Below are 329,343 nucleotides of genomic sequence, written 5' to 3' on the forward strand. Positions count from 1 at the left end.
CATCCACCGCGAGGCGGAGCTTTTCAGCGGCCAGTGCCGGATCAAGCAGAATGGTTTCACCCTTTGCAGCACGTGCGCTCAGGTGGCCTTCCAACTTGGCGGGTTCACAGAGTTTGGCGAGCTGTGTGAGATAGGCGCGCGGTTCAATGGCAAGCTTGCGCTCGTCAATGAAGAGTTCAGGCTCACCCTCTGCCGGGATGATTGCAAAGCTCAATGGCAGAGGTGTGTTGGAGACATCCTTGCCGCGAATGTTGAATACCCAGGCAACCGATGAAGGGTCGGTCAGAACGGTTGCGCTTGCTCCCGCCGATGTTACCGCTTTTTGCATCTCCTTGATCTTGTCTTGCGCTTCATGTCCGGCAAAGCGGGCCGGCTGGATGGTAACGGGCGCAAGAGGGGCTTCTGGCTGATTATTCCAGATGAGATCAACCAGATTATGCGCAACCGGCACAAGTTTGCCGCCTTGATTTTCGAGTGCTTCACGCAAAGCTGTTGCTTCGGAAATCGTGTGCAACCATGGATCAAAGCCAATCGTCAGACCTTTGCCGTGCTCAAGAAGCCAGCTTGCAGGCGGATTGGTGACAAGGCTTTCATAAGAAAACACGTTGCCATCTGTCTGATTGCGAACCTGCAACTCATAACGCCCATCGATGAAAATATAGGCGGCATCTTTCAGGATAAGGGCTGCCCCTGCCGAACCGGTAAAGCCTGTGAGCCAGCCGATACGCTGCGCACGGGGCGGCACATATTCGCCCTGATGCTCATCGGCACGCGGAACGAGAAAGCCGTCGAGACCCTGTTCGGCAAGTTTTTCACGCAGCATAGCCACGCGTGGCGCGCCATTGGCCGGATCGGTCGTTACATCAAAAGTCTGAAAAGCCATGAGCGTAACTCGTAAAAAATAAGGAAACTGCGTTATTTCAGATGAATTGTGACCCAGCCTGAACGATGCAGCGTTTTGATATGTGTGAGGCCCTGCGCCTGATAGGCGGCGAGCACCATATCGTGCTGGCTGTCGAGAATGCCTGACAGGATGATAGAGCCGCTTGGAGCCAGATGCGATTTCAACGACGGTGCAAGTTCAATCAGCGGATTGGCCAGAATATTGGCGACGATCAGATCAAACGGCGTGTAGGAGCGGAAGATCGGGTGGTCGAAACCTTCGGCTGTCGCGGTGATGACATGTTCGCTTACGTTATTGAGAACTGTATTTTCAGCGGCGACGGTGACGGCAATGGGATCAATATCGGTGGCAAGAACCGGGATCGGTGCAAGCTTGGCGATCGCAATTGCCAGCACAGCGCTGCCAGTGCCCAGATCAAGCGCGTTGGTTGGATGCTCCCGCTCAACCACTTCTTCGATCATTTCAAGGCAACCGGATGTGGTGCCGTGGTGGCCCGTACCAAAAGCCAAGCCCGCGTCAATCAAAATCGGGATGTCAGCGGATTGCAGTTTGTCGCGATCATGCGAGCCATGAACGAAAAAACGACCTGCGCGAACAGGCTTGAGGCCTTCGAGTGAATGGGTGACCCAATCAATGTCCGGGAGTTCTTCTGTTTCGAACTTGTCGTTTCCTACGAGTGAACCGATGCGGGCTGCAAGCTCATCCGCTTCATCTTCGGTATAGACGGAAACTTCGAATATCTGGCGGTCCTCATCAATCTCGGTGATTGCGACCGGAAAGCCGTCATCCTCGAATGCGACTTCGAGGATGTTGTAGATTCGTTCGGCTTCCGTCTTGTCGGCCGAAAAGAAGAGTCGTGACTGGGGCATGGATAATAAGCTCTCAAATCGAATTGGAAGCCCTGTTTACTCGTTTGTGCGGCCTTTGGCCAGATTCTTCAATTTTTCCAGAGCCGTATCCGGGTTTTCCTGATAAGCGATGGTTCCGCGGAAGCGTCCACCCTTGTCGAGAAGGAACACCGATGCCGTGTGATCGACAGTATATTCGCCGTCTTCGGTCGGAACTTTCTTGGCATAGATGTGGAAGGACTTGACCACATCAGCAACATTTTCAGGTGTACCGGTGATGCCGATAATACGGTCAGACACGTTGCTCACATAGGTTTTCATGATTTCCTGTGTGTCGCGCTCCGGGTCGACTGAAATGAAATAGGCTTTTATGTCAGCGGCTTCCGGGCCAAGCTGTTTCAAATAGCCATCCAGCTCGTAAAGCGTTGTCGGGCAGACATCCGGGCAATGGGTGAAGCCAAAGAAAATGGCGGACGGCGTCGCGCGCAGGTCTTTTTCGGTAAAAGGCTTCCCGTCCATGGTGACGAGGTTGAACGGGCCGCCAAATGGCTCGTTTGCTGCATTTCTGTCACGGATCATGTTGAAGCCAGCAGCGCCGACGATCACGACGATGAAGGCAACAATGAAGATGGGCAGGAATTTTTGCATATTCAGTCAGCCTTGAATTTTGTTTTGCATTTATCGCACATAGGCGCGCTATTTGTAGATCTACGCCGATCTCCAACAGGACAGCGCTTCTTTAACGGATGCACCTTATGTTGGAATGATCGTGTCAGTCTAGCAGAGTACAAAGATTTCAGAAAGTTTTGAAATGACGCAGGGTGAAGACCTTCGCTTCCAGAATAGCGAACCACGTATTCATTCGACCGCCCAGTTGAAATCGTCAAAACTCGGTCGTTATGCCGATATTGGTGAGCGGGTGATTTTGCGTGAAGTGACGGTTGGCGACTTCACCTATTTCGAGCGAAACGGTGAGGGCATTTACGCCGAGATCGGCAAGTTCTGCTCTATTGCTGCCAATGTGCGGATTAATGCGCTTGAGCATCCTATGGAACGATTGACCACGCATAAGGTGAGCTATCGGCCCAATGAATATTTCCGCTATCTGGGTGTCGATGGTGAATTCCGCGCCAGACGGCAGGCAAAGCGCGTCACCATTGGCAATGATGTATGGATTGGCCATGGTGCCGTCATTACGCCGGGCGTGCGCATCGGCCATGGCGCGGTGATTGGCGCGAATGCCGTGGTGACAAAAGATGTGGCACCATATCACGTTGTGGGTGGTGTTCCAGCCCGCGTCATTCGCAAGCGTTTTGATGATAAGATTATTGAAAGATTGCTCGCGCTTTGCTGGTGGGACTGGCCGGTGGAAAAGCTTTATGAGGCAGTCCCTGATATTCAGACGCTTGACATCGAAGCTTTTCTTGAAAAATGGAGCGTTTAGGCATTGCTCTCTTGCAATGACTCGTTCGCTTCTCCACTTTCCAGGTTGAAGTTGCTGGAGATTTCTCATGTCTAAATTGAATAAGCTTGCCGGGTTGTTTGTTGCTCCAATGCTGCTGCTTGGCGCTTCTGCTGCCGTATCGGCGGAGGAGGTTGGTCAGGTCGGCGTTGACTGGCTGGGCAATGATGTTGTGATTGATGCGGTTCAGGACCCGAAAGTAAAGGGCGTAACCTGTTATCTGGCGTCATTTTCACGCGGCGTTATCGACCGTTTGCAGAAGGGCAACTGGTTTGAAAACCCATCCAATGCCTCGATTTCCTGCGAGCAGTCTGGCCCGATTACGATTGGTGACATCAAGCTTGGCAAAGGCGGAGAGCGCGTCTTTTCGGAGCGCACCAGCCTGATCTGGAAAAAGCTGGTCATCACCCGCATTTATGACCAGAAAAACAACACACTGCTCTATCTCGCGCATGCGACACAGGTTCAGGATGGTTCGGCCAAGACTGCACTCTCAACCGTTCCGCTGTTCAAGGGGAATGTGACCTGGGAAAAAGGAAAGCCGGAGTAATCTCCGGCTTCCTGTCTATTCAAACTTAAGCGCGCTGAACAAAGCTGTCGAGAACGCGCTTTTGTCCGGCTTTGTCAAAGTCGATGGTCAGCTTATTGCCATCGATTGTCGCGACTGTTCCGTTGCCAAATTTGATATGAAACACGCGGTCGCCGACGAAGAAGGCTGACGGCTTGTCAGCCACCGACTTTGCAACCAGTTCACCGTCAATCATACGGCCTTTGACAGAACCACGCCCCGCACCGAAACCTGAATCCGTTTCGCCATAGCCAATGCGTTCAACATTGGCACCGGAGCGCGAGCCCCAGTTGTTGCGTGTCGCTTCCGAGCGGTTCTGCTGCGCGCGCTGCCAGCCGGGTGTCGAATAGGAGTTCTGGAACGGATCGGCCTTGTCGAAGCGCGATTGCCCGTAACCGCTATTGCCATAACCGCCGTAATTGCCTTCCATTTCAGCCACTTCGACATGTGCTTCAGGAAGCTCTTCCAGAAAGCGTGACGGGATGGTCGATTGCCACATGCCATGAATACGGCGGTTGGAAACAAACCAGATATGCAGGTTTTTCTTGGCACGCGTGACGCCAACATAAGCGAGGCGGCGCTCTTCTTCGAGACCTGAGCGCCCCCCTTCGTCCAGTGCGCGCTGATGTGGAAACAGCCCTTCTTCCCAGCCGGGCAGGAAGACGGTTTCAAATTCCAACCCCTTGGCCGAATGCAGCGTCATGATGTTGACGGCATCCATGTCCTCATTTTTCTCGGCATCCATGACGAGCGCAACGTGTTCAAGAAAACCGCGCAGGCTCTCGTAGTCTTCCATGGAACGGATCAGTTCCTTGAGGTTTTCGAGGCGCCCCGGCGCTTCTGCTGACTTATCGTTCTGCCACATGGCGGTGTAGCCGGACTCGTCGAGAATGGTTTCGGCAAGTTCTGTATGGGGTGTATTGTCGAGAAGCGACTGCCAGCGGCGGAAATTATCGACCACTTCGCGCAGCGCCGAACGTGGCTTTGGCTTTAACTCTTCGGTTTCAACCAGATCACAAGCAGCGGCAAACATCGAGATGTCGCGCGCACGGGCATAATCGTGAATCTGGCGGATTGCCGCTTCACCAAGGCCACGCTTTGGTGTGTTGATGATGCGCTCAAGTGCCAGATCGTCGGCAGGCTGCGCAACCACGCGCATATAGGCCATGGCGTCACGGATTTCGAGGCGCTCATAGAAGCGCGGACCGCCGATAACCCGGTAATTGAGGCCAAGCGTGACGAAGCGATCTTCGAACTCGCGCATCTGGAAAGATGCACGCACGAGGATTGCCATATTGTTGAGCAGATGGCCCTGACGCTGCGCCTGTTCGATGGCCTCGCCAACGGCGCGGGCTTCTTCTTCGGAATCCCATGCCGCGTGCACTTTTACCCGAGGATCGTCTGGATTGGGCGCTTCCGTGAAAAGCGTCTTGCCGAGGCGGCCTTCATTGTGTGCAATCAGATGTGCTGCGGCGCCCAGAATATGGGCCGTCGAGCGATAGTTACGTTCAAGCTTGATAACGACCGCACCCGGGAAATCCTTGTCAAAGCGGAGGATGTTGTCCACTTCCGCACCGCGCCAGCCATAGATCGACTGATCGTCATCGCCCACGCAACACAGATTCACTTTGTTTTCGCTCGCGCCTGATGGCGCTTGTGTGCCGTCTGCCGCAAACGGCACAGGTGCTGTGTTTCGCGATTGCGGTCGCTGGGCGAGAAGCCGCAGCCACATATATTGCGCGGTGTTGGTATCCTGATACTCGTCGACCAGAATATAACGGAATTTCGCGTGGTATTCGCGCAGGATATCCGGGTGATTGCGGAAGATGCGGATCGGATGCAGCAGCAGATCACCAAAGTCACAGGCGTTCAGCGTGCGTAGCCGTTCCTGATAGGCTTGATAAAGTTCACGGCCTTTTCCGTTGCCAAACGAACGCGCATCGCCTTCCGGAATATCGGCAGGACCAAAGCCCTTGTTTTTCCAGCCATCGATCATATTGGCGAAGGTGCGGGCAGGCCAGCGCTTGTCATCCAGACCTTCAGCCTGAATGAGCTGTTTGATCAGGCGAATCACATCATCCGTATCAAGAATGGTGAAATCAGATGTGAGATTGACCAGTTCAGCGTGGCGGCGCAGCAGTTTTACGCCGATGGAGTGGAACGTGCCAAGCCACGGCATACCTTCCACAGCGCCGCCAACCAGATGGCCGATACGCTCTTTCATCTCGCGTGCAGCCTTGTTGGTGAAGGTCACGGCGAGAATCTGGCTCGGATAGGCGAGGCCGGTTGTCAGAATATGCGCAATGCGGGTGGTGAGAACGCGGGTTTTGCCAGTGCCTGCACCCGCGAGAACCAGAACCGGGCCCTCTGTGGTCAAGACGGCCTGACGCTGTTCAGGGTTGAGACCCTTTAAATAATCAGGTTCGCCACGTTGCTGGTTGCGCGCTGCCATGGCGCGTGCGGCAATGCTGCCTGTCGCGGGGGCGCGGTCAGTTGGTGTTTCATCGCCGAAGAACGGCATATCATCAGGGAAATCGGACATTGCTACCGAATGTAGTGATTCGCCGATGAAAAACCAGCGAAAGCGTGAAACTATTCGAGTTGAGTTACGCGGCGATCCGTGAAATTGAGCCGATGCGAAGCAAGTGCCTCGACAAGATCGCGCATTTCCGGCTCGCGGCTTAGAAGGTCGTCGAGCTCAGTCATCTGGTTCATGGCGATCAGCCGCAGAATATCGTCGCGGATCGTTCCATCGGCCCGTCGCGGCAAATGTGCAACCGGCTGGATGAGTTCAAGCTTGGTGCCCTTGAGCCGCGCACGCAGACTTTTTTCGTCCGCATTGAGCGTTTCAACGAAAGCATAAAGGCCAACGCCCTTGGCGGGCAGCGAATAAAGCGCCAGCGCCACATCTTTCACGCGTGGATCAGACTTGAGGGCTGACATGATGGCTGGGCCTTCATTGTCGATGCGGTCGCCCGTGCCTTCACCGTCTGACCAATTGAAGATGCCACGGGTGACGAAATTATAGACCTTCTTGCCGGTTGCGAGCCAGATGCGTGATGGCAGCGAACGGCGCGCCAGAATGCGCTTTTCGGTCGGCGTCATCAGATCGGCAGCAAAGGCGCGCTTCTGCTTGATCAGATGGCGGAAATCTTCATAGGCGAGCAGTCGGTAGAAGGCGCCGCGACGACGATGCACACTTGCAAGCTGGAAATCGATGACCGCAGCTTCGCCTTCCGGTGTCATCAACCAGTTTTGCGGCTTGGCGAGATCGTTATGGGTGACCCCCATGCGGCGCATGTCGCGTAGGATTCGATGCGCTGTGCGATACCATTTGGGATCGGAGGGCCGCGCAAGATGCAGCGGGGTGCCTTCGGTCCAGGAACGATAAAGCCCGTCGCGATCAGTATAAAGAAGCTGTGGAACGCCTTCGATGCCGCGTACTGTTTTCAGGCCACGGATTTCGCGTCGCGCCAAAATCCAGGCCAGCGGCTTTGACCACCAAGGTGCTGCGCTGACCACGCGGCGGATGATGCGCGTTTCAGGATCGCCGATAAAATAGCCCGCGCGGGTTTCGGAAAACACATCACGTTTAAAGACGGCAGTTTCAATAAACTCCGGTATCCGGTCGTCTTGAGCAGGTATGTCGATGTTGGGGTTCTCAGCCATAAGGCTCCACTAGCGCTTCGCGCGCGATCAATCAAGTTTGAAGGCAGGGTTCATCTGTTGCAATCACGTGATTGAGGGCGCAAAAGAACGCTACGAGAGTTTTCGGGAGAAAAAGGATCATGGCGCAGAGCGACGATATCAAGCAGATCATCCGGCAGGAACAGGCGCTGATTTTCACATCTTTCAACGAGAATGACGCGTTTTCGCTGGGCCAGCGCATCCGTGATCTGGCCATTAAGCAGAAGCTTTCAGTTGCCATTGATATTTCGCTCTGGGATCGTCGCCTGTTCTTTGCTGCAACGGCTGGAACAACTGTGGACAACAGTGAGTGGCTGCGCCGCAAGTTCAATGTCGTGCGCAGGTTTCACGCGTCGAGCTATCGCCTTGTTCTGGAACAGAACCGCGACGACAAGATGTTTGCTGCTCACAAGGCACTTGATGTTGCCGATTATGCGCTGGCGGGCGGTGGTTTTCCGATCCATGTGACCGGTGCAGGGGTGATGGGAGCAGCGATTGTTTCCGGTCTGCCGCAGCGTGAAGATCACAATCTTGTTGTGCGGGCGATTGCCGAGCATCTGGGGCAGGATCCCATCGCGCTGGCTTTGAGCGCTGCATAATTTGAAATACGGAGAATGAACAATGTCGCTTCAGAATGTGGTTGCCCTTCAGCGTAATGAGGAGGGCATTGCTGCCGCAGTTGCAATCCTGAAACAGCGATTTGGTGAGCGCGCGCAGACCGGGCAGGCAATCCGCGAGCAGCATGGCCACACGACGACCTATGTGCCGACACAAGCGCCTGACATCGTTATTTTTGCGCAGAATACGCAGGATGTGCAGGATGTTGTCCGTATCTGCGCCGAACATAGGGTGCCAGTGATTGCGTTTGGTGCTGGCTCTTCGCTTGAAGGTCAGGTGAATGCGCCTGCGGGCGGTGTGTCTATTGATTTGACCCAAATGAATCGTGTGCTTGCAGTTCATGCAGAAGACCTTGATTGCGTGATTGAGCCGGGCATTACGCGGCGCGAACTCAACGAATATCTGCGAGATACTGGACTTTTTTTCCCGATTGATCCGGGTGCGAATGCAACGCTTGGCGGTATGGCCTCGACGCGTGCTTCCGGCACCAATGCAGTGCGTTACGGTACGATGCGCGAGAATGTGCTGGCGCTTAAAGCCGTTATGCCGGATGGGCGCCTGATTGAAACATCCAAGCGCGTGAAGAAAACCGCCGCAGGCTATGATTTGACACGGCTTCTGATTGGCTCTGAAGGGACACTCGGTATCATCACCGAGCTAACCCTGAAACTTCAGGGGATACCGCAGGCGGTATCGGGCGGCATCTGCCCGTTTCCGGATATTGAGAAGGCCTGCCGCGCGGTGATTGAAACCATCCAGATGGGCATTCCTGTTGCACGTATTGAACTCGTCAACAAGCTTCAGATGGAAGCGCTGATTTTGCATTCCAAACTCCCTTATGAGGCGCAGCCTTATCTGTTCGTTGAGTTTCACGGCACGGAAACCGGCGTCGCTGAACAGGCCGAAATCTTTGGTGAGATTGCCGCAGAAAATGGTGGCGGCGAATTTCGCTGGACCAATGAGGCGGAAGAGCGCGACCGGCTCTGGCGTGCGCGGCACGATGCCTATCTTGCATCCTTCCTTCTGCGTCCCGGCGCCAAGGGTGTTTCGACGGATGTGTGTGTGCCGATTTCACGGCTTGCGGATTGCATTGCGGAAACGGAAAAAGATCTGGCTGAAAGTGGTCTTATCGCGCCTATCGTTGGCCATGTTGGTGACGGCAATTTCCATCTTCTTTTGCTGCTTGATACGGATGATGCAGCGGAGATGGAGCGCGCCGAAGATTTCATGGATCGTCTGGTCAAGCGCGCAATCGCCATGGAAGGCACGTGTTCGGGCGAACACGGCATCGGGCAGGGCAAGATGAAGTACCTCGCGATGGAGCTTGGTGAAGCGATCGATTACATGCGGATGATCAAGAAAGCGATTGATCCGGATAATATCATGAATCCCGGAAAAATTCTGATTTGATGATTCAAATCAGTGAATTGAGCCGCCTTTTTGAGAAGGCGATTCAATATCGCTCATGAATCGTTTCAGTGAAAAGCAATTTGCCTTGTTATCGCCGGAACGATGCCGTTATGTTGCACCGATAAAGACCGCGTGATTCAGCATTTGTTTCATGCGGCGCGCATTAAGCATTTTATCGGAGCGTCGTTTGGGCCGCATATTCGTCATCGTTGGTGGGCTGCTGGTGCTGCTTTTGACAGCAGCGCTGGTCGTGCCGCCATTTGTCGACTGGAGCGGCTATCGTGCCGAGTTTGAACGTGAGGCGAGCCAGATTCTCGGTCGCCCGGTTCATGTGGCCGGCGATGTCAGTGCGCGGCTTCTGCCCTTTCCATCGGTGGCTTTTTCTGATGTGCGTGTGGGTGCAGATAGCGCGCATCCGGTCATGACGGTCGATACGTTTTCGATGGATGCGGAGCTGATGCCGTTTCTGCGCGGCGAGCTTTTGATTTTCGATATGCGGGTTGATCGCCCGAACGTTAACATTTCGCTGGATAAGGCCGGTAAGGTTGACTGGGCGATCCGTCCTTCAACGCCGATTGATCCATCGAAAATCAAGATCGAGCGGCTTTCGATCGCTGACGGTACTGCGACGCTGGCTGACAGAGCAAGCGGTCGTTCTTATGCGGCAACTGCAATCAATGCTGTGCTGTCGGCCAATACTCTCGCGGGGCCGTGGCAGGCGACGGGTTCGCTTTTCATTGAAGGTCAGAAGTTCGCACTTGATCTTAACAGCGGTGAAGCAAAGCCAGAAGGTTCCTTGCGCCTGCGTGCGCGGATTTCTCCTGAAGCCATGCCGGCATCGTTTGAAACGGATGGCGACATCACGCTTGATGAGGGTCGGCTGAACTATGCCGGCAATTTTTCGTTGCGTTCTGCCGATGCGGTTTCTCCAACTGGTCAAAATCAGAAACTTGCCACTGAGAAGCCGTTTTTCAGTGACCTGCGCGTAAGCGGTAAGTTTGATGCTGATCGAAGCCGTTTTGATGCCAGCGAATTTCGTATGGAGCAGGGGCCTGCCGATAATCCATATGTAGTGAATGGCAAGGCTTTGATCGATTATGGTGATAAGCCGCATTTTGAAATTAGCGCTGATGGGCAGCAGATTTTCTGGGGGCCGGTTGAGACGACGGTCGATCAGCTGGCTGCGCCTGTTCCGGTGAATGAACGGCTGGCTCTGGTGCGGCGCGTGCTTGAGCAACTGCCTATTCCCGGAATGCCGGGCAATGTCGATTTGCGCCTGCCAGCAGTGATTGCCGGCGGCACCACGATTCGTTCGGTCATGATCAGTGCGGAGCCTGATGGCAATCGCTGGAATATTCGGCAGTTTGCGGCTGATCTGCCGGGCCGGACAAAGGTTGAAGCCAAGGGCAAGCTCTCGGTCGGGCGGGATTTCGGTTTTGAGGGTGATATGCTTGTGGCATCGCGTCAGCCCTCCGGGCTTGCTTCCTGGCTCAACGAAACGGTTGATGAATCGATCCGTAAACTTGATAGCGTCGGGTTCTCCGGCAAGGTCAATCTGCGCGAAGGTGTGCAGAGCATTGACGATCTTGAGATCGGCATGGGAAAAACCGCGCTTAAAGGTAGTTTCCTGCGGCAGGTTATCGGCTCGGCAGATCCCGCGATTACGCTTCGCCTTGATGGCGGTGCGGTAGACAGCAACGCATTACGTGCATTTATCGGGTTTTTCTCAAGCGGACAGGGCATGGCTTCCCTTGGTGGCCAAGCGCTTGATATTACGTTTAAAGCAGGTCCGGTTCAGTATGAGGACATGGAGGCAGGTGCCGTCGATCTTGCGGTTCGTGTTCATAATGGTCGCTTTGATTTCGACCGGCTGCTGATCAGTGATGTTGCGGGCACAACCCTGACGGCCACCGGCTCCTATGAACCGTTTGCCACCGCACCTTCAGGTACGCTTGATGCGACTTTGCTTTCTGCTGATTTGTCGCATTTTCTGACATTGGCCGCGCATCGTCACCCGCAAATCCCACTTTTACGATCACTTTCCGCACGTGCTGACAACTATCCGGGGCTGTTTGATGATACGCAGATAAATATCATAGCCAATGCCGTTGCGGCTCCAAGCGGCGATGGTGCGCCAGTGCCTGCAACAGGCAAGGATAAGGGCGCGCGCACCAAAGAAACGCCCACGAAAGCACCCGCGAAGGGCGGTGAAGCCTCATTTAGTGTGACCGGCAAAGCGGGTGGGATGAAGCTTGATCTCTCCGGTACAACGAGCGGCGGCAGTTCCGAGAGCGACCCGATGCAGATGCAGTTGAACGGAACGGCCACATCGCAAAATGGCGAAACCGTTCTTGCTTTGCTTGGCGTGCCGTCATTGCCGCTTGGGCTGGCGGGCGAACTCACCGCTGATCTGACGATGCAGGGCGCGCCAAGTGCCGGCATGCGCACGCAACTCAAATTGACTGCGCCCGATGGAACAGCGCTCGCCGATGGTATTCTGTCGCTGGTTGGCGGAGATATTGCTGCAAGCGGCAAGGCCAGTATAAAATCGGCCGATCTGCAGCCATTCATTGCGACGGCAGGCTATACATTGCCGGGATTTGGCGAAGGCTTGTCTGCTGATCTGTCCAGCGATTTCCAGTTTGCCAAAGGCTTGTTACGGTTTCCGAACTTTGCCGGTAAGCTCGGCGGAGACGATGTGAGCGCACGGCTCGAAGCCAATTTTGCCGATAGCGGATTGCCGCAAATCAAGGGCGAGGCCAAGCTTGCTTCGCTCGATTTGGACAGTCTGGCTGCCATTATGCTTGGGCAGGACGCATTGGAGCCTTCGCGGAACAGCAAGAAGTCCATCTGGCCAATGGGTAGTTTTTCGGTGCGTCCGTCGCTGCCGCTGCTTCTGGATATGAAGTTAAATGTTGCGCAGGCTGAAATGGGCAGTTTCGGTACCATTTCTGATTTTTCCACGCGGCTCCAGAAGGGTATGGATCAGCTTAGTCTCAATGAGCTGACGGGAAACTGGGCAGGCGGCTATCTGGTGGGCAATGTCTCATTGCGCAACAATGACAAGGCTGCATTGCTGAATTCTGACCTCAAATGGAGCGGGGCGGACCTCGTCAATATTTATCGGCCTGAGAGCGGCGCTCCTTTTGCGGGCGGAATGAAGGCCGCCATGACGTTGAACGGCAGCGGTTCCAGCATGGCCGAACTTGTTGCCTCTCTGACTGGATCTGGCAGTGTTGATGTTGAGAATTTCGTCATCAATGGCGTTGATCCCACAGCCTTTCCAGAAATGCTCAAGGCTGCTGACACGATTGCAGACAAGCCATCGGGCGGCGCCCAGGTGGATGCAAAGCAATTCGTTTCCATTGCCGAGGCTGCATCTGGAAAGGGACGTTTTGCAGCAGGAAACAGCAAGATCGACTTCTCCATTGCAGGCGGTATCGTGCGGGTGGGACCCATCAATCTAAGAAGCGGTGATACGCTTTTTGCCGGCGATATGCAGATTGATCTTTCGACATTGGGCCTAAGCGGCAATGGCAGCTTTGCTTTCGATGGTGCCAACGGTACGGATACCGCCGGTGCGGCCAGTCTGCGATATGTTGTTGGTGGAACTTACGATGATCCGTCAGTCAGCATTGACCGTCAGCCGCTCGTGCAGTTTCTGACACAGCGCGCGCTTGAGCGTGAACAGGAACGGGTCGAGGCGATGCAGGCCAGCATTATGGAAAAGCAGCGTTTGCGGCGGCAACTGGACCTTTTTTTATCGGACGCGCAGGAACGTGAGCGCTTGCGGTTGCAGGAAGAAGCGCGGCTTAAGGCAGAAGCGCAGGCGCGGGAACAGGCCGCCAGAGAGGCTCTAGAGGCGCAAAAGCCTGATGTGGAAAGCACGCCGCCTGCGAATTTGAACGGGCAGGGTGGCCAGTCACTGAACGAGTTTTTGAAAGATCTGGAACAATCACCCGCAGCAAGACCCAAGCTTTAGAGCATTTCCAGAAAAAGTGCGAAGCGGTTTTGCGATGCAAGGTTCGGTTATTCTCATCGATGTCACGAACCAAAATATAGCAGTCCACACGGCCTAGGTGGTTCGTTTTGATTTCAGCCAGTCGAGCACGCTGAGACGCAAGGCCGATGAAAGGTTGATTGTGCGGTCACGCTGTCCGTCGATTTCAGCAATCAATGCTGCCATGGATAATTCTCGTTGCTGCGCGATTTCTTCAAGAATTTCGAAGAATGGCTCTTCAAGCGTGTAGCTGGTGGCATGGCCACGAATGTTCACTGAACGCTTCCGCAGACGCGATGACGGATTCACGTCTCATCGTCCGGCTTGTTGCTTTGCTCAAGCTTGTTGTTTACGAGAAAACGCTCAGACTTACGGGCTTCTTGCCGCGCAAAATCCTTCTCGACCTTGGTGCGCCCAAAGAGGATGCGGTTCTCCTCTGCCTGCTTTTCTTTGGATGTGCGTGCCTTGTTCTTTCTGAACTGACGCAGGTTGACGATCTCGCTCATGAATGGTTGCCGTGTTGCAAGCTTTCGAAGTTTAGATAACTCTACTTGTCTGGAGATTTGGGATTGGTCAAAAACCATATGATCAGCGAGAGTATTATCAGCAGAACCAGTCCGAACGTCATCTGCCAGAGCGGGAAATTTGGTGCATCTTTTGCAACAAATATGCCTGCGATAATTCCGCTAAACCATAAGACCAACTGAGCAACAAAACGTAGCATGATAGAGCCAATCCAGATGTGTCAAGTCGAGAAAATATTACGGTAAACATTACTCTTCATGCATTGATCAAAGTCAACTGAGATGTTTAGAGCATTTCCTGTTTTGATTGAACCATTGAAAATGCTCTATCCTGCTGAATTGACTTGGCTAAAACAAAATGCCGGTAGAAATGTTTCATCTACCGGCGCAAAAGATTTAAACGATGGGAACCATTATTTCTTTCGGAAAGAATCAAGCGACACGACATCGGCGGACGGCTTTGGTTCCGTATCGTCGCCATCGGCATCCTCTTTATCCTTTGCAGCCGATTCCGCCTTTTCAGCAGCCGTTTTGCGTGGCTTTGACTTAGGCTTTTTGGCCGATGTCTCTTCGGCAGAAATCAGTTCTATCGAAGAGATATTGCTGCCTTCGTCATTGTCACTCGTCGGCTGCACAACGGACACATCGAATTCCAGTTCGAAATTGACCGATGGATCGTAGAAGCCGCGAATGGCAGAGAAGGGAATTGTCAGCTTTTCAGGAACGTCGCCAAAGGACAGACCAATTTCGAACAGCTGGTCTGTAACCAGCATATCCCAGAATTGGTGCTGCAATACCACCGTCATCTGCTCAGGATATTTCTCCTTGAGGCGCGATGAAATTCGTACACCAGGCGCTCCGGTGAGGAACGTGATGAAGAAGTGGTGGTTTCCCGGCAAGCCAGTCGTCGCCACTTCCGCAAGAACCTTGCGAATGACGCCGCGGAGGGCTTCCTGAGCTAAAATATCGTAACGGATCAGGTCCTGTACCATAGTTTGCTTATCCCACGGATTCGCAGGTTGATGTCAAGTTTGTTCTCGAGAGAATTTAAAATTATCTCAGGAAAAAGCTCAACCTTTGCGCTGGCGCCCTACCAAGAACAATCAAAGCGTGAATTTCAAACGTTCGGCCTGGAAATTATGCGCGTTTGCCAAAGGCCATCAGAAATGTCCTGACGCCATTGATCGAGCTTTTCTCGATGATGGAATCGTCGACACTTTGTCCTGTCAGAAGATGGTAGTGAATATCGGCATTGATCAGCGCCAGATAATGACAGGCCGCAAGGTCCGGGTCCTGGATTTCCAAATCGCCAGCAAGGGCGAGGCGTGCAAGATGCGCTGCAATCGCGGGGACCGCCTGTGCTGGGCCTTTGTTGCTACAGACATTGGCGTGCAGAGGAAGAGCATCTTCATCGGATTGGAACAGCTTGCGCAGGAAGGCCGTGGACGAATCATGCACGCAGTTGCGGCTCATCCGGATAGAAAAGGCGATCAGGTCTTCTTCAAGATTTTCGCTGGACTGCGGAAATGTTGCAAGCACGGCGAAAAGGCTGGACGTCATTCTGTCAAAAGCATCATCAACAACGGCGGCAAGCAGCGCTTCCTTGTCGCGATAGTGATTATAGATCGTCTGGCGGGAAACGCCTGCTTCGCTTGCAATCAGATCGATGCTCGCGCCCTGAAAGCCATCGCGATAAAAAACGCGCGCTGCGGCACACAGAATGAAGTCGCGCTTCATGCATTGTCCCGGTTTCACGGACGCAGGATTGCCACTCTTTGAAAGGGCGGACTGCCGGTCGGACAAAATTGCTATATCGAGCATGTCAGTAGGTTTCATATTCATAACATAAGATGACTTGACGCGTTGGACAATGGTGTCTAATTTTACAGTTGTGTCAAATCGGTTTTGACATTCTGTCCATTATGAGGGCTGCTGCACTATTTACAAGGGCTACGATAGGGCGCCTGGGGGCGGAACTATCGTGGGAATGATTGAGATTATGCAGCATTAACATGTGGATAGAGATTCTTTTGCGATATTTGGACCCTGGTCTTTCCATCCTCCCAAGCGGTGCCGCGGGCCAAGGGGGGGTCAAAATCGCAGAAGATAGCTCACGAAACATTGATGAAAGTGCTCCCCCGATGCGTTCAGGTTCCCGCTCAGGCTCTCCTTCCGGCTTGATGACTTCCGGTCTTTTTCGCAATGCGCTCATTCTTGGTCTGTTGTCGGCGATCGGCCCGTTTGCCATCGATATGTATCTGCCTGCCTTGCCTATGATTGCAACGGATCTGCATGCTGAGACGAGTGCCGTGCAGATGAGTCTGCTGGCATTTTTCATTGCTTTGGCGCTTGCACAGCTTTTCGTGGGGCCACTGTCAGATATGGTCGGGCGGAAGCTGCCGCTTTATGGTGGGCTTATCCTTTTTGCCATCGGCAGTGTCGGATCAGCACTGGCAACCGATATCGATATTCTGGTGCTGTTTCGTTTTATTCAGGGGATGGGTGCTGCGGCAAGCAGTGTGATTCCGCGGGCCATCGTGCGTGATCTTCACACTGGTGTGGATGCGGCGCGGCTTATGTCGCTTTTGATGCTCGTGTTCTCGATTTCGCCGATTCTTGCACCGTTAAGCGGTTCAGTGCTGATCGATTTCTTTGGCTGGCGTGGTGTTTTCTGGGCAGTGCTGGTGGCCGCAATTGTCGGTGTTGTGCTGATCGCAACATCACTTCAGGAGACGCGGTGCAGCGAGGCTCGGCTTGAAAGCAATATCAGCAGTGCACTGGCGGGTTATGGTCGGTTGCTGAAGGATCGCTATTTTATGGGGCTTGCCTGTATTGGCGGCTTCGGCGTTGCTTCGTTCTTCGTTTATCTGGCGAATTCATCGTTTATTATGATCGATCATTATGGCCTCAGCCCGAGCCAGTATGCGATTGCGTTTTCGATAAATGCGGTGTCGTTCTTCAGTGTGTCGCAGCTTAATGGCTGGCTTGGTTCGCGGTATGGGTTGCGGCGCGTAATGCGCGTTGCTGTATCGGGCTTTGCGGCTGTCATGCTGACCATGTTTCTGGCTGTTTTGATGGGGCATAATTCCCTGTGGCTGATCGCGAGCTTCTTGTTCGTGGGCTATGGCTTTTTGGGGTTGGTGATTCCCACCACAGCGGTGCTTGCGCTGGATGATCACGGAGACATTGCCGGAACGGCATCTGCTCTTCTCGGCACGCTGCATTTTGTCATTGGCGGTATTGCGATCGCGATCACCGGTGCGTTTTTTGACGGATCGGCACGGCCGATGATCGGTGGAATTGCGATATGTGCGCTGATGGCATTCCTGCTTGCGCTGATTGTGTTTGCACGCAAATCAGAGCCCGGCACGCAAGTCGCAGCTATCTAATCAAGCAGTGAAGGGAAAGTGGAGGCTTCTAATTGAAGCACCACTTCTTGTTGTTTATCAATATGTTACGTTTTTCAGCAAAATAACAAAAAACCGAGAACGAGAACAGAACAACCGGCGTCACTGTAAAGCGGTAAAAGCTGGAAATTACCTGCAAGTGTCTGTATTCGGAAAGGCACTGTGCCATGGATGACAAAGTCCTTTCCGATGATCTTTTCGATGACGGAAAAGAGAGTATTCGCGCCCAGATGGAAGACGCGATTGATCGCTTGCAACGCCGCCTTGACGAGGCGTTAGAAACGCTTCGCAATTCACTGGCTGAATTTGATGAGCCGGAGGTGCTGGACGCAATTGCGGCTCTGGATGATGAGATAGGCGACATTATCAGTCTTGTGCGTCAGGAGGGTTGCTCCTGATGACCATGAAGGCACCTTCCAGCGATGATTTTACGCGCAGCCGTATGATGTGGCTTGATCAGGTTTTTGACGATCCTGCTCTCACGCCTGCTGCCCGTGATGCAGCATTTCGGATTAGCCGCTATTTCAACCGCAAAGGCTTCTCTGGCAGTGGCAACCTCAATGCATGGCCTTCTTATGAAACGCTTGCGAAAGAGGCCGGGTGTTCGTCCAAGACGATACAACGGGCTATTTTGCTGCTGAAAGAGCAAGGCCACTTATTGACCAAGGGCAAGGGCGGTCGCTCGGTTTCACTCACATATTTCGCCGTGTTTATGACAAGACATGAGGCAATGCAGAGCATCGACCAAACAGGCCAAATCAACACGCCAAAAGGTGGACAGGATTGTCCACGTTTAGCGGAAAAGGTGGACACTGAAGTTTCAAAAGGTGGACATTTGAGTGCCGAAAAGGTGGACACCAGAGTCCTACAAACCTCTTTGAATAAATCTCTGAATAAATCTTTGAGCGCGATACGCGAATGCGACCCAGCCTTTGACGCTTTCAAGGCTGGCTGGTCGTTAGCTGTTTTCGAGGCGCTTTCCAAAGGACCGGCATCATTGCCGAGGCCGGGCACTGCCTTGCTTCGAAACCTGATCGAAGTGGAGAAACGCCCAGCCCTTGTTATGGATCATCAGGCCAAGCATGGCTGGCCAGAAGTCAATCGTATGTTCGATGAACCAAAGGCGCTTGAGCCTGCAACGCTTGCGCCAGCGGTGAGGGCGTTGGTCTGCGAGATGGAAGCCGTCATTGCAGGCAGCACATTGTGGGCTGATTGGCAGCGTGAATTTGAGGCGAGAGGCTGGCCGTTCCCAAATCAAGCAAAGGCCATGGCCTTTCCTCACTGTGGACCGCGTGGGCTGGACGCGTTCATGGCCGCGCTGAATGCAAGACAAGCAGGTAGCGGCAATGTGCTGGCGATGATCGCGAGGGCAGGCTGATGAGCCTTCGGGTCCTTCCCTTTAACTGTACCCTGCGGGTGGGGGCAACCCCCGGATTTCAGGCTGTGCAATTAAATTTTATAGCTAAAAACAATGGGTTAATTGGTGGTGATCATGAATATTGCTCATGAAGTTTCAGCCGATCCAGCGTTAAGGCAAGAGCCACGCACCATTTCGAAAAGCGGTTTTGCGAAACTGATCAATGTTTCTCCCGGGCGTATTTCGCAGATGATCACGGCGGGAATGCCGGTTGAGTGCGACGGTAAGATTGATGTGGCACGGGGTAAGCTTTGGATCTCCGAAAATATCAACCCGACAAGGGCGGCCAGTCAGGCACAGGGTGCCACGCTGTTCGGTGAGGAAAAGCAGGCTGTTTCGCTCACGGCAGAACGTGCAAGGCTGGCAAAGGCACAGGCCGATGCTGTGGAACTGAAAAATGCGGCCATGCGGCGCGAGCTTGTCCCCGCTTTGGAGGTCGAGCGGGTTTGGTCTGGTGAGTGGATGCAACTGCGTTCCCGCGTTCTCGCGGTGCCCTCACGCCTTCGCCAGCTTCTTCCACACCTAACGATTGACGACATCGAAATGATCGACGGCGAACTGCGCCAGATGCTTACGGAGTTTGGAAATGACCAGTGAAACACTTCTTGAAGTCCGTGAACGTGCACGCCGTTCGATTATTCCGCCTGCAAGGTTGAAGCTTTCACAGTGGATCGAGCAGGAAGTGAAATTGCCTTCTGACGTGTCGTCATTGCCTGGCTCAATCCGGTTGTATCCGTTTCAGCGCGGCATGGCCGATGCGATGAGCGATGCGAAGATCGAGCGTATCACGGTCGTGAAGTCGGCGCGTATTGGTTACACCACCTTGCTGGTGGGACTACTTGGCTCGCATGTCGTGAACGAACCGGCACCTGTTTTGTTTGTACTGCCGACCGAAGATGACTGCCGCACCTTCGTTGTGTCCAATGTCGAACCAACATTCGAGGCTTCGCCATGTCTGGCGAATGTATTGGCTGGCGATCAGGGCAGCGAGAAGCGCAATACACTTTTGTCACGCCGCTTTCCCGGTGGCAGTCTCAAGGTTATCGCCGCCAAGGCTCCCCGCAATCTCCGTGCTCACAATGCCCGTATTTTGATCATGGATGAAACGGACGGCATGGAAATGACCAAGGAAGGCAGCCCGATTCCGATTGCGGAACGCCGAACCATGTCGTTTCCAGATCGCAAGATCGTTATTGGATCGACGCCGATTTATGAAGATAGCAGCCATGTGCTGAACGCCTATGAGCGTTCAGATAAGCGAATCTATGAAGTGCCTTGCCCTGAATGCGGGGATTTTCACGAAATCGAATGGAAAGACATTCACTGGCCGGAAGGCGAGCCGGAAAAAGCACATTGGGCTTGCCCTTCCTGCGGTTCCGTTATTGAGGAAAGATATAAGGGCAAGATGGTTGCGGCTGGCCACTGGCGAATTACAGCGCCGGAAGTGAAAGGCCACGCCGGATTCCGTATCAATTCGCTTGTGTCGCCTCTGGAAAACGCAGCATGGGGCATTTTGGCGAAAGAGTTTCTTGCGGCTAAGGACGATCCGGCATTGCTACAAACCTTTGTCAATCTCGTGCTGGGGCAGGGCTGGCGCGAAAGTGGCGAGGAAATGGACGATAGCGAGCTTGCAAGCCGCGTTGAGCCGTTTTCTCTTGATTTGTTACCAGAAAGCGTTCTGGCCTTGACGGCAGGTGTGGACACGCAGCGCGACCGCCTTGAAGTAACAATCATTGGTTGGACGCGTGACGGGGAAGCGTTTATTCTCGATCATAAAATTATCTGGGGCTTGCCTGATGATGATGCGACTTGGACGGAACTCGATGCTGTTTTGAAAATGCGCTTCGATCATCCGCTTGGCGGAAAGCTGGGATTGGATGCTGTTGCAATCGATAGCTCGGACGGCGAGACGATGGAAAATGTCTATTCGTTTTGCTTCCCGCGTTCGTCGCGCAAGGTGTTGGCAATCAAAGGTGTGAACGGCAATCGCCCATGGATTGAAAAATCTAAGTCGAAGGTGAAAGGCGGCGCGCTCTGGATCGTCGGTGTTGATGGCCTGAAATCGCACCTGACGGCGCGGTTGTCACGAGGCAGGACAATCCGGTTCTCTGACCGCTTGCCGTTGTCGTGGTTCGAGCAACTTGCTAGTGAACGTGTTGTCGTTCGCTATACACGGGGCCAGCCGCAACGCCGGTTTGAGCGCATTCCCGGTCGCCGCGCCGAGGCATTGGATTGCGTAGTGTACGGTTTCGCAGCGCGGCAGATTCTCAATATCAATTGGGCTCAGCGCATTGATGATATGAGGTTTGGCGTAGAAGCGACCACGACGAGGGTGCAGGCTGTGGTAAGGTCTAATTGGTTGAAGGGATAGATTTATCCTTTCGTATCAATTCGACCGAGAACTTCTTACCGAATATTTTTCTGAATTTGGAAGAAATTTCTGTAATCACATTATATGTTTTTTCGGAATCGATGATTAGATATTTGTAAGTAGACTTAATATGCCTCTCCAAGCCAGAACTTTTTATTTCAAATTCTGCTGATTTATTTTTCTTTACAAAAGATTGTGAAAATCCACTTGAAAGAATTTTGTGATCTTCAATGGTTTCAAAATCTATGATATTCTCCCGTAACTTGTTGTAATGTTCTAAATTTGATAAAAATGAATTATATCTTTCAAAGCATTCATAGATGTCGTCAATATATTTATTAAGCCCATTTTTTACTAGTACGCTCATGTCGCCTTGATCGAAATTTAAAGGGGCTCTGTGAGAATGAACCGTAGGGTGGATTACTGGCCACCAAGCAAAAAATTTCACCCCGTTTTTTTCTAAGCTTAATAGATCATTATTGTTGTTTGCATTCTCAAGTTCTGTCTCAATATACTTAATATAAGAGTTCATTGAGTTCACTATTAAATATAATTGCATGCAGAGTTTCAGTGCAGCGGAAGCGTCCGCAGATTTCTGTGCTGCTTTGTTTTGAAAATGGGAATAAATTATAGTTACGGCGGCACCGATAACCGTTCCAACAAATCCAACTATCGCTGTGGGTATCCAGTTGTCTTCGGGAACGGAAAGTATGATCGGAGGTTCAATTCTTTGCCATATGTCTCTCATTTTTTGAGTATGCCCGCCTTTTTCATTCGAACTCCCGGGCCTTCGCCGTTTTCGGGCACGAAGATTACACCAGCAGCTTCAAGGGCTCCGCGAACCGCAGATTGATTGGCTTCGGTCATACCGTGATCGCCGTCTTTGGCCTCCGCGCGCCTCACAGTAGCGACACCAATTTTTGCTTCTTTTGCTAGATCTTCTGCACGCCAGCGAAGTAATGCCCTAGCAGCGCGGATTTGTGAACCTGTGATATGTGACATATCGTTTGATAGCCTATTGATCAATTAACAGTCTAATGATATGTAAGGTATCACTTGATTTGAAATTTATCAATGGAGCAGCTAATGTCGAGACCATCGTTCCCGGCTGACGCCGAAGGTTTGTCAAAACCATCTGGGTTTACGGTGTTTCATGAAGACCTACCTACCGGCATTTCTGGTCGTGAAGGGTTGGAAGCTCTGGACCGGATGGAGGATACATTATGCCAAATGCAGGACTATTCCTATTCTGCGCTGTATCTGGCGGAAGGTCGTTTGCTTGGTTCGATCGAGAATGAGCGGCTTTCTGCAATCTACACGCTCATATCTACTATTCGGGGGAATATCAGGTCTCTTGAGGGTGATTACAAAACTGTCAGCGGATTCTGTGACGCCTTGTGCAAGCGCATCGAAACGTGACGCATGTTTTTGAAAATGAAGCAATTGACAGACTGTCGGAGGTCTGATTACATACTCTGACACAATGTCGGAGATTATTCTATGGAAACTGTTCGCCTTCGTCCACTTTGCTATGAATTAGGTTTCAATGCTACCCGTCCTGAACAGTGGATCAGCCGCGGGTATTTTAAGCCATCGGAAATCGGTGTTCCTGGCCGTGCTCGTCAGTTGACAAAAAGGGATGCGGTGATGCTTCTTGCTCTCGTCGAATTGGTTGACGCTGGTTTTGATGCGTCTACGATCCATCGAGAAGTCCAAAATCTAACCCTCTACAAGCAAAAAACTTATCTTGTGATATCGCGCGGACGTCTTGGGTTCATAATTCCGCCCAGTGAACGTGGGGCACCTGCTCCGTCGGAGGAAGATTCTACTCGTGTAACGCTTCCGCTTGGGATGTTTCGATCAGCAGTTGTCCCGGAAGAAAAGCTGCTCGAAACGATCACTGACGATCATAAGAGCGTATCCGTTGTGATTAGTCTCGATGGACTGCTAGACCGTGTAAACACGGCTTGGGAAAAGATTTCTGAATCTTCAGATAACGAGAAGGCCTAAGTCATGGCCTTTCCATTCCAGCGCTTTTTCTCGCGAACGAACAAAGGGAATCCAAACCGGAAACGTGCCGTGAACGCTGCAAGCGCAAATTGGCCTGATGAAGTGCGTTCGGTTTCCGGTTCGGCTGATTATCGCACGGCTGGAATGACGGTCGGCCAGCGGGTTGCAGCACTCTATATCAATGATCCGGTGGTACGTTCGGCGGTCGGATTGATCGTCTCGCAGATCGTTGGCAGCGGTACGCGCTTGAATACTCCCGATCAGAAGCTTGATAGCGGGTTCAATTCTGCGAAGCTTGATCCATCCGGCCTTCTGTCGATCACCGCAATTCAGCGTGCTGTTGTGCGCTCATGGGCGATCAGCGGGGAAATTCTGGGGCTGCATCGCGTGGTTTCGGGTCGGTATGCTTTCCAGATTCTTGACCCGGAACAACTTGACCGCTCCAAAAACGAGGATCGTGGCGAAGCTGGTACTATCGTTGCGGGTGTTGAGCGAGACGGCTACGGCGTCATAAACGGATATTGGATTCTTCCGCATTCTCCCGGCGATCCTTTTGCCAGCAATACGCAATCCGTTCGCTTCGATGCTGCTGACGTGGTGCATGTTTTTGAGCATGAGTTTCCGGGGCAGGTGCGAGGCATGAGTCCGCTCGTTGCTGTGCTGCCGGTTCTCAACAATGCAAGCATTGCCATAGAAGCGCGGCTCAAACAGTTGCAGGTCAGCGCCATGCTCACCGCTATTCTAACCAGCCCTGACGGTACGGACGCCTTTGATGGTGATCCAAATCCGTCACTTGAGCCGGGGGCAATCATCCGCGCCCGTCCTGGTGAAAATGTCGAGGTTGTCAACGGTCCGCAATCGCCTGACTTCAATGCCTTTATCAAGGTTCTTTATCGCCAGATCGCAGCCGCGCTTGGCGTCACCTATGAGGATCTGATCGGGGATTTGGAAGGCGTTAATTATTCGAGTTTCCGCGGTGGTGCTTTGACGGCACGGCGTAAGGCCGAGGCCACGCGCAAGGTGTTGCTGATCGAAGGCATTCTGGAACCGATCTTTCGCCGCTGGCAGGCCATTGAGCATATGACGGCAAGGGCCAGTGCTGAAATAGAGCCGGGCTGGATCGAACCAAGCTGGCCGGAAATCGACCGCCTGAAAGAGGCTAACGCCGACATAGTGCTTCTGAAAGCTGGTCTGAAATCCCGCAAAGAAATCATCGAGGCACGTGGGCGCGAGTTTGAAACGGTGCGAGCCGAAATCGCTGCCGACCCTCTTTCCCAAACAGCCGGAGCCGTAAAATGAGCAATCCAGTTCGCCGTTATCAAGCCCAATCCCGGCCAAACAGCTACGATCCTGAAACCCGTTCTTTCACGGTGGTTGTTGCAACCAATGCCCCTGTTGATCGTGGCAATTATGATGAAGTTTTAGACCTGCAATCTTTCGGTGCCACTGGCTGGCCCGAAACATTGCCTTTGCAGACGGACCATTCCAGCAGTGTCCGTGATACAGTCGGAGCGCTCACAAATTTCCGCTTCGAGACATTGGAAAATGGCGTCACCGCTTTGGTGGCTGACGGTCGTTTATCCAGCCGCGCTGACAATGAAGCGCTCGCCGCCAATCTCAAGGATGGTGTGCAATCAAGCTTTTCCATTTCTTTTTCCGTTTCGAAATGGCGAGACAGCAAGGACCCGGTAACCGGCCGCAAGATCAGAACAGCCCTTTCCGGGCGGCTGATCGAAGGCAGCTTCGTGGTGAACCCTGCTGATCCGCTTTCCAAGATCAGGAGCCGTCCTATGTCTCAGGACATACAAATTGAAGAACAAGAAAACCGCATGTCGGCGGAACAGTGGGACACTGTTTGCCGTGCTGCGGGTGTGCCGGATGCTGTGCGTGAAGCGTTGCGCAATTCCGATGCGTCTGACGCGGACCGTACCGCATTGGCGCTTGCTGCTGTTGAACGCAATGCGCCACCGGTTCGCACAATCCGCCAGCATAACGACCAGACATTCGATAATCCGGTTGTGCTGCGTGATGCGGTCATTTCCTTTTATGATGCCGTCAATCGCGGCGAGCAGCCAAACGGACAGGCGGCTGAAGTGTTTGCGCAGGGCGAACGCGCTCTTGCCGAGCGTCTTTGCCGCAATGCTGGAATTGCGACCACTGGCTTGTCGGATGCGGAAGTGGTTCGCCGTGCTGCCACGACTTCCGATTTTCCGATCATTGCAGGCGGGACATTCAATCTCTCGATGCGCCGCGAACTGGATGCCGCTTCGTCGCCTGTTGCTGCACTTTTTGGCCGTGATACGGTTTCGACATTCAATGCTGAAACCCGTGGCCTTGCTGATTGGACCAGTCTTGCAATCGCCAACAAGCTGGAAAACGGGCAATATAAGCACTCGTTCATCCATGAGACAGGCGAGACTGTCAGCGTCGCTATTATCGGCGGTATTACCAGCAAATCTTATGAGCTGACGATCAACGCCGGTTCGCGCCTTGGCAATGACGGCACGCAGTTCGGCAAGCGTATGGCGGCGGAAATTGCAGATCGTCAGGTGGCCTATGTGCAGCAGGGTGATTTGTCCGGGCCGAAGATGAAAGACGGCAAGACCGTTTTCCATGCAAGCCGAGGCAATATTCTCGATTTTACGCTTAACGGTCAGACCGAAGTCAAACAGGTCATGTCTGCGCGTTCTGCCATGGCGAAGCGTAAGGGCGTCGGTGATGTGATGATCGGTGTTTATCCGACACACTGGCTTGTGCATTCGGATTTTGAGGAAACGGCCCTTCGTCTTGTAGCCAGCATTCAAGCATCCGCAATTGCCAATGTGAACCCGCTGGCGGGTAAGTTGCAGGTGGTGGTCGAACCGCGTCTTTTGAACCCGGATGCATCGTGGTTGGTCGCAGAACCTTCCAAGATGGACGGCGCTGTGCGCGTATTCCTGCAAGGGCAGGAAGCGCCATTTACCGATAGCCGGATCAATTTTGACACCGATGCGGTGCAGTTCAAGATTCGTCATCCGTTCGGCCTTGGCTGGCTCGAATGGCGAAGCTGGACGCGGCTCGATCACAAGGCGAGTTAAACCATGCCTATCACCGAGATGCAGCAGCAGCTTGAAAAGCTCCGCGCCGTCCGCGCCAGAGGCACCCGTAAGGTGCGCTTTGGTGAGGATGAAGTGGAGTATCGCAGTGATTCCGAACTGGCTGCTGCTATCGCTGATCTCGAACGCCGGATCGCGATGGCGGCTAGTCCGTCGCGCCGGCTGATCTATCCAAAGACTTCGAAGGGTTACTGATATGCGCAATTACATTCAGCATGGTGACATTGTTGATTTTACTGCCCCTCTGCCTTCCGGTGTGGTTTCTGGCGAAGGCTTCCTGATAGGGGATTTGTTCGGCGTGGCTTCCACCGACGCCAAGCCGGGACAGAAAGTCGCCACTTGGCTCGAAGGTGTGTTCCAGCTTCCTAAGGCCTCCGGCGCGGGGTTGACCGAAGGCCAAAAGGTTTATTGGGACGCTGACGAAAAGAACGTCACCGTCACAGAAGCCGATAACATCTTTATTGGTCATGCTGTCGAAGTGGCGCTTGCTGCATCGGCATTCGTTGCCGTTCGTTTGGCACAGTAAGGGAGGCGTGCGCCATGGAAATTAAGGTTCTCGCCTTGCGGCTGTGCAATGGCCACAAATTGCCGGATTTTGAAATTGTGGCGCACGCCGATCTTGAGATCGGCGGCGAGCTACTCATCCGGGATGCGGCTCTTGCGTCATTTAGTGACGGTTATCGCGTATTGCCGCCAAAAGCGCGCAGCAAAAACCGATCGACCGTTGTCTGGCGAAAAGGTGGGGCGCTCGCCAGCACTGTAAATAATACGGTCGAACGCGCCTATCGCTCAATGACAGGACAGGAAGCGGGGTGAAGCTGTGGCAAAGCGTTCTGTACTCATAAGCAATTCGGATGCGTTTCCCCGCATTTTGTTAGGGGATCGTCCGCCTTCATATCTTGGTAAAGCGCGTTTAGCGACGGAACTTGATATTAGTGAAACTACGGTCGACGATTATGTGAGGCGGGGCTTGCTTCCGAAACCTGTCAGGCTTGGAGGTTCTGTGCGTTGGAGCTGGATACAGGTGCAAGCTTTGCTGGAAGCTCACTCGACTGGTGGGCGGTCTGATGATCCATTCATGGCAGGGTTAAAGAATGTCTCGCAAAACACGTAGAGCCGCAACCGTTTCACTACCAAAGGGTGTTCATCGTGTTGTGTCACGCGGTCGGGAGTATTTTTATTATCAGACGGGCCGCGGTACGGCTCATGTTGGTGAGCGGATTAAGCTTCCCAATGATCCGCATTCGCCGGAGTTCTGGCAAGCGGTCCGGCAAGCCCAAGGTATCAGTGGGTCGGTTGCCGGAGATACTATAGGTGCATTGATTGATGCTTATCAGGAGGCTTGGCCCGGTCTTCCGAGAAAACTCGCCGAAAGCACCATAGATCAATATCGGCGACAATTGCGGGTAGTGCGGCAGGTCTGGGGTGATTTGCAAGCCGATGCTCTTAGGCCTTCACACGTGCAGGCTTTAATCGAGAAGATAGGAGCCAAAACCCCCGGATCTGCGAACAACTTGCTTGATGCCCTGCGAGCTATGTGTCGTTGGGCGAGTGGGCCACGTGAATTGCTTGGCCGCGATCCCACGCAAGGCGTTGCACATTTTCAGCAAGGTGAAGGGCATAAGCCTTGGTCGCCTGAACAACTGAGATATGCGGATGAACATTTTTCTGGAATGCTGCGCCGTGCCTATGTTTTAGCTCGATACACTGGCCAGCGCATAAGCGATGTTGTGCGTCTGGGGTGGACGGATATAGACGAGGGGGGATTCAGCCTTCCACAGAAAAAGACAGGTGTTCGGCCTTGGTGTCCGATCTTCCCGGAACTTGAAGCGGAAATGGCACATTGGGAAAAGAGGCCGGGACCGTTTCTTTATCAGGATAATGGCAAGCCTTTCACAACGAATCTCATGTGGAAGTGGCTGAATGAAGCCAGAGAAAACCAGCCCGTAATTGAAGATGTGGTCTGGCATGGCTTACGCGCTAATGCCGTTATCAGGTTGAGGCAAGCAGGTTTCAGCGTTCCGCAGATTTGTGATGCTGTCGGAATGAGTCCTCAAATGGTCGAGCGATATAGCCGTTACGCTGATCGTAAGATGGGTGGAAAAGCCATTCTGATGGACTTCCAGAAACGGAAACAGAACGAAACTGTAAAACAGTTGAAAACTGGAAAACTAAAATGACCAAAAATCAATCGGTTACAGGTAAGGAAACGAAGTGGAGGCTTCTGTTGCCAGGTGCCTCCGAACCCCGCCTCAAGGTGCTAACCAGAAGGACTTAGAGTGGGTTTCCCGCACCGCGATTAAGCAGCGAGAGCGTAACCCTGAGCTTTGTTGTCATTTGCAACTACTCAATTGACCCGATAACGGTGGTATCATGCCGAGCAAAAGAGCGATCTTTACACCCTTGTCGATCCTATTTCGCCCCCGCCACAGCGCAACGCGCCTTTAATGCTTCTTGCGTTGTGGTGGAGGCGCCGGGTACCGCCCCCGGGTCCAATAGGTTTATTACATCGTCCGTTTATCACCATAGTCAGCTTGCGCTGACATCCTGTATATAGGCGTCCTTTTCTCCGATTGAAAGAGGGTAGTTGTTATTTAACAGGTTGTTGCCCGTCTTCCGACTTCGCTTTTTGCGTTCATTTTCATTGACAGGCAGGGCAGGCTGGTCAATCCTCACCACACTATCGGTGCATGCCGGAAATAGGATTGCGATCGTCCGGCTGTAGCGGAGGTTTAACCGGGGCTAAAACCAATCGAAGGAGAGTGGATAGATGAGTGACTATATCGCGGATGTCCGTCGCTATGATGCTGGCGCTGATGAAGCCGTTGTCGAGAAGATCGTAAAGCATCTTGGCATTGCCCTGCGCAATCGTGATTCCTCCCTCGTTTCGGCAACTGACCCTGAAGAAATGAAGCGTGTTCGCGATAGCTGGGTGCACAAGAAGCTTGGTGTCGCTGACGAGGCAAAAGCTGTCGAAGTCGTCGATCATGTCGCAGAAGTCATGAAGGGCGACCGTAACAAGCACCGCGTTACCTTTTATTATCTGGTTGCCAAACAGCTGGGTAAGCTTGGCGATCTTTAATTTCAGTCCACAGGCAAATCGAAACCCCGGTGTCATAACGCCGGGGTTTTTCCTATATTGGGCTTTGACGAATCGACCCGGAAAGTATCCCCTATGCGCACCTATCTCGACCTACTCCAGCATGTGCTTGATAACGGCGCTGACCGTGGCGATCGGACCGGGACAGGCACGCGCTCAGTGTTTGGCTATCAGATGCGGTTTAATCTGGCCGAGGGATTTCCGGTTCTGACCACCAAAAAGCTGCATCTTCGCTCCATCATTCACGAGCTGCTGTGGTTCCTTAAAGGTGATACCAATATCGCCTATCTCAGGGAAAATGGCGTTTCGATCTGGGATGAATGGGCGGATGAGAAGGGCGATCTTGGTCCGGTCTATGGTTATCAGTGGCGTTCATGGCCTGCGCCAGATGGCCGCCATATTGACCAGATCGCGAATCTTCTCAAAATGTTGCGTGAAAATCCTAACTCAAGACGTTTGATTGTTTCGGCGTGGAATCCGGCGCTGGTCGATGAAATGGCCTTGCCGCCATGCCATTGCCTGTTTCAGTTCTATGTTTCAGATGGCAAACTTTCCTGTCAGCTCTATCAGCGCTCGGCGGATATTTTTCTGGGCGTTCCATTCAATATCGCCTCTTATGCGCTTTTGACGATGATGATTGCGCAGGTTGCCGGGCTTGAGCCGGGTGATTTTGTGCACACGCTCGGGGACGCGCATCTCTACTCCAATCATTTTGAGCAGGCACGTCTGCAACTGACCCGCACGCCAAAATCATTGCCGACCATGCGTATTAATCCCGATGTGAAGGATCTGTTTGCTTTCCGCTTCGAGGATTTTGAGCTTATCGGTTATGAAGCCGATCCAACGATCAAAGCGCCGATTGCGGTGTAAGATATGCATAATCAGAAGCCGTTTTTATCGATTGTTGTGGCTGCATCCGAAAATGGTGTGATTGGCCGCGACAATGATATGCCGTGGAAGCTTTCGACCGATCTCAAACGCTTTAAGGCGCTGACGCTTGGAAAGCCTGTGATTATGGGGCGCCGGACATGGGAGTCCATTGGTCGCCCATTGCCGGGGCGTCCCAACATCGTGATAACGCGCGATGCAGCTTTTCATGCGGAAGGTGCGCAGATTATCGGCTCGCTTGAGGATGCAATCGCTCTGGGGCACAGGCTTGCGACTGAGCTTGGCGTGGGTGAAGTCTGCATTATTGGGGGTGGCAAGATTTATGCGCAGGCGCTACCGTTCGCCGACAAAGTGTATTTGACACAGGTTCTCGCCACCGTTGATGGCGATACTTATTTTCCTGAAATCGATTCGCAAATCTGGCGCGCCGTTTCGAGTGAAGATGTGCCTCAAGGAGAAAAAGACAGCCATCCGACGCGCTATATTCAGTACGAACGCTATAATGCGTAAATTATAACGCAGGAAATTGGCTGCCTTACGTTGAAAGCGGCCCTCGCGATGCCTATAAAACGGTAACATTATTTGATGACAGGAAGTTGAATAGACTTTCAGTCTCCCGGACGAGAGGTGAGGATGCCCTGGAGTAATCAGAACGGCGGCGGTGGCCCATGGGGTGGCGGCGGCGATAACAATAATAATAACGGTTCCAATAATGGCGGCCCGTGGGGTCAAGGACCCAAAGGCCCGCGTGGTGGCGGACCCAACACGCCGCCTGATCTCGAGGATATTCTGCGCAAAGGCCAGGATCGCCTGAAAAAGGTTTTCCCCGGTAGCGGTGGCGGTGGTGGAAAAGGCAACAGCAATCGCCCGTTCTATTATCTGATTGGTGCGGCTGTTCTTGGTTTCTGGCTGTTTCAGTCTGTTTACACCGTCCAGCCGGATGAGCTTGCGGTTGAACTGGTCTTTGGTAAGCCAAAGGCAGAAGTTTCCGAACCGGGCCTGCATTTCCTTTTCTGGCCGGTTGAAACCGTTGAAAAGGCGCAGATCGTCGAAAAGCAGATCAATATTGGTGGGCAGGGGTCGCGTACTGCTACGCAAGGCCTGATGCTGACTGGCGATCAGAACATCGTCAATGTTCAGTTCTCCGTGCTGTATCGTGTTTCGAATCCACGTGATTATCTGTTTAATGTCGAAAACCCGGATGCCATGGTGCAGCAGGTTTCCGAGAGTGCGATCCGCGAAATCGTCGGCCGCAGACCGGCTCAGGATGTTTTCCGTGACAACCGTGCCGAAATTGCGCAGAGCGTTCGTGAAATCATTCAGTCCACACTTGATCGTTACAATGCCGGTATTCAGATCAATGCCGTTTCCATCGAGGATGCAGCTCCGCCGCGTGAAGTGGCTGATGCGTTCGATGAAGTGCAGCGTGCCGAGCAGGATGAAGATCGCTTCGTAGAAGAATCCAATCAATACTCAAACCAGCGGCTTGGTCAGGCACGTGGTCAGGCAGCGCAGCTTCGCGAAGAGGCCGCTGCATATAAAAACCGCGTTGTTCAGGATGCCACCGGTGAAGCGCAGCGCTTCAACTCGGTTGTCGCTGAATATAAGAATGCGCCCGAAGTAACGCGTAATCGTTTGTTCCTCGAAACTATGGAAGAGGTGCTGGCCGGCACCAAGAAGGTTATCGTGGAAGCGGGTAAGGATGTTGTTCCATACCTTCCATTAAGTGAACTTATGCGCCAGCAGCCGCGTTCAGGTGCTGCCGATGCAACGACGAATAGCGGAGGTAACTGATCATGGCCAATAACAGGCTTCCGTTTATTGTCGGTATCATCGCCGTACTGGCTTTCGTTCTTTATTCCTCGGTTTTCATCGTCAATGAACGTCAGCAGGCAATCGTCCTGCGCTTTGGTCAGATTGTCGACGTGAAAACCGAACCGGGTATCTATTTCAAAATGCCGTTTGGTTTCATGGATGCGGACTCGGTTCAGCTGATCGATGATCGCCTTTTGCGCTTTGACCTTGATGACATTCGTGTTCAGGTTTCTGGCGGTAAGTTCTACGACGTGGATGCTTTCCTCGTTTATCGCATCACTGATCCGAGCAAGTTCCGTGAAACGGTCTCCGGTTCCACGATCCTTGCTGAGCAGCGTCTGCGCACGCGTCTTGATGCTGCATTGCGCGGCGTCTACGGTCAGCGTGGCTTCGAGGCAGCGCTTTCGGAAGAGCGTGGTGAAATGATGCGTGAAGTTGCCAACCAGCTTCGTTCTGATGCGAATTCGCTTGGTATCACCATTGAAGACGTTCGCATTCGCCGCACGGATCTGACAGCAGAAGTATCGCAGCAGACCTATGAGCGCATGAAAGCCGAGCGTCTTGCTGAAGCTGAGCGTTTGCGCGCGCGTGGTCGTGAAGCGGCACAGCGTATCCGTGCTATTGCAGATCGTCAGGTTGTCGAAACGCTTGCTGAAGCGCGTAAGGAATCGGAAATCCTTCGTGGTGAAGGCGATGCTGAGCGCAGTGCGATCTTCGCAGAAGCGGCCAAGAAAGATCCGGGCTTTTACGCTTTCTATCGTTCGATGGCGGCGTATCGCAAAGCACTCGAAACACCGGATACAACGCTGGTCATTTCACCGGATTCGGAGTTCTTTAGGTTCTTCCGTGATGCCGGTGGTCAATTGCCGACACCGTCAAAGTAAGAGAGACTATCGCATATGAGCGATTTTCTGGCCGCCGTAGGACTTCTCTTCGTCTTCGAAGGGCTGCTCTACGGCGGCTTTCCATTTTTTGCAAAAAGACTTGCGCGTGATGCGTCTGAGGCGCCTGAAAGCATGTTGCGCATTGCCGGGCTTTGCGCGCTTGCAATTGGTGTGTTCATTGTCTGGCTTGTCAGGGGATAAGCCAGTTCAAACGCTATATTTCTGATCTCTACCCTATGCGGGGCCGTAAACAGGCCGTAATTTGCAGCGATCTAATCTATTCGATTTCTTACCGCAGACAGAAACGGAGCAGAGCTTCATGGCAATTGCACCCAAGGCGAGTTTTACTCGCACTCTTCTGGCAACCGTCGCTCTTGGAGCGATGAGTTTTACGGGGACAGTTGCAATTGGCGCCACGCCTTCGTTCGCCCAGCAAACTGCACCGATCCGGCAGGGCCCCGGCTCTGTGGCTGATTTGGCCGAAGGGCTATTGGATGCGGTGGTAAATATTTCGACATCGCAGACCGTCAAGGACGATGGTGAGGAAGACGGCGGCGTGCCGATGCCGCAGGTGCCGGAAGGCTCCCCATTTGAGGATCTCTTCAAAGATTTTTTCAATGACAAGGATGGCGGCAAGAATAGCGATTCACGCAAAGTGCAGTCGCTGGGTTCCGGCTTTGTGATTGATGCCAAACAAGGTTACATCGTCACCAACAACCATGTCATCGCCGATGCTGATGAGATCGAAGTCAATTTCGTTGACGGTTCCAAGCTGAAAGCGGAACTGGTTGGCAAGGACACAAAGACCGATCTTGCGGTGCTGAAAGTTGATCCGACGAAACATAAGCTGAAGGCCGTTGAGTTTGGCAACTCGGAAAAAGCACGCATTGGCGATTGGGTTCTGGCGATTGGCAATCCATTTGGTCTTGGTGGTACGGTGACGGCCGGTATTATTTCCGCGCGCAAACGCGATATTCAGTCCGGCCCCTATGATGATTTCATTCAGACCGATGCTGCAATCAACCGGGGTAATTCCGGTGGTCCGCTGTTCGATATGGACGGCAAGGTGATCGGCATCAATACCGCAATCTATTCACCATCGGGTGGCTCGATTGGTATTGGTTTTGCTATTCCGGCTGAAATGGCTGTTGGCGTTATCGATCAGCTCAAAGAGTTTGGCGAAGTGCGCCGTGGCTGGCTCGGTGTTCGTATCCAGCCTGTAACCGATGATGTTGCGCAGAGCCTCGGTTTGAAAGAATCTAAAGGCGCGTTGATTGCCGGTCTCGTCGAAAACTCTGGTGTTGATAACAAAGAGATTAAACCGGGTGACGTTGTTATTCGGTATGACGGCAAGCCAGTTGAGCGCGCGCGCGATCTGCCGCGACTTGTGGCCGAAAGCGCTGTCGGTGATGAGGTCGAAGTCGTTGTTGTCAGAGACGGCGAAGAGAAGACTGTAAAGGTCAAGCTCGGTCGTTTGGTTGAAGACGATAAGAGCACCGAGGATGCCGCTGAAGATCAGGCACCGCCACCGGATATGGAAGACGGGGAAGCAGCACCTGATGCACCAAAGTCTGATACCCAGAAAAAAGAACAGAAGGAACAGACTGCTACGACGGCAGTCATGGGTATGAAACTTGCCGAGATCAATGATGATGTGCGTGGCGAGTTCGGCATTGCGGAAGATGTGGAAGGGGTGGCCGTGCTTTACGTCACTCCGGGTTCTGCTGCCAGCGAAAAACGTATCGAAACAGGCGATGTGATTGTTGACGTTGGGCAGGTGACGGTCAAAACGCCAGCGGATGTGAAGAAGCGCATCGATGCCCTTCGTCGTGAAGGACGTAAGAATGCGCTTTTGATGTTGGCGTCACGTTCGGGCGAGCTGCGTTTTGTCACGATCCGCATAGATTAGGCTTTGATTTTACATAAAAATAAAAGGCGTCGCAGAATTTGCGACGCCTTTTTTGTTTGGTGTTTGAATCACTTGCAGGCATTGGCTCTCAATATGATTCAGAAAGGCCTCATTCCACAAAATCAGATTTTCGGTAGCCCTGGATATGAAGGAGCGCGGTGAGATCACCATGATCAATGCGCACCTTCGCCTGTGCCGCGACGGCTGGCTTGGCGTGAAGTGCTACGCCTGTGCCTGCAAGCTGAATCATGCCGAGATCATTGGCGCCATCGCCGACGGCGATTGCATGCTGCGGGGTGAGGCCGAGGCGATCAGCAATTTCGACGAGCTTTTCGACTTTTGCTTCGCGGCCGAGGATAGGGTCGGAAACCGTGCCGCTCAAATGCGCGCCATCATGAAGAAGGGTGTTGGCGCGGTCTTCATTGAAGCCGATCATTTCTGCGACGCGCTTTGTGAATGATGTGAAGCCACCAGATACAAGTGCCGTGTAAGCGCCGTGCTTGCGCATGGTGCGGACCAGTTCAACGCCGCCCGGCATCAGCGAAATGCGGGTGGAGATAACCTTGTCGATCACCGAAAGCGGCAGACCTTTGAGCAGAGCAACGCGTTCACGCAATGCTGGTTCGAATTCGATTTCACCGTTCATGGCACGGGCAGTAATCGCCGCAACATGCTCGCGCAGGCCAGCTTCTTCGGCCAGTTCATCAATGCATTCCTGCTGGATCATTGTGGAATCCATGTCGGCAATCAGAATTTTCTTGCGTCGGCTGTCCTGTTCCTGCACCACGACATCGACTGGGGCGCCATCAAGGGCGGCGCGCAATGCCTGATCTGCTTCTTCATGCCCGATTGTGGATGGAAGCGGTATGTCGCAGGCAATACCGTCTGCCAGCCAGTAAAGTCCGGTTGCATTGACTGCCGCCGAGGCTTTAATCCCCAAAGATGGAATAAGCGACGCTTTGGCCGGATTGGCAATCAGTGTAGCAATAAGGGAAGCGGATCGGGACATGAGGAACATTTCCTGCGATGAGTGAAGCGGTAAAGGGTGCAATCCTGATAGCTGGACCGACGGCCAGCGGCAAGTCGGCTCTTGCGCTTCATATGGCAAAGGAGACAGGCGGCTTTATCGTCAACACCGATTCCATGCAGGTTTATGATGTGCTCGACCTTTTGAGTGCACGTCCGCAGGCTGACGAACTGCGTGAAGCTGATCATTTTCTGTATGGCCATGTGGCTCCATCCGTTTCCTATTCGACGGGCAAATGGTTTGCCGATGTTGAAATTGTGCTGGCGCGGCATGATCTGAAAGGGCGCACACCGATTTTTGTCGGTGGTACAGGGCTTTATTTCCGCGCGCTGTTGGGCGGGCTTTCGCAGATGCCGGAAGTGGCTGTTGATGTGCGTGAGCATTGGCGCAACAAAATGAGCGAGGAGGGCGCAGAGGCCCTTCATAGATTGCTTGCAGAGCGAGACCCGGAGATTGCAGCCACGTTGCGCCCCACAGACAGCCAGCGTATTGTGCGTGCGCTGGAAGTGTTTGAGGGAACAGGCAAGTCTCTGTTGCATTGGCAGAGGAATACCGGAACGGCACTGATCGATAATGCGAGCGCGCGCAAAATCGTGTTGTTGCCGGATCGCAAATGGTTGGGCGAGCGGATTGAGCGGCGCTTCAAACTCATGTGGGATCAGGGCGCGCTCGATGAAGTCCGTGCATTAATGGCTCTGAATCTTGATCCTGCACTGCCGGCTTTAAAAGCGATCGGCGTGCGTGAGATTTCAGCATTTTTTTCTGGCGAAATACCGCGCGAAGAAGCCATAGAGCTTTCCGTTATCGCCACGCGCCAATATGCGAAACGGCAATCAACATGGTTTAGAAACCAGCTTGATGAGAGCTGGAAGAGGTATGGCTCTGCTGAAGAAGCCTTGTCAGGGCAATAATCTTATCAAGATGGCCTCTTTTATATAAGAAAATATCGTGTTTTGTGCATTTTCGCGTTGACGCCGCGATTTTCGCTGATTAGTCTCCCCGGCATGAACAGAACAGCTCTTATTCTTGTGGTACGAACGCGCATGGGCAGGATGGTGTAACCATCCGGCGAAAGCTCCCATGCGCGAAAGACAGGCTCCCTCGGGGGCCTTTTTTGTTATCTGAACATCAACGAATTGATTAAGTAAAGCAGACGGGAAGTGAAGACGATGACGGCAGCAAAAAGCGAGGCGGCGACGATCTCCGCAGGGCAACGCGAAATGACCGGCGCGGAAATGGTGGTTCAGGCTATGATCGATCATGGCGTGGAACATCTTTTTGGCTATCCGGGCGGTGCCGTGCTGCCGATCTATGACGAACTGTTCCAGCAAGACAAAGTTCAGCACATTCTGGTTCGCCACGAGCAGGGCGCAGGCCATGCGGCGGAAGGTTATGCGCGTTCGACCGGCAAGGTTGGCGTTATGCTGGTCACGTCCGGTCCGGGTGCAACCAATGCGGTTACGCCTTTGCAGGACGCGCTTATGGATTCGATCCCGCTGGTCTGCATTTCCGGTCAGGTTCCGACATCGCTGATCGGCTCGGATGGTTTTCAGGAAGCTGACACCGTTGGCATCACGCGCCCTTGCACCAAGCACAACTGGCTGGTTCGTGATGTAAACGATCTGTCACGCATTCTGCATGAAGCGTTCCATATTGCTTCGACGGGGCGTCCGGGGCCGGTTCTGGTTGATATCCCTAAGGATATTCAGTTTGCGACCGGCATTTATACGCCACCGCAGACTGCACCGCGCACAAGCTATCGCCCGACCATTGAAGGCGACAAGTCAGCGATCACGCAGGCTGTTGAGTTGCTTTTGAACGCCAAAAAGCCCGTCATTTATTCCGGCGGCGGTGTTATCAATTCCGGTCCTGCTGCAACGAAGCTTTTGCGTGAGCTGGTTGAAATCAGCGATTTCCCGATCACTTCGACCCTGATGGGCTTGGGTGCCTATCCTGCATCGGGCAAGAACTGGCTGGGTATGCTCGGAATGCACGGCACATACGAAGCCAATATGACCATGCATGATTGCGATGTCATGCTGTGCGTTGGTGCGCGTTTTGATGACCGTATCACGGGTCGTCTCAATGCCTTTGCTCCGCATTCGCGCAAGATTCACATCGATATTGATCCATCATCGATCAACAAGAATGTTCGCGTTGATGTGCCGATCATCGGTGACGTGGCGCATGTTCTCGAAGATATTGTTCGTCAGTTCCGCGCTTCCGAAAAGAAGCCCGAAAAGAACGCAATTGCTGCCTGGTGGGATCAGATCAACCGCTGGCGTGCTCGAAAGTCATTGGCCTATACGCCGAACAAAGACGTGATCATGCCGCAATATGCGTTGCAGCGCTTGAATGAACTGACCAAGGATCGTGACACTTATATCACGACCGAAGTTGGCCAGCATCAGATGTGGGCCGCACAGTTCATGGATTTTGACGCACCAAATCGCTGGATGACTTCGGGTGGTCTCGGCACCATGGGCTATGGTTTGCCTGCGGCTCTGGGTGTTCAGATTGCGCATCCTGATGCGCTGGTTATTGATATTGCTGGTGATGCGTCGATCCAGATGTGCATTCAGGAAATGTCGGCTGCCATCCAGTATGAAGCGCCGATCAAGATTTTCATCCTGAACAATCAATATATGGGTATGGTTCGTCAGTGGCAGCAGTTGCTGCATGGCAATCGCTTGTCACATTCCTATACGGAAGCAATGCCAGATTTCGTGAAGCTGGCAGAAGCTTATGGTGCGCATGGTATTCGCTGCGATAAACCAGAGAAGCTTGATGATGCGATTATGGAAATGATTGAAGTCAAAAAGCCGGTTATCTTTGATTGCCGCGTTGCCAATCTCGCCAACTGCTTCCCGATGATCCCATCTGGTAAGGCACATAATGAAATGCTGTTGCCTGATGAAGCGACCGATGAAGCTGTTGCCAATGCCATTGACGCCAAGGGCCGTTCCCTAGTCTGATCCGGAGTAAAGAACATGAACGCACAAAATCTAGCATCCGGCTCGGCATATTTTATTGCAGCGGATACTCAGACACCGGAAACCCATACGCTTTCGGTTCTCGTTGATAACGAACCGGGCGTTCTCGCCCGTGTCATTGGCCTGTTTTCAGGCCGTGGCTACAACATTGAAAGCCTGACGGTTTCTGAAACCGAGCATGAGCAGCATCTGTCGCGCATCACGATTGTGACACGTGGCACGCCAAATGTTCTCGATCAGATCCGCCATCAGTTGGAGCGCATCGTGCCGGTGCACCGCGTGGTTGATATGACCTACCGCGCCGTCGAACTTGGCCATGAACGTCCGATTGAGCGTGAGCTTGCGCTGATCAAGGTTGCAGGAAAGGGCGAGGCGCGTGCTGAAACCCTGCGCCTGACCGATGCCTTTAATGCCAAGATTGTGGATGCAACGACCGAGCATTTCATTGTGGAGATTACCGGCAAGACGGCCAAGATCGACCAGTTCATTTCGCTGATGAAGCCGCTTGGTCTGGTTGAAATCTGTCGCACGGGTGTGGCTGCCATGAACCGTGGGCCTCAGGGACTGTAAATAGCAAGCTTAATCGAGACAATATCGGCTGAAACCGGCACAATGTTTCGATTGTGCCGGTTTTTTATTGAGCTAATTTGTAGCTACAATTCAGGTCAAATCACTATGTCTCTTGAAATATTTCTGGCGCTTGTTGTCTTTGCATTTGTTTCGTCGGTCACGCCCGGTCCCAACAATCTGATGCTGCTTGCATCCGGTGTGAATTTCGGTTTCCGGCGCACGATTCCGCATATGCTGGGCATTGGCGTGGGGTTTTTTATCCTGTTGCTGGCCGTGGGTTTTGGCCTTGGTGCGCTGATTGAAACCGTGCCGTCGTTCTATATGGCGCTGAAGTTCGCGGGTGGCGCTTACATGCTCTATCTTGCGTGGAAAATTGCCACATCGCGTTCCATCGGTGAGTCTAAAAGACGCGACAAGACAAAACCCATGTCGTTTTTGCAGGCACTGGCTTTCCAGTGGGTCAATCCCAAAGCCTGGGTGATGGCAATCACCGGTATTGCGACCTATGCAAACCACGACAATTATTATGTTGCCGTTCTTCTGGTGAGTGCTGCTTTTGCGATGGTTAACCTGCCGAGTGTCTCCGTCTGGGCGGGGTTTGGTACGCTGTTGCGCAACTGGCTCTCCGATCCTGTTCGATTGAAATGGTTCAATTTAATCATGGCGTTGTTGCTGGTTTTGAGCCTTTGGCCAATGCTGAAATAGCGTGTTGAAGAGGTGAATGATGTCCATACTTCCCACTTATGACGATGTGATCTCCGCTGCCAGACAGATTGAAGGCCATGCGCATCACACACCGGTTTTCACGTCATCAATCCTTGATCGAGAAACGGGGGCTGAGTTCTTTTTCAAATGCGAAAACTTTCAGCGTATTGGTGCGTTCAAGTTTCGTGGGGCGTTTAATGCTTTGTCGCGGTTTTCAGATGAGCAGAAGAAGCGCGGCGTGCTTGCCTTTTCTTCCGGCAATCATGCGCAGGCGATCGCGCTGGCCGCGAAATTATTAAATATTGGTGCGACGATTATCATGCCCGAAGATGCGCCAGCGGCCAAGCTCGACGCAACGCGGGGTTATGGCGCAAAAGTCGTTACCTATAATCGTTATACCGAGGATCGCGACGCTCTTTCGAAGACGCTGGCCGAGGAGGGTGGGCTGACGCTTATTCCGCCGTTTAATCATCCTGATATTATTGCAGGGCAGGGCACGGCAGCAAAGGAACTGATTGAAGAGGTTGGCCCGCTGGATGCATTGTTTGTCTGCCTTGGCGGCGGTGGACTGCTGGCGGGTTCAGCCTTGGCGGCCAAAGCACTTTCCCCTTCCTGCGATGTTTATGGTGTGGAGCCAGAAGCAGGCAATGACGGTCAGCAGTCGTTCCGCTCAGGCAAGATCGTCCATATCGACGTTCCGCAGACCTTGGCGGATGGTGCGCAGTCACAAGCTTTGGGTGAGCTCACCTTTGCTATTATCCGTAAGACGGTTCGCGATATTTTGAGTGTCAGCGACGATGAACTTGTGCAGGGCATGAAGTTTTTCGCAAGCCGTATGAAAATGGTGGTTGAGCCGACCGGCTGTCTGGCGTTTGCCGGTGCAAGACAGATCGCATCAAGCCTGAAGGGCAAGCGGGTTGGCGTGATTGTGAGCGGCGGAAATGTTGATCTTGATAAGTTTGCGGCATTGGTAAGCCAAAAGGTTTGATCACGGTTTGATCTTGTGTTTGGGCGGCGAATCCTGTCTGAACAGCATATGCAGTTTTCTCCAGAGCAGGATCAGGCCTTGAAGGCCGTTGGACAATGGCTGAAAGAAGGGCGTTCGCCCATTTTTCGGCTGTTTGGCTATGCCGGTACAGGTAAAACGACGCTGGCGCGTTATTTTGCCGAGCATGTCGATGGCGAAGTGCAGTTTGCTGCCTTCACCGGCAAGGCAGCGCAGGTATTGCGCTCGAAGGGCGCGAACAATGCCCGCACGCTGCATTCGCTGATCTATCGCCCGCGTGGTGAAGAAGCGATTGAAGACGAGACGACGGGCAAGACGTCTATTTCGCCGACTTTTTCGCTTAATCGTCAAAGCCCTGTGGCCAAAGCGGCGCTGATCGTTGTGGATGAATGTTCTATGGTCGATGAGCAGCTCGGCCGCGATCTCATGACATTTGGTACGCCGATTTTGGTGTTGGGCGATCCGGGCCAGTTACCGCCAATCTCCGGCGGTGGGTTCTTCACCGAACATGAGCCGGATTATCTGCTCACTGAAATTCATCGGCAGGCACGTGATAACCCCATTATCCGCATGGCGCTTGATGTGCGTGAGGGCAGGGAGTTGAGCTATTGCGATGAGGGCCGGGCGAAGGTCATCTCCAAGTCGCAAGTCAATCAGGATCTGGTTCTGGCGGCTGATCAGGTGCTTGTCGGCACAAACCGCACACGTAAGCGCTATAATCAGCGGCTGCGTGAGCTGAAAGGTTTCAGCGCAGATTATCCGCAGGCTGGCGATAAGCTGGTTTGTTTACGCAATGATCCGGCCAAGGGGCTGCTGAACGGATCTCTTTGGAAAGTGATGACCTCATCCAAGGAAACCGTGAAACCCGGAATCAATCTTCTGGTGTCGCCGGAAGATGAAGATCGTGGCGTTGCCAAAATCAAATTGCTCAAGGCACAGTTTGAAGACCCGGATGCTGAAATTCCGTGGCAGACCAAAAAACGCTTTGATGATTTTGATTATGGCTATGCGCTGACTGTGCACAAGGCGCAGGGTTCGCAGTGGGATAATGTCGTGCTGTTTGATGAAAGCTATGCATTCCGCGACACGCGCGAGCGCTGGCTTTATACGGCCATCACGCGTGCTGCGGAGCAGTTGACGATTGTAAAGTGATTGCTCAAGTGATCATTGTTCTTGTGGCTTGGCGTCCAGCCATTCCCACGCCTTCGGCTCATCATCCGATTCAAATGTGCGCATTTCTATCGAGAGAAATGGCTGCATCAGTGTGACGCTGGCCTGTATCCACAAAGGACCGCCGACAATCGCGTAACGACGCAGATGTCGCAACGATTTTGCGCGCATGGAGAGCATGCTTTCGGAAAAAGCAGCTCCCCAGTCAACGCCTTCATAGCCAGTCAGCCGGATAAGCAGGTCGATTTCTTCATGACCTTCATAGGCCGCATCAAGCAGGCCATAGAGGTTTTCCAGCGCTGCATCATCCAGATGCCCTTCGATTGCAAAAGCGAAGACGTCCTCGCGATTGGTGGGAATGCGTCGAATGACCGGAATATCTTCATTGCGCATTGGTGACCTCCAGTTTCTGAATGCTTTGTTGTTCGGTTAAAACGTTGCTGGTGGGGCAAAAGTTGCGAAAAAGCGTATGAAAGTTTCCATTCGGGCCGCTGTTGGAAATTGTTTGTGAGATGCGGTCTTAAACACTCACATTTTTTCTCAACGGACGATATAAAGCCATATCCTTATTTGAGGGAGCCACGCTCTATGCCTGCAAAACTGTCCGTCAATCTTAATGCCATCGCCATGTTGCGCAATAGGCGTGATCTCCCCTGGCCAAGTGTTACCGGCCTTGGACGTGCAGCGCTTGCAGCCGGTGCCGCTGGTTTGACAGTGCATCCGCGCCCCGATCAGCGCCATATTCGCTTTTCCGATCTTGCTGATATTCGTGCTTTGATCGATGATGAATATCCGCTGGCCGAGTTCAATATCGAAGGCTTTCCGACAGAAGCTTTTCTGGAACTGGTGGAAAAGCATCAGCCGCAACAGGTGACGCTGGTTCCTGATGATCCGATGCAGGCGACATCCGATCATGGCTGGGACTTTGAAACAAAGTCGGATTTTCTGGCGCCTATTGTTCAGCGTCTCAAGGCAAACGGTATGCGTGTATCGCTTTTCGCTGATCCCGATCCGCTTGGCTATGAAAAGGCCAAGGCTATCGGCGCTGACCGGATTGAGCTTTATACCGGCCCTTATGGGGCGACCTATGACGATCCCGCGGCTGCATCGCATGAGATAAATCGTCTTGGCAAAGCTGCGGATGCTGCAACAGCGCTCGGGCTTGCAATCAATGCTGGGCACGATCTGACAGTTGAAAATCTCCCCGCGCTGGTCAAACGTGTACCGCAATTGAGTGAAGTGTCGATTGGCCACGGCTTGACTGCAGATGCGTTAATGTATGGTATGCCAGTGACCGTCAGCCGCTATATTGCTGCGCTTGCGGGATAAAAAGGGGCTCCTAAAACGCATGGCTGCTAATCAAGCCGTGCGAATTTCGCATTTGTGCGCGGACGCGACAAGATATAAACCGCGCGCCACAGATCATGCGCTGCGTGCACAGGATCGTTTGAGGGAAGCATACATGAAGTTTTCCACTGTCCTTGTTCCGTGCTATGGCGTTGGTTCAGTATATTTTTCTTTGAAAAGTTTGATTTTTATACATGCGGCACATGGCCGTTGACGGCTTATTCGCCTCTACACTCTCTGATATTCCATTTCGATATTTATGAAGGTGTCTGCATATGAGCAGCGAGAATACAGATAAGAGCGTTTCATCCGCAGGCGATGCGATAGAGACGAATACGCTGCCCGTTAGCATCTCTCCTGAGAACAACACCGTTTCGGAAGAAAACGATCATTCACACGACAGCATGAAAATGCTGCTGCTTGGAGCGCTGGGCGTTGTCTACGGCGATATCGGTACCAGCCCGATCTATGCTTTTCGCGAGGCGCTGCATGCGGCAACTTCGGATGGTATTCTCTCGCGGTCCGATATTCTCGGGGTCGTTTCGCTGATCTTCTGGGCGCTTCTGCTCGTTGTGACGGTTAAATATGTGATCTTTGTATTGCGCGCCGACAATAACGGTGAAGGCGGCATTCTCTCTTTGATGGCACTGGTACGGTCTGTCCTGAAAGGGCGGCCTGATCTTATTCTGGGGGCAGGGATTTGCGGTGCGGCGCTTTTTTTTGGTGATGCGGTCATTACGCCAGCCATTTCGGTGCTTTCGGCTGTTGAAGGGGTTCAGATTGTAGCACCTCACATGACGCCCTTCGTGGTGCCGATTACCCTCGTCATTCTTGTTGTTCTCTTCTCAATCCAGAAATACGGAACAGGCAAGGTTGCGATTGTTTTCGGGCCGATTATGGCCGTGTGGTTTCTGGCGCTTGGTGCATTGGGGCTTTGGCACATCTTTGATGATCCCACAGTTATGGCCGCCCTTAATCCTTATTATGCGGTGCGCTTTTTGGCTGTTAGCCCCGGTGTTGCCTTTATCACTGTTGGCGCCGTGTTTCTTGCCATGACAGGTGCAGAGGCACTTTATGCCGATCTCGGGCACTTTGGACGAAAGCCGATTGTGCGGGCCTGGCTGTGGATCGTTTTCCCCAGCTTGCTGCTCAATTATTTCGGACAAGCTGCATTCGTGCTTTCGCACGGTGAAGCTGCGGCGCTGCCATTTTTCGAGATGATGCCGAAATTTGCACTGTGGCCGATGGTCTTGCTCGCAACGGCTGCGACGGTGATTGCCAGTCAGGCGGTTATCAGTGGCGCGTTTTCTGTTGCACGCCAGGCTGTCCAGCTTAATATTCTGCCGCGTCTGGAAATCCAGCATACGTCCGAAAAACTGCACGGACAGATTTATATCCCGCGCGTCAATCTGCTGCTCGGTCTGACGGTTATTATTCTGGTGCTTGGCTTTGAGAAATCCAACAATCTGGCATCTGCATATGGCATTGCTGTTACCGGCAATATGTTGGTTACGACCGGTCTTCTTTATTTCGTCATGACACGTATCTGGAACTGGCGTGTCAGCCGTGCCTTGCCGGTTATCGCAGGGTTTTTTATCGTTGATCTTCTGTTTTTTAGCGCGAACATCATCAAAGTACATGAGGGCGGCTGGGCCTCTATTCTGTTTGCCGCCATTCTGGTGATCATCATGTGGACATGGGTGCGCGGCACCCGACACCTGTTCCAGAAGACGCGTAAGGCAGAAGTGCCGCTTGATCTGATCGTCGAGCAAATGAACAAGCGTCCGCCAACCATTGTGCCGGGTACTGCGGTGTTTCTGACCGGTGATCCGAAAAGTGCGCCGACAGCGCTGATGCACAGTCTCAAGCATTATAAGGTTCTGCACGAGAACAACGTGATCCTCACGGTGGTTACGGCCTCAAAGCCATGGGTTTCCAGTGCGGATCGCGCGCGCGTTTCGCAATATAATGAGCGCTTCATGCTGGTGACGCTGACTTTTGGCTATATGCAGCAACCCAATATTCCGCGCGCGTTGGGCTTATGCCGGAAACTTGGCTGGAAATTCGATATTATGACAACGTCTTTCTTTTTGTCGCGCCGCTGGCTGAAAGCATCAGCGCATTCCGGCATGCCGCTTTGGCAGGATAAGCTGTTTATTTTGTTGGCGCGTACCGCATCGGATGCAACAGAATATTTCCAGATACCAACGGGGCGTGTTGTCGAGATCGGAACACAGGTTAATATCTGATCTTTACGGGTTTCAATTTGCGGGGCGCATTTCAGAATTTGATTCTGGAATGCGCCCTTTGTTTTTGATTTTGCTCGCTTCTTTCCTGTTGCCCAAAACATGGGCCGGAGGACAATTTTAAAATCTTTCCTGGTTGTGAAAAATCCTGCTTGACGGTCATCCAAGCTGGGATTAATAAACGGAACCGTACCGTACGGTACAAAGTGGAGGGATTGATCCGTGACTGATAAAAGCGACGAATTGCAGGCTAAGAAGCAGCCGTCTTTCTCGCCGCGTCAGAACGAAGTTCTGGAGCAGGCGTTGCGTCTTCTTGTTGAGGGCGGTGACCGCGCTTTGACAACGGCAAGCATTGCGCGCGCCGCCAATTGCTCCAAAGAAAGCCTCTATAAATGGTTTGGCGATCGCGACGGTTTGCTCACCGCAATGGTTCGCTGGCAGGCGTCGAAGGTTCGTGTTGTCCCGGTTGCGCGCGAAAAGCTAGATGCGGAATCGCTCTTTTCCAGCCTTGAGCATTTTGCGCGCGATTGGCTGCTCGTGCTCTCTGGTCCGACGTCCATTGCGTTGAACCGTCTGGCGGTCAGTCATACAGCATCAGGCAAGTCGGCTTTGGGGGATATCGTTCTTGCCAATGGTCCGGTTGCAATGGCAAAGCGTCTCAAGCCCATTCTTGAAATTGGTCAGGAAGCAAAGCTGCTGGCTTTTGACGACATTAACGAAGCATTTCGTGCATTTTTCGGACTTGTCGTCCGGGACATGCAGATCCGGTTGCTGCTTGGCGATCGGCTGGAACTGACTGACGAAGTGGTTATCCGGGACGCCCGGCGCGCCACAAAGCAGTTTTTCGCTCTTTACGGGGCATAATCGTCTGCGGATACGAGGAAGCCGCAGGGAAATCTGAATGAAGGGAATATGAAATGCGCGTTTATTACGATCGTGATGCAGACGTTAATCTGATCAAGTCGAAAAAGGTTGTTATCGTCGGTTACGGTAGCCAGGGGCGCGCTCATGCGCTCAACCTCAAGGATTCCGGCGCTGCCAATGTGCGCATCGCTCTTCGTGAAGGTTCGGCGACTGCCAAGAAGGCCGAAGCTGATGGCTTTGAAGTGATGAATGTTGCGGATGCAGCCAAGTGGGCCGACCTTCTGATGATGGCAACGCCTGACGAATTGCAGGCTGACATCTACAAGGATCACATTCAGGACAACATCCGTGACGGCGCAGCGATTGCTTTCGCTCACGGCCTCAATGTTCACTTTGGCCTGATCGAGCCAAAGAAGACCGTTGACGTTGTCATGATCGCACCAAAGGGTCCGGGCCACACGGTTCGCGGCGAATACCAGAAGGGTGGCGGCGTTCCTTGCCTTATCGCTATCCATCAGGATGCTTCGGGCAACGCACATGACCTTGCTCTCTCCTACGCTTCGGGTGTTGGTGGCGGCCGTTCGGGCGTTATCGAAACCACTTTCAAGGAAGAGTGCGAAACCGATCTGTTCGGTGAGCAGGCTGTTCTTTGCGGTGGTGTTGTCGAACTCATCCGCACCGGTTTTGAAGTTCTGGTTGAAGCTGGTTATGCACCAGAAATGGCTTACTTCGAGTGCCTGCACGAAATGAAGCTTATCGTGGATCTGATCTACGAAGGCGGCATTGCCAACATGAACTACTCGATCTCCAACACTGCTGAGTGGGGCGAATATGTCACTGGCCCTCGCATCATCACCGCTGAAACCAAGGAAGAAATGAAGCGCGTTCTGAAAGATATTCAGACCGGCAAGTTCACTTCCGATTGGATGCAGGAATACCGTGCGGGTGCAGCGCGCTTCAAGGGTATCCGTCGCAACAACGACAGCCACCAGATCGAAGAAGTTGGCGAAAAGCTCCGCGGCATGATGCCATGGATCGCAGCCAACAAGCTCGTGGACAAGGCACGCAACTAAAAATCTGCGATATTCAGGCTCTGGCCGTCTGCCAATGGCGCTTTGTTCCGTTTCGAATGCGTACGTCCTTTATGTATGCTCCGTTCCGGTTCTCGCAAAGCACCATTTTCGCCAGGCGATAAGTCTGAACTTCATCAGATTTTAGGTGCTTTCCGATCAGAGAAAAAGAGGGGCGTTTCTTACGCCCCTTTAATACATGGCAATGATTTGGTTTTTCAGTGCAAGCTATCCCGCACGAAAAGATCGTCAAATGCCTTTTGAATTTATGTTTTGTGCGTAGTTGAGCCAAAACAATTCGGAATATCTTTATTCCATGTGAACATGGAAAGAGGTGTTCTCGTTGGCTGAAATTTGCGCTATCGCTTTACCCTTCTATGGTGAAGTTTGAGGAGGCTTTGCCTTCAAACGAATTGAGGAGATTTCCGGTGCTGGACTGGGAAACTGTATTTGCAACGCGTTCGAAACGCATGCGCGCTTCGGAAATCCGTGAACTTCTGAAATTGCTGGAACGTCCGGATATTATTTCCTTTGCTGGCGGCATTCCCGACCCGGCGCTGTTTCCGCATGCCGAATTCCAGAGCGCCTATCAGGACATTTTTGGTGGTCCTGAAGCCAATGCAGCTCTGCAATATTCCGTGTCGGAAGGATATAAGCCGCTGCGCACCTGGTTGGTGGGTGAGCTTGCCAAGATCGGTATTCCCTGCACCGAGGACAATGTGTTCATTACGTCCGGTTCGCAGCAGGCGCTCGATTATCTCGGCAAGCTTTTCATTTCGCCAAATGACACAGCTCTTGTGACGGCTCCGACCTATCTCGGCGCCTTGCAGGCATTCAATGCCTATGAACCGACTTACGACACGCTCTCGCTGAACGGCAACCGCACACCGGATTCCTATAAGCAGGCTGCGGAAAGCGCTGGCGGGCAGGTCAAGTTTGCTTATCTTTCCGCAGACTTCAGCAACCCGACCGGAGAAACGGTTGGTCTCGCCGGCCGGCAAAAGCTGCTTGCAGAAGCTGATGAACTTGATATTCCGATCATCGAAGATGCGGCCTATCAGTATCTGCGTTACAATGGCGAAGCGATTGCGCCGATCCTGTCGCTCGATATCGCACGTCATGATGGCGACATTGAAAAGACCCGCACCATCTATTGCGGCTCCTTCTCCAAGACCCTCGCACCGGGCCTGCGCGTTGGTTACGTCGTTGCTGCGCAGTCGGTCATCCGCAAACTGGTTTTGATGAAGCAGGCTGCTGATCTGCACTCTTCAACAATCAACCAGATTGTTGTTCATCGCGTCGCCTCAAGCGGTTTTGACAAACAGGTCGCTAAACTGCATGGCGTTTACAAGCATCGCCGCGATAAGATGCTGGAAGCGCTTGCCAAGTATATGCCGGAAGGCACGGACTGGACAAAGCCGGAAGGTGGCATGTTCATCTGGGTCACGTTGCCAAAGGGCATGGACGGTGCTGCATTGCTCGCAGCCTCAATTGAGAGCGAGAAGGTGGCCTTTGTTCCGGGTAAAGCATTCTTTGCCGATGGTACGGGCGCGAATACCCTGCGTTTGAGCTATTCATGCGCCAATGACGAAATGATTGACGAAGGTATCATGCGTCTTGGACGTTTGATCCGCACGCATTCCAAATCGGAAGCTGCATAAAATATTTAAAAGCCGGACATCGTCCGGCTTTTTCATTATTGAAACGGTGAATTGCAGTTTGTGCGTGGCCCCGCCAAAGGCTGATAGGTGTCGTCCGAAGTGCGATAGCTGCGATAACGGTTTGAGCACCATGAAATATGGTTGCTGCTTGGACCGAGAGTTTTAACAGCTGTGCGATCCGATGGGCGGACCTGAAGCGGGTCGCCATTTTTGTAGATCGGGATGCCTTCGGGCGAGATGTAGTTTCCGCTGTCACGGCAGCCCACACCATAACACTTACCTGATCCTGCTTGCGGCTGATAAGTTCGCGGCAACCCGCCAGCGATAGGGGGTGTGCTTGGGCGCAAAGACGGCACGTAAGGCGTGTTCAGATCAACCGCCGCAGCGCTGCCTGCAAGGCTTACCGCGAACAGACCTGAGCAAAGTGCGATGCGTCTTATCTTTCCAAGCATTTTCGGTATCCCGGTTTGCAGACATTATATGGTGGTATTTGCGATCAAAACCAGCGCAGCTGTGCAATTTTAAAAAGAAGCCCTTGCCAATCATGACGCAAGCCGCGAGATTGCGCAGGCATGTTTACGATAGCCACATTTAATGTCGAAAATCTGATGCGCCGGTTTGATTTTTCCGGCTTTCGCAATGAATTACATCAGGATCGTTCGCTTAAACTTTTTGAGATTGGCGATGAAGCACAATATCGTTTGTTGGAGCAGTCGCGTGCTATTGCCCATACGGATGACACACGTCAGTTGACTGCTCTTGCTATCGCAGAAACACGGGCCGATGTGCTTTGCCTGCAAGAGGTCGATAATCTCGCTGCGCTGAATGCGTTTGAATATGGCTATCTGTTCAAGATGGTCGGGCAGGGCTATCGCAACAAATATTTGATTGATGGCAATGACAGCCGCGGCATTGATGTGGCTGTTATGGCACGCGATGCGACGCGCCATGGTCAACGCATTGAAGTGATGCAAGTCACAAGCCATGCGCATCTCACCTACAAGGAATTGGACCTTTATCAGCCCGTGCTGGCTGAACTGGGACTTGAGCCGCATGATCGTATTTTTAAGCGTGATTGCCTCAATCTCGATTTGCGCATTGATGGCAAGCCTTTGTCTTTGTTTGTGGTCCATCTCAAATCGATGAGCGGTGCCCGCAATGGTTTTGACGGGCGGACTGCTTCTCTGCCGGTGCGGCAGGCGGAAACGCGGGCCATTCGGCACATTATCGAAGAAAAATTCGGCATCGGTCGTACGGCAGACAAGCGCTGGCTTATTTGCGGGGATTTCAATGATTATCGCGAGCGGATCGTCATTGAGGGCGATGAATGGAATGGCTATCAGTTTACGCCGACTTCGGAAGAGACAAGCGCGCTGGATGTGCTGCTGGGTGATGGTTTTGCCGTCAATCTGGTTGAGCGCCGCCCTGTCATGGATCGCTGGACGCTTTATCACACGCGTGGTCCACAGGAACGCCATCTTTGCCAGCTTGATTACATTCTGGCCTCGCCATCGCTGGCGCTTAAAAATGAGCGCGCCATTCCGCAGATTATTCGGCGCGGCCAGCCGTGGCGGACCATTTTCCCGCCGGGGCAGGATGTTGATCGTTATCCGCGCACGGGATGGGACCGACCAAAAGCCAGCGACCACTGCCCTGTGGCCGTCACGTTGAATATCGTCTGAAATAGAGGCTGCTGATGCGAAATGTGAAAGAAAACACGGTCTATGTGATGGACCGCGTTGATGTCCGGGTTTTGCCGGGTGCGCTTTCCTATAGCGAGGCAAACAGACAAGCGATTGCTGCTAACTGGCATCGGGCGGTGGCTGCCAATCCGATGCTTTTTGATGGTGAGATTTATCTTGCACCGCAGGCGCATTTTGATGAAGGCGTATTGGAGGCCGGTTTCAGACGCACGAGTTTTGCAACGCTGATGTATTGGCGGCATGACCGGGCATCGCAAAGGCCATGGCACATCTTTGGTGTTGGGGTGATCGTGTCGGCTGAAGGCCATCTGATTGCAGCGCGTATGGGCGCGCATAACGCCGTTGCGGGTCGCGTTTATTTTCCAGCCGGTTCCATTGATGACAATGATATTGTCGGAGACCGTGCCGATTATGAAGCCAATATGGCCCGCGAAGTGCGCGAAGAGACTGGGCTCGATCTTGGCAAGGCGAAAGCAGAGCCGAAATTCCATCTCGTGACAGCTGATGGTAGCATTGCACTTTTCCGCCGTTATTATTTTGATCTTTCGACCGCAGAGATTCTTGAGCAGATCGAAGCCAACCTTGCTGCACAGACGCAACCGGAGCTGAGTGAAATCATTCCCATCACAAAGGCCGGTATGATGGGACAGGCAACGCCGTCCTATGTTCGGGCCTTTGCAGACTGGCATTTTCAAAATCAACATTAAGAGTTGTTTCTTACAGATGACAGCGGCGCGAAATTGACTATGCTCGCACGGACAAATATTCAATGCGCCGCATTGAGCGCATTGTGTTTTGGTGCTGTTTGCTGAGTGTTGTGAGGGAGAGGGTAAAGATGACCGAAGCTGCCGGTTCCGGCCGATATTATGAGATTTTCGACGTTTTCGCCGATAAGGCTCTGGCTGGGAATCCGTTGGCTGTTGTCCACGACAGTGAGGGGCTGACGGATGCGCGCATGCAAGCCATTGCGCGCGAGTTTAATCTGTCCGAGACGGTTTTCATCTTTCCGCCTGAAAACCCGGTGCACGAGGCTGCTGTTCGGATTTTTACGCCGGATTATGAACTTCCCTTTGCTGGACATCCAACAGTGGGCGCGGCTGTGTCGTTGGCGCGTCATCGCAGGACGGGTGATGAGTCGGACCGGCTTGTAACGCTGGAAGAGAAAGTCGGCGTTGTTCGCTGCGGCGTTATTCTTGGCGACAACAGCGCCTTTGCAGAATTTGATCTGCCGCGCCTGCCGGAAAAACTTGATATCAAGATCGAGAAAGAAGAAGCGGCCGCAGCCATCGGGCTTGGTACGCATGAAATCGGCTTTGAGAATCACGTGCCCGCTGTCTGGAGTGCTGGCACGCCTTATCTTCTTGTTCCGGTGCATAATCTCATTGCTGCCGCCAAAGTATCGATCGATCCGGTGTATGTAAGCGAGACCCTGCCGCATGTCGCTGACCGGCCTTTGCCGATTTATGTTTATTGCCGCGAAACCATTCTGTTCGACAGCAATTATCATGCGCGCATGTTTGTGACGGGCTCCAATGTTTACGAGGACCCGGCAACCGGTTCCGCCGCGGCGGCTTTTGCTGGTATGATCCTTGCCAAGGATAAGCCGGTGGACGGCAGTTCGCAGTGGTGGATAGAGCAGGGTATGGAAATGGGGCGCCCATCACGTATCCGGCTTGAACTGGATGTTTCCAAGCAGATGCTGACCAGTGCGCGCATCGGCGGCACGGCAGTCAAGATTGCCGAAGGACGCCTGTTCGTCTGACCGAAGCTTAACGGATATAAAGAACGAAGGACGGTTGCCATGATAATCAAGGAAATGTCGGAATATGACATTCGCGATATGATCCAGCATACGCAGATCGGGCGGTTGGGTTATGTTCTGAATAACCGTCCTTATGTTGTTCCGCTTGGGTTCCGGTTTAACGGCGGGTCACTTTATTCTTTCACAACGGATGGCCAGAAGACCGAGGCCATGCGCAAGAACGATGCCGTCTGCGTGCTCTTTGACGACATCGTTTCGAAAACAAAGTGGCGCAGTGTGGTTGTGAATGGCCATTATCGTGAAATTGACCGGGAAGACGAAAAGGCAGCAATCGTCAATATGTTGGCCAATGAGCCGACCTGGTGGGAGCCTGCCTATACCAAGACCATCACCAGTGGCGGTGCGCAACGCAAACTCGAACCTGTTTTCTTCCGCGTTGATATTGAAAGCGCCACTGGGCATCAGGCCGGTGTTGATGGCTAACGAACGACCAGAACAGGAATCGTGCTGCGCGTAACCACTTCATAGGTCTGGCTGCCGAGTAACATGCCTTTCAGTCCACGCCGACCGTGAGATGCCATGACGATCAGGTCATTTTGCAGTTCTTTTGCCGTATCGATAATCGATGCGGCCGGGTGCTGCGCCACGACGTGCAATGTGTGGATTTCAACACCCGCTTCGCTTGCCAGTTCACGCGCGCGCGCCAGGGCTGCATCGGCGTACTCATTCCATTCTTCTTCATAACGCTCGATAAAGGTCGGACTGTCGGTAAAGCCACCAGGCAGCCCGGAAAGCGAATAGGGCGCGGTTACGGTGAGGACAGTAACTTTGCTGCCCATGGCCTTGGCTGTATCAAAGCCATGAACAAGACCGCGTTCTGCAAACTCTGAACCATCGGTGGTGATCAGGATATTTTTATACATGTGCCCTCGCTTTGACTTTATACGCTTTTAAAAGAGGTCGTGAGTTGGTCATACTAGACCTAATATAGCCTCACTATAAGTATACAATGGGAATTGTGTAATCCATGGCATTTGATTGCGATATGTTTCATGCAAGCTGGGTTGCAACCGTTCTTAATCTGGACTGGCCGTCCAAAGCATCGACACAGATTGAAAATGATTCAGAACGGGTAAAGCGCCAGAAACAGGAACTGGTGCGCATGTTTGACGAAGCATCGCAACACGGTATCAATGCCGTGATCTTTCAGGTTTCGCCTGCTGCCGATGCTTTTTACAAATCAGAATATCTGCCGTGGTCATCTTATCTGACGGGGACGCTTGGAAAAGATCCGGGCTTTGATCCGCTGCGTTTTGCGATTGCTGAAGCGCATAAGCGCGGGATTGAGCTTCATGCATGGCTCAACCCTTATCGTGTTTCGATGGACGTGCGACCGGCAACGCAAAAAGAATTGAAAAACGCGTCCAGCGATTCTCCGGCAAGTGTTTATAAAACGAAGCCGGAATGGGTGGGGATTTCCGCAGAGCGTTATGTTCTTGATCCGGGCATTCCGGCGGTGCGCCAGTGGGTGACAAATATCACCGCTGAAGTGGTCCAGAAATATGATGTCGATGGCATCCAGTTCGACGATTATTTTTATTATGAAACGCAAGGCTCGCCGCTCAAGGACGACAAGACCTACAAGCGTTTCGGGACAAAATTTTCCAATAAATATGACTGGCGACGCTATAATACGTACGCGCTGGTGCAAGAAATTTCCGACAGGATCAAAGCGATCAAGCCTCATGTTCGCTTTGGGATTAGTCCCGGTGGTGTGTGGCGTAACCAGCTTGATGATCCGCGTGGCTCGCCGACGCGGGCTGGCAAGACCAATTATGATGGCGATTTTGCCGATACGCGCGCTTGGGTCAAGGATGGCCTGATCGACTATATCGCGCCACAGGTTTACTGGTCTTCAGGGCACAAGGATGTGCCCTATGGGCCAATCGTCAGATGGTGGGCGGATACGGTGCGCGGCACAAAAACTGACCTCTATATTGGTATGGCGCTTTATCGGGCAGGATCGGCAAGCAGGTCTGAACCGGAATGGCTTTCCGGCAATGGGGTCGATGAAATCAGGCGCCAGCTTGAGTTGAACACTGCGCTGCCGGAGGTGAAGGGCAGTATTCTTTTTCGGCAGGGATTTTTATCTGATCCCAAACTCAAAAGAGTGTCTGATTATCTCAAAAAGAATTGGGGCCAGAGCCGAAGCAAGTGCCGCGCTAAAAAATAAAGCGCATAATCGCATATAATTATTATCTAATTGATTTAAATCAAAGAAAGCGCCCGCTAACCGGTGCTATTGATCGCGCGTTGCCGGGGTCCACCAGATCCGGCGATCCGGGGCGTTGTGGCCCAAACAAAGCAACGTCCCGGCTAAGTTTTTCCCATTCAGGAATCTGTCGAGCGCAGTAGCGCGATCTTTTTGCAATGTTGTACGGTCGACAGCCAGCGGGTGCTGTCAACGTTGCCCTCCATCTCTCAAAATCGGCACCCGCGAATTTTCTCATGCTTTGGAGCGCTGCGCATCCTCCTGGATGCGCAAAGGTCGCTCTAACGCTTTAAAATCAGAGCATAATTTAACCGCAACAAACCCAAGCTTCAGGAATTATGCTCTGATGTGATTTATCGCATGGAATCGTGGGGCATTTGCGTATAGTTGATTTTAATCAAGGTACGTACTCTCAAGCAAAATACAGATATTTCTATCTGAAAGTGATTGGTTGAGTATGAGCTTACTGTGCGGCCAGAGAAATGATGACGCAGAGGATTGTTGGGTATGGGGTTTGATCGCAAGCAGTGGATTGTGACTGGTGTTGTTGTGGCTCTGGCAGTCGGAGGCTACTATGCCTGGAAAGCGCTAAGCAACCCGGGATTGCCGGAAGGCATTGCTGGTGGAAATGGCCGCATCGAAGCCGTCGAAATCGACGTATCCACCAAAAGCCCGGGGCGTATCCGCGAAATTCTGGCTGATGAGGGGCAGTTTGTTGAAGCCAATGCCGTTTTAGCGCGCATGGATACGGACCAGCTCGAAAGCCAGCGCAGGCAAGCTGAAGCGCAGCTTCGACGCGCTGAAATCAGCATTGAAACAGCCAAAAGTCTGGTCGCTCAGCGTGAAGCCGAGCAAACTGCGGCTGCGGCTACTGTCGCGCAACGCGAAGCGCAGCTGGATGCCGCCAATCGCCGTCTGGCTCGCTCGCAACAGCTGACAGAATCACGCACAGTTTCCCAGCAGGTGCTGGATGACGATCGTGCAACTGCTCAGGGCGCTGAAGCAGCCGTCGGCGCTGCCAAAGCGCAATTGGCCGCGACCGCTGCGGCGATCAGTGCGGCTAAGGCGCAAGTTATTGATGCTGAAGCGGCCGTTGAGGCGGCAAAGGCTGCGATTGCCACCATCGATACAGATATCAACGATGCCACCTTGCGTTCGCCAAAGCCGGGCCGAGTGCAATATCGCGTTGCACAACCGGGCGAAGTGCTCTCCGCTGGCGGACGCGTGCTTAATCTGGTTGATGTCAGCGATGTCTATATGACTTTTTTCCTGCCGACCTCGCAGGCCGGACGAGTGGCCATTGGCGCAGACGCGCGCATCGTTCTTGATGCCGCACCGCAATATGTGATCCCTGCCAAAATCAGCTTCGTGGCCGATGTCGCGCAATTCACGCCAAAATCAGTTGAAACTGAAGAAGAGCGTCAGAAGCTCATGTTCCGCGTTAAAGCCAAAATTCCGCAGGAATTGCTTCAGAAATATATTCAGCAGGTCAAAACCGGGCTTCCGGGTATGGCTTATGTCAAGCTTGATCCAAATGTGGAGTGGCCGAAGAACCTTGCGGAAACCGTAAAATGAGTATGGCTTCGATACAGACTGGCCTCAGCGGCGACAGTTTTGTCGTCCGCGCTGACAGTGTGAAGCTTTCTTATGGATCGACGGAAGCCTTGCGCGATATTTCGCTCAACGTGCCTGCCGGTTGTATGGTCGGACTGATTGGGCCTGATGGTGTGGGCAAGTCCAGTCTTCTGTCACTGATCGCTGGCGCTCGCGTTATGCAGAAGGGCAGAATCGAAGTGCTGGGTGGCGACATTGCTGACAAGCGTCATCGTCAGGCGGCTTTTCCACGTATTGCTTTTATGCCCCAAGGGTTGGGAAAAAACCTTTATCCAACGCTCTCTGTCTTCGAGAACATCGAATTCTTTGGACGGCTGTTTGGCCATGACAAGCACGAGCGCGAACGCCGCATTGCAGACCTTCTGGCGCGAACGGGCATGTCGCCTTTTGCAGATCGTCCGGCGGGTAAGCTTTCCGGCGGCATGAAACAGAAGACGAGCCTTTGCTGCTCGCTGATCCATGATCCTGATCTGCTGATCCTTGATGAGCCGACAACGGGCGTCGATCCTTTGTCGCGTCGTCAGTTCTGGGAACTGATTAACGATATCCGCAAGGATCGTCCGGGGATGAGTGTTATTGTTTCGACAGCGTATATGGAAGAAGCGCAACGCTTTGACTGGCTGGTTGCGATGAATGACGGCCAGATTCTGGCAACTGGTTCGCCTCAGGAGTTGCTTGAGAAAACCCAGACACCCAATCTTGATGCGGCTTTCATAGCGCTTTTGCCTGAGGAGCTTCGACAGGGGCACAGCGAAGTTGTGATGCCACCGCGCAATATGCAGTCAGATAGTGACATCGCTATCGAAGCCGGGCATGTCACGGTGCGATTTGGCAATTTCACGGCTGTCGACGATGTGAGTTTCCGCATTCCGCGCGGCGAGATTTTTGGATTTCTCGGTTCCAATGGCTGCGGCAAATCGACGACGATGAAGGTTTTGACCGGGCTTTTGCCTGCAAGTGAAGGCACGGCAAGGCTGTTTGGGCGTGAGGTCGACCCAAAGGATATCGATATACGCCGTCATGTTGGTTACATGTCGCAGGCGTTTTCGCTCTATTCCGAACTCACAGTTCATCAAAATCTGGAGCTTCACGCCAAGCTGTTTGGCATGTCCGAGGACAAGACCAAAAGCAGAATCAAGGAACTGGCCCAAAGGTTTGATTTGGCTGAAGTTCTGGATGTTTTACCCGACTCGATGCCGCTCGGTATCCGCCAGCGCCTGTCGCTGGCTGTGGCGCTGATCCACGCGCCGGATATTCTCATTCTCGATGAGCCTACTTCAGGCGTTGACCCGGTTGCGCGCGATGCATTCTGGCAAATCCTTGCCGATCTTTCACGCAACGACAATGTCACGATTTTCGTGTCGACCCATTTTATGAATGAGGCGGAACTGTGTGACCGGATCTCTTTGATGCATGCCGGTAAGGTGTTGATCAGCGACACGCCAAAAGCCATCACCGAAAGCCGCAACGCAGCGACACTTGAAGACGCTTTCATCGCATATCTTGAAGAAGCAATTGGCGAAACAGCGCCTAAAAAAGACGTTCAGGAGGCGGCGAAGGTTCAGCCTGAAAAGGTTGAGAATGACAAAAGGCCAAGCTCCAGCTGGTTACCAAATCCGCGGCGGATGCTGGCGTTCTCGCGGCGCGAGGCGTTGGAGCTCAAGCGCGACCCGATCCGCGCGACACTGGCTATTCTGGGCACTGTCATCCTGATGTTCGTGATCGGTTATGGTATCAATCTTGATGTCGAGGATCTGACATTCGCGGTTCTGGATCGTGACGATACGACAATCAGCCGGGATTACACGCAGCAACTTGCCGGTTCCCGCTATTTTATCGAAAAAGCACCCATTACTGATTATGATGATCTTGATCGGCGTATGCGTGAAGGTGAAATCAGTCTGGCGATTGAAATCCCACCGAATTTCGGCAGCAATGTCGCGCATGGTCGTTCTGTCGAAATTGGTGCCTGGATCGATGGTGCCATGCCGATGCGTGCGGAAACTGTGCGTGGTTATGTCCAGGGTATGCATGTCAATTGGCTGACGCAAAAGGCGCGCGAGCTTTATGGAAATGCTGCCGCTGTCGGGAATTTCAATCTGGAAATTCGATATCGCTATAATCCGGACGTGCAGAGCCTAGTGGCCATGGTGCCAGCGGTTATTCCGCTGCTTTTGCTGATGATCCCGGCCATGCTGGCGGTTCTCAGTGTCGTGCGCGAGAAGGAACTTGGCTCGATCATTAATTTCTATGTGACGCCGGTGACCAAGTTCGAGTTTCTGCTGGGCAAACAGCTGCCTTATATCGCGCTTGCCTTTATTAACTTCCTGATGCTGACGGCGTTTGCGGTTTTCATCTTCCGCGTGCCATTCACGGGCAGTTTCCTGACCTATGCCACGGCAGCGCTTCTTTATGTCATCATCACCACCGGTATGGGGCTGGTGATTTCGACCTTTATCAATAGCCAGATTGCGGCAATCTTCGGTACAGCATTGTTGACGCTCATTCCGGCAGTGCAATATTCCGGCATTATCGATCCGGTGTCATCTCTTCAGGGAGCAGGCGCCTTCATCGGCAAGATATATCCGACAACGTATTTCGTGACGATTTCGCGCGGGACTTTCTCAAAAGCGCTCGGCTTCTCTGATCTTGCCGGATCGTTCCTGCCGCTGCTGATCGCCATACCGGTTCTGACCGTTCTCGGTATTGTACTTCTCAAGAAGCAGGCGGGCTGAGATGCGAATTTCCAATATATTCCAGCTTGGCATCAAAGAACTGCGCGGATTGGCGCGCGATCCTATGCTTCTGCTGCTCATTGTCTATGCCTTCACGCTTGCGATTTACACGGCTGCAAAAGCCATGCCGGAAAATCTCAACAATGCAGCGATCGCAATTGTTGATGAGGATCAATCGCCGATTTCGGGACGTATTACGACTGCATTTTATCCGCCGTATTTTGTGCCTCCAAAGCTCATCTCATCGCATGAGATGGATAAGCGGATGGACACAGGGCTTGATACGTTCGCGCTCAATATTCCGCCAAATTTTCAGCGCGATCTGCTTGCCGGGCGTTCGCCGACGATCCAGCTGAATATCGATGCAACGCGCATGAGTCAGGCCTTCACCGGCGGCGGTTATGTTCAGTCGATTGTCTCAAGTGAAGTGAACGAGTTTCTCAATCGCTATCGTGGGGACACGCAAACGCCGGTTGGACTTAACTTACGTGCGCGCTTCAATCAGGATCTGAACAAAGGCTGGTTTGGTGCGATCACCAATGTCATCTCATCAGTGACCATGCTTTCGATCATCCTGACTGGTGCAGCTCTTATCCGGGAACGCGAGCATGGCACAATCGAACATCTGCTGGTTATGCCGGTGACGCCACTTGAGATCATGATCTCCAAGATATGGTCGATGGGGATGGTGGTGCTGGTGGCAACGGCTTTTTCGCTTATTGTGGTTGTGCAGGGTATTCTGGCCGTGCCGATTAATGGCTCGCTGACGCTGTTTTTAGCGGGTGCTGCGTTGCAGCTTTTTGCAACCACCAGCCTTGGCATTTTTCTTGCAACGATTGCCGGTTCCATGCCGCAGTTCGGGCTTTTGCTTATGCTGGTTCTGTTGCCTCTTCAGGTGCTTTCCGGTGGTACAACGCCGCGCGAAAGCATGCCGGAAATTATCCAGAATATCATGCTGGCAGCGCCCAATACGTATTTCGTGATGTTAGCGCAATCGGTGCTGTTCCGCGGTGCGGGACTGAGTGTCGTATGGCCGCAATTGCTGGCTATGATTGTCATCGGAAGCGTTCTTTTCTTCTTTGCGCTTCGTCGTTTCCGCGATTTTCTGAGATAAAAATCTATATAATTCAACCATCTCAATCGCTTTGCTCCGAATGTGATTCAGAAGGGGCACATTGTTGCAGTTGATAATTTACTGCGGCCTTGCTATCGCTCTTAAAGGACATGGTTCCGCCTTCACGGCGGATGAAAAGGGAACACGGTGAGATCTTGCGATCAATGCCGTGACTGCCCCCGCAACTGTGACCGGAGAGTCGTCCTCTCATGATTTGTATCATGATACAGCCACTGAAGTTTCAGGCTTTGGGAAGGTGGAGGTTCGATGAAGACCCGGAAGTCAGGAGACCTGCCATATCCAGTCACCCATGGCTGACACGAGGGGTGTTCAGTCGCGGCCGTCCGTAGCGGTGACATTGTGAAATGTTGCCGTGGGACACAGACAAGGGGGCACCCTGATTTCTGGCGCTTGCGGTGAGTCAAAGCTTGCGTGCAGGAAGAATAAATATATGCAAACTCTCAAATTATCGGCGTTTCTCGCATCGGGTCTTCTGTTTGCCATGCCACTTGATGCAAGAGCACAAGACAATGAAGACGGGATTGTGCTCGATACGATTGTGGTTACACCGCTTCGCAGGGCGACGTCGCTGCAACGCTCAACCTCCTCTGTGACGGTGATCGATAAAGCTGATATCGAACGATCCGCAGCCCCTGATCTGCAATCCCTTTTGCAATATTATCCGGGTATTTCGATTACCACCAATGGCGGGCAGGGTTCGTCATCCAGTCTCTATATACGCGGCATGTCGTCCAAGCAGACGGTGGTGCTGGTCAATGGTGTACGCACGGCCTCCGCCACAACTGGCGCAACAGCGCTGGCCAATATTCCATTGATGTCTATTGATCGCATTGAGATTGCCAAAGGTGTGCATTCTTCGCAATATGGCGCGGATGCGATGGGCGGCGTTATCAATATCATCACCAAACAGGGCGGCGCCTGTGGCGAACGTTCCTTCTGTGGGAGTGTGAGCACGGGCGTTACCCATCCATGGGGTGGATATGCATCTGCTTCGCTGCAGGGACGCAGCCAAGACGGTATCGACTATGCCTTTGGTGCCGCTGTGACCGGTACACAGGGATATAATTTCACGACGCCTGAAGCTTTTGGCTATGAGCCGGACCGCGATGGTTTTCTGCAGGGCGCGTTTAATTTCGCGCTCTCCAAAGATTTCGATTGGGGCAGGATTTATACAGATGGTTTGTTGAGCCGCGGGCGCAATCAATATGATGGAAAAGCGCCGTCTTTCAACGAAGCCTATACCACGGCTTTCAATGGCAAGATCGGAGTGCGCATTGATCATACGGATGACTGGTCATCAACGATTGAAGTCAGTTCCGGGCTCGATCACAGCCGGAATTTTCGCAAAGGTGTGAGTGGTTCTGATCGGTTTGAAACCACGCGCTACGGTGTTTACGTCTCGACGGAAAAGCAGTTTGAAACGGGTGATTTTAGCCATACCCTGACGGGCGGCGTTGAAGCTTATCGCGAGGATGTCAATGCAACCGTGTCTTATGCTGAAACCAGCCGAGACCTGGCGGCAGTCTTTGGGCAATATTCGCTGGAATATGATGCGCTGCGGTTTGATGGTGGTGTTCGCTACGATCACAATGAGCAGTTCGGTGATGTCGTCACTTATAATCTTGGCGCGAGCTACGAAATTGTGCCTGATCTGGTGCTGCGCTCATCATTCGGTACGGGTTTCCGTGCGCCGACATTTAATGAGCTTTATTATCCCGGCTATGCCAATCCTGATTTGCAACCGGAAAAATCCCGCTCTTACGAGGTTGGTCTGAACTGGCAGGTCACAGACAAAACAAGCGTTGATATGGCGTTTTATCAAACATGGCTGCGTGATGCGATTATGAATACCAAAGGCGCAGACCGTAAAAGCCGACCCTATAATGTTGCGCATGCTCAGATTACCGGGTTTGAGGCAACGCTTGTGCATCGATTTAATGACATATGGGGCATCAAAGGGTCTATTGATCTGAAGCGTCCGATTGATGAGGATTCGGATAATGATCTGGTCTATCGGGAGCGTGTCAAAGCGACAGCCGAGGTTAATTACAAGCCGGTCGACAAGCTCGATCTCACAGCACGACTGCGTTATGGTGGTTCGCGTTTTGCCGATGCTGACAATACGATCAAGCTTGATCCTTATTTGACGGCAGATTTCATCGCACTCTATGACATCGATACCCAGTCTCAGCTTAAAGTTTCGGTCGAAAATATCTTTAACAAGGATTATCAGACGACGTCGGGTTACAATGCACCGGGGCGCAGCTTTACTATTGGCCTGACGCGGAATTTCTGATTGCGGATCATGTGGGCGAATAAACGGCTATTGGCATCGAAAATCAGGCTCGGTCTGTTGGCCGGCCTGTTTCTGGCTGGCCTTCATCCGGCGTTGGCACAGGAGAAGCCCAAGCGCGTGGTGTCGATCAATGTTTGCACAGATCAGCTCGCCATGTTGCTGGCGGATGATACGCAGTTGCAATCGGTATCCTATCTTTCGCGTGATCCGCTTTTGTCGGTGATGACCGCGAAAGCGCAGCAATTGCCGGTCAATCACGGACAGGCGGAAGAGGTTTTTCTTGCGAAACCCGATCTGGTGCTGGCAGGCACATTTTCCTCGCGCGCGACTGTTGGACTGTTGCGCGAGCTGGGTGTTCGGGTTGAGGAATTTGCTCCTGCACGGTCTTTTGAAGATATTCGCGCGCATATGAAGCGGATGGGGGCATTGTTGGGCCGGGAAGAGCAGGCGGATAGGCAAATTGCGGCCATGAATGCCGCTTTGGCAGAAGTTCCAAAGCCTGCGCATCGGCAAACGGTCGCGCTCTATTATGCCAATAGCTATACGTCGGGGCGTGGCACGTTGATCGACGAAGCTATACGCCTTGCGGGTCTTGATAATCTTGCAGACAAAGCTGGTATTCGTGGTTCTGGCATGCTGCCTTTGGAAATGCTGATCATGAATAAGCCAGATATTCTGGTCCGGGGATCACGCGGGCGACCACCCGCACTGGCCTTTGAGAATTTTGAACATCCGGCTTTGCGGGCTCTGGAGAAAGAGACGAGAATCGTAACATTGAACGATAATCTGACAGTCTGCGGTGGGCCATTCAGCGTTGATGCGGTGACAGAGCTTTCGGAGGCTGCGCGTGACTGAAAATGCTCGCTTTTATCTCCTGCTGCTTTTGCTTGGCTTGTTGGTGGCAGCATTGTTTGTCGTGTCGTTGCTGATTGGTCCAGCATCCATCGGTGTGGGCGAGAGCATCAAGGCGCTGTTAACGGGGCAGGGCGATGTGATCGTGCTGGTGATGCGTGAAATCCGCTTGCCACGTGCAATCCTCGCATTGCTGATCGGTACGTCACTGGGGCTTTCAGGGGCTGCTCTTCAGGGATATCTGCGCAATCCGCTGGCCGAGCCGGGTTTGCTTGGCGTGAGTTCTTCGGCATCGCTGGGCGCCGTGATTGCGATCTATACCGGATTTTCGCAGGTTTTTCCCTTGGCGCTGCCGTTGCTGGCGTTGATAGGTGCTTTTATCTCGGTGTTCCTGGTGAAGACACTTGCCGGACGTCATGCCGGAACCTTGACGGTCATTCTGGCCGGTGTTGCCGTTACCAGTCTTGCGGGAGCACTGACGGCATTGGCGCTTAATCTCTCGCCCAATCCTTTTGCCGCGATGGAAATTGTTTTCTGGATGCTTGGTTCGCTTGCGGATCGCTCGATGACGCATGTGTGGCTTGCGGCCCCCTTCATTCTGATTGGCTGGGTCATGCTGTTGGCGCTCGGCCGTGCGCTTGATAGCCTGACACTGGGGGCTGATGCCGCGGCCAGTATGGGGGTTAATCTTTCACGCGTGCAGATGCTGGCGGTGCTGGGAACTGCGGCTTGCGTTGGCGCATCAACGGCTGTGGCGGGTGCTATCGGTTTTGTTGGGCTTGTGGTGCCGCATCTTCTGCGTCCGCTGGTCGGTGCGCGACCATCGCGATTGCTGATTGCAAGTGGCTTTGGCGGGGCAGCTCTTTTGCTCGCAGCCGATGTTTTTGTCAGGATATTGATGCCGGGGCGCGAGTTGAAGCTGGGTGTTCTTACGGCCATTATCGGGGCTCCCTTCTTCCTGGGCCTGGTCTTCAAATATCGGAGGCGGCTGGTATGAGCACACTTTCAGTCCACAATCTTGATGTGTCGTTGGGGCGAAAAACCATTCTTGAAGCCGTTGGTTTTGAGGCAGGTGAGGGCGCATTTATTGGTCTGATCGGTCCGAACGGTGCAGGCAAAACAACACTGCTGCGCGCGCTTTTGGGGCTGACGCCTTCAACAGGCAATGTTCTGTTGGATGGCTCTGACCTCAGAAGAATGCATGTCGCGCATCGCGCCAAAACAATCTCTTATCTGCCGCAGGAACGCGATGTGGCGTGGCCGGTAACGGTTAGAATGCTGGTGTCGCTTGGACGCTCAGCACTGAAGCCCGTGTTTGTAGCGCTGGATCATGATGATGAAGCTGCGGTTGAGACCGCGATGCAGCGCATGGGCTTGGTTGAGCTTGCGTCGCGTCCTGCCAATGAATTATCGGGTGGTGAAAGAGCGCGCGCTTTGATTGCGCGAGTATTGGCGCAAAACACGCCCGTCATCTTTGCCGATGAGCCGGTCGCCGGTCTGGACCCAGCCCATCAGCTGGAATTGATGGAACTGTTTGCCGGATTGGCCGACGAGAAGAAGACAGTGATCGCCTCGTTGCATGATCTTGGTTTGGCTGCGCAATATTGCACAAGGTTGATCGTGCTTAATCAGGGCAAGCTTGTTGCCGATGGTGCGCCGGAAGAGGTTCTCAATCGCTCACTTCTGAAAGATGTTTATGGAATCGATGCGCAACTGATGAAGATAGACGATGAATTTGTGCTGCACACACGCAAGCGTATGCGTTAGTTCTCTCTATTTTTTTCCAAAAACTTTTTGGAACGGTGGGGTTTTTCCACCGAACAGCCAAAAAGCTCAAATTTTAATCAAACCTGCTTGCTCTTACAATTTCTTGTGATTAACCAATCAGCGATCAGATACTGTTGAAATTGCGCTGAAAGGGTGAGTAATCGTGGAGCAAGCAACGAGCGGAAAACGCAAAGGCGGACGTAAAGCGCTTTGGGCAGCTGTAGCGCTCATCGCCATCGCCGCTGCAGGTGCAGTTGGATATAAGATCACACTCGAGAAGACGGTTAATGCTCAGCTTGAAAGACGTGGCGGAAAGGCGGCTTCTGTTAATGCTGATTTTCTTGGCCATATTCAACTGACCGACGTTGTTCTGCCGTTGAAAGATGGCACCAATATTACAATTGGCTCGATTGAAGGTCGCCCGAAAATTTTGTTCCTGAGTGGTATGTTGAATGCCAAGGACGTCAAGACCGAGATTGCACAGTTCAAAATTGCGCTTCCAAGTGTGCGCATTGAGGATGCAAATTTCGATATTGGCATGCTGCGCGATACGTTTGGTAATAGTGAGCTGACCCTTGCAGAGCGCGTTGGCCGTTTTTCCGCAAAGCGCGTTTCAGTTCCTGAAATCAATGTTGTTCAGACATTGAACGATAAGGAACAGAAGACGTCTTATAAGGATGTCACACTGGAAGATATCGTGAATGGTCATGTTTCCCGCTATGCTTCGAGCGGCGCGACCTTTGATCTCGATCTTTCGCTGCCCGGTGAAAATGGGGAAATAAAGGAAGAGCGTATGGTGGGAACCATAGGCACTTCAGAAGGCAAGGATATCGACGGCGTTTTCATGGCCCGCCTTTATACCGAGGCCGCAGGTTCAAATGATTCCGAAGCGAAGCCGATTTACGGGCCGTTTTTTGCCAAAGACATCGTCGTGAAGGGAACCAATTCGAGCTTTAGCTATGATGAGGTTCGCAGCAATGGCTTTACGATGCGCCTGCCTGCGCAGTCGTTTACGGAAACATTGCGCAAGCTGGAGACGACACAGGATCTCGATGCCCTTCCGCTTGAAGAGCGGAAAGAGTTTTTTGCAAGTCTGATCGGCATCTTTGATATGATCGGCAAGGGCGATGTCGAACTGCTCGGCATGAAGATTCAACCGAGCGATCCTGAGAAGGGTGAAAGCAACATCGAAAAGATGTCGATGCTGTTCGATAATAAGACGTTCGATATGACTTTGAACGGATTTTCTGCGGGCAATGGCACTGATTATGTGAAGCTGGACGAGTTTTCACTCAAAGGCTTCAACTGGGCGCCTTCCGCTGAAGCCTTTAAAAAGTTTGCCAGCCTTAGCAGGGAAGAAATGGAAAGCTTTCCATTCACGACCATGTTGCCTGAATTCGGCACAATGGTCTTGAAAGGCATTGATGCCGATCTTCCCTATGACAACAATGTCAATGATGACATTGACATCACCGACGAGGATGGCAATCCTGCGCCTAAGCCTGATGGGTTGCCGCATCGCTTGAAGTTTGGTCTGAAGAGCTATGAGCTTGCGCTCAAAAATCCCTATAACGGCATTCCAACCGATATACGCATTGCCTATGAAGACGTATCCTTGCCTGTTCCTACGGACAGCAACGAAGAGGCCTATCAGAAGCTGCGCAAGCTTGGTTATGATCGTGTGACGCTTTCATCCAACCTTGAAGCCAATTGGGACGAGGCGAGTCAGAGCCTCATTATCAAGGATCTCTCGCTAAGTGGCAAAGATATGGGCAAGGTTACTATGTCCGGGCTGATGGGGGGCTTTACCAAGGAGTTTTTCTCCGGTGACAAGGTGCTGGCCCAGGTTGCACTTCTTGGTCTCAAGGCACGTGAAGTGAAGCTCAAGATTGAAAATGAAGGCCTCGCTGAAAAGAGCCTTAAATTCTACGCTGATGAAAACAACATGACTGTTGAAGAAGCACGTAGCACGCTGACTTTGATCGCGAGTGCGGTTTTGCAGGAATTGGCCGCTGATCAACCCAAGCTGGATGCGGTGGTCACAGCGCTTAACGCATTCATTGCGAAACCGAATGTCTTTGAAATGAGCGCGAAGTCAAAGTCTGAGAGAGGAATTGGTGCGCTGGAAATGGTCGCGATTTCTCAAGACCCATTTTCAATCCTCGACAAGATCGATATCGAAGCTAAGGCTGACTAACAGTCTTTTGCATTTGATGGAAACAAAGCGCCGGCTGAATTCAGCCGGCGTTTGCATTTTCTGAATGTTTTCAGATAGGGTAAAGTTCTTAAAACTCCATCATTCGGAATTCATTCAATGCTTAAAAACATAAATCCATTGCTGACCGGATCGCTTCTTGAAGTGCTCGCGGATATGGGCCATGGCGACGATCTGGTGATTGTTGACGCCAATTACCCTGCACAGGCTTCCGGCGTGCAGGTGATCGACCTTCCAGGTATCAGCGCTACCGATGTGGCGGAGGCTGTGCTTTCGCTTCTGCCGCTTGATGATTTTGTTGATAAGCCAGCAGCCGTGATGCAGGCGCCGGACGAAACACCTGCGATCTTTAGCGAGTTTGAGTCCATCATTGAAAAGGCTGAAGGTCGTAAGATTGCAGTTGATCCGATCGAACGTTTTGCTTTCTACGACCGTGCGAGCAGTGCTTATGCCGTCATTCGTTCCGGTGAAAAGCGCCTTTACGGCAATATCATTTTCAAGAAGGGCGTTATTCGCTCGTAACTGAAATAAATAAGCCCCGCAATGCGGGGCTTTTGTTAATGGCTATTTTATTGCTGTGGCTTGGGCTGATGGTGCTCCATCTTGCCCTGGTCGTGATGATGCGGTCCTTTGGGGCCATGATGATTGAACTTCTTGGCCGCGCGCAATTCTTTGCGATCCAGCTTGCCATCTTCGTTGCGGTCCAAAGCGGCAAATTCCTTCTGGCGCTGCTTTTCAACGGCTTCGAGCGTTATCTTTCCATCACCATTGACGTCGAGACGGCGCTCCATACGATCAGCTGCACGGCTGACCATACGCTTGAGCGCAAGCGCTTCGATTTCATCACGCGAGAGCACGCCATCGCCATTGGTGTCGGCAGCTTTCAGTTCGTCCATGCGGGAGAATTTTTCAAAGTCGATAGGCTCGCGCTTGCCTTTAGGTCCACCATTCTGTGTAATGGAAGTATCCATCGCGGACGTGTCTGTCGCCTCTGTTGCTTTTTCCTGAGCGAAGGCAGCTGTGGAAAGCAATGCAGAAGCAATTACTGCGATATACAATGTCTTCGATTTCATGTTTTTTAACTCCATTACTCTATACTTAACACCATTGATTGGCGTGTGAGTAATGTGAGGTATATTAGGTGAACTGGATGTGAACAGGCCAATTAATAATTCGTAATGTTATGATGCTCGCTTTGAACGCAGTCTTTCCCTGAACATGGAAAAGAGGCCTGCTGCCACGACGATGCTCGCGCCTACGATGATGTTCCAGCTCAGCTTCTCATGAAAGACGACGACAGCAATCAAAGCACCTATAACGAGCTGCAAATAGGTGAGCGGTTGTACTTCAACTGCTTCCAGAATGTCATAGGCGCGTATGAGGCAGTAATGGCTCGCCATACCGCAGGCGCAGAGGGCAGCCATCCATGGCCAGTCGTGCGGTGCAAGCGGCTCCATATGAAAGATACCGACCATGGTCAGAACAGTCGCTCCGCCTACGCCTGTGTAAAAGAAGCTGGTCATCGAGCTGTCCGTTTTGCTTACGGCACGCGTCGCGATGGCATAAAACGCAAACATGATCGTAGCGGTTATCGGGAGCATGAGTTCCCACCCAAACTCGACATGGGTCGGATCGATAATCAGCATAACGCCAAAGAGGCCGACGAAGATGGCGACCCAGCGGCGCCAGCCAACCTTTTCACCAAGCAGCGGCACAGAGAGCATTGTGATTAACAGAGGGGCTGCCTGAAAGATGGACTGCGTCATGGCCATGCCGACGCGGCTGAGGCCATAGACAAGGATAACAATTTCGGCCGCGAGCAAAACCCCACGAAGGATTTGCAGGAATGGGTGTTTGGTTGATGTCGCGCGCGCGATGCCTCCGGAGCGCATAGCAATCAGAATCACAAAAGCCGCAAACACCCAATACCGCACCATCGTTATGAAAATGGGCGAGTAGTGTGTTCCAAGATATTTCGAGATACCATCCTGCGTCGCAAAGATGGTGACCGCGAGAAGCGTGAATGTGTAGCCGAGGCTTTTGGATGTCATGCGGCACTCATAATACCACAGCGCAGTTTTCGCCATGTCTATTTACGCGCGGCTGCTTCTATTTTGGTTTACATTTTAAAGATGGAATTGCGTGCATCGTGGTGCCCAATGGGACCGGATCAAAGGTTTTGTGCCGGGCAGAACAAAAGGTAGGCGTGGCTCCCGCACTGACAATCGGACGTTTCTGGACGCTCTTTATGGGATGGCGTGTTTGGGTGAGGATAGCGTTCGGCAAAGCGGCGCTATTATCGCTGGATTTAGATGGTTGTTCTGGACAATATGCTCTCAGCCCTTGCCCAAGAAACCGATCTGGAATGAATGGCCGATGATCAGTAGCACTATCGTGTGCACTCACCTGCACGCGGCGGCTCATGTAAGATCAAAAGTCGGGGACGGATGCGCGGGGTCTGGGGCGGTCTCGCGGAGGCTTGAGCACCAAAACCTACGTCTCACCACCGAAGCGCCAGGCCTTCCCATCCGCCTGATCGCAGGTTCCGGCCAGTGTAATGATGTTGCCTTCGCTCACGCTCTTATCGGCGGGCGGTATTGAGGCCAATGCTGTGTTGGCAGGCAAGGGTTATGATATAGACGCTTCTGCGTGACAGACTCGCGGTTATCGTTATTTGGATCAAATAGTTAATTCTTTATCATGACCTAGCGCCTCATTCTTCTCGATAACGTTTCGGGGAAGGGCATGGAAACAATCTTTTAGGGTGGGGTTGAAAAGTCCAATATTATAAATTATTATATTTTATATAATGATATATTGTAGAAAAAATGTCGATCACCGCAATATCCGGGAAGCTATCGGCTCACAGAAGAAAAGGCAGCGCAATTGGTCGTCTCCCTTTTTGAAATCTTCTGCGCAGACAAGAAAAAGCAGACCTGATCATGCGTGACAGAATCGGGAGCGCATATGTTGAGTAATTCTATCTTTGCGGCAGTAGGCTCCGGTGGCGTTGTCGGCTTCATGTTGGGGTTGCTCGGTGGCGGCGGCTCTATCCTTGCAACGCCGTTGCTCCTGTATGTTGTTGGTGTAAGCCAGCCGCATGTGGCCATTGGCACCGGTGCCCTTGCTGTCTCCGTCAACGCATTCGCGAATTTTGTGAGCCATGCGTTAAAAGGGCATGTCTGGTGGCGCTGCGGCCTCGTCTTTTCCATGCTCGGCGTCATCGGTGCACTGATAGGTTCCAGCCTTGGCAAGGCGCTGGATGGCGATCGTCTGATCTTTCTGTTCGGCATTCTCATGATCGTTGTTGGGCTATTCATGCTGAAGCCCAAAAAGAAAGCAAACGTTGAAAGCCGTCCGATAGACTTAAGAATGTGCCTCGTCACGGCAGCCATAGCGCTCGCTTCCGGTGCGGCATCCGGCTTCTTTGGTATCGGCGGCGGCTTTTTGATTGTGCCCGGTCTGATGCTGGCAACGGGTATGCCGATGATCAATGCAATCGGAACATCGCTTCTCTCGGTAGGTGCTTTCGGACTGGCCACGGCTTTGAACTATGCCAGTTCCGGTCTGGTGGACTGGTGGCTTGCCGCCGAGTTTATTGGAGGTGGCGTTATAGGAGGGGTGTTTGGGATGATGCTTGCCACGCGATTGAGTGCATACAGGAACATCTTGAATCGCATATTCGCCGCGGTAATCTTCATCGTCGCCGCATATATCCTATATCGTAACTGGACTGGTATCGGCTAACTCTGGAACTGGCAGTTTTTCATGGTGGGGCAGGCGACGCCGGAATGAACACCTATTCGCGGCTGCCCCACGGTTGTGGCAATTTGTGCCTGCTCAATTAAAAACCGGCCGTCTTCAAGACAGAAATGGTAAGCCGGATCATAGCAGCAGAAATCCGATTGTCGCCAATGACATAACCACAACCGCCAGCCATCCCAGACTAACCATCCATAAGGGGGCTGTCAGTCGTCCCATAATGCGTCGGTTGGTAGCCATTGCCAGCAGAATTATCATCAGTGGCGTAGCCAGTACTCCATTGATAAATGCAGCCCAATATAAAGCGCGTATCGGATCGATTGCACTAAAACTGAGAACGACACCGCCGATCGTTGCAATCGCGATCGTGCTGTAAAATGCCTTTGCCTCGCGAGGCCGACGATCCAGCCCCTCCGGCCATCGAAACATCTCCGCAACGGCATAGGCGGCGGAGCCAGCCAGTACGGGAACTGCGAGCAATCCGGTGCCGATAATACCAATCGCGAAGGCGACAAATGCGAGCTCTCCCGCGATGGGCCGCAGGGCCTCCGCAGCTTGGGCAGACGTTTCTATCTTGGTGATACCGCTGGCATTGAGTGTGGATGCCGTGGCTACAATAATGAGTAACGCAACGATATTGGAGATCGCCATTCCGATCAAAGTGTCGGTTTTGATCCTGGTAAGTTCGGTGCGAGCAGTGTCGGGTGAAACAATCAACCGCCGGACATGTCTGCGATGCAATTCCTCAACTTCTTCCCCCGCCTGCCAGAAAAACAGGTAAGGGCTGATCGTTGTACCAAATATCGCGACAAGAGCCATCGCATGCTCCTTGTCGAAAACAAATCGGGGAATGAGTACACCTTGCAGGGCAGTGGTCCACGGTACATTCACCGTCATTACGACAGCGGCGTATGTAAACAGTGAGAGCGTCAGCCACTTGAGAACGGACGCGTAGTGCCTGTAACTCACAAATACTTCGAGCGTTACACATAGAATTGCGAAAGCCAAAGTGTAGAGGATCTCGGGGCCATCGGCAAACAGCCGGACAGCGGCTCCCATCGCTGCAAGGTCCACCCCAATGTTGATGAAATTTGCGACGAACAATAACATAACTGCGCCACGCAATAGCCAGGGCGAATAATGTCGGCGCAAGTTTTGCGCAACGCCTTGTCCGGTGACAACGCCAATACCTGCACTCACACCTTGCATTGCAACCATTAAAGGATAGCTGAACAACATGGTCCATCCGAGTGAATAGCCAAACTGTGCCCCTACCTGGCTATAGGTTGCGATCCCGCTTGGGTCATCATCTGCTGCCCCTGTTACCAGTCCCGGCCCCAAAACGCGCAGAAAACTGGCCGGCTGGTGTGGATGCCGATCATCGCAAGGGGCTGAGTTTTGCTGCTCCATGTGGACTCTGCTTGTGTGGCGCTAAAGCGCATTTTTGGGGTGAAAACAGTGGACGTGCAATTTTAAAACATAAGTCTTGCCAGAGTGAAATGGGGGTCGATAAGTTTATGTTTTAAGTAAGTACGTTTTATTATTTTTGAATTATTTGAAATGCTCAATTTATACGTTTGGTGGCGAGCTGGCTAATTGTTGTAATCCACCTTTCGACCACAGCGGACTGTTCGCTGGCGGATTGCGTGAGGCGTTGAAAAGTGTCGATACGACTGCTCGTGTCCGGCGCGTCTGTATTCCTTGATAGCATCGCGCCGAAAGGTGCATGCCCTATAATTGTTCGTTGGAAGCAAAAGATTGCGGGCAGATCTGGTTCCATGCGAGCTTTGGGTAATGACGTGTTTCAACCATCAACTCGAATTTCTGGCGATCTTGTTGCCATGGCTGCGGAAGCAGGCTTGGCTGAGGTCGTGGTTCAGGGGTAGCGCTGGATAACGAATATAGAACGAGAAATATAAAGGGGAGTAGCGCTCCGACAGTATGACCTTCAGACACTTTCGTGACTTAAGTAATCAGCGGTAACTCTTTGAAAGAAGAGGAGAAAATGGTGGGTGATGTAGGGATCGAACCTACGACCCGCTGATTAAGAGTCAGCTGCTCTACCAACTGAGCTAATCACCCACTCGCTTCTCCGAGGCAGCGGCCCCGGTGAGGTGAGCGGTTCTATAAAGGCCGCTTTTGACTGTGTCTAGCCTTCAATCGAAAAAAATCGAAAAAAAATTGGTTTGGTTTTAGAAAGCCCGGAAATGCGCGGTTTTGTGATCGGTTACGCTTACACGTATTTCGCGTATAGATGATAAACAATCGCCTTGATTGCTGAAAGCGGACTTTTATGCGGAATCGATTTGGTTATGATTCTGTTTTGAAACATTTTTTTGATCGGGCGTTGTAACGTCGCTGCGGAGTTTCCATATCCACAAGGCTCAATCTGGCTATTCAAAAGCAGAACAGGCATGATTTTCGCTGCAAATGTCGCACGTATGTCATCAATTTTTGATGCTTGTCTGGATGCTTAAGGATATAAAAGACTTGATTGACTGATATGATTTTTATCATTGAGCAAAATGCCGAAAGCGTTTGTGACGCGCAGGCAGGCGAGGGGTTCATGCACCGGGTTATCCTCGTTTCAGAAAACTCGAAGTGGCCCCAAGATCGGGGCGTGCTTCAAAATCCGGTTCGCGGCATTTTGAGGACGGAATGGAAAGCATAATTAGCGATCTCGGACAGTTCATTTCCGATCATCGGGTATGGGCGGGTCCGATCGTGGGCGTGATAGCCTTCGGCGAGTCTCTCGCTATTATTGGAATGTTCATTCCGGCCACGCCAATCATGCTCGCGATTGGCGGTCTGGTTGGCGCTGGTATCGTCGAACCCTGGCCAATCATCATCGGTGCAATCATCGGTGCCGTAATTGGTGATATTGTTTCCTATTTTCTTGGCTGGTGGCTTGGTCGCAGTGTTATTCATAAGTGGCCATTGAATAAACACCGCAGCGGTGTTGCGCGTGCGCGTTTGCTGTTCCGCCGCTATGGTTTCTCTGCCGTGTTCCTTGGGCGCTTCTTTGGCCCCGTGCGTTGTACCGTTCCGATGGTGGCGGGCATGATGTCGATGGATCAGAAACGTTTTCAGACGGCGAATGTGCTTTCTGCGATGGTTTGGGCTCCGCTCATGTTTCTGCCGGGCTGGCTGGCTGGTCGTGGAATGGGTATTTTTGCCAAAATGGACCGTGACCATATGTTCTGGTTCGTTATTGGCATCACCGCCGTTACGATTGTCGCGACGGTGATCGGGATGCGATTCTTCAAGGCGCGTCCACGCCGTGAACGTAAGCGTGGCGTGCAGGTTTCTCCTGCTGAATAGATATGGTCTTGCGTGCGCGCTTTGTGTCTGCATAATACAGCGCTCATACGTTCAAATGACAACATGGCATTGAGGGGCACGCAACGTGTCCGGTTCATGTCTTTTTAAAAGGTTCATCGCGCTTTATGCCCGGCGACAGTCCTGACGATTCGTCTTCACGAAGTCCCGCTCCCGTTCCGGGAGCATCGGACCTAAAAGGCTTTGAACTTATTCACGCCGTTTGCAATTTCCTCATACCGTTCTGCGTTTCAGCGGTTCGGAAGGGAAATGCATGCGGCGTTTTTTCTCTTTTTTCTTTTCGTTGATTTTATAGGAGCCGACACATCATGGACTGGTCCATGGACTGGATTGCCGACCCCAATGCCTGGATAGGTCTGGTGACATTGGTGGTGCTTGAAATTGTTCTTGGCATCGACAATCTCGTCTTTATCGCAATTCTGGCCGATAAACTTCCGCCGCATCAGCGCAATCGTGCGCGTATCGTCGGCCTCACGCTGGCGCTTGTGATGCGTCTTGTGCTGCTTGCATCCATTTCCTGGATCGTGACGCTGCGCGAGCCATTGATTACCGTAATGGAGCTTTCTTTCTCCGGTCGCGATATTATCATGCTTATTGGTGGTCTTTTCCTGCTCGCCAAGGGCACAATGGAACTGCATGAGCGGCTTGAGGGCGCGCATGGTCCGAAGAATACGCGTGTTGCGCATGCGATCTTCTGGCAGGTTATCGTTCAGATCGTCGTGCTTGATGCCGTCTTCTCGCTTGATAGCGTGATCACCGCTGTTGGTATGGTGCAGCATTTGCCGGTGATGATGATTGCCGTTGTTATCGCTATTGGTGTGATGATGCTGGCTTCGCGGCCGCTTATGGATTTCGTTAACAAGCATCCGACCGTTGTCATCCTCTGTCTCGGCTTTTTGATGATGATCGGTTTCAGCCTCGTTGTCGAAGGTTTTGGCTTCCATATTCCAAAGGGCTATCTCTATGCCGCTATTGGCTTCTCGGTGCTGATTGAGGCCGCCAACCAGATGGCACGCAAGAACCGCGAGAAGCTGGTGACAACCAACGACTTGCGTGAGAGAACCGCTGGTGCTGTGCTTCGTCTGCTCGGGGGTCAGCGCGATGACAATCCGCTCTCGGATACGGTCGATGTCATCGCCCAGCAAACGGCTGCCAGTGACGTTTTCCTGCCCGAAGAGAAGGAAATGATCCGTGGTGTTCTCGATCTTGCTGATCGTCCTGTGCGCTCGATCATGTCGCCGCGCAATGAAGTCGAATGGCTTGATCTGGATGAAGACGAAAATGAACTGCATCAGGCGATCCGTGGACTTTCGCATTCGCGTGTTGTGGTGGCGCGCCGACAGGTCGATGAATTTGTTGGTGTGGTGCTGGTGAAAGATTTGCTGCTCGACATGAGCGATCGCAAGCCAATCAATTGGGACAATGTGGTCAAGCAGCCGCTTGTTGTGCATGAAAATGCCAATGTGCTTCGGGTTATGGAGCAGCTTCGTGTTTCGCCGGTCCAGTTGGCCGTGGTGGTCGACGAGCACGGTTCGTTCGAAGGCGTGGTGACACCGACCGATGTGCTGGAAGCCATTGCGGGTGAATTCCCTGATGAGGACGAGGAAGCCGCGGTGGCGGAATCGGACGGAAAGGGCGGCTATCTTGTTGATGGCTTTACCGATATTCGCCGCCTTAGCAGCATACTTCAGCGTGACCTCGTTGATGACAGCGATCGTTACACCACGCTTGCCGGCTATATTCTCTGGCACCTTGGTCATTTGCCGCTTGGCGGCGAACATTTTGTGGCAGATGGATATGAGTTCTCTATTGAAGCCATGACGGGGCGGCACATCGAGAAAGTACGGATCAGGCCGGTTGACGATTATACGCTGTAAGCCGGAATAATTTTGCGGGCATCCTCGCGATGCTCGCAAAATATTTCGTTCTGTAAACTCCGATAAAATCAGTATGATATTGACTTTAATGCGCAAGCCTTCAAAATTAACACATTGTTCATTGTTGCGGCTTGAGCGCGATTTGATCTGATTGAATCAGATCTTCGCTTCGTTCGGATAGGACGTAAGCTCCAAGTCGCTGCTTTGAATAGCTGATCGCGAAATGGGCGCGAACTGGAGGATTTTATGAAGCGCAAATTAAACTTGCTGGCTCAAAGCTTAGAAAATGCTGTGCTGGGCGTGGCGGCGGGTCTCGCACAGCCCTGGGGTAAGATGAAGTTGAATGCTGAGGAAATTGCTGAACGCCGTCGCCATCGCCTTGACCGCGGGGAGCAAAGTTTTCTGTGGTGCTGGCAGCATCGCGGTTTTTGGTGAGATTGAGAGCAGATCCCGAAAAGTGTGAAACAGTCCTTGGCTCAGATGCACTCTCAACCAAGAAAAAATTTCGAAGGCCGGAGGCGAAAGCTTCCGGCTTCTCTATTTCTGTTTCGCCTCTTGTTGCTTTCATGGAAAATTTTTCTCATGCGTTTTTTGCATAGAGGCAAGATTTCCAAGAATGGTTTTAAAAGTAGTTTATATATTTAAATCAATGATTTAGGTTGCTTATTGCTCTTCTCCATGTAGATTTATTTCCCAATAAAGACCGAGTTATGGGTCCTTTGTGTACGCAAAGGGAGAAGGGTGCGGATTATGAAGAAAATTATTCTATATGCGGCGGTTGCGCTTGGTTTGGGTGCTGCCCCGGTTCAGGCACAAGAGCAGCCTCATGATATTCTCAATGTTTCTTATGACATTGCGCGCGAGCTTTATGAGCAGGTGAACAAGGCCTTTGTGGCTGACTGGAAAACCAAGACGGGGGAAGATCTCACAGTTAATCAGTCTCATGCCGGTTCATCCAAGCAGGCACGCTCCATTCTGGAAGGCCTTGAAGCGGACGTTGCGACCTTTAATCAGGTGACCGATGTGCAGGTTCTCCATGACAAGGGTGGTTTGATCCCCGCTGACTGGCAGAAGCGTTTGCCGAATAATTCCTCGCCTTATTATTCATTCCCGGCGTTTCTGGTGCGTGAAGGCAATCCAAAGGGCATCAAGAACTGGGACGATCTGGCTCGCGACGATGTGAAGGTAGTCTTCCCTAACCCTAAGACCTCCGGAAATGCGCGCTACACTTATCTCGCAGCCACCGCCTATGCCAATGAAGCGTTCAAGGGTGATCAGGAAAAGGTTCACGCATTCATCGGTAAAATCTTCAAGAATGTTCCAGTGTTTGATACGGGCGGTCGTGGTGCAACGACGACCTTTGCCGAACGCGGCATTGGCGATGTTCTGGTGACGTTTGAAGCGGAAACCCGCGGCACTGAGAAGGTTCTGGGTGCAGATAAATATGATGTGGTTGTGCCAGAAGTCAGCCTGCTTGCTGAGTTTCCGGTGACAGTGATTGATAAGGTCGTCGATAAGCGCGGTTCACGCAAGATTGCCGAAGCGTATCTGAACTACCTTTACTCGCCGGAAGGGCAGGAAATTCTTGCGCAGAACTTTAATCGTGTGCATGACAAGGACGTGATTGCAAAGCACAAGGATATTTATCCAGATGTGCGTCTTGTAACGGTTGAAGATGCTTTTGGCGGTTGGGAGAAGGTTCAGAAAGATCATTTCGCCGAAGGTGGTGTGCTCGATAAGCTCTTTACTGCCAAGTAAAAACAATTATCCGGCGAGAGCAGTCAGCTCTCGCCTTTCATTTGGAAAATCCAGTGTCGCTTCTGAGCATGAAACGCAATTCGGTGTTGCCGGGGTTCGGGCTGACCCTCGGCTGCGCTTTGCTGTATCTGGCGGTCATTGTCGCTTTGCCGCTTCTGGCTATGATTCTGAAAACTGCCAGCCTCGGCTGGAGCGATTTCTGGAGAATTGTTACCTCCGATCGTGCGCTGGCGACGTTTCGCATCACAATCAGTGCCGCAGCGGTGGCCACCGTGTTGAATGGTCTTTTCGGCTTGCTGCTGGCGTGGGTTTTGTCACGTTATCAGTTTCCGGGTAAGCGGTTGATTGATGCGGCAGTTGATTTGCCTTTTGCGCTGCCAACGGCGATTGCCGGTCTGGCACTGGTGACATTGTTTGCCCCAAATGGCTGGTTTGGACGCTTTCTCGAACCCATCGGTATCAAAGTTGCTTACGCGCCGCTTGGTATCATGATTGCCATGTTTTTCACCAGTATTCCGTTTGTCATTCGTACGGTGCAGCCGGTGCTTGAGGACATGAGTGCGGATGTGGAGGAGGCGGCGCGCAGTCTTGGCGCTACACCCTGGCAGATTTTTTCGCTTATTATCTGGCCGACGATCTTTCCCGCTTTTCTGGCCGGCGCATCATTGTCCTTTGCGCGTAGTCTTGGAGAATTTGGCTCTATCGTCTTCATTTCCGGCAATCTGCCTTTTGAAACGGAAGTGACGTCGCTTCTCGTTTTTATCAGGCTGGATGAATATGACTATCCGGCAGCCGCCGCACTTGCTTTTGTTATGCTGGTGATGGCGTTTTTCATGCTGCTCATAACCAACCTCATTCAGGCAAGGCAGCTTCGTTATGCAGAGCGGTAGTGCGAGTTTACAGGCGCGCAATGCGCCCGGTCCTGTGCGCAGCCTGTTGATCGGGCTTGCTGCAATTCTGTCGGCAATTTGCATTGGCGCGCCGCTGTCCGTCATCTTCTCTTATGCTTTCAGCAAGGGCGTGGATGTCTTCTTTGGAGAAATCCTCAAGCCCGATACGCTGCATGCAGTGTGGTTGACGGTCTTGACCGCAATCGTCGTTGTGCCGATCAATATGGCATTCGGCATTTGTGTTGCATGGCTGGTCACGAAATTCCGCTTTCCCGGGCGCAGGCTGCTGATTACCTTCGTCGAGATCCCGTTTTCCGTGTCGCCTATCGTTGCGGGTGTGACCTATCTGTTTTTGTATGGCTCGCAAGGGCTGCTCGGGCCGCTGCTTGAAACGTATGACATCAAGATCATGTTCACCGTTCCAGCCATCTTTCTGGTGAGCCTGTTTGTGACATCGCCCTTTGTGGCGCGCGAACTCATTCCATTGATGCAAGTGCAGGGCAGTGATGAGGAAGAAGCGGCTCTGACGCTTGGAGCCAATGCGTGGCAGACATTTTTTTATGTCACGCTTCCCAATATCAAATGGGCGCTGCTTTATGGCGCAGTCCTTTGCAATGCACGCGTGATGGGTGAATTCGGCGCTGTGTCCGTTGTATCGGGTGCCATTCGCGGTAAGACGAATACGCTGCCTTTGCAGGTTGAACTTCTGTTCAACGATTATAATGTTGCCGGGGCTTTTGCTGCGGCTTCGACATTGGCGGGCATTGCGTTGTTGACGCTCGTTCTTAAAGTCTGGCTGGAACGCAGACAGCATAGTTAAAAGAAACCGCCCGACTTATAAAAAAGCGGGCGGTTTGCGGTCACGCTGCTTGGGAGAGCGTGTGTGTTATGGGTTCCCGATGCAGGGACGAGGCGAGGATCGCGCCTTCCGGCCAGCGGCTGAAGCCGCTTTCCACATTGATATGTCCGGCGTCACCCATGTCGACAAAGCCTGCACCCCAGACATTGGCGATGGCTTCCGCCTTGGCAAAGCTCATATAGTCGTCAGTGCGGCTGGCAACGACGATGGACGGGAAAGTCAGTTCATGACGCGGCAGCGGCGCAAAGCTTTCAAAGCGGCTGTCGCGGCGGGACATGGTTTCAACGTCTGCCGGGGCGACTAAAAGTGCGCCAGCAACGTGAGCTGCAGCCGGACGGCTTGCGAGATGCGAAACAAGAATGCAACCTAAACTATGGGCAACCAGAACCGCACCGGGATTCTCGGCGAGTTTGGCTTCGAGCGCGTGCATCCAGTAGGATAGCACCGGATAGTGCCAGTCGTCCTGTTCGACAAGCACTGCTGACGGATCGTCATGCAACCATTGGCGCTGCCAGTGGCCTGCTTCCGATCCCTTGTAACCGGGGATGATCAATGTCGCAGGCATGCGTAAGTTCCTCTTGGAAGTGCCTTGGGATAAGGCTGTTTCTGCTTTTGCATTGGGAGGTTATGCGAAGCAATTTCCAAGATAGGGGTGATTATGCCTATTTTTAAGAAAAATGAATTCAATTTGAGGCGGATATGTAAAAATTATACCCGCCTCGCTGTCTCACTTCTTCTGCTTTTCGTTCCACCGCAATACGAATTGTGATTTTTCGAAAATCAGAACCACAAAGAGCGAGATGGCAAAAGGGATCAGCAGATAGAGGAGACGGAAAACAATCAGTGCGGCGAGAACATCAGCCTGATTCATGTCCGGCAAGCCGGTGAGAAACACCAGTTCCAGCACACCAAGCCCACCGGGTGCATGCGAAATAAGCGCCGCCGAGAACGATACCAGAAAGATGCCAAGGATGATCAGAAAGCCGGGATTGCCTGCTTCTGGGAGTGCAAAATAGATGATGCCTGCAGCGCCGATGAGTTCGAGTGGCGCCACTATAAGCTGCTGTGTGACCACGGGAAGGCGCGGATATTCCAGACGGAATTTACCGATCTGCAATGGGCGAAGCTGGAGCCAGCTACCAAAAATATAGAGCAACACGAATGCCAGCATCAGCAAAGCAATGATGGTGGAAACGGTCGGCGTCAGGTCTTCGTTGAAACGCATGAGAATATGCGGTTCGAGCAGAAGCACGATGCTTGATGTGATGATGACGCCCAGTACGAATGTGAAAGAGCAGAAAGCGATGAGGACGGCGATTTCACTGCCGGGCATGCCCTGCGAGGAATAGGCGCGGTAGCGCACGACAGCGCCAGACACAACGGAGGCTCCGATATTGTGCGATAAGGCGTAAGTTGTGAACGAGCACAGCGCGATGAAGAGCCAGGATATTTTTCTGCGCAGATGAAGAAGTGCGATGCGGTCATAGCCAGCGAGCGAGCTATAGGCGAGGAGTGCTGCGGCGGCTGCAAGAAGCCAATGGTGAGCGCGGATCGCGTAAAGGCTGTCCAGAACGTCATCAAGCGAGATACTGCGCAATTCACGATAGAGAAGCCATGCTGAAATAGCGACTGCACAAATGCCTATTATTGGCCAGATATAATCCTTAAACTTCATTAACTGGCCACCGCACCTTTATTTCGCATGTCATCCCCTTTTGGCGCATCGGTTGTACCTTTCAGGACAGTTCCGGTGCATTCCCATTCAAACCTGTCGTGGCGTCGGACTGTGTCCTAACCGATTGCTTCCGCTTGGCGCTGGCCTCGCTGCTTATCGCGCGTTCCATGGCGCTGGCAATTTCTGCAGCCCCTAGAATAACCTCATCTGCACCCAGGTCCTCCAGATATTTCGCTTCTGCTGGTGAGCAGACGTGCACAATGATACGGATGCCGGGATTCGCGGATCGGGCAAGACTTGTTATGCGTCCTGCCTCAAAGGCATTGGCTATTGCAATGACAATATGTTGAGCGAATTCCGGATTCGTCGTTTCCCATATTTCAGCATCCGAGGCATTTCCCGCAATAGCCTCAATGCCGATTTCTTTCAATTTGTAATAAATCTTGGGCGAATTTTCGACAACGAGGAAAGGTATCTGCCTTTCCTGTAAACTTGAAGCGATGTGTTTGCCGATCTGGCCATAGCCGACGATGATCGTATGCCCTTTAAGGGGGCTTATTGGCCGGGGTTCGGAGCGATCCGTATCGCCGCTGGATGGGACGCTTTCGTCATGAGCTATTTCTCTACCCAGCCGCTTTTCAAGCCATGGCCGCATACGCTCCGCAGCAATGAACATCAATGGGTTGAGAAAGATCGAAAGCATTGCACCGGCAAGGATCAGGTCACGGGCATCGGGCGGCAGCAGATTGAGGCTGACACCCAATCCGGCCAGAATGAAAGAAAATTCACCGATCTGGGCCAGGCTTGCAGAAATGGTCAAGGCGGTTCCGATTGGCCGGCGAAACGCGCGTACGATAAAGAAAGCTGCAACCGATTTACCCACCAGAATGATGGCAAGAGTCGCGATCAGGGGCAGGGGATCGCGAATGAGGCTCATTGGATCAAACAGCATACCTACTGAAATGAAGAACAGAACGGCGAACGCATCGCGCAAGGGCAGGGATTCTTCGGCAGCGCGATGGCTGAGTTCGGATTCGCTCATCACCATGCCAGCGAAAAATGCGCCAAGTGCAAAAGACACACCGAACAGATGTGCCGCACCAAAAGCAACGCCGAGGGCTATTGCAAGAACACCAAGGCGAAATAATTCGCGTGATCCGGTCTGCACAATGACATTCAGCAGCCATGGAATGACCTTGCGGCCAACCACCAGCATGAGAGCGACAAACACCGCGACCTTGGCAATGGTGAAGACAATGATGCCGGTGATGCCGAGCCCCAGCCATTGGGCGATGGGATCGCTGGCGACTGCGTGACCTTGTTCACTGCTTAAGCTGGCAAGTGCTGGCAGCAGCACCAGCGCCAGAACCATGGCGAGGTCTTCAACAATCAGCCAGCCGACTGCGATGCGGCCCCGGTCTGTATCGATGAGACGCATGTCCTGCATGGCGCGTAAAAGCACCACAGTGCTGGCAGTGGAAAGGGCCAGGCCAAAAACCAGTCCGGCTTTTACATCCCAGCCAAGTGCTAAACCAAGAGCGGTCCCAAGGGCTGCGGCTGTCGCGATTTGTGCCAGCGCACCGGGCACCGCTATGGCCTTTATCGAAAGCAGATCTTTGAGGGAAAAATGCAGGCCCACGCCGAACATCAGCAGAATAACGCCGATTTCGGCCAGTTGAAGAATGAGATCCTGATCGACGACGAAGCCGGGCGTATGGGGTCCGGCAATAATACCGGCCAGCAGATAACCGACGAGAGGAGAAATTTTAAGACGCGTGGCAATCGCGCCGAAAAGAAATGCCAGACATAACCCGATGACAATTGCTGCAATCAAAGGCGTGTCATGGGGCATAGGAATGTCTTTGCGGTTTCAGTGTGATTAAGCTTTGCAAGATGCCGGGCATGATTGAGACCATGCCCGGCACGTTGTTTATTTCTGCGCTGTGGCGCTGTCTTCAATCGCCTGATGGGCGTGCTGACGATGCTGCCACCAGTTGCCGAGCAACAGCAGGATTGGTGCTGCGATGAAGATCGACGATGAAGTCGCAATAAAGATACCGAACAGCATAGGCACGGCAAAATTATGAACGGCGCTGCCGCCCCAGATTGCCATCGGGAGCATACACAGGAATGTTGTCATCGAGGTATAAACACAGCGCACCAGCACCTGATTGATACTCATGTCAACGATTTCGCGCAGAGGCTTTGACTTATAAAGACGCATGTTTTCACGCATGCGGTCATAAACCACGACCTTATCGTTTACCGAGTAACCGATCGCTGTCAGAAGCGCTGCAATGGCCGTCAGGTTGAAATCGAGCTGGAACAGCGCGAAGAAACCGACCATTTTTGTGGTGTCGAGGATAAGCGTGATGATCGCACCCATCGCAAAGAACCACTCGAAGCGCCACCAAAGATAGACGAGCATTCCAAGCGCTGACAAGATCACGGCAATAAAGCCGGAACGTGCCAGTTCACCGGAGACTTTCGGTCCGACAACCTCACTGCGTTCGATCTTTGTGCCAGGGTCCAGTTCCATCACAGCATCGCGCATTTTGTTGACTGCAACGGTTTGCGCTTCTTCGCCACCATCCTGACGCTGGATGCGGATCAGGACATCATTCGGAGTTCCCGCAGACTGAAGGGCAACTTCGCCCAGTCCGAGTGCGCTGAGCTTTTCACGCAACTGTGCCAGATTGGCTGGCTGAGAGGTTACGATTTCAGCCTGAATACCGCCCTTGAAGTCGATGCCGTAATTGAGCCCCGGCTTGAAAAACAGGCCAATGGAAGCAATCGAAAGCACGATAGAGACTGCGATGCCGATAAAACGCGCATTCATGAAGCTGATATTCGTCTTTTCAGGAACGAATTTCAGGAATGGTTCGATGACAAGGGTCTTGAGCTTACGTTTGCGAACGTACCAGGCCATCGCCATGCGAACGAGCGTCACATCGGTGAACATGGAAATCGCAATACCCAGCATCATGGTAACCGCGAAACCGCGTACCGGACCTGTGCCGAATGTAAAGAGAAGCACGGTAGAGATCAGCGAGGTGACATTCGCGTCCACAATGGTTGAGAAAGCCGCATGGAAGCCCTTGTCGAGGGCCGCCATAGCGCCCAGACCTCTGCGCGTTTCTTCTCGTATGCGTTCGTTAATCAGAATGTTCGCGTCGACCGCTATACCGATACCCAGAATGATACCTGCGATACCCGGCAGTGTCAGCGTCGCTCCGATCAGGCTCAATGCCGAGAACGTCAACAAGGTATGGAGCAGCAGTGCTACGTTGGCGATGGTGCCCCAGACGCCATAGAGGAGCTGGATGAAGACGGCTACGAGGACGAAGCCGATGATGCCCGTAACAAGCCCCATCTTGATGGCGTCGCCGCCAAGGTCAGGACCAACGGTGCGTTCTTCAATCACGGTCAGCGGAGCAGGCAAAGCACCTGCACGCAGGAGCGCCGACAGAACGACACTGTCCTGAACCGTGAAATTGCCGGTAATCTGGCCTGAACCGCCGGTGATCGGCTCATTGATACGCGGTGCGGTCAGGACCTTGTCGTCAAGAACGATGGCGAATGGCCGGCCCACATTCTTGGTCGTTATGTCCGCAAACTGGCGCGCGCCAAGGCTGTCGAAGCGGAACGACACGATTGGCTCATTGGTGCGCGGATCAAAGCCTGCACGCGCATCGGTCAGGCGTTCGCCAGAAAGTGCAATCTGATCTTCGATCGGGTATTTGATGTTCGGGTCTTTGGAATCCGGCAGAATGGTGACACCGGGTGGTGGCGGATCATTCGGATTGACGTCCGCGACCATGTGGAAGCTCATCTTCGCAGTGCTTCCAAGAAGCTGACGAAGATGGGCCGGGTCCTGCAGGCCCGGAAGCTGAACAACGATACGGTCAGAGCCAACGCGCTGGATTGAAGGTTCGGCAACACCGACCTGATCCACACGCTGACGAATGATTTCAAGGCTCTGCTGCAATGCCGCATCAAGACGATAGGTGAAGCCGGCCTCTGTCAGCGTCAGGCGGATTTGATTGTCACTGGTGGTAACATCAATATCGTTGATCGCAGTTCCGAAGCCTGTGGTGTTGACCTGTGAAATCAGTGTTTTAAGCGCTGTATCGGCTTTTGCACGCTGATCGGCATCAGGGATTGTGACAATAACCGCATCACCGACGGCACGGATCGATTGTGGCTGAATGCGTTCAGCGCGCAGCTTGCTGCGTGCATCGTCGAGCAGCGCCCGCATACGATCTTTTTTGAGGCTGGCCGCATCCACTTCAAGGACGAGATAGGAGCCACCACTCAGATCGAGACCAAGCGTCACCTGCCGCTTTGGGAACCACGACGGCAACGCTTCAAGTTGTGGCTTTGTGAAGAAATTGGGCAAGGCGATGATGACGCCGATCAAAACGATCAGGCCATAAAGCACAGCGACCCATTTAGAAGTACGCATGAGTTGAAATTCCAGATATTGAGCACGTGTAAATTTCGTATAGAATACAAAAGCCTAGCGCGCATTTCTTCGTAAATGATTCAGGATTGGATATTGCCAATCGCCATGATGGTTTTCAGGCGCTTTGTGGTGGCGCGCGCACTTGGGAATATGTGCTTCGTGAAAGTCTTAAAAACTTGGAGGCGCTTGCAGCTTCGACGGGTTTTGCGTCAAAAAAGGCCAGCTGGTTTGGCTGAGCCGCCAGAGCTGCGCTTTTGCCGTTGGAATGGGCTGCTTTAATTTTTGCCGCGGCTGCTTGAGCAAGGACAGCGCGCATCGGCTGCGGCGCCGGCGTCGATTGCTGGCGCGTGGGTATGGCAGGTGCGTCTGCAACCTGCTGTGCTGCCATGCTTTTTGGCGTATTCTGCCCCGCGTCATCGGCGAGCGCTGAGAGGTCCACAGCAAAAATAAAGGCAGTAAATGACAGGACACACGTTACAAACAGCATGAAGCCATGCTGCTTGTAACGATCAATATGCTCAATCCTGTTCTTCATGCCCTTTATCAAAATGCCTGGACTTTCCCTTTAAGTCTTTCCGCAAAAATGACCTGGTGCCGGAGCGGCTTTACCGTAAATCTCACCCCTGAAAAGTCTGTCGACTTTTGGGGACTTCGCCCAGACAACTACAGCATCGTTTCACAAATTGGAATCCTTTTCTGTTTCTGCCCAATGCCATACCCTTTATAAGGCCAAATCCGCGCCGTATTTTATGGTGATAAGATGACACGGTTTGGCTTTTGTTTTTTGCATATCTTTGTTCCAAAACGGTTCTCACTTTGGGCATGCATGCTTGAGAGCGCGTTTTGGTCGATTGAATCAAATCGGCGCTCTAAACCCTTTTATTTGATGCATAATCTTATCGATCCTTGTTTCCCTTCGGTCGGATTATGCATTAGTATCGCTTCCACGATCGCACGCTTTTTGTTCCCCCGTGTTTGTAAAACAGCAGAGTTCTAAATTGGCATATTTATCGACGTTCCGTGCTTTTGTCTTTGCCGTGACTGGTGTTGCTTTTCTGCTTGGGGCGTTCGATAACGCTCTTGCTCAGGATAGCAAGGTGCAACAGCCGCAAGCGGAGCAGGCCGAAACGGCACCATCGTCCGCACCCGCATCCGCCCCTACGGTGGATAGTGGCGCACCTGTATCCAGTGTCGTTCAGCAGCAAAAGCCGGTTATCAATGATCTGAAACAGCAGACGAAGACGATCAGTGATCAGTTGCAGAAATCTGCAACCAACGATGAATCGCTTGCGAATTTTAAGCTTCAGCTCGATGCGCTTTCGAAGAAGCTGCTTGATGCCGGTGTCGCTTTTCGTCCTCGCCTGACGGAAATCAACACACGTCTTGAGCAACTGGGTGCCGCACCTTCCGGCGATCAACCGGCAGAGCCTGCAATCGTTGCTGAAGAGCGGGCGCGACTGGTTGCAGAAAAGGCCGAAATCAACGCGGTTATCGGTGAAACCGAAGATGCATCGCTGGCCGTCAATCAGATGTCGGCAAAAATCAGCAATATGCGGCGTGATCTTTTCACGCAAACATTGTCCCAGCGTGTCAACCTTGATCTTACACTCGGCTCCGAAGTGTCTTCCGCTGCCGGGAATCAGATGATTTCGCTGTGGAGCATCGTGAAATCATGGTGGCGTTTCGTTTTTACCTTCAAGCTGAATTCATTTCTGGCTGCCGCGTTCTTTGCGCTCATCGCGGCGTTGATTATTCAGCTTGGCGCGCGGCGGGCTCTGGGTTCGCTTTATGAACGTGACGTCAACAATGAAGCCCCTTCTTATCTGAGCCGCTTATCCGTTGCCTTCTGGTCCACCGCTATCCCTTCGGGGGCGGTCGCTGTTTTTCTTGCAACGACCTATTTTTGTCTCGATTATTTTAATGTGCTCAGACCTGATATTGGTGCACTCCTGCAATCGCTGTTTATCGTCTTGGGCATTGTCTTCTTTATCAGCCGGTTGGCATTTGCGTGTATCAGTCCTTATACGCCTGCATGGCGTTTGGTGCCTATCGCTCCGCGTCCGGGCCGTGCATTGGTCTGGCTGATTACCGGCATAGCACTGATCAATGGGCTGGATTCGTTTTTCAGCAAAGTTAATCAGGTGCTGTCGTCACCCTTGTCACTGACGATGGCGAAAAGCCTGCTTTCGACTGTTGTTATTGGCGTATTGATACTGGTTATTGCGTTTCTCAAACCGATTGAGAAGATCCCCGGAGAAGCTGTTCGTCCCTGGCCTAAAGCATTCAGGATATTTCTGTTGCTTCTTGGTCTTGTACCAATTGTTGCGGCCGGACTTGGCTTTATCGGCCTGGCCCGGTTTATGGCGCAACAGATTGTGGTTACCGGCGCATTTCTTGTGACGATGTATCTTGGTTTTCTCACAGGGCGCGCCATTTCCGAAGAGCAGGCTTTCGCATCCAGCCCCATTGGGCGGATTTTGCGCGAACGGTTTCATTTTGATGAGGCAAAGCTTGACCAACTCGGTCTTGTTGTTGGTATCCTCATCAATCTCGCGGTGGCGCTGATTGGCATTCCGCTGGTGTTGATGCAGTTCGGATTTCAGTGGTCCGAGCTTAAGAACACGTTCTATCATTGGATGACGGGTTTCCGGATCGGCAGCATTTCCATATCACTTATGGGGATTTTGACCGGGATTTCCTTGTTCTTCATCGTCTATCTGATGACCCACTGGTTTCAGAACTGGCTGGATAGCAAAGTTCTCGCGCGTGGACGTGTTGACTCGGGTGTCCGTAACTCGATCCGTACTGTTGTCGGATATGTCGGGTTGGTGTTGGCGGCGCTGATTGCAGTGTCGGCTGCGGGTTTTAATCTTTCAAGCCTTGCCCTGATCGCCGGCGGTCTCTCGCTTGGTATCGGTTTTGGCCTTCAGAACATCGTGCAGAATTTTGTTTCCGGCCTTATTCTTCTTGCAGAGCGCCCTTTTAAGGTTGGTGACTGGGTCGAGGCGGGTACAGTCAGCGGTATTGTCAAGAAAATCAGCGTTCGCGCAACGGAAGTGGAAACTTTCCAGAAGCAGTCGATTGTTGTTCCAAACTCTACGCTCATCAACGGTAATGTTGGAAACTGGACGCTACGCAACAAGCTTGGTCGCATTGATATCAATGTGCAGGCCGCTTACACTGACGATCCTCGCCGTGTTCACGCACTTCTGTCTGAAATTATTCGCGGTCATCCCTCCATTTTGAAAAATCCGGAGCCGTTTGTGGCCTTTCAGAGTGTGACGGATTCATTAATGATTTTCGACGTTTATGCGCATGTCGCAGATATTACGTCTACGGGTTCCATCAAGAACGAGTTGCGATTCCAGATTGTCGAACGTTTTCATGCTGAAGGAATTCCATTTTCGTCGTCTGCAACCAATCTGGTGCTTGGCGTTTCTGAAATCGAAAGAGTTTCCGAGATTATCGAGAAGGACAGATCACGCGGCGCAAAACTGCGCAAGGACAAGCCGGGCGAGGGGGATAAGCCGCAGCATGACGACAAGGTATGAAGGTGCGTTCAGTTGCAGTTCAGCTTTGAAGTCTTATAAGTGGTCATGAAAAGAGGCAGTTGAACTGTCTCAGAGCAAGGGGGCCGAATTTTCGGCTTATAGCGGGAGCAGCGGAAGCGCTGAAGCGATATGAACAGAACTCAGGTCAATTATGCTGGCAAGGTTGCGCTTGGTGCAGTGCTCGCACTTTCGTTTTCCATGCCAGGCCTTTATGCTGCAACCGTATCGAACAATGATAGCGCCGCTCAGACCATCGTCGTCACTGAAGGCGCGTCAAAGCGTGAAATGCTGATAGCGCCAGCCGAAACAGTCGATTTTTGCGATGGTGGTTGCTTTGTGACCTTCCCGAACGGTGACCGTGAGGCGCTGAAGGGCGATGAAAAGATCGTTATTTCTGGCGGCAAGGCATCGTTTCAGTAAGTTCAGATTACGTTGATAAAAAGCCGGGGTTTGCCCCGGCTTTTTGCACCTTTTAAATGATTATATCAGCTTCGCGGCTTGAGATTTTCTGGATCGTAGAGTGGCTTATAGCCAATCGATACAACCTCCACCGGATACGTTTCGCCGAAATATTCGACATTCAGCTTTCGCCCTTCCTGACAATAGGACCAAGGCAGATAAGCAAGCGCGATGTTCTTGCCGATGCTCGGGCCGTAGGCGATGGACGAGGTGAAGGACCGGCGACCGAGTTCATCGATCAGCGTTTCTCCCGTTTCAGGATCAAGGACCGGTAGAATGCCGACCGGATAGCGTTTGACGCCTTTGGAATCGACATTTTCTGTCATAACCAGCGTGCAGAGCATGGCTGGTTGATGATCGCGGGCCTTATATTCAAGATGCTTTGCCTTGCCGCGGAAGTCTGCCTCCTTGACCTTTGGGCGAGCGAGATCCGCTTCAAGAAGATTATATTCGGTGAGCAGATCCGCATTTTGGAGACGCAGGCTTTTTTCCATCCGGCGGCTATTGGCATAGGTTTCAACACCAACCGCAATTGCGCCGGTTGAACGCAGCGCATCCCATATGGCGAGGCCGTCTTCATAGCGCATGTGCAATTCCCAACCCTGTTCACCGACATAGGAAATGCGGAAGGCGGTTACATCCTTGCCTGCAATACGGATCGGCTTGATGGCGGCGAAGGAAAAGTTCTCAAGATCAAGACCTTCCGGATTTTCGACAACCTTCTTGAGATTATCGCGGGCGTTTGGTCCCCAGATGCCGATGGTGGCGTATTTTTCTGTAACATCGGTGATGGTGACATCAAAACCCTTATCTTCAGCAACGCGGCGCATGTAATGGAAGTCGCGGGGGCCGGCATCGGCGCCGTTGATCATACGCATATTGTCAGCCATGCGCATTACGGTGAAATCGGCGCGCACCATGCCTTCATCATCCAGAAAGTGGGTGTAAATGCCCTTTCCGATATTGGCGTCACCGCCGATTTTTGCAGCACACAGCCACTCCATCAGCGCGACATGATCCGGGCCTTCTATGTCGTACATCGCAAAATGCGAGAGATTGATGATGCCGCAATCTTCACTCAATGCCAGGTGCTCGGCATTGGAAACGCGCCAGAAATGGCGGTTGTCCCACTCATTTTCCCGCACCGGAATACGGTCGCCATATTTTTCCAGCAGATGCTCATTGGCTGCATAGCCGTGCGCACGCTCCCAGCCACCCAGCTCCATGAAGTGGCCGCCCAGTTCCTTTTCCCGTTCATAGAACGGTGAACGGCGAATATTGCGGCCTTTGGAAAAGGGCTCACGCGGATGCACCGCCGGATTGTAAACCTTCATTGCGGTTTCGGTGCAGCGATCCCAGATGAATTGCTCGGTCATCTGGTGCGTATAGAAGCGCGAATAGTCGATGGCGTGATGATCGATTTTTGTACGACCATCGGTCATCCAGTCGGCAATGAGTTTACCCATGCCGGGGCCGTCCTTGACCCAGATTGCAACCGCATACCAGAGGCCACGGACTTTCTGGCTTTCGCCGATTGAAGGTCCGCCATCGGTTGTTACCTGTAGGAAACCATTGAAGGAATGGCTTTCATTATAGCCCAGCTCGCCGAGAATGGGGGTTAGTTCGATGGCGCGTTCGAGTGGTTCAAGAACCTGCTCCATGTCGAGATCACGCTGTGATGGCGACAAACGGGCTTCATGTTTTTCAAGAAGGTCACGCGGGTGGCAGAGGCGCGGATTGGTTTCCTCGTAGTAGCCCCACTCAATTTGACCACCTTCGGCAGTCTTTGGGTCGCCGGTGTCACGCATATAGGCCGAATTGCCCTGATCGCGCAAAAGTGGCCAGCCAATTTCCTTGCCGGTTCCGGCAAACGCATTATAGGGGCCGAAGAAGGTCAGCGGATGATCAATGGGCATGACGGGCAGGTCTTCGCCAACCATTTCGGCAATCAGCCGGCCCCAGAGACCGGCGCAAACCACCACATAGTCGGCTTCGATTGTACCACGATGGGTGACAACGCCCTTGATGCGTCCATTTTCAACGATGAGCGACTGAGCGGGTGTGTTTGCAAAGCTTTTAAGCTTTCCCGCATTTTCCGCCTGATCAATCAATCTGCCTGCAACTGTTTGCGAGCGTGGAATAACAAGGCCTGCATCCGGGTCCCACAAACCGCCCTGAACAAGGCTCTCTTCGATCAGTGGAAATTTTTCTTTGACTTCGGATGGCTCCATCAGGCGAGCCCGCGTACCAAAGGCTTTGCCGGATGCGACCTTGCGCTTGAGCTCTTCCATTCGGGCATCGTCGCCGACGCGGGCAACTTCAATACCGCCGACGCGGGCGTAATGGCCCATTTTTTCATAGAAATCGATGGAATAGAGCGTCGTCCAGCATGACAGGAAATCATGGCTTGTCGCATAGCAGAAATCAGATGCGTGTGCGGTGGAACCAATGTCCGTGGGGATGCCGGATTTGTCGATGCCGACAATGTCGTCCCATCCTCGTTCGATCAGGTGGTGGACGACGGATGCTCCGACAATTCCACCAAGCCCGACAATGACCACTTTTGCCTTTTTAGGAAACTCTGCCATTTCATGCGATCCCATTTTGTATTTGATGGAATCATAGTGGCTGCGCCCGGCCCACAATTGTCATTCTACGACATAATCACGGCACGAGACGACCGAAACATCTTCGTTGCAAAATGGCGCTGGTGCGTGAAGGGCAGATCGTGGCTCCATGTTGATGATTTGATTCATCACGCAGGGCTATCACTATGATTTAAAAGAAAAACCCGCGTTCTGAGTGCGCGGGTTTTGTTATGATCCTCGGGATTATGCCGCAATCAGCATTTTCCGGTCAGCCCGTTCCTGCTGGGGTGAGCGACCATAAAGCTCGCGATAACACTTGGAAAAATGCGACGCGGAAACGAACCCGCAGGCGACGGCAACTTCAACCACCGGCAAGGAGGATTGCAACAGCAAGTGCCGGGCCCGGTCGAGGCGTATTTCCAGATAATATCGTGCCGGAGAACGGCCCATTTCCTGACGGAACAGGCGTTCGACCTGACGGCGCGAAAGCCCGATATTATGGGCTACGTTAATGAGTGCTTCCGGTTCGGAAAGGTTGGCTTCCATCATTTCGATGATGGTCAGAATCTTTGAATTCTGGATGCCAAGGCGGGCGCGAAGTGGCAGGCGTTGGCGGTCGTGCGGGTTGCGGACCCGATCGGTGAGGGCTTGTTCGCAAATGCGGTTGACCAGATTATCATCGAAGTCATCGCCGATGAGCTTCAGCATCATGTCGAGCGAAGCGGTTCCTCCTGCGCATGTAAAGATATTGCTATCCACTTCAAAAAGATCGGCATAGACTTCAGCTTTCGGAAAAGCTTCCGAAAAGCCTGGCAGATTTTCCCAATGAATGGCGCAGCGTTTGCCCGAGAGAAGGCCCGCAGCCGCCAGAATATGCGCACCGGTGCAGAGCCCGCCAACCGCGACGCCGCGGTTATATTCTTCACGCAGCCAGGCAAAGACAGATTTGTTGCGGAAATCCTCGACATAGACGCCTGAGCAGACAAAGACCATGGATGGGCGTTGTTCGCTTTGAAGATAGCGGCGTTCATCTTCCAGTGACGCATTGACAGCGCATTCCACGCCATTTGAAGCCTTGACCGGCTTGCCATCGGTGGACGTCAAACGCCAGTGATAGGCTTCATAACCCAGCATTCGATTGGCAATGCGCAGTGGCTCTATCGCTGTCGCAAATGCGATCATCGAGAAGTCAGGGACAAGAAAAAAAACAATAGACCGCTTAATCGATGAAGCTGGATTCATAGCCTGATCGTTCCCATTCTCAAAAGCCCGAACTGCGGTTCCCGACGCAGTTTCCGGCTTTGTGCCTTCGTCATGACACCGGGACTATAGAAGGCCCAGTCATCCGGTCGCTTTTTGACCGGTAGTCCCATTGCTCCTGCCCTATTTTACAGGGGATAGGTCATGGCGCAAACAGGATAGGCGTATTGAGACATAGAACTTTCGGGTTGAATAGTGCGGCTAAATGCCTGCCGTATATTGGTCCCTATATGTCGCTAAATTGAAGGCGGAAAATTCCAACTCGCAATTCGAATATGCCTTACTGCATTTGGCCTCTCCTCGCGGGGGCGGGAAGGCGATCATCCACGCAAGGCCAGCCAATGTCGTGCCGAATGTGCTCGGGCAGGCTTTCGAGAATTCTGCGGCTCTTCTTTATGCGCCGCTGATATGTCCAGTTGGTGTAAAATGTGCTGACCGATGCCATGCTCGCTTGCAGCCAGTGCGTGATGATGAATGGGCGCGCGATACATTCTCTTTGCAGGGGTTCACACTGAATGCTCATTTTTGTTCTCCAGGCAGAATTGAGATCAAGTGTTTTCTGACGTGTCTTAACCTCTATGCTTGAAGCTTGCCGCGATCTTGACGTTCAATCAAACGAAATATAGAAAGGTATAAAGTCAGAAAAATTGAACTAACTTAATGTGGAGCCCACGATGACAGCGCCCGTACAGCATCCTCTGCCAATGCTTGATATAGATGTGCTGCGGACATTTGCAGCCATTGCCGATACGGGTAGTTTTTCGGCGGCTGCCAATGTGGTGTTTCGCACACCTTCGGCTGTTTCCATGCAGATCAAGAAGCTTGAAGAGCAACTGGGCGCTGCGGTCTTTGAACGGGATGCGCGTTCTGTGAAGCTGACCAGCGATGGCGAAGTGCTGCTTGGTTATGCGCGGCGACTGCTGGCGCTCAATCGTGAGGCTGTGGCGAAATTTGTCGCGCCGACAGTGACTGGGGTTGTTCGGCTCGGATCGCCTGATGACATTGGTGAATGTGTGTTGCCGCTCGTTTTGAAGCGTTTTGCAGAAACGCATCCGGGTGTTACGGTCGATGTCGTGATCGATCAGAGCGCTAATCTGCGCAAGCGTCTTGATGAAAGACGGCTTGATGTTACGCTGGTCAATCTCTCACACACAGTTCCAAGCAAAGGTGATGTTGAGATATTGCTCGATGAGGAGCTGGTTTGGGCGGGTGCCAGATGCGGCACTGCTTATCGCCGTGATCCCTTGCCGCTTTCCATATGGGAAGAGGGCTGCGCTTGGCGCGGAAATGCACTTGAGGCGCTTGAGAAATCGGGGCGGGCCTACCGAATTGCGTATATGAGTTCGCATTCTACGGGCCAGCGCGCCGCGATACAGGCGGATCTTGCGATCGCTCCTTTTGGCAAAACCTTATTGGGGGAAGGTATCGTGCCTCTTGGCCCTGAACATAATTTGCCGCAGCTTGGCCGTTATCAGCTTGGCATGATCATTAAACCCGATGCAAGGCAACATATTCAGGTGGTTGCTGATCATCTGCGTAACGTCTTTGAATCGTATCGCCGTAGCGGCCGGTTTGAGACGTTGCGTTCGGGGTGGGGCAGTGTTGTTGCGTGCGGCTAAATCGCTGCTCTTGCCGGGAGGAAAAGCTACGCTAAATGACCAATGTGAGAGCCAAAATATGGCCTCGCCATCAGGACGTTGGCCAAGGCGGGACTATTGTTTGGGGGCATCTTGTTAGAACTGCATCTAAATGGAGAGACACCTATGAAGCTATCTCGTATTGTTCCAGTTGCTATCGTTCTTTGTGCTTTCACACTTGCATCCTGCGCCAATACGGTTCGCGGTGTGGGGCGCGATGTTAAGAGCACGGCTCATGCTGTTCAGGAAACCGTTGAGTGATAAAAAAGGTTCGGGTTCTCCCGAACCTTTTTACTTCTGCAAGAAGTAGCTCACCGTCATATGCTGATCGGGACGCGTTAGGTAGATGATGTTTGCAGTCTTGATGCCAGTATCGGGTGCCATGATATTTGCTTCACGCATAAGCGTGGATACACGTGCATTTGGGGCAGTATCACCAAACCACATCACCAGTACAGGTTTTGAGGCGCGTGATGCACCATAAGGTGTTTCGGGGTGGATCACTTCGATTGATGGATCGAAGAGCCTGAAATTCCCGCCAATCTGCGCGTTGTCTGTCAGGATTGTTTTAAAATCACCATCTTTGCGTATCTCTTGATAAAGGCTTTGATAATCCAGTTGACCATAGGGCGGAGTGCTAGAGCCATAGGTCAGATAATAGCCAAGAACAGGCGGTACAACGAGCGATAGCGCAATGCTAATGGCCGCGAATTCGGTAAGCGCGCGCGTGTTCCGGCGATATTGTTCAAAAAGACATGCCATGACCGCTGGCGTAAGGAACAGCACCGGTTGCAGCCAGCGATCCTTTATGTTGCTGACGCCAGCAACGACCACGCCCACCAAAACGATCAGCATTCCCACTACGAGAAGACGCCGCATGAACGCTTCACCATTGGTGAATGGTCTGCTTGGCGCGGTGCGTTTGGAGCGATGAACAAGAGATATGATGCCCGCGATTGCAAGTACCACGACAGCGAAGAGAAAAGCTGCTTCGATGAAGCTTCCCACACCATTCAGGCGATCGAAGATCAGACTGCCGGATGCACCGATCTGAAGCTTTTCGGAACGCGCAATCACACTCGACTTGTGTGCAAGCATCCAGTTCGCTGTTGGCGTGAAGCAAATTGCAAATGCAGTGATCGTTATAAAAGAGAGCCTTGAAAGCAGGACCTTGCGATAGTCTGCAACCGATAATCCGGTGACGATCAGCATAATCACAAACAGCGATGCGTTGAACTTGCCGAGAATGGCCGCTGCCATTGCAATGCCGAGTGCTGCTGCGGAAACGGCATGTCGGTCACGCATATGCCATGCAAAAGCCAGAAATGCCCAGCCGCATCCCGCAGTGCCTGCAATGGAATGGGTCAGCGCGCGCTGTGATTCCCAGCCGATTTGCGGAATGAGGAACAGTCCCAGCATGGATGCTGAAGCGACCATACGGGAGAAGCCCAAAAGTCGCATTCCGCCAAAGACGCTCAGAAACAGGCTGGCAAGCATGCTGAATTTGACGATTTGCAGCGTGAGCATCGATGTGCCAAGCACGGAGGCTGCAATATTGGTTATCCATGTGTAGAGAGGCGGCTGCGATCCGCCATATCCCCAGTCCAGATAGCCGATATTGGCAAGCTGTTCGGCATCATCAAGGCCTGCGCCATTGGAAACGAGCGTTACAAGAATTGCCTGAAAAGCAAAATAGCAAAGCACAAAGACCACTGCCAAGGGCAGGCCAAAGAGTGACTTATTTGCAGTGTGCGCTGTGGTTGCTTTGAGGGTGGTCAAAATGCTGTTGCCCAAAATCTGAATCGCATTTCAAGAAATACGATGCTTAAATTCGATAGATCTTGGAGTCTAGCTGGCAAAATAGACCGAACGGTACTCCAATTGAAATACCTCTCACAGGATTATGGCCTGATTTCAATCACGGAAGTAAAAACTTACAATATCATCACGTATAATTTATGAATTATCAGCAACGGCAGAAAACCGCGCTGCCTCGTCAGGTGCACGGTCTTGCCAAATACGCATGGCGCTTCCACCAAACAATACACAGGCGGAAGAGACTGAAGCTCCGGTACGCAGTACCAGATCCGGAGCGTCGAGAAGGTGTAAACCGTCTCTTGCTCCTTTCTAGCGCAACATTGTTACCGGACCGTTATCAGACACTTAAGCAAATCTAAACAAGTGAAGTTTTTTCAACTTTCTTCAGAGAAAATGCATCAGGCTTTGTTTTCATCAACCGTCTTTGTTGCGCGAAGGAAGTTGATGATGCTTGAAAAATCTTCCCCTCCATGGCCTTCATTGTCGAAACGGCTGTAAAGCGCTTCTGCGTGTGCGCCCAATGGTGTTGCAGCACCTGAACTTTTTGCCGCTTCCTGTGAAAGCTTGAGGTCCTTGAGCATCAGGGCTGCTGCAAATCCGGGCTTATATTCGCGATTGGCGGGCGATGCCGGAACTGGTCCCGGTACAGGACAGTAAGTTGTCAGTGACCAGCACTGGCCTGATGAGGTTGAAGCCACATCAAACAGCGCCTGGTGCGAGAGCCCCAGCTTTTCAGCGAGTACGAAGGCTTCACTGACGCCGATCATCGAAATGCCGAGGATCATATTGTTGCAGATCTTTGCAGCCTGTCCTGCACCATCACCGCCGCAATGAACGATTTTACCGGCCATAGGCTGAAGCAGCGGTTCGGCCTTGCCAAAGGCATCGTCGCTGCCGCCTGCCATGAAGGTCAGCGTGCCGGCAGAAGCGCCGCCTGTGCCGCCTGATACAGGCGCATCAACAGAAAGCTGGCCGTTTCTTGCTGCAATCTCGTGGGCCTTGCGTGCAGAATCGACATCAATTGTCGAGCAGTCGATAAAAACTGAATCTTTTCGGGCATAAGGCATGATGTCTTCATAAACCGAAAGAACATGTTTGCCTGCGGGCAGCATGGTGATCACTGCATCTGCGGTTTGAACGGCGCCCGCAGCACTGGTTGCGATCTCAAGGCCATTGGCTTTCGCTTCTTCAAGATGAGCAGGCAGCAGATCAAAACCAATGACCTTATGCCCGGCTTTCACCAGATTGGCGGCCATCGGTCCGCCCATGTTGCCAAGGCCGATAAAAGCGATAGTGGCCATGATTTTCTCCCATATAGATATGTATCAGCGTCCGATCATATGGCGTGCAACAATGACGCGCATGATCTCGTTTGTGCCTTCAAGAATCTGGTGAACGCGCAGATCGCGGACAAGTTTTTCGATGCCGTAATCATGAAGGTAGCCATAGCCGCCCAGAATTTGCAGCGCGTCATTGGCCACATCAAAACCAGTGTCAGTAACAAAGCGTTTGGCCATGGCTGACCATTTGCCGGCATCATGGGTTTTGCGATCAAGCTTGCTTGCAGCCGAGTAAAGAAGCTGTCGTGCTGCCGAGAGCTCGGTCTCCATATCCGCCAGGCGGAACTGCAATGCCTGAAAGCGATCAATTGTCTGGCCGAAAGCCTTGCGCTGGTTTGAGTATTCCAGTGCCTTGTTCAGCGCCGATCGTGCGCCGCCCAGCGAGCATGCGGCGATGTTCAAGCGTCCGCCATCAAGGCCTGCCATAGCGATCTTAAAACCGGTGCCCTCGTCACCCAGACGATTTGCAACTGGCACGCGGCAATTGTCGAAAATCACCGTTCGGGTGGGTTGCATGTTCCAGCCCATCTTGTGCTCATTGGCACCAAATGACAGGCCGGGCGCATCTTTCGGCACAACAATGGCAGAAATGCCCTTCGGGCCGTCCTCGCCGGTACGCACCATTGTGACATACAGGTCAGTGGCGCCTGCACCGGAAATAAACTGCTTGGTGCCATTAAGCACATAATGATCGCCATCGCGCTGCGCGCGGGTGGAAAGTGCGGCTGCGTCGGAACCGGATCCGGGTTCTGTCAGGCAATAGCTCGCAAGCCAGTCCATTGATGTGAGCTTGGGCAGGAATGTCTGGCGCTGGCTTTCATCGCCAAACGTATCGATCATCCATGCAGCCATGTTGTGGATGGAGATAAAGGCTGAAAAAGCGGGGCAGGCCTCGGCGATTGCCTCGAAAATAAGGACCGCGTCTGAGCGCTTGAGTGCTGATCCGCCCACGTCTTCGCGAACGTAGATGCCGCCCATGCCGAGTGGGCCGGTTTCTTTTATGACGTCAATCGGGAAATGTCTCTCGCGATCCCATTGCAGTGCATAAGGCGCAACGCAATCGGATGCAAAGCCGCGGGCCATATCCTGAATGGCGCGCTGATCCTCGTTGAGTTCAAACTGGTTCTGGTCGGCAGTATCCATGGTTTCCTCCCTATGAGCACCGCATCCTCCTGAAGCGACTAGATCACAATGACGCGCGGCTGCCAACGCTGCTTTGGAATAATGTTGCTCACTTTTGTAATAAACTGATGCGCATTTTTGCATATAAGCTTGCCGCAATCGCTGGTGATTGCCAGTGGCATAAACTTGGGATAGGCAAGCTCGCATGACACGCGCAATCATGTTTCAGGGAACGGGTTCGGATGTCGGCAAAAGCGTGCTTGTTGCCGGTCTTTGCCGTCTGGCACGCAATCGGGGGCTGAAAGTCTGGCCCTTCAAGCCGCAAAATATGTCAAACAATGCAGCCGTCAGCGAGGATGGCGGTGAGATTGGTCGCGCGCAATGGCTTCAGGCTCTGGCGTGCGGTGTGCCGTCATCGGTGCATATGAACCCGGTTCTGCTAAAACCACAGACCGATATGGGCAGTCAGGTCGTTGTGCAGGGAAAAGTGCGTGGCGAGGCGCGCGGGCGTTATTATCAACTATTGAAGCCGCAGCTGATGGCCGCGGTGATGGAATCCTTTGATCTTATCAGTGAAGGTGCTGATCTGGTGTTGATTGAAGGGGCGGGGTCGCCTGCCGAAATTAATCTGCGCGCCGGTGATATTGCCAATATGGGCTTTGCCACACGTGCAAATGTGCCGGTGGTGCTGGTGGGAGATATTGATCGGGGCGGAGTGATTGCATCACTGGTCGGAACGCATGCAATTCTGGCCGAAGAAGACCGTGCCATGGTGCGTGGCTTTCTGATCAACAAGTTTCGTGGCGATGTTTCGCTGTTTGATGATGGTCTTGAGGCAATTACCCGTTTTACGGGCTGGCGATCGTTTGGTGTCGTGCCGTGGCTTAAAGCCGTGTCGCGTTTGCCTGCGGAGGATTCGGTGGTGCTGGAACGCGCAACGCGGGGTGATGCCAAGGCGTTGAAAGTGGCAGTTCCCATGTTGCCGCGCATTGCGAATTTCGATGATCTTGATCCGCTGAAAGCGGAGTGTGAGGTTGAAGTTGTGATGGTTCCGCCCGGCCAACCACTGCCGCATGATGCAGGGCTTGTGGTTTTGCCGGGGACGAAATCGACGATTGCCGATCTGATTGCCTTTCGTGAAAACGGCTGGGAGCGCGATTTGCAGCTTCACGTGCGGCGCGGCGGGCATGTGCTTGGCATTTGCGGCGGGTTTCAGATGCTCGGCAAACGGATCAGCGACCCGGACGGTATCGAGGGACAGGTGCGCGACATCGACGGGTTGGGACTGCTGGACGTCGAAACCATGATGGAGCCGGAGAAAGTCGTGCGCAATGTTGTGGCGCACTCACAGCTTTATGATGCTAAGCTTGATGGCTATGAGATTCATATCGGGCGTACCACTGGCCCTGATGTGATCCGGCCATTTTCGCGGATCGGTGATCATGATGATGGTGCCGTTTCTGCGAGCGGACGTATCATGGGGACTTATCTGCATGGTGCTTTCAGTGCAGATGCGTTCCGGCATAGATTTCTGGCGGGGCTCGGTGTGTGCGGTTCAGGTGGGAACTATCGCGAAAGCATTGAAACCGCGCTTGATGAACTGGCTGATGGCCTTGAGTCCTGCCTTGATATTGACGGGTTGTTTGCACTCGATTGACGCCGCAACAGTGAACGCCTAATGTCACTTTATGCAATAGGTCTTTGCCGGAACGAATCCCGGCGATACCAAAAAGGGAATGCGACGGACGGACCCAATCCGGGCGTCTTTATCGCAGCCGACCCCGCGACTGTAGAGCGGAGAGGGATGAGGCAAGCCGGGCAACTGGCAACCACTGGAAACATCAGCGTTTCTGGGAAGGTGCATCACTCCCCACGACCCGTGAGCCAGGAGACCTGCCTGTTGCGTGAAGGACATTATGTCCGCACCCCCTGGGAGGTTTTCCCTGCTGCCTGCACGGAGGTTGTCATGGCTGCGCGTAACGAAAATACACTTTCCAATACACTCCCTCTCTCCCTTGCTGCTCGTCTTGGAACGGCAGTGGTGTCGCTCATGCTCGGCGCATTTCTGATTTACGGCGTTGGGATAGCCCATTCTGATATGCTGCATGATTCGGCGCATGACACGCGTCATTCATACGGTTTTCCCTGCCACTAAGCCTTTAGCTTTTAAAACAGGAAATAAGCAGCGCTCGATGGGGGACAATCATCGAAGCGGGATTGCTGTTGAGGGAATGAAATGTTGATCCGTTATCTTCTGGCCACGCTTGCTGCTGGCCTTCTGGCAGGGCTTCTCGTGACGCCTGCCATGTATTTGAAAACCGTTCCGTTGATCATTCAGGCGGAAACTTATGAAGACGCCGGTGGCGGTCATAGCCATGGTGACGCCGAAGCGGCTGCGCCACACGACCATGCTGCGGTGGCTGCCAGTGATGGCGAAGAAGAAGAGGGCGCTGAACTGCCGTTCGGTCGTCTTGGCAACACATTGCTTGCCAATCTCGTGGCCGGTGCAGGTTTTGCCCTGCTTCTGGGTGGGGTTGCGCTTCTTCTCGGTCGCCGTATTACACCGCAGAATGGTATCCTCTGGGGGATAGCCGGCTTTTTTGCGGTCGCTTTCCTGCCAGCTTTAGGGCTTTCGCCGGAATTGCCTGCGATGCCTGCCGCCGATCTGGCGCAGCGTCAGCTCTGGTGGATCTTGACCGTGGTGTTGAGTGGTGTCGGCATCTATCTGCTGGTTTTGCGTGCTGAGATTGTTTCTAAAATCCTTGGACTGGTGCTGATTATCTCCCCACATCTTTATGGTGCACCGCATCCGCACGATATTGCATCACCAATTCCAGCGCTGCTTGCTTCGCAATATGCCGTCGCATCGCTTGCAACAAACCTGTTCATGTGGGCAGTGATTGGTCTTGCGCTGGGCTGGTTTATTCAGGCCTATGCAAAGTCGGATATTGAAGGCTGATAGGCATGGCTCTGCCACGAAATGAAAATGCAAAAATCACGTTCGTTCTTGGCGGAGCCCGATCCGGTAAGTCGTCTTATGCGGAGAAACTGGTTGAAGGCTCAGGTCTTCAACCCGTCTATCTTGCGACAGGGCGCGCATTCGACAAAGAAATGGAAAGCCGCATCTCCATTCACCGCGATCGTCGCGGGCGTGAATGGCAGACGGTGGAGGAGCCACTCGACCTTGTGGGCGCGCTTGAAAAATGCGTGCGGCATGACCGCTTTGTGCTGGTCGATTGCTTGACGCTCTGGGTCACCAATCTGATGATGGCAGAGCAGAATATCGCTGCTGAAACTGAGACGCTGATAGCGGCATTGCCTGAGCTTTCAGGTCCGGTTGTTTTCGTTTCCAACGAAGTTGGTTTAGGCATTGTGCCGGAAAATCGGATGGCGCGCGCGTTTCGCGATTCAGCCGGGTTTTTGCATCAGGCTGTGGCATCAGTGGCAGATGAAGTTTATTTCATGGCGGCAGGTCTGTCGCTCAAAATGAAGGGTTAATTTGATGCAGGGACAGAAAATTCCAGCAACGGTGATCACCGGATTCTTAGGTTCCGGCAAGACGACACTGATCCGTAATCTGCTGGAAAATGCCAATGGCAAGCGTATTGCGCTTATCATCAATGAGTTTGGCGATCTGGGCGTCGATGGTGGAATTCTCAAAGGCTGCGGCATTGAAAGCTGCCGTGAGGAAGACGTGATCGAACTCAACAATGGCTGCATCTGCTGCACCGTTGCTGATGATTTCATTCCGACCATGACCAAGCTTTTGGACCGTGCGGACCGCCCCGATCATATTGTGATTGAGACATCCGGTTTGGCACTGCCGCAGCCGCTGGTCGCAGCTTTCAACTGGCCTGAAATCAAGACGCAGGTAACAGTCGATGGCGTGGTGACGGTTATCGATGCCGCTGCCGTTGCCGAAGGTCGTTTTGCGGATGACCACGATAAGGTGGATGCACAGCGCGCAGCGGACGAATCTCTTGATCATGAAAGCCCTTTAGAGGAACTTTTTGAGGATCAGATTCATGCAGCTGACCTGATTGTTCTCAATAAGGCCGATCTCGTTGATCCGTCGAAACTCGATAGCGTGAAGGCCGATGTGGCTGAACGCTCAACGCGTCGCGTCAACATGGTGCCAGCAAGCTTTGGCAAGCTTGGTGCAGACGTATTGCTCGGCCTTGGAGTGGGGACGGAAGACGATATTGCCAACCGCAAGTCGCATCATGAAATCCACCATGCTGATGGCCATGAGCATGATCATGATGAGTTTGAAAGCTTTGTCGTTGAAGCGGGCTCGGTTGCTGATCCGAAGGCATTTACCGAGAAGCTAAAGGCTGTGATTGCGGAACATGATGTTCTGCGTCTCAAAGGCTTTGTCGATGTGCCGGGGAAGCCGATGCGTCTGGTTGTGCAGGCCGTTGGTCCGCGTATTGAGCATTATTTCGACCGCCCATGGGGTAAGGATGAAGTGCGCAATACGCGTCTTGTCGTCATTGGTCTGCATGAGATTGATGAACAGGCGATCATCAAAGCCGTGAAAGATGCGACCTCGTAATGCATCTCTTACTTGCCCAGAAGGGAACGATCAGCGACGGCAATGAGGCCGTCGACCTCGGTCAGACGCCGGGCGATATCTTGTTCCTTTCCGCCGCCGATACGGAATTGGCCAGTCTTTCTCACGCCTACAAGCTTGTGAAAGAAGGGCCAAGTCTCCGGCTCGCCAATTTCCTGAGCCTGACACATCCCATGTCGGTCGATGCTTATATTGAGCGCACGGCACAACATGCGAAGCTTATTGTTGTGCGGATTATTGGTGGCGAGACCTATTGGCCTTATGGGCTTGAGGCGCTTCATGCCTGTGCTGTTTCGCTCGGCATTAAAATTGCGGTGTTGCCAGGTGATGATAAGCCTGATTATGGGCTTGAACGGTTCTCCACCATTTCCGCACCGGAGCGCGATGCGCTCTGGCAATATTTAATTGAGGGCGGGGCTGCCAATACGTCCCGCTTTCTCAATTATTGCACAGCATTGATTGATGAGAGCGAGAAACCGGAAGAGGCGGCACCGCTTCTCAAAGCCGGGCTGTGGTGGCCAAATATGGCAACGCCATCGCTTGATCTCATCCGTAAGCAATGGCAGGACGCTGATGCACCTGCTGCGGCGATCATTTTTTATCGGGCGCTTGTGCAAAGCGGACAGACGCAGCCGGTTGAAGCACTGATCAGTGCATTGCAGGCTAAGGGACTGAATCCGGTTCCGATCTTTGTTTCCAGCCTCAAGGACAGGCTTTCAGCAGCAGTGGTTGATGGCCTGTTTGACGATTGCCGGCCGGATATTGTGCTCAATGCAACCGGCTTTGCGATTTCGTCACCGGGTGCGGAGCGTAAACCGACCGTGCTGGATAAGCGCGGCAATATGGTTTTGCAGGTGATTTTTTCCGGTACGCCAAAAGCCACATGGGAAGCATCGCAGCAGGGTTTGCTGGCGCGCGATCTTGCGATGAATGTCGCACTGCCCGAAATTGATGGCCGCGTGCTGTCGCGTGCAGTGTCTTTCAAATCGGCAAAGCAATTCGATAGCACTGTTGAAGCCAATATCGTCACCCACGAGCCGGATTTGGGTCGCGTGGCTTTTGTCGCCGAATTGGCGGCAAACTGGGTGCGCCTTAAGCGTAAAAAGCCAGAAGAGCGCCGTGTGGCGCTGATCCTTGCCAATTATCCGAACCGTGATGGCAGGCTGGGCAATGGCGTCGGGCTTGATACGCCTGCCGGAACAGTGGAAGTGCTGCGCGCCATGGCGGGCGAGGGGTATCCGGTTGGTGACGTTCCTGCCGATGGCGATGCTTTCATTCGGCTTTTGATGGCTGGCCCAACCAATGCGGCGCGTGATGGGCGTGTCATCCGTGAAGTCATTTCTTTGAATCAATACAAGGCTTTCTTTGCAAAGCTTCCGAATATGATTCAGGAGGAAATTGAAACCCGTTGGGGTGGGCCGGAAAATGATCCGTTCTTTGATAAGAGGCTTGAAGGTTTTGCGCTGCCGCTGATGCGCTTTGGCGAAACAATAGCCGGTATTCAGCCTGCACGTGGTTATAATATCGATCCGAAAGAGACCTATCACTCGCCTGATTTGGTGCCGCCGCATGGGTATATCGCGTTCTATGCTTATCTGCGCGATGTGGCGAAGATCGATGCTATCGTGCATATGGGCAAGCATGGCAATCTGGAATGGCTGCCGGGTAAAGCCTTAGCGCTGTCGGAAAACTGTTATCCTGAAGCTGTTTTCGGTCCAACGCCGCATGTCTATCCGTTCATCGTCAATGACCCGGGTGAAGGCACGCAGGCAAAGCGCCGTGCGGGTGCTGTGATCATCGATCACCTGACACCGCCGTTAACGCGCGCTGAAAGCTACGGTCCGCTCAAGGATCTCGAAGCATTGGTCGATGAATATTACGAGGCTTCGGGCGTTGATCCGCGTCGCCTGTTGCGGTTGAAAGTGCAGATCCTTGATCTGGTACGCGATATTGGTCTCGACCGCGATGCGGGTATTCATGACCATGATGATGAAGATATGGCGTTGCAAAAGCTTGATGCCTATCTTTGTGATCTCAAGGAAATGCAGATCCGCGATGGGTTGCATATTTTTGGTCTGGCCCCTCAAGGGCGCTTGCTCACCGATTTGCTGGTGGCACTGGCGCGTGTTCCACGCGGTATTCCCGTTGCGCTGGGTGGCTTGCCGGGCGAGCAGAGCCTGCAGCGCGCTATCGCCAGAGACGCAGGCCTTGGCGAAGAGTTTGATCCGCTCGATTGTGCAATGGCCGACCCCTGGACTGGGGCGAAGCCTGAATTGCTGGTAGGTGCAAGTCCTGCAAGTTGGCGTATTGCTGGTGATACGGTCGAGCGTATCGAATTGCTGGCTGCGCAGTTTGTGGAGGGCGAAGTCGAGTGTCCGGCAGATTGGACACAGACCAATGCCGTGCTGCAGTCGATTAATGATCATTTGCGCCCCATGGTGAGCGCGTGTGGACCTTCGGAGATTGAAGGTTTTCTATCCGCTATTTCAGGACAGTTTGTGCCGCCGGGTCCGTCGGGTGCGCCAACGCGTGGGCGTCCAGATGTCTTGCCGACCGGGCGCAATTTCTTTTCGACCGATAGCCGTGCCGTGCCAACACCAGCGGCGTGGGAGCTGGGCCGCAAATCAGCGGAACTGCTGATCACCCGTTACACGCAGGATCATGGCGAGTGGCCGACCTCATTTGGTCTGACCGCATGGGGCACATCCAACATGCGCACTGGCGGTGATGATATTGCGCAGGCGTTGGCGCTGATCGGTGTAAAACCCTTATGGGATATGGCTTCGCGTCGAGTCACCGGGTACGAGATCGTGCCGATTGCCAAGCTTGGTCGTCCGCGCGTGGATGTGACGCTGCGCATTTCCGGCTTTTTCCGTGATGCTTTCCCGGAACAGATTGCACTGTTTGACAAGGCCGTGCGAGCTGTGGGTGCGCTTGATGAAGAGGTGGAGGACAATCCGATTGCTAGCCGCATCAAAGCCGAACAAGCACGGCTTATCGCAACGGGTGCGGATGAAAAGACCGCCGAACGTCGCGCGGGCTATCGCGTCTTCGGTTCAAAACCGGGTGCTTATGGCGCTGGCTTGCAGGCACTGATGGATGAGAATGGTTGGGCTGGGCGCAATGATCTGGCGGAAGCCTGGCTTGTCTGGGGCGGCTATGCCTATGGTGCGGGCGAAGAGGGCCAAGCGGAGCGCGGGCTTCTTGAAGAGCGGCTGCGTTCTGTACAAGCTGTTGTGCAAAATCAGGATAATCGCGAGCACGATCTGCTTGATAGCGATGACTATTATCAGTTCGAAGGTGGCATGGCTGCAACCGTTGAAAAACTGACGGGCGCGATGCCGACTGTCTATCACAACGATCATTCAAGGCCCGAAAAGCCGGTGATCCGCACGCTTGAAGAAGAGCTTGCCCGCGTTGTGCGTGGTCGTGCGGCCAATCCCAAGTGGATCGCGGGCGTGATGCGCCACGGCTACAAGGGCGCTGCGGAAATTGCAGCCACGGTTGATTATCTTTTCGCTTTCGCGGCGACCACCGGCAAAGTCGGTAACCATCACTTCGAAGCAGTCTATCAGGCCTATATTGCCGATAGAGCAGTGCATGATTTCATGCTTGATAAAAATCCGGCCGCACTCGCCGAAACAGCGTCCAAGCTCAACGATGCGATTGAACGCGGCTTCTGGGTGCCGCGTTCCAATTCAGCGCGGTTTGAGCTCGAAAATCTTATGAAAATGATTCCGGAAAGGGCATTAAATGGTTGAGAAATCTGCAAAACTTCTTTCAATGACGGAAGAGGAATTGAATGCCCGCCATGCAGATAAGATGCGCAAGAAGAAAGCGGCGCGCGACAAGATTCAAGCCACCAAGACCGACGAAAAAGGCCTTGTGATTGTTCATACAGGCAAGGGCAAAGGCAAATCAACGGCTGGTTTCGGCATGGTTTTTCGCGCCCTTGGTCACGGCATGAAGGTTGGCGTCGTGCAGTTCGTTAAAGGCTCATGGGATACTGGCGAGCGGTGGGTGCTGGAGAAATTCCCTGAACAGGTGACGATTTCCGCACTTGGCGAGGGCTTTACGTGGGAAACACAGGATCGCGCCCGCGATATTGCCATGGCCCGTGACGCTTGGGAGCAAGCCAAAGCCATGATCCTTGATGAAAGCTACGATATGGTGCTCTGCGACGAACTCAACATCGTGCTGCGCTATGATTACCTGCCTGTTGAAGAGGTAATCGAAGTGCTTGCCGCTAAACCTGAGATGAAGCATGTCATCATTACGGGCCGCAATGCCAAGGACGAGCTGATTGACGCTGCCGATCTCGTTACCGAGATGGAATTGATCAAGCATCCTTTCCGTTCAGGTGTGAAGGCACAGAAGGGAATTGAATTCTGACATTATCGCTTCGCGTATTCAGAAGCCCAGCCATTGCCGGAGTGGATTGCTTGGTTCCATCAGAAGCCGCACGGCGAGCGCTAGGCTCACCACGATGAGCAGTGGCTTGATAATGCGAGAGCCGATCTTCATAGCGAGGCTCGCGCCAATCTGTGCGCCAATGAACTGCGCAATGCCCATGCAGATGCCAATTTTCCAGTTGATTGTGCCAACAAGCGCGAAGGTGGCAAAGCCGCCAATATTGGATGCGCAGTTAAGCAGCTTGGTATGAGCGGTGGCTTTCAGCACGCCATAGCCTGCAAGGGCTACGAACGCTAACATGAAGAATGAGCCGGTGCCGGGTCCGAACAGTCCGTCGTAGAAGCCGATCAGTGGCACCAGCGTAACGCCAAACAGGAATGGTCCCATACGGCGTGCGCGATCCACGTCGCCAAGGCTTGGTTTCACTGCAAAATAAATGGCAATCGCGATCAGCAGAATTGGCAATGCTGCCCGCATGATATCGACGGGCAGGACGGTTGCTAAAAGCGCACCCAGAACAGAACCGACCAGTGATGCAATGGCTTCCGGCCATTGTTCCTTGATGTTCACATGCCCTTTGCGCGCGTAGGCGATGGTTGCCGAGGAAGAGCCGAACAGGCCTTGCAGCTTGTTTGTGCCGAGTGCTTCGACAGGTGGGATGCCAGCGAGCAGCAGCGCGGGTATCGTGATCATGCCGCCTCCGCCTGCAATAGAATCGATGATGCCCGCAATGAAAGCGGCCATGGTCAAAAGGAGCGTCAAGGTATCGAAAAATTCAAGCATGGAGAGGATCCGGCAAAAGTTGATGCAACATAGTGCAGACGGTCTCATTGCGCCAGACAGCTATTTTAGGGAACCAATGAAGGCCAGCGTTGTTTTTCGGTTCGCGCAGCATTATCAATGCAAGTCTATTTGATATCAGGAGACGATCATCCATGAGCGAAAGCATTTTCGAACGTATTACTGCGTTTCTCAGCAAAAAAAGTGCTGTGCAGCGTGTTGCCGAAGATCCGGCACTCGCTTCGGAACTGCTTCTTCTGCTTCATGTGGTTTTTGCCGATGGTGATCGTCACCCGGCAGAAATTGCGGCTTTCAGACAGATTGTCTCCGAGAACTTTGGCATTTCAGCAGAAGAACTGCCGGAAGTGACAGAATATCTTAAAGACTTTGGCTATGAGACGACTACAAAGCAGGCGGCTTCGATGTTGGCTGAAATGGCGCCTGAGCGCCGTTCGTCACTGCTTCGTGACCTGGTGCGGATTGCGCGTGCGGATGATCATGTTGATCAGTCGGAAACAGCAATGATCAAGCGCATTGCTGATATTCTCGGCATTACAGCTGAAGATATCAGAGAAGCGCATAATCCGGCCCCTCGTGCGGTCTAAGGAAAAACGCGCCGCTCTTGGGATGGGCTGTTCGTCAGGCGTGCGCTTGGAAGAACTCGTTTCGTTGGCAGACAGGGTTCTGAGCAAAGCAGGTTTGAATCGACCGACAGTCATTGCAACGCTTGCCACCAAGCAGGGTGATCCGGTCTTGCTGGAGCTTGCTGCGCATTATGGCTGTGAGCTGCGATTTTTTGATGCCGGGCAACTTGAGCAAGAAACACCAAGGTTGAAAAATCCGTCGGACGTGGTTTTTGCGTCGGTGGGGTGCCATGGCGTTGCGGAATCTGCAGCACTTGCTGCCGCAGGGACGAATGCCGCCCTAATTATCGAGAAGACGGTTGAAGGTCGTGCCACCGCCGCGCTGGCGATGGCACTTCCTAATCAGAGCAATTTGCGGCGTTGCGCGATGTAAGTTGCAACGGTTGCAACGATCAGCAAAGCAGCGGTTGTCATAATGACGGCCACATAGGCATTTTCGAATGCCTGCGATGCAAGCGCAATCAAGCTATCTGCATCGGTAGCAGGCATTGATTGTGCGACGATAAGCGCTTCATCAAGGCTATCGCGTGCAACAGACGGAATATCCGCGCCGACCGGCAAAATAAGGCTGGCGGTATAGAAGGCCGACAGAATACTACCGAAAATTGTCACGCCCAGCGCATTGCCAAGTTCAAACGACACTTCTTCGACAGAGGCAGCCATACCAGCCTTCTCGGCTGGAGCGTTGCTCATGATTGATGACGATGCGCCTGTCATTGCACAGCCAACGCCAAAACCTAAGACTGCAAGCCCTGCCAGATAGAAATGCGCTGAGAGCTTGTAGGTGAGGATATAGATCACTACGCCAAGAGCGGTGATGCCGAGCGACGCCCAGAGCACCTTGCCTGCACCAAGACGTGGCAACATCATGCCAGCCAGCGGCCCTGCGACGAAAGCTGCAAGCGGAATTGGCAGGATCATCAGACCAGCCTGCAACGGCGTCATGCCTTCGATCAACTGCATACGCTGGCTGAAAACCAGCTCCATGCCGGTCATCGAACCCGATGCAACAAGCGCCGCAAACACACCTGTAGCGAAAAGCCGGTTTTTGAACAGCGAGAAGTCAATCAACGGTTCGCTGCTTGAAAGCTGACGGCGCACAAAAATGGTCGTTGCGATGAGACCGATAATCAAAGCGCTCGCAAAGACAGCCATTGATGCGTCGCGCTTGGCGAGCTCCTTGATGGAGTAGGTCAGCGCGATCAGGCCGATCATGATCTGGATCGAGCCGATGAGATCCCATTTGCGCTGGGAGCCAAGTGGGCGATTTTCGAGGTTGAAGGCCGAAAGAGCAAGCGCCACCAAAACAACGGGCACGTTGATCAGAAATACGGAACCCCACCAGAAATATTCGAGCAGGATACCGCCTGCGACAGGACCGATGGCAGCGCCACCCGAAGCAATTGCCGCCCAGATACCAATGGCAAGCGAGCGTTCTTTTTCATCGGTGAATGTCAGCCGGATAATCGACAGTGTGGCAGGCATCATCATCGCCGCACCACAGGCAAGGAATGCGCGGGCTGCAATCAGCACTTCCGGGTTTGGAGAATAAGCCGCGCAAAGCGATGCAAGGCCAAACACGGCCAGACCATTCATGAACATGCGCTTATGGCCGAGCTTGTCGCCCAGTGTGCCAAGGCCCGGCAACAGTCCTGCCACCACCAGCGGGTAGATATTCATGATCCAGAGCTTTTCGGAAGCACTTGCCGCGAGATCATGGGTGAGGCGTGGCAATGCTGTGTAAAGCACTGTCATATCCACAACGATGAGGAAAAGTGCGCTGGAAACTATTGCGAGAACGAGCCAGCGATTTTGCGGCAACATTGGATTATACCTTTTCAATACGAACGTATTCAAACTTGTCAGGGTGGCTGACATAATATAAATCCACCTGTATGGAAAGTAAGAAATTGCAAAAAACTGGCCGTCCGCGCTCAATCGACCGTGATCATGTGCTTGATATGGCCGAGAAGCTGGTTGCCGAAGGTGGCATCGTTGCTCTGACCATGGATGCGGTGGCGCAAGCTTCCGGCGTCACAAAAGGCGGCGTGCAATATTGCTTTGGTAACAAAGACGGGTTGATGAAAGCCATGATCGAGCGGTGGGGCGGCCGGTTCGACGATCTGGTGACAGCGCGCAAGCAGCATAAGCAAGACGCGATTTCGCACATCGCAGCCCATATCGCGGTGACACGCGAAAGCGATGCTGAGGACGATTCTCGGTTTGCCGCTATGATCGCGAGCCTTATTCCCAACTCCCAGTATCTTGATGAAACCCGGACATGGTATCGCAAACAGTGGGATGGTCTTGATGTTTCAACGCCAGAATGCAGGCGCGCGCGACTGGCGTTTATTGCCAATGAGGGTGCATTTCTGCTCAGAAGCTTCAACTTCTTCGAGCTGACGCCGGAAGAGTGGCAGTCGATCTTTAATGATATTCAAGGACTTTTGCCTGAAAAAGATTGACTTTTCTGCTGCCTGCCAGGCATTCGGAATGCCTGAACAGAGGAAGAAAACGTGGCAGTTCATTTCATTGGAGCCGGTCCCGGTGCCGCAGATCTCATCACCGTGCGTGGTCTGCGACTGATAGAAAACTGTCCGGTCTGCATTTATGCAGGCTCGCTGGTGCCCAAAGAGGTTGTTGCATCTGCACCAGAAGACGCGTTGCTGATTGATAGTTCCTCGCTGACGCTGGATGAAATCATTGCAGCAATTGAGGCCGCTCATGCCAAAGGGCATGATGTTGCACGCGTCCATTCAGGCGATCCATCGATTTACGGCGCGATGGCTGAACAGATGCGCCGGCTTGATGCGTTAGGCATTCCTTATGATGTGACGCCGGGCGTCCCGGCTTTTGTTGCGGCTGCGGCTGCCATGAAGCAGGAACTGACGATTCCCGAAGTCAATCAGAGCATTATCCTCACGCGCACTTCGGTAAAATCATCCGCCATGCCGGAAGGTGAAGATCTCGCCACATTGGGCAAATCCGGTGCGACTTTGGTGATTCATCTGTCGATCCGCAATCTTGCGAAGATTGAGGCGGAGCTGACGCCACTTTATGGTGCAGATTGCCCGGTGGTCGTTGCTTATCGCGTGGGTTGGCCAGATGAGCAGATCTTGCGCGGAACACTGTCGGATATTGTTGAGAAAGTTGCAGTTTCAGGCGTGAAAAGAACGGCAATGGTGTTTGTCGGGCGCGGACTTGATCCCCAAAACTTCCGTGATTCAGCGCTTTATCATGAAGCCCACAGCCATATTGCGCGCTCAAAACCTTAAAACGGAACGTGTAAATTCAATTGCTTCTTCTACGGTAGCGACAACGGTTTTGGCTTCCACGGGGGGGCGAGCGATCATCATGACGGGTATGGCAAGATCACGCGCTGCTTTGATTTTTGCGTAAGAAATGCTGCCGCCGGAATTGCGGCTGACAATCAGGCCGATCTTTCGTTCGCTCAGGAATTGTTTCTCGGATTCATAGCTTTCGGGCTTTGCCAGAACGATTTCACAATCGCGAGGCAATGTTACTTCCGGCGGGTCGATCATCCGCATGATGAAGTGAACATCGCTTCGCTCTGCAAAGGGCGCAATATGTTGTCGGCCCAGTGCGAGCAGAACACGTTCGCCAGCGGGAATTATCGTTGCGGCCTGCGCTTCATTTGCGACGTCAATCCAGTTATCGCCGTTTTCCTTTTCCCATGCCGGGCGTTCGAGCCGCAATAGCGGAATTTTTGCCATACTGGACGCCCAAACAGCATTGTGTGAAATGCGCGTTGCATAGGGATGGGTTGCGTCGATCAGAAGATTGATTTTCTCTGTTGCCAGATAAGTGGCCAGTCCCTCTGCGCCGCCAAAGCCGCCAATGCGAAGCTTGCCGCTGATTGCAGCGGGATTGGCTGTTCGGCCTGCAAGGGACGTGATGGCTTCGACGGGCAGGACATTGAGTGCGGAAGCAAGCTTTGCTGCTTCCGCTGTGCCGCCAAGAATGAGTATTTTAGAGGCGGGCAAGGATATTGCCTTTGCGATCCGTCACGATGATTTCGACTTCAACAGGCGCGCCGCGCAGGGTTTCAAGCGCGACTTGCTTCGCTTTTTCGGCGATCGGCGTCGCCATGTCGATGCCAATGCCTTGAGTCATTTCAAGCACTTCCAGTGCAGTGTTGGCAAAAAGAATCCGGTCCTTCATGTCGTTTGGCGCACCGGCCTTTTCGGCAATGGTCCAGAGAAAATTTTTATCGACTTGTGAGCGCGAGGAGTGAAGATCAAGTTCGCCCTGAGCAAGCTTTGTCAGCTTCGCAAAGCCGCCTGCAATGGTGAGCTTGTCGATGGGGTGTTCGCGCAAATACTTGAGCACACCACCCGCAAAGTCGCCCATATCGAGAATGGCAAAATCCGGCAAATCATAGATGGCTTGTGCTGCGTCTTCGGACGTTGAGCCTGTCGCAGCGAGCACATGCTTTTGCTTTTCAGCACGCGCCACATCGATGCCGCGATGGATCGAATGAATCCAAGCCGAGCAGGAAAAGGGATGCACAACACCTGTTGTGCCCAGGATCGAAATGCCGCCAACGATACCAAGGCGCGGGTTCCACGTTTTTTGCGCGATTTCCTCGCCGCCCGGAACAGAGATCGTAATCACCAGATCGGCAGGCAGACCATATTCAGCGCAAATCTGTTCACAAATTTCGGTCATCATACGGCGCGGAACTGGATTGATCGCTGCTTCACCGGGCGGGATTTGCAGACCGGGACGCGTGACTGTGCCGACGCCTTCGCCTGCCTGAAACACAATGCCAGTGCCGGGAGGGGCAGGGAAAACCGTTGAGATGATTGTCGCGCCGTGTGTGACGTCCGGGTCGTCGCCTGCATCCTTGACGATACCTGCCATGGCATAGCCTTCGCCCAGCCCTTCATATTCAAGCTGGAAATAGGGGACCTCGCCTTTTGGCAGTATGATGCCGACAGGATCGGGGAATTCGCCGGTAATCAGCGCAGTCAGTGCGGCCTTTGTTGCGGCTGTGGCGCAGGCGCCCGTCGTCCAGCCGCGACGCAGCTCTGTTTTTTCCGGGCTTTTATTCGAAGGGGCGGTTTCATCGTTCATGGACGCCTTATAATGTATCTGATAGCTGTGCCGCCAGATAGAATTATGGTTGATGACGATGAATAAGCCCGAACATACGCCGGAATGTATTGTTGCGAAGAGCAAAGTGCGCTTGCCTTCGATGCAGCCGGGGCATGTCTGGCTTGTTGGTGCCGGGCCGGGTGATCCGGGTTTGCTGACACTGCACGCAGTCAATGCGCTGCGGGAGGCGGATGTGATCGTCTATGATGCGCTGGTCGATGAAGCCTGCCTTTCCTTGAAGCGGGATGAGGCATGTGTTGAATATGCAGGCAAACGCGGCGGCAAGCCTTCGCCAAAACAGCGCGATATTTCGTTGCGACTGGTGGAGTTGGCTAAACAAGGCAAGAAGGTTCTGCGCTTGAAAGGCGGTGATCCGTTTGTTTTTGGGCGCGGTGCCGAGGAAGCGCTTACGCTTGTTGAACATGGCGTGCCATTTCGCATCGTGCCGGGCATTACTGCGGGTATTGGTGGTCTTGCCTATGCGGGAATTGCGGCTACACATCGTGACATCAACCAGTCGGTGACGTTTCTCACCGGCCATGATGCAACGGGACTGATGCCGGATCGTATCAATTGGGAAGGTGTCGCGCAGTCTTCTCCGGTTATCGTGATGTATATGGCGATGAAGCATATCGACCTTATCACCGGCCGATTGATGGCAGCAGGGCGCTCACCGGATGAGCCGATGGCCTTCGTCTGTAATGCCAGCTTGCCTGAGCAGGTTGTTCTGGAGACAACATTGTCGCGTGCGGTTGCAGATGTGGAAAAGTCAGGTCTCAAGCCTCCGGCAATCGTGGTTGTGGGCGAGGTTGTAAAACTTCGTTCCGGACTTGACTGGCTTGGTGCGTCTCAGGGACGAAAGCTGACCAATGATCCGCTTCATCTTAACGAGGAGGAGAGCGCATGAAAGGTTTTCTGATTGCAGCCCCTGCTTCTGGATCAGGCAAAACCACTTTGACGCTTGGATTGTTGCGTGCGCTCAAGCGGCGCGGTGAGGCGTTGGCACCGGCAAAAGCCGGTCCTGATTACATTGATCCTGCCTACCATAAGGCTGCGAGCGGTGTGGATTGCTTTAATCTTGACCCATGGGCCATGCGGCCAGAGCTGATCAGTGCGCTCTCGTCGCGCATGACCGAGGGCAACAAGCTGCTTGTTGTCGAAGGTATGATGGGGCTTTTCGACGGGGCGCTTGACGGGAAGGGTTCATCGGCCGATCTGGCGCGAACGCTTGATTTGGCGGTGGTGCTGGTGGTCGATTGCGCGCGCCAATCTCATTCGATTGCGGCACTCATTTCGGGTTTCAGTCAGTTTCGCAAAGATGTGCTGATTGCGGGTGTAATCCTTAACCGGGTTGGCAGCGGCAGGCATGAGGCTATGCTGCGCGAAGCCATCAAGCCGCTTGGTATTAGCGTTCTTGGTGCAATCCCGCGCGATGAAGCGCTGGTTCTGCCATCGCGTCACCTTGGTCTTGTTCAGGCAGGTGAGCATGGTGATCTGGAACGTTTCCTTGAGCATGCTGCGGATGTGGTTGATGCGCGTATTGATTTTTCGGCGTTAGAGCATATCTGGTCTGGGCCGAAGCAGCATGCCGCAATGGCCAATGTTCCGCGCCTCACGCCGCTTGGAAGCCGCATTGCAGTGGCACGCGACGATGCTTTTGCCTTTGCCTATGCGCATCTTTTTGAAGGTTGGCGCAGGCGCGGTGCAGAGCTTTCTTTCTTTTCACCACTTGGCGATGAAGCGCCCGATGAGAGCGCTGACGCTATCTATCTGCCCGGTGGCTATCCTGAGCTTTATGCCGGAAAACTGAGCCAGGCGAAGCGTTTTCAGCAGTGCATGAGAGATGCCGCGGATCGTCGCGTGCGCATTTATGGCGAATGTGGTGGCTATATGGTGCTGGGTGAGACGCTGGAAGATTCCTCTCGCGTGAGGCATCCAATGCTTGGACTGCTGCCGCTTGAAACAAGCTTTGCCAAACGCAAAATGCACCTCGGTTATCGCAAGCTGGAGCCTCTGGCGGGTTCGCCATGGCAGGTGCCACTTTCGGCGCATGAGTTTCACTATGCAAGCATCGTGCGAGAAGGTGAGGCTGAACGGCTGTTCCGCGTGCGCGATGCGTTGGGGGAAGAGCTGGGAGAGGCGGGGTTGCGCGTAGGGTCAGTTGCGGGGTCCTTCATGCATGTGATTGATTTTTCTGGAGACAATGCCTGAAGATGACTATTGAGCATGGTGGAGCGCTAGATAGGGCTATTGCGCGTTTTGGCGGCGCGGCGAAAGACTGGCTTGATCTTTCAACGGGCATCAATCCCGAACATTTTCCGTTGCCGGAATTGACAGCCCCCTTGTGGAACCGCTTGCCGGATGAGGGGCTTTTAGAGCGGGTTCTTAATGCGGCGCGTGTCTATTACGAAGCAGATCAGAATGCGCCAATCGTTGCCAGCCCCGGAACGCAGGCGCTCATTCAGCTTATTCCAACATTGTGCGCGCCTTCAACGGTCGCTATTTTGGGACCGACCTATCAGGAACATGCAGCAGCTTTTTCAGCGGCTGACTGGAATGTGGTCGAATGTGCGACCCTTGACGACATTCCAGAAGATGCTCGGGTGGTCACAATCGTCAACCCGAATAACCCGGATGGGCGCATTGTTGCGCGGCCTGATTTGCTGGGGCTTGCGCGAAAGCTGGGCGAGCGCGGTGGTTTTCTGGTCGTGGATGAAGCTTTTGCCGATCCACATCCGGAGGTGAGTATTGCGCGACATGCGGCGCATGCGCCGCTGGTCGTGCTCAAATCCTTTGGCAAGTTCTTTGGCCTTGCAGGCGTTCGACTTGGGTTCCTGCTGGCAAATGATGACCTTGTGAAGCGCGTTGCAGACAGGCTCGGTCCATGGGCCGTGGCGGGTCCGACGCTTGCCATTGCGCTCAACGCTTTTGAGGGTGGTGTTGAGCTTGAGGCATTTCACCAACGCATTGATACAAGACGGGCAGAGTTGGCTGCGACGCTCGCTCATTGTCAGCTCACAGAAGTCGGTGGCACGGCGCTTTTTGCGCTCGTTGCCCATGAAAATGCGCATGGAATTTACCATGCGCTTTGTGAGCGGCATATTCTTGTCCGAAAGTTTGCCTATGCACCTGACTGGTTGCGCATCGGACTGGCGCCTGATCAGGCTGGTTTTATGCGATTGGAACAGGCATTGCGGGATATTCTCCGCATAAGAAAATGATTCAGGAAAGCGCATCAAGTCCATGGAAATAAAGCTGATTATTCTTGCTTTAGCGCTTGTTCTGGATCGGGTTGTGGGCGATCCCCCGCAACTCTGGCAGAAAATTCCGCATCCGGTGGTTCTGTTCGGCAAGGCAATCAGTTGGGGCGAAAAACGCCTCAATGATCACAGTCTTTCCGTTAATGCACTGCGCAGCAATGGTATGTGGCTGATCATTGGTCTGGTGATTTCCTGTATCCTTGTGGGGCTGGCGCTGGGCTACCTACTGCCTTTTCTCGGCACCGCAGGCGCGCTGGTCGAGATCGTCATCGTCGCGGTGTTTCTGGCACAGAAAAGCCTTGCTGATCACGTGAAAGCGGTGGCCGCTGGCTTGCGTGAAAATGGCATCGAGGGGGGTCGCAAAGCTGTTTCGATGATTGTTGGGCGCAACCCGGAGCAGCTGGATGAAGGGGGCGTCAGTCGCGCGGCGATTGAAAGCCTTTCGGAAAATGCGTCGGATGGCATCGTTGCCCCTGCTTTCTGGTTTCTGGTGGGCGGACTACCGGGGCTGTTCGCCTATAAACTTATCAACACAGCAGATTCTATGATCGGTCATCTCAATGACCGCTATCGTCATTTCGGGCGTTTCGCTGCCCGTCTCGACGATGTTGCAAACTATATTCCAGCACGACTGACGGGACTGCTGGCCGCAATGGCTGCTGCATTTACTATCGATAAAGAAGCCGGAAAAAGGACACTGTCTATCATGTGGCGCGATGCGCGGCTTCACCGTTCGCCCAATGCGGGCTGGCCGGAATCGGCCTTTGCGGGTGCGCTTCAACTGGCACTTGCCGGACCGCGTCAGTATGGGTCGGAAAAGGTTGAAGCGCCGCTGTTTTACGGTGAGGGTAAGCGCGACGCTGATGCAGCCGATATAGACGCAGCAATTTCGCTGTATTGGTCCATGATGAGCATCATGACCGGGCTTATTATCGCCGCCAGTCTGATAGGGCTTATTGGTCGGATAGTATAAAATGCTGACCATTGTATCGCTGCAGGCGATTGGGATTATCGCTGCGCATACCGTTGCCATCGAATTTGATTGTGCCAAGTGCGGTTTCAAATGAACTGTCGCGCAAGATATCCATGAGCGGTTGCTTTTGTTCTGCGGCTTTGTTGAGCGCGGAAGCTGCAAGTTCAATGGTGGCAAAGCCCGTGACGGAATAAGCTTCTGCCAGCTTGCCTGCCTGAGTGATTGCATCGACGGCCGATTTTGCTGTCGCGAGATCTTGCGGCTTTAAAGGTGCAATCATCAGCGTTTCAGTGCTCAGTGGTTGAGCGCCGGGTGCCGCATTGAGCACGCTGCCGCCTGCGATGACCAGTGGATATTTGAGCGCTGCAGCGCTTTTGCCGATGGCTGCAATGTCATCGCGCTCGCCCCCAACATAGACATGTGTTGCGCCTGCGCGACGCAGCCGCGCAACAAGCGCGTTCTGATTTTCGAGGCCGGGTCGGTAGGTATCCGTGAAAACAGGCTGGAGTTGCTGGTCTTTCAGGTGTGCCAGAACCTGTCCGGCACGTTCACGACCCTCGATGGTGCCATCGTCGATCACGGCAAAGGGTTGTGCGCGCCAGAGGCTTCCCAGAAAACTGCCGGTTGCACGCGTTTCCTTATCCAGCCCCGTTGTAAGCCGAAAAACAGCAAACGGGATTGAGGCACGTTTTTCAGTCAGCGTCGGATCGCTTATACCAGAGGTGATAACGGGAATATCTCGCTCTTGCAAAATGGGAAGGGCTGCCTCCAGCGCCTCAGAACAAAGAAAGCCCGTCGCAATCGTTACCTTTTCCTTGAGAAAAGTTTCTGCTGCTGCCTTGCCACCTTCCGCATCGCACCGGTCATCTGCAACAACAAGCTCGGCGTGTTTTGCAGCTGCTGCCACGCGCGCGCCCTCCACGAGTTGGTTTCCGAGCGGGGCAAAGCTACCGCTCAAAGGGGCTGCAATGCCAATGCGCATGTCAGTTGCATTTTCCTGCGCTGAGACTGGCAAGCAAAATAGTGTAAAAGCCAATAGAGACAGAGTGACGATTTTTTTCCGGCTGAGCATACGCAATTGCAGGCGGAAAACCGCTGTTATTTTTTCCGGCAATGGCTTTAACTTCATCACGCGCTTTATCTTCTTTAAATATTTCATGGATAATTCAACGAAAAGTGGGTAGCGGTTTCCTCGCCTTTGTGCAATGCCCGTATAGGTATACAGGCAAAGAGACAATAATTTCAGGAAGCCTGACAGATAATACGGATGCTTGCTGACGTGCAAACGGATAAAGACACTACCTCAACTATTGTATCGATCGAACCAAAGACTTATCGCGATGCGATGAGCCATTATGCTGGAGCTGTTCAGCTTGTTACGACTGCTGGCTCGGCTGGCCGTCGTGGGCTTACACTGACCGCTGCCTGCTCGGTTTCGGATAATCCACCCACGGTTCTGGTTTGCTTGCAAAAATCCCATCCAGAAAACCAGATTTTCGTGGAAAATGGTGTTTTTGCGGTCAATACGCTGGCTGGAACACACCAGCAGCTTGCTGACGCATTTTCAGGCCGTATCGGTCTTACGCAGGATGAACGCTTTCAGCTTGCCGAGTGGGACGTCATTGCAACAGGCGCGCCGACGCTGAAAGGCGCATTGGCGGTTTTCGATTGCCGGGTTTTGAGCGTGCAGGATCATTCGACACACCATGTGCTATTCGGCGAAGTGGTGGGATTGCGCTCCAATGGTGATGAAGAAGCGCTGATCTATCTCAATCGCCGTTATCACAGGCTGGAACTTTGAACGGTTCTTTGGGAGGTACAATGCGCAAACGCGTTGGATTATGTGCAGGGCTTCTGCTGGCCTTCAACACGTCTGCCTTCGCGCAAGGGCCGCTTCCGCCGTTTAAAGATAATTATTTTGCCTACCCTTCTGTGCTTAGCAGTGCGGATAATGGCAATTACAAAGTCATTGATTACAATGAAATGCGCGACATCAACGGTCGTGATGCCGTGCCTGAAAAACGCGTGAAAGATGCCTATGTTTCGCTAAAGGCGCGTGCCTATCAAAAGGACGTCACATTTCAAACGGCCGCAGGTCCGGTTAAGGCCATGGCTGTGGGGAAGCGCGAAGGCGCATCCTTTATCGTCATCTACCTGCACGGGCGTGGCGGAAATCGTTTGCAGGGCGTGAATGATTTTACCTTTGGCGGCAATTTCAACCGCATTAAAAATCTGGCAGCTCTGAATGGTGGGCTTTATCTGACGCCAGACTTCAAGGACTTTGGGGCAATGGGGGAGGCACAGATTGCCGGGCTTATCGAAGCCGCGAAAGCGACTTCGCCATCTGCGCCACTTGTTTTGGCTTGCGGATCGCAGGGCGGGGCGCTTTGCTGGCGCATAGCGTCTAACGAAAAAGCCGGCAATCAGCTCTCAGGCCTTATCCTGTTGGGATCGCTGTGGGACGATGGCTTTTTCAAGTCGCCAGCTTTCAAAAAGCGGGTGCCGGTGTTTTTCGGCCATGGCAGTCGCGATCCGGTTTTCGCCATCGATAAGCAGGAAGCATTTTACCGGGATATCGGCAAACGCTCACCGGGTTATCCGGTACAGTTCCGTCGCTTTGAGAGCGGCAATCATGGCACGCCCATCCGCATGAGCGACTGGCGCGAGATGCTGAACTGGATATTCACGAAACAATGATGAGGTCGTTGGGGATGCTCAACGAAAAACCGGCATTGTGGCCTTCCTGCCACTCGACAATTGGCTAAAAGCGAATAGTTATCAAAATTAAATTTTTAACCAATCAGCAGACCATAAGAGGTTGATCATGTACGGATGCACCCGCAACGGAGCCCGTTTGTTTTTTATTGCGATGCTGGCTCCATTGGCTGCCGCTTGTACAACAACGACGCAGAACGCAACGGTTCCCGGCAAGTCTGAAGCGCCGGTAACAGCTTCCAGCATTTCCCTGCCGCGTTTTATTCCGACATCGACAGTTGATTCTTCGCTGGCACAGCCTTGCATTACCGCTGCTGCGAACAAGTATTTCCTGCCTGAGCGCGTTATCAGCGCTGTTAACTCACGTCCGGCTGCTGGTGGTGGTACAATCGTTGACCTTAAGGTTGATCTGCGCACGGCGGTTTGTCAGGTCTCTGCGAATGGTTCCGTTCGCTCTGTTGTTGATACGTCGCCAAAGAGCGCTGATCAGGTGGCTGCGGAAGCTGCTGCTGCTAAGGCCGCATCGGCTGCGCCAGCACCGAAAAAATCGAAGAAGAATTGATTCAATAAATCATTGTAAGTTGCGAAAAAGGCGGGGATTTCCCTGCCTTTTTGTTTTTCATTTGTCCGGTTTTTCGCCGTACCAGCGTGGCGTGTAAACCCAATCTCCGCCTTCCGCGCGGGGAAAACGCACCGTGTGCGATGAGCCGATAATCACCACTGTGCGCATGTCAACATCATCGGGTGTGAGTTCGCCCAAAGTGACCACACGGGTTGTTTCTGCGGGTCTGCCGATATCACGACCAAGCACGACCGGCGTTTCTGCGTCGCGATATTGGCGCAGAATCTCCAGTGCGCGGCCCAGCTGATGCGGGCGAGCTTTGGAAATCGGATTGTAGAACGCCATGGCAAGATCGGCTTGCGCTGCCAGCGCCAGACGCTTCTCAATCACATCCCAAGGCTTGAGATTGTCCGAAAGCGAAATGATGCAGAAATCGTGTCCGAGCGGTGCACCAATGCGGGAGGCTGCGGCCATTGCTGCGGAAATACCCGGCTGAATGACCAATTCAACACCATGCCATGCCGGATCGTTTGATTCATGCAATGCCTCGACAACCGCTGCTGCCATGGCAAATACGCCCGGATCGCCGGAAGACACCATAACCACATTGCGACCAGAAACTGCGAGCTCAAATGCATGGCGTGCACGCTGCATTTCTTCGCGATTGTCGGTCATATGGATGAGTTGATCGTCGCGAAAAGGGCCCGCCATGCGGACATAGGTTTCATAACCGAGCACGTCTTCGGCTTGTTCCAGATCACGCTGGACCGCTGGTGTCATCAGATCACGGGAGCCGGGTCCAAGACCAATAACACTAAGCTTGCCGCGCTTACGCCCGATAAACAGAACATCGGCAGGAGTAGATGCAACGGCCATCGTCAGGGTTTCAGTCACTGTGTGGTGAACAGGGTTTTCGATAGAGGCCGTCACGAGATCGGCATCGCTCGCAACAAAGCGCAATGGCGCTTTCAGTGTTTTTGCTGCCTGATGAATATGTAACGATGCGCAATCTTTCTCGTGAGCGAGAAGCAAAGCCAGTGAGTCTATAGACAAGTCAGAATTGTCGAAGGCTTGCTTGATGAGGCTCGTCAGGTCTTCGGTCGGCTTTTCGATAGCGATCGCAACCGTTCGTGGATGATAGATCAGCTCATTGGCCTGTGGCGTGCGGATTTCAGGCGTGATGCTGATTATCAGTTGCCCATCGCCAGAAAGCGGCAGCTTTGATGCCGCAAGCCAGCGGGATTTGCCATTGATTTGTAGCTTTTGCCCTGCCAGCAGGTCGGACATGAACGTCTTGGCATTGTCCGGATTGGCGAGTGTTAGTTCTGCCGGAGGATGAAGCAGGTTGATGCCGAAGCGCAACTCGCCCGTCGTTGTTATGGCGGGGGCGACCTTCAGCGCATCAGCGATAGTGCGTGCCAGATCGTTGACGCCTGACAGCCCGCCAAGCAATGGCACGACCGCGCTGCCATCTTCTGCAACGGCCAGAACCGGAGGCTCTATGCGCTTGTTTTGCAGAAGGGATGCAAGCGCGCGAATAATGATGCCGGAAGCGCACAAAGCGATAACAGGTCGGCCTTCTTCATAAAGTGCGCGGATTGTATCGCCAAAATGCGTGAAATGCTTGTCTGCGCTCGTAACGCGGTTTTCAAGTCCCAGGACTTCCGCATTTTCAAGTGCTGACTGCACGTTGCGTGCTGTGGCGATTGCTGCTTCGCTCAAGATCAAAATTGCAGGCTTCATGCACCGTTCCATTTGCTGCCCGGAACGAGAATGATCGAAAAATATGGGCAATCGCTGCCGCTGACCTCGGTTAAGGGGGCAATCCGCTGGTTCTGCATGGTTGCGCGCTCGATATAAAGCGCACGATCCATCAACCCAAGTTCGGTCAGTACAGCGCGTACCTTGTCGAGATTTTTGCCGAGTTTCATGATGGCTGCGGCCTCTGTAGCTGCGAGGCGGTTTTTCAGCTCTTCCGCACTCATAACGCCCGAAAGGATCGACAAGGTCTGGTTGCGATAGACCAAAGGCGCGCCGAGCACGGCAGCAGCGCCCAAAACAGAGCAAACGCCAGGTACGACTTCCGTTTCGTATTTTTCGGCCAATCGGTCATGGATATACATGAACGATCCATAGAAGAACGGATCGCCTTCCGCGATCACGGCCACGTCACGGCCTGCATCAAGATGGCTTGCAATCGTCGTTGTGATCTCGACATAGAAATCGCTCACGATCTGCTCATAATCCATGTGCGCCGGCAGTTTTTCGGTCGTCACCGGATAGATGAGCGGAACCAAAGTCTGCTCGGATGACAGATAAGTTTCGACAATCGTCAGTGCATTGCCCTTTTTGCCCTTGGCTGCGTGATAGGCGACGACAGGAGCGGATTTGAGCAGTCGCAGCGCTTTGAGCGTGATGAGTTCAGGATCGCCGGGGCCGACACCCAGACCGTAGAGCTTGCCTTTTGGGGCCATTATTCGTGCTCCGAAGCAAGTGCATTAACGGCGGCTGCGGTCATGGCGCTGCCGCCGCGCCGTCCGCGTACGATCACGAAAGGGACACCACGGCTGTTTTCAGCCAGTTCGTCTTTGGATTCAGCTGCACCGACAAAGCCAACCGGCATGCCGATGATAAGAGCGGGCTTGGGCGCACCACTGTCCAGCATTTCAAACAGGCGGAAGAGGGCGGTTGGCGCGTTGCCGATAGCAACAACGCTGCCCTCAAGGTGCGGGAGCCAGAGATCAAGGGCTGCGGCGGAGCGTGTGTTGCCGATCTTCTTTGCGAGTTCCGGAACGGATGGATCGTTCAGCGTGCAGATCACTTCATTATTGGCTGGCAGACGTGAACGGGTGATCCCTTCTGCAACCATGCGCGCATCGCAGAGGATCGGCGCACCTTTCGCTAGAGCTTCGCGTCCGGCCTGTCCTGCACCTTCTGAGAAGACGATGTCTTCAACGATATCGACCATGCCAGATGCGTGTGCCACGCGCACGGCAAGCTTTTCGAGATCCGCAGGTATGCGGCTCAAATCGGCTTCAGCGCGGATGATGGCGAAGGAGCGGTCATAAATGGCTTGCCCGTCGCGGATATAATCTGTCATGGTGCCCGCTTTTTTTATTTGTTCAGCAGCTTTGCTGCTTCATCAATGGTGATGTTTGACGCCAATAGCCGCCCGAAGCGTGCTGGTCCAGCCTTGTCTTGCAAAAATAGGTCGTAATGCATTGGGGAGAGCGCAAGAAGTGTGTGAGGCAAGGGTGAAAGCGCGGCACAGGATTTGGCACAGCCGGTGATGTGAATCTGCGCGGTATCGCTTTTTAATTGGCGTGCAAGCGCTTCACCGTCTGCCTGTGTATCTGCGAGCGCAGAAGCGCAGCCTTTGGAGCCGGAACAAGCCCGAAGACGGGCTGCTGGCGAGGCTGGATCGGTGGAGAGGCCCAGCGCGTGAAGTTTGCCTAGGATGCTCTGCCCTTCCGCTTCTGCAATATGCGGTATCAGAATGCCTTGCCAAGGCGTGAGGTGCAGCGCGTGTTTTGTAAGCCGGGCCAATCCTCGTAGTTGCTGCGGTGTCAGGCGACCAAGCAGTGGCATCGCACCAATATAAAACTTGCCGTCGATCTGTTGATGCAAACCAAGATGCGCGTGCGCGGTGGGGGCTTTGCGCTGCCAATTTGGCGGTGCATCAAATTCAAATGGAAGTGTTCGAAGAAATTCTTCAACCGGCATTATCTCGAAGAGGTGTTTCATCCGTGCGATGCCTTTTTGGCGAGCCGCAAGGAAATGTTGTAACAGCGCTTCGATGAAGGGCAGGGCATTTTGGCTTGAAACTGCCCCATGCGCCTGTTTGTCTGGCGAGGACGCCAGTCCAAACACATAGGCTTTGCCGCAATCAATTGCTGACAGCCAGATGTCGCCGGGATGCGAAACCATCGCGCAATCTTCGCCGCCATCGATCTGGATCGAGAATTTGGGCGACAGCGCATGATAGGTTTTGTTTTCCTGCACGACGGAGAGCAGATTTGTAGCAAGGCCGGTCACATCGCAGATCTGGCCGCGATCAATGCCAGTAGTCGGGCTGACCATGACATTGCGAACATCATCGGCTGCCGCATTTTTGGCACCCAGCCCCGCCTCATGAAGTGCGGTAATCACGTCGGGCCAGACATCGGGATGAATGCCACGAAGCTGGATATTGGAGCGAATCGACAATTCAATTGCACCCGTTTCAAAGCGTTCGGCGATGTCTGCGATGGCTTGAGCCTGTGCCACACTGAGCCGTCCGAGTTTCAGCTTGATGCGGGCAATCGCGCCGTCCTTGCTCATCACCATGCGCGAAAGCCCCGGACAGGCATTGCGCCGGTCGGGTCTGGTAGCAATAGTCTGGCTGTTTTGCTGGCTCAACATATTGGTCTTATACGCCTTCGTGCTTGCACTTGCTACAGCGTCGCCATACGAACAAGGAAAAGGAGCAAGGCTTATGGGGCGCTGGCTGACAATTATTGGTATTGGTGAAGATGGGCTTGCGGGTCTTGGACAGAATGCCTGCAACGCGCTTATCAATGCTGATGTGATTTTTGGCGGCAAGCGGCATCTGGCGTTTCTCAATGAGGGTATTAACGCCGAGCAGATTGCATGGCCGTCGCCTTTTGAAAATGCATTTCCGATGATCAAGGCACAGCGCGGGCGGCAGGTTGTGGTGTTGGCGAGCGGTGATCCTATGTTTTATGGCATGGGCGCATCGCTGAGCCGTCATTTCTCGAAACAGGATATGCACATCATTCCTTTTCCTTCGTCTTTGTCGCTTGCCGCAAGCCGTATGGCATGGCCGTTGCAAGAGGTGCGCGTGGTTAGTGTTCACGGGCGCCCGTTTGAACTGTTGGCAGCGCACGTCTTGCCCGGCGAGAAAATTCTCGTGCTGAGCAATGATGGCACGACGCCTGCAAAAGCCGCATCGCTGCTCAAAGAAAAAGGTTTTGGCCAAAGCCACTTGACGGTGCTTGAGCATCTCGGCGGACCGAAGGAAAAATCTATCAGCTGTAATGCTGATCATTGGTCACATGAAACCTGCGCCGATCTCAATGTGCTGGCAATTGAATGTATCGCTTCACGCGGTGCCGTCGTTTTTTCACCCGTCAGCGGTTTGCCGGATCAGGCATTTGAGAATGACGGCCAGCTGACAAAACGCGATATCCGCGCCGTGACTCTGTCGCGGTTGCAGCCGCTGCCGCATGAGCTGTTATGGGATGTGGGTGCGGGTTGTGGTTCGATTGGTATTGAATGGATGCGCGTGTATGCATCATGCCGGGCGATTGCTGTTGAGGCTGACGAAACACGACAGGGTATCATTGAGCGCAATGCACGCACGCTTGGCGTACCCGGTTTGCAGCTGGTGAAAGGCAATGCGCCCGAAGCGCTGCGGGGTCTTGAACCGCCAGATGCAATTTTCATCGGTGGAGGCGTGACAGACAAAGGTGTGATTGAAACCTGCTGGGCAGCGTTAAAACCCGGTGGGCGTCTTGTTGCCAATGCAGTCACATTACAAAGTGAAATGCAGCTTTTCAATTGGCTTCAACAGCATGGTGGTGAGTTGACGCGGTTGCAAGTCGCCCAAGCGGGCGCACTTGGTTCTTTTGATGCATGGCGTCAGGCACTGCCCGTCACAATTTATTGCGGTATCAAAGATAAATGATGACTTGAATCGTCATGTTATATTCGGTTACTGCTTGGTCGTTATTTCTGATGAGGAGACAGGCATGTCCGAATTGAGCCTGAACGCCAACGCTCGTATCGCACTCGACAACCCCGCTCGTATCGTCAAGCAGTTGCTGGATCATTTTGACGAGCATGGTGATGTGGAGCGTAACGAAAGCAGCGCTAAGCTCGTTTTGACATTTGGACAGGCAAATGTGCGCTGGAATGACGAAGCGGTTGATGTTGATGTGCGCAGCGACGATGATACCGGCCTTGCCTATATGAAGCTGTCGATTGCTTCGCATATTTTGGAATTTCTCGATAAGAACGATACTCCGCCGAAGATCCGCTGGGTGGGTGATGGCGCTGCCGGAGAGTTGCTGCCTTATTTCCGCGAAATGAAGGTTGTTTCGGTTTCCAATGTAACGCCGCATATGCGCCGTGTGCGTTTGCAGGGTGAAAATCTGAAACGTTTTTCGCAACATGGCCTGCATATCCGTCTACTTTTCCCGCAAAAAGCATTGGCTAAGCCGCAATGGCCACTCATGGGGGAGGACGGCCGTCCGATCTGGCCGGAAGGTGAAGCGCAGATCGTGGCGCGTGTTTATACAATTCGCCGGATAGATGTGGATGCCGGTTGGGTTGACATCGATATGGTTGTCCATGGCGATGATTGTGATGCGCCGGGGTCCGGTTGGGCAATGAGCGTCAAGCCGGGTGATATTGTCGGCATGACCGGCCCCGGTGGCGGTGATGCAGCTCACGATGCACAGTGGTACTTGCTGGCCGGTGACGAAACAGCGCTGCCAGCAATCGGGCGCATTCTGGAACGCCTTCCAGAAGGCGTTAAGGCCGTTGTCCGTGTTGAGATTGATAGTGCTGCGGAAGAGCAGAGCATTCCGTCAAAGGCTGATGTTGATCTGCAATGGCTGCATCGCAACGGCCAAGAAGCCGGAACGACAACGCTTTTGCAGGACGCTGTTCGTGCGGTTGAATTGCCTGAAGGTGAAGAAAATATCTATGTTTGGGCAGGCTGCGAATTTAATTCTTTTCGCGCAATCCGAACCTATATGCGCAAAGAGCGTCATATTCCGAAAGATAAGCAGTTGATCGTTGCTTACTGGCGGCGCGGCTATGATGGCGATAATGCCCGCCGCGGCCCCGAAGACTAGAGCATTTCCAGCAAAAGTGCGAAGCGGTTTTGCCTGGGATAATGCGTAAAAACAAACGGCCAGAGCATTTCCGAAGGTTCAATCAAAACAGGAAATGCTCTGGCTGTGTGGACAATTATATTATGGTTCGCAGTGGGAATAGAAATCAGCCCGGCGGACTGATTTCTACGCGAAGGCGGTTCCCACTTTTCCGCGACATGCTTTAGAAGCGGTAGTTTACACCGGCCTTGATCGAATGGTTCTTAAGATTGTTATATTGCGTAACGCCGTTTACCTTTGACTTCACGTCGTTAAAACGCTGGAAGTCATATTCAGCCTTGACCGAGATAGGGCCGGAGATAGCCTGCTCAACACCTGCGCCGATCAATGCGCCGCCCTGCCAGCCCGGTGCCGAGGTGGTTGCGTCTTTTGCCTTGAACTTCGTGACGCCATAGCCGGCGGTGCCATAAATAAGCGTCTTGTCAATTGCATAGCCGACCTTGCCTTTGGCGTTGCCGTTCCACGACTGCTGAAGGCTGCCACCGTTGCCGATACGATGTTCGGCTTCCGCAAAATTGCCTTCCAGCTCGCCGCCGAAAACAAGATTGCCGCTCTGCATGTTTTTACCAATCACGGCACCGCCGAGCAAACCTGTGCGGTTGGTGAATGGACCCGGAACCCGCGACGAGGAGGCGCCGATCTGTGCGCCGATATAGTTGCCTGACCAGTCGTGTGATCCCGATGCTGCGGGCTCGTTATAGGTATAGTCGTTGTTGTCCATTATGTCGGCCGCAAATGACGGCCCAGAAAAAGCAACAAGTGCGACACCGAAAGCAGCGGCGGTATAGAAACACTTCAACATTTTTTACTCCAGTTTTCCCGTCAAAACGCTGCCGGGAAATATGCTTGAACTCTTTTCGGGGCGGGGCGGAAACCCGGATCCCGGACTGCCTCTCTCGTCGCCTGTGATTGTGTCTAAATTTAAGAAAATTCGAACGGGTCGGTCGATGTAAGCATGCGTTTTCGTTCACATGCTTAATGAAAGGTAACCATACCCAAAGCATTTCTTTTTGTTTTCAAGCCTAACCTGTTCCGAAAGCTGGTTCCCATTTTTCGGGTTCGCTTTAGATCAGCTTCAGACCACGCATGCTGATATGACCGTGCTTGCCGATGATTATGTGGTCGTGCAGCGCAATGCCGATTGGTTTTGCGGCGTCAATCAGAATCCTGGTCATTTCGATGTCGGCACGCGATGGCGTGGGATCGCCGGACGGATGATTGTGAACAACGATAATTGCTGACGCAGACAACTCAAGTGCGCGCCTTACGACCTCGCGCGGATAGACGGGTGTGTGATCGATGGTGCCCTGCTGTTGAACTTCATCGGCAATGAGGCGGTTCTTTTTGTCGAGAAATAATACCCGGAATTGCTCACGCGTCTCATAGGCCATGGCCGTTGTGCAATATTGAATAACCTGGCTCCACGAGCCAAGCACTTCACGCTCCATCACGGTGCTACGGGCTGAGCGTTTGGCCATAGCTTCAACGATTTTAAGCTCAAGGGCGATTGAAGGGCCGATTCCCGGCGTTTCTGCGAGAAGCTTTTCCGGTGCGCCCAGAACCTCTGCAAGAGAGCCAAAACGGATGAGCAAAGACTTCGCGAGTGGCTTTGTGTCTGCGCGCGGGATAACACGGAAAAGCAGCAATTCAAGCAGTTCGTAATCGGCCAGTGCATCGGGCGCTGCTTTAAAGCGTTGCCGCAGCCGCTCGCGATGCCCCATATGATGCGGCTTTTCAACCTGAGCCGTTAAATGAATACCTTCATTAAAGCCGGGAAGGTCAAAACTTCCCGGTTTCTTATTTTTGGGTGCCATTCTGTTTGAACCCCCGCAGAAACAGAATTCATTCTCTTTTTACCGCATGGATGGCGGCCCGAATATATTCTTCGGCGACAGTGTGAAAATTTCACAACCATCGTTGGTGACGCCGACAGTATGCTCATATTGTGCGGTCAGCGAACGATCGCGTGTAACCGCAGTCCAGCCATCTGCCAGAACTTTGACACCCTGCTTGCCGAGATTGATCATCGGCTCAATCGTAAAGATCATGCCTTCCTTGATCTCGACGCCTTCATTAGGGGTGCCATAATGCAGAATATTGGGCGCATCATGAAAAAGCTGACCGACGCCGTGGCCGCAGAAATCCCGAACGACTGAGCAGCGTTCACCTTCTGCGTATGTTTGGATTGCGGCACCAATCGCGCCGGTCTTCGCACCGGGCTTGACCGCAGCAATACCGCGCAAGAGGCTTTCATAGGTTACTTCCAGAAGGCGTTCAGCGGCGCGCTTGATTTCACCCACCGCATACATGCGGCTTGAGTCGCCGTGCCAGCCATCAAGCAGATAGGTAACGTCGATATTGACAATTTCACCTTCCCGCAGTGGCTTGTCGTCAGGGATGCCGTGGCAAACCACATGATTGATGGATGTGCAGGTCGATTTTGTATAACCGCGATAATTCAGTGTCGCCGGAAAAGCGCCATGGTCCATGCCGAACTCAAACACAAAACGATCTATCTGATTGGTTGTCACACCTGGCTTGACGATGTCGTTGAGCGCGTCGAGGCAACGGGCGGTCAGGTTGCAGACCTTGCGCATACCTTCAAAGGCTTCGGGGCCGTAAAGCCTGATTTGCCCCGTGTATTTCATCGGTGCGCTCGTCGCCTCAATATAAGTCACCATCTCAACTCGTCTTTCTCATATACTATTGGCACCAAAGTCTCAGCATGGATGCCTTTATCTGATATTTGGCATCGAATCGCCCAAGCCTCAACCCCTGCCGCGCGTGCGCGTTCAAATGCGCGTGCATAAGCCGGATCAAGATCGCCGGAGATGCTGAATCTGTTGCAATCGCTCCGCTGGATAATAAACACCATCACGCCTCGATGGCCAGCGGATACAACATCAATGAGTTCATCAAGATGTTTTGCACCGCGCGCGGTGACGGTATCGGGAAATTCGGCCAGGGAAGGGGTGCGAATGAAGTGCACATTTTTTACTTCCACATAGGCGCGGGGGCGGTTCCCTTCATCAAGAAGAATATCGATGCGTGAGTTGCGGCCATATTTCTGTTCGCGCTTGAGAAGCCCGTAATTTTTCAAATCGGGAATCATGCCTGCCAAGATGGCTTCCTCGGCAATTTTATTTGGCAGGCCAGTATTGACGCCAACAAGGGTATTGTCGGCTGCAACGATCTGGAGTGTATGCGGATATTTGCGATGCGGAGCGTCTGAGACACTGAGCCAAACGCGGGAGCCGGGCGCGGTCAGGCCAAGCATCGAACCGGTATTGGGAACAGAAGCGGTGATGAAACGCCCATCATCTAGCGTAACATCGGCCAGAAATCTTTTATAGCGTCGCTCAAGGCGACCCGTCACAAGGGGCGTTGGAAAAAGCATGCACCGATTTAGGTTTATGGGGGCGCCGTTGCAAGTTATTCCCGCATCCAATTGAAGATCAGCTCCTCGCGGAACGCAAAGCGCACAATATGGCTCGAAACGACGTTTTCCATCTGTTCGAGAGTTGCTTCCGGAGCCTCTATGGTCGCAGTGAGATTCTGTTCGCTGGCATTGAGCGTGACAACGCGATTCTCATCCAGATCGATTCGACCGCTTTCCGGCGTAAATTCGACTGTGAACTTATGCGCCCAATGTTTGCATAGTTGCTGCAAATAGCGGCTTGCATGCGTGGTGGACACAGTTGCTGTTGTTTTGGCCATGATGTCTGTCCGGTTTTCTGTTTGAACGGACCACGCGTAACATCATGCCAGAGGCAGTTCCACTTATATTCATATCAATTTTTAGGGTAATAAAAAACCAGCAAGTGGTACGCCCAAGGGGAATCGAACCCCTGTCTGCGCCGTGAAAGGGCGCTGTCCTAACCGCTAGACGATGGGCGCCTGTTGCTGGTGTGGGTCGGCTTATAGGCAGGAAAATTCTACCACGCAAGTCCTTTTTGAGAAAATATTCAAGAAAAATTCAGTGGCTGCGTTTGTCAAAGGAAACATGCGAAAACAAAGGGATAGAGGGGGCATGCCAAGAAGAGCGGAGATACACCGCATCAGACGAAATCGTCGCTTGAGGTTTGTTGGCAATCATGATTTTGGAAAGAAAAACCAGCAAGTGGTACGCCCAAGGGGAATCGAACCCCTGTCTGCGCCGTGAAAGGGCGCTGTCCTAACCGCTAGACGATGGGCGCCTGTAGCTGGTGTGAGTGGGCTTATATTCAGGAAGAACCTGACTCGCAAGCCCTTAATATAACTTTTCTAAAAAAAACTCGCCGGGGGCCGGTTTTGTCGTCTGCCATATGGCTGATGACGTAGCTATCACTATGAAAATTAAAGAAAAAGCCGGGAACTGATCCCGGCTTTAAACATTTGGATTATTTCTTGCAGCTCCAGTTCCAGTCACGTTCAGGGCCGACGTCCACGTGAACTGCGGTGGTATGGCAATAGGTGCCGACGCCGCCGCGTCCTGGCATGTTGCGTGCAAAGCGTGCAATCTCGTGTTTTGAAACACCGGAAATCTGAATGTCGGCAGCAGCGCAGATCATGTGCAGTGATTTGCGTGCACCATTGACCTTGCGATTATAGGATGGGCTGCGATAGCCGGATGTGATCATGACGGGGCGACGGAAGTGACGTTCCATCGTCTTGAGCATTGTCACAAGCTGCGGCTTGAGGCAGGCCACATCGACCGTTTCACGCTGGACTTTCAAGCCGTTGGGCGCAAGGCGCGCCAATCCGGGTGCCGAGGCAAGTTGTACGGATGCATAATCATCATATTCATTGGCATCAATGTCGCTATCATCATAGATGCTTTTGCGATGCTTGATTTCAAAGCCGCCATTGGGGCGCACGCCAGGAAGCGAATAATTATAGTCCCGCGTTGATTTTGTGTTGGGTCTTACAACAGCAAGCTTCTTATTTTTTGAGTTGCCCGCATCCTCGTCGTTGAACAGGCGCGCGATGCTGCCTTGGCCTGCTGTCGCCGGGCTTTGGGGCGCGACATAGGCATTGGCGTTCTTTGCTGAGCCAAAGAGCGACGCCACCTGAACTGGTTTTTCCGGCTCTGCGGGTTTGGGCGTTTCTGGCTGTTTTGCTTCTACCGCCTCAGCTTTTGCCTCCGGCTTGGCTTCGGGCGTGGCTGCAGTTTGCTCTTCAGCTTTCTGATCAGGCTTTTTCGCTTCTGTTGCAGCGGCGGTTTCAGCGGGGGATTCGGTTGGCTTTTTGCCGAATATGCTGAACAGAGAAGAGGGTTTGCTTTCTGTCGCAAGAGCCGCAACCTGAACAGAGCTGTCCGGTGCCTGTGAAGCTGTCCCGGTTGTCGAGGTTGCTGAAGCTACAGCCTTTGTGCTGTTTTCAACCGGTTTTGCTTCGGCAACAGCAGTCGGCTTTTGTGTTTGAGTTGCTGCGCCTGTTTGGGCTGCTTCGGCAGCGATTGTCTGATCGGCGGCACTCTGAAGCGTATCCGCAATAATGGAACCATCGGCGCTGTTTGTCATTTGTAATGGTGAATTGCCGTTACCCGTAGACGTGCAGGATGTCAGAACAAGCGCAATCAGGGCTACACTGCCGCAAAGCAGTTTTCTTGTCGTTTTTTGCGATGGCTCTGCAAGTTTCAATGTCTGCTCCAGCTCTTCCATGTGAGTTTCGCTAATCAATAGAAAGCAGATTTACTCACAGAAACCAGTCACCAAGACCGGGGTAGATAACGAGAGCGGTTTCCATCAAGACGGATTTTCAAACCGCTCTATCACTTTGTTTTAAGCACTTCCTATGCAAGGCCCTGTCGAACCCATTCTGGAAATGCTTGAATATTTTCAGCGCCTTATCGCGAAAAGATCAGTTTTGTCATCGCTTTAAAGCGCTAAGATACAAATCAACGAGTGATAAACTGTAACCAATTTTTAGGATTTTTAACTGCCAAAGGCAACTACTGAAAAGCACTCAATGTTTTAGAATGGAGCAAATGACCTTCAAATTGCATTGAAATAACGCAATATTACTATTCGTAATTTTTGTTTATACTTGCTACTGAGGGTGTCTATCGAGTGCTTCCAGTCTTATCATTTTCAACTCACATGTTGACATGACGTATTGAGATGGTGCTATCCATTTCGCATTATATTATCTGTGTCGTATCAGGCATATTGCCAGATGCAGGCAGAATATCAGAATTGGGACCGGACATATGACCAAGAACACGCGGAAGATTGCCAATTTCATGCTGGCAGCAACAGCCGTGGCGTTTCTTGCGGGCTGTGCCGGTGGGGCGGAATTTCGGGGCACGCCGCAGGAAGGTGCCAAGCGCACCGATACCTATCCGACCTTTGGTCGTATGCCGAAAGCTGCAACCACGCAGATTACGCCGGAAGAAAAAGCGCAGATCACGTCAGGGCTTGATTCTGACCGGACGCGCCTTGCGGTTTCGCGTTCTTCCTCTGCGACACTGACACCAGCGCAGGCTGCCGCGTTGCGTAAGCAGGCGCAGGAAGAAACAGACGCGACCCTCAAGCAGATCGAATCCGGGGAATAATTGGCTTTTATTGACATATAAAAGCTTCGTCGCTGAGGCGTAACAAGTCTCGACCCGATTCGATAACAGGTGTATAGCTCCTAACCCGGTGCATACGCGCCGTTTCATTCAACCCCTTTCTGGAACAGGATCATGTCGGAAGAATTTCATAAAGTCCGTCGCTTGCCACCTTATGTCTTTGAACAGGTTAACCGCCTGAAGGCATCGGCGCGAGCGGCCGGTGCCGATATTATCGATCTTGGAATGGGTAATCCCGATCTGCCGACGCCTAAGAACATTGTCGATAAGCTTTGTGAGGCTGTTCAGGATCCGCGCGCGCATCGGTACTCTTCATCGAAGGGTATTCCGGGTCTTCGCCGTGCGCAGGCGCAATATTATGCGCGTCGTTTTGGTGTAAAGCTTAACCCGGATACACAGGTTGTTGCGACGCTTGGTTCCAAGGAAGGCTTCGCCAACATGGCACAGGCAATCACAGCGCCTGGCGATGTGGTGCTTTGTCCGGACCCAACCTATCCGATTCACTCGTTCGGCTTTATCATGTCGGGTGGTGTGATCCGTTCGATTCCTGCTAAGCCGGATGAAGAGTTTATTCGTGCGCTGGATCGCGCGGTAAAGCACTCCATTCCAAAGCCGCTGGCGCTGATCCTCAACTTTCCTTCGAATCCGACGGCTTATACTGCGACGTTGGATTTCTATAAGGATGTGGTCGATTTTGCCCGCAAGAATGATCTCATTATTTTGTCCGATCTCGCTTATTCGGAAATCTATTTCGACGAAAACAACCCGCCGCCATCGGTTCTTGAAGTGCCGGGCGCAATGGATGTGGCTGTCGAATTTACCTCGATGTCGAAGACATTCTCGATGCCGGGCTGGCGCATGGGCTTCGCAGTGGGTAACGAGCGTCTGATTGCAGCCTTGACCCGCGTAAAATCCTATCTGGATTATGGCGCGTTCACACCTATTCAGGTTGCGGCAACCGCAGCGCTGAATGGTGATGGCTCTGACATTGCATATGTCCGCAATGTCTATAAGCAGCGTCGTGACGTGCTGGTTGAAAGCTTTGGCCGTGCTGGCTGGGATGTGCCGCCGCCGGCTGCAACCATGTTTGCATGGGTTCCGATTCCAGAGCGCTTTCGTGCGCTGGGCTCGCTCGAATTCTCCAAGCTGTTGGTTGAGATGGCCGATGTTGCCGTGGCACCGGGCGTAGGCTTTGGCGAACATGGTGATGAATATGTTCGTATTGCTCTTGTCGAGAACGAACATCGCATCCGTCAGGCTGCGCGTAACATCAAGCGCTTCCTGTCCACAAAGGATGAGAATCTACATAATGTTATTCCGCTTGAAGGTCGCCGCTAAGCGATTTTAACCGAACATAACAAGGGGCGTCTTCTGGTCGGCCCTTGTTTCCCTCCCATACAAAATCAACAATTCAGAAGGTCGAGATAATGAGTGATGCATTGCGGATCGGCGTTGCCGGATTGGGCACCGTTGGTGCTTCGGTGTTGCGTATTCTGCGTGACAAGGCCGAAATGCTCACTCGTCAATGCGGCAAACAGGTTATCGTTACCGCTGTCAGTGCACGCGACCGCACACGGGATCGTGGCGTCGATCTTGGTGGCATTGAATGGTTTGACGATCCAGTTGAACTTTCCAAAAGCGCTGGCATTGATGTTTTCGTCGAGTTGATCGGTGGCGATGAAGGCCCGGCTAAGGCATCTGTTGAAGCTGCATTGCGTGCTGGTCATCACGTTGTGACCGCCAACAAAGCGCTTCTTGCAAAGCATGGCGTGGCGCTTGCCGAGATTGCCGAAGAGAAGGGCGTGCTTCTTAATTTTGAAGCGGCTGTTGCTGGCGGTATCCCTGTCATCAAGGCGATGCGTGAATCACTGACCGGCAATACGGTTTCGCGCGTTTATGGCATCATGAACGGCACTTGTAACTACATCCTCACCCGGATGTGGGAAGAGGGAATCTCGTTTGAAGATTGCCTCGCTGATGCCCAGCGTCTTGGCTATGCGGAAGCTGACCCCACCTTCGACATTGAGGGCAATGATACCGCGCACAAGCTTGCGCTGCTCACAAGCCTTGCATTTGGCACGCGCATTGCCGCTGACGATATTTATCTTGAAGGCATCAGCAACATATCGCTGGCCGACATTCGTGCTGCCGACGAGCTTGGCTATCGAATCAAGTTGCTTGGCGTTGCGCAGAAAACCGACACCGGCGTTGAGCAGCGGGTGCATCCGACCATGGTTCCCACCTCATCGGTTATTGCGCAGGTGCATGGCGTGACCAATGCCGTGGCAATTGAAACCGACCTTCTGGGTGAACTGTTGCTTTCCGGTCCGGGTGCGGGCGGCAACGCCACGGCTTCGGCTGTGATCGGTGATCTCGCGGATATTGCCAAGAGCCGTCCCGGATTCCAGCATGGCCCGGTTTTCGGCACGCCTGCAAAAGCCTTGCAGCCTTATAAGCGCGCAAAAATGCGCAAACATGCCGGCGGTTATTTCATTCGCCTGACGGTTTATGATCGCATTGGTGCATTTGCCGCGATTGCCAAGCGCATGGCGGAAAATGACATTTCGCTTGAATCCATCGTTCAGCGTCCTTTGATGGACAGTGACGTGAGTGATGGCATCAAGACGGTCATTCTTGTAACCCACGAGACAACGGAAGCCGCTGTTAAAAAGGCGCTTGATGCCATTCTCAAGGATGATCACCTTGTCAACAAGCCGCAGATGATCCGTATCGAGCGCGCAGGCTGAGAAACGTCGGTCACGTTGCCGCTCTTGAAGGGCGGCAACGATTTTGTTAAGAAACCCCGGTCGGAATTGTACGACTGAGAGACGAACATGGAAAAGGAGGGCTGTAATATGGATGTGACACGTCACGATCATCATCGTCAGTACGGCCCTGATTTTGCCCTGCAACAGTAAATTGTGCAGGGCCGATTAAGACTGAAACAAAAGTCTTTTTCTGCCTTTTCCGAAGGCGCAGCTTCAAATGCTGTTGCCGGACATTTGCAAGTACATCGATAAAGCGCTTTGGACGCTGCTCACTTGTGCTTGGCAAAATTGGGCTCATTGCCATGTCTCTTATTTCTGTTCAGAATCTATCGCTTACGCTCCATGAAACACTCTTTGCAAACCTCGATTTCATCGTTGGTGAAGGCGAGCGGTTGGGAATTGTTGCCGCCAATGGTCGTGGAAAGACCAGTCTTTTACGATTAATCGTGGGAAAGGGGGAGCCGACCAGCGGTGTCATTACCCGCTCGCGTGGACTCAAAATCGGCTATGTCAGCCAGTATGTTGCCGATGACCTGATGGACATGTCCTTTTATGACGTTGTGCTTGGAGGATTGGATGAAGACGCACGCGATTATGAAAGCTGGCGCGCCGACATTGTGCTCGACGATCTCAATGTTCCGGCAGAACTGCGTGAACTCTCCATTCGGCAATTGAGCGGTGGCTGGCAGCGACTTGCGCTTCTGGCGCACACATGGGTGTCCGAGCCTGATGTCCTTTTGTTGGACGAGCCGACCAACCATCTTGATCTTGAGAAAGTGCACTTGCTGGAAAACTGGCTTGCTGCACTCCCGCGTTCAGTGGCGGTCATTGTGTGCAGCCATGATCGCGCTTTTCTTGATGAGGTGACGAAGCGCACGCTTTTTCTGCGCGCGGAGAAGTCGTTTGTTTTTGCTTTGCCTTATAGTCAGGCGCGTGTGGCGCTTGATGAGATAGATGCTGCGGATGCGCGTCAGTTTGAAAAGGACATGAAAATTGTCCAGCAATTGCGAAGACAGGCGGCGAAGCTCAACAATATTGGCATCAATTCGGGCAGCGATTTGCTGGTGGTGAAAACCAAGCAGCTGCGCGCGCGAGCCGAGAAAATCGAGGAAAGCGCAAAAGCAGCGCATATCGAGCGTTCTGCTGGCACGATCAAGCTCGACGGAAGGGGCAGCCATGCCAAGGCGTTGATCATGATTGATCGGGCCGAGATTGCGACGCCCGATGGCCGCTCTCTTTATAAAACCGATCAGCTTTGGATCAACCCCGGAGACAGAGTCGTGCTGCTGGGTGCCAATGGCACGGGCAAAACGCGGTTATCGACACTGGTTCGCGAAGCAATCATTCAGCCGGAACACTCGCTTACAGGCATCAAGGCGACGCCGTCGCTGGTGCTGGGTTATAGCGATCAGGCTTTATCCGAGCTTAAGGATAACTCAACGCCTTTTGAAACGATCATGAAGCGTTTCGATATTGGCGATCAGCGTGCCCGATCCTTGCTTGCCGGCGCTGGCATGACGCTGGAATTACAGGCCAAGCCGTTGTCGCGGCTTTCAGGAGGGCAGAAGGCGCGTCTTGCCATGTTGGTTTTGCGCCTGACCAAGCCGAATTTCTATATTCTGGATGAACCAACCAATCATCTGGATATTGATGGCCAGGAAGCACTGGAAGCGGAATTGCTAAGTGATGAAACAGCGAGCCTGATTGTCTCGCATGACCGCAGTTTCGTGCGTAATGTTGGCAATCGTTTTTGGGTAATTGACAGAAAAAGGCTGATTGAGGTGGATAGTCCAGAGATTTTCTTTGAAGCCGCTCAAGGTCGATAAGCGCATACTCTTGCTGGTCCTTGCCCCGCTCCGATAGGACTCAAGCCCTAAATCGATTAAGAGCTTGAGTGCTAAATCTTTTTAGCGTTCTTTCCGTTGCTCGTGCCGCTTTCACTTGCGGAGAGCGAGGGACTTTGACAAAAGATTGGCATAATGGCGCTATCGGCAGCGACACTAGGAAGCGACACTGGCGTTATACGAACGCAGCAACGTAATTCAAATTCGGGACTTTGTTCACATGGCTAAGAATGCAGAACAGCAACCTCATGGATTGGCTCATGGACTTGATCGTATTCTGACGCTGGAACTGGTCCGCGTGGCTGAGCGCGCAGCCGTAGCCGCAGCGCGCCTGCGTGGACGTGGCGATGAAATGGCTGCCGATCAGGCAGCGGTTGATGCCATGCGTCAGGAACTCAACCGCCTGCCGATTGCTGGTACGGTTGTGATCGGTGAAGGCGAACGCGATGAAGCGCCCATGCTTTATATCGGTGAGGAAGTTGGCACCAAACAGGGGCCTGATGTCGATATCGCGCTTGATCCGCTGGAAGGCACAACGATTTGCGCCAAGAACCTGCCGAATTCGCTGGCAGTTATTGCCATCGCTGAAAAGGGCAATCTGCTCTATGCGCCAGATGTTTACATGGAAAAGATTGCTGTTGGTCCGGGCTATTCAAAGGGCGTTGTCGATCTTGATGCGACGCCGACGGATAACATCATGGCGCTTGCCAAGGCCAAGGGAGTGCAGCCGCACGAAATCACGGCCTGTATCATGGATCGCCCGCGCCATGCTCGATTGATTGAAGAAGTGCGTGCAACGGGCGCTTCTATTCGTCTGATCGGTGACGGTGACGTTGCTGGTGTGATGCATACGACAAACCCCGATGAAACCGGGATCGATATTTACATCGGTATTGGCGGTGCGCCGGAAGGTGTGCTGGCTGCGGCCGCTTTGCGCTGTATGGGTGGTCAGATGCAGGGGCGTCTTCAGCTCAACTCCGATGAAAAGATTGCGCGCGCGGCGAAGATGGGCATTTCCGACCCGAAGAAAATCTATACGATGGAAGAAATGGCAAAGGGTGACGTGTTGTTTGCTGCAACTGGCGTCACCGATGGCAATATGCTTTCGGGTGTCAAGTTTGCCCGCGATTATATCCAGACCCACACAATCGTTATGCGCTCAAGCTCTCAAACGGTTCGTGAAATCAAGGCGAGGCATCAGGATCTTTCAAAGTTTTAAGATCACACAAGGCGGAATGAACAAAGGCGGCATTGCAAAAATGCCGCCTTTTGTGTCTTTAAGAACGCATGACAACAGAACGTTATTTTCTTGGTATCCGCAAATCAGTCACTGGCCAGAAATGGATGGACCGGCTTGGTCCGCGTGAGGCCAACATAGCGCTTGCCATAGCGCAGCATCATGGCATTTCCGATCTGGTATCACGGGTGCTTGCAGGCCGCGGAGTTACGGTGGAAGGTGCGCCGGAATTTATTGATCCGAGCTTGCGCAATTTGATGCCGGATCCTGCTACGCTGACCGATATGGATAAGGCCGCCAACCGGATTGCCGACGCCATTATGCGACGCGAAACCGTCGCAATTTTTGGCGATTATGATGTCGATGGCGCGTGTTCATCTGCATTGATGGCGCGGTTTCTGAAACATTATGGCATTGCGCATTCGATCTATATTCCAGATCGTATTTTTGAAGGCTATGGTCCGAACCCTGATGCCATGCGCGAATTGGTTGGCAAAGGCGCATCACTGATTGTGACGGTGGATTGCGGCACCAACAGCGCACCGTCCATCACTGCCGCGAAAGAGGCAGGTGCCGACGTTGTGGTTCTCGATCACCATCAGGTTGGTGGCGATTTGCCGGACGATGCGGTGGCGATTGTCAATCCGAACCGGGAAGACGATATTTCGCGGCAAGAGCATCTTTGCGCCGCTGGTGTGGTGTTTCTGACACTTGTTCAGGTGACAAAAATCCTGCGTGAGCGCGGCAAAGGAGCCGGGCCGGATCTTCTCTCGCTGCTGGATCTTGTGGCACTTGCCACTGTTTGTGACGTCGTGCCGTTGAAGGGCGTTAATCGTGCTTTTGTTGTGAAAGGTCTTTTGGTTGCGCGCAGCCAGAGCAATGCCGGGCTTGCAGCACTTGGCCGTGTTTCGCGCATTGGCGAACCGCTCAATGTCTTTCATTTAGGCTATCTGATTGGCCCACGTATCAATGCGGGTGGCCGTATTGGCGATGCGGGACTGGGCGCGCGTCTGTTGACATTGGATGATCCTGTTGCAGCCGATCCGATTGCGGTTGAGCTCGACAGGCTCAATCAGGAACGGCAGGCGATGGAGGCCGAAATGCTGATTGAGGCGGAGGCGGAGGCCGCGCTTGAACTTTCCGGTGGTGCTGGCGCCTCGGTGATTGTGACGGCGAGTGATCGCTGGCATCCGGGTATTGTCGGGCTTCTCGCGTCACGTCTTAAAGAGAAAGCGCGTCGCCCGGCATTTGCCATTTCATTTAATGTGAATGGTGTTGGTTCGGGGTCTGGACGCTCCATTTCCGGGCTTGATCTTGGTAAACTCGTTCGCGGCGCTGTGGAGCGGGGATTGCTGGTTAAGGGCGGTGGACATGCCATGGCCGCTGGCATCACCATTGAACGCAGCAAACTTGGTGCGCTTCGCGCATATTTTGAGGAGGAATCGGCTGATATTGTCGCGCGTCTGCGGGAAAATCAGAGCCTTTCCATTGATGGTGCGGTGGCTGCATCCGGCGCGACCGTTTCGCTTTATGAATCTTTACAGAAGGCGGGACCATTCGGTTCGGCACATCCGCAGCCGGTTCTGGCTCTCCCACATCACATCCTTGCCGATGTTCGCGGTGTGGGACGGGACCATGTGCGCGTTGCCTTGCGCGGTGCAGACGGCAAACGCGTCAATGCTATCGCATTCCGCGCTGCCGAAGGCGATCTGGGGCGGTTTTTGTTCAATAATATCGGCCAAAGCGTCCATATTGTTGGCAATCTGTCGCTCAATCACTGGAATGGTTCAGTCACTCCTCAGATACAGATTCTGGATGCGGCTGTGCCTATTTGAATTTTCTCAACTTTTTTGCCTTCACGCTCTTGTGAAAACGGGGGATGAATTCCCATATAATCACGGACTAAAATATTCTGTGATGTTTCACTTGGGAGATACTTATGCCGGGTTCCGGAAACCGCCTGACCAAACTGACCGCTGCAATGGTCCTTGGGCTGATCGCCTCTTTTGCCGCTGTCGATTTCGCCGAGGCTCGCCGTGCAGGCGGGGGCGGTTTTGGTAGTCGCGGTGCGCGCACCTATCAGGCGCCGGCGCCGACACGCACTGCGCCAAACAATGCAGCACCGGTTGAGCGTTCGATGACGCCCAACACGGGTGCACAACAGACCAATCGTCCGGGCGCTGCAGCGGGCACGCAGAACGCAGCGGCAGCACGTTCAGGCGGTATGTTCGGCAATTTTGGCCGTTCGATGCTCGGTGGTCTTCTTGTCGGTGGTCTGATTGGCATGTTGCTCGGTAACGGCCTTGGCGGTCTTGCCGGTATGTTTGGCCTGTTGTTGCAGGTTGCCGTCATTGCGCTCATTGCCATGTTTGTGATGCGTATGTTTGCCAATCGTCGTCAGACGGCGGCAGCGGGTGCTGGCAATGCAGGCGCGCAGCCGTTCGGTGCTGCCAAGAGTGCTGCGCCGCAGGCAGGCTTTGGCGCACGCACACCATCGGTCAATCCTTTTCAAGTCAAGCAGGCCGAAACACCTGCGGCGAACGCTGTTGAGGAGTCGCCTTTGGAAATTGGTCAGGAAGAGCTTGATCGTTTTGAGCAGATGCTGGCCGAAATCCAGACCGCCTATGGTCGCGAGGATTATGCGGCGCTGCGCAAGCTCGCAACGCCGGAAGCCATGTCTTATCTGGCTGAGGAACTCGGCGAGATCGCCTCAAGCGGTATGCGTAATGAAGTCAAAGATGTGAAGCTGCTTCAGGGTGACGTTTCCGAAGCATGGCGCGAAGGCAATGTCGATTATGCGACGGTTGCTATGCGCTATTCCGCAATCGACGTCATGCTGGATCGCAATACGGGCGCGGTTGTTGAAGGCAATCCTGATGAGCCGGTTGAAAGCGTAGAAGTCTGGACGTTCACGCGTGTCGATGGTGGGAATTGGCTACTGTCGGCCATTCAAGGCACCGAATAAACATAAAAAGCCCGGTCGCGAGACCGGGCTTTTTGCTTACCAGCTGCCGATATTTTCGGCGGAAGCCCATGGCTCCTGCGGGGCAAGGCGTTCGCCCTTCTGAATCAACTCAATAGAAATACCATCGGGTGATTTGATGAAGGCCATGTGCCCGTCGCGTGGCGGACGGTTGATGGTGACACCCGCATCTTTCAACTTCTGGCAGGTTTCGTAGATATTATCGACCTCATAGGCGAGATGGCCGAAATTGCGGCCGCCCGTATAGGTTTCAGGGTCCCAATTATAGGTCAGTTCAAGCTCCGGTGCGCGTTCTGCTTGGGCTTCATCTTTATCCGACGGCGCGGCAAGAAAGATCAGCGTGAATCGGCCTTTCTCATTTTCTGTGCGGCGTGTTTCTTCAAGGCCAAACTTGTTCACATAAAAGTCGAGCGATTCATTGATGTCTTTAATTCTGACCATCGTGTGCAGATAGCGCATAGTCTTCTCCTGTTTCGCATGTTGGAGCAATCATAAAGCAATTTATGGATAGGTGGCGCGTGAAAATGACAAGTCAACAAGTTGTCGAACGCCAATGCCGCCATATGTTTTTGGCAGGTAAGGTTTCTATTTTGGAAATTTAGGAATTAACGATGAATATACAAAGCCTGTGGTCATCTTCAAAACTGTAAAAGTTTAGACTTGCCGCCTATGGTTAAGGAAGTGTTATTCTTTGGGCAAGAATCAGGTGAGAGTCGCAACGGAACACAAAGAGGAGGGGCGAGCGCATGGCAGATAAATCTGTGTCGAATGACCAGTTTCGCAGTCAGGCCTCCTCAGAAGAGCTAGGCGATCTTGTTGAAGTGTCGGGCCGCATTAAATGGTTTGATGTGGCAAAGGGTTACGGTTTTATCGTGCCCGACCAGCCCGGTGTTTCCGATATTCTCTTGCATGTGACCACGCTTCGCCGTGATGGTTTCCAAACTGCGCTGGAAGGGGCGCGCATAGTTTGCGAAGTTCGTAACGGTGACCGGGGGATGCAATGTTTCCGTGTTCTTTCCATGGATACAACCACCGCAATTCATCCTGCGGAGATGCCGCCGCAGCGTACACATGTGACGGTTACGCCATCAAGCGGTCTTGAGCGCGTCATTGTGAAGTGGTTCAACCGTACCAAAGGCTTCGGTTTTCTTACGCGCGGCGAGGGCACAGAAGACATTTTCATTCATATGGAGACGCTCCGTCGTTTTGGTATGATGGAACTGCGCCCCGGACAGGTCGTCCTCATTCGTTTCGGCAATGGCGATAAAGGGTTGATGGCGGCCGAAATTCATCCGGATATTGGTACGGTTATACCCGTTTCGCACTGATTTCATTCGTTTCATGTTCTTTCACAAGCCCGTGACTGCGCTTGTCGCGCTGGCAGCGCGTTGATAATGTTCGATGCTCAATCTTAGCGTCAGGTCGTCAGCACGACCTTTTGATGCCTGTTAGCGGGCATGAATATGAGCAATCAGGATAAATCGACATATGGGCCGCATACTTTTTGTTTTCGCATTTATCTTCTTTGCGGTTTCCGCCCATGCGCAGGAAACCAAGCCGATGCTTTTGCCACTGGATAAAGAGCCGCTGACTTTCATTACGGCGCAGGGCAAGGCGTCATTCGGGCTGGAAATTGCTGATACCGATGAGGCGCGGATGCGCGGATTGATGTGGCGTACCGATTTTCCTAAAGATCGTGCAATGCTGTTTGTTTTTGGTGAAATGCGCGATGTGATGATGTGGATGCAGAACACGCCGTCACCGCTGGACATGGTTTTCCTGGACGATACCGGCCATGTGTCGGCTATCCATGAAAACGCAGTGCCGTTTTCCGAAGACATTATTTCTTCGCATGGTCCGGCCGCATATGTGGTTGAACTTCTGGCCGGTACTGTTAAACGAACCGGTATAAAGCTTGGTGACAGGGCGATCCACAGAGTGATTTGTGGTGAATGTCGCGGTTAAATCCGCCGGCAACCAAGCTCTCTGAGAAATCAAAGGGAATGCATAATTGAGCGCGCTCGATATTGAATATTTCGAACATGATGGCTTGCGTCTTGCTTATCGTCAGGACGGAGAGGGCGATCCCATCCTGCTTATTCATGGTTTTGCGTCCTCAAGCCTCGTCAACTGGGTGTCACCGGGTTGGTTTCGCACGTTGACAGAAGCTGGCTATCGCGTGATTGCCATTGACAATCGCGGGCATGGTTTTTCGGACAAAAGCCATGATGCTGCGGACTATACCCCAAGCGCTATGGCAGGCGATGCGGCCGCATTGCTTGATCATCTTGGCATCGAAAAGGCCCATGTGATGGGTTATTCCATGGGCGCGCGCATCAGCGCATTTCTGGCAATTGAGCATCCCGAACGGGTTCACAGCGTTGTTTTTGGCGGACTTGGCATTGGTATGGTGACGGGTGCGGGCGACTGGGAGCCGATTGGCGAAGCGCTGCTTGCAGACGATCCATCGACAATCACGCATCCGCGGGGGCTGATGTTCCGCAAATTTGCGGATCAGACCAAAAGCGATCGTATTGCGCTGGCAGCCTGTGTCATTACCTCCAAGGAACTGGTTTCTGCCGAGGCAATTGCACGCATCATGCAGCCGGTCCTTGTTGCCGTCGGCACGACAGATGACATTGCCGGAAGTGCTCAGGAATTGGCCGATATGCTGCCAAACGGTCAGGCGCTCGACATTCCTGACCGTGATCATATGTTGGCGGTGGGGGACAAAGTCTATAAGAAAGGCGTGTTGACCTTTCTGGAGGATCATCCTCTTTGAGTTTTGACCAACGGCATCAACCAGATTTACGCGGTGTCAAGGCGAAGCGTTTTGAGATATGTTAACAGCCGAATGCGCATTGCAGGACAGGCATAGGGCAAAGACAGTGGTCTGGTATCTGCGATCAGCAAAATTGGAGTATGCATGATGTCCGTTCGCTCGAACGCAAAATTGTCACCTTCGCTGGGGCAAGTTGATCCGATCTGGCATTCCATTCGCGCTGAAGCGGAGGAAGCGGCAAAGAACGATCCGGTGCTTGGAACGTTTCTCTACGCGACGATTCTCAATCAGCCGACGCTGGAAGATGCCGTCATGCATCGCATCGCCGAACGCCTTGGTCATGCGGATTTGAGCGCTGATATTCTGCGCCAGACTTTTGACGCGATGCTGGAGGCCAATCCGCAATGGTCGCACATTGTGCGCGTCGATATTCAGGCGGTTTATGATCGCGATCCGGCTTACAGCCGCTTCATGGACCCTATTCTTTATCTCAAAGGGTTTCATGCCATTCAGACACACCGTTTGGCGCATTGGCTCTATAAAGAAGGCCGCAAGGACTTTGCTTATTATCTGCAAAGCCGCTCGTCTTCGATTTTCCAGACCGATATTCATCCAGCCGCCCAATTTGGCAGCGGGTTGTTCCTTGATCATGCGACCGGGCTTGTGGTGGGTGAAACAGCCGTTATTGAAGATAACGTGTCCATCCTGCATGGCGTGACGCTTGGCGGCACGGGCAAGGCGAGTGGAGACAGACACCCAAAGATTCGTCACGGTGTTCTGATTGGTGCCGGGGCAAAAATTCTTGGCAATATCGAAGTGGGGCATTGCTCAAAGATTGCGGCGGGTTCGGTCGTGCTGAAGCCTGTTCCGCATAATGCGACGGTTGCCGGTGTTCCGGCAAAAGTGGTGGGCGAAAGCGGTTGCTCCGAGCCATCCCGCGTTATGGACCAGATGCTGGGTGAGGCGGCATTCGGAGAACATATGTTTGGCGAAGGTATCTGACCGCTTCATGGATCAAAAATACCGCCTTCTGGCTTTTTAGCAGAGGTGGCCTATATCATGCTTACATAATCATAACTATGCGTGCATGCGTTTCGTGACGCGTGCGTTAATGCTTTACATTGGATAATGGCGGGTGCATTAAACCGGCCTTAAATCAGTAGCAGGAGAAGCCGGTTGAAACCCGAAGAACTCAAGAAACTCGACGCCTATTTCAAGCGGACTTTCAACAATCCCGGCCTTCAGGTTAAGGCGCGCCCACGTAAGGATGATTCCGCTGAGGTCTATCTGGATGACGAGTTCCTGGGGCTTGTCTACAAGGATGAGGACGAAGGCGAACTGTCCTATAATTTCTCAATGGCTATTCTCGACGTCGATCTCTGAGATTTGTAGCCGTTGAATGAGATGCCCTTTCTGCCTGGCAGAGAGGGCTTTTTTTATTCTACGCACGCATTCCGTTCTCAGGATAAATAGCGCATTCTGCCGGGAGATTTCGTGATGGAGGGAAGCCGATGCCAATTTATGTTTATAACGGACATAAGCCAGAATTTGCAGACCGTGCCAGCAACTGGATCGCGCCGGATGCAACGCTGATCGGCAAAGTCTTGGTCGGCGAGAATGCAGGTTTCTGGTTCGGGGCTGTTTTGCGCGGGGATAATGAAACAATTACGGTGGGTGCCGGTACCAATGTGCAGGAACACACCATCATGCATACCGATATTGGTTTTCCGCTGACGATTGGGCAAGGTTGCACGATCGGGCATCGTGCTATCCTGCATGGCTGCACGATCGGTGACAATACGCTGATTGGCATGGGGGCGATTATCCTCAACGGTGCGAAGATTGGCAATAATTGTCTTATTGGCGCTGGTACGCTTGTCACGGAAGGCAAAGAGTTTCCCGATAATTCGCTGATTGTCGGCTCACCAGCACGGGCTATTCGGGAACTTGATTTTGTTGCCGTTGAAAAACTGAAAGCTTCGGCCCAGCACTATGTCGAAAAAGGTCAGTCTTTCATGCGCGGGCTGGAGCCGGCGTAAAAAAGAATCAATCCCATGCAAAGAGGGACGGGGAATGACACCCGTCCCTCTCACACAGCTTTGTTCGGTCATTTAGTTGCGGATGCCGCTGACGAGCAGATCACTGCCAGCCTTGATCGACACCCATGTGCCGGTGTTCGCCGTCGACTGGCGCTTGAGGAATGTGTAGTCGGTATCGTTCCAGGCAAGCACACGTTGATCAAGATTGTCGAGAATGAAATCGCCGCGGTCGGTTCTAACCGTCAGAACAGCGTGGCCTTCACCATTGGGCTGACGCACAACGGTCATCAGCAATGTGTTGGCTGGAATGCCAAGAGCCATCAACTCGCGCCGCTTAAGAAGCATGTAGTCGTCACAATCGCCAGCCGTGGTTGGATATTCCCAATATTCCTCCTGGCCCCAGACTTCCATATCGGTGCGCGGCGCGATTTTCTCGTTCACGCTCGCATTCACAGCGACGATTTCCTGCCACAGCTTTTGATTGAGCGTGAGTGGCGCGCTGTTGGAACTGGTGATTTTGCATTCCGATTCGTGGCGCTGACAAAATTCATAATGGCCGATTGGCTGCGATGTGCGTTCGCCGGTCGGCATCCAGTGTGATTTTGATGCGGGGCTTGCGGCTTGCGCAAAAGCCGTTCCCAGAAGGATCAGCAATGCTGCGATGATTGTTTGCTTCGTCATTCTTTTTGTCTCCCTGTTGGAAACAAGAATGCTTGCAAGACTTTGAGAGTGGGGAAATTCAGAGGCGAAAATGCGAATCTAATTTGAATAAAACTGCGCAGGTTTTGGCAAGGTTTTGTTCAGAAACAGCTCATTTGAGCCTATAATAGCATGATTTATGGCGTTTTGATGCCTGAACTGGCCAAAAATAGGGTTTGCCAATCCGTAACCTTAGTGCGCGTTTACCTTTTAGACTTTGCCGCCGGGGATAACCCGCAATCGAGGGATATCGCGCGGTTGTGGCGGGGGTGCCCATCCGCGGCTGCCGTCTGCACCATTCATTGTCATGACGGAGGGTTTACGAATTTCCGGCTTCACGATGAGATCAGGTGCCAGCGGCTCCACGCTGTTGAGATTTCCAAGAACAAGCGGATCAGCACCTGCCCAGGTGACATCATCAAGAATGGCAATACTACCCAGCAGATTGCATTTTCCGCCCTCACTTGGCGAGAGGGGAGCGAGCAGCATCTCAAAAGACAGGCTGCGTCCTGAGAGACTGATACCGTCGTTCTGGCTTAAAGCGGGAATCAACAGTGCATTGACGTTTCGCGCAAGTTCATTGAGGGCAGGGCGATTTCGTTCTGGCCAAAGCGTAAGAAAGCGTGTGGCTTTGAGCTCGCGCCCAAACAGAGCGCAGAGGCGGGTACCGGCAAGACGGAATATCAACTCGCCGGTTTGGTCTTCTTCAAGAAAAAACAGGTCTGACAGATGACGTCCCAGTTTGCGTGGCTCAATTGATTCGCGCAGTGGCGCATGAAGGCTGCCGCTCTGACGTAAGGCCAGTCGCTGCCATTCACTGAAAATTGCCATCGTGCTGCGGTTTTTCATTATGCGTTGCTGCTTACTCTCTGGCCGTTTAACTGGTTTTGGACAGTGCCCGTCGGTCAGCGCATTAAAATAGTATTAACAGCAAGGATGCCAGCTTAACGCTTTGTTCATCCACCGTGCTTGCTCGTTAAGGTTAACAAGAAGTAATTGTTGCAAAAATTCGCTTGTAGCGGTTCTATGAGTTGTCAGAAGAAGTCATTGTCTTGGTTGGCTTTTTCCTGATCTCCAGATTTTGTCTCGTAAATGTCAGACATTTGCGACAAGGCCGTACGGGACCCTCCGGCGGCCTTTATTTTTAACCAATTGTCACTTATCTAGAATGCTTGTTTTGAAAATAGGCAGCGAGCTGGAAAGCGGCGGTTAATGAGTATTCCTCAGCCTGAAATGCGCGAACATACGAATGATTCGAGACGATCGGGCGGTGGTGAACCGATATTCAACATACCGGGCGTGATTCTCGCGCTTATGGGTATGTGTGCCGCTGTCTATATCTATCAGAATTATCTTATAAGCGAGCAGCGCAACTACGCATTCATGTTGCAGTTTGCTTTGATTCCGGCACGGTTTTCTCTGGCAGGTGGTTTCACCGATCCTGCGGCGCTATTCACGCTTATCAGTTATTCGTTCATGCATGGCGGATTTGCCCATATTGCGGTGAATATGATCTGGCTTGCGGCTTTCGGATCACCGCTTGCTGGTCGTATCGGCACCGGACGTATGCTTGCTTTCTGGGTTCTCACATCGGTCGTCGCCGGATTGACGCATTATGCGATCTATCCCGAAAGCGTTACGCCGCTTGTCGGCGCTTCGGGTGCGATTTCCGGTATGATGGGCGCTGCAGCGCGTTATGGTTTCCGCAGGGTCGGGCATGGGCGCCGTTCGGAGTTTGCCGGACCCGTTTTGCCAGTGGGTTTGACGTTGACCTTAAAGCCGGTGCTGGTTTTCGTGGGTTTCTGGTTTCTTATCAATCTTGCCACAGGTCTTTATTCGACAGGTGGAGCCGGTTTGTCGGGGATTGCGTGGGAAGCACATATTGGTGGCTTCATCGCAGGCTTTTTTGGAATCGCACTGCTTGATAAGCCGCGCAACTATGATGCCGTTTTAAGGCGCTGAGCTGATTCCTCCCCATTTAGTTCGCTTGCAAAGCAGTCAATCAAAGCGCACCATTGCTGGAACGCAACTGGAGGAGCTGCGTTACAATCATGAGACGTGTTCTCGTGATTGATTGCTGAACCTTGGGAGGGATTTTGGCATGACTGTTAGATCGATTCTCGAAAACAAAGGCAGGGATGTTGTCGTCATCAGACCGGACGACACGCTTTCGCACGCCATTGCTATTCTGGCCCAACATAAAATCGGTGCAATTGTTGCCTGCGATGAAGCCGGACACATCAAAGGCATTCTTTCGGAACGAGATGTGGTTCGCGCAATTGCTTCACAGCAGGAGCAGGTTGGAGCGCGGCCTGTTTCTGAATTCATGACGTCGAAAGTACAGGTATGCCGGGAACATCACACGATCAATCAGGTGATGGAGATCATGACGCATAACCGCTTTCGCCATATGCCGGTGGAAGAAGGTGGCAAACTTGCGGGAATCATCTCAATCGGTGACGTTGTGAAGCGGCGCATTGAAGATGTGGAACGCGAAGCGGAAGAGATTCGCAGCTATATTGCGACAGCTTAAGGGCAAAGGGCTGATCCGAATCTGGAGCGTATAAAACGCTCAAGATTCGGAATATCAGACAATTATAGGGTTTGCTTTAAGAGCTTTTGTGCGTGCGCAGGTAACGCTCCGCTGCATAAAGCGAAATAGCAGCTGCGTTAGAAACGTTGAGCGACTTGATTTCACCGGGCATGTCCAGTCGCGCTAACGCATTGACTGTTTCGCGCGTCTTCTGGCGCAGGCCTTTGCCTTCAGCACCCAGCACGAGAGCGATGCGATCCCCGGTCAGTGTTGATTCCATCTCCTGTGGGCCTTCCGAATCAAGGCCGATGGTCATGAAACCCAGCGAATGCAGCTCTTCGATTGCATCTGCGAGATTGCGCACTTCGATATGGGGAATCAATTCAAGCGCACCGGAAGCCGCTTTGGCCAGAACGCCACTTTCCTGCGGACTGTGCCGGCTTGTGGTGATGAGCGCACCTGCGCCAAAAGCAACTGCCGAGCGAATGATTGCGCCGACATTGTGAGGGTCCGTCACTTGATCAAGCACCAGCAAAAGCGGGCTTTCTTTCAGTTCTGAAAGCTTTTTGTGCCGAAGCGGTTCCGCTTCGATCATAACGCCCTGATGCACAGCATCTGACCCGGTCTCTTTGTCGATGTCTTTTGGCTCGACGATTTCAACAGGGAAGGGCAGGCCCTCCGCTTCACCTATTTCAAGGCGAGCGAAGCCATTGCGTGTGGCGCGCATGCGCAAAATCTTGCGCGCGGGATTCTCCACTGCTGCGCGTACGGTGTGCAGGCCGTAAAGACGGACTGTTCCTTCTGCGACGCGACCTGCAGGAATCGGCGCACGCTGCGGCTTGTGCGGCGCCTTACCTTCATGAGCCGCTTTTTGGTCGCGATGCTCGCGACGCAGACGCGCATAATGAGAATCTTTTGGGGTACGGGAAGAATTTTGATCGTTCATGGGCTGCTTATATCCTGTCCACAGCGGCGAAGATAGCTTGATCAGAACTAAATGAAGTCAGATTTTTTCTTGTCCAAGTGCCGATAAGCGCGCATTTCCGGGAATTCTGCCGTACACTCAGCCACTGGCACCTGCAACTATTGGAAGGATATGCATTCTTTTCAATTTTATCCTGTTGACAGGAGCGGTTCATATCGGCATAAGCGCCCTCGCAGAACGACGGAACGCTTCCACAGCACACCAGACATTCTGCAGAAAATGCCTAGTTACTCGACTCTGCTGATAGTGATATTAGGAGGAATGCCCGAGCGGTTAAAGGGGACGGACTGTAAATCCGTTGGCTAAGCCTACGTTGGTTCAAATCCAACTTCCTCCACCACTTTCGGATCAGAGTTTAGAGTATGCGGGTATAGCTCAATGGTAGAGCAGCAGCCTTCCAAGCTGAATACACGGGTTCGATTCCCGTTACCCGCTCCAGTTTTTCAAGAGCGGATAGGCGTGTAAGGAATCATCGACGGGCGGTTCGCCGTTCCGTTTTGGCATAAATGTCGGCCTGAAAATCAGATTGATTTTCGTGCTGGCGCTCGAGCGGTTCTAGAACAAAGAGAACAACGGCGATGGCAAAAAGCAAGTTTGAACGTAACAAACCACACGTAAACATCGGCACGATTGGTCACGTTGACCATGGTAAAACGTCGCTGACCGCAGCAATCACCAAGTACTTCGGCGATTTCAAAGCGTATGACCAGATCGACGCTGCGCCTGAAGAAAAGGCACGTGGTATCACCATTTCGACATCGCATGTTGAATATGAAACTGCTGCTCGTCACTACGCACACGTCGACTGCCCGGGCCATGCTGACTATGTTAAGAACATGATCACCGGTGCTGCACAGATGGACGGCGCGATCCTGGTTGTTTCGGCCGCTGACGGTCCGATGCCACAGACCCGTGAGCACATTCTGCTCGCTCGTCAGGTTGGTGTTCCTGCGATCGTCGTGTTCCTGAACAAGTGCGATCAGGTTGACGATGCTGAACTTCTCGAACTCGTAGAGCTCGAAGTTCGTGAACTTCTCTCGAAGTACGACTTCCCAGGCGATGAAACGCCAATCATCAAGGGCTCGGCTCTTGCTGCTCTGGAAGATTCTTCGAAGGAACTCGGCGAAGACGCAATCCGCAACCTGATGGCTGCTGTTGACGATTATATCCCAACACCAGAACGTCCAGTTGATCAGCCATTCCTGATGCCAATCGAAGACGTGTTCTCGATTTCGGGTCGTGGTACTGTTGTGACCGGTCGTGTTGAACGCGGCATCATCAAGGTTGGTGAAGAAGTTGAAATCGTTGGCATCAAGGCCACCGGCAAGACGACTGTTACCGGCGTTGAAATGTTCCGCAAGCTGCTCGATCAGGGCCAGGCTGGCGATAACATTGGTGCACTGGTTCGCGGTATTGGCCGTGAAGACGTTGAACGTGGCCAGGTTCTCTGCAAGCCAGGTTCGGTTAAGCCACACACCAAGTTCAAGGCAGAAGCCTACATTCTGACCAAGGACGAAGGTGGCCGTCATACACCATTCTTCACCAACTACCGTCCACAGTTCTACTTCCGTACGACGGACGTGACCGGTGTTGTTACCCTGCCAGAAGGCACGGAAATGGTTATGCCTGGCGACAACGTTACCGTTGACGTTACGCTGATCGTGCCGATCGCAATGGAAGAGAAGCTCCGCTTCGCTATCCGTGAAGGTGGCCGTACCGTTGGTGCAGGCATCGTCGCTTCGATCATCGAGTAATGAGATTTGACTGGCGGTTACGCCGCCAGTCTGGCATTTTAAATGCCAAATAGGGGTATAGCTCAGTTGGTAGAGCGACGGTCTCCAAAACCGTAGGTCGCGGGTTCGAACCCTGCTGCCCCTGCCATTTTTAAAACGGGTGCTTACGGCTTGACTGTGAGCGCCCGTTTTCTATATTCTGGAGCATAAGCCTGATCGGATTAAAACGAGAGGCGGTAAGATTATGCTTTGTGTAATCGGTCCTAGTGTGTTGGTCTCCTTCAATCAGATCAAAATGCTTTCAGGGTTGGATACATTTCCCGGCATGTTGGCCGGGCAAGCAGGGTCGCTGATACATGATTGAACGGTGTATTGAGCGAATTTCGTAAGGATCGGTGATCTCCGATAGGCCTGTATGGTATTCTTTTAACCAATGGGCTTGTTTTTTTTGAGAATCGATTCTATGTAACGTCAACAGACACGCGGTGCGTGGGGCTGAATCTTCAGCTTTGCGTACCGTATACGCGTGGGTTCCTGTTTTTGATTCGTTTTGGGTCGGAAATAGTGGTTCACCAAGCAAATAGAGTGGCAGATGGCATCCAAGACGAATCCGATCACCTTTTTTCAGCAGGTTCGCGCCGAAACGGCGAAAGTGACCTGGCCGACACGGCGTGAAACGATCATCTCGACGATCATGGTCGTGATCATGGCCTTTTTGGCTGCTACGTTCTTTTTTCTTGCCGATCAGCTTATGGCCTATGGCGTAGAATTTATACTTGGCCTTGGCCGCTAAGCAGGATTGGGGAGTTACGGGATGACAGCGCGCTGGTACATCGTTCACGCCTATTCCAACTTCGAAAAGAAGGTGGCCGAGGATATTCAAAGCAAGGCAGCTCAAAAAGGCCTTTCGGACCTTATTGAGCAGATTGTTGTGCCGACCGAGAAAGTTGTTGAAGTTCGCCGCGGCCGCAAGGTCGATGCTGAGCGCAAGTTCTTTCCGGGTTATGTTCTTGTTCAGGCGACGCTCACCGATGCTGTATTCTCGCTGATCAAGAATACGCCGCGTGTGACCGGGTTCCTTGGCGATTCAAAGCCGGTTCCTGTTTCGCAGAAGGAAGTGGATCAGATTCTGAATCAGGTTCAGGATGGTGCTGAGCGTCCGAAGACGTCTGTGACCTTTGAAATCGGTGAAAATGTCCGCGTTTCCGATGGTCCGTTTGCTTCGTTCAACGGCATTGTGCAGGAAGTTGATGAGGAGCGTGCGCGCCTCAAGGTTGAAGTTTCCATCTTCGGGCGTGCTACGCCTGTTGATCTTGAATACGGTCAGGTCGATAAGCTCTGATCGCTTTGCCCCTCGGGGCGTTCACCGTCAGCGGTGAATAAGGGTGGAAGGATAGGCGGCTTAGCCGGTCGCTGATTTCGCACCACCAAACTGCCAGTCAGTTTATCTGATGTCAGTCGAGAGCCGGGTTTCCGGCATTAATCGAGAACGCCGGTTTCCGGTATTTTTATGAAGGCAGAATGCAATGGCTAAGAAAATTGCAGGCCAGCTGAAGCTCCAGGTAGCAGCAGGTGCGGCCAATCCATCGCCTCCGATTGGTCCAGCTCTGGGTCAGCGCGGCATCAACATCATGGAATTCTGTAAGGCATTTAACGCTGCCACGCAGGAAATGGAAAAGGGTTCGCCTATTCCAGTCGTGATCACGTACTATCAGGATAAGTCTTTCACTTTTGTGATGAAGACGCCTCCGGTAACCTACTTCCTGAAGAAGGCTGCGAACCTCAAGTCCGGTTCGAAGGCTCCAGGCAAGGAAAAGGCCGGCACGATTGCGCGTGACAAGGTCCGCGAAATCGCTGAAGCGAAGATGAAAGATCTGAACGCAGCTGACATCGAAGCAGCTATGCGCATGGTCGAAGGTTCTGCCCGTTCGATGGGCCTGGAAGTGGTGGGCTAATACGATGGCGAAAATTTCCAAGCGCATTGCCAAGATCCGTGAAGGCGTTGATGTCAACAAGCTTTATGACCTGTCCGATGCAATCGGTCTGGTTAAAGAACGCGCTGTTGCAAAGTTCGACGAAACCATCGAAATCGCAATGAACCTCGGCGTTGACCCTCGTCATGCCGATCAGATGGTTCGTGGCGTTGTCAACCTTCCTAACGGCACTGGTCGTACTGTTCGCGTTGCTGTTTTTGCACGTGGCGACAAGGCTGAAGAAGCAAAGAAGGCTGGCGCTGACATCGTTGGTGCAGAAGAGCTGTTTGAAACCGTCAATAGCGGCAAGATCGAATTTGATCGCTGCATTGCCACCCCTGACATGATGCCACTCGTTGGTCGTCTTGGTAAGGTACTCGGCCCACGCGGTCTGATGCCAAACCCGAAGGTTGGTACTGTGACTGTCGATGTTGCAGCAGCTGTTACCGCTTCTAAGGGCGGTGCTGTTGAGTTCCGCGTTGAAAAGGCTGGTATCATCCATGCCGGTATTGGCAAGGTTTCCTTCGACAATCAGAAGCTCGAAGAAAACATCAAAGCCTTTGCTGATGCAGTTATCAAGGCGAAGCCTGCGGCTGCTAAGGGTGAATACGTTAAGCGCGTATCGATTTCTTCGACCATGGGCGTTGGCGTCAAGGTCGATCCGGCAACCGTTAAGGTCGTCGCTTAATTTCAGGGCTCCGGTTCGCCGGAGCCTTTGCCTGACCTTTCGGGGAGGGCAGTGGTCGCACGCCGGTGCTGCATAAGCAGTCGAAAGTGCAGAAATTCCGGATCGCAAGATCCGGATAGCCGGACGAAAGTCCGGTTATCCTGTCCGAGATTGCAGGCGGATCGAAACCTCCGGGTCAGATCCTTAAACCTATGGCCTGCATGAGACGTGGAATAACCCTGTTTCGCACGAATGTGCATGCAAGGTTTGAACCGTAGTTGCCTTTGAGTGAAGCCCGGTTTCCGGGATAGCTGAAGGGGACAGGATCCTCGAGCGTCGGGCCAGCTGTGAAGCTCGTCCGACAAAGGCAACCCGGCAGGATCATGTGATCCTGTCTACTGGAGAGAGACAGTGGATAGAGCGGAAAAACGCGAATTTGTCTCGTGGCTGAACGGTGCTTTTAAAGAGTCCGGTTCGGTCGTCGTGGCCCACTATACCGGTCTCACTGTTGCGCAGATGAGCGATCTTCGTTCAAAGATGCGTGACGCTGGTGGTACCGTTAAAGTCGCGAAAAACCGCCTTGCCAAGATCGCTCTTCAGGGCACGGAATCGGAAGGCATTGCTGATCTGTTCACAGGTCAGACGGTTGTTGCTTATGCAAACGACCCAATTGCTGCTCCGAAAGTAGCCGTCGAATTCGCCAAGGTTAACGACAAGCTCGTTATCCTCGGTGGTGCAATGGGTGCAACGACACTGAACGCCGATGGCGTCAAGTCGCTTGCTTCGCTCCCATCGCTCGACGAACTGCGCGCAAAGCTGGTTGGAATGATCCAAACCCCGGCTCAGCGTCTCGCAGTACTTACCAGCGCACCAGCGGGCCAGATCGCTCGCGTTATTGGCGCGCACGCCCGGAAGAACGAGGCGGCGTAAGGCCGTTTTTCGCTGTCAATTGTTCAAACCTTGAAACTAAGGAAATATCAAAATGGCTGATCTCGCAAAGATCGTTGACGACCTGTCGGCTCTGACCGTTCTCGAAGCTGCAGAACTTTCGAAGCTTCTGGAAGAAAAGTGGGGCGTTTCGGCTGCTGCTCCTGTAGCAGTTGCTGCTGCTGGCGCTGCTCCTGCTGCTGCTGCTGAAGAAAAGACCGAGTTTGACGTCGTTCTCGCTGACGGTGGCGCAAACAAGATCAACGTGATCAAGGAAGTTCGCGCGATCACTGGTCTCGGCCTCAAGGAAGCTAAGGACCTCGTTGAAGCAGCTCCTAAGGCTGTCAAGGAAGGCGCTTCCAAGGACGAAGCTGAAAAGATCAAGGCACAGCTCGAAGCAGCTGGCGCTAAGGTTGAACTTAAGTAAGTTCGCTTTTCTGGCGGATGGTTTCCATCCGCCAGTTCAACTCTGGGCTTGCATCTGGAGTAAATGCATGAAAAGAAACGAAAAGTGCGAAAATAGGTTCTCTTTATGCAAATCATAGTCAGGGCGATTTTATCTACGACGTTCTGATCCTTTTAAACCCTTTTTCTGATGGCCTTGATCAGGCTTTCAGAAAACGGGTTTAGCCCGTTAGAAGGACCGCCGAGAGGCGGCGCACGATAAAGGCCGCAAGGCGTGAGCAAGCCGTAAGGCTATAGAACGAGGAGCGACGATGGCTCAGACCCATTCTTTCAATGGTCGCAAGCGCGTACGCAAATTTTTCGGCAAGATTCCCGAGGTCGCGGAAATGCCTAACCTCATTGAGGTTCAAAAGGCATCTTACGACCAGTTCCTCATGGTTGAGGAACCTGCTGGCGGGCGTTCTGACGAGGGTTTGCAGGCGGTTTTCAAGTCTGTTTTCCCAATCCAGGATTTCTCCGGCGCTTCAATGCTGGAATTCGTTCGTTACGAATTCGATGCACCAAAATTCGACGTTGACGAATGCCGTCAGCGCGATTTGACGTATTCGGCACCTCTCAAGGTGACGCTGCGTCTCATCGTGTTCGATATTGATGAAGATACCGGCGCGAAGTCCATCAAGGACATCAAGGAGCAGGACGTTTACATGGGCGATATGCCGCTCATGACAGACAACGGCACCTTCATCGTCAATGGTACGGAACGTGTTATCGTTTCGCAGATGCACCGTTCACCGGGTGTGTTCTTCGATCACGACAAGGGTAAGACGCACTCCTCGGGCAAGCTTCTGTTTGCTGCGCGCGTTATTCCTTACCGTGGCTCGTGGCTTGACATCGAATTCGATGCCAAGGACGTGGTCTATGCGCGTATCGATCGTCGCCGCAAGCTTCCGGCTACGACACTGCTGATGGCGCTCGGCATGGACGGCGAGGAAATCCTTTCGACGTTCTATAACACTGTCACCTATTCGCGTGACGGTGAAAACTGGCGTATCCCTTATTCTGTTGACCGCTTCAAGGGTATGAAGATCATCTCTGATCTCATCGATGCGGACACAGGTGAAGTCGTTCTCGAAGCTGGCAAGAAGCTGACCGCGCGCTCCGCAAAGCAGCTTGCTGAAAAGGGCCTGAAGTTCATCAAGGCAACCGAAGACGATCTTTTCGGTTCGTACCTTGCTGAAGATACCGTCAATTACGCAACCGGTGAGATTTATCTCGAAGCTGGTGACGAAATCGACGAAAAGGTTCTCAAGACGCTTCTCGACACAGGTGTGGAAGAGATCAAGGTTCTCGATATTGATCACATCAATATCGGTGCCTATATCCGCAACACGCTGGCCGTCGACAAGAACGAAAGCCGTCAGGAAGCACTGTTCGACATCTACCGCGTTATGCGTCCTGGTGAACCGCCGACAATGGACTCGGCTGAAGCCATGTTCAATTCGCTGTTCTTTGATGCTGAACGCTACGACCTTTCCGCTGTTGGTCGCGTGAAGATGAACATGCGTCTTGATCTGGATGCAGAAGACACCGTGCGCGTTCTGCGCAAGGAAGACATTATTGCTGTCGTCAAGATGCTCGTTGAACTGCGCGATGGCCGCGGTGAAATCGATGACATCGACAACCTCGGCAACCGTCGTGTGCGTTCGGTCGGCGAACTGATGGAAAATCAGTATCGTGTCGGTCTTCTGCGCATGGAACGTGCGATCAAGGAACGTATGTCCTCGATCGAAATCGACACGGTTATGCCGCAGGATCTGATCAACGCGAAGCCTGCTGCTGCAGCTGTTCGTGAATTCTTCGGCTCCTCGCAGCTTTCGCAGTTCATGGATCAGACCAATCCGCTTTCGGAGATCACCCATAAGCGCCGTCTTTCGGCTCTTGGACCTGGTGGTTTGACCCGTGAGCGTGCTGGCTTTGAAGTCCGCGACGTGCATCCGACCCACTATGGCCGTATCTGCCCGATTGAAACGCCGGAAGGCCCGAATATCGGTCTGATCAACTCGCTCGCAACTTTTGCCCGCGTCAACAAGTACGGCTTTATCGAAAGCCCGTACCGCAAGGTTGTCGATGGTAAGGTCACGTTCGACGTTGTCTATCTTTCGGCCATGGAAGAAGCAAAGCACTCGGTTGCTCAGGCAAATGTTGAGCTTGATGAGAATGGCAGTTTCGTAGACGAATTCGTCATCTGCCGTCATGCAGGCGAAGTGATGATGACGCCACGTGAAAACGTGGATCTGATGGACGTTTCGCCAAAGCAGCTCGTTTCGGTTGCTGCAGCGCTTATTCCGTTCCTCGAAAACGACGATGCGAACCGCGCTCTTATGGGTTCGAACATGCAGCGTCAGGCTGTTCCGCTTGTGCGTGCGGAAGCACCATTCGTCGGAACCGGCATGGAAGCGGTTGTTGCGCGTGACTCTGGTGCCGCTATTGCCGCTCGTCGCGGTGGTGTGGTCGATCAGGTTGACGCAACGCGTATCGTTATCCGCGCTACCGAAGACCTCGATCCGTCGAAGTCGGGCGTTGATATCTATCGTCTGCAGAAGTTCCAGCGTTCGAACCAGTCGACCTGTATCAACCAGCGTCCGCTTGTGCGCGTTGGTGATCCGATCGGTAAGGGCGACATCATTGCTGACGGTCCGTCAACCGATCTCGGCGATCTGGCTCTTGGCCGTAACGTGCTCGTCGCGTTCATGCCTTGGAACGGCTACAACTATGAAGACTCGATCCTCCTCTCGGAGAAGATCGTTTCGGAAGACGTCTTCACCTCGATTCACATTGAGGAATTCGAAGTTGCGGCACGTGACACCAAGCTTGGACCTGAGGAAATCACCCGCGATATTCCGAATGTTTCGGAAGAAGCGCTGAAGAACCTCGACGAAGCTGGTATCGTTTACATCGGTGCTGAAGTGCATCCTGGCGACATTCTTGTCGGCAAGATCACGCCGAAGGGCGAAAGCCCGATGACGCCGGAAGAAAAGCTTCTGCGCGCCATCTTTGGTGAAAAGGCTTCCGACGTCCGTGACACCTCGATGCGTATGCCTCCGGGAACATACGGTACAATTGTTGAAGTTCGTGTATTCAACCGCCACGGCGTTGAAAAAGACGAACGTGCAATGGCGATCGAACGCGAAGAGATCGAACGTCTTGCCAAGGACCGTGACGACGAACAGGCTATCCTCGACCGTAACGTTTACGGCCGTCTCGTGGACATGATCGACGGTAAGGTTGCAGCCGCTGGCCCTAAGGGCTTCAAGAAGGGCACAACCATTACACGTGATCTCATCACCGAGTATCCGCGTTCGCAGTGGTGGCAGTTTGCTGTCGAAGACGAAAAGCAACAGGGCGAACTTGAAGCTCTGCGTGGCCAGTACGACGAATCCAAAAAGCTGCTCGAAGCACGCTTCATGGACAAGGTCGAAAAGGTACAGCGCGGCGACGAGATGCCTCCAGGCGTCATGAAGATGGTCAAGGTCTTTGTTGCTGTGAAGCGCAAGATCCAGCCAGGCGACAAGATGGCTGGCCGTCACGGCAACAAGGGTGTGGTATCCCGCATTCTGCCTGTCGAAGACATGCCGTTCCTCGAAGACGGTACGCATGCCGATATCGTGTTGAACCCGCTTGGCGTTCCAAGCCGCATGAATGTGGGCCAGATTCTGGAAACGCATCTGGGCTGGGCTTGTGCTGGCATGGGCAAGAAGATCGGTGAGCTTCTTGATGTTTATCGCAAGACGGCAGATATTCAGCCGCTGCGCGATACACTGGAGCACATCTATCCAGACAATGACCGCAATGAACCGGTCCGGTCTTATGATGACGATGCTGTCCTCATGCTGGCCAATCAGGTGAAGCGCGGCGTGTCGATTGCAACGCCGGTGTTTGATGGTGCGGTGGAAGCCGACATCAATGCGATGTTGACCGATGCAGGTCTTGCGACTTCTGGTCAGTCGACGCTGTATGATGGACGTACGGGTGAACCGTTCGATCGTCAGGTGACTATGGGCTACATCTATATGTTGAAGCTCCACCACCTGGTCGACGACAAGATCCACGCACGTTCCATTGGACCTTACTCGCTCGTCACCCAGCAGCCGCTTGGTGGTAAGGCGCAGTTCGGTGGTCAGCGCTTCGGTGAAATGGAGGTCTGGGCTCTGGAAGCATACGGTGCGGCTTACACGCTGCAGGAAATGCTTACAGTCAAGTCCGATGACGTTGCAGGCCGTACCAAGGTCTACGAAGCGATTGTTCGTGGCGATGATACGTTTGAAGCCGGTATTCCAGAAAGCTTCAACGTTCTTGTCAAGGAAATGCGTTCGCTCGGTCTCAATGTCGAGCTGGACGATACACGCGACGAGCAGCCGGCACTTCCGGACGCGGCGGAATAAAAACATCAAGGCGCGCCATGGTTCTGCCGTGGCGCGCCCGTAAGGTGTTTCCAGCAAACGTGTAAAATGTTTTGCGCTCACGAAATGCCGAACGGAATGTGCAGTGAAAACTGCGTAATACCGCGATTTCTTTTCAAGATGGCAGGGATTTTCAGCCTGTCATTGACGACACACAGGGCGGCGGATCGCCCTCAAGGAGAACGGCATGAACCAAGAGGTCATGAATCTTTTCAATCCTCAGGCTCCGGCACAGACGTTCGATTCCATCAGAATCTCGATTGCCAGCCCTGAGAAGATTCTGTCCTGGTCATACGGCGAGATCAAGAAGCCGGAGACGATCAACTATCGTACGTTCAAGCCAGAACGCGATGGTCTCTTCTGCGCGCGTATCTTTGGCCCGATCAAGGATTATGAATGCTTGTGCGGCAAGTACAAGCGTATGAAATACAAAGGCATTATCTGCGAAAAGTGCGGCGTGGAAGTTACGCTGTCGCGCGTTCGCCGTGAGCGCATGGGCCATATCGAACTGGCGGCGCCAGTTGCGCATATCTGGTTTTTGAAGTCGCTGCCATCGCGCATCGGTACGCTTTTGGATATGACGCTCAAGGATATTGAGCGCGTTCTGTATTTTGAAAACTACATTGTTACCGAACCGGGTCTGACTTCACTGAAAGAGCATCAGCTTCTTTCGGAAGAAGAATATATGATCGCCGTCGATGAATTCGGCGAAGATCAGTTTACGGCCCTTATTGGTGCGGAAGCGATCTTTGAGCTTCTGGCTTCGATGGATCTGCCGAACATCGCTGCAGACCTGCGCGTTGATCTGGCAGAAACTACATCGGAACTGAAGACCAAGAAGCTGATGAAGCGTCTCAAGATCGTTGAGAACTTCATGGAGTCTGGCAACCGTCCTGAGTGGATGATCATGAAGATCGTTCCGGTCATTCCACCGGATCTGCGTCCTCTGGTTCCACTGGACGGCGGTCGTTTTGCGACGTCCGATCTCAACGACCTTTACCGTCGCGTGATCAACCGTAACAACCGTCTGAAGCGTCTGATCGAACTGCGCGCTCCCGGCATCATTATCCGTAACGAAAAGCGCATGTTGCAGGAAGCTGTTGACGCGCTGTTCGATAACGGTCGCCGTGGACGCACGATCACGGGTGCTAACAAGCGTCCGCTGAAGTCGCTCTCCGATATGCTCAAGGGCAAGCAGGGTCGCTTCCGTCAGAACCTTCTTGGTAAGCGCGTCGACTATTCGGGTCGTTCGGTTATCGTGACCGGTCCTGAACTGAAGCTACACCAGTGCGGTCTGCCGAAGAAGATGGCGCTTGAGCTGTTCAAGCCATTCATCTACGCACGTCTTGATGCCAAGGGGTATTCCTCGACTGTCAAGCAGGCGAAGAAGCTGGTTGAAAAGGAACGTCCGGAAGTTTGGGATATCCTTGACGAAGTCATCCGTGAGCATCCGGTTCTTCTGAACCGTGCGCCGACGCTGCACCGTCTTGGTATTCAGGCATTCGAACCCACGCTGATCGAAGGCAAGGCCATTCAGCTGCATCCGCTCGTCTGTACAGCATTTAATGCTGACTTTGACGGTGACCAGATGGCTGTCCACGTTCCGCTGTCGCTTGAAGCGCAGCTTGAAGCCCGCGTGCTGATGATGTCGACCAACAACATTCTGCACCCGGCAAACGGCGCGCCGATCATCGTTCCTTCGCAGGACATGGTTCTTGGTCTCTATTATCTGTCAATCGTGGCAGACAAGGAGCCGGGCGAGGGCATGATGTTTGCCGATATGGGCGAACTTCAGCATGCTCTTGAAAACAAGGTTGTCACGCTGCACACCAAGATCAAAGGTCGTTTCAAGACTGTTGATGCAGAAGGCAATGTCGTTTCCAAGGTTTATGATACGACGCCGGGCCGTCTGATTACCGGTGAGCTTCTGCCGAAGCATCCGAACGTGTCGTTTGACATCTGTAATCAGGAGATGACCAAGAAAAACATCTCCAAGATGATCGACCACGTTTACCGCCATTGCGGTCAGAAAGAGACGGTGATTTTCTGCGATCGCATCATGCAGCTTGGCTTTGCCCATGCATGCCGTGCCGGTATTTCGTTCGGTAAGGATGACATGGTCATTCCTGACTCGAAAGCCAAGATCGTTGCAGAGACCGAAGCTCTGACGACCGAATACGAACAGCAGTACAATGACGGCCTGATCACTCAGGGCGAAAAGTACAACAAGGTCGTTGATGCCTGGGGTAAAGCGACTGACAAGATCACCGAAGAAATGATGGCCCGCATTAAGGCTGTTGAATTTGATCCGGTGACCGGTCGTCAGAAGCAGATGAACTCGGTTTACATGATGTCGCATTCGGGTGCCCGTGGTTCGGTCAACCAGATGCGTCAGCTTGGCGGTATGCGCGGTCTTATGGCCAAGCCGTCGGGTGAAATCATCGAAACCCCGATCATCTCGAACTTCAAGGAAGGTCTGACCGTGAACGAGTACTTCAACTCGACACACGGTGCCCGTAAGGGTCTTGCTGATACGGCCTTGAAAACGGCTAACTCGGGTTACCTGACACGTCGTCTCGTTGACGTTGCACAGGATGCGATTATTTCGGAAGTCGATTGCGGCGCCGAAATCGGTCTCACCATGCAGCCAATCGTCGATGCGGGTCAGATCGTTGCTCCAATCGGACAGCGCGTTCTGGGTCGTACGGCCCTTGATCCGATCCTGCATCCTGCAACCGGCGATGTTATCGTTGAAGCTGGCCGCATGATTGAGGAAAAGGACGTCGAAGTCATCGAAAAGGCTGGCATTCAGTCGATCCGTATTCGCTCGGCTCTGACCTGTCAGACGCGTAATGGCGTTTGCGCCAAGTGCTATGGTCGTGACCTTGCACGCGGCACACCGGTTAACCAGGGTGAAGCTGTTGGCGTTATCGCTGCACAGTCGATCGGTGAGCCGGGCACGCAGCTTACCATGCGTACCTTCCACTTGGGTGGTACGGCTCAGGTTGTCGATAGTTCGTATCTTGAAGCTTCGTATGAAGGCACCGTTAAGCTGCGTAACCGCAATGTGGTTCGCAACTCCGATGGCAACCTCGTTGTCATGGGCCGTAACATGGCGGTTCTGATTGTTGATGCTTCGGGCAAGGAACGTGCGGTTCACCGTGTAACCTATGGTTCACGTCTGTTCGTTGACGAAGGTGATGCAGTCAAGCGCGGTCAGCGTATTGCTGAGTGGGATCCGTACACCCGTCCTATCCTGACGGAAGTCGAAGGCTATATCGAGTTTGAAGATCTCGTTGATGGTCTTTCGGTTTCGGAAACGGCGGACGAATCCACGGGTATCACAAAGCGCGTCGTCATTGACTGGCGTTCGACACCACGTGGCGCGGACCTCAAGCCGGCTATGGTCATCAAGGACAAGAGCGGCAAGATCGCAAAGCTGTCGAAGGGTGGCGAAGCGCGCTTCCTGCTCTCGGTGGAAACGATCCTTTCGTTCGAGCCGGGTGCTCATGTTAACGCCGGTGACGTTATTGCGCGTCTGCCGATGGAAAGCGCAAAGACCAAGGATATTACCGGTGGTCTGCCACGCGTTGCGGAACTGTTCGAAGCACGTCGTCCGAAGGACCATGCCGTTATCGCAGAGATTGATGGTACTGTCCGCTTCGGTCGCGATTACAAGAACAAGCGTCGCATCATCATCGAGCCAAACGACGATACGGTTGAGCCCGTTGAGTATCTGATCCCTAAGGGTAAGCCGTTCCATCTTCAGGATGGTGACGTTATTGAAAAGGGTGAATACATCCTCGACGGTAATCCTGCACCGCATGACATTCTGGCCATCAAGGGCGTGGAAGCACTTGCTTCTTACCTCGTGAACGAAATCCAGGAAGTCTATCGTCTTCAGGGCGTTCTGATCAACGACAAGCACATTGAAGTGATTGTTCGTCAGATGCTTCAGAAGATCGAAATTACGGAGCCGGGCGATACTGGTTACCTCACGGGTGATCATGTTGACCGTATTGAGCTTGACGAAGTGAATGATCGTCTGATCGAAGAAGGCAAGAAGCCAGGTTCGGGTAATCCGGTTCTGCTTGGTATTACCAAGGCTTCGCTGCAGACTCCTTCGTTCATCTCTGCTGCGTCGTTCCAGGAAACCACCCGCGTGCTTACCGAAGCTGCGGTTGCGGGCAAGATGGACACGTTGCAGGGGCTCAAGGAAAACGTCATTGTCGGCCGTCTCATCCCGGCTGGTACTGGCGGCATGACCAACCAGATCCGCCGCATTGCAACGGCTCGCGACGATCTCATCATCGACGAGCGCCGCAAGTCGACCGGTTCAACAGAAGCGAACGCGATGTTGACCGACATGACCAACAACGCAGCCGAATAGGCTGAGTGTTTGAACAAATAAAAAAGGCCGCCTTTCGGGGCGGCCTTTTTACGTTTGGATCAAAAGAAAAGGGCGGTTTGAAACCGCCCTTTGTCATTGGGAAAGCCGTTAATCGCTTTGCAGTTCGGCTATCCGCTACTTATTCCTCTTCGTCGTCGCCATCGAATTCGATGAGCGCGACTTCACCGGTCAGTGCTGTCTGCCAGGCACTCTTGTGTGGCTCTTCTTCCGGTTCTTCGGTGATTGTGCCCATCTCAACCAGCTCGGCTTCGTGATAGCCTTCTTCGGCGAGGATTGCGAGAACCGTCTGAACGAGATCTTCATCGTCGCCGGATTTCAGAAGAATATGGACTTCGATCGATTCCTCTTCACCTTCGTTCCAGACGTCGGCGATCACCAGATGGACAACCGGCGAATCGTTCTCTGTGGATGTGGGGGTGGATGACATTGAGAATTCCTTAATATTGTGTTGTTTTTCGACTCGGATATGCTTCAATAGCGGCTGTTGGGGCCTTATGCTATGCTGGCACATGAAAATGACAGTTTTGCCGCGAAATAATCGCGATAGGCTGCTGAATGCGGCGCAATAACCTGTCCGGCAGGCACCAAAACGCGGCTTTGCGGCCTTTTGGTAAAGAAACTTAATGTCCTGCCCTTGACGAAACGCCCACAAACACGTATCAGCAGCCCATCTGAGCCGATGTGAGGCTGGCATTTTCGGAGCGACGCGCTCTGGAGTTCGCCTCAAACAGGGTTCGTTTTACGATCGAAATGCAACTTGCCGTTCGCATGAAGCTTTTGCTTCCTCTGCTTTTGTTCGGGGTGGCCGCTGATGGAGTGGCTGGTCCCGAATTTGTGCATGAGCACTCCGGTGAAACGGCCCTTATTGGGCGCCGATACGAGATTTTTTATAGAGGAAGGTTCAATGCCTACCGTAAACCAGTTGATCCGCAAGCCGCGTACTGCACCGGTAAAGCGTAATAAGGTTCCTGCTCTGCAGGCAAACCCACAGAAGCGCGGCGTTTGCACCCGTGTTTATACGACAACCCCTAAGAAGCCGAACTCGGCTCTTCGTAAGGTTGCCAAGATCCGTCTGACCAATGGCTTTGAAGTCATCGGTTACATTCCGGGTGAAGGCCACAACCTTCAGGAGCACTCCGTGGTTATGATCCGCGGCGGCCGCGTCAAGGATTTGCCGGGTGTGCGTTATCACATCATCCGCGGCGTACTTGATACCCAGGGTGTTAAGAACCGCAAGCAGCGTCGTTCCAAGTACGGTGCAAAGCGTCCTAAGTAAGAATTTTCCGGGGATACCGGCCGCCAGAATGGCGAGTTGAGCCCGATGTAATTGAAAGAATGAGACGAAATGTCCAGACGCCATAAAGCAGAAAAGCGTGAGATTAATCCGGATCCAAAGTTCGGTGATCTCGTTATCACGAAGTTCATGAATGCAGTTATGCTTCATGGCAAGAAGTCGGTTGCTGAAAGCATCGTATATGGTGCGCTTGAAGCAATCGAAGCCAAGGCGAAGTCAGAGCCGGTCGCGCTGTTCCATCAGGCGCTCGACAATGTTGCTCCGCATGTTGAAGTCCGGTCGCGCCGCGTTGGTGGTGCAACCTATCAGGTTCCGGTCGATGTGCGTTCAGAACGCCGCCAGGCACTTGCCATCCGCTGGCTGATCAATGCAGCTCGTGGTCGCAACGAAACAACGATGGTTGACCGTCTGTCCGGCGAATTGCTGGATGCGGCAAACAACCGTGGTTCCGCTGTCAAGAAGCGTGAAGACACGCATCGCATGGCAGAAGCCAACCGCGCGTTCTCGCATTACCGCTGGTAATCGTCGAACCCTATTCAAAGAGCAAAAACATGGCCCGCGAATATAAAATCGAAGACTACCGCAATTTCGGTATTATGGCTCACATCGACGCCGGTAAGACGACGATGACCGAGCGTATCCTGTTCTATACCGGTAAGAACCACAAGATTGGTGAAACCCATGATGGCGCGTCCACCATGGACTGGATGGAGCAGGAGCAGGAACGCGGTATCACCATCACGTCCGCTGCTACGACCACGTTCTGGCAGGGGCAGGATGGCAAGAAGCGCCGCTTCAACATCATCGACACCCCGGGCCACGTTGACTTCACGATTGAAGTTGAGCGTTCGCTCCGCGTTCTCGATGGCGCAATCGCTCTTCTCGATGCGAATGCTGGTGTTGAGCCGCAGACTGAAACTGTATGGCGTCAGGCTGAGAAGTACCACGTTCCACGTATGGTTTTCGTCAACAAGATGGACAAGATCGGTGCTGACTTCTACCGTTGCGTAGAAATGGTTGGCTCGCGTCTTGGTGCAGTCGCTCTTCCAGTTCAGCTGCCAATCGGTGCTGAAAACGAGTTTGAAGGCGTTATCGACCTTATCGAAATGAAGGCCCTGACTTGGGATGGCACAATCGGCGCATCTGCGACCGTTGGTGAAATTCCTGCAGACCTTAAGGATAAGGCTGAAGAATACCGCGAAAAGCTCATTGAGCTGGCAGTGGAAATCGATGAAGCTGCAATGGAAGCTTACCTCGAAGGCAACATGCCTACGAATGATGAGCTGCGTGCACTGATCCGCAAGGGCACCATCGACGTTAAGTTCCATCCTGTTCTTTGCGGTACAGCGTTTAAGAACCGTGGCATTCAGCCGCTTCTCGACGCTGTTGTTTCGTTCCTTCCTGCGCCGACCGATGTTCCTGCGATTAAGGGCATCGACGTTAAGACGGAAACCGAAACGACCCGTGAATCTTCGGATGAAGCACCACTTTCGATGCTCGCATTCAAGATCATGAACGATCCGTTCGTTGGTTCGCTGACATTCGCTCGTATCTATTCGGGCAAGCTGACCAAGGGCATTTCGCTCGAAAACACCGTTAAGGGCAAGCGTGAGCGTATCGGCCGTATGCTGCAGATGCACTCCAACTCACGTGAAGACATCGAAGAAGCTTTCGCAGGCGACATCGTTGCTCTGGCTGGCCTCAAGGAAACCACAACAGGTGATACGCTCTGCGATCCACTGAAGCCGGTTATTCTTGAACGCATGGAATTCCCTGATCCGGTTATCGAAATCGCGATTGAACCTAAGACCAAGGCCGACCAGGAAAAGATGGGCATTGCGCTCAACCGTCTGGCTGCTGAAGATCCTTCGTTCCGCGTTAAGTCTGATGAAGAATCCGGCCAGACGATCATCGCTGGCATGGGCGAACTTCATCTCGACATTCTCGTCGACCGCATGAAGCGTGAGTTCAAGGTAGAAGCAAATGTCGGCGCGCCGCAGGTTGCTTATCGTGAATCGATCACACGTCAGGCTGAAATCGATTACACCCACAAAAAGCAGTCGGGTGGTTCGGGTCAGTTTGCGCGCGTCAAGATCATCTTCGAACCGCATGAAGGCGATGACTTCATCTTCGAATCCAAGATCGTTGGCGGTGCTGTTCCTAAGGAATACATCCCTGGCGTTCAGAAGGGTATCGAAAGCGTCATGGGTGCGGGTCCGCTTGCTGGCTTCCCAATGCTCGGCGTGAAGGCAACCCTGATCGACGGTGCATACCACGATGTTGACTCTTCGGTTCTCGCCTTCGAAATCGCTGCCCGTGCAGCGTTCCGTGAAGGTGCACAGAAGGCTGGCGCACAGCTTCTTGAGCCAATCATGAAGGTTGAAGTGGTAACGCCTGAAGATTACGTCGGTGACGTAATTGGCGATCTGAATTCACGTCGTGGTCAGATCTCGGGTACGGAAGCACGTGGTATTGCGACGGTCGTCAATGCAAATGTTCCACTGGCTAACATGTTTGGTTACGTGAACAACCTGCGTTCGATGTCTCAGGGTCGTGCACAGTACACCATGCAGTTCGACCATTACGAGCCGGTTCCGACTGCGGTCGCACAGGAAATTCAGAAAAAGTTCGCGTAATCTTTGATTACGCCAAATATTAAAAGAGCCTGAGCAGGCTAGATATTAGGAGAGCTCAGATGGCAAAAAGCAAGTTTGAACGCAATAAGCCACACGTAAACATCGGCACGATTGGTCACGTTGACCATGGTAAAACGTCGCTGACCGCAGCAATTACCAAGTACTTCGGCGATTTCAAAGCGTATGACCAGATCGACGCTGCGCCAGAAGAAAAGGCACGTGGTATCACCATTTCGACATCGCATGTTGAATATGAAACTGCTGCTCGTCACTACGCACACGTCGACTGCCCAGGCCACGCTGACTATGTTAAGAACATGATCACCGGTGCTGCACAGATGGACGGCGCGATCCTGGTTGTTTCGGCCGCTGACGGTCCGATGCCACAGACCCGTGAGCACATCCTGCTCGCTCGTCAGGTTGGTGTTCCTGCGATCGTCGTGTTTCTGAACAAGTGCGATCAGGTTGACGATGCTGAACTTCTCGAACTCGTAGAGCTCGAAGTTCGTGAACTTCTCTCGAAGTACGACTTCCCAGGCGATGAAACGCCAATCATCAAGGGCTCGGCTCTTGCTGCTCTGGAAGATTCTTCGAAGGAACTCGGCGAAGACGCAATCCGCAACCTGATGGCTGCTGTTGACGATTATATCCCAACACCAGAACGTCCAGTTGATCAGCCATTCCTGATGCCAATCGAAGACGTGTTCTCGATTTCGGGTCGTGGTACTGTTGTGACCGGTCGTGTTGAACGCGGCATCATCAAGGTTGGTGAAGAAGTTGAAATCGTTGGCATCAAGGCCACCGGCAAGACGACTGTTACCGGCGTTGAAATGTTCCGCAAGCTGCTCGATCAGGGCCAGGCTGGCGATAACATTGGTGCACTGGTTCGCGGTATTGGCCGTGAAGACGTTGAACGTGGCCAGGTTCTCTGCAAGCCAGGTTCGGTTAAGCCACACACCAAGTTCAAGGCAGAAGCCTACATTCTGACCAAGGACGAAGGTGGCCGTCATACACCATTCTTCACCAACTACCGTCCACAGTTCTACTTCCGTACGACGGACGTGACCGGTGTTGTTACCCTGCCAGAAGGCACGGAAATGGTTATGCCTGGCGACAACGTTACCGTTGACGTTACGCTGATCGTGCCGATCGCAATGGAAGAGAAGCTCCGCTTCGCTATCCGTGAAGGTGGCCGTACCGTTGGTGCAGGCATCGTCGCTTCGATCATCGAGTAATTAGATTTGTGCAGGAGCGTCTCTCCGGAGGCGCTCCGCGTAACAAGGAACAGATCAAATGAACGGTCAAAACATCCGCATTCGCCTCAAGGCGTTTGATCATCGGATCCTTGACGCTTCGACGCGGGAAATCGTGTCGACTGCCAAGCGTACCGGTGCCAATGTGCGCGGACCGATCCCACTGCCAACACGGATCGAAAAGTTCACAGTAAACCGGTCGCCGCACATCGATAAGAAGAGCCGCGAACAGTTCGAGATGCGCACGCACAAGCGTCTTCTCGATATCGTTGACCCAACCCCACAGACTGTTGACGCGCTCATGAAGCTCGATCTGTCTGCCGGTGTTGATGTCGAGATCAAGCTCTAAGCGGCTTGAGGACGGAAGGAACGAACCCGATGCGTTCAGGTGTTATCGCACAAAAGCTGGGCATGACCCGCGTCTATAACGACGCCGGCGAACATGTACCAGTGACAGTTCTCCGCATGGAAGACTGCCACGTGGTCGCTCAGCGTACAGTTGAAAAGAATGGTTACACGGCTGTTCAGCTTGGCGTTGGACTTGCCAAGGTAAAGAACACAACCAAGGCTCTGCGCGGTCATTTCGCGAAGGCTGAAGTTGAGCCTAAGGCGAAAGTTGCGGAATTCCGCGTTTCTCCTGAAAACCTGCTCGAAGTCGGCGTGGAAATCACTGCCGAACATTTCGTCGCCGGCCAGAAGGTCGACGTGACGGGTACTTCGATCGGTAAAGGCTTTGCCGGTGTTATGAAGCGTCATAACTTTGCTGGTCATCGTGCATCGCACGGTAACTCAGTGACCCACCGCGCTCACGGCTCGACCGGTCAGCGTCAGGATCCAGGTAAAGTATTTAAAGGCAAGAAGATGGCCGGTCACATGGGTCAGACCCGTGTAACCACGCAGAATATCGAAGTCGTTTCGACTGATCTCGATCGCGGCCTTATCCTTGTCCGCGGTGCAGTTCCTGGCTCAAAGGGTGCATGGATCTACGTTCGCGACGCCGTAAAGGTTTCGCTGCCTGATAATGCTCCCAAGCCAGCTGGTTTGCGCCAAGCAGCACAGGCCAAGGTAGAAGCTGCTGTAGTTTCTGAAACTGCAGCGACTGAGGGAGCCGAATAATGGATCTCACAATTACAACCCTTGAAGGCAAGGATGCCGGCCAGGTCAAGTTGAACGAAGCTATCTTCGGTCTTGATCCACGCGACGACATTCTCCAGCGCGTCGTGCGCTGGCAGCTGGCTCGCCGCCAGCAGGGCTCTCACGATGCCAAGGGCCGCAGCGACATCAGCCGCACCGGTTCGAAGATGTATAAGCAGAAGGGTACGGGTCGCGCTCGTCACCATTCGGCTCGTGCACCGCAGTTCCGCGGCGGTGGTCAGGCTCACGGACCGGTTGTCCGTACGCATGATCATGATCTGCCAAAGAAGGTTCGCGCTCTCGGCTTGCGTCACGCTCTGTCGGCTAAGGCAAAGGCATCTGACCTGATCATCATCGATGATCTGGCAGCGTCTGAAGCCAAGACAAAGCAGCTTGTGTCGCAGTTCGCAAAGCTCGGTCTCGAAAATGCACTTCTTATCGGTGGTGCAGAGCTCGACGTGAACTTCCAGCGCGCTGCTTCGAACATCCCGAACATCGACGTTCTGCCAGTACAGGGCATCAATGTTTACGACATCCTGCGTCGTGGCAAGCTCGTGCTTTCCAAGGCAGCTGTCGAAGCACTCGAGGAGCGTTTTAAATGACCGATCTTCGCCATTATGACGTGATCGTCAGCCCAGTCATCACCGAGAAGTCGACCCTTGTTTCCGAACATAATCAGGTCGTCTTCAACGTAGCCCGCAAGGCGACGAAGCCGGAAATCAAGGCTGCAATCGAAGCGCTCTTCGGCGTCAAGGTTAAGGCTGTAAACACCACTGTGCGCAAAGGCAAAGTGAAGCGGTTCCGCGGCATTGTCGGGCGCCAGAGCGATGTCAAGAAAGCGATCGTAACTTTGGCTGAAGGTCAGAGCATCGACGTTTCGACAGGTCTCTGAGAGGCCATGGAGTAAAGACAATGGCACTCAAGCACTTTAATCCGATCACACCAGGCCAGCGTCAGCTGGTCATCGTGGACCGTTCGGAACTCTACAAGGGCAAGCCGGTCAAGTCATTGACCGAAGGTTTGTCCAAGAAGGGTGGCCGTAACAACACCGGTCGTATCACTGTCCGCTTTCAGGGCGGCGGTCACAAGCGTTCTTATCGTTTCATCGACTTCAAGCGTCGTAAGCATGATGTCGTAGCGACTGTAGAACGTCTGGAATACGATCCAAACCGCACCGCGTTTATCGCGTTGATCCGCTACGAAGACAGCGAGCTGAGCTACATTCTGGCTCCGCAGCGTCTGGCAGTTGGTGACAAGGTCATTTCCGGCCAGTCCGTCGACGTCAAGCCAGGCAATGCAATGCCGCTGTCGTCGATGCCAGTTGGTACCATTATCCACAATGTGGAAATGAAACCGGGCAAGGGCGGTCAGATTGCACGCTCGGCTGGTGCTTATGCACAGCTCGTCGGTCGCGATCAGGGCATGGCTATCCTGCGTCTGAACTCGGGCGAACAGCGTCTGGTTTCGGGTGCATGCTTTGCAACGGTTGGTGCAGTATCCAATCCAGAGCACAGCAACATCAATGACGGCAAGGCCGGTCGTTCGGTTTGGCGCGGTAAGCGTCCACACGTTCGCGGCGTTGCCATGAACCCAGTTGACCACCCGCATGGTGGTGGTGAAGGCCGCACTTCTGGTGGTCGTCATCCGGTCACGCCTTGGGGCAAGCCTACGAAGGGTAAAAAGACCCGTTCGAACAAGGCGACCGATAAGTTCATCATGCGTTCGCGTCATCAGCGCAAGAAGTAAGAGAGGTAGTCTGAAGTGGCTCGTTCAGTTTGGAAAGGTCCGTTCGTCGATGGCTATCTTCTCAAGAAAGCTGAGAAGGTACGCGAGGGCGGTCGTAATGAAGTTATCAAGATGTGGAGCCGTCGCTCCACGATCTTGCCGCAGTTCGTTGGCCTGACCTTCGGTGTTTATAACGGCAACAAGCATGTGCCGGTATCGATCTCCGAAGAAATGGTTGGACATAAGTTCGGTGAATTCGCGCCGACGCGTACCTATTACGGTCACGGCGCGGACAAGAAGTCAAAGAGGAAGTAACAGATGGGCAAGGCCAAGGCTCCCCGCCAGCTTAAGGATAACGAGGCGAAAGCCGTCGCCCGTACGCTTCGCGTCAGCCCGCAGAAGCTTAATCTTGTCGCGGCACTTATTCGCGGCAAGAAAGTTAACGCGGCACTTGCTGATCTGACGTTCTCGCGCAAGCGGATCGCGGAAACAGTGAAAAAGACGCTCGAATCGGCTATCGCCAACGCAGAGAACAATCATGATCTCGATGTTGACGCGCTGATCGTTGCTGAAGCTTATGTTGGCAAATCAATTGTCATGAAGCGTTTCCACGTTCGTGGACGTGGTAAGGCAAGCCGCATCGAAAAGCCGTTTTCGCATCTCACCATTGTTGTCCGCGAAGTTGCGGAAAAAGGGGAGGCCGCATAATGGGCCAGAAGATTAATCCGATCGGTTTTCGTCTCGGCATTAACCGCACTTGGGATTCGCGTTGGTACGCAAATACCGGTGAATACGGCAAGCTGTTGCATGAAGATGTCAAGATCCGTGAGTATCTTAAGAGCGAACTCAAGCAGGCTGCGATTTCCAAGATCGTAATCGAGCGTCCGCACAAGAAGTGCCGCGTGACGATTCACTCGGCTCGTCCGGGTATCATCATCGGCAAGAAGGGTGCAGACATCGAAAAGCTTCGCAAGAAGCTTTCCGAGATGACGAATTCCGATACGTCGCTCAACATTGTTGAAGTGCGTAAGCCGGAAGTCGACGCGACGCTCATTGCTCAGTCGATCGCTCAGCAGCTCGAACGCCGTGTGGCATTCCGTCGCGCCATGAAGCGTGCCGTTCAGTCGGCAATGCGTCTCGGTGCTGAAGGTATCCGTATCAACTGCTCCGGTCGTCTGGGCGGCGCTGAAATCGCACGTATGGAATGGTATCGCGAAGGTCGCGTTCCGCTTCACACGCTGCGTGCTGATATCGACTACGGTACAGCAGAAGCGCAGACCGCTTACGGCATCTGCGGCGTGAAGGTTTGGGTATTCAAGGGCGAGATCCTTGAGCATGACCCAATGGCTTCCGAACGTCGTGCGGTTGAGGGTGACAATCAGGGTTCCCAGCAGAACCGCCGCCGCGAAAACGCTTAAAAAGCGGGCCGCGGGCGAGAAAATTGGAGTAGAGAACAATGATGCAGCCAAAGCGCACCAAGTTCCGTAAGCAGTTCAAGGGCCGTATTCACGGCAACTCGAAGGGCGGTACGGATCTTAATTTCGGTGCATTCGGTTTGAAGGCCGTTGAGCCTGACCGCGTCACAGCACGACAGATCGAAGCGGCTCGCCGCGCGATCACCCGTCACATGAAACGTGCGGGCCGTGTATGGATCCGAATCTTCCCGGATCTGCCAGTTACATCGAAGCCTACCGAAGTCCGTATGGGTAAAGGTAAGGGTTCAGTTGACTACTGGGCATGCCGCGTGGCACCAGGCCGCGTAATGTTTGAGCTTGACGGCGTACCCGAAGATGTGGCACGCGAAGCCTTAAGACTCGGCGCTGCAAAGTTGTCGGTCAAGACGCGCTTCATTCAGCGCATCGCAGAGTAAGAGAGGCAGTCATGAAAGCCGCAGACGTTCGGGCGAAAAGCCTCGATCAGATCAACGATGAGTTGGGCGCCCTGAAGAAAGAGCAGTTTAATCTGCGCTTCCAGAAGGCAACCGGTCAGCTCGAAAAAACCGCGCGCGTGAAACAGGTTCGCCGTGACATTGCGCGTATTAAGACCATCGCCCGCCAGAAGGCGGCCGAAAGCAAGGCATAAGGAACAAGTATAATGCCTAAACGCGTTCTGCAGGGCGTTGTCGTCAGCGACAAAAACGATAAGACTGTTGTGGTTAAGGTAGAGCGTCGCTATTCGCACCCGCTCCTCCAGAAGACCATTCGCCAGTCTAAGAAGTATAAGGCGCATGACGAAAACAACCAGTTCAAGATTGGTGATCAGGTTTCTATTGAAGAATCCAAGCCAATTTCGAAGGACAAACGCTGGGTCGTTCTTTCGAACGTAACAGCGGGCTAAATTACAAACACGCAGCTTAGGTAGGGCAGGAGCCCTTAACCAGCTGAAGGAAAAGAAGGCGGCCAGTCATGATTCAGATGCAAACAAACCTCGACGTGGCGGATAACTCCGGCGCACGTCGTGTCATGTGCATCAAGGTGCTGGGCGGCTCGAAGCGGCGTTATGCTTCCGTGGGCGACATCATTGTGGTGTCGATCAAGGAAGCTATTCCGCGCGGCCGCGTCAAAAAAGGTGATGTGATGAAGGCGGTAGTCGTACGGACTGCCAAGGACATCCGTCGCGCAGATGGCAGCGTTATTCGTTTTGATAACAACGCAGCCGTTCTCATCGATAACAAGAAAGAGCCTATCGGCACACGTATCTTCGGACCGGTTCCACGCGAACTTCGCGCTAAGAGCCACATGAAGATCATCTCGCTGGCTCCGGAAGTTCTGTAAGGAAGCAAGACGATGCAAAAGATTCGCAAAGGCGACAGCGTTGTCGTGCTGTCCGGTAAGGACAAGGGCCGTAAGGGCGAAGTTCTTCAGGTTATGCCAAAGGATGACAAAGCTGTCGTCCGCGGCATTAATGTTGTAAAGCGTCACCAGCGTCAGACACAGACTCAGGAAGCCGGCATCATTTCGAAAGAAGCGCCGATCCATTTGTCTAACCTGGCAGTTGCTGATCCAAAAGATGGCAAGCCAACCCGCGTTGGTTTCCGTATTGAAGACGGCAAGAAGGTTCGCGTTGCAAAGCGTTCGGGAGCGGTGATCTGATGTCTGAAGCTAAGGCACTTCCACGCTTCAAGAAGATTTATCAGGACACGATCCGTAAAGCTCTTCTTGAAGAATTCAAATATGACAACGAGATGCAGATTCCACGCATCACCAAAGTTGTCCTGAATATGGGTGTAGGCGAAGCAACTGCTGACTCGAAAAAGCCAACGGTTGCAGCTGCTGATCTCAGCCTGATTGCTGGTCAGAAGGCTGTCGTTACGCGCGCCCGTAATTCGATTGCAACTTTTAAGTTGCGCGAAGACATGCCAATCGGTACGAAGGTCACTCTTCGTGCGGATCGCATGTACGAATTTCTTGATCGTCTGGTTACGATTGCGCTTCCGCGCGTTCGCGACTTCCGCGGTCTGAATCCGAAAAGCTTTGACGGTCGTGGCAACTTTGCCATGGGTGTTAAGGAACACATCGTGTTTCCAGAAATCAACTACGATAAAGTTGATCAGATCTGGGGCATGGACATCATCGTTTGCACGACCGCAAAAACGGATGATGAAGCCCGCGCTCTTCTGCGCGCCTTCAACTTCCCGTTCCGGCAGTAACGGCAAGCGTAGCGAGGTATAATAATATGGCCAAGACTAGCGCAGTCGAAAACAATAAGCGCCGCGAAAAGTTGGTTAAGCGTCATGCTGAAAAGCGTGCACGTCTGAAGGCGATCGTTATGGATCAGAGCCTTCCGCTGGATGAGCGTTTCCGCGCTACTATTCAGCTCGCCGAACTACCGCGCAATTCCGCTAAGGTTCGTATTCGCAATCGTTGCGAAGTTTCGGGTCGTCCGCGTGGTTATTACCGTAAACTGAAGATGTCGCGTATTGCGCTTCGCCAGTTGGGTTCGCTCGGACAGGTTCCGGGCATAGTTAAGTCGAGCTGGTAAGGAGTAGCATATGTCTGTGTCAGATCCTATCGGCGATATGCTGACCCGTATTCGTAACGCAGTAGGCCGCAAGAAGACCAAGGTTTCGACCCCGGCTTCGAAGCTTCGTGCTCGCGTTCTGGATGTTCTTCAGTCTGAGGGTTACATCCGCGGATACACGCAGAGTGAATTCGTGAACGGCAAGGCCGAGATCGAAATCGAACTCAAGTACTATGAAGGCGTTCCAGTCATTCGTGAACTGACCCGCGTTTCGAAGCCAGGCCGTCGCGTTTACGTGTCGGTCAAGTCGATCCCGCAGGTTGCGAATGGTCTTGGCATCTCGATCTTGTCCACACCTAAGGGTGTAATGGCGGATCATGAAGCCCGTGAACAAAACGTTGGTGGTGAGCTGCTCTGCCGCATCTTCTGATGCGGCTGACAGTGAACAGATAGAAGACAGGTATAAAAATGTCTCGTATCGGTAAAAAACCCGTGCCGGTCCCGGCAGGCGTGACCGCCAGTGTTGATGGGCAGATCGTCAAGGCTAAGGGCGCGAAGGGCGAATTGTCTTTCGTGGTGCACGATGAAGTTCTGGTTAAGCTCGAAGACGGCGCTGTAAGCGTTGATCCTCGTGACCAGTCTAAAGAAGCCCGCTCCAAGTGGGGCATGTCGCGTTCGATGATCGAAAACATCTTCGAAGGCGTCAACAAGGGCTTTGAAAAGAAGCTTGAGATCAGCGGCGTTGGTTATCGTGCTGCTATGCAGGGCAAGAATGTCCAGCTGTCTCTCGGCTTTTCTCACGAAGTTATCTATGACGTGCCTGCTGGCATCACTGTTGCTGTTCCTAAGCCGACGGAAATCGTCGTCACTGGTATCGATAAGCAGCAGGTCGGTCAGGTTGCGGCTGAGATCCGTGAATATCGCGGCCCCGAGCCTTATAAGGGCAAGGGCGTCAAGTATGCTGGCGAAAAAATCGTCCGCAAAGAAGGCAAGAAGAAGTAAGGGAAGCGCGTCATGGCATCGCCAAAAGAAACTTTGCAGCGTCGCGCTGCTCGTGTACGCCGTCAGGTCAAGGCTGTTGCAAACGGCCGTCCACGTCTCAGCGTGCACCGCTCTTCCAAGAACATCTACGTTCAGGTTATCGACGACGTTCGCGGTGTAACCATCGCTGCCGCTTCGACCCTGGATGGCGATCTGAAGGGCAAGCTCAAGACTGGCGCCGATTCCGCAGCAGCTGCTGCAGTTGGCAAGCTGGTTGCTGAGCGTGCCGTAAAAGCAGGCGTCAACGAAGTAGTGTTCGACCGTGGTGCATTTATTTACCACGGCCGTGTGAAGGCTCTCGCCGAAGCAGCCCGCGAAGGCGGTCTTAGCTTCTAATAATTTTGTGCTTCCGGAAAAAAATAAAGGAATAGGATATGGCACAGAGAGAACGTAACCGCGAGGACCGCGGTCGTGAGGAGCGTGACAGCGAATTCGTTGACAAGCTCGTTCACATCAATCGCGTAGCCAAGGTTGTTAAGGGTGGCCGTCGCTTCGGTTTTGCTGCACTCGTCGTCGTTGGTGACCAGAAAGGTCGCGTCGGCTTCGGACATGGCAAGGCTCGTGAAGTGCCTGAAGCTATCCGTAAGGCAACAGAAGCTGCCAAGCGCGATATGATTTTCGTACCGCTGCGTTCGGGTCGTACACTGCATCACGATGTGCAGGGTCGTCACGGCGCTGGCAAGGTTCTGCTCCGCGCAGCCCCTGCTGGTAAGGGTATCATTGCTGGTGGTCCTATGCGTGCTGTGTTCGAAACGCTTGGCGTTCAGGACGTTGTTGCTAAGTCGCTCGGCTCATCGAACCCTTACAACATGGTTCGTGCAACCTTTGACGCTCTGAAGCATCAGATGCATCCAAAGGACATTGCTGCACAGCGCGGCATCAAGTACTCGACCCTTCAGGCTCGTCGCCATGATGTGGTCGGTTCGGAAGAATAGCCGATAGTTTGTGCCAGTCCGGTGCCATCGCACCGGATACGCCATAGACAAGGGATTTGAGTGATGGCTGAGAAGAAGGGTAAGACGGTTACGGTCGAACAGATCGGAAGCCCTATCCGTCGTCCAGCCGAACAGCGTGCTACGCTGATCGGACTCGGACTTAACAAAATGCACCGCCGCCGCACACTGGAGGATACTCCTTCAGTTCGTGGCATGATTGCCAAGGTTCAGCATCTCGTCCGCGTTGTGGACGAGGCCTGATAACGCAGAGGATAGAGACATGAAACTCAACGATCTGCGTGACAAGCCAGGTTCAGTTAAGGCGCGCAAGCGCGTCGGCCGCGGTATCGGCTCGGGCACCGGCAAGACCGCTGGCCGCGGCGTCAAGGGACAGAAGTCCCGTTCAGGCGTAGCGATCAACGGCTTTGAAGGCGGTCAGATGCCAATCTACCGTCGCCTGCCGAAGCGTGGCTTCACCAACATCTTTGCGAAGAGCTTCAACATTGTATCGCTTGGCCGAGTTCAGGCTGCGATCGATGCGGGCAAGCTGGACGCAAAGGCAGTTGTGAACATCGATTCGCTTAAGGCTGCTGGCGTGATTCGTCGCGCTCTCGACGGTGTTCGCGTTCTTGCGGACGGCGAATTGAAGGCAAAGGTAGCTTTCGAGGTTGCTGGTGCTTCCAAGGCAGCGATCGAAAAGATCGAAAAGGCTGGCGGTAGCGTAAAGCTTCCTGAAGCTGCTGCTGAATAAAGCATCGACATAAAAATAAAAAGCGGCGGCCTTGGTGCCGCCGCTTGCACATTTATGCCAATGCGCATATCTGGGTAGGGTCTTCTTGTCCGAGCGGTCGTGAGTTGTAAAACTTGTGTCTATGGGAGTAGGGGACCGGAGACTTTTCACCGGAGAAATTTTTATGGCATCGGCTGCTGAACAGCTAGTTTCCAATCTTAATTTTTCGGCATTTTCGAAAGCTGAAGAACTCAAGAAGCGCATCTGGTTTACACTGGGCGCTTTGTTGGTGTACCGTTTTGGTACTTATATTCCGCTACCCGGCATCAATCCTGATGCGCTTGCGCAGGCATTCCAGCAGCATAGCCAGGGTGTGCTCGGACTTTTCAATATGTTTGCGGGTGGCGCGGTTGGCCGTATGGCGATCTTCGCACTCGGCATCATGCCTTATATTTCTGCCTCCATTATCGTGCAGCTTATGACGTCGGTTGTCCCGACGCTTGAAGCGCTCAAGAAGGAAGGCGAGTCAGGCCGCAAGATTATCAATCAATATACGCGTTACGGTACGGTGCTTCTGGCAATCGTGCAGGCTTATGCGATTTCGGTTGGCTTGCAGTCCGGTAATGGCATCGTTACGAATCCCGGCCCAATGTTCCTGGTTTCGTCGGTCATCACGCTTGTTGGCGGTACGATGTTCCTGATGTGGCTTGGTGAACAGATCACCGCGCGCGGCATCGGTAACGGCATTTCGCTCATCATCTTCGCGGGTATTGTCGCAAACCTGCCGCATGCTATTTCCGGTACGCTGGAACTGGGCCGCACCGGCGCACTGTCCACGGGGTTGATCCTCGGTGTTATCGTTCTGGCTGTTGCGCTGATTGCAATCATCGTTTTTGTTGAACGCGCCCAGCGCCGTCTTCTGATCCAGTATCCGAAGCGTCAGGTTGGCAATCGCATGTTCCAGGGCGATACATCGCATCTGCCACTCAAGCTCAATACTGCGGGTGTTATTCCTCCGATTTTCGCGTCTTCGCTTCTGCTGCTGCCTGCAACGGTTGCCGGCTTTGCGAACACAGCTGAAATGCCGGCATGGGGTACAACCATTCTCAATGCTCTCGGTCATGGTCAGCCGCTCTACATGCTGTTCTATGCCGGTTTGATGGCATTCTTCTGCTTCTTTTATACGGCCATTGTGTTCAATCCCAAGGACACTGCGGACCAGCTGAAGAAGCACTCCGGCTTTATTCCGGGCATTCGTCCGGGTGAACGGACGGCTGAGTATATAGACTATGTGTTGACACGCATTACGGTTGTCGGCGCCATCTATATCGTGCTTGTCTGTCTTCTGCCGGAATTTCTGATTTCCGCGACCGGTGTACCGTTCTATCTTGGTGGTACTTCGCTGCTGATCGTGGTCAGCGTAACGCTCGATACGGTTGCGCAAATTCAGGGACATCTTGTCGCCCATCAGTATGAAGGGCTGATCAAGAAGTCCAAACTCAGAGGTGGGAAACGCAGTAAATGAGACTAATACTTCTTGGGCCGCCCGGAGCAGGTAAGGGGACGCAGGCTGGACTTCTTACCAAGAAGCATGGAATACCTCAGCTTTCGACTGGCGATATGCTGCGTGCAGCAGTCGCTCAGCAAAGCGAAATCGGGAAACGCGCCAAGGCTGTCATGGATGCCGGTCAGCTGGTCTCCGATGAGATTGTAAACCAGATCGTGTCAGAGCGTATTGATGCGCCGGATTGCGCAAATGGTTTCATTCTTGACGGTTATCCGCGGACTGTTCCACAGGCGCAGGCTCTTGGCGAAATGCTGACCGATAAAGGTCTCAAGCTTGATGCTGTTATTGAGCTGAAAGTGGACGAGAACGCATTGGTCAGCCGGATGGAGAGCCGTGTTGCCGATACGATTGCAAAGGGTGGTCAGGTTCGTTCTGATGACAACCCGGAAGCGTTTCGCAAGCGTCTCGTTGAATACCGTGAAAAAACGTCACCGCTTTCGGCCTATTATGCCGGTACTGGTGAGTTGCGCGTGCTCAATGGCATGGCGCCGGTAGAGGAAGTTACTGCCGAAATCGAGAGAATTCTCGTTCCGGCGTGAAGCATGCGGGCTAAGGCTCGTTTGAACGAATAGGAATTGCGGACAGAAGATCATTTGATGTTTTTCTGTCCGTTTATTGCTTCTGAAAGTTGCTTTTAATGTCTGTAACGCTGCTATGGCCGCTTTACGGACAGTTAAGAGTTGACTTTTTCGGGTGATTCCGTCAAAGACTGCGCCACTTCAATTTGTTTTGAATGGTCGGTTCTGGCGGAAATAGTAAGAGGCCGGGACCGGTCAAACAATGCTGTCTGGTTGATCGCATCATCCAGATGGATTTTTATGTAACTCAAGGAGAACAGACGTGGCACGTATCGCTGGCGTCAACATCCCGACGAACAAGCGCGTAATCATTGCGCTTCAGTACATTCACGGGATTGGACCAAAATTTGCTCGTCAGATCGTAACGAAAGTCGGCATTTCCGATGATCGTCGCGTAAATCAGCTTTCGGATGCTGAAGTCCTTCAGATCCGTGAAGCAATCGATGCTGACTACCGGGTCGAAGGTGACCTGCGTCGTGAAGTTTCGATGAACATCAAGCGCCTGATGGACCTTGGCTGCTATCGCGGTCTGCGCCATCGTCGTTCGCTGCCAGTTCGTGGCCAGCGCACGCATACCAATGCACGCACCCGTAAGGGTCCTGCAAAGGCTATCGCAGGTAAGAAGAAGTAATTTTCGGCAGAACCAATCGTTCTGCCGGGCTTGCCTGTAAAAGGGTGGGTTCGGTGCTGGTCCTTTTCAAAGGGCCGGTGTAGCCGCTGGAACTACGGCGGTGTCGAGATCGAGTTTTGAGAGGACTATCATGGCTAAGGAAGCCCAGCGTATTCGCCGTCGCGAACGCAAAAACATTTCGTCGGGCGTTGCCCACGTAAATTCGACGTTTAACAACACCATGATCACCATCACGGATGCACAGGGTAATGCGATTGCCTGGTCATCTGCGGGTGCTCAGGGTTTCAAGGGTTCGCGTAAGTCGACCCCGTTTGCCGCACAGATCGCTGCTGAAGATTGCGCCAAGAAGGCGCAGGAACATGGCATGCGCTCCCTCGAAGTCGAGGTTTGCGGACCGGGTTCTGGCCGTGAATCTGCACTGCGCGCCCTTCAGGCTGCCGGTTTCGTTATTACGTCGATTCGCGATGTTACGCCGATCCCGCACAATGGTTGCCGTCCGCGCAAGAAGCGCCGGGTCTGATTTTCGTTTATATGCTGTAAGAACCCCGGGCTTTATTGTTCGGGGTTCCTCTGCGGTTCTTCACAAGATCGCTACGATTGGATGGTAGCGACGGTTGATAGAGGAAAACCACATGATCCAGAAAAACTGGCAGGAACTGATTAAGCCGAACAAGGTGGATTTTATCACCAACGGCTCACGCACTCATGCAACCGTTGTTGCTGAACCGCTGGAACGCGGTTTCGGTTTGACGCTCGGTAACGCACTGCGTCGCGTGCTTCTGTCGTCGCTGCGCGGCGCTGCTGTCACCGCCGTTCAGATTGACGGCGTGCTGCATGAATTCTCTTCTATCCCTGGCGTCCGCGAAGACACCACGGATATCGTTCTGAACGTCAAGGAAATCGCCATCCGTATGGAAGGCGAAGGCCCGAAGCGCATGGTTGTCCGCAAGGAAGGCCCGGGCGTTGTTACGGCTGGTGACATTCAGACTGTTGGCGATGTCGAGATCCTTAACCCGGAACACGTCATCTGCACGCTGGATGAAGGCGCTGAAATCCGCATGGAATTCACTGTCAACACCGGTAAGGGCTATGTGCCTGCCGACCGTAATCGTGCGGAAGATGCTCCAATCGGTCTTATTCCGGTTGATAGCCTTTATTCGCCGATCCGCAAGGTATCGTACAAGATTGAGAACACCCGTGAAGGTCAGGTTCTCGATTATGACAAGCTGACGCTCAATATCGAAACCAATGGTTCGGTGAGCGGTGAAGATGCTGTTGCTTACGCAGCACGCATTCTTCAGGACCAGCTCGCAGTCTTCGTTAACTTCGAAGAGCCTCAGAAGGAAGCCCCGCAGGAACAAGTTGCGGAACTCGCTTTCAACCCGGCTCTGCTCAAGAAGGTCGACGAGCTCGAATTGTCTGTACGTTCGGCAAATTGCCTGAAGAACGACAACATCGTCTATATCGGCGATCTGATCCAGAAGACGGAAGCCGAGATGTTGCGGACTCCGAATTTCGGCCGCAAGTCGCTCAACGAGATCAAGGAAGTTCTGGCGTCGATGGGTCTCCATCTTGGTATGGAAATCCCAGCCTGGCCACCAGAAAACATCGAAGATCTCGCCAAGCGCTACGAAGACCAATATTAAGACCGGCATATCCCGGTACGTTACGAATTAAAGGAGAAGGCCATGCGCCACGGTAATGGACAGCGTAAGCTGAACCGCACTGCCTCGCATCGCAAGGCAATGTTCGCCAACATGGCGGCTTCGCTCATCGAGCATGAACAGATTGTGACCACGCTTCCTAAAGCTAAGGAAATCCGTCCAATCGTAGAAAAGCTTGTCACACTCGGCAAGCGCGGTGACCTGCATGCACGTCGTCAGGCGATTTCCGCCATTCGCGATGTACAGCTTGTTGCTAAGCTGTTCGACACACTTGCTACACGTTACGCAACCCGTAACGGCGGCTACATCCGTATCATGAAGGCAGGCTTCCGCACCGGTGACAATGCACCGATGGCAGTTGTCGAATTCGTTGAACGCGATGTCGATGCAAAGGGCAAGGCTGACCGCGCACGCGTTGAAGCCGAAGCTGCTGCAGAAGCAGAAGCAGCGTAATCTACGCGATGAAGCATTTAAAAAGGGCCGCCTCGAGCGGCCCTTTTGTTTTCTAAAGATATTTTGGGCAGAGCATTACAAAGCTGTAATGCTGTTGCCACAATACAGCCCTTTATACTTGGCTTGGTTGCCTCCATATTGCTTGCGAGCCTGGGAATCGGGTGTCGGAAAAGAAAACGGAGTGTGCAAATGAGTTTGCGGCGGTATGGAATTACGGGCGTTGTTCTTGTTTCAATGAGCATGTTGGCATTACCGTCATTTGCTCAGGACAATTCCGCTGCGGTTGTGGGCACGCAAATTCCACTCAGCCGCGCCGATATGCAGCTTTCTTTTGCGCCGCTTGTTAAACAGACAGCACCCGCAGTGGTCAATGTGTATGCCGCCCGTCAGGTGCAACAGCAGCAGTCTCCCTTCGCAGGTGATCCGTTTTTCGAGCAGTTTTTTGGGCAGCAGTTTGGCGGTGGCAGTCGATCAAGGACAGAGCAGTCTCTCGGATCCGGGGTGATCGTTGATGGCTCGGGTCTGGTCGTTACAAATAACCACGTCATCAAGGATGCCGACGAGATCAAGGTTGCATTGTCAGATGGCCGTCAGTTTGAAAGCAAAGTCTTGCTTCGCGACGAAACAACTGACCTTGCTGTATTGAAAATCGAGGCCAACGAAAAATTCCCTGTGGTGGCTCTTGGAAATTCTGATGACGTTGAAGTCGGTGATCTGGTTCTGGCGATCGGCAATCCGTTTGGCGTTGGACAGACGGTGACAAGTGGTATTGTTTCGGCGCAGTCCCGCACGCAGGTCGGTGTTTCGGATTTTGATTTCTTTATTCAGACCGATGCCGCAATTAACCCCGGCAATTCGGGTGGTGGATTGATTGACATGCGCGGCCGTTTGATTGGCATCAACACGGCGATTTATTCACGCTCTGGCGGTTCTGTCGGTATCGGCTTTGCAATCCCTTCGAATATGGTGCGTGCGGTTGTGGATGCAGCCCGCAGTGGCAGCTCTAGCTTCGAACGTCCATATATCGGCGCGACCTTTCAAAATATCACACCGGATGTTGCTGAAAGTCTTGGCATGGACAAGTCGTTCGGTGTGTTGGTGACAGCGGTTAATAAGGGCGGGCCGGCGGAGCAGGCGGGATTAGCCGTGGGTGACGTCGTGCTCTCGGTTCAGGGCGTGCGCGCGGACAATATTGACGTGCTCGGTTATCGTCTTTCGACGGCTGGCATTGGAAATACGGTGACACTCGACATTGCGCGCAATGGCAAGGACCGCAAAATACCGGTGAAGCTCACCAAAGAGCCGGAAGCAAAGCCGCAGCAGAAACAGACCATCAAAGGGGATAATCCCTTCGCAGGCGCGGTTGTTGAAGAACTGACGCCAGCGATGGCGTCCAAGATGCGTCTGCGTGAAGGATCACGCGGCGTGATTGTGACGAATGTCATTGCCAATTCTCAAGCAGCGCGTCTTGGTTTGCGCCAACGTGATATTATTCGCGGCATCAACGGCAATCCGATCCGTACGATCAATGATCTTGTCACAGCCCTCAACAATGGACGCGGTCTGGCATGGCGGCTTGAAGTTGAGCGTAATGGCGCGCTTATCCGCCAGTTCGTTCGCTGAACGATAGATATAGTATTTAAAGTTGCATGTCGTTTCGGGCGGGACTATGCCTGAAACGACATTTGTTTTTCTGGTATTGAGCAAAGCGAAATGAGCGACCTTTTTTCCACTGCGGTTGATCCGAATGCTGACCGTAACAGGCCGCTTGCCGATCGTTTGCGGCCGCGCCATCTCGCAGAGGTCACCGGGCAGGAGCATCTTACCGGGCCTGAAGGCGTTCTTACGCGCATGATTGCGTCCGGTACGCTTGGCTCCATGATTTTCTGGGGGCCTCCGGGGACAGGGAAGACGACGGTTGCGCGGTTGCTTGCCGGGGAAACGGAACTGGCTTTTGAGCAGATTTCTGCGATTTTTTCCGGGGTTGCTGATCTTAAAAAAGTTTTTGAATCAGCGCGTGCCCGACGTATGTCAGGCCGACAAACCTTGTTGTTTGTAGACGAGATTCATCGGTTCAATCGTGCGCAGCAGGATAGTTTTCTACCCGTGATGGAGGATGGTACCGTCATTCTTATAGGGGCGACGACGGAAAATCCTTCTTTTGAACTGAACGCCGCTTTGCTGTCGCGGGCGAGGGTGCTGACGTTTCATCCCCATGATGCATTGAGCATTGCAACACTTCTGGCGCGCGCTGAAGAACAGGAAGAGCGTCCGCTGCCGCTTGATGAAGAGGCACGCGCAAGTCTTATCCGCATGGCGGATGGTGATGGTCGTGCTGCGTTGACACTGGCCGAGGAGGTGTGGCGTGCGGCCCGACCTGAAGAGGTTTTTGATGCCGAGAAGCTGCAGGATGTGGTTCAGCGCCGCGCGCCTGTCTATGATAAAGGGCAGGATGGGCATTACAATCTGATTTCTGCTTTGCATAAGTCGGTACGCGGATCTGATCCTGACGCAGCACTCTATTATCTTTGCCGCATGTTTGATGCAGGAGAAGACCCGCTTTATCTGGGGCGTCGGCTGGTTCGCATGGCGGTCGAGGATATTGGGCTTGCCGACCCGCAAGCACTGGCTATTTGCAACGCCGCCAAGGACGCCTATGATTATCTTGGCTCACCGGAAGGTGAACTGGCTTTGGCGCAGGCGTGCGTTTATTTGGCCACGGCGCCTAAATCCAATGCTGTCTATATGGCCTATAAGGCGTCGATGCGTGCAGCCAAGGAGAACGGCTCTTTACTGCCGCCCAAACATATTCTCAATGCGCCGACCAAGCTGATGAAGAATGAAGGTTATGGCGAGGGCTATGCCTATGACCATGATCAGCCAGACGCTTTTTCCGGGCAGGATTATTTCCCGGAAGCTATGGGCCGTCAGGTGTTCTATGATCCGCCGGAACGCGGTTTTGAGCGGGAAATTCGCAAGCGTTTGGATTATTGGTCACGGTTGAGGGGCGAGCGCCGGGGGCGAAACTGATCGGCTTTGCCAAAGAATTTGCCCGAAAATTTCAGTGTCACAATTCGGCCTTCATCGGTGCCGCTAAAGCCGGAATACATACAACCTGAAGCTTTAATTCACATGCGGGTTGAGCCATTGATTCCATAATAAATTCAATGGCTGAGCAACTTTGAGATGTGGTCCTAAACGATATGGTAACTATAATTAAATCAATGGCTTAGCTCCGCCGCTCTTTATTGTTTAAAATTTATCAAAATTTCTAATTTCCAAAGGGCTTCATTATGACGCGCGTTTTTTTGCTCGTTGCGCTCGTTATTCTCGGTGGCTGCGCGACTGCTCCCCGGCAGACCGGCAATGTATGCGCAGTCTTTGATCAACGCGACGGCTGGATAAACAATTGGCAGAAGGACGCGACGCGTGCTTCGCGTGAATATGGCGTTCCCGTTCCTGTTCTCATGGCGACGATCTATGCTGAATCGGGTTTCCGCCCTTATGCGCGCCCACCACGCACCAAGCTGCTTGGTTTTATCCCATGGAAGCGTGCATCAAGTGCCTATGGCTATTCGCAGGCTCTGAATGGAACCTGGGATCGATATAAGCGCGAAACGGGCCGCTGGACGGCTTCACGCAGCAATTTTGGCGATGCCATTCATTTTGTCGGCTGGTATCATAATGAAAGCAGCCGAAGAAACGGTATAAGCCGGAATGATGCTTATAGCCTCTATCTGGCCTATCATTCGGGTCATGGCGGCTATGCGCGCGGTGCGTGGCGCAATAATTCAACAGCGTTGAATGGGGCAAAGCGTGCGCAGACCATGGCCAATCGTTATACGATGCAATTGCGCTCCTGCGGGCGCATGGGGTAGTTCGGCTTCGTGCCTGAAATTCGTTCCGAGCGTCGTTTCAAATTGAGACGAGTTTCGGGCTCGCCTTTGCAGAGCCTTCCTTGTTTTGTTTGAATCCTTGGAAATACTCTTTAAAGTCACCGTCCAGCCGTAATCGAAGTTATCATTTGCGGCGAATCGAACATTGAGGATGACCTTTTTATGCTGAAGAAACTTGGGATTGCCCTAATCTGCGCCACATTTTTAGCAGGCTGCACGACCGACCCCTATACAGGTCAGGAAAAGATGTCGAACACCGCGGGCGGCGCTGCAATTGGTGCGGCGGTTGGAGCGCTCGGTGGTCTTATGGTTGGTGGCTCAAGCCGTGCTCAGCGTAATGCGGTTCTCATCGGCGCGGGTATTGGCGCGCTCGGTGGCGGCGCTATCGGCAACTACATGGATCGCCAGGAATCGGAATTGCGCAATCAGTTGCAGGGTACCGGCGTTTCCGTGACGCGTAATGGTGATCAGATCATTCTGAATATGCCGTCCGCTATCACTTTCGATACCGATCAGGATCAGGTGAAGAGCCAGTTCTACCCAACACTGAACTCTGTCGCGATCGTGTTGCGCAAGTTCAATCAGACTCTTGTGGATGTTTACGGCTTTACCGACTCGACCGGCAGCGCGAGCTATAATCAGGGTCTGTCGCAACGTCGTGCGGCTTCGGTTGCGAGTTATCTTGGTTCCCAAGGCATTGATCCGCGCCGTTTTGCTGTTATCGGATATGGTGCAAGCCAGCCGGTTGCTTCCAATGCAACGCCGCAAGGACGAGCACAGAATCGTCGTGTGGAAATTCAGATTTCGCCACTGCGTGGCGTCAGTCAGTAAAAACGAAAAATCGGATATTCATCCGTTTTGGCGCAGCTCTCCGCGAGGAGAGTTGTGCTTTTTTGCAGATGATGCGCGAATCGGCGGCACGAAAGGCGCATTTTTTGGAATTAAGCCGTGGATGCTAACGTAAATTATTGTTTTCTAATAAATTAGAACATGAATAGAACAAAAAATTAAAATCATATTAAAACAATAGGTTGGTGGTATTGCATAATGAGAACAAAACAGATACAAATAGATATTGGCGATGAGCCCGATGGGCTTCTAGCGAGGCAAGAGGATAGTGTAAGATGTCTCAGAAATCATTGCGACTCGTTGAGGAAAAATCAGTGGACAAGACAAAAGCACTCGATGCGGCACTGTCGCAAATTGAACGCGCGTTCGGCAAGGGCTCCATTATGCGGCTTGGTCAGAACGATGTCGTCGATATTGAGACGGTGCCAACCGGTTCGCTTTCTCTCGATATAGCCCTGGGCGTCGGCGGTCTGCCCAAAGGGCGTATTGTTGAAATTTATGGTCCAGAAAGTTCTGGTAAGACGACACTTGCACTGCATACGATTGCGGAAGCGCAGAAGAAGGGTGGCATTTGCGCATTCGTGGATGCGGAACATGCACTTGATCCGGTCTATGCCCGCAAGCTTGGCGTTGACCTTGAAAACCTTCTGATCTCGCAGCCCGACACCGGCGAACAGGCGCTTGAAATTACCGATACGTTGGTGCGTTCGGGTGCGATTGATGTTCTGGTGGTCGACTCGGTTGCAGCTTTGACACCGCGCGCTGAAATCGAAGGCGAAATGGGTGATTCTCTGCCGGGTCTTCAGGCTCGTCTGATGAGCCAGGCGCTGCGCAAGCTGACGGCATCGATCTCGCGGTCGAACTGCATGGTCATCTTCATCAACCAGATTCGCATGAAGATTGGCGTTATGTTTGGCTCGCCTGAAACGACGACCGGCGGTAATGCGCTCAAGTTCTACGCCTCTGTTCGCCTTGATATTCGCCGTATCGGTTCGATCAAGGAACGCGATGAGGTTGTTGGTAACCAGACACGCGTGAAGGTGGTCAAGAACAAGCTTGCACCTCCGTTCAAACAGGTTGAGTTTGATATTATGTATGGCGCCGGCGTTTCCAAGATGGGCGAATTGGTTGATCTTGGTGTTAAAGCCGGTGTTGTCGAGAAGTCTGGTGCTTGGTTCTCTTATAATTCCCAGCGTTTGGGGCAGGGCCGTGAAAACGCCAAGCAGTATCTCAAAGACAATCCCGATACCGCACGCGAGATTGAAACGACACTCCGCCAGAACGCCGGTCTGATTGCCGAGAAGTTCCTTGAAGATGGCGGTCCGGAAGCTGACGATGGCCCGGATGTAGCCGAAGCTTAGGCGTCTTATAGAGATGAAACAGAAAACGCCCCGCACGAGAGTGTGGGGCGTTTGCTTTTTATATTCGATACTGTTGCATAGTTGCCGTTTTCTTCGCTTCCACGCGAAATTGCTTTTATAGCGCACACTGCTTATCTGGACAGAAAAGCAGTGCGCCGTTAAAAGCAGTCAACCGAAACTCCATGTTCCTTGTCGGGCAGTACGGAACGCAGCGGCTTAAGTGCCGAAGTCTGTCGCCGCATTGCGGGTGGAGAAAAGATAATCGATGTGCTTCTTTGAGGGGTGCGTCCGTGCAGGGTGGAAGAAGCCCAAGGGTGAATTATGGCTGGCGTCAACGAGATAAGATCTACGTTTCTCGATTACTTCCGTAAGAACGGACACGAGGTTGTTTCATCAAGTCCATTGGTGCCGCGTAATGATCCAACGCTCATGTTTACCAATGCGGGCATGGTGCAGTTCAAGAATGTTTTCACCGGTCTTGAGCACCGTCCTTACAGCCGCGCGACAACGTCGCAGAAATGCGTGCGCGCAGGTGGAAAGCACAATGACCTTGATAATGTAGGCTACACCGCTCGCCACCACACTTTCTTTGAAATGCTCGGCAATTTTTCCTTTGGCGATTACTTCAAGGAAGAAGCGATCAGCCATGCCTGGAACCTGATCACCAAGGAATTCGGCCTTAATAAGGACAAGCTGCTCGTCACCGTTTATCACACGGATGATGATGCTGCGAATTTCTGGAAGAAGATCGCAGGCCTTTCCGACGATCGTATTATTCGCATTGCCACAAGTGATAATTTCTGGGCGATGGGGGATACTGGCCCATGCGGTCCGTGTTCGGAAATTTTCTACGACCACGGCGATCATATCTGGGGCGGACCTCCCGGATCGGCTGACGAAGACGGTGACCGCTTCATCGAAATCTGGAATCTCGTTTTCATGCAGTTTGAACAGGTTACGCCTGATCAACGCATTGATCTGCCGCGTCCGTCGATTGATACTGGCATGGGGCTGGAACGTGTTGCTGCTGTCCTTCAGGGTGTGCATGACAATTACGATATTGATCTCTTTAAAGCGCTGATCCGCGCTTCCGAGGAAGCAACAGGCGTCAAGGCTGAAGGCGATTTCCGCGCCAGTCACCGCGTCATTGCTGATCATCTGCGTGCATCGAGCTTCCTGATTGCCGATGGCGTGCTGCCATCGAACGAAGGTCGCGGTTATGTGCTGCGTCGCATCATGCGTCGCGCGATGCGTCATGCGCAGCTTCTTGGGGCGAGCCAGCCATTGATGTGGCGTTTGCTGCCAGCCCTGATCCGCGAAATGGGGCAGGCTTATCCGGAACTCATCCGTGCAGAAGCGCTGATTTCAGAAACGCTCAAGCTGGAAGAAACCCGTTTCCGCAAGACCCTGGAGCGCGGGCTTGGCCTGCTTTCCGATGCTTCGGAAAATCTGGTTGAGGGCGATCGTCTTGATGGCGAAACTGCATTCAAGCTTTACGACACCTATGGTTTCCCGCTTGATCTGACGCAGGATGCTTTGCGGCAGCGCGGTGTGACGGTTGACACTGATGGCTTTAATGTTGCCATGGAACGCCAGAAGGCCGAAGCACGCGCCAATTGGACGGGTTCGGGCGAAGCTGCAACCGAAACCATCTGGTTCGGCATTAAGGATAAGGTCGGCGCGACCGAATTCCTCGGCTATGAAACCGAAAGTGCGGAAGGTGTCATCACGGCACTTGTGCGCGATGGTGCAGAAGTGGTATCGGCATCTGAGGGTGAAACCGTGTCCGTCGTGGTCAACCAGACGCCTTTCTATGGAGAATCCGGTGGCCAGCAGGGTGATACCGGAACAATCTCGGGTGAAGGCTTTGTCATCACCATCAAGGATACGCAGAAAAAGGGCGAAGGTGTCTTCGTTCATACAGGCGAAGTGACCAGCGGTTCGGCAAAGGTCGGTGAAGCCGTTGAGCTGAAGGTGGATTCCGAGCGTCGCACGCGTATCCGTTCCAACCATTCGGCAACACATCTGTTGCATGAAGCGCTGCGCGAAACCCTTGGAACCCACGTTGCGCAGAAGGGGTCGCTTGTTGCGCCTGATCGCCTGCGTTTCGACTTCTCGCATCCAAAGCCGATTTCGGTAGAAGAACTGACCGCTGTTGAAAATCTCGCCAATGAGATCATCCTGCAAAATGCGCCGGTTTCAACGCGCTTGATGGCCGTAGACGATGCGATTGCAGAAGGTGCGATGGCGCTGTTTGGCGAAAAATATGGCGATGAAGTGCGTGTTGTTTCGATGGGCACGGCCAAGCATGGCGAAAAGGCTGGCAAGGCTTACTCTGTTGAGCTTTGCGGTGGCACGCATGTGCGCCAGACCGGCGATATCGGCCTTGTGCGCATTCTCTCTGACAGCGGCGTTGCTGCCGGTGTTCGCCGCATGGAAGCGTTGACGGGTGAGGCGGCTCGCCTTTACCTTGAAGAACAGGATGAGCGCGTCAAAGCCATTGCTGGTGCACTGAAAACGACACCGTCTGAAGCACTGGAGCGTGTCAACGCACTGGTTGACGAACGCAAGAAGCTGGAACGTGAACTTGCAGATGCGCGCCGACAGCTTGCGTTGAGCGGCGGCTCTTCGGATGGTGGCAGTGCTGTTGAAACCGTCAATGGCGTCAACTTCCTTGGTAAGGTTGTGACCGGCGTTTCGCCACGCGATCTCAAGCCGCTGGCTGATGAAGGCAAGAAACAGGTTGGCTCCGGCGTCGTTCTTTTTATTGGTGTTGGTGAAGATGGCAAGGCAAGCGCTGTTGCTGCTGTCACTGAAGATTTAGTTGGTCGTTTTAGCGCGGTTGATCTTGTTCGTGCTGCATCGGCTGCTCTTGGTGGCGCAGGCGGCGGCGGTCGCCCGGATATGGCACAGGCCGGTGGCCCCGATGGCGCCAAGGCAAACGATGCCATCGTTGCAGTGAAAGCGCTGATTATTTGATAAATTGCGTATAAGAATGAAAAGGCCGGGATTTCCCGGCCTTTCTTTATGCTGCATGCGCCCTACGACTATCGACGGGCGCTTCATCGCGCTCACTAAGGCTATAATCCCGTGCCACATCGGCAACGCGCAGGCGATAGTTTTCAAAAACACCGCCGCGCCCTTTTGCTTGTGCGATGCGATGGGTGGGTAGATTGCGCCATTGTTTGACTGCCTCTTCATCCCGCCAGAAGGAGAGGGACAGCAGTTTTTCTGGCTCAACCAGACTTTGAAAACGTTCAATCGATATAAAACCGTCGATTTGCGCAAGATCAGCGCGCAGGCTTGCGGCAATATCGAGATACTGCTCGCGCCTCTCATCATTTGCTGGCCAGACTTCAAAAATAACAGCGATCATGGCTTGATGAACTCCGCATGCGGAGCGGATTGCAGTTTGAGAAATATGCGCTCTTCACACCGGATAAATTGTTCGCGTTTTGCAAATTCATAATTCGCTCGGCCGATTGGATCAGCAGCCAGACGTGCGCGAAACTTTTCATAGGCAGCAAGGTCTTCGATTGAATAAACACCATAAGCTGTTGTGGTGGAGCCTTCATGTGGGCCGAAATAGCCAATCAGATTGGCACCGCAACGTGGGCTTGCCTGTCCCCAATTGCGTGCATATTCCGCAAAAGCCTCGGCTTTGAACGGATCAATTTGATAGCGTATAAAGCAGGTAATCATTCTTATCTCCTGAAATTGGCTGATTTGCTGGAGACGTTTTAGCGCATTGAACTCCATCCATGCTTCGGTTAGCATCGAAGTATGAAAGACGGGCCTATCATAGCTTCTGTTGCAGCCCTGTTGGGCGATCCGGCACGCGCAAACATGCTCACCGCGCTGATGGACGGCCGTGCTTTGACGGTAAGCGAACTTGCTGCTGCTGCGGGCGTGACACTTCAGACAGCCAGCGGGCATCTATCCAAGCTTGATGCCGCGAATTTGCTTGTGGCTGAGAAGCAGGGCAGGCACCGTTATTTCAGGCTATCAGGCCCGGACGTAGCACAGGTGCTCGAAGGTTTGATGGGGCTTGCCCAACGCACTGGTGCCGTGCGTGTTCGCACTGGTCCTAAAGACCACGCACTGCGAAAAGCGCGTATTTGCTATGATCATCTGGCGGGTGAGCGCGGCGTGGAAATGCTTGATGCGTCTTATAAACTCGGTTTGATTGATCATGCCAGTGAGCCTCTGCTGACCGATGAGGGAAAATCATTCTTTTCATGCATGGGGATTGATGTCGATGCGCTGCAAAAAGGCAAACGACCGCTTTGTCGTCATTGTCTCGACTGGAGTGAAAGACGCAATCATTTGGGTGGCGCACTGGGTGCTGCACTTCTGAAAACCTTCATCGATAAAGGCTGGGCACGCCGCGAAGCGGGGCGTGTGATTGCCTTTTCTCCCGCTGGCGCGCAAGCTTTTACCAAAGCTTTTCAGCTCTGATTTTTCTCATCACTCAATTTGTTGTGTTGTGAAGGCCGTAGAGCGGTGAACGATCCCATGGACGATGCCGAATAGTGAGCGGTAAACAAAAAACGGCGGGAAAATCCCGCCGTCTCAATTTGAATTGGCTTAGGCTTAAGCAGCCATTGCCTTCTGAAGATTTTCGTCGATCTTGTCGAGGAAGCCGGTGGTCGAGAGCCAAGGCTGATCTGGGCCGATAAGCAGGGCCAGATCCTTGGTCATGTAGCCGCTTTCAACGGTGTCCACGCAGACCTTTTCCAGGGTATCAGCAAAGCGCTTCAGCTCGGCATTGTTGTCGAGCTTTGCACGATGTGCGAGGCCGCGGGTCCATGCAAAGATCGAAGCGATCGAGTTGGTCGAAGTTTCTTCGCCCTTCTGGTGCTGACGATAGTGACGGGTCACGGTGCCGTGTGCAGCTTCTGCTTCAACAGTCTTGCCATCCGGCGTCATCAGAACCGAGGTCATCAGGCCGAGCGAGCCAAAGCCCTGTGCCACGATGTCGGACTGCACATCGCCGTCATAGTTCTTGCAAGCCCAGACATAACCGCCGGACCACTTGAGAGCCGAGGCAACCATGTCGTCGATCAGGCGATGTTCGTACCAGATCTTTGCTTCCTTGAACTTTTCAGCGAATTCAGTCTGATAGACTTCTTCGAAGATGTCCTTGAAGCGACCGTCATAGGCCTTGAGAATGGTGTTCTTGGTCGAGAGATAGACCGGATAATTGCGCTGCAGGCCATAGTTCAGCGAAGCGCGTGCAAATTCACGAATCGATTCGTCGAGGTTGTACATGGCCATTGCCACGCCAGCGCTCGGTGCCTGATAGACTTCGTGTTCGATGGTTTCGCCATCTTCACCGACGAACTTGATCGACAGCGTGCCCTTGCCCGGGAACTTGAAGTCGGTCGCGCGGTACTGGTCACCAAAAGCGTGACGGCCAACGATGATTGGTTGTGTCCAGCCTGGAACCAGGCGAGGGACGTTCTTGCAGATGATTGGTTCGCGGAAGATAACGCCGCCGAGGATGTTACGGATGGTGCCGTTTGGCGACTTCCACATCTTCTTGAGCTTGAATTCTTCAACGCGGGCTTCATCCGGCGTGATGGTTGCGCATTTTACGCCAACGCCGTGTTCCTTGATGGCGTTTGCAGCATCAATGGTAACCTGATCGTTGGTCGCATCGCGGTGCTCTACCGACAGATCGTAATATTTCAGATCGATGTCGAGGTATGGATGGATCAGCTTGTCCTTGATGAACTGCCAGATGATGCGTGTCATCTCATCGCCGTCGAGTTCAACGACCGGGTTTGCAACCTTGATTTTTGCCATTGATAATGCCTCTCATTGAATGCGTCGCGCTCGTATAGCATCGGTAAACGCGAAGGCAAAGCGTCAGAGACTCATTCTTTGGCCTATAGGCACATTTTCAGGCGGCGTGATGGGCAGACTTTCGCCATTCTGAGCGCTGATCGCGATAAGTTTGCTGTTCGCGCAACAAAATAGCGTCTGCGTCCAATGTCGAGATTGCAGTTGATTTGTCTATCGGCACAAGGCCATTGACCTGAAGTGCCAGATAGCGTCCGCAGCAAACCCGAAGAAACGATGCGAAATTATCGAGATCGTGACCTTCCGTGCGCGATTCTTCATAGAGTTTGCCCAGGAGACGGCTGACTGACATCTCGTCACGCCCGGCAATCTCTTCCAGCGCTGACCAGAAGAAGTTCTCCAGTCTGACACTTGTGACCACCCCGTCAATACGCAGCGAGCGGGTTACACTTTGCCAGAGTAACGCGTCAGCCCCGATGAACAATCTGCACATGATTTCCTCCCAAAATATGTCCCGGGATAGTGTCGCGCAGTTTGCCTCCGCCTGCAACTTAGTTCAGGGGTTGAACGCTATAAGTGATGCTTCCGGCGGTTGCCTCATTAATGTTCAATGTGAGATCGCGGATTTCCACTTTTTGCTGGTCAGCGGGAAATTCTACCGTATGGCCTGATGCTGGAAATTCCAGACTGTCAATCGAGTAGGCTCTGATTTCAAACTGCATTTTATCGGCTTCTAAACCAACAAAAACAATATCATAGATGCGTCCGCTTTCATTGGACGGATAGTCGTTTTTCGATGGAAGCATGGTTCCTTTACTGTAATCGCGCGGAGGAACAATCGGATTGCCCGACAAGACAAATTGTGTTTGGCCGAATGTTTCCGGCGAGGGAGCCGGATATTGCTCTGATGTAACGGCCACCTCTGCTTCAGCCGCATCCTGCGCATGGGCGATATTTGATGCGCCTGCAAAAATGGCGCTCATGCTGATGGCTAACGAGAGAGCAAGGGATCTGGCAGTTTTCATCTGGTCTTCCATGTCATTGCAAGAAAGCCTTTCCGACAGAATTTGCGGAAAGGCTCTGATTTGGCATTTTTATCGAAATGCGGTGCAGGATGAAAGCAAATGCTTGCGTCTAACCATGCGTGATTTTGGTGCCGAGCACAGCAAGGAATTGCGAAAGCCACGCCGGATGGGCAGGCCATGCAGGTGCTGTCACCAGATTGCCGTCCGTGACCGCCTCATCGACAGGAATATCGGCATAAGTGCCGCCGGCCAGCTCAACTTCCGGGCGGCAGGCCGGATAGGCCGAGCAGGTGCGCCCATCAAGAACGCGCGCTGCGGCGAGAAGCTGCGCGCCATGGCAAACGGCGGCGACTGGTTTGTCTGCTTCAAAGAAATTTCTGACGATTGCGATGACCTTGTCATCAAGGCGCAGATATTCCGGCCCGCGACCGCCGGGAATAACAAGCGCATCATAGTTTTCAGCCTTAACATCGGCAAATGTTGCATTGAGCGTGAAATTGTGGCCGGGTTTTTCGGTGTATGTCTGATGGCCTTCAAAATCGTGAATAGCGGTCGCTATGGCGTCTCCCGCTTTTTTTCCGGGACATACGGCATGAACCTTGTGACCAACCGCGAGCAGCGTCTGAAACGGAACCATTGTTTCGTAGTCTTCACAGAAGTCGCCGCAGATCATGAGAATTTTTTTGCCGGACATGATTTTCCTCCCTGTAACGTCGATGTCGGTCAGGGCAGTCTGACATGGATGGGCGCAGAGCTGGTGTTATTCCGCTACTACACGTGTTTTTCGATATCGAATGTAAGGGGAATCTTTGCGATTTTCTGTCATTTATGTCAGGGAAGCGCCACGATTTTAAGGAATAAGCGGAAAATATCATGGCAGGAACAGACAAACAGCGCCCAATGATCACGGAAGGACCAGCCATCATTCTGGTTAATCCGCAATTGCCGGAAAATATCGGCATGGTGGCGCGTGCCATGGCAAATTTTGGCCTCGCGGAACTGCGATTGGTGCAGCCGCGCGAAGAATTTCCAAGTGAAAAAGCGCGTGCTGCGGCAAGCAAGGCCGATCATATCATCGACAATGCGGTTGTTTATGATGATCTGCCTTCGGCGATTGCCGATCTCAACTTTGTCTATGCGACCACCGCGCGTGAACGTGATGGTTTCAAGCAGGTGCGTAGCCCTGTGGAAGCAAACAATGAGTTGCGTCGTCGTTTTGTGCGTGGTGAGAAGATCGGCATTCTTTTCGGGCGTGAGCGCTTTGGTCTCAGCAATGAGGAAGTTGGTCTTGCTGATGAGCTGGTGACATTTCCGGTTAATCCGGCTTTTGCATCGCTTAATATTGCGCAGGCTGTGCTGCTCATGTCTTACGAGTGGATGAAATCTGGCCTTGCAACCGAAACGGACACGGTTTTCCGTGGGCCAGAAATGGAAGCTGCGCCGAAGCTGGAATTGCAGAGTCTTTTCAATCATCTGGAAGAGGCGCTTGATATTCGGGGTTATTTCCGTCCCGAGGCGAAGAAAGAAATAATGGTCAATAATCTGCGTTCTGTTTTGACTCGCGCAGGTTTTGCATCGGCAGAACTTAAGCTTTTGCGCGGCGTCATCACATCGCTTGATGCTTTCACACCCAAGAAGCCACGCGGCTCTGGTGCCCCGGAAGGTCGTGCACGCAAACCCGCAAAAGAGGACAAGGCTGAATGAAACACCCGCCTGCAGCAGAGCTTTCCGGCAAGTCTTCAACCGCGACAGAAAGACCAATTTTGGTCTTTGACAGTGGTATCGGCGGGCTGACAGTTTTGCGCGAGGCGCGAGTGATGATGCCGGATCGGCGATTTATTTATATCGCAGACGATGCCGGTTTTCCTTACGGCGATTGGGAAGAAGAAGCGTTGCGCTTGCGCATTGTCGAACTCTTCGGTCAGTTTATCACTGAGCATGATCCTGAAATCGCAGTGATCGCCTGTAACACGGCTTCGACGCTGGTGCTTGACGATCTGCGTCGCGCTTATCCTTTAGTGCCGTTTGTTGGCACCGTTCCCGCTATCAAGCCTGCTGCTGAGCGCACCTCGTCGGGGCTTGTGTCAGTTCTTGCAACGCCGGGCACAGTCAAGCGTGCCTATACGCGCGATCTGATCCAGTCATTTGCAACGCAATGCCATGTGCGCCTAGTTGGTGCGGATCGCCTTGCAAGCATTGCCGAGGCGCATATTCGCGGTGAGCAGATTGATGAAGCGCTGGTGGTTGAGCAGATCACGCCGTGTTTTGTCGAGAAGGATGGAAACCGCACGGATATTGTTGTGCTGGCCTGCACGCATTACCCATTTCTCGCCAATGTGTTTCGCAGGCTGGCGCCATGGCCGGTCGACTGGCTTGATCCTGCCGAAGCGATTGCGCGTCGTACTTTATCGCTGTTGCCGCCAAGACATATTGATGACGAACTGCATCATCACGACGATCTGGCGGTCTTTACATCGCAGAAACCCGATTATGCCATTCGCCGATTGATGCAGGGCTTCGGGTTGCAGTTTTCCTGAGCAACAAGAATGCTCTCATTCGAAGATTCAGGAATGTAATTCAACCTATTGATTTTATTAAAATACCCGGAAAAATTTTTCCGGGTATTGCAGATAATGTTGGGCTTATCCAGCCGCTTTTTGTTTGGAATCGCGCTTTGCTTGCGCCACACTGGCGGCCTTTTTCAGGCGCCCACGTTCCATAGGGCGGACGAGACTGTCGGCTTTCTCATTGGGGATGTTGCGCATGCCATGACGTGCGTGGCGGGTGTTGAAGGCCGGCTCGTTTTTTTCATTTGCTTTCTTGGCTGCTAGTGCTTTTTGAGCGTTTTCAACCAGATTGTTGCTGGCTGACATGCTGCGGCGGCGATCAATTTCCGCATTGATGCGGCGCATGGCCATAGCCAGAACGGAAACCTTCAGATGCGAGCCTTCATCTGCCTTCGACGCCGAAGCGCCACGTGCTGCTGCTTTTCCGCGCATTTCGCGGCGGCGCTGGTGCGCCTGATCGCGCGCCTTGCTGCGACGATCACGCAACAGTTTTGCCAGTTGAGTAAGCTCAGAGTCGGGGACATCCTGAAGAAGTGGATGATGCGATTTTTCAACCAGCTCTCGTTCTTCCGCGTTCAACGCACGGGCTTCTTCCTTGCGTGTGATAGCCATGAAAATCTCCTTCCGTTTGCTTATCCTGTTTGCATATAGGTCGGTGATCGCATGAGAAAAGGGTGCGGCCTATGGCGTTGGAACCAACGCGTTGCGCTGTCGTTTATTATCTTTGGAGATGGTAAAGAGGTTCACGCGATGGATATTGTTGAAACACGAATTAGTTCGCTTGGTGGTTTCAAGGTCTATTTGGTTGAGTTCGTCACACAAGGTGAGGAACGCGTTTCTGTCAAAGTTGAAAATGAGACCGATGCGGAACTCAGCCGCGATGAGGTGACGCGCCTCGCAGCGCTTAAACTGGGTGAGGCTTTTAACATTGCATGTGTTGAATGTGGAATTGAGCCGCAAAATCTGCTCACGCGCCCCAGCGCGCGCAGATCCGGTGATCGCGCAGAGCTGGAGCGTCAGTTGGATGAAGGCTTGGAAGACAGCTTCCCGGCAAGCGATCCGGTTTCAGTCACAAGCTCTGCGATACCAGCATCGGCGGACCCCAAATCATAAGCTCGGGGCACGTTGCCGCAATAGTGTAAGTCCGGGGCACATTGCCGCAATAGTGTAAGTCCGGGGCACATTGCCCCGGTGCTTTAAGTGTCTCATAAAATGAGTCCGATGATTATCTCAAGCGCATGAAATCTTTATAGGTTTCTGCGTTTTCCTTCCATCAGGTCGAGCACTGCGCGCGCGCAATCAAGAACATTCGTTCCGGGGCCGAAGACCGCCGAGACACCATGGTCAAACAAATATTGGTAGTCCTGGCGCGGCACGACCCCGCCACAGACAACGATAATGTTTTCTGCACCTTTTTTACGAAGTGTCTCGACAAGCTGCGGCAGCAAGGTTTTGTGTCCGGCTGCAAGGGAAGATACGCCGAGCACATGCACTTTAGCCTTGATCGCCATATCGGCGGCTTCGTCCGGCGTCTGGAATAGCGGTCCGGCAAGCACTTCAAAGCCAATATCGCCAAAGGCGGACGCGATGATTTTTGCGCCGCGGTCATGTCCATCCTGACCGAGCTTTGCCACCATGATGCGAGGTTTTTCGCCGGTATGCTTTGAGAATTCTTCAAGGCGTTCAACAAGCGTCTGGAACTCAGGCTCGTTCTCATAAGCCTTGCCGTAGACGTGTTTTACGACCTTCGGCACTGCCGCGTGGTCGCCAAAGGCATGGCGCATTGCATCGGATATTTCGCCGACCGTTGCGCGCGCGCGCGATGCTTCAACGGCGGCGGCCAGAATGTTGCCTTCACCGGTTGTTGCGACCTTTTCCAACTCGGCAAGCGCTGCCTCAACTTTGGCTTTATCGCGCGTTTGTTTGATGCGGTTCAAACGGTCGATCTGCGATTTTCTGACCGCAGTATTATCGATTTCGAGAATGTCGATGCTGTCTTCCTGCTCCAGACGGAACTTGTTGACACCAACGATTACCTCTTCGCCCTTATCGACCGCTGCCTGTCTGCGGGTGGCTGCTTCTTCGATCAGACGTTTTGGCAGACCGCTTTCGACGGCTTTGGTCATGCCGCCAAGGCTTTCGACTTCTTCGATCAGCGCCCATGCTTTTTCTGCAAGTTCATTGGTCAGGCTTTCGATGTAATAAGAGCCTGCCAGCGGATCGACGACTTTAGTAACACCTGTTTCATTTTGCAGAATAAGCTGCGTGTTTCGCGCGATGCGGGCGGAGAATTCAGTTGGCAAAGCGATGGCTTCGTCAAAAGAATTGGTGTGCAGCGATTGTGTGCCGCCAAGGGCTGCCGACATGGCTTCAAAAGCTGTGCGGACGATATTGTTATACGGGTCTTGCTCCTGCAATGAGACGCCCGATGTCTGGCAATGGGTGCGCAGCATCAGCGAGCCAGGCTTTTTCGGATCGAATTCCTTCATGATGCGTGTCCAGAGCAGCCGGGCTGCTCTGAGCTTGGCAATCTCCATGAAGAAGTTCATGCCGATGGCGAAGAAGAATGACAGTCGCCCCGCAAATTCATCAACATTCAGGCCTTTATTGAGTGCCGCACGGACATATTCGCGCCCATCGGCCAATGTGAAAGCCAGTTCCTGCACCAGCGTGGCGCCCGCTTCCTGCATGTGGTAGCCGGAAATGGAAATCGAATTGAATTTCGGCATTTCCGCTGCGGTATAAGCGATAATATCTGCAATAATCCGCATGGATGGTTCTGGCGGATAGATATAGGTGTTGCGGACCATAAATTCTTTCAGAATATCATTCTGAATGGTGCCGGATAGCAGATCGCGCGACACGCCTTGCTCCTCGCCCGCCACAATGAAATTGGCGAGGATCGGGATCACGGCGCCATTCATGGTCATGGAAACGGAGACTTTTTCGAGTGGTATGCCGTCGAAAAGGATTTTCATGTCCTCGACGGAGTCAATTGCCACGCCCGCCTTGCCGACATCGCCTTCTACGCGTGGGTGATCGCTATCATAACCGCGATGGGTGGCAAGGTCGAAGGCGACCGATACGCCTTGCTGGCCAGCGGCCAGTGCCTTGCGGTAGAAGTTGTTGGACTCTTCGGCTGTGGAGAAGCCGGCATATTGGCGGATGGTCCAGGGACGCCCCGCATACATGGTCGCACGCGGACCGCGCAGGAATGGCTCAAAACCGGGAAGCGAATCAAGGTGGCCGATTCCATTAAGATCGTCAGCCGTATAAAGCGGCTTCACATCAATGCCTTCCGGCGTATGCCAGACGAGGCTATCGGCTGGCCGCTTCAGTTCCTTTTCGGCCAGCTTCGACCAATCCTGTTTTGTGGGGCGCTCGCTCATATTGGTGCTCACTCGAATTCCATAATGAGTTCATCAACGGCAAGGCTTGCGCCTTCTTCTGCCGCAATCCGTTTGACGGTGGCGCGACGTTCAGCACGCAGCACGTTTTCCATCTTCATGGCTTCAACCGTTGCCAATGGCTGGCCTGCCTCGACTGTATCACCGTCTTTGACAAGAACCGAGGTGATAACGCCGGGCATCGGGCAGAGCAGCATCTTGGACGTATCCGGCGGCAGTTTGACTGGCATCAGCTTTGCCAATTCTGCAACCCGCGGCTTGCGCACATGGGCGATCACATCAATGCCCCGCCAGCGCAGACGCCAGCCTGTGCCGGAGCGCAGAACCTTGACGGCGACGGATCTGCCGTCAACCGTGAAAGAGCCAAGCTGATTGCCCGGATGCCAGTCGCTGGCGACCGGTAAGCTGCGAGCGTCAGCAAAGTAGATTGTTGTCCCACCTTCGCCCTCAGCGATCCTCAAGGTCAAGCTGAAGTCACCAAGCGTTACGACCCATTCGGTTGCCACAGATTGTGCCTGTGACGATAAACGGCCGGAAATCTGGCTGTTGCGTTGTTCGACCGCCATATTGATCTGCGCAGCAACAGCGGCCAGTACATGCGCATCTTCTTCCGATACGGAAACGCCAGCAAAGCCGTCTGGATATTCCTCAGCAATAAAGGCCGTGGTCAGCGCGCCAGCGCGAAACCGCGGATGCTCCATAACCGCTGACAAGAAGGGCAGGTTGTGGCCAATGCCTTCCACTTCAAAAGCATCCAGCGCATTGCTCATGGCATCAATTGCACTGGTGCGATCAGCGCCCCAGCTGCAAAGTTTTGCAATCATGGGGTCATAATACATCGAAATTTCGCCACCCTCAAAGACGCCCGTATCGTTGCGGATGATTGCGCCACTTGCGGTTTTGCCTTCGACAGGCGGACGATAGCGCGTCAGTCTGCCAATCGAAGGCAGGAAGTTGCGATAGGGGTCTTCGGCATAAAGGCGGCTTTCGATGGCCCAGCCGTTGAGCTTGACATCGGCCTGTGTGATGCGAAGCTTCTCGCCGGATGCAACGCGGATCATTTCCTCAACCAGATCAATGCCGGTGATGAGTTCTGTCACCGGGTGCTCGACCTGCAAGCGGGTGTTCATCTCAAGGAAATAGAAATTGCGCTCGCCATCGACGATGAATTCAACCGTGCCTGCGGAATAATAGCCAACAGCCTTGGCGAGGGCTACGGCCTGTTCACCCATAGCTTTGCGGGTGGCTTCATCCAAAAACGGTGAGGGCGCTTCTTCGATCACTTTCTGATTGCGGCGCTGAATGGAGCATTCGCGTTCGCCCAGATAGATGACATTGCCGTGTTGATCGCCAAGAACCTGAATTTCGATATGGCGCGGCTGGGTCACGAATTTCTCAATGAAGATGCGATCATCACCGAAAGAAGATTTTGCTTCGTTGCGTGAGAGCTGGAAACCTTCGCGCGCTTCATCATCATTCCATGCGATGCGCATTCCCTTGCCGCCGCCACCGGCGGACGCCTTGATCATCACCGGATAGCCGATGGATGTTGAAATACGAACCGCTTCTTCTGCGTCTTCGATGAGCCCCATATGGCCGGGAACGGTGGAGACCCCAGCCTCGGATGCGAGCTTTTTTGAGGTGATCTTGTCGCCCATGGCCTCAATGGCGTTTACCGGAGGGCCGATGAAGGTGACATTGGCGGCTTTAAGTGCCTCTGCAAAGCGCGGGTTTTCCGACAGGAAGCCATAGCCGGGATGGACGGCGTCGGCCCCCGTTTCTTTGATTGCTGCCAGAATCTTATCGATCACGATATAGGACTGGTTTGAGGGCGCTGGTCCGATATGCACGGCCTCGTCGGCCATTTTGACATGCAGCGCATTGCGGTCAGCGTCGGAATAGACGGCAACCGTGGCAATGCCCATTTTCTTTGCGGTTTTGATAACCCGGCAGGCAATTTCGCCGCGATTGGCAATGAGGATTTTCTTGATCATCTGTATCGTACCCGTAGCAATCTTACAGCGGAATGGTGTCGTGTTTCTTCCATGGCGTGTTCTGGCTCTTGTTGCGAAGCGCAGAGAACGCACGGGCGATACGGCGGCGGGATGAATGCGGCATGATCACTTCATCAATGAAACCGCGTTCGGCAGCAACGAAAGGATTGGCGAAGCGTTCTTCATACTCTTTCGTGCGGGCGGCGATCTTTTCAGGGTCGCCCAGTTCTGAGCGGTAGAGAATTTCGGTAGCACCCTTGGCGCCCATAACGGCGATCTCTGCGGTTGGCCAAGCATAATTAATGTCGGCACCGATGTGCTTAGATGCCATCACGTCATAAGCGCCGCCATAGGCTTTGCGGGTGATCAGCGTGACCATCGGCACGGTTGCCTGGCTATAAGCAAACAGCAGTTTCGCGCCATGCTTGATCACGCCACCATATTCCTGCGCTGTGCCGGGAAGGAACCCCGGAACATCGACCAGTGTCAGGATTGGAATGCTAAAAGCATCGCAGAAGCGCACAAAGCGTGCAGCCTTGCGTGAGGAATCAATATCAAGGCAGCCAGCCAGCACCATGGGCTGATTGGCGACTACGCCAATAGTCTGGCCGTCCATGCGAATAAAGCCGGTGATGATATTTTTGGCGAAAGCTTCCTGAATTTCAAAGAAATCGCCTTCGTCCGCAAGAGCGAGAATCAGCTCCTTCATGTCGTAAGGCTTGTTGGCGTTATCAGGGATGAGTGTGTCCAGCCGCATTTCGAGGCGGGCAGGATCATCGAAGACAGGGCGAACAGGTGGCTTTTCACGATTGTTGAGCGGCAGGAAGTCAAACAGGATGCGGACCTGTTCCAGCGTTTCAATGTCGTTTTCGTATGCGCCATCGGCAACCGACGACTTTCTGGTGTGCGTTGACGCGCCGCCGAGTTCTTCCGCCGTGACGATTTCGTTGGTGACGGTTTTGACCACATCGGGGCCTGTCACAAACATGTAGGAACTATCGCGGACCATGAAGATAAAATCGGTCATCGCCGGGGAGTAAACCGCGCCACCCGCGCACGGCCCCATGATGACAGAAATCTGCGGAATGACGCCCGAAGCATCGGCATTGCGCTTGAAAACATCGGCATAACCAGCAAGCGAGGCCACGCCCTCCTGAATTCGCGCCCCGCCAGAATCGTTCAATCCAATCACCGGGGCACCGTTCTGCATGGCCATGTCCATGATCTTGCAGATTTTCTGCGCATGGGTCTCAGAGAGCGAACCGCCAAGAACGGTAAAATCCTGACTGAACACATAGACCTGACGGCCATTGATCGTGCCCCAGCCGGTCACCACGCCATCGCCCGCGATCTTCTGCTTTTCCATGCCGAAGTCGGTGCAGCGATGCGTGACATACATGTCGAACTCTTCGAACGAACCTTCGTCGAGAAGCACTTCAATTCTTTCACGGGCAGTCAGCTTACCTTTGCTGTGTTGCGCATCAATGCGCCTTTGTCCGCCGCCAAGGCGAGCCTCTGCGCGACGAGATTCAAGCTGTTCGAGAAGTTCCTGCATTCGCTATGACCTTGGAAAGCTATGAGTTTGATTGACTGCTTAGCGCCAGTATGCCGCATTCTGAAAGCTTGAAAAGGTGCTGATGTGTAATTTATAAATTTGCAAATAGCGAATTGCAAAGTTGCAAACATGGCACCCAGAAAACTCTATGTCGGCAGAAAGATCAGAGAAATACGTGAACAGCACCGGGCAACACAGTCAGGCTTTGCTGAACGCTTAGGTATTTCAACGAGTTATCTCAACCAGATCGAGAATAATCAGCGGCCGGTTTCAGCCGCGGTTCTTTTGGCGCTGGCTGAGAATTATCAGATCGATATTGGTGCGATTTCGCTTGGCGATGATGATCGGCTTTTATCGGCTGTATCCGAGGCGTTGGCCGATCCGGTGTTTGACAATTACAAGCCGAATTTGCAGGAATTGAAGCTGATCACGCAAAATGCGCCCGGTTTAGCGCATGCGCTGATTGCCTGTCATCAGGCTTATCGGCGCAATAGCGAGCAGCTTGCAAGTCTCGACAACCAGCTTGGGCGCGCGCCATCTGTTGCCGAGCCCGCGCCTTATGAAGACGTGCGCGACTTTTTCCATTTTATTGATAACTATGTTCATGAGCTTGATATTGCTGCAGAAAAGCTTGCCGATGAGCTGAGGATTCCGTATCGTGATATAGGTGTGGCTTTGCCGCAATATATGGAGGAGCGCTATCGCGTTCGTGTCGCGCGTGCGGATCCCGATGAAGCTATTTTACGCCGCTTTGATCCGGTGGCGCGCGTTCTGTATCTCAACCCTTATTCGCCAGCTTCGACTCGCAATTTCCAGATTGCGTTCCAGATTGCCGAACTGGAGATGGAAGAGCTTGTCACCGCTATCGCAAAACGGGCGGATTTTCGCTCATTGGAAGCGATTGAGATTTGCAAAATCGGTCTGCGGAATTATTTCGCCGGTGCGCTGGTCTTGCCCTATCAGACTTTTCTTTCAGCCGCCAAAGAACTGCGGCACGATCTTGAATTGCTGGCATCGCGCTTTGGTGCCAGTCTGGAACAGGTCGCGCATCGTCTGAGCACATTGCAGCGATCTGGCCAGCGTGGCGTTCCTGTGTTCTTTGCACGGATTGACCGGGCGGGAAATATCACCAAACGGCACAGTGCAGCCAAGCTGCAATTTGCCCGTTATGGTGCGGCGTGTCCGCTGTGGAATGTGCATCAGGCGTTTGAAACGCCGGGCCGGATCATTCGTCAGTTAGCTGAGACACCAGACGGTGCGCGCTATCTTTGCATCGCGACCGAACTGACCAAGAGCGAGGGCGGATTTCACGCCCCGCAACGTCGTTATGCTATTTCTTTGGGCTGTGAAATCACACATGCGCAGGATTTTGTCTATGCGGATGGTTTGGATATTACCACGCGCTCCGCATTTGACCCGATTGGGGTTTCCTGCCGTATTTGTGAGCGGGCCGAATGCGTGCAGCGTGCTGTCCCGCCATTGAAAAGCAAATTGGCGGTCGATCACGACCGCCGTGGAATCTTACCTTACAGACTATTGTAGAAATCAGAAACCGGAATGCTCTTTAAGGAATTCGGCTTCTTCGGGTGTCGTCTCGCGGCCCAGAACTTTGTTTCGATGCGGAAAGCGGCCAAAGCGTTCGATAATATCGTGGTGCTGGCGTGCGAAGCCTAAGGAGAATTCATCACCGAGCTTTTCGTATAGATCAATGCACCGCTTCTGATCGCTGAGATGTTCGCTGTGCATGAAGGGCAGATAAAAGAACTGACGTTGTTCTGCCGATAGCTTGCGGTCAAAATCATGATCGAGTGCCTGCGCCGCTACATCACGGGCGAGGCCATCGCTTTCAAACGAGCGTGCAGAGCCGCGAAACATGTTGCGCGGAAACTGATCGAACAAAATCGTCAGTGCAAGTGCGCTTTCCGGCCGCTGTTTCCAGTTTTCAAACTTGTCGGTACGCGCGTCTTCGTAGCCTGCGAGAAATTTTTCACGAATTTCCGCATCGATTGCATCGTTTTTGCTGAACCAGTTTTCGCGCATCTTTGCTGAAAACCAGAAATCGAGGACGTCTTCGGGTTGAATGGCCATTGCTGCCTCTTTCCAGCTTTACGGGGTCTGACTTTGGTTATCGGGCTGCGGGCAGGGTGTCTCGCCCTTTATATTGCGGGACATGCAGGCGAATCGGTCAAAGCCCTTGCCTGCATCCATTGCCGCTTTTCCGGCACCACAACCGGATAGAGTTGTTAGCATGATCAACAGAACAAAATATTTCATCTGAAGCCCTTCCGGTTTACATGGCAACGTTCGCCAAATCTGCGCACATAGATACAGAAAATTGCGATCAGCCGCGACCACGATAATTGGGTACAGACTGTTCTGGAATCCAGACATTTTTCGGAGCTTCGCCAGTCTGATAGAACACATCAATCGGAATACCGCCACGTGGATACCAATAGCCGCCGATACGCAGCCATTCAGGCTCCAGAAGCTCCACCAGACGTTTGCCGATCGTGACTGTGCAGTCTTCGTGAAAAGCGCCATGATTGCGGAATGAAAACAGGAACAGCTTGAGCGATTTGCTTTCGACCAGCCAGTTTCCGGGCACGTAATCGATCATCAGATGCGCAAAGTCCGGCTGTCCGGTCATGGGGCAAAGCGAGGTGAATTCAGGTGCTGTAAAGCGAATGCAATAGGGCGTTCCTGCTTGCGGGTTTGCAACCCGTTCCAGTACCGCTTCTTCAGGGGATTGGGGAACAGTAGTGTTTGATCCGAGCTGCTTGAGGTCAGAATATATCGTTTTTTCAGACATTTACGTGCCTTTTTAAAAAGCCACGGCGCAGTCCTGTGCTGGAATATCCAGACACTTGTCCTTGTTTTTACCGGGTAGGCTGCGACCGGTGGCAAATTGCCAATGGCTTCGACTAACAGTGATATTGTTTCCGGTAAAGCGCAAAAAAAACCGCGCCAGAGAAGCGCGGCTTTTCATTGGGAGGATTTCGTTCTTAACGGCGATCAGAAAGGATGCAGCCAATTGCAACGCCGATCGCGATACCGATAAGGCCCGCGGTGCCAAACAATGTGGTCGCGGTACCGGGGTTTTCCTTTACGGTCTCTGCGACAGCGTGACCACGTTCACGCACAACCTGTGCTGCGTGGCGGAAACGACCAGATGCGTCATCAAGAGCATCTTCTGCACGATCTCTGAATTCACTTGATTGCGAAGCCAGTGACTTGGAAAGACGCTTTAATTCACCGCGTAGATCTGCAATCTGCTGTTCGAGAGCGTGCTGAATATCATTAGCGGTTTTGTTGTCAGCCATTTCATGTCTCCATACAATTGATGTCTGTTCAATGCATTAAAACACATTTGGTTCCATTTTAGTTGGAAAATAAGACACTCTTTTTATTGTTCATTTTTTGGGCTGAATACCGGCAGGAGGCTCAGTCCGCGCCCAATGCAAACGCCCGCCATCGCGCCAATTGCTTTGAAGACAAAATCAATAAATTCACCATGTCGACCGGGGGCGAGGCGTTGCATGAGTTCGAACATGCCCGCGCATCCCACTGTTAATAGCAGAACCTGGACCCAATGACGGGGGTAGGCGAGAGCAAACAGGAACCCGACGAGGAAGAAAGCTGTAAAGCGCTCCAAATCTGCAGATTGGCTGGCGATTGGTCTGAACTGAATCGGGCTGATCGTGACAATCAGGATCGAGACCAGAACCAGCCAGGCGGCGATGCGAAAAAGTCGCGTCATTGAGCGAAAAGCCTTCTATTCTGCGGTGCCGTTGGCCATAGGTTCATCCTGATTTGGATCACCGCAACGCTGATACATCTGATCCGTGACCAACTTTTTCAGACCATTACCAAACGGCAATTCATAATGCGCAATAACATCGACGCCCATGCACCATTTAACATTTTCCGGTGACAGGCCGTAATTGGTTTCAAGAAATCCGATGGCGTAATTTATACCCTCATCGCATTTATCGGTTGTGCAGAAGTTACCGTCTCTGGCGAGTTGCCTGATTGAGTTTTCGCCGATTTTTTGAACAACCGGCTCAAGCGCAAAAGGTGCCGCGCCCAAAAGCGCAACAATGACCAGTCCAACAAGGGTATATTTGAGTGAGCGTCGCATGAATCGCTGTCAGTTATTGATCCCGTTATGATTTCATAACGCATGAGCGGCAGTATCATGGCAAGGTCAAGCTAAAAATATGGAGCCTAATTTTTAATCATTATGACCATTTGTGACGGTTTAATATTGACTTTTACGTAAATGCGGTAGCACAACAATTGCCTGCATGTTGCAAGGCAGGGATATAAAAGTGCGTGAATATTATACGATTACAGAACTGACGCGGGAATTCGGGATATCGACCCGTACTTTGCGTTTCTACGAGGATGAGGGATTGATCGCGCCTGTACGGCGTGGTCGCACGCGCTTGTTCAGGCCTTCAGACCGGCATCTTCTCAAGCAGATCATGCGTGGGAAGCGGCTTGGCTTTTCAATCGCGGAAATCCATGAAATCGTGCAGATGTATCGCGAGCCGCCCGGTGAAACGGGGCAGCTCAAGCTTTTGATGAAGCGCGTTGAAGAAAAGCGCGCTGATCTTCGTCAGAAGCGCCGTGATATTGACGAAACGCTTTCCGAACTTGATCAGGTTGAAGAAGCGTGTATCGAACGTCTGGCCGAGCTTGGCGTTTCCACGTAACTGTTATGGCTGATTATCGGGCACTGGTGAGCACATCTGAACGATTTGCTGAACCGTGCTATTGTTGTTCTGGTCAGCCTTGCCGCTAAAAACCTCATCGAACAGTTTTGCTTTGTCGAGTTCGCTGACGACACAGCCGCAGAACTGGTTGCATAAAGCTTCGCTGCCATTTGGCAGGCATGATGCGACACAGGACTGCGTAAAAGCAGGGCGCTGGTCGGGCGGCGAGACTTGCGAGAAGCAATAGACGAGTGCAATCAGTACGGGCTGGTGGATCAGATAGAATGCAAGGCTGTGACGACCGATAAAGGTCAGCGGCTTCTGCAGAAACTGGGGCTTTATCTCGCCCGAGAGCAGCGGCAGCCAGTTGAGCCGTTCGAAAATGCGCGCCGTTGCAATGCCGATCAGCACGGCACCAAACCACGGAAACAGCGGAACATAATCATTCGAGCGCGGTGGGATTGTCGACAGCCCAACCCATGCCAGCCACATCTGATTGAAAATGTCGGCTTGCGCGTAAAATGGTGCGCTGATGACAAAGGCGGCTACGGCCAATGTCAAAACGGGCGGCAGATGCAGAAATAGCAGGCCCAGAACGCTTGCCAGCGCGATTTGATGCAGGATGCCAAAGAAGATGAAATTGTCGGGCGACATGTAATAGGTCACTGCAGAAATAGCCGCAGCCGCTGCTACGATTTGCAGAAGGCGCTTTCCAACCGCATTCCAGCGAATGGCGCGGCCATGGGCCAGAACAAGACTGAAACCAACGAGAAACAGAAAGCTCGACGCGATGCAGCGTGCAAAGAGTTTCCAGCCACCATGCCCGGTGGTGCCCGCTGCCATATAACCGAAGAATTCAAGATCCCAGCCGAAATGATAAATCGCCATCGCAATTAGCGCGACGCCACGCGCAATATCAATGCGCGTCAGGCGCAGACGGCTTGAGGGCGTTACAGTCGTTTCAGCATTGCTCTGCATCGTGCATCCTGAGCTATCGAATTCGAATCTGGCAGATTTCTATCACATGCGCTGACATGGCTATAGTATGTCGAATAACGGATTCGTTACGCCGTTGTGAAATCAGCAGTTCTTGTCGGAGTTCGATTTGTTTTTCAGCGTTTCCAAGCTTTTCTGGCTGTTTTTCCAGCCGCTGACCATCATCTTCGTCCTGCTGTTGCTCGCACTCGTGTTGATCTGGACCGGGTTAAGGAAACTGGGGCTCGCCGCGCTGATAAGCGGTGCAGTGATCTTGTTTGTCAGTGCATATACAACGCTTGGCAGCATTATGCTTGTGCCTCTGGAAGATCGCTTTGCCAAAATAACTGAACTTCCGCAGCATGTGGACGGAATTGTGGTTTTGGGCGGTTACATGAATGGCGACATCAATGCGGGGCGTCCTGGGTTCGAATTGAACAGCGCGGCTGACCGGATCTTTGAGACGATGCGGCTTGCGCGGCTTTATCCGGATGCAAAGGTGATCGTGTCGGGCGGTGACGGAGCGTTTTTTGAGGAAGCAAAGCCGGAGGCCGACAGCACGCGCACCATGCTGGCCGATCTTGGCTTTTCCGGCGATCGTTTCATTTTTGAGAATAAGTCACGCAATACAGTTGAAAATGCCGTGTTTTCCAAGACTCTGGCAGAGCCGAAGGCTGGAGAGACGTGGCTTTTGGTGACTTCGGCTTATCATATGCCACGTTCCATCGGGTGTTTTCGTAAGGCAGGTTTTGATGTCGTTGCATGGCCTGTTGATTATAAGACACCCGCAAAACAGCGCTTTTCGCTTTATTTTGAATCACCCAATGAGGCGTTGTCGCGCTTTAGCGTTGCGATGCGGGAATGGGTGGGTTTGACAGCCTATTGGCTGACCGGAAAGACAGATATGCTGCTTCCACAACCCTGATGCCGCAATTTCGCCGTGACTTTTAAGCTTTTGTTAAGCACCTTTGTTGTTAAGATGCTGAAACAAAGAGGGTTTTTGAAACGTACCTTTGTGAGAATAATAAACGCGCCGCATTTCAGCCACTTTTCAGCGTTGCGTTTCATCTGCGTCAGGGCTATATCTCCGGTAACAGCGTTGTGAAGGACGCTGCTAACAAGAGTTGCACAACAAGGTTTTAAAAATATCCATGGACGAAACCGTTCAAAAATCCTGCTGGGGCGTAACGCTCTGGGCAGTCGTTGGCCTCGCCGCTATCATTCTCATGGCTTATCTTTTCTCGGTGTAATGCCAAACGCGCTGCGGAAAGCGGAAAATTGATGCCGCAATCCGGCATTCTGTTGGCGTTGTTGCTCTCCTACACTATCTGTTAATGGTGTAATATCATCCTGGTCTGCCGTTTTATGCGGCGTGGCACATGGAATTGCACAGCCTGAATTTGGGCTGGATAGGTGTAGAATGTTTCTTTCGGTATTTGATCTTTACAAGATTGGCATTGGACCTTCGAGTTCACATACGATGGGCCCGATGACGGCCGCCCATATGTTCCTCGACGAATTGATCGCCGGCGAGTGGCCAAAACCAGCCAATGCCAAAGTCTTTCGTCTCAAGGCCGTTCTGCATGGCTCGCTTGCCTATACCGGCGTTGGTCATGCGACTGATCGCGCTGTGGTCTTGGGGCTTTGCGGCTATACACCTGATAAGATCGATCCTGATATTATGGATAGCGAAGTCGAAAAGGTTTCGCGTGCGAAAACCGTCCATCCCGCTGGCCATCCTGCCTATCAATTCGATCCAAAAACCGATCTGGTGCTGGATCGCAAAACGCCCTTGCCGGGGCATGCAAACGGCATGGCTTTTGAAGCTTATGACAAGAGTGATCGGCTTCTGCTTCGCCGCGTATATTTTTCGATTGGCGGTGGCTTTGTCGTCACTGCGGAAGAGTTAAGCCGCGTGCAGACCAGTGGCGGCAAGCGTGAGGAAAAGGCTGATGTGCCTTATCCGTTCAAAAACGCCGCCGAAATGCTTGAAATGGCCAACACGAGCGGTCTTTCGATTGCCGATATGAAACGTGCCAATGAAGAATGCCATATGTCTTGCCTTGATCTCGACGAAGGTCTCGATCGAATTTGGGGTGCAATGCGTGGCTGCATTGAGCGTGGATTAAGTCGCGATGGAATTATGCCGGGTGGATTGAATGTGCGCCGTCGTGCGCGGCAGCTTTTTGAGCGGCTGGAAGAGGATTGGCGCAATAACAAGCTTAATCCGCTGCTCGCCAATGACTGGTTGTCTGTTTACGCAATGGCGGTCAATGAGGAAAATGCTTCCGGCGGGCGCGTTGTAACGGCTCCGACCAATGGCGCTGCGGGTGTGGTTCCGGCAGTGTTGCGCTACTATCTGCATTTTCATGATGATGCCGATGCGAAGGGCATTCGTGATTTTCTCCTGACATCGGCCGCCATTGGCGGTGTGATCAAGCATAATGCCTCTATTTCCGGTGCAGAAGTTGGTTGTCAGGGCGAGGTTGGTTCGGCCTCTGCGATGGCTGCCGCTGGTCTTGCTGCCGTTATGGGCGGAACACCCGAACAGATTGAGAATGCTGCTGAAATCGCGCTTGAGCATCATCTGGGCATGACATGCGACCCAGTCGCCGGGCTTGTTCAGGTGCCATGTATTGAACGCAATGCGCTCGGTGCTGTGAAAGCCGTTACGGCTGCATCTCTGGCGGTGAAGGGTGATGGTCAGCATTTTGTGCCGCTCGATGCCTGTATCGAAACCATGCGTCAGACGGGGCATGATATGAGCGAGCGCTACAAAGAAACCAGTCAGGGTGGACTGGCTGTTAATGTGGTTGCCTGCTGAGACAGATTCTTATCACTTGAAGACTGCACACGGCTTGGCTAAATCAGGCCCATGGCAATTAATCTCGTCAAACTTTGCGTCGGTTGCGACAGTATTGAAGACCTCGCAGCCTGGATTGATTTCAGGCTTGCGGAGCAGCGTGCTGCCGATCTTGTGCCCGAGCAGTTTCATACAACCCGTATGGTTCCCAAACGGGTGGATGAATTGCTTGCAGGTGGTTCGCTCTATTGGGTGATCAAGGGCAATGTGCAATGTCGCCAGCGTCTTCTGGACATACGCCCGTTTACGGATGAGCAGGGAATCAACCGCTGTCATCTGGTGCTCGAACCCAAGATTCATCCGACGGAGTGGCAGCCGCGCCGCGCTTTTCAGGGGTGGCGGTATCTGAATGAAAATGAGGTTCCTGCCGATGAAGCAGCGGGGAAATCGGGCAGAGCCGCTCTGCCACCGGAATTGCGACGTGAGCTGGCGGATCTCGGATTGCTTTAGATACGTTTGCGTTAAAGCGGGATCGCTAAAGGCGTTACGCGGGTCTTGTTGGACGGTTACAAAGAAAAAAGCCTGCCGTTTCTGGCAGGCTTTTTTCATTTCGTATGTCAGCTTTCGATGGTGAGGCGTACTGAAACCTTGTCCGATGTGACGGGCAGGGTCATGCGCATCATTGTGCGCGGTTGTACCATTCTGCGATTGCGCGCTGCGTGGCTGACCAGCAGGCCGACCAGATCACGTGTATGGAGTCCTTTGCCATGACGGACATCTGCAATGCGAATCGCCGCCTGCTTAAGTGCCTGCACCGAAAACAGGGACCCGAGGGCTGAAGGCCGTGGCGCTTCTAGAGCCCATAGGCTGGGTGCCAAAGCATGTTGTCCGATCGTTTCATTCATATTCGACATCTCGAAACCCTCTACGCAATACTATTTTCGGGTCTAAAGCGGTTACGAGAGGGACTACCCCCTCGCTGGGATTAATTTGCGACTGCGTAGCAGCCAAAACTCTTCTTTTTCAGCGACGCACATGCATCCCAGGCTGCCTTCTTTGACGAAAATCCGACAAAGCGGGCGCGGTAGAATGTCGAACCGCCTTTTACGAATGTCTCGGTATGGGGGGAGGCTGACCGAAGTGGTCCGCCAACAGATGAGGACACTTTTGCAAGCATATCGCGTGCCTGACCTTCGCTTGGCAGCGAGCCAACCTGAATAGCCCATCCGCCTGATGCAGCTGCAGAAGCGGTTGTTACGGGATCAATATCATGCTGAGCAGGAGCCGCAGGGATTGCAGCCTTTGGCATTGGACGGACAGCTGCCTGCGCTGCGGCGAGTGCTGCCGGACGCGGCGTTGGTGCAGCAAGAGCCAGAACCTGCGGCTGATCAACGTCGCCTTCGCCTGATTCATTGTTGATGACGTCTTCAATGCCGGCTTGACGGGCTACAGGGACTGGGGCGTTGCGTGCCTTTGGCAGTTGAGCTGATGCGACAACCTGAGGAACGTCACCACGCATGGCAATGAGAGGTTCGGAAGCGCGACCACGTGTTGCCATTGGCAGGTATTTTTTGATGAGCTGCGCCATATGGGCATCGCGGCTTGCGCCGGTGTTGCCACCCATCACGACGGCGACGATGCGGCGTCCATCAAGATTAACCGATGAGGCAAGGTTGTAGCCGGAAGCATTGGTGTAGCCGGTCTTGATGCCGTCAACACCTTCGATACGGCCAAGCAGACGGTTGTGACCGCGAATGGTTTGACCGCGATATTGGAAACTACTGCGCGAAAAATAAGCAAATTCACGCGGGAAATGCTGGCGAAGTGCAATGCTGAGGATTGCCATGTCGCGCGCAGTTGTAACCTGCGACATGTTTGGCAGGCCGGAAGCATTGCGGAATGTGGTGTTGCTCATGCCAAGACGACGCGCTTTTGCCGTCATCATCTGTGCAAATCGCTCTTCCGAACCGCCAAGGAATTCACCGGATGCAGCTGCGACGTCGTTCGCTGACTTTGTTACCATTGCAAGGATTGCATCCTCGACGCGAATGGACTGGCCTTTTTTGAAGCCGATTTTTGTCGGTGGACGTGCTGCGGCATATGCGGAAACCGGAATTCGCGTGTCTTTGTTGATGCGACCTGACTGCATTGCCTCAAGAAGCATATAAATTGTCATCATCTTGGTCAGCGACGCCGGGTAACGTTTCGCATCGGCGCTGGATGCAAACAGTGTTTTACCTGTATTGGCGTCGACCACGATCGCAGCGTACCGATCATTGGCCGCAGCAGGAACCGTGGTTGTGGCCGTAGAGCAGCCTGTTACAACAGCAAGAAGAAGCGCAGCTTGCGCTGTTCTTTTCATGACATATGCGACTTTACTGAATGCGGTACGCACGATGATGACCTGCCTGTATTCCGGTTTTTTTGGACTGCGGCACAAAGGGCACACAGCAATCTAATTCAGGAACCTTACTGTCATCAGCGTTACCAATCCGTTTATGGTAACTGGATTATTCACACATTTTAAAAAAAAGTTGTGGTGCCGTTTTTGGGGAAGCCCATGGAACTCAGCCCGATCGATGCTCGGCGGACGCTCTGCGCGGATGCTTAAATCATAAGATTTGGCAATATTTTTGGGAGAGACCTGTGCCAATGCGCAGCCTTGTCATAAGTCTCGGTTGCAAGTGTCAGCGAAGGGCTTAAAATCAGCTTATGACGCCCTACATAAGGAAGGGCAAGCAGGCATAGAGTTGGGCATTGGGTGATAGGTTACATGCGGTATTTAAATCCAGTCATGCAAAGCAAGGCGAACGGCGGGAACGGACCGGATAACGGGACCGTTGTGGTTACGCGTACGCAGCCCAAAACCAAGAAGCCCAGCCTCTATCGCGTTCTGCTTCTCAATGATGACTATACTCCTATGGAGTTTGTCATTCATGTCCTGCAACGTTTTTTTCAGAAAGACATGGACGATGCGACGCGTATCATGTTGCATGTTCATAACCACGGTGTCGGTGAGTGCGGCGTATTCACATACGAAGTTGCTGAAACCAAGGTTAGTCAGGTCATGGATTTTGCCCGCCAAAACCAGCATCCATTACAATGTGTAATGGAGAAAAAGTGAGGTCATATGCCATCGTTTTCATCTAGCCTTGAAAGGGCGCTGCATCAGGCCCTCACAATCGCAAACGAGCGGCATCACGAGTATGCAACGCTCGAACATCTTCTGCTTGCTCTGATCGACGATCAGGATGCGGGCGCAGTGATGCGCGCCTGTAACGTCGATCTGGAGCATCTAAAAAGAATCGTGACCGATTACATCGATCGTGAGCTGGATAATCTCGTCACGGGCTATGATGAAGATTCCAAGCCAACTGCCGCTTTTCAACGTGTTATTCAGCGCGCGGTTATTCACGTCCAGTCCTCCAATCGCGAAGAAGTGACCGGCGCTAACGTGCTTGTTGCCATTTTTGCCGAGCGGGAAAGCCATGCTGCCTATTTCCTTCAGGAGCAGCAGATGACGCGCTACGATGCCGTCAATTATATCTCGCATGGCATTTCCAAACGCACGCAGAGCAGCGAAACGCGCACGCCGCGTGGCGCGGAAAGTCCGAGCGAAGAACGCACCAGCGTGGAACCGGAAGAAAGTCCGAAGAAAAAGCAGGATGCTCTTACCGCCTATTGCGTCAATCTGAACGAGAAAGCGAAATCCGGTCGCATCGATCCTTTGATCGGTCGTGACAGCGAGATCAGCCGCACCATTCAGGTGCTGTGCCGTCGCTCCAAGAATAACCCGCTTTATGTGGGTGATCCGGGTGTCGGCAAGACGGCAATTGCTGAAGGTCTTGCGAAGCGTATCGTTGAAGGTGACGTGCCTGAAGCGCTTGCGAATGCAACAATCTTCTCGCTCGACATGGGCACGCTGCTTGCCGGTACACGTTATCGCGGTGATTTCGAAGAGCGCTTGAAACAGGTTGTGAAAGAGCTTGAAGATTATCCGGGTGCGGTTCTCTTTATTGACGAAATTCACACCGTTATCGGTGCGGGTGCCACTTCGGGCGGTGCGATGGATGCATCAAACCTGTTGAAGCCTGCTCTGTCTTCCGGTGCAATCCGTTGCATCGGATCGACGACCTATAAGGAATATCGTCAGTTCTTTGAAAAAGACCGTGCACTTGTGCGCCGTTTCCAGAAGATCGACGTCAATGAGCCTTCGATCCCTGATGCCATTGAGATCATGAAGGGTCTGAAGCCGTATTTTGAAGACTTCCATAAGGTTAAATATACGGTTGATGCGATCAAGTCGGCTGTGGAGCTTTCCGCGCGCTATATCTCGGATCGCAAATTGCCGGATAAAGCCATCGACGTGATCGATGAAACCGGTGCAAGCCAGATGCTTCTGCCGGAAAACAAGCGCAAGAAGACCATTGGTGTCAAGGAAATCGAAGCAACCATTGCCACCATGGCGCGGATACCGCCCAAGTCGGTTTCCAAGGATGATGAGGTTGTGCTCTCGCATCTTGATGCAGAGCTCAAGCGCGTTGTTTATGGTCAGGATCTCGCGATTGAGGCGCTTTCGGCTGCAATCAAGCTTGCCCGTGCAGGCTTGCGCGAGCCGGATAAGCCCATTGGTTCTTATCTGTTCTCCGGCCCGACAGGTGTTGGTAAGACAGAAGTTGCCAAGCAGCTTGCATCGTCGCTTGGCGTCGAACTGCTTCGTTTCGACATGTCGGAATATATGGAGCGTCACACTGTATCGCGTTTGATCGGTGCGCCTCCCGGATATGTCGGCTTCGATCAGGGCGGTCTTTTGACCGATGGCGTGGATCAGCATCCGCATTGCGTGCTGTTGCTCGATGAAATCGAAAAGGCACATCCGGACCTTTACAACATTCTGTTGCAGGTTATGGATCATGGCTCGCTTACCGATCACAACGGCAAGAAGATCGATTTCCGCAATGTTATCCTGATCATGACCACCAATGCCGGTGCCGCCGATATGGCAAAGGCTGCGATTGGTTTCGGTTCGACGCGGCGTGAAGGTGACGACATGGAAGCGATCAACCGGTTGTTTACGCCGGAATTCCGCAACCGTCTCGACGCAATTGTTCCGTTTGGTCCGCTGCCGGTTCCCGTCATTCATCAAGTTGTGCAGAAGTTCGTGCTTCAGCTTGAAGCGCAGCTTGCAGAACGTGGTGTGACATTCGAACTGACCGAGCCCGCTATCGCATGGCTTGCTGACAAGGGCTACGATGAGCGCATGGGCGCGCGTCCACTGGCGCGCGTTATTCAGGAGCACATCAAGAAACCATTGGCCAATGAAGTGCTTTTTGGCAACTTGAAAAATGGCGGTACGGTTCGGGTTGATGTGAAGAAGAAAGAGGATGGTAAAACCGATCTCGTGCTTGAAACCCTTTCTTCGGACAAGCCAGTGAAGCCTAAAAAGGATATTCCGGCGGAAAAGAAGCAGCCCGTTCGCAAGAAGGCTGCGGCAAAGAAGCCTGAGAAGGAAAAGGTACTCGCTGGCAAGGATGATGCCGAGTCAAAACCTTCTGCCAAGGCATCAACGGCAAAATCATCGGTCCCTAAAGTGCCGCGTAAGAAATAAAAACGTAAAAAGGCCCTTCACGTGAAGGGCCTTTTTATATCGGGTGCATTTTCTCTCTCTCATGATCTAATTACCGTATGTCTTCGAGTCCATTCTCTAGTTCCGACCATCACTCAGCAGGGCAATCTGGCCATCTTGGCTGGTTTTTTCGTGGCACACGACGCATTGTGAGTGTGCCTGCTATCTTGCTGATGAGTTCGTTTATTGGCTTTTCAGGACTGGCGATTGAAAGCGGCATAACTGTCGGGCAGGCGGTGTTTATGACACTCACCATCTGGGCACTGCCTGCTAAGGTGGTGCTCATTGGTGCGATTAGCGCCGGAGCTTCAATCCCTGCCGCAGCTTTGGCGGTCGGATTGTCGTCGGTTCGGCTTATGCCGATGGTGGTGGCACTTTTACCGGAGCTGAAAGGCCCAAAGACGCGCAAGCTGACGCTGGCAGCGCTTTGTCATTTTGTGGCAGTGACCGCCTGGGTCATGGCGATGGAAGAGCTGCGCAATGTGCCGCGCGATATGCGCACAAGCTATTTTGCAGGCATTGGAAGCGTTCTGGTCGGAACGAATGCGCTTGTGGTGGCCTTGGTTTATACATTATCGGCGTCGTTTCCGCCGGTGTTGTTTGCAGCGCTTTTCATGCTTACGCCAATGTATTTTCTGACGTCGCTCTGGCGATCAGCGCGGGAACGGGCAGGGCAGATTGCCATGGTTTCCGGCATCGTGCTGTTTCCGATCTTTCATCAATTCGCACCGGGCTATGATCTGTTGGTGACGGGAGTCGTTGGCGGATTGATTGCATTTGTCTTTCATCGTTTGCGCAAGGCAAAGAAGGAGGCTGTGCAATGAACTGGGACAGTTATTCCGACTGGTGGTGGCCGCTTATGTTCATCCTGCTTGCAGGCGCACTTCCGACCTATCTTTTCCGTGTTATGGGCGTCATTGTTGGCGGTCGGATACGTGAAGATTCCGAGGTTCTGGTGTTCGTGCGCTGTGTCGCGACGGCACTTGTCGCGGGTGTGATCGCCCAGCTTATTCTTTATCCGAACGGGGAGCTTGCGAACTCCCCGATGTGGTTGCGCGTTGGATCAGCCGCTGCCGGTTTTGTTGCTTATCTCATTGCCGGAAAGCGGTTGCTTGTCGGCATATTGGTGACAGAGGCGTTTCTGATAACGGGTTTGTTAAGCTTATAAAGATGATTCTTATCAAAGTGCTGCGCGGATTTTCTCAGCATTTGCTGTAAGAACGGCTGGATCTTCCATTTTTCCGGTATGAGGCTTTAATTCTACACCCTCAAAACGCGGGATGACGTGGAAGTGCAGATGATAAACTGTCTGGCCTGCTGCCGGTTCATTAAACTGGCTGACAGTGACGCCATCGGCATCAAAAGCTTTCTTCACGGCATTGGCGATCTTTTGAACGGCCTTGATGGCTTGAGCGAGCGCTTCCGGCTCTGCATCAAGCAGATTGCGCGATGGTGCTCTGGGAACAACCAGCGTGTGGCCGGTTCCCTGCGGCATGACATCCATAAAAGCGACGACATCATCCGTTTCATAAACGCGTGTTGACGGAATTTCGCCGCGCAGGATTTTCGCGAAAATGTTGTTGTCGTCATAAGTGGCGGACATGCTTGTTTCTCCAGTTCACTCAATTATCAAGCTGGTTATGTGTGCCTGAAAGGCGTGTGCTTTTCCAGTGCCGTGTGGATCTGTTCGATTTCGTGCCGTTCATGTTCCAGATAGTCACTGACCGCACGGCGGAAGCCTTCATGTGCAATGTAATGCGCGGAATGGGTTGTGACCGGCACATAGCCACGGGCAAGCTTGTGTTCACCTTGCGCACCCGCTTCGACAACGCGCAGTTTTCGCTCAATCGCAAAGTCGATTGCCTGATGGTAACAGACTTCGAAATGGAGATAGGGGTGATCTTCGATGCAGCCCCAGTGTCGGCCATAGAGCGTATCGCTGCCGATAAAATTGATGGCACCGGCAATATAACGTCCGCTGCGTTTTGCCATTACCAGCAATATGTCTTCGGCCATCGCTTCACCAATCAGCGAGAAAAACTGACGGTTGAGGTAAGGGCGCCCCCATTTGCGGTTACCCGTATCTACGTAGAACTCAAAAAAGTCGTCCCATACAGATTCCGTCAGATCCTTGCCAGTCAGCCAGTCGATTTCTACGCCTTCGGAAAGCGCATCGCGGCGCTCTTTTTTGAGTGCTTTGCGTTTTCTGGAAACAAGTTCATTTAGAAAATCATCATATTTAGAAAAGCCATTGTTTATGAAATGAAACTGTTGATCCGTTCTATGTAGAAAGCCGGCTGCTTCGAGTGCCGAAATTTCGCTTAAAGGCGCAAATGTTACATGTGCAGAAGAAGCGCCTGTCTGATCAGTGAGTTGCCGAAGTCCGGTTGCGAGAGCGACCTGAATGGCTTCCGGTTCAAACTCCCGATGATGCAGCAATCGTGGGCCAGTGGCGGGGGTGAAAGGAATGGAAGCCTGAAACTTTGGGTAGTATCGGCCGCCTGCGCGCTCAAAAGCATCGGCCCAGCCGTGGTCGAAGACATATTCGCCCTGGCTATGCCCTTTCAGGTAATTGGGGACGGCTCCAATCAGAAACCCCTGATTGTCTTCGAGGCGTAGATAATGGGGTAACCAGCCAGCTTGTTGAGACACGGAGCCGGATTGTTCCAGCGCCAGAAGAAATGCGCGTGAAACAAAGGGATTATAATTGTCACCCTGCCGGGAGGCTCCGGCAAGGCGGTTCCATTCGGCTTCCGAAAAATCGCCGACGCTTTCGACGACGCGAAGGGCGAAGCTTTGCTCAGTCTGCCTCTCGTCGTCACTCATGGATTTTCTCTCTAAGCTACCAATGATCGGGGATCGAAACCTTCAAAGGTAATCTGGTCCACGTTGAGATCGCTGTGCTTCTTCATTTCCAAATCGCGCACTGTCCAGCTGATGACCGGAAGGTTGAGCTTGTCGCGCACGAAGCTGACGAAAGGGTTGGGTAGATGATGCACATTGTAGGATACGAATGAAATCGGATGCGCGAGCATCGAGAAATGTGCCTCGAAATGCTTCATTCTGGTGCCTTCAGCCGTCAGGCCGCCGGGAATGCCCGGAGCATCGCTTGCAAACAGTCGCACCAGATGATGGTCGAAAGACATGATTGCAACTTCGCCCTTATAATCCGCCAATTCCTTGGCGACGGCGGCCACAAGGCCGTCATCACGGCCTTCAATGCCCTTCAGCTCGATTACGATAGGCACGCGGCCAGCCACAAGGTTAAGCATCTGCTTGAGCGTTGGCGCATGATCATCTGTGCCGCCAATGCGCAACTCAGTGGCCTCGGCAAGTGTCAGATCGCTGATACGGCCTTTGCGTCCAGTAAGGCGTTCAAGATCATCATCATGAAACACGATGACGCCGCCATCTTTGGTCAGGTGCACGTCGCATTCAATCGCAAAGCCGGCTTTTGCGGCTGCATCAAAGGCTGAGAGCGTGTTTTCCCAGCGCGCATTGTTGAGGTCGTGGAGACCACGATGCGCAATCGGCTGCTTTTTGAGCCATTCAGGAGAAGACATTATGCAACCTCAATGATGGCTTCAACTTCAACAGGTGCATTCAGCGGCAGGCTTGCCACACCGACAGCGGAGCGCGCGTGTTTACCCGCATCACCAAGGACTGCGACGAGCAGATCGGATGCGCCATTGGCAACCAGGTGTTGCTCAACGAACGTTGTGCTCGAAGATACGAATACGGTGATTTTCACAATTCGCTTAATGCGGTTAAGATCGCCAAGCGCTGCCTTTGCCTGTGCCAGAATGTTGATGGCGCAGGCGCGTGCAGCCGTCTGACCGTGAGCAACCGTTAAGGTATCGCCAATCTGGCCTGTGTGCACAAGCTTGCCGCTTTCCAGTGGAAGCTGACCGGATGTGAGCAGCAAAGAGCCCGTCTGTGCGAAAGGCACATAGTTTGCGGCTGGCGCTGCCGCCTCCGGCAAAGATATACCCAGATTTTTAAGACGGCTGTCGATTGTGTCGGTCATTCCATTAATCCTTGCTAACTTAATGCCTTCTACTTCCGACTTTATACATAGAATCGGTGAAGCTTTTGGGGAGGGTGCGATTTTTGCCTCGCTTCCGCCACGAGTTTTTTTATCATGCTCCTCAACAGATCGGGAGATTCATATATGCGTTTTTTGAGTATGGCATTTGCGGCGTCCGGAGCTGCGGTTTGTATCTGGGGCGGCGTTGCCAATGCGGCTTCGACGGTGACGTTGGTTCCGCATCGCGCAGTGTATGATCTTACATTGGATCGTGCCGATGAAAAATCTGGGATCACTGGTCTGACGGGCCGCATGGTTTACGAGTTTAATGGTTCTGCTTGCGAAGGTTACACAACGAATTTTCGGTTTGTAACACGCATTGACATGGACGAGCAGCCGCAACGCGTGACTGATCAGCAGACGACAACCTTTGAAAGTGGTAACGGCAAGGATTTCCGTTTCGTCAACAAAACCTTTGTCGACAAGGAGCTGGTCAAGGAAGTACGCGGTGATGCCAAGGTTGAAGATGGGAAGACCGTGGTTGCACTCACCAAGCCGAAGGAAAACAAGCTTGATCTGAAGGCGACGCAGTTTCCAACCATGCATATGGAAGAACTTGTTACCAAGGCTGTAGCCGGAGAGAAATTTTACCAGACGTCTCTTTATGATGCATCAGAAGATGCGGACCGTGTTGTTTCGACGACCGTTGTTGTCGGTAAGGAACAGCAAGCCAAGGGCGATGAAGCCAAAGCCATGGGCAAGTTCATGAAGGACAATGTCTGGCCGGTGACGATCTCCTATTTTGACGACAAGGAAAAGCAGGACGGTCTTCCAATCTATCGTATCAATTTCAAGCTCTACCGAAACGGCATCACCCGTGACCTGACCATGGACTATGGAGATTTTTCCATGCACGGAAAGTTGGTTAAGCTCGATGTTTATGGCGAGGATAAAAGCACCGTTAAACAAGCCTGCCCTTAGTAAGAGGTATATTTTATAACTATTAATTGCGGTTGCATGCCGATTAAGTTTCATTTTATTGTTTTTTTTATAGTTATAAAGACGTGATATAGTAAAATTATTTATGTGGATTGTTTTATGAAGAAATTATTGTTTCTGGCTTCTGTTGTTTTCTTGGCAGCTTCTCCGTCTATGGCGGCTGCCAAGCATCACCACCCGGTGACAAAAGCCAATCCTCAATGTGTGCGAACAGACAAGGCTCAGATTGCCACTCTCTTTGATCGTTGGAACAATTCACTGCGGACAGGAGATGCGCGTAAAGTAGCCGCAAACTACGCACGTGACTCGGTGCTTCTGCCTACTATGTCCAATCGTGTGCGTAAGACTGACGGGGAGCGGATCGATTACTTTGAACATTTTTTAAAAGAGCATCCCGTCGGGCATATAGATAGCCGCACAATCCGAATTGGTTGTAATGACGCGATTGACACAGGTGCTTACACTTTTACTTTTGCTGACGGGAAAAAAGTGCAGGCCCGCTATACGTTTACTTATGTTTGGGATCATAAGCGATGGTTGATTTCCTCCCATCATTCTTCACTGATGCCTGAAAAGTAAGAGAACTGCTAAGCCGAGAATTTGAATAGCTTGAGCCGCTAGCTTATATAGCCACCCAGCTTGGTTTCATCTGATTGGTGAAATCAAACGCTCTCCCGTATTTGAGGGGCAGGGCTTGCATTTATCGGCGCGTTGGTTTAACAGCGCGCCTATTCCACACACGGGATTGGGCTTTTGCCGGGAGAAATCCGGCCTCAGCCTCCGGTGGCGAGTGATCGCCTCAGCCCGTGGAGGTTAAACCGGAAAAGGAAAATACAGATGGCATTGCCTGAATTCAGCATGCGCCAGCTTCTGGAAGCTGGTGTTCACTTTGGTCACCAGACACACCGCTGGAACCCAAAGATGGCTCCATATATCTATGGCGACCGCAACAACATTCACATTCTTGATCTGTCGCAGACCGTTCCTCTGCTGCACAACGCGCTGAAGGTCGTTTCCGACACCGTTGCTCGTGGCGGTCGCGTTCTGTTCGTTGGTACGAAGCGTCAGGCTTCGGACATTATTGCTGACGCAGCAGCCCGTTCGGCTCAGTATTATGTCAACGCGCGCTGGCTCGGCGGCATGATGACCAACTGGAAGACAATCTCGAATTCGATCCAGCGTCTGCGCAAGCTTGACGAAATCCTTTCCGGCGAAGCACAGGGCTTCACCAAGAAGGAACGCCTGAACCTTGAGCGCGAACGTGAAAAACTTGACCGCGCACTCGGTGGCATCAAGGACATGGGTTCGGTTCCTGACCTGATGTTCATCGTTGACACCAACAAGGAAGCAATTGCTATCCAGGAAGCCAAGCGTCTTGGTATTCCAGTTGTTGCGATCATCGATTCGAACTGTAATCCAGATCAGATCGACTATCCAATCCCGGGCAACGACGATGCTGCACGTGCTATTTCGCTTTATTGCGACCTGATTGCACGCGCTGCTCTCGACGGTATTGCACGTCAGCAGGGCGCTATGGGCATCGACATTGGTGCACAGGCTGAAGTTCCTGTTGAGCCAGCTCTCGAAGCTCCGGCTGCAGGCGCATAATCAGCGTTTATGATTTTCATCCACTCGTCATATGACGGGTGGATAACTTCATTCGTTCCGATGCAATCAGCGTCGGTTAAAAGTTGGCACACCCATTCGGTGTGCCTTCGCTTTCGTGAAAGGCGACACAATGAGCATTTCCGCATCACAGGTTAAAGAACTCCGCGAACTGACCGGCGCTGGCATGATGGACTGCAAGGCAGCGCTTGCTGAAACCAATGGCGACATCGAAGCAGCTGTTGATTATCTGCGCGCCAAGGGTATCGCTAAGGCTGACAAGAAGGCTGGCCGTACGGCTGCTGAAGGTCTGGTTGGCGTTGCAGCTTCCGGCAACAAGGCTGTTGTTGTTGAAGTCAACTCCGAAACCGACTTCGTTGCCCGCAACGATGCTTTCCAGGATCTCGTTCGCAAGATTGCCCAGACCGCTCTGTCGACTGACGGTTCGTCTGAAGCTGTTGCTGAAGCAAACATCGAAGGCAAGTCGGTAACGCAGGCTGCTAAGGATGCTGTTGCAACCATCGGTGAAAACATCAGCTTCCGCCGTTCGGCAGCTCTTGAAGTCTCCAAGGGTGCAGTTGCTACCTATATTCACAATGGCGTTGCAGATGGCCTCGGCAAGCTCGGCGTTCTCGTTGCAATCGAAACGGAAGGCAATGCAGAAGCTGCAAGCGCATTCGGTCGTCAGGTTGCCATGCACGTTGCTGCGATCAACCCGCTTGCTCTGACTGCTGCTGATGTTGATCCGGCTGCTGCTGAGCGCGAAAAGGCGATCTTCATCGAGCAGGCTCGTGAATCGGGCAAGCCAGACAATATCATCGAAAAGATGATCGAAGGCCGTATGCGCAAGTTCTACGAAGAAGTTGTTCTTCTTTCGCAGGCTTTCGTTATCAATCCTGACCTTACTGTTGAAGCAGCACTCAAGGAAGCTGAAAAGTCGATCGGCGCTCCTGCCAAGATCACCGGCTTTGCGCGTATTGCGCTTGGCGAAGGTATCGAGAAGGAAGAAAGCGATTTTGCTGCTGAAGTTGCTGCGGCAGTTAAGGGCTAATCAGTCTTTTCGTCTGAAAAGGCTTTTGATTATGAAGGGCATCGCGTGACAACGCGGTGCCCTTCGTGTATCGCAACCTCAATAGTAACAGTCGTTCATCATCTGCGGAGAAACCTCCATGTCCGTTAAGCCCGCCTATAAACGCGTTCTTTTGAAAGCCTCTGGTGAGGCACTGATGGGCAGTCAGGGTTTTGGCATCGATGTTTCGGTCGCTGATCGCATTGCAAACGACATCAAGCAGGCGCGTGCTCTTGGCGTCGAGGTTGGCGTTGTCATTGGCGGCGGTAATATTTTCCGCGGCGTGGCTGTTGCCTCAAAGGGGGGCGACCGCGTGATCGGCGATCACATGGGTATGCTCGCAACCATCATCAATTCGCTGGCTTTGCGCACCTCGCTGCACAAGATCGGTGTGGATGCTGTCGTTCTGTCGGCAATCGCCATGCCCGAAATCTGCGAGAGCTTCTCCCAGCGGCAGGCAACTGCTTATATGGATGAGGGCAAGGTTGTTATTTTTGCGGGCGGCACCGGCAACCCATTCTTCACGACAGATTCTGCGGCGGCCCTGCGTGCTGCTGAAATCGGTGCGGATGCCCTTTTGAAGGGAACACAAGTCGACGGTATCTATACCGCCGATCCTAAAAAAGACCCGGAAGCCACCCGTTTCGATCATCTCACCCATAAGGAAGTTCTTGATCGCGGACTTGCTGTCATGGATACCACAGCAGTTGCACTTGCACGTGAGAACAACATTCCGATAATAGTCTATTCCATTCATGAAAACGGCGGCTTGGCCGAAATTCTGCAAGGCAGGGGACGCTGCACGATCGTTTCCGATAACTGATCATTGACCTTGCCCCCAAGCACTGAAGGAGAAATTGCATGAGCGATGTTTTTGACATCAACGACCTGAAGCGCCGCATGGAAGGCGCCGTTAACGCGCTGAAGCATGACCTTGGTGGCCTGCGTACAGGCCGCGCATCAGCAAGCTTGCTCGAGCCGATCACGATTGAGGCTTATGGCTCCACAATGCCGATCAATCAGGTTGCCAATATTACTGTGCCAGAATCGCGTATGCTTTCGGTGTCCGTGTGGGACAAGACCATGGTTGGTGCTGTTGAGCGTGCGATTCGTGATTCTGGTCTTGGTCTCAATCCGATCACCGACGGCATGACGCTGCGTATTCCTTTGCCCGAACTGAACGAACAGCGTCGTAAAGAGCTGGTCAAGATTGCGCATCAATATGCCGAACAGGGCCGTATTGCTGCACGCCATGTTCGTCGCGATGGTATGGACACGCTGAAAAAGCTGGAGAAGGACGGCGACATCAGTCAGGATGACAGCCGCGGACTTTCCGAAAAAGTCCAGAAGCTGACTGACGATACCATTGCTGAAATGGACAAGATTGTTACCGTCAAAGAAGGAGAGATCATGCAGGTTTAGGCCGCGCATGATTTTTCAGTGAGGGAGAGCAGCGATATGTCCGATCCGCGCCATATAGCTATTATCATGGACGGTAATGGACGTTGGGCGAAGGCGCGAGGGCTTCCGCGAAGCGCTGGCCACAGGGCCGGCGTTGAAGCATTGCGCGAGACGGTGCGCTATGCTGGTGATCGCAAACTTGGCTACCTCACCCTTTTTGCATTTTCATCTGAAAACTGGTCGCGCCCAAGCGGTGAAGTCGGCGATCTTATGGGGTTGCTCAAGCTTTTCATCCGGCGTGACCTTGCCGAACTGCATCGCAACAATGTTCGTGTGCGCATCATTGGCGAGCGGGACGGGTTGGCGTCTGATATTTGCGCCTTGCTCACGGAAGCTGAATCGCTGACGCGCAAAAATACCGGCCTTAATCTGATTATCGCGTTCAATTATGGGTCGCGTGACGAAATCGCGCGTGCGGTGAAGAGCCTTGCAGCCGATGTGGCGGCAGGGCGCCTTGATCCGTCTTCTATTTCGCCGGAGCTGATCTCGGCTAATCTTGATACTGCCGGAATTCCCGATCCGGATCTGATTATCCGTACGAGCGGCGAAATGCGGCTTTCTAATTTTCTGCTCTGGCAGGCTGCCTATTCCGAATTTCTGTTCGTGCCGGGACACTGGCCTGATTTCAAGGCCGCTGATCTTGATGCTGCTTATGAAGCTTTCCGTCAGCGTGAACGTCGTTTTGGTGGCGTAGAGGTGCCCAACAAGCTCGAAGAGTGCTCACCCGCAATCGAATGCACGCCAGCAAAAGGTGCCGCGGTTTGATGTGGCCTGACCGCATAGAGCGCCGTGCACCTGTTGGGGCGCACAATCGTCGCTCTCACAGTTTAAGTTAGCCGAAAGGTATCAATGTCAAATCTGCAAACGCGTATTCTGACCGCCATTGTTCTCGGAGCCGCAGCTCTTTGGCTGACCTGGATAGGCGGGCTGGGGTTCACCCTGTTCTCCATCGCGATTGGGCTGGCGATGTTTTATGAGTGGGCGGAACTGAGCGCGACAAAGCAGACGTTATTTTCACGTTTCTTTGGCTGGGGTTGGTTGCTGGTAACCTTTGTGCTTTTGATTCTTGATCGTGGGGCCTTGCTGACGATTGGTTTCCTGTTGGCAGGTTCGATTGTTCTTTTGGCAACGCAGTGGAAGACCGGGCGCGGCTGGCCTGCTGCCGGTCTTTTTTATGCGGGTTTTTCTGCAATTTCTCTTTCGTTGTTGCGTGGCGACGAGCCGTTCGGGTTCACAGCTATCTGCTTCCTGTTTGCAGTTGTATGGTCGACCGATATCGCTGCCTATTTCAATGGGCGCGCGCTCGGTGGACCGAAACTTGCGCCGCGCTTTTCGCCCAACAAAACATGGTCGGGCGCTTTGGGCGGTGCTGCTGCCGCTGTCGCGGGCGGCATTCTGGTCGCATCGCTCGTTGCTGCTCCGGGAAGTTTTATTGTCCCGCTGCTGGCGCTTTTGTTGTCAATTGTCTCGCAGATCGGCGATCTTGCAGAATCATGGGTGAAGCGTCAGTTCGGCGCTAAAGATTCTGGTCGTCTTCTGCCGGGGCATGGTGGTGTTCTTGATCGCGTTGATGGACTTGTGGCTGCTGCCGCTATTTTGTACCTATTTGGTGCTATTATTGCAGAGCCTGATGTGCCATCAGCCATATTTTTTAGTTTCTGACAGCGTATGAATTTGTAGGAGTGGTAATTTGCAGGAGGCTCTTGCCTTTTTCATTGGTGGTGAAAGTCTGTTCGTAGGGACGATTATTCCATTTCTGTTTGTGCTGACTGTTGTCGTTTTTGTGCATGAAATGGGACATTATCTGGTTGGCAGATGGTGCGGCATTGGTGCGAGCGCCTTTTCTATCGGTTTTGGACCAGAACTGATCGGCTTTAACGACCGACACGGCACGCGCTGGAAGCTTTCGGCTATCCCGCTTGGCGGCTATGTGAAGTTTCTGGGCGATGAGAGTGCCACCAGTTCGCCTGTCGGTGTGGATAATTCCACTCTCAGTGCAGAAGAACAGAGCAGGGCTTTTCATACCCAACCGGTCTGGAAGCGTGCTGCAACGGTGTTTGCCGGTCCTGCATTCAACATCATTCTCACGGTTGTTATCTTCAGCGTATTTTTTGGCCTGTATGGTCGACAGATTGCCGATCCGCTTGTTGCCGGTGTTCAGCCGAACACACCGGCTGCTGAGGCTGGCTTTAAGCCGGGTGATCGCTTTATGAGTGTCGACGGGCAGAAGATTACGACGTTTGCTGATGTGCAGCGGATTGTTTCCGGTCGCTCGGGTGATGTTTTAGACTTCACAGTGGAGCGCGACGGAAAACTGGTTGATCTGCAAGCCACGCCAGCGCTCGTTGAACGCACCGATCCCCTTGGCAATAAAGTCAAGATGGGTGCAATCGGCGTGGAAATCACGCAGGAAGTCGGAAATTTTCGCAGGATTGAATATGGTCCATTCGAATCAGTGGGACAGGCGATTCTGGAAACCGGCCATATCATCAGCCGGACCGGAGAATTTTTTCAGCGCTTTGCCGTTGGACGCGAAGATAAGTGCCAACTCGGTGGTCCTGTTAAGATTGCTAATATGGCTGGTAAGGCCGCAAGCCAGGGATTTGACTGGTTGATTCAGCTCACAGCCATGCTTTCCATTGGTATCGGGCTTCTGAACCTGTTTCCGTTGCCGCCTTTGGACGGTGGGCATCTGGTTTTTTATGCCGTGGAAGCGATCAAGGGCAGCCCTGTGTCTGTCGGCGCGCAGGAGATTTTTTACCGCGTTGGATTCCTCGTTGTTATGGGATTCATGGGGTTCGTACTTTTCAACGACTTGTTTGCCTGCTAGATCACTGGGCAAATTGGTCGACGAGGAACCGGGTCGCGTTGTTACTTTGGCGGGGCCTGCCATTTTTTAAGAAGCACCACGCACATTAAAAACTGTGCAGAGGTGTTAATCAGAAATGAACATTGGGAGCGAGGACTGGAAAAGCGTAGTGATCTGTTTACCATAAACATTAAATCGCGTGGCATGGATGCCACGCTAATTGCTTAAGTAAACAGATTTTAACTGTGGCGCTTGCTTGTATAGAAAAACCGGTTATTACGGTTGTATCTATACGTGCATTTCTGGGAAAATCGCCCCGGGGACAGAAAGAAACGAAGGTTCGGAAAGCCCATGACGGCAAGTTCTAAATTCTTTGGTGCCGCTTCAGCGCTCGCCATGTCAGTTGCTCTTGTAGCTTCGGGTTCGGCTGCGCTTTCTCTGGTGTCGGTCAATGCTGCTCAGGCTGCTGTTGTCAATCGCATCGAAGTGCGCGGAAATTCGCGCGTTGATGCGCAGACAATCCGTGACAATATCGATATTCGCCCAGGCAAAGCTTTCAACAGCACCGATATTGATGACGCCGTAAAGCGTCTTTATGCCATGGGGCTGTTTTCTGATGTTCGCATCAATCAGTCCGGTAGCACGCTTGTCATCCATGTTGATGAACGTAAGGTCGTTAATAACGTCCTGTTCCAGGGCAACAAGAAGATCAAGGATCCTGACCTTGCTCGCGCTATCCAGCTTAAGCCGCGCTCGCCTTATGATGCTGCGGTGATGGAAGCTGACAAGGAAGCCATTAAGGGTGCCTATGCACATATCGGCCGCAGCGATGCGATCGTGAATGCACGGACGGTTGATCTTGGTCAGGGCCGCGTCAATGTGGTCTATGAGATCACAGAAGGTGGTCGCACAAAGATCGCTGACATTAATTTTGTCGGCAACAACGTCTATAGCGCGCGTCGTCTGCGCGATGTGATCTCCACAAAGCGTTCGAACCCGCTGTCGTGGTTGACCCGTAACGACGTTTACGATGAAGGTCGCTTGCAGGCTGACGAAGAAGCGCTGCGTCGTTTCTACTACAATCGCGGCTATGCGGATTTCCGTGTGTTGTCGTCGAATGCTGTGCTTGATCCGGCGACCAACGAATACACGATCACCATCAATGTTGACGAAGGTCAGCGTTATAATTTCGGTAATGTAACCGTAGAAAGCACCGTAGAAGGTGTTGATACGCAGGCTCTCGATCGTCTTGTGAAGACGCGTACGGGTAAGCCTTACAGTGCCAAGGAAGTTGAAGATTCGGTTACGGCTATCACCGAAAACGTCGCCGGTAGCGGTTATGCGTTTGCCAAGGTTGAGCCTCGTGGTGACCGTGATTTCGAAAACAACACGATTTCGCTTGTTTACAGTGTTGATCAGGGTCCGCGCGCTTATGTTGAGCGCATTGAGATCCGTGGCAACGACAAGACCCGTGATTATGTTATTCGTCGTGAGTTCGACATGAATGAAGGCGATGCCTTCAATCAGGTTATGGTTCAGCGCGCGAAGCGTCGTCTTGAAGCGCTCGATTTCTTCCAGACAGTTAATGTGTCGACCGCGCCGGGTGCAGAGCCTGATCAGGTGATCCTGATTGTCGATGTTGTCGAAAAGTCGACCGGTGAATTCTCGATCGGCGGTGGTTATACGACGGGTGGTGATTCGCCGGGTGCGCAGGTTGAAGCTGCGATTACCGAGCGTAACTTCCTCGGACGTGGCCAGTTCGTCCGTATCAGTGCCGGTGCCGGTCAGGACAAGATGCGTAACTACGCCTTGTCGTTCACCGAGCCATATTTCCTTGGCTATCGCATGTCGGCCGGGTTTGACGTATTCCGTCGCTCATATCGCGTGAGCAGCGGTGGTCGTTACGACGTTGAGCAGACGGGTGGCACGATTCGTTTCGGTCTTCCGATTACGGATAACTTCTCGGCTGGTCTTGCTTACAATCTCGTTCAGGAAAAGTATAAGCTTGACGTTCTTGACGCCCAGGGCAACCCAGACCCGAACTATTATGCCCCAGCGCTTATCGAAGCTGGCCAGCATAGCCCATGGCTTCGTTCTTCGATCAGCTACTCGCTGACCTATAACTCCATTGATGATATGAAGAATCCGCATGATGGTATTTATGCGCGCTTCAATCAGGAGTTTGCAGGTCTGGGCGGCGATGCGAAATACATCAAGACCACGTTCAAGGCTAACTACTATCAGACACTCGCACAGGAAGCTGACATTGTCGGTATGCTGGGTGTTGGCGGTGGTTACATCCACGAGTTCGGCAATGATGGCGTTCGTATCTTCGATATGTTCAAGAACAATTCGGATATGATCCGCGGTTTCAAGTTTAACGGTATCGGTCCTTATCAGGACGCTGGAAACGGCAACCGCTACTGGCTTGGTGGAACCACCTACGCAAATGCTACGGCTGAAGTTCAGTTCCCGATGCCTGTTGTTCCGGAAAGCCTTGGTATTCGCGGTGCATTGTTTGCTGATGCAGCGACACTTTACGGAAACAGTTCCTCGCTTGGTGGTCAACCTGTTCTCGGCGATGACAAGAAGCTCCGCGCTTCGGTCGGTGTCAGCTTGATGTGGGCTTCGCCGTTTGGTCCGTTGCGCTTTGACTACGCATTCCCAGTTGCTAAGGCTGATACCGATAAGGTTCAGAATTTCAACTTCGGTGTTTCGACCAAGTTCTAATAGATTTGCCTTTTCCCGGGGCAGACATGCCCCGGGCAAGAAAGTGCTTTGATGGCAGATCCCATTTTTTTCAAGCCTTCCCGTGAACTCACGATCGGCGATATTGCAGATTTCACCGGTGCAAGCCTTCGTAACCCGAAGCTTGCGCCGCGTGCTGTTGCGCGTTTGGCGTCTTTAAGCGACGCAAGTGACGATGCGCTTGTTTTCGTTGATGGCAAGAGAAATGCGTTAGCGCTTGCCGGTATGAAAGCCGCAGGCGTTTTATGCTCCGAAGATGTCGCAGACAGCGTTCCTCCCGGCATCGCCGCACTTGTTACCCGCAATCCACACCGTGATTTTTCGTCCGTTGGACGGATGCTGTTTCCTGTTTCCGTGCGGCCTGAAAGCTGGCTGGGCGAGTCCGGCATTTCACCTTCTGCATTCATTCATCCATCTGCGAAGATTGAAGAGGGTGCAACGATTGAAGCCGGCGCGATGATTGGCAGAAATGTCAGCATCGGTTCCGGCACGCTGATTGCAGCCACGGCTGTTGTGGGTGAGGGCTGTCAGATCGGGCGCGATAGCTATATTGCGCCGGGTGTTGCCATTCAGTTTGCGATGGTCGGCAATCGTGTGTCTTTGCATCCGGGTGTTCGCATCGGGCAGGATGGGTTTGGCTATGTGCCGGGTCCGCGCGGGCTTGAAAAGGTACCTCAGCTTGGCCGCGTTATTCTTCAGGATGATGTGGAAATCGGTGCAAATACCACGATAGACCGTGGAGCATTGAACGACACGATTATCGGTGAAGGCACCAAGATCGATAATCTTGTGCAGATTGCACATAATGTGCGCTTTGGCCGGTTTTGCGTTGTGGCTGCACTTTGTGGCATTTCCGGCAGTGTTGTTATCGGTGATCAGACCATGATCGGTGGCAGTGTCGGCCTTGCCGATCATGTCGTTATCGGTTCGCGTGTGCAGATTGCTGCGGGAAGCGGCGTTATGAATGACATACCCGATGGTGAGCGTTGGGGGGGCGTCCCTGCTCGACCAATCAAGCAATGGTTCCGAGATATTGCGAATATCCGAAGCATCGGGAAACCAAGAAAGGAGCAATCCTCTGATGAGTGATGCTAATCTGAAGCTGGAAACCGCAGACATTCAGGATATTTTGCGTGCGCTTCCGCATCGTTATCCGTTTTTGCTCATTGACCGTATCATTAATATTGATGGCGATCAGTCTGCGACTGGCATCAAGAATGTTTCGATGAATGAGCCGCATTTTACTGGCCATTTTCCAGACAAGCCGATTATGCCGGGCGTTCTGATCATTGAAGCTATGGCACAGACAGCTGGCGCAATCACAGTTCTTCATAATGGTGCTGATAAGCCGAGCCTCGTCTATTTCATGACAATCGACAAAGCCAAGTTCCGTCGCCCTGTTGTTCCTGGCGATCAGCTTCACCTTCACGTGAAAAAGATCAAACAGCGCGGAAATATCTCTAAATTTGAGTGCGTAGCAGAGGTCGATGGCGTAAAGGTTGCCGAAGCTGAAGTCGCCGCGATGGTTGGCGTAGCCGAAGAGAAGGCGTGAGTACCTCAATGAAGGAAACTTTTATCCACCCTACTGCTCTCGTTGAGGCGGGTGTGGAACTTGGGCAGGGCGTATCTGTCGGCCCTTTTTGCCATGTGCTATCTGGTGCTATCATCGGTGATGGCTCGGAACTGATGAGCCATGTTGTGGTCAGCGACGCGGTAACGCTCGGCGCTGGCGCAAAGGTATATCCGCATGCTGTTCTGGGTTGCGATCCGCAGAATGGAAAGCATAAAGGCGGACCGACCCGACTGACAGTGGGTACGAATTGCCTTATCCGCGAAGGTGTCACCATGCATCGCGGTTCAGACAGCAGTCGCGGCTTCACAAGTGTTGGCGACAATTGCCAGTTTCTCGCCTATGCGCATGTGGCGCATGATTGCGATGTTGGCAATCACGTTACATTCGCCAATAACGTCATGATCGGCGGTCATGTCGAGATCGGTGACTATGCGATTCTTGGCGGTGGTTCGGCTGTTCACCAGTTCACGCGCGTTGGACATCATGCCTTTGTTGGCGGGATGGCCGCACTTGCACATGATCTCATCCCTTACGGCAGTGCGATCGGCAACCATGCGTATCTTGGTGGTCTGAATATCATCGGAATGAAGCGTTCCGGTATGCAGCGCAAGGATATCCATAATCTGCGCCACGCGGTGCATATGCTGTTTGATCGCTCCAAGCCTGTGCGTGAACGCGCGCAGGACGTTCTCAAGGCAATTCCTGACTCCGATGGTGTGAAGGACCTGATTTCCTTCATTCTTGTTGAAAATAAACGTGCCTATTGTACGCCGCCGCTTGGTTCATCCATAGGCGGAGCGATGGATGATGGTGACGGTGATTGATAGCGGGAAAAGCGCGATAATGCGCCCGCGCACGGCCATTATTGCTGGCAATGGTCTTTTGCCGATTAAAGTTGCCGAGGCTCTGAAGGCGGATGGAAATCCGCCTTTTGTGCTTCCGTTGCGCGGTGAAGCTGATGCTTCACTTTATGATTATGATCATCAGGAAATTTCGGCTGTTGATTTTGGCATGCTGATGCGCGCCATGCGGTCTGCTGGCGTTTCGCAAGTGGTTCTGGCCGGTGGTCTTCGCAATCGACCACATTTGAGCGATTTGAAGCTTAATTTACCGACAATCCGGGCTGCGCGGTATGTTCTGGTTGCGCTCAGTCAGGGCGATGATGCGCTGTTGCGCGCCTTTATGCGCTTGCTGGAGCGCTACGGCTTTAAAATGGTGGGAGCGCACGAAGTTGTGCCAGACTTGTTGTCCCCCGAACCTGCGCGTTGTTTGACCCGTTTGGGAGCAGATTCGCGTGAGCGCCGGAATATCGCGCTTGCAATGGACGCAGCGCTTCGCCTGGGTGAACTTGATGTCGGGCAGGGCGCTATTGCGGCTGGGGGGCGTGTTGTTGCGCTTGAGGGGGCTGAAGGCACCGACTTGATGATTGAGCGCGTTTTTGCGCTGCGTCAGGAAGGCAGAATTTCAAAACGCGGCGGCGTGCTTGTCAAAATGGCCAAGCCACGGCAGGATGAGCGCGCTGATTTGCCAGCGATCGGTGTGTCTACGGTGGAAAATGCAGCGCGGGCAGGCCTTTCCGGAATTGCGATTGAAGCGGGACGCACCTTCATTCTCGGCCTTGGTGAAACCCTGGCTGCGGCAAATGAAAAAGGCCTTTTTATCGAGACGATCAGTCGAAGCACAAAGGACATATAAGGGTGAGTAAAACCAGCCGGCCATTGAAAATAGCAATCGTGGCCGGAGAAGAATCCGGCGATCTTCTTGGCGCCGATCTGATAGATGCTCTTCGTGGCCAGACCGACAGACTTGTGGATATTGTTGGTGTCGGCGGCACGCATCTGACCGAGCGCGGCTTGAAGAGTTTTTTTGATCCTCATGAAATTGCCCTCATGGGGCTTGGTGCAATTCTCAAAAACTTGCCCGGCCTTGTTGTGCGCATTGGGCAGACGGCGAAGCGGATCGTTGCTGAAAAGCCGGATTGCGTTTTGCTGATTGACAGTCCCGATTTTACCCATCGCGTTGCAAAAAAAATACGTGCCGCTGACCCGTCTATTCCTATCGTCAAATATATTGCCCCAAGTGTCTGGGCATGGCGGCCGCAGCGAGCCAAAGCCATGCGGGCCTATGTCGATCATGTTTTGACAGTTTTGCCGTTTGAGGTCGAGGTGATGAAGCGGCTCAACGGACCGCAATCGACCTATGTAGGGCATCGTTTGAGCAGTTATGCGCCGATTCTGAAAGTGCAGGCGGCGCAACGTAAAACCGAGATGACACGTTGGCCCGACGGGTCACGTTGCCTGCTTTTGCTTCCCGGTTCCCGCCGTGGCGAGCTTCAGATGCTTATGGAGCCATTCGGCAAGGCGGTTGCGGAACTTTCGAAACGTGTTGAAAAACTCGAAGTCATTCTGCCAACCTTGCCGCGCATTGAAGAAACGGTGCGTGAGATGTCAAAGGACTGGGCCGTTAAGCCACTCATTGTGACTGGTGATGAGGCCAAATGGGATGCTTTCTCGCGTGCGGATGCGGCATTGGCCGCGTCGGGTACTGTTTCGCTGGAGCTGGCGCTGTCGCATATTCCGACAGTTCTTTCCTATAAAGCTGACTGGTTCGCGCGGCAGTTTCTGATCTCCCGCATTACGATCTGGAGTGCGGCTCTTCCCAATATTATTGCAGACCAGCCAGTTGTGCCGGAATTCTTCAATGAGTCGGTGAGGCCCGGTAATCTTGCGCGCTATATTGAGCAATTGATGCAGAAGACAGCTTCGCGGCAGGCGCAGCTTGACGGCTTTGATAAAGTTACCTCGATCATGGCGACAGAACGCCCATCGGGCGAGATTGGCGCACAGGTTTTGCTTGATCTTGCAGAGAACGGTAGAAAACGCTGAACGCTGGAAAATCAAGACAAAGAAAAACCCCGGCGATTTGCCGGGGTTTTTGCATATCGAACGACGATTACTTGCGCTTTGCGACTGGTACGTAATCGCGTTCCGCAGATCCTGTGTAGAGCTGGCGCGGACGGCCGATCTTCTGCTGTGGATCTTCGATCATTTCCTTCCACTGCGCGACCCAGCCGACGGTGCGGGCGAGTGCGAACAGAACCGTGAACATTTCGGTTGGGAAACCGAGAGCCTTCAAGGTGATGCCGGAATAGAAGTCGATGTTTGGATAGAGCTTCTTTTCGATAAAATACTCATCGGTCAGAGCGATCTTTTCGAGTTCCAGAGCAACGTCGAGAAGCGGATCGTCCTTGATGCCGAGTTCGCCCAGAACCTCATGGCAGGTCTTCTGCATGATCTTCGCGCGTGGATCGTAGTTTTTGTAAACGCGATGGCCAAAGCCCATCAGACGGAACGGATCGTTCTTGTCCTTGGCACGTGCGATGAATTCTGGAATGCGGTCTACCGTGCCAATTTCAGCCAGCATGTTGAGGGCTGCTTCATTGGCGCCACCATGTGCCGGGCCCCAGAGACAGGCAACGCCAGCGGCGATACACGCAAACGGATTGGCACCCGACGATCCAGCAAGACGAACGGTCGAGGTCGATGCGTTCTGCTCGTGATCAGCGTGCAGGATGAAAATACGGTCCATAGCGCGCGCCAGAACCGGATTGACCTTATATTCTTCGCATGGAACGCCAAAGCACATGTGCAGGAAGTTCGACGCAAAATCGAGGTCGTTCTTCGGATACATAAACGGCTGGCCAATGTGATACTTATAGGCCATTGCGGCAAGCGTTGGCACCTTGGCGATCAGGCGGATTGAAGCAACCATGCGCTGATGTGGATCGGTGATATCGGTCGAGTCATGGTAGAAAGCCGACATTGCACCAACGCAGCCAACAATCACTGCCATCGGGTGCGCATCACGACGGAAGCCCGTAAAGAACTTCGTCATCTGCTCATGGATCATCGTGTGACGTGTTACGCGGTAATCGAAATCAGCTTTCTGGGTTGCTGTTGGCAGTTCACCGTAAAGCAGCAGGTAGCAGGTTTCGAGAAAGTCACCATGTTCAGCAAGCTGATCAATCGGATAACCACGATAAAGAAGAACACCTTTATCGCCATCAATATAAGTGATTTTGGATTCACACGAAGCCGTCGATGTGAAACCTGGATCATAAGTGAAAGCGTTGGCGTTCTTGTAAAGTGGCCCGATGTCGACGACCTCTGGCCCGACAGTGCCTTGTCGTACAGGCAGATCGAATGTTTTGCCGTCGAGGGTAAAGCTTGCTGTCTTATCTGACATCGTGTTTCCTTTCGTGTCCACTTTGCCGCCCGCATGGCGGCTGAATTTTAATCGTCGTTATAACTTGTCTCTCGTAATCTCTGGATGTTTCCCGCTTTCGCGGGAACCCGGTTTTTCAACGCATTACCCTAACGATTTCGCTCGCCAAACTATCCCAATGATTTTGCGATGCAATGCGTAATTTGTACTAATTAAGCCCGTTTTGTCACGTCAGCGTGAAAGCTGGGATTTCAAACGATTTGATCTTTTATACGTGCAAGCGACTCGTCTCGGCCCAGAACGAACAGAACGTCGAATACACCCGGAGATGTTGCTCGGCCTGTCAGTGCGGCGCGCAGAGGTTGTGCCACCTTACCAAGTTTCAGGCCAACGGCCTCTGCATGCGCGCGAACGGCTGCATCCAGCGATTCAACGGTCCAGTCTGTGGCTGCTTCAAGATGCGGGAGCACAGCTTTGAGAACTGCACGGCCTTCATCATTGAGCAGGGAGGCTGCTTTTTCATCGAATTTCAGCGGACGCTGTGCGAAAATGAATTTCGCGCCGTCGGCCAGCTCGACAAGCGTTTTTGCGCGATCCTTAAGGCCCGGCATTGCGGTGAGAAGTTGCGCACGTCCCTTGTCATCAAGGGCTTTTGCAAGCTCTTCGCCGCCCTCAATTTCCGGCAGCACAGCGATGAGAGCATCAAACAGTGCTTTATCATCACTGTTACGCATATAAACGCCGTTGATGGCTTCCAGTTTCTGAAAGTCAAAACGTGCCGCGCCTTTATTGATGTCTTTCACGTCGAACCATTCGATCATCTGTTCGGTTGACATGATTTCATCGTCGCCATGGCTCCAGCCAAGGCGAACTAGATAGTTGCGCAGCGCTTCCGGCAGATAACCCATGGCGCGATAGGCATCAACGCCCAGTGCGCCGTGACGCTTGGATAGTTTTGCACCATCTGCGCCGTGGATCAGCGGGATGTGTGACATTTGCGGAACGTCCCAGCCCATCGCATCATAAATCACGGTCTGGCGTGCCGCATTGGTCAGGTGATCATCGCCACGGATAATATCGGTGACCCCCATATCATGATCGTCGACGACAACAGCATGCATATAGGTTGGATTGCCGTCCGAACGCAGAATGATGAAATCATCAAGATCCTTGTTCGGGAAACGCACATCGCCCTGTACGGCATCGCGTACCAGTGTTTCGCCTTCGCGAGGTGCCTTGATTCGGATGACTGGCTTTACACCTGCCGGTGCTTCGGATGGATCACGGTCGCGCCAGCGGCCATCATAACGCGGCGGACGGCCTTCGGCCCGGGCCTTCTCGCGCATGTCTTCCAGCTCTTGCGGCGTTGCATAGCAATAGTAGGCTTTGCCTTTGGCAACCAGTTCTTCAGCCACTTCGCGATGACGCGGTGCGCGTTCGAACTGCGAAATGACGTCACCATCCCAGTCAAGGCCAAGCCATGTCAGACCGTCGAGAATTGCAGCCGTTGCTGCATCCGTGGAGCGTTCGCGGTCGGTATCCTCGATGCGCAACAGCATTTTGCCGCCGCTGTGCTTGGCATAAAGCCAATTGAACAGGGCGGTCCGGGCTCCGCCAATATGAAGGAAACCCGTGGGCGAGGGGGCAAAACGGGTTACGACCGGTTTCGACATGACAGCTCCACTATAAAGGCCGCGTCAGGGTACAGCAGATGTGCTGGACGAGGCAGAATTTTGAATATGTAGCGCCCGTTTGTTCATAATCTACAGGCGTCAAGGATTCTTGAGTGAGAACCCTATCGATTTTGACTGGGGTTCATGTAGCATAGGCAGCACAGTGCGCAAGGGCTTCGCGCGATCGGGGAACACTTTTGCAGTCAGGCGGGGGCATGACGAGCATAAGGGACACACAGGAAATAAGCGAACGGGTATTTGTCAAAGACATGTCCGCGGGGCTTGAACGCGCCTTATTGCCCGAACCTTGGATACCTTATAAAGCAAGCGAAGATTTATCTCCCATCTTACCACAACAGCATCGAACCCCATCACAGCGACTGTCGGCGCTGGCTTCGCTTGCGTGGCTCAACTTAAGTGCTGCAATGCTAAGGGAAATCGGCAGGGGCATGTTTTTCCTGCTGTTTCCGGTCTTCATGGGCATCGGGGCGATTGTCTATTTCACACTCTCATTTGAACCTCATTGGTTGCCCATTCTGGCAATTCTAACCGCTCTTGGTGGTGTTCGAGTTTTATCACGCAGGCATTTTCTGTCATCGCGGTTGCTAACGCTGGCCCTTGCGCTTCAGTTGGGAGTGATTGCGGGAAAATTTGAAACAGAGTGGCGAGCCACGCAATTGTTAGGCTCGGAGGTCGCGACGCGCATTACAGGAAGGGTGGCAGCGCTCGAATATAAGGATAACGGCAGTTGGCGTGTGACGCTTGATTTGATCGAAACCCAAAGACCGAAGCTTCGCTATGCACCACAACGCATCCGCATTACAGCGCGCGATATTCCGGCACGCACGACAATTGGCAGCGGATTAACTGGCTTTGCGCGTCTGCGCGTGCCTTCTGGGCCGTTGAGACCGGGCAATTATGATTTTGCATTCCATGCCTATTTTGCCGGGATTGGAGCGAATGGCTTTTTTCTTGGAACTCCGAAAATTGCAGATGTTTTGGAACCGAAGGGGCTTAAGGCGACGATTGCAACTGAAATTGCCAGATTGCGTGTCCATGTTTCCGAGAGGATTGCGGAGGTGCTTTCAGGGGAAGATGGCAGTGTTGCCGCCGCACTGATCGCAGGCGAGCGGGCAGGGATCAGTGATGAAACCAACAATGATCTGCGCAAGGCGGGGCTTGCGCATATTCTGTCAATTTCTGGCCTGCATATGGTGCTGGCAGCCGGTGTGGTCATGATGTCTCTTCGTGCATTATTCGCGCTTTTTCCCGCCTTCAGCGCACGTTATGCTGTCAAGAAATATGCTGCATTTCTCTCGCTTTTGAGTTGCACTTTTTATCTCGCTATGTCGGGCGCAGATGTTGCGGCACAGCGCAGCTACTTGATGATTGTCGTCATGCTTTGTGCGCTGTTGGCTGATCGTGCGGCGATCAGTATGCGAAATCTGGCTATTGCGGCCGTGGCGATGATTGCCATTTCTCCGCATGAAATTCTGGGGCCGAGCTTTCAGATGTCGTTTTCGGCGACTGCGGGGCTGATTGCTGCATTTGCCTGGTGGAGCGACCGAAAAATGCGCAAGCAATCGGCAGGTAATAATCTGCGCTCATCACCCCGTGGAACGATGACAAAGATACTTTTTCCGACATTTGCGACGGGGGCGACATCCATTGTTGCCGGTGTAGCGAGCGGTATATTTGCCGCCTATCATTTTAACAACACGGCGCCCTTTGGACTTGTTGGAAACGTGCTGGCGCTACCAGTCATTTCGATACTTGTGATGCCGTTTGCAGTGTTAAGCTTGATATTGATGCCGTTGCAACTTGATTGGCTGCCATTGCAGGTCATGGGATTTGGCATCTTGCTGGTGAGATATATTGCGAGCTTTGTGGCCAGCTTTTCACCCGATGGTAATCCGGGTGTCATGCCGGTGATGACGCTGATCCTGTGGACTGTCGCGCTTGTCATATCCGTCACATTCACCACAAGATTGCGATTGTTGGCATTGCCTTTCGTTATGGCAGGTCTTGTGGTGTTTATGCGCTCGCCCATGCCCGATATCCTCATTAGCGAGGACGCGAAATTAGTGGCGGTACGATTGCGCGATGGAAGTTTCGCAGTCAACCGCAGCAGACCTCCGCAATTTACGGCGCAGAACTGGCAGACGGCCTATCTGATTGATGATTTTATCCCACCGCAGAGTGCGATGAAACGAAGTGCTGGCGCGCGCGAGGACGGCTTTATCTGTGAGGATGGGCTTTGCACCCTGTCACTTCGGGACGGGCGCATATTTGCCTATACCGCTCAGGAAGAAATGCACGAGATTGCCTGTAATGTCGGGGACGTTGTGGTTTTGGCGATTGCAGGCAAAGACTTAAGCTGCACGCGTTCGTCTACGCTGGTGATTGGCCGACAGGAACTGGCCTTGAAAGGAACGCTCGAAATAAGGCTGGGAGAGGAAATGCAGCGCCATCAGGCGGTTTCTCCTGATCCAGCGGTCCGCGACGATCATCAGATTTATCGCTTTACCGTTGCGGAGCAGCGCAAGGATGCAGCCTATGCCGATTATTTAAATTTTTCAGTCGGTGCGCCAACGCGCCCCTGGCAGCTTCATCGTCTCTATTCGCGCGCCGCACGCGGTCAGCCTGAGCGCGAATATAAGAAGAGAGCGAAAGTATTTACTATCGGGGTGGAAACAGAAGAAACGCTCTAAAGGACTCTATTAAAAGCATGCTCCTATCGATCCTTGTTTTGATCCGACAGGACTTATGCTTTCCGTCTATGCAGAGCATTTCCCGTTTTGATTGAATTATGGGAAATGCTCTATCTGTTTGTTTTTACGCATTTTGCCAGCAATTTTCGATAGAAAAGAGGCTGTCGGCCTCTCCTTTCCCGAACGATTTTTAGTACCGTCGTATCAGACCGATCAGCTTGCCCTGTACGCGGACCCGGTCAGGTCCGAAAATGCGTGTTTCATAAGCCGGGTTGGCGGCTTCCAGCGCAATCGATGCGCCCTTACGGCGGAACCGCTTCAGTGTCGCTTCTTCATCATCGACGAGAGCCACGATGATTTCCCCCGGGCTGGCGGTATCGCCACGCTTGATGATGACCGTATCACCATCAAAAATACCGGCTTCAATCATCGAATCGCCTTTGACCTCAAGCGCGTAATGCTCACCCGCACCAAGCATTTCGGGTGGAAGGCTGATGGAATGTGTCTGATTTTGAATGGCCGAAATTGGTACACCGGCTGCGATGCGACCCATCATGGGAATTGAGACCATCGCCGATGCATCACTATTGGCTGAAACCGGGGCGGTGCGCGCTGCTGAAGGCGCAGAGGGGGCTTTGCCGAGGCTGCCCTCAATAACGCTGGGCGCGAATTTCTTCTGCGCGTTCAGACCGGGGGCTATCGAATCGGGCAGGCGCAACACTTCAAGCGCGCGGGCACGGTTTGGCAGCCTGCGAATGAAGCCACGTTCTTCAAGGGCGGTAATCAGCCGATGAATGCCCGATTTGGATGCCAGATCGAGCGCCTCTTTCATCTCATCGAAAGAGGGGGGAATGCCTGTTTCTTTCATACGTTCATGAATGAACAGCAGGAGCTCGTGCTGTTTACGGGTCAACATGCGCATACCCTCCGGACCAGAATCAAATAAAAACATAACCAGAACAAACACTATATGTTCCAGTCTTGTTCCGCAATGGTTTTAAAATTATTAATATGGGCCGACCCTATTGGATTTTACTATAGCATCATTATCGTGCAAGCATCACCCGCTGCGGCCGCGGGTGCATTTTCTTCTCTGATCAAAAGGGCATCGGAAGCCACCAGCGCTGACAGCATTGAGGAATCCTGAAGTGGATACGGCGTCGCGGTGAGTGTGCCATCCGCCGCCTGTTCAACCGTTGCGCGGACATAATCACGACGATGATCGTTCGCATTCATTGGCTTGCCAAGACGTGCCGGGCGGAAATCCGCGGTCAAATGACGCCCTGATAATTTCGCGATCAGCGGACGCAGAAATACCAAGCTGCAAACGAGGCTTGAAACCGGGTTGCCCGGCAGGCCGATGACATGAACGGTTTTGCCGGATACAGTTTTGTGTCCATACATCAGTGGCTTGCCGGGACGCATGGCGATTTTCCAGAAGTCGAGATCGACACCACAATTTTTCAACGCGCCGTGCATAAAATCGCGATCACCAACCGATGCGCCGCCGATGGTCACGAGAATGTCGACACCATCATCGAGAACCTGACTGATTGCGGATTCGATCTTTGCGGGGTCGTCGCTGATAATGCCCATATCTTCAGGTTTTCCACCTGTACGACGCACGATTTCAGCAACGCCAATGCTGTTGGAGGCGACGATCTGGTCGGCACCGGGAATCGTGCCCGGAGGAACGAGTTCATCCCCTGTGGCCAGAATGGCAATGCGCGGCTGCTTGAAAACAGAAATCATGGCATTGCCGCTGGCAGCGGCAAGCGAAAGGGCCGGGGCATCAAGTTCCCGCCCACTTGGCAGAATAGTGTCACCAGGCGCAAAATCGAGGCCCGCATGACGGATGTGACGGCCTTTGTCCAATCCCTGACGGATTGTGAGCTTGCCGCCGGATCGTTCCGTGTCTTCCTGAATAACGATACTATCAGCGCCTACCGGCATCGGCGCGCCGGTGAAGATGCGGACCGCTTCGCCTTGTTTCAGTTGGCCTTCGAAGCGTTTTCCGGCGGCTGATTCGCCGATGATACTGAATTCAAGAGGATAGTTGATGTTTTGTGGGGCCATCAATGCATAGCCATCCATGGCCGAGCAATCGAAGGGCGGCTGTTTCAGCTTGGCTTGAACAGGTTCTGCAACAACACGTCCGCCTGCTTCAGAAAGAGAGAGCGTCTCTGTGCCATGCGGCTCTGCATTATTGAGAATACGTGCAAGGGCCTCATCGATTGGAAGCAGGGACATGCGTTTTCCTCTCGTCTGAAAAATCAGGCTTTCCAGTCACCTGACTTGCCACCGCTCTTTGCCGAAACGCGAATGTTGGTAATTTCCATGTGGCGATCAACGGCCTTCGCCATATCATAGATGGTCAGGCAAGTAACTGATACGGCAGTCAGCGCTTCCATCTCAACGCCGGTTCGGCCTTTTAGTTTCGCAGTCGCAGAGATGCGAAGGCCGGGAAGTGACAGATCCGGTTCAATGTCTACTGACACCTTTGTCAGCATCAATGGGTGGCAAAGTGGAATGAGATCAGCGGTCTTCTTCGCGGCCATAATGCCTGCAAGACGGGCAGTGCCGATAACGTCGCCTTTTGCGGCATTGCCTTCCAGAATAAGCGCCAGAGTTTCCGGCTTCATTCTCACCGCTCCTTCGGCGGTGGCCACGCGTTCAGTTTCAGCCTTGTCGCCGACATCGACCATATGGGCGGCGCCTGTCTGGTCGATATGGGTGAGCTTGGCAGACATGGTTCACACCCTACCGGTCAGAAGTTCACGGGTGGCTGATGCCACATCTTCTTTACGCATCAGGCTTTCGCCGATCAGGAATGTGCCGATATTCGATTTTTCGAGACGCAGGCAGTCGTCATGGGTGAAGATGCCGCTTTCGCCCACCAGAAGGCGGTCCGAAGGCACCATCTTTGCGAGGCGTTCAGAGACTGCGAGATCGACTTCAAATGTGCGCAGATTGCGATTGTTTACGCCAACGAGGCGCGATGAAAGTTTCAGCGCACGTTCCATTTCTTCCTCGTCATGCACTTCAATCAGTGCATCCATGCCGAGATCAAAAGCAGTTTCTTCCAGCGCTTTTGCAAGGTCATCATCGACGCTTGCCATAATGATAAGAATGCAATCTGCGCCCCAGCTGCGCGCCTCATAGACCTGATAGGTATCGAAGAGGAAATCTTTGCGCAGGGCGGGCAGCGAGCATGCATTGCGCGCTGCAATCAGAAATTCAGGCGCGCCCTGAAAAGAGGGCGTATCTGTGAGAACAGAAAGGCAGGCAGCACCACCATCTTCATAGGCTTTTGCCAATGCCGGTGGGTCAAAATCCGGGCGGATAAGGCCTTTTGACGGGCTTGCCTTCTTGATTTCGGCAATGAGTGCGAATTGGTCTGCAGCGCGCTTGGATTCCAGTGCACTTAGAAAGCCGCGCGTTGCGGGCTGATCTTTGGCCTGTGCCGTTACTTCTTGGAGCGGAAGGCGAGCCTTGGCAGCAGCGATTTCTTCGCGCTTATAGGCTTCGATTTTCCGCAGAATGTCAGTGGACATGTTTTTTCTTCTCCGTCAAAGCGGCTTGTCATGAGACACAGCGATAACTTTTTGCAGCACTTCAAGCGCTGAACCGCTGTCGATTGATTGCGCGGCGAGGGTGATGCCTTCCATGAGGTCGTTTGCTTTGCCTGCAATCACCAGTGCTGCGGCAGAATTCAACAGCACGATGTCACGATAAGCATTTTTCGCGCCCTCAAGTACGTCAAGCAGGGCTTTGGCATTCACTTCGGCATCGCCCCCTTTAAGCTCGGACATGTCCACGCGACGCAGGCCGACTTCTTCAGGAGTGATCTCAAAAGTGCGAATGTTTCCGTTTTCGAGTGCCGCGATCTTTGTTGTGCCAGCCGTGGTCATTTCATCAAGGCCATCGCCATAGACAACCCATGCCGTTTCAGAGCCAAGCTCTTTAAGCACTTCTGCCAGCGGTTCGACCCATTCAGCGGAAAAGACGCCAACCAGTTGCCGCTTAACGCTTGCCGGGTTTGAAAGTGGTCCAAGCAGATTGAAAATTGTTCTCGTGCCGAGTTCGACACGTGACGGTCCGACATGACGCATTGCTGAATGATGCATCGGTGCAAACATGAAGCCGAGACCAGCTTCATCAATGCTGCGCGCAATGGTATTGGCATCAGCTTCGATATTCACGCCCAAAGCAGCCAAAGCATCGGCTGCACCAGAGCGGGATGAGAGGGCGCGGTTGCCATGTTTTGCAACCGGAACACCTGCGCCCGCTACAACAAAAGCGGAGCAGCTGGAGACATTATAAGAACCAGACTGGTCACCGCCGGTGCCAACGATGTCAACCGCGTCAGCAGAAGCGCTTACCGGCAGCATACGTGAGCGCATGGATGAAACAGCACCCGCAATTTCAGGTACGGTTTCGCCACGCACACGCAACGCCATCAGGAAACCACCAATCTGCGACGGTGTCGCCTGACCGGACATCATGATGTCAAAAGCTGCCTTGGAATCCTCAAACGACAGTGGGGTGCCTAAGGCAGCCTTGGCGATATAGGGTTTTAAGTCAGCCATGATTTATGTCCGTTGCCTATCAGAGTGCCAGAAGATCAGAATGCCAGCGCGCGGTTGATCGCTGCTTGATTGATCTTCACTGGATATTGCTTCTGCAATTCACCAACCAGTTGCTCAAGAACATCGTCGGTCAGTGCGTTTGCCAGATATTGCTGTTGTTGCGCAGGAATTGCTTCCGGGCCTGCTGCGGTTGGTTCGGTGACTTCGGTAACCTTGAAAAGGATTTGTCCGTCGTTTGAAACCGCGCCAGCGGTGCCCGTGTGGTTAAGTGGCCCACGGAAAACCTGAGCGGTTGCAGCCGAACCAAAATCCGCATCGTTCGTATTGCGGGTAATGCCGCGCTTGGTCTGCTTTTCAAGCCCAAGCTCTGCTGCAATCGCATCGAGAGTTTCTCCACCATCAAGGCGCTTCTTCAGCTCTGCCATGCGGTCGTTAAGGCGCTTTACAGCTTCTTCGCCTTTCCATTCAGCGATAACCTTGTCTTTGACTTCATCAAGGGTGCGATCACGGGCAGGGGTGATGCCATCGACCTGATACCAGAGGTAACCCGTGTTTCCCAATGTCAGCGCATCATTATCAAAGCCCTGATCCGCCTGAAACGCCGCCGAAATAAGGGCTTGCGAATTTGGCAGATCAACGCTTTTGCCGGTCGGATCGTTGCCTTCTGCATCAACCGCGTCAACCGTTACAGATTTGAGATTGAGTGCTTTGGCAACGTCAGCCATGCTGCCGCCTTCCGAACGCTGCTGCTCATAAGCATCATGAATGCCGTTGATGCTGCTGATTGCGATATTGGTCGCAACTGTATCGCGAATTTCTTTTTCGACGTCTGACAGCGCCTTTACATTTGCCGGATTAACCTTCGTAACGCGCAGAATAACAGGACCAAATGCGCCCTTGACCACATCAGTTACGCCACCTTCCGGCAACGCAAAAGCCGCATCTGCGATAACCGCATCAGGAAGTGCCGTTTTCTCGAAAGTTCCCAAAACCAGATCAGCTTCGCTCTTTCCCTGTTCCTTGCCGATATCGACAAAGCTGGTACCGGCAGCGATTTTTTCATGCGCTGCTTTCGCCGCAGCTTCATCGGCAAAATTCAGCTGTTCGATGGTGCGGGTCTCATTGGTGCTGAAGCGGCTTTTGTTCTTCTCATAATATTCTTTGATTTCATCCTGCGTGACGGCGGATGCATCAGCAATATCGGAAGGTTCAAGCTTCACATAGGTGATCTTGCGGTATTCCGGTGCCTTATATTCAGCCTTGTGCTCATCAAAATATGCTTTGACGGCTTCGTCTGACGGTGCAGGAATGGCGTCAGCTTTCTCAGCCGGAACAGTAATATAATCGGCACTGCGGCTTTCGCCCTGATACAGCGCCAGTGCCTTCAGCATGGTGTTTGGCATTTTCAGGCCATCTGTTGATGCTTCAACGATCTGCTGGCGGCGCGCAACCTTTGCGCGGTTATCAAGATAATCCTGCGGGCGAATGTTGGACTGGCGCAGCACAGCATCAAACTGCGCACGGCTGAAATTGCCGCTTGCATCTTTAAAGGAAGGATCTTCAGCGGTGAGGCGTGCGATACCGTCCTTGGAGAGGCCAAGCTGCATGTTACGGGCCTGCTCGTCGAGCACGACGCCGGCTGCAAGCTGCGCCAGAACCTGCTGGTCCACGCCAAGCTGCTGAGCTTGTTCCCGGGTCAGACGCTGACGGAACTGTTGCGAGAGCCGCATGAGTTGCTGCTCGTAAGCAAAGCGATAGTCGGACGTGCTTACAGAAGAGTCGCCTGCGCTGATCGCTTCATCAACCTGAAGCTCGCCATTGAACGCATCTGCAATACCCCAGACTGCAAAGCTTAAAACGAGCAAACCGAGAAGAAGCTTAGCAACCCATGATCTGGCGGCATCACGCATACTGTCGAGCATTGGAAACCCTTTAAGAACAAAATAAAGCCTGGCGAAAGATAAAAAGCCGTCACAGGGGATAACCTCAAGCCAGCCCCAGATGCAAGTTCTGATTAGGTTTTGAGCACTAAGAACATTGCAATGAACGACGAATACGCTTAGTCAGTGGCAAAAATTTGCGCTGCTGTAAGGCTATTGAGCAGTTCAACGTCATTAAAGGCGAGGAGAATGACATGACTCCGGGAATCCGCCCGCTGGTTGCTGGCAATTGGAAAATGAACGGTACGGGAGAATCTCTGACAGAACTCCGCGCAATTGCGGCCGGTTTGAGTTCAGATCTTGGCCGTAAGCTTGATGCTGTCATTTGTGTTCCTGCGACATTGTTGTCGCGCGCTGCTGACACGTTGGAAGGCGAAACGGTTGCACTGGGCGGACAGGATTGCCATCAGAAAACCTCCGGCGCGCATACAGGGGATGTTTCGGCGCTGATGTTGAAAGAAGCGGGCGCAAGTCATGTTATCCTTGGTCACTCCGAGCGTCGGACTGATCACCGTGAAGCGAATGAACTGGTTCGCAGCAAAGCAGAAGCCGCATGGAGTGCGGGGCTCGTCGCTATCGTCTGTGTCGGTGAAACGGCAGATCAGCGTAAAGCAGATCAAACCCTTGAAGTGATTGGCAGCCAGTTGGCAGTTTCACTCCCCGATGGTGTTCATGCTGAAAACACGATCATTGCTTATGAGCCAGTATGGGCGATTGGTACAGGACTCACGCCAACCGTGCAGGATGTCCGCACAGCACACGCATTTATGCGCGAAAAGCTCATTGAACGTTTTGGTGCGAATGGCGCACATTTGCGTTTGCTTTATGGTGGTTCGGTCAAGCCGGGCAATGCGCCGGAATTGCTGGGCGTCGCTGATGTGGATGGCGCGCTTGTCGGTGGTGCGAGCTTGAAAGCTTCGGACTTCCTAGCCATATGCGAAGCCTATCGTAATTTGTAAGGCGTGCAACACAATCTATTGAGGATGTAGGGCTTGGATTATCACGCAATAGCGTGTAAAGAGCCGCTCTATCTATTTGTATCACAGCGCTGCGGGGTTGTTTCCCGTGGCTGCATTAGTTCAGAGATATAAAGACCTAACCTATGCAGACCATTGTCATTGTCATTCATCTGTTGATCGTTCTGGCGCTTGTTGGCGTTGTGCTCATCCAGCGTTCCGAAGGCGGTGGCCTTGGCATCGGCGGTGGTTCGGGCTTTATGACAGCGCGCGGCGCGGCCAATGCCCTGACCCGCACAACCGCTATTCTGGCGATTGGCTTTTTTGCGACTTCCCTCGCTCTGGGCATTATGGCTCGTTACGGTGAGCGTCCGACTGATATTCTTGATCGTATTCCTGCAACAGGAACGCAGACTCAGCCCGCAGGCGGAACGAATACAGGCGGCGGCATTCTGAATCAGCTTGGCGGCGAATCTTCGCAGACCAATGAGACACCAACGCCTGCGCCTGCGCAGCCTGAAACCACACAGCCACAGGCTCCACAGGTTCCAAATTCGCAGTAAGCGGTTTGAAATATAAAAATTTGAAAGCCGGTCCGTCAGGGCCGGCTTTTTTTATTGGATAAGATGCGTGCAGTTAGAATGCACATTCCGAAAGTGTTGCAAGCAGGCAATAGAGTGCTCTGAATCGTGATGAACTCACGATGCTGTTAATTGAGTAGTGACGCTCTTTACAGTATGCAGGGCTAAAGCCTGGGCGCGATAGTGCGGCAGGCACTCTCCGCATTGCTTGGGTTTTCGGGAACAGATCATGTCTTCACGTTTTATTTTAATGGCGGGCATTGCAAGCCTTTGCATTGGATTTGCCACTCCGGTCTTTGCAGCTGGTGCTGCCGGCGCTGAAGCCGAGCTTGATGCTGCTGCGGCAGGCAATGTTCAGCAGGTTGCAATGGCCAGCGATACCAAAGCAAAGCCTGCAAAGAATAAAAAGAAAAGCGCTTCGAATGCTGGTGCTGCCAAGAAGGTAGGGCTGAATCGCTATAATGTTGATCCGCGTTATAAGGCGCAGACCGTATCATTCTCCGGTTATGAGCCGGGTACGATCGTTATCGACCCTTCGAAGTATTTTCTTTATCTCGTCGAGAGCTCAGGCACTGCGCGCCGCTATGGCATTGCTGTGGGTAAAGTCGGTCTTGAGTTTAAGGGAACCGCAACTGTTAACGCCAAGCGCGAATGGCCACGCTGGATTCCCACCAAGGAAATGATCGAGCGTAATCCTTCGCAATATGGCCGTTACAAGAATGGCATGGATGGTGGTCCGGGCAATCCGCTTGGTTCGCGCGCGATGTACCTGTTTCAGGGTAACAAGGATACCTATATCCGTATCCACGGCACAACGCAGCCATGGACCATCGGTAGCCCGGCTTCAAACGGTTGCTTCCGCATGACCAATGAAGATGTCATGGATCTTTATGATCGAGTCGGGATGGGCGCAAAAGTCGTCGTTCTCTGATATCGGTTTAAAATACCCGAAAGGCCGGGAATTTCCCGGCCTTTTTTCGTGCGCGTGTAACATTGAATGCTACATCGTGTGAGAAGAATTGAGCTTGGTGAAAGCATCCGGTTTTCCCATATGGGAGGCCGATCGGATGTGATTTTGATGGAAAAAGCGCTGGTCGCACTTTTTTTAGTGGCGGAATCAGCAAGAAGGGTCTAACGACATAAGCCCATGGCGCGATATGTATTCATCACAGGCGGCGTGGTTTCTTCCCTCGGAAAAGGCATTGCCGCAGCAGCATTGGCTGCACTCCTTCAGGCACGTGGTTACCGCGTGCGTATCCGTAAACTCGACCCTTATCTGAACGTCGATCCCGGCACGATGTCGCCTTACCAGCATGGTGAGGTGTTTGTGACTGACGATGGTGCGGAAACAGATCTTGATCTGGGTCATTACGAGCGGTTCACCGGTCGTCCTGCCAATCAGCGGGATAACATTACCACCGGTCGCATTTACCGCAATATCATCGAAAAGGAACGCCGCGGCGATTATCTCGGTGCGACGGTTCAGGTCATTCCTCACGTCACGGATGAAATCAAAAACTTCATTCTCGAAGGCAATGACGATTATGATTTCGTGCTGTGCGAAATCGGCGGCACGGTTGGCGATATTGAAGCCATGCCGTTCCTTGAAGCCATTCGTCAGCTTGGCAACGAACTGCCGCGTGGCAGCGCGGTCTATATCCACCTGACCTTGATGCCGTATATTCCAGCGGCAGGTGAACTCAAGACCAAGCCGACGCAGCATTCGGTCAAGGAACTGCGTTCGATCGGTATTGCGCCGGATATTCTTCTGGTGCGTGCGGATCGTGAGATTCCGGCTTCTGAACGCCGCAAGCTTTCGCTGTTCTGTAATGTGCGTGAAAGCGCGGTTATTCAGGCGCTCGACGTCTCGACGATTTATGATGTGCCGATTGCTTATCATAAGGAAGGTCTCGACAATGAAGTGCTGGCGGCATTCGGCATCGAACCGGCTCCTAAGCCACGTATGGAACGCTGGGAAGAAATTTCCCATCTTCTGCACAATCCTGAAGGCGAAGTGACTATTGCCGTGGTCGGCAAATATACCGAACTCAAGGATGCTTATAAGTCGCTGATCGAAGCGCTTCAGCATGGCGGCATTGCCAATAAGGTGAAGGTCAATCTCGACTGGATCGAAGCGGAAGTCTTTGAAAGCGAAGACCCATCGCCGTACCTTGAAAAAGTCCACGGCATTCTGGTGCCGGGTGGCTTTGGTGAGCGTGGTGCGGAAGGCAAGATCCTTGCTGCCAAATTTGCACGCGAGCACAAGGTTCCTTATTTTGGTATTTGCTTTGGTATGCAGATGGCATGCCTCGAAGCCGCGCGTAACCTTGCAGGAATCGAAGATGCGTCTTCGACTGAGTTCGGCCCGACCAAGGAACCTGTTGTTGGTCTGATGACTGAGTGGCTCAAGGGCAATATGCTTGAAAAGCGCACGAAGTCTGGTGATCTTGGCGGCACGATGCGTCTTGGCGCATATGATTCCACACTCAAGGCTGGAACGCGTATTGCCGAAATCTACGGTACGACCGAAATTTCCGAACGTCATCGTCACCGATATGAAGTGAATGTTGACTATAAGGATCGTCTGGAAGCAAGCGGTCTGGTCTTCTCAGGCATGTCGCCAGATGGCGTTCTCCCGGAAACGGTTGAATATGCGGATCATCCTTGGTTCATCGGCGTTCAGTACCATCCGGAACTGAAGTCACGTCCGTTTGAGCCGCATCCACTCTTCTCCTCTTTCATCGCAGCCGCGATGGAACAGGGAAGACTGGTTTAAAACTTTTGCGCCCCTTCGGGGGCGCATTTCATTTGTGCGTCTTGTTTTTGTAAGATTTGCACGCCAGATAAGTGCCTTTCAGGCATCTGTAATTGAAGGTTCCCAATCATGACGAGCGCTAATCCTACTGTCAAAATCGGCAATGTTACGTTCTCCAACACTGCGCCACTCGCTTTGATAGCCGGGCCTTGCCAGATGGAAAGTCGTGAACATGCGTTCGATATGGCCGGACGTTTGGTGGAGATTACCCAAAAGCTCGGCATGGGGCTCGTTTATAAGTCGAGCTTCGATAAAGCGAACCGCACGTCGCTCAGCGCGCAGCGCGGTATTGGTCTGGAAAAGGCGCTCGAAGTTTTTACCGATCTCAAGAAAGAGTTCGGTTTTCCCGTTTTGACTGACATCCACACCGAAGAGCAATGCGCGACTGTTGCTGAAGTTGTCGATGTTCTACAGATTCCAGCGTTCCTCTGTCGCCAGACTGATCTTCTGGTTGCGGCTGCCAAGACGGGCCGCGTGATCAATGTGAAAAAGGGCCAGTTTCTGGCGCCCTGGGACATGAAGAACGTGCTCGCCAAGATCACCGAGAATGGCAATCCGAATGTGATGGCGACCGAACGCGGCGTATCTTTTGGCTATAATACGCTTGTTTCCGACATGCGCGCGCTGCCGATCATGGCTGGCTTTGGTTCACCAGTGATTTTTGACGCGACTCATTCGGTACAGCAGCCGGGTGGGCAGGGCGGCTCTTCCGGCGGTCAGCGCGAGTTTGTTCAAACACTTGCAAGTGCTGCGGTTGCAGTGGGTGTCGCGGGTGTCTTCATTGAGACACACGAGGACCCGGATCATGCGCCTTCAGACGGTCCAAATATGGTGCCGATCGATAAAATGTCCGCACTTCTCGAAAAGCTCATGGCTTTCGACAGAATTGCTAAATCGATTTAAAAATTCATCAGGAATTCACAGGCGGGGGATTTTCCTCCGCCTTTTAATTCTGTAATGAAGTCTCACATCGAATTTCTTCAATGTGCCTCGAACGAAACGAGGCTATCTACAGGGAAGGACTTGCCCCTATGACTGCAATCATCGACATCGTTGGTCGCGAAATCCTCGACAGCCGTGGTAACCCGACCGTCGAAGTAGACGTCGTACTCGAAGATGGTGCTTTTGGCCGCGCAGCGGTGCCATCAGGCGCATCGACAGGCGCACACGAAGCCGTTGAACTGCGTGACGGTGGCAGCCGTTATCTTGGCAAGGGTGTCGAAAAGGCTGTTGAAGCCGTCAATGGTAAGATTTTTGACGCTGTTGCTGGTATTGACGCTGAAAACCAGCTGCTGGTTGATCAGACGCTGATCGATCTTGATGGTTCGCCAAACAAGGGCAATCTGGGTGCAAACGCAATTCTCGGCGTTTCGCTTGCCGTTGCCAAGGCTGCTGCACAGTCAACAGGCCTACCGCTTTATCGTTATGTTGGTGGTGCCAACGCCCATGTCCTGCCTGTTCCGATGATGAACATCATCAATGGCGGTGCACATGCTGACAATCCAATCGACTTTCAGGAATTCATGATCCTGCCGGTTGGCGCTCCATCGCTTCGCGAAGCTGTTCGTTATGGTGCGGAAGTTTTCCACACGCTCAAGAAGCGTCTGAAAGATGCCGGTCACAACACCAATGTTGGTGATGAAGGTGGTTTTGCTCCAAATCTGTTGAGTGCAGAAGCTGCTCTCGATTTCGTGGTTGAGTCGATTGAAAAGGCTGGCTTCAAGCCGGGGGAAGATATTGCTATCGGTCTCGATTGTGCTGCGACCGAATTCTTCAAGGACGGCAACTACGTCTATGAAGGTGAAAACAAGACCCTCGATCCAAAGGCTCAGGCAGAATATCTTGCCAAGCTTGCTGCCGATTATCCAATCGTATCGATTGAAGACGGTATGGCAGAAGACGACTGGGAAGGCTGGAAATACCTCACCGACCTGATCGGCAAGAAGTGCCAGCTCGTTGGTGACGATCTTTTCGTAACCAACTCCGCTCGTCTGCGTGATGGTATCAAGATGGGCGTTGCCAACTCGATCCTCGTGAAGGTCAACCAGATCGGTTCGCTGAGCGAAACGCTGGATGCTGTCGAAACCGCGCACAAGGCCGGTTACACCTCGGTTATGTCGCACCGTTCGGGTGAAACAGAAGATTCGACCATCGCTGATCTTGCCGTCGCAACCAACTGCGGTCAGATCAAGACTGGTTCGCTGGCGCGTTCTGATCGTACTGCAAAGTACAATCAGCTTATCCGCATCGAAGAAGAACTTGGCAAGCAGGCGCGTTATGCAGGCCGTAGCGCACTGAAGTTCCTCTAAGGATCTCTCTTTAATAAAAAAACGGCGGCTTATGTGCCGCCGTTTTTTTTGTCCTGTCCTTAGGCCTCTTCTTTGTGGAGCATCATCACCACCACAGCCATCATGCAGGGAAGACAATAGAGCAGGGCACCCAATTGCGTGTTGAGCGGGTTTTCCTTGGCTTGCCATGCCATAAACCAATCACCCGCAACGACCATAAAGCCAAGGCCCCAAACTGCGATTGCGCACAAAGCTCCCAGCATCGCCCATGCTTTGCCTCTGGCGAAAGCTGCATAGTCTTTACCGAGGTTTGTTCCCATCTTGAGAACGCCGATCGTTGCCAGAATTCCTGCAAGTGTTTCCATTGCGGTAATACCGGCAAGGCCAACATAGGGTGCCCATCCGGCGGTAATCGAGCGCCAGGTCAGAGCCGGATTTCCATAAGTGTCGGCCATGGATAAGAGCGGCGCAACGGCATTCTGAGCAGTGCCCGAAAAATCGGCGGTGTTGTTCAGAAAGCTGAATAAACCCCATAAGGCGGGGAACAGAGCCATGATGATGCATGCAAGGCGCTTTACCAATTTTTCGGTTACCATTTTTTCTTCCTATATCTGAGTATAAAATAACAATTATTCTATATTTGTTTTTAATTGTTAAAATATCACTCTTATCATTTAAGTTAAAGATATTTGCCTTATTTAATTCCCTATGTCGATTTTCGATTTATTAAATTCTGATAAAATATATTGGCAATTTATGATTAATATTTAAGTTGTGTCTTACTTAAGGTGATGATTTAATGTCAGCGTTAAACTGAATTGGATTGATGTCGAATTGTGGTGGCCGTGCTTGCACGCTGAAGCCGCCCCTTTGAAAAAATGCACCTGGATGGCTCGTCATCCTTTGGATGGTAAAGCTCTGTTAAGCAAAATAATGCTTCATGGTGGAAATCGGATAGACGGCTTTGATTCAGAATCAAAACCGTCGTGAGCGTCCGGGAAGGAAGCCGAAATGTGGACCAAGCAGAAACGTAAATCTATTCGCGGCCGATTTGTGCTGCCCGTTTTGACGGCTGCGTTTCTGAGCTATTTCGGTTTTCACGCCTATCATGGCGAATTTGGTCTCTATTCTCGTATTCAGCTCGAACAACAGAAAAGCCTTCTGACGCAGCAGCTTGAAAAAGTGACTGCCGATAGAGCTGCGCTTGAAAAGCGAGTCACGCTTCTTCGTGATGGGACGATTGAAAAGGACATGCTTGACGAGCAGGCACGCAGAGCGCTTAATCTCTCCCACGCTGATGAAATGACAATTATCATTTCTCGGGAAGATCGATCAAATTAACTGAAATCCAGTTAATTGTCTTTTTGTGATATGTTTTTAAGGGCTTGGCGGCATAGCAGCTATGCTCTACGTGCATATTGTATCTTGTAAATTGCCCGTATAACGTCACAATAGAACGACAATCGTAGAGCGCCGCGCGTCCTTTGTGTGCGTGAAAGGGCTCTGATAATTTGAATCGACGCATGTTGCTTTCAAAATCGATGCTGGTTTTGGGTGCATGCTATAGGGAGCGAGATATGGCACCGAAGGCTAATAAAGCGTCGGCTGGAAAATCGCAGGCGTCTTTTGGGAATGTTCCCAAGACACCAGCACCGGCTGATTTCAATAAAGAGCAGGAACTGAACGCCTACCGCGAAATGCTGTTGATTCGCCGTTTCGAAGAAAAGGCCGGTCAGCTTTACGGTATGGGTTTCATTGGTGGCTTCTGTCACCTTTATATTGGTCAGGAAGCTGTCGTCGTCGGTATGCAGACAGCACTTAAGGAAGGTGATCAGATTATCACCTCCTATCGTGACCATGGTCATATGCTGGCAACTGGCATGGAAGCGCGTGGCGTTATGGCAGAGCTCACCGGCCGCCGTGGGGGGTACTCCAAGGGCAAGGGCGGCTCCATGCACATGTTCTCCAAGGAAAAGGGCTTTTACGGCGGCCACGGTATCGTTGGTGCTCAGGTTCCTCTTGGAACAGGTCTTGCCTTTGCGAATAAGTATCGCGGCAATGACAATATCTCGGTTACCTATTTCGGTGATGGCGCTGCCAATCAGGGCCAGGTCTATGAAGCCTTCAACATGGCATCGCTGTGGAAGCTTCCGGTGATTTACGTGATCGAAAACAACCGCTATGCAATGGGTACGTCGGTTTCGCGTTCATCCGCTGAAACGGATTTCTCAAAGCGCGGTGTTTCGTTCAACGTTCCGGGCATCAATGTTGATGGCATGGATGTTCGCGCCGTTGCTGCTGCTGCGGAAGCGGCCGCTGAATGGGCACGTGCTGGCAAGGGCCCGCTGATCCTTGAAATGGAAACCTATCGTTATCGCGGTCACTCAATGTCCGATCCTGCGAAGTATCGCTCGAAGGATGAAGTGCAGAAGATGCGTTCCGAGCACGATCCGATTGAACAGGTTAAACAGCGCCTGATCGAAAAGAACTGGGCCACTGAAGAAGAGCTGAAAGAAATCGACAAGGAAGTCCGCGACATCGTGGCTGATTCTGCCGAATTCGCTCAAAACGATCCAGAGCCGGATGTTTCCGAGCTCTACACGGATATTCTGCTCTAGTTCGGGAAAGGTGTTGACATGCCCGTAGAAATTCTCATGCCCGCCCTTTCTCCAACCATGGAAGAAGGCAAGCTTTCCAAATGGGTGAAAAAGGAAGGCGACAAAGTTACATCCGGTGATGTGATTGCCGAAATCGAAACCGACAAGGCAACGATGGAAGTCGAAGCTGTTGATGAAGGCACAATCGGCAAGATTCTCATCGAAGAAGGCACGGAAGGCGTGAAGGTTAATACGCCGATTGCTATTCTGCTCGGTGAGGGTGAAAGCGCCTCCGACATCGGTTCCGCACCTGCTGCAAAAGCAGAGGCACCGAAGGAAGAAGCAAAAGAAGCGCCAAAGGCTGAAGAAAAGAAAGCCGATAGCGTGCCTGCTGCTCCAAAGGTTGAAGTTGCATCTGATCCAGATATTCCAGCCGGGACAGAAATGGTTTCGATGACGGTGCGTGAAGCACTGCGCGATGCCATGGCCGAAGAAATGCGTCGTGACGACGATGTCTTCATCATGGGTGAAGAAGTTGCCGAATATCAGGGCGCCTACAAGATTACGCAGGGTCTTCTTGACGAATTCGGCCCACGCCGCGTTGTCGATACCCCGATCACTGAGCATGGCTTTGCTGGTATCGGTGTCGGTGCTGCTATGGCTGGCCTCAAGCCAATCGTCGAATTTATGACCTTCAACTTCGCCATGCAGGCGATTGACCAAATCATCAATTCGGCTGCCAAGACGCTCTATATGTCGGGTGGTCAGATGGGCGCACCAATGGTGTTTCGTGGTCCTTCGGGCGCTGCTGCGCGCGTTGGTGCACAGCACTCCCAGTGCTATGCCGCATGGTACAGCCAGATTCCGGGCCTCAAGGTCGTCATGCCTTATTCGGCGGCTGATGCGAAGGGTCTTCTCAAGGCTGCAATCCGTGATCCAAATCCGGTCATCTTCCTTGAAAACGAAATTCTCTATGGCCATCATTTCGATGTGCCGAAGCTCGATGATTTCGTGCTGCCAATCGGCAAGGCCCGCATTCATAAGCAGGGCAAGGACGCGACCATCGTTTCGTTCGGTATCGGCATGACCTATGCGGTCAAGGCTGCTGACGAACTGGCTGCACAGGGTATTGACGTTGAAGTTATCGATCTGCGCACCATCCGTCCAATGGATATTCCAACGGTTGTTGAATCGGTCAAGAAGACCGGTCGTCTCGTCACCGTTGAAGAGGGCTTCCCGCAGTCTTCCGTTGGTACGGAAATTGCTACCCGCGTTATGCAGGAAGCTTTTGATTATCTCGATGCGCCAATCCTGACGATTGCTGGCAAGGACGTTCCGATGCCATATGCGGCAAATCTCGAAAAGCTGGCTCTGCCAACTGTAGCAGAAGTGGTGGAAGCGGTGAAAACCGTGACCTACACCGCCTGAGGAGGTACTGGACATGCCGATTAAGATCACCATGCCAGCGCTTTCGCCAACCATGGAAGAAGGCAATCTTTCCAAGTGGCTGGTCAAGGAAGGCGACAAGGTAACGTCCGGCGATGTGATCGCCGAGATCGAAACCGACAAGGCGACGATGGAAGTCGAAGCTGTCGATGAAGGCACTGTTGCCAAGCTGGTCGTTCCTGCGGGTACGCAGGGCGTGAAGGTCAACGCGCTGATCGCAATTCTCGCCGAAGACGGCGAGGATGTTGCTGAAGCTGCGAAAGGCGGCGATTCTGCTCCTGCACCAAAGGCCGAAACGCCTAAGGAAGAGCCGAAGAAGGAAGCTGCGCCTGCGGCAGCTTCGGCTCCTGCAAAAGCTGACGCGCCAGCGGCTGCACCGGTAGAAAACAAGGGTGAGCGCGTTTTCGCGTCCCCGCTTGCTCGTCGCATCGCCAAGGATGCAGGCGTTGATGTTGCGGCTGTAAAAGGCACTGGTCCTCATGGCCGTGTTGTTCAGCGTGACGTTGAAGCTGCAATCAAGTCCGGCGGCACGAAAGTTGCATCGGTCGCACCACAGGGAGCGGCATCGGCTCCAAAGCCTCAGTCGGATGATGCCATCCTCAAGCTCTTTGAAGAAGGCACATACGAAATTGTTCCTCATGACGGTATGCGCAAGACCATTGCCCGCCGTCTGGTCGAATCGAAGCATACTGTTCCGCATTTCTATCTGACCATCGATTGCGAACTTGATGCGCTTCTGGCTCTGCGTTCGCAGATCAATTCGGCTGCACCGCTGATCAAGACGGAGAAGGGCGAGGTTCCGGCCTACAAGCTTTCTGTCAATGATCTGGTGATCAAGGCTGTTGCTCTTGCACTGCGTGATATTCCTGAAGCCAACGTCTCATGGACCGAAGGCGGCATGATCAAGCACAAGCGTGCGGATGTCGGTGTTGCTGTGTCCATTCCAGGCGGTCTGATTACGCCAATCGTGCGTCAGTCAGAATCGAAGACGCTGTCTGCCATCTCCAATGAGATGAAAGACCTTGCCAAGCGTGCGCGTGATCGCAAGCTCAAGCCTGATGAATATCAGGGTGGTTCGACCTCTGTGTCCAACCTCGGCATGTTCGGCGTGAAGGACTTTGCCGCGATCATCAACCCACCACATGCGACGATCTTTGCAATTGGTGCAGGTGAACAGCGTGCAGTGGTTAAGAACGGTGAAATCAAGGTTGCGACGGTTATGTCTGTCACCCTTTCCACCGATCATCGTGCCGTTGATGGTGCTTTGGCTGCTGAACTTGCACAGGCCTTCAAGCGTCACATCGAAAACCCGATGGGTATGCTGGTCTGATATGATTGAACGCCGCGTGTTGTCTGACATGCGGCGTTTGCTTATTTGTAAGCCGACAGAGGTCGGCGATCCGGGAATGCGCACCGCTAAGAATATGCGTATGATGCCGCTTCCCGTTTTCTGATAGATCAAAGGCAGGATAAAATGGCCGACATCTACGACGTTATTATCATTGGATCGGGACCGGGCGGTTATGTCACCGCTATCCGCGCAGCGCAGCTTGGTCTTAAGACCGCGATTGTCGAGCGCGAACATCTGGGTGGAATTTGCCTCAACTGGGGTTGCATTCCAACCAAGGCGCTGTTGCGTTCGGCGGAAGTGCTGCATCTGGGTGAACATGCCAAGGATTACGGCCTCAAGCTTGAAGGCTCGATCAGCGCTGATGTGAATGCAGTTGTTGCGCGTTCGCGTGGCGTGTCGGCGCGTCTGAATGGTGGCGTTGCCTATCTGATGAAGAAGAACAAGATCGACGTGATCTGGGGCGAAGCCAAGCTCGTTAAGGGTGCTTCCGGCAACACGCCAGCAGAGATTTCGGTCGGTAAATCATCGAAGCAGCCGATGCAGCCGCAAAATCCGGTGCCGAAGGGCGTGCTGGGCGAGGGCAGCTACAAGGCCAAGCACGTGATTGTTGCAACCGGCGCACGTCCTCGTTCGCTGCCGGGTATCGAGCCGGATGGCAAGCTGATCTGGACCTATTTCGAATCGATGGTGCCGCAGGCGCTGCCAAAGTCGATGGTGGTGATGGGGTCCGGTGCTATCGGCATTGAATTTGCATCTTTCTACAATGCCATGGGCGTTGATGTGACGGTTGTTGAATTGATGCCAAACATTATGCCAGTTGAAGATGTGGAAATTTCCACCTTCGCGCGCAAGCGTCTGGAAAAGCTCGGTCTCAAGATCATCACCGAAGCCAAAGTGACCAAGGTCGAGAAGGGCACGGATTCCGTGACCGCTCACATTGAAACCAAGGACGGCAAGGTTGAAAAGCTCACCGTTGATCGTCTGATTTCAGCTGTCGGCGTTCAGGGCAACATTGAAAATCTCGGCCTTGAAGCGCTTGGCGTGAAGACAGATCGTGGCTGTGTTGTCATTGACGGCTATGGCAAGACCAATGTTGAAGGCATTTATGCCATTGGTGACGTTGCCGGTCCTCCGATGCTCGCTCACAAGGCTGAGCATGAAGGTGTGATTTGCATCGAAAAGATTGCCGGCCTGCCGAATGTTCATTCGCTTGATAAGCTGATGATCCCGGGCTGCACCTATTGCAATCCGCAGGTTGCATCGGTTGGTCTGACGGAAGCCAAGGCCAAGGAACAGGGCTTTGACATTCGTGTCGGTCGTTATTCCTTCTCGGCAAATGGTAAGGCCATTGCGCTGGGTGAAGATCAGGGGCTGGTCAAGACGATTTTTGATAAGAAAACCGGGCAGCTGCTTGGCGCGCACATGGTTGGCGCGGAAGTGACCGAACTTATTCAGGGCTTTGTCGTTGCGATGAACCTTGAAACCACGGAAGAAGAGCTGATGCATTCGGTCTTCCCGCATCCAACCCTTTCTGAAATGATGAAAGAAAGCGTTCTGGATGCCTATGGGCGTGTGCTGAACGCATAACGAAGAGGTGGTCACATTCCGCTGATTGATAATGGAGGGCCATGGCGGCGCGCCGCATGGCCCATGATTAAATGGTGTACCGTTGGTGGTCTTGCGCTTGGCTTTGCTGTCGGGAGCTTGAGCCTGATCGGCGGAAACACCATATCGGTCAATGGAATGGCGATTGCTGGCTGGTACGGCGTCTGGACACTGGCCTTTGCACTCGGATTTGGCGGACTTCTGTTTGGCCTGATCTGGGCACTGGTGTTCAGAGCATTAGGAATGGCGGCGAGACGGTAAGCCGCAGTATATTGACGATGTCTCCGGGCGTGCCAAGTTGACAGGGTAGAAGCCAGAGATTACGAACCGGACCCAATTTAGAAGCGTTTCAGATTTGTGATAGCTTCGGATAGGCAGGAAACAGCATGGTTACAGTTCTCGACACGGTGAACCAGAGACGTCTTCGTCATCCGGAGAAGGCACATCGTCCGGACAATGAAATCCTGAAAAAGCCGGAATGGATCCGCGTTAAGGCTCCTGTTTCACGCGGTTATAATGAAACGCGTGAGATTGTTCGTTCGAACAAGCTTGTGACCGTTTGCGAAGAAGCCGGTTGCCCGAATATTGGCGAGTGCTGGGAAAAGAAGCACGCAACCTTTATGATTATGGGTGAAATCTGCACGCGCGCCTGTGCGTTCTGTAATGTTTCAACCGGCATTCCGAAGGCTCTCGATCCGAATGAGCCGGAAAGTGTAGCACGAGCCATCAAGCAGATGGGCCTTACCCACGTTGTGATCACTTCTGTTGATCGTGATGATCTGGCCGATGGTGGCGCGCAGCATTTTGCCGATGTCATTCGCGCGATCCGCGAGGCAACACCGAAGACCACGATTGAAATTCTCACACCTGACTTTCTTCGCAAGGAAGGCGCGCTTGAAATCGTGGTCAAGGCACGTCCTGATGTGTTCAATCACAATCTGGAAACGGTTCCGTCGAAATATCTCAAGGTTCGTCCGGGCGCTCGTTATTTCCATTCGATCCGTCTGTTGCAGCGCGTGAAGGAACTCGATCCGACAATCTTCACAAAATCCGGGATCATGGTCGGTCTTGGCGAAGAGCGGAACGAAATCTTGCAGCTTATGGATGATCTTCGTTCGGCTGACGTGGATTTTATGACCATCGGTCAGTATCTGCAGCCAACCCGCAAGCACCATCCGGTGATCCGCTTCGTCACGCCAGACGAATTCAAGTCTTTTGAAACGATTGGCCGTACCAAGGGCTTCCTGCTGGTAGCGTCCAGCCCGCTGACGCGTTCATCACACCATGCCGGTGATGATTTCGCGAAGCTCAAGGCTGCGCGCGAAGCGCAGGTTGCAGTACAGGCTTAAATTCGCATGCCGCAATTCACCAACGTCAGACGCGTTCATCACAGGGCAGACGAAATGTTTGCCCTGGTTTCGGACGTGGAAAAATATCCGCAATTTTTGCCGATGTGTGAGGCTTTGTCCGTTCGTTCTCGTAAAGAGAAAGACGGCAAGACGCTTCTGATTGCCGATATGACGGTGGGCTATAAGCTGATCCGCGAGACGTTTACCAGCCAGGTGCTTTTGAAGCCTGAAGAAAACGTCATCGACGTGAAATATGTCGATGGTCCGTTCCGCTATCTCGACAATCGCTGGACTTTTAAACCGGTTGGGGACGGTTCGGAATGCGATGTCGAGTTCTTCATCGATTATGAATTCAAAAGCCGCACGCTTGGGCTTTTGATGGGGTCAATGTTCGATCTGGCGTTCCGCAAGTTTTCGGAAGCCTTTGAGAAGCGCGCCGATGCGATTTACGCTTAAGAATTAAGCGCTTCTAAAACCAGTCCCAGCGCGGACAGCACTGTTTCGTGACGAATATCTTCGCGCGATTTTTCACCAAAGCGGCATTCTTTATGCAACGTGGCAAAGCCTTTGCGTGCGCTGGCAATATGCACGAGGCCGACCGGCTTTTCTGCCGATCCACCACCGGGCCCAGCAATGCCTGTCACGGCAATGCTGATGCCTGCGCGGGAGTTGTGAAGCGCTCCTTCCGCCATGGCGATTGCCACTTCTTTTGAAACCGCGCCCAAACGATTGATCAATTCCATCGGAACGCCGATCATTTCATTCTTGGCTTCATTGGAATAGGTGACAAAGCCACGATCCACCACATCGGACGAACCGGCAATATCGGTGAGTGCTGCCGCGATCAGCCCGCCGGTGCAGGATTCTGCTGTCGAAATCATAATGCCGTGTTTGCGGCAGGCATTGAGTACGTCGGTGGCATGGGATTCCGCAATAAGCGTCATTCTGGAACCTCACCGGGATAGATCACAGTTGCCGTTACAATAGCAGCAATGCCTTCGCCACGACCCACAAAACCCATCTTCTCGTTGGTGGTTGCTTTGACAGATACACGATCCTGCGAAATTCCAAGCATGTTGGCCATGGATTCCATCATTGCGGGGCGGTGGGGGCCGATCTTTGGTTCTTCTGCGATGATCGTCACATCGGCATTGGCAATGCGGCCACCCGCTTCACGCACGATCTTGACCGCATATTCAACGAAGATGTGCGATGCGGCACCTTTCCATTGCGGATCGGATGGCGGGAAGTGCGTGCCGATGTCGCCTGCGCCGCGTGTGGCAAGAAGCGCATCAGTCAGGGCATGCAGAGCCACATCGGCGTCCGAATGACCATTCAGTTTCCTGTTATGCGGAATGGCCACGCCGCAAAGCGTGACATGATCGCCGGGTTCAAAGCTGTGAACGTCATAGCCATTGCCGGTGCGAATATCTGGAAATGAAGTCATACCTTGCCTCAAACGTTTATCGGCCATTTCAATATCTTTGGCCCATGTCAGTTTTGTATTGTCTGGGGAACCTTCAATGATGCGCACGGGCAGGCCAAAAGCCTCTGCAATGGATGCATCATCGGTAAAGTCTGAGCGGCCGCTAAGATATGCCTTTTCATGCGCATCAAGGATTGGCGCAAAAGGAAAAGCCTGCGGTGTTTGCGCGGAAAAAAGACCAGCTCGTGGAACTGTTGTTTTTACGGTTCCATCACTGGCCGATTGTTTCAGCGTGTCGGATACAGCAAGTGCTGGCAATACGCCTTCTGTTGGTGTCAGCGTGCCGAATATGCCTTCAAGAAAACTCTGGTTGATGAAGGGGCGCACACCATCGTGAATAAGCACATAGTGCGGTGCATCATTTTTCAGTGCCAGCAATCCAAGCCGTGTTGATTCCTGTCGCGTTGGGCCGCCAATGACGACACGCACGTTTGAATAGTGCCCGGTGATGGCATTTTCATAGAGATTGCGATCATCGGCATGAATGACCACGATGATCTGCTCAATCGCAGAGCATTGCGCAAAAACCCGCAGTGTGCGCGAAAGCACAGCTTCGCCGCCGATGCGCCGATATTGTTTCGGCCCTTCGATGCTTTGTCCTGCCCGTTCGCCGCGTCCTGCGGCTACGATCACTGCTGCTGCCCGTGAAATCTCGCTCGCCTTTGCCAAAAGATTCATCTCGTTCAATGCCGAATAATGCCTTGCGCAAATAATTGCCACACCGCAATGGATTTATCCGCATGAGCATGCGCTTTTCCTTGCGTTCAACACGTCAAATGATTAAAGTGTGTGCTAATTGCATCATGCACACCAAATGAGCATATCTTGATCACTCCTCTCGGTCAGCCTTTAAGCATAGGCAATGTGGTTGTTCCAAACCGCATATTTCTGGCGCCTATGTCCGGCGTTTCTGATCTTCCATTTCGAAAACGTGCCGCCGAAGCCGGTGCGGGAATGGTTGTTTCGGAAATGGTTGCAAGCGCTGAACTCTGCAATCGTCATAAGGAAAGCCTGTTGCGTCTCTCCGGTGAGGGGCTTGGCACGCATGTGGTGCAGCTTGCTGGCCGTGAAGCGCATTGGATGGGCGAGGCAGCCAAGATCGCTGAAGGCGAGGGCGCTGATATTATCGACATCAATATGGGGTGCCCTGCCAAAAAGGTAACGGGTGGCTATTCCGGTTCTGCGCTGATGCGCGATCTGGACCATGCGATGACCTTGGTTGAGGCAACGGTAAACGCTGTGAAAGTGCCGGTTACGCTCAAAATGCGTCTTGGCTGGGACGAAAACAGTATCAATGCGCCGGAACTTGCAAAACGTGCTGAAGATGCGGGTATCGCCATGGTGACGGTTCATGGGCGCACGCGCTGTCAGTTCTATGAAGGCAAAGCGGACTGGGACGCAATTCATGCGGTGCGTGATGTGGTAAAAATCCCTTTGGTTGCCAATGGCGACGTGTCGTCGCGTGAAGATGCGGAAGAGTTGCTGCGCCGCTCAGGTGCCGATGCCGTGATGGTTGGGCGCGCTTCTTATGGCCAGCCGTGGCTTGCGGGACTTATCGCCGGCAGTGATTTTGCACCGCAATCCCGCGATGGAATTCTTTCTTATATTATAAGACATTACGAAGATATGCTCGACCATTATGGCAGCAAGACAGGTATTCGCCATTCAAGAAAACATCTTGGTTGGTATCTGGATCGTCATGCGGGTGAAGCATTCACTCAGACAGATAAGGCTGAAATCATGACGCTCACTGATCCTCAAGCGGTTATTGCGGCGCTTTCCCGCGTTTTTCTGCGTGAAGCAGACAGAAAGGTCGCATGATGGGTAGGGGTGAAACGAACAGCATTCCGGCAATCATACTGGATGCGATCAATCAGCCTGTGATTATGGTCGGTGCCGACAATCATATTGTCTATGCGAATATGGATGCGGAACAGTTTTTCCGCTCAGGCTCTTCCATTTTGGCGCGCAATCGTCTCGAATCCTTTTTGCCTTTCGGGAGCCCTTTGCTGGCTCTGGTGGATCAGGTGCGCACAGCGCAAGTGCCGGTCAATGAATATCGCGTCGATATTTCATCGCCCAAACTGGGTGCCGAACGTATTGTCGATCTTTATGTTGCGCCGGTCATCGAAACGCCGGGGGCAGTGGTTATTCTGTTTAAAGAAAAGACCATGGCGGAGAAAATCGACCGCCAGATGACCCATCGGGGCGCTGCACGTTCGGTGACAGGTCTTGCTTCCATGCTGGCGCACGAGATCAAGAATCCACTTTCTGGCATTCGTGGCGCAGCGCAATTGCTTGAACAGGTTGTTGGCGATGAAGATCGCCCGCTGGCTCGACTGATTACCGACGAAACGGATCGTATTGTGAAGCTTGTCGATCGCATGGAAGTGTTTTCCGACGAACGTCCAATCGAACGCACGGCGGTCAATATTTATTCGGTGCTGGACCATGTGAAGACATTGGCGCGAAACGGTTTTGCGCGGCATATCCGTTTTATTGAGGAATATGACCCGTCATTGCCGCCAGTTTACGCCAATCGCGACCAGCTGGTGCAGGTATTTCTCAATTTGGTGAAAAATGCTGCGGAGGCACTGGGTGATCGCGAAGGTGCGGAAATTACGCTCTCGACAGCGTATCGTCCGGGGATTCGCCTGCAAGTGCCGGGTGCGAGTGATCGGGTGGCTTTGCCCCTGGAGTTCTGCGTGCAGGATAATGGTCCGGGCGTGCCAGAGGATATGCTGCCGCATCTGTTTGATCCGTTTGTGACGACCAAGACCAATGGATCGGGGCTTGGACTGGCGCTGGTTGCCAAAATCATTGGCGATCATGGCGGGGTGATTGAATGCGACAGCCATCCATCGCGCACCACATTCCGTATTCTTATGCCGCAGTGGAAAAGTTCTGCCGATAATATGTCTGCAAAGACAGGAGACAAAGCATGATAGCCGGACGTCCGACAGGAACGATACTCGTCGCAGACGACGATGCTGCAATTCGTACAGTGCTAAATCAGGCATTGTCGCGCGCAGGTTTTGATGTTCGGGTTACGTCCAATGCGGCCTCGCTCTGGCGCTGGGTCGCGGCTGGCGATGGCGATCTGGTCATTACAGACGTCAATATGCCGGATGAAAATGCCTTTGATCTGTTGCCGCGCATCAAGAAAATGCGCCCTGATCTGCCGATTGTGGTGATGAGCGCGCAGAATACATTTATGACTGCGATCCGCGCTTCGGAAGCGGGGGCGTATGAATATCTGCCAAAGCCTTTCGATCTGACGGAACTGATCAATATTGTTGGGCGCGCGCTTTCCGAGCCAAAGCATAAGCCTGTTGCGGTTGCTCCTGATGAGCAGTCGGAACACATGCCACTGGTCGGTCGCTCGCCTGCAATGCAGGAAATCTATCGCGTCTTGGCGCGCATGATGCAGACAGATCTCACCATGATGGTGACAGGTGAGTCGGGTACGGGCAAGGAACTGGTAGCGCGCGCGCTTCATGAATATGGTCGCCGTCGCAAAGGGCCGTTTGTTGCTATTAATATGGCTGCAATTCCGCGCGATCTGATCGAATCTGAACTGTTTGGCCATGAAAAAGGTGCCTTTACCGGGGCGCAAAGCCGCTCAAGCGGTCGTTTTGAGCAGGCCAATGGCGGCACACTGTTTCTTGACGAAATTGGCGACATGCCGATGGAAGCGCAGACGCGTCTGCTACGCGTGCTACAGCAGGGCGAATATATGACGGTTGGTGGCCGCACACCGATCAAGACCGATGTGCGGATCGTGGCTGCAACCAACAAGGATTTGCGCCAGCTCATCGCGCAGGGGCTTTTCCGTGAAGATCTCTATTATCGTCTGAATGTTGTGCCTTTGCGCCTGCCACCACTTCGTGAGCGCAGCGAAGATGTGCCCGATCTCGTGCGCCATTTCTTTAAGCGGGCAGCGGAAGAAGGGTTGCCAGAAAAGCGTATCACCGCGGCAGGCTTTGATATGATGCGCCGTTATCCTTGGCCGGGTAATGTGCGTGAGCTCGAAAACCTGGTGCGCAGGCTCGCCGCGCTTTATCCGCAGGATGAAATATCTCCCGAAATCATTGAAGCCGAGCTTAAGTCTGAGCTTGCCAAGCCGGATGCCCCGGCAGTTGTTTCGGGTGATCTGGAAAACATCACCATCTCGCAGGTGGTGGAGCAGAATATGCAACGCTACTTCGCATCATTTGGTGCGGATCTGCCGCCGCCAGGGCTTTATCATCGTGTGCTTGCCGAACTGGAATATCCGCTGATTCTGGCGTGTCTTACGGCAACGCGCGGCAACCAGATCAAAGCGGCTGAGATTCTCGGGCTTAATCGCAATACGTTGCGCAAGAAAATCAGAGAACTTGGCGTCAACATCTATCGCGGCGCCAAGCAATAAGCCGCCGTTGGTGAACGCACGATAATTTCGCGAAATTTGATCAGTGCGCCTTTTGATCTGATTTATCAGATCGGCGCTCTTGTTTGGTGTTTGTGCATTATCCAGCGTAAGGCCGCGTCGCAGTTTTGCTGGAAATGCTATTAACCTGTAAACAATCGTTGCATTTTCGCCACAATGCGTTGCATAGATGCAACGCTATTGAGTAACATGGTTAACATGAACACAGCGAATCTGACCACGGAAATGGACAAAGCGGAGCAATCATCGCGTAGCGGTGAGGGGCGCAGACTTCTTGCGCTGCCTGGTATCATCACCGTTGTGCTGGCGCTGATCACAGCGTCTATTTCTTTTGCCATCCTGATCGGCATTACGCCAATCACGCCGGATCGTGCAGTGACGCTTGCGCTGGTGATTGTTAATGTTGCGCTGATTGTATTTCTCATCCTGCTGATTTGCCGAGAAATCTACCGGATCATCTCGGCACGCAGGTTGGGAAAAGCCGCTTCAAGACTTCACGTCCGTATTGTGGCGCTGTTCTCGTTGATTGCGGCAATTCCCGCAATTGTGGTGGCAATTGTTGCATCGGTCACACTCAATCTCGGTCTCGACCGCTGGTTTGATACCAATACGCGTGACATTGTCAGTTCGTCGCAGAGTCTGACGACGGCCTATATTCGTGAAACGGCGCTCAACCTGCAAAGCACATCATTTTCAATGTTGCAGGAACTTGATGCGCAACGCACACTGTATAGTCTCGATAGAGGTGGTTTCATTCGATATATGACCCTGCAAGCGGGTGGCCGGGGGCTGCTGGGTGCGTTTTTGGTGCGTGAAGATGGGGATGTCGTTGTTAAAAGCGAGACTGGTGTTGAAGCACGCCTTCCAGCACCAACCGAAGATGCTTTGAAGACGGCTGTAGACGGCAAGCCGGTGATCATCCCTCCGGGCAACAGTAATTTTGTTGGCGCAGTTATCAAAATGCGCGAGATTCCAGATCTTTACCTTTATACGGTGCGCTCGGTTGATCAGCAGATTCTTGAAGCCATGCGCCTGATGGAAGCCAACACTGCGCGCTATCAGGAGATGGATGCCAACCGCATTCCAACGCAGATCGCTTTTGCGCTGCTTTATTTCGGTCTGACGCTCATTGTTCTGTTGTCAGCGATATGGACTGGTATTGCTGTTGCCGACCGTCTTGTTCGCCCGATCCGGTTGTTGATCGGTGCTGCTGACGATGTGGCTGCCGGCAATCTTGATAGCTCTGTGCCCGTGCGTTCTTCAGACGGTGACGTTGGTGCGCTGTCTGGCACGTTCAACAACATGGTTGCTGAACTCAAAAGCCAGCGCAATGAACTCTTGTCTGCCAAAGATCAGATTGATGAGCGCCGTCGCTTCTCGGAAGCTGTGCTTTCTGGTGTGACAGCGGGCGTTATCGGCATTGAGTCGGATGGCTCGATTTCTATCCTCAACCGCTCTGCCGAGCATATGTTTGGTGTCAGCTCAGAGGATGCCATCGGCAAGAGCCTGAGTAGCATCGCGCCCGAAATCGGGCAGGCCTTTGAAGTTGCGCGCACAACGGGGCGTACGGTTCATCGTGAGCAGGTCAGTATGACTCGTAACGGTGTTGCACGCACGTATAATGTGCAGGTGACGGTTGAAGATGCAGAATCCGACGATCATTCCTATGTCGTGACCGTCGATGACATTACGGATCTTGTTCAGGCGCAGCGGTCTTCTGCATGGGCAGACGTCGCACGTCGAATTGCCCATGAGATCAAAAATCCGCTCACCCCGATCCAGCTTTCGGCAGAACGTATTCGCCGTCGCTATGGTAAGGTGATTGTCGAAGATCGTGAAGTCTTTGATCAGTGTACGGATACGATCATTCGGCAGGTCGGTGATATTGGTCGCATGGTGGATGAGTTCTCGTCTTTTGCGCGGATGCCGAAGCCTGAAATGAAGGCCATGGACATGCGCGAGGCTTTGCGCGAGGCATCATTCCTTATCGAGGTAAGCCGTCAGGACATAAAATTCACCAATGACTATGGTTCTGAAAAGCTGATTGGTTCTTTTGATAGCCGATTGATTGGCCAAGCATTCGGCAATGTTATCAAGAATGCCAGCGAGGCAATTGACGCCGTGCCAAAGGAAGAGCGCGGTGAGGGGCATATCCTAGTTCGCTCGAAAAAGGCGGATGGACAGCTCATCGTTGATGTCATCGACAATGGCAAAGGTTTGCCGCGTGATGATCGTCAGAAGCTTCTCGAGCCTTATATGACAACGCGAGAGAAAGGCACCGGCCTCGGTCTCGCTATTGTTCGCAAGATCGTGGAAGACCACGGCGGACATCTGGAATTGCATGATGCGCCAGCAGATTTTTACGAAGGTCGTGGCGCAATGATACGGATGATTTTCCCTGAAGTTTCCACTGGTTCGTCCGGTTCGGAAGAGGGAAGTCATGGAAACGAGATAATTGGACAGGTGATCTGATATGGCAGCCGATATTCTTGTAGTTGATGACGAAGCGGATATTCGGGAACTCGTTGCCGGTATTCTGAGCGATGAAGGTCATGAAACCCGCACGGCCTTTGATGCTGATAGTGCGCTTGCGGCAATTGATGATCGTGTGCCGCGACTGGTTTTTCTTGATATCTGGTTGCAGGGAAGCCGCCTTGATGGGCTTGCGCTGCTTGATGAAATCAAGAAGCAACACCCTGATCTGCCTGTTGTGATGATTTCCGGTCACGGCAATATTGAAACGGCTGTGTCGGCGATCCGTCGCGGCGCTTATGACTTTATCGAAAAGCCGTTCAAGGCCGACCGTCTTATTCTGGTTGCCGAACGTGCACTCGAAACATCGAAGCTGAAGCGCGAAGTTTCCAGCCTGCGTAAGCGTAGCGGCAACAGCATGGAGCTCATTGGCGCGTCGCTTGCGATCAACCAGTTGCGTCAGACCATTGAGCGCGTTGCGCCAACCAATAGCCGCATCATGATTACGGGCCCTTCGGGCGCAGGGAAAGAACTGGCTGCGCGCGCTATTCATGCGCAATCGAGTCGCGCCAATGGCCCGTTTGTGACCGTTAATGCTGCAACCATTACGCCGGAACGTATGGAAATTGAGCTTTTCGGCACCGAAATGGATGGTGGTGAGCGTAAGGTTGGTGCACTGGAAGAAGCGCATGGTGGCATCCTTTATCTTGATGAGATTGCCGATATGCCGCGCGAAACGCAGAATAAAATTCTGCGCGTTCTTGTCGATCAACAGTTTGAGCGTGTTGGCGGAACCAAGCGCGTGAAGGTTGATGTTCGTATCATTTCCTCCACAGCACAGAACCTTGAAGGCATGATTGCGGAAGGTACATTCCGCGAAGACCTGTTTCATCGTCTCTCTGTGGTGCCCGTACATGTTCCGCCCCTCGCGTCGCGTCGAGAGGATATTCCTTCTCTGGTCGAATATTTCATGACGCAGATTGCGGAACAGGCAGGCATCAAACCACGCAAGATCGGCTCTGATGCGATGGCTGTTTTGCAGGCGCATAGCTGGCCGGGTAATATTCGTCAGTTACGCAACAATGTTGAACGTCTGATGATTTTGGCGCGTGGCGATGATCCGGAAGCGCCTATTACAGCCGATCTTCTGCCTGCGGAAATTGGTGACACGCTGCCACGAGCGCCAACAGAATCCGATCAGCACATTATGGCTTTGCCCTTGCGGGAAGCGCGCGAGCGTTTCGAGAAGGAATATCTGATTGCGCAGATCAATCGCTTTGGCGGCAATATTTCACGCACGGCGGAATTTGTTGGCATGGAGCGCTCGGCATTGCATCGCAAGCTCAAGTCGCTTGGCGTATAACGGTAAACAGGCGGGGCTATCATGCGGGTAATCGTGTGCGGAGCGGGGCAGGTCGGCTATGGTATTGCTGAACGTCTTGCTGCTGAAGAAAATGACGTCTCGGTTATCGATACGTCTGCGCGCCACATTGAGATTGTGCGCGATACGCTGGATGTGCGTGGCTTTGTTGGTCATGGCTCACAGCCGGATGTTCTTGCCGCAGCCGGTGCCAATGAAGCCGATATGATCATTGCGGTAACATTATCTGACGAAGTCAACATGGTGGCTTGTCAGGTGGCGCATTCGGTTTTCAACGTGCCAACCAAGATCGCTCGTATTCGTGCGCAATCCTATCTCAAGGCTGAGTATCAGGATCTGTTTTTGCGCGAAAACCTGCCGATCGATGTGATTATCTCGCCGGAGCTTGAAGTTGGTGAAGTGGTTCTGCGGCGTATTGCCTTGCAGGGCGCGACTGACGTGCTGCGATTCGCGGATGATAAGATCATCGGTCTTGCAATAGAGTGCCTGGAAGAATGTCCAGTTATTAATACGCCGCTCAAACAGTTATCAGACCTGTTTCCTGATCTGGCTGCGACTGTGGTTGGTGTTGTGCGCAATGGCAGTCTGTTCATTCCCCGTTCGACCGATCAGCTTCACGCCGGTGATCTGGCCTATGTTGTCACAACGCGCGAGCAGGTGCGCAGAACGCTCTCTTTGTTTGGGCATGAAAAGCCGGAAGCACATCGGATTGTCATTGCCGGGGGCGGCAATATCGGTCTTTATGTTGCCAAGGCCATTGAAGAGCGTAAATGGCAGACACGCATCAAGATGATCGAAAGTGAGCATGAGCGTGCCTTTACGATTGCTGATCAGCTTAGCCGTACAATGGTCTTGCATGGCAGCGCGCTCGATCAGGCGCTTTTGCAGGAAGCTGATATTGAGGATGCCGATCTGTTCGTGGCACTGACCAATCAGGATCAGGTCAATATTCTTTCCAGCATTATGGCGAAGCGCCTCGGTTGCAAGGCGAATATGGCGCTGATCAACACGGTTGCCTATCAGGACTTCACCCACATGGTGGGGATAGATGCCTATATCAATCCCAAGGCGGTGACCGTATCAAAGATATTGCAGCATGTGCGACGCGGGCGCATCCGTGCGGTTTATAGTGTCTATCGTGATATGGCCGAAATTATCGAAGCAGAAGCACTTGAGACGTCTTCGCTGGTCGGTGCGCCATTGCGTGATCTTGATTTGCCGGACGGTTTGCGAATTGGTGCGATTTACCGGGGGGGACAGGTCATTCAGCCGAATGGTGATGTGCGGATCAAACCGAAAGATCGTGTTGTGATTTTTGCAACTGCCGATGCGATCAAGCATGTTGAGCAGATGTTCCGCGTTAGTCTGGAATTCTTCTGACCCCTGATATGAAACTTATTTCGCGGTAGTTCTTTCGATGGATATTTGTACGTTCTGGTATGGGCCGCGTCTGCGCGATGTCGACCGCATCTGTCTCGCATCAATGGTGATGACTGGCCAGCGTGTGAAACTGTTTTCATATGCGCCGATTGAGAATGTACCCGTAGGCGTCGAGCTGCATGATGCCAGCAAAATTCTACCTGAGGTGGTGTTTAAGCGACTTGATCCGGGCTATCCGAGTTTACGAAGCCGAACGACTATCGTTCAGTTCAGCGATATTTTTCGCATCATGCTGATGAAGCATAAGCAGGGTGTGTGGCTCGATACGGATGTGTATCTGCTCAAGCAGTTTCATCCTGATCCATCGAAACCCTATCTCGCTCGCGAGAATCGTTTCCGCGTTGGAGTTTCTGCGCTTTACCTGCCGCATGATCATCCGATTATCCGTGAATTCGAAGCCTATGTGGCGGCAAGCTATCCATTACCGCGCTGGCTTGGATTGCGGCGTGGGAAGTTGCGGCCATTATACTATCGTCTCATTGGTAAGGACGTAACGCCTGCCGCCATCGGGATTACGATTTTCGGAAATGACGGCATATCACGGCTAGCACGCAAATACGGCATCTTCAGAAACGCCGCTCCGCAGGAGAATTTCTATTATTGGGTGGGCAAGGAAGCGACGCGGATTTACGATCCGGCTTATGGGCTGGAACCCACGAAACACCCTGATTTCATTGGATTTCACATTCACAAGAAGCATAAAGAAGTTGTCTCAATGCAACCGGGAAGCTTCTATATGTGGGCGATTGATCGCGTGAAGCCATTGCTTGGTGGTCCGCTTTCAGATCATCCGAAATAGGGGCTGCTTATTCATACCTGCAAGGATTTGCATATCAGGTTTTAAATTTGGCGGTTGCGCAAAGATTCCCATCCTGTTAACCGAAGCTTAAGAGCGAAGCAGTTGTCTTTCCACAGCAATTGCGATTAGTAACTGGTTTAGCGCGATCCGGGAGCTTGATTTATATTTGCGCGCATGTTCGTCTGGCATTTAGCGAACTGACTGCTGATCGATTAAAGGAATAAAAACAATGGCTGAACGATCGCAAAATCTTCAAGACCTTTTTCTCAATTCTGTACGCAAGCAGAAAATTTCACTGACCATCTTCCTTATCAATGGCGTGAAACTCACGGGTATCGTGACGTCTTTTGACAATTTCTGCGTATTGCTGCGCCGCGATGGACACTCGCAGCTTGTCTATAAGCATGCAATCTCGACCATCATGCCAAGCCAGCCTGTGCAGATGTTCGAAGGCGAAGAAGCCTGACGCATATCAGTTCAATATTGGTCAGTTTTATGCTGACCAATATTATGCCGGGGCGTCTTCTATTTGAAACCGCTAATACGGATACCTATCTGTATGGATAGGTATTTTCCGTATCCCGGAGTAAGTATATTTGTCGAAATTCAAGGATAAGAACGTTTCGCCTGCCGATGAAAATAAGGGATTTGGTTTGTCTGAACCAGAGCCGACCAGAGCAGCGGTTATCGTTCCCATATTACCCGAAAGACACACAACAAGCACGGCAAGTGACGAAGGTGAGCGACCACAGTTTCAGCGCTCCAATGAAGCACGGCTGGAGGAAGCCGTCGGTCTTGCACGTGCGATTAATCTCGAAATAGCCCATGCCGAGAGTGTGATCGTCAATCAACCGCGTCCTGCGACCCTTCTGGGGACGGGTAAGGTTGAGGCAATCGCCGAAATCATTGAAGAGAAGTCGATCGGACTTGTTATTGTCGATCATGCTTTGACGCCGGTGCAGCAGCGCAATCTTGAAAAAGAGTGGAACGTCAAGGTTATCGACCGGACCGGCCTTATCCTTGAAATCTTCGGTGAGAGAGCACGCACCAAGGAAGGTGCGTTGCAAGTCGAACTTGCGCATCTGAACTATCAGAAGGGCCGTCTGGTCAGAAGCTGGACCCACCTTGAGCGTCAGCGCGGTGGTGGCGGCTTCCTTGGCGGTCCGGGTGAAACGCAGATCGAAGCCGACAGGCGTATGCTTCAGGATAAGATTCTGAAGATCAAGCGCGAGCTTGAGACGGTTGTGCGTACACGGACGCTGCATCGGCAGAAGCGTCGCAAGGTTCCGCATCCGGTGGTGGCGCTCGTTGGCTATACCAATGCGGGCAAATCAACGCTGTTCAACCGTATGACCGGCGCTGACGTGCTGGCCGAAGATATGCTGTTTGCTACGCTCGACCCGACATTGCGTCGCATTCGTTTGCCGCACGGTGAGACGGTTATCCTGTCCGATACAGTCGGTTTTATTTCAAATCTTCCGCACCATCTCGTTGCCGCATTCCGGGCAACGCTTGAAGAGGTTGTCGAGGCTGATCTGATCCTGCATGTGCGAGATATTTCCGATCCTGACAACGCAGCACAGGCTGAGGATGTTGAAAGTATTCTCGCCGGGCTCGATGTCGAGCCGCATGATCATAAGCGCGTGATCCAGATCTGGAACAAGATCGATAATCTGGATGAAGCGGGTCGTGAGGCAGCACTTCGCTTGGCTGCCGCCGGCAGCGAGGAGGGGCGTCCGATCCCGCTTTCAGCGTGGACGGGGGAAGGCGTTGACAGGTTGCTTTCCTTGATTGAGACCCGCATTGCAGGGGCGCTTGGAACTGTCGATGTTGTGCTTTCTCCATCCGAGCTTCGCATTCTTGACTGGATTTACCAGCATGGCAGCGATGTAAAGCGTGAAGATCTGGAAGATGGCTCTGTTCGTATTCAGGCCCGCCTTACAGAAACAGCGCGAAAAATGCTGGATGAGAAACGCGGCATTAAGCCTGTCCCTCAGGATTCGGACTGGGATTGATCGGCATCTTGCGGAACAGGGTTGCAAAGCCCTATGTATGGAACATCCATACGATTCATATTCGTCATACACTATCCAGAGGCCCATAATGAGAGATCCTATTGAAACCGTCATGAACCTCGTGCCGATGGTTGTCGAGCAGACCAACCGTGGCGAGCGGGCCTATGATATCTTTTCGCGCTTGTTGAAAGAACGCATCATCTTCGTCAACGGTCCCGTAGAAGATGGAATGTCGATGCTGATCTGTGCGCAGTTGCTGTTTCTTGAATCGGAAAATCCGAAGAAAGAAATCAACATGTACATCAATTCGCCCGGCGGTGTTGTGACCTCCGGCATGGCGATTTATGACACGATGCAGTTCATCAAGCCGCCAGTGTCCACGCTTTGTATGGGGCAGGCAGCCTCTATGGGCTCGCTGTTGCTGACAGCTGGTGCCACCGGCCAGCGTTATGCGCTGCCAAATGCCCGTATCATGGTTCATCAGCCATCGGGTGGTTTCCAGGGGCAGGCGTCTGATATTGAGCGCCATGCGCAGGACATCATCAAGATGAAGCGTCGCCTCAACGAAACTTACGTCAAGCATACTGGTCGTGATTATGAGACGATCGAACGCACGCTTGACCGTGATCACTTTATGACAGCGCAGGAAGCTCTGGAATTTGGTTTGATCGATAAAGTGATCGAATCGCGCGAAGTGAGCGCCGAAGAAACCAAGTAATTTGGGGAGGCAGATAGTCTGCCTCTTCGTATTTTAGCGCGCTTTGCCACAAAAGGGGCTTATTTCGTGGTCCTACGTGAAGGATAACGCATAGTGTTAAGCATCTGTTGGGGTTCAGGGCGCTAAAATTGATCAGATTGTGCCGAATCTCTATGGGGAACATGATTTTTCATTTGTTCCCCGCCTGAGGTTCTGCAAAAGTCTCCATCAAAGGCTTACTCGGTCGGAAAGCCTGCGGTGACTGGGATCCAAAATGACAAGCAGTGCGTAAAAGCTGCTGATGGAGCCTGAAGGGAGCGGCGTTTTGCTTACCCTCATGGATCCGAACCGGAAAAAACGATCGAAATGAACACGCGATGAGGTTGTTGTTCGTTTCGGTTTATTGAAAGGAAACTGCAATGAGCAAAGTCAGCAACAGCGGCGGCGATTCAAAGAATACGCTTTATTGCTCTTTCTGTGGCAAAAGCCAGCATGAAGTTCGTAAGCTGATTGCAGGCCCGACCGTATTTATTTGTGACGAGTGCGTCGAACTTTGCATGGACATCATCCGCGAGGAAAATAAAACCTCAATGGTGAAGTCGCGTGAAGGCGTGCCTACGCCACAGGAAATCAAGGACGTTCTTGACGATTACGTCATCGGCCAGAAAGACGCCAAGCGTGTTCTCTCGGTTGCGGTACACAATCACTACAAGCGTCTTGCACATCAGAGCAAGAGCAACGACATCGAGCTTGCGAAGTCGAACATTCTGTTGGTCGGCCCAACGGGTTGCGGCAAGACCTACCTTGCCCAGACACTCGCACGCATCATTGATGTACCGTTTACCATGGCGGATGCAACGACGCTGACAGAAGCCGGTTATGTCGGTGAGGATGTTGAAAACATTATCCTGAAGCTGCTTCAGTCGGCCGATTATAATGTTGAACGCGCGCAGCGCGGCATTGTTTATATCGATGAAGTCGACAAAATCAGCCGCAAGTCTGATAATCCTTCGATCACCCGTGATGTATCGGGCGAAGGTGTTCAGCAAGCGCTTTTGAAGATCATGGAAGGCACTGTTGCTTCTGTTCCACCGCAGGGTGGTCGCAAGCATCCACAGCAGGAATTCCTGCAGGTGGACACGACAAATATTTTGTTCATCTGTGGCGGTGCTTTTGCCGGTCTCGACAAAATCATCTCGGCGCGCGGTGAGAAGACTTCGATTGGCTTTAGCGCAACTGTGAAGTCGGTTGACGACCGCCGCATTGGTGATGTGTTTAAAGAGCTGGAACCGGAAGATCTGCTGAAGTTCGGTCTTATTCCGGAATTCGTTGGTCGTTTGCCGGTAATCGCGACACTGGAAGATCTGGATGTTGATGCACTGGTACAGATCCTGACCGAGCCGAAGAATGCGCTCGTGAAGCAGTATCAGCGGCTGTTCGACATGGAAAATGTTGAACTGAGCTTCCACGACGATGCTTTGCGCGCAATTGCCAATAAGGCTGTTGAACGCAAGACTGGTGCACGTGGTCTGCGCTCGATCATGGAAAAGATCCTGCTCGACACCATGTTTGAGCTTCCAACGCTGGAAGGCGTGCAGGAAGTGGTCATTTCCGGTGATGTTGTGGATGGAAGCGCTCGTCCGCTTTATATCTACGCTGAGCGTCAGGAAGAAAAGGGCAATGCGTCGGCTTGACGATTTGCCGGACTTTTGGAAAAAAGGCCGCGCAAGCGGCCTTTTTTTGTTTATCTCCTGGCAAATGCTGAATTCTGGAAAAGCTTGTTATTGTACAAATCTCCGTGACAGCGCAGGATAAATGACGATTCTATGAAAGCTGCCCTGGAATCAGCTTGAATTTGGGAGTTCGACACTCCAATTATGGACCGAAGCACTGGTCATGGACTGCCTCATTATGAAAGGGGCCATAACCAGTGGCAATCGGGTCGAATGACCTGAGAAAGGACTTACAATGACGGGTATTGAACAGAAGACTCCTTTGGGTGGTTCTGGAGCGGATGGTGAAGACGGGCTGTATGCCGTCCTGCCGTTGCGCGATATCGTAGTTTTCCCGCATATGATCGTTCCGCTGTTTGTTGGACGCGAAAAGTCGATCAAGGCACTTGAAGAGGTGATGGGCGTTGATAAGCAGATTTTGCTTGCAACGCAGAAGAATGCGGCGGACGACGATCCGGCACCGGATGCAATTTATGAGATCGGCACGATCGCCAATGTGCTGCAGCTTCTCAAGCTGCCAGACGGTACCGTTAAGGTTCTCGTCGAAGGCACCGCGCGCGCCAAGGTTTCCAAGTTTACCGATCGTGAGGATTATCACGAAGCTTACGCAACTGCTCTGCCTGAGCCGGAAGAAGACGCTGTTGAGGTTGAGGCTCTGGCCCGTTCAGTGGTTTCCGATTTCGAAAACTACGTGAAGCTGAACAAGAAGATTTCGCCGGAAGTGGTTGGCGCTGCAAGCCAGATCGACGACTATTCCAAGCTCGCTGATACGGTTGCTTCGCATCTCGCAATCAAGATTCCTGAAAAGCAGGAAATGCTGTCGATTCTCTCGGTGCGTGAGCGTCTTGAGAAGGCGCTTGCTTTCATGGAATCTGAAATTTCTGTTCTTCAGGTTGAAAAGCGCATCCGTGGCCGCGTCAAGCGCCAGATGGAAAAAACCCAGCGCGAATATTACCTCAACGAGCAGATGAAGGCGATCCAGAAGGAGCTTGGTGATGGCGAGGACGGTCGCGATGAAGCGGCTGAGCTCGAAGAGCGCATCAACAAGACCAAGCTTTCCAAGGAAGCGCGCGAAAAGGCACAGGCTGAGTTGAAGAAGCTGCGCAGCATGAGCCCGATGTCTGCGGAAGCCACTGTTGTTCGCAACTATCTCGACTGGCTGTTGTCTATTCCTTGGGGCAAGAAGTCGAAGGTTAAGCAGGACCTGAACTTTGCCGAGGAAGTGCTTGATGACGAGCATTTCGGTCTCGACAAGGTCAAGGAGCGCATTGTCGAATATCTGGCCGTGCAGGCTCGCTCGACCAAAATCAAAGGCCCGATCCTTTGCCTCGTTGGACCTCCCGGCGTCGGTAAGACCTCGCTTGCCCGCTCGATTGCGAAGGCAACCGGTCGTGAATATGTCCGTATGTCGCTTGGTGGCGTGCGTGACGAGGCTGAAATCCGTGGTCACCGCCGCACTTACATCGGTTCGATGCCCGGCAAGGTCATCCAGTCGATGAAGAAGGCGAAGAAGTCCAACCCGCTCTTCCTGCTCGATGAAATCGACAAGATGGGTCAGGATTTCCGTGGCGATCCATCTTCGGCAATGCTTGAGGTGCTGGACCCGGAACAGAACTCAACCTTCATGGATCACTACCTTGAGGTTGAATATGATCTGTCGAACGTCATGTTCGTGACGACTGCCAATACGCTGAACATTCCGGGTCCGCTTCTGGACCGTATGGAAGTCATCCGTATTGCCGGTTACACCGAAGATGAAAAGCTCGAGATTGCCAAGCGGCACCTGCTGCCAAAGGCGATCAAGGATCATGCGCTGCAGCCGAAGGAGTTTTCGGTCACAGACGATGCGCTGCGCAACGTTATCCGTCTTTACACGCGTGAAGCCGGTGTTCGTAGCCTTGAACGTGAAATGATGACCTTGGCGCGTAAGGCCGTGACTGAGATTCTCAAATCGAAGAAGAAGTCGGTGAAGATCACCGACAAGAATCTCTCCGATTATCTCGGTGTCGAGCGTTTCCGTTATGGTCAGGCCGAAGGCGAAGATCAGGTTGGCGTTGTCACAGGTCTTGCATGGACTGAAGTGGGCGGCGAATTGCTGACCATCGAAGGCGTCATGATGCCCGGTAAGGGCCGCATGACCGTTACGGGTAACCTCCGTGATGTGATGAAGGAATCGATTTCGGCGGCGGCATCGTATGTTCGCTCGCGCGCAGTTGATTTCGGCATTGAGCCTCCGCTGTTCGACAAGCGTGACATCCACGTGCACGTGCCGGAAGGCGCAACGCCTAAGGATGGTCCATCGGCTGGTATCGCTATGGTTACGGCAATCGTCTCTGTTCTGACCGGTATTCCGGTTCGCAAGGACATTGCAATGACTGGTGAAGTGACGCTGCGTGGCCGTGTGCTGCCTATTGGTGGGTTGAAGGAAAAGCTGCTTGCTGCATTGCGTGGCGGCATCAAGAAGGTTCTGATCCCGGAAGAAAACGCCAAGGATCTGGCGGATATTCCGGACAATGTGAAGAATAATCTTGAGATCGTTCCAGTGTCGCGAGTCGGCGAAGTGCTGAAACATGCACTGGTTCGGGAGCCGCAGCCGATCGAATGGACAGAGCCAGAAACGCCTGTCGCATCCGCTCCGGTGGACGACGAAGCAGGTGTTTCGACAGCACATTAATCATTGTCTGTGCCTAATAAGCTAACAATGCCGGGCTAAAAGCCCGGCATTTCTGTGTTTAACCCCGGGTTTCCGGGGTTTTTTCGTGTTGACAGGCTTGGTTTGTCAACCGATTTGAATAAACTGCACGCAATCCGGTCGCGTTATTCGTTCCGGTAGATAAAGAAAGGAAATGCCTATGAACAAGAACGAATTGGTCGCCGCAGTAGCGGAAAAGGGCGGTTTGACTAAGGCCGACGCTGGAACTGCAGTTGACGCAGTTCTCGCAGCTGTAACCGGTGCACTCAAGGCTGGCGAAGAAGTACGTCTGCCTGGCTTCGGCGTTTTCTCGGTATCGCATCGCGCAGCGTCGACTGGCCGCAACCCTTCGACTGGTATGGAAGTTGCTATTCCTGCCCGCAACGTGCCGAAGTTCTCGGCTGGTAAGGGCCTGAAGGATGCCGTTAACGGCTAATCCAGTAAACTGACGCGGCATGATCGCGCTCAGTTATACGAGAAGGCCCGGTTTAACCGGGCTTTTTTGCTTTATAAGGGGAGGTTTTGCGATGCGATTTTATAAAATGAGTGTGGCACTTCCGACCCTCGGTTTCGCGGGGCTGCTTTTCGGTATGCAACCGGCACAGGCGGACACCTGTGATGAGCAGGTCTTTCAGGATACAAAATTCATTATCTGTACGGTGAAGGCCAAAGAAAACCTGCGTCTGTTCTGGAAGGGCGCAGAGGGTGAGCCGTATCGCAATTTCTCGAAAATTGCAGATGCGGTGGCTGCGCAAGGCAAGACGCTGTCATTCGCGTTTAATGCGGGAATGTATCAGACCGATTTCACGCCGATGGGGCTTTATGTCGAGGATGGGCAGGAACTGGTTGCTGCCGATACAAAAGCGCCTCAGCGTGCGTCTGGCCCGGTTCCAAACTTCTATAAAAAGCCCAATGGCATTTTCTATTTTGATAAAGACAGCGCCGGTATTGTTTCAACCGAGCGATTTCTAAAGCGCCGACCGCAGGCGCGCTTTGCGACGCAATCCGGACCGATGCTGGTCATTGAGAACAAGCTCAACCCGATTTTGATCAAAGACTCGACGGACCGGACCCGCAGAAGCGGTGTTGGTGTTTGTGATGATGCGACCATTCGCTTCGCAATTAGCGAAGATGCGGTGAATTTCTATGATTTCGCATCGCTGTTTCGTGACGGGCTGAAATGTCCGAATGCGCTGTTCCTCGACGGCGGCGGCGGTGCTGGAATTTATAATCCTGCCATGGGAAGAAATGACATCTCATGGCATGGCGGATATGGGCCGATTGTGGGATTTGTTGAATAGAGTGCATGAAAAAGGCGGGTTTAAAAACCCGCCTTTTTCATTCATTCAGCAGCTTCTGCTTTGCGCCCCGGACGGCGCTCCAGCAGTTCCTTGAGGAATTGGCCTGTGTAAGAGCGCTTTTCCTTCACGATGTCTTCGGGGCGCCCAACAGCGACAATCTCACCGCCGCCATCGCCGCCTTCCGGACCAAGATCGATAACCCAGTCGGCAGTCTTGATGACTTCGAGATTGTGCTCAATGACCACAACTGTATTGCCCTGTTCAACCAGTTCATGCAGCACTTCGAGAAGTTTTGCCACATCATGAAAGTGCAGGCCGGTTGTCGGTTCATCCAGAATATAGAGCGTTCGCCCGGTGGCTTTGCGTGAAAGTTCCTTGGCGAGTTTCACGCGCTGCGCTTCACCGCCAGAAAGGGTTGTGGCCTGCTGGCCTACTTTTACATAACCAAGTCCCACTTTAACGAGCGTCTCAAGCTTGTCGCGCACAGCAGGAACGGCTGTGAAGAACTCAGCTCCTTCTTCAACCGTCATATCAAGGACATCGGCAATCGACTTGCCTTTGAATTGCACTTCCAGCGTTTCGCGGTTGTAACGCTTGCCGTGACAGACATCACAAGTGACATAGACATCCGGCAGGAAGTGCATCTCGATCTTGATGACGCCATCGCCCTGACAGGCCTCGCAGCGCCCACCTTTCACGTTGAACGAAAAGCGTCCCGGCTGATACCCGCGGGCTTTGGCCTCCGGCAGACCTGCGAACCAGTCACGGATCGGTGTGAAAGCGCCGGTATAGGTTGCCGGATTGGAACGTGGCGTGCGGCCAATCGGTGACTGATCAATGTCGATGACTTTATCAAGGAATTCGAGGCCTTCTATACGGTCATGTTCCGCCGGATGTTCGCGTGAGCCCATGATGCGACGCGAGGCAGCCTTGAACAGCGTTTCGATCAGGAAGGTGGATTTACCGCCGCCAGACACCCCGGTTACAGCGGTGAATGTACCAAGTGGAATATCCGCCGAAACATTTTTCAGATTGTTGCCGCGTGCGCCGACAACCCGGATGCGCTTGTTCTTGGTCAGTTTGCGGCGCTCAGCCGGAACTGCCACCTCCATCGCACCCGACAAATATTTGCCGGTTAGCGAGTTCGGGTTGGACATGACGTCTTTCGGCGTGCCCTGCGCGATGATCTTGCCACCATGAACACCAGCCGCCGGGCCAATATCGACCACATAATCGGCTGTCAGGATTGCATCTTCATCATGCTCGACGACGATCACGGTATTGCCGAGATCGCGTAAGTGACGAAGCGTGTCGAGAAGACGGGCATTGTCGCGCTGATGAAGGCCGATGGATGGTTCATCAAGCACGTAAAGCACGCCGGTCAGACCGGAGCCGATCTGAGAGGCAAGGCGAATACGTTGACTTTCACCGCCCGAAAGTGTGCCGGAGTTGCGCGCAAGCGTCAGATAGTCGAGGCCGACATCATTGAGGAATTCCAGACGCTCGCGGATTTCCTTCAAGATACGGGCTGCAATTTCGCGCTGCTTGTCATTGAAGCTGCCATCAATATCACGAAACCATGCATCGGCATTGCGGATCGACATGCCGGTGATTTCACCAATGTGTTTCATGCCAACTTTGACGGCCAGCGCTTCCGGCTTCAGGCGAAAGCCTTTACAAGCCGGGCAGGGCGTTGAAGACATGAAGCGCTCGATTTCCTCACGCGACCATGCCGAATCGGTTTCTTTCCAGCGGCGTTCGAGATTGGGGATCACACCCTCAAAAGCCTTGGTGGTCTGATAGGCGCGCAGGCCATCATCATACTGGAAGGTGATTTCCTTGCCCTTGGTGCCATAGAGAATGGCAGTCTGCGCTTCATCGGAAAGATCGGACCATTTGGCACTCAGCTTGAAGCCATAGGCTTTACCGAGCGCTTCCAGCGTCTGATTGTAATAAGGTGAAGACGAACGGGCCCATGGCGCAACGGCTCCATCTTTCAGAGAGGCGGAATGATCGGGAATGATCAGGTTTGGGTCAATCGCCTGTTGCGTGCCAAGACCGTCACAGGTCGGGCATGCACCAAAGGGATTGTTGAATGAGAACAGGCGCGGTTCGATTTCGGGAATGGTGAAACCGGACACCGGACAGGCAAATTTTTCCGAAAACATAACGCGTTCATGCGTTTCATTTGCCGATTTGTTGGCGCTACCACCGGCAGATGTATCCTCGGCCAGCAATGGTTTGTCGGCGAATTCTGCGATTGCCAAACCTTCTGCCAGTTTGAGGCAGGTTTCAAGGCTGTCGGCGAGGCGGGTTCCGAGATCAGGGCGCACCACAACGCGGTCCACAACCACATCAATATCGTGCTTGTATTTCTTGTCGAGGGCTGGAACGTCAGCAATTTCGTAAAAGGTGCCATCGACCTTCACGCGCTGAAAACCCTTCTTCTGAAGCTCGGCCAATTCCTTTTTGTATTCGCCTTTACGCCCACGAACGATAGGCGCCAGGATATAAAGACGGGTGCCTTCTTCCAACGCCAGAACCCGATCAACCATCTGGCTGACAGTCTGGCTTTCAATCGGCAGGCCGGTTGCAGGCGAATAAGGCACGCCCACGCGCGCGAAGAGCAGGCGCATGTAATCGTAGATTTCGGTGACGGTGCCGACAGTTGAACGCGGATTGCGGCTCGTTGTCTTCTGTTCGATGGAAATGGCCGGGGATAGACCGTCGATCTGATCAACATCCGGCTTCTGCATCATTTCAAGGAACTGGCGCGCATAGGCCGAAAGGCTTTCGACATAGCGGCGCTGGCCTTCCGCGTAGATCGTATCGAAAGCCAGCGATGATTTGCCGGAGCCTGAAAGGCCGGTCATCACGATCAGCTTGTCGCGTGGCAGATCAAGATCGACATTTTTCAGATTGTGTTCACGCGCGCCACGTATGGAAATGAATTTCTGATCGCTCATTCCGCGTCCTGCCTGTTTCGTCATGTCGTAGAGTGGCTGGCGCCGAAAAATTTATGGTGCGCCGCTCCACAATATGGGGATGAACCCTTTCAAAGGAAAGGGGCTGTTCAGTCGCTTTCCGGGTTCTAACGCCGGAACAAAGATCGAACAACCAGTCATCTGATAGGCGATACGAAATGTGAACGCAAGAGCGTTGACTGTTACTCCTGACAGGAGCAAACTATATTTGCTCGCCGGATGGAGGGACATCGCAGAATTGAAACGATGTCGACAAGAGGTCTGACTGGCTGAGTAAACGTAACAGGGAGATAGGAGCATGAGTCCACCTGACAACGTTGCATAGCTTTCATCATGATGAGAGCACAATTACTTGCAGTCTTAACTGCTTCATTTGCAAGGAATGATGCATTTTTGATTGAGACAGGTAGTTGCAGAAAATTTAAAAAATGCGCGGCAATCTGGCATCGTTGCTCAGATTTCCGAATAAATTTATCGGCGAATTACTGTCGATATAAGAGCTTAGCTCAACCCCAAGCCCTGCGCGCCTAAGAAACAGTGAGCGGCAGGGCTTAACTCTGCGAAGATTTTCCGGTTTCTATAGCGTGTCGCGTTTAATCGTATCCAATACGCTTGCTTTTTCTTCTTGTTTTACACATGCCGTTCTCGGATCGTAGGGGGAATGGAAATCAGGCCGGTGAACGAATTTCTCCGCGACGTTGGGCCTTAATTTTCCGCAACATGCTTTATCTCTCCATGTATAAAATCCGCATTAAAATCCATTTCAAGCTTGTAAATTGAACAAAACAAGAACATAAACTTCTGTGGACATTGCCGGAATTCGCCGTGCGAGCATGAGCGCGGTGGAAGTGGCTGCTGTAAGGTGATAGTTGAATTTTAGGCCAATACCTTTTGGTATTTGACCATTCTTTAAAAGTAGACGCCGTTTGGCAGGGCTGAGAAGCGCGCTGGATGGGTGGATGCGAGAGATCCGGAGTAAGTTTTCAATGGCTGGTAGCGTCAACAAAGTCATTCTGATCGGCAATCTTGGTGCTGATCCAGAAATCCGCCGCCTTAATTCAGGCGATCAGATCGCCAATCTGCGTATTGCGACGTCGGAAAGCTGGCGCGACCGTCAGTCCGGTGAGCGCAAGGAACGTACCGAGTGGCATAGTGTTGTCATCTTCAATGAAAATCTTGCCAAGGTGGCAGAGCAGTATTTGAAGAAGGGGTCCAAGGTTTATATCGAGGGCGCGCTGCAGACGCGTAAGTGGCAGGATCAGAACGGTAATGATCGTTACTCGACTGAAATCGTGTTGCAGAAATTCCGGGGCGAACTTCAGATGCTTGATAGCCGCGGCGAAGGTGGTGGCGAGGGGCGGTCGTTCAGCGGCGGCGGTGGTAATCGCAACCAGATGTCGGATTATTCCGGCGGCGGAAGCGATTTTGGATCGTCCGGCCCATCCAATCAGGGTGGTGGCAGCGGCGGCGGTTTCGCGCGCGACCTTGATGATGAAATTCCATTCTGATAAAAAAGCGGGCGTCACAAGCGCCCGCTTTTTTAGTTGGATTGATTGATAAAAAGAATAATATAAGCTGATGTTTTAGCTTATTATTATCTGTTATCGTCTGGTTGATTATTTCCATAAAATGCGCCGTAGACAGATGACTTTTGCGATCGGACTGGATGAACGAAGTGAAATGGCTTTTGGCGGAAGAGCTGATCTGCTGCATCCCCATTCGCTGGGTATTATTTTTTCCGATGTGATTTTCTGTTGGGCGCGTGTGTTGTGATGCGGACGGATCATACTCTTAACGGGTGTTTTGTTGCTGTTGTCGGTCCCAGTGGTGCCGGTAAAGATACGATTATGGACGCGGCGCGTGAGATACTGAAAGATGATCCGCGGTTTCATTTTGTGCGGCGCGTTATCACCCGACCACAAATGCCGGGCACTGAAGATCACGACAGTCTGGACGAGGAAGCTTTTCGCAAAGCGGCAGACGAGGGTGCTTATGCGCTTCAATGGCAGGCGCATGGTTTGAGCTATGGTCTGCCGCGTTCGCTGGATACCAAACTTGCGGAAGGCGTGGTTGTTATCGCCAATGTTTCGCGTCGGGTTCTGACGGATATTCGCAGACAGTATCAATCACGTTCCATCGTGCTGATAACTGCACAACCGTCCGTATTGGCTGAGCGACTGGCAGCACGTGGGCGAGAAACACGGGCACAGATCGAAAAGCGTTTGGCGCGTGAAGTGCGCTTCGATCATCAGGCTGACGACGTTGTGATGATCGATAATTCTGGAGCAGTGGCGACATCCATCGAAGCCTTCCTCGCACACTTAGAGCAGTCCCGGTTCTGATTGAATTCAGATCGGCAGCCTAAAGGGAAAACTAAGTGTCGGCGAGGGATATGTGCTTATCCTGTGATCAGCGACCTGACGCCATCTGCAACGAATTGCACGGCAAGGGCTGCCAATATGACGCCTAGCAGGCGCGTCAGGATTGAGCGGCCCGTTTCTCCGAGGAAGCGGTCAACGCGTTCTGCAAGCAACAGCACCAGATATGTAATGAGCAGGCAGGTAAATATGACCAGTAGCAGAACGGCGTGTTCTGCCGGTCCAGTGAACGAATCGGACGTCAGAACAATGGCGGAAATTGCACCCGGACCGGCTATCAGTGGTATGGCAAGCGGGAAGGCTGCGATATTGCGGATATGATCTTTGGTGATGGCAACTTCGGCGCTCTTTTCCTTGCGCTCGGTTCGCTTTTCGAAAATCATTTCGAAGGCGATCCAGAAGAGAAGCAGACCGCCTGCGACGCGAAAAGCGCCGATACTGATGCCGAACATGCCGAGTATCTGAGCGCCAGCAATTGCAAACAGCGCCATTACCCCAAAGCCGATGATGGATGCGCGCAGCGCAACCTGTCCGCGATGGTTGCGATCCATGCCGGGTGTCAATGCAAGAAACAAAGGAGCCAGACCGGGCGGATCGATTGTGACAAGCAGGGTGACGAAGGCGCTGAAAACCGTATCGTAGAACCCCATGCTAAACGCGCCTCTTTTTTTGATATTTTTTGCCTGATTTGTGAAGCAGAGTGTAGCTGATCAAAGCCGCGCGGTCGATGTAAAGCACACGCTCAGGCAACATCATTACGCGATGTTTATGTGAATATCTTTCAAGTGCTTGATAAGATGGGCGAAATTAGCTGCTCGAATTGGCCTCGAAATTGGCGTTTTGCACCATTTTGCTCTATAAAGTGACTTTATCGATTCTGTTGAGAAAGATATCTGAATAGTGTCAGATCTAACGCCTCCACCCGGTTCCGAAGATATGAATGGCGGCCCGAGCGGCCCTACAGGTATCGAACCGATTTCCATTATTGAGGAGATGCAGCGCTCCTATCTCGATTACGCAATGAGCGTTATCGTGAGCCGTGCCCTGCCTGACGTGCGCGATGGCTTGAAGCCAGTGCATCGTCGTATTCTCCATGCCATGAACGAGATGAACCTCGCTTACAATCGCCCCTACCGAAAGTCGGCAGGTGTGATCGGTGAAGTGATGGGTAAGTACCATCCGCATGGTGACGCTTCTATTTATGACGCCTTGGTGCGTATGGCGCAGGACTTCTCCTTGCGCGATCCACTCGTGGACGGCCAGGGCAACTTCGGTTCCATCGATGGCGATCCGCCAGCGGCGATGCGTTATACCGAATGCCGTCTGGAAAAGGTCACTGAATCCCTTCTGTCGGATATCGACAAGGATACGGTTGATTTTCAGGACAACTATGATGGCCGTGAGCGGGAACCAATGGTTCTGCCAGCCCGCTTTCCGAACCTGCTTGTCAATGGTTCGGGCGGCATTGCGGTTGGTATGGCAACCAACATTCCGCCACATAATCTGGGCGAAGTCATTGATGGTTGCGTTGCGCTGATTGAAAATCCAGCCATTGAGCTGGAAGAAATCATGGAAATTATTCCCGGCCCGGATTTTCCGACCGGTGGTATTATCCTTGGACGTGCTGGCATCAATTCTGCCTATACGACGGGTCGTGGCTCGGTCATCATGCGTGGTCGCGTGGCGATTGAACCAATGCGTGGTGATCGTGAAGCGATCATCATCACTGAAGTTCCCTATCAGGTGAACAAAGCATCGATGATCGAGAAAATGGCCGAACTGGTACGCGACAAGCGTATCGAGGGCATTTCTGATCTGCGCGATGAATCGGACCGCGATGGTTATCGCGTTGTGGTCGAGCTCAAGCGTGATGCTGTTGCGGATGTCGTGCTCAACCAGCTTTACCGCTACACACCGCTGCAAACCTCTTTCGGCTGCAACATGGTTGCGCTGAATGGCGGCAAGCCTGAACAGCTTAATCTTCTCGATATGCTGCGCGCTTTCGTGGCGTTCCGCGAAGAAGTGGTTACACGCCGCACCAAGTTCCTGCTCAACAAAGCGCGTGATCGCGCGCATGTGTTGGTCGGTCTGGCAATCGCAGTTGCCAATATTGACGAAATCATTGCTCTCATTCGTCGTGCGCCGGATCCGGCAACCGCGCGTGAGCAGTTGATGGAGCGTCGTTGGCCTGCTGCTGATGTGGCGCCGCTGATTCGTTTGATCGATGATCCTCGTCACAGGATCAATGAGGATAACACCTATAACCTCTCGGAAGAGCAGGCGCGTGCTATTCTTGATCTTCGCCTGCAGCGCCTGACAGCGCTCGGTCGCGAAGAAGTGGCGGATGAGCTGAACAAGATTGGCGAAGAAATTCGCGATTATCTGGATATTCTCAGCTCGCGCATTCGCGTTATGACAATCGTCAAGGAAGAGATGATTGCTGTTCGCGACGAGTTTGCCACGCCGCGCCGTACCGAGTTTGGTCTTGGTGGCGCCGAAATGGACGATGAAGACCTGATCGCTCGCGAAGATATGGTCGTGACTGTCAGCCACGCCGGTTATATCAAGCGTGTGCCGCTGGCCACTTATCGTGCACAGCGCCGTGGCGGCAAGGGCCGCTCCGGTATGGCCACCAAGGACGAGGATTTCGTAACCCGTCTGTTCGTCGCCAATACGCATACGCCGGTTCTGTTCTTCTCCTCGCGCGGTATCGTCTACAAGGAAAAAGTCTGGCGTCTGCCGGTCGGCAATCCGCAGTCGCGTGGCAAGGCGCTCATCAACATGTTGCCGTTGCAGCAGGGCGAGCGCATCACCACGATCATGCCGCTGCCGGAGGATGAGGAATCCTGGGCAAACCTCGACGTCATGTTCTCGACCACGCGTGGTACGGTTCGCCGTAACAAGCTCAGCGACTTCGTTCAGGTCAACCGCAACGGTAAGATCGCGATGAAGCTCGAAGAAGAGGGCGATGAAATCCTCTCGGTTGATACCTGTACGGAATTCGATGACGTTCTTCTGACCTGTGCTGGTGGCCAGTGCATTCGCTTCCCTGTCACAGATGTGCGCGTCTTTGCTGGTCGTAACTCGATTGGCGTGCGCGGTATCAATCTGGCAGAAGGCGATAAGGTCATCTCGATGGCTATTCTGCATCACGTTGATGCGGATGCTGCCGAACGTGCAGCTTACCTCAAGCGTTCGATTGCGGAACGCCGTGCGCAGGGTGCGGACGATGCCGATGATATTGTTGTTGTCGGTGAAGACGTCGAAAATGAAACCGAGCTTAACGACGAACGCTATCAGGAACTGAAGGCGCGTGAGCAGACCGTTCTTACCGTTAGTGAGTATGGTTATGGTAAGCGGTCTTCGTCTTATGAGTTCCGCGTTTCCGGCCGTGGTGGTAAGGGTATTCGCGCAACCGATACGTCGAAAACCGATGAAATCGGCAAGCTGGTTGCTCTGTTCCCGGTCGAGGCCAGCGATCAGATATTGCTGGTTTCAGACGGCGGTCAACTGATCCGTGTTCCGGTCGGCGGCATTCGTATCGCTGGACGTTCGACCAAGGGTGTCACGATCTTCAATACGGCTGACGGCGAAAAGGTCGTCTCGGTTGAGCGCATTTCGGAAACGGAAAGCGATGAAGAGAATGGCGCTGCCGAGATTGATGAAATCGCGGTTGAAGGTGATGCACCTGCAGCCGGTGGCGAAGAGTAAAAAAATGCGCTGATACGCAAGTGTCAGCGCGCTCTGTGATCCAAATGAAAAGGCCGGTGGCGGAAGCCATCGGCCTTTTTGAGATGTCAGGACTGGAGGGCACTGACGATCTTTGAAACTTTATTTAACGCGAACTCAATTTACGCACGGCGTTTAGATTAAAAGCGGCGGGACGTATGCGTTGGCGCTTTGCTTCATTCTCTTCCAGAAGCAAAACAATCGCCGATGCAGCCATTGCTACCATCATGGATAATGCCAGAAGAAATATCATCATCGCGGTATCCTTTCATTATAGATACGCTTGAGAAGCAAAAAGGTTGCAGCAAAGGTGCGCTCATGATGGTAAATCGGTTGTGAACTTGTCGTGAAATCGTGCTTCATTGCTCATTCAATTTGTTTTCTTGGTTTCTGATTTCTTTCCAATTGTGGTTGTTGTTGAAAATCTGATGAGAAAAGGCTAGCTGGTAGAAATGACGATCGCGATTTATGCGGGTTCATTCGACCCGATCACCAATGGCCATATGGATGTCCTGAAAGGCGCGCTCCGTCTTGCCGATCAGGTTATTGTTGCTATCGGCGTACATCCGGGTAAAAAACCGCTTTTCAGCTTTGAGGAGCGTGTTGCGCTTATCAACGCAAGCTCCAGCGAATTGCTTGGCGCTGATGCAAAGCGTGTGTCGGTAATTTCATTTGATGCACTGGTGATTGATGCGGCGCGCAAGCATGGCGCAAAGCTCATGGTGCGCGGCCTGCGCGATGGCACCGATCTTGATTATGAAATGCAGATGGCAGGCATGAATGGGACAATGGCACCGGAATTGCAGACTGTCTTTCTGCCAGCCGATCCTGCCGTGCGCACAATTACTGCCACATTGGTTCGCCAGATTGCCTCAATGGGAGGCGACATAAAGCCCTTCGTTCCGGTTGCTGTCGCTAAAGCACTGGAAGCAAAATTCAAATCCTGATTCAGGGAGTTTCTCGGTTATGTCATTTATTCGTTCGGCATTCGCCGCAGCCAGCATTGTTGCGTTATCTCACGGGGCTGCCTTGGCAGCGGACACGCTTAATTTGCAGCTTAAAGATGGTAATGTTGCAATTGAGCTTGAACCAAAGCTTGCACCAAAACACGTTGCTCAGATTGAGAAGCTGGTAAAGGAAGGCGCTTATGATGGCGTTGCTTTCCACCGCGTGATTCCGGGCTTCATGGCTCAGACCGGCGATGTGAAGTTTGGTAATGTCGACAAGGGTTTCAATGCATCGCGTGTGGGTACCGGTGGCTCTGAATTGCCAAACATTCCAGCCGAATTCTCCAAGGAGCCTTTTGTGCGTGGCACGGTTGGCATGGCACGCAGCCAGGATCCAAATTCGGCCAACTCGCAATTCTTCATTATGTTCAATGATGGCGCCTTCCTGAACGGCCAGTACACTGTGGTTGGCAAGGTTGTCAGTGGCATGGATGTGGTTGATAAGATCAAAAAGGGAAGTGAATCCGACAATGGCTCGGTTGAAAACCCTGACAAAATCATCAAAGCCACAATCGAAAAGAAATAAGTTTTAAATTCAACGCGTATCCCTGTCCCAAAAACCAATCAAATTTGGGGGGATACGCTCAATAGGAGAGGCCCGATGGCTTATAAAGACCCGGAAAACACGCTCGTTCTTGAAACCACCAAGGGCAATGTCGTTCTCGAACTCTTCCCTGATCTGGCTCCCGGCCATGTCGAACGCATCAAGGAACTGGCACGCGAAGGCGCATATGACGGCGTTGTATTCCACCGTGTAATCGACGGCTTTATGGCGCAGACCGGCGACGTGAAGTTCGGCAAGACGGGTGGTGCGCATTTCAACGGCGCACGCGCTGGCATGGGCGGTTCGGATAAGCCTGACCTCAAGGCTGAATTTTCGAACACCCAGCACAAGCGCGGTACAGCTTCGATGGCTCGTTCGCAGAACCCGAATTCGGCTAACTCGCAGTTCTTTATCTGCTTTACCGATGCTCCATGGCTTGACCGTCAGTACTCCGTATGGGGTCAGGTTATCGAAGGCATGGACAATGTTGACAAGATCAAGCGTGGCGAACCTGTTACTGATCCAGACGTGATCGTCACAGCACGCATCGCTTCCGACATCTAATTCTGTCATTTCTATAGAAATATAGCGGCTCCGGTTTTGCCGGGGCCGCTCTTGCTTTGCCGAGGTTTATGATGCGTGTTGATCTTTTCGATTTCGATTTACCGGAAGAGAGTATTGCTCTGCGTCCAGCCGAGCCGCGCGATCACGCCAAGCTGTTGCGTGTGCGTCCCGGCCAGCCATTCGAAGATCGACAGGTATTTGAATTGCCTGATCTGTTGCAGCCGGGTGATGCACTGGTTTTCAACGATACAAAAGTCATTCCCGCACAGCTTGAAGGGATGCGTGAGCGCGATGGCAATATTTCGCAGGTGAGTGCGACGCTTCACATGCGTACCGGCCCGGATCGCTGGAAAGCATTTCTGCGCCCGGCCAAGCGCGTGAAAGAAGGCGATCGCATCCGTTTCGGTCATTCCGGTTCAAGCTGTTCCCTTGGAACTCTCGACGCGACCGTTGCCGAAAAGGGAGATGCGGGGGAGGTGCTGCTGGTGTTTGACCTTTCGGGTGCCATGCTCGATGAAGCCATTGCTTCCGTTGGCCATATTCCTTTGCCGCCCTATATCGCATCCAAGCGCCCTGAAGACGAGCGCGACCGCAGCGATTATCAGACTGTTTACGCGCGCGAAGAAGGCGCTGTCGCCGCACCGACTGCCGGGCTGCATTTCACACCAGAGCTGCTCAAAAAAATCCGCGAGCGTGGCATCGAAGAGCATTTCGTGACGCTGCATGTCGGGGCGGGCACATTTCTGCCGGTCAAAGCCGACGATACGACGGACCACAAGATGCATTCCGAGATCGGTTATGTTTCGCAGGAGACAGCCGATGCGCTCAATGCCGTTCATGCCCGCGGTGGCCGGGTGATCTGTGTTGGTACAACATCGCTGCGTCTTATTGAGAGTGCTGCCGGTGAAGATGGCATCATTCGCCCATGGGCCGGGCCGACGGATATTTTCATCACACCGGGCTACAAGTTCCGGGCAGTCGATCTGCTGATGACCAATTTTCATCTGCCGCGCTCGACGCTCTTCATGTTGGTTTCAGCGTTTAGCGGTTTTGAAACCATGCAGGAAGCTTATAAGCGCGCCATCGACACAGGCTATCGTTTCTATTCCTACGGGGACTCTTCCCTTTTAGAACGTGCATGAACCTGTTTCCTTTTCCGGCATAATTCATTAGAGACACGCCATGACCAGCGAAAATTTTGAATTCAAAGTACTAGCGCGTGATGGCGCAGCCCGTCAGGGCGAAATCTCCATGCCGCGCGGCGTGGTGCGTACGCCTGCCTTCATGCCGGTTGGCACAGCCGGAACCGTTAAGGCCATGTATATGGATCAGGTGAAGGATTTGGGCGCGGATATTATCCTCGGCAACACCTACCATCTGATGCTGCGTCCGGGTGCGGAACGTGTGGCTCGTCTTGGTGGTCTGCATGAATTTGGCGGCTGGAAAGGCCCAATTCTGACCGATTCCGGCGGTTTTCAGGTCATGTCGCTCGCGCAACTGCGCAAGCTTGATGAAAATGGTGTGACTTTCCGCTCGCATATCGATGGCAAACCTTATGAAATGACGCCGGAGCGCTCCATCGAAATTCAGGGGCTGCTTGATAGCGATATTCAGATGCAGCTCGATGAATGTGTGGCGCTGCCATCGCCTGAAAAGAACACCGAGCGCGCGATGGAATTGTCGCTGCGGTGGGCTGAGCGTTGCAAGGTGGCTTTTGGTACACAGCCAGGGAAAGCGATGTTCGGCATCGTGCAGGGCGGCGACAATGCGCGCCTGCGTGAGCGCTCGGCGGAAGCACTGAAAGCGATGGACCTCAAGGGCTATTCCGTTGGTGGTCTGGCCGTTGGTGAGCCTCAGAACGTCATGCTCGACATGCTCGAAGTAGTTTGCCCGATCCTGCCAACAGAAAAGCCACGCTATCTGATGGGCGTCGGCACGCCGGATGATATTCTGAAATCCGTTGCCCGCGGGATCGACATGTTTGATTGCGTGATGCCGACACGCGCCGGGCGTCACGGTCTGGCGTTCACGCGCTTTGGCAAGGTGAACCTGCGCAATGCGCGTCATGCCGATGATCATCGTCCGCTTGATCCTGAATCAAACTGCCCGGCAACGCGTGATTACAGCCGCGCTTATCTGCATCATTTGGTCAAATCCGGTGAAGCACTGGGTGGAATGCTGCTGACATGGAACAATCTGGCCTATTACCAATACCTCATGCAGGGCATTCGTGCCGCGATTGCGGAAGGCCGTTTTGAAGATTTTGCGGCTGAAACGACTGCCGGATGGGAGCGGGGCGACATACCAGCCCTATAACAAAACGCGCCTTGAAGGCGCGTTTTTTGTATGTATGTTAAATCAATAAGTTACCCTGCTTCGAGCAGCTTTTCCAAGCGGCAGATGACGGAATGGCGTTCTTCGTCGTTCACAATGTCGCAGTCGAGCAAGCGCCCGCATTCTAAGCCTGTCAGCGCCAGATAAGTAATTAAAACAAGATCATTATCGGTTGCATCTTTCAACATTCGATCCAACAAGGCTCGGTGGTAATGCCTGACCGGGATCATGAAATCCGGATTTTCGACGAGGGCAGCAAGGATGCCGCTGGCTGGCGGCTCATCATCTGCCTGAAGACGAAAAACATCAAAAAAGGCGCGTACAACCCGATTTTTATCGCCGCGTTGAAGGGTTTCCTGAACCTCCATCGCCCGTTCGTGTTCTCTCATATATTCTTCGACCACACCCTCAAGCAATTTTGCTTTTGTTGGAAACGAATAGAGCAATCCGCCCTTTGAGAGGCCCGCGCGAGCGGCAACCGCGTCGAGAGAGAGATGGGCTGGGCCGACCTCTTGGGCGAGTTCCACTGCTGCGCGCAAAATGCGCTCTCGCGAAGAGACCTTATTCTTGGTATGCAATTCCAGTGGTCTCCTGACAGTTCAATAGTTGACAATACCGTCCAGACGGTACAGTTATTTTCGACAGTTATTCAAGTAAAATACGTGCGACCAAATTGTGAGCAACAAATAGGACGCGCGCCAATGACACCCTGGAGTGCTTCCGCAATGATCAAACGCCTTATTCTGGCAATTATTTTCCTCGTGATCGTCGTGGGAGGGCTCGTCGGTTTTAACCTGTTCAGGACACAGGCGATTAAGGACTTCTTTGCCAATATGCAGCAACCGGCCAAGACGGTTTCCACGATCACGCTGGAGCCGACGACATGGACGCCGGGCATCGAAGCCATTGGGTCGGCCAATGCAATCAATGGTGTTGACCTGACGGTTCAGGTTAGTGGCATTGTCGATAAAATCGACTTTAAAGCCAACCAGGAAGTAAAAAAGGGTACGGTCCTTCTGCAACTCGAAAACAGCATCGAGACTGCGGACCTTGTTGCTGCGAAGGCCGAGGCCGTGCTTGCAGACCAGAATCTGAAGCGTGCTGAAACCTTGCGCACGCGCGGTGTAGGTGCGGTTTCCGACGTTGATACGACGGCAGCTGCGGCGAGTGCCAAAAAGGCCGCTGTTGCAAAGATGCAGGCTGTACTTGATCAGAAGACGGTAACAGCACCGTTTACGGGTGTTATTGGTATTGCGAAGGTTGATATCGGTCAGTATCTGACACCGGGCACCGTAATCGGGACCTTGCAGGAAACCGACAAGATGCGCATCGATTTCACGGTGCCGGAACAGTCGCTGCCTGAGCTCAGGCTCGGCCAACCCGTGCAGGTTGGTCCAAGCATGGAACAGCTCAATTATAATGGCAAGATCGTTGGTATCGATCCCAAGATCGATCCTGCGAGCCGCCTGGTTTCTGTGCGTGCGGAAGTTCAGAACGACGAACCTCGTCTGACACCAGGTCAGTTTGTTCAGGTTCGTGTTGAACTGCCAAAGGAAGACAATGTGTTGGCGCTGCCACAGACTGCTGTCATTCGCAGCCTGTATGGCGACTATGTCTATGCTGTTCGTCCGGCACAGCCAAAAGAGGGCGAAAAAGCGCCTGAAGGTGATGCTAAAAAGCTGGTTGCCCAGCAGGTTTTCGTAAAAATCGGCCGGAGTTATGGTGGTGTGGTTGAGATCACGGATGGCCTCAAGGCTGGCGACATCGTGATTACAGCAGGCCAGAACCGGCTTTCAGCGGGAACGCCCGTAACGATTGACAACACGGTCAATCCGATCCCAGCGGCTGACAAGTAATAGGCGAGCAAGATGAGTTTTTCCGATATTTTCATCCGGCGACCCGTACTTGCTACCGTGGTCGCTCTTATGATCATTCTTCTCGGCCTTCAGGGTATCGCGCAGCTTTCTGTGCGCGAATATCCGAAAGTCGATGAGACAGTTATTACCATATCGACCGCTTATGCGGGGGCAAGCGCTGAGCTTATTCAGGGTTTCATCACCTCTCCAATTGCAGAGTCGGTGGCGACGACTGAAAACATTGATTACGTCACATCATCCAGCCGTCCATCGTCGAGCACGGTGACGGTTCAGATGAAACTGGGCGCTAATCCCGATGCGGCACTCACGGAAGTGATTGCCAAGGTTAATCAGGTTCGCGGCAATCTGCCGACTGAATCTGATGATCCCGTGATCGTCAAGGGAACCGGGCAGAGCTTCGCAACCATGTATTTGGCTGCGCAGAACCCCAATATGACCAGCGAACAGATTACTGAATATTTGCAGCGCGTCATGCAGCCGCGTATCTCCACCGTTCAGGGTGTGGCGAAGGCTGATATTCTGGGTGGTCAGGTCTATTCGATGCGCGTCTGGATTGATCCGATCCAGCTTGCCGCGCGTCAGGTTACGGCGGCTGAAGTACTGGCGGCGATTAAAGCGTCGAACTTCCTGTCTGCGCCTGGACAGACAAAAAACGAGTATGTTGCATCATCGATTACGCTTGAATCGACCTTGCAGACACCGGAAGCTTTTGGCGCAATGCCGATTAAATCAACCGGCGATCAGATTGTGCGTCTGCGCGATGTGGCGAAAGTTGAGCTTGCTGCGAAAAGTACAGATACGATTGTTTCGTTCAACGGTTCGGCCGGTACGTTCCTAGCAATTTACCCGACACCGTCTGCGAACCCGATTGATGTTGCAACGGCTTTCAAGAAAGAACTGCCGGCCATTCAAGCATCTCTGCCGGAGGGCATGACACTTGATCTCGTCTATGACGCGACCGAGCAGATCAGCTCTTCCATCAATGAAGTTTTCACCACCATTGGTGAAGCTGTCGCGATCGTTATTCTGGTCATTATCATTTTCCTTGGGTCGTTCCGCTCGGTTCTTATTCCCATTGTCACGATCCCTATTTCGCTGATTGGCGTATGCTTCTTTCTCTATGTTCTCGGGTTCTCGATCAATCTTCTGTCGCTGCTTGCGATGGTTCTGGCGATTGGTCTTGTGGTCGATGACGCGATCGTGGTGCTTGAAAACATTCACCGCCATATCGAAGAGGGATTGCGTCCGATGGATGCCGCCTTCAAGGGCATGAAGGAAATTACCGGTTCGATTATCGCGATGACGATTACGCTGGCCGCGGTGTTTGCACCGCTTGGGTTTACCGGTGGTCTGACTGGTTCGCTGTTCAGAGAGTTTGCTTTCACGCTGGCCGGCGCGGTTATCATTTCCGGTATTGCTGCTCTGACGATTTCACCGATGATGTGCGCCCGTATGCTCAAACACGGTGAACCGTCCCGGTTCCAGAAAATCATCGACGAGAATTTTAAGAAGCTCGAAAAGTGGTATCATGGGATGGTATCCGGGTCGCTTAATTATCGTCCGATTACATTGATGATCGTTATTGCTCTGGTGGGGCTCACAGGCTTCCTTTTCGTGAACACCTCGACGGAACTTGCTCCTGAAGAAGATTCCGGCGCCTTGTTCTCGATGTTCCAGGCTCCGCAATATGCGACCTCTGCCTATACCAACCTCTATGCAGAACAGATTGACAGCCTGACCAAAGATCTGCCGGAACTGGATACACGCTTCCAGATCGTTGGTATGGATGGCGGAACAACATCGGGTATTGCGCTCTGGGTTCTTAAAGACTGGTCCCAACGCACGCGTTCGCAAAAGCAAATTCAGGAAGATCTGACCGCAAGATTGACCAAGGTTGCGGGCGTTGACGCATTTATTTTTGCGCCTCCGTCTCTGCCCGGTGCTGGCGGTGGCTTGCCGATTTCGATTGCGCTTCAATCAACTGGCCCATCCAGTCAGGTCTTTGAACTGGCTGAAGAAATCAAGAACGAAGCTCAGGCAACAGGCCAGTTCATCATTGTCCAGAACTCGATGTCCTATAATGCGCCGCAGACCACGATCACCATTGATCGTGATCGCGCTGCAACGCTTGGCGTTCAGGTTAGCGATATTGGTTCGACGCTTGGTCTTCTGACCGGCGGTGCATCGATTGCCAAGTTCGACCGCGATTCCAATAGCTATGACATCATCACGCAGGTGCCGGATGCCTATCGCTCGACCCCGGAAAAGCTCGGCGAATTCTTTGTTCGCAGTGTTTCCGGCGCAATGATTCCGTTGTCGTCGGTTATTGAAATCAAGCAAAATGCATCGCCTGCCGCTATTGAGCAGTTTAATCAGCTCAATTCCGCTACCATTTCCGCTCTGCCAATGCCTAGTGTCACGACAGGTCAGGGCCTGCAGACGCTTGTTGATCTGGCTCGCTCGAAGATGCCGGAAGGATTTTTCCTCGACTATTCCGGTCAGTCACGACTGGAAGTCGAGCAGGGCAACACGATCCTCATCGCTTTTGGCCTTGCCGTTATCGTGATCTATCTGGTGCTTGCGGCGCAGTTCGAAAGCTTCCGCGATCCGTTCATCATCATGATGTCAGTCCCGCTTTCGATTTTCGGTGCTATTGTGCCATTGAACCTTGGCCTTGGAACGCTCAACATCTACACACAGGTCGGTCTCATCACACTTGTCGGGCTGATAACCAAGCACGGCATCCTGATGGTGGAGTTCGCCAATCAGCAACGTCGCTTGCATGGTCATTCGCGTCGTGAGGCCATCATCCTCTCTGCTGAAACGCGTCTTCGGCCGATTCTGATGACCACGGCTGCCATGGCGCTCGGCGTTGTGCCGCTGATTATGGCAAGTGGTGCGGGTGCGGCCGCGCGTTACTCGATGGGGCTGGTGATCTTCACCGGTATCACAATCGGTACGGTCTTCACGCTGTTCGTGGTGCCAATGTTCTATACATTTATTGCCAAGAAGGACGTTGAAGGCGAATTCGTGCCGTCGTCGGAAGATAGCAAGGAGGCTGCGGCGGCAGCCCATCACTGAAATTTGTATTGAATAATCGGATTGAGGGCGGTCACATGTGGGCCGCCCTTTTTCTTGGGATGAAGTTGCATCCCGGCTGTTACACACCATATGAGCAAGCATGATACCTTTATCCGTCCTTGATCTTTCACCCGTCCCTGAAGGCAGTAATGCAGGACAGTCTCTGCGCAACACGCTCGAACTGGCCCAGCAGGCCGAGAAATTGGGCTTTACGCGCTATTGGCTGGCCGAGCATCACAACATGCCGGGCATTGCCAGTGCTGCAACCTCCGTTGTGATTGGCCACGTGGCAGCGGGCACATCCACCATCCGCGTTGGTGCGGGTGGAATCATGCTGCCAAACCATTCACCATTGGTGATTGCCGAACAGTTTGGCACGCTGGCTTCGCTGTTTCCGGGGCGTATTGATCTGGGTCTTGGTCGTGCGCCGGGCACCGATCAGATGACTGCGCATGCACTGCGCCGTAATTTGGAAAGCAGCGCCAATGATTTTCCACGCGATGTCGTGGAGCTTCTCAATTATTTCAAGCCAGCCGATCCGGGGCAGCGCGTACAGGCCGTGCCGGGCGCGGGGCTGAATGTTCCTGTCTGGATTCTCGGCTCCAGCCTGTTTGGTGCGCAATTGGCTGCTATGCTGGGGCTGCCTTATAGCTTCGCCTCCCATTTTGCACCGGCTGACATGGAGCGCGCCGTCGAGCTTTATCGCGAACGTTTTGAGCCATCTGAATATCTGCAAAAGCCTTATGTCATGCTTGGGCTGAATGTCATTGCGGCGGATACGGATGAAGAAGCACATTATCTGTTCACATCGCAATTACAGGCATTTGTGAATTTGCGCAGCGGTCGTCCGGGCAAGCTGCCAGCACCTGTCGCGGGGTATCTGGAGCAACTTGATCCCTCAGCACAAGCACTGGTGCGCCAGATGCTGTCATGTCGTGTTGTGGGTGGCCCTGAAACCGTCGACAAGGGCATTCGCGAATTTGCTAAACGCACCGGCGCTGACGAACTGATGGTCACAGGCATGATCTATGACCATCAGAAGCGTCTTCGTTCTTATGAGATTGTCAGCAATTCGATGGCGTGAGGATCAAACTCGCGATTGATCTCGGTGAGAAGCCAGTCGCGAAAGGCTTTAACGGCAGGCGTGTTTGCGCGCGCCTGCGGTGTTACAAAGTAATAGCTGCTCGGGCTTTTGACGGTGTGCTGATAGGCCACGACAAGCTGCCCGTTTTCAATTTCGGTGCTGATCAGAAACAGTGGCATCAATGCAATCCCAAGACCTGCGATACAAGCCTGAGAGACATTCGAGAACTGCTCAAAGCGCATTCCGCCCGCTACAGGTGCAGCAATGTCGAGGCTTTTAAACCAGTGGTTCCATGCGCCGGGGCGTGATGCCATGTTGAAAAGCGGCAGGCGTAACAGGTCCGCAGGCGAATTGACGGGATGCTGTTTCAGAAAAGCCGGGCTGCACACAGGCGCAACCGTTTCTTCCATTAAAAATGTGCAATCGGCATTGGGCCAGTCTGACTGGCCAATATGGATTGCCGCATCAAGGCCTTCGCGTTCAAAGTCGAACTGACCAATGCGGGTGGCAAAATTCAGAATAATATCCGGATATTGCGCCACAAAACGCGGAATCCGCGGGATCAGCCAGCGGGTGCCAAATGTCGGCAGGAATGCGAGATTAAGCGTCGTTCCACGCATTTGCGACATGACCTGCAATGACGCCGCACGAATGGCAGCAAGGGCAGGGCTGATCGCATGAAGATAAGCGCGCCCGGCATCGGTCAGCATAACGTGGCGGCTGGTGCGCTCAAACAGAGCGGCGCCAAGCTGTTCTTCCAGTAAAGCGATCTGACGACTGACTGCGCCTTGCGTCAGAGACAGCTCTTCCGCAGCACTCGAAAAGCTTTCATGCCGCGCCACTGCATCAAAGGCAGCAAGCGCGCTTGTTGAAGGAAGCAGGCGTCTCGAGAGCGAAATCATGATCTATTACTAAATGGAATAGATCGATGAGTAAACGTAAATTGCATGTCGAAATAGGCTGCGCCATAGTCTCTCCAACCAAATCTGAGGAGACCATTCATGTCGCGTGCCGCATTTAACTGGGAAGATCCGTTTCTGCTTGATGAGCAACTGACCGAGGACGAGCGGATGATCCGCGACTCGGCGCAGGCTTTCGCGAGCGATGTACTGCTGCCGCGCATTGAGAAAGCTTATCTTGATGAAACGACCGATCCGGACCTGTTTCGTCTGATGGGGCAGGCTGGCCTTCTTGGTGTAACGCTTCCCGAAGAATACGGCGCAGCCAATGCTGGCTACGTTTCCTATGGTCTTGTGGCACGCGAAGTCGAGCGCATCGATTCCGGCTATCGTTCGATGATGAGCGTTCAGTCGTCGCTCGTCATGTATCCGATCTATGCTTATGGCTCTGACGAACAGCGCAAGAAATATCTGCCGGGTCTGGTTTCCGGCGAATTGATCGGCTGCTTTGGTCTCACTGAGCCTGATGCCGGTTCCGATCCTGCGGGCATGAAAACTCGCGCCGACAAGATCGATGGCGGCTATCGCATCAGCGGTTCCAAAATGTGGATTTCCAACTCTCCGATTGCTGACGTGTTCGTAGTCTGGGCCAAGTCAACAGCGCACGACGGTGCGATCCGTGGCTTTGTGCTTGAAAAGGGCATGAAGGGTCTTTCTGCACCGAAGATTGGCGGCAAGCTTTCGCTGCGCGCTTCAATCACTGGCGAAATCGTCATGGATGGTGTGGAAGTCTCGGAAGATGCGCTGTTGCCGAATGTGTCAGGCCTCAAGGGTCCGTTCGGCTGTCTCAACCGTGCGCGCTATGGCATTTCATGGGGTGTGCTGGGTGCGGCAGAGGATTGCTGGTTCCGCGCCCGTCAGTATGGTCTCGATCGCAAACAGTTCGACAAGCCGCTGGCTGGCACGCAGCTTTATCAGAAGAAGCTCGCCGATATGCAGACTGAAATAGCGCTGGGCTTGCAGGCCTCTTTACGCGTTGGTCGTCTGTTTGACGAAGGCAAAATGGCGCCTGAAATGATTTCTATCGTCAAGCGCAACAATTGCGGCAAGGCGCTCGATATTGCACGGCAGGCGCGTGACATGCATGGCGGCAACGGTATTCAGATCGAGTATCACGTCATGCGCCACGCGCAAAATCTTGAAACCGTCAACACCTATGAAGGCACGCATGATGTTCATGCGCTGATTCTCGGGCGTGCGCAGACCGGCATTCAGGCCTTTTTCTGATCACCGGAAAGGTTTTGAGAAATGCAGAATACACCGCTTGCGGGTCTGAAAGTCATTGAGCTGGCCCGCATTCTGGCCGGTCCATGGGTCGGACAGACACTGTCCGACCTCGGTGCGGATGTTATTAAGGTCGAAAGCCCTGAAGGTGACGATACCCGCACATGGGGGCCGCCCTTTATCGAGGTTGAAGGCGAAAAGTCGGCCGCCTATTTCCACGCCTGCAATCGTGGCAAACAGTCGATCATCGCTGATTTTCGCACCGAAGAGGGCAGGGCACTTGTGCGTAAGCTCGTTGCCGATGCTGATGTGGTGATTGAGAATTTCAAGCTCGGCGGTCTTGATAAATACGGTCTCGATTATGAAAGCCTGAAAGCGATCAATCCACGCCTGATCTATTGCTCAATCACGGGGTTTGGCCACACCGGGCCTTATGCAGAGCGTGCGGGTTATGATTTCATGATCCAGGGCATGGGCGGTATCATGGACCTGACCGGTGAGCCGGACGGGCAACCGCAGAAGATTGGTGTGGCTTTCGCAGACATCTTTACGGGGCTTTATAGTGTCATCGCTATCCAGTCGGCGCTCATCATGCGTGAGCGCACGGGCAGGGGCCAGCATATCGATATGGCGCTGTTTGATTGTATGACAGCGGTTCTTGCCAATCAGGGCATGAACTATCTGGCATCCGGCATTTCGCCCAAGCGTATGGGTAATGCGCATCCCAATATCGCGCCTTATCAAACGCTGCCTGTATCGGATGGCTATTTCATTATCGCCTGCGGCAATGATGGTCAGTTTGCAAAGCTGACGGCTCTGCTTGGAGTTGGCGAACTGGCGAGTGATTCCCGATTTGTCACCAATTCGCTGCGCGTTGCCAATCGCGATGCTCTGACGGCTTTGTTGGAAGAGCGTACGAAGCAATGGCTACGGGATGATCTTCTGTCAGCGCTTGCCAAAGCAGGTGTGCCTGCCGGGCCGATCAACACGGTTGAGGATGTGTTTTCCGACCCGCAATTCATCGCGCGTCAGATGAGAATCGACCCAGATGGTGTTCCGGGACTTCGTACACCGATCCGATTCTCGGATGCTGAGTTAAAACTCGACAGACGTTCGCCGAAACTGGGCGAACATAGCGATAATTTATAAGAAAAGCCCGCTTCAAGCGGGCTTTTCATTTTGTCTTTGAAGATAAATCGTTGCTGCCAATCAGGCGCAAATCAAATTTTCTCAGGAAGAGAGTGGTGCGGTCGAGAAGACTCGAACTTCCACGGGTTGCCCCACAGCGACCTCAACGCTGCGCGTCTACCAATTCCGCCACGACCGCACTGTGTGGTAGAAGCTGAACACTGTCAGCGAGAGGGCATTTAGCAAATCAGTTTCGACTGCACAAGGCTATTCTTTCAGTTGAGCACAATTGATTGAATTTATTTTGTGATGCGCTTAAACGCTTGATTTTAAAATGCAAAGAACTCAGCTTAATCTGGTGGTTAACCAGATCGCGGAGCGACATTTTCAATGTAAATGATAATTCTGGAAGAGAATGGTGCGGTCGAGAAGACTCGAACTTCCACGGGTTGCCCCACAGCGACCTCAACGCTGCGCGTCTACCAATTCCGCCACGACCGCACGTGGTAGAAGCTGAACTTGTCAGCGAGGAGGCATCTAGCAAATCGATCCGACAGGCACAAGCCTATTCTTGAACTTCGCCCAATCTTTTTGAAAATAATAGAAAAATAATGAGTTATCAGCCGCTGATCCCTTGAAGGCGCTTAATGTCTTCCAGCCTTTTGACGGTTTCTGCATAGCCGATGTCGATTGCCTCAGATGCGCGGTGGAAATCTGCGAGGCCGATTTGTGCAACGGTTGGCATCAGCGAAACATCCGGTGGATCGCCAGCCATACGCGCGCGTGAAATGCGGTCCTGAATGATGTTGAAAGCTTCCATCATCACACCCGTTATACCGAGGCGGTTTTCTTTGCCGCCTTGTATGGCTTCGGTGAGATTTTCGCGCTGCGACTGTGCGTGTTTGATGACGGCTGCACGTCCGAACTGATCGTAATGAAGGTTCACAGCGAGAACCAAGCGTTGTTCATAGGCGCGGCATACGGAGACTGGAACCGGGTTGACCAGCGCGCCATCGACCAGCACACGCTCCTGCCAGCGGACAGGCTCGAACACGCCGGGCAGGGCATAGGAAGCGCGCATGGCTTCGACTAAAGGGCCATTTGAAAGCCAGATTTCATGGCCGGTGTGCAATTCGGTGCAAACAGCCACGAAGGGGCGGTCAAGCTCCTCAAGGCGCAAGCCATCGAGATGCTCACGCATACGATTGTCAAGCTTCATGCCACCGAACAGACCACTCCCGCGAAATGTGATGTCGAGAAGATTGAACATCCGCCGCCGCGTGAGACTGCGCGCAAATTCTTCCAGTTGATCAAGCTTTCCGGCAAGATAGCAGCCGCCGACCAATGCGCCGATTGAGGTGCCGGCAATCATTTCAATCTCGATCCCAGCCTCATCAAGTGCGCGCAGCACGCCAATATGCGCCCATCCACGCGCGGCACCGCCGCCCAGAGCAAGGGCAATGCGGCGCGGCTGATGTCGCACCTGTGGCTGATTGATGATTTCTTCTTCAGGCGTCAGGGCTTGTGGATTGGCAGCCCTGCGCCTTTGACCCCATGCACGCATATCGATTAAGCACCTCTTGTTTTGATGATATTACCAAAACACGGTATCGAAACAATAAATGCTGCGATTTGAAGGCCAAGAAAAAACTTAGAGCGACCTTTGTATGTTCAACAGCAGCCCGTTAATGCTGGTGGTCGCAGGAGCCACTCAGTGACAGGCTGATCTGACCATTTTCGGACTGCACCTGGCGATAAAAGCAGGAGCGCCGACCGGTGTGGCAGGTTGGGCCATCGCCTGCGACGCGAACCTTGAGCCACAGAGCATCCTGATCGCAATCGGTGCGCAGTTCGATCACGCTTTGCAGGTTGCCGGATGTCTCGCCCTTTTTCCAAAGCGTGTTGCGGGAGCGCGACCAATAATGCGCAATCCCGGTTTCAAGCGTCAGGCGCAGCGCTTCTTCATTCATATGTGCGACCATGAGCAATTCACCATCATGCGCATCCGTCACGACGGCTGTGATGAGGCCGGAAGCGTCGAAGCGCGGCATGAAAACCGCACCTTCTTCAATCGCCTTCTTGTCGGAAGGTTGGGCAGGGAAAAAGCTCATTGTTGCGCCTGATAAATTGGTTTTACTTGCGGATAAGGCTCATGAAGCGGACCTGTTCGTTCACTTCTTCCTTAAAAGTGCCGGTAAAGGTGGTGGTGATCGTGCTTGAACCCTGCTTACGGATGCCGCGCATCGCCATGCACATATGTTCCGCGTCGATCATGACTGCAACGCCGCGTGGCTTGAGAATACGCTGAATGCTATCAGCGATCTGCGCGGTAATGCTTTCCTGCGTTTGCAGGCGACGGGCAAAAATATCAACAACGCGTGCAATCTTGGACAGGCCAAGCACCTTGCCATCAGGCAGATAGGCGACATGCGCCTTGCCGATAATTGGCACCATATGGTGTTCGCAATGCGAGAAGAAGGAAATGTCCTTCACCAACACCATATCGTTATAACCCGAGACTTCCTCAAAAGTCGTGCCCAGCACATCTTCCGGGCTCTCATCATAGCCACCAAAAAGTTCGCTATAGGATTTTGCAACACGCATGGGCGTATCGAGAAGCCCTTCACGGTCGGGATTGTCGCCGGCCCAGCGAAGAAGGGTTCGCACAGCAGCTTCTGCTTCGGCCTGTGTTGGCTTTGGCGATTCTTTGGAAACAATGGGTTCGTTATCGATCGGAAGGATGCGAGCGTCCATTCGTATTCTCCAGTAGTCTCCTTCACGGAGGAGACGAGTTAAACGGACAATACAGCGATGCGTCTTGCGAACGTGCGATGTATTGATCCGGCAACACCAAGCTGCCGGACGGATATTTGTGCGACTTCATAACCATGCGATAATCTGACCATGGCGCAGCTGCGCACTGCCTATTATATAGACAGGAAAATGCAACTTCAAACCGTTACCGGACGACAATTTTGCATTTTTATCCGGTAAGGCGGAAGGTTCATCTCAATGATAGACGATGTATATAACAAACGTATCCTTGAATTTGCAGGGAACATTGAACGACTGGGACGCATTGCGGAGCCTGATGCCGTGGCGACTGTTCATTCAAAATTGTGCGGTTCGACAGTGACTGTTTATCTCAAGATGGCGGATGGGGTGGTTACGGACTTTGCACATGAGGTGAAGGCTTGTGCTTTGGGGCAGGCGTCATCCTCGGTTATGGCGCGCAATGTGATAGGTTGCACGGCGCAGGAATTGCGCGCTGCGCGCGATTCTATGTACAAGATGCTCAAGGAAAATGGTCCTGCACCTGACGGTCGTTTTGAAGATCTGAAATATTTTGAACCGGTGCGAGACTACAAAGCCCGTCATGCTTCAACGCTTTTGACATTTGATGCAGTTGTCGACTGCATCCGTCAAATCGAGGAAAAGGTGCAGGCCGCCTGATGTGCAACTGCGGGAAAGATCATCCGGCCAAGGCTGCGATCAATAAGAAGCGACAAACCCGCAATTTTACCGATCCTTGGCGCAAAACACCGGGCAGGGTGCTGGGGACGGGTTTGATCAGACTTTACCAGCTCACGCTTTCATCCTTTATCGGCAATTCCTGCCGCCATATGCCGACCTGTTCAGAATATACCTACGAATCTGTTGCTCGTTACGGATTGTGGAACGGCAGCTGGATGGGACTTTTTCGTATCATGCGCTGTGGTCCCATGGGGACTCACGGTTTTGACCCTGTGCCGAGAGAACTTTCGGACGAATTTCGGTGGTATTTGCCCTGGCGATTCTGGCGGGTTTCATCACCCAGGCGCTGAAAAACTGTTAAAAATTGTTGATTTATTGTGTGTTGCTCAGAATTCGTTAATGATAAATCGGTTTTATCAGGAAATGCAAATCAAGTTGAGCAAGCGTCTTTTTCACGCCGCAATTCGACTTCATTTGCAATGAGTTTTCTCTTCTTGTGAGCCATCATGCATAAATTATCGTCACGCATCTCCCGGCTGATTGCAGGTGTTGCGCTTGGTGCCAGCATCTTCTGTGCAACCAACGCTATGGCCAATGTTTCATGGGTTGTGTTTGATGCCGATAGTGGCGTGATTCTTGGGCAGGATGGCTCAACCGTACAACATGCGCCTGCATCGCTTGCCAAGATGATGACCCTTTATCTGGCTTTTGAAGCCTTGAAGACCGGTCGGATTCATTGGGACGATCAGATGCCGATTTCTAAAAATGCGGCGGCAAAAGTCAGAATGAAACTCTGGCTCAAGGCAGGCGAAACCATTTCGGTTCGCGATGCGATCAGCGGTATGATTGTCGTATCTGCCAATGATGCAGCCACTGTCATGGGCGAATATCTGGGTGGTTCAGAAGCCTCTTTTGGTCGCCTGATGACGCAGAGAGCCCGAAATCTCGGCATGAAGAGTACCTATTTCGTCAATCCATCGGGTTTGACCGGAAAGATGACGCAATTGACGACTGCACGCGATATGGCTGTGCTTGGCATGTCGCTGCGCCGTGATTTTCCAAATGAGTATGCGTTGTTTTCCCAGCGCTCCTTCGCTTACAAAGGACGTCCGTTCAACGGTCACAACAATCTGATGTATCGCTATCAGGGCGTTGATGGCATCAAGACCGGATATACGGATGTTTCGGGCTATAATCTCGTTTCCTCCGCGATCATCAATGACAAGCATCTCGTTGGCGTTGTGCTTGGTGCTGGCTCCTCGCGCGAGCGTGATGATCGCATGGCAAAGCTGCTGACACGTTTTGGCAAGGAGGACGCCGGAACCGGCATCGACGAAATCGTGACCGCTTCGGTTCAGACACCTTTGCCCGTTATCTCGCCGCTTATGCCTGAAAAGCCAAAAGCCGATGTGATTGCCGATACGATTGACGACAATAGGATCGAGCAGGGTGATGGCGGCTTTTTGGTGAAAGCTGCGATGTCTGCATGGCGTGTTCAGGTTGGAGCGACTCCATCGCGTTCAGGTGCTGATGCGTTGCAGGCAAAATATCTGCCGGTGGTGAGCCGTCTGGTCCCGGGTACAAAAGGCGAGATTTCGCCATCGACGCGCGGTCGCAAGGTCTATCGTGTGCGCTTCACGGGCTTCAAAGATTCAGATGCAGCGCAAAAGACCTGCGTACAGCTTCAGCAGCAGGGTGTTCCCTGCCTTGCCATTCGCAACTGATTTTCTTTAGTCGTCGGAATTCTGATCGCGCTGTGATGCAGTTTGCCACGGCGCTTTTCCTTTACGTGCTGATCAAAAGAGATTAATAGCCAGTCTTCATTCAAGATTACATAGGCGTGGCTCTGTTACAGAGAGCGCCTTTCGTGAGTAAACCACCCGCAATCGTTGGCGGGACTGGATAAGGAGAATATGATGTCGAACGTTTCCATGCAGTTTCCTGATGGCTCGGTGCGCGAATATGATGCCGCAACAACCGGTGCCGAACTCGCCGAATCGATTTCCAAATCACTTGCCAAGAAAGCCGTGGCTTACGCCGTAGACGGTACCGTGCGTGATCTTTCAGATCCGCTTGGCGCTTCCGGTGCAATCGAAATTTTGACCCGTGAAGATCCTCGTGCGCTGGAACTGATCCGTCACGATACGGCGCACGTTCTGGCCGAAGCTGTGCAGGAGCTTTTTCCGGGAACGCAGGTTACAATCGGTCCAGTCATTGAGAACGGCTTTTATTACGACTTTGCGCGGAATGAACCTTTCACGCCCGATGATCTGCCGGTGATTGAAAAGAAGATGCGCGAAATTATTCAGCGCAACAAGCCATTCACCAAGCAGGTGTGGTCGCGCGAGAAGGCCAAGCAGGTTTTTGCCGATAAGGGCGAAAGCTACAAGGTCGAACTCGTTGACGCGATCCCTGAAGGTCAGGATCTGAAAATCTACAATCAGGGCGAATGGTTCGATCTTTGCCGCGGTCCGCATATGGCGTCCACGGGCCAGATCGGCAATTCATTCAAGCTGATGAAGGTTGCTGGTGCCTACTGGCGCGGCGATGCCAACAATCCGATGCTGACACGTATTTACGGTACGGCATTTGCCAATGATGTCGATCTCAACGCTTACCTTCATATGCTTGAAGAAGCGGAGAAGCGCGATCACCGCCGTCTGGGTCGTGAAATGGACCTGTTCCATTTCCAGGAAGAGGGTCCGGGCGTTGTTTTCTGGCACGCCAAAGGCTGGCGCATGTTCCAGACGCTTGTCGCTTATATGCGCCGTCGTCTCGACAGTCATGGCTATCAGGAAGTCAATGCACCGCAGGTGCTGGACAAGTCGCTTTGGGAGACATCCGGTCACTGGGGTTGGTATCGCGACAACATGTTCAAGGTGACTGTTGCCGGTGATGATACCGACGATGATCGCGTGTTTGCATTGAAGCCTATGAACTGCCCAGGTCACGTTCAGATATTTAAGCATGGTCTTAAGTCTTACCGCGATCTGCCTATAAAGCTTGCAGAATTTGGTAATGTGCATCGCTACGAACCATCGGGGGCATTGCATGGCCTGATGCGTGTGCGTGGCTTCACGCAGGACGATGCGCATGTGTTCTGTACCGAAGAGCAGATGGCGGACGAATGCCTTCGTATCAATGATCTCATTTTGTCGGTCTATAAAGATTTCGGCTTCAAGGAGATCACGATCAAGCTTTCGACGCGTCCTGAAAAGCGCGTTGGTTCGGATGAATTGTGGGATCGCGCTGAAAGCGTGATGATGACGGTTCTTGAGCAGATCAAGGAACAGTCGGACGACATCAAGACTGGCATTCTGCCAGGTGAGGGTGCGTTCTACGGTCCGAAATTCGAATATACGCTGAAAGATGCGATTGGCCGTGAATGGCAGTGCGGAACGACACAGGTTGATTTCAACCTGCCGGAACGTTTTGGCGCTTTCTACATCGACAGCAATTCGGAAAAGACGCAGCCGGTGATGATCCATCGTGCCATTTGTGGCTCAATGGAACGCTTCCTCGGCATTCTGATCGAAAATTTCGCCGGTCACATGCCGCTGTGGTTTGCTCCGGTTCAGGTTGTTGTTGCGACGATCACCTCGGAAGCTGATGGCTATGCTGCGGAAGTTGCAGCCAAACTCAAGGCGGCAGGCTTGCAGGTCGTGACTGACACACGCAACGAGAAGATCAACTATAAGGTTCGCGAACATTCGGTTCAGAAGGTTCCGGTGATTCTCGTTTGCGGTATGCGTGAAGCGGAAGAAAAGACGGTTAATATGCGTCGTCTTGGCTCGCGCGATCAGGAATCCATGACGCTGGATGAAGCGATTGCTCGTCTGAGCGAAGAGGCAACACCGCCTGATCTTTTGCGTCTGCGCAATGCATAAACAAAAAGGCCCACTTCGAGTGGGCCTTTTCGCAATTTTACTGGAAATGCTTTAGTCCTGAGCGGCGTCGTTGTCTGTCAGTGCTTCCGACTCGCGGTTGGCGATGACTTCCACTTCTTCATTGTGGCCCGAGGTCACTTTGAAGTCGCGCTGATAAATTCGGTCTTTGTTTTTCGCGATGGCGACGTAGTCACCCTCAATGAGAACCATCGATGAATAAGCGCCTGCGCTTTCACGAACCACATCACCCGAAGCATTGAGTATCGACCATGACGTGTCAGCGAGCGCTTCACCGCCTTTTTCACGCACCAGTTTTAGAATGACTTCCGCAGCGCGATGTTGAACTGTGGCTTCTGTCAGTTTGCCTGCCTCGACCCGAATATCGGCGCGGATTATCGCATTGGCCGTGCCATAATTGGAGACAACGTGATAAGTGCCGCTGTTTAGCCGGATGATGGTATCCGGTTTTACATCGGGAACGATCAGCGAGCGTTCGCTATTGTCCTCATCGGCATAGATAGAGAAGCGAACAAGGTCGCTTTTGATTTTGCCGGCATCCGGCAGGACGGCGCTTAGCTTCATTCCGCCAGCATCAAGCGTCATGACTTCATGACGAGTGCCATTGGTGAGCGTAATGCGCTTGGTTGCGCCCGCACGGCCATATGCGGCATGAACCAGATAGCTGCCTTCTGGCAGGTTGAAAACCGCGCCGCCACCCTTTGACGATGCAATCAGCGCCAATTGTCCGTCCGGGCCAACCTCTGGCGCAAAAACACGCCAGACAAGCCCAGAGGGTATATCCGGCCCATCTTGATTAAGACGGGCTTTCAGATCAAGCTCACTGGTTTTAACGAGAGGGTTGTTTTCAGGGCTGGACGGATTTGCATAGGGACTGAGTTTTGGCAGGTCGAGCTTTGGCTGCGGGAGGTCAGGCAGGCCGATTGTGCCGTTAATGTCCTGCGCAAGTGCCGGTGACGATGCAATCAGGGCAAGCGAAACAGCCGCTACAAGTGCCTTGCTGCGTGATAATTTCGTATGCTTTTTCTGAAACAGGTCTGAGCGATCTGACATGGTGATGTTTTGCACTCAAGCGCATGGCAAATTCAAGGCTAAACTGACCGTTGTGTTTCAAATTTATCATTGCGCCTGACGCATCGTCATTGATTTTAGGCTTTACACCTTCATGATGTCGCGCGAGAAGAAGTCGCCTCCATTGAAGTGGAGCGATTTATGCAGATTTGAGCGATGAGGTTTCCCCCCGTGACACATCCGGTCTTTGAGTTTCTGGCGCAGCGCAGTTCCACGCCGATTTCCGCGATTTCCGAGCCAGCGCCGCAAGGTGCTGAGCTTGACGAGTTGCTGAAAGTTGCAGCCCGCGTGCCTGATCATGGCCGTCTGACGCCATGGCGCTTCATCCTGTATCGCGGTGATGTGCGCCATCAGGTTGGTGCATATCTTGCCAAGCGCGCTGAAGAGCGGGAAGGGCCGTTGCCTGATAGCCGCAGGGATCAGGAGCGCGCGCGTTTTGCACGTGCGCCATTGGTTGTTGGTGTTATCTCCTCACCCGTGGCGCATGAGCGTATCCCGGAATGGGAGCAGTTTCTTTCAGCTGGTGCGGTAGCCATGAACCTTTGCACGGCAGCCAATGCGCTCGGCTATGCAACGAACTGGATTACCAACTGGTATTCGGATGATGCACCGGCTCGCACCTATCTCGGCCTTTCGCCAGACGAGCGGGTTGCGGGTTTTGTTCATATTGGAACAGCGAAAAACAAAATGCCGGAACGTCCGCGTGCAGATATGGATAAGATTGTGTCCGATTATAATGGTCCGTGGTCATCTTGATGTTGAATATTAGCAAACTTGCTTAAACGCTGGAAAACCCGATGTTTTATGAACCACAATCAGGTCATAATCTGCCTCATAATCCATTCAAGGCGATCGTTGCACCACGCCCCATCGGCTGGATCGGAACACGTTCAAAGACGGGGGCCGTAAACCTCGCACCCTATTCCTTTTTCAATGCAGTATGTGACACGCCGCCGATGATCATGTTTTCATCCAGCGGGGTGAAAGACAGCGTGACATTTATTGAGGAAACGGGTGAATTTACAGCCAGTCTGGTCAGTGATCATCTTAAAGAGCATATGAATGCAACATCGGTAAATGCCCCGCGCGGTATCAGCGAGTTTTCATATGCCGGACTGACTGCCGCCCCAAGCAAACTTATCGCAGCGCCCTTTGTAAAAGAGGCCTATGCGGCCCTTGAATGTGTGGCCGTTGAAGTTCGAAATTTGCAGGACAAAGAGGGCAGGCGAACCGATAATTACATGGTGATCGGCGAAGTTGTTGGTGTTCACATTGATGAATCCGTGCTGACAGACGGCCTATTCGACATCCGAAAAGCCAAGCCGGTAACACGCCTTGGCTATATGGATTATGCGACCACGCAAGAGGTCTATCAGATGACCCGCCCAAAATGGGAAGATAAGTCGTGAGGAAAGGGGCTGATTAAAGCCCCTTTTTCTTCGCCTCGATCCAAATGGCTTCCATATCATCAAGCTGGGCTGACTCGAGATTGCCACCGGATTCTTTGAGCGATTTTTCGATATAATCGAAGCGGCGCTTGAACTTGTCATTGGTGGCGATCAATGCGGTTTCGGGGTCGATTTCCAGATGCCTGCCGAGGTTGACCATCGCGAAAAGAAGATCGCCATATTCCTCCTGAATATGGGCCTTGTCGTGAGATGCCATTGCCTCTTTGAGTTCTGTGGTTTCCTCGGCAATCTTGTCAAGGATGGGGGCTGCTTCAGACCAGTCGAAGCCAACCTTGGCAGCTTTTTGCTGGAGCTTTAATGCGCGCAACAGGGCAGGGAAGGCCTTCGGAATGTCATCTAGATAGCGGGTTTTCTCGACCGTTTCCAAACCAAGCTTTGCGCGGCGTTCTGCGCGCTCTGCCTTTTCCTCAGCCTTGATGCGGTTCCATGATCCCTTGGCCAGGCCTGCGCTTCTGGCTTCTTCATCGCCAAATACATGCGGGTGGCGACGGATCATTTTGCGCGTGATGGCTTCGACCACATCACCAAAGGCGAACTGGCCCTGTTCTTCCGCCATGCGCGAATGAAACACCACCTGCAACAACAGATCACCAAGCTCTTCGCGCAAATCATCCACATCATCGCGTTCGATGGCGTCGAGAACCTCATAGACCTCTTCAAGCGTATAGGGTGCAATCGATTGCGATGTCTGTTCAACGTCCCATGGGCAGCCAGTTTCTGGATTGCGCAGGGCGATCATGATTTCGAGAAGACGGTCAATATTGCGGGAAGGTTCCATCTTCGCTCCATAAAAAGTGATGAGGCACTGTTCGGGTAATTTGCGAGAATTGTATGGACCGGGTTGCAGTCCGCTTCGGTTTTGGCATAGTCAGCACAATGACCGGGATCGCATATCAAGGCGATATGTTCAACAAGCAGGTATTGAGAGAATGACGATTCTTGTAACGGGTGGTGCCGGATATATCGGTTCGCATACATGCGTGCAGTTGATTGAAGCTGGCCATGATGTTGTTGTGGTCGATAATTTTGATAACAGCAGCCCGGAATCACTCCACCGTGTAGAGAGAATTACCGGCCGGGCACCGATCCGTGAGCCGGGCGACATTCGGGATCGTGCGCTTCTTGAACAGATTATTAAGCGCCATAAATGCACGGCCGTTATTCATTTTGCTGGCCTCAAGGCCGTTGGTGAATCGAACGAAAAGCCGCTGCATTATTACGATTGTAATGTGGTTGGCACGCTGCGTTTGTTGCAGGCAATGGAAGCGACGGGTGTTAAGACACTTGTTTTCAGCTCGTCGGCAACAGTTTATGGCGAACCGGAAAAGCTGCCGATTACCGAAGACCAGCCACTTTCTGCGACCAATCCTTATGGGCGGACAAAGCTGATCATCGAAGAGATGCTGCGCGATCTTTATAACAGTGATAAGAGCTGGAAAATTGCTATTTTGCGCTATTTCAATCCGGTAGGTGCGCATGAAAGCGGTCTGATCGGTGAAGATCCCAAAGGGATTCCAAACAATCTGATGCCGATCATTGCGCAGGTGGCAACCGGTCGCCGCGAAAAGCTCCATATCTGGGGCAATGATTACGATACGCCCGATGGCACCGGCGTGCGTGATTATATTCATGTGGTTGATCTTGCGGCCGGACACCTGAAAGCATTGAAAAAGCTGGATGAACCGACGTGTTTCTCTGTCAATCTCGGGACAGGGCACGGCTACAGTGTTCTTGATGTGGTTAAGGCTTTTGAGCACGTCTCAAACCGTGAGATCAAATATGAGCTTTCACCGCGCCGCCCCGGTGATGTGGCAGAATGCTATGCTGACCCGGCTTTTGCGCGTGATTTTCTTGGCTGGACTGCTCAGAAAGATTTGCGCGAAATGTGCAAAGACATGTGGAACTGGCAATCGAAGAATCCTGACGGATACAATGTAGATTGATTTTTCAAAGCCGCTCGCTTTGGTGGAATTATGTTGCAAACTCCCTGAAAAGTGAACGGATCAGCCCTCCAGCCTGTCCTTTCGTGTTGTGCCTGCTTTTGATGGGGCTATTACAAGCGGGAAATAATTGCTGATGATGAAAGCGCCCCAACCCATTCGAAACGGGGGCTTTCAGATTGATGCGCTGAAGGACTGACGAGATAATGCGTTTTCTACCCGATAAGTTCACCTGCATGTTGATCGCAACGATTGTGCTTGCATCAGTCCTTCCTGTGCAGGGTGATTTTGCTGTTTGGTTTGCCATTGCGACCAAGGTCGCGGTGGGGCTTTTGTTCTTCCTTCATGGTGCGCGGCTATCGCGTGAAGCCGTCATTGCCGGTGTCATTCACTGGAGGCTGCACCTGGTGGTAGGCTGCGCAACATTCGTTCTTTTCCCAATTCTAGGACTTGTTGCTGGCTGGACAATTCCGGGGCTCGCGCAATCTCCGTTTTACCTTGGCATTCTTTATCTCTGTGTTTTGCCGTCCACTGTGCAATCATCCATCGCTTTTACGTCAATGGCTGGCGGTAATGTGTCGGCAGCGATTGTTTCGGCGTCCGCATCCAATATTTTCGGTATGTTTCTGACACCATTGCTGGTGGGATTGCTTTTTGCTGTTAAAGGCAGCGGTGGAATTTCGATCGATGCGCTCCAGTCGATTTTGCTGCAATTGCTTGCGCCCTTTGTGCTGGGGCAGATTTTGCAGCCATGGATCGGTCATTTCATGCGTCGCCATAGCAAAGCGCTTGGTTTTGTCGATCGCGGTTCCATCCTTATGGTCGTCTATCTGGCTTTCAGCGAGGCCATTGTTGAAGGCCTTTGGCGCACGGTTTCGTGGAATGATCTCGGCGTGATGTTTGGTGTGAATATAATGCTTCTGGTCATCGTGATGCTGGCGACGTGGTATGGCAGCAAGTGGCTGGGCTTTCATCGTGCCGATCGTATCACCATCATGTTCTGCGGCTCCAAAAAGAGCCTTGCCAGTGGTGCGCCAATGGCAAGCGCCATCTTTGCAGGTGCGAATGTTGGCAGTGTCGTGCTGCCGCTGATGCTGTTTCACCAAATTCAGCTTATGGCCTGCGCTGTTATTGCGCGCAGGCTTGCAGAGCATAAACCCAGCGCCACGATAAAAGCAGCTGCTGCGGAGTAGGGGCCTTCGCGCATTATCTTTTTGCGGTTTGCTTGTCATACCGGGAAAGAAAATCTACAGAGAAATTCCAATCGGTCGTGTCGGGAAAGGCAAGTTTTATGGCGGACAAGAACAAAGAGACTTTCGATCAGGAAGCGCTTGCAGAAGCCTATAATCTCGCGCTTTCGCTCGAAAAATCCGGCGATCTGGATGCTGCGGCCAAAGCTTATGAGGACGTGTTGCGCATTGATCCCGACGATCATGGTGGTGCTGCGGTCCGCCTCGCAAGCATGGGGCGCGGATCCGTTCCGCCAAAAGCGCCGGATGCCTATGTGTCGACGTTGTTTGATCAGCATGCAGAGATGTTCGACACAATTCTTGTCGATCAGCTTGGCTATGATGTGCCATTGCAGTTGCGTGAAATGCTTCTCGAAATGGATGAAGAGTTTCAGGCAAAACGCATGCTGGATCTTGGCTGCGGCACCGGGCTTTCAGCCGATGCGCTTGATGATATGGCCGAACACAAGACTGGCGTTGATATTTCTGAAAACATGATCGAAGTCGCTTATGACAAAGGCGATTATGATGCGCTTTTTGTGGGCGAAGCCGTCAAGTTTCTTGAAAACACGCAGGAAGACGCCTGGGATTTGATCGTCGCGACCGATGTGCTGCCTTATATGGGGGAACTCGAAGCGTTTTTTGCGGGCGTTGCCAGGCATCTTAAGGCAGACGGATATTTCTGCTTTTCCAGCGAAACGCAAAGCGATGCGCGATTTGCGGATCGTCACTTCATGGTTGGTGATTTCCAGCGTTTTGCACATGCACAGTCTTATGTCCGCTCGCAGTTGTCTGAGCATGGAATGGACTGCATTCGCTGCGAAGATATCACTGTGCGCAGTGAGCAAGGCTCGCCAGTACCAGGGCATCTTTATATCGCTAAACGCCGCTAAAACGGCATGATGATACGTCCGATTGTTCCATAATCCATATTATGCAATTTAATCATATAACGGCGATATACAGATGCGACACATGGGCAATTTAGAGATGCGACATTTTTTGTATCTCTTGCCCTTTTCAAATCGAACGCGGAAAGGAAGACTAGGTTTTCAGCTG

Annotated in this window: 311 protein-coding genes, 8 tRNA genes, 1 other RNA gene, 3 pseudogenes and 2 riboswitches (1 of these 325 running past the window's edge); of the genes and pseudogenes, 225 read left to right on the top strand and 98 right to left on the bottom strand. The window is 52.8% G+C overall.

Annotated elements, in window-relative coordinates; translation table 11 throughout:
- The 3 genes in view from ABE527_RS05625 to ABE527_RS05635 are tightly spaced (at most 36 nt apart) and all read right to left on the bottom strand, a layout consistent with a single transcriptional unit that may run on beyond the window.
- Positions 1-883: the 5' end (the start) of an aminopeptidase P family protein gene (locus ABE527_RS05625; RefSeq protein WP_499696376.1), read on the bottom strand. It extends 944 nt beyond the left edge of the window; 883 of the gene's 1,827 nt are visible here — the first part of the coding sequence; it begins with the start codon at positions 881-883; the stop codon falls past the left edge of the window.
- 32 nt (positions 884-915) lie between these two features.
- A complete protein-coding gene (locus ABE527_RS05630) occupies positions 916-1,773 on the bottom strand; it encodes a 50S ribosomal protein L11 methyltransferase (RefSeq protein WP_265985408.1) in 858 nt (285 codons plus the stop codon).
- A gap of 36 nt (positions 1,774-1,809) precedes the next feature.
- Positions 1,810-2,400, bottom strand: a complete 591-nt coding sequence (locus ABE527_RS05635) for an SCO family protein (protein ID WP_265985407.1) — start codon at positions 2,398-2,400, stop codon at positions 1,810-1,812.
- Positions 2,401-2,563: 163 nt separating this feature from the next.
- On the opposite strand from ABE527_RS05635, the gene ABE527_RS05640 reads away from it, so the two are divergent.
- Both ABE527_RS05640 and ABE527_RS05645 read left to right on the top strand, forming a co-directional pair.
- Positions 2,564-3,196 (top strand): DapH/DapD/GlmU-related protein, encoded by a 633-nt coding sequence (locus tag ABE527_RS05640; protein ID WP_396997543.1) that lies wholly within the window; start codon positions 2,564-2,566, stop codon positions 3,194-3,196.
- 67 nt (positions 3,197-3,263) lie between these two features.
- Positions 3,264-3,764: a CreA family protein gene (locus tag ABE527_RS05645; protein WP_499696377.1), complete on the top strand. Its 501-nt coding sequence runs from the start codon at positions 3,264-3,266 to the stop codon at positions 3,762-3,764.
- 25 nt (positions 3,765-3,789) lie between these two features.
- Here ABE527_RS05645 and ABE527_RS05650 read toward each other — a convergent pair whose 3' ends face one another.
- Complete coding sequence (locus ABE527_RS05650) at positions 3,790-6,324, bottom strand: ATP-dependent helicase (protein ID WP_499696378.1); 2,535 nt, start codon at positions 6,322-6,324, stop codon at positions 3,790-3,792.
- Positions 6,325-6,374: 50 nt separating this feature from the next.
- Positions 6,375-7,451 carry a serine/threonine protein kinase gene (locus tag ABE527_RS05655; RefSeq protein WP_499696379.1) on the bottom strand — a complete coding sequence of 359 codons (1,077 nt, stop codon included), beginning with the start codon at positions 7,449-7,451 and terminating at the stop codon, positions 6,375-6,377.
- 119 nt (positions 7,452-7,570) lie between these two features.
- Here ABE527_RS05655 and ABE527_RS05660 point away from each other — a divergent pair, with 119 nt between their 5' ends.
- The 3 genes from ABE527_RS05660 (at position 7,571) to ABE527_RS05670 (ending at position 13,479) form a co-directional block, all read left to right on the top strand.
- A complete protein-coding gene (locus ABE527_RS05660) occupies positions 7,571-8,068 on the top strand; it encodes a heme-degrading domain-containing protein (RefSeq protein ID WP_499696380.1) in 498 nt (165 codons plus the stop codon).
- A gap of 22 nt (positions 8,069-8,090) precedes the next feature.
- Positions 8,091-9,497, top strand: coding sequence for an FAD-binding oxidoreductase (locus ABE527_RS05665; protein ID WP_499696381.1), 1,407 nt, complete (start codon positions 8,091-8,093; stop codon positions 9,495-9,497).
- Positions 9,498-9,684: 187 nt separating this feature from the next.
- The gene (locus ABE527_RS05670) at positions 9,685-13,479 is read left to right on the top strand and encodes an AsmA family protein (RefSeq protein ID WP_499696510.1); all 3,795 of its coding nucleotides are present in this window, start codon (positions 9,685-9,687) and stop codon (positions 13,477-13,479) included.
- A gap of 93 nt (positions 13,480-13,572) precedes the next feature.
- On the opposite strand, the gene ABE527_RS05675 is transcribed toward ABE527_RS05670, so the two are convergent.
- The 4 genes from ABE527_RS05675 to ABE527_RS05690 form a co-directional block, all read right to left on the bottom strand.
- Positions 13,573-13,806 carry a ribbon-helix-helix domain-containing protein gene (locus ABE527_RS05675; protein ID WP_265985399.1) on the bottom strand — a complete coding sequence of 78 codons (234 nt, stop codon included), beginning with the start codon at positions 13,804-13,806 and terminating at the stop codon, positions 13,573-13,575.
- Positions 13,803-14,003, bottom strand: a complete 201-nt coding sequence (locus ABE527_RS05680) for a DUF4169 family protein (RefSeq protein ID WP_265985397.1) — start codon at positions 14,001-14,003, stop codon at positions 13,803-13,805. The genes ABE527_RS05675 and ABE527_RS05680 overlap by 4 nt, the downstream gene beginning before the upstream one ends.
- Before the next feature lie 431 nt (positions 14,004-14,434).
- Positions 14,435-15,013 (bottom strand): SspB family protein, encoded by a 579-nt coding sequence (locus tag ABE527_RS05685; protein ID WP_499696382.1) that lies wholly within the window; start codon positions 15,011-15,013, stop codon positions 14,435-14,437.
- A 145-nt stretch (positions 15,014-15,158) separates the two neighbouring features.
- A complete protein-coding gene (locus ABE527_RS05690; RefSeq protein WP_499696383.1) occupies positions 15,159-15,863 on the bottom strand; it encodes a TetR/AcrR family transcriptional regulator in 705 nt (234 codons plus the stop codon).
- Between the two features lie 338 nt (positions 15,864-16,201).
- On the opposite strand from ABE527_RS05690, the gene ABE527_RS05695 reads away from it, so the two are divergent.
- The 5 genes from ABE527_RS05695 (at position 16,202) to ABE527_RS05715 (ending at position 21,216) form a co-directional block, all read left to right on the top strand.
- Positions 16,202-17,410, top strand: coding sequence for a multidrug effflux MFS transporter (locus ABE527_RS05695; RefSeq protein ID WP_499694461.1), 1,209 nt, complete (start codon positions 16,202-16,204; stop codon positions 17,408-17,410).
- Positions 17,411-17,595: 185 nt separating this feature from the next.
- On the top strand, positions 17,596-17,826 hold the full coding sequence (locus tag ABE527_RS05700; protein ID WP_499696384.1) for a hypothetical protein: 231 nt from the start codon (positions 17,596-17,598) through the stop codon (positions 17,824-17,826).
- On the top strand, positions 17,826-18,806 hold the full coding sequence (locus tag ABE527_RS05705; RefSeq protein WP_499696385.1) for a helix-turn-helix domain-containing protein: 981 nt from the start codon (positions 17,826-17,828) through the stop codon (positions 18,804-18,806). The genes ABE527_RS05700 and ABE527_RS05705 overlap by 1 nt, the downstream gene beginning before the upstream one ends.
- A gap of 114 nt (positions 18,807-18,920) precedes the next feature.
- Complete coding sequence (locus ABE527_RS05710; RefSeq protein WP_499696386.1) at positions 18,921-19,442, top strand: DNA packaging protein; 522 nt, start codon at positions 18,921-18,923, stop codon at positions 19,440-19,442.
- On the top strand, positions 19,432-21,216 hold the full coding sequence (locus tag ABE527_RS05715) for a phage terminase large subunit family protein (RefSeq protein ID WP_499696387.1): 1,785 nt from the start codon (positions 19,432-19,434) through the stop codon (positions 21,214-21,216). The genes ABE527_RS05710 and ABE527_RS05715 overlap by 11 nt, the downstream gene beginning before the upstream one ends.
- On the opposite strand, the gene ABE527_RS05720 is transcribed toward ABE527_RS05715, so the two are convergent.
- Together ABE527_RS05720 and ABE527_RS05725 are read right to left on the bottom strand one after the other, a co-directional pair.
- A complete protein-coding gene (locus tag ABE527_RS05720; protein WP_499696388.1) occupies positions 21,197-21,964 on the bottom strand; it encodes a hypothetical protein in 768 nt (255 codons plus the stop codon). The genes ABE527_RS05715 and ABE527_RS05720 overlap by 20 nt on opposite strands.
- Positions 21,961-22,218, bottom strand: coding sequence for a helix-turn-helix domain-containing protein (locus tag ABE527_RS05725; RefSeq protein WP_499696389.1), 258 nt, complete (start codon positions 22,216-22,218; stop codon positions 21,961-21,963). The genes ABE527_RS05720 and ABE527_RS05725 overlap by 4 nt, the downstream gene beginning before the upstream one ends.
- Before the next feature lie 84 nt (positions 22,219-22,302).
- On the opposite strand from ABE527_RS05725, the gene ABE527_RS05730 reads away from it, so the two are divergent.
- The 8 genes from ABE527_RS05730 to ABE527_RS05765 all read left to right on the top strand — a co-directional run bounded on the left by ABE527_RS05730 (position 22,303) and on the right by ABE527_RS05765 (position 28,501).
- Positions 22,303-22,635: a hypothetical protein gene (locus ABE527_RS05730; RefSeq protein ID WP_499696390.1), complete on the top strand. Its 333-nt coding sequence runs from the start codon at positions 22,303-22,305 to the stop codon at positions 22,633-22,635.
- Positions 22,636-22,716: 81 nt separating this feature from the next.
- A complete protein-coding gene (locus tag ABE527_RS05735; protein ID WP_499696391.1) occupies positions 22,717-23,226 on the top strand; it encodes a hypothetical protein in 510 nt (169 codons plus the stop codon).
- A 69-nt stretch (positions 23,227-23,295) separates the two neighbouring features.
- Complete coding sequence (locus ABE527_RS05740) at positions 23,296-24,525, top strand: phage portal protein (protein WP_499696392.1); 1,230 nt, start codon at positions 23,296-23,298, stop codon at positions 24,523-24,525.
- On the top strand, positions 24,522-26,303 hold the full coding sequence (locus ABE527_RS05745) for a phage major capsid protein (RefSeq protein WP_499696393.1): 1,782 nt from the start codon (positions 24,522-24,524) through the stop codon (positions 26,301-26,303). The genes ABE527_RS05740 and ABE527_RS05745 overlap by 4 nt, the downstream gene beginning before the upstream one ends.
- 3 nt (positions 26,304-26,306) lie before the next feature.
- A complete protein-coding gene (locus ABE527_RS05750; RefSeq protein WP_499696394.1) occupies positions 26,307-26,516 on the top strand; it encodes a phage head-tail joining protein in 210 nt (69 codons plus the stop codon).
- 1 nt (position 26,517) lies between these two features.
- Complete coding sequence (locus ABE527_RS05755) at positions 26,518-26,847, top strand: DUF2190 family protein (RefSeq protein WP_499696395.1); 330 nt, start codon at positions 26,518-26,520, stop codon at positions 26,845-26,847.
- Between the two features lie 14 nt (positions 26,848-26,861).
- Positions 26,862-27,137: a hypothetical protein gene (locus tag ABE527_RS05760; RefSeq protein ID WP_499696396.1), complete on the top strand. Its 276-nt coding sequence runs from the start codon at positions 26,862-26,864 to the stop codon at positions 27,135-27,137.
- A gap of 503 nt (positions 27,138-27,640) precedes the next feature.
- The gene (locus ABE527_RS05765) at positions 27,641-28,501 is read left to right on the top strand and encodes a tyrosine-type recombinase/integrase (protein ID WP_499696397.1); all 861 of its coding nucleotides are present in this window, start codon (positions 27,641-27,643) and stop codon (positions 28,499-28,501) included.
- A 33-nt stretch (positions 28,502-28,534) separates the two neighbouring features.
- On the opposite strand, the gene ssrA is transcribed toward ABE527_RS05765, so the two are convergent.
- Positions 28,535-28,904: a transfer-messenger RNA gene (ssrA, locus tag ABE527_RS05770) on the bottom strand.
- A 187-nt stretch (positions 28,905-29,091) separates the two neighbouring features.
- Between ssrA and ABE527_RS05775 the strand changes: the two genes are divergently transcribed.
- From ABE527_RS05775 to ABE527_RS05805, 7 genes are all read left to right on the top strand, one after another.
- On the top strand, positions 29,092-29,403 hold the full coding sequence (locus ABE527_RS05775) for a DUF2853 family protein (protein WP_265985394.1): 312 nt from the start codon (positions 29,092-29,094) through the stop codon (positions 29,401-29,403).
- Positions 29,404-29,496: 93 nt separating this feature from the next.
- Positions 29,497-30,291, top strand: coding sequence for a thymidylate synthase (locus tag ABE527_RS05780; RefSeq protein ID WP_499696398.1), 795 nt, complete (start codon positions 29,497-29,499; stop codon positions 30,289-30,291).
- Between the two features lie 3 nt (positions 30,292-30,294).
- Entirely contained in the window at positions 30,295-30,819 is a 525-nt protein-coding gene (locus ABE527_RS05785) for a dihydrofolate reductase (protein WP_499696399.1), read from the top strand.
- 123 nt (positions 30,820-30,942) lie between these two features.
- Positions 30,943-32,103 (top strand): FtsH protease activity modulator HflK, encoded by a 1,161-nt coding sequence (gene hflK / locus ABE527_RS05790; protein WP_265985391.1) that lies wholly within the window; start codon positions 30,943-30,945, stop codon positions 32,101-32,103.
- 2 nt (positions 32,104-32,105) lie between these two features.
- The gene (hflC, locus tag ABE527_RS05795) at positions 32,106-33,008 is read left to right on the top strand and encodes a protease modulator HflC (RefSeq protein WP_265985390.1); all 903 of its coding nucleotides are present in this window, start codon (positions 32,106-32,108) and stop codon (positions 33,006-33,008) included.
- A 15-nt stretch (positions 33,009-33,023) separates the two neighbouring features.
- Positions 33,024-33,209, top strand: a complete 186-nt coding sequence (locus tag ABE527_RS05800; protein WP_265985389.1) for a DUF2065 domain-containing protein — start codon at positions 33,024-33,026, stop codon at positions 33,207-33,209.
- Between the two features lie 118 nt (positions 33,210-33,327).
- Positions 33,328-34,917, top strand: coding sequence for a Do family serine endopeptidase (locus ABE527_RS05805; RefSeq protein ID WP_499696400.1), 1,590 nt, complete (start codon positions 33,328-33,330; stop codon positions 34,915-34,917).
- Between the two features lie 109 nt (positions 34,918-35,026).
- Here ABE527_RS05805 and serB read toward each other — a convergent pair whose 3' ends face one another.
- Complete coding sequence (gene serB / locus ABE527_RS05810; RefSeq protein ID WP_499696401.1) at positions 35,027-35,926, bottom strand: phosphoserine phosphatase SerB; 900 nt, start codon at positions 35,924-35,926, stop codon at positions 35,027-35,029.
- Positions 35,927-35,943: 17 nt separating this feature from the next.
- Here serB and miaA point away from each other — a divergent pair, with 17 nt between their 5' ends.
- From miaA to ABE527_RS05840, 6 genes are all read left to right on the top strand, one after another.
- Positions 35,944-36,855 (top strand): tRNA (adenosine(37)-N6)-dimethylallyltransferase MiaA, encoded by a 912-nt coding sequence (gene miaA / locus ABE527_RS05815; RefSeq protein ID WP_499696402.1) that lies wholly within the window; start codon positions 35,944-35,946, stop codon positions 36,853-36,855.
- Between the two features lie 258 nt (positions 36,856-37,113).
- Positions 37,114-38,919, top strand: a complete 1,806-nt coding sequence (locus ABE527_RS05820) for an acetolactate synthase 3 large subunit (protein ID WP_499696403.1) — start codon at positions 37,114-37,116, stop codon at positions 38,917-38,919.
- A gap of 15 nt (positions 38,920-38,934) precedes the next feature.
- The gene (gene ilvN / locus ABE527_RS05825; protein ID WP_265985384.1) at positions 38,935-39,507 is read left to right on the top strand and encodes an acetolactate synthase small subunit; all 573 of its coding nucleotides are present in this window, start codon (positions 38,935-38,937) and stop codon (positions 39,505-39,507) included.
- Between the two features lie 105 nt (positions 39,508-39,612).
- Positions 39,613-40,212, top strand: a complete 600-nt coding sequence (locus tag ABE527_RS05830; protein ID WP_265985383.1) for a LysE family translocator — start codon at positions 39,613-39,615, stop codon at positions 40,210-40,212.
- A 19-nt stretch (positions 40,213-40,231) separates the two neighbouring features.
- Positions 40,232-41,200, top strand: a complete 969-nt coding sequence (locus ABE527_RS05835) for a threo-3-hydroxy-L-aspartate ammonia-lyase (RefSeq protein ID WP_265985382.1) — start codon at positions 40,232-40,234, stop codon at positions 41,198-41,200.
- A gap of 48 nt (positions 41,201-41,248) precedes the next feature.
- A complete protein-coding gene (locus tag ABE527_RS05840; RefSeq protein WP_265985381.1) occupies positions 41,249-42,370 on the top strand; it encodes an ATP-dependent DNA helicase in 1,122 nt (373 codons plus the stop codon).
- A 12-nt stretch (positions 42,371-42,382) separates the two neighbouring features.
- On the opposite strand, the gene ABE527_RS05845 is transcribed toward ABE527_RS05840, so the two are convergent.
- Positions 42,383-42,781: a SpoIIAA family protein gene (locus ABE527_RS05845; RefSeq protein ID WP_265985379.1), complete on the bottom strand. Its 399-nt coding sequence runs from the start codon at positions 42,779-42,781 to the stop codon at positions 42,383-42,385.
- 195 nt (positions 42,782-42,976) lie between these two features.
- Here ABE527_RS05845 and ABE527_RS05850 point away from each other — a divergent pair, with 195 nt between their 5' ends.
- From ABE527_RS05850 to ABE527_RS05870, 5 genes are all read left to right on the top strand, one after another.
- Positions 42,977-43,717: a pyridoxine 5'-phosphate synthase gene (locus tag ABE527_RS05850; RefSeq protein ID WP_499696404.1), complete on the top strand. Its 741-nt coding sequence runs from the start codon at positions 42,977-42,979 to the stop codon at positions 43,715-43,717.
- 422 nt (positions 43,718-44,139) lie between these two features.
- The gene (locus tag ABE527_RS05855) at positions 44,140-45,984 is read left to right on the top strand and encodes a potassium transporter Kup (RefSeq protein WP_265985483.1); all 1,845 of its coding nucleotides are present in this window, start codon (positions 44,140-44,142) and stop codon (positions 45,982-45,984) included.
- A gap of 219 nt (positions 45,985-46,203) precedes the next feature.
- The gene (locus ABE527_RS05860) at positions 46,204-46,845 is read left to right on the top strand and encodes a TetR/AcrR family transcriptional regulator (protein ID WP_265985377.1); all 642 of its coding nucleotides are present in this window, start codon (positions 46,204-46,206) and stop codon (positions 46,843-46,845) included.
- A gap of 53 nt (positions 46,846-46,898) precedes the next feature.
- Positions 46,899-47,918, top strand: a complete 1,020-nt coding sequence (ilvC, locus tag ABE527_RS05865; protein WP_265985376.1) for a ketol-acid reductoisomerase — start codon at positions 46,899-46,901, stop codon at positions 47,916-47,918.
- A gap of 425 nt (positions 47,919-48,343) precedes the next feature.
- Entirely contained in the window at positions 48,344-49,576 is a 1,233-nt protein-coding gene (locus ABE527_RS05870; RefSeq protein ID WP_499696405.1) for an aminotransferase-like domain-containing protein, read from the top strand.
- A 35-nt stretch (positions 49,577-49,611) separates the two neighbouring features.
- On the opposite strand, the gene ABE527_RS05875 is transcribed toward ABE527_RS05870, so the two are convergent.
- Positions 49,612-50,028, bottom strand: a complete 417-nt coding sequence (locus ABE527_RS05875) for a BA14K family protein (RefSeq protein ID WP_499696406.1) — start codon at positions 50,026-50,028, stop codon at positions 49,612-49,614.
- Between the two features lie 120 nt (positions 50,029-50,148).
- On the opposite strand from ABE527_RS05875, the gene ABE527_RS05880 reads away from it, so the two are divergent.
- The 4 genes from ABE527_RS05880 (at position 50,149) to ABE527_RS05895 (ending at position 53,524) form a co-directional block, all read left to right on the top strand.
- Positions 50,149-51,258 (top strand): endonuclease/exonuclease/phosphatase family protein, encoded by a 1,110-nt coding sequence (locus ABE527_RS05880; protein ID WP_499696407.1) that lies wholly within the window; start codon positions 50,149-50,151, stop codon positions 51,256-51,258.
- A 14-nt stretch (positions 51,259-51,272) separates the two neighbouring features.
- The gene (locus tag ABE527_RS05885) at positions 51,273-51,986 is read left to right on the top strand and encodes an NUDIX hydrolase (protein ID WP_499696408.1); all 714 of its coding nucleotides are present in this window, start codon (positions 51,273-51,275) and stop codon (positions 51,984-51,986) included.
- 128 nt (positions 51,987-52,114) lie between these two features.
- Complete coding sequence (locus ABE527_RS05890) at positions 52,115-53,041, top strand: PhzF family phenazine biosynthesis protein (protein ID WP_265985370.1); 927 nt, start codon at positions 52,115-52,117, stop codon at positions 53,039-53,041.
- 39 nt (positions 53,042-53,080) lie between these two features.
- Complete coding sequence (locus tag ABE527_RS05895; RefSeq protein ID WP_265985369.1) at positions 53,081-53,524, top strand: pyridoxamine 5'-phosphate oxidase family protein; 444 nt, start codon at positions 53,081-53,083, stop codon at positions 53,522-53,524.
- Here ABE527_RS05895 and ABE527_RS05900 read toward each other — a convergent pair.
- Positions 53,521-53,964: a universal stress protein gene (locus tag ABE527_RS05900; protein ID WP_265985368.1), complete on the bottom strand. Its 444-nt coding sequence runs from the start codon at positions 53,962-53,964 to the stop codon at positions 53,521-53,523. The genes ABE527_RS05895 and ABE527_RS05900 overlap by 4 nt on opposite strands.
- A gap of 104 nt (positions 53,965-54,068) precedes the next feature.
- Here ABE527_RS05900 and ABE527_RS05905 point away from each other — a divergent pair, with 104 nt between their 5' ends.
- From ABE527_RS05905 to ABE527_RS05950, 10 genes are all read left to right on the top strand, one after another.
- Entirely contained in the window at positions 54,069-55,274 is a 1,206-nt protein-coding gene (locus tag ABE527_RS05905; RefSeq protein WP_499696409.1) for a glycoside hydrolase family 10-like protein, read from the top strand.
- Between the two features lie 546 nt (positions 55,275-55,820).
- Positions 55,821-56,888, top strand: a complete 1,068-nt coding sequence (locus ABE527_RS05910; protein ID WP_265985366.1) for an HlyD family secretion protein — start codon at positions 55,821-55,823, stop codon at positions 56,886-56,888.
- Positions 56,885-59,662 carry a ribosome-associated ATPase/putative transporter RbbA gene (rbbA, locus tag ABE527_RS05915; protein ID WP_499696410.1) on the top strand — a complete coding sequence of 926 codons (2,778 nt, stop codon included), beginning with the start codon at positions 56,885-56,887 and terminating at the stop codon, positions 59,660-59,662. Before ABE527_RS05910 ends, rbbA begins: the two co-directional genes overlap by 4 nt.
- Before the next feature lies 1 nt (position 59,663).
- Complete coding sequence (locus ABE527_RS05920) at positions 59,664-60,776, top strand: ABC transporter permease (protein WP_265985365.1); 1,113 nt, start codon at positions 59,664-59,666, stop codon at positions 60,774-60,776.
- 94 nt (positions 60,777-60,870) lie between these two features.
- Positions 60,871-61,089: riboswitch (cobalamin riboswitch) on the top strand.
- Between the two features lie 138 nt (positions 61,090-61,227).
- Positions 61,228-63,093 carry a TonB-dependent receptor domain-containing protein gene (locus ABE527_RS05925; RefSeq protein WP_499696411.1) on the top strand — a complete coding sequence of 622 codons (1,866 nt, stop codon included), beginning with the start codon at positions 61,228-61,230 and terminating at the stop codon, positions 63,091-63,093.
- Between the two features lie 30 nt (positions 63,094-63,123).
- The gene (locus ABE527_RS05930; RefSeq protein WP_499696412.1) at positions 63,124-63,948 is read left to right on the top strand and encodes an ABC transporter substrate-binding protein; all 825 of its coding nucleotides are present in this window, start codon (positions 63,124-63,126) and stop codon (positions 63,946-63,948) included.
- The gene (locus ABE527_RS05935; RefSeq protein WP_265985361.1) at positions 63,941-64,942 is read left to right on the top strand and encodes a FecCD family ABC transporter permease; all 1,002 of its coding nucleotides are present in this window, start codon (positions 63,941-63,943) and stop codon (positions 64,940-64,942) included. The genes ABE527_RS05930 and ABE527_RS05935 overlap by 8 nt, the downstream gene beginning before the upstream one ends.
- Entirely contained in the window at positions 64,939-65,712 is a 774-nt protein-coding gene (locus ABE527_RS05940; RefSeq protein ID WP_499696413.1) for an ABC transporter ATP-binding protein, read from the top strand. Before ABE527_RS05935 ends, ABE527_RS05940 begins: the two co-directional genes overlap by 4 nt.
- A gap of 163 nt (positions 65,713-65,875) precedes the next feature.
- A complete protein-coding gene (locus ABE527_RS05945; RefSeq protein WP_499696414.1) occupies positions 65,876-67,909 on the top strand; it encodes an aq_1923 C-terminal domain in 2,034 nt (677 codons plus the stop codon).
- 117 nt (positions 67,910-68,026) lie between these two features.
- Positions 68,027-68,449, top strand: a complete 423-nt coding sequence (locus tag ABE527_RS05950) for an RbsD/FucU family protein (protein WP_499696415.1) — start codon at positions 68,027-68,029, stop codon at positions 68,447-68,449.
- A gap of 47 nt (positions 68,450-68,496) precedes the next feature.
- Here the strand turns inward: ABE527_RS05950 and ABE527_RS05955 are convergent, their stop codons facing one another.
- Together ABE527_RS05955 and ABE527_RS05960 are read right to left on the bottom strand one after the other, a co-directional pair.
- On the bottom strand, positions 68,497-69,000 hold the full coding sequence (locus ABE527_RS05955) for an EF-hand domain-containing protein (RefSeq protein WP_499696416.1): 504 nt from the start codon (positions 68,998-69,000) through the stop codon (positions 68,497-68,499).
- A gap of 108 nt (positions 69,001-69,108) precedes the next feature.
- A complete protein-coding gene (locus tag ABE527_RS05960) occupies positions 69,109-69,978 on the bottom strand; it encodes a DMT family transporter (RefSeq protein ID WP_265985356.1) in 870 nt (289 codons plus the stop codon).
- Positions 69,979-70,069: 91 nt separating this feature from the next.
- On the opposite strand from ABE527_RS05960, the pseudogene ABE527_RS05965 reads away from it, so the two are divergent.
- Together ABE527_RS05965 and ABE527_RS05970 are read left to right on the top strand one after the other, a co-directional pair.
- Positions 70,070-70,562 (top strand): annotated as a pseudogene (locus ABE527_RS05965) (transposase family protein); the annotation flags it as partial.
- Between the two features lie 332 nt (positions 70,563-70,894).
- The gene (locus tag ABE527_RS05970; RefSeq protein WP_265985354.1) at positions 70,895-71,674 is read left to right on the top strand and encodes a sulfite exporter TauE/SafE family protein; all 780 of its coding nucleotides are present in this window, start codon (positions 70,895-70,897) and stop codon (positions 71,672-71,674) included.
- 138 nt (positions 71,675-71,812) lie between these two features.
- On the opposite strand, the gene ABE527_RS05975 is transcribed toward ABE527_RS05970, so the two are convergent.
- Positions 71,813-73,099, bottom strand: coding sequence for an NRAMP family divalent metal transporter (locus tag ABE527_RS05975; RefSeq protein WP_499696417.1), 1,287 nt, complete (start codon positions 73,097-73,099; stop codon positions 71,813-71,815).
- Between the two features lie 596 nt (positions 73,100-73,695).
- A tRNA-Lys gene (locus tag ABE527_RS05980) sits at positions 73,696-73,771 on the bottom strand.
- Positions 73,772-74,347: 576 nt separating this feature from the next.
- Between ABE527_RS05980 and ABE527_RS05985 the strand changes: the two genes are divergently transcribed.
- From ABE527_RS05985 to cysW, 6 genes are all read left to right on the top strand, one after another.
- Positions 74,348-75,010 (top strand): DedA family protein, encoded by a 663-nt coding sequence (locus tag ABE527_RS05985; RefSeq protein ID WP_265985352.1) that lies wholly within the window; start codon positions 74,348-74,350, stop codon positions 75,008-75,010.
- Positions 75,011-75,336: 326 nt separating this feature from the next.
- Positions 75,337-76,905 (top strand): TerC family protein, encoded by a 1,569-nt coding sequence (locus ABE527_RS05990; protein WP_499696418.1) that lies wholly within the window; start codon positions 75,337-75,339, stop codon positions 76,903-76,905.
- Between the two features lie 246 nt (positions 76,906-77,151).
- Positions 77,152-77,340 (top strand): hypothetical protein, encoded by a 189-nt coding sequence (locus ABE527_RS05995; protein ID WP_265985350.1) that lies wholly within the window; start codon positions 77,152-77,154, stop codon positions 77,338-77,340.
- Between the two features lie 315 nt (positions 77,341-77,655).
- On the top strand, positions 77,656-78,663 hold the full coding sequence (gene cysP, locus ABE527_RS06000) for a thiosulfate ABC transporter substrate-binding protein CysP (RefSeq protein WP_265985348.1): 1,008 nt from the start codon (positions 77,656-77,658) through the stop codon (positions 78,661-78,663).
- Positions 78,664-78,731: 68 nt separating this feature from the next.
- Complete coding sequence (gene cysT / locus ABE527_RS06005) at positions 78,732-79,553, top strand: sulfate ABC transporter permease subunit CysT (protein WP_265985481.1); 822 nt, start codon at positions 78,732-78,734, stop codon at positions 79,551-79,553.
- Positions 79,540-80,373 (top strand): sulfate ABC transporter permease subunit CysW, encoded by an 834-nt coding sequence (cysW, locus tag ABE527_RS06010; RefSeq protein ID WP_499696419.1) that lies wholly within the window; start codon positions 79,540-79,542, stop codon positions 80,371-80,373. The genes cysT and cysW overlap by 14 nt, the downstream gene beginning before the upstream one ends.
- 40 nt (positions 80,374-80,413) lie before the next feature.
- Here the strand turns inward: cysW and ABE527_RS06015 are convergent, their stop codons facing one another.
- The 6 genes and pseudogenes from ABE527_RS06015 to ABE527_RS06040 form a co-directional block, all read right to left on the bottom strand.
- A complete protein-coding gene (locus ABE527_RS06015) occupies positions 80,414-80,977 on the bottom strand; it encodes an alpha/beta hydrolase (RefSeq protein ID WP_499696420.1) in 564 nt (187 codons plus the stop codon).
- Between the two features lie 162 nt (positions 80,978-81,139).
- A complete protein-coding gene (locus tag ABE527_RS06020; RefSeq protein WP_499696421.1) occupies positions 81,140-82,087 on the bottom strand; it encodes a lysylphosphatidylglycerol synthase domain-containing protein in 948 nt (315 codons plus the stop codon).
- Between the two features lie 61 nt (positions 82,088-82,148).
- Positions 82,149-82,640: pseudogene (locus ABE527_RS06025) on the bottom strand (NAD-binding protein); the annotation flags it as partial.
- Positions 82,641-82,714: 74 nt separating this feature from the next.
- Positions 82,715-83,939, bottom strand: a pseudogene (locus tag ABE527_RS06030) (cation:proton antiporter domain-containing protein); the annotation flags it as partial.
- Positions 83,940-84,017: 78 nt separating this feature from the next.
- Positions 84,018-86,552, bottom strand: a complete 2,535-nt coding sequence (gene secD, locus ABE527_RS06035) for a protein translocase subunit SecD (RefSeq protein WP_265985341.1) — start codon at positions 86,550-86,552, stop codon at positions 84,018-84,020.
- 115 nt (positions 86,553-86,667) lie between these two features.
- Entirely contained in the window at positions 86,668-87,087 is a 420-nt protein-coding gene (locus tag ABE527_RS06040) for a hypothetical protein (protein WP_499696422.1), read from the bottom strand.
- 463 nt (positions 87,088-87,550) lie between these two features.
- Here ABE527_RS06040 and ABE527_RS06045 point away from each other — a divergent pair, with 463 nt between their 5' ends.
- Positions 87,551-90,103 (top strand): mechanosensitive ion channel domain-containing protein, encoded by a 2,553-nt coding sequence (locus ABE527_RS06045; protein WP_499696423.1) that lies wholly within the window; start codon positions 87,551-87,553, stop codon positions 90,101-90,103.
- Between the two features lie 129 nt (positions 90,104-90,232).
- The gene (locus ABE527_RS06050) at positions 90,233-90,523 is read left to right on the top strand and encodes a hypothetical protein (RefSeq protein ID WP_265985338.1); all 291 of its coding nucleotides are present in this window, start codon (positions 90,233-90,235) and stop codon (positions 90,521-90,523) included.
- Positions 90,524-90,588: 65 nt separating this feature from the next.
- On the opposite strand, the gene ABE527_RS06055 is transcribed toward ABE527_RS06050, so the two are convergent.
- Positions 90,589-93,150, bottom strand: a complete 2,562-nt coding sequence (locus ABE527_RS06055; RefSeq protein ID WP_499696424.1) for a GcvT family protein — start codon at positions 93,148-93,150, stop codon at positions 90,589-90,591.
- Between the two features lie 243 nt (positions 93,151-93,393).
- A complete protein-coding gene (locus ABE527_RS06060; RefSeq protein WP_265985336.1) occupies positions 93,394-94,392 on the bottom strand; it encodes a GlxA family transcriptional regulator in 999 nt (332 codons plus the stop codon).
- A 692-nt stretch (positions 94,393-95,084) separates the two neighbouring features.
- Here ABE527_RS06060 and ABE527_RS06065 point away from each other — a divergent pair.
- The gene (locus ABE527_RS06065; RefSeq protein WP_499694413.1) at positions 95,085-96,029 is read left to right on the top strand and encodes a LysR family transcriptional regulator; all 945 of its coding nucleotides are present in this window, start codon (positions 95,085-95,087) and stop codon (positions 96,027-96,029) included.
- 144 nt (positions 96,030-96,173) lie between these two features.
- Positions 96,174-96,308, top strand: coding sequence for an entericidin A/B family lipoprotein (locus tag ABE527_RS06070; protein WP_094539832.1), 135 nt, complete (start codon positions 96,174-96,176; stop codon positions 96,306-96,308).
- A 30-nt stretch (positions 96,309-96,338) separates the two neighbouring features.
- On the opposite strand, the gene ABE527_RS06075 is transcribed toward ABE527_RS06070, so the two are convergent.
- The 3 genes from ABE527_RS06075 to ABE527_RS06085 all read right to left on the bottom strand — a co-directional run bounded on the left by ABE527_RS06075 (position 96,339) and on the right by ABE527_RS06085 (position 100,348).
- Entirely contained in the window at positions 96,339-97,826 is a 1,488-nt protein-coding gene (locus ABE527_RS06075) for a glycosyltransferase family protein (protein ID WP_265985334.1), read from the bottom strand.
- A 437-nt stretch (positions 97,827-98,263) separates the two neighbouring features.
- Positions 98,264-99,166 (bottom strand): 3-hydroxyisobutyrate dehydrogenase, encoded by a 903-nt coding sequence (gene mmsB, locus ABE527_RS06080; RefSeq protein WP_265985332.1) that lies wholly within the window; start codon positions 99,164-99,166, stop codon positions 98,264-98,266.
- A gap of 24 nt (positions 99,167-99,190) precedes the next feature.
- A complete protein-coding gene (locus ABE527_RS06085) occupies positions 99,191-100,348 on the bottom strand; it encodes an isobutyryl-CoA dehydrogenase (protein WP_499696425.1) in 1,158 nt (385 codons plus the stop codon).
- 184 nt (positions 100,349-100,532) lie between these two features.
- Here ABE527_RS06085 and ABE527_RS06090 point away from each other — a divergent pair, with 184 nt between their 5' ends.
- From ABE527_RS06090 to cobO, 7 genes are all read left to right on the top strand, one after another.
- The gene (locus tag ABE527_RS06090; protein ID WP_499696426.1) at positions 100,533-101,984 is read left to right on the top strand and encodes a cobyric acid synthase; all 1,452 of its coding nucleotides are present in this window, start codon (positions 100,533-100,535) and stop codon (positions 101,982-101,984) included.
- A gap of 21 nt (positions 101,985-102,005) precedes the next feature.
- Positions 102,006-102,242, top strand: a riboswitch (cobalamin riboswitch).
- A 51-nt stretch (positions 102,243-102,293) separates the two neighbouring features.
- On the top strand, positions 102,294-102,482 hold the full coding sequence (locus ABE527_RS06095) for a CbtB domain-containing protein (RefSeq protein WP_499696427.1): 189 nt from the start codon (positions 102,294-102,296) through the stop codon (positions 102,480-102,482).
- Between the two features lie 81 nt (positions 102,483-102,563).
- A complete protein-coding gene (locus ABE527_RS06100; protein WP_499696428.1) occupies positions 102,564-103,286 on the top strand; it encodes a CbtA family protein in 723 nt (240 codons plus the stop codon).
- 5 nt (positions 103,287-103,291) lie between these two features.
- A complete protein-coding gene (cobU, locus tag ABE527_RS06105) occupies positions 103,292-103,825 on the top strand; it encodes a bifunctional adenosylcobinamide kinase/adenosylcobinamide-phosphate guanylyltransferase (RefSeq protein WP_265985327.1) in 534 nt (177 codons plus the stop codon).
- Positions 103,826-103,829: 4 nt separating this feature from the next.
- Entirely contained in the window at positions 103,830-104,882 is a 1,053-nt protein-coding gene (cobW, locus tag ABE527_RS06110; protein ID WP_499696429.1) for a cobalamin biosynthesis protein CobW, read from the top strand.
- Complete coding sequence (cobN, locus tag ABE527_RS06115; RefSeq protein ID WP_499696430.1) at positions 104,882-108,661, top strand: cobaltochelatase subunit CobN; 3,780 nt, start codon at positions 104,882-104,884, stop codon at positions 108,659-108,661. The genes cobW and cobN overlap by 1 nt, the downstream gene beginning before the upstream one ends.
- Complete coding sequence (gene cobO / locus ABE527_RS06120; protein ID WP_499696431.1) at positions 108,654-109,292, top strand: cob(I)yrinic acid a,c-diamide adenosyltransferase; 639 nt, start codon at positions 108,654-108,656, stop codon at positions 109,290-109,292. Before cobN ends, cobO begins: the two co-directional genes overlap by 8 nt.
- An 18-nt stretch (positions 109,293-109,310) precedes the next feature.
- Here the strand turns inward: cobO and ABE527_RS06125 are convergent, their stop codons facing one another.
- Entirely contained in the window at positions 109,311-110,096 is a 786-nt protein-coding gene (locus ABE527_RS06125; RefSeq protein ID WP_265985322.1) for a TSUP family transporter, read from the bottom strand.
- 152 nt (positions 110,097-110,248) lie between these two features.
- Between ABE527_RS06125 and ABE527_RS06130 the strand changes: the two genes are divergently transcribed.
- Both ABE527_RS06130 and ABE527_RS06135 read left to right on the top strand, forming a co-directional pair.
- Complete coding sequence (locus ABE527_RS06130; protein WP_265985320.1) at positions 110,249-110,698, top strand: tellurite resistance TerB family protein; 450 nt, start codon at positions 110,249-110,251, stop codon at positions 110,696-110,698.
- 22 nt (positions 110,699-110,720) lie between these two features.
- Positions 110,721-111,110: a cobalamin biosynthesis protein gene (locus tag ABE527_RS06135; RefSeq protein WP_499696432.1), complete on the top strand. Its 390-nt coding sequence runs from the start codon at positions 110,721-110,723 to the stop codon at positions 111,108-111,110.
- On the opposite strand, the gene ABE527_RS06140 is transcribed toward ABE527_RS06135, so the two are convergent.
- A complete protein-coding gene (locus tag ABE527_RS06140; RefSeq protein ID WP_499696433.1) occupies positions 111,080-112,561 on the bottom strand; it encodes an MFS transporter in 1,482 nt (493 codons plus the stop codon). The two genes, ABE527_RS06135 and ABE527_RS06140, sit on opposite strands and share 31 nt — an antisense overlap.
- Positions 112,562-112,647: 86 nt before the next feature.
- On the opposite strand from ABE527_RS06140, the gene ABE527_RS06145 reads away from it, so the two are divergent.
- Both ABE527_RS06145 and cobM read left to right on the top strand, forming a co-directional pair.
- A complete protein-coding gene (locus ABE527_RS06145; protein WP_499696434.1) occupies positions 112,648-113,202 on the top strand; it encodes a TetR/AcrR family transcriptional regulator in 555 nt (184 codons plus the stop codon).
- 51 nt (positions 113,203-113,253) lie between these two features.
- Positions 113,254-114,012 carry a precorrin-4 C(11)-methyltransferase gene (gene cobM / locus ABE527_RS06150; protein WP_499696435.1) on the top strand — a complete coding sequence of 253 codons (759 nt, stop codon included), beginning with the start codon at positions 113,254-113,256 and terminating at the stop codon, positions 114,010-114,012.
- Here cobM and ABE527_RS06155 read toward each other — a convergent pair.
- Positions 114,001-114,741 (bottom strand): cobalt-precorrin-6A reductase, encoded by a 741-nt coding sequence (locus tag ABE527_RS06155; RefSeq protein ID WP_499696436.1) that lies wholly within the window; start codon positions 114,739-114,741, stop codon positions 114,001-114,003. The genes cobM and ABE527_RS06155 overlap by 12 nt on opposite strands.
- Entirely contained in the window at positions 114,728-115,834 is a 1,107-nt protein-coding gene (locus ABE527_RS06160; protein WP_499694426.1) for a cobalt-precorrin-5B (C(1))-methyltransferase, read from the bottom strand. Before ABE527_RS06160 ends, ABE527_RS06155 begins: the two co-directional genes overlap by 14 nt.
- Positions 115,835-115,892: 58 nt before the next feature.
- Here ABE527_RS06160 and cobA point away from each other — a divergent pair, with 58 nt between their 5' ends.
- From cobA to cbiB, 4 genes are read left to right on the top strand one after another with little or no spacing between them, the layout of a single operon-like run.
- Complete coding sequence (cobA, locus tag ABE527_RS06165; protein ID WP_499694427.1) at positions 115,893-116,762, top strand: uroporphyrinogen-III C-methyltransferase; 870 nt, start codon at positions 115,893-115,895, stop codon at positions 116,760-116,762.
- A complete protein-coding gene (locus ABE527_RS06170) occupies positions 116,759-118,066 on the top strand; it encodes a cobyrinic acid a,c-diamide synthase CobB (RefSeq protein WP_499696437.1) in 1,308 nt (435 codons plus the stop codon). The genes cobA and ABE527_RS06170 overlap by 4 nt, the downstream gene beginning before the upstream one ends.
- The gene (gene cobD / locus ABE527_RS06175) at positions 118,063-119,076 is read left to right on the top strand and encodes a threonine-phosphate decarboxylase CobD (RefSeq protein WP_499696511.1); all 1,014 of its coding nucleotides are present in this window, start codon (positions 118,063-118,065) and stop codon (positions 119,074-119,076) included. Before ABE527_RS06170 ends, cobD begins: the two co-directional genes overlap by 4 nt.
- 22 nt (positions 119,077-119,098) lie before the next feature.
- A complete protein-coding gene (cbiB, locus tag ABE527_RS06180) occupies positions 119,099-120,088 on the top strand; it encodes an adenosylcobinamide-phosphate synthase CbiB (protein WP_499696438.1) in 990 nt (329 codons plus the stop codon).
- Here cbiB and ABE527_RS06185 read toward each other — a convergent pair.
- Complete coding sequence (locus ABE527_RS06185) at positions 120,069-121,160, bottom strand: branched-chain amino acid ABC transporter substrate-binding protein (RefSeq protein ID WP_499694465.1); 1,092 nt, start codon at positions 121,158-121,160, stop codon at positions 120,069-120,071. The genes cbiB and ABE527_RS06185 overlap by 20 nt on opposite strands.
- A gap of 195 nt (positions 121,161-121,355) precedes the next feature.
- Between ABE527_RS06185 and ABE527_RS06190 the strand changes: the two genes are divergently transcribed.
- The 3 genes from ABE527_RS06190 to ABE527_RS06200 all read left to right on the top strand — a co-directional run bounded on the left by ABE527_RS06190 (position 121,356) and on the right by ABE527_RS06200 (position 123,365).
- Positions 121,356-121,889 carry a flavin reductase gene (locus tag ABE527_RS06190; protein WP_499696439.1) on the top strand — a complete coding sequence of 178 codons (534 nt, stop codon included), beginning with the start codon at positions 121,356-121,358 and terminating at the stop codon, positions 121,887-121,889.
- A 20-nt stretch (positions 121,890-121,909) separates the two neighbouring features.
- On the top strand, positions 121,910-122,785 hold the full coding sequence (locus ABE527_RS06195; RefSeq protein ID WP_265985297.1) for an alpha/beta hydrolase: 876 nt from the start codon (positions 121,910-121,912) through the stop codon (positions 122,783-122,785).
- 127 nt (positions 122,786-122,912) lie between these two features.
- Entirely contained in the window at positions 122,913-123,365 is a 453-nt protein-coding gene (locus ABE527_RS06200; protein WP_265985296.1) for a hypothetical protein, read from the top strand.
- A 57-nt stretch (positions 123,366-123,422) separates the two neighbouring features.
- Here ABE527_RS06200 and cobJ read toward each other — a convergent pair whose 3' ends face one another.
- Genes cobJ through cobG form a run of 4 tightly spaced genes read right to left on the bottom strand, consistent with a single transcriptional unit; the run spans position 123,423 to position 127,766 of the window.
- Positions 123,423-125,108: a precorrin-3B C(17)-methyltransferase gene (gene cobJ / locus ABE527_RS06205; RefSeq protein WP_499696440.1), complete on the bottom strand. Its 1,686-nt coding sequence runs from the start codon at positions 125,106-125,108 to the stop codon at positions 123,423-123,425.
- Entirely contained in the window at positions 125,105-125,839 is a 735-nt protein-coding gene (locus ABE527_RS06210; RefSeq protein WP_265985292.1) for a precorrin-2 C(20)-methyltransferase, read from the bottom strand. The genes cobJ and ABE527_RS06210 overlap by 4 nt, the downstream gene beginning before the upstream one ends.
- Positions 125,839-126,465: a precorrin-8X methylmutase gene (locus tag ABE527_RS06215; protein WP_499696441.1), complete on the bottom strand. Its 627-nt coding sequence runs from the start codon at positions 126,463-126,465 to the stop codon at positions 125,839-125,841. Before ABE527_RS06215 ends, ABE527_RS06210 begins: the two co-directional genes overlap by 1 nt.
- 14 nt (positions 126,466-126,479) lie before the next feature.
- Complete coding sequence (gene cobG, locus ABE527_RS06220; protein ID WP_499696442.1) at positions 126,480-127,766, bottom strand: precorrin-3B synthase; 1,287 nt, start codon at positions 127,764-127,766, stop codon at positions 126,480-126,482.
- A 73-nt stretch (positions 127,767-127,839) separates the two neighbouring features.
- On the opposite strand from cobG, the gene cbiE reads away from it, so the two are divergent.
- Positions 127,840-129,051: a precorrin-6y C5,15-methyltransferase (decarboxylating) subunit CbiE gene (gene cbiE / locus ABE527_RS06225; RefSeq protein WP_499696443.1), complete on the top strand. Its 1,212-nt coding sequence runs from the start codon at positions 127,840-127,842 to the stop codon at positions 129,049-129,051.
- A gap of 64 nt (positions 129,052-129,115) precedes the next feature.
- Positions 129,116-130,225 (top strand): DUF2218 domain-containing protein, encoded by a 1,110-nt coding sequence (locus ABE527_RS06230; protein ID WP_499696444.1) that lies wholly within the window; start codon positions 129,116-129,118, stop codon positions 130,223-130,225.
- Positions 130,226-130,427: 202 nt separating this feature from the next.
- On the opposite strand, the gene ABE527_RS06235 is transcribed toward ABE527_RS06230, so the two are convergent.
- The 8 genes from ABE527_RS06235 to ABE527_RS06270 form a co-directional block, all read right to left on the bottom strand.
- A complete protein-coding gene (locus tag ABE527_RS06235; RefSeq protein ID WP_499696445.1) occupies positions 130,428-131,066 on the bottom strand; it encodes an outer membrane protein in 639 nt (212 codons plus the stop codon).
- 262 nt (positions 131,067-131,328) lie between these two features.
- A complete protein-coding gene (gene radC, locus ABE527_RS06240; protein WP_265985279.1) occupies positions 131,329-132,078 on the bottom strand; it encodes a RadC family protein in 750 nt (249 codons plus the stop codon).
- Positions 132,079-132,117: 39 nt separating this feature from the next.
- Complete coding sequence (map, locus tag ABE527_RS06245; RefSeq protein WP_265985277.1) at positions 132,118-132,945, bottom strand: type I methionyl aminopeptidase; 828 nt, start codon at positions 132,943-132,945, stop codon at positions 132,118-132,120.
- Positions 132,939-133,661, bottom strand: coding sequence for a DNA/RNA nuclease SfsA (gene sfsA, locus ABE527_RS06250; RefSeq protein WP_499696446.1), 723 nt, complete (start codon positions 133,659-133,661; stop codon positions 132,939-132,941). The genes map and sfsA overlap by 7 nt, the downstream gene beginning before the upstream one ends.
- Positions 133,662-133,696: 35 nt before the next feature.
- The gene (locus tag ABE527_RS06255; protein WP_499696447.1) at positions 133,697-133,981 is read right to left on the bottom strand and encodes a DUF2218 domain-containing protein; all 285 of its coding nucleotides are present in this window, start codon (positions 133,979-133,981) and stop codon (positions 133,697-133,699) included.
- Between the two features lie 105 nt (positions 133,982-134,086).
- Positions 134,087-134,161 (bottom strand) — tRNA-Glu (locus ABE527_RS06260).
- Between the two features lie 224 nt (positions 134,162-134,385).
- Positions 134,386-134,460: transfer RNA gene (locus ABE527_RS06265), tRNA-Glu, on the bottom strand.
- A gap of 183 nt (positions 134,461-134,643) precedes the next feature.
- Positions 134,644-135,885 carry a D-Ala-D-Ala carboxypeptidase family metallohydrolase gene (locus ABE527_RS06270; RefSeq protein WP_499696512.1) on the bottom strand — a complete coding sequence of 414 codons (1,242 nt, stop codon included), beginning with the start codon at positions 135,883-135,885 and terminating at the stop codon, positions 134,644-134,646.
- A 569-nt stretch (positions 135,886-136,454) separates the two neighbouring features.
- Here ABE527_RS06270 and ABE527_RS06275 point away from each other — a divergent pair.
- The 7 genes from ABE527_RS06275 (at position 136,455) to ABE527_RS06305 (ending at position 145,631) form a co-directional block, all read left to right on the top strand.
- Positions 136,455-136,799 carry a hypothetical protein gene (locus ABE527_RS06275; RefSeq protein ID WP_265985269.1) on the top strand — a complete coding sequence of 115 codons (345 nt, stop codon included), beginning with the start codon at positions 136,455-136,457 and terminating at the stop codon, positions 136,797-136,799.
- A 132-nt stretch (positions 136,800-136,931) separates the two neighbouring features.
- Positions 136,932-138,155 carry an LL-diaminopimelate aminotransferase gene (locus tag ABE527_RS06280; protein ID WP_396997746.1) on the top strand — a complete coding sequence of 408 codons (1,224 nt, stop codon included), beginning with the start codon at positions 136,932-136,934 and terminating at the stop codon, positions 138,153-138,155.
- Positions 138,156-138,244: 89 nt separating this feature from the next.
- Positions 138,245-139,564 (top strand): homoserine dehydrogenase, encoded by a 1,320-nt coding sequence (locus tag ABE527_RS06285; protein ID WP_265985265.1) that lies wholly within the window; start codon positions 138,245-138,247, stop codon positions 139,562-139,564.
- Between the two features lie 323 nt (positions 139,565-139,887).
- Positions 139,888-141,411: an ABC-F family ATP-binding cassette domain-containing protein gene (locus ABE527_RS06290; RefSeq protein WP_499696448.1), complete on the top strand. Its 1,524-nt coding sequence runs from the start codon at positions 139,888-139,890 to the stop codon at positions 141,409-141,411.
- Between the two features lie 238 nt (positions 141,412-141,649).
- Positions 141,650-142,648, top strand: coding sequence for a class II fructose-bisphosphatase (gene glpX, locus ABE527_RS06295; RefSeq protein ID WP_499696449.1), 999 nt, complete (start codon positions 141,650-141,652; stop codon positions 142,646-142,648).
- A gap of 68 nt (positions 142,649-142,716) precedes the next feature.
- Positions 142,717-144,501, top strand: coding sequence for a single-stranded-DNA-specific exonuclease RecJ (gene recJ / locus ABE527_RS06300; protein ID WP_265985257.1), 1,785 nt, complete (start codon positions 142,717-142,719; stop codon positions 144,499-144,501).
- A gap of 104 nt (positions 144,502-144,605) precedes the next feature.
- Positions 144,606-145,631 (top strand): Tim44 domain-containing protein, encoded by a 1,026-nt coding sequence (locus ABE527_RS06305; RefSeq protein ID WP_499696450.1) that lies wholly within the window; start codon positions 144,606-144,608, stop codon positions 145,629-145,631.
- Between the two features lie 36 nt (positions 145,632-145,667).
- Here the strand turns inward: ABE527_RS06305 and gloA are convergent, their stop codons facing one another.
- The gene (gloA, locus tag ABE527_RS06310) at positions 145,668-146,108 is read right to left on the bottom strand and encodes a lactoylglutathione lyase (RefSeq protein ID WP_499696451.1); all 441 of its coding nucleotides are present in this window, start codon (positions 146,106-146,108) and stop codon (positions 145,668-145,670) included.
- Between the two features lie 287 nt (positions 146,109-146,395).
- Here gloA and ABE527_RS06315 point away from each other — a divergent pair, with 287 nt between their 5' ends.
- The 6 genes from ABE527_RS06315 to ABE527_RS06340 all read left to right on the top strand — a co-directional run bounded on the left by ABE527_RS06315 (position 146,396) and on the right by ABE527_RS06340 (position 150,470).
- A complete protein-coding gene (locus tag ABE527_RS06315) occupies positions 146,396-146,977 on the top strand; it encodes a cold-shock protein (protein ID WP_265985252.1) in 582 nt (193 codons plus the stop codon).
- Positions 146,978-147,137: 160 nt separating this feature from the next.
- Positions 147,138-147,614: a DUF192 domain-containing protein gene (locus ABE527_RS06320; RefSeq protein ID WP_499694447.1), complete on the top strand. Its 477-nt coding sequence runs from the start codon at positions 147,138-147,140 to the stop codon at positions 147,612-147,614.
- Positions 147,615-147,660: 46 nt separating this feature from the next.
- Entirely contained in the window at positions 147,661-148,431 is a 771-nt protein-coding gene (locus ABE527_RS06325; RefSeq protein ID WP_499696452.1) for an alpha/beta fold hydrolase, read from the top strand.
- A gap of 147 nt (positions 148,432-148,578) precedes the next feature.
- Positions 148,579-149,433 carry a serine O-acetyltransferase gene (cysE, locus tag ABE527_RS06330; protein WP_265985478.1) on the top strand — a complete coding sequence of 285 codons (855 nt, stop codon included), beginning with the start codon at positions 148,579-148,581 and terminating at the stop codon, positions 149,431-149,433.
- 174 nt (positions 149,434-149,607) lie between these two features.
- Positions 149,608-149,814, top strand: coding sequence for a DUF3126 family protein (locus ABE527_RS06335; protein WP_007875463.1), 207 nt, complete (start codon positions 149,608-149,610; stop codon positions 149,812-149,814).
- A gap of 128 nt (positions 149,815-149,942) precedes the next feature.
- Positions 149,943-150,470 (top strand): gamma carbonic anhydrase family protein, encoded by a 528-nt coding sequence (locus ABE527_RS06340; RefSeq protein WP_499694449.1) that lies wholly within the window; start codon positions 149,943-149,945, stop codon positions 150,468-150,470.
- A gap of 72 nt (positions 150,471-150,542) precedes the next feature.
- Here the strand turns inward: ABE527_RS06340 and ABE527_RS06345 are convergent, their stop codons facing one another.
- Both ABE527_RS06345 and ABE527_RS06350 read right to left on the bottom strand, forming a co-directional pair.
- Positions 150,543-151,151, bottom strand: a complete 609-nt coding sequence (locus tag ABE527_RS06345; protein WP_265985242.1) for a transglutaminase-like cysteine peptidase — start codon at positions 151,149-151,151, stop codon at positions 150,543-150,545.
- 228 nt (positions 151,152-151,379) lie between these two features.
- Entirely contained in the window at positions 151,380-152,018 is a 639-nt protein-coding gene (locus ABE527_RS06350; protein ID WP_499694451.1) for a PAS domain-containing protein, read from the bottom strand.
- 363 nt (positions 152,019-152,381) lie between these two features.
- Between ABE527_RS06350 and ABE527_RS06355 the strand changes: the two genes are divergently transcribed.
- Together ABE527_RS06355 and ABE527_RS06360 are read left to right on the top strand one after the other, a co-directional pair.
- Positions 152,382-153,131 (top strand): rhomboid family intramembrane serine protease, encoded by a 750-nt coding sequence (locus ABE527_RS06355; protein WP_265985238.1) that lies wholly within the window; start codon positions 152,382-152,384, stop codon positions 153,129-153,131.
- 139 nt (positions 153,132-153,270) lie between these two features.
- Positions 153,271-153,702 carry a CBS domain-containing protein gene (locus tag ABE527_RS06360; protein WP_499694453.1) on the top strand — a complete coding sequence of 144 codons (432 nt, stop codon included), beginning with the start codon at positions 153,271-153,273 and terminating at the stop codon, positions 153,700-153,702.
- A 76-nt stretch (positions 153,703-153,778) separates the two neighbouring features.
- On the opposite strand, the gene rlmB is transcribed toward ABE527_RS06360, so the two are convergent.
- A complete protein-coding gene (rlmB, locus tag ABE527_RS06365) occupies positions 153,779-154,648 on the bottom strand; it encodes a 23S rRNA (guanosine(2251)-2'-O)-methyltransferase RlmB (protein ID WP_265985234.1) in 870 nt (289 codons plus the stop codon).
- A gap of 294 nt (positions 154,649-154,942) precedes the next feature.
- Between rlmB and ABE527_RS06370 the strand changes: the two genes are divergently transcribed.
- The 12 genes from ABE527_RS06370 to rpoC all read left to right on the top strand — a co-directional run bounded on the left by ABE527_RS06370 (position 154,943) and on the right by rpoC (position 169,242).
- Positions 154,943-155,027: transfer RNA gene (locus ABE527_RS06370), tRNA-Tyr, on the top strand.
- A 24-nt stretch (positions 155,028-155,051) separates the two neighbouring features.
- Positions 155,052-155,125, top strand: a tRNA-Gly gene (locus ABE527_RS06375).
- Between the two features lie 140 nt (positions 155,126-155,265).
- Positions 155,266-156,441: an elongation factor Tu gene (gene tuf, locus ABE527_RS06380; RefSeq protein ID WP_265984508.1), complete on the top strand. Its 1,176-nt coding sequence runs from the start codon at positions 155,266-155,268 to the stop codon at positions 156,439-156,441.
- 51 nt (positions 156,442-156,492) lie between these two features.
- Positions 156,493-156,568 (top strand) — tRNA-Trp (locus ABE527_RS06385).
- 444 nt (positions 156,569-157,012) lie between these two features.
- On the top strand, positions 157,013-157,213 hold the full coding sequence (gene secE / locus ABE527_RS06390) for a preprotein translocase subunit SecE (protein ID WP_094504999.1): 201 nt from the start codon (positions 157,013-157,015) through the stop codon (positions 157,211-157,213).
- A 21-nt stretch (positions 157,214-157,234) separates the two neighbouring features.
- Positions 157,235-157,762, top strand: coding sequence for a transcription termination/antitermination protein NusG (gene nusG / locus ABE527_RS06395; protein WP_499695563.1), 528 nt, complete (start codon positions 157,235-157,237; stop codon positions 157,760-157,762).
- A 184-nt stretch (positions 157,763-157,946) separates the two neighbouring features.
- Positions 157,947-158,375 (top strand): 50S ribosomal protein L11, encoded by a 429-nt coding sequence (rplK, locus tag ABE527_RS06400; protein ID WP_265984501.1) that lies wholly within the window; start codon positions 157,947-157,949, stop codon positions 158,373-158,375.
- Between the two features lie 4 nt (positions 158,376-158,379).
- Entirely contained in the window at positions 158,380-159,081 is a 702-nt protein-coding gene (gene rplA / locus ABE527_RS06405; protein ID WP_499696453.1) for a 50S ribosomal protein L1, read from the top strand.
- A 390-nt stretch (positions 159,082-159,471) separates the two neighbouring features.
- Positions 159,472-159,990, top strand: coding sequence for a 50S ribosomal protein L10 (gene rplJ / locus ABE527_RS06410; protein WP_265984503.1), 519 nt, complete (start codon positions 159,472-159,474; stop codon positions 159,988-159,990).
- 52 nt (positions 159,991-160,042) lie between these two features.
- Positions 160,043-160,414 (top strand): 50S ribosomal protein L7/L12, encoded by a 372-nt coding sequence (gene rplL, locus ABE527_RS06415; protein ID WP_024898616.1) that lies wholly within the window; start codon positions 160,043-160,045, stop codon positions 160,412-160,414.
- A 289-nt stretch (positions 160,415-160,703) separates the two neighbouring features.
- Positions 160,704-164,834, top strand: a complete 4,131-nt coding sequence (rpoB, locus tag ABE527_RS06420; RefSeq protein ID WP_499695562.1) for a DNA-directed RNA polymerase subunit beta — start codon at positions 160,704-160,706, stop codon at positions 164,832-164,834.
- Between the two features lie 205 nt (positions 164,835-165,039).
- The gene (gene rpoC / locus ABE527_RS06425) at positions 165,040-169,242 is read left to right on the top strand and encodes a DNA-directed RNA polymerase subunit beta' (protein WP_265984505.1); all 4,203 of its coding nucleotides are present in this window, start codon (positions 165,040-165,042) and stop codon (positions 169,240-169,242) included.
- Positions 169,243-169,381: 139 nt separating this feature from the next.
- On the opposite strand, the gene ABE527_RS06430 is transcribed toward rpoC, so the two are convergent.
- Positions 169,382-169,690: a hypothetical protein gene (locus ABE527_RS06430; RefSeq protein ID WP_265984506.1), complete on the bottom strand. Its 309-nt coding sequence runs from the start codon at positions 169,688-169,690 to the stop codon at positions 169,382-169,384.
- Between the two features lie 477 nt (positions 169,691-170,167).
- Here ABE527_RS06430 and rpsL point away from each other — a divergent pair, with 477 nt between their 5' ends.
- The 37 genes from rpsL (at position 170,168) to alaS (ending at position 197,949) form a co-directional block, all read left to right on the top strand.
- Positions 170,168-170,539, top strand: coding sequence for a 30S ribosomal protein S12 (rpsL, locus tag ABE527_RS06435; RefSeq protein ID WP_006168377.1), 372 nt, complete (start codon positions 170,168-170,170; stop codon positions 170,537-170,539).
- A 69-nt stretch (positions 170,540-170,608) separates the two neighbouring features.
- Positions 170,609-171,079 (top strand): 30S ribosomal protein S7, encoded by a 471-nt coding sequence (gene rpsG, locus ABE527_RS06440; protein WP_140904453.1) that lies wholly within the window; start codon positions 170,609-170,611, stop codon positions 171,077-171,079.
- A gap of 29 nt (positions 171,080-171,108) precedes the next feature.
- Positions 171,109-173,193 (top strand): elongation factor G, encoded by a 2,085-nt coding sequence (fusA, locus tag ABE527_RS06445; RefSeq protein WP_265984507.1) that lies wholly within the window; start codon positions 171,109-171,111, stop codon positions 173,191-173,193.
- Positions 173,194-173,252: 59 nt separating this feature from the next.
- Positions 173,253-174,428 (top strand): elongation factor Tu, encoded by a 1,176-nt coding sequence (gene tuf, locus ABE527_RS06450; protein ID WP_265984508.1) that lies wholly within the window; start codon positions 173,253-173,255, stop codon positions 174,426-174,428.
- A gap of 58 nt (positions 174,429-174,486) precedes the next feature.
- A complete protein-coding gene (rpsJ, locus tag ABE527_RS06455; RefSeq protein WP_002964363.1) occupies positions 174,487-174,795 on the top strand; it encodes a 30S ribosomal protein S10 in 309 nt (102 codons plus the stop codon).
- Between the two features lie 29 nt (positions 174,796-174,824).
- Complete coding sequence (gene rplC / locus ABE527_RS06460) at positions 174,825-175,562, top strand: 50S ribosomal protein L3 (protein WP_265984509.1); 738 nt, start codon at positions 174,825-174,827, stop codon at positions 175,560-175,562.
- On the top strand, positions 175,562-176,182 hold the full coding sequence (gene rplD / locus ABE527_RS06465; protein ID WP_265984510.1) for a 50S ribosomal protein L4: 621 nt from the start codon (positions 175,562-175,564) through the stop codon (positions 176,180-176,182). The genes rplC and rplD overlap by 1 nt, the downstream gene beginning before the upstream one ends.
- On the top strand, positions 176,179-176,472 hold the full coding sequence (locus tag ABE527_RS06470) for a 50S ribosomal protein L23 (protein WP_007875343.1): 294 nt from the start codon (positions 176,179-176,181) through the stop codon (positions 176,470-176,472). Before rplD ends, ABE527_RS06470 begins: the two co-directional genes overlap by 4 nt.
- 20 nt (positions 176,473-176,492) lie before the next feature.
- Entirely contained in the window at positions 176,493-177,326 is an 834-nt protein-coding gene (gene rplB / locus ABE527_RS06475) for a 50S ribosomal protein L2 (protein WP_499696454.1), read from the top strand.
- A 15-nt stretch (positions 177,327-177,341) separates the two neighbouring features.
- Positions 177,342-177,620 (top strand): 30S ribosomal protein S19, encoded by a 279-nt coding sequence (gene rpsS, locus ABE527_RS06480; RefSeq protein WP_140904458.1) that lies wholly within the window; start codon positions 177,342-177,344, stop codon positions 177,618-177,620.
- Positions 177,621-177,623: 3 nt separating this feature from the next.
- The gene (rplV, locus tag ABE527_RS06485; protein ID WP_007875336.1) at positions 177,624-178,013 is read left to right on the top strand and encodes a 50S ribosomal protein L22; all 390 of its coding nucleotides are present in this window, start codon (positions 177,624-177,626) and stop codon (positions 178,011-178,013) included.
- Positions 178,013-178,723 (top strand): 30S ribosomal protein S3, encoded by a 711-nt coding sequence (gene rpsC, locus ABE527_RS06490; protein ID WP_024897014.1) that lies wholly within the window; start codon positions 178,013-178,015, stop codon positions 178,721-178,723. Before rplV ends, rpsC begins: the two co-directional genes overlap by 1 nt.
- Positions 178,724-178,761: 38 nt before the next feature.
- The gene (gene rplP, locus ABE527_RS06495; protein WP_094577441.1) at positions 178,762-179,175 is read left to right on the top strand and encodes a 50S ribosomal protein L16; all 414 of its coding nucleotides are present in this window, start codon (positions 178,762-178,764) and stop codon (positions 179,173-179,175) included.
- A gap of 11 nt (positions 179,176-179,186) precedes the next feature.
- A complete protein-coding gene (gene rpmC, locus ABE527_RS06500) occupies positions 179,187-179,387 on the top strand; it encodes a 50S ribosomal protein L29 (RefSeq protein WP_024897016.1) in 201 nt (66 codons plus the stop codon).
- Positions 179,388-179,399: 12 nt separating this feature from the next.
- On the top strand, positions 179,400-179,642 hold the full coding sequence (rpsQ, locus tag ABE527_RS06505; protein ID WP_024897017.1) for a 30S ribosomal protein S17: 243 nt from the start codon (positions 179,400-179,402) through the stop codon (positions 179,640-179,642).
- Between the two features lie 68 nt (positions 179,643-179,710).
- The gene (rplN, locus tag ABE527_RS06510; protein ID WP_007875329.1) at positions 179,711-180,079 is read left to right on the top strand and encodes a 50S ribosomal protein L14; all 369 of its coding nucleotides are present in this window, start codon (positions 179,711-179,713) and stop codon (positions 180,077-180,079) included.
- 12 nt (positions 180,080-180,091) lie between these two features.
- On the top strand, positions 180,092-180,397 hold the full coding sequence (gene rplX / locus ABE527_RS06515; RefSeq protein WP_094539757.1) for a 50S ribosomal protein L24: 306 nt from the start codon (positions 180,092-180,094) through the stop codon (positions 180,395-180,397).
- Entirely contained in the window at positions 180,397-180,954 is a 558-nt protein-coding gene (rplE, locus tag ABE527_RS06520) for a 50S ribosomal protein L5 (protein ID WP_396997065.1), read from the top strand. The genes rplX and rplE overlap by 1 nt, the downstream gene beginning before the upstream one ends.
- A 26-nt stretch (positions 180,955-180,980) precedes the next feature.
- Positions 180,981-181,286 (top strand): 30S ribosomal protein S14, encoded by a 306-nt coding sequence (gene rpsN / locus ABE527_RS06525; RefSeq protein WP_265984513.1) that lies wholly within the window; start codon positions 180,981-180,983, stop codon positions 181,284-181,286.
- A 10-nt stretch (positions 181,287-181,296) separates the two neighbouring features.
- Positions 181,297-181,695 (top strand): 30S ribosomal protein S8, encoded by a 399-nt coding sequence (gene rpsH, locus ABE527_RS06530; protein WP_007875325.1) that lies wholly within the window; start codon positions 181,297-181,299, stop codon positions 181,693-181,695.
- A gap of 38 nt (positions 181,696-181,733) precedes the next feature.
- Complete coding sequence (rplF, locus tag ABE527_RS06535; protein WP_265984514.1) at positions 181,734-182,267, top strand: 50S ribosomal protein L6; 534 nt, start codon at positions 181,734-181,736, stop codon at positions 182,265-182,267.
- 12 nt (positions 182,268-182,279) lie between these two features.
- Positions 182,280-182,642 (top strand): 50S ribosomal protein L18, encoded by a 363-nt coding sequence (rplR, locus tag ABE527_RS06540; protein WP_265984515.1) that lies wholly within the window; start codon positions 182,280-182,282, stop codon positions 182,640-182,642.
- A gap of 38 nt (positions 182,643-182,680) precedes the next feature.
- Positions 182,681-183,241, top strand: coding sequence for a 30S ribosomal protein S5 (rpsE, locus tag ABE527_RS06545; RefSeq protein WP_024897023.1), 561 nt, complete (start codon positions 182,681-182,683; stop codon positions 183,239-183,241).
- A gap of 63 nt (positions 183,242-183,304) precedes the next feature.
- A complete protein-coding gene (gene rpmD / locus ABE527_RS06550; protein ID WP_007875314.1) occupies positions 183,305-183,502 on the top strand; it encodes a 50S ribosomal protein L30 in 198 nt (65 codons plus the stop codon).
- Between the two features lie 19 nt (positions 183,503-183,521).
- The gene (gene rplO / locus ABE527_RS06555; RefSeq protein ID WP_265984516.1) at positions 183,522-183,992 is read left to right on the top strand and encodes a 50S ribosomal protein L15; all 471 of its coding nucleotides are present in this window, start codon (positions 183,522-183,524) and stop codon (positions 183,990-183,992) included.
- Positions 183,993-184,155: 163 nt separating this feature from the next.
- Positions 184,156-185,496: a preprotein translocase subunit SecY gene (gene secY, locus ABE527_RS06560; protein ID WP_265984517.1), complete on the top strand. Its 1,341-nt coding sequence runs from the start codon at positions 184,156-184,158 to the stop codon at positions 185,494-185,496.
- On the top strand, positions 185,493-186,077 hold the full coding sequence (locus tag ABE527_RS06565) for an adenylate kinase (RefSeq protein WP_499696455.1): 585 nt from the start codon (positions 185,493-185,495) through the stop codon (positions 186,075-186,077). Before secY ends, ABE527_RS06565 begins: the two co-directional genes overlap by 4 nt.
- Before the next feature lie 301 nt (positions 186,078-186,378).
- Positions 186,379-186,747 (top strand): 30S ribosomal protein S13, encoded by a 369-nt coding sequence (gene rpsM / locus ABE527_RS06570; protein ID WP_187544612.1) that lies wholly within the window; start codon positions 186,379-186,381, stop codon positions 186,745-186,747.
- Positions 186,748-186,877: 130 nt separating this feature from the next.
- Entirely contained in the window at positions 186,878-187,267 is a 390-nt protein-coding gene (rpsK, locus tag ABE527_RS06575; protein WP_024897028.1) for a 30S ribosomal protein S11, read from the top strand.
- Positions 187,268-187,379: 112 nt separating this feature from the next.
- Complete coding sequence (locus ABE527_RS06580; protein WP_265984519.1) at positions 187,380-188,393, top strand: DNA-directed RNA polymerase subunit alpha; 1,014 nt, start codon at positions 187,380-187,382, stop codon at positions 188,391-188,393.
- Between the two features lie 42 nt (positions 188,394-188,435).
- Positions 188,436-188,864 carry a 50S ribosomal protein L17 gene (rplQ, locus tag ABE527_RS06585; RefSeq protein WP_095446804.1) on the top strand — a complete coding sequence of 143 codons (429 nt, stop codon included), beginning with the start codon at positions 188,436-188,438 and terminating at the stop codon, positions 188,862-188,864.
- A 189-nt stretch (positions 188,865-189,053) separates the two neighbouring features.
- Complete coding sequence (locus ABE527_RS06590) at positions 189,054-190,487, top strand: DegQ family serine endoprotease (RefSeq protein WP_499696456.1); 1,434 nt, start codon at positions 189,054-189,056, stop codon at positions 190,485-190,487.
- Positions 190,488-190,577: 90 nt separating this feature from the next.
- Positions 190,578-191,894, top strand: a complete 1,317-nt coding sequence (locus ABE527_RS06595; RefSeq protein ID WP_499694707.1) for a replication-associated recombination protein A — start codon at positions 190,578-190,580, stop codon at positions 191,892-191,894.
- Positions 191,895-192,157: 263 nt separating this feature from the next.
- Positions 192,158-192,742 carry a transglycosylase SLT domain-containing protein gene (locus ABE527_RS06600; RefSeq protein ID WP_499696457.1) on the top strand — a complete coding sequence of 195 codons (585 nt, stop codon included), beginning with the start codon at positions 192,158-192,160 and terminating at the stop codon, positions 192,740-192,742.
- A 180-nt stretch (positions 192,743-192,922) separates the two neighbouring features.
- Positions 192,923-193,591 carry a YiaD family glycine zipper/OmpA-like lipoprotein gene (locus ABE527_RS06605; RefSeq protein ID WP_265984523.1) on the top strand — a complete coding sequence of 223 codons (669 nt, stop codon included), beginning with the start codon at positions 192,923-192,925 and terminating at the stop codon, positions 193,589-193,591.
- Between the two features lie 293 nt (positions 193,592-193,884).
- Complete coding sequence (recA, locus tag ABE527_RS06610; RefSeq protein ID WP_265984524.1) at positions 193,885-194,970, top strand: recombinase RecA; 1,086 nt, start codon at positions 193,885-193,887, stop codon at positions 194,968-194,970.
- Between the two features lie 321 nt (positions 194,971-195,291).
- Positions 195,292-197,949: an alanine--tRNA ligase gene (alaS, locus tag ABE527_RS06615; RefSeq protein ID WP_499696458.1), complete on the top strand. Its 2,658-nt coding sequence runs from the start codon at positions 195,292-195,294 to the stop codon at positions 197,947-197,949.
- A 46-nt stretch (positions 197,950-197,995) separates the two neighbouring features.
- Here the strand turns inward: alaS and ABE527_RS06620 are convergent, their stop codons facing one another.
- The gene (locus ABE527_RS06620) at positions 197,996-198,346 is read right to left on the bottom strand and encodes an antibiotic biosynthesis monooxygenase family protein (protein WP_265984526.1); all 351 of its coding nucleotides are present in this window, start codon (positions 198,344-198,346) and stop codon (positions 197,996-197,998) included.
- Positions 198,343-198,672, bottom strand: a complete 330-nt coding sequence (locus tag ABE527_RS06625; protein ID WP_265984527.1) for an NIPSNAP family protein — start codon at positions 198,670-198,672, stop codon at positions 198,343-198,345. Before ABE527_RS06625 ends, ABE527_RS06620 begins: the two co-directional genes overlap by 4 nt.
- 81 nt (positions 198,673-198,753) lie before the next feature.
- On the opposite strand from ABE527_RS06625, the gene ABE527_RS06630 reads away from it, so the two are divergent.
- Positions 198,754-199,428 (top strand): ArsR/SmtB family transcription factor, encoded by a 675-nt coding sequence (locus ABE527_RS06630; RefSeq protein ID WP_265984528.1) that lies wholly within the window; start codon positions 198,754-198,756, stop codon positions 199,426-199,428.
- A 135-nt stretch (positions 199,429-199,563) separates the two neighbouring features.
- Here ABE527_RS06630 and ABE527_RS06635 read toward each other — a convergent pair whose 3' ends face one another.
- The 4 genes from ABE527_RS06635 to ABE527_RS06650 form a co-directional block, all read right to left on the bottom strand.
- Positions 199,564-200,778: an NADP-dependent isocitrate dehydrogenase gene (locus tag ABE527_RS06635; RefSeq protein WP_396997051.1), complete on the bottom strand. Its 1,215-nt coding sequence runs from the start codon at positions 200,776-200,778 to the stop codon at positions 199,564-199,566.
- Between the two features lie 97 nt (positions 200,779-200,875).
- On the bottom strand, positions 200,876-201,268 hold the full coding sequence (locus tag ABE527_RS06640) for a ribbon-helix-helix domain-containing protein (protein ID WP_499696459.1): 393 nt from the start codon (positions 201,266-201,268) through the stop codon (positions 200,876-200,878).
- Between the two features lie 58 nt (positions 201,269-201,326).
- The gene (locus tag ABE527_RS06645) at positions 201,327-201,812 is read right to left on the bottom strand and encodes a hypothetical protein (protein ID WP_499696460.1); all 486 of its coding nucleotides are present in this window, start codon (positions 201,810-201,812) and stop codon (positions 201,327-201,329) included.
- 97 nt (positions 201,813-201,909) lie between these two features.
- Positions 201,910-202,494 carry a DJ-1/PfpI family protein gene (locus ABE527_RS06650; protein WP_499694702.1) on the bottom strand — a complete coding sequence of 195 codons (585 nt, stop codon included), beginning with the start codon at positions 202,492-202,494 and terminating at the stop codon, positions 201,910-201,912.
- A gap of 179 nt (positions 202,495-202,673) precedes the next feature.
- Between ABE527_RS06650 and ABE527_RS06655 the strand changes: the two genes are divergently transcribed.
- A complete protein-coding gene (locus tag ABE527_RS06655; RefSeq protein WP_265984533.1) occupies positions 202,674-203,504 on the top strand; it encodes an RNA methyltransferase in 831 nt (276 codons plus the stop codon).
- Positions 203,501-204,337, top strand: a complete 837-nt coding sequence (murI, locus tag ABE527_RS06660) for a glutamate racemase (protein ID WP_499696461.1) — start codon at positions 203,501-203,503, stop codon at positions 204,335-204,337. The genes ABE527_RS06655 and murI overlap by 4 nt, the downstream gene beginning before the upstream one ends.
- 105 nt (positions 204,338-204,442) lie before the next feature.
- Here the strand turns inward: murI and ABE527_RS06665 are convergent, their stop codons facing one another.
- On the bottom strand, positions 204,443-204,979 hold the full coding sequence (locus ABE527_RS06665; RefSeq protein WP_499696462.1) for a hypothetical protein: 537 nt from the start codon (positions 204,977-204,979) through the stop codon (positions 204,443-204,445).
- A gap of 138 nt (positions 204,980-205,117) precedes the next feature.
- On the opposite strand from ABE527_RS06665, the gene ABE527_RS06670 reads away from it, so the two are divergent.
- Entirely contained in the window at positions 205,118-205,480 is a 363-nt protein-coding gene (locus ABE527_RS06670; RefSeq protein WP_265984741.1) for a hypothetical protein, read from the top strand.
- 134 nt (positions 205,481-205,614) lie between these two features.
- On the opposite strand, the gene scpA is transcribed toward ABE527_RS06670, so the two are convergent.
- The 3 genes from scpA to ABE527_RS06685 are packed head-to-tail and all read right to left on the bottom strand — an operon-like array spanning position 205,615 to position 211,323.
- The gene (gene scpA, locus ABE527_RS06675; protein ID WP_499696463.1) at positions 205,615-207,756 is read right to left on the bottom strand and encodes a methylmalonyl-CoA mutase; all 2,142 of its coding nucleotides are present in this window, start codon (positions 207,754-207,756) and stop codon (positions 205,615-205,617) included.
- Positions 207,757-207,764: 8 nt separating this feature from the next.
- Positions 207,765-209,768 carry an acetyl-CoA carboxylase biotin carboxylase subunit gene (locus ABE527_RS06680; RefSeq protein WP_265984537.1) on the bottom strand — a complete coding sequence of 668 codons (2,004 nt, stop codon included), beginning with the start codon at positions 209,766-209,768 and terminating at the stop codon, positions 207,765-207,767.
- A gap of 22 nt (positions 209,769-209,790) precedes the next feature.
- On the bottom strand, positions 209,791-211,323 hold the full coding sequence (locus ABE527_RS06685) for an acyl-CoA carboxylase subunit beta (RefSeq protein WP_265984538.1): 1,533 nt from the start codon (positions 211,321-211,323) through the stop codon (positions 209,791-209,793).
- A 129-nt stretch (positions 211,324-211,452) separates the two neighbouring features.
- Here ABE527_RS06685 and ABE527_RS06690 point away from each other — a divergent pair, with 129 nt between their 5' ends.
- Positions 211,453-212,865 (top strand): helix-turn-helix domain-containing protein, encoded by a 1,413-nt coding sequence (locus ABE527_RS06690; RefSeq protein WP_265984539.1) that lies wholly within the window; start codon positions 211,453-211,455, stop codon positions 212,863-212,865.
- Positions 212,866-212,868: 3 nt separating this feature from the next.
- Here the strand turns inward: ABE527_RS06690 and ABE527_RS06695 are convergent, their stop codons facing one another.
- The 5 genes from ABE527_RS06695 to ABE527_RS06715 all read right to left on the bottom strand — a co-directional run bounded on the left by ABE527_RS06695 (position 212,869) and on the right by ABE527_RS06715 (position 215,461).
- A complete protein-coding gene (locus tag ABE527_RS06695) occupies positions 212,869-213,411 on the bottom strand; it encodes a DUF924 family protein (RefSeq protein WP_499696464.1) in 543 nt (180 codons plus the stop codon).
- 253 nt (positions 213,412-213,664) lie between these two features.
- Positions 213,665-214,132, bottom strand: a complete 468-nt coding sequence (queF, locus tag ABE527_RS06700) for a preQ(1) synthase (RefSeq protein WP_499694695.1) — start codon at positions 214,130-214,132, stop codon at positions 213,665-213,667.
- 193 nt (positions 214,133-214,325) lie between these two features.
- Entirely contained in the window at positions 214,326-214,643 is a 318-nt protein-coding gene (locus tag ABE527_RS06705; protein ID WP_265984543.1) for an ElaB/YgaM/YqjD family protein, read from the bottom strand.
- An 83-nt stretch (positions 214,644-214,726) separates the two neighbouring features.
- On the bottom strand, positions 214,727-215,080 hold the full coding sequence (locus ABE527_RS06710; RefSeq protein WP_499694694.1) for a VanZ family protein: 354 nt from the start codon (positions 215,078-215,080) through the stop codon (positions 214,727-214,729).
- A gap of 15 nt (positions 215,081-215,095) precedes the next feature.
- Entirely contained in the window at positions 215,096-215,461 is a 366-nt protein-coding gene (locus ABE527_RS06715; protein WP_265984545.1) for a hypothetical protein, read from the bottom strand.
- A gap of 190 nt (positions 215,462-215,651) precedes the next feature.
- On the opposite strand from ABE527_RS06715, the gene ABE527_RS06720 reads away from it, so the two are divergent.
- The gene (locus tag ABE527_RS06720; RefSeq protein WP_094577492.1) at positions 215,652-216,038 is read left to right on the top strand and encodes a MerR family transcriptional regulator; all 387 of its coding nucleotides are present in this window, start codon (positions 215,652-215,654) and stop codon (positions 216,036-216,038) included.
- Positions 216,039-216,041: 3 nt separating this feature from the next.
- Here ABE527_RS06720 and ABE527_RS06725 read toward each other — a convergent pair whose 3' ends face one another.
- The gene (locus tag ABE527_RS06725; protein WP_499696465.1) at positions 216,042-217,016 is read right to left on the bottom strand and encodes a heparan-alpha-glucosaminide N-acetyltransferase; all 975 of its coding nucleotides are present in this window, start codon (positions 217,014-217,016) and stop codon (positions 216,042-216,044) included.
- Positions 217,017-217,143: 127 nt separating this feature from the next.
- On the opposite strand from ABE527_RS06725, the gene ABE527_RS06730 reads away from it, so the two are divergent.
- The 3 genes from ABE527_RS06730 (at position 217,144) to ABE527_RS06740 (ending at position 220,326) form a co-directional block, all read left to right on the top strand.
- A complete protein-coding gene (locus ABE527_RS06730; RefSeq protein ID WP_499696466.1) occupies positions 217,144-217,938 on the top strand; it encodes a YdcF family protein in 795 nt (264 codons plus the stop codon).
- A gap of 495 nt (positions 217,939-218,433) precedes the next feature.
- On the top strand, positions 218,434-219,837 hold the full coding sequence (locus ABE527_RS06735; RefSeq protein WP_265984548.1) for an L-serine ammonia-lyase: 1,404 nt from the start codon (positions 218,434-218,436) through the stop codon (positions 219,835-219,837).
- A gap of 51 nt (positions 219,838-219,888) precedes the next feature.
- Positions 219,889-220,326: a DUF1489 family protein gene (locus ABE527_RS06740; protein ID WP_499696467.1), complete on the top strand. Its 438-nt coding sequence runs from the start codon at positions 219,889-219,891 to the stop codon at positions 220,324-220,326.
- 107 nt (positions 220,327-220,433) lie between these two features.
- Here the strand turns inward: ABE527_RS06740 and ABE527_RS06745 are convergent, their stop codons facing one another.
- Positions 220,434-220,730 (bottom strand): hypothetical protein, encoded by a 297-nt coding sequence (locus ABE527_RS06745; RefSeq protein ID WP_265984550.1) that lies wholly within the window; start codon positions 220,728-220,730, stop codon positions 220,434-220,436.
- 71 nt (positions 220,731-220,801) lie between these two features.
- Positions 220,802-222,211: a D-alanyl-D-alanine carboxypeptidase gene (locus ABE527_RS06750; protein WP_265984551.1), complete on the bottom strand. Its 1,410-nt coding sequence runs from the start codon at positions 222,209-222,211 to the stop codon at positions 220,802-220,804.
- Between the two features lie 378 nt (positions 222,212-222,589).
- Between ABE527_RS06750 and clpS the strand changes: the two genes are divergently transcribed.
- From clpS to ABE527_RS06770, 4 genes are all read left to right on the top strand, one after another.
- Positions 222,590-222,940 (top strand): ATP-dependent Clp protease adapter ClpS, encoded by a 351-nt coding sequence (gene clpS / locus ABE527_RS06755; protein WP_265984552.1) that lies wholly within the window; start codon positions 222,590-222,592, stop codon positions 222,938-222,940.
- A 6-nt stretch (positions 222,941-222,946) separates the two neighbouring features.
- On the top strand, positions 222,947-225,424 hold the full coding sequence (gene clpA / locus ABE527_RS06760) for an ATP-dependent Clp protease ATP-binding subunit ClpA (RefSeq protein WP_265984553.1): 2,478 nt from the start codon (positions 222,947-222,949) through the stop codon (positions 225,422-225,424).
- Between the two features lie 191 nt (positions 225,425-225,615).
- Positions 225,616-226,266, top strand: a complete 651-nt coding sequence (locus ABE527_RS06765; RefSeq protein ID WP_499696468.1) for an AzlC family ABC transporter permease — start codon at positions 225,616-225,618, stop codon at positions 226,264-226,266.
- Positions 226,263-226,610, top strand: coding sequence for an AzlD domain-containing protein (locus tag ABE527_RS06770; RefSeq protein ID WP_265984555.1), 348 nt, complete (start codon positions 226,263-226,265; stop codon positions 226,608-226,610). Before ABE527_RS06765 ends, ABE527_RS06770 begins: the two co-directional genes overlap by 4 nt.
- A 12-nt stretch (positions 226,611-226,622) precedes the next feature.
- On the opposite strand, the gene ABE527_RS06775 is transcribed toward ABE527_RS06770, so the two are convergent.
- From ABE527_RS06775 to ABE527_RS06790, 4 genes are read right to left on the bottom strand one after another with little or no spacing between them, the layout of a single operon-like run.
- The gene (locus tag ABE527_RS06775; RefSeq protein ID WP_499694689.1) at positions 226,623-227,045 is read right to left on the bottom strand and encodes an HIT family protein; all 423 of its coding nucleotides are present in this window, start codon (positions 227,043-227,045) and stop codon (positions 226,623-226,625) included.
- 35 nt (positions 227,046-227,080) lie between these two features.
- Positions 227,081-228,268, bottom strand: coding sequence for a GNAT family N-acetyltransferase (locus ABE527_RS06780; protein WP_396997035.1), 1,188 nt, complete (start codon positions 228,266-228,268; stop codon positions 227,081-227,083).
- 11 nt (positions 228,269-228,279) lie between these two features.
- Positions 228,280-229,005 carry a glycerophosphodiester phosphodiesterase gene (locus tag ABE527_RS06785; protein ID WP_499696469.1) on the bottom strand — a complete coding sequence of 242 codons (726 nt, stop codon included), beginning with the start codon at positions 229,003-229,005 and terminating at the stop codon, positions 228,280-228,282.
- Entirely contained in the window at positions 229,005-229,469 is a 465-nt protein-coding gene (locus ABE527_RS06790; protein ID WP_499696470.1) for a RidA family protein, read from the bottom strand. The genes ABE527_RS06785 and ABE527_RS06790 overlap by 1 nt, the downstream gene beginning before the upstream one ends.
- A 144-nt stretch (positions 229,470-229,613) precedes the next feature.
- Between ABE527_RS06790 and eipB the strand changes: the two genes are divergently transcribed.
- The 15 genes from eipB (at position 229,614) to lpxB (ending at position 244,618) form a co-directional block, all read left to right on the top strand.
- Positions 229,614-230,450: a cell envelope integrity protein EipB gene (gene eipB, locus ABE527_RS06795; protein ID WP_499696471.1), complete on the top strand. Its 837-nt coding sequence runs from the start codon at positions 229,614-229,616 to the stop codon at positions 230,448-230,450.
- A gap of 117 nt (positions 230,451-230,567) precedes the next feature.
- Positions 230,568-231,047, top strand: coding sequence for an SgcJ/EcaC family oxidoreductase (locus ABE527_RS06800; RefSeq protein ID WP_499696472.1), 480 nt, complete (start codon positions 230,568-230,570; stop codon positions 231,045-231,047).
- A gap of 258 nt (positions 231,048-231,305) precedes the next feature.
- Positions 231,306-232,076 carry a 30S ribosomal protein S2 gene (gene rpsB / locus ABE527_RS06805; RefSeq protein ID WP_265984562.1) on the top strand — a complete coding sequence of 257 codons (771 nt, stop codon included), beginning with the start codon at positions 231,306-231,308 and terminating at the stop codon, positions 232,074-232,076.
- Between the two features lie 130 nt (positions 232,077-232,206).
- Positions 232,207-233,124, top strand: coding sequence for a translation elongation factor Ts (gene tsf, locus ABE527_RS06810; RefSeq protein ID WP_265984563.1), 918 nt, complete (start codon positions 232,207-232,209; stop codon positions 233,122-233,124).
- Between the two features lie 118 nt (positions 233,125-233,242).
- Entirely contained in the window at positions 233,243-233,965 is a 723-nt protein-coding gene (gene pyrH / locus ABE527_RS06815; RefSeq protein WP_265984564.1) for a UMP kinase, read from the top strand.
- 38 nt (positions 233,966-234,003) lie between these two features.
- On the top strand, positions 234,004-234,564 hold the full coding sequence (gene frr / locus ABE527_RS06820; protein WP_265984565.1) for a ribosome recycling factor: 561 nt from the start codon (positions 234,004-234,006) through the stop codon (positions 234,562-234,564).
- A gap of 18 nt (positions 234,565-234,582) precedes the next feature.
- Positions 234,583-235,368, top strand: a complete 786-nt coding sequence (locus ABE527_RS06825; RefSeq protein WP_265984566.1) for an isoprenyl transferase — start codon at positions 234,583-234,585, stop codon at positions 235,366-235,368.
- A gap of 84 nt (positions 235,369-235,452) precedes the next feature.
- Entirely contained in the window at positions 235,453-236,265 is an 813-nt protein-coding gene (locus tag ABE527_RS06830) for a phosphatidate cytidylyltransferase (RefSeq protein ID WP_265984567.1), read from the top strand.
- 28 nt (positions 236,266-236,293) lie between these two features.
- Positions 236,294-237,433: an RIP metalloprotease RseP gene (rseP, locus tag ABE527_RS06835; protein WP_499696473.1), complete on the top strand. Its 1,140-nt coding sequence runs from the start codon at positions 236,294-236,296 to the stop codon at positions 237,431-237,433.
- A gap of 330 nt (positions 237,434-237,763) precedes the next feature.
- The gene (bamA, locus tag ABE527_RS06840) at positions 237,764-240,142 is read left to right on the top strand and encodes an outer membrane protein assembly factor BamA (protein WP_265984569.1); all 2,379 of its coding nucleotides are present in this window, start codon (positions 237,764-237,766) and stop codon (positions 240,140-240,142) included.
- Positions 240,143-240,193: 51 nt separating this feature from the next.
- Positions 240,194-241,249 carry a UDP-3-O-(3-hydroxymyristoyl)glucosamine N-acyltransferase gene (gene lpxD, locus ABE527_RS06845; protein WP_499696474.1) on the top strand — a complete coding sequence of 352 codons (1,056 nt, stop codon included), beginning with the start codon at positions 240,194-240,196 and terminating at the stop codon, positions 241,247-241,249.
- Positions 241,242-241,712, top strand: a complete 471-nt coding sequence (gene fabZ, locus ABE527_RS06850; protein ID WP_265984571.1) for a 3-hydroxyacyl-ACP dehydratase FabZ — start codon at positions 241,242-241,244, stop codon at positions 241,710-241,712. Before lpxD ends, fabZ begins: the two co-directional genes overlap by 8 nt.
- 8 nt (positions 241,713-241,720) lie before the next feature.
- Entirely contained in the window at positions 241,721-242,557 is an 837-nt protein-coding gene (gene lpxA / locus ABE527_RS06855) for an acyl-ACP--UDP-N-acetylglucosamine O-acyltransferase (RefSeq protein ID WP_265984573.1), read from the top strand.
- Positions 242,538-243,428, top strand: coding sequence for an LpxI family protein (locus ABE527_RS06860; protein WP_265984574.1), 891 nt, complete (start codon positions 242,538-242,540; stop codon positions 243,426-243,428). Before lpxA ends, ABE527_RS06860 begins: the two co-directional genes overlap by 20 nt.
- Positions 243,429-243,430: 2 nt before the next feature.
- Positions 243,431-244,618 carry a lipid-A-disaccharide synthase gene (gene lpxB / locus ABE527_RS06865; protein WP_499696475.1) on the top strand — a complete coding sequence of 396 codons (1,188 nt, stop codon included), beginning with the start codon at positions 243,431-243,433 and terminating at the stop codon, positions 244,616-244,618.
- 67 nt (positions 244,619-244,685) lie between these two features.
- On the opposite strand, the gene gltA is transcribed toward lpxB, so the two are convergent.
- Positions 244,686-245,978 (bottom strand): citrate synthase, encoded by a 1,293-nt coding sequence (gltA, locus tag ABE527_RS06870; protein WP_265984576.1) that lies wholly within the window; start codon positions 245,976-245,978, stop codon positions 244,686-244,688.
- Positions 245,979-246,208: 230 nt separating this feature from the next.
- Positions 246,209-247,630, bottom strand: a complete 1,422-nt coding sequence (gltX, locus tag ABE527_RS06875) for a glutamate--tRNA ligase (RefSeq protein ID WP_265984577.1) — start codon at positions 247,628-247,630, stop codon at positions 246,209-246,211.
- A 215-nt stretch (positions 247,631-247,845) separates the two neighbouring features.
- Here gltX and ABE527_RS06880 point away from each other — a divergent pair, with 215 nt between their 5' ends.
- Positions 247,846-250,341 (top strand): ComEC/Rec2 family competence protein, encoded by a 2,496-nt coding sequence (locus tag ABE527_RS06880; RefSeq protein ID WP_499696476.1) that lies wholly within the window; start codon positions 247,846-247,848, stop codon positions 250,339-250,341.
- Between the two features lie 190 nt (positions 250,342-250,531).
- On the opposite strand, the gene lexA is transcribed toward ABE527_RS06880, so the two are convergent.
- The 6 genes from lexA to ABE527_RS06910 all read right to left on the bottom strand — a co-directional run bounded on the left by lexA (position 250,532) and on the right by ABE527_RS06910 (position 256,852).
- Positions 250,532-251,257, bottom strand: coding sequence for a transcriptional repressor LexA (gene lexA / locus ABE527_RS06885; RefSeq protein ID WP_499696477.1), 726 nt, complete (start codon positions 251,255-251,257; stop codon positions 250,532-250,534).
- Between the two features lie 119 nt (positions 251,258-251,376).
- Positions 251,377-252,591 (bottom strand): molybdopterin molybdotransferase MoeA, encoded by a 1,215-nt coding sequence (locus ABE527_RS06890; protein WP_499696478.1) that lies wholly within the window; start codon positions 252,589-252,591, stop codon positions 251,377-251,379.
- A gap of 23 nt (positions 252,592-252,614) precedes the next feature.
- The gene (moaC, locus tag ABE527_RS06895; RefSeq protein WP_265984622.1) at positions 252,615-253,091 is read right to left on the bottom strand and encodes a cyclic pyranopterin monophosphate synthase MoaC; all 477 of its coding nucleotides are present in this window, start codon (positions 253,089-253,091) and stop codon (positions 252,615-252,617) included.
- A 3-nt stretch (positions 253,092-253,094) separates the two neighbouring features.
- Positions 253,095-253,895 (bottom strand): indole-3-glycerol phosphate synthase TrpC, encoded by an 801-nt coding sequence (trpC, locus tag ABE527_RS06900; RefSeq protein ID WP_499696479.1) that lies wholly within the window; start codon positions 253,893-253,895, stop codon positions 253,095-253,097.
- Positions 253,896-253,910: 15 nt separating this feature from the next.
- The gene (trpD, locus tag ABE527_RS06905; protein ID WP_499696480.1) at positions 253,911-254,930 is read right to left on the bottom strand and encodes an anthranilate phosphoribosyltransferase; all 1,020 of its coding nucleotides are present in this window, start codon (positions 254,928-254,930) and stop codon (positions 253,911-253,913) included.
- A gap of 35 nt (positions 254,931-254,965) precedes the next feature.
- Positions 254,966-256,852 carry a peptidyl-prolyl cis-trans isomerase gene (locus tag ABE527_RS06910; protein ID WP_499696481.1) on the bottom strand — a complete coding sequence of 629 codons (1,887 nt, stop codon included), beginning with the start codon at positions 256,850-256,852 and terminating at the stop codon, positions 254,966-254,968.
- A 212-nt stretch (positions 256,853-257,064) separates the two neighbouring features.
- Here ABE527_RS06910 and tpiA point away from each other — a divergent pair, with 212 nt between their 5' ends.
- The 6 genes from tpiA to eno all read left to right on the top strand — a co-directional run bounded on the left by tpiA (position 257,065) and on the right by eno (position 263,531).
- Positions 257,065-257,829, top strand: coding sequence for a triose-phosphate isomerase (gene tpiA, locus ABE527_RS06915; protein WP_265984626.1), 765 nt, complete (start codon positions 257,065-257,067; stop codon positions 257,827-257,829).
- 143 nt (positions 257,830-257,972) lie between these two features.
- Positions 257,973-258,389 carry a preprotein translocase subunit SecG gene (secG, locus tag ABE527_RS06920; RefSeq protein ID WP_499696482.1) on the top strand — a complete coding sequence of 139 codons (417 nt, stop codon included), beginning with the start codon at positions 257,973-257,975 and terminating at the stop codon, positions 258,387-258,389.
- A gap of 247 nt (positions 258,390-258,636) precedes the next feature.
- The gene (locus ABE527_RS06925; protein WP_499696483.1) at positions 258,637-259,338 is read left to right on the top strand and encodes a L,D-transpeptidase; all 702 of its coding nucleotides are present in this window, start codon (positions 258,637-258,639) and stop codon (positions 259,336-259,338) included.
- A 216-nt stretch (positions 259,339-259,554) separates the two neighbouring features.
- Positions 259,555-261,183, top strand: coding sequence for a CTP synthase (pyrG, locus tag ABE527_RS06930; RefSeq protein ID WP_499694625.1), 1,629 nt, complete (start codon positions 259,555-259,557; stop codon positions 261,181-261,183).
- Between the two features lie 108 nt (positions 261,184-261,291).
- Positions 261,292-262,125, top strand: a complete 834-nt coding sequence (kdsA, locus tag ABE527_RS06935; protein ID WP_499696484.1) for a 3-deoxy-8-phosphooctulonate synthase — start codon at positions 261,292-261,294, stop codon at positions 262,123-262,125.
- Positions 262,126-262,253: 128 nt separating this feature from the next.
- Positions 262,254-263,531, top strand: a complete 1,278-nt coding sequence (eno, locus tag ABE527_RS06940) for a phosphopyruvate hydratase (protein WP_499696485.1) — start codon at positions 262,254-262,256, stop codon at positions 263,529-263,531.
- Between the two features lie 59 nt (positions 263,532-263,590).
- On the opposite strand, the gene ABE527_RS06945 is transcribed toward eno, so the two are convergent.
- A complete protein-coding gene (locus ABE527_RS06945; RefSeq protein WP_499694623.1) occupies positions 263,591-264,106 on the bottom strand; it encodes a DUF2165 family protein in 516 nt (171 codons plus the stop codon).
- A gap of 415 nt (positions 264,107-264,521) precedes the next feature.
- Between ABE527_RS06945 and ABE527_RS06950 the strand changes: the two genes are divergently transcribed.
- The 8 genes from ABE527_RS06950 to ABE527_RS06985 all read left to right on the top strand — a co-directional run bounded on the left by ABE527_RS06950 (position 264,522) and on the right by ABE527_RS06985 (position 272,314).
- Positions 264,522-264,851, top strand: a complete 330-nt coding sequence (locus ABE527_RS06950; RefSeq protein WP_396997009.1) for an FtsB family cell division protein — start codon at positions 264,522-264,524, stop codon at positions 264,849-264,851.
- 236 nt (positions 264,852-265,087) lie between these two features.
- A complete protein-coding gene (gene pdhA, locus ABE527_RS06955) occupies positions 265,088-266,128 on the top strand; it encodes a pyruvate dehydrogenase (acetyl-transferring) E1 component subunit alpha (RefSeq protein WP_499696486.1) in 1,041 nt (346 codons plus the stop codon).
- 18 nt (positions 266,129-266,146) lie between these two features.
- Entirely contained in the window at positions 266,147-267,535 is a 1,389-nt protein-coding gene (locus tag ABE527_RS06960; protein WP_265984635.1) for a pyruvate dehydrogenase complex E1 component subunit beta, read from the top strand.
- 13 nt (positions 267,536-267,548) lie between these two features.
- Positions 267,549-268,883, top strand: coding sequence for a pyruvate dehydrogenase complex dihydrolipoamide acetyltransferase (locus ABE527_RS06965; protein ID WP_499696487.1), 1,335 nt, complete (start codon positions 267,549-267,551; stop codon positions 268,881-268,883).
- Between the two features lie 144 nt (positions 268,884-269,027).
- Complete coding sequence (gene lpdA, locus ABE527_RS06970; RefSeq protein WP_499696488.1) at positions 269,028-270,491, top strand: dihydrolipoyl dehydrogenase; 1,464 nt, start codon at positions 269,028-269,030, stop codon at positions 270,489-270,491.
- 63 nt (positions 270,492-270,554) lie between these two features.
- On the top strand, positions 270,555-270,770 hold the full coding sequence (locus ABE527_RS06975) for a hypothetical protein (protein ID WP_265984752.1): 216 nt from the start codon (positions 270,555-270,557) through the stop codon (positions 270,768-270,770).
- Between the two features lie 125 nt (positions 270,771-270,895).
- Positions 270,896-271,858, top strand: a complete 963-nt coding sequence (gene lipA / locus ABE527_RS06980; protein WP_265984639.1) for a lipoyl synthase — start codon at positions 270,896-270,898, stop codon at positions 271,856-271,858.
- Positions 271,859-271,864: 6 nt separating this feature from the next.
- A complete protein-coding gene (locus tag ABE527_RS06985; RefSeq protein WP_499694618.1) occupies positions 271,865-272,314 on the top strand; it encodes a type II toxin-antitoxin system RatA family toxin in 450 nt (149 codons plus the stop codon).
- On the opposite strand, the gene ABE527_RS06990 is transcribed toward ABE527_RS06985, so the two are convergent.
- Positions 272,311-272,802 (bottom strand): CinA family protein, encoded by a 492-nt coding sequence (locus ABE527_RS06990; protein ID WP_499696489.1) that lies wholly within the window; start codon positions 272,800-272,802, stop codon positions 272,311-272,313. The genes ABE527_RS06985 and ABE527_RS06990 overlap by 4 nt on opposite strands.
- On the bottom strand, positions 272,799-274,022 hold the full coding sequence (locus ABE527_RS06995) for a bifunctional 2-C-methyl-D-erythritol 4-phosphate cytidylyltransferase/2-C-methyl-D-erythritol 2,4-cyclodiphosphate synthase (protein WP_499696513.1): 1,224 nt from the start codon (positions 274,020-274,022) through the stop codon (positions 272,799-272,801). Before ABE527_RS06995 ends, ABE527_RS06990 begins: the two co-directional genes overlap by 4 nt.
- 150 nt (positions 274,023-274,172) lie before the next feature.
- On the opposite strand from ABE527_RS06995, the gene dusB reads away from it, so the two are divergent.
- From dusB to ABE527_RS07065, 14 genes are all read left to right on the top strand, one after another.
- Entirely contained in the window at positions 274,173-275,165 is a 993-nt protein-coding gene (gene dusB, locus ABE527_RS07000; RefSeq protein ID WP_499696514.1) for a tRNA dihydrouridine synthase DusB, read from the top strand.
- Positions 275,162-276,289 (top strand): two-component system sensor histidine kinase NtrB, encoded by a 1,128-nt coding sequence (locus tag ABE527_RS07005; protein WP_499696490.1) that lies wholly within the window; start codon positions 275,162-275,164, stop codon positions 276,287-276,289. Before dusB ends, ABE527_RS07005 begins: the two co-directional genes overlap by 4 nt.
- Positions 276,286-277,755 carry a nitrogen regulation protein NR(I) gene (gene ntrC, locus ABE527_RS07010; protein ID WP_499696491.1) on the top strand — a complete coding sequence of 490 codons (1,470 nt, stop codon included), beginning with the start codon at positions 276,286-276,288 and terminating at the stop codon, positions 277,753-277,755. The genes ABE527_RS07005 and ntrC overlap by 4 nt, the downstream gene beginning before the upstream one ends.
- Positions 277,756-277,929: 174 nt before the next feature.
- A complete protein-coding gene (locus ABE527_RS07015) occupies positions 277,930-280,245 on the top strand; it encodes a sensor histidine kinase NtrY-like (RefSeq protein ID WP_499696492.1) in 2,316 nt (771 codons plus the stop codon).
- 1 nt (position 280,246) lies between these two features.
- Positions 280,247-281,608 (top strand): nitrogen assimilation response regulator NtrX, encoded by a 1,362-nt coding sequence (gene ntrX / locus ABE527_RS07020; RefSeq protein WP_265984645.1) that lies wholly within the window; start codon positions 280,247-280,249, stop codon positions 281,606-281,608.
- A gap of 21 nt (positions 281,609-281,629) precedes the next feature.
- On the top strand, positions 281,630-283,006 hold the full coding sequence (trkA, locus tag ABE527_RS07025) for a Trk system potassium transporter TrkA (protein ID WP_499696493.1): 1,377 nt from the start codon (positions 281,630-281,632) through the stop codon (positions 283,004-283,006).
- A 37-nt stretch (positions 283,007-283,043) separates the two neighbouring features.
- Positions 283,044-283,865, top strand: coding sequence for a glycosyltransferase family 32 protein (locus ABE527_RS07030; RefSeq protein WP_265984647.1), 822 nt, complete (start codon positions 283,044-283,046; stop codon positions 283,863-283,865).
- A 229-nt stretch (positions 283,866-284,094) separates the two neighbouring features.
- Entirely contained in the window at positions 284,095-284,331 is a 237-nt protein-coding gene (hfq, locus tag ABE527_RS07035; protein WP_002964239.1) for an RNA chaperone Hfq, read from the top strand.
- A gap of 130 nt (positions 284,332-284,461) precedes the next feature.
- Positions 284,462-285,880, top strand: coding sequence for a GTPase HflX (gene hflX, locus ABE527_RS07040; protein ID WP_265984648.1), 1,419 nt, complete (start codon positions 284,462-284,464; stop codon positions 285,878-285,880).
- A gap of 88 nt (positions 285,881-285,968) precedes the next feature.
- Positions 285,969-286,598, top strand: a complete 630-nt coding sequence (gene clpP / locus ABE527_RS07045; protein ID WP_265984649.1) for an ATP-dependent Clp endopeptidase proteolytic subunit ClpP — start codon at positions 285,969-285,971, stop codon at positions 286,596-286,598.
- Positions 286,599-286,996: 398 nt separating this feature from the next.
- Positions 286,997-288,271: an ATP-dependent Clp protease ATP-binding subunit ClpX gene (gene clpX, locus ABE527_RS07050; protein WP_265984650.1), complete on the top strand. Its 1,275-nt coding sequence runs from the start codon at positions 286,997-286,999 to the stop codon at positions 288,269-288,271.
- 274 nt (positions 288,272-288,545) lie between these two features.
- A complete protein-coding gene (lon, locus tag ABE527_RS07055) occupies positions 288,546-290,984 on the top strand; it encodes an endopeptidase La (RefSeq protein ID WP_499694610.1) in 2,439 nt (812 codons plus the stop codon).
- A gap of 178 nt (positions 290,985-291,162) precedes the next feature.
- On the top strand, positions 291,163-291,438 hold the full coding sequence (locus ABE527_RS07060) for an HU family DNA-binding protein (RefSeq protein ID WP_007875106.1): 276 nt from the start codon (positions 291,163-291,165) through the stop codon (positions 291,436-291,438).
- Positions 291,439-291,529: 91 nt separating this feature from the next.
- Positions 291,530-292,303 (top strand): phosphodiester glycosidase family protein, encoded by a 774-nt coding sequence (locus ABE527_RS07065; RefSeq protein WP_499696494.1) that lies wholly within the window; start codon positions 291,530-291,532, stop codon positions 292,301-292,303.
- 41 nt (positions 292,304-292,344) lie between these two features.
- Here the strand turns inward: ABE527_RS07065 and uvrA are convergent, their stop codons facing one another.
- Positions 292,345-295,269: an excinuclease ABC subunit UvrA gene (gene uvrA, locus ABE527_RS07070; RefSeq protein WP_265984652.1), complete on the bottom strand. Its 2,925-nt coding sequence runs from the start codon at positions 295,267-295,269 to the stop codon at positions 292,345-292,347.
- 1,004 nt (positions 295,270-296,273) lie between these two features.
- Here uvrA and ssb point away from each other — a divergent pair.
- A complete protein-coding gene (gene ssb / locus ABE527_RS07075) occupies positions 296,274-296,795 on the top strand; it encodes a single-stranded DNA-binding protein (protein ID WP_499696495.1) in 522 nt (173 codons plus the stop codon).
- 264 nt (positions 296,796-297,059) lie between these two features.
- Positions 297,060-297,629: a phosphonate metabolism protein/1,5-bisphosphokinase (PRPP-forming) PhnN gene (gene phnN, locus ABE527_RS07080; protein WP_499696496.1), complete on the top strand. Its 570-nt coding sequence runs from the start codon at positions 297,060-297,062 to the stop codon at positions 297,627-297,629.
- Positions 297,630-297,685: 56 nt separating this feature from the next.
- On the opposite strand, the gene ABE527_RS07085 is transcribed toward phnN, so the two are convergent.
- On the bottom strand, positions 297,686-298,315 hold the full coding sequence (locus ABE527_RS07085; RefSeq protein ID WP_265984655.1) for a MarC family protein: 630 nt from the start codon (positions 298,313-298,315) through the stop codon (positions 297,686-297,688).
- Between the two features lie 286 nt (positions 298,316-298,601).
- On the opposite strand from ABE527_RS07085, the gene gyrA reads away from it, so the two are divergent.
- Positions 298,602-301,376, top strand: a complete 2,775-nt coding sequence (gyrA, locus tag ABE527_RS07090; RefSeq protein WP_265984745.1) for a DNA gyrase subunit A — start codon at positions 298,602-298,604, stop codon at positions 301,374-301,376.
- Between the two features lie 124 nt (positions 301,377-301,500).
- Here gyrA and ABE527_RS07095 read toward each other — a convergent pair whose 3' ends face one another.
- Complete coding sequence (locus ABE527_RS07095; protein WP_265984656.1) at positions 301,501-301,650, bottom strand: hypothetical protein; 150 nt, start codon at positions 301,648-301,650, stop codon at positions 301,501-301,503.
- 196 nt (positions 301,651-301,846) lie between these two features.
- Here ABE527_RS07095 and coaD point away from each other — a divergent pair, with 196 nt between their 5' ends.
- The 5 genes from coaD to tgt all read left to right on the top strand — a co-directional run bounded on the left by coaD (position 301,847) and on the right by tgt (position 305,825).
- Complete coding sequence (gene coaD, locus ABE527_RS07100; protein ID WP_265984657.1) at positions 301,847-302,341, top strand: pantetheine-phosphate adenylyltransferase; 495 nt, start codon at positions 301,847-301,849, stop codon at positions 302,339-302,341.
- 19 nt (positions 302,342-302,360) lie between these two features.
- Positions 302,361-302,927, top strand: a complete 567-nt coding sequence (locus ABE527_RS07105) for a peptidylprolyl isomerase (protein WP_265984658.1) — start codon at positions 302,361-302,363, stop codon at positions 302,925-302,927.
- A gap of 75 nt (positions 302,928-303,002) precedes the next feature.
- On the top strand, positions 303,003-303,509 hold the full coding sequence (locus ABE527_RS07110) for a peptidylprolyl isomerase (protein WP_265984659.1): 507 nt from the start codon (positions 303,003-303,005) through the stop codon (positions 303,507-303,509).
- A 71-nt stretch (positions 303,510-303,580) separates the two neighbouring features.
- Positions 303,581-304,651, top strand: coding sequence for a tRNA preQ1(34) S-adenosylmethionine ribosyltransferase-isomerase QueA (gene queA, locus ABE527_RS07115; RefSeq protein ID WP_499696515.1), 1,071 nt, complete (start codon positions 303,581-303,583; stop codon positions 304,649-304,651).
- A gap of 40 nt (positions 304,652-304,691) precedes the next feature.
- Positions 304,692-305,825, top strand: a complete 1,134-nt coding sequence (gene tgt / locus ABE527_RS07120; RefSeq protein WP_499696497.1) for a tRNA guanosine(34) transglycosylase Tgt — start codon at positions 304,692-304,694, stop codon at positions 305,823-305,825.
- Positions 305,826-305,875: 50 nt separating this feature from the next.
- Here tgt and ABE527_RS07125 read toward each other — a convergent pair whose 3' ends face one another.
- Positions 305,876-306,421: a TetR/AcrR family transcriptional regulator gene (locus ABE527_RS07125; RefSeq protein WP_499696498.1), complete on the bottom strand. Its 546-nt coding sequence runs from the start codon at positions 306,419-306,421 to the stop codon at positions 305,876-305,878.
- A 147-nt stretch (positions 306,422-306,568) separates the two neighbouring features.
- Here ABE527_RS07125 and ABE527_RS07130 point away from each other — a divergent pair, with 147 nt between their 5' ends.
- The 3 genes from ABE527_RS07130 to ABE527_RS07140 all read left to right on the top strand — a co-directional run bounded on the left by ABE527_RS07130 (position 306,569) and on the right by ABE527_RS07140 (position 311,885).
- Positions 306,569-307,699, top strand: a complete 1,131-nt coding sequence (locus tag ABE527_RS07130) for an efflux RND transporter periplasmic adaptor subunit (protein ID WP_396996972.1) — start codon at positions 306,569-306,571, stop codon at positions 307,697-307,699.
- Positions 307,700-307,711: 12 nt separating this feature from the next.
- Positions 307,712-310,801, top strand: coding sequence for an efflux RND transporter permease subunit (locus tag ABE527_RS07135; RefSeq protein WP_265984663.1), 3,090 nt, complete (start codon positions 307,712-307,714; stop codon positions 310,799-310,801).
- Between the two features lie 100 nt (positions 310,802-310,901).
- The gene (locus ABE527_RS07140; RefSeq protein WP_396996970.1) at positions 310,902-311,885 is read left to right on the top strand and encodes an LLM class flavin-dependent oxidoreductase; all 984 of its coding nucleotides are present in this window, start codon (positions 310,902-310,904) and stop codon (positions 311,883-311,885) included.
- Here ABE527_RS07140 and gcvA read toward each other — a convergent pair.
- Positions 311,855-312,787 carry a transcriptional regulator GcvA gene (gene gcvA, locus ABE527_RS07145; RefSeq protein ID WP_499696499.1) on the bottom strand — a complete coding sequence of 311 codons (933 nt, stop codon included), beginning with the start codon at positions 312,785-312,787 and terminating at the stop codon, positions 311,855-311,857. The two genes, ABE527_RS07140 and gcvA, sit on opposite strands and share 31 nt — an antisense overlap.
- A 99-nt stretch (positions 312,788-312,886) precedes the next feature.
- On the opposite strand from gcvA, the gene ABE527_RS07150 reads away from it, so the two are divergent.
- Together ABE527_RS07150 and ABE527_RS07155 are read left to right on the top strand one after the other, a co-directional pair.
- A complete protein-coding gene (locus ABE527_RS07150) occupies positions 312,887-314,071 on the top strand; it encodes an acyl-CoA dehydrogenase (RefSeq protein ID WP_064320643.1) in 1,185 nt (394 codons plus the stop codon).
- A 21-nt stretch (positions 314,072-314,092) separates the two neighbouring features.
- Positions 314,093-315,217, top strand: a complete 1,125-nt coding sequence (locus ABE527_RS07155; RefSeq protein WP_499696500.1) for a CaiB/BaiF CoA transferase family protein — start codon at positions 314,093-314,095, stop codon at positions 315,215-315,217.
- Positions 315,218-315,310: 93 nt separating this feature from the next.
- On the opposite strand, the gene ABE527_RS07160 is transcribed toward ABE527_RS07155, so the two are convergent.
- The 5 genes from ABE527_RS07160 to folE all read right to left on the bottom strand — a co-directional run bounded on the left by ABE527_RS07160 (position 315,311) and on the right by folE (position 317,950).
- A tRNA-Leu gene (locus ABE527_RS07160) sits at positions 315,311-315,395 on the bottom strand.
- A 217-nt stretch (positions 315,396-315,612) separates the two neighbouring features.
- Positions 315,613-315,697, bottom strand: a tRNA-Leu gene (locus ABE527_RS07165).
- 118 nt (positions 315,698-315,815) lie between these two features.
- Positions 315,816-316,760, bottom strand: coding sequence for a patatin-like phospholipase family protein (locus ABE527_RS07170; RefSeq protein WP_396998561.1), 945 nt, complete (start codon positions 316,758-316,760; stop codon positions 315,816-315,818).
- Between the two features lie 121 nt (positions 316,761-316,881).
- Positions 316,882-317,307 (bottom strand): phosphoribosyl-AMP cyclohydrolase, encoded by a 426-nt coding sequence (hisI, locus tag ABE527_RS07175; protein ID WP_499696501.1) that lies wholly within the window; start codon positions 317,305-317,307, stop codon positions 316,882-316,884.
- A gap of 22 nt (positions 317,308-317,329) precedes the next feature.
- The gene (gene folE, locus ABE527_RS07180) at positions 317,330-317,950 is read right to left on the bottom strand and encodes a GTP cyclohydrolase I FolE (RefSeq protein ID WP_265984670.1); all 621 of its coding nucleotides are present in this window, start codon (positions 317,948-317,950) and stop codon (positions 317,330-317,332) included.
- 258 nt (positions 317,951-318,208) lie between these two features.
- Between folE and ABE527_RS07185 the strand changes: the two genes are divergently transcribed.
- From ABE527_RS07185 to thrS, 4 genes are all read left to right on the top strand, one after another.
- Positions 318,209-318,649 (top strand): iron-sulfur cluster assembly scaffold protein, encoded by a 441-nt coding sequence (locus ABE527_RS07185; protein WP_499696502.1) that lies wholly within the window; start codon positions 318,209-318,211, stop codon positions 318,647-318,649.
- The gene (gene yidD, locus ABE527_RS07190) at positions 318,649-319,020 is read left to right on the top strand and encodes a membrane protein insertion efficiency factor YidD (protein WP_265984672.1); all 372 of its coding nucleotides are present in this window, start codon (positions 318,649-318,651) and stop codon (positions 319,018-319,020) included. Before ABE527_RS07185 ends, yidD begins: the two co-directional genes overlap by 1 nt.
- A 156-nt stretch (positions 319,021-319,176) precedes the next feature.
- The gene (locus ABE527_RS07195; RefSeq protein WP_499696503.1) at positions 319,177-320,394 is read left to right on the top strand and encodes a serine hydrolase; all 1,218 of its coding nucleotides are present in this window, start codon (positions 319,177-319,179) and stop codon (positions 320,392-320,394) included.
- 189 nt (positions 320,395-320,583) lie between these two features.
- Positions 320,584-322,557: a threonine--tRNA ligase gene (gene thrS / locus ABE527_RS07200; RefSeq protein WP_499696504.1), complete on the top strand. Its 1,974-nt coding sequence runs from the start codon at positions 320,584-320,586 to the stop codon at positions 322,555-322,557.
- Between the two features lie 51 nt (positions 322,558-322,608).
- Here the strand turns inward: thrS and ABE527_RS07205 are convergent, their stop codons facing one another.
- Complete coding sequence (locus ABE527_RS07205) at positions 322,609-323,628, bottom strand: RgsD C-terminal domain-containing protein (protein WP_499696505.1); 1,020 nt, start codon at positions 323,626-323,628, stop codon at positions 322,609-322,611.
- Positions 323,629-323,817: 189 nt separating this feature from the next.
- Here ABE527_RS07205 and ABE527_RS07210 point away from each other — a divergent pair, with 189 nt between their 5' ends.
- Positions 323,818-324,402, top strand: coding sequence for a nitroreductase family protein (locus tag ABE527_RS07210; RefSeq protein ID WP_499696516.1), 585 nt, complete (start codon positions 323,818-323,820; stop codon positions 324,400-324,402).
- A 41-nt stretch (positions 324,403-324,443) separates the two neighbouring features.
- Positions 324,444-325,055: a flavin reductase family protein gene (locus tag ABE527_RS07215; protein WP_499694594.1), complete on the top strand. Its 612-nt coding sequence runs from the start codon at positions 324,444-324,446 to the stop codon at positions 325,053-325,055.
- Between the two features lie 13 nt (positions 325,056-325,068).
- Here the strand turns inward: ABE527_RS07215 and mazG are convergent, their stop codons facing one another.
- The gene (gene mazG, locus ABE527_RS07220; protein ID WP_499696506.1) at positions 325,069-325,893 is read right to left on the bottom strand and encodes a nucleoside triphosphate pyrophosphohydrolase; all 825 of its coding nucleotides are present in this window, start codon (positions 325,891-325,893) and stop codon (positions 325,069-325,071) included.
- Between the two features lie 151 nt (positions 325,894-326,044).
- On the opposite strand from mazG, the gene galE reads away from it, so the two are divergent.
- From galE to ABE527_RS07235, 3 genes are all read left to right on the top strand, one after another.
- On the top strand, positions 326,045-327,058 hold the full coding sequence (galE, locus tag ABE527_RS07225) for a UDP-glucose 4-epimerase GalE (RefSeq protein WP_265984678.1): 1,014 nt from the start codon (positions 326,045-326,047) through the stop codon (positions 327,056-327,058).
- A 203-nt stretch (positions 327,059-327,261) separates the two neighbouring features.
- Complete coding sequence (locus tag ABE527_RS07230) at positions 327,262-328,248, top strand: bile acid:sodium symporter family protein (RefSeq protein WP_265984679.1); 987 nt, start codon at positions 327,262-327,264, stop codon at positions 328,246-328,248.
- A gap of 98 nt (positions 328,249-328,346) precedes the next feature.
- Positions 328,347-329,177: a class I SAM-dependent methyltransferase gene (locus ABE527_RS07235; RefSeq protein WP_499694592.1), complete on the top strand. Its 831-nt coding sequence runs from the start codon at positions 328,347-328,349 to the stop codon at positions 329,175-329,177.
- Positions 329,178-329,343: the final 166 nt, after the last annotated feature.

The sequence above is a fragment of the Brucella sp. TWI432 genome, from assembly GCF_039674445.1.
GTDB classification, from domain to species: Bacteria; Pseudomonadota; Alphaproteobacteria; order Rhizobiales; family Rhizobiaceae; genus Brucella; species Brucella chromiisoli.

Bases quoted from the DNA above. Each gene is read 5' to 3' on its own strand.
- ABE527_RS05630 (WP_265985408.1), bottom strand. From the start codon at position 1,773: ATGCCCCAGTCACGACTCTTCTTTTCGGCCGACAAGACGGAAGCCGAA.
- ABE527_RS05635 (WP_265985407.1), bottom strand. From the start codon at position 2,400: ATGCAAAAATTCCTGCCCATCTTCATTGTTGCCTTCATCGTCGTGATC.
- ABE527_RS05640 (WP_396997543.1), top strand. From the start codon at position 2,564: ATGACGCAGGGTGAAGACCTTCGCTTCCAGAATAGCGAACCACGTATT.
- ABE527_RS05645 (WP_499696377.1), top strand. From the start codon at position 3,264: ATGTCTAAATTGAATAAGCTTGCCGGGTTGTTTGTTGCTCCAATGCTG.
- ABE527_RS05650 (WP_499696378.1), bottom strand. From the start codon at position 6,324: ATGTCCGATTTCCCTGATGATATGCCGTTCTTCGGCGATGAAACACCA.
- ABE527_RS05655 (WP_499696379.1), bottom strand. From the start codon at position 7,451: ATGGCTGAGAACCCCAACATCGACATACCTGCTCAAGACGACCGGATA.
- ABE527_RS05660 (WP_499696380.1), top strand. From the start codon at position 7,571: ATGGCGCAGAGCGACGATATCAAGCAGATCATCCGGCAGGAACAGGCG.
- ABE527_RS05665 (WP_499696381.1), top strand. From the start codon at position 8,091: ATGTCGCTTCAGAATGTGGTTGCCCTTCAGCGTAATGAGGAGGGCATT.
- ABE527_RS05680 (WP_265985397.1), bottom strand. From the start codon at position 14,003: ATGAGCGAGATCGTCAACCTGCGTCAGTTCAGAAAGAACAAGGCACGC.
- ABE527_RS05685 (WP_499696382.1), bottom strand. From the start codon at position 15,013: ATGGTACAGGACCTGATCCGTTACGATATTTTAGCTCAGGAAGCCCTC.
- ABE527_RS05690 (WP_499696383.1), bottom strand. From the start codon at position 15,863: ATGAATATGAAACCTACTGACATGCTCGATATAGCAATTTTGTCCGAC.
- ABE527_RS05695 (WP_499694461.1), top strand. From the start codon at position 16,202: ATGACTTCCGGTCTTTTTCGCAATGCGCTCATTCTTGGTCTGTTGTCG.
- ABE527_RS05700 (WP_499696384.1), top strand. From the start codon at position 17,596: ATGGATGACAAAGTCCTTTCCGATGATCTTTTCGATGACGGAAAAGAG.
- ABE527_RS05705 (WP_499696385.1), top strand. From the start codon at position 17,826: ATGACCATGAAGGCACCTTCCAGCGATGATTTTACGCGCAGCCGTATG.
- ABE527_RS05710 (WP_499696386.1), top strand. From the start codon at position 18,921: ATGAATATTGCTCATGAAGTTTCAGCCGATCCAGCGTTAAGGCAAGAG.
- ABE527_RS05715 (WP_499696387.1), top strand. From the start codon at position 19,432: ATGACCAGTGAAACACTTCTTGAAGTCCGTGAACGTGCACGCCGTTCG.
- ABE527_RS05720 (WP_499696388.1), bottom strand. From the start codon at position 21,964: ATGAGAGACATATGGCAAAGAATTGAACCTCCGATCATACTTTCCGTT.
- ABE527_RS05725 (WP_499696389.1), bottom strand. From the start codon at position 22,218: ATGTCACATATCACAGGTTCACAAATCCGCGCTGCTAGGGCATTACTT.
- ABE527_RS05730 (WP_499696390.1), top strand. From the start codon at position 22,303: ATGTCGAGACCATCGTTCCCGGCTGACGCCGAAGGTTTGTCAAAACCA.
- ABE527_RS05735 (WP_499696391.1), top strand. From the start codon at position 22,717: ATGGAAACTGTTCGCCTTCGTCCACTTTGCTATGAATTAGGTTTCAAT.
- ABE527_RS05745 (WP_499696393.1), top strand. From the start codon at position 24,522: ATGAGCAATCCAGTTCGCCGTTATCAAGCCCAATCCCGGCCAAACAGC.
- ABE527_RS05750 (WP_499696394.1), top strand. From the start codon at position 26,307: ATGCCTATCACCGAGATGCAGCAGCAGCTTGAAAAGCTCCGCGCCGTC.
- ABE527_RS05755 (WP_499696395.1), top strand. From the start codon at position 26,518: ATGCGCAATTACATTCAGCATGGTGACATTGTTGATTTTACTGCCCCT.
- ABE527_RS05760 (WP_499696396.1), top strand. From the start codon at position 26,862: ATGGAAATTAAGGTTCTCGCCTTGCGGCTGTGCAATGGCCACAAATTG.
- ABE527_RS05775 (WP_265985394.1), top strand. From the start codon at position 29,092: ATGAGTGACTATATCGCGGATGTCCGTCGCTATGATGCTGGCGCTGAT.
- ABE527_RS05780 (WP_499696398.1), top strand. From the start codon at position 29,497: ATGCGCACCTATCTCGACCTACTCCAGCATGTGCTTGATAACGGCGCT.
- ABE527_RS05785 (WP_499696399.1), top strand. From the start codon at position 30,295: ATGCATAATCAGAAGCCGTTTTTATCGATTGTTGTGGCTGCATCCGAA.
- hflK (WP_265985391.1), top strand. From the start codon at position 30,943: ATGCCCTGGAGTAATCAGAACGGCGGCGGTGGCCCATGGGGTGGCGGC.
- hflC (WP_265985390.1), top strand. From the start codon at position 32,106: ATGGCCAATAACAGGCTTCCGTTTATTGTCGGTATCATCGCCGTACTG.
- ABE527_RS05800 (WP_265985389.1), top strand. From the start codon at position 33,024: ATGAGCGATTTTCTGGCCGCCGTAGGACTTCTCTTCGTCTTCGAAGGG.
- ABE527_RS05805 (WP_499696400.1), top strand. From the start codon at position 33,328: ATGGCAATTGCACCCAAGGCGAGTTTTACTCGCACTCTTCTGGCAACC.
- serB (WP_499696401.1), bottom strand. From the start codon at position 35,926: ATGTCCCGATCCGCTTCCCTTATTGCTACACTGATTGCCAATCCGGCC.
- miaA (WP_499696402.1), top strand. From the start codon at position 35,944: ATGAGTGAAGCGGTAAAGGGTGCAATCCTGATAGCTGGACCGACGGCC.
- ABE527_RS05820 (WP_499696403.1), top strand. From the start codon at position 37,114: ATGACGGCAGCAAAAAGCGAGGCGGCGACGATCTCCGCAGGGCAACGC.
- ilvN (WP_265985384.1), top strand. From the start codon at position 38,935: ATGAACGCACAAAATCTAGCATCCGGCTCGGCATATTTTATTGCAGCG.
- ABE527_RS05830 (WP_265985383.1), top strand. From the start codon at position 39,613: ATGTCTCTTGAAATATTTCTGGCGCTTGTTGTCTTTGCATTTGTTTCG.
- ABE527_RS05835 (WP_265985382.1), top strand. From the start codon at position 40,232: ATGTCCATACTTCCCACTTATGACGATGTGATCTCCGCTGCCAGACAG.
- ABE527_RS05840 (WP_265985381.1), top strand. From the start codon at position 41,249: ATGCAGTTTTCTCCAGAGCAGGATCAGGCCTTGAAGGCCGTTGGACAA.
- ABE527_RS05845 (WP_265985379.1), bottom strand. From the start codon at position 42,781: ATGCGCAATGAAGATATTCCGGTCATTCGACGCATTCCCACCAATCGC.
- ABE527_RS05850 (WP_499696404.1), top strand. From the start codon at position 42,977: ATGCCTGCAAAACTGTCCGTCAATCTTAATGCCATCGCCATGTTGCGC.
- ABE527_RS05855 (WP_265985483.1), top strand. From the start codon at position 44,140: ATGAAAATGCTGCTGCTTGGAGCGCTGGGCGTTGTCTACGGCGATATC.
- ilvC (WP_265985376.1), top strand. From the start codon at position 46,899: ATGCGCGTTTATTACGATCGTGATGCAGACGTTAATCTGATCAAGTCG.
- ABE527_RS05875 (WP_499696406.1), bottom strand. From the start codon at position 50,028: ATGCTTGGAAAGATAAGACGCATCGCACTTTGCTCAGGTCTGTTCGCG.
- ABE527_RS05880 (WP_499696407.1), top strand. From the start codon at position 50,149: ATGTTTACGATAGCCACATTTAATGTCGAAAATCTGATGCGCCGGTTT.
- ABE527_RS05885 (WP_499696408.1), top strand. From the start codon at position 51,273: ATGCGAAATGTGAAAGAAAACACGGTCTATGTGATGGACCGCGTTGAT.
- ABE527_RS05890 (WP_265985370.1), top strand. From the start codon at position 52,115: ATGACCGAAGCTGCCGGTTCCGGCCGATATTATGAGATTTTCGACGTT.
- ABE527_RS05895 (WP_265985369.1), top strand. From the start codon at position 53,081: ATGATAATCAAGGAAATGTCGGAATATGACATTCGCGATATGATCCAG.
- ABE527_RS05900 (WP_265985368.1), bottom strand. From the start codon at position 53,964: ATGTATAAAAATATCCTGATCACCACCGATGGTTCAGAGTTTGCAGAA.
- ABE527_RS05905 (WP_499696409.1), top strand. From the start codon at position 54,069: ATGGCATTTGATTGCGATATGTTTCATGCAAGCTGGGTTGCAACCGTT.
- ABE527_RS05910 (WP_265985366.1), top strand. From the start codon at position 55,821: ATGGGGTTTGATCGCAAGCAGTGGATTGTGACTGGTGTTGTTGTGGCT.
- rbbA (WP_499696410.1), top strand. From the start codon at position 56,885: ATGAGTATGGCTTCGATACAGACTGGCCTCAGCGGCGACAGTTTTGTC.
- ABE527_RS05920 (WP_265985365.1), top strand. From the start codon at position 59,664: ATGCGAATTTCCAATATATTCCAGCTTGGCATCAAAGAACTGCGCGGA.
- ABE527_RS05925 (WP_499696411.1), top strand. From the start codon at position 61,228: ATGCAAACTCTCAAATTATCGGCGTTTCTCGCATCGGGTCTTCTGTTT.
- ABE527_RS05940 (WP_499696413.1), top strand. From the start codon at position 64,939: ATGAGCACACTTTCAGTCCACAATCTTGATGTGTCGTTGGGGCGAAAA.
- ABE527_RS05950 (WP_499696415.1), top strand. From the start codon at position 68,027: ATGCTTAAAAACATAAATCCATTGCTGACCGGATCGCTTCTTGAAGTG.
- ABE527_RS05955 (WP_499696416.1), bottom strand. From the start codon at position 69,000: ATGAAATCGAAGACATTGTATATCGCAGTAATTGCTTCTGCATTGCTT.
- ABE527_RS05960 (WP_265985356.1), bottom strand. From the start codon at position 69,978: ATGACATCCAAAAGCCTCGGCTACACATTCACGCTTCTCGCGGTCACC.
- ABE527_RS05970 (WP_265985354.1), top strand. From the start codon at position 70,895: ATGTTGAGTAATTCTATCTTTGCGGCAGTAGGCTCCGGTGGCGTTGTC.
- ABE527_RS05975 (WP_499696417.1), bottom strand. From the start codon at position 73,099: ATGGAGCAGCAAAACTCAGCCCCTTGCGATGATCGGCATCCACACCAG.
- ABE527_RS05985 (WP_265985352.1), top strand. From the start codon at position 74,348: ATGGAAAGCATAATTAGCGATCTCGGACAGTTCATTTCCGATCATCGG.
- ABE527_RS05990 (WP_499696418.1), top strand. From the start codon at position 75,337: ATGGACTGGTCCATGGACTGGATTGCCGACCCCAATGCCTGGATAGGT.
- ABE527_RS05995 (WP_265985350.1), top strand. From the start codon at position 77,152: ATGAAGCGCAAATTAAACTTGCTGGCTCAAAGCTTAGAAAATGCTGTG.
- cysP (WP_265985348.1), top strand. From the start codon at position 77,656: ATGAAGAAAATTATTCTATATGCGGCGGTTGCGCTTGGTTTGGGTGCT.
- cysT (WP_265985481.1), top strand. From the start codon at position 78,732: ATGAAACGCAATTCGGTGTTGCCGGGGTTCGGGCTGACCCTCGGCTGC.
- cysW (WP_499696419.1), top strand. From the start codon at position 79,540: ATGCAGAGCGGTAGTGCGAGTTTACAGGCGCGCAATGCGCCCGGTCCT.
- ABE527_RS06015 (WP_499696420.1), bottom strand. From the start codon at position 80,977: ATGCCTGCGACATTGATCATCCCCGGTTACAAGGGATCGGAAGCAGGC.
- ABE527_RS06020 (WP_499696421.1), bottom strand. From the start codon at position 82,087: ATGAAGTTTAAGGATTATATCTGGCCAATAATAGGCATTTGTGCAGTC.
- secD (WP_265985341.1), bottom strand. From the start codon at position 86,552: ATGCGTACTTCTAAATGGGTCGCTGTGCTTTATGGCCTGATCGTTTTG.
- ABE527_RS06040 (WP_499696422.1), bottom strand. From the start codon at position 87,087: ATGAAGAACAGGATTGAGCATATTGATCGTTACAAGCAGCATGGCTTC.
- ABE527_RS06050 (WP_265985338.1), top strand. From the start codon at position 90,233: ATGAACAGAACTCAGGTCAATTATGCTGGCAAGGTTGCGCTTGGTGCA.
- ABE527_RS06055 (WP_499696424.1), bottom strand. From the start codon at position 93,150: ATGGCAGAGTTTCCTAAAAAGGCAAAAGTGGTCATTGTCGGGCTTGGT.
- ABE527_RS06060 (WP_265985336.1), bottom strand. From the start codon at position 94,392: ATGAATCCAGCTTCATCGATTAAGCGGTCTATTGTTTTTTTTCTTGTC.
- ABE527_RS06065 (WP_499694413.1), top strand. From the start codon at position 95,085: ATGACAGCGCCCGTACAGCATCCTCTGCCAATGCTTGATATAGATGTG.
- ABE527_RS06070 (WP_094539832.1), top strand. From the start codon at position 96,174: ATGAAGCTATCTCGTATTGTTCCAGTTGCTATCGTTCTTTGTGCTTTC.
- mmsB (WP_265985332.1), bottom strand. From the start codon at position 99,166: ATGGCCACTATCGCTTTTATCGGCCTTGGCAACATGGGCGGACCGATG.
- ABE527_RS06085 (WP_499696425.1), bottom strand. From the start codon at position 100,348: ATGGATACTGCCGACCAGAACCAGTTTGAACTCAACGAGGATCAGCGC.
- ABE527_RS06090 (WP_499696426.1), top strand. From the start codon at position 100,533: ATGACACGCGCAATCATGTTTCAGGGAACGGGTTCGGATGTCGGCAAA.
- ABE527_RS06095 (WP_499696427.1), top strand. From the start codon at position 102,294: ATGGCTGCGCGTAACGAAAATACACTTTCCAATACACTCCCTCTCTCC.
- ABE527_RS06100 (WP_499696428.1), top strand. From the start codon at position 102,564: ATGTTGATCCGTTATCTTCTGGCCACGCTTGCTGCTGGCCTTCTGGCA.
- cobU (WP_265985327.1), top strand. From the start codon at position 103,292: ATGGCTCTGCCACGAAATGAAAATGCAAAAATCACGTTCGTTCTTGGC.
- cobW (WP_499696429.1), top strand. From the start codon at position 103,830: ATGCAGGGACAGAAAATTCCAGCAACGGTGATCACCGGATTCTTAGGT.
- cobN (WP_499696430.1), top strand. From the start codon at position 104,882: ATGCATCTCTTACTTGCCCAGAAGGGAACGATCAGCGACGGCAATGAG.
- cobO (WP_499696431.1), top strand. From the start codon at position 108,654: ATGGTTGAGAAATCTGCAAAACTTCTTTCAATGACGGAAGAGGAATTG.
- ABE527_RS06125 (WP_265985322.1), bottom strand. From the start codon at position 110,096: ATGCTTGAATTTTTCGATACCTTGACGCTCCTTTTGACCATGGCCGCT.
- ABE527_RS06130 (WP_265985320.1), top strand. From the start codon at position 110,249: ATGAGCGAAAGCATTTTCGAACGTATTACTGCGTTTCTCAGCAAAAAA.
- ABE527_RS06135 (WP_499696432.1), top strand. From the start codon at position 110,721: ATGGGCTGTTCGTCAGGCGTGCGCTTGGAAGAACTCGTTTCGTTGGCA.
- ABE527_RS06140 (WP_499696433.1), bottom strand. From the start codon at position 112,561: ATGTTGCCGCAAAATCGCTGGCTCGTTCTCGCAATAGTTTCCAGCGCA.
- ABE527_RS06160 (WP_499694426.1), bottom strand. From the start codon at position 115,834: ATGAACGATGAAACCGCCCCTTCGAATAAAAGCCCGGAAAAAACAGAG.
- cobA (WP_499694427.1), top strand. From the start codon at position 115,893: ATGAATAAGCCCGAACATACGCCGGAATGTATTGTTGCGAAGAGCAAA.
- ABE527_RS06170 (WP_499696437.1), top strand. From the start codon at position 116,759: ATGAAAGGTTTTCTGATTGCAGCCCCTGCTTCTGGATCAGGCAAAACC.
- cbiB (WP_499696438.1), top strand. From the start codon at position 119,099: ATGGAAATAAAGCTGATTATTCTTGCTTTAGCGCTTGTTCTGGATCGG.
- ABE527_RS06185 (WP_499694465.1), bottom strand. From the start codon at position 121,160: ATGCTCAGCCGGAAAAAAATCGTCACTCTGTCTCTATTGGCTTTTACA.
- ABE527_RS06190 (WP_499696439.1), top strand. From the start codon at position 121,356: ATGCTTGCTGACGTGCAAACGGATAAAGACACTACCTCAACTATTGTA.
- ABE527_RS06195 (WP_265985297.1), top strand. From the start codon at position 121,910: ATGCGCAAACGCGTTGGATTATGTGCAGGGCTTCTGCTGGCCTTCAAC.
- ABE527_RS06200 (WP_265985296.1), top strand. From the start codon at position 122,913: ATGTACGGATGCACCCGCAACGGAGCCCGTTTGTTTTTTATTGCGATG.
- cobJ (WP_499696440.1), bottom strand. From the start codon at position 125,108: ATGAAGCCTGCAATTTTGATCTTGAGCGAAGCAGCAATCGCCACAGCA.
- ABE527_RS06210 (WP_265985292.1), bottom strand. From the start codon at position 125,839: ATGGCCCCAAAAGGCAAGCTCTACGGTCTGGGTGTCGGCCCCGGCGAT.
- ABE527_RS06215 (WP_499696441.1), bottom strand. From the start codon at position 126,465: ATGACAGATTATATCCGCGACGGGCAAGCCATTTATGACCGCTCCTTC.
- cobG (WP_499696442.1), bottom strand. From the start codon at position 127,766: ATGTTGAGCCAGCAAAACAGCCAGACTATTGCTACCAGACCCGACCGG.
- cbiE (WP_499696443.1), top strand. From the start codon at position 127,840: ATGGGGCGCTGGCTGACAATTATTGGTATTGGTGAAGATGGGCTTGCG.
- ABE527_RS06230 (WP_499696444.1), top strand. From the start codon at position 129,116: ATGTCCGAATTGAGCCTGAACGCCAACGCTCGTATCGCACTCGACAAC.
- ABE527_RS06235 (WP_499696445.1), bottom strand. From the start codon at position 131,066: ATGTTGAAGTGTTTCTATACCGCCGCTGCTTTCGGTGTCGCACTTGTT.
- radC (WP_265985279.1), bottom strand. From the start codon at position 132,078: ATGGCACCCAAAAATAAGAAACCGGGAAGTTTTGACCTTCCCGGCTTT.
- map (WP_265985277.1), bottom strand. From the start codon at position 132,945: ATGGTGACTTATATTGAGGCGACGAGCGCACCGATGAAATACACGGGG.
- sfsA (WP_499696446.1), bottom strand. From the start codon at position 133,661: ATGCTTTTTCCAACGCCCCTTGTGACGGGTCGCCTTGAGCGACGCTAT.
- ABE527_RS06255 (WP_499696447.1), bottom strand. From the start codon at position 133,981: ATGGCCAAAACAACAGCAACTGTGTCCACCACGCATGCAAGCCGCTAT.
- ABE527_RS06275 (WP_265985269.1), top strand. From the start codon at position 136,455: ATGACCAAGAACACGCGGAAGATTGCCAATTTCATGCTGGCAGCAACA.
- ABE527_RS06280 (WP_396997746.1), top strand. From the start codon at position 136,932: ATGTCGGAAGAATTTCATAAAGTCCGTCGCTTGCCACCTTATGTCTTT.
- ABE527_RS06285 (WP_265985265.1), top strand. From the start codon at position 138,245: ATGAGTGATGCATTGCGGATCGGCGTTGCCGGATTGGGCACCGTTGGT.
- ABE527_RS06290 (WP_499696448.1), top strand. From the start codon at position 139,888: ATGTCTCTTATTTCTGTTCAGAATCTATCGCTTACGCTCCATGAAACA.
- glpX (WP_499696449.1), top strand. From the start codon at position 141,650: ATGGCTAAGAATGCAGAACAGCAACCTCATGGATTGGCTCATGGACTT.
- recJ (WP_265985257.1), top strand. From the start codon at position 142,717: ATGACAACAGAACGTTATTTTCTTGGTATCCGCAAATCAGTCACTGGC.
- ABE527_RS06305 (WP_499696450.1), top strand. From the start codon at position 144,606: ATGCCGGGTTCCGGAAACCGCCTGACCAAACTGACCGCTGCAATGGTC.
- gloA (WP_499696451.1), bottom strand. From the start codon at position 146,108: ATGCGCTATCTGCACACGATGGTCAGAATTAAAGACATCAATGAATCG.
- ABE527_RS06315 (WP_265985252.1), top strand. From the start codon at position 146,396: ATGGCAGATAAATCTGTGTCGAATGACCAGTTTCGCAGTCAGGCCTCC.
- ABE527_RS06320 (WP_499694447.1), top strand. From the start codon at position 147,138: ATGGGCCGCATACTTTTTGTTTTCGCATTTATCTTCTTTGCGGTTTCC.
- cysE (WP_265985478.1), top strand. From the start codon at position 148,579: ATGTCCGTTCGCTCGAACGCAAAATTGTCACCTTCGCTGGGGCAAGTT.
- ABE527_RS06340 (WP_499694449.1), top strand. From the start codon at position 149,943: ATGCCAATTTATGTTTATAACGGACATAAGCCAGAATTTGCAGACCGT.
- ABE527_RS06345 (WP_265985242.1), bottom strand. From the start codon at position 151,151: ATGACGAAGCAAACAATCATCGCAGCATTGCTGATCCTTCTGGGAACG.
- ABE527_RS06350 (WP_499694451.1), bottom strand. From the start codon at position 152,018: ATGAAAAACCGCAGCACGATGGCAATTTTCAGTGAATGGCAGCGACTG.
- ABE527_RS06355 (WP_265985238.1), top strand. From the start codon at position 152,382: ATGAGTATTCCTCAGCCTGAAATGCGCGAACATACGAATGATTCGAGA.
- ABE527_RS06360 (WP_499694453.1), top strand. From the start codon at position 153,271: ATGACTGTTAGATCGATTCTCGAAAACAAAGGCAGGGATGTTGTCGTC.
- rlmB (WP_265985234.1), bottom strand. From the start codon at position 154,648: ATGAACGATCAAAATTCTTCCCGTACCCCAAAAGATTCTCATTATGCG.
- tuf (WP_265984508.1), top strand. From the start codon at position 155,266: ATGGCAAAAAGCAAGTTTGAACGTAACAAACCACACGTAAACATCGGC.
- secE (WP_094504999.1), top strand. From the start codon at position 157,013: ATGGCATCCAAGACGAATCCGATCACCTTTTTTCAGCAGGTTCGCGCC.
- nusG (WP_499695563.1), top strand. From the start codon at position 157,235: ATGACAGCGCGCTGGTACATCGTTCACGCCTATTCCAACTTCGAAAAG.
- rplK (WP_265984501.1), top strand. From the start codon at position 157,947: ATGGCTAAGAAAATTGCAGGCCAGCTGAAGCTCCAGGTAGCAGCAGGT.
- rplA (WP_499696453.1), top strand. From the start codon at position 158,380: ATGGCGAAAATTTCCAAGCGCATTGCCAAGATCCGTGAAGGCGTTGAT.
- rplL (WP_024898616.1), top strand. From the start codon at position 160,043: ATGGCTGATCTCGCAAAGATCGTTGACGACCTGTCGGCTCTGACCGTT.
- rpoB (WP_499695562.1), top strand. From the start codon at position 160,704: ATGGCTCAGACCCATTCTTTCAATGGTCGCAAGCGCGTACGCAAATTT.
- rpoC (WP_265984505.1), top strand. From the start codon at position 165,040: ATGAACCAAGAGGTCATGAATCTTTTCAATCCTCAGGCTCCGGCACAG.
- ABE527_RS06430 (WP_265984506.1), bottom strand. From the start codon at position 169,690: ATGTCATCCACCCCCACATCCACAGAGAACGATTCGCCGGTTGTCCAT.
- rpsL (WP_006168377.1), top strand. From the start codon at position 170,168: ATGCCTACCGTAAACCAGTTGATCCGCAAGCCGCGTACTGCACCGGTA.
- rpsG (WP_140904453.1), top strand. From the start codon at position 170,609: ATGTCCAGACGCCATAAAGCAGAAAAGCGTGAGATTAATCCGGATCCA.
- fusA (WP_265984507.1), top strand. From the start codon at position 171,109: ATGGCCCGCGAATATAAAATCGAAGACTACCGCAATTTCGGTATTATG.
- tuf (WP_265984508.1), top strand. From the start codon at position 173,253: ATGGCAAAAAGCAAGTTTGAACGCAATAAGCCACACGTAAACATCGGC.
- rpsJ (WP_002964363.1), top strand. From the start codon at position 174,487: ATGAACGGTCAAAACATCCGCATTCGCCTCAAGGCGTTTGATCATCGG.
- rplC (WP_265984509.1), top strand. From the start codon at position 174,825: ATGCGTTCAGGTGTTATCGCACAAAAGCTGGGCATGACCCGCGTCTAT.
- rplD (WP_265984510.1), top strand. From the start codon at position 175,562: ATGGATCTCACAATTACAACCCTTGAAGGCAAGGATGCCGGCCAGGTC.
- ABE527_RS06470 (WP_007875343.1), top strand. From the start codon at position 176,179: ATGACCGATCTTCGCCATTATGACGTGATCGTCAGCCCAGTCATCACC.
- rplB (WP_499696454.1), top strand. From the start codon at position 176,493: ATGGCACTCAAGCACTTTAATCCGATCACACCAGGCCAGCGTCAGCTG.
- rplV (WP_007875336.1), top strand. From the start codon at position 177,624: ATGGGCAAGGCCAAGGCTCCCCGCCAGCTTAAGGATAACGAGGCGAAA.
- rpsC (WP_024897014.1), top strand. From the start codon at position 178,013: ATGGGCCAGAAGATTAATCCGATCGGTTTTCGTCTCGGCATTAACCGC.
- rplP (WP_094577441.1), top strand. From the start codon at position 178,762: ATGATGCAGCCAAAGCGCACCAAGTTCCGTAAGCAGTTCAAGGGCCGT.
- rpmC (WP_024897016.1), top strand. From the start codon at position 179,187: ATGAAAGCCGCAGACGTTCGGGCGAAAAGCCTCGATCAGATCAACGAT.
- rpsQ (WP_024897017.1), top strand. From the start codon at position 179,400: ATGCCTAAACGCGTTCTGCAGGGCGTTGTCGTCAGCGACAAAAACGAT.
- rplN (WP_007875329.1), top strand. From the start codon at position 179,711: ATGATTCAGATGCAAACAAACCTCGACGTGGCGGATAACTCCGGCGCA.
- rplX (WP_094539757.1), top strand. From the start codon at position 180,092: ATGCAAAAGATTCGCAAAGGCGACAGCGTTGTCGTGCTGTCCGGTAAG.
- rplE (WP_396997065.1), top strand. From the start codon at position 180,397: ATGTCTGAAGCTAAGGCACTTCCACGCTTCAAGAAGATTTATCAGGAC.
- rpsN (WP_265984513.1), top strand. From the start codon at position 180,981: ATGGCCAAGACTAGCGCAGTCGAAAACAATAAGCGCCGCGAAAAGTTG.
- rpsH (WP_007875325.1), top strand. From the start codon at position 181,297: ATGTCTGTGTCAGATCCTATCGGCGATATGCTGACCCGTATTCGTAAC.
- rplF (WP_265984514.1), top strand. From the start codon at position 181,734: ATGTCTCGTATCGGTAAAAAACCCGTGCCGGTCCCGGCAGGCGTGACC.
- rplR (WP_265984515.1), top strand. From the start codon at position 182,280: ATGGCATCGCCAAAAGAAACTTTGCAGCGTCGCGCTGCTCGTGTACGC.
- rpsE (WP_024897023.1), top strand. From the start codon at position 182,681: ATGGCACAGAGAGAACGTAACCGCGAGGACCGCGGTCGTGAGGAGCGT.
- rpmD (WP_007875314.1), top strand. From the start codon at position 183,305: ATGGCTGAGAAGAAGGGTAAGACGGTTACGGTCGAACAGATCGGAAGC.
- rplO (WP_265984516.1), top strand. From the start codon at position 183,522: ATGAAACTCAACGATCTGCGTGACAAGCCAGGTTCAGTTAAGGCGCGC.
- secY (WP_265984517.1), top strand. From the start codon at position 184,156: ATGGCATCGGCTGCTGAACAGCTAGTTTCCAATCTTAATTTTTCGGCA.
- ABE527_RS06565 (WP_499696455.1), top strand. From the start codon at position 185,493: ATGAGACTAATACTTCTTGGGCCGCCCGGAGCAGGTAAGGGGACGCAG.
- rpsK (WP_024897028.1), top strand. From the start codon at position 186,878: ATGGCTAAGGAAGCCCAGCGTATTCGCCGTCGCGAACGCAAAAACATT.
- ABE527_RS06580 (WP_265984519.1), top strand. From the start codon at position 187,380: ATGATCCAGAAAAACTGGCAGGAACTGATTAAGCCGAACAAGGTGGAT.
- rplQ (WP_095446804.1), top strand. From the start codon at position 188,436: ATGCGCCACGGTAATGGACAGCGTAAGCTGAACCGCACTGCCTCGCAT.
- ABE527_RS06590 (WP_499696456.1), top strand. From the start codon at position 189,054: ATGAGTTTGCGGCGGTATGGAATTACGGGCGTTGTTCTTGTTTCAATG.
- ABE527_RS06595 (WP_499694707.1), top strand. From the start codon at position 190,578: ATGAGCGACCTTTTTTCCACTGCGGTTGATCCGAATGCTGACCGTAAC.
- ABE527_RS06600 (WP_499696457.1), top strand. From the start codon at position 192,158: ATGACGCGCGTTTTTTTGCTCGTTGCGCTCGTTATTCTCGGTGGCTGC.
- ABE527_RS06605 (WP_265984523.1), top strand. From the start codon at position 192,923: ATGCTGAAGAAACTTGGGATTGCCCTAATCTGCGCCACATTTTTAGCA.
- recA (WP_265984524.1), top strand. From the start codon at position 193,885: ATGTCTCAGAAATCATTGCGACTCGTTGAGGAAAAATCAGTGGACAAG.
- alaS (WP_499696458.1), top strand. From the start codon at position 195,292: ATGGCTGGCGTCAACGAGATAAGATCTACGTTTCTCGATTACTTCCGT.
- ABE527_RS06620 (WP_265984526.1), bottom strand. From the start codon at position 198,346: ATGATCGCTGTTATTTTTGAAGTCTGGCCAGCAAATGATGAGAGGCGC.
- ABE527_RS06625 (WP_265984527.1), bottom strand. From the start codon at position 198,672: ATGATTACCTGCTTTATACGCTATCAAATTGATCCGTTCAAAGCCGAG.
- ABE527_RS06630 (WP_265984528.1), top strand. From the start codon at position 198,754: ATGAAAGACGGGCCTATCATAGCTTCTGTTGCAGCCCTGTTGGGCGAT.
- ABE527_RS06635 (WP_396997051.1), bottom strand. From the start codon at position 200,778: ATGGCAAAAATCAAGGTTGCAAACCCGGTCGTTGAACTCGACGGCGAT.
- ABE527_RS06640 (WP_499696459.1), bottom strand. From the start codon at position 201,268: ATGTGCAGATTGTTCATCGGGGCTGACGCGTTACTCTGGCAAAGTGTA.
- ABE527_RS06645 (WP_499696460.1), bottom strand. From the start codon at position 201,812: ATGGAAGACCAGATGAAAACTGCCAGATCCCTTGCTCTCTCGTTAGCC.
- ABE527_RS06650 (WP_499694702.1), bottom strand. From the start codon at position 202,494: ATGTCCGGCAAAAAAATTCTCATGATCTGCGGCGACTTCTGTGAAGAC.
- ABE527_RS06655 (WP_265984533.1), top strand. From the start codon at position 202,674: ATGGCAGGAACAGACAAACAGCGCCCAATGATCACGGAAGGACCAGCC.
- murI (WP_499696461.1), top strand. From the start codon at position 203,501: ATGAAACACCCGCCTGCAGCAGAGCTTTCCGGCAAGTCTTCAACCGCG.
- ABE527_RS06665 (WP_499696462.1), bottom strand. From the start codon at position 204,979: ATGGCTATCACACGCAAGGAAGAAGCCCGTGCGTTGAACGCGGAAGAA.
- ABE527_RS06670 (WP_265984741.1), top strand. From the start codon at position 205,118: ATGGATATTGTTGAAACACGAATTAGTTCGCTTGGTGGTTTCAAGGTC.
- scpA (WP_499696463.1), bottom strand. From the start codon at position 207,756: ATGAGCGAGCGCCCCACAAAACAGGATTGGTCGAAGCTGGCCGAAAAG.
- ABE527_RS06680 (WP_265984537.1), bottom strand. From the start codon at position 209,768: ATGATCAAGAAAATCCTCATTGCCAATCGCGGCGAAATTGCCTGCCGG.
- ABE527_RS06685 (WP_265984538.1), bottom strand. From the start codon at position 211,323: ATGCAGGAACTTCTCGAACAGCTTGAATCTCGTCGCGCAGAGGCTCGC.
- ABE527_RS06690 (WP_265984539.1), top strand. From the start codon at position 211,453: ATGGCACCCAGAAAACTCTATGTCGGCAGAAAGATCAGAGAAATACGT.
- ABE527_RS06695 (WP_499696464.1), bottom strand. From the start codon at position 213,411: ATGGCCATTCAACCCGAAGACGTCCTCGATTTCTGGTTTTCAGCAAAG.
- queF (WP_499694695.1), bottom strand. From the start codon at position 214,132: ATGTCTGAAAAAACGATATATTCTGACCTCAAGCAGCTCGGATCAAAC.
- ABE527_RS06705 (WP_265984543.1), bottom strand. From the start codon at position 214,643: ATGGCTGACAACAAAACCGCTAATGATATTCAGCACGCTCTCGAACAG.
- ABE527_RS06710 (WP_499694694.1), bottom strand. From the start codon at position 215,080: ATGACGCGACTTTTTCGCATCGCCGCCTGGCTGGTTCTGGTCTCGATC.
- ABE527_RS06715 (WP_265984545.1), bottom strand. From the start codon at position 215,461: ATGCGACGCTCACTCAAATATACCCTTGTTGGACTGGTCATTGTTGCG.
- ABE527_RS06725 (WP_499696465.1), bottom strand. From the start codon at position 217,016: ATGCAGAGCAATGCTGAAACGACTGTAACGCCCTCAAGCCGTCTGCGC.
- ABE527_RS06735 (WP_265984548.1), top strand. From the start codon at position 218,434: ATGTTTCTTTCGGTATTTGATCTTTACAAGATTGGCATTGGACCTTCG.
- ABE527_RS06740 (WP_499696467.1), top strand. From the start codon at position 219,889: ATGGCAATTAATCTCGTCAAACTTTGCGTCGGTTGCGACAGTATTGAA.
- ABE527_RS06745 (WP_265984550.1), bottom strand. From the start codon at position 220,730: ATGTCGAATATGAATGAAACGATCGGACAACATGCTTTGGCACCCAGC.
- clpS (WP_265984552.1), top strand. From the start codon at position 222,590: ATGCGGTATTTAAATCCAGTCATGCAAAGCAAGGCGAACGGCGGGAAC.
- clpA (WP_265984553.1), top strand. From the start codon at position 222,947: ATGCCATCGTTTTCATCTAGCCTTGAAAGGGCGCTGCATCAGGCCCTC.
- ABE527_RS06765 (WP_499696468.1), top strand. From the start codon at position 225,616: ATGAGTTCGTTTATTGGCTTTTCAGGACTGGCGATTGAAAGCGGCATA.
- ABE527_RS06770 (WP_265984555.1), top strand. From the start codon at position 226,263: ATGAACTGGGACAGTTATTCCGACTGGTGGTGGCCGCTTATGTTCATC.
- ABE527_RS06775 (WP_499694689.1), bottom strand. From the start codon at position 227,045: ATGTCCGCCACTTATGACGACAACAACATTTTCGCGAAAATCCTGCGC.
- ABE527_RS06780 (WP_396997035.1), bottom strand. From the start codon at position 228,268: ATGAGTGACGACGAGAGGCAGACTGAGCAAAGCTTCGCCCTTCGCGTC.
- ABE527_RS06785 (WP_499696469.1), bottom strand. From the start codon at position 229,005: ATGTCTTCTCCTGAATGGCTCAAAAAGCAGCCGATTGCGCATCGTGGT.
- ABE527_RS06790 (WP_499696470.1), bottom strand. From the start codon at position 229,469: ATGACCGACACAATCGACAGCCGTCTTAAAAATCTGGGTATATCTTTG.
- eipB (WP_499696471.1), top strand. From the start codon at position 229,614: ATGCGTTTTTTGAGTATGGCATTTGCGGCGTCCGGAGCTGCGGTTTGT.
- ABE527_RS06800 (WP_499696472.1), top strand. From the start codon at position 230,568: ATGAAGAAATTATTGTTTCTGGCTTCTGTTGTTTTCTTGGCAGCTTCT.
- rpsB (WP_265984562.1), top strand. From the start codon at position 231,306: ATGGCATTGCCTGAATTCAGCATGCGCCAGCTTCTGGAAGCTGGTGTT.
- tsf (WP_265984563.1), top strand. From the start codon at position 232,207: ATGAGCATTTCCGCATCACAGGTTAAAGAACTCCGCGAACTGACCGGC.
- pyrH (WP_265984564.1), top strand. From the start codon at position 233,243: ATGTCCGTTAAGCCCGCCTATAAACGCGTTCTTTTGAAAGCCTCTGGT.
- frr (WP_265984565.1), top strand. From the start codon at position 234,004: ATGAGCGATGTTTTTGACATCAACGACCTGAAGCGCCGCATGGAAGGC.
- ABE527_RS06830 (WP_265984567.1), top strand. From the start codon at position 235,453: ATGTCAAATCTGCAAACGCGTATTCTGACCGCCATTGTTCTCGGAGCC.
- bamA (WP_265984569.1), top strand. From the start codon at position 237,764: ATGACGGCAAGTTCTAAATTCTTTGGTGCCGCTTCAGCGCTCGCCATG.
- lpxD (WP_499696474.1), top strand. From the start codon at position 240,194: ATGGCAGATCCCATTTTTTTCAAGCCTTCCCGTGAACTCACGATCGGC.
- fabZ (WP_265984571.1), top strand. From the start codon at position 241,242: ATGAGTGATGCTAATCTGAAGCTGGAAACCGCAGACATTCAGGATATT.
- lpxA (WP_265984573.1), top strand. From the start codon at position 241,721: ATGAAGGAAACTTTTATCCACCCTACTGCTCTCGTTGAGGCGGGTGTG.
- ABE527_RS06860 (WP_265984574.1), top strand. From the start codon at position 242,538: ATGATGGTGACGGTGATTGATAGCGGGAAAAGCGCGATAATGCGCCCG.
- gltA (WP_265984576.1), bottom strand. From the start codon at position 245,978: ATGTCAGATAAGACAGCAAGCTTTACCCTCGACGGCAAAACATTCGAT.
- gltX (WP_265984577.1), bottom strand. From the start codon at position 247,630: ATGTCGAAACCGGTCGTAACCCGTTTTGCCCCCTCGCCCACGGGTTTC.
- ABE527_RS06880 (WP_499696476.1), top strand. From the start codon at position 247,846: ATGACGAGCATAAGGGACACACAGGAAATAAGCGAACGGGTATTTGTC.
- lexA (WP_499696477.1), bottom strand. From the start codon at position 251,257: ATGTTGACCCGTAAACAGCACGAGCTCCTGCTGTTCATTCATGAACGT.
- ABE527_RS06890 (WP_499696478.1), bottom strand. From the start codon at position 252,591: ATGTCCCTGCTTCCAATCGATGAGGCCCTTGCACGTATTCTCAATAAT.
- moaC (WP_265984622.1), bottom strand. From the start codon at position 253,091: ATGTCTGCCAAGCTCACCCATATCGACCAGACAGGCGCCGCCCATATG.
- trpC (WP_499696479.1), bottom strand. From the start codon at position 253,895: ATGTCCACTGACATTCTGCGGAAAATCGAAGCCTATAAGCGCGAAGAA.
- trpD (WP_499696480.1), bottom strand. From the start codon at position 254,930: ATGGCTGACTTAAAACCCTATATCGCCAAGGCTGCCTTAGGCACCCCA.
- ABE527_RS06910 (WP_499696481.1), bottom strand. From the start codon at position 256,852: ATGCTCGACAGTATGCGTGATGCCGCCAGATCATGGGTTGCTAAGCTT.
- tpiA (WP_265984626.1), top strand. From the start codon at position 257,065: ATGACTCCGGGAATCCGCCCGCTGGTTGCTGGCAATTGGAAAATGAAC.
- secG (WP_499696482.1), top strand. From the start codon at position 257,973: ATGCAGACCATTGTCATTGTCATTCATCTGTTGATCGTTCTGGCGCTT.
- ABE527_RS06925 (WP_499696483.1), top strand. From the start codon at position 258,637: ATGTCTTCACGTTTTATTTTAATGGCGGGCATTGCAAGCCTTTGCATT.
- pyrG (WP_499694625.1), top strand. From the start codon at position 259,555: ATGGCGCGATATGTATTCATCACAGGCGGCGTGGTTTCTTCCCTCGGA.
- kdsA (WP_499696484.1), top strand. From the start codon at position 261,292: ATGACGAGCGCTAATCCTACTGTCAAAATCGGCAATGTTACGTTCTCC.
- eno (WP_499696485.1), top strand. From the start codon at position 262,254: ATGACTGCAATCATCGACATCGTTGGTCGCGAAATCCTCGACAGCCGT.
- ABE527_RS06945 (WP_499694623.1), bottom strand. From the start codon at position 264,106: ATGGTAACCGAAAAATTGGTAAAGCGCCTTGCATGCATCATCATGGCT.
- ABE527_RS06950 (WP_396997009.1), top strand. From the start codon at position 264,522: ATGTGGACCAAGCAGAAACGTAAATCTATTCGCGGCCGATTTGTGCTG.
- pdhA (WP_499696486.1), top strand. From the start codon at position 265,088: ATGGCACCGAAGGCTAATAAAGCGTCGGCTGGAAAATCGCAGGCGTCT.
- ABE527_RS06960 (WP_265984635.1), top strand. From the start codon at position 266,147: ATGCCCGTAGAAATTCTCATGCCCGCCCTTTCTCCAACCATGGAAGAA.
- ABE527_RS06965 (WP_499696487.1), top strand. From the start codon at position 267,549: ATGCCGATTAAGATCACCATGCCAGCGCTTTCGCCAACCATGGAAGAA.
- lpdA (WP_499696488.1), top strand. From the start codon at position 269,028: ATGGCCGACATCTACGACGTTATTATCATTGGATCGGGACCGGGCGGT.
- ABE527_RS06975 (WP_265984752.1), top strand. From the start codon at position 270,555: ATGATTAAATGGTGTACCGTTGGTGGTCTTGCGCTTGGCTTTGCTGTC.
- lipA (WP_265984639.1), top strand. From the start codon at position 270,896: ATGGTTACAGTTCTCGACACGGTGAACCAGAGACGTCTTCGTCATCCG.
- ABE527_RS06985 (WP_499694618.1), top strand. From the start codon at position 271,865: ATGCCGCAATTCACCAACGTCAGACGCGTTCATCACAGGGCAGACGAA.
- ABE527_RS06990 (WP_499696489.1), bottom strand. From the start codon at position 272,802: ATGACGCTTATTGCGGAATCCCATGCCACCGACGTACTCAATGCCTGC.
- ABE527_RS06995 (WP_499696513.1), bottom strand. From the start codon at position 274,022: ATGAATCTTTTGGCAAAGGCGAGCGAGATTTCACGGGCAGCAGCAGTG.
- ABE527_RS07005 (WP_499696490.1), top strand. From the start codon at position 275,162: ATGATGGGTAGGGGTGAAACGAACAGCATTCCGGCAATCATACTGGAT.
- ntrC (WP_499696491.1), top strand. From the start codon at position 276,286: ATGATAGCCGGACGTCCGACAGGAACGATACTCGTCGCAGACGACGAT.
- ABE527_RS07015 (WP_499696492.1), top strand. From the start codon at position 277,930: ATGCGTTGCATAGATGCAACGCTATTGAGTAACATGGTTAACATGAAC.
- ntrX (WP_265984645.1), top strand. From the start codon at position 280,247: ATGGCAGCCGATATTCTTGTAGTTGATGACGAAGCGGATATTCGGGAA.
- trkA (WP_499696493.1), top strand. From the start codon at position 281,630: ATGCGGGTAATCGTGTGCGGAGCGGGGCAGGTCGGCTATGGTATTGCT.
- ABE527_RS07030 (WP_265984647.1), top strand. From the start codon at position 283,044: ATGGATATTTGTACGTTCTGGTATGGGCCGCGTCTGCGCGATGTCGAC.
- hfq (WP_002964239.1), top strand. From the start codon at position 284,095: ATGGCTGAACGATCGCAAAATCTTCAAGACCTTTTTCTCAATTCTGTA.
- clpP (WP_265984649.1), top strand. From the start codon at position 285,969: ATGAGAGATCCTATTGAAACCGTCATGAACCTCGTGCCGATGGTTGTC.
- clpX (WP_265984650.1), top strand. From the start codon at position 286,997: ATGAGCAAAGTCAGCAACAGCGGCGGCGATTCAAAGAATACGCTTTAT.
- lon (WP_499694610.1), top strand. From the start codon at position 288,546: ATGACGGGTATTGAACAGAAGACTCCTTTGGGTGGTTCTGGAGCGGAT.
- ABE527_RS07060 (WP_007875106.1), top strand. From the start codon at position 291,163: ATGAACAAGAACGAATTGGTCGCCGCAGTAGCGGAAAAGGGCGGTTTG.
- ABE527_RS07065 (WP_499696494.1), top strand. From the start codon at position 291,530: ATGCGATTTTATAAAATGAGTGTGGCACTTCCGACCCTCGGTTTCGCG.
- uvrA (WP_265984652.1), bottom strand. From the start codon at position 295,269: ATGAGCGATCAGAAATTCATTTCCATACGTGGCGCGCGTGAACACAAT.
- ssb (WP_499696495.1), top strand. From the start codon at position 296,274: ATGGCTGGTAGCGTCAACAAAGTCATTCTGATCGGCAATCTTGGTGCT.
- phnN (WP_499696496.1), top strand. From the start codon at position 297,060: ATGCGGACGGATCATACTCTTAACGGGTGTTTTGTTGCTGTTGTCGGT.
- ABE527_RS07085 (WP_265984655.1), bottom strand. From the start codon at position 298,315: ATGGGGTTCTACGATACGGTTTTCAGCGCCTTCGTCACCCTGCTTGTC.
- gyrA (WP_265984745.1), top strand. From the start codon at position 298,602: ATGAATGGCGGCCCGAGCGGCCCTACAGGTATCGAACCGATTTCCATT.
- ABE527_RS07095 (WP_265984656.1), bottom strand. From the start codon at position 301,650: ATGATGATATTTCTTCTGGCATTATCCATGATGGTAGCAATGGCTGCA.
- coaD (WP_265984657.1), top strand. From the start codon at position 301,847: ATGACGATCGCGATTTATGCGGGTTCATTCGACCCGATCACCAATGGC.
- ABE527_RS07105 (WP_265984658.1), top strand. From the start codon at position 302,361: ATGTCATTTATTCGTTCGGCATTCGCCGCAGCCAGCATTGTTGCGTTA.
- ABE527_RS07110 (WP_265984659.1), top strand. From the start codon at position 303,003: ATGGCTTATAAAGACCCGGAAAACACGCTCGTTCTTGAAACCACCAAG.
- queA (WP_499696515.1), top strand. From the start codon at position 303,581: ATGCGTGTTGATCTTTTCGATTTCGATTTACCGGAAGAGAGTATTGCT.
- tgt (WP_499696497.1), top strand. From the start codon at position 304,692: ATGACCAGCGAAAATTTTGAATTCAAAGTACTAGCGCGTGATGGCGCA.
- ABE527_RS07130 (WP_396996972.1), top strand. From the start codon at position 306,569: ATGATCAAACGCCTTATTCTGGCAATTATTTTCCTCGTGATCGTCGTG.
- ABE527_RS07135 (WP_265984663.1), top strand. From the start codon at position 307,712: ATGAGTTTTTCCGATATTTTCATCCGGCGACCCGTACTTGCTACCGTG.
- ABE527_RS07140 (WP_396996970.1), top strand. From the start codon at position 310,902: ATGATACCTTTATCCGTCCTTGATCTTTCACCCGTCCCTGAAGGCAGT.
- gcvA (WP_499696499.1), bottom strand. From the start codon at position 312,787: ATGATTTCGCTCTCGAGACGCCTGCTTCCTTCAACAAGCGCGCTTGCT.
- ABE527_RS07150 (WP_064320643.1), top strand. From the start codon at position 312,887: ATGTCGCGTGCCGCATTTAACTGGGAAGATCCGTTTCTGCTTGATGAG.
- ABE527_RS07155 (WP_499696500.1), top strand. From the start codon at position 314,093: ATGCAGAATACACCGCTTGCGGGTCTGAAAGTCATTGAGCTGGCCCGC.
- ABE527_RS07170 (WP_396998561.1), bottom strand. From the start codon at position 316,760: ATGCGTGCATGGGGTCAAAGGCGCAGGGCTGCCAATCCACAAGCCCTG.
- hisI (WP_499696501.1), bottom strand. From the start codon at position 317,307: ATGAGCTTTTTCCCTGCCCAACCTTCCGACAAGAAGGCGATTGAAGAA.
- folE (WP_265984670.1), bottom strand. From the start codon at position 317,950: ATGGACGCTCGCATCCTTCCGATCGATAACGAACCCATTGTTTCCAAA.
- ABE527_RS07185 (WP_499696502.1), top strand. From the start codon at position 318,209: ATGATAGACGATGTATATAACAAACGTATCCTTGAATTTGCAGGGAAC.
- yidD (WP_265984672.1), top strand. From the start codon at position 318,649: ATGTGCAACTGCGGGAAAGATCATCCGGCCAAGGCTGCGATCAATAAG.
- ABE527_RS07195 (WP_499696503.1), top strand. From the start codon at position 319,177: ATGCATAAATTATCGTCACGCATCTCCCGGCTGATTGCAGGTGTTGCG.
- thrS (WP_499696504.1), top strand. From the start codon at position 320,584: ATGATGTCGAACGTTTCCATGCAGTTTCCTGATGGCTCGGTGCGCGAA.
- ABE527_RS07205 (WP_499696505.1), bottom strand. From the start codon at position 323,628: ATGTCAGATCGCTCAGACCTGTTTCAGAAAAAGCATACGAAATTATCA.
- ABE527_RS07215 (WP_499694594.1), top strand. From the start codon at position 324,444: ATGTTTTATGAACCACAATCAGGTCATAATCTGCCTCATAATCCATTC.
- mazG (WP_499696506.1), bottom strand. From the start codon at position 325,893: ATGGAACCTTCCCGCAATATTGACCGTCTTCTCGAAATCATGATCGCC.
- galE (WP_265984678.1), top strand. From the start codon at position 326,045: ATGACGATTCTTGTAACGGGTGGTGCCGGATATATCGGTTCGCATACA.
- ABE527_RS07230 (WP_265984679.1), top strand. From the start codon at position 327,262: ATGCGTTTTCTACCCGATAAGTTCACCTGCATGTTGATCGCAACGATT.
- ABE527_RS07235 (WP_499694592.1), top strand. From the start codon at position 328,347: ATGGCGGACAAGAACAAAGAGACTTTCGATCAGGAAGCGCTTGCAGAA.